A 461,373-nucleotide genomic window follows, 5' to 3' on the forward strand; every position below is an offset into this window, starting at 1 on the left:
ACCCGTGACACCCGCCTGCGGGCCCTGGCCCTCGGTGCGCGGGATTTCATCAGCAAACCCCTGGACGCACTGGAAACCATGTTGCGCATCTGGAACCTGCTGGAAACCCGGGCGCTCTATAAGGCGTTGCGCGAGTTGATTCCGTCTCAATCCATCGAACTGTTGCGCCAACACCGTCCTACCGCCGACCCGGCTTGACCCCGGGGGCTCTCACGAGGCCATCGAAGCATGGAAGTCACCGAACGAACATCGGCAACCGGCCTGCAGGCACACATACGCGGCGAGCGCCTGGCGACGTCCGATGGCGTATCGGCCAAAGACATCCTGGTCGAGATCTTTGTCCGTGAGCGCAGCGAAGCACACATCGTCGTGCCGGCGGTGGCCGAGCCGTTGCTCGTCTGGGTGTTGTCCGGGGAAGCCATCGTCGAGGAGCGCATCGCCAACCAGGACTGGGAAGCGAATAGCGTGCGCAGCGCGGATTTCTTCCTGACCACATCCCCGGTGCCTTACGAGATGCGCTGGCAAGTCACCAGCCACGAGCCGTTCGTGGTCATGCATGTGTACCTGGGGTTGGCATTGCTGGAGCGCGCCATTGCCGAAGCCGGCGGCAGCGGTGCGGTCCAGTTGCGAGAAGTCTCTGGCGGACGGGATGAAGCACTTTCAGCCTTGCTCGAACCGATTCGGGCAGAGTTGACCCGGCGCGGTGAAACCAGTGCCTTGCTGATCCAGGGCATGGCGCAATGCGTAGCGGTGCACTTGGCACGGCATTACCTGGATGCCGATGCCGACGACATGTCCGGACGTAACGCCCTGCCAGCCTTCAAGCTCAAGCGGGTTATCGAACTGATGGAACAGCGACTGGCCGAACCCTTCTGCCTCGGTGACCTGGCCCAGGCCATCGGCCTGAGCGAATACCACTTCAGCCGCCTGTTCAAGCGCGCCACCGGGCGTTCGCCCTCGCAGTACTTCATCCAGCTGAGAATGGCCCGGGCCCGGCAACTACTGATGGAAACCGAGCGCAGCGTCATCGATATCGGCCTGGAGGTCGGGTATGGCAGCGCCAGCCACTTCTCCCAGATCTTCCGCCGCGAAGTGGGCGTGGCGCCGAGTCATTACCGCAAGTAAAGGCCTGATGGCGCCATAGTGAGGTTCTGGCGGTGTCGGGAACGATCGACCGGCCGCACAGGTACTTTCTACCAAGCATGCATTTCATTTGATCCGGTAGTGAAAGGTATTGCGCACCGCCGGCACCGTCACCGCCCTGCCATCAATGATTCGCGGTTGATAACGAAACGTCTGGGCGGCGGCCAGGGATGGCCGGATGAACAGGGGGTGGCAACCCTCGATGACCTTGGGGTTATCGATCCGCCCGTCCGGCATCACGCTGTATTCCACGGTGCAATCGCCTTCCAGCCCCTTGTCCAGGGCGCGTTGCGGATAATCCGGGGCTTGCTTGCTCAGGGGTTGATAACTGCGGCTGTCGGCGGTGGCCTGGCGTGCCTGCTCGGCAAGGCGTTGCTGGGCAAGCTCTTGTGCCTGCCGGGCCTGACGCTGTTGCTCGGCGACCTGCTGTTCGGCGTCTTGCCGGCGTCGTTCGTTTTCCTGGCGCTCGCGCTGCTGTTGGGCCTGTTGCTCGCGCTTCTGCTCCTCGACCCGTTTACGGGCCAGGGCCGCCTGTTCCAGTTTCTGCGCCTGGATTCGCGGGTCCACGACCGGCTTGGCAGGAACGGGACGAGGCGCATCAATGGGTGGCGGTGTGGATTCGACCAATGGCGCGGCGACAGGGATGACAGGGGCCGGGGCCGGCGCTTCGGGCACCGGAGCCGGCGGCAACATCACCAGTTGCGTGCGCAGCACCCGGGGCGTCTCGACGGTCGGCTTCTCCACGTTCCAGCCCAACACCAATAACAGCGCCACGCCAGCGTGCAGGGCCACGGCGAGCCCGGCCGCCAGGCTGTTTTTCCAAACGCCGGGGCGGTTCAGCGTCGGCGTACTCAAGGAGGCACTGTGCATGATCATCGCCGTCATTGTGGCGCCTCGGTCACCAGCCCGAGATTGCTCACGCCACCTTGCTGCAACGCAGCCATGGCCGCGACGACCCGGCCATAATCGGCATGCTCGTCGGCGCGGATGTACACCTGGGTATCGCTGCGCTCGGCCACGACCTGCGCCACCTTGGCACGCATCTGCTCCAGGTCCACGGCGCTGTCGGTCTGGTGGCGCGTGTCCAGCTCACCGCCCAGGTTCCAGTAGTAACCGCCCTCGGCCTTTACCGACAGGGTGAGAATTTGCTGGCGGCTATCGTTGGTCAGTGCCTCGCTGGCGACCTTGGGCAGTTCGATCTTCACCCCCTGGGTCAGCATCGGCGCGGTGACCATGAAAATCACCAGCAGCACCAACATCACGTCGATGTACGGCACCACGTTCATTTCGGCCTTGGGACCGTGCTTGCGTTGTGGCTTGACGAGCATCTGCCCTCTCCTTTCAAGCGGCCGAGGCCAGGTTCACCGGGGCACCGTGCAGCTTGCGGTGCAGACGCGCCTGCAGCTCGTTGCCGAAAGCGTAGTAACGGGTCAGCAACGTCTGGCCGCGGGCCGCAAAACGGTTATAGGCAATCACCGCCGGAATCGCTGCGAACAAGCCGATGGCCGTGGCGATCAAGGCTTCGGCAATGCCCGGCGCCACGGTGGAAAGGCTGGCCTGCTGCACCTGGGACAGGCCAAGAAAGGCATTCATGATCCCCCAGACGGTGCCAAACAAACCGATGTAAGGGCTGACCGAACCAACGGTGGCGAGAAACTGCAAACCTTTCTCCAACTGCACTTCCTGTTCGCTGATCGCCACCTGCAGCGAACGCTCGACGCCTTCGAGCACCACCTCGGGCGTGCTCGAAGGCTGGTTGAGCTGGGTGAAAGCCAACAGCCCCGCCTGGAAAATCGGTGTGACGCCGCCGTCTTCTTCGCGCACTTGTGCGTGCTCCCTATACAGGGGCAACAGATCCTGGGTGCTGCGAAAACGCTGCATGAAACCGTTGAACTGGCGCTCGTTGCGTTGCAACACGGCGCTGCGCTGGATGATCAGGTACCAGCTCAATAGCGAGGCCAGCAGCAACGTGAGCATGACTGCCTTGACCAGCAGACTCGCGTCGCTGATCAGGCCCCAGATCGTCATGTGTTCCAAAGTGGCTTGCATGGTTGAAACTCCTGTCTGGCGGTTATTCGATGAAATGTTCGTGACCGGTTGATGACAACGCCGCTCAAGGCAGGCGTAGCGCTTTCGCCACGTCGGCCCAGGGCACGAACTTGAAGTTCTGGGCCTGCTCGGGCATGCGCTTGCGGCCGTCCTGGACTACCAGCATTCCCTGGCTCCAAGGCCCGCCGAGGTTCACCGAGGTCACCTCCAGGCCATCGGTTTCCGATGCCCCGTCGATGCCTGCGGCGGCGTTCAGGCCGACCCGGAACGCACCCCGCACGGCATAAGGCGGCTGGGCATCGAGCACTAGGTAGCTGTCGTTGCCCTGGCTGGAGATCACCAGGTAGTCGCGGCCCCCGGCCTGGTACAAGGCCATGCCCTCGACGTCGGCGTGCAACGTCTGGCCGACCTCGATCACACGGCTCAACGTGGCGGGTTGCTCGGCCCGGGCATCCACCGCCCAGACGCCCACATCCTCTTCACCGAGAAACAGACGCTGGCGCTGCTCATCGGCCACGCAACCTTCAGGCTGGCTGTCGACGCTGAACTGGCGCACCAACTGGCCTTTCACCACGCCATCCGGCGCGCTCAGGCGGTACTGCACGAATCGCCCGTCCTTGCCGTTGGCAAAGGCATACAGCTCACCTTCGGCTGGTTGGAACAGGCAGATACCGTAGATTTCCTTCAGTGACGTCGTAATCTCGCCCGCTTCGCGCAACTCGCCACTGGTGCGGTCGATGCTGAACAGGCTCAAGCTGTTGCGATCACGATTGCTGGCCACGGCCAGGTCGACGGTTTGCGTGCCCAGCTTGAAGTTCGCCCGCACATCGACGTTATTCAGGCGTCCGACCGGCAGCTCCTGCAACAACTTGCCGCGCAGGTCGTAGGCCAGCAGGCCTTGCTTCTTGTTGGTGCCCAGCACCCGGCTCAGCCCGGGCGTCGTCGGATGAACCCAGATCGCCGGGTCATCGGCTGCATCGCCCTGGCGGGCCACTGGCTCGCTCTGGACGATGGCGGCGACACTCGGCAGGACCGGCGGCAAAGGCACTGGCGTGGGTTTCCAGCTGATTTCGCCTTGGTACAGGTGACCGTTGTCATCGTCGCGCAGCAGCACTTCAATGCCACTTTTCGTCAACCGCGCCGCGAGGTTTTCCGGCTCCTTCAAGCCCGCCAACGGCAGATTGGCTTTGGCGCTCCAACCCTCTCCCTGCTGCTGATACACATGCAGTTGCGCCGCTTCCGGGTCCAGCCCCAACAGGCCTCCCGGCAACACGGCCATGGCCCCGGCGCTTTGCCTGAGGTCGCCGAACGGTGCGCGCATCGCCACGGGCACCCGCACGGTCTCGGCCTCAGAGGATGCCGGATAGGCCCACCAACCCACCCGTTCCTCGTTGACGAACAATTGATTGGCGCTGTCCTGCACCTGGCAGGTCTTGGCATCCGGCGGCAATGGCAGGCCGCGCACCCGTTGCGCGCTGTCGCTCAGGCGCTCGCCATTGCCCACCAGCCATTGCTCGCCCTTGCCCTCCTCGCCGACCAGGAACACAAACAGGTTGCTCGCCCCGTCGCGATAAAGGCACAGGCCGTTGACCGGGAAATCCCGCACGGGCAGGTACAACGGCGTATCCCACTGACGGTTTTGTGGATCGAGGCTAACGATCAGGGCTTGCTGGCGCGTGCTGTCGAGGCTGGCGACCAACACGTTCGCGCCCTGGGCACGGCTATCGACACCTTCGAAGCTGCCCTTCAGGCGCGTCAGTTCGCGACCCTGGGCATCGAGCAAGAACAAGCCCTCGCGGGCACTGGCCAGTCGCTCGGTCGTCGAAGGGCCGGGCAGGAATGCCAGAGCGTTGATCGACAGTTGCTCGGCTTGAGACCAGGATTGCAGTTTTAGCCTGGGCGCTGGGGCGGCCGCCAGGGCGGCGGCGGATGCCAGGCTGATCGCCGTCGCCAGTAGGTAGCGCTTGGGTAAGAAAAACATCGTCTTCAACGGGAAAATCCTTGTCATTCAGTCAGACTCAAACGGGCTTGTTGCTCACTTCTATTGCCAGGGAATTCATCTGTGGGAGCAAAGCTTGCTCGCGATGCAGGCGCCTCGGTTTCCGGGAGACCCGTGTCGTCTTCGTCGCGAGCAAGCTTTGCTCCCACAGCCAAATCCTATTGCCACAAGTGATCAGGCTCGCGATTCAGAAATGGGTAAAGGTCAGCCCCAGCTTGTAGGTCGGGCCGTACTCTTCGTACTGGCCGTTGTAGGAGCGATGGCCGGTGTAGACGAAATATGGCTCGTCGGTAAGGTTCTGGGCTTCCAGGCTGACTTGCAGGTTCTTGGTCAGCGAATAGCGCGCGCTGAAATCGACGAAGGTCTGGGCGTCGACGTGCAGGTCATGGTCGCGGTCGCTGATGGACGCCAGTTCGAACAGGTACGCTGACTTGTAGTTGGCCGACAGCCGCAGGCTCAGCTTGTCGTTTTCCCAACCCAACATCAGGTTGCCGACCGTGTCCGACTGGTTCGGCAGGTCGATGCTGCGCTTGCGCTGGGTACCACTGGCCTGGTCGAAGCCTTCGATTTCGGCATCCGAACGGCTGAAGGTGGTGTTGGCCCCCAACAGCAAGCCGTTCCAAGGCGCCGGCAGCCAGTCGAATTTTTGCGAGTAGGCCAGCTCCAGGCCATAGAGTTTGGCGCTGTCGCCGTTGGCGTAGCTGTGGGCTTCGGCGAAATCGGTCCAGGCGCCCGTGCCGGCCAGGTCGGTGTTGTAGACGAAGTTCTTGATGTCCTTGTAGAACACGAAGGCCGAGACCGTGCCGGCGTGGCCCATGAAGTGCTCGATGCCCAGGTCCAGGTTGCTCGATTCCAGCGGCTTGAGGTCCGGGTTGCCGAAAGTCGCCTCGTCATCGTCGATGACAAAACCCGGCGCCAATTGCCCGAAGGTCGGACGCACCACGGATTTGGTCCACGCCGCACGCACCTGGGTGTTCTTGTCCAATTGGTAGCGTGCATGCAGGCCCGGCAACCAGTGGTGATACTTGCGACGGGTCTCGGTATCGGTGAATACGCCGTCGGTGGCGCCGGTGCCCTTGGCCTCGAACTCGGTGCCTTCGTAGCGCATGCCGGCGATGAAACGCCAGTCATCGATGTCGACGGTATTCATCAGGTACGCGGCGTTGATGTCCTCGCTCATCTTGAAGTCGTTGACGCGCGACTCCTGCTCGTCGAAAAAGTCATCGCGATTGAGGCCGCCGATCAACTGCTTGATGGCATCGGCGCTGATGCCCGGGCCGAAGCGACCGAGGCGGTAGTCCACATTGCCTTTCTGGAACTGTCCCAGGTTCAACTGCTCGTCGGTGAAACCCAGGTCGTCGAAATCCTCGTAGACCCAGGCGTCCAGGTCGTTGTCCTTGTTCCGTCGACTGACTTTGCCGCCGAATTTGACTTGGGACGCATAGCCGCGCAAGTCGTAGTCCCGGGCCAGGTCCAGACGCAGGTTTTTCTCGGTGTCGGTGGTCTTCTGCTGTTCCCAGTCCACCTTGTCGAGGCTGAAATTGGCAGGATCGTAGAACCCTGAGCCGATAATCGGCCGGGGCTTGTCGTTGTCGTAGAAACCGCCATTGAAACCATCGATGCCTTCGAAGGTGGCGCCGGCAATGTGGCCGGGGCTGTCTTCGCTCGATTGGCTGTAGCCGCCCTGGCCACTCAAGGTCCAGAGACCGAACAGGCGCTCACCGCCGAGTACGTAGGATTGGATCTCCTGGGTTTCTTCACGTTGCTTGAGTTTGCGCTGGCCCTCGGCATCACCCAGTTCACCGGCAGCCTGCGGGTCTTCAAAGGCGATGCTGGTGGAGTTGCGGATTTCGCTGTCCTTGTAGCGGCTGTACAACGTGCGCAGGTAATAGCTGCTGGAGTCATCGGGCTTGTAGTCGAAGTTCAGCCCGCCACCGGCCCGCTCGCGACGAATGTCGTAGTCGCGCTGTTCGAACTCTTCGAGGCGTGAGCCTTGCTCGAAATCCCAGGCACCGCCGGTTTCGACGTTGTCCGAGCCGAAGTCACGCTTCTGCCAGCTCAGCGCCGCGGCCACGCCGAAGTTATCGATGCCGTCGCCGAGGCTGAAGCGATCGCTGATGGCACCGGAGAATTTCGGGCTGGTCTGGCCGGTGTTCTTGTCATAGCTGGCTTCGCTGCTGCCGGTATAGAACAGACCCTTGTGGTCGAAGGCCGAGAGACTTTTGACGTCCACCGTACCGCCCAGGGAATTGGCGTCCATGTCCGGTGTCAGGGTCTTGATCACCGACAAGGATTGCACCAGCTCCGAGGGCAGTACATCCAGGGCAACGGCCCGCCGCTCGCTTTCCGGGGCCGGCACCAGCGTACCGTTGATGGTCACGCTGTTGAGGTCCGGCCCCAGGCCGCGCACGCTGACAAACCGACCTTCGCCCTGGTCGCGCTCGACGCTGACCCCGGGCAGGCGCTGCACGGCTTCGGCGACGTTTTCATCCGGCAATTGCGCCACGCCGTCGGCATGCACGACGCTCTTGATGCTGTCGGCGCTGCGCTGCTCCTTGAGGGCCTGGTCGATGCTGGCGGCCTGGCCAACCACTTCGACGTGTTCCGTGGCCGCCTGCTCGGCGGCGCTCAAACGCTCACTGGCAATGGCCATCGCCAATGCGGTGAACGTGAAACCGACGAACCCGGCAGTGCTGGTGCGGTGGTGCATGGTGGTCCTCCCCCAGGAATCCGAACTTCCGCCAGGCAATGACCCGGCAACTGGGAGGGCACGCTAGGGGTGGGGAATGACGGTTCTGTGACAGGGCTTGGCCGTGGAGGCTGGAATAGGCTGATTTAGGCGGGCTGGCGAGTCGGAATGAGCTGAAATGACCTGTTTTACAGACTCAGAGAATCTGAAGGGCGAAGGAATTTGGCGAAACGTCGCACCGCTGTGGGAGCAAAGCTTGCTCGCGATGCAGGCGCCTCGACTCCCTGAAAAACCGCGTCGTCTTCGTCGCGAGCAAGCTTTGCTCCCACAAAATCCCCTCGCCACAATGAGATAGGTGGCGATGTTATGAATGAAAAGTTCAGACAACCGATGAGCTGATTCGACCTCCCCCATCCATTCATCCACCGTCACCGCGCTGTCACATTCATCTGCTGTGCTGGGCCGCATTCCGCTTCTGGCAAAGGACTCCGGCCATGTTCTCCGTGCTCCGCCCGCACCGCCTCAAACTCGCCCTGCTCCTGCTGGCGGCCAACCTCGGGTTGATCCTGCATTTGGCCAGCGGCGAACTCAAACCCATCGCCGAATGGGTCTGGCTGGACATCCTCGGTGAAGGTGGCTCGGCGCTGCTGGCGCTGGTCTGGCTGGGGCTGGTGCTCAAAAGCCGGCCGGCCGGGCGGGTCACCAATTACCTGGTCCTGGGCCTGGGCTGCATCTTCTTTTCCTGGTGGATCGACAGCCTCGATGAATTCATCCGCCTGCCCGACAGCATCACCTGGGATCACTGGCTCGAATCCGGGCCCATGCCGGTGGGCATGATCCTGCTGACCCTCGGTATCTATCACTGGCACCGTGAACAATTGGCGATCAATGGGCAGATGGAGAAGCGCGAGCGTCTGTTCCGTGAGCACCGTTTGTTCGACAAACTCACGCCGTTGGGTGGCGCCGACTTTCTCAAGCACGAACTGTCCGCCAGCCTGGAAGACACACGCCGCCGTCAGCAACCGCTGTCGCTGCTGGCACTGGACCTGGACAACTTCACCGCCATCAACCAGCGTTTCGGCCACGGCGAAGGCGATGCGGTGCTCCAGGCCGTCAGCCAATTGCTGGTATTGAACCTGCGGCGCCAGGACTTGCTGTGCCGCCTGGCCGGCGATCGTTTCGTAGTGCTGCTGCCTGATACCGGCGAGAGCCAGGCCCGACGCCTGGCCCTGGAGCTGGAAATATCGGTGCGCAGCCTGGCCCACAAGACCCGGCAACACGGAGAACGCTTGCAACTGGTCGCCAGCACGGCGGTGGTGATGGCGTTCGACGAATCCGCCGACGCCTTGCTCAAACGCCTGAACCTGGCGCTGGCACAGTCCCGCACCACGTTGGCGAAAAGCGCCTGAGGCCGTGCCATGACACTCAAGACGTGCTGGTACGAAACCGACAGTCGCTTCATTCCGGGGCACTATCAACCTGCCGCGCTGATCGACCTGGCACTGTCGCGGGACATCGACAGCCATCGCCTGCTGCGCGGTACCGGACTGTTCCACGACGATATCCTTGCCGGACAAAGCCGCATCAGCCCGCAGCAATTCCTCGGCCTGATCGACAACAGCCGGCGCCTGCTGGATGCCAGCGACAGCAGCTTCCTGTTCGGCCAGCGGCTGTTGCCGGGACATTACGGGCCCGCGAGCCACGCGTTACGCCACGCGCAGAATCTGCATCAGGCCCTGCAAACCCTGATCGACCAGCAGGCGCTGCTCAGTCCATTGGCCGCCCCACGGCTGCTGGTGGACGAGCACTATGCCTATGTCCATTGGCTGGACAGTTGTGGCGCCGATGAGCAATGGCGCTTCGTGCTGGAGGCGAGCATGACCTCGATGGTGGCGATGAGTGCCTGGCTCAGCGGCGAACGCTTGCCCTGGCAGTGCAGCTTTCGCCACAGCGAGCCGCGTTACGTCGAGCAATACTGGGTGCACCTGGGTGAGCACACCCAATTCGACCGCCCCCTGGACTTGATGCGCCTGCCCCGCCACTGCCTCGCCCAGCCCTGGCCCAACGTTTCGGCCACCGCCGGCCAGGTGGCGCGGATCGAAGCCCGCGACCAACTCGATCAACTGGGCTTTGTTTCCAGCTTTCTGGATTGCCTCTACGACTACCTACACGTCCATGTACAGCAGACGCCAAGCCTGGAACAGACCGCCCAGGCCTTCGCCATGAGCCCGGCAACCCTCAAGCGCAAGCTGCACAAGCATCACACCGGTTTCCAGCAACAGGTGGACCGGGTACACACCCATGTGGCGTTGTATTTGTATCAGGTCAAGGGCTTCAGCAACGAGGAAGTGGCGCAGTACCTGCGCTTCAACGATACGGCGAACTTTCGTCGCTCGTTCAAGCGCTGGACCGGCAGCACGCCGAATCTGATCCGGCAATTGTTGGCGTTGGGTTGAGCGCTGACGTCGTGCGCGATCTTGTGGCGAGGGGATTTATCCCCGCTGGGCTGCGCAGCAGCCCCAGAGCAGTCAGCTCAACCCAAGGGGGGCGTCTATGTACAGTTTTGGGGCCGCTGCGCGCCCCAGCGGGGATAAATCCCCTCGCCACAAATGCGAGCTTGCGGAATCAATGCCCGCGAATGTAGTGCTCCAGTTGTCGGATCAAGTCCGCCTGCTCGACAATCGCCTCTTTCACCAGGTCACCGATGGACAACAGGCCGATCAACTGCCCGTTATCCAGCACCGGCAGGTGGCGCAAGTGGCTGTCGGTCATGACTTCCATGCAACGGTCGATGCTCTGCTGGCTGTCGGCGGTGACCACCGGAGTGCTCATGATGGTGCGCACTGGCGTACCCACCGATGAACGCCCCTTGAGCACCATCTTGCGCGCATAGTCCCGCTCGCTGAATACCCCCACCACCTGGCCGTCCTCGATCACCGGCAACGCGCCGACATTTTTCTCGGCCATGATTTGCAGCGCTTCGAGCACCGTCTGCTCGGGGGCGATGCTGTGGACCTGTCGGTTCTGCACACTCTTGAGTCTCACCAGTTGAGCAGCGGTTTTCATTGTTCATCCCCACATTTGACTGCAGTTTTCAACTCATCCAATGGCTCGGATCAGTCCTCGCCAATCTCCACCACATCGCCATTGAGCCGCACCGGCCATACCCGCAGGCGCTGCTCCGGGTACTCCAGGCAAGAGCCGTCTTCCAGCCGGAAATGCTGCTTGTACATCGGCGAGGCAATCACCAGGTCACCCTTGATGCTGCCCAACAAACCACGCCCGATGACATTCGCACCCGACTTGGGATCGCGGTTGTCGACAGCGTACAGCGGCTTGTCCTGATGCTCGGGCAGGTACAGCAATGCCACTTGGCTGCCGTCATGCCAGGCGACCACACCAGAGTTGGGTACCAGGTCGTCGCGGCTGCACAGGGCACGCCATTGCGACGGTTCCTGGGCGACATCGCGGACAGGAATACGAACAACGTTTGACTGGTTCATCAGAGCACCTCCTCGGTAACGGGAATCAGGTGAAGTTCGCCGGCGTGGACTGGCCGGCGCTGGCCGCGCTCCCGGACAAAATGAACATCCGGATCACCACGCCCGTCGTTGACGAAGGTGCGGAAACGCTTGAGTTTGTCCGGATCCTTGAGGGCATTGGCCCATTCGCATTCATAACGATCGACCACCAATTGCATCTGCGCTTCGAGCTCGGCGCCCAGGCCCAGGCTGTCGTTGATGATCACGTCCTTGAGGTAGTCCAGGCCGCCTTCCAGGCTTTCGCGCCAGACCGAGGTGCGTTGCAACTTGTCGGCGGTGCGGATGTAGAACATCAGGAAACGGTCGATGTAGCGGATCAGCGTGGCGTCATCCAGGTCAGTGGCGAACAGCTCGGCGTGACGCGGGCGCATGCCGCCGTTGCCGGCCACGTAGAGGTTCCAGCCCTTCTCGGTGGCGATCACGCCGACGTCCTTGCTCTGGGCCTCGGCGCACTCACGGGTGCAACCGGACACCGCGAACTTGAGTTTGTGCGGCGAGCGCAGGCCCTTGTAGCGATCCTCGATGGTCAGGGCCATTTGCACGCTGTCTTGTACGCCGTAGCGGCACCAGGTGCTGCCCACGCAGGATTTCACCGTTCGCGTGGATTTGCCGTAGGCATGGCCGGTTTCGAAACCAGCTTCGATCAGTTCGGCCCAGATATCCGGCAGCTGGTGCAACTGGGCACCGAACAGGTCAATGCGCTGGCCGCCGGTGATCTTGGTGTAGAGGTCGTATTTCTTGGCGACCACGCCGATGGCGATCAGTTTGTCGGCGGTGATTTCCCCACCGGCGATACGCGGTACCACCGAATAGGTGCCGTTTTTCTGCATGTTTGCCATGAACGTGTCGTTGGTGTCCTGCAACGGCACCAGGGACGGGTCCATGATCGGCTGGTTCCAGCACGACGCCAGGATCGAGCCCACCGCCGGTTTGCACAGATCGCAACCGGTGTGACCGCGACCGTGCTTGGCCAGCAGCTCTTCGAAACTGATGATGCCTTCCACCCGCACCAGGGCATACAACTCCTGGCGGGTGTAGGCGAAGTGTTCACACAGGCTCTTGTCGACGCTGACACCGCGGGCCGTCAATTCATGCTCGAACACTTGCTTGACCAAGGCCGCGCAACCACCACAACCGGTACCGGCCTTGGTGTCGCATTTGAGCTGGCCCAGATCGGTACAGCCACCATCGATGGCCGAGCAGATCGAGCCCTTGGTGACGTTGTGGCAAGAGCAGATGGTCGCGGTTTCGGGCAAAGCCGCCGGGCCCAGGGTCGGGGCGCCTTCGGACGATGGCAGGATCAGGCTGGCAGCGTCCTTGGGCAAGGCGATGCCGTTCTGCATGTATTGCAGCAAGGTGTCGTAATAGCTGTTGTCGCCCACCAACACTGCGCCGATCACTCGTTTGCCGGCGGCGTCCACCACCAGGCGCCGGTAGCTGGCGCTGGTTTCGTCAATGAACTGGAAGCTGCGCGAACCCGGCGTGTTGCCATGGGCATCGCCGATGGAGCCAACGTCCACGCCAAGCAACTTGAGCTTGGTCGACATGTCGGCGCCAGTGAAGGCTTCAGCGCTTTCGCCGCACAGCCGGGCCGCGACATTACGGGCCATCTGGTAGCCCGGGGCGACGAGGCCGAAAATACTGCCGTTCCAGGCCGCGCATTCACCGATGGCGTAGATGTGCGGGTCGCTGCTTTGGCAATGATCGTCGATGACCACGCCACCGCGCGGGCCGATCTGCAAGTCGCTCTGGCGGGCCAAGGCATCCTGGGCACGGATGCCGGCGGAAAACACGATGAGGTCGGTTTCCAGGAAATCGTCGTCGCCGAAGTTCATCCGATAACGGTACTGCTCACCGGCAGTGATCGACTGGGTGCCCTTGGACAGGTGCACGCCGACGCCCAGGCTTTCAATGCGCGCCTTGAGGGCCAGACCGCCCTGGGTGTCCAACTGCACCGGCATCAGCCGTGGGGCGAATTCCACCACATGGGCTTCCAGGCCGAGGGTCTTGAGGGCGTTGGCCGCTTCCAGGCCCAGCAGGCCACCACCGACCACCACGCCACGGCGAGCATTGCTGGCGGCGGCACGGATCGCGTCCAAGTCCTCCAGGGTGCGATAGACCAGGCACGAATCGCCTTCGGCGCCTTCAATCGGTGGCACGAACGGATAGGAACCGGTGGCGAGCACCAGCTTGTCGTAGTGAATGCGATCATGGGCGGTCACTACCTGATGCGCGTCACGGTCGATTTCCAGTACGGGTACGCCCAAGTGCAGGGTGACGCCAGGCGTCTGGTACAACGACGCCTCGCCAAGGGCCAGGGACTCGGCGTCGCGCCCCGAGAAATACTCGGACAGATGCACGCGGTCGTAGGCCCGCATCGGCTCTTCGCTGAACACATGTACGCGGTAATGATTAAGGGCACCGCGCTCGATCAGTTGCTCGACGCAGTGATGGCCGACCATGCCATTGCCGATCACGATCAGCGTTTGCAGCTTGTTCAGAGAAGCAACGTTGGAGTTCATAAAAAGCACCCGACAAAAGCCCATCACGATTTTGAAAGCAAAAAAAAGACGCCTGAAACCTTGCGGTTCCAGGCGTCTTTGCCTGTTCTGTGCGGTAGCGGTCCGGCGACTGCGCCCTGACCTACCGTTGTTCCTCCGGCCTGCTGGCGCTCGATCTTCGTTGACCGACGGAGCTGCCCACTCGACTGAGTTCGCGGTGGGCCTGGATAGCCTCTTGCAGCGAGCGTGCCAAACTTCGTCCAGCCCCTACTCATGGCAGCGCGTTCACCGCTGTCCCCCCTGTGGGAGCGGGCTTGCCCGCGAAGACGCCAGTTCTAACACCACAAGCCGACCGGCGCCCGCCCCCCTTTCCCAAGCACCACCCACTGCCTTGCGATGGTGCGATCACCCTGCCTGCGGCTTCATAAAAGTGCAGTCGTTCGAACACCCCGGCCAATCCTGAACCGAAGTGTTGACCGGGCTGCACTATCGCGAGCAAGCCCGCTCCCACCGTTAATTTTGCTGACCTCAGGATCCGCATGCATCCGGGATCCTCTGTGGGAGCGAGCCTGCGCGCGATAGCGGTGGGTCAACTTGAAGGGTTATCGGCGGTCCTGGCCACCATCGCCACGATACTGGCCAGCAGTTCTTCTTTTGCCTCGGCAGCGCTGATTTCCCCAGTCGCGGCGGCATTGGACAGTGCTTCCGCCGCCCCGAGCATCGCCCGCAAGCCGGCCTGGGTGATGCCTTTCGTGCCGGCGAACGGCTCCAGCACGGCGCGGCACTTGTCGAGGAAAATGCCCTCGTACTCGCGCTTGATACGCTCCAGTTCCGGCGAACTGGTCAGTGCTGCGATCACCCCGGGAATCTCTCGGCCTTGCAACAGCACGCACTCGACGTAGGAAGAAGCGATTACCGCCGCGCGGCTTTGCAGGGTGGCCTCGCTCGCGTCGAGGGCCGCATCCATCAATGCGGTCTGACGGGCGTCGAAATCCTGGTAAAGCGCCGCCAGCAACCCGGACCGGGTAATGAAATGGTCGTAGACAATGGGCTTGGTCACCCCCGCCTGGTCCGCCAGCCGGGCCAATGTCAGGGCATCGCTACCCTCCTCCCGCACCAGTCGCCAGGCGACATCGAGCAATTGTCGCTGGCGGTCATGCCGGGACAAACGGCGACGAGGTGAAGACTGCGGATGTTCTTCGGTACTTGACATGATAACTTTACCAACCGTAACTTACTAAGCGTAACTTAAGCATACCGGTCTTCCAGACCTCGTGACCAGAAGGAGTTTCGCCATGCATGCACTCATCGTTGTGGCTCACCACGATCCGCGCTCCCTCACCCACAGCCTGGCCGGGAAAATCGCCGAAGGCATCACCCGAGCCAACCCCGTCGATACGTTCGAGATCGCCGACCTGGCCGCCGAAGGCTTCGAACCGCGCTTCAGCTTTGCCGACCACGCCGTCCACCACCGCGAGGCCGTGCCGCCCGCGGATGTGCTGGCCGAACAAGCCAGAATCGACCGTGCCGACGCGCTGGTATTGGTCTACCCGATTTACTGGTGGTCCATGCCGGCATTGCTCAAGGGCTGGATCGACCGGGTGTTTTCCAACGGCTGGGCGTTCGATTTCAGCCTGGACAAGCCGTTTATCCAGAAGCTGCAGCACTTGCGGGTCCATCTGGTGGGCGTCGGTGGTGCCGATGCCGACAGCTTCCAGCGCCACGGCTACGGTGAGGCGATGACCACGCAGATCGACCATGGCATTTTCGGTTATTGCGGCGCCCGGGTGGTGAGTTCCCAGCTTCTGTTCGACTCGGAAACCGCCGATCCGCAGCAGCATCTGCAGGCCGCCGACGCTATCGGCCAGCGCTTGTTCGCCACGCTCGACGAAACCACCCACGCGCCCGCGACGGCATGCGCCTGAGCTCAGAGCGCGCGACCACGGGCGGCAGACAGTGTCGCGTCACGCCCGTAGATATCCGGGACGTACACCGCCTGGCCCTGGCTGTCCGCTTGTGCCGTCCAGTAGCCCAGCAGGATCGGCACGGGCCGGGCCAGCCTGAATTCATGGGTCGCCTCGCTGGCCAGCAACGTGTCGGTGCGTGCCCGTTCGGCGGGGCTGACCAGCAGGTCGCGCAGGTGCATCACTTGCTCGATCCGCACGCAGCCTGAACTGAAAGCTCGCGGGCCCTTGCTGAACAACGCTTGGCTCGGTGTGTCATGCAGGTACACCGAGAACGGATTGGGAAAACGGATCGCCATTTTGCCCAACGGGTTCTTCGGACCAGGGTCCTGGCGCAACATGAGGTTGCCCGGGTGCTCCCAGTCGATGTCCTCCGCCAGCAACGGCAAGCCATCGCCATCGAGGATCCGCAGGTTGTGGCGGCTGAGAAACTCCGGATCTCGGCGGATCTCGGGCAGTTTGTCTTCACGCATGATGGTCGGCGGAATGGTCCAGGTCGGGTTGAGCGTCAGGCGGGTGACGTGGGATTTGAGCAACGGCGTCTGCCGTTGCGCACGACCCACCTGGGTGCGGGTTTGCCAGACCGGCGCGCCGCCCTGGTAGACCGTCAATTGCGCCGCGGCCACGTTGACCAGGACACTGTCGTTTTCCACGTCCTGGGCCAGCCAGCGCATGCGCTCCAGGTTGATGCGCAACTGCTCGCGGCGCATGGCCGGGCTGATGTTCAGCTCGGTGACGGTCCACGGTCCCACCACGCCATCGGCCTGCAACGAATGCTGGGCCTGGAAACTCTTCATCGCCTCCACCAGTATGGGGCTGTAGTGCTCGTCGCTCACCTGCGGCGGCGTACTCAGGTAACCCTCGTTGAACAGTCGTTGAGCGAGGGCAGGTACGCGGGCGTCCTGTTTGTCCGGTTGCAGCAACGGCCCGCCCGGCACCGCTTGCCATTCGGCTAAAGGTTGTTGCCGCAGTCGGGCATAGAGGCCGCGCAGGTTGCGGTAGAGGTCCAGGTTCGGCCGTGCCTGTTCAAAGGCATCGGCCAGATTCTGCCGGCCCAGCCCGGCGATCGCCAGCACCACGGCCGGGTGATCCTGTGGCGGTGGGTTGGCCTTCCACACCGGCTCCAGCCGGTCTTGAGGCAGGTAACCGAAACGCAGGTCATGCAAGGCTTGCAGATAGCGCTGGCTGATGGCGATGTCGGCGCAATGAGGACCTTGGGCTGTGCCCGCGACCGGCAGGTTATAGCGGGCCGGATCCAAGCCGTCATCGGCCAGTTGCTGCAACTGGACCTGCAACGCCCCCCGTCGTTCGTCGTCCGACCAGACTTCCTGGCCTGCGTTTTGCTGATAGAACGCCTGCAAGTCGAGCACCGTCGGAAAGCTGGCACCCGCCGCGACGTCCGGGCACGCGACCGCCAGTTGCGCCAGTGTGGTCTGCACGAGCGCCGGATCGCTGTCTTCGGCTGTCGCGACCAATGGCGCAGTGAGCAATAAAAGGCTCAGGTAACATGCGGACTTTTTGAACAACTGCTTTACTCCAATCCATGGCCGTCTCGTTGACGGTGAATTTTGCGACAGGTACGACCCGCCATCATGCAGACAAACGAAACCGGACGGGATGCCGCGAACGAACACCACGCTGGAAATGCTTCGCCTGTACAGGGCTTTTTGCGCCGACTTTGCCTGGTCATGCTGGGCCTGGGCGTCATTTGCAGCCCGGCGCTGGCGGAAAAAAAGGCAAAGCCGCAAACGCTTTATCACAGCCTCGCCCAGGCAGCGCCGGAACTCAATCCCCTGGCACTCAAAAGTGCCTTGAGCGCCATGCAGTGCGCGGTCGCCAATGGCGCCAGCCAGGCCCGCCACCTGGCGGTCATCGACTACTCGCAGCCCTCCACGGCCCGTCGCCTGTGGATCTTCGACCTGCGCCAGAAGAAGCTGGTCTTGCGTGACCTGGTGGCCCATGGGCAGAAATCCGGGGAAAACTTCGCCACGCAGTTTTCCAATCGCCTGGGCAGTTACCAATCCAGCCTGGGCCTGTTTCGCACCCAGGAAAGCTACCAGGGCACCCACGGCTATTCGCTGCGCATGGACGGCCTGGAACCGGGCTTCAATGACCTGGCCCGTGATCGGGCGATCGTGATCCACGCCGCCGACTACGTGAACCCGTTGTGGAGCGCGCGCCAGGGGCGCATCGGGCGCAGCCAGGGCTGCCCTGCCGTACGCCCGCAGGTGGCGCGCCAGGTGATCGACAAGCTCAAGGGCGGGCAATTCATGTTTTCCTGGTACCCGGACCCGGGCTGGCTCAAGCGTTCGGCCTATCTCAATTGTCAGCCGCAACAGGTGGCGAGTATTCTGGCTACCAGTGGAGGTTGAAACAGGCAGTTGCTGCGCAACTGAACGGGAGCAAGCTCCCTCGCCACAGGTTAAAATGCCGGCCTTTCGAATCCCTGGCGTTGCCTGAATGAATTGCGTAGCCCTTCAAACCCTTCACGACCACTTGCTGACAGCCCTGGAATCGGTGCCCGAAGAAACCCGTCGCCTGTTCCATGGCCGCGGGCGCTGCTGGCCGGGCCTGGAACAGGTCACTGTCGACTGGTTGCAAGGGATAGTGCTGGTGTCGCTGTTCAAGGAACCGGACCCCACGCATCTGGACGATTTGAACGCAATGCTGCTGGCGCTCGCCACGTCGCCGGCCTGGCAGCACAGCAAGGCCCATACGCTAGCGATGCAGCACCGCTACCTGCCACAAAGCCTCACCCAATGGCTGGTGGGCCAGCCCATCGATGAATGGACCCTGACTGAAGGTGGCCTGCGCTACCGGATCGACCTGGGCAAAAAGCAGAACAACGGCCTGTTCCTCGACATGCGCTACGGCCGCGACTGGGTGCGGGTAAACGCCAAGGGCAAGCGCGTGTTGAACCTGTTCGCCTACACCTGCGGCTTTTCGGTGGCGGCCATCGCCGGCGGCGCCCGGCACGTGGTGAACCTGGACATGTCCCGCGCGGCCTTGAGTCGTGGCCGCGACAACCATCGCTTGAACGGCCATGACTTGAGCCAGGTGAGTTTCCTCGGCCACGACCTGTTCAAATCCTGGGGCAAGGTGATCAACAGCGGGCCCTACGACCTGGTGATCATCGACCCGCCAACCTTCCAGAAAGGCAGTTTCCTGTTGACCAAGGACTACCAGCGGGTCCTGCGCCGCCTGCCGGAACTGCTGGCCGCCGACGGCACGGTCCTGGCTTGCAGCAACGATCCGGCCACCGGCCCGGATTTCCTTATCGATGGGGTGATCCGCGAAGCGCCCGGGCTGGTGTTCGAGGCGCGCCTGGACAATCCGCCGGAATTTCCGGACATCGACCCCGAGTGTGGCCTGAAGGCGTTGATCTTCAAGGCCACGGCGCCTGGTTTATAGCGATCCCGGTGCCCACCACGCGCTGACCAGGTTCGTGGTGATCCTGCGCACCAGCGACTCGACCTCCCGGCTCTTGACCGAGCGGTAGATCGCCATGGTCCGCCGCAGTTGGTCTTCGGTGAGCATCACCGGCCGGCCTGCTGCCCAATCCACATCCGCCACGGCCTCGAGCCCCACGCGGCGCCAGACGATCCGGTCGCCTTGGGTGACGGATTCCAGCGGGCTGGGTAGCTGGGCGTCCGGCTGCACCAGATTGTCCAGCATCACTTGCGGCCAACGGGACGGACTCACCGGTGCGCTGAAGGCGTCCACCAGGTCGTCATCCAGCCTTTCCCAGAAAGCCAGTCCTTCGGACCACTCCCGGGACATCAACCCCAGATACGGTCGCCAGGTCATTTCTCCCACTCGCGGGGTTTGGTCATTGCTGTTGAAGGTGTCCTGGGCATCGCTGAGCCAGTCGATGAACGCCTCCCGGGTCAGGTACGCCTGGCGCTGCACCAGGTCGGGGTAGCGCTCCGTCAGGGTATGGTTCCAATAGGCGTAATGCTCGGCCATGAAACTGGCATAAGGCACGCCTTGTCGAGCGAGACGGGCGCGCATCACCGATTCGAACAACGAAAAGTGCATTTCCAACTCAGCAAGGTCTGGCGTGTGCCGGTCCAGGATGCGCGCTTGCAGGCGCGTGCGCAGTTGCCGTAATTGCTGGTCGAAATCGCCCACCAGCATCGGGAGTGGGTCGTGAGTGTTCTGGTAGCCGATGTAGTGTTGCAAGACGGCGGCCGCCCGCCGGCGATCACCGAAAGACAACCCGACAGGCGTCTGGGCATCGGTGTTGCGGATGCCGGCGGAGAACCAGTCGATGAAATTCCGCATCCCGGGATCGTCGCGGGCGACTTCCAGCGCTCTCTGCAGGTTCGGTGAAATATAGAGCCAGTCATCGACGGTGTACTGGAAAGACTCGGGAAATATGGCGCGAAGGGCCTGGATCTGAACACTGGATAATGGATTGTCATCAAGCCATATGTCCGGTGAGTCCCGATCTGGCAAGCTGTTGAGCAAGGGAAGCAAGTCATCCTGGATATTGGTGATGCGGTTGCCTCGAAGATCGAGGACGAATCCATCGGACGAATGCCTGGAGAGCACCGCCAATGCCAATGCGGGCACCCGATCGAGTCCGGTCCTGGCCAGTTCCAGCTCGGACAGGTTCGTAAGCTCCGGCAAGTCGGGCAGGTCCCTGCAGCTGTTTTCGCTCAGGCGCAGGTCTTCCAAACGCGTCGCGGTACGCAGAAACGCACTGCCCTCCTCATCCAGGCGCAGGCCACAGCGCGACAGCTCCAGCGCTCGCAAATCCGGCAACCGGGTCAGCGCCTGCAACTGCTCGGGCGTGAAATGCAGGTTATCGGCCCATACCACTTCCCGCAGTTCCGGCAGCGCGGCCAGGCTGTCAATGGCAGCGATCACCTGCGCACTGGTTCCCGTCTCCGGGCCGCTACTGATCCCTGACAGACCCAGGGTCCATATACGGCTAGCGGGTTCAACTCCGGTCAACGGCGTGAAGACATTCTCGTTCAGATGGAGCGGATTGCTGTCCATTGACAGTTCCACTAGAAAACGTAACTCGCCTGCCGCCACCGGGATCGTGGTGAGCTGATTGCCCGTCAGGTGCAACGTGTCGATGTTGGGGAACAGCCTCAGGAAGTCCGACGGGTCCTCGCTAAGGGCCATATGGCTCAGCACCAACGAGCGGATATGCTCGAAACGCGCGCTGATGGGGGGCAACCGGCCCACGTCGAAAGACCTCAGGCGCAGTGCCAGTTCGCTGCCCTCCTGTCCCGGATCAGGTGTACGCTGCCAGGCACGGCGCAGTTCCCTGGCGATGGCATGGCGTTGCCCAACCAGGGTCTCACGGTCGTGCAGCTGTTCGTTGGGATGGTGGAAACCTTCATGGTCCACCCACTGGCGCAGTCCATCGTCCAACGTGGTCCATTCGTTTTCCAACTGGCCGACCAACTCGCCCAGGCTGATGCCTTGGCGCTCGGCCTGTTCGGTCAGGCTCGCCCGTAGCTGTGCGAGACTTTGCCCTCCATGGCTGGGATAGAGCCGCTCGAGACGCTGCTCCAGGCTGCCGCGCCAGACTTGCAGCGGTAGCCTGCCACGACCGCTGAGGGGATACACCAAGTGCCCGTTCAACCATTGCGGCCGAGATCCGACGCTGCCCTGGCGCCTCATCGACAGATAGGGGCGCAGGCCTTGCCGATCATCCAGGGCCTGTGCAAGTAATTGGGTCCGAAGCTTATCCGCCTCCCAGATATTCAGGCCCAGCGCCTGGCGCGCGTCGTCCGACAATGCCCTCAGCAGCGCGTCCTCCAGGCTCATGGCCCCTGCCAGTTCTTCGCCGGTTTCGTCAAAGGGGCGATATTTTTCGCCTTCCTGGCGAATGGTTTTCAAGGGGCCATCCTTCCCCAGCGTTATCGGGTCGTGCAGCTCGCGCAGCCAAAGACGCAGATGCACGCGGCCTTGCAACCGGGACGCATTGCCCAGCAGGCCGATGACGATGCGGTCACGATCCACGGTGCTTTCGCCGCGCTCCAGGGCACGCAGGGCACGAGTCAGGCGCAGCTCGCGCAAGGCTTCGGCACACTGTTTGCCCAAGTTCTCGCTCACCTTGCCTTCGAGCAAACGCAACCGATCATGACCTGAAATCTCGTGGACCAGCTCGTTGGCGATGGATTCGGTCAGACTCGGAAAAGTCCGGGTCACCGCAACGGCCAAGGGATCGCGCCCGATGTGACGAGCCATGGCCGCGCTCACACGCGTGGCATTGTGCTCCAGGTACCCGGCCCAGCGTCCGGCCAACAAGCGACTGCGCTCCAACGGGAGCAGGCCGAAACTGCGTTGCCCGAGCAGCACACTCTGCTCGTCCATGCTCAAGTTTCCCAGGATGCGGGCCGCCCAGGCGTCGTGCTCCAGGTCCGTTTTGCTCAACAACAAGAAGCGCGTGTCGGCGATGTCACCCACCGGGTAGAGCCTCACGCCATCGTGGTAGCGCAACGTCAAGCCTTCGGGCCATCCCGGTAGATTGACGAGGGTCTGAGCGATGCGAAAATGCGTGCCCCCCGGCGCTTCGCCCCGGCGCAGGCGTCCAATGGCCTGCCGCAGCCCTTGCCAGTTACGTGCCTCATCCAAGGCGTCGGCCAATATCGCCGGCATCGGTTGGCCCTCGACTTGCAGGTAGCGCAGGTGCGCCTCGCTGATGCCAACCTGCCGTTGCAAGGCCAGGAGCGCGTTGTCGTTCAACTCGGCGGGCGTCTCGGCAAAGGCACGCAACAACGCCAGGCTATCTCGCTGCAACGGATTGCGATGGGCCCACTGCCAGCCGCGGGCACGGCTCCACTCCAGCGGCGGCCTCACACCTCGGTGCCCGGCCGGCAGGCGCAGGTTCAAAGCGTCCTTGCTGCCCTGCACTTCGAAATAGCGGTCCTCGATACGCACCCACGCCTCGTCTGTCGTGCGCCAGACACCCCAGGCGTCCTGCTCGGCCTCCACGGGGGGCAAGCGTTGCGCTTCGAAGGCACTGATGTCGCCATTCCACAGGCGCGTAGTGCCGTCACTCACCGGCATGGGTTCAATGGCCCCACCGACGAATCCCAGGTAAGCGCCTTGAGCGACCCCGAACAGCACGTTGAAGATATGCTCGATCCCTTCTTGCGCGTGGCCTTCATTGAATGCCTGGATGCCTTCGAAGATTTCGTACACCAGGCGCACGCCACCGACCGCCGCGGCGGTCATGCCGATAGGCGCGCAAAACGGGAAGAAGGTCGCGGCGACCATCAGCGAACGCTCGATAAGACTCTCCCAATAGTCGATGCGAGCCAGCAGCGCGCGCCAGTCCTGGTCCCGCGTCGGGACCATCAGCGCCGAGGCGTTGGCCAGGGCGTGGCCGCGCCACTCGTGATAGCAGGCGTGCCAATGGTCCTCACGCAGGTCCTTCAGGCCCCAGGCCACCTTGGGCGTGGGTATCCGGATGCGCCGGTGGCTGCCATCCTCGCCCCGCTCACCCTCGCGCCAACCGGTGATGCGCGCATAAATTTCCTGGAAGAGATTGAGGTTGTCCGTCACCGTCCACTCCACTTGATCGTGCAGCGCCGTGCCCAGGCTGGTCTGCAGACGCAACGGGAGGTAATGCATCAGGCCCTGGCGATAGCGGCGTTTGCGCACCCGTTCGGTGAGCTCCGCCGACAGCGCCTGCAGGCTTGGGAACTGCTTGAGCGGCGCCACGGTGTCATGGGGCATGTGCAAGACGATCGGGCGAACGCCATGGACGTCGCCCTTCAGCCCCCAGTACACCCGCACACCGAACAAGGGCGCCGAGAGCAACTCCAGCACCTTGACCTCGCAGGCAAGGGAAGCGACGGGCCGCTCTTCAAGATGAACGCCCACGTGGGCCAGCAAGCGTTCACCGGTTTCATCCAGGCGCCCATCCAGCCTGGCTTCGTAGGCGTCATAGGCGAGCTGGCTGCGTGCGTACGCCATGTAGGCCTTTGCAATCGCGTGCACCTCATTGGCAATACGAGGCATCTTGTGTTCGAGCAACTGTCGATAGGCTCCGCCCACATCCATGCGGCGACAGAGGCTGGCGAAACTGGCCGGGGTCGTGGCCAGTGTCGCGGTGTCCGACGAGGCGTCCCCTAGAGAGAACTCCCCTCGCTGGCCCTGGATGAAAAGTTCGCCCTTGTTATCGAAATCGCTGCCGACAACCGCGTCGGCGGGAGGGTAATTGCGCATGGCCGCCTCGATCACCGACAGCGAGGGGTCGGTGATGAAGGAACTTCGCCTGACCTTGGCCCGGCGTACCGCATCCGCCACAGTGCCGGTGCCAATCACCTGGTTCCAATCCTGTACTTGCGGCTGGGTCTTGAGCCGATCGAGGGTGAACGCATAGGGCCCCGGCAGGTCGGTGAGCAGTGCATTGAGCGCATCACTGTCGCGCTGCAATTGCCGGCTGAGCACTTTGAAACGTCTCTGCTGGGCCCGTGTGGCCCGCTTCAACCAGACGGGCAACCTGGCCTGGATAAAATCGATGTGGGTATCTTGAGTGGACATGCTGGACCTCCTTCCTTGGGGTCGATTGTTGGTTCGAGCGCTAACGCACCTTGAGTTCTGGCGTGGCCGATGCTCTCCAAATCAACTGTGTTTTGATACCGTCCAACCGTTGCAAGGGATTGCGGTACCCGGGGTGATAAAGGTACGTCGCAGCTACATCACCAACGTCAACCACGCCGACACCAGCAGCATCACCGCCATGACCCGGTTGAACCGCTCCATCGCTACGGCGGAACGACAGAACCGGGCCGCACCAAGCCCCAGATAAGCCCAGACGGTCATGCATGGAATCGAAATGGCGAAAAACGCCAGGGACAGCCAGAGTACCCGCACAGTACGGTCGGCCTCGGCGCCGGCAAAAACGCTGACCACGGCCAACGCCATCATCCAGGTCTTGGGGTTCACCAACTGCAATCCGGCGGCCCCTGCCAGGCCCAGACGCGGGCCTTCGACCGGCCGATCCGGGTCGATGGCCTGGGCCGGTGCGCTGAAAATCTGCCAGGCCATCCAGCTCAACCAGGCAATGCCCGCCCATGAAAGCGCGGTCTGCACCGTAGCGTGGCGCGCCAGTAAATCGCCCAATCCCGTGCCCACCAGCAACACCAGCAAAGCCGCCGCGGCGCAGGCACCGAGGATGATCGGCACGGTGGTTGCCAGGCCGAAGCGCGAGCTGTGGCTCAGTACCAGGATATTGGTCGGGCCCGGGGTGATGGAGGCGACAAAGGCGAACAAGGCAAACGGCAGTAACTGGTCCATGGAGCAACGTCTCGGTGGATGATCGATGCCTTGATCATCCCCACGAAGGCGTGGTCAGTCTGGAACAATTGAGCAGCGCTTGCGGTAGTCCGCCGGACTCAAACGGTAGGCGCGCTGGAACCAGCGGCCCAAGTGGCTCTGGTCGGCAAAACCGAGCATGGCCGCCACCGCCACGGCGCTCTCGCCACAGGCCAGCAGGCGTCGGGCGCGGGCCAGGCGCAACTGGATCAGATAGGCATGGGGCGCCAGGCCGAAAGCCGCCTTGAACGCCCGGGTCAGGCGGAAACGATCCACGCCGGTGACCCGCGCCAGGTCATCCAGGCCGATGTCTTCGCTCAAATGACTATGCAGATAATCCCGGGCCTGTTGCGCCACCAATGGCAGGCGCGGGTCGGGGTTGATCCGTGCGCGCCATTGCAGGTGTTGGGTCAGGTTGGCCAACAGGGTATCGAGGGCCGTCTGGCGCACGATGCGAATCTCCTGCTCATGCAAGCTCTGGAAGGCCAAGGCCGTGGCATTCGCCAGCCGCGCATCGTCAGTCAGGGTGGCAGCAAACCCCAACTGGGCATTGTCCGGCGCCACATCGAACAAGGAGCGCAACTCGCGCTCCAGCCAGTGGGGCTCCAGGTACAACGTGCGGTAGGTAAACCCTTGAGCGTGAGGGGCATTGCCGTCGTGGAGCTCGCCGGGCTCAAGCAGGAACACTTTGCCCGGCGTGCTGTTGTGCTGCTGGCGACGGCAATGAAACTGCTGCACACCCTGTTCGGTCACGCCCACCAGATAGGCGTCATGCCAATGGGGATCGTAGGCATGCCCCTCGAAATGCGCGCGCACGGTCTCGATGCCGGACGTGGCGTCCTGCTTGAGATCGATCCAGTTGCGCGCGGTCATGCCCTGTCCCGTTCAGTGAATGTGCTCTTGGCAGATTAACTGCTGATGAGGCGCGTGTCTGGAAGATTTGTGCAAACCTTGGTGGAGACGGGCTTGCTCGAGAAAGCGTTCGGGTCTGTAAATACATTTGTTGACTGACCCACCGCCATCGCGAGCAGGCTCGCTCCCACAGGAGAAACGCGGTCCCACCAAGAACCAGGCCGGCTGTCAGGCCGCCTTCGCGACTCGACCGAAGCCTCAGGCATCCGGAGTAATCACCGCCTCCACCGCCAAACGAGCCAGTTCGGCATCCTGCTCGGCCTTGACGCCGGATACACCGATAGCGCCGATGCACTGGCCGTCGTGGCGGATGGTCACGCCGCCTTCGAGCATGCCTTGCAGGTGCGGGGCGCTGAGGAAAGCGTAGCGGCCACCGTTGATCATGTCTTCGAAGACCTTGCTGTCGCGCCGGCCCATGGCGGCGGTGCGCGCTTTTTCGGTGGCGATATAGGCCGATAACGGCGAGGCATCGTCCAGGCGCGACAGCCCGAGGGGATGACCACCGTCGTCCACCACGCAGATCGACACCGCCCATTGACGCTGGTGCGCCAGTTTCTTGGCCGTCACCAGCAATTGCTCAACGTCCTGTTCAGTGAGTACCGCTTTGGTTTTCATGGATCACTCCGTGTTGTGCCGCAACAAGCCGGTAAGACAGCCCGCAAGCCAATGCCTGCGGGCCGAAAACACCCCGAGATTTACTCGCCGTAGATATCGAAATCAAAGTACTTCTGGCGAATCCTGTCGTACGTGCCGTTGGCGCGAATGGTCGCCAGCGCCTGATTGAAACGGCTCGCCAACGCATCGTTCTTGCGTACCGCAATGCCGATGCCCGTGCCGAAGTATTGTTCCTCGGTGAAATTGGGCCCGACAAATTCGAAGTCCTTGCCCTCCGGACGCTTGAGCAGGCTCTCGTCGATCACCACCGAACTGGCCATGGTCGCGTCCAGGCGCCCACCCAGCAGGTCGAGGAATATTTCGTTCTGCGAACCATAGCGCACTACCTCGGCGCCCGCCGGGGCAAAGTGATCAGTGACATAACGATCGAAGTTGGTCGCCCGCTGCACCCCGATCCGCTTGCCTTTGAGCTGGGCCGGGATATCGTTGATACCGCTGCCCTTGCGAAACACCAGGCGCGCCGGGATCCGGTAGTAACGGTCGCTGAAGTCCACCGACTTCAACCGCTCGGGGGTGATGGACATGGAGGAAATCACCGCGTCGACCTTTTTCACCTTGAGCGCCGGAATCAAGCCGTCGAACTCCTGTTCCTGCCAGATGCAACGGACCTTCATTTCGGCGCATAACGCCTGGCCGATGTCGTAGTCGAAGCCGACGATGGTGTTGTCCGGGGTTTTCGAGGCGAAGGGTGGGTAAGCTGCCTCGATGCCGATGCGCAGCGATGACTCGGCGGCTTGCAGGTTCGCGCCGAAAGCCAGCAGCGAGACGAGACCCAGTTTCAGGGCGATGCGTTTAACGTTCATTCAGTTGCTCCAGATGCGATGTTATTGATTCCGGACGCTCCATAGAAGTCATCCGTTATGGCAGTAGCAATGTGAACAAGCCCGGGCGATGACTCTGGCGGTCGCCTGCCCGGTGACAGCACAACGGTGATCCGGCCGACGGCCTCAGACCGCCGCCGTGACAATCAGCTCCAGCAAAATCTGCGGGTCATCGAAGGCCACTTGGGCCGTGGCTCGCGCTGGCGTCTGCGTGGCATCGACCCACTCGCTCCACTGCGCGTTCATGGCGGCGAAATCCCGCCCCATGTCTTTCATCCAGATCTGCACGCTGAGCAGCCTGTGCTTGTCGCTGCCCGACGCGGCGAGCAGTTCATCGACCCGTTGCAGCACCTGACGGGTCTGGCCCTGGATGTTCTGGCTGCAGTCGGTGGCGACGACGCCGCTGAGCCAGGCCACGCCGTTGTGCACGACGCTGCGGCTCAGGCGTGGGTTGCTTTCGATGCGTTGAATACTCATGTGGGTTCCTCGACGGAGAGACGCTCGCCGGCCAATTGGGCGAGCGTGATAGGTTTGAGGGGTGAACGGATGCGGTAATAGCCCACCTCGGCGGGCGACACTTGGCGGTGTTCGGCGATGATTTCAGTGACGCTCAGACCGCACTGGCGCCCCTGGCACGGGCCCATGCCGCAACGACCGAAGGCCTTGGTCTGGTTGGGGCCCAGGCAACCCTGGTCGACATGACGGCGGATGTCGCCAGCACTGACTTCTTCGCAGCGGCACACCGTGACGTCGTCGGCGGGAATGCGATTTTGCATGCCGGGGCGATACAGGATGTCGAGTAGCGGCCGTATGGCGCGGGCGCGGCCTAACGCCCGTTGCAGGGAAGACGCTTGCGCGGACTGGCCAGCGATTGCCAACGCAGCCAGGCGCCCCTCCAGTTGCGCCACCCGGGCCCCGCCGATGGCGCCACCGTCACCGGCGATGAAGATGCCCGGCACGCTGCTTTCACCCCATTGATTGCGGCGCACAATCCAGCACAATTGTTGTTCATTCCAGTCATGTTCCAGACGCAACGACCAACTGATCTGGGTGTTCGGCACCACCCCCTGATGCAGCAGGATCAAATCGGCGTGAATGCGCTGTGAGCGGCCTTGGCTGTCGAAGCTCAAGGCGCAGGCCCGGTCCGTGCCTTCAACCCGCAAGTTGCAAGCGCTGCGAAAATGCCGAACGCCGGCACGCTTGAGCTCCGCCAGCAGCCTCAGCCCTTTGAGCAGGTCGCGCCAACCGCGCAGCGCACCGGGAATTGCCCGCCAGGCCCGTAGCAGATTGCTTCGCTGGCTGGTGTCCACCAGGACCTCAAGGGCGATCCCGGCGCGCAGGTATTGCACCGCCAGCAGGTAGAGCAATGGACCACAGCCGGCCAGCACCACTGGCGTGGCCGGCACCATGGCCGCGCTTTTGAGCAAGATCTGCCCGGCTCCGGCGGTCATGACGCCCGGCAGGGTCCAGCCGGGAATCGGCATCGGCCGCTCGAAGGCCCCGGTGGCGATCAACAGGTGGCGCCCCTGCAAGACTTCAGCGCGCCCCTCGACCAAGTAGTGCACCTGACGCTGCGGCGTCACCTGCCAGATGGCCGCGCCAGGCAGATAGCGGGCACCGCATTGCAAAAAGTCGGCGGCCAATTTCGCCCCGGCAACATAGTCGTCACCCAACACGGCGCGGCTGCGTACGTCAGCCTGGAGCACCTGGCGATAAATCTGCCCGCCCGGGCTGGCCTGTTCATCCAGCACGACCACTGACAGGCCATGAGCCCTGGCTTCGAGCGCAGCGCTCATTCCCGCCGGGCCAGCACCGATGATGATCAGGTCGATGACTGCGTTATTCATCGCCGCCCTCCTCCCACGGTGCCAGGCAAGCGGCTCCGCGTTGGCGACGCACGCGCATGCCGCAACGTACCGGCACCAGGCACGCCTGGGTATTGGCTTGTCCGTCCACCTCCACCAGGCATTCGAAGCACACCCCCATCATGCAATAAGGCGCACCGGCACGACCGTTGATGGCGCTCTCGCGGGTGTGGCGAATGCCGCAGGCCAACAGGGCCGCAGCCAGGGATACCTCGGCGGGCACCGTGAGCGGCGTGCCTTCGAATTCGATTTGCACGCTGTGATCTCCCAAGATCAGCGGCCGGAACAGGCTGTCAGCCGACATGGCGCACCTCTGCTTGCGGGTTGAAACGTTGCAGCCCGAATGGCTTCACCGCCGGGTCATCGAATTCGCCGGCGATCCACGGCGCCAGGCGCAAGGCATGGGCAGCGGCCAGCGTCACGCCGCTGTGGCAGCTGACAATCGACAACCCCGGGCAGCCCTGGGGCGTTTCGTAGATCGGAAAGCCATCGGCACTCATCACCCGCAGCGCCCCCCAGGCCCGCACCAGGCGCACCTGGCCCAACCGTGGAAAACACTGCACCGCGCGCCGGGCAATAGCGGCCATGACCTGGCTGCCGGTGCCGTCATCGAAGCCCGCTGACTCGTGGGAGTCGCCCAGTTGCAGCGTGCCCTCATCGGTCTGGCGGACATAGGTGGTGGGGTACTGTAGAAATGGCTCAAGCCGCTCGGTGACCAGGATCTGCCCCCGGTTCGGCTGCACCGGCACGTCCAGCCCCACCCTGGCCCCCAACGCCCGATTGCCGAGGCCGGCGGCCAGCACCACCTGGCGAGCAGACCAGCGCTGGTCTCCAGCCCGCAGTTCGAAGTCCGTGGCACCCGCGTCGATAGCATCGACGTGATGGCCGTTAATGAGTTTGACCCCGCGCGCCTGGCAGGCGGCGTAGAGCGAGCGCAGCAGCTTGAGCGGGTTGACGTGGCCGTCCATGGGCGAAAAGCAGCCGCCCACCACGTCTGGCCCAATACCGGGCAAGCGGGTGCGTAGTTGCGCAGCGTCCAGCAATTCAAAGGGGTAGTCGCCGGCAAAGGCGTCACGCAGCCAACCCAGCCGACGGCTTTCCTCGGCCATTTCTCCATCGCTCAGGCACAACTGGAACCCACCCTGTTGGCGCAAATGGACGTCGATGCCGGTATCGGCTTGCAACGCCTTGGCGAACCGAGGCCAGAGCGCCACCGATTCCCGCGTCCACTGCGCATATGGGCTCATGCGGTAGCCCTTGCCCTGGACCCAAAGCAGACCAAAGTTGCCTCGGGCCGCGCGAATGGCATCGTCGCCTTCATCGAGCACACTCACCCGGCGCCCGAGCAAGGCCAGCCCATAGGCGATGGACATCCCCACCAGGCCACCCCCCACGACAATGACATCAGTTTTTTGCATGGCTCTCTTATCGCTGATTTTTGTGCCTTACACTTAGTAAAGTGCCGGCCCTGTGGCTGGTTAAAGCGGTTGTGGACGATCCTAGGGCGATGACAATCTCTTGAAAAATGCTTTATTTTGGCAATCTCATGTCTTTTTGTTATGGACTGGAAGCGCACTATGAACCTCCGTCAACTGGAAGCTTTTCGCGCCGTGATCCTGGGCCAGACCGTGACCCGCGCCGCCGAAATGCTGCACATCTCGCAACCCGCGGCGACCCGGCTGATCGCCAGCCTGGAAGAGGACATCGGTTTCAGCCTGTTCGACCGGGTCAAGGGGCGGCTGCAACCCACCGCCGAGGCCATGACCCTGTATCAGGAAGTGCAGCGCTCGTTGTTAGGCGTGGAACGCATCGCGCGGACCGCCCAGGACATCCGCACGCTCAAGCGCGGCTCCCTGCACATTGCCTGCGCACCGGCCATGGGCTTGTCATTCGTGCCCCGGGCGATTGCCGCGTTCATGGCTGAACACGATCAAGTACAGATATCGCTGGTGGTGCATTCGTCCCGGGAAGTGGTGGACCTGGTGGTGGGCCAGCGCTGCGACCTGGGCCTGATCGTGCTGCCTAACACTTACCCCAGCCCCCGCGCCGAAAAATTGCTGGCAACGCGTATGCTCTGCGCCCTACCGGCCGGCCATCGCTTGCAGGACCAGGCCACCATCCGTCCAGAGGATCTGCAGGGCGAACCGTTCATTTCCTACCCGCAGTCGATCGCCTCACGCCAGCACATCGACGCCATCTTCGCCGCCCATGGTGTAGACCGTGAGCTGCGCCTGGAAACCCAGCTCTCTTTGCCCATGTGCGCGTTCGTCGAACAAGGTCTGGGCGTGGCGCTGGTGGATGCCATCAGTGCCGTCGAGTACCGGGGCCAGGGCATCGTCTTCCGGGCCTTCGAACCGGCGATAGAAATGGACTTCAGCATGCTCCTGCCCATCCAGGAGCCGGTTTCCAGGCTGCAAGCCAGTTTTCTGGAGCACATGCAGCGGTTTATCGAAGCGCAGGTGCCGGCGGCCTATCGGTTTTGATGCAATCGTCGATTCAGCATCAATGGATCCACTAAATAACCAATCATCCACAAATCCAGCAAAACAATTGACAATCAAATTAGTTAAGAGAGTTAATGGATCCACAGACAAGAACAACATCCGCCTGGAGATCCGTCATGTACCCCAAAAATGCCTGGTACGTTGCCTGCACCCCCGATGAAATCGCCGACAACCCCCTGGGTCGCCAGATCTGCGGTGAGAAGATGGTTTTTTACCGCGGGCATGAGGGCAAGGTCGCGGCCGTGGAAGATTTCTGCCCCCATCGCGGCGCCCCGCTCTCCCTGGGTTACGTCGAAAACGGCAACCTGGTGTGCGGCTATCACGGTCTGGTGATGGGCAGCGACGGCAAGACCGTCGAGATGCCAGGGCAGCGGGTACGAGGGTTCCCTTGCAACAAGACTTTTGCGGTCCAGGAGCGGCATGGGTTCATCTGGGTCTGGCCCGGTGACCAGGCGCTGGCCGACCCGGCGCTGATCCATCATCTGGAATGGGCCGAAAGCGATGAATGGGCCTATGGCGGAGGCCTGTTCCACATCCAGTGCGACTATCGCCTGATGATCGACAACCTGATGGACCTGACCCACGAAACCTACGTCCATGCCTCAAGCATCGGCCAGAAGGAAATCGACGAGGCGCCGCCGGTGACCACGGTCGAAGGTGACGAAGTGGTTACCGCCCGGCACATGGAAAACATCATGGCCCCGCCGTTCTGGCGCATGGCCTTGCGCGGCAACAACCTGGCCGACGATGTGCCGGTGGACCGCTGGCAGATCTGCCGCTTCACCCCACCCAGCCATGTACTGATCGAAGTGGGTGTCGCCCATGCCGGCAACGGCGGTTATCACGCCGCGCCGCAATTCAAGGCATCGAGCATCGTGGTGGATTTCATCACGCCGGAAACCGAGACCTCGATCTGGTATTTCTGGGGCATGGCGCGACATTTCCAACCGCAGGATGAAGCCCTTACCGCGTCCATTCGCGAAGGCCAAGGCAAGATTTTCAGCGAAGACCTGGAAATGCTCGAGCGCCAACAGCGCAACCTGCTGGATCATCCGCAACGCAATTTGCTCAAGCTCAACATCGATGCCGGTGGTGTGCAGTCCCGTCGAGTGCTGGAGCGCTGGATCGCACGGGAACGGGAAGCACAGGCCGGTTTGATCGCCAGCAGCCATCAACCGCAAGTGGCGGAGCAGCGGCCATGATCGAAGTCCAGGTCGCGGCGCGACACAACGAAGCCCTCGACATCTGTAGCTACGAGCTGACGCGTGTCGATGGCGAGCCGTTGCCGGCCTTCACCGCCGGCGCCCATATCGACGTGCATTTGCCCGGCGGGCTGATTCGCCAGTACTCGCTGTGCAATCATCCCGAGGAACGGCATCGCTACCTCATCGGCGTGCTCAAGGATCCGGCGTCCCGCGGTGGTTCGCGCAGCCTGCATGAGCTGATCCAGCCAGGCATGCGCTTGCACATCAGCGAACCGCGCAACCTGTTCGCCCTCGCCCCGCAAGCCCGGCGCAGCTTGTTGTTCGCTGGTGGCATCGGTATTACGCCGATCCTGTGCATGGCCGAGCACCTGGCCCAGAGCGGTGCGACGTTCGAGCTGCATTACTGCGCCCGCGCCCGGGACCGCGCGGCCTTTGTCGAGCGCCTGCGACAATCCCCTTACGCCGACCGGGTATTCCTGCATTTCGATGAAGAACCGCAAACCCAGCTGGACGCCGCCAGGGTCCTGGCCGCGCCCGGCGATGACCTGCACCTCTACGTGTGCGGGCCCGGTGGTTTCATGCAGCACATCCTCGACACAGCCAAGAGCCAGGGCTGGCAAGAAGCCTGCCTGCACCGCGAATACTTCGCCGCCGCCCCCACCGATACCCGCGCCGATGGCAGCTTTTCGGTCAAGCTGGCCCGCAGCGGCCAAGTGTTCGAGGTGCCGGCGGACCGCAGTGTGGTGCAGGTACTGGAGAGCCATGGCATCGAAATTCCGATTTCCTGCGAGCAAGGTGTATGCGGCACCTGCCTGACGCGTGTGCTGGAAGGTGTACCGGAACATCGGGACATGTTTCTGACCGAGGCGGAACAGGCCGGCAACGACCAGTTCACACCGTGTTGTTCCAGGTCCAGGACACCAGTCTTGGTACTGGACCTCTAACACCGGCATTGTGGGAGCGAGCCTGCTCGCGATGGCGTCGGTTCTGCAGCATCGAGGGTGACTGACCCACCGCTTTCGCGAGCAGGCTCGCTCCCACAGGGGGTCTGTGGTGGGTCACAGATCCAGCATTCATCCACAATTGGGGTTGTTCACTCCGAACGCAGAATCACCTTCATCCGCTCGTCAGCCAGCGTCGAGCCGAACACTTCGGCGTAGCGCAGGGTCGCATTGGCATGCTCGCGCATGATGGCCTCGGCACGGCCGCTCTGGCGGTTGATCAGGGCGTCGAACACCGAATGGTGTTGCATATGGGCATAGTTGAAGCGGCGAAACTCGCCGGCCATGTTCTGGCGATCCACCGCCAGGGCCGTGACTGAAGCGAATGGCAGATGATCGTTGCGGGCCAGGGCATCGGCAATCGCCGGGTTGTGGCTGCCTTCGACGATCACCTGGTGAAAGCGCATGTTGAGGTCGTGATACACCTCCAGGTCATCCTCGGTCACATAGCCCTTGGCGAACAGTTCATCGCCCTGCACCAGGCATTGCTCGAGTATCGCGCGGGCCTCTTCAGACAAACCGTGCTCGGCCGTCTGCCGTGCCGCCAGGCCCTCCAGCACGCCACGCACCTCCACGGCCCCGGCGATCTGCTCGGCGCTGACCGAACGTACCTGGAAACCTCGTCCGCCGAAGCGCACCAGCAACCCTTCCTGCTCCAGGGTGCGGAACGCCATGCGCACCGGCATGCGCGAAACACCGAACAGCTCAGCCGTGGGGACTTCCATCAAGCGCTCACCAGCGGCCAGCTCGCCCGAGGCGATCATCTTGCGCAGCGCAACCAGCACCGTTTGGCCGGGCTTACTCATCCAGGCGATTCCAGAGAAAAGAAGCCGTCATAGTAAAAGGCTTGGCGCAGCGTGTCACGGCAAGGCACCGGCCCCGGTCGATGGGGTCGCTCCCAGGTTGTTCAACTCCCCGCCAACTCGCGCAACTGCGCCAAGGCCTGCTCGTCCAAGGTAATCCCATGTTCATTGGATTTGCTGCGCTCGCGATGGCGACGATCCCCCGGCAACCGGCGCAACCCGACGCCATGCATCTGCCTGACCAATTCCTGGCTGCGCTCGGCGAAATCCTGCCCGGCGGTCTTGCTCGGGTCGATCACGATCAACAACTGGCCGGTCCACGGCGTCTTGGCGCCCGGATGGTTGTGCCAGTCGAATTCGAAGGAAAAATTACCGCCAGTCAGGGCGGCGGCCAGCAACTCGACCATCATCGACAACGCCGAGCCCTTGTGCCCGCCAAATGGCAGGAGCGCACCACCTTCGAGAATCGCCTTGGGGTCGCGGGTCGGCTGGCCGAGGCTGTCCACGCCCATGCCCGGCGGCAACAACTCGCCCTTGCGTGCGGCAATCTGTACGTCGCCGTGGGCGATGGCGCTGGTGGCGAGGTCGAAGACAATCGGCTCGCCGTCGGCCCGCGGTGCGGCGAAGGCAATGGGATTGGTGCCGAACAATGGACGGTCGGCGCCATGGGGCACCACGCACGTCATGCTGTTGACCACACTCAACGCCACCAGGCCTTCATAGGCAAACGGCTCGACATCCGGCCAGAGCGCGGCGAAGTGATGGGAGTTGCGAATGGCCAGGACAGCGATACCGGCGCTGCGAGCCTTCGCCACCAGCAATGGACGCGCGGCGGCCAGGGCTGGCTGGGCAAACCCGTTACCGGCGTCCACTGCGACAAACCCTGATGCGACATCTTCGACCGTCGGCACGGCCTGACCGTTGACCCAACCGCTGTTGAGCGTCGAGACATAACCGGGAATGCGAAACACCCCATGGCTATGGGCTCCGTCGCGCTCGGCCCCGGCACAGTTTTCAGCCAGGCACTGCGCAACGTCGGTCGACGTGCCATGACGCAGGAAAATCTTCTCCAGCAGGTTCACCAGAGCATCGTAGGACAAGGTGCAAGAAGCGGCATGATCGGATGGCGCAGACATCTGAAGCTCCAGAATGATTGTTGGAGGTAGCAACAGCGTAAAGGACTCGCCGAGTGATTAAACACCGCTTCGCGGTGCGAGCAAAGCCTGCTCGCAAAAGCCGCCACAGCTCTCCAGTGGGGGCGAGCCTGCTCGCGATAGCGGTAGGTCCGCTTGCATCGATATTCCAGCCTGAGAGGCCTCAAACCCAGCGTGCGGTAACTATGTACCACCTTTGCCCATTCATCGTTGCCTAGTCTGGCGGCTTCCTCCACGTTCGCGCCGCCTTGAGGCGCCTTGATCGAGAAGCAACGATGCTCACTGAAACCACACCACTTTTATTTCCCGAGGTATTGAACGCCCATCGCCTGGACCAATTGACCGCCACCCACGGGCTGACCCAGGCAGACCTCGACTGGTTACACCATATCGCCCTGCCCAACCACATCCGGCGCACGGCGCAGACGCCACCGATGTTCGCCGAAACGATTCTGTTGCAAGCCGAGAACAAACCGCCCATCGCACTGGCCGGCTGCCTTGCCCTCAGCACCTCGACAGACCGCAGCGCATCGAGCACCCAACCGGCGTTCCTCTACACACCCAGTGGTGGAATCGAAAAACTCGACAACCTGGCATCCCTCGAACAAAAGATCGATCGGATACGCCAGGACGCTGTGCAACGCGACGACCTGTTTCGCCTCTTGTCGATTTCCCAGCGCAGCGAATTGATCAGCACGACCGACATCAGACAGACCCGGCAACTCATCGAAGAAGATGTGTTCCAGGCTCAGCTCAAATCCATCGAGGACGCCCAGAGCCTCAATGCCCTGGCCATGGTGAACGAGCTGATCAGACTGCCCTCGTTACGATCGATGCTTGACCAGATATTGAGCGAGGCACTGCCGGACCTGGATCATCGACAGATCCGCGTGGCATTCAGCAAGGGCGGGCACCTGGCAGGTCCAAAGGCAATCCAGGTAACCGAAAGCATGCCACTGAGCGACGCCATCCTGGGCTACTTCCATAACCAAGGCTGGCCGCCCGGGCATGACATCGATCTGACCCACCCGGGCACACTCCCATCGTCCTACACCCCGCTGCAATGGGAAAACATCATAAAGGACACGGCCAGGAAACTGATTCCGACACTTCAGGGCTGCCTCGATGCCTTCTGGGAAAACACAACAGCGCGCGTCTATATGTCTCGGCGCAAACTGCTTTCCCAAGTCATCCACGATGGGCTCTGGGCTGCGATCCTGGTGGAACGGGAAAAAAGGCAACTGACGGATGAACAAAGTCGCGAGTTGCTGCGACTGTTCCGGCCTTCCCGCCGGGACGAGGCGCTGTTGTTCATCGAAACGATTCGCCTCTGGGAATACGAGCCGCACTATGTAGAGCTTGCAGGCTCTCTGATGATCAGCGCCAAAGGAAACTACCTCTATACCCCCATTCATGGTTTTCAGAAGATAGACAACTACCTGGGGTTCAAGGAAGCGTTGTTCGGTAACCCCGCAACCACCGCAAAAAAGGAAGCACTCTATAGCCTCCTGGGCCTGGAAGAGCGCAACCGCTTCCTGCGTTTTGACGAGCCACAGGTCTCGGGCGAACCACTGGACTTGCCAGTCTCCGAATCCCTGGCGAACGCCATCATCAAAAAGCAGAAGGATAATCTTCATTACGCGCTGGAAATGTCTCGCCAGGGCGATGTCGACATTCACCCGCTCATCGACAAAGCGCTGGATATACGCGCCTTCATCAACAGAAACCTGCTGAGTCAGCCAACCGCCGGGCATTGGGGAACTCATCCCGCCTTTCATGGAAGTCTGCGCCCGTCCAACTTCATGGCCGATCAACTGGAAAGAAAGGTCAAGAGCTATACCGATGTTGAAAAGGCTTTCAATGGCCTCTTTATTCGGTTGCCAGCATCCCATGGCGTTTCGCTGCACAACGGGCTCAGGCAGTTACTGCCTGAACTGATCAATGTTTTTTCCTTAGGCATACGCGCCGAAGCCGAACTCAGGGAACTCAACGCGAGCCTGCCGGCGATTGCGAATGACTTGATCAGAACAGTCTTTGCCTACGACTCAGAATATCCGGACCGCTCACAACGTATCGGGGTCAGGGGGTTTCGACCGGATGTCTATTCGTTGACGCTGGTCTGCAGCGTAGGAGATCGAACGGCTTATATGCCCCTCGCCAACTGCTTTCTATTAACTGAACGCGGAGGACTCGATACACCCTATTCGGGCATGGCAATCCTCTGGACACCCGCCGATGGCTTGCAGGCCTTTTCGTCCGTCGAAGTGGCCACCCAGCAACTGAATCGGCACCTGCTCGACTCCCGAAAGCGCTTTGGTTTGCTCACCAACCTCACGCCCGACCAACGCAAGCCACATGGGCGTTATCAGCTCCAGGCGTACGAACTGATCGAAGATAACGTGCTGGTGAATCGAATGAGTTCGTTCATCAAACACTTCGAGGCCGAGCAAGGGTATCTGAGCACGTTGAAAGCCGGAAGCTGGCAACTGACCGGCAATGCATTACTAAAAAGCCTTCAGGCAATGTTGAACAAAGGCGCGCCCACCAACCTCAAGCGCGCCACACACATCGCCCAGGCCAACAGACGGCAACAGAAACTTCCCGCCTGGCTCGGCGCAGCGGTGCTTGAAGACCAACGCCTGCACATTGAATTGCTTGAGCAATATAAAAACAGCGTGGCCGACGGCAAGGACTACCTGGACGGTATCGAGCCGCTGCGAACCTATGCACGTAATAAACTCAAAATGCTGTTGGACGCACGCTTCGCTGCAAAGAACCTTGACCCCGATACCATCCAGATCACGCCGAACCTTGCCATCGTCGGGCCGGCCAGTTCGCTGACCGACTTTGCCTTGCAGCACATCGAAGTGACCCGCAAAGGCTTCAAAGTGTCTTCGACGTCCACGCAGAAGCTGCCGGACGGCTTGAACGAAACCGCTGTCCGGCAAATGTTGTCCTCATTGGATATCTCTACCGACTATAAAAAACATGTAGCGCAAAAACTGTCCGGCACCACCGCGGACGTCCAGCAAAGAAAAACAGCCTTCCGCCAACAATTACCCTGGCAGTTGCTGCAGCACGCTCACGCTCGTCATCTACAACAACACCTTTCCCCCCTGGCTTTCGACCTGATCCGTCAGGTGATGGACATGCCTGATGCCATCGCCCGCAAAGCGGTTGAGGGTGCCAGCGCGGTTATTCGCCCCCTGGAATTGATCAAGACCGGCGGCGCGGTACCGGTCAAGGCGCTGGGGCTTTACTTGATCGGATCGAGCCTCGATGCAGCAGGCCCCCAGGTCCTGTACTCGCCTTACCATGAGGGTCATTGCTTCAGCGAGTTCAAGGACGAAAAAAGCGTTATAGCCGCACTCAATACCTCAGGATCGCTTCAGGACCTGCTGATTCGCCGGCTTCCCGAGAACCAACAGGCCATTTTCAGAAACCTGCTCGCCGCCACGCTCGGGCAGCGATCGGAAATGACCCTGGCCTCCAATCCTATCCAGACCAATCTGCTCGACACATTGTTCAACGACAATACGGCATTGTTATTGGACATGCTGACCACACAGACAATTGAAAACCGTCAGCTTGATTGGAGAACAGTCCTGCACCTGTTCACCTCCGGCGTCAAGCTGGTGGGCGGGCAATTGGCGGGCAAACTGACTTTTATCGAAACCCTCTGGGAAAGCTATCAGGACTTCAAGACCTCAGCCGAAGCCTTGCAGCAGCATGACTGGAAAACAGGCTTGCACGATTTTATCGCCGGCGCCGCAGAAATGGTGTCGCTGGGCATGCTGAATCGTGAGGATACATTTGGTCTTCTCGATCCCATAGAACCGGTCTCGCAAGGCGCGACACTGGCGGGTGACTGGAAGAACATCGCTTCCACCGCCCAGATTCGGACCGACCTGAACGTTTTTGAGGCCATGGGTATCAGCCTGGCGAACTTGCAAATAGACCCGATCGAGAAAACCTACAAGGCACTGGAAAATGGCAGGCGTTATGTCCCCCTCGCCGGCAAAGTCTTCCAGGTGGCGAGAGCCAACCAAACCTGGCGAATCGTGCATGAGCACGGAGAGGGGCCGTTGCTGAAAAAATCGTCTGACGGCCGGACATGGGAACTCGACCCACAACGCCAGACCATACGCTTTGGCAAAGCAGGGTCGAAAATGGCCGTCACCTACAGCGACTTCAAGGCCAAGGGCTCACTGAATATTGAAGCGCGGGGAATGTCTGAGATACGCAGGAAGTATCCGTACCGCGCCAATATGATTGTCCAGGCACTGGAGACCGCGAGGTTCTATTCATTCAATGCCCTTCACAACTTTGAGCAATTCAAGCGACGACCGCTTACGGGCTCTCGGCTGGATAGTTTCCTCAGATTGTTTTTTGGGGTCGACAGCATCGACGCCCGTATTATCAGCAAGATAGAGGCGGCGATCTCGCCCATATGCCGGGCATTGGCCGATCCGTCCTGGGAGTTGCAAAATGCCGAGCGCATCGTGGTCGGCCACCTCAAGCACCTGGAAGATAGAGCGACCGCCTTCGTACTTGAGCCCGCAGCCGTCGGAAGAATCTACATCACGCAGTTTTTCTTCGACATGGGCCTGGATTGGTACAAGGCCGTCGTACCGTCGTCCTTTAATGTCGATGCCCATGCCCAGGGGGCGACCTTCATCCACGAAGTTTCCCACCAGTTGTTCAATACGTTCGATTTCATCTACCTGGATGCCTCGCTGCCCTTTCTGGACTTGATTTCAACAGCGACTTATTCAGGAAAGTCGCAATACGACAAGCAAAAGGACCTGCAACTCAACGGGCTGTCATTGACCACACCCAAGTCAAAACTGTTTACGCAATGGGACAGCACGGATAACACCGACAAGAAGATGGAACTGTTGCCTGGGTACAAGGAAACCACCCGGGAAATCCTCAGGATAACCGGCGCCAGAACCATGGATAACGCTCGCGATGATTTTCTCGATCCGATTTTGCCGGACAAGCGCATCGACGTCATACTTCGTAACGCCGACTCGATCACGCTCTTGATTTGTGAAATGGGACGCCAACTCGACCCAAGCCCGTCCCGGCAGATTACCGTGCCGTGACGCGTTTGAGTTGTTGATCTTTTTTTCACGCAATGTATGCGACGCTAGGCTACGACGAATGTTTGAGTAAAAAACGGGCTCATTGATGCGTAAATGCCATGACGGCTGTTCTCGGCAGCTCATGCCGAAGGTTAGAATGCGGCAAACCAGGAAGAGTCAATGACCGAACATACCCTCTCGGAAGCCGAATACGACGCCATCACCGATGCCGCTGCCCATTGGTGCATGCGTTTGCATGCCGTCGATTGCACCGATGCCGAACGGCAAGCGTTCAAGCAGTGGCACGATGCCGATCCCCTGCATGCTTTCGAATACCAAGCCATGCTGGAGATCTGGGCGGTTGCCGATCATCTGCCGCGCATCGAGTCGGCGCCGGCAGCTCCAGCGCCCCGCCCACGGTCGCGCTGGAGCCGCCTGGCGGTCGCCGCTGCGGTATTCGTCGTGGGTCTGCCCATCGCCGCCTACACCGGCTGGAACCTGGGCTGGGTTGCCAACTCCTATGAGCGCTTCGAAGCCGGCGCAAGCGTACGTCACGTCACTTTGGGCGACGGCAGCGAGGTAGAACTCAACCTGGGCAGTGAGCTGGTATTTGCCAACTACAAAAACGAGCGTCGGGTAACGCTGGAAAAGGGCGAGGCGTTTTTTGACGTCAGCCATGACAAGCAGCATCCATTTGTCGTTCGGGCTGGCCAAGGCCAGGTACGCGTGACCGGCACTCGTTTCAACGTCTGGATGTACCAGGACCAGGTACGGGTCACCCTGCTGGAGGGCTCGGTAAGGGTGACCAGCAACCAGGCGTTCAGCCGTGACGGCCTGCCGCTTTCCCCGGGCATGCAGGCCAGCTACAAGGCGGGCGACCACCAGCCACAAGTCCGTGAGATAGCCCCCAACGACAGCTCACTGGCGTGGCGCAATGGCAAGCTGGTGCTGGATAACCTCGCCCTGAGCGACGCACTGCCGCTGATTAACCGCTACCTCGACCGTCCCGTCATGCTGGCCGACAACAGTACCGGCGGCCTGCGTATCGGGGGGGTCTACAACATCAGTGAAGTGCAGAACCTGGTGCCTTCGCTGCCCAAAGTACTGCCGGTCTACCTGACCCAGAACAAGGACGGCAACCCGGTCCTCAATTCCATCGGGCAACGGCCAACCAATAACTGAAACCTCCCCCGGTGGGGGCGAAGCTTGCTCGCGATAGCGGTTTTACAGCCTTATAGAGGTGATGTCTGTGACGACGTCATCGCGAGCAAGCTTTGCTCCCACAGGCTCGCGATAACGGTAGGTCAGCCGGCATCCATCGGGGATGTGAGCTCCCCCTCGTCCACAGCCCAACAAAAGTTACTGCGTTACCACCCTGCCCGCCTCATCGTGCTCACGGATAATAAGCGCCTGATAGTGCGGGTCGGCCTTGATCTGCTGTTCGGTAAACGGCAGCACACTCCACTGCTTCTGCGAAAACGCCTGGGTCTGATCTGCCGAGTAAGGCGATGCCGGATCGCTGGAAATGGAAAAGGCCAACAAGCCCTGGGCCTGCGGACCTTTACCGTCGAACGTCACCACCTGCAGATAGCTGGTACCGCTGACCACCTCCCGCTTACCGTTCGCCCCCGGCACGCTCTGGATCGCGTTATAGATGCCCAGCTCCCCGGGGCCGCCATGGATCGGCGTTAGTCGACCGCCGCTGCTGGACACCTGGATATCTTGCCATTGGCTGTCCTTCGACAACCCGGCGACCTTCACCGCTTCCACCGAGGCCTGCATGGCTTCGCGCACGGCCTTGAGTACAGGCGGTCGCTCGATCGCCAGGCCTCGCGGGGTGTGTTGCGGGTCTTTGGGATCGAACGCGACGCGCCACGACCCCGGGGCAGCCCGCACCTCTTCCATGATGTGCTGGAAATGCACGAACCCCAGGCCGCTCTTCAGGCCGGCCTTACGATCCCAGGCCTTGAGGCTGGCACAAACCTCGACCAGGGCCGAAGCGTCCGGCCCCAGGTCACCGGCACAAACGCCGAGTAGATCCGGCATCACCTGGTCGGCCAGGTAAACCTGATCGTCCATGACCATGCGCTGCAAATCCTCCACCTTCACCGGACCATCCTTGGCCAGCGCGGCCATCCGTTCCAGCGCAAAACGCGCCCGCAATCCCAGCGGCTGGCCTTGCTGGCTGATCAATGGGGAATAACCGGACAGCGGCTGCGACGGGTTGACCATCCAGGCCGAATCGTTGGAGTTCTGCACATAATCGCGGCGTAACAACTGCGGAAGCCTGTCGGCGGCATAGATGCCTTTTTGCACGGCCTTGGCATCGATCCCCCAGGCACATTCGCTGCGAGCCCCATCCAGCACGATCAGTTGCAGCCCGGCCCTGGGATCACTGCACCGGGCCAGTTTATCGGCGTCGACGTTCGGCACCACCGACACGTTCATGTAGAGGCTTTGCCCCTGATCGTCCACCGCCAGGGTATTGACCCAGGGAATGCCCTGGATCTCATGGACGGCGTCCTGCAGATCCTTGAGCGTGACCGCCTTGTTCATGGCGTACCACTGGGCCAGCACACGATCGTTTTCCAGGTTCGCGTCCCGCAGGCTGTAGGCGAACCGGTTATCCCAGTCCAGCCGGCCGGGCCATTGCACGATCGGGCCGAACTGCGAGCCATAGACCACTCGGGAAATCGTCTGCACTTGGCCGTCGGGTTGCTTGATGTCGACCGCGACCGTCTGTTGGCTCATCGGCACAGACTTGCCGTCGAGCAGGTAGCGAGTCGGATCCTTCGGGTCGAGTTGCAGGCGGTACAGGGTGAAGTGTTTTGAACTGTCGACAGTGTGGGTCCAGGCCAGATGCTGGCTGAAGCCGATGTTGATCATCGGCAGGCCCGGCAGGGCCGCCCCCATGACATCCAGCTTGCCGGGAATGGTCAGGTGCATCTGATAGAAACGCATGCCGCCCAACCATGGAAAATGCGGATTCGCCAGCAACATCCCGCGGCCGTTGAACGAGCGCTCACTGCCGATGGCCAGCGCATTGCTGCCACGCTCCAGGGCAAAACGCTGCTGGCGGGTTGCGGCGGCAGCGAAACCGCTGGCTGGAACACCCGTGAGTGCCGTCGCCTGGGGCGGTTGTGCACCGGCCAGGGCCTCGGCGAATTGGCCGACGCCGCCTTCCACCAACAGTCGACGGGTCAACTTGACCAGGTCCAGCGCCGTGATCGGCCGCACCCACTCGCCGGCGCATTGTTCCGGCAGGCCCTTGGCCTTGCGCTCGACCAACGCACGGTTGTAGCCCGCCACGTAGCCTTCGACCAGTTGCTGCACTTGAGGCGTCTGGGCCTGCCAGAAACCGGAAACCGCTTGCGGTGTGTTGAGCCAACTGAAAAACACATCGCTGACGCGGTTCTCCCGCTGCTCGACCGTGACTTGCTGCGGCCCGAAATAGCGCGAGCGCTGGGCGTTGACCGTGACGATCTCATTGGCCAGCAGGCACAGGTTGTCCTGGGCGTAGGCATAGCCGATGCCATAACCCAGTCCGCGCTCATCCTGAGCCCGGATATGCGGCACGCCAAAACGAGTGCGACGGATCTCGGCACTGGCCTGCTGCCCATCATCCTGCGCATTGACCACGGGAATGAGCCCGAGGGCGATCCCCAGAAAAGCGCCTGCGAGGCCAATCCTCGATAACTGCCCGGACATTATCACGCTCACTCCTGATAAAAACTTCAGAAACCAGGACGGCTACCGGAGCGAAGTAGACAAACACTCGGCCCGCCTGGGAAATCACACGCCGCGTGCTGAACCGGAATGTGCCTACCTTCAAAACGAACCGGATGAAAAAAAATTAATGTCTGGCAGCCGTTTGAATACGGGGGTTTGACGAAGCACGGGCAATTTTTTCACATCATGGTCCTCATGATTGCGGGTCCTCGTTCGTCCTATTACAGGAGAGTATCCGTGACCTTTTCTGATCAGGCTTGTAAGGAGTTTTTGCATGCGTAACGCGCAACAGCCCATGGAGGGCAAGCCAAGGCCGAGCGGCGTCTCGCTGAGCGCCCCCCACCGTGTATTCGACAAGCCGGCAGATCGAGGCGGCAACGACCACATCAGGCGCTTGCTCAAGAGTTTCGGGCTCAGGACCAGCCTGATTCGCCTCAAAGTCATCGACGCGCTGCTCAAGGCCGCCAACGAAAATCGCAGCCTGGGCGTGCGCGGCGTGCACAGCCAGTTGTTGGGGCTGGACATTCCATTGTCCTTTCTCAGTGTGCGCGAGGTGTTGAAACGCCTGTGCAGCGAGGGAGTCGTCACCCTCAACCCGGATAAAAGCTACTGCCTGCACCCCAGTGCGATGGCCGTGCTCCAGGCCGAGGACTGAAGCCGGCGCTCAGGACTTGACCTTGCGCCGCATCACGCCGTTGATCACCACCACGATGACCGCCACGGCGATGGCGATGTATTGAAACAGCTGCTCGCTGATCATGCCCTTGCCTTGCATCCAGGACAGCCCCAGCATGATTGCCAGGACGACGAGGACGATCAGAATCGAGTATTTCAAACGTTGTGAATGAGTCATTACCAATTTCCTGAATGTATCCGTTCTGTATCCGAAGGCTTGCCAAGTCCCTACCGAATTGCGGGGATGACGGGCTGCCAACGGGGTCCCATGGTACAGCCGAAGGAGCGTATTCGCGCAACCGCGGTGGTTAATCATGAGGAATTATGTATGTTTCGTCGTATCAGCCTGTTGCTTGCCTTATTGTCCACCCTGACCCTGAGTGGCTGCCTGTTTTTCCCCCACGACCGCGGTCATGGGGATCGACCTGACCACCGTGGCGGCCCGGGCTTCGACATGCCCCGCTAATGCCCCTTGGCGAGGAAGCCGCTTCCTCGCCAACCTCTCATCCCACCTTGCCCTCTCCTAAAGCTGCGTCACCGCAGGCCGATACATACAGGACTGCCCATCCGCCTGCTGCAGAAAGTCGCCTTCGTGCAAGGACTCCCCACATGCCCTCATTCCGAACTATTCAGGCTCGCTACACGCTGTTCCTGATTGTATTCATGCTGGTGTTATCCATCCTGACCGTGGTGGGCATCAGTTATCTGGTCGCGCCCAAGTTGCGCCAGACCGAAGAGCAAGTGGCCTTGAACCGCATCGCCGAGGTCGCCGAGCAGATCCAGGGCGAACTGAACAAGGTGCAAGCGCAGCAACGCAGCATCACCCAGACCATCCCGCTGCTGGACAGCGATGCCATCGACAAAGTGTTGCCGGGACTGGTGGATCAGTACGGCGAGTTGAAAGTCTTTGGCGGCGGGATCTGGCCGTTGCCCAACCAGCGGGCCGAGGGACGCAATAAATTCAGCACCTTCTGGCACCGCGACGCGTCCGGCAAACTGGCGGTCAATACCTTCTGGAACAGTGACGCTGCCCCCAACTATTACGAACAACCCTGGCACAAGGGCGGCATGGCCACCCCGCCGGGCAAATGCGCCTGGGCCGCGGCCTATAAAGACGATGCCAGCGCCGAACCACGCACCAACTGCGCCATGGCCATCCAGAAGAACGGCGTGCCTTATGGCGTTTCCACCATCGACGTGACCTTGGGTTTCTTCAATGACCTGGTGGCACGCAAGGAAGCCGACCTGAGCGCCGAGATGCTGATCGTCGAAGGCGACGGCAAGATCATCAGCAACAGTTCGCGCATCAGCGGACCGATCGTACTGAAAAACATCAGTGAACTGGCGGCAACCTCGCCATTCGCCGCCCAGGTCCAGGCTGGCCTGGCCAAGCGCGACCAGCCGCTGCAACGGGTCGAGTTCGACAACAAGGGCGAGGCCAGCACGTTTTTCATGCGCCCTATCGAGGGTTCGCCATGGTTCCTTGCGACCGCATTGCCAACCCGGCTGATCACCGCCCAGCGCGACGATGTACTGAGCACACTGAGCCTGCTGCAGATTCCGATGGTGATCCTGCTGGTGTTGATGCAGCTTTACGCGATCCGTCAATTGACTCACCGCATGAAGGTCCTCAAGGGCAACATCGACGCCTTGTCCACGGGCGATGCCGACCTGACTCGACGTATCACTATCCGGGCCGAGGATGAACTGGGGGCGATCGGTCATTCGGTCAACCGCTTCATCGCTTACCTGCAAAGCATGATCGGCGAGGTCACCCAGGCCACTGGCGCCATGGCATCGAGCCTGGGCGATCTGCAACGGACCTCCGCCCACACCAGTGAAATCCTGATGCGCCACGCTTCGGAAACCGACCAGACCGTGACCGCCATCACCCAGATGAGCTCCACGGCCGAAAGCGTCGCGCAAAATGCGGCCGAGACCGCAGCGTTCACCCAGCGCGCCAACGAGCATGCCGACCGCTCCCGCGTAGTGGTCGGTGAGGCGTCCAACAGTGTGGTGGCGCTGATCGATGAAGTGGCCAGCGCCACTCGCAAGGTCGAGAGCATGCAACAGGACGCGCAGCGCATCACCGAAATTCTCGGCGTCATCGGCGCCATTGCCGGGCAGACCAACCTGCTGGCTCTCAACGCCGCCATTGAAGCTGCCCGGGCCGGTGAGCAAGGCCGTGGGTTTGCCGTGGTGGCCGACGAAGTACGTGCCCTCGCCGCCCGCACCCAGGCCAGCACCTCGGAAATCAACGAAATGCTGACCCGCCTGACGCAAGGCGTGAGCTCGTCGGTCTCAGCCATGGAAAACACCCAGGCCAGTTGCCAGTCGGCCGCCGATGCCACATCCCGAGTCAACTCCGGGCTGGACGAAATGGCAGGCTCGGTCAGCCAGATCAACAGCCTGAGTACCCAGATCGCCACCGCCGCCGAGCAACAGAGCGCGGTGACCGAGGAGATCAATCGCAGCATGGTGCAGATCCGTCACATGGTGGAAGAACTGGTGGCAGGCGGCCTGGCCAGCGAGGCCAACACCCGGCAACTGCTGGAAGCCAATGCTCGGGTGAATGCGATCATGGGGCGGTTCAAGGTGCGCTGAATCTGCTCCCGCCACAAAACCTGTGGAAGTGAGCCTGCTCGCGATCGCGGTGGGTCAACTGCGGTGATGGCGCCTGTGCTGCCATCATCGCGAGCAGGCTCGCTCCCACAGGGTTCAGTGGTTTCCATTCCTCTGCGAATTGTCTCCCTCCCAACCTGACAATTGTGTAATCCCCGCCTCAGCCCCCTGTCAGCTCACGCTCGCTACTCTGTTATCCTCCCTTCAAACCGTTTGATACGAGACCACCTCCATGGCCCATCCCCTGCACTTGCTCGCCTTGAGCGCCCTGTTCGTCTCCACCCTGGCCCAGGCCGCCGAACCGGTCACCATTGATGTACACCGCGATGCCAATTGCGGTTGCTGCAAAAAGTGGATTTCGCATCTGCAAGAAAACGGCTTCAAGGTCAACGACCATGTCGAAGCCGACATGAGCCTGGTCAAGCAGCGCCTGGGCGTGGCGCCGAACCTGCGTTCCTGCCACACCGCCGAGATCAACGGCAAATTCGTCGAAGGCCACGTCCCGGCCGACCAGGTACTGGCGTTGAGCAAGCGCGATGACTTGCTCGGCGTGGCCGCACCGGGCATGCCCATGGGCTCGCCCGGCATGGAAATGGACGGCATGAGCGACGCTTATCAAGTGATCGGGCTGAAAAAAGACGGGACCCAAACCGTGGTGGCGGACTATCCGGCCCACTGATGGGCGAAGCCTACATCGGCCTGTTCCTCGCGGCCTTCGGCGCGGCAACCCTGTTGCCGCTGCAATCCGAGGCGTTGTTGGTCGGCCTGCTGCTCAGCCAGCGCCATGAAGCCTGGCTGTTGCTGGGGGTTGCCACGTTCGGCAATGTCCTGGGTTCACTGGTGAACTGGTGGCTGGGCACGCGCCTGGAGCACTTCAAGGACCGGCGCTGGTTTCCGGTCAGTCCCACCCACCTGGACAAGGCTCGTGGGCATTACCAACGCTTCGGTCGCTGGTCACTGCTGCTCAGCTGGCTGCCAATCATCGGCGATCCGTTGACCCTGGTGGCCGGAGTGATGGGCGAACCGTGGCGGCGCTTCCTGCTGCTCGTGACCCTTGCCAAGGGCCTGCGCTATGGCGTTCTCGCCCTGGCGACACTGGGCTGGATGGACTGAACGTTCGCGTCGTTCGATTGCCTGTGGTTAATGTCGCCATAATCGGGCCGCACCAGGATCGGCGGCGGCCATAAGGAGATTGACCATGTCCCGCATCACCGCGCGCTGGTTGCCCAGCCTGTTCCTCACCGCCGCCCTGCCCCTGCTCGCCCAGGCCGCCAACCCGCCTGAAGGCCCGGCCTACGGTGCGCAGTTGGAGGGCTTCGAATACCCCTACACCCTCAAGCATTTCGCCTTACAGTCCCAGGGCCAGTCGTTACAGATGGGTTACATGGACGTGCCAGCCCAAGGCAAGGTCAATGGTCGCACCGTGATGCTGATGCACGGCAAGAACTTCTGCGCCGCCACCTGGGGCGATTCGATCAAGACCCTCAGCGAGGCCGGATACCGGGTCATCGCGGCGGACCAGGTCGGCTTCTGCACATCGAGCAAACCCGAGCATTACCAGTACAGCTTCCAGCAATTGGCAAGCAACACCCAGGCCTTGCTCAAGGCCCTCGGTGTGCAGAAAGCCATCATCCTCGGTCATTCCACCGGCGGCATGCTCGCCACCCGTTACGCCTTGCAGTTTCCCGACCAGGTCGAACGCCTGGCGATGGTCAACCCCATCGGCCTGGAAGACTGGAAAGCCTTGGGCGTCCCCTATCGCACTGTGGATCAATGGTACGCGCGGGAGCTGAAAGTCACCGCCGAGGGCATTCGCAACTACGAGCGCACGACCTATTACGCAGGCCGCTGGAAGCCTGAGTTCGAGCGTTGGGTAGACATGCTCGCCGGCTTGAACAAAGGCCCGGGGCATCGCCAAGTGGCGTGGAACTCGGCGCTGATCTACGACATGATCTTCACTCAGCCGGTCTATTACGAGTTCAAAGACCTGACCGTACCCACCCTGCTGCTGATCGGCACCTCCGACACCACCGCCATCGGCAGTGACATCGCGCCGCCGGCGGTCAAGGCCAGGCTGGGTCACTACGAGGTGCTGGGCAAACAGGTGGCCGAGCTGATTCCCCGTTCGACTCTGGTGGAGTTCCCCAATCTGGGGCATGCCCCGCAGATGGAAGAGCCGGACCGGTTCCACAAGGCCCTGCTGGGCTGGTTGGACAAACCCATTCCCTGACGAGGTGTTCCATGGCGGTGCAAATAGCAGTCATAGACGATTGGCAAGATGTGGCACGTGGCGTGGTGGATTGGTCGGTGCTGGACCGCATCGGCCAGGTGACGTTTGTCCACGACTATCCCGCCGACCGCGACACCCTCGCCGAGCGCCTGCAGCGCTTCGAAGTGATCTGCGTGATGCGTGAGCGCACCTTGTTCGACGAAGGCCTGCTGCGCCGCCTACCCAATCTCAAGCTGTTGCTCACCGGTGGTATGCGCAATGCCGCCCTGGACCTCAAGGCTGCCGCCGAACTGGGCATCCAGGTGTGCGGGACCGACAGCTACAAGCACGCCACGCCCGAACTGACCTGGGTGCTGATCATGGCCCTGACCCGCAACCTGGTACAGGAAGCCAATGCCCTGCGCGCCGGCCTCTGGCAGCAAGGCTTGGGCGGCGACCTGCACGGCAAGACGCTGGCGATCCTCGGCCTGGGTAGCATCGGTACGCGGGTGGCGCAGTTCGGCCAGGTATTCGGCATGCGGGTGATCGCCTGGAGCCAGAACCTCAGCGCCGAGCGAGCCGCCGAAGTCGGCGTGACCTACGTCAGCAAGCAGGCCTTGTTCGAGCAGGCCGACATTCTTTCGATCCACCTGGTGCTCGGTGAACGCACCCGCGGCCTGGTGGATGCCCAGGCACTGGCCTGGATGAAGCCCGAGGCGCTGCTGGTCAACACCTCACGCGGGCCGATCGTCGATGAAGCCGCCCTGATCGACGCCCTCCAGCACCAGCGCCTGGCTGGCGCCGCCCTGGACGTCTTCGCCCAGGAGCCCTTGCCAGCCGCCCATCCCTTCCGAACCCTGGAAAACGTACTGGCCACGCCTCATGTGGGTTACGTCAGCCGACAGAATTACCAGCGGTTCTATTCCCTGATGATCGAAGACCTGCTGGCATGGGCGGCGGGCCAGCCGATTCGGTTGCTGACGCCGACGGGCTGAGCCCCGGCCCCAAATATCCTGAATACCTCTCTGTGGGAGCGGGCTTGCTCGCGAATGCTGTTTGTCAGCCACACATTTGCTGGCTGATACACCGCATTCGCGAGCAAACCCGCTCCCACAGGATAGTGTGCTTCCAGCGCAGACAATAGCCATCAAAACGCCTCTATTCCGCCCGCCCCCCAATGGTGCATCACGCCATTCCATCGCGCACGCCGATGACACAAGGCTGCCCCTTTACACCTTTTTGTTTTCAGGAAACTGCACTTCGTCGGTGCGTATCCCTCTTTGTCGTGTAGGAGATTGCCGACAAAAACCGTGATTGTCGGACAATGCGACGAACCGAGCCGCACCGCTCTAAGTTCTGACCTAGACTGCCTAACCGGGGAGAAAACCGACCGGTCATCCGGACGAAAAAAAGTCGAAACTTTTCGCAACGGCGACAGGTCAGGTTAGAGGTAGGGCAACAGCGACTGGTGCAGTCCTTGCACTGGTCATTGCAACAGCTCCTTCACAGCTGATTCGCTTCGCCGCATTGGGTAGCCGTTCGCTTTCCTTGCGTAGCGCTTGTGCGCCTGGCCGCAGGATTCGGCCAATGAAACAACAGCTCTGGCGCTTGCCGGAAACAGATCGAGAAAATGGGAGATATTTATGATCAGTGCTGCCTTGGAACCACAACAAGTCCGTTCGCAATTACCGCCGGCGGCCGAATCGCCAACGGCACCGGTGCTGGCCACCGGCGGCAAGGCACTGCTCCCCGTCGTTCGACAGAATCCCAACCGCAAGAAAGTATTGTTCGTCACTTCGGAAATCGCCGACCTGGTAAAGACCGGCGGCCTGGGCGACGTCTCCTCCGCATTGCCCCGGGCCATGGCCGGGCTGCATGATGTCCGGGTGCTGATCCCCGGTTATCCGCAAGTGATGAACAGCGGTAATCCGATCCACATCATCGGCGAACTGGGCGGCCACGCAGCACTGCCGCCCTGCAAGATCGGGCGCATGGACATGGCCGACGGCCTGGTGATCTACGTACTGATCTGCCCGGAACTGTTTGCCCGCGAAGGCTCCCCCTACGGCGCCAACAACGGTCGCGACTGGCCCGACAACCACATTCGCTTCGCCCGCCTGGGCCTGGCCGCCGCCGACATCGCCGCCAACCTCGCGCAGATCCACTGGTGCCCGGACCTGGTCCACGCCCACGACTGGCCAGCCGGGCTGGCACCGGCCTACATGCACTGGCGTGGGCAACGCACCCCTACGCTGTTTACCATCCACAACCTGGCCTATCAGGGCGTCGTCAGCCTGGCGTCCTGCCCGGAACTGGGCATCCCCGAGCACGCCCTGCAACAGGAAGGCATGGAGTTCTACGGCAAGCTGTCGTTCCTCAAGGCCGGGATGGCCTACTCCAGCCATATCACCACCGTCAGCGCCACCTACGCCCAGGAAATCACCACCCCGGCGTTCGGTTGCGGGCTCGACGGTTTCCTCGCGGCCAAGACCCAACAAGGCTTGCTCAGCGGCATCCCCAACGGCATCGATGAAAGCTGGGACTCGGCCACCGACACGCATCTGTTCCGCCAGTTCGCCATGGGCGACTGGGAAGGCAAGAGAGTCAACGCAAGCCACGTGCGTGAACTCTTTGGCCTCGATGACTCCACTGGCCCGCTATTCGCGGTGGTTTCGCGCCTGGTCTACCAGAAAGGCCTGGACCTGACCGAAGCGGTCGCCGAGTTCATCGTCGATTCCGGCGGCCAGATCGCCATCATTGGCCGCGGCGAACCGGAAGAAGAACAGGCCATGCGCGAACTCGCGCTGCGCTTTCCCGGGCGCATCGGCGTGCGCATCGGCTTCAACGAAACCGATGCGCGGCGGATGTTCGCCGGCAGCGATTTCCTGCTGATGCCGTCGCGCTACGAGCCCTGCGGCTTGAGCCAGATGTACGCCCAACGCTTCGGCTCACTGCCGGTTGCGCGCAATACCGGAGGCCTGGCAGACACTATCGAAGATGGCATCACCGGCTTCCTGTTCGATGAGTCCACCGTGGAAAGCTACAAACAGGCCCTGAGCCGGGCCTTCAAGGTCTTCGAGTTCCCCGACCTGCTCAACGCCATGCGCTGCCGGGCCATGTCGGCGCCGTTCAACTGGTGCAAGGCCGTGGAACCCTACGCCGAACTCTACGAACAGCTGGTGGCTAAGTCACTGGGAAAATCGGCCAGACAATGAGGTAACAATGACGTCAAGGACGCCTGAGACATGGACCCACGGGGCGGTCATGCTGGATGAGGAGCACACCCGCTTCGCCCTTTGGGCCCCGGATGCCTTTTTTGTCAGTGTCGAGCTCGACACTGGAGATTCAATACCGCTACTGCCCCAAGCCGACGGCTGGTTCATGATCCAGACCCGTTGCCCCGCTGGCACCGGCTACCGCTACAACATCGATGGCGAGCTGGAAGTGCCGGACCCAGCCTCTCGCGCCCAGGCCGGCGATATCGATCGCCACAGCGTGGTGGTCGACCCGCATGCCTATTCATGGCGGCACACTCAATGGTCCGGCCGCCCCTGGCACGAAGCCGTGATTTACGAATTGCACGTCGGCGCCCTGGGTGGTTTCAACGGAGTCGAGCAGCATTTGGCACGCCTGGCCGGGCTGGGCGTCACCGCTATCGAGCTGATGCCGCTGGCGCAGTTTCCTGGGGATCGCAATTGGGGCTACGACGGCGTCCTGCCCTACGCACCCCAAGCCTCCTACGGCACACCCGAACAGCTCAAGCATCTGATCGACAGCGCCCACGGCCATGGGTTGTCGGTCATCCTCGATGTGGTCTACAACCACTTCGGCCCCGACGGCAACTACCTGCACCGCTACGCCAAGGGTTTCTTTCGCGAAGACAAGCACACGCCCTGGGGCGCGGCGATTGATTTCCGGCGCCGTGAGGTACGGGACTTTTTCATCGACAACGCGCTCATGTGGCTCCTGGAATACCGTTTCGACGGCTTGCGCCTGGACGCGGTACACGCCATTGAAGACCCGGACTTTCTCCAGGAGCTGGCGGCCAGGGTGCGCGAGCAGGTAGACCCGGTCCGGCATGTCTGGCTGACCGTGGAAAACGAACACAACCAGGCCAGCCTGTTGGAACACGGCTACGACGCCCAGTGGAACGACGACGGGCACAATGCCTTGCACGTACTGCTGACCGGTGAAACCGACGCTTACTACGCCGACTATGCCGAACAGCCGACGGAACAACTGGCACGTTGCCTCAGCCAGGGGTTCGTCTTCCAGGGCCACATCAATCGCCATGGCGAATCCCGGGGCGAACCCAGTGGGCACCTGCCGCCGAGTGCGTTCGTGCTGTTCCTGCAGAACCATGACCAGATCGGCAACCGAGCCCTGGGCGAACGCCTGCATCAGCTCGCCGTGCCCCAGGCACTGCAAGCGGCGACAGCCTTGTTGCTGTTGTCACCGATGATCCCGCTGCTGTTCATGGGCGACGAGGTGGCGGCCGAACAACCGTTCCTGTTCTTTACCAGCCACCACGGCGAGCTGGCAGAACTCGTACGCGAAGGCCGACGCAGCGAGTTCAAGGCCTTCAGTGCCTTTGCCGATCCGCAGAAACGCGAACAGATTCCCGACCCCAACGCGGCCAGCACCTTCGAGGCTTCACGCCCGAGCCTGGAATCGCAAGGCCCGGAGCAACAGGCCCATGAGGCGCTGTATCGACAACTGCTGAAAATTCGCCGTGAAGAAATCGTCCCGCGCCTGCCCGGTGCCCAGGCCCTGGGCGCCGATGTGCTGGGCCGTGGCGCCGTCAGCGCACGCTGGCGGCTGGGCGATGGCAGTGTGTTGCGCATCGACCTGAACCTGAGTGATCAGCCCGTCGCACACAGCGCCCCGGAAGAGGTACGCATTCTTTTCGAACATCCGCAGCCGCTCGAGGGTCTGTTGCAACAGGGCGTTCTTGCGCCCTACAGCGCGCTGGTCAGTCTGACGCAGGCGACAACCTTGCCCAACATCACTGGAGAGCGCCTATGAGCGATGCGCAACTGGAAATCCTCGCCGCAAGAGCGGGCCTGGCGGTGGATTGGATCGATGCCAATGGCCGGGCCCAGAAAGTCTCGCCGGCCGTCTTGCGCTCGGTCCTTACCGGCCTGGGCCACCCAGCCGGCAGCGCCCAGGAAATCGACGCCAGCCTGCTGCAGTTGCAGGAAGCTCAACAGAACCATCAATTGCCACCGCTGATCACCGCCGACGTCGGGGCCAGCCTGGACTTGAGCCGCTACTTCGAGGCGGGGACGCCCTGCGAAATCAAACTCGAAGATGGCGCGACACTGAACCTGAACCTCGATGCCGACGCCAAGCTGCCGGGGATGGTCCCAGTGGGTTATCAGCACGTCAGCATCCAGGACCAGCATTTCACCCTCGCCGTCGCACCGGCCCGTTGCTACAGCGTGGCCGATGCGGTGGACGACCCGACACCACGGGCCTGGGGCCTGAGCGCACAACTGTATGCCCTCAGGCGTCCCGGTGACGGCGGCTTCGGTGATACCCAAGCCCTGGAGGAACTGGCACGGGTGGCCGGCGAGCGCGGGGCCGAGGCCATTGCCATCAGCCCGATGCATGCCATGTTCAGCAGCGACACCGGGCGCTACAGCCCCTACTCACCGTCGAGCCGACTGTTTCTCAACAGCCTGTACGCGGCGCCGGGGACCATCCTCGGCGAACGCGCCCTGCGCACCGCCATCGACGCCACCGGCCTGACCAATCAACTGCGTACCCTGGAAGAGCAGCCACTGATCGACTGGCCGGTCGCCGCCCAAGCCAAACAGAAAATCCTGCGCGCCCTTTACGACGGCTTCAGCCAGGGCGAGCATCCGCTGCATGAAGACTTCAGCAGTTTCCGTCACACCAGCGGCGAAGCCCTGGAGAACCATTGCCGCTTCGAGGCCTTGCAGGCCGAACGCGCCGCCCGCGGCGAAAGCCTCGACTGGCGGCAGTGGCCGGAAGAATGGCGCGATCCGCGCAGTACGGCCTTGGGCCATTTTGCCGAAGAAAATGCCGATGAAATCGGCTTCCACGCCTTTTGCCAATGGTTGATCGCTCGCTGCCTGGAACGTGCCCAGAGCGCAGCCAAATCCAGCGGCATGGGCATTGGCCTGATCGCCGACCTGGCGGTGGGTGCCGATGGCGGTGGCAGCCAGGCCTGGAGCCGACAGGACGAACTGCTCGCTTCGCTGACCGTGGGCGCACCGCCCGACATTCTCAACCGCTCCGGCCAAGGCTGGGGGATCTCCGCGTTTTCCCCGGAAGGCCTGGTGCGTAACGGCTTTCGCGCATTCATTGAAATGTTGCGGGCCAACTTCGCCCACGCCGGCGGCTTGCGCATCGATCATGTCATGGGCTTGCAACGGCTCTGGGTGATTCCTAACGACGCCCCACCCTCCGATGGCGCCTACCTGTATTACCCGGTAGACGACCTGCTGCGCCTGCTGGCACTCGAATCCCATCGTCACCAAGCCATTGTGCTCGGCGAAGACCTTGGCACCGTGCCAGATGGCCTGCGGGAAAAACTCAGCGCCCGCTCGATCCTGGGCATGCGCGTGCTGTTGTTCGAACAGGACAACACCCACTTCAAGCCAATCCTCGATTGGCCGGACAATGCCCTGGCAACCACCAGCACCCATGACTTGCCAACGCTCAATGGCTGGTGGCACGGTCACGACATCGACTGGAACGCCCGGCTGGACCTGATCGATTCCCACACCGAAATGGACTGGCGCAAACACCGCGAGCGCGAACGTGAAGGCCTGCGCCAGGTACTGAACCAGGATCCGCAGAACTTTCGCGAGGAACACCGCGAAACCGACCAGGTACTGGATGCCAGCGTGCGCTTCCTCGGCCACACCCGCGCGCCGCTGGTGTTGCTGCCACTCGAAGACGCCCTGGGCATCGAGGAACAGGCGAACCTGCCGGGCACCATCGACACCCACCCCAATTGGCGCCGCCGCCTGACCCAGCAAAGCCAGGCGTTACTGGATGACCCGGACGCCGCCCGGCGTCTGGAAATACTCGCCTGTGCCAGACTTCAGGCGAACGAGCGTGACCGATGAAGCAGACATTGATCCAACCCCTGCGGGCAACATTGCGCCTGCAGTTTCATAAAGGCTTCACCCTGGACGATGCCATCCCCCAGGTGCCGTACTTCGCCGGGCTGGGCATCAGCCATATCTATGCCTCGCCACTGCTCAAGGCCCGGGCCGGCTCGATGCACGGCTACGATGTCGTCGACCCGACCCTGGTCAACCCCGAGCTTGGCGGCGAAGCAGCGCTCAAGCGCCTGGTCGCAGCCTTGCGCGAGCACCGGATGGGCTTGATCCTCGACATCGTTTCCAATCACATGGCCGTTGGCGGCAATGACAATCCCTGGTGGCTGGATTTGCTCGAATGGGGCCGCCTGAGCCCTTACGGTGAATTCTTCGACATCCAGTGGCACTCCCCGGACCCGCTGATGGAGGGCCAGCTGTTGCTGCCGTTCCTGGGCAGCGACTACGGCGTGGCGTTGCAGGAAGGCACCTTGAAACTGCGCTTCGATGCCGCCCATGGCCGCTTCTATGTCGAGCACTACGAACACCACTTCCCCATTTGCCCGATGTACTACGGCGAACTGCTCAAACCCGCCGAAACCCTGCCCGCCGAGCAAGCCGAGTCGCTCAAGTCCCTGGCCGAGCGCTTCACCACGCTCAATTACCAGACCGACGCCCACACCCTCGCCCGCCCACTGCAGACAGAGTTGCAAAACCTGGCGACAGATGCCGGCATCCTGAGCGCCATCGAGGACAACCTGGGCGGCTACGACTCTACCCAGCCCCAGGGCTTCGAACGCCTGCATCAATTGCTGGAGCGCCAAAGCTATCGCCTGGCCAGTTGGCGCACAGCCGCGGACGATATCAATTGGCGGCGTTTTTTCGATGTCAACGAACTGGGTGGTCTGCGGGTCGAGCGTCCGGCGGTATTCGAGGCGACCCATGCCAAGATTTTCGAATTGATCGGTGAAGGATTGGTGGACGGGCTGCGGATCGATCACATCGATGGCCTTGCCGACCCTCGCGGTTACTGCCGCAAATTGCGCAGACGCGTCGATTCGCTTTCGCCGTCGCGGCACCTGCCGATTTTCGTCGAGAAAATCCTTGGCGATGGCGAAACCTTGCGACGGGACTGGAACATCGACGGCAGCACCGGTTACGAGTTCATGAACCAGGTTTCGCTGCTCCAGCATGACCCGGCCGGTGCCGAGCCCCTTGCCGAATTCTGGAGCCGGCACAGTGAGCGACCGGCGCACTTCATTGAAGAAGCGCGCCTGGCCCGCCAACAGATTCTCAATGGTTCCCTGGCCGGCGACTTCGAAAGCGTCGCCCAGGCCCTGCTGCAAGTGGCCCGGGACGATGTGATGACCCGCGACCTGACCCTGGGCGCGATCCGCCGGGCCTTGCAAGAGCTGATCGTGCATTTCCCGGTGTATCGCACCTACATCACGCCCCTGGGGCGGTCGGCCGAAGACGAAGTGTTCTTCAACCAGGCCCTGGAAGGCGCCCGGCAAACCCTCAGCGAAGCTGACTGGCCGGTGCTCGATTGCCTGGCCGGATGGCTCGGTGGGATGCCTTGGCGGCAACGTCCGCGCGGCAGCCAGCGTAAACGCCTGCGCCATGCCTGCGTGCGTTTCCAGCAACTGACCTCGCCAGCCGCCGCCAAAGCCGTGGAAGACACCGCGCTCTATCGCTCGGCAGTGCTGTTGTCGCGCAATGACGTGGGCTATGACACCGAGCGCTTCAGCGCCCCGGCCGAGGTGTTCCACCACGCCTGCCTTGAGCGACTCGAACACTTTCCCGACAACCTGATCACCACCGCCACCCACGACCACAAGCGCGGCGAAGACACCCGTGCCAGGCTGGCCGTACTCAGCGAGCGCGCCGACTGGTATGCCGCCTGCGTGGAGCAATGGCGCATCCTTGCGCCTTCGCTGCACAGCGACCCGTCGGCGCCTTCGGCGGGTGATGAGCTGATTCTGTACCAGGCGCTGCTCGGAAGCTGGCCGCTGGACCTCAACCTGCAGGACCACAAGGCCCTGGCCGACTACAACGAACGCCTGTGGCAATGGCAACGCAAGGCCTTGCGTGAAGCCAAGCTGCAAAGCAGTTGGGCGGCCGTCAACGACGCTTATGAGCAAGCGACGCAGATGTTTCTCGAACGGTTGCTGCTGGGTGATGAGGGGCTGCCGTTGCGCAGCGCCATCGCCGAGGCGGTCCAGGCCATCGCCCCGGCAGGTGCCCTCAATAGTCTGGCGCAAACTTTGCTGCGCATGACCGTACCCGGCGTACCGGACCTGTACCAAGGCAACGAGTTCTGGGACTTCAGCCTGGTTGATCCGGACAACCGCCGGCCTGTGGACTTCCAGGCCCGCCGCGAGGCGCTACGGGCCGACAACTCTCCAGCCGCGCTGATACGCAATTGGCGTGACGGGCGAGTCAAACAGGCATTGATCGCCAGGACACTGGCCGTGCGAGCCGAGTATCCGTCGCTATGGCGCCAGGGCCGCTACCAGCCGCTGGAAGTGCTCGGCGAACAGGCCCAACGGGTACTGGCCTTCATGCGTGAGGACGGGCAACAACGGGCGATCATTGTCGCGCCTATCCATGCGGCGCACTTGCTGGAAAACAGTGCCGTGCCGCTGGTGGCTGCGTCGGATTGGGGCGATACCCGCGTGTCGTTACCGTTCGCCGCCGAGGAGGAAAAACTGAAGGGATTTTTTTCAAGTGCAACAGTCACACCCCAAAGGGAGCTGCTGATCAGCACCGCACTGGGGGATTTCCCGGTCAATGTCTTTATCCAATCTTGAGTTGAATCAGGAGCACTGCGATGAGTACCGACGATAAACGCATCCGCGAATTCGCCTATCAGATCTGGGAGTCCGAGGGTAAGCCCAGCGGGCAGGAAAAACGCCACTGGGAGATGGCGCGCAAACTCGCCGAAGCCGAAGCCCTGGCGCCCAGCAAGCCTCCCAAGGCGGCGAGCAAGTCAACGGCCAGCAAAGCGGATGGCGCCAAGCCCCCCGTGGCGACCAAGAGCACCGCTGCCAAGAGCGCTCCAAAAAGCGCGACACCCAAGGCCAAGCCTGCGACCAAACCGGTCGCGACCACCGAGGCGCAAAAGCCTGCGGATAAAAAGCCCCGGGCGGCGCGCAAACCACCAGCGGTTTGATTCATCTCCCATCGGTCTCCTTGCCAGGTGGGAGCAAAGCTTGCTCGCGAAACAAGCGCATCGCTTCATCGCCGCAACCTTTGCTCCCACAGAGAGCAACTTGTCCCACACAGCGGGGATAACTCTCCTCGCCACGGGTGAAGGGGAAACCACCCCTCTCAAGTGAACCGCATCGCTATATCTGTCTGTCTTTTGCAGGAGCAACTATGACCCGTCCAAACAAAACCACGCCGCCGCCCGTTATCGAGGCTTCGCGGATTCGTGAGGGGCTGCCTTTTCCACTGGGTGCAACCTGGGATGGCCTCGGGGTCAATTTCGCGCTGTTTTCAGCCAATGCCACCAAGGTCGAACTGTGCATTTTCGATGATGCCGGCGAAGTCGAACTCGAACGCATCGAACTGCCGGAATACACCGACGAGATTTACCACGGTTATCTGCCCGATGCCCACCCGGGATTGATCTACGGCTATAGGGTCTATGGTCCATACGACCCGGCGAACGGTCATCGCTTCAACCCGAACAAGCTGCTGATCGATCCGTACGCCAAGCAGCTGGTCGGTCAATTGAAGTGGTCCGAAGCCCTGTTCGGCTACACCATTGGCCATCCCGACGGCGACCTCAGTTTCGATGAGCGTGACAGCGCCCCGTTCGTCCCCAAGTGCAAAGTCATCGATCCGGCGCACACCTGGGGCCACGACCATCGCGTCAGCGTGCCCTGGGACAAGACCATCCTGTATGAAACCCATGTGCGCGGCCTAACCATGCGCCACCCCGCGGTACCCGAAAACCTGCGCGGTACATTCGCCGGGTTGATGGTCGACGATGTGCTGGAGCATATCCGCAAGCTGGGGGTTTCCTCGGTGGAACTGCTGCCCATCCATGCCTTCGTCAATGACCAGCACCTGCTGCACAAAGGCATGACCAATTATTGGGGCTATAACAGTATCGCCTTCTTTGCCCCGGACCCACGTTACCTGGCCAGCGGCAAGATCGCCGAGTTCAAGGAGATGGTCGCCCACCTGCACGAGGCCAATCTGGAAGTCATCCTCGACGTGGTCTACAACCACACCGCCGAAGGCAACGAGCAAGGCCCCACCCTGTCCATGCGCGGCATCGATAACGCCTCGTACTACCGGCTGATGCCCGATGACAAGCGCTACTACATCAACGACTCCGGCACCGGCAACACCCTGGACCTGAGCCATCCTTGCGTTCTGCAAATGGTCACCGATTCCCTGCGCTACTGGGCCACGGAGATGCACGTCGATGGCTTCCGCTTCGACCTGGCGACCATTCTCGGCCGCTACCATGACGGCTTCGACGAACGCCACAGCTTCCTCGTTGCCTGCCGCCAGGACCCGGTACTGCGCCAGGTGAAGATGATCGCCGAGCCTTGGGACTGTGGTCCTGGAGGTTATCAGGTGGGGCACTTCCCGCCGGGCTGGGTCGAGTGGAACGACAAGTTCCGCGACACGGTGCGTGCCTTCTGGAAGGGGGATGATGGCCAGCTCGCCGATTTCGCCAGCCGCATGACAGCCTCGGGCGAGATGTTCAACCAGCGTGGCCGGCGTCCATACGCCTCGGTGAACTTCGTCACAGCCCACGACGGTTTCACCTTGAATGACCTGGTGTCGTACAACGACAAGCACAACGAAGCCAACGACGAGAACAATCAGGACGGCAGCAATAACAACCTGTCCTGGAACCATGGCGTCGAAGGCCCGACGGACGATCCGGAGATCAACGCGCTACGCCATCGGCAGATGCGCAACTTCTTCGCCACCCTCCTGCTGGCCCAAGGCACCCCGATGCTCGTTGCCGGCGACGAATTTGCCCGTACCCAGCACGGCAATAACAATGCCTATTGCCAGGACAGTGAGATCGGCTGGGTCAATTGGGACCTGAGCGAGGATGGCGCGGCGCTGCTCAAGTTCGTCAAGCGCCTGATCAAATTGCGCCTGACCTACCCGATCCTGCGGCGCGGGCGATTCCTGGTGGGTAACTACAACGAGGACATCGGCGTCAAGGACGTGACCTGGCTGGCCCCGGACGGCAGCGAAATGACCACTGAACAATGGCAGGACGGCCATGGTCGCTGCCTGGGGATGCTGATGGACGGGCGAGCCCAGGAGACCGGTATTCGACGCAAGGGCGGCGATGCGACGCTGCTGCTGGTGGTCAATGCGCATCATGACATCGTCAATTTCAGCTTGCCGGAAGTCCCCGAGGGCAGTTTCTGGACCTGCATGGTCGACACCAACCAACCGGCCGTTCGAGGACAGGAGCGCTTCGAGTTCGATTCTGAATACTCCGTCACCGGGCGCTCGCTGCTGCTGTTCGAACTGCAACGCGAAGACGAGGAATGAAACACCCGCTGTAAGCTGCCATGAGGACCGCAAGGAAGCGGTTTTCGATGCACACCTGCCAGTTTGAAGAAAAAAATGCAGTGCAGATGCACATGTCACGAGACGAATCGGCCGAGATGGTCAATACTTCATATGCGGTAGTCTCCAGGATTCGGAGCGCTGTGAATCGCAGTCATGCCCACATCGGAACCACCGGACAGTAGGCCCGGTGCATGGCTGAAAGATTGAACACATACAAGGATGTCGCTTATGAAACCTGCCTCTCGCTTGCCTGGCCGACAGCACCCGCAAATCTGGAACAGTGCTGCGCAACTGGCCGATATTCCGATCATCAGTACCCAGACGCTCATTCCCGCCGGCGCCCGCGCGGTCATCCTCGCCCCCCATCCAGGCGATGAGGTCGGGGCCTGTGGCGGATTGCTGCAATTGCTGAGCAACCTGAACCAACCCATGTTGCTGATCTCGGTCACCGACGGAGACTTGGCCCACCCCGGCTCACCGTTGTGGACCGACGAACGCCTGCGTACACACCGCCCTCACCCCCAGGAAAGCGTGGACGCCCTGCATCGCCTTGGCATTGCGGCCAACGGCCTGCAATGGGTGCGCGGCGGCTTCCCGGAAAAGGCCCTGGCCGAACACGAGGCCGAACTGGCTAGCTTCATTGCTCGCCACCTGCGGCCCGGTGACGTGGTATTCAGCACCTGGCGCCAGGATGGCGACAGCGATCACGACACCGTCGGCCGCGCCGGGGCGCTGGCCGCCGACAAAGTCGGTGTGGCGTTCAACGAACTGCCGGTGTGGGCCTGGCACTGGCCAGTGCGCGAGCAAAATAAAATCCCCTGGCACCGGGCCCGTAAACTGCGCCTCGACGTCTGGACCACCGCCCGCAAGCGTCACGCCATGTACGCCTACGTCAGCCAACTTGCCGGCGAACCGGCGAGCGGCATCGCCCCACTGTTACCCAGGGTCATCCTTGACCGGATGGGCTTGCCCTATGAGATTGTCTTCATCTGAATACGCACCTGTAAAGCCGGGTTTGTTCGCGGAGGGCGGTGGTTCAGACACACCGCCAATCGCGAGCAGGCTCGCTCTCACATTGGATTTGCGGGGTACTGCAACATCTGCGCACGCCTGCGCCCCCTGTGGGAGCGAGCCTGCTCGCGATAGCGATCGGCAAGGATATGAAAAATCCGGAACTGCCGGCACCTTGGGTCAGTCGCATGAACAAGTACGTCTGATTCAGGAGTGAACGTGTCTCAAGATCCCGATTGGCGCGCCGTCGAACCAATGCCATCGGACGCGCCCGCGGCGGTTCATCGGCTGCGGATCCTGACGGTCAACACCCATAAGGGTTTCACCGCCCTCAATCGTCGTTTCATCCTGCCCGAACTACGCGAAGCGGTGCGCAGTACCGGCGCCGACCTGGTGTTCCTGCAAGAGGTGCTGGGCGAACACGACCGACACGCGTCACGCTACGACAACTGGCCCCAGACGTCCCAGTACGAATTCCTCGCCGACAGCATGTGGAACGATTTCGCCTACGGCCGCAATGCGGTCTACCCCGATGGCCATCATGGCAACGCTCTGCTCTCCAAGTACCCGATCCGCCAGTTCCGCAATCTCGATGTGTCCATCACCGGTCCGGAGCGGCGCGGATTGTTGCATTGCGTGCTGGATGTGCCCGGCCACGCCGCCGTCCACGGGATCTGCGTGCACCTGAGTCTCCTGGAAAGCCATCGTCAACTACAGCTCAAACTGCTCTGCCAACTGCTCGATTCGCTGCCCGAGGACGCCCCTGTGATCATCGCCGGCGACTTCAACGACTGGCAATTGCGGGGTAACCTCACCCTCGCCCGCCATGGCTCCCTGCATGAAGCCTTCGAGCACCACCACGGTCGCCCGGCCAGGACCTACCCGGCCCGTTTCCCGCTGCTGCGCCTGGACCGCATATACCTGCGTAACGCCAGCAGCCACGCCCCGCAAATACTTGGGAGCAAACCCTGGACGCACCTGAGCGATCACCTGCCACTTTCGGTGGAAGTGCATTTGTAAGGCTGATCCTGGCTGCTGTTTCTGCGCAGTGACCTGTAAGTTCTGACAGTAGCGACGCCCTTTATTCGTTGCTAGGGTGCCATCCCATACAGCGAGCGTTGCCAGGCCCTGTGTGCCATCTGTTGTGCAACCAATGCTGGAACCGGCATTTGCGAAATGCCGATGCAGAGGGATAGCACATGATTCGGCACAACAAACGACTCAATCGGCTGCTCAACGCTTTATGGGTATCGGCCCCTTTCCTGTTCCCCGCACCGGCCGCCATGGCAGCCTGCACGCTGGCACCAACCGCAGGCGATGACACCTATGTCTGCGAAAGCGGCACCAGCCCCGGGCTGACGGACCTTGCAGGTAACAACAGCCTGACCCTGCCCGCCAACGGCAGCGGCGTCATTTCCGGCGACGTTACCTTCGGCACCGGGCTCGACCGCATCGTGATCAACGCCAACGGCGTGATTGATGGTGACGTCGAGCAAGGCGCGGAAGCCGATTATTTCGAGATGAATGGTGGCAGGATTCTCTCCCTGGCTCAGGGCGACGGCCTCGATGAGTTCCTGATGACCGGTGGGACCATCGTCGATGCGTTCGAAGACGGCGACCACGCCGAGATGACCGGCGGCACCATTGGCCGGGTCGACATGAAACTCGATGACAATGTTTTCGATATGTCCGGCGGAAACATCATCGGCAACCTGGTGACCGGTTTCGGCCAGGACACCATCATCCTCTCCGCAGGACGGATCGGCGGCAATGTCAGTGTCAGCGGCGGCAACGACAGCATTACCGTCAGCGGTGGCGAAATCCTCGGCGAAGTCCGGGCCAGTGCCGGCGATGACCAGTTCCAATGGAGCGGCGGCCTCATTCACTCGGCCATCCTGATGGGCGAAGGCAGCGACACGGCATTGCTGAGCAACCTCGATGAAACCCTGCTTGCCACCACACCCAGCCTGAACGGTGGGTTGGGCCAGGACGTGTTGACCTTCAGTGGCAGCACCACCAGCACTGGCGCCCGTTATCTCAATTGGGAAACGGTCAACCTCACCCAAGGCTCGCAACTGGACCTCAACGACACGCTGACCTTGGGTGACAGTGCTACCGGCACCGGGACGCTCAACATCGAAAGCGGCAGCACGCTGACGGCGACCCAGGGCGTCATCGCCCCTTTTACTGCCGGACAACTGGCGACGCTCAACAACGCCGGCACGGTGGACCTCACCCAAGGCAACACCCGCACCAACGATACCCTTACCGTCCAGGGCAACTACGTGGGCAACAATGGCCAGCTGCATGTGCAAACGGCAGTCGGCGCCGATGGCTCTGCCAGTGACAAGTTGGTGGTCAATGGCGGGACGCTCACCGGCAGCACTGCCATCACCGTCACGAACCTGGGCGGCACAGGCGCACAGACGACCCAGGACGGCATCGAAGTGGTCCAGGCCCAGGGTGGCGCGGTCAGTGACGCCAGCGCCTTTTCACTGGCGCAATCCGTCTCGGCCGGTGCGTTCGACTACCGACTGTTCAAGGGCGGTGTGACCGGCAATGAAAACAACTGGTACCTGCGCTCTACCGTGGTCGCCGGGCCGGTACCGGCGCCTATCCCGACGGCGCCTCCCGCACCAGGTGCGCCACCGGTCCCGACGCTACCGCCGTTGCCAACTGCGGTGCCCGGCGCGGCACCTATCCCGTTATATCGCCCGGAAGTGCCGACCTGGTCAGTATTGCCTCCAGCGGCGGCGCAACTGACCCTGATGGCCCTGGGCACGTTCCATGATCGCCAGGGCGACCAGCGCCTGCTCACGGAAACTGGCGCGTTCGGCGCGGGTTGGGGCCGGGTCTACGGCAAGGATCTGGAGCAAACCTGGGCCGGTACGGTGACGCCGCGGTTCGATGGGTCGATCAAGGGGTTCCAGGTGGGCAACGATCTGTACAGCTCCCTGCTGTCCGGCGGCCAGACCCAACGCATTGGTTTCTTCGTCGGCCACACGGAGCTGAACGGCGATGTCAAAGGCTTCAACCTGGGTTTCGAAGATCGACACGCCGGCAAGATAGAACTCGACGGCGACAGCTATGGACTGTACTGGACGCTCACCGACCCTACCGGCGGCTACGTCGATGCAGTGGTGATGGGCACGCGACTGAACGGTGACAACCGCTCCGAACGCGGCTTGAAAATCGACAATCGTGGGCACGCCCTGACTGTTTCGGCGGAGGCCGGCTATCCCTTCGCGGTGAACGCCAACTGGGTCGTCGAACCCCAGGCCCAGATCATCCACCAGAAAGTGTCCCTGGACACGCAAAACGATGGGGTCTCCAAGGTCGAGTTCGATTCCGACGGTGCCTGGACCGGCCGTCTCGGGGCTCGCCTCAAGGGCCGCTACCAGGTCAGCGGCATGCCCGTGGAACCCTACCTGCGCGCCAACCTCTGGCACACGTTTTCCGGCACCGACTCGGTGACGTTCGACGACACCGAACGGGTCGAGACCCAACAGCGCGCGTCCACCGGTGACCTCGGGATTGGCGTCACCGTGAGCCTGGCGCCCACAGTCGCCATGTATGCCGGCGCGGACTACAGCCAAAACTTCGACAGCAACCAGCAACGCGCCGTGGCCGGCAGAATCGGCTTACGGATCAGTTGGTAGACAGGAACCGCGACGGTGATTTGACGCCTAAATATGATCCGAAATAAGCAATTGAAATCAGCCTCTTATTGAGGCTGATTTCAGCCTGCCATTCATCGTCCATTTTCTTGACGCAGTGCCATCAGTCTTCTTGACTACACGGTACTACCCCCGGAAATACAGTCAGGGGCAGGCCTCTGGAACCCGCAAACGCGGGCCGCCAGAGGCTTGCCTCAATCCATTCGGTCGCCCCTCATTCGGGGTAGGAGAGACGCCAAAAAGCGAGAAATGCATGCGATTGCAAGGCAGGCCACCATGAAAACCTCCCTCCGTCCACAAGAGATCACCATCACCTTCCACACCCTCTCTACTTCGTTGTTGCTGCTTTCCTCCATGGAGGTACAGGCCTGGCCTGGCGAGGAGACAACGCAGCCCTGGTATGGCCGAACACAGTCCCACGACCTCAGTACCGCAGCGATCGGCAGTGACCCCGCCTCCAGCAAGAGCCCCGCCCTGTTCACATTACGAAACGACAGCGGCCATACCCAGCGCATGGGGCTGATCAGTGGACAAAACCAGATTATTTCAACCGGCAATGGCCTGCTGGTGACGCCTGTCATGGCCGATCCAGGCAAGGATGCCGTCAACCTCAAAGGCTCGAGCCTTGGCGCCTACTGGAGCCTGACCGGGCCTGCGGGCTGGCACGTGGACCTGAGCGCCAGTGGCGGCCGGGTCAATGGCTACAGTCGCACCGAACAAGGCCAGCGCCAGGCCGCCGAAGGTAATGCGGTGACGCTGTCGGTCGAAGGTGGCTTTCCGATTGGCATCGGGACACACTGGGTAGTCGAACCCCAGGCGCAGTTGATCAACCAGCGCATCACCCTCGATACGCCGAATACCGAGAGCGGTACCGGCAATGAACTGAGCAGTTGGAGCGGCCGCGTCGGTGCACGACTCAAAGGTAACTACCAGGTCAATGGCCTGGGCATGGAGCCCTATGTGCGCACCAACCTGTGGCACACGGTGCAGAGCGCCGATACGTTGTCCCTGGACAAGGTCGACAAGATCAGCAGCAGCCGGAAATCCTCCACCGTCGAAGTCGGCCTGGGCCTGGTGGCACGGGTCACGCCGGCGGTAAGCCTGTATGTCAGCGCCGATTACAGCAGTGACGTCGACGACAACGACCTCAACGGCATCATCACCAGCATGGGCGTGCGGATGCGCTGGTGAGCAAAGGCTTTGTAGGAGCTGTGTAGAAGCTGTCGAGTACAACGAGGCTGCGATCTTTTGATCTTTCGCTTGGAACTCAGTGCCTGGGAAAGATCGCAGCCTCGCTTCGCGAGGTAGCTCCTACGACATCGCCAGGCGCGAGCAATCTGCCGCCACTTAAAAAACACCTCCATTAAGGCGTATAACGCTAAAAGCGATTTATACCTGCAAGCCGTCCGCCCATGGCTCATTTCATTGATGGAGTAACGACATGACCACCGCCCCTTTTCTCGCCAACCTGTTTCCCAGTGCCGCCGACATCCCGGACGCCTACCGCCTCGAAGGCCGGATCGAACAGCGCGAATACCTGGTCGACGGCATCCTGAAAACCTGGCAGGGACCACTGGCCGTCGTGCGCAGCCCCGTTTACCTGGCGGGTGAGCTGGGCGACGAGCAAGTGATTCTAGGCAGCACACCGCTGTTGGATGCCGAGACCGCCCTCACCGCCCTGGACGCCGCCGTCCGGGCTTACGACCGCGGCCAGGGCCAGTGGCCGACGATGCGCGTCGCCGAGCGCATCCGTCATGTGGAAACCTTCCTGGCGCGCATGCGCGAGCAACGCGAGGCCGTAGTCAAGCTGCTGATGTGGGAAATCGGCAAGAACCTCAAGGATTCCCAGAAGGAATTCGACCGCACCTGCGACTACATCGTCGACACCATCAACGCCCTCAAGGAGCTGGACCGACGCTCCAGCCGCTTCGAGCTGGAACAGGACACCCTCGGGCAGATCCGCCGCGTCCCCCTGGGCGTGGCCTTGTGCATGGGCCCGTACAACTATCCGCTGAACGAAACCTTCACCACGTTGATTCCCGCCTTGATCATGGGCAACACCGTGGTGTTCAAGCCAGCCAAGCTCGGCGTGTTGCTGATCCGTCCATTGCTGGAGGCCTTTCGCGACAGTTTCCCGGCGGGCGTGATCAACGTGATCTACGGCAGTGGCCGGGAAACTGTCAGCGCACTGATGGCCAGCGGCAAGATCGACATCTTCGCCTTCATCGGCACCAACAAGGCTGCCAGTGACCTGAAGAAGCTCCACCCGCGTCCGCACCGCTTGCGGGCCGCCCTGGGGCTGGATGCGAAGAACCCCGGGCTGGTGCTACCGGATGTTGACCTGGACAACGCCGTCAGCGAAGCCTTGACCGGCTCGCTCTCCTTCAACGGCCAACGCTGCACGGCGTTGAAAATCCTGTTTGTCCATGAGGACGTGGCGCCAGCGTTCATCGAGAAGTTCAACGCCAGGCTCGCCACTCTGAAACCCGGCATGCCATGGGAGGACGGTGTGGCGCTGACGCCGTTGCCCGAGGCGGGCAAGGTCGATTACTTGCACTCGCTGGTCGCCGATGCGCTCGCCAAGGGGGCAGAAGTGAAGAATGCCCACGGGGGCGAATCACGCAGCTCGTTCTTCTACCCGGCAGTGCTCTACCCGGTGAATACGGCGATGCGGGTCTACCACGAAGAGCAGTTCGGCCCGGTCGTGCCCATCGTGCCGTACCGTGACCTCAATACCGTGATCGACTATGTGCTGGAGTCCGACTTCGGCCAGCAACTGAGCATTTTCGGTACCAATCCGGCGGAAGTCGGCAAGCTGGTGGACACCTTCGCCAATCAGGTCGGACGTATCAACATCAATGCCCAGTGCCAGCGCGGCCCGGATACCTTCCCGTTCAATGGCCGGAAAAACTCAGCCGAAGGCACCTTGTCCGTTCACGATGCGCTACGCACCTTCTCTATTCGTACGCTGGTGGCCACCAAGTTCCAGGACAGCAACAAAGCGCTGATCAGCGACATCATTCGCGAACGCGATTCCAACTTCCTGACCACCGACTACATCTTCTGAGCCACGCCGAACGGTGCCTCAAGACAGGGCTGCGCGGCGCAACTTGATGCCCCAGCCCTGCTGCATGCCTGCGGCCGCCAACAGGATCGCCGCCACACCCAACCATTGCAGGAGTTCAAGGCGATGACCGAAGGCGAACCAATCGACGAAGATCGCCGCAATCGGATAGATGAACGACAGCGCGCCGGTGATCGCCGTCGGCAATCGTTGAATCGCGCTGTACAACAACACGTACATCACACCGGTATGCACCATGCCCAGGGTCAGCAGGCTGGCCCACGCCCCGGCGTGCTGTGGCAACGCTGAGAAGTTCGCCCAGGGCGCCAGGAGCAATACGCCGGTGCTGACCTGGATCAGTGCAATCAGATGCGGCGGCGTGCCGGTCAGGCGCTTGATGATCAACGCTGCGATGGCGTACAGCAACGCTGCGCCCAGCGCCAGCGCGATGCCCAGCAGATAGGCACCGCCGCCCTGCCCTTGTTCGCCGTGGGAACTGACGATTGCCAGCATTCCGAGAAACGATACCGCCAGCCAGAACAGTTTTTGCGCGGTGATCCTTTCTCCCAGGAACAGAGCCGCCAGCCCGACCAACATGAACGGCTGGACGTTGTACACCGCCGTACCGATGGCAATCGAGGCTCGGGAGTAAGAGGCGAACAACAGCACCCAGTTGCCGACAATCGCCACCCCGCTGAGCACCGCCAGCAGAAACGTGGTGCGTGTCAGGATACCTGGACGCAAGAAGCCGAAACCGGCGCAAATCAGCAGTAAAGTGGCGGCGCCAAACACGCAACGCCAGAACACCACATCCAGTACCGGCAGGCCCGAGACCAGCACGAACCAGCCTATGGTTCCGGAGATCAGCATGGCGGCAGTCATTTCGAGCGAACCGCGGCGTAGGGTCTTGTCCATCTTCAGGCTCCTTCAGCAAGTGAGGCACAGTATGCCGAGCCAGTGGTTGGGTTCTCCATGGTCTGAAAAAGGCTAAACTGGCTTTCGACCTTTTTTATCAAGGCAACTTCGAGCATTCGCCTAATGGAACTGAAAAATGACTGACGACATCGACCAGATCCTCATCAGCGCCCTGATGGAAGATTCCCGACGCTCCCTCAAGGCTCTGGCGAACCTGAGTGGCCTGTCCTCTCCCAGCGTCGCCGAGCGCCTTCGCCGGCTCGAAGAACGCGGCGTGCTCAGGAGCTACACCGTCGAGGTAGACCCCAAGTGCTTCGGCTATCAACTCCAGGCCATCGTGCGTATCCGCCCGCTGCCGGGGCAGTTGCAGGAAGTTGAACGGCAGATCCAGGCCATCGCTGAATTCACCGAATGCGACAAGGTGACCGGCGAAGACTGTTTCATTGCCCGACTGCATGTGCGCTCGATGGAACAGCTGGACACGCTGCTGGACAGGCTCAATGTCCTGGCCGAGACCAATACGGCCATCGTCAAGAAAACGCCCGTCAAACGGCGCTTGCCGCCAATGGCGTGAGTCGGATCCGGCCTCGGTTCGTGTCCGAGGCCGGAGGCCACGCTACTGAAGGTCTTCCAGTTCAGGGCTGCGTTGGACTTTGTGCACCTCTTGCTCAGGCGCATTGCTCGCCTTCATCAGATTAAGGGGCTGTATTTTGGCGCAAGCATTCTGGCCGTCGGCATACACTCCGCTGTGGTTGCATTTCCAGTCATAGAAGTTGGCCAGGGAACCGGACAATTGCAGGCTGTAGTCGGTGCTTCGGGTGCCAGGGGTAAAGGGTTGGCCGGCTGGAATATTCTGGAACCACTTCATCCACTCCTCACCGCCCACGGGTGGCGGGTTGGCTTGGAAGGTCGGGTTCATCAGCGCCAATTGCTGGTACTCAGCGGTCATGTGGCAACTCAGGCAGGAGGCCTGGGGATTGTCCACGGGACCGTTGAGGCGCCCGTTCCAACCCAGATGGGTGGGTGGCAGCTCTTTGGTGTTCGCGTTGATGGCTGTCTGCTTGAGCGCCGGGTTGATCTTGGTTTCGGTAGGGGTCGGGTTGGTGAACGCGTTGCCGGTCTCTTTGGGATCGTTGCCCCACATAATCCCCACGGGCACCAGATTGTTCCAGTTCGCTTTACCGGTCACGGCACCGTTGTATTGGAACGTCCCGAACAGCCAGCCGGTGTCGCTCACGCGGGTGTCCCGCACGGCGATGTCCATCTGAATCAGCGCGACTTGGGTCACCGCGCGCTCTGTCGAGGTGAACGTCTTGGTGGTGTACGCATTCCAGAGCAATGGATTGGCCAGGAATGGCACCGTGGTGACGTCTATATCGGCAAACAACGCCTTGCAGACGACTGTACCGTTGGGAAAGCCCTTAGGTTGTGAGGTGTAGCTCGGGTCAGGGTTCTGCGGGTCTTTCCAGACCTGGCCAATGGTGTAGCCCCCTATATCGTTATAGATACCTACTGCGTAGGTCTGGCCACTGCCTTTTTGAGTGCTCGCCAATTGCAATGGCTTGATCGGTGCCTCCTTGGTTAGCCCTCGGATACCTTCGCGACCATTGGGGCCATAGTGTTGCCATGGCATGTGATACCACTGGCGAACCTTGTTTTTCTGCACATCCCAGCCGATCCCCGTATTGCCTTCCAGGCAATAAGCCTTGACCTCGTTCATATAGGAACGCCAGGTTTCAAAATCATTGCTGAACGTGGTGGGCAGATGCTTGAAGAATGCCGGCATCGAGGAAGGGCCCGGGGCCACGGTGGGATAGTCTTGGCTGAGCCGGAATAATGGACCGGAGTAGACGCTCTTGGGTGGCCCGTAGCCGAAATCAGGGAAGGTCCCCGCGTGGGCGCCCGCCATGGTCAGCGCGCCTGTCAGGGTCAGCAATGCAGCGATCTTTCCTTGGGGGTGGTTCATCGATATCTCCTTATAGGGAGAACGCCCGCCGTCCCATCGAACAATTGAACGATGCGCAGGGTCTCCTTCTGTTATCAGGCTTGGGCACCATGCCCATACCTGCTCACGGTCCACGGTCACTGATGTTGCCCACCTCCTTGGGCCCAAGAATCGGGCACGACCAGACAAGGCTTGATAGCCAAATGCGAACGGTATCCGGAGGGTGTGGCGAGATTTCGCGCAGTCGCTGATCGATCCACTTCATGCCGCCCCTGGCAATGCAGTTCCTAGCCATAGGTGTAGATCATTTATTCAAAGGTGCCATCACGCTTAAGGCTTTTTAAAGGCTATTGGCCACGACCTCAAAACGCGGACGAAAAAAAGCCCGCCGAAGCGGGCTTTTCACTCATTGCGGATGCAATCAGTCATCGCGACCCATCAGGCCGAACAGTTGCAGCAGGCTGACGAACAGGTTGTAGATCGATACATACAGGCTGACAGTGGCCATGATGTAGTTACGCTCGCCGCCGTGGATGATAGCGCTGGTCTGGTACAGGATGCAGACCGACGAGAACAACACGAAGCCGGCGCTGATCGCCAGTTGCAAGCCGCTGATCTGGAAGAAGAAGCTGGCCAGCACCGCACCCAGCAAGACGAAGAAACCTGCGGTGATGAAACCGCCGAGGAAACTCATGTCCTTGCGGGAAATCAGCACGTAGGCCGACAGGCCACCAAATACCAGTGCGGTCATTGCAAAGGCCGAGCTGACCACTTCGGCGCCGCCCTGCATTTGCAGGTAGCGATTGAGGATCGGGCCGAGCAGGAAGCCCATGAAACCGGTCAGGGCGAAAGCCGACACCAGGCCCCAGGCCGAATCACGGAGTTTGTTGGTAAGGAAGAAAAGGCCGTAGAAACCGATCAGCACGACGAAGATGTTCGGGTAACCCACCCGCATCTGTTGTGCGACGTAGGCCATCACACCGCTGAAAGCGAGCGTAAGTGCCAGCAGGCCATAAGTGTTGCGCAGGACGCGGCTAACCTCTAGCTGCTCAGCCTGCACGCTGTTGTTCACTGCGTAATCCTGTTCGCGCATGGCGACACTCCTCCGGTTTTGAAACATTCAGTGGCAAGGATCATAACAGACGCTCTGTAACAAGCTACGTAGAGAGTTTGACAGTGTGTTTCATTCGGGTATTATGGCGCCCGCAACGCAATACGGAGGTGTGGCCGAGTGGTTTAAGGCAACGGTCTTGAAAACCGTCGACTGTAACAGGTCCATGAGTTCGAATCCCATCGCCTCCGCCATCTTCTAACGTTAAAGCCCTGATTATTCAGGGCTTTTTCGTGTCTGGCATTCAGAATACCTGCTTCGGTCTTTCAGGATTGACATACCGTCATGGCAAAAACCACCCCTCCACTCAAGGAAAGAAAAGTGACCAGTAAAACCATCGGTTCTCTCGTTGCGGCAATCGTAGGCATCGTCCTGTTGTGCGTCTTCTTTGGCAGTTGGTACACGGTCGACGAAACCGAGCGCGGCGTTCTTCTGCGCAACGGGGCGCTGGTCGGGGTGGTTGAACCGGGACTGTCCTTCAAGACGCCGTTTATCGAGTCTGTGCGCCTGATCAGCGTCCAGAGCCAAGTGACGGCTTATGAAGACCTCCAGGCCTACAGCAAGGACCAACAGTCCGCCCAGCTCAAGGTATCCGTGTCCTGGCACATCGCGCCTTCCGATGTCGCGAAGGTCTATACCCAGTTCAAGGATCTTGAAGGCATCCGCGACCGGATGATCAGCCGTCAGGTGCCGACCCAGGTGGAAAACGTCTTTGGCAAGTTCAACGCCGTGGCTGCCGTGCAGAATCGCGTCCAACTGGTCAACGATATTTCGACCGCAATCAAGGCGACGATTACCGGGCCAGTGATCATCGACAGCGTCCAGGTCGAAAACATCGACTTCAGTGACGCTTATGAAAAAGCCATTGAAGCGCGCATGGCCGCCGAAGTGCAGGTCAAGACCCGCGAGCAGCAACTGGCGACCGAGCAGGTTCAAGCCCAGATTCGTGTCACCCAGGCCCAGGCAGAAGCCGATTCTCAAGTTGCCCAGGCCAAGGCAGACGCACTGGCCACCGAATTGCGCGGAAAGGCCGAGGCCGAAGCGATCAAGGCACGCGCCCAGGCCTTGGCCAGCAACCAGAATCTGGTGGAGCTCACCAAGGCCGAGCGCTGGAATGGTGTGTTACCCACCACCGTGCTGCCGAACGGCGCCCTGCCCTTCATTGACATCAAGAACCAGTAATCGCTCACCAGCGCGGCCAGTCCTGGCCGCGCTGGCCCAGCGTCTCGGTCTTTATGGCCAGTGACATCGACCTGTCTCGTTAACGCTACACTCACGTCACTGACGACCCCCGACGTTCACCGTTAGCAGGGAGCTCAACGTGTACCCAGGCAAAAGCAAACCCACGCAAACATCGCTACGACGATTCAACGCTCTGCCCTTCACTTCACGCCCTGACATTTCCTGCCCGCCCGGGCATTCAGCGCCACCCTCGACAGGCGCCCTGAACAGGAGAATCGCGTGACCCACATTATCAAGAAGTACAAATGGCCTGCTTTGCTGGCTGCTGCGCTGATTGTGTTTGCCGCCTTGTTATTCTTTTTGATCAAGTCCTATACGTACGACTCATCGACCTATTTCGAATCCCGTGACTTCATCCGCCAGCTCAAGCAGGCCGATGCCAACTGGAGCGTCAAGATCCTGAGGAAGAAAATCGGCGTCAACAACAACCTGTCGCTGGCACCTCCGCCTGAGGCGGGCAGTCGATGGGAGCAGTTGGAGCAGCTCAATAACGCAGGTCCCCTGGCGGTTCTCTGGGCGTCCAGGCGCCAAGGTTATGTGGATGCGGTCAAGAACAAGACCGTACTGGTCGATCAATTCCAGCAACACAACGCCAAGCTGCGCACCGCCCTGGACGCGCTGCCGGTCATCGAAGACGACATTCAGACACTGCTCAAGGAGATGACAGTCAAAAGCCCTGCGGAACGCCTTGCGGTGGCTTCCAATGTGCTTGAGCTGACGCTGACGACGCTGGAGTACGCATTGTATGTCACCTCGGACAAAGCCAAGGAGGTGCAGAACCAGCTCAATGAACTGGAACGATACATCAGCCAGTTACCCGCGACCTATCAACCTCCCTTCATCACCCTGGCGCAGCACGTCAGAGCTATTATCGAGGAACAACCGATCGTCAATGACCTTCTTGACCGCATCAGCGTGATTCCGGTGGCCCAGGAACTGGATAGCATCAACGAACTGTTGAACGAGACGCAGCGCAGGACGGCTGCTGCGGACCGTCAATACCATGTCTACCTGGGTGTGTGCGCCAGCCTCATGGCGCTATTGATGATCTACCTGGCGGTGCGGCTGGTTCGCAGCTACGCCGTCATCAACCAGATCAACCACGAACTGCAATCGTCCAATGAACGGCTCGAGGAGCGCGTGCAAGAACGCACTCGCGAACTGAAAGAGGCTGAACGTGAACTGGTGGACGCCGCACGGATGGCAGGCATGGCCGAGATCGCCACTAACGTTTTGCACAACGTCGGGAATGTGCTCAACAGCGTGAATATTTCCGCGGACCTGGTAACCCGCAAGTTGCGCAGCAGCAAGACACTGGGCCTTGGCAAAGCCGTAAAAATGATGAATGAACATGCCGACGACCTGGGCCAGTTCATCACCAGCGATGAAAAGGGCAAATTGTTGCCCCGCTACTTCAATGAGCTGGTCGACTCCATCGCCGCCGAGCAAACACTGCTTATCGAAGAACTGGCGCAACTGACCAAAAGCATCGACCACATCAAGGAAATCGTCACCACCCAGCAAACCTACGCCGGAGCCGCCAGGCTGATCGAGGCACTGAGCATCAGTGATCTGTTCGAAGATGCGTTACGCATGAACTCGGGCGCGCTGAGCCGGCACCACGTCACCGTCATCAAGGACTATCAGGACGTCCCGATGATCATGGGTGACAAGCACAGGTTGCTGTTGATCCTGATCAACCTCATCAGTAACGCCAAATTCGCGATGTCGCACGTCAGCGATCATCCTCGGGAAATGATTTTGGGAATCCGGGTCGTCGATCAGAAAACGCTGTGCGTCAGCGTCAAGGATCGAGGCGAAGGCATTACGCCCGAGAACCTGACCCGCATCTTCAACCACGGGTTCACCACCCGCAAGGACGGCCATGGCTTCGGCTTGCACAGCTGCGCCTTGGCAGCGGTTGAAATGAATGGCCACCTCCATGTCCATAGCGACGGCCCTGGACAGGGAGCGCTGTTCACCCTGGAAATTCCGCTGGAACTGGCACCCACCTGACAGAGATGGAGGAATCGGCTGCGCAACGAACCATCCGGCTCGGTTCGCAGCCAACTCCCCTCGCCCTTGACGGCGCTATTTGGCGGTCGTAGCCTGGCGGCCGTGTTTTTTCCTGGCCGGCAATGCGGCGGCGTAGGCCAGTGCTTCCTCACGGGAAGCAAAGGAGCCCAATCGGTCGGCCTGAGTGCAGACCCGCCATGGGCCGCTGTTTACGCTGAGCACGTCATACCCGTTGATATGCATTTTGGTCAGCATCGCAGTACTCATTGTCACCTCCTTTCGAGATAAACCAGGGTTACGCCACCTACCTTACACTCAGTTTGCGCAAGGGAGCCAACCGAGCGTCGCAACCTTGCACAACGACGCAGGCCTGAGCCTCTCAATGGGAATCCGAATCCCACAACCAATCCCACAAACCCGGCAAGTGCACCGGTTCGCTAGTGTTCTTGACCGTGCGCGCCATCGCGGCCCGCTCCAGCGCCTGACGGTCATCATAGAAGGGCTTGGCGTCGGTCTTCACGCCCGTGGCTCGGGCAGCGTCGAGCAGGATTTGCAAGTATTCCCGGGCATGTCGGGCGGTATAGCGGTTGAGGTCATGAAAGGTGACCACCACCGGAATCACCCCGTCAACCGCGGGCAACTGCCCGGCGGCGATGCGTTCGCGCACTTCAGAGAGCTGGCGCGTCAGGTTGATTCGCCGTCGTGGGCTGGCGGTGATTCCCCAGACCTTACCATCGTTGGCGCTCAGGTCGGTCAGCAATACGTGCAAGCCGTGCTGCTGATAAGCGGCGAAGGTGCGCCTGTCGTAGCTCCAGAACGGCGGCCTCACCAGGGTGGGTGCTGCCCCTGTGATGGCGGCGATATCACCCCCGCCCTTGACCAGTGACTGCTCCAGTTCGTCAGGACTCAGAAAGCGATGGTTGGTATGCCAGTAAGTCGCCGTATGGAAGCCCAGGATATGACCTTCGCGCTGTTCACGGTGCATCACCGAGCGTCCGATGTCGCTGTTGCCAGCTCTTAGTGCACGGGTCTGGACAAAAAATACCGCCTTGATCCCCGGCTGCACCGGATTGTGCGCGAGGGCATCCAGCACCTCCAGGCTCGGGTTCCAGAAAGACGAGGCACTGGGCCCGTCATCGAAGGTCAGCAAAAAACGGATCGGGGGTTGTGCCAGCAGGCTTTGCTCGGTTTGTGGAGTCAGTTCGATGGGCGGGCCGATGCATCCCGACACACCGATGGCGAGGACTGCGATAACCAGCGCCCTGGCGATGTTTTTCATGTTCTGCCTTTATCTGATACCGCACTGTCTTGCCTGTTAATCCCTGGCACATGGTGTGAAGCTCACCTTGGAGAAGGTTAACCGGGTTTGGTTCCGGACAGCGAGCAGCGACTTGGCTGCGTGACTACCTGGTGTGATTTTTGACCGTCTGGATAATCCGATGGAATTTTCCGCACGCCTCCGTATCCATCCGTATAGAACTAATTAGGGAGGATTTATGGGCGGGCCATCGCTTTACATCATCGACTACATGCTCCATGGCGAGCCGAAGTCATTCATCATTCGCGCCGAAGTGATGAATAACTCCGAAGCTTGGCATTGGGCCAGTTGCGACGCGGGGGTCGGGCGCATTCCGAAATTCGGACGGGAAAAGGTCAAGCGGGTTTCAAAACCCCTTGCTGAGAAATACGGTATTACCGACGTGCGTTGGCGAGCGAGCGTCGCGCCGTCCTGGGTCAAGGAGTCCGGCTGATTTAAATAACCCTGTTTCCGGTGCACCGGTTGTCCAGCCGGGCGCCGGATTCTTCGACAGAACCGAGATAACTCAACTACGCTTTAAGCGATAGCATGACCCGCCCCTGGCGGGTTTTGTGCTGCCTCATCAACGCTCAATGCAACCCTGAATGGAGGTGTGACATGTCCGAAAAAGAGTCCATCACCACCCTGCTCACCTTGCTGGAATCGCGTCAGGCCAGGCTTACGGCAGCCTGCAAGGAAATCGCCGATTGGGTCGACCACCAAGGCGGGCATCCCACTGCGGTGCGCATCCGTGACCGGCTCAACGACATCGAGAAAGACGCCCCATCGATCCAAAGCGCACTGACGTCGCTGAAGCCCGCTGAGCGCCCTCTGCCCAAGTTCCGCTGACGCACCGCGCCCGACATGTGCCCCCCTTGAGTTCTACCGGTTGGAAAACCGATGGAACACGGGCTTTTTTTGCACCTCGAAATTGATAGGCACCGGTGCAAAAGCCACAAAGGGAGAAACCTCATGATTGCCAGATTCCTGCTATTGATTGCACCAGCAAGGACAAGCACGGTGGGTCGGCCAATCTTCCCGATAATGCCAAGGTGACCTGGTACTACTACGGCATCGAACAGTTGCAGCAAGCCCAGGAAGACTGCGAAAGCACCGGCGGTAACTGGATAAACCAGTGAAAAGTTGACTCGGAGAGCCGTTTCTAGCCCTTGCTGTGCTCCGGCGATGACGGCCCTTCCTTGATCCCGCGCGGCCCAGCTACGCCCCAGATAACCAGGCCCACAACCGGCAGAATGATCAGCAACAGGGCCCAGCCAGCCTTGGTGCCAGCCGACTTGTCGCTTCGAAAGACGCTGACGATCGCCCATAAATCGACGAGGAGCAAAAGCACCGCGACAGCGATCCAAAAATAACTGGCTAATTCGGTCATGGCCTAATCCTCTTGTCGGTTTAAGGATTAGGCACAGCCGTTGAGACGCCGTTCAAAGAATTTTTACCCTTGGTGCACCCAAAGGACCTATCCCCGCTCATTCAAATAAGCGACCCATTGCTCATAGGCTTCATGTTGACGGCGGACCGCTTCATCCCAGGTCGATCCACTCATTTGATGGATACATATGAGCTTCATCATTTCCGACGTTGCCGCATCGAGCTCCACCAGGAGCTCATGGGATTTGATCTTGAAGTCTTCAACGCTGGTCATATCTCGCTTCCTTCCCCGGGAGGGGCCGGCCAATGCACCCAACATGGATTCATTTTTTTGAAGCTGATTCATTTGAGGCGATAACCGGTCGAAAGCCTAGTGCTGGTGGTCGGACAGATGGGATGGGTCGATGACTGCCTCAAATGAGCCCAGTCTTTCTCGCGCCGTCGCGGTCGTACTGGATAAGACATTGAAAAAATCGACAGTTTGAGCAAAGCCAATTGATGCCAGGCTCAAATATTGCAGTTATATTTCACTTTAATGACAGTCACTGATTGAGCACGGCCATGAAAATTCGAGCGACCGTCATTTGCGAGGAAAATCGCCATATCTTGCTGGTTCGCAAAGCCAATAGCCGCTGGATGCTGCCGGGCGGTACCGTCGAACGCGGCGAGACCCATGCTGGGGCAGCCATTCGAGAATTGGCCGAAGAAACTGGCCTGGACGTCGAGAACCTGCTCTACCTGATGCGAATCAGTGACGGGCAAACCGAGCATCACGTATTCGAAGCGTCAGTCAGCGATTCGACGGCGGCCAAGCCACAGAACGAAATCAGCGATTGCCTCTGGCACCCGCTGGATGCCATCACCCAACTGCAAATGAAAAAGGGCACGCGGGATATCCTCGAGGCGTTTCGCCGGCGATTGTGACGAGTCGGTACAAGCCGTGCTGATACAGAAGAGGCTACATGATAAATATCATGGTCAAGGGATTCGCGTATTAGGCAGGGCTTGGACAGCAGATAACCGCCTGAGCACTCACTGCTAATCGCAACGCCGAGTGCAGAGGCTCCGGAGGCAGGACTCCGTTTCTTCGGTAGTTTTCAGAAGCCGAAACGAACAAGGGTTTGCATTAGCTTTCGCTCGCAAACCCTTGATTTTAGATGGTGCCCGAAGCCGGAATCGAACCGGCACGCCCTTACGAGCGGGGGATTTTAAGTCCCATGCGTCTACCAGTTTCGCCATTCGGGCGGTAGCGCGGTTAGCCATGGGAGCGTCGGCAAAATCCAATCGCCGAAGCCCTGGCTGGTGCAGCAAGAGGGGGGAATATATACATCCCTCCCCTGTGAAGCAAGGTAGCTCGCGCCCTTTTCAACACAAAACCTTTCAATGCTTCGAAAATAAAAAAGCTCCGTAAATCATAGATCTACAGAGCTTTTTAAAAGTGGAGGCCGAAGTCGGAATCGAACCGGCGTAGGTGGATTTGCAATCCACTGCATAACCATTTTGCTATTCGGCCTCAAGACGTTTGATGCAATGCAGCCACATCAACCGCGTACAAACCTGATCTGGAAACAGAACCTCTTTGAAGCGCTATCCCCTTGAAAACATTGAGATTTTTTACATCTCAGTGCGTTCGATGGGCGCAATTATGTACTCATTTGCCTAGACTGACAACCCCTTGATTTCAAAAAAAAATCGTCGATTGTTCGGCTTCCGGAGGAACCTGCTGCATTTTTTTCTTGCTCAGATCCACGCACTGTCGGATAAGACACAGCTTTCCGCCTCTGTGAGTCTGTCCATGCCCCGTGCCGGTATCCCCCAGGGTTCGAGCGTTCGCTTGCTGATTTATCTGTTGTTTGCGATCCAGCTGGTTTCCATGGGTGCGATGGAGATGAGCGGGCCGTTCTGGCCTGTTCACCTGCGACAACTGACCAGCAACGACGCGCTGTTCAGCTTCGCCAGCACGGCGGTGTATGTCGGCCCGATGCTGGGCATCATCCTGACCAGTGCTTTCTGGGGCCGTATCGGTGATCGCTACGGCCATAAGCTGATGATGATCCGGGCACTGGCCGGGTTGTCCCTGACCCAGCTTGGCCTGGCGCTATGCGGCGATATCTGGGTGATCCTGGTCCTGCGCTTCCTGCAAGGTGCGTTCGCCGGTTATATCGCCCCCGCCCAGGCCTACGGCGTGAGCATCGAGGCGCCATCGCGGCGGGCCAGGCTGTTTGCGATCCTGCAGATTTCCACCAATGTCGGCTCGCTGCTGGGGGCGGTGGCGGGCGGGCTGATCCTGGACCATGCAACGTTTTTCTGGATCAACATCGTGGCCTCGGGATTGTGCGCAGTGTGCACCGTGGTCGCGGCGTTGACGCTGCCTGACGTAGCGCCTGTCGGGAAGACAACCGCAGCCGGCAGCGTTCCGTCCGCACCCTCGCGTCCCGGGCTATACAACCCGTTGACAGTATCGCTGCTGGGCATCATGGGGCTTCTGTTGCTGGCGCGAATGCTCCCGCAGACTTCGTTTTCGCTGTATGTGAGTTCGACCTTCGACGTCAGCAATGCCCTGGTGGGGCTTTGCTATGGCCTGCTGGCCCTGGGCTTCATCCTGTGCGCAACCACCTGGTCACGCTACTTCGAGCAGCGCAACCCGACACAGACGCTGCGAGCCATCACCGCCATCGTAATCGCTTGCATGACCCTGACCGCCATGGCCGGCCTGACACGTCAGCCGTTGGTCTTCGCCATTGTCTACTTCGCCTGGGGCGTCCTCTTGGGCGCAACTACACCGGTGCTGACCGCACTCATCTCCAAAAGCACCGACAATAGCCGCCAGGGGCAGGTGCTGGGACTCGCCCAGGGCGTTTCGCAAACGGCGTCCATCATCGGCATTTCCCTGGGGGCCTTGCTCAGCCAGGTCTATGGCCTTCAATACACCTACCTCTATGTCAGCATTGCCTACGGCGTGGTGCTGTTGCCCTTGGTGCTGCTGCGCTACAGGCCGGTCGGGGTGCCGGACCAGGCAAGCGAATAGCGATTCGCACAACCCTGCCCCAGCACAATTGCTCATTGCCTCAAGATCGATCTTGCGTGCCGACGAGCGCCTCCACTAATATTGGGAATAATTCTCACTATCAAAAATATAAACAGCCATGAGCGATCCGGGTTCAGCGACCAACGATTGTCATCTGCGCACCGTCGCAGACCTCTACAGCGGACACCATGGCTGGTTGTACGCCCGACTCTACCGCAAACTGGGCAATGCGCTGGATGCCGCAGACCTGGCGCATGACACCTTCATCCGTATCCTCGCCTCGAAGGTCGCGGTCATCGAAGAGCCACGCGCGTACCTCAGCTGCGTGGCCGGTGGCATCCTGGTCAACTGGTTCCAGCGCAAGGCCTTGGAGCGTGCCTATCTGCAGGCACTGGCGCTGCTGCCCGAACCCGAAGCGCCCTCGCCGGAACGCCGCCTGCTGGTGCTGGAAACCCTGCATGAAATCGATGCCATGCTCGACACCCTCCCCGGGCCGGTCAAACGCGCATTTCTGTTATCGCAAATCAGCGGCTTGAAATACAACGACATCGCCCATCAGTTGGGAGTCTCGCTGATTACGGTCAAGCGCTACATGAAGCAGGCCTTCCTGCACTGCCTGATGTGGGTGGACTGAATGCCTGCTCGCGATAGTCATGCCGTCGATCCCGCCATCCTCAATGAAGCAGCCGACTGGCTGATGCGCCTGAGCGAAGGCAGTGTCAACGACACCGAGCGCCTGGAATGGGAACGCTGGCGCAACAGCAGCCCGGCGCACCGCCAGGCCTGGGCGCGGGCGGAATTGTTGTTGAGCAAACTGCAAGGCTTGCCACCGGCCCTGGCCATGCCGGCGCTGGACCGTCCCAGCAACCCCGAGCGCCGTGCCGCCATGGGCAAACTGGCGACCTTGCTCGCGCTGGCGCCACTGGCCTGGGGCAGTTGGAAGCTCAACGACTGGCAGAACTGGACCGCCGACTACCGCGCGCCCGTGGGCGAGCGTCGCGACCTGACATTGACCGATGGTACTCGCGTGACGTTGAACACCGACACCGCCATCGATGTGTATTTCGATCAGCGCCAGCGCCTGTTGCTGTTGCGCCGCGGCGAAATACTGATCCAGACCGCACCGGACCCGTCGCCTGTCGCCCGGCCATTCAGGGTGGAAACCCATGAGGGCCGGATGCAAGCGCTCGGCACGCGTTTCAGTGTGCGCGAAGAGCGCGGGCACACCCGCCTCGCCGTGCTCGAGGGAGCAGTCAGTATCCAGCTCAAAGGCATTGGTGAGAAAATCGTCGAGGCCGGTCAGAGCAGTGGTTTTACAGCGTTCGCCATTGACGGGTTGAAACCTGTCGACAAATCGGTGCTGGCCTGGACCCAAGGCATGCTGATGGCCGACAACATGCGCCTGGCCGATTTCATCAGTGAACTGACCCGCTATCGCAACGGCGTCCTGCGTTACGACCCGGCCATCGCCGACCTGCGGATTTCCGGTGCCTTCCCCGTCAGCGACACTCAACGAACCCTGAACATGCTTGCCCGGACCTACCCCATCCGCGTCACGTCGCGCCTGGGCGACTACTGGGTCATGTTGACGCCGGCGTGACCCCCCCAAAAAAAATCGTGCGAGGGTGATACTTTTTTCGATCCTGGCTGGCTAGAGAACACCCCCCCTCTGAACAGGATCATCAAGCCATGCCCGTTGCCCGCCCCCTGCGCTCGGATCGCACGCTGAATCTGGCGATTCGCAGTGCAATGCTCGGCCTTGCACTTTCGACCTTAAGCCCAGGCAGTTGGGCCGCACCGGGCGCGCCGCTGGACAGCATCGCCAGCCAATCCTACAACATTCAACCCGGGCCCTTGGGGCCGACCCTCTCGACGTTCGCCGTGCAGGCCGGCGTCGCCCTGTCGTTCGAGCCGTCCCTGACCCAGGGTCTGGACAGCCCAGGACTGTCCGGCCAGTTCACTGCGCGCGAAGCGTTTGCCCGACTGCTGGCCGGCAGCGGCCTGGACCTGGTGGCTCGCGACGATGGCAGCTATACCTTGCAAAAACGCAGCACCGACGGCGGACTGACCCTGGCGCCAACCACCGTCAGCGCCACCGAAGCCCGCCCCGATGATTTGCCGGCCGCCTACAGTGGCGGTCAGGTCGCCCGTGGCGGTCGTGTAGGCTTGTTGGGCAACAAGGACCTGATGGACACGCCGTTCAGTGTGAGCAACTACACCTCGGCCCTGATGAAAGACCAACAAGCCGTGACCGTCGCCGACGTGCTGGAGCGTGATTCCTCGGTGCGTTCCACTGGCCAGACCGGCGGCATCGTCGATTCGTTTTTCATTCGCGGTTTTCCCGTGGGCGAAGGCAACCTTGGGGAACTGGCGTTCGACGGTGTATACGGCGTGGCCCCCAACTATCGGGTGTTCACCGAGTACGCCGAACGCATTGAAGTGATCAAGGGCCCGGCCGCCCTGCTCTACGGTATGTCGCCCAACAGCGGTGTCGGCGGTGTCATCAATATCGTTCCCAAACGTTCACTGGACGAAGACTTGACCCGCGTGACCGCCAATTACGCCATGGACTCGCAAGTGGGTGGACACGTCGATATCAGCCGTCGCTTCGGCGAGGAACGGCGCTTTGGCGTGCGGGTCAATGGCAGTCTCCAGGGCGGCGACACGGCGATCGACAAACAGTCGCGGGATGTGGGTATCGGCTCGATCTCCCTGGATTACCAGGGCGACCGATTCAGGACCAGCCTGGACCTGATCAGCCAGGAAGAACAGTGGGACGCGCCGTCCCGACCGTTTCAGATCGCGAACGGTGTCGAGGTACCGTCGGCCGCCAACGGACGCAGCAACGTGACCCAGGAATGGGGCTGGTCGAAGACCCGCGATAAATCGGCGTTGCTCAGTGGTGAATATGACCTGAGCGACAGCCTGACGGTATTTGGCCACGCCGGGGGCGGCAAGTCCGATGTAGCACGGCTGTCGGACCAGACCCCCACGATTCTCAATAGCGCCGGGGATACCCGCTCGACGCCTGGTTATTACAAGTTCGAAGTGGAGCGCTACACCGTGGACGCGGGGGCCCGGGCCCGCTTCGAGACCGGTCCGGTCAGCCACAGCACCACGCTGCAGGTCAGTCGCTACCGCGATGAATTGCGCAGGGGGATCAATTCCGGAACCCCTGTATTGTCGAACATTTACCACCCGGTGGAGCGCGACAAACCCTCCATTGCGTCCCCCGACGTACTGAAAATTTCCGACACCGAACTGTCTGGTGTCGCCCTCGCCGATACCCTGTCGATCCTCGACGAGCGTGTCCAGGTGACCTTGGGCCTGCGCAAGCAAAGCATCGAATCGAACAACTACAACGCCGCTGGCGCGGTCACCACTGCGTATGACGAAAGCGAAACCACACCGTTGTTCGGTGCGGTGGTCAAGCCTTGGGAACATGTCTCGTTCTACTACAACTACATCGAAGGCCTGAGCAAGGGTGATACCGCGCCTGCGAATGCAAGCAACTCCGGTGAAATATTCAAGCCCTATATCTCCCGCCAGCAGGAAGTTGGGGTCAAGGTCGACTACGGCACCTTCACCTCGACCCTGGCACTGTTCCAGGTCAAGAAGCCCGCCGGCGAGCTGACTAACAACGCAGCAAACAGTGTGTATTCGGTCCAAGGCGAACAACGCAACCGTGGCATCGAACTGAACATGTTCGGTGAACTGCGCGAAGGCACTCGCCTGTTGGGTGGCGTCACATTGCTGGACGGCGAACTGACCAAAAGCGGCACCGCCGCCAATCGCGGCAACAAGCCGGTCGGCGTACCCGAAGTGCAGGCCAACCTCTGGGCCGAGTGGGATACGCCATGGGTCCAGGGCGTGACCCTCACCGGCGGCGCGATCTACACCGGCAGCCAGTACGTCGACCAGGCCAACACCCGCGAACTCGATCCTTGGACGCGCTTCGACGCGGGCGCTCGCTACAGCACCGTGCTCGATGGCCGGCCGACGACTTTCCGTGCCACGGTGCAGAACGTCTTCGACCGCGAGTACTGGTCCGGTGTGGCCTCCTACGGTGCGTTCTCCCAAGGGGCACCGCGCACCTTGCTGCTCTCGGCCACGGTCGACTTCTGAGCTTTCCGGGCGCGGCAGCGCGTACACCGCGCTGTCGGCCCGGGCCATCAAAGGTTAAAACGATGTTATCCAGACCTCGAAAACGCCCGTCGCTCATCGCTGTGCTGCTGGGCGCCATGCCCCTGCTACTGAGCGGTTTCGCCTGTTCAGGCACCACACCGGACACCACGCCAAGAACCACTGTCACCGATCTGCTGGGCCGCCAGGTCCAAGTGCGCATTCCCGTACGCCGGGTGATCCTCGGTGAAGGCCGTCAACTGTATCTGGTGGCGGCCCTCGACACCGCCAACCCGATCCAGCGCATCGTTGGCTGGCGCAAGGATTTGATCCAGTCCGACCCGGACACCTACGGCGCCTACCTGCAGCGTTATCCGGACATTGCCAAAATCCCGACCTTCGGCGGTTTCGAAGACGGCACCTTCGACATCGAGCAAGCGATCAGCCAACAGCCGGACGTCATCATCCTCAACATCGAAGCCCAGCATGCCACCGAGGACGCCCGCTACATCGAAAAGCTCGACGCCCTTGGTATCCCGGTGGTGTATGTGGATTTTCGCAACAACCCGATGCAGAACACCGAGCCGACCATGCGCCTGTTCGGCCAGTTGTTCGGCGAAGAAGCCCGCGCCGAGGCGTTCATTGCCTTTAGCCAGCAACAGATCCGCCGTGTCACCGATGTGATCGAGGCCCGCCAACCGCCCAGGCCCAAGGTCTTCATCGAACGCATCGGCGGCTACACCGACGACTGCTGCCTGAGTTTTGGCAATGAAAATTTCGGCCGTTTCGTCGAGCTGGCCGGCGGTCACAACATCGCCGGCACCATCATCCCCAACACCTTTGGCCAGTTGAACCCCGAACAGGTGATCGTCGCCGACCCGGATCAGGTGGTGGTCACCAGCGCAAACTGGCAAGCCTTCGCCCCTGGCGGACATTGGGTTGGTGTCGGGCCCGGTGCCGATCTGGTCGAGGCACGGCGCAAACTGCAGTGGTTCACCCAGCGCCCCGCCTATGCCGGAATCAAGGCCCAGCAAACCCGGGAGTTTCACGCCATCTGGCATCAGTTCTACAACAGTCCTTACCAGTTCATCGCCATCCAGCAACTGGCCAAGTGGTTCCACCCGGATCTGTTCGCCGACCTGGACCCCGACGCCACGTTTCGTGAGTTCCACGACCGATTCCTGCCGGTGCCCTATGAACCGGGCTATTTCGTCAGCCTCAAGCCCGCGCAGGCCCAACCATGAACGGTGGTATCGATCAACTCGCCCTCGGCACGATCTATCGCGCGCAGGTCTGGCGTAAACGACTGATTCTAGTCGGCCTGGGAGCGCTGTTGCTGTTCAGCGTGCTGCTGGACCTGGCCCTCGGCCCGGCCAGCTATGGTCTGGACGAAGTACTGGGCGCACTGTTCGCACCCGAGTCCGCCGCGCCCCAGGTCCGGGTGGTGATGTGGGACATTCGCCTGCCGGTGGCGCTGATGGCGGTAGCGGTGGGCGCCGCGCTGTCCCTGGCCGGCGCACAGATGCAGACCATCCTCAACAACCCATTGGCCAGCCCGTTCACCCTGGGCATCTCGGCAGCGGCCAGTTTTGGCGCGGCCCTGGGGCTGGCGTTCGGCGTGGCACTGGTGCCGGTGATCGCTCAATACATGGTGCCGCTCAACGCCTTTGTCATGGCGATGCTCTCGGCGCTGCTGATTCATGTGTTGAGTCTGCGTCGCGGCATGACCAGCGAAACCATCGTTCTGTTGGGCATTGCCCTGGTGTTCACCTTCAATGCCCTGCTGGCGCTGGTGCAGTTCTTCGCCACTGAGCAAGCCGTCGCTGCGGTGGTGTTCTGGACCATGGGCAGCCTGACCAAGGCCACCTGGCCGAAACTGGGGGTGATCTGCCTGGTGATCCTTGTCACCTTGCCGATTTTCGCCCGTCGCGCCTGGGCCATGACCGCCCTGCGCCTAGGGGATGAGAAGGCCGCGAGCTTCGGCATCAATGTGCGCAAGTTGCGTTTGCAGACCCTGGTCATGGTCAGTCTGCTGGCCTCATTTCCCGTGGCGTTTGTCGGCACCATCGGCTTCATCGGCCTGGTGGGGCCGCACATTGCGCGGATGCTGATCGGTGAAGACCAGCGCTTTTTCCTGCCCGCCTCATTGCTGACCGGTGCCTTGATCCTGTCGGCCAGTTCGGTGGTGAGTAAAACCTTGATACCGGGCGCAATCTTTCCTATCGGGGTGGTCACGTCACTGATCGGCGTGCCGTTTTTCATCTCTCTCATTCTTGGCGGGAAGAAACAGTCATGGTGACGATTGAACTGGCGAGCCTCGGCGCCCGTTATGGTGGTCGCTCGATCCTCGATGCAATCAATACTCCGGTTCTCTGCGGTGGTGAAGTGGTGGCGGTGGTTGGCCCCAACGCGGCCGGAAAATCGACGCTGTTCAAACGCATCGCCGGCCTGATCGAGGGCCCCGGCCAGGTGCGGTTGGAAGGTTCGCGCAAAGGCCCGGCGGGCATCTGCTACATGCCGCAGAACCTCAACGTCAGTGCGCGGCTGACGGTCTATGAATCGGTGCTGCTGGCCCGCAAGCAACAGGCCCCGGGCTGGGCCGTACAAACCGATGAGCTGGCGGCGGTGGACCGCATCCTCGAATCCCTCGGCATCAGCGAGCTGTCGTTTCGCAACCTCAGTGAATTGAGCGGCGGGCAGCAGCAACTGGTGTCCATCGCCCAGACACTGGTGCGCGAACCCGAGGTCTTGCTGATGGATGAACCCACCAGTGCCCTGGACATGCACCGTCAGGTCCAGGTCCTGACCTTCATGCGCGCCCTCGCCCGTCAACATGGAATCATCGTATTCATCGCCATCCACGACCTGAACCAGGCATTGCGCTTTGCTGATCAGGTACTGGTCATCGCTCAAGGCACCCTGCAAGGCAGTGGTCCGATTGACGACGTCATCACCGAGCAGATGCTGCGCACGGTGTACCGGGTCCAGGCGCGAATCGAGCGCTGCTCGCGGGGTGAGCGGCATATCATTGTCGATGATGTGGTTTGAAGGCTGTAACCGAACTCTGTGGCGAGGGGATTTATCCCCGCTGGGCTGCGCAGCAGCCCCTAAACCAGGCAACTCGGTGTGCCAGGAAGATTGGGTTCATTGCTTCAGGGCTGCTACGCAGCCCAACGGGGATAAATCCCCTCGCCACGGATTTTGCATGGCGTGCAAGGGCTGGGCATGATCGGGCAGTCGCAGCCGTGCACCATAATGGGTAACATACCGGCCTTCCCCGCAGCCCTTCTGCGACCTGCCAAATAAGTCATTCCATGCCTTTCGAACTCAGTGTTGACCTCACTACCCTCGCTATCCTCGCCATTGTCGCGTTCATTGCCGGTTTCATCGATGCCATCGCCGGTGGCGGTGGCCTGTTGACCACGCCGGCGCTGTTGACCGCTGGCCTGCCGCCACATCTGGTCCTGGGCACCAACAAGCTCAGTTCGACCTTCGGCTCGGCCACGGCCAGTTTCACCTTCTACAAGCGCAAGCTGTTCCATCCCCGCCAGTGGACCCATGCCCTCGTCGGCACGTTGGTGGGCGCCTTGACCGGCGCCATCGTCGCCCATTACCTGCCTGCCGAATGGCTGAACAAGATGCTGCCGGTGATCGTCTTCGCCTGCGGCCTGTACCTGCTGTTCGGCGGCACGCCCAAGGCGCCGCTGGACAGCGATGCGCCGATCAAGAAAACGTGGCAATCGCCCCAGGGCTTCAGCCTGGGTTTCTATGACGGCGTGGCTGGACCGGGCACGGGGGCGTTCTGGACGGTCAGCAGCCTGCTGCTCTACCCCATCGACCTGGTCAAGGCGAGTGGCGTGGCTCGCAGCATGAACTTCGTCAGCAACATCGCGGCGCTGTCGGTGTTCATCTTCTCGGGGCAGGTGGACTGGGTCATCGGCCTGAGCATGGGCCTGTCGGTGATGGTCGGCGCATTCTTCGGGGCTCGCACCGCCATCAGCGGCGGCGCGAAGTTCATCCGGCCGGTGTTCATCACCGTGGTGCTGGGCTTGACCGTGCGCCTAGCCTGGCAGCACTGGTTCAGCGTGGCCTAGACGCCGCGCCACGTAGAGATCGATCAGGTAACGGGCGATGGAACGCGAGGCCGGCAACGGCGGCAGGTCGTGGACGTTGAACCACTGGGCGTCCTCGATTTCATCCTCCTGGGGCACGATGTCGCCACCGGCATACTCGGCATGGAAGCCCAGCATCATCGAATGGGGAAACGGCCAGCACTGGCTGCCCATGTACTGGATGTTCTTCACCTCGATGCTGACCTCCTCGCGCACCTCGCGAATCAGGCAATCCTCGGCCGACTCGCCCGGCTCGGCAAACCCGGCCAGGGTGCTGTAGACGCCGGTGACGAAACGCGGCGAACGGGCCAGCAGGACTTCATCGCCGCGGGTGATCAACACGATCATGCTTGGTGAGATCCGCGGGTAATGCCGCAGATCACACACATCGCAATACATCGCCCGCTCCAACGGAATCTGCCCCATGCGCTTGCCGCAACTGCCACAGAAACGATGCTCCCGGGCCCAGGTGCCGATCTGTGCGGCGTAGCCCAGCACTTTGTACAGTGTGTGGTCATCCTCGAGCATGAAGGCCCGCAGGCCTTTCCAGCTGCAGCCGGGGATGTCCAGCGGGCTGTGCAACTCCAACAGGTAGACCGGCTCGCCATCCAGGTGACCAATGCCATGCTCGGCGAGGATCGACAGGTCTTGGCGCTTGAGCCATTCGCGGGGAAACAGCGCGCCGTTGTCATCGAACAGAAAGCCTTCCGGGCTACGGGCCACGGCCCAGCCGCCAGGAAGATCGGTATCGAGTACTGCGGTGGTCCAGCGTGAAATCATGGTCAGTCAATCCAGAAATTCGGGTTTCTGTTTGCTCATATGGGCAGCCATGGCCACGCGCAGGTCGGTCGATTGCAACATGGCGGCGTTCCAGGTAGCGACGTATTCCAGGCCGTCGCCGATGCTATGGTCGCGCATGTAGCTGATCATTTCCTTGGTGCCCGTCACGGCAATCGGCGACTTGGCGGCGATTTCCCGGGCGATGCCCATCACGCCGTCGAGCAGGCTGGCGGTGTCACTGTAGACACGATTGACCAGGCCGATGCTGCGTGCTTCGTCGGCACCGAAGGTGCGCCCCGTATAAGCGAGTTCACGCAGCATGCCGTCCCCGATGATCCGGGGCAAGCGTTGCAATGTGCCAACATCGGCGGCCATGCCGATATCGATCTCCTTGATGGAAAACTGCGCGTCCTCGGCGGCATAACGCATGTCACACGCGGCAATCAGGTCGATGGCACCGCCCAGGCAATAACCCTGGATGGCCGCGAGCACCGGCTTGCGGCAATTGTCCACGGCGTTGAACGAGGCTTGCAGTTGCAGGATCTTGCGCCGCAGCAACCGTGCATTGCGTCCTACGTCCTTGCCCAGCTCGTTGGCCACGCCTGCCAACATCATCAGGTCGATCCCTGAGGAGAAATGCTTGCCGGCACCGCTGAGCACCACTACCCGCACGGCGTCGGTGTCGTCGATCCATTGGAAAATCTCGATGATCTCGCTCCAGAACGCGGCATTCATCGAATTGATCTTTTCCGGGCGATTGATCTGCACATGGGCGATGTTGTCTGCAAGTTCGACGTTGAACGCTTGGTATTGCGACATGGCAGTTATCCTTTACCGACTGAAAGAGGCCTGAACTATAACAAGCCATGGCGACAGGACGTAGGCAGTGCATCGGCCAAAAGCGGGACTGACTGGCGACCAAGCAAAGGCGCACCTGTATAAGGGGATTTATCTGTAAAGGCTTCACCTGTGGCGAGGGGATTTATCCCCGCTGGGGTGCGAAGCGCCCCCCCTCATCCTGCCTGACACACCGCAGTGGCAGTAGTATTTGGGCTGCTGCGCAGCCCAGCGGGGATAAATCCCCTCGCCACAGGGACTTGCTTCACCCTGGCTTATTCATCCGCCTGCAACTGCCCATCCCACCCACCACCCAACGCCGCAATCAATTGCACGCTGGCAATCAACCGGCTCTGTTGCAGGCTCAGCATGTTGCGTTCGTTGCTCAGCGCGGTGGCCTGGACCGTCACCACATCAAGGTAGGCAATCAGCCCGGCCTTGTACTGGTTCTGGGTCAGGCGCAGGGATTCCCGGGCGGCGTCCAGGGCTTCCTGGCGCACGCGGGCTTCGTCTTCCAGCACCTTGAGCTGAATCATATAGTTTTCCACCTCGCGCAAGCCGTCGAGCACGGTCTGGCGATAGGTGGCGACGGTCTGGTCGTAGGCCGCGACGGTACGGTCGACCTCTGCCGAACGCTGGCCGCCATCGAACAGCGTCATCGCCAGTTGCGGCCCTACCGACCAGAAGCGGTTCGGCACGCTCACCCAATTGTCGTAGGTACTGCTGCTGTAGCCACCGCTGAGACTCAGGGTCAGGTCCGGGTAGTACGCTGCCTTCGCTACACCGATGTTGGCGTTGGCGGCCATCACCGAGCGTTCTGCCGAGGCGATGTCCGGCCGGCGTTCGAGCAGTTGCGATGGCAATGCCACCGGGATCTGCGGGAGTGACGGAATGTCCTGGGTTTCGGCCAGGCTGAACTCGGCCGGCGGCAAGCCGATCAGCACAGCGATGGCGTTCTCGAACTGGGCCCGTTGCCAGATCAGGTCGATCAGGTCGCCCTGGGTGGTCTTGAGCTGGTTCTGCGCCTGGGCCACCGCGTCCTTGCCGGAGACCCCGGCGCGGTACTGGTTTTCGGTCATTTTCAGCGAGCGCTGATAGTTGTCGACGGTGGTCTGCAACAGGCGCTTCTGTTCATCGATCACCCGCAACTGCAAGTAGTTCTGCACCAGTTCCGATTGCTGGCTCAGGCGCATCGCCGCCAGATCGGCGAAACTGGCTTGCGCGCTCGCCTCGTCGGCTTCCAGGGTGCGGCGCAACTTGCCCCACACATCCGCCTCCCAACTGACGCCAGCCTGAGCGCTGTAGGTGTCGCGAATGCCGCTGGACGAACTGCTCAGGCTCGAACTGCTGCTGCCGGTGCCCTGGCTGGAGCGCGTCTTGCCAACGGTCAGGTCAACGGTGGGGAAAAACGCGCCACGGGCATTGCGCACCAGTGCCCGGGCCTGCCGGTACTGGGCTTCGGCCTGGGCCACGGTCTGGTTGGACGCGTTGAGCTTGTCCACCAGGCCGTTGAGTTGCGTATCACCGTAGAGCTCCCACCAGGCGCCCCGGGCCAGCGCATCGCTGGGGTTGGCCTGGCGCCAGCCCTGGGCTTCCTTGTACTGCACCGGGGCGGCCGCCGCGGGACGCTGGTAATCCGGGCCGATGGCGCAGGCGCTGAGCATCGCCACGCACAGCGCCAGGCTCAGCACCCGCGAGCCACGGGCGGTCGCCAGCGTCGCGGCAAGATTGAAAGGCGAACGGTCGGTCATAGCGGAGTTTCCAGGGCAGCATCAGTGCGCACGCCGCGCCAGCGATTGAAGCGATGGCGCAACTTGTCGAGATAAAGGTAAACCACCGGCGTGGTGTAAAGCGTCAGTACCTGGCTGAACACCAACCCACCGATGATGGTCAGGCCTAGCGGCTGGCGCATTTCCGAGCCTTCGGCGGCGCCGAGCAGCAGCGGCAAGGCACCCAGGATCGCCGCCAGCGTGGTCATCAGGATCGGCCGCAACCGCAGCAGGCAGGCGCTGCGGATCGACTCCAGCGGCGTCTGCCCGGCACGTTCCAGTTGCAACGCCAGATCGATCATCAGGATGGCGTTTTTCTTCACCACGCCGATCAGCAGGAACAGCCCCAACAGCGAAATAAGGCTGAACTCGCTGCCCAGTGCATAGATCGACAGCAATGCACCGACCCCGGCCGATGGCAAGGTGGACAGGATGGTCAACGGATGGATGTAGCTTTCATACAGCACCCCCAGCACCAGATACACCGCCAGCAACGCCCCGAGGATCATGAACGGCTGGCTCTTCTGGGTGGCGGCGAACGCATCGGCGGTTCCGGCCATTTTCGCAATGACGTCCTCGGGCATCCCCAGCTTGGCGATTGCCCGCTCGATGGCCGCGGTGCCCTGCTCCACCGTGACACCTTCGGCCATGTCGAAGGAAATGCCCTCGGACGCAAACTGGCCTTCATGGCTGACCCGATCGTCCTCCAGGCTGTTCTCGTAGTGGGCAATGGTCGACAGCGGCACGCGGGCGCCATCGGCGGTGATCACCTGGACCTGCTCGAGGGTACTCGGGTCCTGGGCATACTTGGGATTGACCTCCATCACCACCTGGTACTGGTTGAGGCTGTCGTAGATGGTGGAAATCTGCCGCTGGCTGTAGGCGTTGTTGAGCACCGTGGTGACCATGTCCATGTCGATGCCCAGGCGCTTGGCCTGGTCGCGGTCCACTACCAGCGTCACCTGTTGCGCCCCGCCGCCGTCGCGGGCGTCGATGGCGGTCAGCTCCGGCAAGGCGCGGAAGGCCGCCACGACTTTGGGGTACCAGGTGCGCAGCGTTGCCAGGTCGGCGCTTTGCAGGATGTAGGAATACTGCGAAGTGGTCTGCTCGCGACCGCCACCGAACTGCAGGTCCTGGTCGGCCATCAACATCAACTGAGCGCCGGGGACCTTGGGCATCTCTTTACGAAGGCGCTCGATGACCTTTTGTGCGGAAATATTACGTTCCTTGATCGGCTTGAGGCGCACCAGCATGAAGGCGTTGTTGGTGCCGTTGTTGCCGCCGATGAAACCGGCGACGCTCTGCACCGCCTCGTCCTTGAGCACGGCCCGGCGAAAGATCTCCATCTTCGGCTGCATCACGTTGAACGACAGCCCATCGTCGCCCCGCACGAAACCGATCAATTGGCCGGTGTCCTGCTGTGGCATGAAGGTCTTCGGCACCACCACATACAACGCGACGTTCACACCGATGGTCACCAGCAGGCTCAGCAAGGTCAGGCGTCGATGGCGCAGCACCCAGTCCAGGCTGGTGGCGTAACCACGGACCATCCGCTCATTGAGGCGCTGGCTCCAGCGTTGCAAGCGGTTTTCCTGCCCTGGCACGTGCGGCTTGAGCCAGCGGGCGCAGAGCATCGGCGTGAGGGTCAGCGAGACCACCAGCGAAACCACTATGGACGCCGCCAGGGTGATGGAGAATTCGCGGAACAGGCTCTCGATGATCCCGCCCATGAACAGGATCGACAGGAACACCGCCACCAGCGAGACGTTCATCGACAACAGGGTAAAGCCCACTTCCTCGGCGCCCCGATAGGCGGCCTTCATCGGCGGCACGCCTTCGTCGATGTGCCGGGAAATGTTCTCCAGCACCACGATGGCATCGTCCACCACCAGCCCGGTCGCCAGGATCAACGCCATCAACGACAGGTTGTTCAGGGAGAAACCGTACAGGTACATCACCGCAAACGTGCCCACCAGCGACACCGGCACGGCCAGGGTCGGGATCAGTGAGGCGCGGAAATTGCCGAGGAACAGGAACACCACCAGCACCACCAGGGCGACGGCGATCAGCAGGGTCATTTCCGCTTCATGCAGGGTGGCCTTGATCACTGGCGAGCGGTCCATGGCCAGGTTCAGCTTGACGCTGGCTGGCAGCACGGCCTGCAAGGCCGGCAATTGTGCCTTGATCTCGTTGACCGTCTCGATGATGTTGGCCCCGGCCTGGCGATTGATCACCAGCAGCACGGCGGCATCGTCGTTGAAGAAACCGCTGTTGTAGCGATCCTCGACGCTGTCGGTGACTTTCGCCACGTCCTTGAGCCGCAGCACCGAGCCGTCCTGATAGCGGATGACCAGCGTTTCGTAGTCCTTGGCCTTTTCCAACTGATCGTTGGCCTGGACCTGCCACATGCGCCGGTCGTCCTCCACCGAGCCCTTGGGCCGGCGTACGTTGCTGTCGGCGATGGCGGTGCGCACATCGTCCAGGGCCACGCCGTACTGATTGAGCAACTGGGGCTCCAGCTCGATGCGCACCGCCGGCAACGAGCTGCCGCCAATCTGCACCTCGCCGACACCTGACACCTGGGACAGGCTCTGGGAGAGGATGGTGGACGCCAGGTCATAGAGCTGGCCTTTTTCCAATACATCCGAGGTCAGCGACAGCACCATGATCGGTGCCTGGGACGGGTTGACCTTCTTATAGGTCGGCATACTGCGCATACCACTGGGCAACAGGTTGCGCGAAGCATTGATCGCTGCCTGTACCTCCCGGGCAGCACCGTTGATGTCACGGTCCAGGTCGAATTGCAGGATCACCCGGGTCGAGCCCTGGCTGGAACGGCTGCTCATGGTATTGACCCCGGCGATGGCGCCGAAGGATCGCTCCAGCGGGGTCGCCACTGTGGAAGCCATCACTTCGGGGCTGGCCCCGGGCAAGTTGGCCTGGACCACGATCACCGGGAAATCCATTTGCGGCAAGGGCGAAACCGGCAGCAGGCCGAAACACACGCCACCGAGGAGCATGATGGCGAAGCTCAGGAGCATGGTCGCCACCGGGCGACGGATGAAGGGGCCGGAGAGGTTCATGAACGACCGCCCCCGGCTTCAGACGACAAGCGATAAAAGCTTTTGTGGCGAGGGAAGTTGCTCCCGCTATGTGGGAGCAAGGCTTGCCCGCGATGGACGCGATGCGGTCTTGCAGAATCGAGGCAGCAAGCTTTGCTCCCACAGCCCAGCGGGAGCAAGCTCCCTCGCCACAGAAAGCGCTCATGCCCCAGGATGCCGGGAGCCGCCGTCATACCCGCACCTCTTTCCCTTCCGGTCGGGCAAACCGCCGCCCCAAACGGTCGAAATACAGGTAGATCACCGGCGTGGTGAACAACGTCAACACCTGGCTCACCAACAACCCACCCACCATCACCAAACCCAGGGGCTGGCGCAGTTCGGCACCGGAACCGGTGGCGAACATCAGCGGTATCGCACCGAACAGGGCCGCCAGAGTGGTCATCAGGATCGGACGGAAGCGCAGCAACGCCGCCTGGTAGATCGCCGTCTGCGGGTCCATGCCCTGGTTACGCTCGGCGTCGAGGGCGAAGTCGATCATCATGATCGCGTTCTTCTTGACGATGCCGATCAACAGGATGATGCCGATGATCGCGATCATGCCCAGGTCATTGCCACTGAGGATCAACGCCAGCAAGGCGCCAATGGCCGCCGAGGGCAGTGTGGAAAGAATGGTGATCGGGTGGATGTAGCTTTCGTACAGCACGCCCAGGACGATGTACATGGTCACCACCGCCGCCAGGATCAGCAACAGGGTACTCGACAACGACGCCTGGAACGCCTGGGCCGCGCCCTGGAACTCGGTCTGCACGCCCAACGGCATGCCGATGTCGTGCTGGACCTTCTCGATCAAATCCACCGCGTGCCCCAGGGCCACGCCCGGCGCGAGGTTGAACGACATCATCACTGCCGGAAACTGGCCAATGTGGGCAATCGCCAGTTGCGCCTGGCGTTCTTCGACCCGGGCCAGGCTCGACAACCGCACCTGCCCGCCATCGGTGGTCTTGACGTGAATCTGGTCCAGCGCCTGCGGTCCGATCCGCTCTCCGGCCTGGGCTTGCAGCACCACTCGGTACTGGCTGGCCTGGGTGTAGATGGTGGAAATCTGCCGCTGGCCGAAGGCGTCATACAACGCATCGGTGATGTTCGACACCGAGACGCCCAGGCGTGAAGCCGCGTCGCGGTCGATCACCAGGTAAACCTGCAAGCCCTTGTCCTGCAGGTCGCTGGCCACATCGGTCAGTTCCGGCTGCTGGGCCAGGGCCTCGACCAGCCGACCGCTCCAGAGGCTGAGCAATTCGGCGTCCGGCGATGACAGGCTGAACTGGTACTGGGTACGACTGACCCGATCCTCGATGGTCAGGTCCTGGACCGGTTGCATGAACAGGCGGATGCCCACCAGGCGATCCAATTGCGGTTGCAAGCGGGCAATGATCTCGCTGGCGCTGTCGTCCCGTTCACTGTGGGGCTTGAGGTTGATCAGCAGGCGGCCGCTGTTGAGCGTGGCATTGTCGCCGTCCACACCGATATAGGACGACAGGCTCTCCACCGCCGGGTCGGCTAGGATCACTTTCGCCAGTTGCTGCTGGCGCTCGCTCATGGCGGCAAAGGATATCGATTGCGGTGCCTCGGAAATGCCCTGGATCACGCCGGTGTCCTGCACCGGAAAGAAGCCCTTGGGCACGGCCAGGTACAGCACCACCGTCAGTACCAGGCTAGCCATCGCCACCAGCAGGGTCAGTGGCTGATGCTTGAGCACCCACTGCAACTTGCGGCCGTAGGCGGCAATCAGCCAGTCGATCCAGGCACCGCTGGCGCGATAGAAGCGGCCCTGCTCTTCTGCCTTGGGCTCGCGCTTGAGCAAGCGGGCGCACATCATCGGCGTCAGGGTCAGGGACACCACCAGGGAAATCAGGATCGCCACCGCCAGCGTGATGGCAAACTCGCGGAACAAGCGCCCCACCACATCGGCCATGAACAACAGCGGGATCAGCACGGCGATCAGCGACAGGGTCAGGGAAATCAGCGTGAAACCGATCTGCTTCGCGCCCTTGAGCGCGGCCTGCAACGGGCTGTCGCCCTCTTCGATGAAGCGGGCGATGTTCTCCAGCATCACGATGGCATCGTCCACCACGAAACCGGTGGCGATGGTCAGGGCCATCAGGGTCAGGTTGTTGATGGAAAAACCGGCCAGGTACATCACGCCAAAGGTGCCGATCAGCGACAGCGGCACAGCCACCGACGGAATGATCGTGGCACTGACCCGGCGCAGGAACAGGAACGTCACCATGACCACCAGGGCGATGGCGATCAGCAACTCATGCTGCACGTCGGTGACCGAAGCGCGGATGGTCTGGGTGCGGTCGGTCAGCACGGTGACATCCAGGCCGGCCGGCAGGTTGTCGGTGATGCTCGGCAGCAGGGCCTTGATCCGGTCCACGACCTCGATGACATTGGCCCCCGGCTGGCGCTGGATGTTCAGCAGCACGGCCTGGTTTTCATTGGCCCAGGCGGCGAGTCGTTCGTTTTCGGCGCCGTCGACGATCTGTGCCACATCCTTGAGCCGCAACGGCGCGCCGTTGGCGTAGGCCAGGATCAGTTCGGCGTAGTCCTTGGGCGAGGTCAACTGGTCGTTGGCGTCGAGCATCGAGACCCGGGTCGGACCGTCGAAGTTGCCCTTGGGCTGGTTGACGTTGGAAGCACCGATCAGCGTGCGCACATCCGCCAGGTTCAGGCCGTTGGCCGCCAGGGCCTCGGGATTGACCTTGATTCGCACGGCCTGGCGCTGGCCACCGGCGATGGTGACCATGCCGACCCCACTGATCTGGGCGATTTTCTGCGCCATGCGGGTGTCCACCAAGTCATTGAGCTTGGGCAGCAGCATGGTCTTGGAGGTGATCGCCAGGGTCAGCACCGGGGTATCGGCCGGGTTGACCTTGTTGTACACCGGCGGCGCCGGCAGGTCCTTGGGCAGCAGGTTGGTGGCGGCATTGATCGCAGCCTGCACCTGCTGCTCGGCGACATCCATGTTGATGTCGAGGTTGAAGCGCAGGGTAATCACCGACGCGCCACCGGAACTGGTGGAGGCCATTTGCGTCAGGCCCGGCATCTGCCCGAACTGCCGTTCCAGGGGCGCGGTGACCGCGCTGGTCATCACATCGGGACTGGCGCCCGGGTACAAGGTCATCACACGGATGGTCGGATAATCGACCTGGGGCAATGCCGACACCGGTAGCAGCCGATAGGCGATCAGGCCGGCCAGGATGATCGCCAGCATGCTCAGGGTGGTGGCGACCGGGCGAAGGATGAACAGCCGCGAGAGATTCATGCGCCGCCCTTTTTCGCCTTGTCGACCGTGGTCGGCTCAGTGGGTGCCGCTGCGGACTTGCCCTGCAGGTGCTCGGTCGGCGTGGTGGGCACTTCCTGGCTGTCACTGACCACTTCCACTTCACTGCCTTCCTTCAAGCGATCGGTGCCTTCGAGCACCACCCGGTCGCCGGCGGCCAGGCCTTCGGTGACCACGGTGTTCGCACCGTCGCTGGCGCCAATCTTCAATTTCTTGATGGTGACCTTCTTGTCGCCCTCCAAGGCATAGACGAAGGTGCCATTGGTACCGAACTGGATGGCCGCCGTCGGCGCCAGGGTCACGCCTTTGAGGGTATCGGCCAGCAGGCGCACATTGACGAATTGGTTGGGGAACAGCGACTGGTCGCGGTTCTCGTAGCGAGCCTTGAACTTCAAGGTACCGGTGGTGACATCGATCTGGTTGTCCAGGCTTTGCAGCACGCCGCTGGCCTGAAGCTTCACGTCGCCGCGGTCCCAGGCTTCGACGGGCAGTTTCGCCCCGCTGCGGTAACGGGCGAGCACCGTGTCGAGGTTGTTCTCCGGCAAGGTGAACACGACACTGATGGGTTGGGTCTGGGTGATGACCGCCAGGGCCGTGGTGTCGTTGGCTGCCACCAGGTTGCCGATGTCCAGTTGGCGCAGGCCCACGCGGCCGGTGATCGGCGCGCGGATCCTGGTGAATTCCAGGTTGAGCTTGGCGTCGTTGACCGCCGCCTGATTGGTCTTGACCGTGCCCTGGTACTGGCCCACCAGCGCCGCGGCGGTGTCGAGGGTCTGCTTGGCGATACTGTCTTCGGCGTACAGGCCGCGATACCGCTCAAGGTCTACCTGGGCATTTTTCAACTGGGCCTGGTTCTGCAACAGCGTGCCTTCGGCCTGGAGCAAGGCGTTCTGGTACGGACGTGGGTCGATCTCGGCCAGCAAGTCCCCGGCCTTGATCATTTGTCCCTCTTCAAAGGCGATCTTGACCAGTTCGCCACCCACGCGGCTGCGCACGTTGATGGTATTGAGGGCCGTGACCGTGCCCAGCGCCTTGAAGTACAGCGGGAAATCCCCGCTCACCACCGGCGCCACCCGAACCGGGATCGGCCCCGTCGCGCCACCGAACCCTGGCCGCATGCCACCGGAGCGCCCCACGTGCCCCGCCGCGGCCTTCTCCCCTGCTCCTGGTTTCTGGGCCGGGCCAGCGGGCCAGAACTTCCAGGCCAGCGCCGCGACGACCAATACGATGAACAGGCCGAACAGCCAGCGACGGGAATTGCGGGATACAGAGGATTGCATGGAGTGATCAACCATTGGGCGCGTGGACTTCTTTTACAGGAGGCTGAACGATAAGCACTGGCGGGTGTTTAGCAAAGCGCCTTTACCGGCAATTTACGTTGGGCTTACCTGATGAATCGTCGGCTAAGACCTTGAAGCACAAAAGAAAACGGCCTGGACAGGGCCAGGCCGTTAACAATTGTAATAAAGACCTTATTTCATTCCGCTTATTTCAGAACAGCCAGGGCCGCGTCATAGTTCGGCTCTTCAGCGATTTCCTTGACCAGTTCGCTGTGCAGCACGGTGTCATTTTCGTCCAGCACCACCACGGCACGGGCGGTCAGGCCTTTGAGCGGGCCATCGGCAATTTCCACGCCGTAGTTGCGGATGAATTCGGCACCGCGCAGCGTCGACAGGTTCTGGACGTTTTCCAGGCCTTCGGCGCCGCAGAAACGTGCCTGGGCGAACGGCAGGTCGGCAGAGATGCACAGCACCACGGTGTTGTTCAGCTCATTGGCCTGGGCGTTGAACTTGCGCACGGAGGTGGCGCAGGTCGGGGTGTCGACGCTAGGGAAAATGTTCAGCACTTTGCGCTTGCCGGCAAAGCTCGCCAGGGAAACGTCGGACAGATTGCCGGCCACCAGGGAAAAGGCTGGTGCCTTGGAACCGGCTTGTGGCAATTGGCCGTTGACTTGGACTGGGTTGCCTTTGAGGGTGACTGTAGCCATGAACGGATTCCTTCTGACAGGTTTGAAAAAGGTGAAGGCCGGAGTTAACCATGAAATGGAGCTGCGACCTATGCCCGGACATAAAAAGACATGACGTCACCAGCGCCCACTGCAGACATCCGTGGCTATTTAGCCTTGAGCTTCAGGAACGACTGATGCAAATCCGACGCCCAGCCATCGATGACCCCTTTGACGTCCTCGGGCTTCATGACCTGGGACTCGTTGGACAACGGTTTGCCCGTCCCTTTGCGCACCACCTGGGCGACCACCGCGTTGTTGCCACCGTCGATAAAAACCGCTTCGGTACCCAGGGTGGTTTCCTGGTCGCGAATGCCACTGGCAGTGCTGACAGCGGCCGCCACCAGGGCAATCGGGATCACCTCATAAGGTTTCAAGCCTTCGGTCTTGCTGCCGACAGCCGTGATGGCCGCCCGCATCACCAATACACCCGGCCCTGGACTGGTCGCCAGGGGCAAGGATTTCCCCGCTTCGCGCTTCAGGGCCTGATCGTAATAGGCGGTGATGCCGTACAGCGTGGCCGCGGGGATCTTCACGGTGGGCTGCGGCTTGGGATAAAGCTGCGTCGGCTCGATATAGAGGTGGGTGTACTTGCCCGGATCAATCTTCGGATCGACCCAACGCATGACCTCGGCCCCCGACGGCGACTTTTCTTCCTTGAGCCGGCTGTAATCGCCCAGGAACCCGGAATACTCATCCGGCTGGGTAACTTTGCTAGAGCAACCCGCCAAAGCGAGCGAGGCAATGCAAACAGTGCCGATCATCGACGAAAACTTCATGCTGTCACTCCTGTAAGCCACACGAGGCGGGGCCGGAACTACAGGTATAGCCAATGAGCCATTTTTTGCCTGCCCTGGAAGAAGGTCGATGACGATGAGGTTCCTCGCCACACACCGTCAGCCTCGATCGCGCGGTATCAGGCTCTGTAATTGTTGTGCGAGAAAGTCTGCGTCGAAAGCGAACGTGTCGGGGTCTTTCAATCCATTGGTCCGCCGCCATTGCCATTGCACCGATGGTGGCTGGCAAACCAAGGAAATGCTCCCATGGCGGGTCGAGGCCAGCCCCATGATCGACAAGGAAACCAGCCCACCCACGCCCATCACATCCGGCACGAACTCCACCGGTTTACCGGTAATGGTCAAGGTCAGTTTTTCAGTCTTGAAACCGGACGTCTCTACCGGAACGCTCGGCCCGTGAGCCACATAGCTCTCACGATTCAACGTCAACAGGTCGGGTGCCAGGACTGGCGCCAACCATTGCCCGATTTGTTCGTACAAAGCCTTGATCTGTTCTGACCACACCAATGACTGGGCCTGGTGCTGTTGTTTTTTGTGCGCTTCGCTGTCTGCGTAGTGACGAAGCATCTCGCCCAATTGCCGTATATCGTCCATGGGCTGTTCCTCTATCAAGGCATGCTGCGGAGCTGGATGATGACAGGTTCAAGAGGCCGGCGTACGCAAAAGCCCGTTTGCCCGAGTAGCCAATCCCTCAACGCAGCCGCGCCATGGCCAGGGTGTCCACCCAGCAGTCGCATCTGCAGCACCTGGCGCGTCACCGCCGGGTCGTTGTAGAGCGCGGTGACTCCGGCGATGTGGGCTTCGGTGAAGCGTTCGAGGGTGATCGAAGACTCGGACATGGGGGCTCCTTCCTGGAGGCGCGACAAGGCCGAGCACTATAAGCCGCGTCAAGCTGTGGGGAAACCTGCCCCCAACAAAAGCCCTGGGGTGGTTGCGAGGCAAGCTCCCACAGGGGGCTACACTCAGTTTCGGTTATGCCTGGAACCAATCCCGACGCTCATCCAGCGTGTGCTGGATCAATTCACGCAGCATCTGCACCTCCGGCGAGCCTTCGGTCTGAGTATTGACGGCCATCCACAAGTGCCGCTGCATCGACAGGCCGAATATTTCCGGCAACGCCACCAGGCCTCGGTCGAAGCGGCTCATGTACTGTGGCAACAGGCCGATGCAGGCGCTGCAACGAATCATTTCCAGCATCAGTTCGTAGGATTGCACCTGCACCACACCGGCACGGCGTTGTTCTATCAAAGCGTTCCACGGGGCGAAGCCGTCCACGTGTCGGTCCGCCTGCCATTGCACCAGCATGTAATCATTCAGGTCGTCCAGGCAATCCGGGCGCGTGGCCGCTCGTGAGTAGCGCTTGGCGATGTGTGGCACATAGTCCAGCCGCGCCAGTCGATCCGCTGGCAACGTGGCGAAGCTCGGCCCTGGCGCCGCCCCATGGGTATCGCTCAACCAGAGCACCAGATCGGCGCTGACGGCTTGCAACGCCAGTTCACTGTCCAGGGTGATGATCTGCAATCGCACGCTGGCGTTGCGCCGCAGCAACGAAATCAAGTCGCGCCCCAGGATGTCATGCAGAATCGACTCGGCCACGGCCAGGCGAATCAAGGGCTGATCGTTCAGTGGCGGCGCGCTTTCGTGGGCCAGGGCGATCAATCGCGCCTGCAACTGCCGGCCTTCGCGGCTGAGGGTCAAGGCGCTACCCTGGAAGCTGAACAACGAGCGCTGCAAGCGCGTCTCCAACTGCGCCAACTGCTTGCGCAGCCAGGTCGCCTTGACGTTGAGACTGCGGGCCGCTTGCATGAAGCAGCCGCAACGGGCACTGACCAGGAAACACTGCGCCACCTGCGGCTCGATACCACTGGCCATTGCCAACCAGGGGTCGGGGGCATGCAACGGTGTGCGGTATGCGGTGACAGCCTGGCGTCCTGCGGGCTCGATGAAGGTCATGGGTGACTCCCTGTCGGTTGTACGAATACGGTGGAGCTGCGCGACGTTCCAGATACAGCGCGGCTCCCTGTGGCGAGGGGGTTATCTGTGGGAGCAAGGCTTGCCCGCGATGAAGATGACGCGGTCTCCCTGGAACCGAGGCGTTTGCATCGCGAGCAAGCTTTGCTCCCACAGATAAATCCCCTCGCCACAAAAGATGTTCACCTCACAAAGGTGTTCACATCCAAAGATTGTCGAGGTCAGAGCCCCTCCTCCAGCACCTTGCTCAACTGCGCGCCATCGATGCTCAACGTAGCCGTGTCGAGCATGCCGTCCAGGTACGCCTTGGCGATCTGCTCCTGGCGTTGGGCGCGCAGGGCCTGGGTCAGGCGTTCGCGGACTTCGTCCAGGGTCGCTCCCCGGGGCGGTTGTTGTTCGGTGAGTTTGATGACATGAAAGCCCGCCGCGCTCTGCACCGGGTCGGACACCGCACCGACCTTCAAGCGCGCCACCGCCTCACGCACCGGCGGGACGAGTTGCTGCAATGGCTGGAAACCACTGTCGCCGCCCCGCTCGGCACTGGTGCGATCCTGGGAAAAACGGCTGGCCAGGGCGGCAAACTCGGCCGGCGAGGCCTGGGCCTTTTTGCTCAGTTCCAACGCTTGCCGGCGCACCGCCTCCACCGTTTGCGGCTCGGTCGCGGCCAGGAAAATCTGGCTGACGCGGTACAACGCCGGCGCAGTCCAGTTGGCTTTCCCAGCGTCGTAAGCCTGCTTCAACTCTTCTTCACTGGGATAGCCGGCCGGTACCTGGCTGACCGACTGCAAGTAGTCGCGAAACACAATCTGCTCGGCCGCCGCTCGCGTCTGGCGCTCCACCTCCGGACGCTGGCGCCAGCCCTGGGCATCGGCTTGCTCCAACACGGCTTTTTCCGCCAGGCGGGCACGGATCCAGCCTTCCAGCGCGGCCCGATTGCCACGCATTTGCTGACGAACCTCGGGGGCCAGTGCGGCCAGCAACGCCTTGAGTTCATCGGGGCTGACCTGCTGGTTGCCCAATCGGGCCAAACTCGGCGAGTCGACCGAGACAACACTGGCGGTCTGCACGGCGGCGACCGGATCGCTGCCCGGCCGCAGGCCCAGCACAAGCGCCACGGCGATCAGCCCCAGCGCTGCGGCGCTGATGACGAAAGTCGGCTTTTTCACGATGCGACGGCCTCTTCCAAGGGCGCCTCGGTAGGCTCGGCCGGGGTTTGCAGGCGCGCCGCGTTCTGGCTGTACTCACGCAGGTAGACAATGAACTCCTGCAACAGGCGATCCCACAGCTCCAGATGGCTGCGCAAATGATCGGCACTCACACCTGCCGCCACCACCACGTCCATTTCCATCACCAGGAATCCGCCCTGCAACGACAACCGGGCAAAGCGGCGCGAGGCGTTCCATTGCTCTGCCAATCCAGCCGGCAACTCGCCCTGTACCCGCAAGGCACAGCTGAAGGTGAAGTCCAGGTATTCGCCTGCTGTCGGCGCAGGATTGCCCAAGCGCACGGCAAAGCCGATGCCCTGGCTGGCGCTGAGCAGTTGCACGATGCCGTTCTGCTCGGTTTCGTTGACCCGATAGCCAGCGGCCTGCAACAACTCGGTCAGGGATTTGGCACCGACGTATTCAATCATTGAGGTCATGCGCGATTCTTCCTTGTTCTGTTCAGTGAGTGATCGAGGCCTGGGGCGCATCGAAACGGTTCTTGTAGAGATCATCGCCAAAGCCTTGGGCCAGCTCCTCGAAACGCACCCGGGCCTTGGCCGCGAACGGCTGGCGGATCTTCATGATGTCGGTCACATCAATGGTTTCGTAGGCATGCAGCAGCGTCTTGGCGACTTCGTACATTTGCTGATTCTTGACCGAACATTGCTGCACTTGTGTGTCACGCTCGCTCAATTGCCCCTCCAGGCGAGCCCGCTCGGTCTCTTTGCCACGGGCCAGGGCCAGCAGTTCTTCATAGGCTTTCTTGAATTTGCCGACCTGTTCGTTGCTGGCAGCCACCTGGGCCTGGGCCTGGCTTTGCAGGTTTTGCTGGTGCCCGGCCAGTTGGTCGATCACGGCCTGGGCCTTGGCCAGTTGCGCGGTCAATTGCTTGATCTGCGCCTGGGCGTCCCTGGCCTGCCCCTCCGCAGCCTGACGAGCGGCGCTGGCTTGGGCCTGCTCGCTTTGCAGGGCCTGCAACTGCGCGGTAGTGCTGCGCAGTTGTGCCCGCAGCCGTTCTTCCAGGCCTTCGCCATGGGCCACGCCGCCGAGCAGCAGGCCCAGCACCAGCAACGCGGCCGGGCATGGGTATTTGGCTCGCCTTTTCATGAGGCCTCCCTGCGCTTAGAAGCGCGTGTTGATTTCAAGCTGCAAGACATCGATGTCGTACGGCGCGCCGTACACCGCTTCGGAACTCAACCAGCGACCGGTGGCGAAGACGTTGCTCGCCAGGCCATAGTTGCCGCCCAGGAAATAACCCTTGGCGTTGGTGCCACCCAGATGGAATGACGAATCGTTGAAGCCGTCGGGCAAGGCGTCCGGCTGGATGTACTTGTAGCCGGCGAACAGGTTCCAGTCGCCTTCGCGCTTGAGTTCCAGGGAGTTGCCAAGGGTGAACTGGAGCATCCAGGCGTTGGCGCCGCTTTCCACCTCGCCGTTTTCGTCCAGGTTGTTGGCGAACTGGCCTGCGGAGCGCTTGCGCATCTCGCCCTCGTCATAGCCCAGGTTGTGGACGTAGTGGGCCTGGCTGCGCAACTTCAGGTCTTCGGGCAGATCGGTGTCCCAGGCAAGGTTCAGGTCCAGCAGGTTGAATTCCGAGGCCAGGCCGACGTATTGCGGCTGCGGCGTGGTGGAAGGATTGAGGGGGTTGGGCGTGATGTCGCGTAGCAGGAACACGGTGTTGCCCTTCTGCATGAACGCCACCCGCGATCCGTCGCTGTCGCAGCCTGGATCACCGGCCCAAGGCTGGCACGGCGAAGAGCGCTGGCCTTCGATGTCGTCGAAGCGGTAATAGGCCAAGGCCCCCTTGATCCGGTTGCTGTCGTTGATCGCCCAGTTGGCCCCCAGTTGCGCACCGTACAACCACTTGTTGTCGCTCTCTTCCTTGTCGCTGCCGTTGCTGGTGCTGGTGTCGTTGGTGTACTCCACCGGGAACGCGCCGACGGTGCCGAAGACGCCCCAGTCCTGATTGAGCTTGTGGTTGAAATTCGCCGCCACGCCATCGAAGTTCAGGTCACCGGAATACAACAGGTCGGTGGAGAAAAACGGGTTGGCGAAACGCCCGCCGGTCAGGGTCAGTTCGTCCGATGGCTTCCAGGTCAGGTAGCCCTGGTCGAGCCAGATGTCTTTCTTGCCGAAACCGCCACCGAGGGTCTGGGTGGTGGACACCGGGTTGTTGTCCGAGCCGGTACCGATGCGAATGCCCGCGGTCCATTGCGGGGCGATCACGGCCTTCATGCCCAGGCGTGCGCGCAGGCGGAACAGGTTTTCCCGGTCTTCGCGGGTGTTGAGCAACGGCGGCAGGCTGGAGCTGCTGTTGGGGTTGACGTCGTAGGGGCCTTTATCATTGAGCCGGGCGAAGTCGACGATTTCGTTGCTGTTGGTACCCGAGTAATAGCGCGACTCATCCCGCAGGCGAATATCGCCATCGAAGCTGATACGCGAAACCCAATCCGGGAAGGTGTTGGGCTGGGCCCAGTTTTCCTGCTTGGCAGTGGCCATGACTTCGGCCTTGACCTGGTCGCGGATCTGCTCACGCACAATGTTCGGCACGTATTGCACCCGCACGTCCCCTGGCGCACCGGCCGGCGCTGCGGCAACCGCCGTGGCCGCCTGGCGGGCCTGCACGGCTTCGCGTTCGGCCTGGGCGATCAAGCCATCGGCCTGGTCCTGCTTCAACACGCCCTGCTGCACCAGCAGGCGGATCAGATTGATCGTGGCGTTTTCCGAAGGCGCCGGGGCGGCGACCGCGTGCCCGGCCAGGCTCAGGACCACCAGGCCGATCGCCCACGACAATCGATTCACATTGGAAATCATCTGCACACAACTCCTGTTGGCAAACTTTCTAAAAATTCGATTAACCCGGTCGGCGCCCTTGCAAGGACAGGCGCACGGGCAAAGTCAGGGAGGCCGGTGGCCGTTCACTCAAATGGGGCGCCGCACGCAGCGCGGAAATCACCTGTTCATCGACTTGCGGGTTGCCGCTGGACTTGACCAGCTCGACCCGGGTGATTTCGCCCGCGGCACTGAGCCAGACATCGGCCTGCAGCGAGAACGCCAGGCTGCGCAGGTCGGGGTTTTCTCGCAGCAAGCGCTGGAAGGTGAACGCCAAAAACTGGCTGTAGGTGCCATTGCCCAGGCGTCCGCCCCCTGCCCCAGCCATGCCGCCGCCCTTGCCGGCGCCGATGTTGAAGGCGTCGTTGCCGGACTGGGCATCGCCGTCCATTTGCATCGGGTTCGCCAGGTCATCGACCGGCGATGGCGGCGCCTCTTCCTCGGGCTTGACCTCTTCGGGTTCCGGGGTCGGCTCTGGCTCGACCACCTTTTCCTCGACCTGGGGCTCCGGCTCCTTGGGTTTCTCCGGCGGTGGTGGGGGCGGAGGCGGCAGCGGGATGATGGTCGGCACCTTCGGTGCTTCGCGGCGCACGCCACTCATGTCGTTGGCCCACTGCCACAGCAGCCAGGCCGCCACGGCGCCGAGCAGCAGGCCGGCGGCCCACTTGAGCAGGCGCAACGGCGAGGGCTTCACGGGAGGCGGATCGATGGGAAGTCTGGCGGTCATGATCAGCCCTGGCTCGGTTTGCCGGTGACGAGACCGACCTGGGACAGTTCCAGACGCCGCAACAGATCCAGCACTTCGATGACTTTCTGGTACTGCACCGTGGCGTCGCCGCGCACGATCACCGGGAAGTCCGGGCTCTGCGCCTTCTCGATGCGCAGGCGCTCTTCCAGCTCGGCCAAGGTCACCGGATAGGCATCAAGGAACACCTGGCCACCGTCATTCACCGAAATCGCCTTGGTCTTGGCCTCGGACAACGACACCGAGGCGCTGGCCTTGGGCAGGTTGATCTGGATCCCCGACACCTGGGCCGTGGCGGTAAGGATGAACATCACCAGCACCACCATGAGCACATCCACCAGTGGCGTGATGTTGATGCTGTCGACCGCCGCGTCATCGTCGTCATCGTGTGAAGCGTTTACGCTAGCCATGGCGATGTCCTCAGGCCGGTACGGACGATTGGGCGTGATGGTTGCGGCGCTGCGCCGCTTCACCGGACTGGCCTTCGCCGTGCATTTCCGCCAGGCGCGTGATGAACTCGTCGACGAAAACCCGCATGTCGGCGCTGACTTCCTTGTTGCGGGTGATCAGGCGGTTGTAGCCAAACAGCGCAGGAATCGCGACGAACAGGCCCATGGCGGTAGCGAGCAAGGCTGCGGCCATGCCCGGGGCGATGGCGTTGATGTTGACGTCACCGGCCATCGCCGTGCCGAGGAACACCACCATGATCCCCAATACCGTGCCGAGCAGACCAATGTAGGGGCCGCCGGCAATGGCGTTGGACAGGGTCGAGAGCTTCGAACTCAGTTGCTGGTTTTCCCGGGTGCGCACGCCGTCCATGGAGCAGCGGATCGCCTCGATGGTGGCGGCGGACACCGACGAGGTATCAGCGCCCTGCTCACGACGGGTGCGGATTTCCTTGACGGCCACCAGGTACAGGCGCCACAGCGACGAGTGTTGCAGGCGCTGGGCGAGGTCCTGGTCGTCGGCGAACATTTCCAGGCGCGTGCCGATCCTGGCGAACTGCTCGCGAAACGCTTCGTTGGCCGCGCTGAGACGGCTGACCATGCGGTTCTTGCGGATCATGATGATCCACGACTGGAACATCATCAGCACCAGCACCCCAATGATCACCCAAGCGTCCAGCGGCACGGCCTTGAGCAGGAAACCCAGGCTGCCGAAACCGAAGCCGGACTGTTCTTCATCGACCCCGTAGGCCACCAGTTTCGATTCGGCGCCCTGGGCATTGGCGTCGGCCAATAGCAACGGCGCCGGGCGGGCGACCTTGGACAACCGCGCTTCGTCCATGGCCCCGCTGAAAGGCGCGAAAGCACCGGCGGAAACGTCAGCACCCAAGGCAATCGGCGCATTGAACGCCGGCATCGCCAGCGCCAGGCTGGCGGCTTCACGTCCATTGACATACAGCACGACCCGGTCGCCCGAGGCGGTCAACGCCAAGTGCTGCCATTGGCCGGGATTCAGCGGTTGGGTCGAGACCGCGCGCTGGTCATTGATCGCCACGAACGGCACACCCTGGTTTACGCCCACCAACAGACTGGTGGCGGCTTCGCGACGGGCCAGGACGATCTGCTCGCCGCTGGCCTGGTCCTGGCGCAGCCAGGTGCTGAAGGTGAATGCCGCGCCGGCACTGTGTTGCAACGAAGGGCTGGCGGGCAACAGCAGCGGCTGGCCGTTGAACTGCAAGGCACGCCCGATCACGCCGTCGATGCTGGTGCCGGTCGCGCCCTGGGCATTGTTGCCATAGGCCGTGGTGTCCTTGGGCGGTACGCCGGTGGCGCCGTCGAAGTGGTACAGCGCGGTGTAATCCGGGTCGAAGGTCAACTGGCCGCTGCCGGTGGCCGGCGCCTTCTGGTTGCCGTAATACATCCACAGGTCCTGACGCTGACCGCCCTCCACGCTCGGCACATCGACCCAGATCAGCGCCATGCCCATCAGCGGATCGAAGCTTTCAATCTGGTGGTTGAGCACGGTCTTGTCGTCGGCACTGACGAAGCGCAGGTCCGAGCCGTCGTCCTTGACGCCGTCGAAGGTGAAGTTGCCGGTGTGCAGGCGCACCAGCAACGCGGTGCGTCCCAGGGCCTGGGCGATGGCGGCGCCCTGGGGCGTGGTGTCCACCGAAATCTGTTTGCGATAGTGCCAGTCGTCCTGCCACCAGGCGTTGGCGGTCGCCGGAAGCACCAGCCCCAGGCAGATAAACAGGGATAACAGTAAGCGTTGCATGGACATGACTCCTGGGTTCAAAACGTCGCTTGCAGGTTGAAGTGCAGGCGCGATTCCTGTTTCGAGGTGTTCGGCCCTTCGAGCAGCGGATAGCCCCAGTCGAGGCTGCCGGACAGCCATTTGCTCAGGCTCGCGCGGGTGCCGAGGCCGACGCTGGCGAGGCTGTAATCGGCTTCCTGATCGGGCAGTTCGTCGCGCAGGTACAACTGCGCGCCTTCGGCGAAGGCATAGAAGCGCCACTCCTGGACATAGCTGCCGAGAAACTTGGCCAGCGACGGAGTGCGCAGCTCCTGGGACAGCAAGTAGCCGTCGTCCCCGGTGCGCTCGGCAGCCAGATAGCCGCGTACCGAGGTGGCGCCGCCGGCGGAGAATTGTTCGTTGGAAACCAGCGGCCCGGAGGCCAGTTGGAAAGCGGCCTTGGAGGCGGTTTGCCAATCATTGGCGAAGGTGAAGGTGTAATTACCGTCGCCCTTGAGCACGGCGAAGGAGGGGCTGGCGCGATAGCGCTTGTAGTCGAATTCTTCGTCGGTGCTGCCATAGCCCAGAAGGCTACGCGTACCCGCCACCAGGCTCAGGCCGAGGCCCAACTGGCTGTTTTCGGTGTAGCGAAAGCCGTTGTAGGCAAAGGTGAATGGCGCGTACTTGAGCGGTGCCTTGTCGCTGGCACCGCCGAGGTTGAGCTCCTCGTCGAAATCCTTGAAGTCCACCCCGACCGAAAAACTGTTGGCCCATGCCCCACTGGAAGGCAGGCTGTAAATCGCCGACACCCCGTAGGAATGACCTTTGCCCAACACGTTGCTGCCGCCGACGGTCGCCACGTTGCTGTCGGATTGGTAACCCGAGAACTGCACGCTCCAGCGTTCGCTCAGCGGCGCGGTGTAGGAACCCGACCAGACCTTGGCGTTTTCGGTGTCCTGGGGGGCGGTAAAGAAAGTCAGCGAAACGCTGTGGCCCAATTGCCAGAGGTTGTTGTAGCCCAGGCTCGCGACCGTACGCAGTTTTTCGGTGTCGGCGCTGTAGTCGTTGTTCAGCCCCAGGCTGGCTTGCCAGGGGTTCTGGTCTTCGACCTGCAAATCGACGTCCATGGTTCCGGGGCGCTGGCCTTCGCGTACCAGCGGCATGACCTGGCGCCCCGGGGTCTTGTTCAACTGCGCCAGTTCCGCCTGGACCTGGGCGAAATCCGGTACCTCGCCTTCCTTGAGCGCCGGCACGTCGTCACGAATTTCCACGGGCGAATAGTGCTTGGCCCCCACCACGCGCACCCGACCGACCTTGGTTTCGCTGACTTGCAGGTAGACGATGCCGTCTTCGACCTTCTGCTCCGGCAACTCGACGAACACCGATTGGTAACCGCGCGCCTGATAGGCCTTTTGCAGCGCTTCCCGGGCGCCTTCGATGTCGCTCAAGGCCCTTTGCGGGCCGAGGAACGGATACACCGCTTCTTCGATGGCCCGGGCATCAAGCACGGTGTTGCCACGCACGAAATACTCGTTCACGTCCACCAGGCGAACCGGCGCCGCTTCGGCCCCCTGCCCTCCTTCTGCGGCGAATGCCGACGGCCCCCCGACCGCCAACAGCAGCCAGCCCCACAGCGCCGGCCGCGATTTGAAGAAATGCTCCACACCACCCCCTGAATTCAAAGTACGGCTCAATTGCTAGCGGTCGATGTCGTGGCATGCCGGGCCAGCCAGGTATGCAGCAGCGCGAAATTCAAGGAGAACTCCGGCATTTGCAGCAAGGCGCCACAGAACACTTCACCAATGATTTTCTGGATGAGCCGCACCGCCCGCGCGTCGCCCAGCAGCGTGGCGAGGTCTTTGCTCAGGACGTTGAAGCTCCAGACCTTCTGGTTCAGGTCCAGGCCGACGAACCAGCGGAACAGCAGGTTGTAGTTGAGTTGTTCGTAGAGTTGCTGCTCGCTGGGCACTGAATAGAGCAGTTGCAGCAGGAGGATGTGCATGGCGGTTTGCGGCGCGATCAGCATCTGGGCGCTGGCGTTGAGGCCTTGCAGCACCTCGCGATGCTCATCCAGCAGGTCATCGATCTGCGGCCGCAGCAACACCAGTGAATGGCCCTGCGGGATGTAGCTGGACACTTCCTTGAGCGCGCCCTGCCAGTCATCCTGGGAAACGATCCAGACCCACGGCGCGCCGTAGCGATACACCGAGACCGGCTGCTTGCGCGCCGCCTCGACGATCTTCGACAGCCGCTGGTCAAGCTCCTGCATGCCTACTTTCGAATAACGTTCCATAGTCCCCATCGCCTCACTCCCGGCTTCGCGCCCCGGCTCCAAACGACCTGAAAGGTCCCCTCGAACACGTCACACAGGCATGACGGGAATGGCGATGTGCTACCGAACTTTTGTCATGAAAGCTTCATTTGGAAGGGTATGGAGCGTGAGGTCTGGTGGGAGCGAGGATGCTCGCGATCACGATGGCGTTGGGTCAGTTGGCGGGATGTTGAATGGGCTACCGTCTTCGCGAGCAGGCTCGCTCCCACAGGGATTCTCGGGTGTTTTCAGATCTGATGCTCGCCTCAGGCGTTCTGTGGGAGCAGGCTTGCTCGCGAAGGCGGTGGGTCAGTTGGAGGGGATGTTGAATGGGCTGCCGTCTTCGCGAGCAAGCCCGCACAGTGGGTGTCGGTATACGCCCGAGCGGCTTGTGATGGGAGCAAAAAAAACGCCGCTCAATGAGCGGCGTTCTTGTACCTCACCAGACAGTGTCCGGTTTACAGCGCCATGTCAGCCGCTGGATTGGCTTCGCGGGCAGCAGCCGGCTTGGCCGGTGCCGCAGGGGTCCCTGGCTTGCCGATCGCTGGCGGCGGATCCAGTTGCAGGACCTCGCTGGTGTAGGCCCATTCCTGGGCAACACGCTCAGGGCTATCGTTGAGCTTGGTGCCGTAGCTCGGCACGATCTGGCGCAGTTTTTCCTGCCAGGCCGGGCTGGCGACCTTGTCCTTGAAGACCTTCTCAAGCACGGTCAGCATGATCGGCGCAGCGGTCGAGGCGCCTGGCGAAGCACCCAGCAGGCCGGCGATGCTGCCGTCCTGGGAAGCGACCACTTCGGTACCGAGTTTCAGCACGCCGCCCTTCTCTTCGTCACGCTTGATGATCTGCACGCGCTGGCCAGCCTGCCACAGGCGCCAGTCTTCCTGCTTGGCTTCCGGGAAGTATTCCTTCAAGGCGGCAAAACGGTCTTCATCCGACAGCATCAGTTGACCGGCCAGGTACTCGACCAGTGGGTACTGTTCGATACCGACCTTGGTCATCGGCCACACGTTGTGGGTGGTGGTGCTGGTCAGCAGGTCGAAGTACGAACCGTTCTTCAGGAACTTGGTGGAGAACGTTGCGAACGGGCCAAACAGGATTACGCGCTTGCCGTCCAGCACTCGGGTGTCCAGGTGTGGAACCGACATCGGCGGTGCGCCGACCGAAGCCTTGCCGTACGCCTTGGCCAGGTGCAACTGGGCAACGGTCGGATTTTCGGTGACCAGGAACGAACCACCCACCGGGAAACCTGCGTATTCACGCGCTTCCGGGATGTCGGACTTCTGCAGCAGATGCAAGGCACCGCCGCCAGCGCCAATGAACACGAACTTGGCGTCGGTCTCGGTTTCGGTACCGTCTTTCAGGTTCTTGTAGGAAACGCGCCAGGTGCCGTCTTCGTTGCGGGTGATGTCTTCCACTTCGCTGGACAGCTTGAGGGAGAAGTTCGGCTTGGTTTGCAGATAAGCTGCGAATTGGCGGGTGATTTCGCCGAAGTTCACGTCGGTGCCCAGTGGACTCCAGGTGGCCGCGACTTTCTGGCTCGGGTCACGCCCTTGCATCATCAGCGGAACCCACTTGCTGATCTGCTCGCGATCTTCGGAGTACTGCATGCCCGCGAACAACGGGCTGGCCTGGAGGGCTTCGTAGCGTTTCTTCAGGAACGCGATGTTCTCGTCGCCCCACAAAAAGCTCATGTGCGGCGTGGAGTTGATGAACGAACGCGGGTTCTTCAACACACCGTTCTTGACCTGCCAGGACCAGAACTGACGGGAGATCTGGAAGGCTTCGTTGATTTCGATGGCCTTGGAGATATCGACCTTGCCGTTCTTGTCTTCCGGCGTGTAGTTCAGCTCGGCCAGCGCGGAGTGACCGGTGCCGGCATTGTTCCAGCCGTTGGAGCTCTCTTCGGCAACACCGTCCAGGCGCTCGACCATTTCCATGGTCCAGCCCGGCTCCAGCTCATTGAGCCAGACGCCGAGTGTCGAGCTCATGATGCCCCCACCAATGAGCAAGACATCCACTTTTTTTGGCTCGGCGGCGTGCGTGGTCGCAAGACCCATCGCCATCGCCAGGCCCAGTAGCGCCGTGTGTGTTTTCTTCAACATGTGTGTATCCCTAGGATGAACGCCATTCCGTCCACCTGCCCTGGTCAAGGATAGACCTCATCGGCCACCGGCAACGCCAGCAGGATGGGTATCGAGACGGACTGGAGGATGGACCTACAGGGCCGAGCGATACGTCGGCCTCTCGTTTATGTCTCTCCGGCGCTGACTTCTTGTAGGTCTTGGCTTCAGCTGGGGTGAGGGACGCTGCGAACGGTGTTGATCGGGCCTGGCGTGGCCGTGCCCGATTGTCGCAGCGGGGGGCAGTTTACATAAGGAAATAAACAGACCGAAGCGTCTTTTTACATTCATGGCAAAAACGCCGACCAAATGACGGCATTTTAATGGCCCTGATCGGCACCGTTCGCGCGTCCAGAGCCCCTGTGGGTCAAAGATACTTGAGGATCGCGATATCACGCCGCCGTTGCTTGAACCCGGCGAACCAACGGGTCGGAAAAAACAGCACGACACCCAGTAACACACTCCACAACCACACCATGGGTAAATCATCGAACCCGAAATAAGTACCCTGGTTGGTGCCCCAGATGGCAACTGCGATCAGGTACAGGGCCTTGAGCACGTAAAGGTGCAGCAGGTAAAAGAACATCGGGGCGCCGCCATAGATCGCCAACAGCGCAATAACACCCCGCTCCTGGGCTTTTTCAAAGAGAGCCAGCAACATCAGCCCTATTCCCAGGGTCGGCATCAGGAACATCAGCGACGGCGGATACTTCGTCGCGCTCATGAAGCTCATGAAGGTGCGCAGCGCGTCGCCGGTCTGGACCCAGGGTTTATCGCCGTATACGTTCAGGTAACGGATGAGCACAAAGGCCAGCAGCAGGCCCAGGCCCGTCTTGAACAACCGCCGCAGGCGCACGGCGGGTTCAACGTCCTTGCCAAACCACGGCCCGATGGCCCAGCCCAGCAGGATCACGCCGATCCACGGCAGCACCGGATACGTGGTGCGGGCCCGGGTGAACTCGGTGATATCGATGAACGCCCGTTGATGAAGAATCGACCACGGCACGAAAAACGGAGAGTCTGGCCCCAGCACCACACCGTCCAACAGATTGTGCCCGGCGACGATGGCAACGCCGAGGACGATCAGCCAACTGCGCTTGAGGTGCAGCAACGCGGCCAGGACGATCATGCAGATGCCAATGCACCAGATCACTTGCAGCCACAGGGTCTTGGGCGGGAACTCGGCGTTCCAGGCGAAACACACGAAGGTCAATTCCAGGAAGACCAGGAACAAGCCACGCTTGAGCAGGAACAACGAGGTCTGGCCGGCGGTATGTTTCTGGCTGTAGAGCCAGGCCGACAAACCGGTGAGGAAAATGAAGACCGGGGCACAGAGCGTACTGAGCAGACGGGTGAAATACAGGTCCGGGGTCACGCTGAGCGCATCGATGGGGTCGGTGACCTGACGATGCAGCAGGAATGTCTCGCGAACGTGATCCACCAGCATCAGCAACATGACGAAACCGCGCAGGGCATCAATGGCAAGCATGCGTACATGGATTTTGGCGGCGCTGGTTACAAGTAAAGGCGCGATGACGCCGGACGGGCTCGTCATGCTTGAAGGTAGGCTCATGGCATTACTCGGATGGAAGGTCGTTGGTCCGTGCAAGGCGAGGAATGAGAATCCCTGCCAAACGAAAGCGGATAACATAACATGAAACTTCTATCGCGAGCAGGCTCGCTCCCACAAGGATTTGTGGTAGTTGCGATTTCGGTGCTCTTTAAGAGGACCGCTACCCGAGCATCTGGCTCAACACCGCCCGCAACTTGCCAGGCTTGACCGGTTTGTTGAGCAGCGGCGCACCCAGTTTGCGCAGGGCGCGGCGGCATTGGTCGCTGCGGTCGGCGGTGATGATCACTGCGGGGATCGCCTGCTGGAAATGCTCGCGCAGGTGTTTGACCACTTCACAGCCCACGACCCCATGATCCAGGTGGAAATCCGCCAGGATCAACTCCGGCGCGCGTTCTTGTAGCACGTCGAGGGCGCCCGCTTCGTCGGTGGCGGTCAACACTTCGCAGCCCCACTGCCCCAACAGCGCAGCCATGCTTTGCAAAATGCTCAATTCGTTGTCGATTACCAACAAACGCCGCCCTGGCAGCGGGTTGCCGGCAACCGCCTGTACGGGGAGCAGCGACACGGGCAGGGGCTTTTCGCTGGACAGCGGCACCTCGATGCTGAACACCGAACCACGTCCCGGCCGAGAGCGCACCTGGACCCGATAGCCGAGGATGTGGGCGATGCGTTCGACAATCGCCAGCCCCAGGCCCACGCCTTTGCGGTCCGCCGCCCGGCCGACGTCGAGCTGGTTGAATTCAAGGAAAATCGACTCCAGGCAATCGGCAGCGATGCCACGCCCGGTATCCCAGACTTCAATGCTCAATTGCCCTCCCCGGCGCCGGGCCGCCAGGAGAATACCGCCCTGATCGGTATAGCGGCAGGCGTTGCTCAGCAGGTTGCGCAGGATACGGCTGATCAAGCGCAAATCGGTCAGCACCGCTTCGTCGCCAAACCGCGCCCGCAGGTCCAATCCGGCGGCGCCGGCCACCGATTGAAACTCTGAAACCAGCGGACCCAGCAACTCATCCAGCCGATACGGCGCCAGGTCGGGCTTGACGGCGGCTTGATCCAGCCGAGAGATGTCCAGCAGGTCGGTGAGCAGGTCTTCAGCCCCTTCGAGCGCCTGGTGGGTCCGTTCCACCAGCACATGCTCGGCGGTAGGCAACTGGCGTTCGCGCAACGTGGCGATCAGCAGGCGGGCCGCGTTGAGTGGCTGCAACAGATCATGACTGGCGGCGGCCAGGTATTTGTCCTTGCTGCGATTGGCGGCCTGGGCGGCGTCCCGGGCATCGCGCAACTGCTGTTCGATCAACTCGCGCTGGGCGATCTGCTGCTGCAGGTTGTGGTTGGCCTCCAGCAACGCATCGGTGCGCTCGGCCACTCGCTGCTCCAGCTGATCATTGAGCTGTTGCAGGTGTTGCCGGGCCTGTTCCAGCTCATCGAGGCGCGCCGCCAGTTCCGGGTAGTGACTCTTGCGCGTTGAATGGTTGCCCAGCCCCAGCAGCCCGGCCAGGGCTTTTTGCTGCTCGTCAGAGGGCTTCGCCATAGACGACCTCGACATCCCGCTGGCTCGACTCCCGAGGATTGGTAAGGATGCACGGGTCATCCATCGCATGTTGCGACAGGAACGGAATGTCCGAGGTGCTCACGCCATGCAGGCCCAGGGTCTCGTGGAAGCCGATGGTGTGCTTGAGGGCAATCAGGTGCTCCACCAACCGGGTGCGAATCTGCCGGTGGTTGAGCCCCCGGCAATCGATGCCCAGCGTCTCGGCAATCACCTTGAAACGGTCCGGCGCCGAGTTGTAGTTGAACGCCACTACATGCTCCACCAGGACCGCGTTGCACAAGCCATGGGGTAAATCGAGGAAACCGCCCAGGCTATGGGACATCGCGTGAACTGCACCGAGAATCGCGTTGGAGAACGCCAACCCGGCCTGCATGCTGCCCAACATGATCTTTTCCCGCAGGGCGATGTCCGCCGGGTTGGCGATCATTTGCACCAGGTTGCCGTTGATCAGGCGCATCGCTTCCAGCGCATGGGGGTCGGTCAGCGGGCCGTGGCCGGTGGACACGAAGGCCTCGATGGCATGTACCAAGGCGTCGATGCCGGTACAGGCGGACAGGAACGGGTCCATGCTCAGGGTGGTTTCCGGGTCGATCAGCGATACATCCGGTACCGCCGCCTTGCTGACGATGGAAAACTTCATTCGTTCTTGCTGGTTGGAAATGATCACGAACTGCGACACGTCAGCCGACGTCCCCGCCGTGGTGGGAATAAGGATCAGCGGCGGACTGGGTACATGCAGGGTATCGACGCCTTCGAACTCAAGAATGTTGCGGCCATGGGCAACGACGATGCCGATGCCTTTACCGCAATCCATCGGGCTGCCACCACCCACCGCGACGATGACATCGCAATGGTTTTCCCGGTAAAGGTCGGCACCGAGCATCACTTCCTCGACCCGCGGATTGGGCGAGACCGCGCTGTAGACACAGTAATCGATGCCTTGGGCCTGGAGACTGGCTTCGACGTCAGCCACCCAACCGGCGGCGATGACCCCGGGGTCGGTGACGATCAGCACCTTGCGTGCACCGAAGGTCTTGGCGTAATTGCCGACATTGTGCCGACAACCGGCACCAAACATGATTTCAGGGGAAACGAACTTGCGCAGCGGGCTGAGGCTCATTTTTTCAGGTACGTGGCTCATCGGTAAGCCTGTTGTTATTGTCTGGGAATACCTTGAGCCTAAAGCATCCCGCTGTGAATGCAATCAGACCAATGGGTAGCCCGGCCTGAACGCTCCAGGCCGGGCCGGCACTCATCGGTTGGCGAAGTACATCGTCACTTCAAAGCCAATACGCAGGTCGGTGTACGCGGGTTTAGTCCACATGGGTCTTTCCTCTTCTTGTACCGGGCGATTCCGGCAAGTCATTAATGCACGCTGTACCCGGCGTTCGAATGCTACTTTCGAAGCGGTGGGTGGGGTGCGTTGGTATCAATTCAGGGGCATACATATTCAAATGTGGGGCCTGCTGTGGGAGCAAAGCTTGCTCGCGATGAATCGCCCTCGGCCTGATCGGCTGACCGAGTCGTCTGTATCGCGGGCAAGCCTTGCTCCCACAGCAGGCTCGCTCCCACAGGGGGTGCAGTGTTGCTGGGTTAGAAGAACCCCAACGGATTGATGTCGTAGCTCACCAGCAGGTTCTTGGTCTGCTGGTAGTGGTCGAGCATCATCTTGTGCGTCTCACGGCCCACGCCGGACTTCTTGTAGCCACCGAACGCGGCGTGCGCCGGGTACAGGTGGTAGCAGTTGGTCCAGACGCGACCGGCCTTGATCGCCCGGCCCATGCGGTAGGCGCGGTTGATGTCGCGGGTCCACAGGCCGGCGCCCAGGCCGAACTCGGTGTCGTTGGCGATGGCCAGGGCTTCGGCTTCGTCCTTGAAGGTGGTCACGCCCACCACCGGGCCGAAGATCTCCTCCTGGAACACACGCATCTTGTTATGCCCCTTGAGCAGGGTCGGCTGGATGTAATAGCCACTCGACAAGTCGCCCTCCAGATGCTCGGCCGCACCGCCGGTCAGCAGTTCGGCGCCCTCTTCCCGGGCGATTTCCAGGTAGGAGAGGATCTTGTCGTATTGCTGCTGGGAAGCCTGGGCACCGACCATGGTCTCGGTATCCAGTGGGTTGCCGCGCTTGATCTTGGCGATTTTCTTCATCACCTCGGCCATGAACGGCGCATAGATCGACTCCTGCACCAGGGCGCGGGATGGGCAGGTGCAGACTTCGCCCTGGTTGAAGAACGCCAGCACCAGGCCTTCGGCGGCTTTTTCGATGAAGGCTGGCTCGGCCTGCATGATGTCTTCGAAGAAGATGTTCGGCGACTTGCCGCCCAGCTCCACGGTGGACGGGATGATGTTCTCGGCGGCGCATTTCATGATGTGCGAGCCGACCGGGGTGGAACCGGTGAAGGCGATCTTGGCAATGCGCTTGCTGGTGGCCAGGGCTTCGCCGGCTTCGCGGCCGAAACCATGGACGATGTTCAACACACCGGGAGGCAGCAGGTCGGCGATCAGTTCGATGAAGACCGTGATCGACAGCGGCGTCTGCTCCGCCGGCTTGAGCACGATGCAGTTACCTGCGGCCAGGGCCGGGGCGAGTTTCCAGGCGGCCATCAGCAGCGGAAAGTTCCACGGGATGATCTGCCCGACCACACCCAGCGGCTCATGGAAATGATAGGCCGTGGTCAGTTCGTTGATCTCGGCGGCCCCGCCCTCTTGGGCGCGAATGCAGCCGGCGAAGTAACGGAAATGGTCAGCCGACAGCGGTACGTCGGCATTGAGGGTTTCGCGCACGGCCTTGCCGTTGTCCCAGGTCTCGCTGATGGCGAGGACTTCCAGGTGCTGCTCGATACGGTCGGCGATTTTCAGCAGCACCAGGGAACGGTCCTGCACCGAGGTCTTGCCCCAGGCGTCGGCTGCGGCGTGGGCGGCATCCAGGGCCTTGTCGATGTCGGCGGCGCTGGAGCGTGGGAACTCGGCGATGACTTCGCCGTTGACCGGGGACGTGTTGGTGAAGTACTCGCCATTGACCGGCGCGACGAATTCGCCGCCGATGAAATTGCCATAACGCGGTTTGAAGGAAACGACGGCGCCTGGGGTTCCGGGTTGTGCGTAGATCATGATGGGCCTCTGCCTGGTCGATGCCTGTCACGGGACAGGCGATAGGCCGATGGTAGAGAGCCCCGCCAGCCGGACGAATGCGTCGTTGGCAGGGGGGACTCTCGTTATTTGGTCGTAGGTTTCAAGCATTGGGACGAGGTTTTTTGGTGAAACGACGCATCGCCCCTGTGGGAGCAAGGCTTGCCCGCGATGAAGGCGATGCGGTCTCTCAGGTAACCGAGGCGACTGCATCGCGAGCAAGCTTTGCTCCCACAGAGCAGTCGCCACAAGGGCTGCACCCGCCCCAGATTCAGCTCAGCGCTTGGCCACCAAGTCCTTTGGCAACTTGAAGGTCCAGAGCATGCCGCCCTGGTTGAAGTCCTTCACGCGCTTGGCCACTTCGCCGCCCCACAACGGCACCGCGCCGCCCCAGCCAGAGACCACGGAGACGTATTGCTCGCCGTCCATTTCCCAGGTGATGGGCGAGCCGAGCACGCCGGAACCAGTCTGGAATTCCCAGACCTTTTCCCCGGTCTTGGCGTTGAACGCTTGCAGGAAGCCTTCAGGCGTACCGGTGAACACCAGGTTGCCCTTGGTGGTCAGCACCCCGCCCCACAGCGGCGCGAAGTTCTTGTGGCGCCAGACTTCCTTGCCGGTCTTGGGGTCGATGGCCCGCAGCACGCCGATGTAATCTTCGTTCAGCGGCTTGATGGTGAAACCGGCGCCAAGGAACGCCGCGCCTTTCTTGTAGGCGATGCCTTCGTTCCAGATGTCCATGCCCCACTCGTTGGATGGCACGTAGAACAACCCGGTGTCCTGGTTATAGGCCATCGGCATCCAGTTTTTCGCGCCGAGGAAGGCCGGTGCCACGAATACCGAGCTGCCCTTCGCTTCGCTGCCCGGCGCGCCCGGACGGCTGGCCTCGTTGTAGATCGGCCGACCGTCCTTGTCCAGGCCAGTGGCCCAGGTGATCTTGTCGACAAACGGGAAGCCACGGATGAACTTGCCGTTGGTGCGGTCGAGCACGTAGAAGAAGCCGTTACGGTCGGCGGTGGCCGCTGCCTTGATGTCCTTGCCACCGTCCTTGTAGTTGAACGAGATCAGTTCGTTGACGCCGTCATAGTCCCAGCCGTCATGAGGCGTGCTTTGGAAGTGCCACTTGATGGTGCCGTCGTCCGGGTTCAGGGCCAGGCGCGACGAAGAATAGAGATTGTCGCCAGGACGCAGGTGGGAGTTCCACGGTGCCGGGTTGCCGGTGCCGAACAGCAGCAGGTTGGTTTCCGGGTCGTAGTAGCCACCCAGCCAAGGCGCGGCACCGCCGGTTTTCCAGAGATCGCCCGGCCAGGTCTTGCCGGCCTCGCCGCCGGAAATACCGTTCTCGACCGCCTTGCCGTCCTTGTAGACATAGCCCATGTGGCCTTCCACGGTTGGACGGGTCCAGAGCAGTTCGCCATTTTTCGGATCATAGGCGCTGATCTGGCCTACCACGCCGAACTCGCCACCGGCCACGCCCGTGATCAGCTTGCCGTTGACGATCAACGGCGCGGCGCTGATGGAGTAGCCTTCCTTGTGGTCGGCCACTTTCTTGCTCCACACCACTTTGCCGGTGTCCTTGTTCAGGGCCACCAGCTTGGCGTCGAGAGTGCCGAAGAACACCAGGTCGCCATACAGCGCCACGCCACGGTTGATCACGTCGCAGCAAGGGCGGATGTCATCGGGCAGGCGCGCATCGTACTGCCACAGTTTCTTGCCGGTGCGCGCGTCCACCGCGAATACCCGCGAGTAAGAACCGGTGAGGTACATCACCCCGTCCTTGATCATCGGCTGGGCTTGCTGGCCACGCTGCTTTTCGCCGCCGAAGGAGAACGCCCAGACCGGGCGCAGGTCCTTGACGTTATTGACATTGAGGGTATCGAGCGGGCTGTAGCGCTGGCCCTGGACACCCAGGCCGTTGGTCACGACCTGTTGCGGGTTTTTCGGGTCCTGGAGAATTTCCTGATCGGTCACGGCTGCAAGGGCCGAACCGGACAGCAGCATGGCACTGAGCAGCAGGCTCACGGCGAAGGGTTGGCGACGTGCGGGATGACTCATGACGGCTACCTCTGCGGTTATTGTTATACCCGGGAATTTTTCCCGGTCTGCCACAGATTCTTGGGCTCGGGGCCGCTGCCAACAATTGCCCGCTGTGTTGAGTTTTCTAGTTCCTTGGTACATGTGGAGGAGCAGCGCCCCCCCCCCGTGGCGAGGGAGCTTGCTCCCGCTGGGGCGCGCAGCGGCCCTGAAAATAGCCCAGTCAATATTGATGGCCAGAGTGACTGATAACAGGGGCTGCTGCGCAGCCCAGCGGGAGCAAGCTCCCTCGCCACGGGACAGCCTGAATCATTCGGGTTGGGTGTCCACCCGCTTCATCCCCGCCCGCTCGTAACGTGGATAGAGATGACTGACGCTGCGAATCAACTCATAACGACTCAGGCTGATCCCGGCAAAGCGCTCAGGAATGGGGCTGCGGATCATCTCGGCCATGTCGTCGCCCCGGGCCGCGCCGTCGCGCATCAGTTGGTCGAGCCAGCCCAGGTAGTCGCGCATCTGCAAGAAAGGCCGGGCATCGGTCGCGACCGGGCCGTGGCCGGGCACGATCTGCTTCCAGGGCAAGGCCTGCAAGGTGTCCAGATCCCTGAGCCAGACTTCGAGTCCCGGACTGTTGGGAGTGGTCAAAGCGCGTTCGTAGAACACCAGGTCGCCGGCGAACAGCACGCCAGTGGTTTCGTCGAAGATCGCCAGGTCGGCCCCGGTGTGCCCGGCCAGTTGCAGCAGTCGCAAGGTATGGTTACCCGCCTTCAACACACCGGGCTCCAGCACCTGGGTTGGCAACACCACCTCGGTGCCGCGCATCCAGTCGCCCACCAGCCGGTACATGTTTTCCGCCAGCGCATCGCCCTGTTGCCGCAGCAGGTCCGTGGTGCCCGCCAAGGCCCCGATGGGCGCGTCACTGAAAGCCTGATTGCCCAGTACATGGTCGGGGTGATGATGAGTCAGCAAGACCTGGATGATTGGCTTATCGGTGGTCGTGGCAATGGCCTGGCGCAGCGCCTCGCCGTAGCGCTTCGACGGCCCGGTGTCGATCACCACCACGCCGGTATCGGTGACGATGAACGCGGTGTTGACGATGTTACCGCCGTTGGCCTTGGCAAAATTCTCGGTGCTGCCTTCCAGCAGCCAGGTGCCTTCGGCGATCTGCCGAGGCTTGAGCGAATAGTCTGTTCCGGCCCACGTCGGTAGACACAGACTCAGGAAGATCAGCAACAACCAGCGCATGGCGCGCTCCTTGTAGTCAGGGAATCGCCGCTTCGAACGCATTGCCGCTGTTATCGTGCAGCAACAGGCGGGTCTGCCCGGGGCCTTGGATGTCGAAACCCAGGTTGGGGTTTTCGCTGACTGCCGGGAACAACTCCAGGCGCGCCAGGACCTGGCCGTCGGCGTCCAGCAGTTGCGCCTGGTTGAGGAAGAATTCCGGGATGCCGCTCACCAGGCCGTTATCCATCGGATGGGCCACCTGCAGACGCAGACGACTCGACTCGCCCCGGGGATAGCGGGCCCCCAGCACCTCGCCCAAATGCTCCTCCCAACCCGGTTGGGTGCGCACTACGCTGGGTGCGGTACAGCCACCACCGGCGGCATCGATCAGGGTCGAACCGACGTGCCACAGGCCATCGCGGGTCTGCACCGCCGCGCGCAGCGGGGTGGCTTGCTCGATACGAATGCGGATCGACAGCCAGGGCAGCACCCGCGCTCCGGGTTGGAAGTCGACGATTTTCGGCAACGGGTTCAGCTCGGCCCAGGCCAACACTCGTACGACGTCGCCGGTAAAGGCCCGGGCATCGATTTCCAGTGGAACCTGGCGAGCGTCTTCGGCAAAGGGTGGTGCCAGCAGCCGCACCCGGTCGTCGAACACGAACGGCGCGTCGCCCAACAGTTGCTTGTGATAAAAGGCCCACATCACCGACGGCACCGGATCCTTGCCTGGCTCGACAGCCGCCCACGCGATCATCGGCAGACTGCACCACAGCAGGCACCACACGAGCCATTTCATCCCTGCGCTCCTATTGGTACATCTCGGGCACGTCGTAACGCAGGCCGTAATGGGCATAGACCGTCTTGACGCTGCCGTCGCGGATCAAGCCTTCCAGCGCCTCTTCCACCGCATAGGCCAACTGACGGTTGCTTTCGTGCACCGCCATGCCGATTTCCCAGCGTTGCTTGCCCATGTTCGGGTAGGCATTTTCCGCCAGCGCCAGTTGCGGATCGGCCGCCTCGTGCACCTGCCAGTCGATTTCCCCACGCATGGCCATGACGGCGTCCACCTCCCCGGCCTGCATGGCCTTGAAGGCCTGGCTGACACCGGGATAATGGTGGGTCTTGGCGCTGAGCATGCCGTTGAACACTGACGTCAGGTAGAACGACGGCACGCTGTCGACTTCAACGCCAATGGGGTGTTGCTGGAACACCGCGACGCTGCCCACCGAATCCAGTCGGCGGCGGTCATATGCCACCTGCCAGCACTCTTGCTGATAAGGCCCGAACATCACCACCTGGGCATTTTCCAGCTCACCGATGTCGTTGCGCCTTTGCACGTAGTCGTGATCGTAGGGCACACGCATCATCAAGTCGGCCAATTGCCGATCGTGCAGTGGGCTGCTGCGCCAGATGTAATCACGCAGGTCGTCGTCGAGCTTTTCGCCAGGCGGTGCCCAGATCAATTGCAAGCGCACGCCAAGCGCCTTGGCCAAGGCCTGGGCCAGCTCCACGTCCACGCCCCTGGGTTGGCCGTGGTCTTCGAAACTGTAGGGCGCGAAGTCCTTGTAGACCGCCACCTTCAACTCCCCGGCGGCGATCATCTGGTCGTAACTGCGCACCTGCGCCTGCACCGCTTGGCCACACAAGAACAAGCTGCACATTACCCACGCGAACAGGCGCATGGCGATCACTCCTCGACGTGCACGCTGTCGAGATAGGTGCGCACCGCCCACAAGGCTTCCTGACTCAGGTAGTCGGCCATTTTCGGCATGTAGACCCGGCCGTCGCGCACCGCGCCGTGGCGGACGCGCTCGACAAACCACTCATCGCCGGCTTCGGCGGCGTCGAGCATGCGCAGGTCCGGGGCGATCCCGCCGGACTTGGCCTCCAGGCCATGGCAGGCCGCGCAGTTCTGGTTGTAGGCCGAGGCGCCGATTTCCACGGCTTTGTCACGCTCGGGAGAGTTGCGATACGGGTTCTGGGAAGCCCACCCATCAGCGTCCAACGGCAAGTTGGCGTCCTTGATCGGGGTCAGACCCTTGGTTTCCACTGCCTGGGGCACTACGTTGCCATGGGCCCATGCGGAGCCTGCGCCGATCAGCCCCATCAGCAGTGCGGTAGCGATGATGGCGTTGCGTTTAGTTGTCATTGTTATGCCCTCTGGATTGCACGCAAGACCTCTGTGAAGAAGCCGTGCCGTCATCTTAGGAACCCCCCTGCCCCAGCCGAATGCTGCTTTGGTGGCCGCGTTCTAGTTCCTTGGTAGCAAGCCATCCGACGCAGGTCGCAAAGACAGGCGGTTCGGGAAGTCTTCCCGGCGAAGGCGGGACTTTTTCCGTATCGGCCAGGCCATGGCGCGACTCACCCTAGTCAGGCCAAAACCTTTCACTGGGAACTGCCACCATGAGAATAAAAACGCTACCCGCCCTCTCTTCCTTGACCGTTGCCTTGCTGCTGGCCGGTAGTCTGTCGCTGAGCCCCGTGGCCAGCGCTGCCGTCACCTGGGAAGACATCGCCAACGATCACCTGACCACCAAGGACGTGCTGCAATACGGCATGGGAACCAACGCCCAGCGCTGGAGCCCGCTGGCCCAGGTCAACGACAAGAACGTGTTCAAACTGACCCCGGCCTGGTCCTACTCGTTTGGCGACGAGAAGCAGCGCGGCCAGGAGTCCCAGGCCATCGTCAGCGACGGCGTGGTGTACGTCACCGGCTCGTATTCGCGGGTGTTCGCCCTCGACGCCAAGACCGGCAAGCGCCTGTGGACCTACAACCACCGGCTGCCGGACAACATTCGCCCGTGCTGCGACGTGGTCAACCGCGGCGCGGCCATCTATGGCGACAAGATCTACTTCGGCACCCTGGATGCGCGGGTGGTCGCCCTGGACAAGAACACCGGCAAGGTGGTGTGGAACAAGAAGTTCGGCGACCACGCCAGCGGCTACACCATGACCGGCGCCCCGGTGCTGATCAAGGACAAGACCAGTGGCAAGATGCTGCTGATCCACGGCAGTTCCGGCGACGAGTTCGGTGTGGTCGGGCAACTGTTTGCCCGCGACCCGGACACCGGCGAAGAAGTCTGGATGCGCCCCTTCGTCGAAGGCCACATGGGCCGCCTCAACGGCAAGGACAGTACGCCGACCGGCGACGTCAAGGCGCCGTCCTGGCCCGACGACAAGACCACTGAAACCGGCAAGGTCGAAGCCTGGAGCCATGGCGGCGGCGCACCTTGGCAGAGCGCCAGTTTCGACGCCGAGACCAACACCATCATCGTCGGCGCGGGCAACCCCGGCCCGTGGAACACCTGGGCGCGCACGGCCAAGGATGGCAACCCTCACGATTACGACAGCCTCTACACCTCCGGCCAGGTCGGTGTCGACCCGAGCACCGGCGAGGTGAAGTGGTTCTACCAACACACGCCCAACGACGCCTGGGACTTCTCCGGCAACAACGAGTTGGTGCTGTTCGACTACAAGGACAAGGACGGCAAGGTGGTCAAGGCCACCGCCCACGCGGACCGCAACGGTTTCTTCTACGTGGTGGACCGCAACAACGGCAAGCTGCAGAACGCCTTCCCCTTCGTCGACAACATCACCTGGGCCAGCCACATCGACCTGAAGACCGGTCGCCCAGTGGAAAATCCCGGCCAACGTCCGGCCAAGCCATTGCCCGGCGAAACCAAGGGCAAACCGGTGGAAGTCTCGCCGCCCTTCCTCGGCGGCAAGAACTGGAACCCCATGGCCTACAGCCAGGACACCGGGCTGTTCTACGTCCCTGGCAACCAATGGAAGGAGGAATACTGGACCGAGGAAGTGAACTACAAGAAGGGCTCGGCCTACCTGGGCATGGGCTTTCGCATCAAGCGCATGTACGACGATCACGTCGGCAGCCTGCGGGCGATGAACCCCACTACCGGCAAAGTGGTCTGGGAGCACAAGGAAGCACTGCCGTTGTGGGCCGGCGTGCTGGCGACGAAGGGCAACCTGGTGTTCACCGGTACCGGCGATGGTTTCTTCAAGGCCTTCGACGCCAAGACCGGCCAGGAGCTGTGGAAATTCCAGACCGGCAGCGGCATCGTCTCCCCGCCCATCACCTGGGAGCAGGACGGCGAGCAGTACATCGGCGTGACCGTCGGCTACGGCGGCGCCGTGCCGTTGTGGGGCGGCGACATGGCCGAACTGACCAAGCCGGTTGCCCAGGGCGGGTCGTTCTGGGTGTTCAAGATTCCGAGTTGGGATAACAAGGTGGCCCGCCAATAGCCCTTGTGGGAGCGAGCCTGCTCGCGATGGCGGTGGTTCAGTTGGCAGTGATGTTGAATGTGCCGCCGGCTTCGCGAGCAAGCCCGCTCCCACAGTTGATGGTTGTCGGACACAAAATCTGTGTCCGCTGCAGATCCCTTGTGGGAGCGGGCTTGCTCGCGAAAGCGATGGTTCAGTCAGCGGTGATGTTGAATGTCCCGCCGCTATCGCGAGCAGGCTCGCTCCCACAGTCAACCGAGTTTACTGCCATGAGATTTCTCCCTCTGCTGCTTCTGCTCATCTGCGTCCATGCCAACGCCGACGACACCGAAACACCTCTGACCATCAACGGCTGCCTCATCGCCGAAGCCAGTCAATGCCCCGGCGCCAACCTGCGTGGAGCAAAACTGGCGAACCAGGACCTGCGCAAAATGAACCTCAGCGGTGCCGACCTGCGCGACGCCGACCTGCGCCATGCGCGACTGGACCTGGCCAACCTTGAAAAAGCCCAGCTACAGGGCGCCAACCTGACCCGTGCCAGTCTGCAGCAAAGCAACCTGCGCCTGGCGGACTTCAGCGGCGCCACGCTCAAGGCGATCCAGGGTTGGGGGCTGTTCGCCCAGGGTGCGCAGTTCCAGCGTGCCGACCTGACCGCAGCCTATCTTCAGTTCGCTCGCTTGTCCGGCGCGCGACTGCACGAGGCCAACCTGCAAGCCGCTGACCTGGAAATGGCCTGGCTGAGCAAGGCCGACCTCAAGGGCGCCGATCTGCGTGACGCCAACCTGCAAGAAGCCAAGCTCGGCGAAAGCAACCTGGAACAGGCCAACCTGAGCGGTTCTCGCCAGCATTACGGGAATTTTCAGGATGCGAACATGCAGGGTTGTACGGGGTGCCCGACTTCCTGGGATCAGTGAAGGCTCTGGAGCACATAAACCCTGTGGCGAGGGAGCTTGCTCCCGCTGGGCTGCGAAGCAGCCCTCAATAGGGTCAACTCAATGGACCTGATGCACCGAGGTGCCGGTTTTTGGGGGCGCTTCGCACCCCAGCGGGAGCAAGCTCCCTCGCCACAGTGGATCGTCATCGCCTGGGAATGAGGGTTTTCACCCCGCCACCCGCACCACCCCCATATCAATCCCCAGGTGCACCAGCTCGGCATGGGAGCTGACCTGCAACTTGCTCTTGAGCAGCGTCAGGTGGTTCGACACGGTCTTGGCGCTGATGCACAGCTGTTCGGCGATGGTGCGTGCGGGGGTGCCCTTGGCGAGCATGACGAAGATCTCCAACTCCCGCTGGGTCATGCATTGCAGGCGTGGGTCGACATCGTGCCTGGAGCTGGCGCAGGCCAGTTGCGTGGCCAGGGACTGTTCGATGTAGGCATGGCCGGCCAGCACCCGGCGTACCGCTTCCACCAGCACCTGGGGCGCCGAATTCTTGGTCAGGTAGCCCATAGCACCGGCGTCCAGCGCCTGGCGCACCAACGGCAATTCATCGTGCATGCTGAAGAACAGCACGCGCAGTTGCGGCAGGCGCTGGCGTAATCGCCGCGTGGTTTCCAGGCCGCTGATACCGGGCAGGCCGAAGTCCATGATCACCAGGTGCGGCACCTGCTCCTGCACCAGGCTCAAGGCCTCCTCTCCGGTGGCCGCTTCGCGGACCAGCAGGTCCGGCATCAACACCCGCAGAAGGCTGGCATAGCCCTGCCGCACCACCGCGTGGTCATCCACCAACAAAATGTTCATCACGCCTCCAAGGCAATATTCAAGACCAGCGCCCAACCGGCGCCAGGCTGGCTGATGATGCGCAGCTCACCCCCCAGGCTGCGGGCCCGCTCTGACATCGAGTGCAAGCCAACGCCTGCTCGTGCCGGTTGCGTGGCCCCACGGCCATTGTCACGCACCAGCAGGCGCAAACGTCCGGCACGGTGTTGCAGGCGAATGCGCACCTCGCTGGCGCCCGCATGGCGGGCGACGTTGGTCAGGGCTTCCTGCAACAAGCGATACAGATGGGTCTTGTCGGCACCGGACAACGGCGGCAACGCCTCATCGATCGACACCCGACAGGCAATGCCCTGGGTCTTTTGCCATTGCCCCGCCAACACCCCTATGGCATCGCTCAACGACAAGTGCTGCAACACCACCGGGTACAAGTCATGCACCAGCGCCCGGAAGCCATGCTGCAAATGCTCGCAATGGTCTTCGAGCTGGCTGACGGTCTGCTCCAGCGCTTGCGGCTGGTTTGTCACCAGGCGCAACAGGCAGGCGTGAGCGCGAATGCCGGCCACGTATTGGCCCAGGTCATCGTGCAGGGTCTGGGCCAGCCGGGTACGTTCCTGTTCCTGCACAGCCAGCAAGGCCTGGGTGAGCCGGGCGTTGTCAGCCTGGGCCTCGGCCAGGGCGGCGGTCATGCGGTTGAAGTACCTCGCCAGTTGCTGCGCTTCCGGGAGCCCCTCAGTGCCCAGGCGTACCTGCAGGTTTCCGGCAGACACCTGACGCAGCGCCTGCAGCAACTCATCGAGCAAACGCATGCCCCGGCGCACCGCCCAGCGGATCACCAGCAGGCTGAGCAACAGCGCCAGGGCGCAAACGCCCAGCAGTTGCACCAATGAATCGAGAATCTCGTCGATTTCATCCCGAGGATCGACGGCAATCCAGGCCCGCCGACCGTCAGGCAAATCCACCACCTGGGCGGCGGGCCCGTCCTCCAGGAGTCGACGCCCGAACCAGGCCTTTATCCCTTTCTCATCCGCCGGAAACAGCTCCCCAGGGGCCAACCAGTGGACCCGCACATGACGCAGGCTACCGGTCAAGCGCATCTGGAGACTGGCCGGGTCGCGCTCGGCGGTTTCGCGCAGGTAATGCACCACCGACTCGGCCGATTGCAGTTCTCGTCTCACATCGGTCGTGGCTTGGTGCAACAACAGGACGGCACAGGCCAGGGTAACCAGGGCGAAAAAGGCTGACACCCAGAGGTTGATGCGCCAGAGGGCTGACACGGTTAGCGACCCATTGCCGGGATGAACTCACATCCGCGCCGGACACAAATCCCTTGTGGGAGCGAGCCTGCTCGCGATAGCGGTGGGTCAGTCGACAATAATGTTGGATGTGAGGCCGCTATCGCGAGCAGGCTCGCTCCCACTGGGGTTACGGGGTGGCCGCAGCTTTTATGTCCATTGCACCCGATTTTTTTACCGGCCAGCCGGTCAACGCCAACCAGGCTCAGGATCAGCAGAAACGGCAGCAGCAGCGCTTTGAGAATCCGCATGGTCGTCCCTCCTGGTCAATGACGATGCCTTGCATGCTAAAACCCCGGCCGCCAAGGCGAGTTACTACCTTGGTACTGCACCGGCGGTACTTTCTACATATTTCCCCCGCCCCCCTGGCTTCCTATGCTGGCGCTACCCGCAATGGAGGATGTCATGCGCCGGCTCGTCAGTTACGCCTTGGTTTCTCTGCTGGCAGCGGCAACCGCTCACGCTGGCGATGCCACACCGCTGCAAGTGCGCATCGGCTACCTGGGCTATCGCCCCGACCCCGGCCCGCTACTGTCCAACGTCATTGCCGAACCGGCCGATGCCGGCTTGCGCGGTGCTGAACTGGCGATCATCGACAGCAACAGCACCGGACGTTTTCTCAATCACGACTACCGCCTGGAAAGCGCCAGCGTCGACACTCCCGAAGCGCTGCTCCAGGCCGCCCGCGCCCAACACGACCAGGGCCTGCGGCTGTTCGTGGTCAACGCACCGGTCGCCAGCCTGCGCCAGCTCAGCGCCGCCCTGCCCGACAGCCTGCTGTTCAACGCCGGCAGCCCCGACGACAGCCTGCGTACCACCGACTGCCTGGGCAACGTGCTGCACAGCCTGCCCGACCGCGCCATGCTCGCCGATGCTCTGGTGCAATTCAGCGTCGTGCGTAAATGGCAGCGGGCCTTGCTGATCGTGGGCCAGACGCCCGAGGACCAGGCCTATGCCGCCGCATTACGCCGGGCGATGAAACGCTTCGGCATGAAGATCGTCGCCGAGAAGGCCTGGCAGTTCGACAACGACCAGCGTCGCAGCGCCCAGGCCGACATGCCGCTGTTCACCCAGACCGCCGAGTACGACGTGGTGCTGGTGGCCGACGAGCGCGGCGACTTCGGCGAATACTTGCCCTACCAGACCTGGTACCCACGCCCGGTGGCCGGCACCCAAGGGCTGACGCCCACCGGTTGGCACAAGACCGTGGAAACCTACGGCGCGGCGCAGTTGCAAAAACGCTTCGAAGCCCTGGCCGGACGCTGGATGAACGACCGCGACTTCGCCGCCTGGATCGCCGTGCGCAGCATCGCCAGCGCGGTGAGCAAGTTGCGTCAGGACGACCCGCTCGCTATCCGCCAACTGGCCCTCAGCGACCAGTTGCCCCTGGACGGTTTCAAGGGCCGCAAGCTCAGTTATCGGCCCTGGAACGGCCAGTTGCGCCAACCCATTCCCCTGGTCCAACCCCGGGCATTGGTCAGCACCTCGCCCCAGGACGGTTTCCTCCACCCTACCAATGAAATGGACAGCCTGGGCTATGACCAGCCCGAGGTGAGCTGCCGTTACCCCTGATCGATAACAACAATAAGGAAACCGCCATGCGTCGCTCCCTGATTTACCCGGCCCGGCTCTGCCAAGCCCTCGCCCTGGGCGCTGCCCTGCTGGCCGCTGGCCCCGCCGCCGCCAGCATCGCCTGGGTCTCCAACGAGAAAGACAACAGCCTGAGCCTGATCGACATGCAAAGCCTGGAAGTCATCGACACCCTACCGGTGGGCCAACGCCCCCGAGGCCTGTTGCTGTCCCATGACAATCGCCTGTTGTACATCTGCGCCAGTGACTCGGACCGGGTCCAGGTGATGGACGTCGCCACCCGCAAAATCATCAAGGAACTGCCCTCCGGCAAAGATCCAGAGCAATTCGCCCTGCACCCCAACGACCGTTGGCTGTATGTGTCCAACGAAGACGATGCGCTGGTGACGGTGATCGACACCCAGACCTCCGAAGTGCTGGGCCAGATCGGCGTGGGTGTCGAGCCCGAAGGCATGGCCGTGAGCCCTGACGGCAAGTGGGCGGTCAACACCAGTGAAACCACCAACATGCTGCACTGGATCGACACCAGCACCCAGACCCTGGCCGACAACACCCTGGTGGACCAGCGGCCGCGCTTCGTCGAATTCAATCGCGACGGTACGCAGCTCTGGGCCTCGGCGGAGATCGGCGGCACGTTGACCGTGCTCGATGTGGCTACGCGTAAAATCCTCAAGACCCTGACGTTCCAGATCAAAGGCGTGCACCCGGACAAGGTCCAGCCGGTGGGCATCAAGCTCAGTGCCGACGGCAAACTGGCGTTCGTCGCGCTGGGCCCGGCCAACCATGTGGCGGTGATCGATGCCAAGACCTTCGAAGTGCTGGATTACCTGCTGGTGGGCCGCCGAGTCTGGCAACTGGCGTTTACCCCGGACCAGAAGCAACTGTTGGCGACAAACGGCGTCAGCGGTGACGTCTCGGTCATCGATGTGGAGAGCCGCAAGGTCCTCAAGTCGGTGAAAGTCGGGCGCTACCCTTGGGGCGTGGTGGTTACGCCATGAACGCCCTGGAAGTCAGCGACCTGAGCTTTGCCTATGGCGCACGCGAAGCCCTCAAACAGATGAGTTTCAGTCTGCCCGCCGGACGTTTCGCCGCGCTGCTGGGACCCAACGGGGCCGGCAAGTCGACGCTGATCGCCCTGCTCACCCGGCTGTATGACTTACAGCACGGCGACATCCGCGTTGGCGGCCACTCCTTGCAAAAGTCACCACGACCGGCCTTGCGCCAGCTGGGCGTAGTGTTCCAACAGAGCACCCTGGACCTGGACCTGAGCATTGAACAGAACCTGCGCTATCACCTGGCGCTGCACGGCTTTTCGCGACGCCAGGGCGCCGTCCGCATCGACGCCGAACTGACCCGCCAGCACCTGACCGAGCGGCGCCACGAGCGGGTGCGCGACCTCAACGGCGGCCATCGACGCCGGGTGGAAATCGCCCGCGCCCTGCTCCATGAACCGCGCCTGTTGCTGCTCGACGAACCCAGCGTCGGCCTCGATCCGGCCAGCCGCCTCGCCCTGGGCCTGCACATCCGGCAACTGTGCAGCGAGCAAGGCATCAGCGTGCTCTGGACCACTCACCTGCTGGACGAAGTGCAGCCCAGCGACGACCTGTTGATCGTGCATCAAGGCCGCCTGGTCGCCAGTGGCCGCGCCGATGCCGTGAGCCTGGAACACGGCGGCAGCCTCGGCTCAGCCTTCACACACTTGACCGCCAAGGGAGTCCACCCATGAGCGCGTACTGGTATTGTTTCAGCGGCATCGTGACGCGCGAATGGCTGCGCTTCGTGCTGCAACGCACACGGCTACTCAGCGCCCTGGTGCGGCCACTGCTGTGGCTGCTGGTGTTCGCCGCCGGCTTTCGCGCGGCCCTGGGCATCGCCATCATCGCCCCCTACGACACCTACATCCCCTACGAGGTGTACATCGTGCCGGGGCTGGCCTGCATGATCCTGTTGTTCAACGGCATGCAGGGTTCGCTGTCGATGGTCTATGACCGGGAAATGGGCAGCATGCGCGTCCTGCTCACCAGCCCCCTGCCCCGGGCTTTCCTGTTGGCAAGCAAGTTACTGGCGACCTCGTTGATCTCGCTGTTGCAGGTCTATGCCTTCCTCGCCATCGCCTGGTTGTACGGCATCCAGCCACCGACCATGGGCCTGCTGCTGGCCCTGCCGGCCTTGCTGCTGGTGGCCCTGATGCTCAGCGCCCTGGGCTTGCTGCTGTCCAATGCCATCCGGCAACTGGAGAATTTTGCCGGGGTGATGAATTTCGTGATTTTCCCGCTGTTCTTCCTGTCTTCGGCGCTGTACCCGCTGTGGAAAATGCAGGAAGCCAGCCCGTGGCTGTACTGGCTCTGCGCAGTCAGCCCGTTCACCCATGGTGTGGAATTGGTGCGGTTTGCCCTGTATGAGCGGTTCAACCTGCTGGCGATGGTGGTGTGCGTGGGGTTGACCCTGGTGTTCGCGCTGCTGGCGGTGTGGACGTTCAATCCGCAGCATGCGGCGTTGCGCAAGGCCGGCAGCTAACGCCTCGTTGCACAGTCTGTGGGAGCAAAGCTTGCTCGCGATGGCGGCGGTTCATCCAGAATTGATGTTGACTGGCACACCGTTATCGCGAGCAAGCTTTGCTCCCACAGGGTTCGGTGCATGTTCTCCATGTCGCGCGGGTCTTTAACACTCAAATTACTACTTTAGTACCGGTTTTCCTGTCTATGGTCGCATTCACAAGACCTCGACCCTGGCATGTAATGGGCGCATAACAAAAAGGATAAATCCTATGCCCCGTTTGCTGGCGATCCTCCTGCTGGGCCTGGCGCTGAATGTCGCGCAGGCCGATACCGCGCTGTTTTCAGCACAGGGCTATCGCATCGCCCAATACCGCAGCCCGACGCCCGCCACCGTCGACGGCGCCCAGACCCTCGACACCCAGGCCCTGCAACGCCTGCTTGGCCAAGCCTCCCCCCCGATCCTGATCGACGTCTATCGCCGTCCCTGGGTCCAGGGACGTTTCATCGACAGCGAACCCCATGCCAACCTCCCCGGCAGCCTGTGGCTGGCCAATACCGGTGACGGCGATCTCGACCCCACCTGGCAGGCCTACTTCAGCCATCACCTGCGCACGGCCACCGGCGGGCGGCTGGATCTACCGCTGGTCTTTTATTGCCGCGCCGATTGCTGGCTGAGCTGGAACGCGGTAAAACGCGCCGCGGCCATGGGCTATAACCATGTGTATTGGTACCGCGATGGCATCGATGCCTGGGAGGCGGCCAACCTGCCCTTGCAAGCGGCCCGGCCCGAACCCTTTCCATGATCATGCAAAAGTGCGTGCAACTGCCCTGCCCCACACGACAATAACGAGGTGAATGGCCATGTATAAAATCCTGATAGCCGACGATCACCCACTGTTTCGCGAAGCCATCCACAACGTCATCAGCGACGGTTTTCCTGGCAGCGAGGTCATGGAGACCGCCGACCTGGACAGTGCCCTGGCATTGACTGCCGAGCACGACGACCTGGACCTGATCCTGCTGGACCTGAACATGCCCGGCATGCACGGGCTCAATGGCCTGATCAACCTGCGCAACGAGGCACCTACCATTCCCGTGGTGATCGTCTCCGCCGAGCAGGACAAGCAGGTGGTGCTGCAGGCCATCACCTATGGCGCGGTGGGCTTCATCACCAAATCCTCGCCACGCTCGCAGATGACCGACGCCATCGAGCAGATCCTCAACGGCAACGTGTACCTGCCGCCCGACATCATTCGCACGCAAAAAAGCCCGATGGGCCGGCGCCTGAACGAAACCCCGGCGTTCCCGCCGGAACTGCTCCAGGCCCTGACCCGCAAGCAACTGCTGGTACTCGAACGCATGACCAAGGGCGAGTCGAACAAACAGATCGCCTACACCCTGGACATCGCCGAAACCACGGTCAAGGCCCACGTCTCGGCGATCCTGCGCAAGCTCAATGTACACAACCGAGTGCAGGCGATCCTCAGTGCCGGGGATATTGATTTCGGGGCCTATCTGCGGCGTTGAGGCGCACAACCCTGTGGCGAGGGAGCTTGCTCCCGCTGGGGCGCGAAGCGGCCCTAAACCCTGACAACTCGATATGCCAGACAGACCCTGGGGGCTGCTTCGCAGCCCAGCGGGAGCAAGCTCCCTCGCCACAACAGCGTTCGGCTCAATGGCCCTGGGTTTGGCCCAACAGATGACTCATCGCAATCTTCAGCTTCATCGGCCGCACCGGCTTGTGCATCAAGGTGTGCCCGCGCTCGCGGATCTGCTGCTTGAGCTCGTTGCTGTAGTTGGCGGTGATCATCATCGCCGGGATCGGTGAACCCCGGCGGGCGTTGATCCGGGCCACGGCATCGACGCCGTTCTGATCGTGGTCCAGATGATAATCGGCGATCAGCAGGTCGACCTCGGCATGGTAGTTGTCCACCTGCCGCGCCAGGTCTTGCTCTGACAGCGCGGTCACCACCCGACACCCCCAACCTTCCAGCAAGGTGCGCATACCGGCGCAGATCGCCGCATCGTTATCCAGCACCCAGACCCGCGCTCCGCGCAGTCGCTCGAGCATCGGCTCGCTCATGTCCAGGCATGGCAACGGCTTGGGCGCAGTGGCGCTCAAAGGTACTTCGACGGCGAACATCGAGCCCTTGCCCGGCCAGGAGCGCACCTGGATCCGGTGCCCGAGGATCCCGGCGATCTTCTCGACGATCGCCAGGCCCAGGCCCAACCCACGGTCCTGATTCGGCCGCTGTACGTCGCCGCGCTTGAACTCCTGGAATATTTCCTCCAGACGGTCTTCGGCAATACCGATGCCGCTGTCCCAGACCTGGATCGAAACACTCTGGCGATGCCGCCGGCAGCCCAGCACGACACGGCCGCTGGGGGTATAGCGAATGGCATTGGTCAGCAAATTGCGCAGGATCCGCGCGAGCAATTGCATGTCGCTGCGCACCAACACTGAACAGCCGACATAGTGCAGCGCCAGCCCTTCGCTACGGGCGACCTGGACATACTCGGCGGCGAGGTTATCGAGCAACTCGCTGAGGCCGAACGGTGCGACATCGGCCTTGATCACCCCGGCGTCCAGCTTGGATATGTCCACCAGGGTGCCCAACAGATTCTCCACGTCCTGCAGCGAATTGCTGACGTTGCGCACCAGCTGCGTGTTGGCCACCGGCTCGCGGCGCTCCAGCAGCGCACTGGTGAACAGCCGGGCGGCGTTGAGCGGTTGCAGCAGGTCATGGCTGACCGCGGCGAGGAACTTGGTCTTCGACAGGTTGGCCTGCTCGGCCTCGCGCTTGGCCTCGCGCAGGCGCAATTCCACACGGCTGCGCTCGTCGATCTCGCGCAACAACTGGTCGTTGAGGGTGGTCAGTTCGGCGGTGCGCTCCTGGACCCGCTGCTCCAGGTTCTGATAGGCCTGGTGCAGCGCTTCGGCGGTGCGGCGGCGTTCGGTGATATCGCGGATCAGCACGAAGATCCCCACCACTTCGCCGTTGGCCAAGCGATTCGGTACATAGGAGCGCAGCATGTAGCGCTCCTGGTTGTTGATGTTGGTCTCGGCGAATTCGAACGTCACGCTCTCGCCCGCCAAGGCCCGGGCCACGTAGGCTTCCAGGCGCTGGTAATGCTGTTCGCTGTGGGCTTCGCGCAGGCTCTGGCCAAGCATCACGCCACGGGGCCAGCAATACCACTGCTCGTAGACCTTGTTGGTGAATTCGTAGACCAGGTCGGCATTGAGATAGGCGATCAGCGCCGGCACATGGTCGGTGATCAGGCGAATCCAGCGCTCGCTTTCGCTCAGGGCCTCGGCGTGCTGGTAGCGCTCGGTGATGTCGGTAAAGGTGTTGACGTAGCCACCGGTAGGCAGTGGATGTGTGCGGATCTCCAGGACCCGGCCATCGGACAGGCGCTGCTCACATTCGTGGATCAGCCGGCCGTTACTGTCGCGGCTGGCCGGGGTCAACAATTGCAGTTCGCTGTCGGCGATCACTTCGTTGAACGGCCGATGAGCCGCCACCGGGGCCAGGCCGCTGAGTTCGAGGAAGCGCCGGTTCCACAGCTCCAGCACACCTTGGGCGTTGACCATCGCCACGCCCTGGGACAGGTTGTCCACCGCCCGCTGCAACAAGTGGGACTTCTGCGCGATGGCCTGCTCGCGGCGCACGGTTTCACTGAGCTTGACGTCGGTGATGTCGGTGAACAGGATCACCCGTCCACCTTCCTGGGTCGGCCGCTCGCTGACTTGCAGCCATCGCCCATTCTGCAAGCGATACAGCACATGCTCGTCGGCCTGGCCGCGGGGTTCTTCGCTGAACAGCCCGTTGGCGGTCATCAGGCGCTTGACCTCGGACAGACGCATGCCAGCGATGATGCGCACCCGGCTGTTGGCCCAGAAGGCCTTGAAGCGGCTGTTGAACAGGACGATGCGTTGCTGCTCGTCGAACAGCACAAAGGCATCGGAAATGCTTTCGATCGCATCGATCAAGTGCCGATGAGCCGTTTCCGCCCGCAGCCGCGCCTCGCCCAGCAAGTGATTGCCCGCCTTGAGCTCGGCCATGGCCTGGTTCAGGGCATCGGTGCGCTCGCGCACCTGTTCGGCCAGCACCACCGAGTGCTGGAACGCCGCATAGGGGTCGTTGCCTCGGGTTACGCCGGACTCCACCCGCTCGATCAGCGCCTCGTTGATGCGCCGCAACTTGCGGTTTTCATGCTGCAGGCTGGCGAGCTGGGCCTGCAGCTCAGCGATGTCCGGGGACGCGATGTCGGGCAATGGCAACTCCGGTGAACGTCTGGTTGATATGCATGCCATTGAACTGTTCTCCATAGGTGTTGAACCCCATCACCCGTTGTTCGCGCAGGAATTGGCCGATCTGCTCCAGGCCGCCGCGATCTTCCAGCTCCAGGCGCCGGAGGAAGCAATCGCAGCCGATGGTCAGCAGCAAGTCGCCGAGGCGCGCCTGCAAGCCGTCGAACAGGCTTTGCAGGTTGTGCAGCAACGGGCCGGGGGTCATCGCAGTGAGGACGATGCCGTTCTCCACCGCGCAGTAGAAACTCAGGCTCAGGTCCGGGTGCACCTGCTGGATCGCCCGTACGTAGTACTGGTCGTTGATGCGCACCGCCAGTGGATGGGCGGCGAAGACCCGGTAGTCGAGTGCGCTCACTGGCACGCCGATATGCCGGGCGTATTCTTCGGCAGCGGGTTCGGCGTTGAGCTCATAGACCCGTCGTGAGGTACTGTCGGCGCCAGTCACCACCAACTTCTCTTGCCGGGGCAGGATGTGATGGGTGGTGAAGACTTCGAACTCCAGCCAGGTGTTGATCAGCAACACCACGGCCGCGCCGCTGTGGAACTGGCCTTCGAAGTACACATGGGTGTGGGTCAGGTAGTTGTCATCACCGGCCGAACCACCGAAATGCGGGATGTCCCCTAGCGCGGCGCTCAACGCCGCCAGTACCATTTCCTCGCGACTGGACAGGCCATCGAGCAGGGTCAAGGCGAAACTGTGGCCTTTGATCGGCGCCAAGGCATTGCTGCGGCAACCGCTCGCCAGGCGCTCGACCATTTGCTGGGCGTCGATCAGGCTGAAGTGCTCCATTTCGCCGATCAGCTCGGCGGCAATGGAAAAGTGCCGATGATCGAACCCCACCGCCGTCACGCAATTGCGGCCGTAACCCTGGGTGGTGATTTCACCGGCGCTGGTACAGCCCACCAGGCGAATCCCGCCGAAACTCTGGGACAACGCCTGGCCGAGGGCCGGCAAGTCGTACTCGGCGGAACAGAAAAACAGCACGAAGCCCAGGTACGGGTGCAACAACTGCCGCGCCAACTCCTGGGCCACCTGCTGGACGTCCGTGGCCTGGGACATGGCACTCACCACACCTTCGCTCTGGGCCTGCTGCATCTTCGCCTCCGGCGGGTGCGTGATAGGAGCCCTGAGTGTACGAAGCCGCGCCGGGTCGACGAATGCTACTTGGGTAGCGGGTGGACGCTTCCATGGGATGAGATTACTCCCGCTATGTGGGAGCAAGGCTTGCCCGCGATAGAGGCGATGCGGTCTGGCAGAATCGAGGCGCCTCTATCGCGAGCAAGCTTTGCTCCCACAAGCGTCCTTGCCACAAGAGCCGTTCGGTGTGCAGACAATATCAGTGGCTCATCGGCGACATGGCCGTGGCCTGCCCCAGCAGCTTCTGATCAATGTCTTCCAGGCGCAGCACCCGACCGCCGGTATCGCTGGCGAGTTTCTGTGCCGCCTGGGGGTCGGAGAACGAGGCCAGTACGACGCCCATGGCGCCTTTGAGCCCGCTACCGATGACGAAGTAGGCAGTCCGGGCGTCGATCAGGTGAGCGTCATCCGGCGTATTCCAATGGCTGCGGCCCATGTCGTGGACATACAGCTTGACGTCGGCCCGATGATTTTCCGGTTGCAACCACCAGCCCAGCATCTCCGCCGGCGAGCAGAACTTCTTCACGCCATCGGTCCCGACCGCCGCGCCCTTGGGGCCGGGAAAATCGGTAATGACCATGCCGCACACATGGCACTCATCGCTGGGATGGAACGCCAGCGCTGCCTCGCTGGCCGCCGGTGGTTCGGCCTTGCCGCAAGCCGCCAGCGCCAGGCACATCAATAATCCGGCCATGAGGCGGCCCGTCTTGAAGTACACCCTGTTCATCGTTGCATGCTCCCTTGATCAAGTTAGAAATTCACGGGCACCGGCGATTGAACAACCGATAGGCCAGCCACAACGGAACCGCCATCCACAGGCCCAGGCACAGCCAGAGCAAAGGCCCCGACACCGGCAAGTCGCTGCCCAGGGTCAGCACCGCGGCGCCACTGGACGCGGCATCGAACCCGGACAGGTTGATCAGCCGATACACGTCGGTAGGGTTGAACAGCAGCAGCCATGGCAACAGCTCCGGGCTGAACCGCCCCTCGCTCAGCACCAGCAACGCCAGCAAGGCCAGGTCGAACACCAGCACGAAGAAAAACCAGACCCCCAGGGCCAATCCGGCCGCGGTGGATTTTTCTGCCGACAAGCTGCTCAGCACGTAGGCCAACCCGAGGAAAACCCAGCCCAGCAGTGTGCTGGACACCATGAATCGACCGAAGGCCCAGAGCAGCAGGCTCAGTTGGACATCGTCCACCAACAGGGCGATGGCGAGCATCGCGCAGCCGAATCCGATAAAGGTGGCCAGGGCCAGGATCAGGCCGTGACCGACAAACTTGCCCAGCAACAGTTGGCCGCGCCCCAACGGGTAGGTCAGCAACAGCAGCAAGGTGCCGCTCTCGTCCTCGCCGACAATCGCGTCATAGGCCAACAGCAAGGCAATCAAGGGCATCAGGAAGGTCGCCAGGCTGGAAAGGCTCGCCACCGTGGCCGGCACCGAGGTGAACCCCAGTTGACCGGACGCCGCCGCGCCGAGCCAGGCGATGCCGATCGCCAGCACCGCAAACAACAGGCTGATCGCCAACAACCAGCGATTGCGCAGGCCATCGCTGAATTCCTTGCGGGCCATGTTCCAGACCGGATTCATAGGCTGGTCTCCTCGGCCGCGGCACGGACCATGTAATGACGGTACAAGTCCTCCAGCGACGGCGGCTTGATCTCGACATCCGACGGGTCATCCTGGGCCAATAACTGGCGCAGCAATTTAAGCTTGCTGCCATCCGGCGCGGACACCTGCACCCCTTCGGCGCCCCAGCCTTGAGTGGCGTGCCCTTCGCTGCGCCAATGCTGGCGAAGCCAGTCGGCCCGCGACAGCCCCGAGGCGCGGATCAGCGTCGGCAACCCGGCGTCCTCCCGCAACCGGGCCAGGCTGCCCAGGGCCAACAGGCGACCCCGGGTGAGAATCGCGGCGCGGTTGATGTGAGCTTCCACGCCAGGCAAGACGTGAGAACAGAGAATGATGCTGGTGCCCTGCCAACGCAGGCGGTCGAGCAACTGATAGAGGTCCTGGGTGGCGATGGGGTCCAGGCCCACGGTCGGTTCATCCAGCAATAACAGGCGCGGTTGGCCGAGCAACGCCTGGGCCAGACCGAGACGCTGGCGCATGCCCTTGGAATACGTTTTCACGCGCCGTGTCGCGGCACCCGCCAGCCCGACCTCTTCCAGCAAACGCTCCACTTGCTCCGGTGCAGCGCCTTTGAGCCGGGCAAAATGGCGCAAGGTCTCCAGCCCGCTCAATTGCGGATAGAACATCACGTTCTCGGGCAGGTAGCCGAGCATCTGCCGCACGCTCGGATCACTGGGCGTACGGCCGAAGACACGCACCTGCCCCTCGCTGGCCCGCAGCAAACCGAGGATCAGCTTCATGGTGGTGGTCTTGCCCGCACCGTTATGCCCGAACAGGCCGAGCACTTCGCCCTGGGCCAGGTTCAAATCCAGCCCGCGCAGCACGGCGACATCGCCATAGTACTGGCTGACGCCTTCGATCTCGACGACGTTCAAGACGCGTCCTCCTGGGCACTGTTGCGTGGCGGGGGTTGGACAGGCGTTTCCATCAGCGGATGACTGTCCATCACCCCGGGGGATTTCATCACTGGGAAAGCTCGCTGCACCCAACGCAGCAGTTCGATCCCCGGACTGTTCATCAACAAGCGCACCTGGGGATACAGCCACAACAGGCGATCGACGTTGTCGTTGGGCTCATAGGCCACATCGCCCAGGCCGTCGCCGTTGCGATCCCAGCCCAGATAGTCGCTCCAGTAATTGCCGCGGCCATCCACCGACCATTCCTGCAACCGCGTGGCAACGTATTTGACCTGGCGCTGGTTGTGGACGAAGGCATTGCCGGCGATGCGGTTATCCTCCGAGCCGGCCGTCAGGTGGATACCCACGGCGCTGCGCTCGAAATGGTTGCCTTCGATGCGGTTGAACAATGAGTTGTAGATGAACAGGGCCTTGCCCTCGGCGCCGGTGATCATGGTGTCGCCGGTGGACCCGTCGCGCACGTCGGTGACGAAGTTGTCGCGCAGGGTCGAATAGGTGATGTAGTTCATCAGGATCCCGTAGTTCTGATCCTGTTCGGAGCGATTGCCGATGACCGTCAGTTGGCGGCTTTGCATCAAGGCATAACCGGTGCGGGTACGCCGGGTGACGTTATCCAGCAGGCGATTATCGTTGGCGAACATGTAATGCACGCCGTAGCGCAGATCCTCGAGGACATTGCCCTGGAGCAGGTTGCCGCTGGAGGTGTCGATGTAGATACCGTCGCGGGTTTCGCGCACCTGGTTACCGATGACCCGGGCGCCGTGTACGGCATACAAATGGATGCCATTGCCACGGTCCTGGGAGCGCAGGCTGGGGTCGCCCTGGATGCGGTTGTCGATCAGGCTGACGTCCCGCGTGCCATCGACCCAGATACCGAAGCCCTGGCCCTGCATCCGGTTGCCACGCACCACCGCTCCTTGGGCGACCGGTTGGATGAACACGGCCGCATTCATGGCCGTCAGGTCGTGGCCCCAGTCCAGGAACGTACACCCCTGGATCCGCACGTTCGGGGCGCGAATGATCACGCCATTGCCCTCGCCCTGGCTCTGGAATACCGCATCCGGCGCACACGTGAGGGTCATGGGCTGGTCGATACTGAACGAGCCCCGGTACTGGCCCGCAGGCAGGCGCCATTGCTGGTCGCCCTCGGCCTGCAAAGGCAAATCGGTGATCGGCTGCGGCGCGCCGAACGCGCCGCCCGACAGCAGGCAGAACACCAGGGCAATGACCGGTCGACGAACGTTTGGATACTGCATATTCCCGGTCATTGCGCCTGTCTCCCTAGTGAATGACTCAGGCCTTTTCAACCAGCATGCGCCCGACCATTTCCATGTGCAGGGCGTGGCAGAACCAACTGCAGTAGTACCAGTGCAAGCCGGCCTTGTCGGCGGTGAAGGTGATGGATGAGGTCTGTTGCGGGCTGATCTCCATGCTCGCACCGTGGTTGGTCATGACAAAGCCATGGGACACGTCTTCGATCTGGTCGATGTTGGTGATGGTCACCGTCACCTCATTGCCCTGCTTGACGGTGAACTCCGTCAGGCCATAGGCCGGCGCCATCGAGGTCATGTACACCCGCACCTTGTTGCCGTCGCGGATGACCTTGTTGTCGGTTTCCAGGTTGATGCCGTCCTTCTTCGCCAGCTCCACGGTGCCGGCGAAGAACGGATCGTTGCGGTTCCAGATTTTCTGGGTCTTGATCTGGTCGCGCCGCGCGAGAATGCAGTCATGCGGTTCGGCGAACGCCGGGCCGTCGTGCACCAGCTTCATTTCTTCACCGGAAATGTCGATCAACTGATCGTTCTCCGGGTGCAATGGGCCGGTGGGCAGGAAGCGGTCCTTGGAGAATTTGCACAACACCACCAGCCACTTGCCGTCCGCCTCGCTGGTTTCGGTGAGGGACGCATGGTTGTGGCCGGGCTGGTACTGGACGTCGAGCTTCTGCTTGATGTAGTTGACCTTCTCGCCCTTGTAGGCACGGATGGCCTCGTCCATGTTCCACTTCACCACCTGGCTGTCGATGAACAGGGTCGTGTAGGCATTGCCGCGCCCGTCGAACGTGGTGTGCAACGGCCCCAGGCCCAGTTCCGGCTCGGCGACGATCACTTCGCGTGGGTCCTTGAAGCGGTCGGCGAACAAATCGTCCAGGCGATCGATGGCGATCATCGAGACGGTGGGCGACAGCTTGCCGTTGGCGATGAAGTATTTGCCGTCCGACGAGGTATTGAGCCCATGAGGGTTCTTTGGCACCGGGATGTAGCGGGTGAATTCGGAGTCCTTGCCGTCGGTCTTGCGGCCATCGACCACCGGCACCTTGGAGCCGTCCAGGTTGATGAACTTGCCGGCCTTGATCGCCGCCTCGATACGCGGAATGTTGAACACCACCACCCAGTCGCGCTCGTTGCGCATCATGCCGCCGAGGTCGTAGGCCTTTTCGGAGTTGTAGCAGGTGCTGGCGGCGTATTTGCCGGTGTAGTCAGCGTCGGAGTTGTCCAGGTTGCCGTCGACGATCACCTGGAACGCCATTTCCATTTTCTCGGCATCGATGGCGTTGAACATCGTGAAGCTGTTTTTGTCCTGCAGGTCGAAGGTATGGCCGTCGTTGGGGTGCGGGATCACGAACTCAGCGTTGGCGAACACGTACTTGGTGTACGGCACCTTCTGCAGGCGCAGGCCGTGGATGGCTTGCACGTTGGGCACCGTGAGGATCTTGTCGCACTTCATGATGTCCAGGCGAATGCGCGCGACCCGGGAGTTGGCCTTGTCGTTGATGAACAGGTATTTGCCGTCGTACTTGCCGTCGGTCATGGAGATGTGCGGGTGGTGGCAATCGCCGTTCTGGTACTTGGCGCTGTCGCCCAGGATGCGCTTGCTTTCGTTGGTCAGGCCCCAACCGGTGGCCGAGTCGACGTTGAACACCGGGATGCGCATCAGCTCACGCATCGATGGCACCCCCAGCACCCGCACCTCGCCCTGGTGGCCGCCACTCCAGAAACCGTAGTATTCGTCCAGCTCCCCAGGCCCGACGTGGATCTTGGACTTGGCCTCCTTGGCCGCCGCAGCCCAGGACTCACGGGTAAACGTCCCGGCCCCCAGCGCCGTCGCGCCGGCCAGTACGGCACCGGTTACCGCGCCGGTGCCGAGAAAACTGCGCCGGCTGACACCCCTGGGTTCTTCCACCGAGCCTGGGGTTTGGTTTTTTTTGTCGCTCATGCTGTGTGCTCCATGAAGAATGAAACGGTCAAGGGACAGGCCATTGGGGTGCCTCAAGGCGCCGGGTTCACCTGCACCACGGGAATCAGTTGCGGATCGGTCACGGTCGCCTTGCCGCGCTTCTTGCGCTTGTTGATCAGCGGCGGGCATTTGTTTTCGTTGTGCCAGGTCATCTGGCAGTCGAGGCAGTAATGGCATTCATTGGCATTGATCCTGCCATCGGGATGAATCGCCTGGATCTCGCATTCCTTGGCGCACAGTTGGCAGGGGTTGCCACATTCCTTGCGGCGCTTGAGCCAGTCGAATAACCGCAGCCGGGTCGGCATCGCCAGGGCCGCGCCCAGCGGGCAGACGTAGCGGCAATAAACCTTGCGGGTAAACAGGTTGATCACCAGCAGGCCCACTGCGTAGGCCACGAACCACCACTGGCGGTCAAACCTGAGGGTGATGGCGGTCTTGAAGGGTTCCACTTCGGCCAACCGCTCGGCGGTGGCCATCGACTCCAGCGAAACGCCGAACAGCACCAGCAAAATGATGTACTTGATCGCCCAGAGCCGCTCATGCACGGCGAACGGCAACTCGTATTGGGGCACCTTGAGCTTGCGCGCCAGTTCGTTGATCAACTCCTGCAACGCGCCGAACGGACACAGCCAGCCGCAGAACACCCCACGCCCCCACAGCAGAATGCTGCCGGCGGTGAATACCCAGAGAATGAAGATCAGTGGATCGGTGAGAAACAGTTCCCAGCGAAAGCCTTCGAACAAGGCGTGGACGAAGGTCAGCACGTTGACCACTGATAACTGGGCCAAGGCGTAGCCGCCGAGAAACACCACGGTGAAGACCAGGTAACCGCGGCGCAGCCAGTGCAATAGCGTCGGCCGCCGGGCCAGTGAATCCTGGAAAAACAGGATCGCCGTCAGCACCAGCAACGCGGCCCCAAGCACGGTGATTTCGACACTTTTCTGATACCAGAGCGTCAGCCACATCGGCCGGCTGGCTTCTTCGGCCGCTGCCAGTTGCTCGGCGGTGGGCAATGGCCGTTCCAGGTAGGGCTCGGGCAGTTGATAGGCCAGCTCGAAACTGCTGAAGGTGCCGCTGACCGGTCCGGTCTGGCGACGCACCAGCAGCTCCAGGTTCCAGGGCGAGCCGGGATCGAAACGGTGGGAGGCGCGGATGATGAAAATCGCCATTTCATCGAAGTCCGGCATGTCATCGAGGGCCACATCATTCAGGCGCTGAAAATCCAAGTCGCGAAAGCTGATGGTGTCGCCGGACTGACGCAACTGCACCCGGTCGAAGATGCCGCCACGCACGTATCCCGAGCCCTTGAAGGAATAACGACCGCTGCCCATCACCGCGATGGCCTGCTCGCCCGGCTTGAGCTCGGCCATCAGTGTGCGATATTGCGCCTCGCCCAGCAGGTTGCGGCCAATGGTGGGTGGATTGAGGTGGGTGGCATAGAGGTCGATGAACGTGTCATTCACCTGCTCGCCGCTGGCGGTCTCGACCTGTTCGGCTTCGGTGCCCTTGAAGGACGCATCGACCTGGCCACGGGTCAGGTGCAGGCGCCGTACAGCGCCATTGCCGGTCAGGGTTTTCCAGTCGGCGGGCTCGTAGATGTCCTCACGCACACGCGCCGGCGCCACGGCCAACCCCGCATCGCCCTTGACCAGGCCCAGGGACACCGCGACATCGTGGGCGGCGCGCATGATGACTTCATTGACCACCATCGCCGTCACGGTAGCCCCGGCGATGGCATCCACGGTCACGGCATTCGGGTCGCTGGAATGCCCCACCACCACCCGCTGGTTGACCTTGATGCCGCTGTAGCGCGCGCTGAATGCGTGGAGTTTTTCTTCGGCGATGCCAATCAGCAGAATCGGCTCATGGTGTTCGAGCACATAGGCATCGAGAATCACGCCAGCGGGATCGAGAATGACCTGGACGTTGATCGGCTTGCCTGAATAGGCGGGGATATCCACCACGTCCAGGCTTTGGAACACATAGCCCAGGACCTTGCCGGCAGCGGACAGCGTGCGCACCTTGAACCGCCCTTCGGGCCCGGAGATCGAGTCGGTCTGGTTCAGGACATGGTGGATGCGCTGTTGCGGGGTGTCGCCGTAGTCCTTGGCCTGGGCCAGGCCCATGAACAACAGCAGGAGAACGAACAGCCCGTGGAGCCAGAAGCGGGATAGGTGCAGCATCACAAAGGGAGGGGTCATGGACGCCAGGGCTTAAAGACAGGATCTTGGCGATCATCGTAGGGCCCGCCCCCCTTCTCGGCCCTTGATTGAAATCAACTTGAGAACACTTAACCCCTAATCAATCCGTTGATCGTTCCCACGCGCAGCAAAGGAATGCATCCCGTGACGCTCTGCGTCACCTTCCAGAAGCGGAACGCCGAGCGTCCCTGGCGACGTTCCCACGCAGAGCGGGGGAACGATCAGAATAACAGTGCGCGGTCAAATCCTCAGCGCAACCCATAGGAATAGATCCGGCCGTCATTATTGTCGTACCAATTGCCATTGGCCCAGAACACCCGGTCCTGCGCCGGTTGAAAGCCGAGAATGCCCAGGTAACCGTCGATGGAGAGGCGCTGCCAGGAGCGCCCCCAATCCGTGGAATAAAACACCCCATCGGCGGAGATGTTCGCGTCCGACCACCAGTAGAGCCAGCGTGGTGGATGGTGGTCGCTGGTCGTGTTGATCAGCAGGGTGTTCTGGCCCAACCAGAGATTGTCGCCACGCACCTGGGTCTGCGATGCCAGGGGTGCAAACACACTGGGCAGGTCACCCATGGTCGTCCAGGTCAGCGCGGCGGTGTCCAGTTCGGCGACAACATCTCGCCCGCGGTCCCCCTGGTCAATCAGCCCAATCACCCGCCCGGCGTCGTTCTGTATCAGCTTGCTCACAAACAAGTTGTCGTCACGCTGTACGTCGACCACCTGCCACTGCCCGGCCTTGGCTTGCAACCGGGCCCGTGTCGTGACGTTGATCGCGATATTGTCGCTGACGCCATCCGGATGGACGCCCCAGAAGCGTTGGGACACCCAGATATGGGCCGTCTGTGCATCCAGCTGCAGGACATTGGTCTGGATTTCCCCATGTTCGCCTGCATTCGTACCCCAGTCAGTGATGTCAGGGCGTTTGCCGTGGGCGTATTTGGCGGACACCAGCAGCGACTCGGGCGCCATTATCGGCGCGCTGTTCGCCCCCCGATCAGCCGAGTAGAAGACGCCGGTGGAAACTACAGTCGGCTTCTCTTCATCGCTGTCTTCATCCACCGCGTCCGGCGTGCCCACGGCCCAGACTTCATTCGAACCGTGGAAATAGGGAGCCAGGCTCCAGGCCAACGATTCGGCCTCGGGAAACCAACCCTTGGTCAACCAGGTCCAGCGCTGACCTTGATCATCCGTGCGAAAGACCACGGTCTGATCGGGATCATGGGTATTCGCCGTTTCAGGCCGACGAAGGCCCGTGAGCAGGAACACACTGGTGCCGTCGGGGCTGGCCACCATACAAGCGCTGCCGCTGACATGTGCCACGAGCTGAAATTGCCCTTGGGCGTCCAGGCGGGAAATGAAAGTGGTTTCCTTGTCAGCACGAGAAAACAAAGCGGCAAAGGTTCCAGGCTCTTCCGGCTCATTGGGCTGCTTCGGCTGGCCATAGACCAGCGCATCCAGATCCAGCACGTCAGCGAACGGTTCTAGCTCTCGGGCCTCCCTCTCCAGGCGCGCCACCAGCCAGGTTCCCTGTGGCGTCACCGTCACGCCCGTGCAATACGAGGTCATCGCTCGCAACTGGGTGTCCTTCACTTCACCGACTTGTTGCTCGTCAGGACTGTCGCCGCCCAACTCCAGCTTGGCGCTGGCAATCATCCAGATGTACCAGAGCGCGGCACCGGCCAGCAGCGCGACAAACAGTGTGGAGAACAACTTCGATCGAGGCATGAGGCGTCCGTATCCATGGGAAAAATCTGCAGAGCTTTTCTCATCTCTTGTGCCCGGAGTAAATTTTTATCGCACGCGAGCGGTTGAACCCAGTCGCATAATTGTCAACGCTGTGATCCAGTCCACTCTGCCATCGCCATAATGCAGCGCCATAACGCTCTGAAACGTTGTACCAATGTCCACAAGGAATGCCCGATGCCCCCACGCTCCGCCCCCGCTTCAACCGCTGCCTTGCCGCAAGGCACCGGTTTCGTCCGGGTGCGTGGCGCCCGCGAACACAACCTCAAGAACATCGACGTGGACATCCCCCGCGATGCCCTGGTGGTGTTTACCGGCGTGTCGGGGTCCGGCAAATCGTCGCTGGCCTTCTCCACGCTCTACGCCGAAGCACAACGTCGCTACTTCGAGTCCGTCGCACCCTATGCACGACGCCTGATCGACCAGGTGGGCGTGCCGGACGTGGACAGCATCGAGGGCCTGCCGCCGGCAGTCGCCTTGCAGCAACAGCGCGGTACCCCCAGCGCACGCTCATCGGTGGGCAGCGTCACCACCCTGTCGAGCCTGATTCGCATGCTCTACTCCCGCGCCGGCAGCTACCCGGCCGACCAACCGATGCTCTACGCCGAAGACTTCTCACCCAACACGCCACAGGGTGCCTGCCAAGAATGCCATGGCCTGGGCCGGGTCTATGGGGTGACCGAAGCATCCATGGTGCCGGACCCGTCGCTGACCATCCGCGAGCGCGCCGTGGCCGCCTGGCCCATGGCTTGGCAGGGCCAGAACCTGCGGGACATCCTGGTGACCCTGGGCTATGACGTCGACATCCCCTGGCGCGACCTGCCGAAGAAGCAGCGGGACTGGATTCTCTTCACCGAAGAAACCCCTACCGTTCCCGTATACGCCGGGCTCACCCCGGCCCAGACCCGCGCCGCCCTCAAACGCAAGCTCGAACCGAGTTACCAGGGCACGTTCAGCGGCGCCCGACGCTACCTGCTGCACACGTTCATGCACTCCCAAAGTGCGCAGATGCGCAAGCGCGTGGCGCAATACATGCGTGCCAGCCCCTGCCCGGTGTGCGATGGCAAGCGCCTCAAACGCCAGGCCTTGACCGTGACCTTTGCCGGCCTGGACATTGCTGAGCTGTCGCACCTGCCATTGCTTGAGCTGGCCGAAGTACTCAAGCGCGTCCTGGCGCCCGACTACCTGGAACAGGCCGAAGAAACGGGAGACGTCCTCAGCCACCGGCAAACCCGAGAAGCCCGCGAGCAACGCGCCGCCAGGGGCGACAATCCGCACGCGGGTGGACCCGACGCGCGCCACACCCCCAACCTCTCCCTGGAGAAACGCCTGGCCGCCCAACGCATCGCCGCCGAGCTGCTGGAACGGATCGTCACCCTGATCGACCTCGGCCTGGGCTACCTTGCCCTGGAACGCAGCACACCGACGCTTTCGTCCGGCGAACTGCAACGCCTGCGCCTGGCGACCCAGCTCAACTCCCAGTTGTTCGGGGTGATCTACGTGCTGGACGAACCCTCCGCCGGCCTGCACCCGGCCGACAGCGAAGCGCTGTTTGGCGCCCTGCAACGCCTCAAGGCAGCGGGTAACTCGGTGTTTGTGGTCGAACACGACCTCGATACCATGCGCCGCGCCGACTGGCTCATCGACGTCGGCCCGGACGCCGGCGAACAAGGCGGGAAAGTCCTCTACAGCGGCCCGCCAACAGGCCTTGGCCAGGTGCCGGAATCACGCACCCGTACCTACCTCTTTGGTGAGAAATACGTTGCAGCACGCAGCCCTCGGACGCCCAGGGATTGGCTGCGCCTGGAAGGCATCACCCGCAACAACCTCGACAACTTGAGCGCCGCCTTCCCCTTGGGTTGCTTCACCGCCGTGACCGGCATCTCCGGCTCAGGCAAATCCAGCCTCGTCAGCCAGGCCCTGTTGGATCTCGTCGGCGCCCACCTGGGCCAGACCAGCCCCAACGCCGAACCCGATGAGCAAAGCCTGGAAGACGACCCCGTGCAAACCAGCGGCGGGCACGTTACCGCTGGGCTTGAAGCGGTCAAGCGGCTGGTGCAGGTGGACCAGAAACCCATCGGCCGCACCCCGCGCTCCAACCTCGCCACCTACACCGGGCTGTTCGATCACGTGCGCAAACTGTTCGCCGCAACGGCGCAGGCACGAGAATTGGGGTTCGACGCCGGAAGGTTTTCCTTCAACGTCGCCAAGGGCCGCTGCGAGACCTGCGAAGGTGAAGGTTTCGTCAGCGTGGAATTGTTGTTCATGCCCAGCGTGTACGCCCCCTGCCCCACCTGCCACGGCGCGCGCTACAACCCACAGACCCTGGCGGTGAGCTGGCAAGGCCTGGACATTTCCCAGGTGCTGCAACTGACCGTGAACCAGGCTCTTGAGGTGTTTGCCGAGCAAGCGGCAGCCAGGCGTTCATTGCAGGTGCTGCAGGATATCGGGTTGGGTTACCTGCGCCTGGGCCAACCGGCCACAGAGCTGTCCGGCGGCGAAGCCCAGCGGATCAAGCTGGCGACAGAACTGCAGCGCAAGGCCCGGGGGGCCACATTGTATGTGTTGGATGAGCCAACCAACGGGCTGCACCCCCAGGACGTCGACCGCTTGCTGGTACAGTTGAATCGCCTGGTGGAGGAGGGTCACACGGTGGTTGTGGTGGAGCATGACATGCGCGTCGTGGCACAGAGTGACTGGGTCATCGACATCGGCCCGGGGGCAGGTTCCCAAGGTGGGAACGTCGTGGCCTGCGGGGCTCCGGAGCAAGTCGCGGCCTGCCGGGAAAGCCGGACGGCGGAGTTTCTGAAAAGGGTTTTGCAGCCTGGCAACTGAAACCTGGCTGAAATTCCCCGTGGCGAGGGAGCAAGCTCCCTCGCCACAAAAGCGGTTATCAGACCGTACGCGAATACTGAACCGTCTGGTCCGCCCCCAGGTAAGCGTCGAAGGCCATGGCCACGTTGCGCATCATCAATTGTCCCTGGGGCAACAACACCAGCTCGTCGTCGCGAAGGTCCAGCAACCCATCGCGCACCAGCTCCTGGAGCCGCTCCAGGGCATCGGCGAAGTACTCGGTAAATCGAATGCCGTGGGCGCTCTCGATCCGGCTGAAATCGATGCGTCCATGACACATCAGTTCGCTGATGACCTCGCGCCGCAGGCGATCGTCGTCGCTCAGCCGATAACCACGCTGCACCGCCAGCAAGCCTTGATCCAACCGGGCGTAATACTGGGAAAGCTCCTTGACGTTCTGGTTGTAGCTGTCGCTCACCTTGCCGATCGAGGACACCCCCAGGCCAATCAGGTCGCAGTCGGCGTGGGTGGAATAACCCTGGAAATTGCGCTGCAGGCTGCCCTGGGCGCGGGCGCGTACCAGTTCGTCATCCGGCAAGGCAAAGTGGTCCATGCCGATGTAGACGTAGCCAGCTTCAGTCAGGCGATTGATGGTCAGCTCCAGCAACTCCAGCTTGCGCTCTGGCGGTGGCATGTCTTCTGGCCGGATCATCCGTTGCGCCCGCACCCGTTGCGGCAGGTGGGCGTAGCTGTAGGCCGCGATCCGATCCGGACGCAGGGCGATGATCTTGCTCAAGGTGACATCGAAACTGGCGATGGTCTGCAATGGCAGGCCATAGATCAGATCGACGCTGACCGACTTGAAGCGCGCCAGGCGCGCGGCTTCCACCAGCTCGACGACCTGGGCTTCGCTTTGCACTCGATTGACGGCGATCTGAACCTGGGCATCGAAATCCTGGACGCCAAAGCTCAGGCGGTTGAACCCCAGCTGGCGCAGGCCTTGGATCTGTTGCGCATCGATGGTCCGCGGATCGACCTCAATGGAAAACTCATGGGCGTCACTGTCGTCCATGTCGAACGACTGGTGCAGGCAGTCCATCAAGTCGGCCAGTTGCTCATGGGTCAGGTAAGTCGGCGTGCCCCCACCCAGGTGCAGTTGAGTCAGTTTGCGCGAACGGTCGAACAAGGCCGCCTGCAGGGCAATTTCGCGCTTGAGGTAGGTCAGGTATTCGACGGCACGATGGGTCTTGCGCGTGATGATTTTGTTGCATGCGCAGTAATAGCAGAGGCTCTGGCAGAACGGGATATGGATGTACACCGATAACGACTTGGGCAGCGGCGCCTGGTTGCTGCGCTGGGCAGCCTGCTGGTATTCGTCCATGGCAAACGCCTGGTGGAACTGCGGCGCCGTCGGATAGGAGGTGTAGCGCGGCCCCGGGCGGTCGTATTTCTCCACCAGGGCACGATTGAAACCGGATGCAGCATTCATGATGGGTTCAACTTTTCAAAAGGGTGTGGTCCTGCGTCATCCAGTCCTGAGTCGAACAGATTGCAGATCGCATCCACGTTCAAGCGCCCGGCGGGCAGGATGCCGATAAACCGGCTCGACAGTTCGATCAATCCCTGGTCATGCAGCACTTCCAGCGACGGCCATACGGACGCGAAATGCTCGCGAAACACCAGGCCGAAACGCGCCTCGATGGCCAGGATATCCAGCTCCAGGTCACAGGATAGCTGTTCGGTCACGCTCGCCTTGACCTGATCCTGCGCTTCACAGCGCCAGCCGCGACACACCGGCAACTGCCCGGCGTCCAGTTGTTGGCAATATTGATGCAGGTCGTCGGTGTTCTGTACGTATAGGTGCTCGATCTGAGTAATGGCCGACAGACCGAAGCCCACGTGATCACAGCAACCGTGACGGGTAAAGCCCTGGCAATTGCGATGCAGGCGTCCGTGCTCCTGGGCCACCGCCAGGTCATCGTCGGCCCTGACGAACTGGCCCAGGCCGATGTAGTGATAACCGGCGCCAATCAGTTGCTCGCAGCAGATCCGCCGCATGGCGTCCTTGTCGGCCGGGCTGCAAAAGGCACCGGCCACCCCGGCATTCTTCGAGCGATAACGATAAGGCGCGCGGGCATAGTCGAAAACGTGCAGCCGGTCCGGTTCCAGTTCGATCAGCGTCGCCAGTTTCAGGGCGAAACTGCTGGGCGTCTGCCAAGCGTGGCCGTAGCCCAGGTCAATGTTGATGGAGCGAAAACCAAACGTGCGTGCCGCATCGATCAACGAATGGATCGGTGCCGGGTTCTGATAGCAATCGACCGACAGATCGCTGTCGACGCCAATGTCGGGCACACCGATGCTGACATGGGTGAAACCCTGGTCGCGGATCAGGCCCATGGTCGACCAGTCGGTGTGGTGCAGGTCCACCTCGATGCTGTGGTCGCCGCCGTCGTATTCATTGAAGTCGAAGCGCTTGCGCAGGTCACTCATCAACTTCTGCAGATGAGCGATCACCGGTGTACCACCGGTCAGACAAAACTGCTCGACGCACCGCCCTGCGCCCAGGTGGCAACCGACCAACCCCAACTCATAGGTCAGGCGTTGCAGGTAGCCCTCAATCTCGCCGCATCGACAGTCGCTGGCCAGGGGCGAACACGACGCCAGCCGCAAGCGCGAAGGCAGGTGCACTGCCACGGATAGGGGCCGTCGTTTCTGACGGCTGCTGCGCAACCCTCGAAGCAGGTCGAGCGAACCGACGCCTGCGTGGAATCTACGCGTACCGACCGGACAATCGAAATCAGCCACCACAGGGGCACGTCCCGAGGGTCGCTCACCGAGGGTATGGAACGGGTCGAACATGACAATCTCCGAGTGGCTGTGCGGGACCAGTTTGCGGGGTAACCCGACGGGCCACCTTGACCTGTATCAAGCGCCTTGGAACCACACCGCCAGCGCTTACCAGGTGACGTAGAACATGGCCTTGGCCAACAGCACGATCGCGACCATGTGCAGGAACACGCTGGTATGAATGATGTGCACGTAGCGGGCGTTCATGCGCCCGCTCCTGAACAGCCACATGGCCCAGAGGAAATGTCCCAGCACACTGCCCGCCAACAGGATCTTGAGCCCCAGCAGTAAACCGAAGGATGACTGCAACGGCGACGACAGCACCGGCCAATAGCGCAGCCAGACCATGCCAATGCCCGCGCCGAACAGCACCAGCAGTATCCACGGCATCAACTGCCGGGCGCGTTGGCTGATGCCTTGCTCCAGCAGCACCATGACCTTGGCAGGCAGTTGCTTGCGAATGCTCTCCAGAAACAGGACTTCGAAGAAAACCGTGCCGATGAAAACCAGCGCGGCAAACAGGTGCAAGGTCAGAAACAGTGGATAACTCATGAGCTTCCTCGGTCGCCCTCTTCAGCGGGGCGATGGTTTATTCGAGGTTATCGCGCCATCCCAAAAGTGGGGTTGATGCCAATCAAGGAAAGCGCAATGCCTGTCCCTTGTGGGAGCGAGCCTGCTCGCGATAGCGGTGTATCAGTGAACGTCAAAGCGGCTGATCCGACGCCTATCGCGAGCAGGCTCGCTCCCACAGGGGTTACTGCTCGGCCTAAAAAAGCGTCAACAGAACGTTACTCCTGCGCAATCTCCACACAACCGCTGATCAGTTAATCCGGCTTTTTGACACTTTCCCCGATATGCGGTCACAACTTTTGCGCTCCGCTGGGTCATAACACGAAGGTCGTCGATGGAATGTTGACGTCTACCTAGGTTTAAGCCTGATACGGAGATAAGCTCATGATTTTCAACGTACAAAATTTTGGCGCCAAAGGAGATGGCATCACCGACGACACGGCAGCCATCCAAAGTGCGATTGATGCGGCGGCCGCGGCCGGCGGTGGGCAGGTGTACATGCCGACTGGCACCTACATCGTTTCGGGGGGAGAGGAACCTTCCGATGGCTGCCTGATGCTCAAGAGCAATGTCTACCTGTACGGCGACGGCATGGGCGAGACCACGGTCAAGCTGGCCGACGGCTCCGATACCAAGATCACCGGGATCATCCGCTCGGCCTACGGCGAAGAAACCCACGACTTCGGCGTCAGCAACCTCACCATCGACGGCAACCGCGACAGTACCACCGGCAAGGTCGACGGCTGGTTCAACGGCTACATTCCAGGCGAAGAAGGCTACGACTCCAACGTCACCCTCGACAGCGTCGAGATCAAGGATTGCTCCGGGTACGGTTTCGACCCCCACGAGCAAACCGTCAACATGGTCATCAAGAACAGCGTGTCCCACGGCAACGGCCTGGACGGCTTCGTCGCCGACTTCCTCAGCGACAGCACCTTCGAAAACAACGTCGCCTACGACAACGACCGCCACGGTTTCAACGTCGTCACCAGCACCCACGATTTCACCATGACCAATAACGTCGCCTACGACAACGGCGGCAATGGCATCGTGGTCCAGCGCGGCAGCGAGGACATCCCCTCCCCCAGCAACATCACCATCAGCGGCGGCGAGGTGTATGGCAACGGCGCCGAAGGCGTGCTGATCAAGCTCTCCAGCGAAGTGACCGTCACCGGCGTCGACATCCACGACAACAGCAGCGCCGGGATCCGCATCTACGGCAGCAACCACGTCGAAATCATCGACAACACCCTCAACAACAATTCCCTGGGCGGTGCCGTACCGGAAATCATCATCCAGTCCTACGACGACACCCTGGGCGTGTCCGGCAAGTACTTCAACGGCAGCGATAACACCATCCAGGGCAACATCATCAGCGGCAGCGACCTGTCGACCTATGGTGTGGCAGAGCGCAACGAAGACGGCACCGACCGCAACGCCATCATCGCCAACACCATCAGCCACACGAGCAAGGGTGCCACGCTGGTCTATGGCGACGGCAGCTACGTCAGCGCCACGGTGCCCATGACCACCGTGCAAGGTACGGCGGGCAACGACACCCTGCTCGGCAGCGCCGCCAACGAGATTTTCTACGGCGGCGCCGGCAACGATACGATCAACGGCGCGGCCGGTAGCGACATCCTCGTCGGTGGCGCCGGCATCGACAAACTCACCGGTGGCACCGGTGCCGATACGTTCCGGTTCGTCGCGCAGTCGGACAGTTACCGCAACGCAACCACCAGCTTCGATGACACCATCACCGACTTTGACGTCACCCAGGACAAGATCGACCTCGCCGGCCTCGGTTTCACCGGCCTGGGCAATGGCCGTGGCGGCACCCTGCAGGTCAGCTACAGCGCCAGCAACAACCGCACCTACATCAAGGACTTCGACGCCGATGCCAGCGGCAATCGCTTCGAGCTGATCCTCTCGGGCAACCTGGCCAGTACCTTGACCGCCAGTAACTTCATCTTCAATCGCGTCATCGCCGGCACCAGCGGCAGCGACTCGCTGCTGGGTAGCGATGCGGCCGACACCCTGCTCGGCCTGGCGGGCAATGACAGCCTCAGTGGTGGCGCCGGCGACGACAAGCTCGACGGCGGTGCTGGCATGGACACCCTCACCGGTGGCGCCGGGGCGGACACCTTCGTCTTCTCCAACCGCCTGGACAGCTACCGCAACTACAACACCGGCGGCGCCAACCTCGGCGACCTGATCACCGACTTCGACATCAGCGCCGACAAGATCGACCTCTCGGCCATGGGCTTCACCGGCCTGGGGGACGGCAAGAACAACACCGTGTACCTGGTGCTCAACAGTGCCGGCACCAAGACCTACATCAAGTCCCTGGAAGCCGATGCCAATGGCAACCGCTTCGAAGTGGCGCTGGATGGCAATTACCTCAACACCCTGACCAGCGCCAACTTCGTCTTCGCCACCACCTCGCCGACCAACCAGGCGCCGGTACTGGCGACGCCGCTGCTGGACCAGAACGCGACCGAAAACACTCCGTTCAGCTACGTGGTGCCGGCCACCAGTTTCACCGATCCAGACAACGACAGCCTGAGCTATACCGCCAAACTCGCCAATGGCAGCGCCCTGCCCAGCTGGCTGGTCTTCGATGCCGCCACCCGCACCTTCAGTGGCACGCCACCCGACACCGCGTCGGGCACCTACGCCATCCAGGTCACTGCGAGCGACGGCAGCAACGCCACTGTCAGCGACAGCTTTACCCTCGCCGTGCAGGACGTTCCCACCGCCATTGTGATCAATGGCACGCCGAACAACGACACGCTGACCGGCACCGCGGCCAATGAGCAATTGTTCGGCGGCGCGGGCAACGACACCCTCAATGGCGGCGCCGGCAACGACATCCTGGTCGGCGGCACCGGGGTGGACAAGCTCACCGGTGGCACGGGGGCCGATGTGTTGCGCTACACCTCGAAACTCGACAGCTACCGCACCAGCTCCACCAGCGCCAGTGACCAGATCCTCGACTTCGACGTGACTGCGGACAAGATCGATGTGTCGGCCCTTGGCTATACCGGCCTGGGCAACGGGCTCAACGGCACCCTGCAGGTCACTTACAGTTCATCGACCAACCGCACCTACCTCAAGGACCTGACGGTCGATGCCAACGGCAACCGGTTTGAGGTCTCGATGGCAGGCAACTTCGTCAGCAGCCTGACGGCCAGTCACTTTGTCTTCGCCGACCAGAACACCCCCACCAACGTGGCGCCAGTCGTGGCCACCCCGCTGCTGGACCAGAACGCCAGTGAAAGCACGCCGTTCAGTTACACCGTGGCCAGTAACAGCTTCACCGACGCCAACCAGGATGTACTGACCTACACCGCGACCCTCGCCAACGGCAGCGCCCTGCCCGCGTGGTTGAGTTTCAATGCCACCAGCCTGACCTTCAGCGGTACCCCGACCAGCACCGCGGCAGGCAACTACGACGTGCTGGTCAAGGCCAGCGACCCCTCGGGTGCCTCGGTCAGTGACAACTTCTCCCTGGTGGTGGCCGATGCGCCCGCCAACACCATCACCGGTACCAACAATGCCGAGACCCTCAACGGCACGACCGGCGCGGACCTGATCCTTGGCCTGGGCGGCAACGACACGATCAAGGCCGGTACCGGCGCGGACATCGTCGACGGCGGTGCCGGACGCGACTCGTTGTACGGTGGAGATGGCGCCGACACGTTTCGCTACAGCAACCTGTCCGACAGCTACCGCGACTACGACACCGGCGGGGTCACGGCCACCGACACGGTTTATGACTTCACCGCCGGCGTCGACAAAATCGATGTCTCGGGGCTGGGCTTTCTCGGCCTCGGCGATGGCAGCAACGGTACGCTGTACATGACCCTGAACGCGGCTGGCGACAAGACCTACATCAAGTCCGCCGAAGCCGATGCCGACGGCAACCGCTTCGAGATTGCCCTCAATGGCAACTACCTCAACACCCTCACCGCCAGCGACTTCGTCTTCGGCGAACGCGCCCAGCAGGACATCCTCTACCTGCCGACCCTCGGCCAATCCAACGCGCGCCTGCTGCGCATGACCGAGGACGACGACCAGTCCGGCACCTCGATGCTGGTCAATGACCTGGACCGCTACACCACCTACGACGTGCGCAGCCAGTTCACCGATGCCGATGGCAACGGCATCGACATCGCGGTGGGCGGCAGCACGGTCAACGGCCTATCCACCCTCAGCGCCGAGGAACTCAAGCTGTGCTGGTGGCTGACCGACACCAACCAGCCTGGGCCGGCACTGTTGCGGGCGGTGACGTTGCTGCGCGACCAGCTCACAGAGCTGCAGTCGATCGATAACGTCACCATGGGCATCATCTGGGGCCAGGGCGAGGAAGCCGCCCAGGAAATCGCCCGCGCCACCGACAAGGCAGCGGCAGCAGCGGCCTACAAGGCCGCAACCCTGAAGGTGTTCGACTACTTGCACGCCCAGTTCGGCAATTTCAGTGTGTACCTGATGGAAACCGGTCATTACTCGCAGGATGCGGCTCGGGCCCGGGGGTATTCGGAAGAGAAGATCGCGTCCATCGTCGAGGGCGTCGGTTATGTCCGCGCCACCCAGGAAGCCATGGCCGCCGAGCGTGCCGACGTCAAGCTGGCGGTGGACTACACCGACCTGCCGTTGCGCTACGAAGTCGATCCACTGGTCTATCCCGATGACGTCTGGCACCTGCACGAGGAATCGGCGGAGATCGTCGGCCAACGCCTGGCGGACTACATTGCCGATGACCTGGGCTTCCAGGGCAACCCCGACGACAACAACAGCGTGCAGGACATATTCAACAAAGGCCAGAACCAGGGTGGGATGATCTCCGGTACCGACCAGGACGATACCCTGGTGGGCAGCTCGGGCAACGACACGCTGGACGGCGACCTGGGCGCTGACACCCTCACCGGTGGCGACGGCAACGACATCTACGTGGTCGACAATGCCTTCGACAGCGTGGTGGAAACCAACACCTCGACCGCGCAGATCGACACGGTGCAAGCCTCGGTCAGTTGGACCCTGGGCACCAATCTGGAAAACCTGGTGCTCACCGGTGTGTCGGACATCGACGGTACCGGCAATGAACGGCGCAATTTCATCACCGGCAACGCCGCCAATAACGTGCTGGACGGCGCTGCAGGGGCCGACAGCATGAGCGGTGGCGACGGTAACGACAGCTACTTTGTCGACAATGCCGACGACAGCGTGATCGAGACCAACAGCAATACCGTGACCGGCGGGATCGACAGCGTGCACAGCAGCCTGACAGCCTATACCTTGGGCAACAACGTCGAGAACCTGTATGTCGATAGCACCGGCGCCGCCAATGGCACCGGCAACGCGCTGGACAATACGCTGTTCGCCGGCGCGGGCAACAATGTACTGGATGGACGCGATGGCATTGACACGGTGAGCTTTGACCGCGCCTTGTCCAGCGTGACCGTCAACCTCTCGACATCGGCGCAACAGAACACCGTGGGGTCAGGACTCGACACTTTGAAATTCATCGAGAACCTGAAGGGAAGCGCCTACGCCGACACGCTGTCGGGGAACAGCGCGGCGAACGTCCTGGACGGGGGGGCCGGCAACGATACGCTGGTGGGTGGTTCGGGCGATGACCGGTTGATCGGCGGCGCAGGCACCGACAACCTCAGCGGCGGCACTGGCGCGGATACCTACGCGTTTGGTGCACTGTCGGACATGGGCGTCGGGGCCTTGCGCGATGTGATCAGCGGCTTCAAGAGCGCCGAGTTCGACAAGTTGGACCTCACCGGCCTGGACGCCAACCCGCTGACCGCCACAGTCGATGCCTTCACGTTCATCGGCAGCAGCGCCTTCGACCCCACCAACGCCACCGGCCAGCTGCGCTTCGTCGATGGGATCCTCTCCGGCAGTACCAACGCCGACGCCACCCCCGAGTTCGAATTCGAACTGGTGGGCGTCAAGGAGCTGCACGCCAGCGACTTCACCGCCTGAATCAAGCCCCACAAGGGGCTTGCCACACCAGAAAAACCCAGGACAACCACAGTCCAAACTGTGGGAGCGAGCTTGCTCGCGATGGCGCCGGCACATCCAACAAAGATGCTGACTGACCCACCGCTATCGCGAGCAAGCTCGCTCCCACAGGGATTTGTGGCGCCAGAAAAATCCAGGACATCCCCAGATCAAACTGTGGGAGCGGGCTTGCTCGCGATAGCGGCAGCACATTCAACATGGATGCTGGCTGACCCACCGCTATCGCGAGCAAGCTCGCTCCCACAGGGATTTGTGGCGCCAGAAAAATCCAGGACATCCCCAGATCAAACTGTGGGAGCGAGCTTGCTCGCGATGGCGCCGGCACATCCAACAAAGATGCTGACTGACCCACCGCTATCGCGAGCAAGCTCGCTCCCACAGAGGTCGTGCTGTGCCAGAAAAATCCAGGTCAACCGCAGATCAGAAATGTGGGAGCGGGCTTGCTCGCGAAGGCGGCAGCACATTCAACATGGATGCTGGTTGACCCACCGCTTTCGCGAGCAAGCTCGCTTCCACAGGGATTTGTGGCACCAGAAAAATCCAGGACATCCCCAGATCAAACTGTGGGAGCGAGCTTGCTCGCGATGGCGCCGGCACATCCAACAAAGATGCTGACTGACCCACCGCTATCGCGAGCAAGCTCGCTCCCACAGGGGTCGTGCTGTGCCAGAAAAATCCAGTTCAACCGCAGATCAGAAATGTGGGAGCGGGCTTGCTCGTGAAGGCGGCAGCACATTCAACATGGATGCTGGTTGACCCACCGCTTTCGCGAGCAAGCTCGCTTCCACAGGGATTTGTGGCGCCAGAAAAATCCAGGACATCCCCAGATCAAACTGTGGGAGCGGGCTTGCTCGCGAAGGCGGCAGCACATTCAACATGGATGCTGGTTGACCCACCGCTATCGCGAGCAAGCTCGCTCCCACAGGGATTTGTGGCGCCAGAAAAATCCAGGACATCCCCAGATCAAACTGTGGGAGCGAGCTTGCTCGCGATGGCGCCGGCACATCCAACAAAGATGCTGACTGACCCACCGCTATCGCGAGCAAGCTCGCTCCCACAGGGGTCGTGCTGTGCCAGAAAAATCCAGGTCAACCGCAGATCAGAAATGTGGGAGCGGGCTTGCTCGCGAAGGCGGCAGCACATTCAACATGGATGCTGGTTGACCCACCGCTTTCGCGAGCAAGCTCGCTCCCACAGGGATTTGTGGCACCAGAAAAATCCAGGACATCCCCAGATCAAACTGTGGGAGCGAGCTTGCTCGCGATGGCGGCGGTACATTCAACATTGATGTTGGCTGACCCTGCGCTATCGCGAGCAAGCTCGCTCCCACAGGATGGACGCCATTCTTGAGGTTGGTTGCAACCCTATTTGTTCAAAACAGGCTTTGCACCTGCTCCAGCACCGCGCGGTTCATCTGGCCGGTGTGGGTGTGCAGGCTCACATAGCTTTGCAGCATGTCGAGCTTGGTATTGAGCAGGTCTCGACGGGCCTGGAACAGCCGCTGCTGCGCGTCAAGAATATCCACAGTGGAGCGCACACCGCCCTGGAAGCCTTTTTCCGTCGAGGTCAGTGCTCGCTGGTTGGACTCCACCGCCCGCTGCATCGCCTTGCTCTTGGCAAACCCGGCGACGACACCCAGGTAGTCGGCCTCGATATCCTCGGCCAGTTGCTGGCGTTGCACGTCGTAGTCGGACTGGGCGCCAGCCAGTTGCGCTTCGGCCTTGGCCACCGACGCCCGTACCGCCCCGCCGCGATACAACGGAATATCCAATTGCACACCCACGTAGTAGGTGTCCTGGCGCGGGTCGAGTTCCTGGTATTGACGGGTTTCCCGGCGGGTCAGCTGGGTGGTCAGCGACAAGGTTGGATAATGCCCGGCGCGCTGGCTGTCGGCCTGGGCCTCGGCCACTTTCACCGCCGCCAGCCGAGCGGCCAGCTCGGGGCTGGCTTCACGGGCAATCGCCGTCCAGTACGGCAAGTCTTGCTCAGGCGGAATCGGACTACCGGTGGCCAGCTCTTCGCGCATCGGCAGGATGTCATCGATGGGCACGCTGGCACGCCCGGACAAGGCCCGCAACGCCGCCACGCGACGCGCCTGGGCTTCAGCCTCCTGGGCTTGCACCAGGTCGAGCCGCGCCTGGGCTTCGTCGATATCGGTGATCGCGCCTTGGCCGCCTTCATAAAGCTTTTTACTTTGAACGACCAAACCTTGGATGGCGCTCTTCTGCTGGACGATCAACTTGATCTCGTTCTCGGCCCGGGCGACGTCGAAATACCCCTTCGCCACCCGGTCATACAGGGTCTGGCCGGCCACATCGAACACCTGGGTGCCCAATTGACCGCGCGCCTTGCCCTCCTGATACGCCGCCCAGCGTGCCTTGTCGTAAAGCGGCTGTTGCGCCGCCAGGGTCATGTTGTTCGCCTGGTAATCGTTGCTGTTGACGTAGGTGCTGTCGTCACCGCCGTCGGTCCGCCCGCCGTAGCCGTAGCGCGAGGTCAGCGACACTTGCGGGTAAAGGCCGCCACGCCCGATGTCTTCTTCATGCCGCGAAGCTTCAAAGGCGTGGGCAGCCGACTGCACGGTCGGATCATTGAGGCGCGAGGCATCATAGGCGGCGGTCAGGCTCAGCCCCCCCTCAGCGGCCCACACCGGATTGAGCGCCGCCCAACCCGCACACAGGCTCAGCAATACACGCAAACGGCAGCGGCAACGATCGACCATGCTCATTCCTCCTTGAAGGCTGCAAGCAAGCGTTCACGCAAAGGCTTCATCAGGTAATTCATCAAAGTGCGCTCGCCCGTCACCACCGTGACGTCAGCGAGCATGCCGGGGCGTACCAGCAAGCCGGCGCTCTGCAACGCAGCCACGGTGTCGGCGGGAATCTCGACCTTGGCGGAGAAGTACGGCTGGTGCGTTTGCTCATTGATCAACTGGTCAGCCGACACCGTCGTCACCGTTCCGGTGACCGTCGGGGTGTCCACCCGTTGCAACGCCGTGAAATGCACGTGCACCGGCAGACCCGGACGCAGCTTGTTGGCCATCAGCGGCTCGAAACGGGCCGTGATCGCCATCGGCGCATCCAGCGGCACCACCTGCATCAGGGTTTGCCCGGCCTGCGCAACGCCGCCGACCGTATGAATACTCACATCCATGACCTGCCCGGCCACTGGCGCACGGATCGCACCGTTGTCGACTTCAAACTGCAAGGCACGAATCTGATCGGCATAGCCGGCCGCCTCGGCAGACACTTCGCTGAGCTGGGTTTCTGCATCGCGGCGAAATTCCTGTTGTGCCTGCAAGGCCTTGAGCCGGCTTTCGTTGATCGCCTGGCGAGTCCTGCCGACATCGCCCACGCCAGAGGCTATCTGTCCCGCCAATTGGGCCGCGTTGCGCTCGGCCTCGAACAGTTTGTTGCGCGGAACGTAGCCTTCGCGGGCCAGGTCACGCAGGCCTTCGAGTTCCTGCTGCTGGAAACGCATCTGCGCGTCGTAGTTGCGCTTGACGCCTTCGTAGCCAAGCAATTGCTGCTGCAAGGCCGCGGCTTCGTGCTCAATGATCTGCAAACGACTGCCCAGCTCCGCGCGGCGGGTGATGAACAATTGGCTCTGCAAGGCCATGGCCGCCTTGACCCGTGGCTCGTCGGCGTGGGCCAGCAGTTCGGCGGGCCATTGGATCTCGGCGCTGCCCAGGCGCTCGGCAATCAAGCGCGCCTCGATGCTGCGATCATTGAGGAGCTTGCCCAGGGTCACGTCCAGTTGCGACTGCGCCTGCACCGTGTTGAGCTGTACCAGCAATTGCCCCTGGGTGACGCGGTCGCCATCGCTGACCAGCAGCTTTTCCACCACCCCACCGACCAACGACTGCACGGCCTTGCGCTCCCCCGCCACCACCACGGTGCCGCTGCCCACCACGCCCTGGTCGAGCGGCGCCAGGCAGGCCCAGAGCAGAAAACCACCCAGGGTCAGGACCAGGAATCCGACGCCATAACGTGCTGCGCCTCCGGCGTCGGTACTGGCGCTGGGCAGCGTTGTGGTGCTGCGCACGCTCAGCCCGTGCTCGCTGTAGGTCTGTGCCTCGGGGATCAGATCACGCATCTTCGCCAGCCTCCCTGACCGCGGCCGGTCTCGGCCCCGGCATCAATGCCTTGAGCACTCGGTCCCGTGGGCCGAACGCCTGCTGAGTACCGTCCTTGAGCACCAGGATGTGATCGACCACCGCCAGTACACTGGGCCGGTGAGTAATCAACACTACGGTGCTGCCGGCCGTCTTGAGCGCATTGATGGCCTGTACCAGCGCCAGCTCCCCGGCGTCATCGAGATTGGAGTTGGGTTCATCGAGCACGATCAGCGATGGCCGTCCGTAAAGCGCGCGAGCCAGGCCCAGGCGTTGTTTTTGCCCACCGGACAAGCCAAGCCCGCCGGGCCCCAGCGGCGTGTCGTAGCCCTTGGGAAACCGCAGGATCATCTCGTGGATGCCGGCATGACGCCCGGCGGCGATGATCTTGTCGGCGTCCTGCTCACCGAAGCGGGCAATGTTGTCGGCGACCGTGCCGTCGAACAGCTCGATGTCTTGTGGCAGGTATCCAAGGTACGGGCCCAAGGCGTCGTGGGACCATTGGCTGATCTCGGCATCGTCCAGGCGCACCGACCCGCCCATGGCCGGCCAGACCCCGACCAAGGCCCGCGCCAATGTCGATTTACCACTGGCGCTGGGCCCGACCACCGCGAGCACATCGCCCTTGGCGAGGCTGAAATTGATCCCGCGCAGGATCGGCTGCGAAGCACCCGGCGGGCCGACATACAATTGTTCCAGGCGCACCGCGCCGGTAGGTGGCGGCAACGGCATGCGCAGGCGTTCGCGCGGATGCTGGGCCAAGAGTTGACTCAGGCGCTGGTAGCTCTGGCGCCCGGCGTTGAACTGCTTCCACGAGCCGATGGCGATTTCCACGGGCGCCAAGGCCCGCCCCAGCAACAGCGACATCGCAATCATCATGCCCGCCGACAGTTGGCCTTCAAGCACCAGCAAGGCACCCAGCCCCAACGCCAGGGACTGCCCGGAGATACGCACGAAACGGGTCGTCGAGGTGATGCGCGCGCTACGGTCGCTGGCATGGGCCTGGGCGGCAATGATCCGTTGCTGCAACAGGCTCCACCGCTGACGCAGTGGCCCGAGCATGCCCAGGGCCTGGATGACTTCAGCATTGTGCAGCGTGCTGTTCACATAAATGGACGACTGCACCCCCAGCCGATTGGCCTCCCCCAGCCGTGTTCGCGTCGCCAGTTCGCCCCACAGCGCCAGGCCGATCAGCACCAGCGCCAGCACCAACGTCAGCACGCCAAACCAGGGGTGAAAAATGAACGCCACCAGCAGGAAGATCGGCAGCCAGGGTGCGTCGAGCAAGGCAATCAGGCCCTGCCCGGTAATCAACTGCCGCAGCGTGGCCAGATCGGTGAGCACCTGCGCCGGATTGGCGTTGTGCTCGCGCAGGCTGCGGGCGAAGGCGGCGTCGAAAATCCGTTCGCCCAAGGCCTCGTCCAGCCCTGCGCTCATGCGAATCATCACCTCGCCGCGCACCCACTCGATCAGGGCGCTGAACATGAACAGCCCCAGGGCCATCAACGTGAGCATGAACAAGGTAGTTTCGTTGCGGCTGGTCAGGACCCGGTCGTAGACCTGCATCATGTAGAGCGACGGTACCAGCACCAGCAGATTGATCACGCCACTGAACAATGCCAAGGCCCAGAACACCCGGCGATAGCTCAGTAAGGCAGCATCGATGTCATGACGCGGATCGAGTAGAAACCCCATGGGAAATCGCCTGCAAGAGAAATGGTCGGTCCAGGACGCAATCCATCGCGAGGCTTTTTTCCCGAGGCTGTTCGAGAAAAAATCAATCCAGTCGGCGTGCTGTTATCAGGGGCGATCCTCATCCCTACAGGCGCCAATTACTGACAACGCAGCCGCCGGTTAGTGCCGGTTCGCAGGGGTGGGCTTGCAAGTGGGTGACAGGCGGGCGGGCCGCGCTTCAGGACGGAGGTTATGGCGTCCTGAACAGGCCCAAAACGAGGTTTTGTTGACGCCAGTAACGTGGCGTCAACAGGGTAAAAACGGCACGGTTAACCGAGGGATGCAACCTGTTCAGGCTGGGGCGAATGTCGCGACGTCAACAGGCCGATAAAGGAAATGACCAGCGCCAGGCCGAGGGTGGTACTGACCTCGCTCCGATGCTCGGGCGTGACCATCATGACCGCCAGCGCCGCCGAGATGAACACGATGACCAACCAGGTCAGCCAGGGGAACAGCCACATGCGCAAAGGCAGCTCGATATTCTGCCGTTGCAACATCCGGCGCATGCGCAGTTGCGAGATAGCGATCACCAGGTACACCAGCAAGGCGATGGCGCCGGAGCTGGCGAGCAGGAACTGGAACAGGCCGGCGGGCATGAAGTAGCTGAACAAAGTGACACCCGCGCCCAACACGGTACTGGCAATCACCGCAGACCGTGGCACACCGGCCGAGGACGTGACCTTCACGGCCTTTGGCGCATCGCCACGGCGCCCCAGGGAATACAACATCCGCGAGGCGATGTAGATCGAAGAGTTCATGCAACTGGCCACGGCGATCAGTACCACCACATCCACCAGGAATTTGGCGTGGGGAATATTCATCAGCTCCAGGGCCCGCTGGTAGGAACCCACTGAAGCCAGGAGCGGATCGTTCCAGGGCACCACGGAAATGACCACGAAGATCGACAGCAGGTAGAACACACCGATACGCCAGATCACCGAACGGGTGGCCTTGGCAATGTTCCGCGCAGGGTTATCGGATTCGGCGGCGGCGATCGTTACCGCCTCCGTACCGATGAAGCTGAACATGATGGTGATGAACGCACCCACCACCGCCGACAGACCATTGGGGGCGAACCCGCCATGCTCCTCCATCAACCGACTCAGGCCGCTGGCTTCACGCTCGGGTATCCACCCCATCAGCACCGCGAAACCCAGGGAGATGAAACCGATGATCGCCACAACCTTGGCCATGGCGAACCAGAACTCGAACTCGCCGTACTTGGAGACGCTGAACAGATTCGTCACGGCCAGCAGGACGATCGATACCGAGGCGAACAGCCAGGCATCGACGGCGGGAAACCATTGGTTGAGTACATGACCAGCGGCCAACGCTTCGATGGGAATCACCAGCACCCAGAACCACCAGTACAGCCAGCCAATAGTGAAGCCTGCCCAGCGTCCGATGGCCTGGTCGGCATAGGTGGAGAATGAGCCGGTGTCCGGATTGGCGACCGCCATCTCACCCAGCATGCGCATGACCAGGACCACCAACAGCCCGGAGAACAGGTAGGCCAGCATGACAGCCGGGCCGGCGGCGGCGATGGCATGGCCCGATCCGACGAACAAACCGGCACCGATGATCCCGGCGATGGAGAGCATGGTGACGTGACGAGGCTTGAAGCCCTGTGCCAAATGGCCGTTCGAATCCTTGAAGCTGGGGCTGGTCATTTTCTTATTCTCTTGTGATCGAACATTGAGGCGCGCGCAGGGACAGTCGGTGTTGCTGGTTTTCCCGCTCCTCCTGAAAGCGAGACCGCTTGGTTGTGTTGATCCACCCTGGGCGAACGTGCGCACTTGCGGTGAAAAGTCGCGCCACGTTACCTGTGTTTTCTCCCCAGTCAGTTACCTGAACGCGCCACCTCTGTGCCTGATGTCGCCACGTGGGGCATGGCGTTTTGCCTCTTGCCAGGCGTCTGGACCGTGGCATTCAGCCAAGTCCTTGAGGGGCGCAAACGAAATAAACTCTTTAAAAACTTTACTGGGTTAAGTATTTTGCGTGGGGCATCAGGTGCTATTGCTATCCGCCATAACACCGGTGGGAGCGAGCCTGCTCGCGATTGCGGAGTGTCAGTCAACGTCAATGTTGGCTGCTTCAGTGCAATCGCGAGCAGGCTCGCTCCCACAGGTTGATCTGCAACTGGCTGGCATTGCTCCGGTCGCCTCTTTTTTATTTCAATGACAAGGACCTCCCGTGAGCGGACTGCGTGAACGTCAAAAAGCCGAACGCCGCCAAGCCATCAGCAAGGCAGCGGTCGAACTGTTCGAGCGCCAGGGTTTCCAGAACACCACCATCGAACAGATCGCCAACCAGGCCGGCGTATCGGCTCCCACCGTGTTCAAGTACTTCGGCAACAAACAGGAAATCATCCTCGAAATCCTGCATGACGCCGACCAGCGCGCACTTACGGACACCCGCAGCCAGATGCCTGAAATCGAGGATCCGGTCGAAGCGCTGTGTTATCTGGAGCGGTTGCTCACCGGTTATGCGCTGGAAGTCATGCACCCAAGCCTTTGGCGCGAATTGCTGCCGCTGATCCTGTTCGGTGGCGACAACGGGTTGCCCGAAGGTTATCGCGCCATGAACGATGCGCTCAGGGCCGAGATCAGCGGGCTGATCAGGGAGTTGCAAGAGGCTGGCAAGTTGCGCGCTGATCTGGACGTCGACCTCGCCGCGTTCCTGTTGAACGACTATTCGCACTTACAGCTGTTCAGGCTGGTCAACCAGGAACAGCCGGATATCGAGGCCCACTCCACCCAGGTCCGGCGTATCACCGAACTGCTCTTCCTGGGCATGCGCGCCTGAGGGCGTCACCCACCGATACGGACCCGGCGCCGCAGCGCCGGGTCACGCTGATCACTGATGGGTCTTGATGCTGATCCAGGTACGGGTGCGGATCCGTTCCACAGCGGCGGGTACTGGCTCCAACGCGAACAAGGTCTTGCGCGCCTCGTCCGGCACATACATGGCGGGGTTGTTGCGAATTTCAGCATTGACCAACGCCGTGGCGTCCTTGTTCGGGTTGGGGTAACCGATCTTGTTGCTGATCCGGGCAATGACATCCGAACGCAAGATGTAGTTGATGAACGCGTAGGCCTCCGTAGCATGGGGCGCATTGGTGGGTACCATCATGACGTCCGACCACATCGGTGCGCCCTCCTTGGGCAGCGCCATTTCCACCTTGACTCCCTTCCCAGCGTCTTCAGCCAGTCGCTTGGCCAACGCCACGCCGCCCGACCAGCCCACCCCTACGCAGATCTCGCCGTTGGCCAGGTCCATGCCGTAGCGTGACGAATTGAAATAGGTGATGTAGGGGCGAACCTTGAGCATGGCCGCCTGCGCCTTCGGGTAGTCCTCACGTTTCTGACTATTGGGGTCCAGCCCTTCGTAGTGCAAGGCAATGGGTACGATCTCGTTGGCGGCGTCGAGCAGACCCACGCCGCAACTGGCCAGCTTGACCATGTTCTCCTCCTTGAACAGGATGTCCCAGGTGTTCATTTGCACATCCGCGCCGAGCACCTGCCGAACCTTGTCGACGTTGTAGCCGATCAGGGTCGTGCCCCACAGATACGGCGCCGCATAACGGTTGCCTGGATCGCCTACCGCTTCCAGGGACTTCATGAACTCGGGATCCAGATGCTGCCAGTTCGGCAACTGGCTGCGATCCAGGGGCTGCACGGCACCGGCGGCAATCAGGTGACTGACGTTGGAACTGCTCGGGTAGACCACGTCATACCCGGAGTTGCCGGTCAGGAGCTTGGACTCCAAGGTCTCGACGCTATCGAAGACGTCGTAGATGGGACGGATGCCCGTTTCCTCCTGGAAACTCTTGAGGATTTCCGGCGGCAGGTACTCGATCCAATTGTAGATTCGCACCGTCCGCTCTTCGGCCAGGCTCGCACCACTGATCAGCATCGAAACAACAGCGCCCAGCAAGGTGTTACGCAAAAACGTACTCATGATCAAACACTCCAGCGCGGCCGCGAAGGCTCGCGGCACTTAATAGCGGTAGGTGAAGTAGAGTTCCAGCGCGCTGAATTTCCGGTCGTCGCCGAAGACCTGCTTGGCCGCTGCCATGGGCTTGACCCAGTTATAGGACAGTGAGGTGGACAGCGACTTCGACGCTGCCCAATCGAGGAAGACTACACTCTCGTCGGCAAAACGCCGGTCGCTGACGGCGGTACCCATGTAGTTTTTTTCGTCGAGCCAGAACTGGTAGTGAATCGCACCGAGGGTGAGGGTTTCGTTGAGGTGGGTCTTGAGCGAGAACTGTTGGACGTTTTCGTTGCTGTTGAACAGCAGGTAGTTGCCGACGACATCGCCGATCAGCCAGGTGCTCCAGTCGACGAAGCCCTTGCTCAACGGATCCCAGGCTTTCTGGCGGTTGTCCGTGAGGTTGTCGTCGCCGGAAAAACTCGCGTAGCGGTAGCCAATGACCGGGGTCAGCGGCAGCGTGCTGAAGGTGTAATCGGCCTGGCCGTACCAGGCCTCGGCATCGTAGTCCACGCCTTCGCCACTGCCTCGCTCCAGGGCATATTCGGCGTTGAGGGTCAGGTCCGGGAGACCCGGCAGCTTGGCGTTCAAGGCCCGCACGTTGTACACCAGCATGCCATCACGGCGGCGCGGTAACGTACTGCCCTTGGGTCCCATGGCCTTGACCTTCAACACCGTGGCCCCGAGCGTCACCTGGTCGTCGAGGTTGTAGTCCAGGTTCGCGCCGCTCATGCGAAAGTCCCCCAGGTCGCTGTCGGTTCCCAGGCTGAAGCCCTGGACTTTCAGCGCGCCATGGTCCCAGGCGACCACCGCCGAATCCTTGAAGGCGGTACGCGGGGCGAGCCAATAGGCGCCGTCGTTCAACTGGTCGAGGTTGCCATCCATCACGATGAAACCGTTGCCGATCATGTAGTTCTGGCGACCGCCCGTCACCGTCCACTCCCCTGCGCGGAAACCGCCATAGAACTCTTCGGTCGACACCTTGCCATCGGAGCTGCGGGTGAAGCCACCGGCATCGCCATCACCGAAGGTGGTCGCCCCCACCAGTGAGCCGCCGGCCAGCAGGCTGAAATCCGGCTGCACGGCGTATTCCAACTTGACGCCTGGCTTGACGTAGAACTCCTGCCAGTCGATTTTCGTGCCGCGATTCTTGCCGCTGCGCATATCCACCACGCCGCCGCCAAAGTTGACGTTGCGGGTAGAGAGGATGGCGCCACCGGCACTCAAGTTGACCTCACCCTTGAGGTTGCCCTCCTCGAAGGTGTAGCCCGCCCATGCAGCCTGGGCGGTCAAGGGTAACCCGAGCATGAGGAACGTTCGGGACAAACGCGTCATGGAAACCATATGGAGCTCCTGTGTGATTATTGTTGTTACAGGGCAGTGAAAGGCGCGCAAAACCGCGCCAACACCTGGCTAGGCCAGGTGAGCGGAACGCAAGACTCTTGTGGTTATCGGATGAAGTCAGGGCGTCAGGTGCGCTGCGATGGCACGCAGCATGCGCACGCTGTCGCCGTCGAATGGGCTGACGGCATCGTCCAGGGACGACTGCTTGACGATCACCACGCCGGACGGTTTGTCGATGAACAGGTATTGGCCATGGATGCCACCGGCCATGAGCGCTTGGCTGTGGTCGTTGAAGACATACCACTGGCTGCGGTAGGACGCACCAGGGGTCCAGCTCGAGAAGTCGGGGGATGCGGCGTAGATCGCCGGATCGGCCCCGGCGGCGATACCGGCGAGCGCCTCGGCCGAGAGCAGTTGTCGCCCGTCCCGGCGACCATCGTTGGCCAGCAGGCGACCGAAACGCGCCATGTCACGCAAGGTCGCACTGAACCCGGCACCGGCTACGCTGCGCCCCCAGGGGTCGGCCAGGAAATAGCCGTCACGCTCACAGCCCAACTGGCTCCAGACTGCCTGCAGCAACTGGTGGCAAGCCTTGCCAGAGGCCCGCTCCATGACCCAGGCCAACGCCTCGGTGGTGGCCGTCACGTAATGGAAAAAGCCACCGTGACTGCCGCGTTTGCGCAGTGAAGGCAAGTACTGGTACAGGGATTCGAACGTCGTGTACTGCGCCGGTGCCGGCTGGAAACCGCAGGCGTAACCGTATTGGGAACTCTCTGAATCCGGATCCTCATAGACTTCGCTGTAATCGACGGCTACCGCCATGTCGAACAGCTGGCGCACGGTCGCATCGCCGAACGCGCTGCCCGCCAGCTCCGATACGTAGTGTGCGGCCGTCAGCGTCGGGTCCAGCAGGCCTTCGCAGACCAATTGCTCGCCCAACGCCCCGATCAGCGACTTGGTCACCGAGAACATGATGTGCCGGTCCCGGGGACGCTGGCCGTTGAAGTAGCGCTCGAACAGTACGGTGTCGCCCTTGAGGACCAGGAAAGCATCGGTCTGGCTGGCGATCAGGTGGTCGATCACGCTGATGCTCAAGCCACACTCGCTGTCGAAGTGCAGCTCATCCAGCGGCTGGAGCGCCTGCTTGAAGGCGCTGACCGGCCCGGTGCCGGCCTGCACGTCGATGGAAGGACGCAAGCGGGCCAGGTTGCGGAAGCCCCATTGGTTGAACGGCGGGCTCATCCAGTTGTGCCAGGTGACGCGGCGGTGGGGTTCGGCGGGAAAACCTTGCATGAGCGAAGGCGCCGCGTGGGTGTCAGACGACTCGTGAGTCTCGACGTAAAGACAGGCCAATGAAGGCGCGGTGTTCTGATTCATCGGGTTGCCCCTGCGAAATGACTCTGCGTGAAAGCAGATGCAGGGAAATAATTACCCGATGTTATTTTTTAGTCAATAAAACTTTTTACCGTACCTTCGATTGATTGCCATTATCGCTACCAGGGCTATCAGTCCAGCGTTGCATCCTTGCGGACATAGCCCTAAGCAAATAACTAAAGGTTATTTGTTTTATATTTTTTAGATCATTTAAATTACAGCATAAGCCCAATGGCTTCCTGCGGTGTTGTCATCAAGGAGCGATGGCACGCCCAACTTCAGTCACGGCAATCTCATTAACGGGCCACCGTCATGCAGCTTCTAACGCTACCTCCCTCCCCTGGCCTTGCCACTTCCATTCGTGCCACGGCCCAGGTCTTCGAAGACCCCACCTCCCGCGCTTTGCTGGCTCACCTGCAACAAGTAGCGCCCAGTGACGCCAGCGTGCTGATCATCGGCCAGACCGGAACCGGCAAGGAACTGGTGGCGCGCCACGTGCACAACCTCAGCGCTCGTCGCCACAAGCCGTTCGTTGCAGTCAACTGCGGCGCGTTTTCCGAGACCCTGGTGGAGGCCGAGCTGTTCGGCCATGAAAAAGGCGCCTTTACCGGTGCGCTGACGGCCAAGGCCGGTTGGTTCGAGGAAGCGGACGGCGGGACGTTGTTCCTGGATGAAATCGGTGATTTGCCGTTGCCGATCCAGGTCAAGCTGCTCCGGGTGCTACAAGAGCGCGAGGTGGTCCGGCTGGGTTCGCGCAAGAGCATCAAGATCAATGTGCGCGTGCTGGCGGCCACCAACGTGCAGCTGGAAAAAGCCATCAATGCCGGGCACTTTCGCGAAGACCTCTATTACCGCCTGAACGTGGTCAGCCTGGTGCTCAAGCCCTTGCGCGAACGCCCCGGTGACATCCTGCCGCTGATACGCCACTTCATTACGGAGTACAGCCGCCGGCTCGGGCACGGCGAAGTGACGCTGGATGCCCAGGCCCAGCGCAAATTGCTCGACTATTCGTGGCCGGGGAATATCCGCGAGCTGGAAAACGTCATCCACCACACACTGCTGATTTGCCGCCACAACGTGATCGGCGCGCAGGACTTGCATCTGTCGAACTTTCGTATCGAACGCCAGGACAACCCACCGCAATCTACGCCTCAAAGTGCGGAGGAGCTGTTGCACAAAGCCTTTGAGAAACTGCTCGAGCAGGAGCATGGCGATTTGTATGAAAAGGTCGAGGCCGAGCTGTTGCGCGCGGCCTATCGATATGCCAACTGCAACCAAGTCCACACCGCCAGCCTGTTGGGCCTGAGCCGAAACGTCACGCGAACGTTGCTGATCAGGATTGGCGAGCTGGTGGTCAATCGACGCCGCCCGGCACTGAGCACGCAGGATGGCCAGGTGATCAATCTGTCGACCTGAGCTACCAGGGGTTCCGTGGCGAGGGAGCAAGCTCCCTTGCCACAAAACTATGCGACGGGTACTCAGGACTCCTTGCTGCAATCGCGTGGGGTAATGCCTTTTTCCCGGGCGTACTGGTGCGAAGACGCTTCGATGATCGGCCGCAGCAAGGCGCGGTCGGCCTGCACCCAGTCACTGATCAGCTTCCACTGGCTGCCGTCCCATTGCTGGAAGCGCACCGCGCCCCCGCCTTCATGGTCCGAGCACGACAACTGCAACGGCTGCACCAGGCCCAGCGCCCCCAGTTCCTTGAGTCGGGCGTCGTCGAGCTTGAGGTTCTCGAACCCCCAGCGCACCTGTTCACCGGTCAGCGGCTGCTTGCCGAACTTCTGCTGGGCAATGCGCACCGCCTCGACGTTGAGGATGCCGTTGACCACGCCGAGGTTGTAATACACCGTGCCGAATCGCTTGGGATCGGCCAGGTCGCCCTGGCCGGCGTCGACCACTTGTTTCTTGATGCCCTGCAACACCGGGAAATCGGTGCCCGAGGGGTGCGTGGTGATGGCGATGAAGCCCTTGGCCGCGGCACCTGCCGGCGCGGCGTCATCTTCGGAGTTGCTCCAGATATTGCCGATGATATGGTCCGCCGGGAACCCGACCTTCTGCGCGGTTTTCAGCGCCACCGGGTTCATTACCCCCCAACCGCGCAAGATCACCCAGTCGGGTTTTTCCCGACGGATATTCAGCCATTGCGACTGCTGTTCGTTGCCCGGGTGCGGCACCTCCAGCAGGGTCAGCGTAAAGCCGTACTTGTCGGCCAGGGTTTGCAGGACCTCATTGGTTTCCTTGCCGTAGGGCGAACCGTGATACAGGGTGACGATCTTCAAGCCCTTGAGCTTGTCCAGCCCGCCGGCGCGCTGGCCGATGTAGTTGATGATCGCCGACACTTCCGAATAGGGGTTCAACTGCAACGGGAAGACGTAGGGAAACACGCTGCCATCGGTGGAATCCGTGCGCCCGTGGTTGATGGTGATCAGCGGCAGCTTGTCGGCCGTCGAGCGTTCCAGCGTGGCATAGGCAATACCCACCGACAGCGGGTTGGTGGCCGCCGCTGGTGCGCCGTTCAAGCCTTTCTTCAGGCGTTCGTAGCACTCCACGCCTTTCTCGACCACGTATTCGGTTTCGCACTCGCTCCAGGTCAGCTTGACGCCGTTCACGCCGCCGTTGGCGTTGACGTACTTGAGGTAGTCGATGAAGCCGCCGAAAAAACCCGTGCCACCGGCCGCATAAGGGCCGACGCGATAGCTTTGCAGCGGGAAGTATTGTTCGTTGTCCGCCTGGACAGTGAAGGCCGCGGCGGTGAGGCTCAGGGCCAGCGCCAGGCTGCTGGCGAATGATCGTTTGAACATCGGATTTTCCTTGTTATGAAGCCATGGATGAGCCAACAAAATGGAACTGCAAACCCGCGTTGTGCGGTTCGCTCAGTAGCGCAACGGCCACAGCCGTGCGCGCTGGCGAAATCTCTGCCAGAGGCGCGCAAGGCCCTCTGGTTCCTTGATCAGAAACAGGATGATCAGGGCGCCGAATATCATCTTCTGCAGGTTTTCCACCTGGCCGGCGTCCACCAGTCCGCCGGGCAGCAGCGACACGAGGTTCGAGAGCAACACCGGAAACAGCACGATGAAGGCCGCGCCGAGAAAGTTGCCCAGCAGGCTGCCGAGGCCACCGATAATGATGATGAACAGGATCTGGAACGAGCGATTGAGGTCGAAGCCATGGGGCTCCACCGTCCCCAGGTAAGCGAAGGCCCAGAGCGCGCCAGCCACTCCGAGGAAAAAGCCACTGATGGCGAACGCCAGCAGCTTGGTTTTCGCCAATGGAATACCGATCACCGCTGCGGCGGTGTCCATGTCGCGCACCGCCATCCAGTTGCGCCCCAGCTCGCTGCGCACCAGGTTCTTGCCCAGCCAGAACAGCGCCACCACCACGCCCAAGGTCAACAGATAGCGGCCGGCCGGCGCATCCAGGTTGACGCCGAAGACTTCCAGGCGCGGCGCGCTGATCACGCCCGAGGCGCTGTTGTTGGAAAACCAACTGAAGCGGGTCAGCGCCCAGGTCACGAAGAACTGCGCCGCCAGGGTCGAGACCAGCAGGTAGAAACCTTTGATGCGCAGGCTCGGCAGGCCGAACAGCAATGCCACCAGCGCTGCCGTCAAGCCACCCAGGGCAATGCTGACCAGCAACGGCAAGCCGGCGACCCGCACTTCGAGGTTGTAGGTGGCAAAGGCCCCCACCGCCATGAACGCCGCCGAACCGAGGGACAACTGCCCGGCATAACCGGTGAGCAAATTGAGCCCCAACCCGGCCAGGGACAGCACCAGGAACGGAATCAGGATCGCGCTGAACCAGTAGTCATTGCCCAGCCAGGGCACCACGACGAAGGCAAACAGCAGCAACGCAGCCAGCCCGTGACGGTCCTGGCGCAGCGCGAAGACCCGACGGTCCTGGGCATAACGAGTGTTGAACTGGCCTGCTTCTCGATAAAACATGATGCGCTCCCCTAAACCCGTTCGATCGCCCGCTCGCCAAACAGTCCCGCCGGACGCACCAGCAGAAACAGCAGCGCCAGCACGTAGGGAAACCAGTTCTCGATGCCACTGCCGATGAAGGGCCCGAGGTAAACCTCCGCCAGCTTCTCCGACGCACCAATGATCAAGCCGCCGACAATCGCGCCGCTGATGGAGGTGAAGCCGCCGATGATCAACACTGGCAAGGCCTTGAGCACCACCAGCGAGAGCGAGAACTGCACGCCCAGGCGAGCGCCCCAGAGCAGGCCGGCGACCAGCCCGACAAACCCCGCCACCGCCCAGACCACCACCCAGACCCGTTGCAAGCGAATGCCCACGGCCAGCGCTGCCAATGGATCATCGGCCACCGCCCGCAACGACAGCCCGAGCCGAGTCTTGTTGAACAGCCAGGACAACAGCAACACCAGGAACGCCGCCGTCAACGCGGCAAAAATGTCGAACTGCGACAGCAACATCCCGCCCAGTTCCAGCGGTTCGTCGCTGATGCCCAGTTCCAGCCCGTGCACCTGGGTGCCCCACAGCGCCTGGGCGAAGCCTTCGATGACGTAGGACAGCCCAAGGGTGGCCATGAACAGCGTGATCGGCGAGCGGTTGACCAACGGGCGCAGCACCACGCGCTCCACCGCCACGGCGATCAGCACCATGGCCGCCAGGCTGATGACGAACGCCAGCCAGAACGGCACACCGCGTTCCAGCAGGCTGACGAAAGTCAGCGCCGAGAACAGCACCATCGCGCCCTGGGCGAAATTGAACACACCGGAGGCCTTGTAGATCAGTACAAAACCGATGGCCACCAGGGCATACATCACCCCCGCCAACAACCCGCCAATCAATACTTCAAAGAAAAATTCCATAGCTGTTCCTGTTCTGCGGGCGCAACTTGCCTGCCCTCCCTGGCGGGAAGGCGTCGAATGTCAGGTGTCAGTGGCGAGTGCCCAGGTAGGCCGAAATGACCTCGGGGTTCTGCCGTACGTCTTCGGGCGAGCCGTCGCCGATCTTGCGACCGTAATCGAGCACCACCACGTGATCGCTGATGTCCATGACCACCCCGATGTCGTGTTCGATCAACACCACGGTGGTGCCCAGTTCTCGATTGATATCGACGATGAAGCGACTCATCTGCTGTTTCTCGTCGGCGTTCATCCCAGCCATGGGCTCGTCCAGCAACAGCAGCCGAGGCTCCGCCGCCAGCGCCCGGCCCAACTCGACCCGTTTCTGCAAGCCATAGGGCAACGTACCCACCACCGCATCGCGCCAGGGCTGCAAGTGCAGGAACGCGATGACGCGTTCAGCCGCTTCGCGCTGGATATCATCCTCGGCCCGGGCGCGACCGATGCGCAGCGCTTGCTCGACCCAGCTGCTGCGACGCTTGAGGTTGCGTCCGGTGAGCACGTTGTCGAGCACGCTCATGCCTTTGAACAGCGCAATGTTCTGGAATGTCCGGGCGATGCCGCGTACCGCCACATCGTGGGGGCGCATCCGGCGCCGCTCCTGTCGATCGAAACGGATGCGCCCGTCCTGGGCGTGGTACACACCGCTGATGACATTGAGCAGCGAACTCTTGCCGGCACCGTTGGGGCCGATCAAGGCGCAGATCTCACCAGTGGCAACGCGAAAGCTGATGTCCGTGACCGCCTTGACGCCTTTGAATGACAGTGAAATATGTTCCAGCTCCAGCAAATGCGTGGCGGCCGTCTGCGTCATGGGGTGTTTCCTCTCAGGCCGGTTGCGACTGGAGCCCGGTCCAGTCAGGGTTGATTTGCTTCACAAGGTTCGTCGGCGCTTCCCAGTGGGCTGTATCGCCCCACTGGCGAACCCGAATACCCAACGCCTGGAAAAACGCCTGGGTCTCGGGCGGCAAGGCATCCCCCACCAGCAACGGCGCGCGAGTCCGGGAAAAACCCAGCACATCACGCAAGGGCCGACGAACCAGCCAGTCACCCAGCTGCCTTTGCAGGAGCCCCGGCTGGGCCGCCAACGCCCAATCCACCAGCCGGCGCGACCAACTGCCCGACTCCGGCAAACGCTCCAGCGCATAACGGTACAAGCGCTCGTAGGTTTCACGCGTCCCGGCTACCAATGTCGGGCCCAGCTCGCGGCGGTCGCGATCACGGGTCGCCAGGTTCTCCGGAAAGTTCAGGCGAAAACCGGCGATCAACCACGGCGCCAGCAAATAGCGGGCTTGTCCGCCCGAGGCGAACGCCCGTGCGGCCAATGCCTCTTCTTGCCGTCCCAGGCCTTCACGCGTCACCAACCGCTGGCCCTCCTGCAGCAGCTCGGCGTGGCTGACGCGCTGCTCTTCAATTGCCTGCCCCGCCCCGCGATAAAAGACAAACGCTGTTTGCAGCACTTGCCCTTGCGGTGCCAGTTCGTCGGTGGGCCGCTCGGCAACCAACGCGGCGTAATCCAGCGCTTGCGCCAATGGCATCGAATCCGACAAGCCACGCTTGTCGAGGTAAACCAGCACGCTCGGGTTCACCTGCGCCGCACGCAGACGCAGCATTTCTTCCAAGCCCTCGACCAGAACGAAATCCGGCTGCAATGTGCCGAGCAGTTGCACCTGTTCGGCCCGTGCCTCCAACGGGTCGAACAGGCTCGCCACGCCACCCAGCCACTGCGCAGCCAATGCCGCAAGCAATGCCTGCGGCCTGGGTCGGCTGATGATCGTCAGGCTCGCCCCCGTGGAAAAACCGCGGGCTTGCAGGGCCCTCGCCAAACGGCGCACCTCGTCGGCCACGAGCCCCCAGGTCCACTCCTGCCAGACACCCAGGTGCTTGTGGCGCAGCGCGACATCCGCGCCATGCCGCTGCGCCTGTTGCTGCAGCCACTGGGGCAAGCTGGCTGGTAGCGCAACGGCGGTGTCGGTGAAGGTGCCCATGCTGCCTCCCGCGCCTAAGCGACTGCCGCCGTTTTGGCTGCCGCTTTGCGCTGCTCCAGCTCACGCACCAGCGGCAGGACCTTGCGACCGAAATACTCGACTTCTTCCTGAAAATGCAGGAAACCTGCGAGCACCAGATCAACCCCCACGGCCTTGAGCGCGACGATGCGTTCGGCGATCTGCTGCGGCGTGCCGATCAGGTTGGTCTTGAAGCCGTCGTTGTACTGCACCAGGTCCTCGAAGCTGGACTTGGCCCAGTTGCCTTCACCTTCCGGGCTGGACTTGCCGGCTTGTTTCGCCGCATCGCCGAAGGCATTGACCGCTTCGGGGTCGGCCTGGTCGATGATCTGGGCAAGGACCGCACGCGCCTCCTCTTCGGTGTCGCGGGCGATGACGAACGCGTTCACTCCGACCTTGACCTTGTGGTTATTGGCCGCGGCCTTGGCCTGGATGTCGTCGACCTGGGCCTTGATCCCCTCGACGGTATTGCCATTGGTGAAATACCAGTCGGAGACACGGGCGGCCATGTCCCGGGCGGCACGTGAGCTACCGCCCTGGAAGATTTCCGGGTGCTGCTGCAACGGCTTTGGCTTGAGGGTGTAGTCATGGAAGCGGTAGAAGTCACCGCGAAAGGTAAAGTTGTCGGTGGTCCAGATACCCTTGAGCGCGGTGATGAACTCTTCGGAACGGCGATAGCGCTCATCGTGCTCCAGCCACGGCTCGCCAATGGCCGTGAACTCGCCCTTGAACCAGCCCGACACGATGTTGACCGCGACCCGGCCGCCGGTCAGCTGATCGATGGTTGCGATCTGCTTGGCCAACACCGACGGCGTCCATGGTCCCGGCAACACCGCCGCAATGACTTTCAGCCGCGTGGTGGCGGCCAGCAAGGCATGACTGAACGCCACGGACTCATGCTGGTATTCGGCGCCGTAACCGGCGGTAAAGCGTACCTGGGACAAGGCGTAGTCGAAACCGGCCGCTTCAGCGATCTGGGCCAGCTTGCGGTTGTAGTCGATGCCCCAGTCGGTGCGCTGCTCGATTTTGCTGACCACCAGCCCGCCGCTGACGTTGGGCACCCAGTAGGCAAATTTGATCGTGTCCTGGCTCATTGCATGTACTCCACGGCTCGTTTTGAAAGAAGAAATTGGTCAAGCGGCGCTGGCGTCGCGTCGGGCGCTCGGGACCAGGCTCAGCAACGCCGACTCGACGGCGCGCTCGATACGCTCCAGCACCTGTGGGCTGGAGATCCGGTAGTGAGTGAAATCGGTTTCGCTGGCATAGACCCCCACCGGCAGGCTGAGGGCCTGGAAAAAGCCAAACAGCGGCCGCAACTGGTGATCGATGATCAAGGCATGGCGATCCGAGCCCCCCGTCGCGGCCAACAGCACCGGCACGTTCTTGAGGGCTTCGTGATGAACGAAATCGAACAGATGCTTGAACAGGCCGGTGTACGAGGCCCGATAGACAGGGCTTGCGGCAATCAGCAAATCGGCCGATTCAATGGCCTGCAAATCATCCTGCACGGCAGCCGGCAACGCCTCGCGACGCAGAACCCCGGCGAACTGTGGACCGACCTTGGCCAGCTCGATCAAGCGCAGCTCGATCGGCAGTTGCTGCCCGAGCCGCTCCACCAACGCCTGGAGCAGGACCAGTGTGCGTGACGGGTGCTGCACGCTGCCTGACACCGCCACCACTTTGAATTGCTTGCTCATCGCTTACCCCATGCCTGGAGACGCCACCTCAGCGTCTGCACAAGGGATAGAGCAGCAACCGTGCCATCTAGATATCTCCTTAATAATCAATTGATTAGAAGAACAGCCCAATCACTTCGCTGTCGCTCGACGGACAAGCTGTTGATCCACTGTTGGCTGGCGAACATCCGCTGCGTCGAGGTTCGTGGCAACAACTGTTGCCCGGCACACAGTTGCGCAACAGATTGTCCGCAGCAAGGGCAGCTCTTTCGTTGATGAACCCAGTTCAAGCCCCGTATTCACGGGCGTTTGGCCTCGGGCATGGACTGTGCAATGGCCACTGGCAACGGCAGGTTTCTCCCCTGCCCGCCTACTCGTCAGTAAGAAGGAACATCGCCATGACCGCACAGCAACAACACCTGCCACCGATTCTTTCCACCGGCACCGACTATGAGCCCCTGGCCGAACGCTTTCGGCCGATCTTTGCGCGCATCCAGGCCGGCGCCTTGGAGCGTGAGCAGACGCGTAGCCTGCCCTTCGAACAGGTGAAATGGCTGAAGGAAGCAGGCTTTGGTGCCATCCGCGTACCAGTCGAATATGGCGGCGCCGGGGCCTCGTTGCCGCAGCTGTTGCAACTGCTGATCGAGCTGGCCGAAGCCGATTCCAACCTGCCCCAGGCGCTGCGCGGGCACTTTGCATTTGTCGAGGACCGCCTCAATGCCCACGCCAGCAGCCCACAGGACCTATGGTTCAAGCGCTTCGTCGAGGGGGATCTGGTGGGCAATGCCTGGACTGAAGTCGGCGCCGTGAAAATCGGTGAAGTGGTTACCCGGGTTTCCCGGCAAGGCGATCAATGGGTCGTCAACGGCACCAAGTACTACAGCACCGGCAGTATCTTCGCCGACTGGATCGACGTGTATGCCCAGCGCGACGACAATGGTGCCGACGTGATTGCCGCCGTGCGCGTGCACCAGCCGGGCGTCAAGCAAAGCGACGACTGGGACGGCTTTGGCCAACGCACCACCGGCAGCGGGACGTCGTTGTTCGAGAATGCACTGGTCGAGGCGGAAAACCTCATCGACTTCTCTACCCGTTTCAAATACCAGACTGCGTTCTATCAACTGGTCTTGCTCGCCGTGCTGACCGGCGCCGGCCGCGCCGCGGTCCACGACATCACCGAACAAGTGCGCAAACGCACACGGATTTTCAGCACCGGCAATGCCAGCGCAGTGAGCCAGGACGTGCAGGTGCAGCAAGTGATCGGCAAGGCTTCGGCCCAGGTCTATGCCGCCGAAGCCACCGCCCTGCGAGCCGCGAGCGCCTCCCAGCGCGCCTATGAAAGCCGCTTCAGTCAGAACGCCGAGACCGAACACACCGCCAACATCGCCGCCGAACTGGAGTCGGCCCAGGCCCAGGTGGTCATCTCCGACCTGGTACTACGCGCCACCAGCGACCTGTTCAATGCCCTTGGCGCCTCGGCCACCAGCACCAGCAAGGCCCTCGACCGCCACTGGCGCAACGCCCGCACCGCGGCTTCGCACAATCCGTTGATCTACAAGGAGCGCATTATTGGTGATTGGGAAATCAATGGGACGGAGCCGCCGTATGTCTGGCAGATTGGCGGGGGGTCGAAGCAGCTTTGAGTAGGTAGGTTGGTGTATATCCATTGCTGCGGTAACGGAGGGTCAGTTGGCTGATGATATCGGCTGTGCTGACGTCTTCGCGAGCAACTCGCTCCCACAGGTTTTGTGTTGCGTCCAGAGACTGTGAACGCCCGTAAATCCATGTGAGAGCGAGCCTGCCAGTTAAAAACTGTTACCTATGTGCGTGAACTGATTTGTAACCCATGTGGGTGAGTCAAGCCATCTGCCCCAACGCAAGCGCGTGAGACCAAGCCCAAAAAAGGATCAACTAGCTGACGACCTGAACACACCGCATAATCCATCTACCCCCATCCACCCGAAGGGTCGCTGAAGATGACAGTTATCCATAAGGCCGCTCAGATAGGATACTCAGCAGAAGCCGGCACCTATACCCAAGGTCGCCCAGACTACCCAAGCGAAATACAGGCATGGCTCAGCAGTACACTGCAAATCAGCCCAGGATCGACAGTCATTGAGCTAGGAGCCGGTACCGGTAAGTTCACTCGCCTGCTGGACTCAATGACGATCAATACCATCGCCATCGAACCGGTCGAGGCGATGCGAATCGAGTTTGCCAAACATTTACCGAACGCCAGGATTCTGGAAGGAACGGCCGAATCCATTCCCCTTGAGGCAGGGGCAGCGCAGGCGCTCGTATGCGCCCAGGCTTTCCACTGGTTCGCGAATGAAACCGCGCTCCAGGAGATTCACCGAGTACTCAAACCGGGCGGCCGACTCGGCCTGATCTGGAACGTGCGTGATGAGTCAGTGGACTGGGTGGCCGACATCACTAAAATCATCACCCCCTTCGAAGGCGATACCCCACGCTTTCATACTGGAAACTGGCGACGCCCCTTCAACGGACGTTACTTCTCGGAGCCCGAACTGACCTGTTTTAGTTACACCCACGCAGGCAGCCCCGAGACGGTCATCCTGGATCGCTTTCTGTCGGTGAGCTTCATCGCAGCGCTGCCTGACGCAGGGAAAAAACAGGTAGCGGATCAACTACTGGCCTTGATTCAAAACCATCCGGCGCTACGCGGGCGCAAGCACATTGAGTTCCCTTATCAGACCCACGCTTATTCATGTCGACGCCTGGATTGAATCACGACGCCATCAACTCAGCGGGAACTCGTACCTGACGCCCTCAAAATACTGGCATCATGCTTTTTTCCTTGCACTCATGGAGTGACTGTGACGAATCTTTGTGCTGCCCCTGAGTTTGCTCCCGCTGCCACTTTATCGCCCTACCGCTTCTTTCCCCGGCTCGGGATGTTTGTGCTTGCGACCCTGATAGTCTTCCTGGCAGCAGTGCCCGAGGTCCTTTTCGTACCCGCAGACATGCAGGCCTACCTGACGTTCACCACCACCTCCGGTATTACCGCGCTCGTTCTCCTCGCCCTTTTCGCCTGGCAGTACCGCTCCGATGCGCGTGCTCAATGGCGTGGTCACTGCATAGGCAAACCGCTCAAGTGGGGTGCGCTTGGCATCATTGGGTCCTACCTGCTTTTCGGGGTTGCCATCCTCGTGCTGGGGCTGCCGCGAGAAGTGTTCATGGCCGAGCTTCTGGACGGACTCAACAATTGGCAGGCCACACTCAAGATCGCCTCGCTGATCGTACTGCCGCCCATCGCCGAAGAGCTGTTTTTCCGTCATTACATGTTGCGACTGTTTCCCTACGAGAACAGCCGTGCCTGGACATGGATCGCGATCATCGTCACCTCAGCCGTCTTCGCCGGCATGCACATCCAATACGGGAATTGGATAACTGTCGTGTTGATCTTCGCCTGTGGAAGCGTGTTCGCCGTCGCCAGAGTGGTCAGCGGTGGCCTGCTGGTGCCGGTGCTCCTGCATTCGCTGGCCGAAATTGTCGCGCTGACCACTGACAAGTCTTTCGCCCTGATGGGGCTTTACGGTTGAGTCAGCCAAAGGCGAGGCTATGATTCACGAACCTCAGCACTTCAAACAAGGGCAATAATGAACACTCACATAGCGGGCCTCGGACTGCTTGCCTTGACGCTCCCCTTCCTGTGCGCCCCCGTCCAGGCCTCGACTTGGCAGATCTGTCACATGGAGCTGCGTATCGTCGAGGTGCTGAAACAACCCTATCCGCAGCTCCAGGCGCAGATTGTGAAAGTCACGCCGAAGTCCTCCTCGGTGGAGTGTCCAGTGCAAGGCTCGTCGCTCACCTTCACCCCGGAAACCCCGGACTACCAAGCCACGCTCCCCCGCCGACAATGGCCCGCGAAAGGACAGTCGGTACAGGTCGACTACCGCTATCTGGATGGCATCTGTAAAGGCGACGGCCACTCACATCCGTGTCGCATCAAGCACTACCCGGTAGTGGGTCGATAGACGGGCAGCCGAAGAACGCGATATTTCTCAGATCCGTGAAGTCACTGATGCCCCCATCGCGAGCAGGCTCGCTCCCACAGGGAATTGCGGGTGTTCACAGCATTCCGGCTCACCACAGAACCTCTTGTGGGAGCGAGCCTGCTCGCGATGACGTCGGCACATCCACCTCAATCAACTCAAGCCAACAGCTCAGTGATCCACCGGACCTGCCGCGCAACGTCCTGCAGTTTCTCTTCCGGCACGGCTTGCCGCGCCTTGGCGAAGCTGGTGAGGGTCTTTTGCTTCTGGTGCAGCAGGCGCTGCCACTTGGCCAGGAAGGTTGGGGTGCGGGCTTGCATCTGCAGCGGGCCGAAGTACAGCTGTTCGGCGGTGTACGTCACCGGCCCGGCGCGCTCGGCGACGATGATTTCGTAGTAGAAGCGGTTTTCCCGCAGCACCTCCTCGCAGAGGATGCGGTAGTCGTTTTCCATCAGCCATTGGCGCAGTGGCTGCTCACCGCCGTTGGGTTGCAGGATCAGCCGCTCCTGCCCGCTCAACCGCGCTTTGCCGCTGTCCAGGATGTCGCGGATCGTCTCGCCGCCCATGCCACAGAGGCTGATCGCCGTGATCCCGTCTTCCGGCTCGATCGCCGCCAGGCCATTGGCAAGGCGTACGCTGATCTGCCGCTCCAAGTCACTCTCGCCCACGGTGCGTTCGGCGGCGCGAAACGGTGTCAACGCCACCTCGCCGGCCACCGCCGCCGTGATGACGCCACGGCGCAGCAAGGCCACCGGCAAGTAGGCGTGATCCGAGCCAATGTCGGCCAGGCGCGCACCTGCCGGCATATGCGCCGCGACACGCTCCAGGCGCATGGACAATGTCTGTTCGTTCAACTGCGGTTCCTTGGTTTAATCGTAGAACGGCTCGACCGCCGTCCGGCTGCCGACAAAGAAGCTGTCCGCGACCAACCGCAACGGCTGCAGGTCCATGTCACTGGTTTTATCGGCAATCAGTTGCTGGAAATGTCGATACACCGCAGCGTATTCACCTTCCTCGGATACGGCCTGGCGTACGCCGTCGATGCTCAACAGTGCACCACCGTTGTCCAGGCGCAGGACGCCTTCGGCGCAGCGAATCTCGATGCTCCAGAGTTCGTCATGACCATGGTCGAAATCGAATTCCGCACGGATATCGAGGTGGCGCGCGTCGGCCATCTTGATGCTGGCGGCAATCGGCGACTGGCAGTTATTCGGTACGCGCAACTCGGCGGATTCCACGAACAGCGGCAGCGCCAACAGATGGGTCACAATCGACAAGGCATTGATGCCGGGATCGAAGACGCCCAAGCCACCGGGTTGCCAGATCCACGCCTGGCCGGGGTGCCACTTGCGCACGTCTTCCTTCCAGTCGATCTGCACGCTGTGCAAGGTGCGACTCGCCAGCCAGTCACAGGCGGCTTCGATGCCCGGGGCGTAGCGCGAATGCCAGGCGAACAGGCCGCTGACGCCTTGCTCGCGGACCTGCTCCACCAACGCCATGGCTTCCCCCAGGGTGGCGCACGGCGGCTTTTCCACCAGGACATGCTTGCCCGCCGCCAGTGCCTGTTGCACCAGGGCGAAGCGACCTTGTGGCGGCGTGCAGAACGCAATCGCGTCGACCTGCGGAGCGTTCTCGAGCAACTCGCCCAGGGACCGGAAATTCTCCACTCCGGGGCAAGGCTGCCCTTGCGTGGCGACCGCTACCAGTTGGAACGCGGGGTTGGCGTGGATAGCTGGAACGTGTTGATCCTGGGCAATCTTGCCGTAGCCCACCAGACCGAGACGAATCGGTTGCATCGATGACTCCTGATTTTTGTACTTGTGATCGGGCAGCAAACTAGACGCAAATCGTCCGGCGGACAATGGGGATCGGGCAGTATCCATGCGATTGTCCTGCGCAATTTGGCCACAGCGGTGCGGCAAAGACGTCAGGTCCGTCGCTGTTCACGGGCCGCCGTCACGACGTTGGTCACCCGGCCGAAGAAGGGCTCCAGTCGTTCACGCGGCGCGTCGTGCTCCACCACCAGGGTGGCGACTTCTTCGCAGGAGGCCACCTGGTAATGGGCTACGCTGGACAGCTTTTCATTGGTCACCGCCGCGATCACTTGCCCACTTGCCGCGACCACCGCGCGCTTGAACTCGGCGTCATCCAGGCCGAACGCAGTAACGCCATTGTCCGGATCGATGGCGCAGGCGCCGAGGACACACACGTCGAAACTGAATTGGCGCAATTGCTGGACAGCCGTCAGCCCGATCACACCACCCGCGTTTGGACTCAAGCGGCCACCCAGCAGGATGACCTCGGCGCGGGGCAGCTTCATCAACTGAACCGCAATCAGCGGCGAATTGGTGGTGAGGGTCAACGGAAGTTGCGGATCGATGGCGCAGGCCACCGCCAGGTTGGTTGAGCCGACGTCAATGAAGACGTGTTGGCCCGCGCGCAGCAGCGCAGCGGCCGCCTGGCCGAGACTGCCCTTGCGCGCCGGGTCTTTGCGCACGCGTACGTCCAACGGCCCTTCGACAGCTGGCAAGAGTATTGCGCCGCCATAAACGCGCTTGCACACCCCCGCCGCCGCCAATGCGCCCAGGTCACGCCGTATCGAGTGCTCGGATACATTGAATTCGCTGGCAAGGTCGGCCGCGATCACCCGGCCATACCGGGCAAGACGCTGGCTGATCAATTGCTGGCGTTCGCCGGGGAACGTTTCGTGAGGAGAAGTCATGACATCACAACCTGCATAAACGAGCACTAATGATCACAAACGAGCAAATAGTGCCGGTTATGCAGCGAGGCGTCAAACCTGCTCAACCAAGCGGTTGCACGATGAAGGTCAAGCGCCCCCTGGGACATTCGTGCCCATGCCCGAGGGCAGGAAAGGTTGAATCTCGTCAATTTCCTCGGCGCTGAGGCGCAGCTGTGAACCGGCAACCAACCCATCGACCTGCGCGGGGCGGCGGGCACCGACGATGGCACCGGTGACCACTGGTTTGCGCAACACCCAGGCGATGGCGACTGCCGCCGCGCTCACCCCGTGCCGTTCACCAATACCGGCCAAGACCTCGACCAGCGCCAGGTTCGCGCTCAAGCGAGGCTCCTGGAAGTCCGCACTTCGGGCCTTGCGCCAATCGTCGTCAGGCAATTGGGCGATGCGCTCGCGCGTCATGCTGCCGGAAAGCAGCCCCGATTGAAGGGTGGAATAGGCCAGGACACCCATTGCGGCCTGCTCGCAAAAGGGCAGGACGGCGTCCTCGATGTCCCGCATCAAGGCGGAATAAGGCGGTTGGAGTGACACGATCTCGGTCACCGCCCGCGCACGCTCGAGTTGCGCAACGTCGAAATTGGAGACGCCGATAGCACGAATTTTCCCCTGTTCACGGGCGGTGGCCAACGCTGAAAGCGCGCTCTCGATCCCTTCACTGTTGCCATCGGCAGGAAAGGCCGGCCAGTGGATCTGATAAAGATCGATGGTTTCGACTTGAAGCCGGCGCAAGCTCGCATCGACCTCGGCGAGCAGCGACTGGGGCGCCAGCGAGTGCGAGATCGCCTTGGTGACCGGGTCCCAGACCAGGCTGCCCTTGGTGAACACCAACGGACGCCGCGAAGCCGGCACCCGACGCAACAGTTGCCCGACCAATTGCTCGGCATGGCCCAAGCCATAAACCGCCGCCGTGTCGATCCAGTTCACACCGCGCTCGACGGCATATTCAAGGGCGCCCAGGCTGTCCTCGTCGTCCTGCGCGCCCCAGCTGTATTCCCAACCGGTACCAGCAATCGCCCAGGTTCCCAGGCCAATGGGCGAAATCCGTAAATCCGATGATCCAAGGCGATTCTTTTGCATAGCGAGTTCTCCACAGATGATGTGGACAGTATCGGCGAGCGATCTTACGACGATAAGATGGGCAATCCCGCTTGAACTAATGAACAGGATTCATGAATAAGCACCCTGATCTTTCCGAACTGGACGCCTTTGCGGCCGTCGCTCGCCATCGCAGTTTTCGCAAGGCCGCCGACGAGCGTGGCGTTTCGGCCTCAGCGTTGAGTCATGCGCTGCGGGCACTGGAAGCACGCCTGGGTGTCAGGCTGCTCAACCGCACCACGCGTAGCGTGACTCCGACCGAGGCCGGTCACCAACTGCTGGCAACGCTGGGCCCTACCCTGCAACAGGTTGCCGATGCACTGGCGCAGTTGACCTCGATGCAGGAAGTGCCCGCCGGCAAGCTTCGCCTCAACGTGGCGCGTCCGGCGGCGCGGGCGGTATTTGCGAAGGTGCTCGCGCCATTCGTGGCCAGGTATCCCCGTATTCAACTGGACCTGGTCACCGATGATGGCTTGACCGACATCGTGGACGAGGGGTTTGACGCGGGCGTGCGCTTTGGCGAAAGCCTGGCCGGCGACATGATCGCGGTCCCTGTCGGCCCTCCTCAATCGTTCGTGACCGTCGCTTCACAGGCTTACCTGGGCACAAAGGGCATCGTCCAGGCTCCACGGGACTTGCTCGACCATGCCTGTATCGCCCGGCGTTTTCCCAGCGGCAAACTCTATGCCTGGGAGTATCAGGCGGATGGGCAACCGATCCGCTTGTCCGTCACCGGTCCGCTCATTCTTGAAGACGATGGGCTGATGATCCAGGCAGCAAAAGATGGCGCCGGGATTGCCTACGTCTACGAGGAACTGGTGCGCGATGACATCCGCAATGGGCAGCTCACGGAACTGCTTGCGCAGTGGAAAGCCCCACCAAGCCGTTTTTTTCTTTATTACCCCAGCCGCCGCCATGTGCCACCGGCCCTCAAAGCGCTCATCGAATTCATTCGGGCGGATGATTGGCGAACCTGAAACCAGCAGACAAAAAAAGCCCCGCGACCGAATGCGGTGCGGGGCAAGGGAATTGGTTGGTTGCGGCCAACCAAAGGAGCACGGTAAAAAACGTTTACGGGCCGGTCAGATGCATTCCTGTGCAGCGCGTTCAAAACTCGAGGGCAGGAGGTTGGAGGCCAGCAAATGCCGCTCGTAGATGAATACCTTGCCGCCGCTGCCGGCCTTGTAGGCTTCCAGCACGTTGTCCGCCGCGACTTTGCTCGGCACCACGATGCGATAGCTGCGCTGGGTTTGCGAGACCATCGGGTTCAAGGCACTGCCCTGCAATTTCGGTACGACGCATTCAGCGTATTGGGCCGGCGTCTTGCTGGTCTGCAAGGTCAGGGTCGGGTCGTTTGGCGCCGAGGCACAACCGGCCAGCAACAACGGGGAAAACGCCAGGGGAAGCAAAAATAAACGGCGCATGGTCGGGTCCTGAAAATAAAATAGTGAGCTGCGTGTTCGATGGCGCTGATTTTCCAATGATTGCCGGCAAAGCAGAACTTGCATTTGGTAATGGTCACTATTACTCCTAGCAATAGTTGCAAGCCGAGAACGATTGATGAGGTATGGCCATGAGAACATTTGATCTGATTCGCGACGCGGTATTGCCCGACTTCCGTGAGCGGGTGGCTGATTACCTGATCCAGTACGAAAGCGTGTTGTTGAGCAGCACCGAACCCGACCCGGAGCTCAAGCGGGACACGGCCAATCAACTGCGCGGTTATTTGCGCGGGTTGAACACCACTCGGGTATTAGGCATGGCGGATTGGGAGGAACTGGATCGGCGGGTGGTGGATACGTGGCTTTAGCGCCCGGCTGGATGCGCCCTGCTCACCAAACGTTGCACCCACGCCGCATCCTGGTCATTGACCACCCCATAGCGGTTCGGCGGTAGAAAATTCCAGTGATGGGCGGCCTCTTCCAAGCGCTTGAGCTCATCGGCAGACATCCAGTACGGCGTATCCACCAATGGCATCGGCGCACCGTCGAAACGCCGGCCCAGCTGCAGGTTCGTGCCGGGGGCGAAAGCAATCGCCAGTTGCCGCTGGGGTTGCAGCAGCTTGTCCGGTGCCGGCATTTGCCCTACCCGCCCGTAGCTGAAGTCGCCCGGATACTGCTCCTTGAGCACCAGCCAGTGTCCCGCCGCCGTCTTGGCCAGGATCCACTGCGACACACCGCTGTCTTGCACGCATTTCAACTTGTCGTTGGACCACTGCATGAGGGTGTTGCATTCCGGATCATAGTCGTTGGACCACAGGCTGATGCCGGAGACCAGGGTATGGTGTTCAAGCTCGACCACCCCTTGATCGGGCATCGATTGCCAATAACGCTTGGTCGGGTCGCGCTTATCGCGCAGGAAGTTGTGCAGGATCCACGCAGCCATGAACAGCAAGGTGGCAAGCACGAGCCAACCAAGGGAGGCCCCGGCGATCCGGTCGAGGTCGACGCCTGAGGCGGATAATCCTTGATGGACCAGCAGCCCCAGCAAAAACACGATGCCCGGCAACACTGGGCCCAGGCACAACGGTGGCACCAGCACCTCGATCCAGCTGAAGCGATGCATGGTCGCACGCTCGCGCGCCCAGGCCTGTTCCTGAGCGAGCATCGGCGCCTGCTCCCGGGGGCCGATGCCAGGGTCGGGGGTCTGGAAGCGCATGTACAGGGTGTAAGTGTCATCGCTCATGGATCGGATCATGCCCTTGAAATCATCATGGTCGAGCAACCCTTCGGGACGCCCTTTGACGCTGGAACACGCGTATTATCCGGGTAACCAGGCGCCATGTAGAGACTCATTCATGCCCATCTCCCAAACTCGCCCCTCACCCGCGCCCTTGCTCGAGCCAGGCGAGACAGTGGTCCTGTTCGACGGCGTTTGTAAACTGTGCAATGGCTGGGCAAAGTTCCTGATCCGCCATGACCACGCCCGACGCGTGCGGTTGGCCTCCGTACAATCACCCGAAGGGCAAGCGCTGCTGGCCTGGGCGGGCCTGCCCTTGCAGCAGTTCGACACCATGGCTGTGGTTCGAGATCGGCATTACTGGGTGCGTTCGGAGGCGATTTTTGAAATCGTTGCCCTACTGCCCTGGGCCTGGCGCTCGGTGAAACTGCTGCGTTACGTCCCCCGCAGGCTTCGGGATTGGGCCTATGATCGCATTGCCCTGAATCGTTATCGGCTGTTTGGCAAGTACGACGTTTGCCTTTTGCCGAGCCCGGATCATGAAGGCCGTTTCTTGAAGGCTCCCACGCTTGGGATCAATCCGGTGGAACGGATCGGTACTTAGCCCGTCAGAAGCTCGATCCACTGACGTGGCGTCATCTTCGTCACCATGATCAGCACAATGACAAACATCCCCAAAAAGCCAAAGACGCCCATCCAGAACCACTTTTGATACACGGATGAGTATCGATCATCGAGCGCGCGCCCGTCTCCAACTGCGCTCGAAGCCATCACGTATAAGCGCTTCTGGAGCACCAGCACAGGAAGCCACAGCGCCCCTACGCAAAGGAAAATGATCAGCGATGTCATTATCCATTCCGTGGTCGGGGGAAGTCCGGCCAGCTTCAGCAGCAGGTAGCCCGTCGCTATCTGGATAAAGCCCGCAGGCGTGGTAATCCAAGTGTCGAACTGGACGACCGTCCTGGCCACGTGGGCAATGACCTGAGGGTTGGCGGTGCGGCTAGCAGCGATCAGGTAGAGGTAGGACCCCATGCCGAAGCCGAAAAGGAAAATGGCAGCAATGATGTGGAGGTACTTCAGGCAAAGATAGAGCATCTGTCAGCCCTGCTCGTCAGAGAAGTGTACGGACAGGCTCAAGTTTTCGGGGTCGTTGATAGCAGCCATGTATTCGTCCACGGTGATTTCACCCACGCAGGCCCGAGCACCGGGTTCGGGCAGATACCCTTGGCTGATTTTTGCCGCCAAGGCAACGGCTGCGCAGCTGGGAATCTCTGGCCCCTTGTCATTCATGGCGGTGAGCTGCACGTTCATCGACAGCGGTTCGTCATCGACACCGATGCCCTGGACGTCGATGTACATTGCGCTTTTGCCATCGCCAAATCGTTCGAACCAGAGCCCCCACCGATGAAGCCTGGTGGCCCAAGGGGCATGGTCACGCACCACCCCCATCCTCATTGCCTGGGCCAGCAGATAGTTGGCAATGCCGCCGAGTTTCAGGCCTGAGCCGGCCTTGAAGCTCAGGGTCCGGGCACCATAGCGGCTGGCGAAGATATCCATGTCCGGCACGTCGACATTGGCCAGTACCCGGGTCCCCATATAGCGCATTCTGCGAAGCGTCAGATCCTGCCACCCCAGGACCTCATGTACCCGGCCATCCCGCAGTTGCTTGATCGGCCTGCCTGCGTAGGCGAGAACGCCTTCGACGGTGGACAACCCCGGCATCTTGGCCGAAGAGGAAATACCATGCTCAATCGAGTCGATACGCTTAAAGCGATGCCGCTGCTGATCGATGAGGGCGGCCGAGAGCGTCGGCACTGAGCTGCAACCACTAAGGACCGCGACGCCCGCCTGTTTTGCCCGGGCGTCGAGTGCGCTAATGCCGGTGACGAAGGCTCTGGAATCGGACAGGTCACAGTAGTTCACACCCGCGTCGATACAGCTCTCGGCAACGGCATAGGCTTGCCCTTGAAATGGGCCACCGGTATGGATGACCAATTGGATGTTCATCAAGCCCAGGACAGATTTGAAGCCCGCTCCCATGGCGTCGCCGCACCAACTTTCACACACAGTGCCCGATTGAGCCTTCAACTCATCGACTTTGCGCTGCAGTTTTTGGGTGTCGCGCCCTGAAATCACCAACTTTACGCCTGGCATCACCACCAGGTGCCTGGAAACGATACTGCCAAAGTTTCCATACCCGCCGACCACCATCACCCTGAGCGTCATTCAATCCTTCCCTAAATATTCGATGAAGCCAGCAACCTTGCCACAAGGAAGACTCGATGGTGTACCCCTTGTGGCAATGGCTCACCGTGCCTTTGTGGCGAGGGGATTTATCCCCGTTGGGCTGCGCAGCAGCTCCAATGTTATCCACTCAATCAACCTGACACACCAGGCTGCCAGGTTTCAGGGCCGCTTCGCGCCCCAGCGGGGATAAATCCCCTCGCCACAAGAGCGGTTCGGCCGTGGGTCAGTGAGTGGCCGTATTGGCTCCCTGCTGATATTCCCGAGGCGTGCAGCCGAACTCACGGCGAAACACCGTATGCAGGTACTGCGCCGATTTGAAGCCACAATTCTGGGCAATGTCGGCAATCGGCGAGTTGGTGTTTTCCAGTCCGTTGGCGGCAGCGGCCAGTTTGAAGCGCAGGATTTCGTCGTGGACGCTACAGCCGCGCTCCTTGCGAAAGTGCGATTCCAGCGATGAACGCGACACGCCCACATAGGCCGCCACCTGGGCAGTCTTGATGCCCTGGCAGGCGTATTGGCGGATGAAGAGCATTGCCTGCATCACATAAGGGTTGCCCAACGGCTGGTGCAGGCTCGAAACCTGCACATTGATCGCATCCGGCGGTATCAGAATCTGTGTGCCCGTGGACGGCATGCCGTGCAGCATTTGATGGAGCAGGCGCGCGGCGGTGCGACCCATGGTTTCGGTGCCTTGGATCACCGAACTCAGCGGCACCCGCGTCAGGCTGCGGGTCAGCGGATCGTTGTCGATGCCGATCAACGCCACTTGCTCGGGCACGGCGATCCCGGCGGTCAGGCAGGCTTGCAGCAGCTGCCGGGCGCGCGCGTCGCTGACGGCGATGATGCCGATGGGTTTGAGCAGGCTTTGCAGCCAGGCGATCTGCTGTTCGACGGCGCTGTCCCAGAGCGGTGCGCTGGTGCCCATGCCGCGATAGACCTCGGCGTGCAGACCGTCGCGCTGCACCAGCCGGCGAAAAGCCTTTTCCCGCTCCTGGGCCCAGCGGTTGGCTTGGGCTTCAGGCAGGCTGAAACAGGCGAAACGGGTCAAGCCGGCCTCGACCAGGTGCTCGTAGGCCAATTTCATCAACGCTTCATTGTCGGTGGCGACATAGGGAATGCCCTGCGGATAAGCGCGTTCATCCTGATACGAACCACCCACCGCCACCACCGGCAGCTTGATCCCGGCCAGCGCCTCGCCAATCAGCGGGTCGTCGAAGTCGGCAATGATCCCGTCACCTTGCCAGCGCTCGATGCCTTTCAAGCGGCAGAGAAAATCTTCTTCGAGGAACAAGTCCCAGGACGCGCGCGTGCTGCTCAGGTAGTTGCCGATGCCACTGATGATGCCGCGGTCGTAGATCTTGCTGCCGTTGAACAGGAGCGCAATGCGGTGAACGGGCGGGACGGTTTTCATTGGTTTAACCCTGGGCCGATGAGCACAGACTAGGCGTGCAGCCAGCGAATCTCAATACTCAAAATCGAACGGCCCGTTGGTGATTTTCATAATCAGCAGCCATAGGGCCGGCGTTAGTATCGGGACACCGCCAAGAATAAAAAGGAAATTGCACATGCCGTACTTCCCCGGTGTCGACAAGATTCGCTACGAAGGCTCCGCCAGCGATTCGCCACTTGCCTTCCGCCACTACGACGCCAACAAACTGGTGCTCGGTAAACCCATGCGCGAGCACCTGCGCATGGCGGTCTGCTACTGGCATACCTTCGTCTGGCCGGGCTCGGATGTGTTCGGTGCCGGCACCTTCAAGCGCCCATGGCAGCACGCCGGAGACCCAATGGAACTGGCCATTGGCAAAGCCGAAGCGGCCTTCGAGTTCTTCTCCAAACTGGGCATCGACTACTACTGCTTCCACGACACCGATGTCGCCCCGGAAGGTAGTTCGCTGAAGGACTACCGTAACAACTTCGCCCAGATGATCGACCACCTGGAGCGCCATCAGGAAGAGACCGGGATCAAGCTGTTGTGGGGCACCGCCAACTGTTTCAGCAACCCACGCTTTGCCGCCGGCGCCGCCAGTAACCCAGACCCGGAAGTGTTCGCCTGCGCCGCCGCCCAGGTGTTCAGCGCCATGAACGCCACCCAGCGCCTCAAAGGCTCCAACTACGTGTTGTGGGGCGGTCGTGAAGGCTACGAAACCCTGCTCAATACCGACTTGAAACGCGAGCGCGAACAGTTGGGCCGCTTCATGCGCATGGTGGTCGAGCACAAACACAAGATCGGCTTCAAGGGCGACCTGCTGATCGAGCCCAAGCCCCAGGAGCCGACCAAGCACCAGTACGACTACGACAGCGCCACGGTGTTCGGTTTCCTGCAACAGTTCGGCCTGGAAAACGAGATCAAGGTCAACATCGAAGCCAACCATGCCACCCTGGCCGGGCACAGCTTCCATCACGAGATCGCCACCGCCGTCTCGCTGGGAATTTTCGGCAGCATCGACGCCAACCGTGGCGATCCGCAGAACGGCTGGGACACTGACCAGTTCCCCAACAGCGTCGAGGAAATGACCCTGGCCACCTACGAAATCCTCAAGGCCGGGGGCTTCGGCAACGGCGGCTTCAACTTCGACTCCAAGGTCCGCCGTCAGAGCCTGGACGAACTCGATCTGTTCCACGGCCACGTCGCCGCCATGGACGTCCTCGCCCTCGCCCTGGAGCGCGCGGCGGCCATGGTGCAGAACGACCGGTTGCAACAGTTCAAGGACCAGCGCTACGCCGGTTGGCAGCAACCGTTTGGCAAGGCGGTACTGGCGGGTGATTTCAGCCTCGAGTCACTGGCCGAGCATGCCTTCACCCACGAGCTGGATCCCCAGGCCGTCAGCGGTCGCCAAGAGATGCTCGAAAACGTGGTCAATCGGTTTATCTACCCCTGACAACGGGCGATGTTCGGGCACAGGGGCTGTTACATTCTCGCGACAAATCTGTGCCCACGGCGCCCTGCAACGCTCTACAGTTCTACCCCGGTATCACGCTCATCGTCAGGCAGTGTCTTTCAAACAACAATAAAAGGACGCACCACCATGAAAACCTTCAAACGCACGTTACTCGCCGGCGCCCTCGCCCTCCTGTCTCTCCCGGTCATGGCCGATGCGGCCCACCCGAAGATCGGTTTTTCCATCGATGACCTGCGCCTGGAACGCTGGTCGCGGGACCGTGACTACTTCGTCGCGGCGGCGGAAAAACTCGACGCCAAGGTCTTCGTCCAGTCGGCCGATGCCAACGAGCAGAAACAGATCTCGCAGATCGAAAACCTGATCTCCCGTGGCGTCGATGTGATCGTCATCGTGCCGTTCAACGCCACCGTGCTGACCAACGCCGTCGCCGAAGCCAAGAAGGCCGGGATCAAGGTGGTGTCCTATGACCGCCTGATCCTCAATGCCGACATCGACGCCTACATTTCCTTCGATAACGAAAAAGTCGGCGAGATGCAGGCCAGCGGCGTGTTGAAAGCGGCGCCCAAGGGTAACTACTTCCTGCTCGGCGGCGCCCCTACGGACAACAACGCCAAGGTCCTGCGCGAAGGCCAGATGAAAGTGCTGCAACCGGCCATCGACAAGGGTGACATCAAGATTGTCGGCCAACAGTGGGTCAAGGAATGGAACCCCACCGAAGCCTTGAGCATCGTGGAAAACGCCCTGACCCGGAACAACAACAAGATCGATGGCATCGTCGCCTCCAACGACGCCACCGCCGGCGGTGCGATCCAGGCCCTGGCTGCACAGAAGATGGCCGGCAAGGTACCGATCTCCGGCCAGGACGCCGACCTCGCCGCAGTCAAGCGCGTGATCGATGGCACCCAGACCATGACTGTCTACAAGCCGCTGAAACTGATCGCCTCCGAAGCCGCCAAGCTCTCGGTGCAACTGGCGCGTAACGAGAAACCCAGCTTCAGTTCGCAATACGACAACGGTAGCAAAAAGGTCGATACCATCCTGCTCACCCCGACACCGTTGACCAAGGACAACATCGACCTGCTGGAAAAGGATGGGTTCTACACCAAGGCGCAGATCGCCGGGCAGTGACCAAAGCCCGGATCTTTGGTTAAGCAAAGATCCTGTGGGAGCGAGCCTGCTCGCGATGACGGCAGCACATCCACTATTGATGCCAGCTGACCCATCGCCATCGCGAGCAGGCTCGCTCCCACATGCCCTGTGACTTGACTGGCATCGGGGTGATGCCTGAGCCCTCTTTATTCGAGCCCTCGCCATGTCCGACTACCTGCTGCAAATGAACGGAATCGTCAAAACCTTTGGCGGTGTCAAAGCCCTGAATGGCATCGACATCAAGGTCCGACCGGGTGAATGCGTCGGCCTGTGCGGCGAGAACGGCGCCGGCAAATCGACGTTGATGAAAGTCCTCTCGGCGGTCTATCCGTATGGCACCTGGGACGGTGAAATCCTCTGGGACGGCCAGCCGCTCAAGGCACAATCCATCAGCGAAACCGAGGCCGCCGGGATCGTCATCATTCACCAGGAACTGACCCTGGTCCCCGACCTGTCGGTGGCCGAAAACATCTTCATGGGCCACGAGCTGACGCTGCCCGGCGGGCGCATGAACTACCCGGCGATGATCCACCGTGCCGAAGCCTTGATGCGTGAACTCAAGGTGCCGGACATGAACGTCTCGCTACCGGTTTCGCAGTACGGCGGTGGTTACCAGCAATTGGTGGAAATCGCCAAGGCACTGAACAAGCAGGCACGGCTGCTGATCCTCGATGAGCCCTCCTCGGCCCTGACCCGCTCGGAAATCGAGGTGCTGCTGGACATCATCCGCGACCTCAAGGCCAAGGGCGTTGCCTGCGTGTACATCTCCCACAAGCTCGATGAAGTGGCCGCCGTGTGCGACACCATTTCGGTGATCCGCGACGGCAAACACATCGCCACCACCGCGATGACCGAGATGGACATTCCGAAGATCATCACCCAGATGGTCGGACGGGAAATGAGCAACCTCTACCCCACCGAACCCCATGAGGTCGGCGAGGTGATTTTCGAAGCACGCCACTTCACCTGCTACGACGTCGACAACCCCAAGCGCAAACGAGTCGACGACATTTCGTTCGTGGTCAAGCGCGGGGAAATCCTCGGCATCGCCGGGCTGGTCGGCGCCGGTCGCACCGAACTGGTCTCGGCACTGTTCGGCGCCTACCCCGGGCGCTACGAAGGCGAAGTCTGGCTGGGCGGCCAACAGATCGACACGCGCACGCCACTCAAGTCGATCCGTGCCGGCCTGTGCATGGTCCCCGAAGACCGCAAGCGCCAAGGCATCATCCCGGACTTGGGCGTCGGCCAGAACATCACTTTGGCGGTGCTGGACAACTACTCGAAACTGACCCGCATCGACGCCGAAGCCGAACTGGGCAGCATCGACAAGGAAATCGCGCGGATGCACCTCAAGACCGCAAGCCCGTTCCTGCCGATCACCAGCCTCTCCGGTGGCAACCAGCAAAAAGCTGTGCTGGCGAAGATGCTCCTGACCAAACCCCGCGTGCTGATTCTCGACGAGCCGACCCGCGGCGTGGACGTCGGCGCCAAGTATGAGATCTACAAGTTGATGGGCGCGCTGGCGGCCGAAGGCGTGTCGATCATCATGGTCTCCTCGGAACTGGCCGAAGTGCTGGGGGTATCCGACCGCGTGCTGGTGATCGGCGAAGGCCAGTTGCGCGGCGACTTCATCAACCACGAACTCACTCAGGAACAGGTGCTCGCCGCCGCACTCAGCCAGCCCGATGGCCATAACAATAATGATCGGAAGTCCGCGTAGATGAATCAGGTCAAACAACTTTTCAGCCGCTACAAAATGCTCGCCCTGGTGATCGCCGTGGCGGTGATCTGGCTGTTCTTCAGCTGGCAGACCGACGGCGGGTTCGTGACCCCGCGCAACCTCTCCAACCTGCTGCGGCAGATGTCCATCACCGGGATCCTCGCCTGCGGTATGGTGCTGGTGATCATCAGCGGCGAGATCGATCTGTCGGTGGGCTCGTTGCTTGGGTTGCTCGGTGGCCTGGCGGCGATTCTCGATGTGGTCTATCACATCCCGCTGCTGGCGAACCTGAGCCTGGTGGCCTTGTGTGGCCTGGTGATTGGCTTGGGCAACGGCTATATGACGGCCTACCTGCGCATCCCGTCGTTCATCGTCGGCCTGGGCGGCATGCTTGCCTTTCGCGGCATCCTGCTGGGGGTGACCGGCGGCACCACCATTGCCCCGGTGTCACCGGAGCTGGTGTACGTCGGCCAGGGTTACTTGCCGCACACGGTCGGGACCGGGCTCGGCATCCTGCTGTTCGCCCTGACCCTGTTCCTGACCTGGAAACAGCGGCGCAACCGTGCCCTGCATGGCCTGGCGGCGCACTCATTGGTGCGTGACGTATTGCGCGTGGTGCTGATCGGCGCGGTGCTGGCCGGGTTCGTCTATACCCTCAACAGCTACGACGGCATCCCGGTGCCGGTGCTGCTTCTGCTGATCCTGCTGGGCGTGTTCAGCTACGTCACCAGCCAGACCGTGTTCGGCCGCCGCGTCTACTCGGTGGGCAGCAACATGGAAGCCACACGCCTGTCGGGCATCAACGTGCAGGCGGTGAAACTGTGGATCTTCGGCATCATGGGCGTGATGTGCGCCCTTGCCGGCGTGGTCAACACCGCACGCCTGGCCGCCGGTTCGCCCTCGGCGGGCAACATGGGCGAACTCGACGCCATCGCCGCCTGCTTCATCGGCGGTACTTCCATGCGCGGCGGCTCCGGCACTGTCTACGGCGCCCTGCTCGGCGCGCTGGTCATCACCAGCCTGGACAACGGCATGTCCATGCTCGATGTCGACAGTTATTGGCAGATGATCGTCAAGGGCAGCATTCTGGTGCTGGCGGTGTGGGTGGATGTGAGTACACGCACGGGTCGACGCTAGTGGTCAGGTCAGCCGATGAATTGGCGATACACCAAATCTCAGCCCTTGCTCCTCAAATTCCGCTGTTGGAAACCGAGGCAGTTGCAGAGGGTTTCAGGTTCCTCACCCGTTTGGTAATAGATTGGAAAAACGGCTCCAATCGGTTCGACCGCCCCGGTGAAGGGCTTTTTGGAGCCTTCTGCAATGGGCAACTGATTGCCATAGGTGGTCTTTCTTGCGATCCCTATGTCGGGCCGGATACCGGTAGACTACGCCGGGTGTACGTCGTACCTGCTTCAAGGCGCCAGAGCGTGGGTAAGGTTCTGGTGCAACACCTTCTGGAATATGCGGCCCTGAATTTCCGTGTCGTTCGCCTGTCCACGGATACACCGCAGGGAGCCGCATTTTACCTGCGCTGCAGATTCCAGCAGGTCCAGGACGATTCTGCGACGCATGTCATGTCATTTGTAGATGCCACCTGATCACGGCGAAAACACCCATGTTCATCAAACCCTTCTCCATCGATATCTCCGAACACGCCCTTGAAGAGCTGCGGCATCGCCTGAGGAACACCCGGTTGCCGGAGCCCTTGGCCGGGCAAGGTTGGGACGAGGGTATGGACATGGACGTGCTTGGGGAGCTTCTCGCCTATTGGTCGAGCGCGTTCGATTGGCGCGCCCAGGAAACGGCGCTCAATCGCTTGCCGCAATTTGTCGCCGACATCGGCGAGCAGCAGGTCCACTTCATTCATCAGCGAGGCGTCGGGCCGAATCCGATGCCTCTCATCCTCACCCACGGTTGGCCCGGCTCGTTCATCGAGATGCAGCGCATCATCCCACTGCTGACGGACCCGGCCAGCCATGGCGGCGATGCTGCGGATGCCTTCGATGTGGTGGTGCCGTCGCTGCCCGGCTACACCTTTTCCGCGCCGTTCCAGCAACCTGGCATGGGCCCCTATGAAGTGGCCGGTTTGTGGAGTGAGTTGATGACGGGGCTCGGCTATGAGCGGTTTGGCGCCCAGGGTGGAGACATCGGTGCAGGCGTGTCGACGTGGCTGGGCGTGCGTTTTCCCGAGCGCGTGACCGGCATTCATCTCAATTACATCCCCGGCTCCTATCGCCCGCCCCTTGGCGAAACCGAGCCCCCGCAGACAGCGGCAGAAACCGCGTTTTTGCAACGCGCCGGGGCATTTGCCGATGCCGAAGGCGCCTATGCCCACCTCCAGAGAACCAAGCCGCAAACTCTGGCCGTGGGCCTGAATGATTCACCGGCGGGACTCTTGGCGTGGATGGGCGAGAAGATCCTGTCCTGGTGCGATACCAACCCCGCCATCGATCGAGAATGGCTGCTGACCAATGTCACCCTGTACTGGCTGACGAACTGCATCGGCTCGTCGTTTCGCCAGTATGTGGAAGGTAGCAAGCGGCCGTTGCTGTTCAACAGCGGCGAACGGGTGAAGCCGCCGGTTGGGGTGGCGTTGTTTCCCAAGGAGCTACCCATGCCGCCAAGGAGTTGGGTGGAGCGCTGCTGCGACGTGAGGCGTTGGACCGTGATGCCCCGAGGCGGACACTTTGCGGCGTTGGAACAGCCGGAGTTGTTGGCAGAGGATATCAGGGCGTTTTTTCGGGGCTGTCGCTAGAAATCCGGAAAGTCTCCACCCCTCCGACGGTGATTTGGCCTTCTGAAAAACTCGTAGGAATTTACCTCTGTGGCGAGGGGATTTATCCCCGCTGGGCTGCGAAGCGGCCCCAAACCAGCGACCTTATTTCGCCAGGTACTCCGCAGGTACCGGTTTTGCGACTGCTGCGCAGCCGAGCGGGGATAAATCCCCTCGCCACAGGGGGCGCGTGCGTCCTACAGGTCGGTTGTGGGTGCCGGGATCGACTTCTATAGTTGGGTCGTCGCTGGCTTTGGCCGGTGGCTGGGTTTCGCAGCCCTCGATGAAAAAGATCTAATACCGTCAAATGAAATTCAGGCAAACTTGCCCGCGTTCATTTTATGGCGGTTGTGCGCGGGAGACTTTCGGGTCTGCCGAGTTTTTGGATTCTTTCCTCGGTCTGCGAACCCTCGCGCAACTGCCACCCATTTGATTCGCAGCAAAAGGTGGCATTTCTTCTTTCTTAAAAGGAATTCAACCTCATGACAACTCACTCATCCAGCCGCTTCACCCCTCTCACCCAAACAGCCACCACCCACCCCGTCCTGCTGATCGACACCCAAGCCCCACTCCCCGAACTCCACGCCTGCGCCAGCGAACGCCTGCACGCCACTCTCGATTACCTGACCTTGGTCGCTTGCAGCAGCCTGCGTGATTCGGCAACGAGCGACATCAACACCATCACCAACGTCGCCCGGATCCTGGTGCAGGATGTGGCGGATGTGTTTGGCGTGATTGAACAACGCGGGCTCGAAGGCTAAACCTTGTGGGAGCGAGCCTGCTCGCGATGGCGGCGGCACAATGGCCTCTGGCAGGCGCCTTCTGTCGTGCCGTTCGCGCTGAGGACTGGTGCTTCTAAACTTCATCAAAAGATCGGCTCGCGCTGAGCCGGTCTTGTTCAACAAGCGGAGCTCACTGCATGGACCCGTTGCGACCCTCGCAATGCACAAACATGGAAGACATCCGACGCCTGATCGCTACCCCCGTGGCAGGATTGATCTGTTCAACTTATGGCAACATCTCAAAGCCTGCATTCTGGGTCACGGGGATCATTTCCCCAGGTGTGGTCACGACCAATTGGTACTTACCAGTTGTCAAAGTGTTTGCCTGATAGCTGAAGCACGACACGCTGGATGTGGATTTGCCGGGAACAAGAGCCACACTCTTGATCGGCGTGGGCGCAGCTCCTTCTTTTAGTTGATAGAACGAATACTGGGGGTTGCTGACCGGCTTGGCGTGCGTAAGGCAAAACGAGTCGTTCTTGACTGAAGGCGCGAATCGTCCCTTGGCATCCAGGGGTGAAACGAAGGTTATCCCGCTGCGGCTCTCTTGCTCGGCCTGCTGGGCAGCATCCAGGGCCGTCCTGGCACGCTCATAGTCGGCATTCTTCAACAGTGCACTGGTCTCTTGCCTGTTGATGGACTGGACGGCTTTCTCTGCCTCATTCAACGCACGTCGCCGTCCCCAGAGCACATCATCGCCCCCTTTGTAGACTGCAAATGACAACCAGGTCTTGTCTACGAACGTCTCGTTTTTGCCGCTCTGTTGCAGACCGTGATTGTCGTACTCGATCTCGCCAGCCTTGATGTCTTCCAAAGACGTTCCGTCTGGCGTGTCAGTCCAACCGCGCCGCATGGCAGTAGGCACCAGCATCAACGTGTCCCCCAGCCAAGCCAGCGGATTCCCTTTATTGCCCCGATTGGTCAAATAGAAATAGCAGTTGGTGGGAGCACAGCGCTCCTGGTTGATCAGCACATAATTCCCAGGCTTGAGCGCCACTATCGAACCGTTACCTTCCACGGCCTCATCGTCAGGACCTGCCACCATGTCCACGTCGATTTCCAACACAATGTCATCTTTGTTGAGAGCCAACAGACTTTTGGCGACTTCTTTGGCAAACACCTGTTCAGCGGCTGTTATCGGGTTGGCCAGGGACAATGTCTTGCTGGCCGATCCGATAAAGTCGAGGAAAGCTGCGGAGTCTTCGTTTTCGCCCTGGTCGTATTCCAACACGGTCAACTTCATCGACAGGTGATCGGACTCGAGCTTTTTGGGTCCGTACAACAACTTGTTCAGCAGGTTCGGCTTGGAATTATCGGCAACCCCGAGGTAAGGCCCGAGTACTTTGGTCACCGTTGCGCTTTTATCCTCGCCACTCACTTCGGTGAACTCGGCAACGATCACGACCTCGTTCACCCCACCGAGGTCCTTGAGGTACTTAAAGTAAGCATCCGTCAAATAGATAGCGAACACATCGCCACCGTTGCCGTTGCTGTCAGGTTTGCGAATGGCGCCGGCTTTATCGGTGCTGAAAATATCATCATCCAAACGCAGGCGTTCGGCTTTCCAATCGCGGATAGCGTCTTCGAATTTTTTTCTGGCTTGTTGCGCTCGTGTATTGGCGGCCTCGATTTCAGTGGCTGCCACCCCTTGTTTCTTTTTCACAGCGTCCGCCTGGGTTTGGGCGCTTTCCCATTCGTCCTTAAGTTTTTTTGCAGCCTCAAACTTATTGACGTCCGTTGTAGGACGAGCAGGCTGAACCTTAAAAAGATGCGCCTTCCCTGTTGGAACAGCGCAGCCCGCGATGAAGAGTGAAAGCGCACATGCCAATGCCAATCGAGCGCTGAAGGCTGAGCACAACGCCTTTGCAACCTGAACCGGTGCGTTTTCGGTGAACATCCCTTTCCCCTAGTCGTTGCTGGCACAATGCCTTGTCCCGGAGATTAGGACAGCCATCCAATAAGCGCAACGCAGATAACTTGACGCCAGTAATTGTGCAGCTTGAGGTAAGAGACTTCATGTGGATGCACAGGTTATTGATGACACTCGTTGTGCGCCTTCACCTACTCAAGCTGCCGGAAAAACACCCGTCATCCGCTAAGAGATTACCAAGTCCCGAGCTTAATCAAAGCTATACTTCAGCCCCGCCTCGCTGCGCTTGACCAGCGTCAAGAGTTCGAAATTTGACTCCACAAAGCCATCACCTATCGTTGCTCTCGAGACCGCACCCAGGGACCGGGTGGCCCGGACGCCTTTGTAGGCGCGGTCTTCAATGTCATTACCCTCAAGGAGCAACAAAATGTCTGGAGCGACCCAAACCATTGATGTGCTCGTCAACGTTGACGCCGACTACCTGCTCGCCCACCCCAATGACGTAGGCGGTGCGATTGCCATGCTGGTGACCCGCAGCGCCATCGACAGCCACGCCAACATCAGCAGCGGCGAAGGCGAAGGCGGTAACGAGTTGTGGTTCGATGTAAACCCCGGCGACATCATTCGCTGGCGCGCCACCACGCTGTCGCGCAATTTCGACCGCATCGCATTGATCAAAGACATCGAGATCGGCGACCCTCACCAGGGCGGTGATTACAAGGGCACCATTTCCAAACCGACACCGTTCAACATCCCCGGCATCCCTGTGCCCTATCTGGACAACGGTGCCCCCGGCGGTATCGCCAAAACCGATGTGACCTATACCTTCTGGCAGTCCACTGCGCTGAGCCCAGGAAAGCTCTGGTACCAAATCTACTTCGTTCTACTGGACCGTAACCTGAACCAGATTGGCCCGACCAACACTTGGGACCCCTATGTCACCGTCAATAACCAATAACTGAAACGCACGCAGCCCCGGCCGATTCCCTTCGTCGTTGACGAGAGCGCCGGTCGGGGCTGTGCAGGTTCTACAGGACTTTGCTCCTACGACTAAGCCGCTTTTTCAAACTCCATTAATGCCGCCAACACCAACGGGTGCAGGACCGCGTCGGGATGTTTCGTTTGCCAGGCCATCAACTCGCGACACATGGCCGGCGTCCAGAAGCTCTTGATGTGCTGGTACACGCCACGCACCGCCACTGCCTTGTCCGGCTCGCTGGCGAAGTACTGGCCGATCTGGTTGGCCATCTTGATCAGGCTTTCAGAACTCATCGACGCACCTCGGCTTTCTCGGCATGGCGGCGTTCCTTCAGCAGGCGCCCCTGTTCATCACTGAACGCCTGGTAGCGTTTCTGCCATTCCGAAGGTTGGCTGACCCGCACGATTTCGACCGCCGTCACCTTGTATTCCGGGCAGTTGGTGGCCCAGTCGGAGTTGTCGGTGGTAATCACGTTGGCGCCCGATTCAGGGAAGTGGAACGTGGTGTAGACCACACCCGGCGCCACTCGCTCGGTCACCTTCGCCCGCAGTACGGTCTGCCCGGCACGACTGCCGATACCGACCCAGTCGCCATCGACAATCCCACGGTTCTCGGCGTCGGTTGGGTGAATCTCCAACCGGTCTTCCTCGTGCCAGGCCACGTTGTCGGTGCGCCGGGTCTGGGCGCCGACGTTGTACTGGCTGAGGATGCGGCCGGTGGTCAGCAGCAGCGGATAGCGGTTGTTGACCTTCTCCTCGGTGGGCACGTAGCCAGTGAGCATGAAGCGACCCTTGCCGCGCACGAACTGCTCGATGTGCATGGTCGGCGTACCGTCCGGCGCAGCATCGTTGCAAGGCCATTGCAGGCTGCCATGACGCTCCAGTTCGGCGTAGCTGACGCGGCTGAACGTCGGCGTCAGGCGGGCGATTTCATCCATGATTTGCGAAGGATGGTTGTAGTGCATCTTGTAGCCCAGGGCGTCGGCCAGGGCGATGGTGGCTTCCCAGTCGGCCTTGCCGGCCAACGGGTCCATCACCTTGCGAACGCGGGAGATGCGGCGTTCGGCGTTGGTAAAGGTGCCGTCCTTCTCAAGGAAGGAACTGCCCGGCAGGAACACGTGGGCGAACTTGGCCGTCTCGTTGAGGAAGATGTCCTGCACCACCACGCACTCCATGGCGCTCAGGGCGGCAGTCACGTGTTGGGTATTGGGATCGCTCTGGGCAATGTCCTCGCCTTGGCAATAAAGCGCCTTGAAAGTGCCGTCCAGGGCCGCCTCGAACATGTTCGGAATGCGCAGGCCCGGATCAGGTTGCAAGGTCACGTTCCACGCCTGTTCGAACTGGGCGCGCACCGTTTCGTTGGAAATATGCCGATAGCCCGGCAGCTCGTGAGGGAACGAGCCCATGTCGCAGGAACCCTGGACGTTGTTCTGTCCACGCAGCGGGTTCACCCCGACACCTTCGCGACCGATGTTGCCGGTCGCCATGGCCAGGTTGGCGATGCCCATGACAGAGGTACTGCCTTGGCTGTGCTCGGTGACGCCGAGGCCGTAGTAAATGGCCGCGTTGCCGCCGGTGGCGTAGAGCCGTGCGGCGGCGCGGATCTGCTCGGCAGGCACACCACACACCGGGCCCAGGACCTCGGGGGAGTTTTCCGCCAGGCTGACGAAATCACGCCAGCGAGCGAAGTCCGCCGCCTCGCATCGCGCCTCGACAAAAGGCTGGTCTATCAAGCCTTCGGTGGCAATCACATGGGCCAGCGCGTTGAGCATCGCCACGTTGGTACCCGGGCGCAGTTGCAAGTGCAGGTCGGCGCGGGCATGGGGTGAATCCACCAGGTCAATCCGGCGCGGGTCGATGACAATCAAACGAGCGCCCTGGCGCAAGCGGCGCTTGAGCTGGGAGCCGAACACCGGGTGCGCGTCAGTGGGGTTGGCGCCCATCACCAGGATGACGTCGGCCTTCATCACCGAGTCGAAATTCTGGGTCCCGGCGGACTCGCCCAAGGTCTGCTTGAGACCGTAACCGGTGGGCGAATGGCAGACACGGGCGCAGGTGTCGACGTTGTTGTTACCGAACGCGGTGCGCACCAGTTTCTGCACCAGGTAGGTTTCTTCGTTGGTGCAGCGGCTGGAGGTGATGCCGCCGATGGAGTCACGCCCGTACTTGAGCTGGATCCGGCGCAATTCGCTGGCGGCGTAAGTGACCGCCTCGTCCCAGCTGACTTCCTGCCACGGGTCGTTGATGTGCTTGCGGATCATCGGCTTGGTGATGCGGTCTGGATGCGTGGCGTAGCCCCAGGCAAAGCGGCCCTTGACGCAGGAGTGGCCATGGTTGGCCTGGCCATTTTTGTCCGGGACCATGCGCACCAGTTGTTCGCCTTTCATCTCGGCACGGAACGAACAGCCCACGCCGCAGTAGGCACACGTGGTGATGACACTGCGCTCCGGCTGGCCGATCTCCACGACGCTCTTGTCGATCAAAGTCGCCGTCGGACACGCCTGCACGCAGGCACCGCAAGACACGCATTCGGAATCGAGGAAATTGTCACCGCCGGCCGCCTCCACCCGGGAATCGAAACCGCGCCCGCTGATGGTCAGGGCGAAGGTGCCCTGAATTTCCTCACAGGCGCGCACACAGCGGCTGCACACGATGCACTTGCTCGGGTCGTAGTCGAAATACGGGTTGGAAACGTCCTTGGCCTCGGCCAGGTGGTTGGCACCTTCATAGCCGTAGCGCACCTCGCGCAGGCCCACCTGCCCCGCCACGGTCTGCAATTCGCAGTTGCCGTTCGCTGGACATGTCAGGCAGTCCAGCGGGTGGTCGGAAATGTACAGCTCCATCACGTTGCGCCGCAGCGTGGCGAGCTTGGAGGTTTGCGTGCGAACCACCATGCCTTCGGTGACCGGCGTGGTGCAGGAAGCGGGATAGCCGCGCATGCCATCGATCTCCACCAGGCACATGCGGCAGGAGCCGAAGGCTTCCAGGCTGTCGGTGGCGCAGAGCTTGGGAATGGTGGTGCCGAGCATGGCGGCGGCACGCATGACCGAGGTGCCGGAGGCGACGCTGATTTCGCGCCCGTCGATGGTCAGGCTGACCTGCACGTCGCTTTCACGTGCCGGGGTGCCCAGGTCGATATCGGTGCTGGGGTCGAAGATGTTGATCATTGGTCGGCCTCCGTGGTCGCCAGACCGAAGTCGGCGGGGAAATGCTTGAGGGCGCTGGCGACAGGGTAGGACGTCATCCCACCGAGGGCACAGAGCGAACCGTATTGCAGGGTGTCACACAGATCCTGCAGCAGCAGGGCCTGTTCCTGACGAGCACCCACTTCCGTGCTGGCGATCAAGCGATCCACCACTTCCACCCCACGGGTGGAGCCGATCCGGCATGGCGTGCACTTGCCGCAGGATTCCTCGGCGCAGAACTGCAAGGCAAACCGGGCCATCTGGGCCATGTCCAGGCTGTCGTCGGCCACCACCACGCCACCATGGCCGAGCATCGCGCCCATGGCGGCGAACGCCTCATAGTCCAGCGGCGTATCGAATTGCGCAGGCGGCACCCAGGCGCCCAGCGGCCCACCCACCTGTGCAGCCTTCAGCGGGCGACCGCTGGCGGTACCGCCGCCATAGCCTTCCACCAATTCGCGCAGGCTCAGGCCGAAGGCACGTTCCACCAGGCCGCCGTGACGGACGTTACCGGCCAGTTGGAACGGCATCGTGCCCAGGGAACGGCCCATGCCGAAGTCGCGATAGAACTGCGCACCCTTCTCCAGGATGATCGGCACCGAGGCCAGGGTCACCACGTTATGCACCAGCGTCGGCAGCCGGAACAGGCCTTGAATGGCAGGCAGTGGCGGTTTGGCGCGAACCGTGCCGCGCTTGCCCTCCAGGGACTCCAGCAGCGCCGTTTCCTCGCCACAGATATAGGCACCCGCCCCCACACGAACCTCAATGTCGAAGGCGCAGCCGCTGCCGCTCACGTTCGCCCCCAGGTAACCGGCGTCACGGGCAATGCCCAGCGCTTCGTTCAGCGTGCTGATGGCGGCCGGGTATTCCGAGCGCACGTAGATGTAGCCCATCGTCGCACCTACGGCGACACCGGCGATGATCATGCCTTCGATCAGCAGGAAGGGGTCGCCTTCCATCAACATGCGGTCGGCGAACGTACCGGAGTCGCCTTCATCGGCGTTACACACCACATACTTCTGTACCCCCGCGGCATCGCGCACGGTGCGCCACTTGATGCCCGCCGGGAATGCCGCCCCGCCCCGACCGCGCAGGCCGGAATCCAGCACGCTGGCGACGACATCCGCGCCATCCATCTGGATGGACCGGGCCAGGCCGAGGAAGCCGCCTCGGGCACGGTAGTCATCCAGGGACAGCGGTTGCGTGATGCCGGCGCGAGCGAACAGCAGGCGCTGCTGGCTCTTGAGATAAGGAATGTCCTCCACCGGCCCCAGGGCCAGCGGATGGCTGCCGGGATCGCCTGCCAGCGCATCCAGCAGGCTCGGCACATCGGCCGGTGTGACGGGACCAAAACCCAGCCGGACACCGGCACTTTCAAGCTCCACCAGCGGTTCCAGCCAATAAAGGCCACGGGAACTGGTGCGCAACACCTCCAGCGGCAGCTGCCGACGTTCAGCCTCACGGGCCAACGCATCGGCCACCTTGTCCGCGCCCACGGCACGGGCCACCGAATCGCGGGGGATACAGAGCGTCAGCATGCGCCCTCCTCCATGCAGTCATTGACCAACTGACGCAGACGCTCGGGCGTGATCCGGGCATGCAACTCCCCGTCCAGCTCCAGGGCCGGTGAGCAGACGCAGGCGCCCAGGCAATAGACCGGCCGCAGGCTGATGCTTCCGTCGGCGCTGGTGCCGTGATCGTCCAGCGCCAATTGCTCGCGCAACTGCGCAGCCAGGGCTTCGGCCCCCATGCTCTTGCAGGACTCGGCCCGGCACAGGCGCAGGGTATGGCGCGCCGGCGGCGTGGGGCGGAAATCGTGGTAGAAACTGATGACCCCGCGCACTTCGGCCAGGCTGAGGTTCAGGGCGTGGGCGATCTCCGGGACGGCATTGTCGGGGATATATCCGCAGCCGGCCTGGATGGCATGGAGAATCGGCAGCAAGGCACCGGGGGTGTCCTTTTCGCGCGCAAGCACGCTATGGATCAAAGGCAGGTGAAGCGTCTCATCAGGCATAAACGTACCTCGGCATCTCGAACGCCACCGCTGCATAGCGGCAGCCGTCCGGAGTCTTGGCTGCGGCGTCCGGCCCACGTCACGGTAGCGTGGCACATCCGATCGCCATTCTCGCTCTCCGGCCAGGTGTCTTTGGCGCACCTGGTCCGGGGCATCCTCACAGCTTGCCACTCCCGGGGGTTGGCGATTGCACATGGACGACGAAACGTGTTCTGAAAGCGACTAGGCGTAAAAAGTTGTTCTGTGTCCGCGGGAGGTCAAATACACAAGTGATTGTAGGCGACGCACAGCGATCGGTGGCTATTGGCCGTTTCCCTGACTGCCAGCGTGGCGAGTGCTTTGCTGGATCACAACATAAGGTTACAACACTATATATATGTATCGTTTTACAGCGATCAATCTCACCATCATTCAGGAGGACAACAACCTGACACCAGAAGGAATCCTGAATGCTACGCAAGCAGCTTTTAACGTACTCATTACTGCTCTTATCACTTACAGCAAACTTCCATACCTTGGCAGAAGAATACTATTGGACGATTCAGCAAATCCCGGAACACCTCCAAGAGCGACAGCCCTCACCCGAATTGGCTTGTAGATGGTTACATGAAGAGTATGAAGAAATCTGGAATTACACACCTGCGGTAGCCACGGAGGACGATCACATCTGGCATTGCCACATGATATATGGCAAGGATCCGTTAAACGACTCTTATGGCGCTGTAGCCATTCTCCGCAGCGGCAACACATGTAGCGAAAACCAACAATTCAATAAGACCTCAGGTCAATGCGAGGCTCAAGGCGTCGACAGTGGCTGCCCCTTGAGCCTAGCGGGAAACCCAATAAATTTCGCAACAGGTTACAAAATACAAACAGAAAACGATTACTCAACTGTGTATTCACACCCAAGCGCAAATCCACTCGATTTTTCAAGATTCTACAGAAGCGTTGATGGAGTATGGCGGCACAGTTATTCATCCAGGCTCAGCCTCGAAGAAAACTTGATCACGCTTATTAACCCTGATGGAAGTCGATCCTTTTTTGAAAAAAAGGGAACGTCTTATGAGGCTAGGCCACCCGAAACAGGAACGCTCGTCTATCAGTCGGACCGTTGGAGCTATCATGCCCCCAATAATCGCTCACTTGAATTTGATAGTAACGGAAGGTTAATTGCGCTTATTAAATCAGGTAGCGAGCTGAGCATTGCCTATATAGACAACATTGCGACCGTCACTGATGGTTTCGGCAAGACCTTAAAATTTACCGAGGACACGTTAAAACAGCCTCTTATCGTTACTGCGGGAGACGTAAGCATTAGCTATACCTACAACAATTACAAACAGCTAACCTCTATGACCAAAACCTATCCGTCCCATACGGAGAATAAACAATACCTCTACGAAGACCCGAAAGATAGCAGACTGCTGACCGGCATTATTGATGAGCGCGGGGTACGTTATGCCACATGGACTTATGATGCTCAAGGGCGCGCCATTACGAGTGAACACGCGACGGGTATAGAAAAAATCTCTGTCGGCTACAACCCTGACGGGTCATCGACGGTACGCAACGCACTGGGTAAAGAAACACGATATCAATTCGAATTGATTCAAGGTGTCAAACGCATAAAATCTATTGCGGGTCTTCCATCGGCCAACTGTCCCGATAGCAACTCAACTTTCACCTACGACGCCCACGGTCTGCTGACAACAAAAACAGACAACAATGGCAATATAACCAAATATCTCTACAACGACCGAGGCCTGGAAACCTCTCGCACGGAAGCGAGCGGCACTTCTCAAGCAAGAACGATCACCACCGAATGGCACCCGACGCTGTATTCCCCAGTGCGCATCAACGAAGCGGATCGCTCCATTCAATACACCTACGACACTCAAGGGCGCCAGCTCAGTAAAACAATCATTTCACGTTAATTCAGAAGGATCTGAATATGAATACATTGACATGCAAGGTTGCTCTGTTCGCTCTCGCTTTGGGCGGAACCATTACCACCCTTCCTCTTTGTCAAGCTGCCGAACGTGGCTGGTCATTCACCTACAATACCCAGGGGCTGCTGGAGTCATCAGATGGGCCCCGAACAGATGTCAGCGACATTACCCGCTACGCTTACAATGCCAAAGGACATCTGGCGCGCATTATCAACGCGCTCGGGCACACCACCACATTTTCCAACTTTGACGCCGCCGGCAACCCTAAGACAGTTGTCGATTCCAATGGTGTTACTACAAACCTGACCTATGCACCACAAGGCTGGGTGAGGTCGCTGAGTACCGCTACCGGCACTGTTCGCCTTGAACACAATGCCGTGGGCGACATCACCAAGATCATTCGCGCAGACAATAGCTGGTCGACTTACACCTGGGACGACGCAAGGCGGCTCATTCGAGTGACCAATAACGCAGGGGAACAGATCGAATTTGACCTCGACCCGATGGGGAACCGGACTGCGGTACGGATCAAGGACAAGGCCGGTCATCTGACCAGACAACATCAATGGGTGTATGACGAACTGGGGCGCTTGCTGCGTTCAGTGGGTGCTGCCGGCCACACAAGCCGGACACAGTACGACCTCAACGATAATCCGATCGCGCTGACCAATCCCCGCAATCACAGCCATCAACGGGCCTTTGACTCACTGAACCGATGGGTGACGAATACTGACCCGCTTAATGGCATCACTCAACTTGAGTACGACGTTCAAGATAACCTCACGCAAGTCCGCGACCCACGTGGTGTAACCACTCAATATCAATACGACGGCCTGGGAAACCTGACGCGGGTGAACAGCCCTGACAGCGGCGCCACTCACTACCAGCACGATGCCGCAGGCAACGTGACGCAACAGGTGGACGCGCGTGGTGTGGTCACGACTTTTACCTACGATGCGCTCAATCGCCTGACCGCCCGCCGCTATCCGACGAACCCGACACTGGACGTTCAGTTCCACTACGATTCGATTGCCGCCGGTAACAAAGGCATCGGCCGACTGACAGCCGTGGAGGACGTCAACGGGGAGCTGAATTACACCTACGACGCCCAAGGCAACGTTACAGCCCAGCGGCAAACAGCGCCCGCAAACACAGCCACTCAGCCAGAACAAATCGGCTATGGATACGACGTAGCCAATCGATTGAGCAGGATCGATTATCCAACAGGTTTCAGCATCGTCTACTCGCGCAACACCACAGGACAAATCAGCCAAGTACAAATTCGGCAGGGCACGGGGCAGCCGACCGCGTTCGCCAGCAACATCACGTATCAACCTTTCGGTCCGCTTAAAAACCTGACCTGGGCCAACGGGACTACGCTTCAACGTACCTACGATCTGGACTACCGGCTGACCGCTCAAACCGTTGCAGGCCAGAGCAACGCCTATACCTACGACGGCCAGGGAAACATGACTCAAATGCAACGCGACTCAGTCGACAACCATGGCTACAGCTATGACCCGCTGGATCGCCTGATAGGAGAATCCACTGCTTTCAACCGGATGACTTACGTTTATGATCCCGCGGGTAACCGCACCCAAAAAGCGCTCAGCACGTTGATTGACGGCGAGTTGCGTGTCACCGCTGGCACGTCTTATCAGTATGGGGCGAGCAACAATCGGTTGACGCAGGCAGGCACCCACTCGGTAGACTTCGACGCGGCAGGCAACCTGACCGCAGACCGCGCCAATCGTCAGTTTTCCTACGACGAGCAGAATCGCCTGAGCAAAGTGAAAATCAAGGGTGCTATCAAGGCTCGGTTCCGCTACAACGCTTTCGGCCAACGAACCAAAAAAATCACCTCTCAAGGCACTACAACATTTATCTATGGGTTGAGTGGCGAACTTCTTGGCGAGCACGTATTCGATAACCAAGGCAAGAAGCTGAGCAGTCAGTTTTATATCTGGCTCGAAGGGGTGCCCTTGGGCGGGATCAGTGTGAGCTACGGTGCAACGGGCGCGCCAGCAAACAGCGCCGCGTTCTACCTCCATAGCGACCACCTCAACACACCGCGGATCGCAACGAACGCGGCACGAACAAAGATATGGGAGTGGGTTTCCGATGCATTTGGTACAAAGGAAGCCAGCGGACAACTGGAAATCAACCTGCGCTTTCCCGGTCAGTACTACGATGTCGAGACTGGACTCCACTATAACTATTTTCGTGATTACGACCCGAAAACTGGACGCTACATGCAGAGCGATCCGATTGGTTTGGCGGGTGGGCTTAACACCTACAGTTATGTAAATGGCAACCCGCTGAAATACGTTGACCCGTTAGGTTTGGAATCTATTTTTGAGTGGTCCGCAAAAGCTGAAACCGAAGCGCAAAATAGTAAATTGCCTGGCATGCACAATGGGCCTCAAGATGCATATAGACATTGTGTTGCATCCTGCATGATTGCCTCATCGAACTGGGGAGAAACGGTAAGTCAGCTAGCAGGCTGGGCAAATGAAATATCAAATTTCGGACAAAATCCCAGCGAAAGAGCCATGGATGACTTCAACAACCAAGCGGGCATATGCGCAGCCAAGGGCAACAACTCTCCTGAAAACTGCCCCCAAAACTGCATGATATTTCTTAACAATGGAATCTTAAGGACAGAGGCAAGCTCTGAAGGTGCATACTATTAATACCATTCTTAAACTCTCGAAAACATCAGCAGCACTGATTGCTCTGGTAACTGTGGTTTTTGCTACCATTGGACTCAGATACCAAGAACCCGTGAACATTGAACGGGCTTGCGCGGACTCTCCACCCCTGCTAATAAACAACTTCAATAGCTGCAGCTTTGTTGATCAGACTTTGAACCTCCTTGAAACGGAAGGCTACAAGCCTGTAATTCTAGAAAACTCAGAAAAAAACAGTGGTCTTCTGCGAAAAAAATTCTCTTTAAAAATATTTGAAGTACCCAACTACAAAATAGATAACAGCACCGGCCCTGCGCAATTCAGCTTTATAAATGGACGATTATTTGCCATCTCCTACTTTCCGAAAGCATCAGACGCCATATTCGAAAGGCATCCAGCAAGTAAATCCGAGGCACTGACTGTAAAACACCTGACCAACCACCAAGGATTGAAATACATATCATGGTCAAACAATTACCTTGAAACCTATATAACTTGGTGGATATCGAGGTTCTCATAAAGGCTAGCATGTGAGTTACTAAACGTTACGGCTTGCCCCAAGCCGTAACGTTTCTTTAGAGGTATTTTAGCGCCCGGTTTCAACGCAGCAGCAGTTCTTACCAGTCCATGGATCGCCAAGAAAAAAGGACTCCCGCCTCGTCACAAAAGCAACACATCCTGACCAGAATACCCACGCCGAAATGACCTATCGATCTACCCTCGCTTAAGCTTCCTGAACACCTGCGGCTCCCAAACGCGCATCGCCAGCAACAGCGCAGTCCCACGTTTTTCGGACAGCGGCGCGGTCAACGATTCGTTATGAAGCGCCGCCAGTTTGCTGCGCAACTTGTGGATGTCGACTTGCAACTGGGCGTAAGCGGGCGGGGTCAGCATGCCATGGGCAAAGTGCAGGGTTTCATCGGGGACGTCGAATCGGCTCGCCATGAAATCCGGTAAACCCTGTCGCAGGAAGAACCCTCGGATAGGGCCGTCCGGCAGCCAATCGAAATCCCGCGCGACCAGCAACCTGATGCGATTTCCCGGCTTCAGGTCCGCCAGGCCCATCCGCTCCAACACCAACAAATGCTTGATGCACTCGGCTTTTGACACGCAGTAGGCAGACACCATGTCTTCCAGTGACCAGTGATTCAGCGCACACACCGCCACCAGCAATAACTTTTCGTTTGAGACCAGTTGCGCTTCCTGCTCACGCGTCAGCATCTGCAGGCGTGGGGCCGACCGCTCTGCCTCTTGAAGCAATTCCGCCATCGTCAGGCCCAGCAACTCACAGAGTTGGGCCAGGCGTTCGAGCGTCAGGCGACCGCTGGCGAGCAAACGCTTAACGCTGGGCTCCGACAGGTCGAGCGCTTGGGCAACGTCCCGATAGGTCATGCCGGCGGCCTTGAGGCGTTGCTTCAGGGTGGAGATGAGTTGAGTAATCTGGGTCATAAGTATTGATATCCGATACCGTTGGTATCAGCTTAGCGAAATACGCACGAACAAGTTGCGAATTACGCAACCACCTCCCCATGCTTGAAGCTCAACAGAGCCGAGAGGTCAGCATGTTCAGCAAAAATGCAGCGCACGTTTCTCCAACATCAGGCGGACCATCCATGGTCGATCTGCAGATTGGCGATATGGTGTTCATCCGGGTCACCGCGCGGCCCTTCCTGGAAGTCGCCAATGCGACGAACTCATGGACGAACCATGTGGGTGTGGTGGTCGACAACCATGGTGGTGAGCCGTTGATTGCAGAAAGCACGTTTCCGCTTTCGCGCACCACCTCGCTCACCCGGTTTATCAAGCGCTCCGAGCATGGACGCTGCACAGTGGCGAGGCTCACGCGGCCACTCACCGACACGCAACGCAAGGCGCTTCAGAACGCCGCCGATCATCGGCTGGGTACGTTCTATGACACCGGCTTCAACATAAGCTCGCGGCGCCAGTTCTGCTCTCGTTTCGTGCGTGAGGTGATCGATGAAGCGACGAACCTCCAGCTCGGTGAGGTGGAGACGTTCGCGACCTTACTGCAAGATAATGCCGATCCGAACCTGGCCTTCTGGCGGCTGTGGTATTTCGGCCGAATTCCTTGGCGACGTCGTACCGTCACGCCGGCCAGCCTGCTTCAAAGCCCGGACGTGCGTGTCATTTTCGATTCACAACTGAGTGACACCGCATGACCAACGATGCACAGGTGTTTGACCCTTCAAGATCGTCGCCCTGTCTCACCCGGCGCAGCCTGCTTCAGGCAGGCATGACCGGGGTTGCCTTCGGCGTGCTGTCGCCTTGGTCGTCCTGGGCAGCCTCTTCGGGCGTCCTGGTCAACGATGTGACACGACTCAACCCGGTCTGGGTGAATCGCCTGCTGGCTCCGCGCACCACCGATGAGATCCGACAGGCGTTGGCCCTGTGGGCAGGCCCGGTGAGCATCGGGGGTGGTCGCTACAGCATGGGTGGACAGATTGCCACCGAAGACAGCCTGCACCTCGATATGCGTCAGTTCAATCAAGTCATCCACTACTCACCTGAGCAAAAGGTCATACGCGTACAGTCAGGAATGCGCTGGCGCGACCTTCAAACCGTCATCGACCCAGACGATCTTTCGGTAAAGATCATGCAGAGCTACGCCAACTTCACCGTCGGCGGGGCGCTGTCAGTCAACGCTCATGGGCGTTACGTCAGTGCCGGCCCGATGAGCAACTCGGTATGCGCCGTGCAACTGGTGCTCGCCGACGGTTCAGTCGTGGAAGCCTCTCGCACCACAAATACCGACCTGTTTCACGCAACCATCGGTGGCTATGGCGCGATGGGCGTCATCACAGAAATCGAATTGGAGCTGGCATCCAACGTCACGATGGAACGCCAGGTACACCACATGCCGGTTGCCGATTACCCTAAATTTTTCAATGAGCAGATCCGCGGAAACGATCAGGCAATCCTGCACAACGCCGATCTGGCGCCGCCCAACTTTGACCAGGCCACCGCCATCACCTGGTACGCCACGGAAAAAGCGCTGACCGTCGAAGATCGGCTGGTTGCACCGGGGCAATCGTACACATTCGATCAAACCATCATGTGGGGCGTGGCCAGACTCCCCGGCGGCCCGTTGCTTCGCAAGGATGTGGTCGATCCATTACGCTACCTCAGCCACCCGGTGGTACGCCGTAATTACGAGGCCAGCCGGGACGTCGCCTCCCTCGGACCGATCGCTACCCGCAATAGCACCTACGCGTTGCAGGAATATTTTGTACCGGTGGCCCACCTCAACGCGTTTGTCATGCAAATGGCCGATCTACTCAAGGTGCATGACGTCGATGCCATCAACATTTCCATCCGGCACGCGCCACCCACCCCTGACTCGTGCCTGTCCTGGGCACGGGAGGAAGTCTTTTCATTCGTACTTTATTACTGGCAACACGTTGGCGTGGCCGACCGCGAGAAGGTCGGCGTATGGACACGCGAACTGATCGATATTGCCCTGGCGTTTGGGGGCACCTACTACCTGCCCTATCAGTTGCATGCAACGCGACAACAGTTCTCGCGGGCCTATCCCGGGGCGCAACGGTTGTTCGCACTCAAGGCGCGGTTCGATCCGCAGAAACGATTCCGGAACAAGCTTTGGGATAAGTATTACGTGGGATAGCGTGGCCGGAGGACGGGGGCCAGGTCCACGGATCTCTCCCGCGACAGACCTCGGCTGCCGCCTCGCCACAAGAAGCAAAATCATCACTATGCTACCCACAGAGCGATGAGTCAGGTAACGACCATCCTATGCGTAATATCAAGGAGATTGGGTGATGCAGGAAGCAACCACGGGACTCGAAAAGCAGATTGAGATCGCTACAAAGCTTCTCTCTCTGTCAGCAAAAATAGGATTACTGATCGGCGGCACGTGCATCGTCAGTTACCTATTGAGCAACGGCCATTACCCACAAGGCGTCTCGATTGGAGACAGCTTGTTATTTCTGGTCGCGGCATTTTGCTTTGGGCTGGTGTGTGTTTATTTTTCAGTTTCCGTAACGGCGGCCGGGGTGCTGCTTTCCCCATTTTTCATTCCCGTGCTTAGAGGTTTCGCCTGGCTACATGGAAAAGTCACCGATAAAAAAAACATACTGGAATTCAAGCGACCGAAAATTACGTTCTTCTCGGTGTTTTTTGGAATATGCGGCGCAGTGACCATTTATTTCCTTACCCGCAGAAGCCCCTTGGAACACATCCCGCTTATCCTTCTGCCCGTTTTTCAGTACATCGTTTACTCAGCCTATCTGGAGCAGAACAAGAAAATAAAAGCAGCGCTTGAAGTCACCGGTCCAGAGCATCCTGAGCACAAGCCCCATGCTGAAATGAAACCCTTGAAGAAAACCAGGGCGATGATTGTCTGTGTCATCCTGCTGACGCCCCTGCTCATGGGAGGCGTGACCTCGGACTTGCTGCAAGCGGCCATGCGCTTCGCGCAAATACGCATAGAGAGGGCCACGATTCTGGTGAAACCACCTTATGCCAACCTGTTGCCAGCCCCTAAGGATTCCCCGCTGGAAAATTACAAACGCTTTGAAAATGCGACGGTGATTTTCCGAGGTGTGGGCAACTCGACGCTCATTGAAATGCGCACCGAGGAAACGGCGATCCGGCTGGAGATTCCGAATGACTCGATCATCATCGAGCGCCGGGTGAAGCCCGTTGCCAACATCAGGAAAAATCCTGAGAAAACGGAAAGCTGATACCATCCAAACATTGACACGCTGAGCAGAACGACATGAATCGCCGCAAGAAAATAAACCAGTTATTGAAGGCTAACGCCAAAAAGGCCAGTGCCAAGCTGGCGCCCAAAAGCAAGAATCAGTACATCAGTAAAGCCGACCGACTGAAGCTGGCGGCTGAAGCCAGCGACGCGCCCATCACGCCCCCGGAAAGCTGATCCACGTCGCTTAAGTTCTATCCTAAGGCCGTTTTGCACGTTAACCAGGCGCTCCAGAAAAGACTGCTGAAGAACCGGGTAGCACTGCCGAACCCTGCATCATTCAACAGCTTTTGAACCGCAGCTTCGGAATGGGGAGGGTCGGCACCTTGAAGAATTTTTCCAAGCTTGACCGTCACTTCCTCCGGGCTGGCGCCATGCTGTCGCCACCGTTGCCCCCAGGCCGCGAGGAGTAACGGCTGGCTGGCATAAGCATATTGGTTTGCGGCGACAATCAGCGGCGCGCCCGGCTTCAGATGTACCTGGATGGACCGTAATATTTTCAACTTGGCTTCATCCCCATCGAGATGATGGAGTACACCGACCAAGGTAGCAGCATCGTACGGCCCGTTTGTTACCAGGTCTTCGACATGCCCAAGATGCATGGCGGTTCTTTCAAGCAAGTTGTTTGCGGCTAACTGCTGCTTCGCGGCCTCCAGCATAGGCTCGGACGGATCGACGGCTGTGAAGTGCCACTCCGGTTCAAGCTTGGCCATTGCAATGATCTCCTGCGCCGTACCGCCAGCGCCCACCACCAGTATTTTCGCCGAGCCCACATTCCCAAGGGTCGCCGCCAGCATGCATGCGGCCAGGTCCTGGCAGGCGTCGTATCCAGCGAGCGCAATGCGGCTCTGCCGGGCGTACTCATTGGCCCGTGAAGTATCAAATTTTTCCGCTGAATTAAGCGAGGATGATTTCAAAGCGCAGTTCTCCGTGTTCTGAAATCAAGCTACGCCTCGCTTGGGAATAATAAAAATTCATTAATTTTATGCACGGCATTCCCACAAGGAATATCCGTTTCCATCGGCAGAATTTTGCGCAGTCAGCCAATTGCAGCTTGCGATAAACATATGGAAATACGAATATGCTTTTTTCCATATGTTGATAGCTGTCGGCGCGGCGGTTTACTCGTCACGCCCCCGAAGGAATGACTGCAACCCCACTCATCCTGGCAGGATCCGCACAGGTTCTGCACCGGATTGGAGATTTTCTGATGACCGAGTTTTCCAGCGAAACCCCGCATGACTTCCCGAATCTTGACCTGTCACTCTTCGACGTACCGACACCGGAAAAACTCGCAAAGTGCGCAGAACCAGAACATAAACCGCGCATACTTTTACTCTACGGATCAACCCGCGAGCGCTCCTTCAGTCAGTTGCTGACTCGAGAAGCGGCACGCCTGTTGGAGCTCATGGGCGCCGAAACCGCAATCTTCGATCCCTCCGGGCTGCCGCTGCCGGACGATGCGCCCGTCGATAACCCCAAGGTGCAGGAACTGCGCGACCTGGTGATGTGGTCGGAAGGCCAGGTGTGGTGCTCGCCAGAACGCCATGGTTCGATGTCGGCGGTGTTCAAGGCACAGATCGACTGGATCCCGCTCGCACTGGGCGCGGTGCGTCCCTCACAAGGCAAGACGTTGGCGGTGATGCAAGTGTGCGGCGGCTCGCAATCCTTCAACACGGTGAACCAACTTCGCGTGTTGGGTCGCTGGATGCGCATGGTCACGATCCCCAACCAATCCTCCGTCCCCAAAGCCTTCCTTGAGTTCGACGAAGCCGGGCGCATGAAGCCATCGTCCTATTACGACCGGGTTGTCGATGTCATGGAGGAACTGATGAAGTTCACCTTGCTGGTGCGTGGCCGAGAAACCTATTTGGTAGACCGCTACTCCGAGCGCAAGGAAAGCGCCGAAGCGCTCTCCAAGCGAGTTAACCAGAGGTCTATCTAGGTGCTGCGGTAGATATAGGGGAAGTTCTTCGGTGTGATGTAGGGCGTTAGCGGATGTACGCGGCCTTCATATCGGCCTCACCCTTTAGGGCAACGACAGCCAATGACGCAATCCAGACCACCGAAACACCATAATTGAGCCGCTGGTACAAGCCAAACAGATGACCGTCAGCCAATGCGGTCGCCATCAGCGTAACCGTCACGATGGCCAGGATGACGCAGATCGCCGAGAACATGGCGAACCCGGACGACGACAGCAGCGGCTTGCCGAGGCGCATCCACAACGCACTCGCCAGGGTAAGCGAGATGAACATCACCAGTCCCGCCAGGTTGTGGCTCTGTTGCGAGACCGACGGCTGAACCGGCGCGCAGCCTTGGTCGCAGGAAAAATAGCCGGCCGCGAAGCTTGCCAACCCATGGACGAAGATCAGGGCTGCGCCAAGCAAGGCCATCCGCGATGCCTTGAACCGTCTCGCCACGCCGACTGCGAAAAGCACGAACATCACACCTAGCGGAAAGTTGTTCACCCAGCCAGAGAAGCCGTGGGTTGGCGCTCCAACGGCGCCCAGTTGGCTCATGGCTTGATCCAGATGGTTGTAGCCTGGGTAGGCCCGCGCAGTCAGTGCGACACCTAAAAGCAGCCAGAATGGAATCAAGATTCCGAAGCCTAGCAAAGCACGGTCAATGGTTTTCATGTTGTGACACTCCCTGTCGTTGTGATGTCCGCGCCTGGGTGATGCGAATCTGGCACCCATCCAGCAGAACACTGTCGTTAACTTCCTTGGACCAGACTATCCCTGACAAAGCCGATGCCACAATGCTCGCAGTAAAAACCCGACACTAGCTGTTGCAGCGGCGGCGGCTTCAACATTTCAGGTTTACACTCATCAATAGCCAGTTGATCCGTACGCCGATAGCCTGCTTTTTCTTCGCCGTTGAAGCGTTTCTTCGGGCTTGCTGCGCCGATCAGCAGCTCTTTCCGCCGAACGTGTTGAGCGTTTCCACAGCATGGGCACAGTTCAGGTTCAATGGGCTGCAAGGTAATGTCCTATCAACAAAGCGGTGGTTTTTGAAGGGCAGAAGCATCCGTAGCGCAGGAGCTACTCAGAGAGTCGGCTCAGTCATAATAAGCCGTATGCGCTGCCATTCACTCCAGCAGTCCTCCGCAACGATATCTCGCAAGCCTACTAGGTCACTCTCCATCTGCAATGCAACGTCAAAAGGAACGGCGATACAAGTAGCCCCATCACGTATGGCAAGCACTTCCGCCTCAGAGAGTGGCGAACCTTTTCTTGTTTCGGCATCGGTGAGCAGCAATACAAGTGCGGGGATAAATACAGCGCAAAGCTGATCGGTCGTGGGTATTTGCCTCGTCGAGACGCCAGGGTTTACTTGATCTCAAATAGCCTCGAAATCACAGCCCGCGCCTTCTTTCCATCAGCTTCGTGAAGCCCGGACAGATAGGACTGGTCGTCTAGTTTGTGCAGTTGAAAATAGTTGTAGAACGCTTGGCCGAATCGTTGCTGATCAAACGCTCCCTGACCCCAGAGGCTGAGAAAATCGTTGTAGGTGGCATACTCGATTTCCAGTTTCGGATTCCTGTCCATCTCTACTCGTCTCATTTATTCAATCAGGCATGGTGCCAATGCTTACCTGACAAGTGTCGGCAAACCTCTCCCAATGCTGTGCAGAATCCGCTCTATCTCCGGCCGAGTATATTTCTCCCAAGGGCACACATCCGCCGAATCACCTCTGTGCCGGTACTCTCCGACGTCAAATGCTAGGTATATCGAAAATGCCGGCTCTGGCATCGGCGCCTGCATGGATACATCCACGATAGCGACGAACAACGCATTCATGACCTCATCGCAAAATTCAAAGTCTTGAGTATTTGAAGTGAAGCTCTCGGCCACCGCAATCGCGACCTGATTCAAGAGACTGCAGACATCGACCTGCAGACGCTCACAGATGGCGTGCACGTTGATGTTCAAGCCTTCTTCGATGGCTTCCAGCATCACGGCATGAAGATCTGCATCGCTCAGGTCTTTGGTCATAGATTCAAGCACCGGTTAATCGACTCAATCAGGAACGGAACGTGATCACAGACTCAATCCTTTGATATCTAAAAAACCGGATTCTACACAGGATACGAGGCATGTCGTCGGTGATTGCCGTTGACCATAAGCGAGCGCGACCAATATCAGGAACAACAATCTAGCCACGGCCCCGATTCATGCTTATCCTATCCACAACTCGTATTACCGCGGCTGCTGAACCCGGTACTCACGAGGAAATGACCATGGAAAGAACTCGCGCCTGGAGACGTACCCAGGCCCGTAAACACGGCAATGACAAACCGGCTCGGCGGCTGGAATTCAAGCCGGAAAAAAACTGGAAGCTGATGTACACCCGTGCCGACAAGCTCGCCAGGGCACGTCAGCTTGGCATGAGCTATCCCATCCGCACGACTCGCCAACTGTTGGATCAAGCATGACAAACCTCCTGTTCGTCTGCAGTCGTAACCAGTGGCGCAGCCCCACCGCGGAAGCGATCTGGCACCGCCGTCCGGGTTTCAACGCCCGCTCGGCGGGCATCAGCCCGAACGCACGCAAGACCATCGGCCCGGCGGATATTCGCTGGGCCGATATCATTTTTGTCATGGAACGCAAACACCTGAATCGCCTGCAAGCCGAGTACGCCCGCCTGCTTCAATACAAACCGATCCACACCCTGGATATTCCCGACGACTTTCGCTACATGGATCCTGAGTTGGTGGACATGCTCGAAAGCGCAGTGACGCCCTATCTCACTGCCTGACGCCAGTGGTCAATCAACAACCTGAACCGAAACACCATGGATGAACGCCAAGCAACCCTCAAGAACATGATCCGAGCCAAGGTGACGAGTAGCGAATCCGACGAGATCACCTATCGATCAGAGTGGCTCGGTTACCTGCCTTTCCCGGTTTTTCACTGGGTTGAGTACCAAGGTGAAAGCTTTTCCAGCGACTTCCCGTTCGATTGGACCCTTGAGGATTTGCTGATCCTTGAGCGGATAGGGTTCTTGGAAGAGCTTGAAGCTTACGAAAACCCGGAAGACAGTTTTGATCGGGACATCACGTATCGCGTTCACGTTGAGCGCGTATAACGCTTGGCTGGAAAGAATGGACGACTTAAGGAAAGGAAATGGGCATTCTTGATCGCTTGTTCGGCGGCCGCTTCACTCTGCCGCCACCGGAGGAAACGGCTGTCAGCGACGCGGCGATCATGCGGGAGTTGCATCCTTATCGCGCCGAACTCAAGGCGTTTGTTCAAGCCCTATTGGCCCGCATGCCAGAAGACGAGCGAGCCAGGCTGGTCAGGCGTGTACTGCGCATTTACGGCTCGGGCCAGGAGCCGGCCACCGCGCTGGTGGACGGTGTGTTGGATGCAGACCGGGGCCAGAAGCTCGAACACTTGGCTTTGCTAGGCGTCGATTGGAACGGCTTTGATGGTTTCGAATATCTGGCGCCCTATCTGGTCAGCGCCAGCGGGGTGAAAGAAATTTACCCCTACCGCCATGAGGGCACGCTGTCGATGTCGGAGACGCTGGCCAATCTCGACCAATGGCTGGCGGCGTTCGACAAACGCTATCTGCACCTGGACTCCGGTGGCGACGAATATATCGGGTTTATCGCTGAGGCAGACCAGGTCGACACCATGATCGAACTCGCACGGCAAGCAGGTCTTGAAGCACGCCTCGAGAGCTTCTGAACCAGGGGAGTCATCGCTGAGTATCGTATCCCGCTGAACGAAGCGAGCAACGTAACAGTCGGAGCAACAGGACCCTCGGCAAAGAAACCTGGCTCATGCCCCTACGACCCATTGCCCTCGTTACGTTGTTTACCTTGGCTGCCGGCACAGCGGCCGCCGCGCCGGAACCGCTGCGCCTGGAAAACCTGAAACGTTGCGGCGACCTGCTGGAAAGCCAGCACCAGGACTGGTGCCTGACCGTACGCGGGCTGGGAGACGGAACGCCGCAATTGAACCTGGGCGCCAAGACGATACCCGCAGATGCGGTCCAGCGTGAAGGGGAAAACCTGCGCTTGCGCCTGGACGGCGCCAATTACCAGAGCGGCCCACTCTGGCTGCAGGACGGCCCGCGCGCCAGCAATGCCGCCTGGCTGACCCTGCGCAACAGTCACGTGCTGGCTGCCGGGCCGGACGAAGTGGCGAAGAACATGGACGGCCTGACCACTTACGTCGACCTGGTCAGCGTGCTGATCGAGGAAGACCGTGATGGCCACCAGGAAGCCGAGCGCCTGGCCCGCAAGTACGGCGCAACGGTGGTCGGCAGCATCGCGCCGCTGAACCTGTACCAGCTTCGCTTGCCAGCCAAGGACCTGGTGCAGCGCGACGCCCTGGTGCTGCGCCTGGGCAGCGAGACCAGCGTGGATGCTGTGGTGATCGAGGAGTCCTCGGCCGAAGAAACCGAGCAGGCCGCAACTCATCCAGAAGAACCGAAGAAACCGGCCCTGGACTCCGACGAATGGGCCGCAAATCGCTTTCTCGACGCGGTGAACTATTACCAACGCCGTATCCCCGGGCGACAACCACCCATCCAACCGCAACCGGTGCGCATCGGCCTGATCGAGCGCGATGTGGATTTCGACACGACGGATTTCGCAGACAACGTCGGCGCCTGCTCGCCCCCGCGCACCTGTGTCTACGCGCGCGACGCGGACAAGCCGGACAACCACGGCACGACCGTCGCCGGCATCCTCGCCGCACGTTGGGACGACAGCGGCAACACCGGTTTCCTCCGCGGCCTGGACAAGGCCAGTGGTGGCTTCGAGGTCATCGTCGAACGCAATTCCGATGCCGGGATCACCGCCAATATCGCCGCCTCGGTCAACCTCGTGGAAGACGGCGTGCGCGTGCTGAACTGGAGCTGGGGCATCCACCGCGTCGGCGCCAAAGACATCAAGGGCGATGACGTCGACTCGCTGCTGCGCTCGGGCATCGCCATGGGTGGTTACGAGGAGCTACTGGAGGAGTTTTTCCTCTGGCTGCGCAAGGAACATCCTGACGTGATCGTGGTGAACTCCGCCGGCAATGGATCTTCGTTCTCGGGCAGCGATGAATACCGCCTGCCCTCCTCCTTCATCACCGAACAATTGCTGGTGGTCGGCGGGCACCAGCGCAGCGAGCGCACCGACGTCGGCGTCGACGACCCGGCCTATGCGGTCAAACGCAGCTCCTCGAACATCGACATGCGCGTCGACATCACCGCCGCCGCTTGCGCCCACGCCTCGACGACCAGCGCCGACCAGGACAGCGCAGTGCATTGCGGCACCTCCTACGCCACCCCCATGGTCGCGGGCCTGCTGGCGGCGATGCTGTCCATCAACCCGCAACTGCAACCCGAACAACTGCGCATGTTGCTACGCCGCAGCGCCATGACCATCGGCGACAACCACGACTTCGAACAGATGGACGCCGAAGACCTCACCGCGCCCATCCTGCCGTCGGAGCGTCGCTACCAGCTAAACGACAAAGACGTCGGCCGCTCGGCACGGTTGGATATGCAAAAGGCCCTGGACCTGGCGGTGCAAAGCCGCGACCGTGTACGCTGAGTCGGCGGGTCATGGGACCAATCGGTAGGTGGACTGCACCAGCCCCGAAGGAAAGCTGCGGCTGGATACGAGTTGCAAATCCACATCCCGCCCAAGCCCCCCGAACAACGGCCGCCCCGAGCCGATCAACACGGGAACGGTGGTGATCACCATATCGGTGACCAAGCCATCGCGCAGGAACGACTGCACCACCTGTCCGCCATCCACATAGACGCGCTGCACGCCTTGGCTTGCCAGCTCCGTCATCAAATCCTTGGGTGCCAGGCTGGAGAAACGCAGCTTGCCCCTCAACACCTCGGGCACTGGCGAATCGGCTAACTGCTCAGACACCACCACCACGGGCCGGTCGTAGAACCAGGTGTCGAAGGTCCGTACCTTCTCATAGCTCCCACGCCCCATCACGATGACGTCCTTGTCGGCGATGAAGTCTGAATAGCCGTGGTCTTCGGATGGATCGTCGCGCTGTAGAAGCCAGTCGATGTCGCCGTCGGGCCGGGCGATGAAGCCATCCAGGCTGGTGGCGATGAAAACGTGGGCGGTGGGCAATTGGGACTCCTTGTTGAAAGCGCGTATATCGGTTGGACCCGAGAGAGACTTCGACCAGAACCCATCTAATGTTCGGCTGGCCTCCCTTTCCGATATTCACTGAAGTTCGCAGCATTTTGCTCCAGCGGCAATAAAAGGCCATTCGCAATGTAGGAGACCGTACGGTAAAAGCCCGCGAGCATTAGAATTTCCAGGATCTGATCGTCGTCGAAATGCTTTCTGAGGGCCAAGAACTCTTCATCGCTCAACGCTGCTCGGTCATGAAGCGCATCGATCGCGATCAGCAGAGCGGCCTCTTCCTCGCGCCACAGCCCTGGGCGAAGGGGATATTCCAATGTGCCGGCGACCTCTTCTCTGGTAAGCCCGGCGGCCTGTGCGAAGGCCATCACATGCACCCCCCATTCGTATTCACACTCCGTGCGAGCACAAACCCTATTGATGACGAGTTCTCTCTGGCGAAGCTTCAGCAGAGAGCCATCGAGCAGCGAACCTCCCTTGAATTTTCGCCACGCGCGATCACTGCATGCAACGGTCGAGAATAGAACGAGAGGCGGTACCCCTACTCCCATTATCTTGTCGAAATCCGCCCTGACTTCGTCTGGGTAGGGTTCATTGAGTGCTTTGATTCGTGACATCGCGTATCCTCCGCTATCAAATATGTAGCAAGGATAATCGCTACTGAATATGTAGCAAGCAAGGTCAATAACGATGAATGATAACCACGGCTGCGCTTCATCAATACTCAAGGGACGCCGGCCAATCATGGCGCTCCTGGACTTACTCGGACAAAAATGGGCGCTAAGGGTCCTTTGGGAACTGCGTGATGGCGCCATGAGTTCCAGGGCTTTAAGAAGTGCGGCGGGAGACATCTCTCCCACCGTGTTGCAAAGCAGAATTAATGAGCTGCGCGACGCGGGCATTGTCGAGAGAGTCGACAGCGGCTACAGCCTCACACCACTTGGCTTGGAGCTATCGGAGGCATTCATGCCTCTCTACCGGTTTGCGGGCAAATGGGCAGACTGCCTGGAGCGGGAACTCGATTCATTTTGAACAACCCGGTCGTTGCATCAATGAGGTCCTGGCCTCCGGCAAGTGAACGCGACTGCCCCATTCAAAGGTGCAGCGCCGGCCTGGCCTGGGCACTGCCACGGATAGAAGGGACTCGCACACGCAACGCAATCAGCAACGCGGCCAGCAGCATCAGCACGGCCGCCGCTACGAATACGCCTGCGCTGCCACCGAGGCTGAACATCGCACCGCCAGCGGCGGCGCCTGTTGCGATGGCCGACTGCACAGACGCCACCACCATGCCCCCGGCGCTTTCCGCCTGATCGGGTATTGCGCTGGCGACCCAGTTCGACCACGCCACTGGCACACCACCAAAGGCCAGACCCCAGATCGCCAGCAGTACCGCCTGCCCCGGCACCGAGGCCGGCAACAGCACCAACGCCAGCGCTGCAACGCCCACCAGCGCGGGCATCAACACCAGCGTGGCCAGTGGACGACGCTCAAGCAGCCACCCGGCCAACAACGTGCCGACGAAGTTCGCCACACCGAAACCCAGCAGCATCAGCGACAGCCCTTGCGGGCCGATGCCGGTAGTGCCCTCGAGGAATGGCCGAACATAGGTGAACATCGCGAAGTGGCCGCTGTGCACCAGCACACAACCGAACATACCCATGGCGATACCCGGGCGCTGCAACACCTCGAGTACAGTGCGCAGGCGTGCCGGTGTGCGCGGCGCAAGGCGTGGCAGCGTGAACGACTGGAAAGCCAGGGTCACCACACCTACCGCCGCCGCGGCAAAGAACGCGCTGCGCCAGCCATATAGCCCGCCCAGGTAACTGCCCAGCGGGACCGCAACCACCGTACCGACGGCAATGCCGCTGAAAATGATCGAGAGCGCTCGGGGCAACAAAGCCCCCGGTACCAAGCGCATCGCCACCGCTGCCGCCATGCTCCAGAACCCGCCAAGGGCAATACCCAGCAAGATACGCATCACCAGTAGCACCGCGAGACTGGAGGAAACGGCGACCAAAAGATTGGATACGATCATCAACGTGGAAAAACCCAGCAGTACCCAGCGACGGTCGATACCGCGGGTCAGGCCTGGCACCAGCAGGCCGGCGAACAGAGCCACCACCGCTGTCACGGTTACCGCCTGGCCAGCCAGCGCTTCGGACACACCCAGATCGGTAGCCATCGGCGTCAACAGGCTGGCCGGAAGGTACTCAGCGGTCAGCAATCCGAACACCCCCATAGCCAACGAGAACACTGCCATCCACGCGGGGGTTGCAGGTTCCACATCCCGCCCGACGCCGGGACGGCTGTCGGATACGGCATTACAAACACAGTCAGTCATTGCACGGATCTCCCGATCTTAATCGCGACCCGCAGTCTAGGCGCGAGAAACCGGATGATCTATGATCGAAAACCTCGATTTTTTGACCGAAACACCTGGCCATGCCTACAGATCAGTTTGCTCTCTCCTCGGATCTCATCAATGAGCTGTTGCGCGGCATGCGCCTGCGCGGCGTCGAGTACCGGCGTATCCAAGCCGGTCCAACCTTCGGCCTGGGCTTCGCGGCCAAACCGGGGCATGCCTGGTTCCACTTTCTGGCGGTCGGCAATGCGGTGCTGCAGATGGAAGACGGGACAACGTATGCGCTGACTGCCGGCAACGCCATCTTCATCGCCCATGGCGCGGCCCATCAGTTGCTTTCCCATACGGACGTGCCTGTTCAGGACATCGACCGTCTAGACGGCGCCCCCCTTGGTGATGCCGTCAGCGCGGTGGATACCGGAACCGATGCCAGCCCCACGCCAACCACCGTTCTGTTCAGTGGCTGCATGGAGTTTGAACTGGGCAGTATCCATGGCCTTGGCCGGCTGATGCCGGGCCTGATGCTGATTGATGCCGGTGGCCAGCGTTACCCCGGGCTGGTGCTTATCCTGACCACCATGGAGCGCGAGGTCAGCGCCGCACGTATCGGCTTCGCCGGCATCCTCGCGCGGTTGGCCGACGTGGTGGCCGCCATGGTCGTTCGCGGTTGGGTGGAGTGCGCCTGCGGCAATGCCTCTGGCCTGGTCGCCGCATTGCGCGATCCACGCTTGGCAAATGCACTTCTGGCACTGCATCAACAACCGGGGCGCGACTGGACCGTTGCTCAGCTGGCGGAGCAATGCAACACCTCGCGCTCGGTCTTCGCCGACCGTTTCCAAATGACGATTGGCATGGCCCCGCTACGCTACGTCACCGAATTGCGGATGCGGCTTGCGAGCCAGTGGCTGACGCTCGAAAGACTACCGATTGAAGAGGTGGCGCAGCGCTTGGGCTATACCTCTCAGGCCGCTTTCAGCCGCGCATTCAAGCGCATTACCGGCAAGACGCCTGGATTGAGTCGTCAGTCGAGGCAGTCCGCTGTTTCCTGAAGCCGAGCGGAAGTGGTGGGTGAGCTCATCCAACTCTTTGATTTTCCCCATAACCAGACTATTCCTAGAATGATGGAGTCTGGCCCAAAAGCTGATGCTCAGCAGTATCAACCGTGCCCCTAAGCAAAGCAGCGGCAGGACGCCCTTAACGACAACACAAGCACCCACTGACCAGCGGCTGATCGGGGTCGTTTTCAAGAAATGTGACCATTACCTCCATACCCGTCCGGGGCGGCCCAATCTCACAACTCCAGTCGGAGCCCCTCTTCAGCCAACAACGGCTCTTGTCGTCAAATCTATCCTCGCGGTCCCAGGGGAACTTGACCTTGATCCTTGCGAAGAGCCGATCATTCTGGATCTCTTCGTCCTCCAGAGCGATGACTACAGCGGTCTGGTTACTTGGCATCCGAGGTTTTTTGTGGGCCAACGACGGACGATAGGAAACATTCCATGGAAGAACGATAAAGCGATTGCGGTAACCCTGATGGAAGTCATCTTCGTTCGCAGTGTTGCCACTGGCGACGTCCTCATTCATTACTTGTGGTTGCCGGCCTTCGTGAATGACCTTAGTCAGTAGCCATAGGGCGTTCCACTCCTGGCGTGGATGGCCTGAGAGTTCCAGCACATGGCCGCTGGCTAACCGAGCCTGGTCACTCTGCCCTTCGGCTTGACGATAAGCTGCATGGCGACGCTCCATAGCACGAAGACGTATCTGTTTGCCGTGCTCATGACCTGTGAAACGCTCCAGCCTGCCATCTTCTTCAACGTCCAGCTGTTGCTCGACATCATGGTTGCGCTGCGAGATACGACTGGTGAGCTGTCCCAGACGCAGGTTGATGCGCTTGATCAATGGCTCGCTGGACATCCTGTCGCGCTCTTGCCGATAGGCGGTGGGCTGTCCAATTCTGGGAAAAACCGCCTGATCGTCACCAAAAACCAACACATGACCTTGAGCGCTGTGCTGGAAGTGAAAGTGGATACCTTCTTCTTCGCACAAGCGTTGAATAAAGTGCAAATCCGTTTCGTCGTACTGGGTGCAGTCGCCACGCTCCGGGTAGGTTGCCTTCAGATGAAACCGATAGGCGTCGCCCACGATGCCGTGTTCCTCCAATATCAAGGCAACGATTTTCGGCACCGAGAACTGTTGATAGATCCTGTGGCTGATGCGGTGGCGCAAGTAGGACAGGTGCGGTACTAGCGCTAGGCTGTAACATGTCGAATGCTGGCGATGACCGCTTTGAGCGATGTGATAGATTCGTCCATGAATGCCGCTACCCTTCGCGTCTAACGTCAGAAAAGCTTCTTTGTCGAAGAGATTTTCGAGATCCAGGTCAGACCGTTCGCTAACAAACTCCACGTTGAAGAGATAAGGCCTGCTGATCGCCTCTTCTCCAGTGAATGCGAGCACTTGAAAGTCGTGCTCGAAACCGTCGATTGTCAAACTGAAATACGTTTGATTGACTGGGCTGAACATCCGCTGTTCTCTTTTTACATAAGGCGGCGCAATGGACCGGAAGACACTGGATAATGCCGGACTGATGAATTAACAGATATCAACCCAGCAGCCCAGCGCCCCTCTATATCGGTGTTTACGTCTTACTTTCCAGACATCAAAAAGTCAGCTCACACACCACTCTTCACTTTGGTCCAGATCCGCGTGCGGATTCGCTCCAGTTTCAATGGCAGTGGCTCAAGAGGAATGAGTGTAGCGATCGTCTTTCTATCTGGATAAATCCAAGGATTATCTCGCAGCTTCTGCTCGACAAATTCAGCGGCATCTTTATTGGCGTTAGGGTACAGCGTGTGGTTTGAGGTCTTGGCGATAATTTCCGGTCGCAACATATAATTAATGAACGCCAACCCCTCCTTGGGATGGGGCGCATCTTTTAGCAGTACCAGATTCTCCGACCAGGACAGCGCGCCTTCGCGAGGAAGACTGTAGGTAATCTTGCGCCCCGTGTTGGCCTTTTCGTTGATGGCCTGTGCAGCAAGGGCACCATTGGCCCATCCCACAACGACACAAATATTGCCGTCAGCCAGGTCGGCGTCGATTCTGGACGAATCGAAATAGAGGACGTAGGGGCGGATTTTCAACAGCAGGGCTTGAGCTTTTTGGTAATCCTGCGGATTCTTGCTGTTGCTAGGAAGTCCCAGATAATTCAAAGCAATCGAAATGATCTCACTGGGAGAATCAAGCATTGCCACACCACACGACTGAAGCTTGCTGATGTTTTCCTCTTTGAAGATCAGATCCCAGCTATTCACCGGAGCATCATCACCCAATGCCGCTTTGACTTTGTCAATGTCATAGCCAATGCCGGTAGTACCCCATAAATAGGGCACAGCATAGCGATTACCAGGATCATTGACCGCGAGTTGGGACAAGATATCAGGGTCGATATGTGAAAAGTTACTCAGCTGATTACGATCCAAAGGCTGAAGGACTCCTGCCTGGATCAGGCTTGGCAACACATTGGAGGTCGCCACGACCACGTCGTATCCCGTGCGCCCAGCCATAACTTTGCTCTGCATGATTTCTGCGCTGTCGAACGCATCCATGTGCACGCTCGTGCCAGTTTCCTGCTCAAACTCCTTTGGCGTCTCCGGCGCGAGCAACCCGAACCAGTTATACAGATACATCCCAGGCTCTACAGCCGCCACTGATGTACTTATCCCTACGCAGAGAAGCGTGGCCGAAAAAATGGTTCGCAAATGTGACTTTCTCATGCAACATCCTTGTCAAGACGATATGCCCTCATGGCCATCGTAAACCCTGGCAGCGAATATACCGGGTGCGACTAAATAGTAAATACCTACGAATACTTACCCTTGACCGAAGAATCCCTAACCCTAAAGGGGTAGAAAATGCCGTTTGACCTCCACAGCCTGGCTTGGCATCGATCGATTGGAAAGCTGATCATGCAACTGAACCGTCCGGAATTCTGGAGCTCGCTGGTCCGCACATTAAATGAATATGTCCAGATCGATAATTGGGTTGTATTGATTTTCAGTAGTCAACACGTGCAGGTCGTCAGTCTTCCCGAGGTAGCCGATGCGGAAGAGATTGATGCATTCACTCATCGCTATGTGAAAGGGCTTTATCTACTGGATCCATTTTATATAGCCAACCGAGAGAACCCACAGAGCGGCTTCTTTCATCTATTGGATATTGCACCGGAGTATTTTCTGGAGACCGAGTATTATCATCAGTATTTTGCACAATACATCTCCATGGATGAAGCACAGTACAATGTCCAGCTCGACCCCGATAGGACGTTATGCATTTCCATCGGCAGCAAAGCCCGCTTTAGCCAAGAACAAATAACCATGCTCGACATTATCAAGCCATGGGTGACTGCATTGATGCATCAGCGCATGGGTTTTGAAATTGACGAAGAAAAAACTCTGACTGAGCCGCCTTTGTGGCCAGAAACGGTCAACCAGCTTGGCACACAAATAACAGCACGCGAAAGTGACGTACTCCGGTTATTACTCAGCGGCTTCTCCAATAAAGAAATAGCCGGAAAGCTCTCCCTCTCGGCGGAAACCATAAAAGTTCACCGCCGCAACATTTACGCAAAATTGAATATCAAGTCGCAATCTGAGCTGTTTGCTCGATTTTTCATGCCAAAACAGAATATTCCCGCTACAAATTGAAAATCCGACCGAACTGAGAGGCTTACCTTTTCTCCACCAATCGCAGTGACTGTGAACCTTCCAGGGACAGGTGAATCACGGAAGCCTTGCTTGGGAAATTCGGCGCATCGTCGTCGGTATTCTCCATCACGGGAATGTCGATCAGGGTCTGCTCACCCGTCGGGTCGCTCACCAACTTGGCATCCAATTTGTCGATGGCACGCCAGCTGTCGCCACCGATGCGCATCACGTCCAACAGACTGTAATGCGGCACACCTTCTTCGTTCTCTTCGGGCGTAAAGGCCGCCAGGTATTGGCTGTAGTTGTTGCCCATGCCGAAACCCTCGACGGTGAAGACCGCGAGAGTGACCTGGCTGTCCTCGCCGGTATCCAGCGTCTGCACCAGCGTCGCTTCAGGATAGCCGGTGGCATAGCTGTCCTTGATGAGTGCTACCAGGTGCCCGATCTGTTCTTCCAAGGCTTTCGGAACGGGTTTTGATTCAGCGGCGTGAGTCAGGGTACAGGTGAAAAACAAGACAGCGGTCAGCAGGCGCAATTTCATGAAAGTGAAATCCGAGGTGTCGGGAGGTCAGCGCGCAATGGTAGCGGTTGGAGCGGGATTTGGTAGCCACTTGTCGATAGATTTTGTGGGGAGGCGCACAACCTTCCTCGCCAAAGCGCTGGGGCCGTGTGCATTGAGGTTGGCATGTACCACCGAGCACCCTTGGCTATGAATTCGAAATCATTGATTTGTATCACGCATATCAATGTTTTCATTTGACAACCTTAAATACTTTATTGCAACAGTCATAATTCTTTAAAAATCAAGGCATATGAGGCACCAGGCATAACAATCAGCGGACCTGCCGATTACATATTTAATACAATTTACAAATGATGGCCACGTAACACTACCGGGACACATATCATAATTATCGCCCAGCGCGCCAGCACATATCCTTCAAAAAAAAGTTTTAACTTTTTTATATTTCAATGTTTGACAAATGTTTTGTCCAAGACTAGGTTTTGGGCTCGAAGTAATTTGCTTCGAACAAAACCTTACTAGAAGGAATTAGGCTATGACGACGACAATTCGTGTACTCAGTGCACAAGAGCAGAAAGCCATCAGTGCATCTGCTGCCTTCACCAAAAGTGGCGGCGGTGGTGGCGGTGGCGGCGTGGCTTAATAAGCCACGGCGTAGTCACTAGTAAAGCAGGGATAGCCTATGCACATGGAAGTGCACGAACCTCACTAGAATCTACAGCCTTGCAAGCATTAAAAATCACCGATGGTTTCGGCTGATGGGACTGAGTAATACAGGGAGGTATGTCATGCAACAAACATCAGCAGACATTTCTATTGAAGAGCTTGACGCCTTAAAAAACTTAGTCAACGACTATTTCCACTCAACGGCGCAACCCATTTTCAGCTTTCTATCGGGTTCCATCCCGGAAGGAATCTCTACACCCAATTCCGATTACGACATCTATGCAGTATTTGATGACTGCACAGAGGAAGAAGTCTTGATTTCGGAACTCCAGCGTCCTGTAGAACTCACGAAAATTCCGCTCTCAAAAATACACAGAATAATGGACATCATTTCAAAAGGTGAAAACCTCGCGTCTGTTAGCGCTTATGAAATGCTAATTTGCCATAGAGTGTATTCCGGTATTGCCCTTAGTGGAGAACCCGCATTCGACAGTATAAAAAAAGAATTTGATGTCGTCACATTCAGGACCAGGCTCGCTGAATTAGCTTTGCTCAACGCTGAGCGTGAACTCAAGGTATCGCATGGCTTCAAGTTGGTTGATGACACGCGCTCAGCACTCTTCAGCGCGCATAAAGCACTCAGGCACAGTCTCAGTGTACTTCTGGCAATACACGGATCGACATCAGTCCTGGAAAAATGGCATGTACGCTACGCAGTTCGATACCTGGGAGAGAATCATCTTGGGTTCCGTCGTTTTCTTGAACTCGCCTCCTCCATTCCAATTTCATCGACAGTTGAAAGTAAAAAATACTTAAACTCTGTCAAGAAATTTCATCAAATGGTCACGGATTACAAAATCCTTGCCGATATCGTGCCGGAAGAAATTTTCTTTGTTGAATCCCGGCTGATCGACACTGACCAAGAAAATGATGAACCGTTGATTCTGAAAAATCCGGACGCTCGCGTCATGCTTCATATGTCAAGATGGTACCTCACGATCGAGTCTAAAGCGATATTAGAGCTCCCAAGCTCGGCCGCACTTTTTTGGGCATTAATAAACAACGCGCAATCAGTGAACGTTATTATTGACAGTGCCAGAGAGCACCTGAAAATACCTGACAACATTTGCCTTGAGTATTTAGATGCACTGGCCGCAGCCAAGGCCATCAGTTCGCGCTCATTTGAAATTCACAAAATCGATAGAGCGATATAATTACCAGCCTGCGGCTTATCGGTACAAGATCATTTAAAAATGGATTCGCGACAAATGAAAGCAGCTGCCACGGACCAAAGTTATGCAAACTTCTACTACTCCAGCATAATCAAGTTTTCTGCAAATCGTTTCTTCCCCTTTGTCAGCATGGCATTTGCCGGAATTTTAGTCGCAAACAAAAACTTCGATGAATTCGCCTTTTTCAGCTACATCACATCAGCATTTATATTTCCTGCGACTGTTGTCACTTTCATGTTCAGGGCGGTGGGAAATCTGTCACTGGAGGGAGGACGCACGCGTCAGAATATCTTCATGTCATCCTTTTTTTTGGTCGTTGCCTGTTCATTCCTGGTAGCAGCCGCTTGTTACCTGATCACAATCACATCCGATCGTGAAATAGACAGTCTGTCCAAAAACTATAAAGCGCTGACATTTTGCTATGTGTACCTTATTTATATCTCGATCTACATCCTTACAAGCTTCTTTAACGCCTATTTTGAAGCTCACGTAAAAGGCAACAGCAGCAGCATCGCCCGACTCATGAACTTCTGTCCTTTCATGTTTTTTTCAGGCGCGGCATTCGTACTGAGCGACAAAGAAAATTATTCGCTCACCATTGCATACCTCATGCTTGGCTGCGAATGTTTGGAACTGGCTTACTACCTCTATAAAAGCAGCACTCTCAAGCTTTGGCAACTCAGCTTCAATCATTCTGTACTTCGACACCTTTTTATAATTGGAGGCCCCAACGGGCTTGGTCTCGCGTCCCAACGACTCGCATTTTTCATGGCAAACAAAAAACTATTTTTAATTGACAAAGACTTAGTGTCTATTTTTTCAATTGCCGTGAGCATAACAACCTTATTAATAATCCCGGTTTCAGCCTTTACTCAGATTCACAGCATCTACGTATCCAGAAATGGCAAACCCGGTCTTTCGTCGATGGTTTTTCGCTACCTCGCTCTTAGCATGTTTATACCTATCGCCATCCTTGCAGTATGGGGCATTGAAATCGGTCAGCTTTTTGGCGTTACTGCTCACATGTATAAAGCAGACCCCTGGTTGAACCCCAGCCTGATTTTCATGTTTTGCTGCACAAGCCTGATGATGCTCGTATCAGCCCACATCCGAGCGCTAGGCAATACGATCATCACTCAAATAGTCATGAACGCCGTCGTTTACATAGGCTATGTGGGCTATATCTTTAGGTACGCTGACTCAAGCATGCCTGGATCCACCTTGTTAACCACTTACTCGCTCTGCTACCTGTTGAGCTTCTTGTTTTTAGGTGCCAACGTACACTATTTCCAAGCAAAACAACTACAGCCATCGCTGTAGACATTTTCTAACGGTACTTTTTATGAGTGCTCCGAACCGTGCACAACGTCATCAGCTTGGCATTTGTAAAGTTTGAAAATTCGAATCCCTACAGCCTGTGACAAAGGATAAACATGAAGTTACTCAGGGAAGGATACCCAGTCAAACAAGTTTGCATCATCGGCGGCACGGGCAAAGTAGGCCAAACACTGGTTTCTTTCCTGAAAACAGCCAATAAATTCTCGATCGCATTTTACGCTGAAAGCTACGAGCAAGAATGCAAGCTTCGCGCTAGTTTCCAGGACAATCTGGTCAGTTTTGAAATCTGTCGATCTCCACAAGCAATTCAGAAATCCGACACTGTTATTCTGATCGCAGGAAAACGAACCAGTCGAGGAAGCGGAAAAAGCGATCTGTACCAACTCAACAAGGAAGTCATTGACCCCTACTTGGATTTCTTGAATCATAAAAACGTAATTTTGGTCACCAACCCAACAACATTATTAGGCACCTATTTAGGGGAGAGGCTCGACTCCTTCATCGTAGGTGTTGGCGTTCAAAATGATTTCAATCGCCTGAAATTCCAGTGCCCCCATGTCGATTTTGTGATGGGTGCACACAACCTGAACGAGCAGTGTTATTTCAATACTCATCAGCAACTTCTGTTTGATGGATTCAAGTCTACAGATGTTTACTCTGAGGCTCGCAACCAGCAGGACGATTATGTGAGCAATGGCAATTTTGAGAAGTTACACTCCACATTCATGGAGAATGACATCCATAAATGGTGGAAAATCCAGAGATACCATACTGTCGTCAATAGCTCTTCCTACTCATGCGCATTGGCGATCATGCAAACCTTGTCTAATTTAAACGAAAGCACTTGCAAAGTGACTCACTCTGAGGTTTGCATTGTAACCCCGGGAGGCTCCAGCTACTTTATTGGCGTGCCACTGATGGGAAAAAATCTGCATTGCAGTGACAGCTGCCTCATGCAATTCATAGATATGCACCTCGATCAACTATCCAACTACAAGGTGGCGTAAATCATGTTATACCTAAACTATTATGATGAATTTATTTTTCTCGTAACCTTTGATTCTTCCACAGAAAAACAAGCCTTTCTAGAACTCTATAAAACGAACCTTTTCCCATTCCTGTCCATTAGCGAGGCTCCCCACGACGCCTTCGATTATAAAATAAACCTACGCCAAAACACCTCTGACTTTAAAGCCAATTTCTCTGACTGGTCAGAAATCATTTTTTTCAACCCCCTTACCGATAACGCCATAAGTGATTTTGGTACTGGTCTTATAAAGTACAGCTCCGATACCTCTCGTACAATCTACAACCCCATTTCCGGAACGTTATTTTCAATAGACAAAAACACCATTGAAGTCGTGTATCGCAACAACAGTTCATTCGCCAAGGATTTTCAGCGCTTGTTGAAACAGCTTATTGTTACTGAGATAGAGCGCCAGGGTGGAGCAATACTCCACGCCTCTGCTGTCTCCTTCGCAGATTACGGGTTCTGTTTCATCGGGGAAAAAGGCCAAGGCAAAACAACAAGTCTGCTCCAATCTCTCCAGATACCCGGCGTGGGCTACCTTACCAATGACAGATTACCTGTCATTCCAAACGGGGAAGGATTCAAGGTTCTAGGTTGGTTTGAAGAGATCCGCTTGGTCATCCCCGGCAGCACAAAAAAAGAAGTTGTACGTGTTACCGAACACGTAGATCCATCGCGCATACAAAAAAAACCGGTGTACCTAAAGAAAATAATTCTTCCGACCCGTATTCAAAGCGATTCATCACCGGCGGAAATCGTTGCGAGCCAGATGCTTTCTCCAATAGATCCCCAACGTCCCAAATGGCTAGGCTTTAGTGCCCCACAAGATTTCCCTCTGGCCTCGCTGCTTGAGAAGGTAAGCACTGTTTCTATCGACTGGAGTTATTCTGATCTAGAGGGCTTAACGCATCAGATTGAGAAGGAGATATTAAATGTATGATTGCGTGCTGATTCTTGGCCCCTGCAGAAGTGGCACCACATTTCTCTTTAACGCACTCGCATCCTCTCACTACATAGGAATCTTCCAACCGTTAAAACACATTTTAAGATGTGAACACATGAAAGTTGATCCAAAAATTTCACTTAGAGATTTTGTTGGCAAACGGCTGGTGCTAAAGGAGGCCTTTGGCCCATACCTTGCTTCGGAGGCAACCTATGATCCAGTAGAAATTTTGGCGAATAACCTCAGCCTAAAAAAAATTCTACTGATCACTATTCTTCGCAACCCTGTCGACTGTTTGTCCTCATGGATTGCTTCTTTTAAAGTTACCCCGGATGAGGCAGCAATACGCCTCTCGCAAGCCTATGACAACACAGTGCGAATGCATACAAAATATCTTCAGGAAATGGATTCGGTTTCTTTAATCCTGGAAGATGAAGCAGACTGCCGTAATAAAATAAATTTAATCAGAAAGGCCATGGGCAGCATGTCCCTCCCGGATCAGTACGACCAATACATAAAACCGAACGATCCACCTGGTTTTCAAGTATCCGGACTGCTCAAAAAAGCGCTTAGTAGCCAGGAATACAAGGCTGAACACATAGAAAAGAGAACATTTTCTTTCGACAAAAAAAAGCTGAAGGTTGCCGTGTCGCATTATGAAAACCTACATAACCTGAAGCCCAGGTTATCTGGCAATGCTTGCGTTTAGCAGGTTCAAACAAGTGGAGCGCACAACCTGGGTGTGGTTGTGCCCCCAGTGCTTCCAGGCTCAACGGTCGGGTGTGAGCGGCTCGAAAGCGGCCTGTGCGAACCCCCGCCGCAAGTCCTCGACCAACACCTCGACATCCTCCAACCCAACATGCAAGCGCACCACCGGATTCAACGCCCGATCCTCGGCACGTTGCCGGTCCTTGGTATCAGCGACAGTCACCAAACTCTCAAACCCGCCCCAGGATGCACCCAACCCAAACACCTGCAAGGCGTCGATGAATCGCTCCAGGTAAGTGTCGTCATTTTCGCGAAGCTCAAAGGACAGCAAGCCGTTGCTGCCCTTGAAATCCCGCTGCCAAAGGGCGTGACCAGGATGGTCGGGCAAGGCTGGATGAAAGACGCGCTTCACCTGCGGTTGTGCCTGCAACCAATGGGCGACTTCCAGCGCCTGTCGTTCGTGCATGTCCAGGCGTGGCGCCAGGGTGCGAGCGCCGCGCAGGACAAGATAGGCGTCGTCCGGGCTGACGGTATTGCCAAAGGTGTCGCTCATGGCCGCCAGTGCCGGCCAAGCCTCCTGCCGAGTGCAAACGCTGCCCATGACCACGTCGCTGTGGCCGCTCAAGTATTTGGTCAGGGCCATGATCGAGATGTCGGCGCCCAATGTCAGTGGCCGGTACAGCACCCCCGAACCCCAGGTATTGTCCACTGCCAGCAGGATGCCCCGCGGCTTGCAGAGTGCGGCAATGGCCGGCAAGTCGCAGAGTTCGTACAGCAATGAACCGGGCACTTCGGTGTAGACCATTTTGGTGTTGGCTTGCAGTCGTCCGGGCAGGTCGCTGCCGTCGGGGGCGAAGTAATCGACTTCTATGCCGAAGGTTTCGAGAAAGTCCCGGGCCACGCGCCGTACCGGGGCATACACCGCATCGGTGATCAGTACATGATCGCCAGGCCGCAGGTAGGCCAGGAAGGTTTGCGCCACGGCAGCCAGGCCAGTGCCAAACAAACGAGTACGATAACCACCTTCCAATTCAGTGACGAGGTCTTCCAGGGCGAAGGCCGTCGGATTGCCCCGGGCGCCATAACTCAGGACTCGCTCGCTGTCGCGCCGGGAACGGGCGTCACGCATCTGTGCCAGGTTGTCGAACAGCACCGTGCTCAGGCGGCTGACCGGTACGTTGACCGAGCGGGCACCGCTGCCTTTTTCCGGGCGCGCGCCCTGGACCAGGCGGGTGCGATCCAGCCCACCGACAACGCTTTGCGACCCTGGTTGCAGCGGCTTCAGGCTGGCGACTTCGTCTGCGCTCATCTGTGCCAGCAGGCCGATTTCCCAGGCCAGGTATTGGCGCGCCGCGTCCTTGTTTCCAGCGTGGCGGTCGTGGGTGAAGAAGAGGAAATCAATACACTGTTCATCTGCCAGCGTCTGGGCACCCTCTTGCAATGCAAGGCCTGCCGAACGCCAGGTATCCACGCCGTCGGCCAACCAGCGCACTGCCGTGTGCGGCAGCTCCAGCGCCGCCAGGGCGGCAAGCCGGGAATCATCGGCCACCAGCACCACTGGCCGTCGTTCATCTGCCAGCGCGGCGGCCAGCAAGGGCCGGATCGACCAACGCGCGCCGGCGATATGCGCTTTGCGATAGGCGCTGCTCGAGCGCAGGTCGATCAATGCCACCGCGTCATCCTTCAGGGCATCGGCCAAGGCCCGCACGCTGATCAGCGGCAGTTTTTCAGGCGCGACGACTGCTGGAACCGGTAATGCCAAGCCACTGCTCAGCCCACCCGACAATACAAAAGCCTCATGCCCCAACTGCCGCAACCAACTGGCGATGATCGGTGCGCGCACGCCGTCGTCATCGAACAGCACAACCCGCGCTTGGCGTACGCCAACATACAGGTCGGTGGATTGAATCAACTGCCCGCCCGGCGTGTGTTGTGCTCCTGGCAGCGTGCCGGCGGCAAATTCTTCAGCGGTGCGCACGTCGCAGAGAAAAAGACTGCGCCCAGCGTCCGCAGCCCACTGCTCGACCTGAGTAGCCTCGACGGTAGGCACGCCGGCCCGTTCGGCCAGTCGTGCCGCCGCCAAGCGCTGCGCCGGCAATGTAGCGGCCGATACCTGGTCGGCATAACGGCGCTCGCTACCATGCTCCAGTTGCAGGTCTTCCAGGTACCAGCCTTGCGTACCGTTCTCCAGGGCATAGATCGGGTTCTTGAGCCCCAGGTCGATCAGCGTCTGGGCGCCGATGATGCTGCGGGTTCGACCCGCGCAATTGACCACGATGGGGGTCTGCTCGTCCGGTACCAGGTCGTGCACGCGGTAGCCCAGTTCGCCATTCGGGCAACAGATCGAACCGGGGATGGTCATCTTGCGATACTCCTCCAACGGTCGGCCGTCGAGTACCACCAAGGGTTCACCCCGGGCCTGCCATTGCGCCAGTTGACGGGCGCTGACGTGAGGCGTATGCCGGACGGCCTCCACCTGTTCGCCAAAGGCCTTGGACGGTACGTGCACACCGGCAAACAGCTGATAGCCGGCTGCCTGCCAACCGTCGGCGCCGCCCTCCAGGCTATACACATTGATGTAGCCCAGCGCTTGCAGGCGTTGTGCCGCTCGCACCGCCAGGTCCGCGCCATCCTGGTCATAGATCACCAACCGCACCCGAGGGTTGGGCGCCAGCCGCCGCGCCTCCAACTCCAATCGGCTATAGGGCAGGTTCACCCCGAAAAACAGATGGGCTTCGCCGTACTGGCCGTGCTCGCGCACATCAAACAGGGCGATTTCCTGCCCATCGAACAACCACTGCTGCAGTTGTCCGGGAGTTATGGTCTGGCTCATGGGAGTCCCGCTGGAAAAATGGAGTGACTGGAGCACGAGGTGGCGTCAGTGGGCGTAGGCCTTGATCGACGGGGCCATTTGCGAGGCGTTGTAATTGAGAATCCGCCCATCGGCCTCGACTCCATAACGGCCATTGAGCGATTCCAGCGGCAAGCCATACAGGTGGAAATGCAGGGTCGGCTGTTCTCCGGCGACCCGTATGCCATGCAGGTCTTCCCCAAGGAACGAAATCGAGGTGCCGGGCTGCACGATCACTTCTTTTTCCAGGTGCAGGGTGGTGTAACCCGGTTCACGCCCCTCGTCGTCGCGCTGGTAGACGTAGTTGATTTCCTGGCCCTCGATAGCACTGATAATCGCCCAGGTTTCGTGGTTGTGAGGGATCGTGCTTTTGCCCGGCAGCAGCGAGTTCAGGTACAACGTCGGAGTGTCGCCATCGTCATTGAGGCGGTAGCGGAACGCGGTGCTGCCCTGCCCCGGCACCGGCGCCGGAAAGGTTTCGAAGTTGAACAGGTCGCGGCGCTCAGCCAGACCTTCCAACAGACCAACGATTTCAGTCAGCGCGGCACGATCGACCCCGCGCTGATGGATGACGCGTACTTTCTGCAGGAAGGCTTCGATGACATCGGGACGGCTAAACACGCTCATGGGGCAGGCTCCATTGTTCAGAACAGACAATTAAACGGACAGGCTGTAGCGACTCAGGTTGGTCAACAGGTACGGATCATCGGCGTTGGGCAGACGCCGCCCTGGGTCACCCAAGGCATGGCGCAGAAACTCCCGGGTGCGCTCGCTGGTGGGGTGCTGGAAAATCCGCGCGGCGCTACCGTGCTCGACGATCACACCGTTCTCGGTGAAATAGACGACATCGCTGATCTCCTCGGCGAAGCGCATTTCGTGGGTCACCAGCACGCAGGTCATGCCCTCTTCGGTCAGCTCGCGAATCACCGTCAACACCTCGCCGACGGTTTCCGGGTCCAGGGCCGAGGTCACTTCATCGAACAGAATCAGCTCCGGACGCATCGCCAGGGCGCGGGCAATCGCCACCCGTTGTTGCTGGCCGCCCGAGAGCTGCCCCGGGTAGGCATCGGCCTTGTGCTCCATGCGCACCTTGGCGAGCAAGGCGCGGGCGTCTTTCTCAGCGTCGGCCCGATTGCGACCCAGGACCTTGCGCGGTGCGATCACCAGGTTCTCCAGCACCGACAGATGCGGGAACAGGTTGTACTGCTGGAACACAAACCCCACGCGCTTGCGCAATTCGATGCGCTGGGCTTCCTGGGCCAGGGTGTGGACTTCGGTGGCACCGACGCGAATGCTGCCGCGCTGGGGCTGTAACAGGCCGGTAATGCAACGCAGGATCGTCGACTTGCCCGAGCCGGACGGACCGATGATCGACACGGCCTCGCCACGGCGCACATCCAGGTCAATGCCCTTGAGCACCGGGTTGCTGCCGAACGACAGGTGCAGGTCGCGCAGGCTGACCAGGGGTTCGGCGACGGTTTCAGTAGAAGGCATAACGTCGCTCCAGGTATTGGGTGAGGCGGGAAATCGGGTAGCAATAGGCGAAGAACAGCACCAGCAGGCTCAGGTAGATCACCACGGTGAAGCCGGTCAGGTTCACGGTATTGCTGGCGATCTGCGCGGTATCGATCACGTCATGCACGCCCACCAGGGAGGCCAGCGCGGTGCCCATGGTGATCACCGCGTAGAGGTTCATCCACGGCGGCAACATGCGCTTGAAGCACTGCGGCAGGATGATCGAGCGGAAAATCTGCCCACGGGTGAACGCCAGGGAGCGCGCGGCCTCCCATTGAGTACTGGGGATCGAGGCAATCGCGCCCCGGAAGATTTCCGCGACGTTGGCACTGGCCGGCAACGCCAGGCCGAGGGTGACCTTGATCCAGTCGGGAAACGAGACATAGCCGTGGCCGATACGAATCTCGAACGGGAACACATAGGTGGTGAAATAGATCAGCACCAGCCACGGCGCGTTGCGCAAGACCTGCACCCAGATCCGTGCCGGCCAGCGCAGCAAGCGCAGGGGCGACAGGACCATGGCGCCGACCACCAACCCCGCGGCAGAACCCAGCCCAATGGCCAGCAGACTGATGAGAATATTCTGGCCGAAGCCTGCGGCCAGGGCCGGTGACCATTGCAGCAAGGCCTTGAACACCGGGCTGTGCGGGGCGAAATACACCAGCCAGGACAGCGCTCCGATCCCCAGCAGCACCTTGCCGAAATGTCGACGCGGCCAAGTCAGCGGCACGATGACGGACGAATCAATGGCCATAGCCGGGCATCCTCAGGCGCGCTTCAAGGTAGCGCCCCACGCAATTGACGGTGAAACTCAGCAAGCCGAAAAACCCCAGGATCAGAATCATCAGCTCCAGCACGTTATCGCTCTGGGTCCAGATCATGATGGCCGCGTAGGTGATGTCGCCCACCGCAATGGCCGAGGCCACGGCGGTCATTTTCACCAGGTCGATCAGGTTATTGATCAGCGACGGCAAGGCAAAACGCAGGGCCAGGGGCAGTTGCACGTTCCATAACAATTGGCGGTGATCGAAGGCCAGCGAACTGGCGGCCTCCAGGGTCACCGCAGGCACCGCCTCGATGCCGGCCCGCAGCGCTTCGGCATGGAACGCACCCTTGTGCAGCGAGATCACGATCACCACCCAGGCGAAGGGTGTCAGCGGGTTGGCCGCACCGACGGCCTCGGTCAGCAGCATGTTCAGCACCAGGAAGGCGCAATACAGCTGGACCAGGGTCGGCGTATTGCGGGTGACTTCGATGAACACCCGCGCCGGCCTGGCGAGCCAGGGCTTGCCCGAGGTCAACAGTGCCGCCAGGCCGACGCCCGCCAGCAGGCTGCCGACGATGGTCAACAGGCACAACAACACCGTGGTCAACGCGCCCTGCTCCAGCGTGCCGCGCTGATAGGCATCGAGCAAAAAGTTGTAGTTGAGGCCGAGCCCGGCGCTCCAATGGACGAACTGCTCCAGCCAATGGCTCATCGCTCGCCCCTCAATCGGCCGCAAGCATGGGCAATTCGGCGGCCCGCTTCGGCAACGGTTGCGGTCGCCGTGGCGATGGACAGGCGAAACCACGGCGACAAGCCATAAGCACCGCCCGCGACGCCAGCGACGCCCTCGTCCAGCAGGTACTCGACAACGTCGGTATCGTGCTCCAGACGCTGGCCGTCCGGGCGGTAGCGCCCCAACAACCCGGCGCAGCGCACAAATACGAAAAAACCACCTTGAGGCTCGAGGACTTCAAGGCCTTCGACACTGCGCAAGCTACTCACCAGCACGTCACGGCGTTGACGATAAGCCGCAACCTGTTCCGCGAGGAAATCCAGCCCACCCTCGAACGCTGCCAACGCCGCCGCCTGGCCGACCGAGGAAGCCCCGGAAGTGGATTGCGATTGCACCACCGTCATGGCATCGGTCAACGCTTGCGGCCCGGCACCGAAACCGATGCGCCAGCCGGTCATGGCATAGGTTTTCGATACCCCGCCCACCAGCAGGCAGCGCGCTTGCAGATCGGGCGCGACGTTGAGCAAGCCCTGGACCGGACGGCCGTCGAAACGAATGTGCTCGTAGAGCTCATCCAGCAGAATCAGCACGTGGGCATGACGCCGAAGTACCTGGGCCAGGCCTTGCAGTTCGGCCTCGCTGTACACCGCGCCACTGGGGTTGCCAGGGCTGTTGAGGATCAGCCAGCGCGTACGCTCGCCGATGTGTTGCTCCAGTTGTTGCGGCGTGAGCTTGCAGCCCTGGTCCAGCCCGCATTCGATGAACACCGGTTCACCACCATTGAAACGCACACTGTCCGGGAAGGACGGCCAGTACGGCGTCGGTACCAGCACTTCGTCGCCGTCATCGAGCGTCGCTGCGAAGGCGTTGAAGATGATCTGTTTCGCACCGTTGGCAATCACGATGGATGCCAGCGGATAGTCCAGCTGGTTTTCCGTGCGCAGCTTGTGTTGCACGGCCTCACGCAAGGCCCTTACGCCCGGCGTCGGCGTGTACTTGGTGGCGCCGGCCGCAATGGCGGCGTAGGCGGCCTGCTTGACGTGCACCGGCGTATCGAAATCCGGCTCGCCGGTGGTCAGGTCGAGGATGTCGCGACCGGCCTCACGCAGGGCCGTGGCCCGGGACTTGGCGGCGGCATTGGCTGACAGCGAGACCCGCTGCACGCGTTTGGACAGGTAAAGCGTCATGGCCGCGTGTCCTCCAGCACCTTACCGGGATTGAGCAGATTGCGCGGATCCAGCGCCTGCTTGATCCGACGCATCAGGTCCAGTTCCACCGCACTTTTGTAGCGCCCCAGCACGTTCACCTTGCGCTGGCCGATACCGTGTTCGGCGCTGATCGAGCCACCGTGGGCATGGGCGCTGTCGTGGACCAGTTGGCTGAGCGCAGTGTAATGGGCCATGTGCGCGTCAACCGTGGAGCCCAGCGGATGGGCAACGTTGTAATGCAGGTTGCCGTCGCCCAGATGACCGAAGGTGTAGTGCCGCACGCCGGGAAAATGCTGTTGCAGCAGCGCATCGGTATGGGCAACGAACGCCGCGACCTGGGAAATCGGCACCGAGATGTCATGCTTGATGTTGCGCCCGGCGCGCTTTTGCGCATCGCTCATGTTTTCCCGCAGTCGCCAGAACGCCTGGCTCTGGACGAGGTTTTCAGCGATCAGCGCATCGGCCAGCAGGTGTTGCTCGAAGGCCTCGCCCAGCACCTGTTCGAAGACTTCCCGTGCATGACTTTCACTGTGGTTATCGGACAGTTCCAACAGTGCGAACCAAGGCTGGTGAGCATTGGAGAATGGCCGCGGACCGTCGGGAAACTGCTCGCGCAACAATGCAAGGCACCCGGCGCTGAGCAACTCGAAGGCCGTCAGGCTGGCCCCAAAACCGGCGCGGGCGTGAGACAGCAAGGCCACTGCCTGCTCCAACGAGTCGAACGCCAGTAGCGCGGTGGCCTGGGCTTTGGGCAGTGGAAACAGCTTCAGGGTCGCGGCGGTGATAATGCCCAGCGTGCCTTCGCTGCCGATAAACAGGTCCCGCAGATCGTAGCCGGTATTGTCCTTGCGCAAGCCGCGCAGGCCGTTCCAGATCTCACCCTGGGCGGTCACGACTTCCAGGCCCAGGGTCAGTTCGCGGGTATTGCCATAGCGCAGCACTGCGGTGCCGCCGGCATTGGTCCCCAGGTTGCCGCCGAGGGTGCAACTGCCTTCGGCGCCGAGGCTCAGAGGGAACAAGCGACCGGCCGCACGCGCAACCTCCTGGACAGTTTGCAGGATGCAGCCCGCCTCTACAGTCAGGGTGTCGTTGTCGGTGTCCACCGCACGTACCCGATTCATTCGGTCGAGCAATAGCAACACGGCGCGACCGCTGGCGTCCGGGGTGGCGCCGCCCATCAGTCCAGTGTTGCCGCCCTGCACCACCACGGGCGTATCGGTCGCGACGCAAGCCCGGACCACCGCCGCCACCTCTTCGGTGCTGGCCGGGTGTACCGCGGCAATCACTTGGCCGACGTAACGGCCCTGCTTGTCGGTCAGGTACGGCGCGGCTTCTTCACTGCTCTGCACATGCCTGGCACCCACCAATGCCTGCAACGCCGCAAACAACGACTGGCTCATGGTTGCGCGGCCAGGGGGGCGGCATTGCTGTACTTGGCATGCAGATCACGCAGGGCCTGGGACGGCGCCATGCCGGTACGCTCGCCCAACTCGATCAGCCAGCCGCTGCGGTGCCAGTCGCGCACGATGGCATCGAGTTTCGCCTGGGTATCGTGCTCGCCCTTGCGCAGCCAGATCACCGAATTCGACGGAATCAGATCCCCCGGCAGCGGGATTTCATAGCTGGCCCATTCGTCTTCACTCAGCAGCGCATGCAGGGTCGGACTCACATGGACCGCGGCCACGCAGCCATTGCCGCGCAACGACAACAGCGACTCGGACTGGCTGCGAAAAGCCTTGATCTGTGCGCCATAGGTTTCCTGCAGGGGCTTGATGAAATTGCTGCCCTGGGACACGCACACTGGCTTGCCTTTGAGGTCGGCCCACTGGCTGATGCCGGAACCCTTGCGAATCAACGCCGCGCCACCAACCTCCTCATAAGGCGTGGGCACATAGTCGAGAATCTCGCCGCGCTCTTCGGTGAACTGCATGTTGGCGATCAGGATGTCGACTTTGCCCTGTTGCAGGAATTGCACGCGGTTTGGCGCCAGGACCGATACGGTCTGGGTTTCCACGCCCAGCGCCTTGCCGATGCCCTGGGCCAATTCGACGTTGTAGCCCAGGTGTTCGCCAGTCTTGGGGTCGATCGTGCCGAAGGGCGCGCCACTGAGCATCACCCCGACGCTGATCGCGTGACGTTGCTCGATCCGGTCCAGCGTGGCATCGGCCTGGGCCAGGCTGGCAGCCGATCCGATGGACCATGCCAGGCACAGGCTGACCAGGGTTCGAGGGATGAAAAATGAAGTCATGGGTGATTACCTTGAGCGTCGGTCGTTGGGAGAGAAGGCAGGCGCGACAGTCCTCAGGCGCCGTTGGCCTGGAACTGTTTCTGCAACTCCACCAAGGCCGGTGACGCCGGCGTGATGCGGTTACGGGTCTGGGCCTCGATCAGCCAGCCGCTGCGGTGCAATTGCTTGATGATCGGATCGAGCCTGGCCTGGGTATCGCTCTCGCCCTTGCGCGTCCAGATCACCGAGGGTGCCGGGTTCAGCTCCGGGCTCAGGGCGCGGTAGCCCTGCCATTCGGCGTTGTCGGCAATCAGCGGATTGATCAGCGTGGCGTCGTGCACCGCGGCAACACAGTTGTTGCCCCGCAGCGCCAGGAGTGATTCCGAGGAGCTCTTGAAGGCCTTGATCTCGACGCCCAACTCGGTGAGCGGCTTGATATAGCTGCTGCCCTGGGAGGTGCACACCGGTTGATTCTTCAGGTCTTCCCAGCGGCTGATCGTACTGTCCTTGAGTACCGCCGCGGTGCCACCGACGCGGTAGAACGGCGTGGGCACGAACCCGAGGATTTCACCGCGCTCGGCGGTCCATTCCATATTGGCGATCAGCACATCGACTTTACCCTGCTGCAGGAACTGCACGCGGTTGGCGGGCAATACCGGCACCAATTGCACCTCGGCGCCCAGTTGCCGACCCAATTCCTGGGCCAGGTCGACGTTCAAGCCACGCGGTTTCTGGGTGGCGGGGTCGATGCCACCGAACGGACCACCGGACAGCAGCACGCCGACCACCAGTTCATGGCGTTGCTCGATCTTGTCCAGGGTGGCATCGGCCCGGACGCTGTCGACGGCCGACAATGAGATCAAGGCGCCCAGCATGACAGGCAGCAATCGTTTTACGGGTGAGCGCTCGAGCAACATGGATTTCCCCTCATGAATGGCCGGCGTCCCCCGGCCTGATGAGTGGGCATCCTAGGTATCCCCCGAAGGCAAAGGAAATTCAAATATCTAATATCGTTATAACTTCAAAGGTTTGGCTTTCAGGCAAAAAACGCATAACCGCTATTTTATTGCCCCACAGAAAGCCACGAGCCACATTCTTCCCATCAATTCATAAAATTCTGTAATGTTTAGGTTTGCACCCTTGATATGAAGCAATCGCCATGTCGACCCTCGATCTCGAATTACTGCGCACCTTCATCGCTGTGGTCGACCACCACAGCTTCGCCGAAGCGGGCGCCCAACTGTCCCGCACGCAATCGTCGGTGACCCAGCACATGCAACGCCTGGAACAACAGGTCGGGGTGAGCCTGTTCGAAAAGCGCGGGCGGCAAAAACAGCTGACGGAAGCGGGCCAGCAATTGCTGAGGCATGCGCGGCAGATGCTATCGCTCAATGATGACGTCCTCAGTTCCCTGCGAGAGAGCAGCCTCAGTGGTGTACTGCGCATCGGTTCGCCCCACGACATCGCCGACACCATCCTGCCACCGATCCTCAGCCACATCGCCCGCTCGGCCCCGCGCCTGCGCCTGGAGATCGATGTCGGGCGCAGCCCGTTCCTGATGGACGACCTGCGTCGCGGCAAGGTCGACATGATCATTTCCACCCGCCAGGATCCCAGCCTCGAAGGCTTCGCCTTGCGCACCTCGCCGGTGTGGTGGATCTGCTCGGCCCAGTACCTTCACAATCCCGGCGAGCCGTTGCCGCTGATCCTGGTGGACGAACCCAGCATCTATCGCCGCTATGCCCTCGAGGCGCTCGAACGCGCCAATACCCCCTGGCGCCAGGCCTACCTGGCCTCGAACCTGATCGGCATCAAGGCCGCGACCCGCGCAGGGTTGGGCGTCACGCCCCGCAGCATGGAAATGCTCGGGCCGGATATGCGGGTATTGGGAGAAAACGATGGTTTACCGCGGCTACCGGACGTGACCTATCACCTGTGGATTCGACCGAATACTGTCAATCCATTGGTACGCCGGGCTTATGAGTTGGTCCGCAACAGCCAGGGGCACGGCAACTGATGCGACCCGTGCCCCGTGCGCTATCACGCCTCTGAGCGAATGCGCTCGACCAGACGAGCCTGGAGTGCTTCCAGCTCTGCGGGATCAGCCTTGCCCCTGCCATGCACACCGGGCGCCTCACCTTCCCAGCGTGGAATGATGTGCATGTGAATGTGATAGACCGTTTGCCCGGCCACGGCTCCATTGAACTGCGCGACCTGGACCCCGTCCGGCTGCAACTCGTCCACGATGATCCGCGTCAGGTGCTGCACGGCAGATATCATCGCGCCCAGGACAGCGGGCTCGACCTCAAGGATATTGCGTGCCTGGGAGCCTTTGGGGATGACCAGGACATGGCCGCGCGATTGAGGAAAAATATCCAGGAAGGCCATCACATCGGCGTCTTCGTAAATCTTGTAGCACGGCGCATCGCCGCGAAGGATCAGCGCAAAGATGTTCTGCGGATCGTAATGACCGTGGAGACTCATGATCACTCCTTCAATGGGTAAGAGCGGTTGGTGGGCTGCCGGTAGAGATTTAGCACAGTCCAGAGGCAACGTCTCGTAGAGGCCGGTTTGAAAGTCAGGGCTGGGCTTGCTGGCGATAGTGTTGCATCAGTCGGCTGTGATGTTGGCTGTGCCGCCACTATCGCGAGCAGGCTCGCTCCCACAGGGATTTGGGCCGGACACGACTTTTGCGAGTACTCGAAAAAACTGTGGGAGCGAGCCTGCTCGCGATAGCGCCGGGTCAGTTGGCATCGGAGCTGAAGGCCAAGTCGCTGTCGCGAGCGCCCGCCAGCGTAACGGCAATTTTCTGCTGCAGCTCGCTTTGTGAGAACGGTTTGTGCAGAACCGGGCACCCGGCATATTCGGCGGATAGCCCGCTGGCGCCGTATCCGGTGCTGAATAGAAAGGGAATATTGCGACCGCGAAGAATTTCGGCCACCGGGAAAACACGCTCGCCAGCCAGGTTGACGTCCAGGATCGCCAGGTCAACCTGCACCGAACCGGCTATATCACATGCCGCAGCGAGCCGGGCGACTGACGCCACCACTTCGCATCCGAGCTCTTCCAGCATTTCCTCGATCAACAGGGCAATCGCACCTTCGTCCTCGACGACCAGCACCCTGACCCCAGCAAATGGGGTCATGCCCCAGATACTCCAATCAGAAACGAAAAGCGGCAGCAAACGCCTTGCGGAGCGTAGATGAGGTCGAACTTGCCAGCCAGGTCACGCTCGATGCAGCGCTTCATCAAGCGAGAACCCAGCCCTTCCCGTCCAGGGGGTGACACGGGCGGCCCGCCTTGTTCACGCCAGTCGAGGGTCAGCAGCGTTCCGTCTGCCTGGGCTTGCAGGTGCCAGGTAACTGAAAGCGTCCCCGTCTCGACCGACATGGCCCCGTATTTAAGCGCGTTGATCGCCAGTTCATTGAGGGTCATCGTCAGATTGAGCGCCACCCGGGTACCGACATCCGCAGAAGCACCTTCGATCACGACGCGGCCAGGTTCATGGCCAAAGACCGGCATCAGCACTTCAAGGGCCAGGGTGTGAAGCGGAGTCTGCCCCCAATGGCGCTTGGTCAAGAGATCGTGTGCCCGCGACAACGCCAGGAGCCTGGCCTCGAAACGCCTGTAGCCGTCTTTCGCATCCTCTGCATTGCGCGCGGTCTGGGCCGCCAGCGATTGCACCGTCGCCAGGGTGTTCTTGACCCGGTGATTGAGCTCATCGATCAGCGTCTTCTGCCGGTTTTCCGCCTGTTTGCGTTCGGAAATATCGACCAGCATGTTGATGGCGCCCACCAGATTTCCATCGGCGTCATGCAACGGCGTGGGAAACGGCGTGAACGGGACATAGCTGCCATCCGGCCGCTGCGCAACCGCCTCGACGCCGCGTATCGGCCGGTTTTCCTTCAGCGCCACCGCCATCGGGCATTGATCATGGGGAAGTGCGCTGCCGTCCGTATTGAACAGCTTCCAGGTCACACACCACATCTCGCCCAACTGCGGCGTGCGACCCGAGAGTTCGACAGCGGCGCGATTGTAGAAGGTGATACGGCCATCGGCGTCGGTGGTATACACCGCGGCAGGCAGCGCTTCGAGAAGATTGCGCATGTGCCGTTCGCTTTCGCGGACCTGGTTTTCCATCCGCCGCGCCAGCGTGACGTCCTGCAGCACCCGCACGCCATAACGAAACGTACCGTTGGCGTCCCTCACCGACGAGCTGTGGATGTCGAGGTAAACCACCTCGCCATCGGGCTTCAGGGCGCGTTTGCGTAGCACGTAGTTCTCCAGCTCACCGGCCACCTGGCGGGCGTACAACCCGGCATCCTGCTGAATACAGTCCGGGTGGGTGTAGTCCAGAAACGTCATCGACAGGAGCTCTTCGCGCGACCGCCCCAGCATGTTGCACAGGGCATCGTTCACCCGGAGCAAGCGACCGTCGATATCGACCTCGGAAATTCCGATGGTCACCGCCTCATAGGTCGCCGAAAGCCGCTCATCGCTGTCCTGGCGTGCCGCCTCGGCCGCATGGACGCAGCTTCTGTCGATGGTGAAACAACGGGTGTTGAAGAGCTTTCCGTCCTCGAAGCGCCCGTTCGAGGTGATCGTGACATGCTTGATCGAGCCATCTTTCGCCCTCAGGCGCGCCGGATAGCTCTCCAGGCAATCGCCACTGCCCAGTTTGGTGAGGATGTCGCCGATAACCGGTTCGTCGACATGAAACTCGGTGATGTGCCGCCCGATGTATTCTTGCGCCGGATAACCCAGCAGCGCCAGCTCCGCCTTGTTGGCGCGCAGGATGATGCCCTCGCCACTGACGATATGCAGGCCCACGGCGCTGTTTTCGAAAAAGTCTTCCAAGTCGGCACTCTTGCGCCGCAGCTCCTCGGCCATGGCGTGATGCGCCGAGACGTCCTGGAAGCAATTGATCACCCCTTGGACGACGCCGCGCCGATCCCTGAGGGCGCGGATGTTCATCAGCGCCACGAAGCGCGAGCCATCCGGGCGCTGGATGAGCACTTCCTGGTTGCGCGAGGCTATGCCGGTATTGAGCGCCGAGGCGGTCGGGCAGTGTTCGAATGGCAGCGGCGTACCGTCGGTCAGGAACAGACGATAGGCACCGCAGAAACGGGCGCCATTCTCTCCGAGTACTGGCGCCCTTCCCCACAGCTCGGCCGCCTCACTGTTGTACCGCACGAGCCAACCCTGGCGATCGCACAGGTACACCGCACCAGGAATGGCATCGAGCGCGCTCGTCCCCATCGCGATCAAGCTTTCATACTCGCTTGCCGTGCACGCTTCCATGGGTAGCTCTTCAATGTTCGACATCAGTCTTCCTCAAACCGCCTGGCTGAAACGCCCTCGCTGTCCAGCGCCCCGGCCGCCATAGCCTGGGCCGATGCTTCCAGCGCGCAAATCCTTCTAGAGACGGATACGGCTACTGCTCACAGGGCTTCAATGGAGTCTAGATCCCTATTCACCGGGCGAGTTCAGGAAAACTCGACGTCACAGGCCTTGCACCTCAAAACCTGAATAATGCCTGGGGGGCCTGAACCATTAACGCATGCATCAGTGGCGCCGAACACTGCAATGCGCGCAACTGCCCCATGACCGTTTCAAAGCCGACACTTTCTTCATGCTGCGTGTGCGGCCAGTCGCTGCCCCACACCAGGCGCTCGGGACCGAAAGATTGTTCCAGCAACGTCAACGAGGCGCGGGCGAATTCAAGGTTCTGCGGGGCCGTTGCGCCCAGTCGATAGATGCCGGACACCTTCATCCAGACCTGCCCGCCTCGCCCAAGCTCCATCAATTGGACAAAGCCAGGTTGATCCAGCCCCACACGCGCATCCGGGCGACCGAAGTGATCGACCACCAAACGGATGCCAAACGGTAACAGCTGACCGATCAGCCCCGGCAAGTCCGCCAGGTTGGCATGCAACTCGACATGCCAATCCAGCTCCGCGAGATGACCCAAAAAACCGTACCAGGCGACGTCGCGAAAATCAGGCAAGGCTTTGCCCATCAGGTTCAAGCGAACACCGACCACGCCCAGCCGGGCCATGTCGTCCAGCTCGGCTCGGCTGACGTCCCGCTCCAGCACCACGACGCCGCGCAACTGCTCCGGTGCTTGCCGTAGCGCAGCGAGCAGGTAGCGGTTATCGGTGCCGAGAAAGCTCGGCTGCACCAACACGCCATGGCTCAAGCCGTGGGCGTGCAGGTGGCTCAGGTATTGAGCGAGCGTGGCGTCATAGTCAGGTGTGTAGCGCCGGACAGCGGCCAGCTCCAGCTCGCGGCTGAACACGTGGGCGTGGCAGTCAATGCCGGTGATCGGTTTAGTACAGGTATCAGGCATGAGGCTCATCTATCGACAATAAGGAAAATCAGGCCCGGGCGCCCTGGCTGTCACGCTCAACCACAGGCGCAGATGCAACAGTGGCTTCCAGGCTGCGGCCACGGGTTTCCGGCAGGCACAGCGCCGCGATCACCGCCACGCCGTAGGCGATCCCGGCGTCGATGCCAATGGCCGAGCCCAAGGACATGGAATCGCTCATGTGGCCGACCAGGAACGGGAACACCGCCGAGAGCACCCGGCCGAAGTTGTAGCAGAACCCCACGCCGGCGCCGCGCACATCCGCCGGGTACAATTCGTTGAAAAACGCCCCGAGGCTCGCCGGAATACCGGCCGCGAAGAAGCCAAGCGGGAACCCCAGGAACAGCATCTGGGTGTTGGTCAACGGCAGGAACACATAGCACTGCACGGTGACCACACAGCACAGCGCGAACAACACGATGTTTTTCCGACGACCAATGCGATCGATCAACAAGCCACTGACCACGCAGCCGCACCAGAAGGCGAAGATGATCACCGCCAGATAGCCGCCGGAGTTGAGCACCGACAGGTTGCGTTCGGTCTTGAGGAAAGTCGGCAGCCAGGTCATCACGGCGTGGTAACCGCCGTGCGCACCCAGCCCCAGCAAGCCGCCAAACAAGGTCACACGGATCAACTCGGGACGAAAGATGCCGGCCAGGGATTTGAAGAAACTCTGGGGAATGACGTTGTCTTTTTTCAGGCGCTGGAAACTGTCGGGCTCTTCAACGTTGCGCCGCACCCAGATGATCAGGAACGACGGCAGCAGGCCCACGACGAACATCACCCGCCAGGCCATGTCCTGCGGCACGAGGGAGTAGATCAGCGTGAAGACGCCGACCGCCAGCCCCCAACCCACCGCCCAAGCGCTTTGTACGGTGCCCATGACCTTGCCGCGGTATTTTGGGTTGATGGTCTCGGCCATCAATACCGCACCGGCGGCCCACTCTCCGCCGATCCCGAAGCCCTGCAGCGCCTTGACGATCAACAACGAGTGGAAGCCGGTGACGAACGCCGACAGGAAGGTGAAGAACGAAAACCACAAGATCATCCATTGCAACGTGCGCACCCGACCGTAGCGGTCCGATAGCGTCCCGCCGACCCAACCGCCCAGGGCCGAAGTGACCAGGGTCACGCCGCTGACCAACCCGGCATCGCCCTTGGTCAGGGCGAACGCGGCGATCAGCGCCGGTATCGCCAGGCCGAACATCTGTACTTCCAAGGCGTCGAGCGACCATCCGCCGAAACAGGCCCAAAACGTTTTGCGCTCCCGCGCAGTGACTTGGCGATACCAACTGAACATGCTTCTTATCCTTATAAGTGGAACGAAAGGCAGCCGAGAGCGAACCGCGCCGCTACAGGGCCAGTCATGGCAAACAAAACGATAAAGACAGCGGCGACCGATGCGCCGCTGAACGCACTAGCCGGGCAGGGTCAGCGGATTTCCACGCTGTAGCGGAAATGCTCGGCGTGCCCGCGCGAGCGTCGCCATTCCAGCGGATTACCGGCGTAGTCACGTGCCAGGCGTTCGATCACCACCACAGGGCTGTTGACCGGCACCTGCAGCAATCTTGCGTGCACCTCATTCACCGATTCGGCGGTAAGGGTTTCTTCGGCATAGGCGACGACCTGGCCACAGGTTTCTTCGTAGATGGGATAGAGCAGCGGGCCCTGTTGACTCAGGTCGATCTCGAGCAAGGGTTGGAAGCGGCTACGGGGCAGCCAGATTTCCTCGGCGAGCACCGGTTTCACCTCCAGCAGACGCACCCGCACAATGCGGATGACCGGTGCATCCACCGGCAGCCCCAACGCCTGGGCCACCGCCGAAGGCGCGGCCACCGGCTCCACGGACAGGATGCGGCTCTCGGGAACCCGACGTTCGCCCGATGCACTTTGAAAGCGGAAAAAACGGAACAGCGACGACTGGAACTGCGGTCGACGAATGAAAGTACCGCGCCCTTGCTGACGCTCCAGGATGCCCTCGCTGACCAGCGCATCGACAGCCTTGCGCACAGTACCGGTGGACAATTGATACTCCGCCGACAACGCAGCCTCAGTCGGGATCGCCTCCCCCGGGCGCCAGCGATTATTGGCGATCTGCTCGGCCAATTGGTCGCGCAAACGTTGATAGAGCGGCAGACGGACATCGCTGGAGAGAGCTTTCATCGACCTTATTCACCTTGTTATCTAGTCATATATATGAATATGGACGCGAGTATTTGCCCAAGTAGATGGATTGTCAAGAATGCGCGGGCTAGCTGGCTGACAAATGGCCAGCACTCTGCTCTACCCGTCACGGTGGCGAGTGGTAGTCAGGTTGGGTGGGGATTAATTACCGACATTGGGTCGACGTCAGGGCTCAGGTCGAAACACGCTGACGCCGACTCTCGGGTGTTGAAGATCGATTATTGTTCCGGCAGTGAAGCAAGGCCTGTTTTATCGGCGCAAGCAATCGGATTTCATTCGATCATCGGCACCTTGGCTGCCCGTTGATAAGGCCCATACTCGACCGGCACCCACTGGAAGTGCCCGCCCACTGCACTGATATGCCCCATGCCTGGAAACGGCAGATGTGCTGCCGCCACCCAGGTCTTGGCGGTAGCTGCCTCGTTGAACACCTTGGCCCGGCTCTTGATCGCCCGTTTATTGTCGACATCGAAACGAATCGATACCTCGGGATGCTCGAACTGCACCGCCAGGTTATGCACCAGGTCGCCCATGAACAGGATGCTCTGGCCTTGGGAGGTAAAGCGGTACGTGGTGCTACCCGGCGTGTGCCCTGGCTCCAGCGCGGCATCGACACCGGGCAGCGGTGACTGGCCGCCGGCGAAGGTCTTGAAGCGGCCGGCTGCCACATAAGGCGCGGTGGAATCCTGAGCGATCTTGAAGAACTCCCGGGCACCGGCGGGTGCCTTGGCCATCGCCTGGGGATCGAGCCAGTAATCGGCTTCTGCCTTCGCCGCATAGACCGTAGCGTTGGCGAACAGCGGTTGCTGCTTGTCGTCGACCAGCCCGCACACGTGATCCAGATGCAAATGAGTAAGCAGGATGGCATCGACCTGCTCCGGACGATAACCGGCGGCCTGCATGTTCGCCGAGAGCATTCCAGCCGTGGCGCCGATGCACTGACCGGCACCGGTGTCCACCAGGATCAGTTGCTGACCGGTATTGACCAGAAAAGCATTGAACGCGGTCTGCACTCCCGGTGTTTCAATCGAGCGACGGGCGAGCAAGGCGCGGATCTGGCTTTGGCTCAGGCCTTCGAGCAGCTTGGGCGACAGATCGTTGTAGCCGTCGAACAGCGCCGTCACTTCGTAGTCGCCCACCGCCAGGCGGTAATAACCGGGAACTTGAGTGGCCTGCAGCGGCGCCTGGGCCAGGGCGTCCAACGATGTCAGCGCCAATGCCAGGCCCGCTCCGCGCAGTGCGCACACCAGAGAATGCTTCATACCTTCACCTTGATCGAGTCGGAAGAACGGCCACCCATACGCCAGCCGGAGAAGGTCATCATGCACTCGCCTCACAGCGCAAAAATTGCAGCCATGTGCTGAATGAGTGCGCGCTCGGCGCCGCACCCGAACGCAATTAACAACGTTTAACTCGCATGCCCGCGCTCCGCGTCCAAGAATGAAGCCCTCTGCTCAGACCTGTTTTCTCAAGCGGGAAGCTGCCAGCCCACCGTGCGGTGCGCCGGGCATTTCCCACTGACACGGAATCTTAGTCATGGCTCATCCATCGCACACCACCGTCAAGGCGCCCATCAATCCAACGCGCAAATCCTCTACTGGTGGCTTGTCTCCCTGGCGCGAAAGCCTGGTCAAGAAAATGATTCTCGACGGCCTGAGCGACACCCTGGAAATCGCTGAACTGGCCAAGGCCTGCGCCCTGTCCCGCAGTCATTTTTCCCGAGCCTTCAAGTGCAGCACCGGTCAGTCCCCTCAGGCCTGGATCCGTAGTCAGCGCATCGCCCGGGCCAAACAACTGATCCGAGAGACCGACCTGACCCTGACGCAAATCAGCCTGGAATGCGGGTTCTGCGATCAGGCGCACTTTTGCCACATCTTCACCCACAGCGAAGGCATCAATCCATTTGCCTGGCGTTGCCGGCAATTGCGTGCTCAACCCTACACACCTGGCTGTGCGTAGCCCCCTTCGCCCGCCCATCTCACACGGAAACGAAGCATGTTGCCTGCACCACAATACTCAACCGCTACCTTGAAACCGTTCTGGCTGCTCGCCGTGCTCACAGGCAGCACCGCGTCGGCGATGGCGGCAGAACCCGCACAAAGCGCACCTGGCTTTCTGGACGGGGCAAGGCTTGAAATCCTCAGCCGCAACTTCTACCTCAACAATGACTATCGCACCCAAGCCCCAGCTGGCAAAAGCTACAAACAGGAATGGGCCCAAGGCTTCATCGCTTCGTTCGAGTCCGGCTTCACTCCCGGTACGATCGGCGTAGGCATCGATGCCCACGCATTCCTGGGTCTGAAACTGGACGGCGGCAAGGGACACTCCGGAACGGGATTATTGCCCTTGGATGAGGATGGGCGAAGCGAAGATCAGTATTCCAGCGCGGGTGGCGCGCTGAAATTCAACACCTCTCGCACCACCCTGGCGGTCGGCGAAATGACCGTGGAAAGTCCGGTATTCGACACCGCAGACAAGCGCCTGCAACCGGAATACGCCAGCGGCCTGCTGCTCTCCAGCCGCGAGTTCGAAGGGGTGAACCTGCAAGCGGGTCACTTCAGCGCGTTCAAGAATCAGGACGCCTCGACCAGCAAGGGCGATTTTTCCGGCTATGGGGCAACGACGCGCCACGGCGCCATCGATTTCATCGGCGCCGACTTGCTCACCGGCCAAGCCCTCGGCGGTGCGCTCTATGCCTCCGAACTGAGCGATACCTGGCGCCAGTACTACGCCAACCTGCACACCACGCTTGGCGAGCTGTTCCTCGACGGCAACCTCTACCACACCCGCGACTATGGCAAAGCCGTCGCCGGGGCTATCGACACCACCGCCTATAGCCTGAGCGGCAAATACCGGCTCAATGCCCAGGCGTTCACCCTGGCCTATCAGAAAATCAACGGCGACACGCCCTTCGATTTCGTCGGCGGCGACTCCATCTACCTGGCCAACTCGATCAAATATGCCGACTTCAACGGCCCCGGCGAGCGCTCATGGCAAGCGCGCTACGACCTTGACCTGGGCACCTTGGGCATCCCCGGCCTGCGCTTCATGGCCCGCTATGTGACTGGACGCGGGATCGATGGCAGCCATGCCCCCCAAGGCGGTGCCTACAACCCGTTCGATAGCGACACCGACGACTACCGTCCACAACAGGGGGACGGCGGACGCCATTGGGAGCGCGACCTGGACCTGCACTACATCGTGCAGTCAGGCCCGGCCAAGGACCTGTCGTTGCAACTGTCCCATGTCACCCATCGCGCCAACAGCAGCCAGGGCGGCGATGACATCGACCGGCTGTATATCGTCATTGAGTACCCGCTCAAGCTGGGGCCGTTCTGACGTTAGCGCTGTGGAAGAACTGCTGTAGTGCGGCGGCGTCCTGTTGCCTTCCAATGGTGCTTTCTGACAATTGATATCCCTGGAATCGCAAAAAAAAACTAATCAAAGCTGCCAGCCGAAAGCCGTCCGACCTCAGGCCGTGCGAACAGATACCCCTGCATCAGTTCAACCCCCATGCCTGATAGCGTCGAGCTTTCCGCACGGGTCTCGACACCTTCGGCGATAACCAGAATCCCCAGGCGCCTGGCGACCAGGATGATGCCTTCAACGATCGCTTGCTTGACGGGGTCTTGATCGATAGTGCGGGTCAACGCCATATCAATCTTCAGCACCTGGGGCTGGAACATGGCCAGCAGGTTAAGGCCCGAATAGCCAGAACCGAAATCGTCAATGGCGGTCGTGAAGCCTTGACGCTCATACTCCGCGAAAATGGCTTTGAGATGATCCGGGTCGTCCACCCTTTCGCCTTCGGTGACTTCGAACATGAGCCTGTCCGGCGGGAAATTTGTCAGGCGCGCAGCTTCCAGGGTGGCCCGGATACAGGTCTCGGGCCGGTACACCGCGTTGGGCAGAAAGTTAATGCTCAGCAAGCAATCGGGGATGTCCAGAATGCCCAATCTTGCCGCTTCTTCGATGGCCTTCACGCGACATGCCTGATCGAATCGGTAGCGGTTGCCGTCGTTCACCAACCCCAGAATGTAGCCTGCCGACTCGCCATTGACGCCCCTGACCAACGCCTCATAGGCAAACACCGCGCGCGTTCGGACATTGAAGATCGGCTGGAAGGCCATGGTGAAATCAAATCCCAGCGCCTCATGGTTACGGCACTCGGCGCAACCGAGTGATTGGAACGCAGAGCCTTTCATCGTGATCAGTCTTCCGTGGTGGTAATGGCATGTCTTTGCCGCTGCACAGAAGTGTAGCCATCCTCACTGAATGAACATGGGCCTATTGGAAAGGCAGACCCTGCCCCCTGAAGACTTTGCCCCGCTCTTACCGATCAAGCGCCCAGCGGCGGCACTGCAACTTCTTCGAGGGGCCTCTTTTATGGAACTGGCGAGCGGCTGGAATGGCGGTCATGGGCCTCTCGTTGCCAGGCTCGTGCCAACAAATCGACAACAACTTCATCCGAGGTCTGCGAAAAGTCCTCATACCAATAGCCAATTGAAACCATCCAGTCAGGCATAAGCGGGCAAATCACCTCATTCACTTCGCTGCGCAGTGCCTCCACCGTTTCAAGCGGACCAACCGGCACGGCGACGACGATGCGCGAAGGGGCTTGCATTCGCACCGCGTGGATCGCCGCCATCATCGAAGCCCGGTCGCCAGGCCATCGTCGATCAGGATCACCACTCGGTCCTTGAGCTGCATAGATGGACGAGTGCCCCGATACGCCTGCTCACGCCGCGACAGCTCCTGGGTCTCCCGCGCGACAACGGCGTCAAAACTGGCTTGATCGATCGAATGAGCACGAAGCGCATCGTCATTCAGGATTTGTATGCCGCCGCCGGCAATGGCGCCCATGGCAAATTCAGGCCTGGACGGCACGCCCAGCTTGCGTACCAGCATCAGGTCCAGATCGACCCGCAGGGCAGTGGCCACCTCGTAAGCCACCGGAACTCCACCGCGAGGCAAGGCCAGGATGATCACCTCAGGCCTCTGAGCGTATTTGAGCAAATGTTCCACCAGCCCTTGTCCTGCGGCGCATCGGTTCTTCAAGACCGTTTGCAATGAGGGACTCTGAGTCATTGGAAAGCCTCCCCAGGCGATGGTGCCTGTCGTTTCGTTGCGAACACATCCTCAGGTTCCCCTGCCCCCCTTTATCTCAAGAGTCTTGGAGGAGCGTGCCTGCTGCGCTTGCAATTGCAGCGCACTTGAACTGTGCCTGCCCATTGGCCTGACGGGCGGTAAAGTCGAGCGTAAGCGCTCAAGCGGTTTGATCGGAATCAAGCGCGGGCCAATCGACGGACGGATACCCAGGCACTGATCCAGATCAGAATCGTTCGCCGTGGCGGGCGTAGAACAGTACCGATTACCTAGCTTTTTACCGCACCGCACGTGCACATCCGAGGGAGGATCGCACCATGCTCACTGTCAAAGACCACAACGAACGCGCCGCTGCCCTGTATGCCAGCATCAGCGGCAAGCACTGGATCCAGGCACTCAAGGACGGCCGGCATGTGCTGATCAGACCGCTTCGGGAACAGGACCGCCAGCGCGAGTACGACTTCATCATGCGCCTGTCGCCGGAGTCCCGGCACATGCGCTTCCTGGCCCAGATCAACGAACCAGGCGCGGCACTGCTCGATCAGTTGATGGAAGTCGACTGCAAGACGCGCATGGCCTACATCGCCCTGGTCCATGACAACGGCGAGTTGATCGAGATCGGGGTCAGCCGCTATTGCGTGACCCAGGAACACGAATGCGAGTGCGCGGTGACGGTCGCCGACCCCTGGCAGCATCTGGGGCTGGGAACGCTGTTGATGGAACATCTGATCGACGCCGCGCGTAAAAACGACTTGCGCCAGATGTACTCCGTCGACGCCGCCAGTAATGCCCCGATGCGGGACCTGGCCCACAGCCTGGGTTTTGAAACCCACAGCGATCCCGACGACCCCCGCCAGGTCATTCACCGCCTCTACATCTAGCTAACCGGTACGCTGGCGCGAGGCCTTGGTACGGCTTCGCGCCAGTGTTGATCCCATCATGCTTGCGGCTTGATCGCCAATACGCTGCAAGGCGCCCGTTGCAGCAGGAGTTCGGCGGTGGTGCCCAGGCGCCTGTCCAAGCCACGATGCGCCGTGGTACCCATGACGATGACATCAACCTGGTGATCGGCGGCGAACGTGCAAATGCTGTTCAGCGGCGCCCCCTCGATGAAGTGGCGCTGCTGTGGCGAGACGCCATGCCGCTCGGCCAGGGACTCGAACACCTCATGCTGCGCCTGGCCCAATGTTTCGTAGAGCCCGGTGGCGAGAGGGAGCGCACCAATGCCCATATCTGCGGCGTAGACGGCCGTCCAATCGAAGGCGTGCAGCAACTCGACCTGGGCGTTGCATTGTTCAGCCAGTTTGACGGCGGCGTCGACGATCCGGTCGTTGAACACCAGGTCCTGCTCTTCGCTGCGCAGCACGTCGACAATCGCCAGGACCCGCCGAGGCCGGGGGTGACGGGAGTCCGTGACCAGATGCACCGGCACGGGACAGTCACGCAGCAAACGCCAGTCCAGGGGCGTGAAGAAAACCCGTTTCATCGCCGGTTCCGGCTGCGCATCCTTGATGATCAAGGCCATCGGTATCTCCTTGACGTATTGCTGCAAGGCTTGAAAGGCATCCTTGCTCCAAACTACCTCACAGGTCACCTCGACGCCGTGCCGGCGCGCCAGTTCGGCCTGTTGCCAGAGCCAATGTCGATGGGTTTCCAGGTAGCCCTCACGCGCTAGCCTGACCTGCTCCGGGGCGAAAAGGCCGGCCACCGAGAGCAGCTCCAGGTAGTCGATCGCCACAATGTGCAGGGGCAGGTCCAGCGCCAGGGCCAACTCGGTGGCGCGGTCGAACGCCGGCGTACGGATCATGGCGTCAGGGGCCAATAGCAACAAACGTTGAGTCTGGGACATGGAACACCTCGGCACGTGGCGACAGCCACTTAAAGGATTGAGGGTTCCAGAATGGACGCCTGCCAGGGACAGGACTTGATCTTCATCAAACGACCATCATTCAGGCTGACAAACAGGGGAGCAACAGCCCCGCCCACATCGCCAGCACCTGGCCGGGGATCACATACCCGGCGAAACTTCGCCCACCACTGATCCAGGGGCCAGAGCCGGTTGCGCTCATGACCTGAGGCGGCTGTTCATACTCAAACATAGCGCGATTGACTCGCCGCCGCGGCCTTCGATGCAACGCTTTGAAGTGTGTTTGATGCAAATCAAGTTACCAGGCGCCGTAGCGCTCATGATCAATGACAGACACCACGCCGCGCGAACACTCGCCCGGTGCCAACAGGTCCTTGCCCGGGAGGTTTGTCATGTCTACGCAATCACGCTTGATGCTGGTCGTCTCGCCACTGATGGAACACAGCCCGGCGTTCGACCGGGCGGCCGCGCTGGCCAAGGCCGAAGGCGCCGCGCTGCATATTGTCGCGTTTGACTACCTCGAAGGCCTGGCCACGGCCGGCCTGGTCAACGAGCAAGCACTGGAGCAGATGCGCCTGGGCTACATTGAGCGCCATCGGCACTGGCTGGAGGAACAGGCCAGGCCGCTGCGCAAACTCGGTATCGAGGTCACGACAGAAGTAACGTGGGTCGAGCGCCCCTTGCAGGAGATCCTGGTCCACCTCAAGGAAGCGCCCATGGATGCGCTGATCAAGTCGGTGGATCCTGAGTCCTGGTTTTCCCGATTGATGTTCACACCGCTGGACGTGCATCTGCTGCGCGAATGCGAAGTTCCCCTGCACTTCGTCAACAAGGTCGTCCACGCTCGTCCGCGCAAGATCCTGGCGGCCATCGATCCGTTTCATCAGGACGGGCGCTACGAAGGCCTCAATGACCGGATCCTGAGCGAAGCCAACAAGCTGGCCACCAGTTGCGACGCGACGCTGGAAGTCATCTACGCCTATGACCTCTCGTCCATTACCGCCGCCGAATACGGTTATGGCAACGGCTCGCTGTTCTTCTCCTCGACCCTGGCCCGCCAGCTCTACGAATCCCAGGGCGCGGCCTTCGATGCACTGGCCGAACGCAACGGCATCGCCCCGGACCAACGGCGCATGATCATGGGAGACCCGGCCAAGGTGTTGGCCAGCTACGCCGCGTCCCATGACATTGATGTCATTGTCATGGGGCGCGTGCGCTACGGCAGCTTGGACAAGCTGATCGGCAGCACCGTGGAAGGCCTGCTGTACAAGATGCCCTGCAGCGTGTGGGTGGTCGCACCGCAGCAGGTCGGCTGAGGGCGTGATCGGCAATGACTGACCCACGGGCATGGGACTCCTTGCTCGATGAGACGCTCGGGCACCACGTTCGCCGAGGCTTGGCACGCGTTGCCTGCGCAAGGATTCGACTGCGCTTGTCCGAGCCCTTGCCTGCCGCACCCGCATCGGGAACAAGCCTGTAGCCCCCAGTGCTCAAATGCATTGTCGGCTATCCTCCCGGTACATGCCCGAATCGCTCGGCCTCAATCACTTTTTGCCTGAGAAGCGCCATGAACATCGACTGGCTCAACTTCACGCCATGGTCCGCCCTTGCAGGCGGCATGCTGATCGGCCTGGCGGCCAGTCTGTTCGTCGTCGCCAATGGGCGCATCGCGGGCGTCAGCGGCTTGATTGGCAGCCTCCTGCAACGGGGTGGCGAGGGCATCAGTGAGAAAGCGCTGTTTCTCCTTGGCCTGCTGGTCGCGCCACTTTTATGGGGGGTGTTTGCCAGCCTTCCACCGATCGAATTCCAGAGCGGCGTGTTGGGTCTCATCCTCGCGGGCCTGTTGGTCGGCGTCGGCACCCGCTACGGTTCAGGCTGCACGAGTGGTCATGGCGTGTGCGGCCTATCGCGGCTTTCGCCGCGCTCCATGGTAGCCACCGCCTGCTTCATGTTCAGCGGCTTCGTCACAGTGTTTGTCCTGCGTCACTTGCTGGGGGGCTGAACATGCTCAAACTCACGGCGTTCATGGCCGGCCTGCTGTTCGGTTTCGGCCTGCTCCTGGCGGGCATGACCAACCCGAGAAAGGTATTGGCGTTCCTGGACTTGGCCGGTGCCTGGGACCCTTCCCTGGCCCTGGTGATGATCGGCGCGATTGGCACCGCCATTGTCCCGCTGACCTGGGCACGCCAGCGCAGCCACTCGTTGCTGGGAAGTCCCATGCAATTACCGGCCAAGCGTGAACTGGACCGACGCCTGATCGGCGGCGGCCTGCTGTTCGGCATCGGCTGGGGCATCGCCGGCATCTGCCCAGGCCCCGCCGTGGCCATGCTGCTGACCGGTCACTGGCAAGCCATCGTATTCGCCTTGGCCATGCTGGCCGGCATGATGCTGTTCACGGTATTGGAAAACCGACGGGGCCACTGAGGCAAAATCGTTGATAGGTGCTAAAAGCGACAAATCTCCAAGGTCGCGCACAATCCGCCTTCGGCCCGATTCTCCAGCCGGATCTGACCACCCAGGCGCTCGGCGATAGTGCGTACGATCGTCAGCCCCAACCCGGCCCCCTGATCGTTGCCACGGCTGTAGAACCGCTCGAAGAGCCGCTCACGCTCGGCCTCGTCGATACCCGGCCCCTGGTCTTCGACTGACAGCTCGTAGTGGTCGCCCTTCCTGGCCAGCCGTACGGTGATCGTGCCGTTGGCCGGAGAAAAATTGGCCGCGTTGGTCACCAGGTTGTTCAAGGCAATGTCGATGGCCACCGGGTCGATGCGAACCGGGCCGATATTCTCGCTGACATCCAGCACCGGCTCGAGTCCCTTGCTCAGCAACCAGGGAGTCAGTTGAACCAGGCTCGCACGAACCGTGGCCGGCAGGTCGATGACCGCAGGCGTCGGAACGCCTGTCTGCGGTTCAAGCCGCGCCATGGTGAGCAGTTGATTGACCAGGCGCGTGGTGCGATCGACCCCGGCGATCAGGTGTTCCAGGGACTCGCGACGGCTTTGCTCGCTCCCCGCCTCCATCAGGTTCTGCGCATGCACCCGCAGCACCGCCAAGGGCGTGCGCATCTCGTGGGCGGCGTCGGCGATGAAACGCCGTTCACGGCCCATCACCTCCTGGATCTGCGCCAATACACGGTTGAGTGCCGCCTGCATGGGCTCAAGCTCGGTAGGAAGCGGCATCATTTGCAGGGGTTCAAGTGAGCCCGGATGCCTGGCGCGCAACTTGGCCGCCATATCGACCAGGGGCTTGAGCCCCCAACCGATGGCCAGCCAGATCACCGCGGCCAGCAGCACGCTGCCGATCAGGTTGGGCACGACGGTGTGACGGACAATCCGGTCGACCAGGTCGGCACGCACGTCGTCGCGCTCACCCACCCAGATCTTCAAGCCATATTGCGCATCGTCCAGGACGAATGCCCGCCATTTACGGTTCTTCTGGTCCACGATCTCACTGAAACCGGGCGCACTCGGCGGCGAGGTAAAAGACGGCGCACTGGACGTATGCACCAGCACCGAACCTTGTGAATTCCAGACTTGAAAGGCGATCTTGCTTTCATAGGGATGGCCGTCGACTTTCGGCACCGCCTGCCCCAACGCCGAATTGAATGCCTGATACAGCTCGGCATGCTCCTTGCTCGCCATCGGCATGCGCATCACGCCCTGCAACAACCGGGCATTCTGCGCCAACTGAGCATCGTAGACCTCGGCGATTTCGTGGTTGCTGTCATGCAGGTTGAACACGGTGATGATCAACAGGCCAAGGAACAGCAGGCCGAGAATCAACGTGAGGGTGCGACGCCGGATCGAACTCATCGATGCTCCTCCACCAGGTAACCGACACCGCGAATGGTGCGTATCAGGTCGGTGGAGAACTTCTTGCGCAGGTGATGGATGTGCACTTCCAGCGTGTTGCTCTCGGCCTCCTCGTTCCAGCCGTAGAGCAGCTGCATCAGATGATCGCGGGTCATGACGCGGCCCGGCGGCGAGAGCAGTTCATGGAGCAACTGATACTCCTTGGGCGTCAGGGCCACCGGCTTGCCCTGGTAACTGACTTGCTGGGTGCCGGGGTTCAGGCTGATGCCGGCATGTTCGATCAACGCCTGGGCGCGGCCGGCGCTACGGCGCAACAAGGCCCTTAGCCGGGCCTTGAGTTCCGCCAGATCGAAGGGCTTGACCAGATAATCGTCGGCCCCGGCGTCCAACCCGGCAATACGATCCTCGGTGGCATCCCGGGCGGTAAGAATCAGCACCGGCAGGTTGGAGCCACTGTCACGCAAGCGCCGCAACACTTGCAGGCCGTCCATCCGTGGCAAACCCAGGTCGAGTACCGCCAGGTCGAAGGTTTCACTGAGCAGCGAATGCAAGGCGCTGCTGCCGTCCTGCAACCAGTCGACGGTATAGCCTTCACGACTCAGGGCCTGGTGGATGCCTTCGCCCAAGGCCACGTCATCTTCGATCAGTAATAAACGCACACCCGCTCCTGTCAGTTCAGTTGCTTGTTCACATCCACCAGCAAAGCGTCGATCTCCTTGCGGCGCCCGGCATCAGCCGTTTCCCGACCCGGCCGCGGCGCTGCCTGCAAGGCTTTTTGCAACGCCGCCCTGGCTTCGCTGTAACGTTTTTGACGGTAGAGGTGATCCCCCCAAAAGTACAGGCTATCAATGCCGTTCGGGTTGAGTTGCAAGGCCTGCTTGAGCAACTGCTCGGCCTTGTCCGAATCGCCGAAACCCAGGGGCCAGCCCGGCACCCGGTCGTAGAGTGCGCCAAGACTGGTGTAAGCCGACCCTTGCAGGGCCTTGGCGTCCAGGGCCAGGGCTTTTTCCAGGTCGCCCTTGGCTTCCTTGACCTTGCCCAGCGCACCGAGCCCGCCCTTGGCCCCGGCCCAACTACTGTTGACGATGCCAGACCAGATCCAGGCTTCGGCCAGCGACTGGCGCTCCTGCTTGAACGCCGTGGCCTGGGTCGCGAGTTTTTCGAACGCCTCGGCCCGTTGGCCCTCGGGCAACTCGTATTGAATGTGTGCCCAGTTCTGCTGGATGTCGCCCAGGCGTTGCTGGTCGGCAGCCTCCAACGCCCAGACGCTTTGGCTCAAAGTGCCGATCAATAGGCAAGCGAGGATTTGCTTCATGGCTTGAGGTGCTCGTTTTCGGGTTTGTGACTGAGGCGGCGGACCAGCGGCAACTGCTTGCGCAGGCCTCGGTCCACCAGGTTGGGCAGCAGGCTGTTGAGGCCGACGAAAAAGCGTTCGGGCCAACCCAGGTAGAGCTCGCGACGGTCACCGACGATGGCGTGGACCACTGCGGTCGCCACGGTTTGCGGGTCGTCGACGTTGGCCTTGAGCGCCTGGTTGAGCGCATCGGCCGCCGGGCTGTTCATCGCGGTACGGGTGGCCCGGGGCGCCACGTAGAGCACCCCGACACGGGTGTCGGCCAGTTCCCGGCGCAAGGCTTCGGAAAAACCGCGCAAGGCAAACTTGCTCGCGCAGTAGCTGGCATAGCCCGGGTAGCCGATTGATCCATAGGTCGAACCGACGTTGACCACCATCGCGCTGTCGGCCTGCTTGAGCAGCGGCAAGAACAGTTTGGTCAGGCAGATCGGCGCGCTGATGTTCAACGCCAGCATGGCGTTGATTTCACTGTCGTCGAGTTGTTCGAGCATCGCGAAGTGGTTCACGCCAGCGGCATTGATCAGCAGGTTGATGCCACCCTGGGCCTCGGCGGCGATCAGTACCTTGCGTCGGTCGGCCAGGAAGGTCAGGTCGGCACCGACCCAGAACAAATGCTGCGGGTAGCGCTCCAGCAAGGGCTGCAAGGCTTCACGATGCCTGGCCACGGCCAGCACCCGCGCACCACTGGCGCACAAGGCGGCGGCGATGGCCTGGCCGATTCCGCCGCTGGCACCCGTCAGCACGACACGCGCATCACACAGGCGCATGTTCATGCTCCCCGTCACGAGGCAAACCCCGGAACATGTCGGTGTACAACCGGTACACCACCTTGGAGGCGTGGATCACCGCAGCCTGGTCCGCCGGATCGTCCAATCGGTTCATCAAGCCGCGATAGGTCTGCATATGCTCGATGTCCAGCGAACCATGGGAGCTGAGGTAGCTGAACGCCGTGGGCGGCAGTTCCAGGCGCTGGCGGATACTGTCGGCGGCATGGGTCGCCAGGGCGATACTGGTGCCCTCGAGCACATTGACCATGCCGAACAGGCCCACCGGGTTGCCCCGGGCAATCAAGTCATAGAGGTAACTGACCATCAGCTCGATGGGCAACGATGGCTGGCCGTTGCGCACCGCATCCTTATCGCCACCGCACACGGCGATGTCATCCAGCACCCACTGCTCGTGGCCGTACTCTTCGTCAATGTATTCGCACACGGCCTTGCGCAGCCATTCCAGGCGCGTTGGCAGGCGCGCACCGCAGGCCATCATCAACGGCACCGTATGGCGTACGTGGTAGTACGCCTGAATCAGGAATCCCCGGTAACTGGCCAGGCTGACCTGGCCGTCGAGGGCATCACGGATGATCGGCAGATTGAACAGGGTCTGGCGCTCTTGCTGGGTGACTCCTTGCAACGTGTCAAAAAAACTCATGACGGGGACTCCTCGGACAAGACAGATGAAGTGAGCTGCGCCCGGTAATGCTCGACAATGGCATCCCGGCGTGGCCGGCCATTGGCGGTGAGCATGCCGTTGGCAGCGCTGAAGGGTTGATCCAGGCGTGTCCAGCGATGGACCCGGGCGTAATCGGGCAACGTGTCGTTGGCCTTGGCCACGGCCAGTTCCAGGGTTTGATCAGTGCAATCGGCGCGGACGGGCCAGAGCAGCGCATGGTTATGGGGCAAGGCTTCGCCATAAACGAAGGCCTGGGCGATATCACCGCCCTGGGTGAGTTCGGCTTCAACCCATTCGGGGTTCACGTTGCGACCGAAACTGGTCACGAACTGGTGCTTCTTGCGACCGCGTAGGTAAAGAAAACCGTCTTCGTCGAATTCACCCAGGTCACCGCTGGGCCACCACTCGCTGGTGTGCAGGGGCTCACCCAGGTAACCCAGCAGGGTCGAGCCCTTGATCATGACTTCGCCGTCATCGGCCAGGCGGACCTCCACATGGGGCAGAGGCTGGCCGACACTGCCAGCGCGATGAGCCTGGGGCCGATTGAGACAGACCACCGAGGCGCACTCCGACAGCCCATAGCCTTCAAACACCGGCAGGCCAACCCGCTGGGCCCGTTGCAACAGATCGTGGGACACCCGTGCCCCGCCAACGGCGGCGAATCGCACGATGTGCGGGTTGAACATCTTCTGTTCGGCGGCCGTGACCAGCATCAACAGCAGTTGCGGAACCAGGATCAGGCTGTGCGCCCGACGCTCGGCCAGGCACCCCAGCAGGCGCGTGGGGTCGACCCCGCTGACACCCTGGATGCCGAGGGTCTTCTGGCTGGGCAGGCTCAGCCTGGCTCCGGCATACAACGCCGCGTAGCAGCCAAGGTTCTCCAGCAGAATCGCCAGGGGCAGCAATGCCAGGTGATGCAGGGCCTCGACCGGTTGGCTGGCCTGCTCCAGTTCACGGGCTACCCGCAACAGGCTGTCGGCGCTCAGGCAAACGCCTTTCGGGGTGCCGGTGGTACCGGAGGTGAACGTCAGCTTGGCGGTGCCCGCCGGCAGGCGGCTTGTCCCGTCGAAGTGCCGCAGCCAGAATTCACCGCCGTGCTGGTATCCGGCGGCTTGCAGCTCCGCTTCGAACGCAGGCTCGGCAATCACCCGCTCGGCCTGACTCTGTTCCAGGCAGTGCCGACGTTGAGCCTGGCTGAAAAAACCGGGCAGGATGACGCAGGTCAGCCCTTCGAACAGTGCGGCAAGGTCCCAGAGCATCAGTTCGATACCGTTGTCCAGGGCCAGGGCGACAACGCTGATGTGTTCATCGCGCAGACGTTGCTGGCGGTACACCACTTCGGAATAAAGCGTTGCGTAGTCGAGCTGCGAGCCGTCGCCCCACAGCGCCACGACATGGCCCCTGCGTTCAGCGTGACCGCGCAGGGTGCGCTTGAATCGTTCCATCTCAGGCGACATGGCTGGTTTCTCCAAGGTCCGTCGGCAATCCCAGGCGATTGAACAGGCCGGTATTGCGCAGATGAATGAAACCGGCGCGGATATTCCCGACATGAACCCATGGCTGGCTCTCGTAGTAGCGGCCCCAGAGGTGGCGATCCTCGCCGAGACGCTGCGGGTCGGCCGGGCACAGGGTTACAGGCTTGAGCCCCAGGCGATGGAAGCTGTTGACCAGGCCGATGTTGCCGGTGAACGCGACCCACTCCAGGCCGCCCATGGCCAACAGATAAGTGATCGCAATGATGCTCAGTCGGGCGCTTCCCGTGTCGTTGGCAGCCAGGTTGCCCACCTCGACGATGCCGGCACGGTCCACCGGACGCTCGGCGGCGGCGCTGATCAAAGGCTCGATGGAACTGTCCAGGTAACGTTCGAGGAACAGCGGCCCCTGTGCGGCCCGGCGCACCCCAGCCGCTGCGCAGAGCGTGCCGTGGACATCGTCGAGGCCGAACAGCTCCGGCATGAAGTGACGAATATCGGCGCCATGGACCTGGCGAAAACGCTGCTGGATGAACGCTTCGAACTCAGCTCGCCGAGGTTGTCCCGGCAGGGCCCGGTGCAAGTGGCGCACTGGTGGGCCGGCGTCGCCAAAGGCCAGCGGCAAGTGGATGTTCCAGTCGAAATCGGGCATGGGTCAAGGTTCTCCCTCGGGCTATTGGGAGAAAGTATCGGGGCCGTTTCTTAACGAAGTCTGAAGGTGACAAATTTGCGCTCGTTGAAGAAACAGCCCTGCCAAATCTGAGCTGCCCCTTATTGTTATTCCGTAGTACAGTGGCAAAGACCGATAAATATCCACTTTGAGATGACCTGAAGTGTCAGGAGCAACTTCAATGGACCCGAACACCCCGCCATCCCTCTGCCGCGGCGCTAACAACATGATCGAAATCACCGAAGCCTCCATTGCCCAATTGCGCGCTGCGCTGGAGTCGGGCCAGACGACGGCGGTGGCGCTTGTCCAGGCCTACCTCGCCAGGATCGATGCCTACGACGGCCCCGACACGCCCACGGCCCTCAACGCGGTGGTAGTTCGCAACCCCGACGCATTGAAGGAGGCCCAGGCCAGCGATGCCCGTCGGGCCAACGGCCAGACCCTGGGTCCGCTTGACGGCATTCCCTATACGGCCAAGGACAGTTACCTGGTCAAGGGGCTCACTGCGGCGTCCGGCAGCCCGGCGTTCAAGGACCTGGTTGCCTATCGCGATGCGTTCACCATCGAGCGGCTGCGCGCCGCCGGGGCCATCTGCCTGGGCAAGACCAACATGCCGCCCATGGCGAACGGCGGCATGCAGCGCGGGGTCTATGGCCGTGCCGAGAGCCCATACAACGGTAACTACCTCACCGCGCCCTTTGCCTCGGGTTCCTCCAATGGTGCGGGTACGGCAACCGCCGCCAGTTTCGCGGCGTTCGGCCTTGCTGAAGAAACCTGGTCGAGCGGACGCGGTCCGGCGTCGAACAATGGCTTGTGTGCGTATACGCCGTCGCGCGGCGTGATCTCGGTGCGTGGCAACTGGCCGCTGACGCCGACGATGGACGTCGTCGTGCCCTTCGCCAGGACCATGGCCGACCTGCTCGAAGTGCTGGACGTGGTGGTAGCCGATGACCCGGACACCCGTGGCGACCTGTGGCGCCTGCAACCCTGGGTGCCGATTCCGAGCGTCGCCTCGGTTCGTCCTGTCTCGTATCCGAGCCTTGCCAGCAGCCCAGCCGCGCTGTCAGGCGTTCGGTTCGGCGTGCCTCGGATGTACATCAACGCCGATCCTGAAGCGGGCACGGCCCCAACTCCCGGCATTGGCGGCCCGACGGGGCAGCGGATCGTCACCCGGCCTTCGGTGATCGACCTCTGGGAGCAAGCGCGCAAGGCCCTTGAGGCCTGCGGTGCCGAAGTGGTCGAGGTGGATTTCCCCCTGGTATCCAACTGCGAGGGCGATCGTCCCGGCGCACCGACGGTATTCACTCGCGGCCTGGTTTCCAAGGAGTTCCTGCACCACGAATTGTGGGACCTGTCGGCCTGGGCATTCGATGACTTCCTGCGGGCCAACGGTGATCCGAAGTTGAATCGCCTGGCCGACGTCGACGGCCCGAAAATCTTCCCCCACGACCCGGGCACCCTGCCCAACCGGGAAGACGATCTGGCCGCCGGCATGGATGAATACGTGAAGATGGCCCAACGGGGCATTACGCCCTGGGACCAGATCCCTACCCTGCCCGACGGCTTGCGTGGGCTTGAAGAGACGCGTCGAATCGATCTGGAAGAGTGGATGCAGCGGCTGGGCCTGGACGCGGTGATCTTCCCGACCGTGGCCGATGTCGGGCCGGCGGATGCGGACGTCAACCCGACGTCTGCCGATATCGCCTGGAGCAACGGGATCTGGGTCGCCAACGGCAACCTCGCCATCCGCCACCTGGGCGTGCCCACGGTCACCGTGCCGATGGGCGTCATGGCGGACATCGGCATGCCCGTCGGGCTGACGTTTGCTGGCCGTGCCTATGATGATTCGAGGCTGTTGCAACTGGCTTCGGCGTTTGAAGCGACGGGCTCCAAACGCCTGGTGCCGCCTCGGACGCCGCCGTTGTCGGCTTGATCCGTTCATTGTGGAGGGCTGCTGTGCAGCCCCCCACACCGGTCTACAGTCGAAAATACTGTTGCATCGCACGAGATAGCAGGCTCACGGCTTCATCCTCGTGTGACGCCAGGGAGCGCATGAACACCACCTCATGCTCCGCGATAACCGGCAGGTCTTCGAGGATCCGCATGGCATCCGTCACCCGCGCACGGTCTATCAGGCTGATCGCCAGCCCGGCCTCCACGCACGCCTTGACGGCCTGGGTGGAGGGGCTTTCCAGGACGACCCGGATCCTGCGGCCGCTTTGCCTGAGGGCCTCCATCATCGCTTGCCGATAAGGGCATTGCGCCGCATGCACGGCCAGCGGCAATGGCTCCATCGAGGCCACCGTCGTGTTGACCGGACCGACCCAGACCGGCGTGGTGGAAACCAGCACTTGCGCCTCTGCACTCAACGGCCCCTTCGGCTGCGCGACGACCGCTGCCTGGAGCTTGCCGCGCTGCACCAGGTCACGTAGCGCGTAGCTTGGCGCGGTCTTGAGCTCCAGTACCACGTTAGGCCACGCGGCGGCGAACGTCGGGAGGATGTCGCGGATGACATGGTCTGCGTATTCATCCGGCACCCCCAAAGTGATGCGTCCGGCCAAACGGGTTCCGTGCAGGTCGGCCAGCACCCGGTCATGGGTGCTCAGCAGTTCCGTGGTCGCCACGAGCAAACGCTTGCCCAACGCGGTGAGGGATACCGACTGATTGTCCCGATTGAGCAACCGCCCGCCAGCGACCGCTTCCAAGCGCTGGATATGCACGCTGACCGCCGCCGGGCTTTTGTGCAGTTGTTCTGCCGCCGCACTGAATTTCCCGATCCGCGCCACCGCGTGAAAAGTCCGTATCAAGTCGATATCGAGTATGGCCGTCATGATTCAATCTTCGTGAATGACTGATGCATTACATTTTGATTTATTAGATTAGCCGGGTTTCGTAGCCTGTGGTCATGAACCCGAATAAATCGATGACATGCACGTCCCTGCCCAGGCCCGCCTGGTATTGGCTGATTCCATTGCCGTTACTCGAGGCCGCATTGCTTCTGTCATGGAGCTCCGGTTTCATCGGCGCGCGCTTTTCCATCGATTACGCGCCAGCACTGCTGGTGGTGTTCTGGCGTTGCGTGGTGGTCACACTTGTCCTGTTCCCCTTCGTCGCCAGGGAGCTACGCCGAACCTCAGGTGTGGTGCTGTTGAAAAATGCCGGCATCGGCTTGCTGGCGATGGCGGGCTACCTGGCCGGTATCACCCAAGGCATTGCCCTGGGTGTACCGGCGGGCCTGGCCGCACTGGTCGCCGACCTATTGCCTCTGGGCCTGGCGCTGCTGGCTGCGGGCGTGCTCAGACAGCGACTGGCCTGGCAGGTCTGGGTCGGCCTGCTCATCGGTCTGCTCGGTGCCATGCTGGTGACCCAGGGCGCGCTGGCGTGGGGCAACGCGCCGTTGTGGGCCTATGGGCTGCCGCTGCTTGGCATGCTCTCGCTCGCCGTCGCGACCCTGTGGCAGAAGGATCTGACCGCCGAACAATCACTGGGCCTGCTGCCCAACCTGTGGTTGCAATGTTGCGTGTCAGGCCTTGCCTTCGCCCTGGTCGAGGGCGCCCATGGCAGCCTGGCGCCGCTGCCCAGCACAGGCTTTGCACTGAGCGTAGTGTGGACCGCGGGTCTATCGACGATGGGTGGCTATGGACTCTATTGGCTGTGCCTGCGCCGCGCGACGGCCACCCGAGTTGCCAGCGTCCTGTACCTCAGCCCGCCCGTTACGATGCTCTGGGCCTGGGCCATGTTCAACGAACCGCTTTCATGGCAGATGGCGTCGGGCATGGCGATATCCGCCATCGGCATCTGGCTGGTCGTCGGTGCCGAAGGCCGGCAGGCCCGGCGCAAAAGGGCTGAGAGAACGTCGTAACAGCCGGGCCTTGGCAGCGCGATGATTCCTGTGGCAGCGTACGCTGGAGTTTCATATCCCCTTCGCGCTCACAGGCAAAACGGTCACAATCATGATCTCTCATGTTTTTCTAGGTATCGCCGATTTTGATCGCGCCTTCGCGTTCTATTCAAAGGTCATGGCCGGGTTGGGCCTTACGTTGAAATTTCGCGATGCCAGCAAAGGCTGGGCTGGCTGGGTTACCGAGAGCTCACCTCGCCCGATCTTCGTGATTGGAAAACCGTTCGACGGCAAGGCAAACGAACCCGGCAACGGACAGATGGTGGCCCTGCTTGCGCCCAGTCGGGAAGCCGTCAGGAACAGCTATGCAACAGCTCTGGCACTGGGCGGGACTTGTGAGGGAGAACCTGGATTGAGACCCCGCTACCACCCCGACTACTACGGCGCCTACTTTCGAGATCTCGACGGCAACAAGCTTTGTGTCTGCTGCCATGATTCAGCGTCGACTTAGCCTGCTGATCGATTCGTCGGCCAAGACGTAATATCCGCTCAAGATAGCAAGATCAGTCGAGCGCATTATGCTTGCCGGCCTCATGCTGGTGTCCTCGACGGGAGGAACCATGACCGACACACAAAAGCACTACCAGGCCCGGATGCAGAGGGTGCTCGATTATATTGACCTGCATCTTGATGACTGCCTGGACCTGGATACGTTGAGCGGCGTCGCGGCTTTTTCGAAATACCATTTTCATCGGCAGTTCATGGCGACGTTCAGTGTGCCGTTGAATCGTTATGTGCAACTCGCTCGCATGAAGCGCGCCTCCTACAAACTGGCGTTTCGCGAACATGAAACGATTACGCAGATCGCCATGGGCGCCGGTTACGGTGCGCCTGACGCCTTCGCCCGTGCCTTTCGACAACGCGTGGGCCAACAACCGTCGAGTTTCCGCAAGTCTCCCGACTGGCAGCGTTGGAACACCACTTTCACACCATTGCACACTGCGAGGAACCGTTTCATGCCCACGCCCTATCAGCCCAGCGACGTGCAGATCCGCAGGGTACCCACGACGCCCATCGCCATCATGGAACACCGAGGCGATCCCTCGACGATCGGTACGACGATCCAGCGTTTCATTGCCTGGCGGCGCAGTGTCGGTCTGATTCCGCCGGCCAGCCCGACGTTCAACGTATTCCACTCTGACCCGCACACGACACTGCCGGAAGACTATCGCCTGGATTTATGCGCGGGAACGGACCAGCCCATCGTGCCGAACGGGGAAACGATCAAGGACGACTGCATTCCGGCCGGTCGCTGTGCAGTCCTGCGGGTCGAGGGTGCAGCCGACAATCTCGAACCCGCTGCGTTGTACCTGTACAGGGACTGGCTGCCGGCCAGTGGTGAGGAACCGGGAGATTTTCCGCTCTATTGCCAGCGCATGACATTCTTTCCGGACGTTGCTGAGAACGAAGCCGTTACCGAGCTCTTTCTACCACTCAGATGATCGGTTATCCGCAGCTTCCCCCTCTAGCCAATGTACGAATAAACAGCGAAGTCGAAGCCATTGAAGGGAAAAGAAGCAACCTCCTTCATCCCCATTTTCAAGTGCGCATGGAGCGACCTCGCTGAAAGCGAGCCGCCGCGGGCCATTTGATTCGCGGCCTGAAGCGCCAGGATTCCATCCAGATCGGCCTCATTGGCTCTGCCGACAACGGTTTCATGACTCGTCATTTGAGGTATCTCTGCTGGTTGGTTAAATGACTGCTTTTACCGTGCCTGCGAAGAGATTAGTACATGCCAACAATTTCAAGATTTATACCTCAACAACATGGGCATTAACCCATAGGCAACACCAATACATCGCATTGCATATCGGTCTTGGACGCTATAGCTCAAGCGGCAGATGATGGCTTCACCCAAGCGACATCAACCCGCCCCAAACCGATAGGAGCTACGCCATGCAACAGTCTCACGCCTACAATGACACCAGCCTGGCCCTGACCACCGAAGTGCTGGATGCCAAGGCGCGTAAGAACCTGTCCTGGCAGGACCTGGCCGACGACACCGGCCTGAGCCTTGCCTACGTCACCGCCGCCCTGCTCGGCCAGCACCCGTTGCCGGAACACGCGGCCAAGGTGATTGGCAAGAAACTCGACCTGACCGCTGACTCGATAGCCCGCCTGCAAATCATCCCTCTGCGCGGCAGCCTCGCCGGTGTGCCAACCGATCCAACGATCTATCGCTTCTACGAAATGATCCAGATCTACGGCACCACCCTCAAGGCGTTGGTCCATGAGCAGTTCGGCGACGGCATCATCAGCGCGATCAACTTCAAGCTCGATATCAAGAAAGTCGAGGACCCGGAAGGTGGCTCCCGCGCGGTGATCACACTGGACGGCAAGTTCCTGCCCCTGCGTCCGTTCTGACCGGTCATTGGCCTGTAGGCTGCGGCCAAACCACTCAACGATCTTGCTACTGGCTGCTCCCCGCAGCCAGTCGCTTCATTCATCTCCAATTTCATTACAAGGCGAACATCATGAAAGCGCTCATCGAAGGTTTCCTGAAATTCCAGGAAGAGGTCTTCCCACAACGGACCGATCTGTTCAAACACCTGGCCACCACGCAACACCCAGGCACCTTGTTCATCACCTGCTCCGACAGCCGCGTGGTGCCTGAGCTGCTGACCCAGCAGGAACCCGGCGAACTGTTCGTGATCCGCAATGCCGGCAATATCGTGCCGTCCTACAGCCCACACCCGGGCGGTGTTTCAGCCACGGTGGAATATGCCGTCGCGGTACTGGGCGTGAAGGACATCGTAATCTGTGGTCATTCCGATTGCGGCGCGATGACGGCCGTCGCCAAATGCGCTTGCATGGATCATCTGCCGGCAGTAAGCGGTTGGCTGCAACACGCTGAGTCGGCCAGGGTCATCAACGGGTCACGACCTCACGTCGATGACGCGGCGAAAGTCAGTTCGATGGTGCGTGAAAACGTCATCGCCCAATTGGCGAACATCCAGACCCACCCGAGCGTGCGATTGGCCCAGGAGAAAGGCCTGCTGAACCTGCACGGCTGGGTCTACGACATCGAGACCGGATCCATCGATGCCCTGGACGCCGACAATCGCAGCTTCAGGCCCCTGGCTGCAAATCCTCGGGCGTGTGCCGTGCCGGCCCGCACGGCGACTGCAGCATGATGTCCATGAAGGCCATGGATGCCGCACTGTGATAGTTGTTCTTGCGCCGCAACAGCGCGGCCCCACGCCGAGGGGCCGCGTCCAGCAACGCCAGTTTGCGCAGTGCGCGCTCCTGGGTGGCGATGGGCTCCGGAAGAATGGTGGCAACGGTCGAGTGCCTGATCACTTCCAGCAGTGTGTTGACCGAGTTGACCTCGATGCTCACTTTTGGCGTGATCCGGGCCTGGGCGAAGTATTCGTCGATGCACGTACGGGTAGCAAAGTCGGGGGTCAACAAAGCAAATTCCAGTTGCCCGACCAGCTCAGCCGTCAGTGCGACCTGGCAGTCGTATAACGGGTGATTGCGCCCCACCATCAGCCCCAGTGTCTCGCTGAACGCCGGGATCGATTCGATATCGGCATGCCTGGCCTGATCGAAGGCGATGGCGATGTCCAAGGTGTCATTGGCCAGCCCCGCCTCGATGTCGACCATCGACAGCTCGAAGATCTGCAGATGGATATTCGGGTATCGCGCGCTGTAGTCACGCACCAGCGGCCCGACCAGGTAAGCCATGAACGTCGGGGTCATGGCCAGCCGCAAAGTGCCGCGGGAGAGGTCCTTGACGTCGTGCAGCGCCCGCTTTCCGGCCGCCAGTTCCACCAGCACCCGACGGGCACATTCAATATAGGCCGCGCCCGCATCCGTCGGCCTGACCGTGCGAGACGTACGGTCGAACAGACTCACACCGAGGGTTTCTTCCAGTTGCCGAATCTGTTGCGACAGGGTCGGCTGCGAGACGTGCAGCACCTCGGCGGCGCGCGTGAAGCCGCCGTGGTCAGCGACCGCCAGCAGATACCGCAAGTGACGTAGCAACATCGGAACCACCATCTGGAGCTTGAGCATTTCCAGGCATTGTATAGGCGTACACGATGCATCTACATCCGCCATGACGCGCGATGAATCAGCACCCGCATCACAAAGGCGCCAGCCTTCGTCAACACGGTGCCGTTCGAGCGCCGCCGACACAGGCCATTGGAAACGGGGCCGGCGGACTCGCTTGCCAAGGCGCCCATCAATTGGGGCAACAGGAAGCCGCTTTCGTGCTCTGGGTACATCGCGACGGAGGTATCCGGCCAAAGGCTGTCAGTGCAAGTAGCGTCGTTCATGGGAATCTCCTGCTGTGTGCAGAGCGCTGCGACGACCTGGAGTGGTCAATCACTTTCAGGATCAGTTTCACTGGCAAACCATTTTTAGAGAATGCCCGGCAGCCTCATGACTCAATTGCGCCACCTGAAACAATCGCAGCGGACAGCACAAAAAAAGCCCTGGTACCGTTCAGGCTCCAGGGCTGGGGATCGGGTGCAAATCACGCCGGCTTTTTCAGCGTGTCATAGGCTTCAAGCGACCGCAGCGAGTAGATGTAGGCAGCACCCGCGTTCAACGAGATCGCCGTTGCCAGGGCCGCTGCGACTTCCTCACGGCTCGCGCCGGCCTTGATCGCCGCATCCGTGTGGGCGGCGATACAGCCGTCGCAGCGGGTGGTCACGGCGATGGCGATCGAGATCAGCTCGCGGGTCTTGGCATCGAGCACATTGTTTTCGCTGGCGGCCTCCCCTAGCGCCATATAGGCCTTGACCATTTTCGGGTTGCTGCGACCCAGCGCGCCAAAGGCTTTCTGGATGGTGGGCAACAATTCGGACCAGTTATTGAACATGGCATTAACTCCTGAGTGGGTTGGGTGTACTGTTTTGACGCCCTCAGTTTTTCACCCCGGCGCCACTGCGGTTTGCTCAATGCGCTCAGTTTTTTTGGCGAAACGCTCAAATGAATGCGATCGATAAACTCATCAGCCTGGCCAACGTTCGCGGCAGCCTGGACCTGCGCTGTCAATTCCAGGGCGACTGGGCCCTGGATCACGGGCAACAAGCCCTGGGCACGGCGCCCTATCACATCGTCCTGGCCGGCGAATGTCGCGTCGAGTTTGCCGACGGGCAGCGCTTGCCCATGCGCGCCGGTGACATCCTGTTGTTGCCGCGCGGCGCCCCACACGTCATGCACAGCCCCGGGAAAACGGTGACGCCGACCTCGCCCCGGGTCGTGACCGGGGGCACTTTGCCGATTCATCGCATTGGCGGTGCCAGCGCGGAGCTGGATATGCTTTGCGGTGGTTTTCACTTCAACCGGGCTTCGTTGCTGTTCGGCGCCTTGCCCGAGTACCTGGTGATTCCCAGCGGCGCATTACCGGCCAATGGACCATTGCCGGCATTGGTGGAGATCCTTCGCGGGGAAGCGGATGAAAATAAACCCGGCGCGCGCTTCTTGCTCGACGCCCTGTCCCAGGCCCTGTTCACCCTGATCCTGCGTGCGCACCTGGCCAGCCACGGGCAGGACAGCGGCTCACTGGCCCTGCTGGGCGATAAACGTCTGGGCCGAGCCTGGCAAGCGATGCTGGCGGACCCTGCGTACGAGTGGACCATTCAAGGCCTGGCGGAGATCGCGAGCATGTCCCGGGCCAGCTTCATGCGCGCGTTCATCAAGGTGGCCGGCGTCTCGCCGTGGGTGCTGTTGACGCAAGTACGAATGGAGCTGGCCTTCAGCCTGCTCAGCCATTCACACCTGGGCTTGAGCGATATCGCGGTACAGGTTGGCTACCAATCCCAGGCCGCGTTCAGCAAGAAATTCAAGGAAACCTACGGTGAGGCCCCAGGACGCTTACGCCGTGGGATCCGCTGACACTCAACAAGCATCGGCGCGCAGGGCTGGGTGCTCGCGCAGGTGCTCGACGATGTAGTCCACGAAACTGCGCACGCGCATCGGCGCCTTGCGTCTTTCCCGGTAGACCACATGAACCGGTATCGAGGGCGGCTCATAGGGCTGCAAGACCCGGCGCAAGCGCCCACTGCTCAGATAGTCGTACAACGGATAGCTCAAGCAGCGCATCAACCCGGCACCATGAGCAGCGGCGTCGATAGCCGCCTGTAGCGTGGCGCAGTTGAGTCGTGTGCGTGCCTTGAGGGAGTTGGCCTCGCCCTCTTGCTGGAAGGGCCACTGAACCCAATCCTGGTTGGCCTGCGTGGCGATCAGTCGATGGTGGTGCAGGTCCTGCGGGACAACCGGTTCACCATGCAGCGCCAGGTAGCCAGGACTGGCGCAGACAAGCGAGCGAACGCTACCGACAGGTCGTGCTATCAATGAACAACTGGGTAGATGCCCCACCAGCACCGCCACATCCAGCCCTTCCTCATGCATGTTCGGAAAACGATCGTGGTAGTGGGCAAATACCTTGATATCAGGGTACTGGTCCATATAGCCCGCCAGCATCGGGGCCATGATATAGCGGCTGAACAGCAGGGGCAGCAGGACCGTCAGGTTGCCCTGCGCCTGGACATGCCAGCCCTTGGCAGACGCCTCGGCCTCGTCGATGGCCTTGAGGATACGTGAACAATCGGCCATGAAGCCGACCCCGGCCTCTGTCAGCACCACCCCGCGCGTGCTTCGCGACAGTAATTGCACGCCCAGTCGCGCCTCCAGCCGAGCGACGGCGCGCATCACGGTCGGTCCGGATACGTTGAGGCGCAGGGCTGCCGAGGCGAGGCTGGGGCATTGCGACAGTGCGTGGAACATCAGCATTTCGTGGTGACGCGCCATCAGGCGAGGCCTCTTTCGACAGGCTTGAGCGTCAGGTCGCCGCCCAATCGATCGCTGAGAAAGTCCACGAACGTGCGCACCTTGGCCGGCACTCGATTGCTCTTCTGATACACCACGTGAATCGGCAACGCCGGCGGCTCGAACGCCTTGAGCACCACTTCCAGTTCACCATCGGCGACCTGTCGGGCCACCTGATAGGACAACACTCGGGTAACGCCCCAGCCCTGGCAGGCGATATTGATCGCCGCCTGATTCGCAGTCACCACCAGGCGTGGATCGAAGCGCAAGCTCAGCGAGTTGGTCTCGTCCATGAACTGCCAGTGGCTCAGCAGATGACTGGCCGAAGACATCACGATATTGGCCTTGCTCAACTCGCCAGGATGCGTTGGCCGTCCATGTCGCTGAAAGTAAGCCGGGGCGCCACAAATCACCTGGCGCACTTCTCCCACCTTGATGGCGTGCTGGCTGTTTTCCTGCAAATGGCCGATGCGTATCGCCACGTCGATGCCCTCGTCGGCGATATTCACCACGCGGTCGACCAACAAGGCGTTGAGGTGTACCGAAGGAAACTGATCCAGGTAATCCGTCAGCAAGGGTGCAATGTACAACTCGCCAAACAGCACCGGGGCGGTGACCGTCAAATACCCGCAGGGGATCGAGTAGCTACCGGCAGCGGCCTCCTCGGCTTCCTCGAGTTCACTGAGGATCCGCCGGCAATCTTCCAGATAGCGTTGCCCCGCTTCGGTCAGGTGCACATTGCGGGTGGTGCGAGACAACAGCTGGGTGCCGATCCGCTCCTCCATCGCCGCAATGGCGCGCGTCACGCTCGGAGGCGAAATGCGCAGTCGACGGGCAGCTGCGGCGAACCCCTCCTCCTCGGCAACCGCCATGAAAATCTGCATTTCCTGAAAGCGATCCATGGGCGATCCAGCCTTGGTTGAGGGCACGTGAATTGAATGTCGTTGCCGGGTAACGCAAGGGGGTTGCCGGAAGATGCTGCCCGGCAAGCTCCTATGCCTTGAATCAGGCTTGCTGCAAGCCCTTGGCGGTACGCTGCATGCCGACGAAGTTCGGCAAGGCTTCGATGCTGCCCAACCAGGCCCGGACGTTCGGGTATTCGTTCAGCGCGACGTTGCCTTCCGGCGCGTGGGATACATAGGTGTACGCGGCAACGTCGGCGATGGTCGCTTGCTCACCGGCCAGGAACCGGCTTTGCCCCAACTCCCGTTCCATCACTTGCAACAGGGCGTGGGAACGCTTGATCGCGTCTTCGGCGTCATAACCGGCGCCGAACACGGTGATCAGGCGGGCGTTGGCCGGCCCCTGGTTGATCTGCCCCGCCGCCACCGAAAGCCAGCGCTGCACCCGGGCCTGGGCCAGCGGATCGGCGGGCAGCCATTGCCCCTTGCCGTACTTGGCCGCGAGGTAGACCAGGATCGCGTTCGAGTCAGCCAGGACGGTGCCGTTGTCATCGATCACCGGCACCTGGCCAAAACTGTTGATGGCGAGGAATTCCGGGGTCTTGTGCTCGCCTTTCATCAAGTCCACGAATATCAGCTCGGTCGGCAGGCCAAGCAGCGAGAGCATCAGTTCGACACGATGGGCGTGACCCGACAACGGATGGCGATAAAGTTTGATCGCTTTCTCAGACATGACGTACTCCGTGTTGTTTTTTGGCTCGAAGCGGTGATCGCGTCGATGGCGCTATCCTCTGCTCCTGTGCCGCAGAGCGGAATAACCAGCTTTTACAATCCAGCATTTCACTCGGTGAAACAGTCGGCTCGCCAGACTAGTGGCCTGTACGGTTAATTCGAGTACTCAAATTCGAGTGCCAGTGATTGCCAGGCAAGGCGTCATGACGAGTCGTAGCCCGCTACGGCGAGGAATGGTAACGCAGCTTGGCAAGCACTGGCGCCGAAGTTGAGTGCACGAATTAGCCACACAGGCCACTAGGCCTCAAGCACCAACGGCTCGCTCCCTTGGGCCGGCACCGCGCAACAGATCAGCACTTCACCTTCGCCAACCGGTTCGGCCGGCATGCTCAAGTAATGCACCTGGCCGCGGCTCAAGCGGGTTTTGCAGGTGCCACAGGAACCGCCCCGGCAACTGAATTCCGGGTTCAAACCACGCGCTTCGGCCAGTTCGAGCAACGTCCCACTGCCGGGTTCCCAACGCGCTTCCTTGCCGGAGCTGGCGAACAAGACCTTCACCGCTTCGCTCGCGGCCGGCACCTGCTGTGGCGCCGGGACAGTGACTTCGATATCTCGTACAAGCGTGGAGGGACCGAAGGTTTCCGCGTGAATGCGATCGTCAGGAATGCGCAGTTTGCGCAGCCCGTCGTACAGCGCCTGAGTAAAGCTGCCCGGCCCGCACAGATAGAAGTCGTAGTCATTGAGCGGCAGCAGTTTCTTGAGCAGTTCCACATCGATCCTGCCGGCCAAGTCGAAGCCAGCGGCGTCGCCGGCCTCAGTGGGTGGCTGGCTGACCATGCGCAAAACCTGCAACTTGTCGCCGGCGCGGGCGGCCAGTTCGTCGATTTCGTCACGAAACGCCAGGTCGGCCACCGTACGGGCGCTTTGCACCAGCCAGACCGGGCGCATGCGGCTGATGCGCAGCCCCTGGTAAACCACCTCGCGCAACATCGACAACAGCGGAGTGATGCCCACCCCCGCTGCCAGCAATACCAACGGACGCCGCTCGGTGGCCTGGACGGTGAAATGGCCCTGGGGCGCCCGCGCTTCGATCTCGTGCAGCGCTTGCACCCGCTCATGCAGGTGGGACGATACCGAGCCATCGCGCTTGACGCTGATGCGCAAGAAATCATCCGACGGCGCACTGGATACGCTATAGGTCCGGATCGCTGGCGTGGTCTGTCCCTCCAGCAAGATCCGCACTGGCAAATGTTGCCCGGCTTCGAACCGGGGCAAACCCAAGCCATCGCTCGCTTGCAGATAGAACGAGCGAATGCTGGGGCTTTCATCGACCACCCGCGCAACCCGCAACGCACGCCAGCGGCTACGCAGTGCCTCAGCCTGCAAGCGCTCGGTGGCCTGCTCCCAGCTGCCGGTCATCATTGAATTGGGCGACTCGCCCTCGTCCTGATCCTTCCAGCGCAGCGCAATGGCCGCCGGGCGATAAACGATGCGTTGCGGCGTAAAGCGCAACAGCCGCTCGGCGCCCTGGAACGCGCTGATCTGTGGGTCATCCAGCAGGACTTGCGCCGAGCCGCTCATTTGCAGCAGATCGCCCGTCTGGAAATCGACGAACACCAGCCCGGCCCGTGGGTTGAGCAGGATGTTGCCCAGTGTGTTGAAAAACAGGTTGCCGGAAAAGTCCGGGATGGTCAGCGACCCGTCCTCATCCATGCGCACGAACCCCGGCTTGCCGCCACGATGAGAAGCATCGACCTGCCGCTCGCCATCGCGCACCACATAGGTGGCGATATAGAACGAATCGGCTGCCGTCACCAGGCGCCGGACTTGCGGGTCTGACACAGACAATTGAACCGGCGCGACGGCCTGTGCGTCGACAAAATGGTATTGGCGCAGGTTGATGTAGCGAGGGCAGTTGCCATACGCCTGGCTCACTGAAATTTCGAGCCCTGGCTCGAGCTGACGACGCACGACACCGTTCATGCGGTTGCGGCGGCGGGTGTGCAACTCGATGCCCAGCATCCCGATGGCATCCCCTTCGCCCATGCCCTCCTGGGCCGGGTCGCTCGGTTCAGGCTCGAGGTTGATGTGAAGGGTCTGCGGATCGGGCGAGTTCATGAAGCCCGGTTGCCCCGCGCGCAGGGTCGCCCACACATCGCCTTGCCGGTCTACGGCCCCCAGCACTACGAAAGGCAGTTGGGCGTAGAACTCGCGATGCTGGTCCGGCATCCAGGTGCGCGCCAGTTGCCGCTGACCGACACTGGCCATCATGTCGACTGCTCCGACGGAGCGCTGCAACGCCAGCTCTCCTTCATGCCAGGGCGAGTTTTTTGCTTGCAAGGCTTCGTCCATCAGCTACTCCTCGCGCTTCGCAGCATGAACGCCTGCGCCAGTGCGCTACGGTTAGGGATTCTCCGCCATCGTCTGCACAGGTGTGCAAGTGGCTGGAGTCATCTTCTGCCCAAAGCGGCTGCGCAGGAATACGCACAAACTGCAATCCACCGTTTCATAAAATGGAATGGTGGAAAACCCGGCTGATGGCTGCTTGGCATGGCTTGGGTGGGGTCATGTCCTGATGCTGGCGAAAGTCTTGGTCAGCTCGAGCAAGGTCGCCCGCAACTCCGGGGGGCGCACGGGCTTGGCCAGGATCGAAATGTTCATGTGGTGCAGCGCATGGCGAATTCTCTCGATTTCATGGCCGGTCATGATCATGGCGGGGACTTCCCAGCCCCGGTGTTCGCGAATCGCGGCAATGCACTCGGAACCCGAGACCTTCGTACCCAGGTCGAAGTCGGCAATGATGATGTCGCAGTCACTGGTCACGCCCACTCCGTCGCTGTGGGTTTCCACTTCGCATCCCCATTTCTCCAACAGCGCGGACGTCGCCATCAGCACGTTGGCGTCATCTTCCACCAGGCACACCCGCAAGCCCTGCAAGCGGCTTTGGGTGGGCACCGGCCTGTCCACCGCAGCCCTCGGCGCGACCCTTTCCAGTCCTTGGATCATGGCGCGGGTGCCCTGGCCGAGCCGGGAGTCCAGCTGGATGTCCAGATTGATCAAGTGGCTGATGCGCTTGACGATGGACAACCCCAGCCCCAGCCCCTCGACATCCTTGTCACGGACATGGCGTACCCGATAAAACTCCTTGAACACCTCGGGCAGGTGTTCGGCGGCAATGCCTCGGCCCTTGTCATAGATGACGATGGCCAGGCCACTGCCTCTCGGACGCACGCCGATCAACACCGGTTGGCCGGGGGCATATTTGAGCGTATTGGAGACCAGGTTCTGCACCATGGTCGCCAACAGGCCGGCATTGACGTTGACCCAATGCCGACAAGGCCGCAGGCGCAACTCGACACCGGCCCAACGGGCGGCTTCGGTGTTCTGCTTGACCACGTCCTGGAGCAACGCGCCCAGGTGCACGGGTTCGGCCTGGGGTTCAAGCTGCCCGTTATCGAGGGTGTAGATGTCCAGGATCGAACGAAACAGCTGCGACACGATATGCAGCGAACGGTCGATGTTATCCACCAGTCGCAGTTCTTCCTGGCCCAGCCGGGCGTCGCGCAGGCAGGCGGTGAACAAGCCGATCGAGTGGATCGGCTGGCGCAAGTCATGGCTGGCCTGGGCCAGGAAGCGGGATTTCTCCTGGTTCGCGGCAATCGCCTCTTCCGAAGCGATGCGGGTACGGGTCAGCAGGATATGCGCGTAGGCAGGCACCACGATGGTGGTGACGATCAACGTCAGGAACAGGTAGGGCTGGCCACGCCAGAACGGCGTGAGCAGGAAAATCACCCCCAGGGTCGACAGCGCGATAGCGGTTGCCAGCGCCAGGTAGCGCGAGCCGAAACGCATGCCATTGCCCAACGTGACCCAGAGCAATGCCGCGTACACCGGCAGCGTGCCCTCCCCACCCACGATCAAGGCGAAGGCGAGGCTTGCATAGTCCAGCGTCATGGCAAAAAGCCGACGCAGGAAGAAGTGCCCGGGCCAGCGCTTGACCGCCATGCGCAGCGGGACCGCGACGCCGAAGAAAAACGTCATGTACCAGAGGATCGGTACATAGGTATCGAAGTCACTGGCCAGGCACGCCACGACAATGACGTAGAGTGAAGCACAGGCCCCGACCGTCAATCTCAACGTAGCCTGATCAAGCTCGCTATTCTTTTCCGTCATGGTCACAGGATTATTCCAACATGAAAGGTTGTATCAAACTTGAAACCCGAGGGGGTAGTTTAGGTTACGATTCGCGGACTTGAAGATCAGAAGGATCTGAAAACATGACGTGCAGAGTAATTGTTGCAGACGACCATCCTTTGTTTCGCGAAGGAATGCTCAGGACCATTGAACGACTCATGCCAACTGCAACCATAGAACAAGCTGGCAATCTGGACGAAGTATTGGCGCTGGCACGGTCCGGGGTGGAAGTAGACTCCCTGATACTCGACTTGCGCTTCCCCGGGATCAAATCTTTGCAAGTCATAGGCCAACTGCGCAGTGAATTCAAACGCACCTCGATCATCGTGGTTTCAATGGTGGATGACATCGAGGTTATTTCCCAGGTGATGGCCCTGGGTGCCGATGGTTTCATCGGCAAGAATATCGACCCCGCCGGTATTGCCGACGCCATCATGGCAATACGCGAAGGCGAAGTGGTAGTGAAGTATCAAGCCGAAAACTCGATCATGGACGATGCACTTTCCCAACTGACCACGCGCCAACGGCAAGTGCTTGGCTTGATCGCCGCCGGCAAGACCAACAAGGAGATCGCGCGGGACTTGGGCATTTCCCCCTTCACGGTGCGCATCCATGTCTCAAGCCTGCTCAAATCCCTGGGTGTCCCCACACGCGCGGCGGCCGCGGCGCAATTTTCCAATTTCCCCAGTAATGGCGGTTGGTCGGAAAAACAAGACAATTAAATATATGCCGCCGCAATATTAATTGAGCGTTATCCTCTTTGCCCGCCTCCAAGGCCATAGCACACTTGTACTATAGCTTCGCCCAGTACTCCCCCCTAAGCTGTGGACGCTCCTTAAAAAGGCTGTTCGAACAGCCAGACATAAAAGCCAACGCGCCATACGCCGTGCAGTATCCCTGTGCCTATTGAAACGCTTTGGCGTGCGAAGCCTATTACTCAAATAAATCGGTAGGCGGCGCAATGCTGGGTCAACTTCACCGTCACCCGGTTGAAATGGAATGGTCCTGACATTAACTCAAGGTAAGTCATCATGTCCTTCGAATATGGAAAAACACTTAAAAATGGATTGGCGCTGTGCGTGCTGGCGGGCGTACTCAACGGTTGTGCAAACACCGGTGACTTGGGTAACTTGATGAGCTCCTTGAATCAGGGCGCCAGGAAATACGACGTCGCTTACCTCAAGCAAACGATCATTCCGGGCAAGACGACAAAAGGCCAGATCACACAGATGTTCGGTGCGCCGACCAATGAAGAACTCAATTCGACCAGTACCAGCAACGAGTCGAACTGGACCTATGAAAAGAGTGATGAGGGTCTGGATAAGTACATGAAGCTGGCCAATAAATACGTGTCGACCGAAACGCGCCAGAAGATGTACGACACCTCGGCACAACTGTCCAAGGCACAGACCGTGGCCAACGACGTCAGCAGCGTGACCGGCACGAAAACGGGCCAAAGCCAGACCCAAGGCTCGGTATTGACCATCTATTTCGTCGATGACGTCGTGAAGTACTACAGGGTCTACTGACGTAATGGCTCGTCCGGTGGGGGCAGCATCAAGCCTGCCCCCACCCTCGCCGATCACTCCTTCCAGGTACCTCCACTCAAGGCACAACCCTTGCGTGTGCTGTCCAACAGCTCAGCGGTACGTTTGTAGTAATAGAAGTCCACGCCCTGCCCATTCACATTCAAACAGGTGCCTTGGGGATTTTCCGGGCAGGCCTGTGAATAGGTAATTCTGCCCGCTTCGCCACCCAGTGCGACCGGCATGTTGGCATAGGCCTCACAGCTGGAGCGGAACTTGGCCACCGGCTGCTTATCGCTCGCCTGCACGCAGTCCTTCGCCTCGATGTGTTGCCCCATGACAGTCATTTCGCCCTCCATCGTGCACGCCTGGCTCCCCCCATGGGCCACTGAAGCGCACAGCATCGTGGCGCTGATCACACTGACAAAACGAACGACTCCGTTCATGTACTCTCCCGACGTCCTGAGTGGTAATACCCCCTGAAGTATCCCGGCTCGGGCAACAATTCTGAATAGCACGGATGGGCTAGCCGCTACGCTTGCTCAAGGCATCAGGAGCTCATGAGGTTCAAAAACCAGTGGAAAAGAACAGTGAACTCGACCAGGCCACCTTGCGCCTGATCGTCAGCGCCTGTGCGCTGCTGTATATCGCCGTATTGGCCAGTATCCATCCCGGTGGTGCCACAGGCTACGTGCCCATCATCGTCTACATCGTGACGTTTATCGTCGCCTCGGTATTCCTGCGCATGATCATCAAGCGCTGGCCAGGACACTTCTTCTGGCGACGCCTTTTCTCGATGCTGCATGACTACACGGGCATCGCGTTCGCCATGGTGCTGGGAGGTGAAAGCGCACTGCCGATCTACGCAGCGCTGCTCTGGGTCACTTTAGGCAATGGCATGCGCTTCGGCTCGCGCTACCTGGCGCTGGCAACCGTTATCGCGCTGTCGACCCTGGTGCTGATTTTCTGGCTGAACCCATTCTGGCGCACGCAGCCCTACATGTTCCTGATGCTGATTGTCACCACCATCGTGGTGCCTGCCTACGCGCACATTTTGCTCAAGCGCACACGCATTGCCTCCGAAGAGGCCATTTCGGCCAATCAGGAGAAGTCGCGGTTCCTGGCCCAGGCCAGCCATGACCTGCGCCAACCGATCCACTCCATCGGCCTGTTCACCGCCTGCCTGCGTGACGCCCGGCTGGGGCTGGAAGAGTTGCGGCTGGTGGACAACATCGACCGCTCGCTGCACACCGTATCGCAACTGTTTCGCTCGATCCTCGATATCTACACCCTGGATCACGGCCAGCTGATGCCGAAGGCCGACACCGTACACTTGGGCCAATTGCTGCAAGACGTGGTCAAGCAAAACACCGAGGCGGCCCGTTGGGCCGGTGTCGAACTGCGTCTGCGCGCCTGTCCTTACTGGGTCAGCGTCAATCCCGGCTTGCTGACCACGATGGTCCAGAACCTGCTGTCCAACGCCCTCAAGTACGCGCCCGGCCAACCTGTGCTGATCGGCGTGCGTCGCCAGGGCAAACGCCTGGCCGTGGTGATCTACGACAAGGGACGCGGCATTGCCGCCGAACATTTGCCCGAAGTGTTCAAGGAGTTCTACCGCGTGCGTCATGTGCGCGACAAAGATGTCGAGGGCCTTGGCCTGGGCCTGTCCATCGTCAAGCGCATCAGCCAGCTACTGGACGTCGATATACACATCCGCTCCAAGGTCGGACAAGGCACCAGGGTGGCGATCAGCGGCCTGGAACCAACGGCACCACGCATCACGTCGCCCAAGGTCGTGCCCGTCCAGAATCGCCTGGACGGTTTGCGAGTGTGCCTGGTAGAAGACGACGCCAACGTGCTGATGGCGACCTCGGCGCTGCTGGAAAAATGGGGCTGCGAGGTCGAGGCCCACAGCGACGGCGAGGGATTGGCCAGTGATTGCGACATCGTCATCGCCGATTTCGACCTGGGCACAAGAATTTCAGGCTCCGAATGCATCGCCGCGATACGCGAACAGCGCGGCTGGCAAGTCCCGGCGCTGGTCATCACCGGGCATGAGATCGAGCGGATCCGTCAATCACTGCAAAGCCTGAATATCTCGGTGCTGGCCAAGCCCGTGCGACCGCCAGAGTTGCGCGCGGTACTGCTTGAATTGGTCAAGCGCATGGATCGCAAGGGCGAGGCCTCAGCTCACGTCAACCCACCCAGCCGATAGCCGTCTTGGGAATCACCTCGGACTCGTCGAGCTTGGACGCGAACATGCTCACCGCATCGAGGGCATCGGTGGTCCCGTTCCGGATCTGCACGATGACCGATCCGGCCTGGTCCGCCAGGGTGACACCGCGCAATGCGCCTTCATGGGTTATGTTCATGCTCGCGACCGCATCGCGGGTTTCGGAGAGGATCATGCCGATCATTTCGGCAATCTCCGAGGTGGAGCGACTGGTGCGCCCGGCCAGTTGCCGGACCTCGTCGGCCACCACCGCGAAGCCCCTCCCCTGATCACCGGCGCGCGCAGCCTCGATGGCCGCGTTGAGGGCCAGCAGGTTGGTCTGGTCGGCAATGCCGCGAATGGTGTTGACGATGGCGGTGATCTCTTCCGAACGCGCCCCCAGTTGCCCAACCAGACGCGCGGAGGCACCGATGTTGTCGGCGATCTCGCGCATCTCCTTGGCGGTCTGGTGGATCACCTGGGCGCCCTGTTCGGCCACCCGTTCGGTTTCGGCGGAGATGTGATACGCACGGGAAGCGCCGCGGGAGTCCTCTTCGAATTTCTCCACCCGTTCGCTGATGTCACTGGCGAACTTCACAATCTTGCACAACTTGCCTTCGGCGTCGTAGACCGGGTTGTAGCTGGCTTCCAGCCAGACGACCTTGCCGTTTTTGCCGAGACGCTTGAATTGACCGCTGAAAAATTCACCGGCGTTGAGACGCCGCCAGAAATCACTGTACTCCGCACTGCCCACCAGGCTGGGCTCGCAGAACATCCGGTGATGCTTGCCCTTGAGCTCGGCCAGCGAGTAATTCATGACATTCATGAAGTTGTCGTTCGCGGTCAGGATGTTGCCACCCAGGTCGAACTCGATCACTGCCATGGCACGATCGAGCGCCGCCAGCCGGCCACGGGTTTCGGCCTCATTGGCCACTCTGGCGGTGACATCGAGTGCGTACTTGACCACCTTCACGACGCGGCCTTGCTCGTCCATGACCGGGTTATAGCTGGCTTCCAACCATACATTCTGGCCTGACGCACTGCGGCGCTGAAACGTACCGGAAACGAATTTGCCGGCGCGCAATTGGTTCCAGAATTCACGGTATTCGGCGCTGCCCGCCAGCGCCGGGGTGCAGAAATCCCTGTGGGACAGGTTCGCCAATTGATCCGCACGGTAGCCCATCGTGCTCAGGAAATTCTCGTTCGCCCGAAGGACCTTGCCATCGGGGCTGAACTCGATAACCGCCATCGACCGCTCCAAGGCGCCAACCAGTCCCTTGTATGTTGCCAATTCGGCCGTCCTAGCCGTCAGTTCATTTTTTAGTTTCTTATTAAACATGACGTACCCTCGGTGAACCCTGAAAGTAACCGGACCTTCTTAATTTATATCGGCTCACTGGCTGGAGACTGAACGGTACGCTGTAATCACTTTTCTGCACCAAAACCCACGGAATCCATCAACCAGGTTCTAAAAGCCTGCACTTTTGGGGAATCGGCCATGTCATGGGGGCTCACGAAATAGAAGCCGAGATCAGACTTCAATCGCAGATCGAAGGGGGCAACCAGCCGTCCTGCCTTCAGGTCATCCTCGACATAAGTTGAACGTCCGATGCATACCCCCAGGCCGTCGACAGCAGCCTGTACAGCCATCATGGCAAGGTCGAAGGTCAACCGGCTGCCTTCGGCCAGTTTTTTCGATTGGCCGGCGGCACTCAACCATGAACTCCAGTCGTCGCCGGTCACGCCGCTAACCTGCAATAACGTGTGCCGGGCCAGATCGCCCGGTTTCTCCAAGGCCGTTGGACCTTGCAGTAGCCTGGGGCTGCACACCGGAAAGATTTCATCGGCCATCAGCCAGTCGGCCCGCATCCCCTTCCAGCCCCCATGACCGTAGCGAATGGCCGCATCTACGCCGCCCTGACGAAAATCCACCCATTCGGTGGACGCCGTGACGCGCACATCAATAGTGGGGAATGCCTGCTGGAAAGACGCCAGGCGCGGCAACAGCCATTTGGAGGCAAATGAAACCAGGGTACTGATCGTCAACACGCTGTTATTGCGATTCTCCAGCAACGTCTGCGTGCAATAGCGCAACTCCTGGAACGCCGCACGAACGCCAGGAAAATAGGCATGGCCTTCGTTTGTCAGGGCCAGGCCATCCTTGAGCCGCAGGAACAGGCGCACGCCCAACTCATCTTCGAGCCGGCGAATTTGGTGGCTTATGGCTGTTTGAGTGACGTTCAGCTCTTGCGCGGCTTTGGTAAAGCTCATGTGCCTGGCGGCTGATTCGAATGCTTTCAGGCCATTGAGAGAAGGGATTCGACTGGCCATTGAGGTTTGTCTTTCTCATGAGATTTTGTCATACGCTAGCACTGAAGATGTCCTTTGAAAATGTTCCTTCCCTCACGGATTCTGGCGGCACGTCCCCCGTCCTTGAGGAAACGATGAAACTGTACTTTGCCCCCATGACCTGCTCATTGTCCCCGCACATCGTGCTGCGGGAATTGGGCCTGCCCTTTGAATTGATTCGGGTCGATAACAAGACCAAGCGAACCGCCGACGGATTCGACTTCCTGGCCATCAACCCCAAGGGCTACGTGGCCGCCTTGGTGCTGGACAACGGGAATGTCCTGACCGAAGGGCCCGCCATCGTCCAGTACCTGGCCGATCTGGTCCCCGCAAACACGCTGGCGCCAGCCAATGGCACCTGGGAGCGGGTGCGCCTGCAGGAGTGGTTGAACTTCATCAGTTCCGAGATCCACGGCGGATGTGCCCCACTGTTCAACGCCGATATTGCCGAGCCGACCAAAGCCATCTTCAGGAAAAAACTGTTCAGGCGCCTGGACTACCTCAGCCAGGCGCTTGAACAACAGGATTACCTGATGGGCACCTTCGGCCTGGCCGACGGCTATCTGTTCACCGTCTTGAACTGGCTGCCGTCGTTCAATATCCAGATCGGGGACTGGCCGGTGCTGGCCTCGTTCATGGCGCGAATCGCAGCACGCCCCAGCGTCCAGGCGGCGATAGCGGCGGAGGCGGCATAGTCATCGGCGCAACATTCAATCCTAGTACGACCTGAGCCGCCGCCATCGCGAGCAGGCTCGCTCCCACAGGGGATTGAGGGTGTCTCTCGAATCTCACTGTCACCCCGGAAAACTGTGGGAGCGAGCCTGCTCGCGATGGCGGCGGCACAATCGCCCCAAGCAAGCTCTGACGGGCTGGCCCAGCCAGGCTCCAACCCCTGCGCACTTGTGCTAAAAAGCACCGATATCATTCCGAGCTCCGGTCATGGCCCTTGCTTCACCCCCCGATCTGACGGACACGACTCATCTTGTCCAACCACTTTCCCGCACCTACCCGTCCGGGATGTTGATCGCGCCTCATCATCATGAATGGGGCCAGCTTCTCTACGCGCAAAGTGGCCTCATGTGGGTCGATACGCCCGGCGCGGCACTGTTGGTGCCGCCGCAGCGCGCGGTGTGGCTGCCGCCTCGGGTCACACACGGGATCCGAGTCGTTTCGCCCTTGGAAATGCGTAATCTGTATTTGCGTGCAGAACTCGCCATGAGCGTGGGGCTTGAGCTGGAAGTACTCGAGGTCAGCAAACTGCTGCGCGAACTGATCATCCGTCGAGTGGCGCTGGGCAACCGTCCTGATCCGGCGATGCGTGATGCCTTGGACAACCTGCTGGTGCTGGAACTTCGTGAACTGCGCTCGGCGGTGCTCAAAGTGCCCATGCCCGTTGGTGGGGATCGACGCTTGCGCAATTTGTGCGAGACAGTGCTCGATGTCCCCGGACTCGCCATGTCCTTTGAGCAACACGCCGAGTCGGTGGGGGCCAGCACGCGCACGTTGGCCAGGTTGTTCCACGCCGAGCTTGGCCTGACGTTTACCGAGTGGCGCCGACAAGTGCAACTGGCCCACGCCGTCGCCGCACTCCTGGAGGGCGACTCGGTGGGGGCGATAGCGGCACGGTTGGGCTATACGCTGAGCAGTTTCAGCGAGATGTTCCGCCGCTCCCTGGGCATTGCACCGTCAGCGTATAAGCACGCGATGGCATCCAGGGGGGTTGTCCGATAGACGAAAGTCTCTGGCGGGCTCGCTCTCGGCTCGGACGCTATCCTCGACCCTCATTTCGTCGAGGAGTATTGCAGCTTGAAAGCCCTACAGTTTTGCGCCACCGGCAGCCTGGACTATCTCTCGCTTGTCGACTTGCCAACCCCCGTTCCCGGTGCCGATGAAGTCCTCATCCGGGTCAAGGCGGCCGGGATCAACCCCAGTGATGTTAAAAATGTGGAGGGTCGTTTTCCCTATACCACCTTGCCCCGTGTGCCCGGTCGTGATTTCGCCGGGGTGGTCGAGCAAGGCCCCGCACATCTGCTGGGCAAAGCGGTCTGGGGTACCGGCAAGGGCCCGGGGTTCCTGCGTGACGGCTCCCATGCGCAATTCCTCACGGTTCCGGCCAGTGGCGTGGCCCTGAAACCCGAGCGCTTGTCCTTCGTCCAGGCGGCGGCCATCGGCGTACCTTTCACCACCGCCTACGATGCCGTTGAACGATCCAACGTGCAGCGCGACACGACGTTTCTGGTGATTGGCGCCAATGGCGCGGTAGGCAGCGCAGCGCTGGCCCTGGCAAAGGCCCGTGGTGCACGTGTGCTTGCGGCGGTACGGCGACCGGAACGGGCCGCCGAGTTGCAAGCCAAAGGCTACGAAGTCATCGTGACCAGCGCACCCGGCAGCCTTGCAGAACAGGTCAAAGCCGTGTTTCCCGCAGGCGCGCAGGTCATCTTCGACACCACTGGCTTCTGGCTGCAAGAAGCAGTATCGGCATTGGCCAACTTCGGTCGCATCGCGATCATTGCCGCCCCGCCAGATGGGATGGTGCACTTCCCTGCCCTGGCGCTCTATCGCAAAGGCGGCGTCTTGATCGGCGTGAACTCGCTGCTCTACGACAACACCGATTGCGCCCGGATGCTTGAAGAATTTGGCCGCCACTTCGAGGCAGGCGTCATCGAGGCCCCCACGGATATCCTTGAAATCCCCCTGGCAGACGGCAAGGCCCAGTACGCGCTGATCGCCCATGGCAGCAGTGCAAAAGCCGTACTGGTACCCTGATCCCGTGGCCTGCGGCTATCGAAGCCGCAGGCCATTGGAGGTTGGCGATTTTGCCGCATCACCCGCCTTGCAAGGGCGCCGTAGTGGCTGTCGAGCCAATCGGATCGGCAAGCGATACCCGCTTGGGCTTGAACAGGCGCATGGTCAGCACGAAGAACAGCGGTACGAAAAAGATTGCCAGAACGGTGCCTGACAGCATGCCACCGATCACGGCAGAGCCCAGTGCATGCTGGGCCCCCGCCCCCGCGCCACTGCCCAGCACCAGCGGTAGCACGCCCAGGATGAATGCCAATGAAGTCATGAGGATCGGGCGCAAACGCATGCGCACGGCTTCCATCGTGGCGTCGACGAGCCCCTTGCCGGCTTCGTGAAGATCCTTTGCAAACTCCACGATCAGGATGGCGTTCTTGCAGGCCAGGCCAATGGTGGTGAGCAGTCCGACCTGAAAGTAGATATCGTTGAACTTCCACGTCAAAAAGGCACTGAGCAGCACGCCGAATACCCCCAGGGGAATGACCAGGATCACCGAAAACGGTACAGCCCAACTCTCGTACAGTGCCGCCAGCGCCAGGAACACGATCAGGATCGACAAACCGTACAGGATGCCCGCCTGGCCACTCGATGCTTTTTCCTGGCGCGACAAGGCCGTCCATTCGAAGCCAATGCCCGGCGGCAGTTTTGCGACCGCAGCTTCGACAATGGCCATCGCCTCGCCACTCGAGGCACTTCCTGGAAGCGCCATGCCCAGGATTTCAATCGACGGCACGCCGTTGTAGCGTTCCAGTCGTGGCGAACCCGTGGTCCAGCTGGCGCTTGCAAAGGAGGTGAACGGCACCATGGTGCCCGCGCTGTTGCGCACGTACCAACGGTCGATATCCGTCGGCAGCATGCGAAAGCGATCTTCCCCCTGCAGCATCACTTTCTTGACACGGCCCTTGTCAATGAAGTCGTTGACGTAGCTGCTGCCCCACGCCGCCGAGAGGGTGGAGTTGATGTCCGCCATGGAAACACCCAGCGCACCGGCCTTGAGCGGATCGACATGCAGGCGCAAATCCGGCATGTCTTCCAGGCCGTTCGGGCGCACAGCCACCAGGCGGTGGTCCTTGGACAATATCCCCAACAGTTGGTCACGTGCCTGCATCATTGCCGCGTGTCCAAGGTTGGCCTCGTCCTTGATCATGAGATCGAACCCGGTCGCGTTGCCCAGTTCGGATACGGCCGGCGGCGCGAATGCAAAGATCTTCGCATCGCGGATCGTCGCAAAAAAGGCGCCGGCCTTGGCCGCGACGTCGGTGACGCTCAGGCCGGGGGCCGTGCGTTCATCCCAGGGTTTGAGCTGGATAAAGGCAAAACCCATGTTTTGGCCGCTACCCGCGAAGCTGAAGCCCGACACGGAGAACACGCCTTCGACTGCGTCTTTCTGGTCGACCAGGAAGTGATCCTCCACCTGCCTGATCACTTCGTCGGTACGAGCCTTGGTCGCTCCAGGAGGTAACTGCATGTTGGTGAAGAGTGTTCCCTGATCTTCGTTCGGCAAGAATCCGACAGGCAACTTCATGAAACCGAACGCCACCAGCGCCACAATCACTGCATACCCGATCATGTACCTCCAGCCCTTGCCCAGCATATGGTTGACGATCCCCTGGTAACCACGATTGCCTCGATCAAAGGTGCGGTTGAACCAGCCAAAGAAACCGGTGGTGCTCAAGGCGTGCCCTTTGGTCACCGGCTTGAGCACGGTGGCACACAGGGCCGGGGTGAAGACCAATGCAACGAGCACCGACAACGTCATCGCCGAAACGATGGTGATCGAGAACTGACGGTAAATAACCCCGCTGGAGCCGCTGAAGAACGCCATTGGCACGAACACCGCCGCCAGCACCATCGCCACGCCAACCAGCGCGCCGGTAATCTGCCCCATGGACTTGCGCGTGGCCTCTTTGGGCGGCAAGCCCTCCTCGGTCATCACCCGCTCGACGTTTTCCACCACCACAATGGCGTCATCCACCAGCAGGCCGATAGCGAGCACCATGGCGAACATGGTCAAGGTGTTGATGGTGAAGCCAAACAGCGCCAGGACTCCAAACGTTCCCAGGAGCACCACTGGCACCGCGATCGTCGGGATCAGGGTGGCCCGCAGGTTCTGCATGAACAGGTACATGACCAGGAATACCAGCACCACCGCCTCAACCAAGGTGCGCACGACCTCCTCGATCGAGATCCGCACGAAAGGCGTGGTGTCGTAGGGCTTGTGGACCTTCATGCCGGCGGGAAAGAACGCCTGCAACTGCTCCAGACGCGCATCGATAGCCTTGACCGTGTCGAGCGCGTTGGCCCCTGTCGCCAGCTTGATCGCCAGGCCGGCGGCGGGTTTGCCGTTGTAGCGCCCTACGGTGTTGTACGTCTCGCTGCCCAACGCTGTACGAGCCACATCCCGCAACCGGACCTGGGACCCATCGGTCAGCGTGCGCAGCAGTATGTTTTCGAACTCCTCGGCGGTGCGCATGCGCGTTTGCGCGGTGATCAAGGCATTGATCTGCTGGTTGCCGACCGAGGGCAGTCCTCCCAACTGGCCTGCCGACACCTGGGCGTTCTGCGCCTGGATGGCTGTCTTGACGTCGAGCGGCGTGAGGTTGTAGCTGATCAGCTTGTCTGGATTGAGCCACACGCGCATGGCGTACTGGGAGCCGAACAAAGTCGTGTCACCCACCCCCTCGACCCGGCTGATCGCTTCCTGGACGTTCGCCGCCACATAGTCTGAGAGATCGGCGCCATTCATGCTGCCATCTTCGGACGTGAAGGCCAGTACATTCAAAAAGTTGCTGGCCGACTTGCTGACGGATACGCCCTGCTGCTGGACCTCTTGCGGCAACAGTGGGGTGGCAAGCGCCAACTTGTTCTGGACCTGTACTTGCGCCGTGTCCGGATCCGTTCCGTTCTCGAAGGTCAGTGTAATGGTGACGGTGCCCGAGGACTCGCTGGTCGAGGCCATGTAGCTGAGCCGATCCAGCCCCTTCATTTTCTGCTCGATGACTTGGGTGACCGTGTCCTCCAGGGTCTTGGCCGATGCACCGGGATAGGTGGCGACAATCGCGACCGCGGGCGGCGCAATGGCCGGGTACTGCGCGATCGGTAATGTGATGACTGCGATGGCACCGGCGATCATCACAATGATGGCAAGTACCCAGGCAAAGATGGGACGATCAATAAAAAAACGCGCCATGGTCGACTCCCACCGGTCAGTTGATATCGGGCCGCTTTGTCGCCTTGACGGCTTCAAGCGTGGCAATGGAGGGAGTCGATGGCGGATTGGAGGGCCAAGGTGTCACTTGGACTTCAACACCGGGGGCCGCGCGCTGTTGCCCGTCCACGACCAATTGATCACCGACCTGCAGGCCGCTACGGACCAGCCACTGATCGCCAATGGCACGGTCGGTTTCCAGAACCCGACGCTCCAGCTTGCGATCCTTGCCGACCACATAAACCGTGGGCTTGCCCGTACTGTCCCGAGTGACGGCTTGTTGCGGCACCAACACCCCCTGCTCTTTAATGCCTATCTGCAAGACGGCACGGACATACATGCCCGGCAGGAGATCGGCATTGGGATTGGGAAACACCGCGCGAAGCGTAATCGCGCCGGTGTCCTGGTTGACGGTAACGTCGGAAAACTCCAACTGCCCCTCAATTGGATAAGTCCGGCCGTTTTCCAACACCAAAGACACCTTCGCGGCATTGGCTCCGGCCTTCTGAAGCTCGCCATTTGCAAGCGACTCTTTAAGGTCGAGCAATGCCGCGCTCGGCTGCGTCACATCCACGTAGATAGGATCCAGCTGCTGGATAGTCGCCATCGCGCTGGCCTGACTGGCCGTGACCAGTGCGCCGGGCGTCACGGTCGAGCGGCCGATCCGGCCGGAGATGGGCGCATCCACACGGGCATAAGCCAGGTTGATACGACTGGTTTCGACATTGGCCTTGGCCGCCGCGATGTCAGCCTCTATCTCGCCCAGGCTGGAAGTAGCATCGTCGTACTCCTGCTGGCTCACGGCCTTGATGGCGACAAGCTCCTTGTAGCGATCGGATTTGAGTCGCGCGGTCTTGAGGCTCGCCTGGGCCTTGGCCAACGCTGCGACGTTGCTGTCATAGGCCGCCTGGTAGGTCGCCGGATTGATCTGGTAGAGCGTCTGCCCAGCCTTCACATCACTGCCCTCACGAAAATTTCGCGCCTTGATGATGCCGTTGACCTGTGGCCGCACGTCGGCAATGAGGTAAGCCACGGTGCGCCCAGGTAATTCCGTGGTGAGCGCCACCGGTTGCTCGCGCACGGTCAATACCCCGACCACCGGCGTACCGGCGACGGGGGGCGGCCCCATCGGGGGCTTGCCACATGCGCTTAGAAAACAAGACATCGTCAAGAACGTTATGGGCCAAAGGAAACTGGCTTTGCGCATGATGGAACTCCGAGAGGGACTGATCACAAGAACTATAACCGTACGGTTCGGTATAGTTATTTGACGATCATTCGAAGTCAAGTAATACTGAACCAATCGGTATAGATAAAAGAGATCCAAGGCGATGAGAGTCAAAACGGAAGCCAAGCGCGACGCCATTCTCGCAGCCGCTTCGCAAGTGTTCCGGGATTCAGGCTTCGAAGGTGCGTCGATGGGCGAAATCGCCAGTCGGATTGGCGGCTCGAAGGCGACGCTGTACGGCTACTTCGGTTCCAAGGAAGAACTGTTCGTAGCGGCGATGCACGAGGAAGCGAGCAAGGAGTTCGAGCCCGTCTTTGCAACACTCAACAACAAAGTCGACAACTTGCAGGAGACCTTGCAGGCCTGTGGCGAAAAGGTCCTGGCGTTCTTGTGCTCCCCGGACAGGATCCAGACGCGGCGGGCCATCATCGCCGAGTCCGGACGAAGCGACATTGGAAAGCGTTTTTACGAACTGGGCCCCAAGGTCGGCTTTCAGAACATCGCAGACTTCCTCGACAGGCAAATGGCCCAAGGCAACCTGAGACGATCCGATCCTCTGCTGGCGGCAATCCAGCTTAGCGCGCTCCTTGAGTGCGAAACGGTTATGCCTTTGACCCTGGGGGTCGAGGAAAAATTTTCCAGGCCGCAAATCAGACAGGCTGTCGAACGGGCGGTGAAGACCTTCCTGGCGGCCTACTGTGTCGAAGCCCCCACGGTCGGGGGGCACGAAGGGGCCTAGTTGCCCAGCAAGGACGGTGCTAGAAGCTGGTCGAGTACTCAGGGCGTGCATTCGCCACAACGCCGGTTTCGCGCAGCGCCCTGCCCCTGCTCAATGGCTCAAGGCCTGGCTGAAGGACGTGTCGATAATCCCGGCGGTGACCAGCGGGGCCGGCAGCGCCTTGACCTTGAACAGGAAGTCCGCCGTGCTTTGCAGGTCGGCGGCCGCCTGTTGGTCTACCGGGCCGACGCTCATGTGGGCCTGGCGCAACCAATGGCGTGAGACGTTCTGGTCGAGATTGGCTTTTTTTGCCCACAGGTCGGCGTATGCATCGGTATGGTTGTCGACCCAGGCACGGGCTTGCTTCACGCGCCCGAGGAAATCGGCGATGGCTTCGCGCTTACTGTCGATGGCCGACGTCGAAGCGGCAATAGCGCTGAGGCCGGGCATGAGGTTTTTCGCCGTCAGGATTGGCCGGGCGCCGGAAAACAGGATCTGTTGCGAGATATAGGGTTCCCACACCGGAAAGGCATCGATGCTGCCCTGGGGCAAGGCCGCAGCCGCGTCGATCGGCATCAGCTTGATGAATTCGACATGATTCTCCGGCAGGCCGGCCTGCTCCAGGGCGCGCAAGGTCAGTTGCTGGCTCCAGGCACCGGGCCAATAGGCGACTTTCTTGCCCTTGAGGTCGGCGATGGTCTTGACCGGCGAGTCCTTGGGCACCAGTAACGCGATAGTGTCCGGGTTCTGCCGCGAAACCCCGATCAACTTCACTGGCGCCTGCTTGGCCGCCAAAAACAGAAAACCTGAATCGCCAAGAAAACCCAGGTCCAGGTCGCCGGTATTCAGCGCCTCGGCCAGGGGCGCGGCGGCTTGGAAATGTTTCCAGTCGACACGGTAGGCAGCGCCTTCAAGCACGCCCGAGGCCTCCACCGAAGCCCGTACGTTGTAATAGTTCTGGTCGCCAACGTGCAGTACCAACGGCTCGGCGGCCTGGACCAAAGGTGCGGCGAACAATGTGCTGAGGAGCAGACGGCGCAGGGATCGGGAGACCTTCATGAAGACTTTCCTGAGTGAGTTTCATAGAACATAACGTCCTTGTAATTCACATTCTAAATTCTTTTATTGCATAAGCTCATGATCACAGGCAGCCGATGTTGATGGCGCAACAGCGCGGCAACAGACTGTTGGCTGGGCAACATTTCCCTGAAACCGTTACTCCATGGCAACGCCCGTAAACCGCCCTTTCCCGGGCTGTGGCACAGAGCCTGCAATATTCCTTTCAAGCGGGATTTCCTCTCGCGGTCCGATCTTTCGGAAATAAGAACATTGCCTTCTCGCCGCCTTGTCTGGAGCTGTTCCATGAAACCCGACGTCCGCTTCTCCCTGGCCCGCGCCAGATACCTGATCAGCGCCTGCGTCCTGGCGCTGGGCCTGCCGTCCATGACCCTGGCCGCAGAAAGCCCGCCGGCCGAAGTGCATCTGGATTACGCCTATTACTCGCCGGTCAGCCTGGTGCTCAAGCACTTCGGTTATCTGGAAAAGGCCCTGCCCCAGACCAAGGTCAGCTGGGTGCTGAGCCAGGGCAGTAACCGCTCCCTGGAATACCTCAACAGCGGCGGCGTCGACTTCGCTTCGTCCGCCAGCCTTGCCGCCGTGCTGAGCCGGGCCAACGGCAGTCCGATCAAATCGGTGTATGTCTACAGCCGCGCCGAATGGACGGCCCTGGTAGTGCGCAAGGATTCACCGATCAAGACCATCGCCGACCTCAAGGGCAAGAAGATCGCCGCCACCAAGGGCACCGACCCTTATCTGTTCACCCTGCGCAGCCTGCAACAGGCAGGGCTGAAAAAAGACGATGTGGAGTTGGTGCACCTGCAACACCCGGACGGTCGCGCCGCCCTGGAAAAAGGCGACGTCGACGCCTGGGCCGGTCTCGACCCGCACATGGCCGCCAGCGAAGTACAGGCCGGGTCGCGCCTGCTGTATCGCAACCCCGCCTTCAACAGTTACGGCGTGGTCAGCGTCACGGAGAAATATGCCCAGGAGCATCCGCAGACCATCGACACCGTGCTCGCCGCCTACGAACAGGCCCGGGCGTGGTCGCTGGAGCATCCGCAAGAGTTGGCCAAATTGTTGGCCGACGCATCCGGACTGCCATTGGAAGTTGCCCGGCTGCAACTGTCACGCACCGACCTGGGCAGCCCGCAATTGAGTGCCAAGGATGTGCTGGCCTCCAAGGCTGCCGCACCGATCCTGGTTTCCGAGGAGTTGGTCCGTCGCGGGGTGAATGTGGACCAGGTGATCGATCAACTGCTCGACACCGGCCGCCAGCAGGCCGTGGCCCGTCAATAACCCCTTGCCCAAGTGACAACCGATCCGCGCCTGGCGCGGATTCGGCGTTGCCGGAGAACCGCCATGAGCAGCAACAGCAAAGACCTCTCCAGCCCGCGCCTGGCCCTGCCCGCAGCGGGCAAAACGCCCCTGTTCAACTCCGACCGCTGGCGGCTGCGCCTCAAGGGATTGGCCCTGCCGGTGCTGATCATCGTGCTCCTGGAGATCATCGTGCGCATCGGTTGGTTGCCCGCCTACCAGATGCCGGCCCCCAGCGAGATCGCCCTGACCCTCGGCGACCTGGCCGAAGGTGCGCTGTGGAAACACATCAGCGCCAGCCTGTTGCGAGTGCTGCTGGGCTTTGCCATCGGCGCCGGCCTGGCCTTGGTCTTCGCCGCCTGGGTTGGCTTGAGCCGCGAAGCCGAAGCCTATCTGGAACCGACCTTCGCCGGCCTGCGCTCGATCCCCAGCCTGGCCTGGGTGCCGTTGCTCCTGCTGTGGCTGGGCATCGACGAAACCTCGAAAGTGGTGCTGATCGCCATCGGTGCGTTCTTCCCCGTTTACCTCAATGGCGTGGCAGCCATTCGCAACATCGACCGCAAGCTGGTGGAGGTCGGCCATATGTATGGTTTCAACCGCCGCCGTCTGGTGCGCCGGATTCTCCTGCCGGCCGCCCTGCCGGGCCTGTTCACCGGGTTGCGCAGCGGCATGAGCCTGGCCTGGATGTTCCTGGTGGCCGCCGAACTGATCGCCGCGACCAAAGGCCTGGGCTATCTGCTCAGCGATGGCCGCGAAACCTCGCGCCCGGACATCGTGCTGGCGGCAATCATCGTGCTCGCCCTGCTGGGCAAGCTCAGCGACGGCATGCTGGCCGGTCTGGAAAAACGCTTCCTGGCCTGGCGCGACACCTTTAACGGCACCGAGGAGTGAGCCATGAGCCAAGCCCTGCTGGAGATCCACGTCGAGCGCAAGACCTTCGCCACCACCACTGTGCTCAATCACATCCACCTGCAACTGCAACCCCGCGAAACCGTGAGCCTGCTGGGCCCCAGTGGCTGCGGCAAAAGCACTTTGCTGCGCATCGTCGCCGGCCTGGAGAAGGACTTTGAAGGGCAACTGCTCAGCCACACCGAACAACTGGCCTTCGTGTTCCAGGAACCGCGGCTGATGCCCTGGCTGACGGTGCAACAGAACATCGGCTTCAGTGATGACGACGATTACGACAAGGCCTGGGTCGCGCAGTTGATCGAGGAAGTGGGCCTCAGCGGTTTTGCCGACGCCTTGCCCAAGGCGTTGTCCGGCGGCATGGCGCAACGGGTGGCGATTGCACGCGGCTTGTATTCGCGACCGCGGGTGCTGTTGCTGGACGAGCCCTTCAGTGCGGTGGACGCCTTCACCCGCATGAAACTGCAGGACCTGTTGCTGCAACTGGCCGAACGGTACGCCATCGCCCTGTTGCTGGTGACGCACGATGTCGATGAGGCGCTGTATCTGAGCGACCGGGTATTGGTGATGGATAACCGCCCCAGCAGCATTCGCCAAGAGCTGGCGGTGCAACTGGACCACCCACGCGACCGGCGCGACCCGTTGCTGGCCCGACTCAAGGCGCTGGCCCTGACGGAACTGCATCGCGCCCATGTGATTTGATCAGACGCGGCACTAAGAACACAAAGGCATTAATAAATAAACAATCAGTATTTATGGTTATAAACAGAACCACGTACTCTCAGCTCATCCCGTCCCATTGGTCACGACAGTGAAGTGCCTTATGAAACCGACTGACAACGTTATCGACTTCGTCCAAATGCGCAAACGCAAGCAGGCCCAGCAACTGGCCCGGACCATGTGGGAAATGTACGCGCGTAATGCCGGTTACCAGGCGTTCCATTGGGTCCAGGCGTCCCAATCGACCAGGACGTACCACGCGTGAGCGCCCAGGAGCCCTCGCGCTTTCTGGCGAGTACCGACGAGCCCGAAGTGGACCTGAACAACCTCGAAGCCCTGGATGAAGATCCGATCTGCGAACGGGTCGCGCAGAATCTGCAACGCCTGCGCGGCAAGCGCCACCTGTCCCTCGACGCCCTCGCCCGCCAGTGCGGGGTAAGCCGGGCCATGCTGGCGCAGATCGAATCCGGACGCAGCGTCCCGTCGATCAAGGTGCTGTGCAAAATCGCCAAGGGCCTGAAGGTGTCGGTCGCCGCGTTCCTGGAACACCGGGCTTTCGAAGGGGTGGCGGTGTTGTCGGCCAGCCAGAGCAAACGCCTGGTCAGCGCCAATGGCGCGTTCGTCAGCCGCGCCCTGTTCCCGTTCGATGTGGCACGCCAGTCGGAATTCTACGAGTTGCGCTTGAGCCCCTTGGGCGAAGACCAGTCCGAAGGGCACGGGCCTGGCGTCCAGGAAAACCTGGTGGTGTCCCAAGGTGTGCTGGAGATCAGCGTCAACGACGAGCGCTACCTGCTCTCCACGGGTGATTCGATTCTGTTCTACGCTGACCAGCCTCACCGCTATCGCAACCCGGCGGACAGTGAGGCGGTGGCGTATCTAGTGGTGACCTACCCGGAACGCCTGGACTGAATACACCGCATTATGGCGAGGGGATTTGCCTTCGCCACAATGGATAGTGCCAGTCGCGACGAATCAGCAGGTGCAGCACATCATCGGCATGCCATTGCAGCTCATCATCATTGGCATGCTGCAGTCGTTCATCATCTTCATCATCAAGGCGCAGCAGTTCTTCATCATGTCCATGTTCATGCCGGCCATCGGCATGACTTTGCACATCATGCAGTCAGCCATCACCGTGCATTCCATCACGCACTTCATCGACGGCATCGGCATGCCCATCATCGGCATTGGCATCATCATGCTCGCCATCGGCATGGCCATGCTCGCCTGGGACATGCACATCATGCTCATGTTGCCGCAGTGCATCATCATCGGCATGCCGCAGTTCATCATCATCTGCATCATGTCGGCGCTGTTCTTGAACATGGCCATGTCCATGCCGGCAGCGGGCATCATTTTGCACAGCATGCCGTCATCCAGCATTTCGCAGGTCATGGTCGCCATCATCATCGGCATGCCCATCATTGGCATCATCGGCATGTTGGCGTTCATCGGCATTTGCATCTGCATGGCGTTCATCATGGTGTGGTTCCCTGTAGGTTCGAGAGTCGGACGAAGCTGATGGGGCGGATTCTAAGGATTGGTCCGGTCCCGACAAGATGGCGATCGAACAGCAGGAATGAACGTTCAAGCAGGCTTACCGGAGCGACGCGCGCATAGTTGTCCGCTACTGCACTGCATTCGCTTTCATTGCAGACGCTTCACCCACGACAGCTTCGATTCTCCGGTCATGGATATGCCTTCCAAAGCTATATAAATAACCGTAAGAAATAATCGATCTAAACTCGCCCCTGGTATCTAGCGCCACGGTGGCAAACCCTGGTTCAGTCAATCAACTTCGCATACACCGAGCGGTCGATATTCCCACCGGACAGAATCACCGCCACCCTTTTCCCTCGCATCGTTTCACGTTCCTGCATCAGCGCTGCCAAGGCTGCGGCGCCGGCACCCTCAGCAAGGTTGTGGGTGTCGGTGTAATACACCCGCATGGCCTCGGCAATTTCAGCGTCGCTGACCGATACGATTCGCGCCGCTGCGGCCCCGTAGATGGCAAAGGCCTCGGGGATGGGCCTACGCACAGCCAGGCCGTCGGCAAAGGTATTCGCCGAAGCGGTTTCACAGAGCGTTCCAGACTCGAACGATAACTTCGCCGCCGTGGCCTCGGTGGAGACCACGCCCACCACCTGGGTTTTCAAGCCCAAGGCATCGCGGGCGGCGATGACCCCGCAAATCCCCGAGCCACAGCCTATTGGCACGTAGACGGTGTCCAGGTCCGGCACGGCATTGAACAGCTCCAGCCCATAAGTCGCCACGCCCTTGACCAACTCGGGATGGAACGGCGGCACCAGGTAGAGGCCATGTGTTTGGGCCAGGCGCACAGCTTCTTCACGGGCCTCGTCGAAATCGCGGCCATACTCGACCACCTCGCCGCCAAAACCGCGCATGGCATTGTTCTTTTCCACCGAGTTACCTTGCGGCACGACGATCAACGCTTTCAAACCCAATGCAGTGGCCGCCAACGCCAGACTCTGGCCATGGTTGCCGCGGGTTGCCGTGACGATGCCTTTCGCCTCGGGGTGCTCGCGCTTGAGCCAATGCACGAAGGTCACGCCGCCGCGCACCTTGAAGGCCCCGATCGGCGTGTGATTCTCGTGCTTGACCCACACCGTGCAACCCAACCGCTCAGCCAGCAAGGGCCAGGCATACTGGGCAGTGGCAGGCATGACTTGGTAGAGATGGCGGGCAGCTTGTTCGATCGCGTCGCGGGTCAGTGTGTGCATGATTGGCCTCCAGGTTTTTACTCAGCCTAATCGGCCCGACTGCGGCGGGCTTTCAGAAAACTGACCTGACTTTCAGGCCCGCTCTTCACTACTATGCGACTCATGAACCGTCGAAACCGCCAACAACCGCCCCCGCCCGAACCGGTCCGTCGTATCGAGGCTGGGCCCTGGGCGATCGAATTGCTGCCCGGCTGCGCCTACGCCACCCGCTATGTCGCGACTCAGTCGGCGATCGGCTTTGCCTTCGACAGCCAGCGCGGCCTGCACGCCATCGGCAGCGACCGAGTGCAGCCCTTCGAGGCGATACCCAACGGCCTGGCATTCGTCCCCGCCGAATGCGACGTGTTCTCCGAATCCCCCAGGGGCGGTGAATACCTGCGGGTGGTGCGCACCGACGGCATTGCGTTGTCGGGGGAACATGCGTTCAACAATCGTATTGATCCATTGGCCACCACTCTCGCGCTGAAGATGCGCAGCGCGTTACTGCGCGCCACCGCCGAAAACGACTGGGAGGCCTGGGCGCTCGGTTTGGCTGAGCGAGTGAAGGACCACAAGGCATTTTCGGCCCACCCCAACGGCTCCATCACGGGGGGCCGGATGCGCTTGCTCGACGAGTTCATCGACACCGGCCTCGACGGTCCGCTGGGGATAAAGGAAATGGCGGCGCTGCTTGGCTTGTCCGAGGGGTATTTCATGCGGGCATTCAAACAGGCGACCGGCAAAAGCCCACACAGTTATCTGATCGACCGACGCCTGGCCAAGGCCCGGGCGCTGATGCGTGATTCAAGCGCCCGACTGGCTGAGATCGCTCACGTCTGCGGCTTCAATTCCCAGGCCCACATGACCACGCTGTTCAAGCAACGCCTTGGCGTCAGTCCGGCGCAGTTGCGCGGGTATTCAAAGCCCTGAAGCGGGAAATCGCGGCCAATCAGATTGCCATCAAATGGCCTTGCAAAAACACCCTGGCCGTCTAGATTCAAATCTGTCTCCAACCACATCATCAACCACCAACGACAGCCCCTCGGGCGAGAGCGTCTATTGGCCTAAAACACATAGTTGGCGTTGCTTTCAATTACTGACACGGAATCAGTCATAACAACAAGAGGGATGCTTGATGAAGCACAGCCGTGGGTATCGTTTGCGCTCGCAAAAAGGACCAGCCGGATATTTCTGGCTGTCATTGGTGTGCTTTTCTGGCCTGGTGATCGCCAGCTTCTTGTTGTTCGAGCAACAGATCCAGGACTTCCTGACCCATCTCAACCTGTACTTGCCCTCCACGCCTTCGCAGAAGCTCTACCTGGCGTTGCTGCTGATCGCCCTGCTGGCACTGGACGTGGTGCTGCCGGTGCCATCGAGCATGGTCGCGCTGCTGGCCGTGGCCATGCTCGGCAGCCTGGGGGGTTACCTGGCGATTTTCATCGGGTTGTGCCTGGGGGCCGGGCTGGGCTATGCACTGGGAGCAGGCTATTTGCGTCTGTTGTCCAGTCGCCTGGGCCTGCGTCAGCGCCAGCCGGGGCAATTGGCCTACCGGCTGGGCACGCTGTCGCTGATCTGCCTGCGCGGCGTCCCGGTACTGGCGGAAACCTCGGTCGTCGCCGCCGGCATGCAACGCTATCCGCTGCGTGCGTTCATCCTGGTCACCACCCTGGCCAATGCCGGCCTCGCATTGGCCTACAGCGCCATTGGCAGCTTTCTCGTCGAACAGAACGCGCTGTTGGTGACCCTGCTCGCCAGCATGGTATTACCCGGAGTCTTCATCGCTGGATACAGCCTGTTCAAAAGCATTCGCCGGCACGACGCCGGGCAACCTTTGCACGGGCGCTTCAAGGTCAGCTACGACTACCCGGTGGTGTTCACCGACCATTTGTTCGATCCGCTCAATCCCTGCCTGCACCGCCAGCTCATGGCCGGGCACAGGGGGCCGGTAACGGTGTTGATCTTCGCCGATGAGCAGTTGCTGCAAAGCGCCCCGCAACTGCTGGAACAGATCAATGCCTACTTCGCCAACCATTTTCCCGACTTGCATTTGCAGGCGCCACCCATCGCGGTCCCGGCTGGCGAAGCGAGCAAGGATTCACAGGTGTTGCAACAGTTGTACAGCGACATGCTGCAACATGGGCTGGACCGGCATTGCTACGTGTTGGCCCTCGGCGGCGGCGCGGTGCTCGATGCGGTGGGCTATGCCTGCGCCACCTTCCACCGCGGCATCCGCCTGATTCGCATCCCAAGCACCGTACTCGCCCAGAACGACGCCGGTATCGGCGTGAAAAACGGCATCAACGCCTTTGGCCAGAAGAACCTGCTGGGGGCTTTCTACCCCGCCACCGCGGTCATCAACGACTTTCAATTGCTGACCAGCCTGACCCGGCGCGACCAGATCGCCGGACTGGCCGAGGCGGTCAAGGTGGCGCTGATCAAGGACCAGGCGTTTTTCCAGTGGATGGAGCAACAGGCCGACGCCCTCGCCCACTTCGACCACGCGGCCAGCCGCTATGCGATCCGCCGCTGCGCCGAATTACACCTGGCGCACATCACCGGTGCCGGAGACCCCTTCGAACGCGGTAACGGACGGCCGTTGGACTACGGGCACTGGGCCGCCCACAAATTGGAAAATCTCAGTCACCACCGACTGCGCCACGGTGAAGCCGTCGCGGTGGGCATGGCCCTGGATGGACTCTATGCCAATGCCCTGGGGTTGTTGAGCGATGTCGACACCGAACGGGTGCTGCACCTGCTGCTCAAACTCGGCTTCTGCCTGAATCCGCCGGAGCTGGCCTTGAAAGATGCACTGGGGCGCTCCCAGGTTTTGCTGGGCCTGGAGGAGTTCCGCCAGCATTTGGGCGGGCAACTCTCCATCCCCATGCTCAGCAGGATCGGCGAGTCGGTGGATTTGCATGAAATCGATACCGCGCGAATGGAGCAGGCATTGCAGCGGCTGTCCACCCAGGTCGATCTCATGCTCACCCTGAACGAGAGCTGTGCGCAATGAGCCAGGCATCGTTGAACCTCAAGACCTGGATGACCCTCGGCCGGGTGTCCAACCTGCCCACGGTGTGGACCAACACGCTCGCCGCCGCCCTGCTGGCCAGCAGCGCCGGAGCCCTGGCGCCGCCGTCGTCCCTGGTGTGGATCCTGCTGCTGGCGGCACTGTCACTGCTGTACCTGGCCGGCATGCTGCTGAACGACCTGTTGGACGCCGACTGGGACCAACAACACGATAATCCCCGCCCTATTACCCTGGGCCTGGTCAGCCGCCAGCAAGTGCGACTGGCCACTGCGTTGTTGCTGGTGCTGGCGGCGGCCTCGCTGCTGGGCCTGAGTCGGCTGATCGAGCAACCGCACTGGCTGTTGGGCAGCGCCACCCTATTGGTAGGCTGCATTCTCGGTTACAACCTGCTGCACAAGAAGTACGCCAACAGCGTCTGGCTGATGGGAGCGTGCCGCTCGGCGCTCTACCTCACCGCGGCGGCCAGTCTGGCGATGCCACCAGAGCCGATCTGGCTCTGCGCGATTTTGCTCGGTGTCTACATCAGCGGCCTGACCTACCTGGCTCGCCAGGAACACCGTAACCAACTGATCAGCCGCCTCCCCCTGCTGCTGATGCTGAGCCCGCTGGCCTTGGCGATTTACGCAGGCAACGCCTGGTTTTGGCCGGTGTTGCTGTTATGGCTTGGCTGGTTGGGCTGGCATTACTGGCGCAACCTGGCCAACCCCCGGCAACGGCAGGTCCGGGCCTTTATCGGCGCCGGCCTGGCAGCCCTGCCATTGTTCGATGCCCTGGTGCTGGCCGTGGCTGACCAGCCATTGGGCAGCCTGCTGTGTGTCCTGGTGTTTTTCCTGCTTCCTCATTTCCAGCGCTGGATCAAACCAACATGAACACGGACGTTACTGCACCGACCTCGGCGCCCCTCGACATGCGCCACGACTGCCTGAACGAACAACGCCGGAATTTCGTCCAGTCTCTCGATGAAACCGAACGACAATGGTGGCAGCAGGCACAGACGCAGCTTGCCCAACGCCCGGACGCCAACACGGCAGCGCTGCTGGGCAGCCAATGCAAGCGCCATTTCAAGGAACGTGCCCAGCCTGGCACTGACGGCTGGAGCAACGTCCAATTGGCGCGGGCGCTGCTGCTGGCCCAGGTACTGGAACTGCAGTCCCTCGCCGGGCAAGTCCCCCTGCTACACCAGTTGTTCCTGTGGGGCGACGATCAGGAAAAGATCGCCATCCTGAAGGCCCTCGACTGGCTCGATAGCCGCGGGCAGTGCGTGGAGCTTGCACGCCAGGCCGGACGCACAAGCAACAGCCAGGTGTTCGCCGCCCTCGCCCTGGACACCGCCTACCCGTCCCGCCACTACGACGAACGAGCCTTCAACCAACTGGTGCTGAAAGCACTGGGCATGGGCCTCGATGTACGACGCCTGATCGGCTTGGCGAAACGCCAGAGCGTCACCCTCAATCAATTGGCCCTCGACCTGTTGGACGAACAACTCGCCGCCGAACGAACGGTGTCCGCCGGCCTGCCCCAAGTGATTGCCTTCGACCTGCTGAGCCCGGCGCAACGTCAGCGCCTGGCCGGCCTGGGCCAGCAACAACGCTTGCCGTCGCCATGGCTCGAGCACATGGGCGGCGCTTCGCCGAACTGATGCCCAACCGTCCCCCTGTTTTTTTGACGAGGATTCACCATGCTCAAGTACTTCGACCCGCATATTCACATGGTCAGCCGCACCACTGACGACTACCAGAACATGGCAGCCGCCGGCATCACCGGGGTGATCGAGCCGGCCTTCTGGCAGGGCCAGGCCAGGACCAGCGTCGGCAGCTTCATCGACTACTTTGACACGTTGCTGGGCTGGGAGCGTTTTCGCGCCAGTATGTTTGGCATTCATCACTTCTGCACCATCGGCCTGAACCCCAAGGAAGCCAATGACCTGTCGGTGGCCAACGAGGTGCTGGAGATTCTGCCGCGCTACCTGGTGAAAGACGGGGTGGTGGCGGTGGGTGAAATCGGCTACGACGACATCACCCCGGAAGAAGATCGCTTTCTCGCCGCCCAATTGGAGCTGGCCAAGCAATTCAATCTGCCGGTGCTGGTGCATACCCCGCACCGCGACAAGATCGGTGGCACCAAACGCACACTCGCCGTCATTCGCGAGGTCGGCATCGCCGAACACTTGGTGATCATTGACCACCTCAACGAACTGACCCTGCCCCTGGTGCTGGACAGCGACTGCTGGCGCGGCCATTCCATCTACCCCAACACCAAGATGTCGGAACAGCGCATGGTCGCCCTGCTGCAGCAGTACGGCACGGAAAAAATGGTCGTCAACAGTGCCGCCGACTGGGGTATCAGCGACCCGCTCAAGGTGCCCAAGACCGGCCAGGCGATGCTGGCCGCCGGCTTCAGTGAAACCCAGGTCGAACAGGTGCTGTTCCACAACCCGGTGGACTTCTTTGCCCAGAGCGGCCAGCTGGACAAAGCCCTGGTCGGCACACCCCTGCCCATCGATCAGCGGCGGCAGTGGCAGGACAACTCGGCCTTGCGGGGCCAGGAGCCGGTGGTCAAATGAGTGCCCGCACGGGTTGGACAGCCACGCAGATCGGCTATTGCAGTAACGTGCACCCGACCCGTGACCTGGGCGGGTTGCGCGCATCCATCGAGCGGCATTTCCAGAGCGTACGGACACTGCGCGGGCTGGACACCCAGGACAGCGGCCTGTGGATCAGCGCCGTTGCCGCCGCCGAACTCCAACAGGCATCGGCCCGCAAGGACTTCCTCGCCCTGCTGCAACGCAGTGGTCTACGCCTGACTTCGCTCAACGGCTTCCCCTACGGCCAATTCCACCACGGCGCGGTGAAAGCCGAGGTCTACCTGCCCAGTTGGGCCGACCCGCAGCGGCTGGCGTACAGCCTGGATCTGGCGCGGATTCTCGCCCAGGCCCTGCCAGTCGACTGTTCCCAGGGGGTGATCTCCAGCGTGCCGCTGGGCTATGCCGCCCACTGGAGTCCGACGCTACAGCAACGTGCCGAGCACCAACTGCGCGAACTCACCGCCGCGCTGGCCCAACTGCTGCGGGAGACGGGCAAGAAGATCGTCATCTGCCTGGAGATGGAGCCCGATTGCGTGCTGGAAAACACCGACCAGGCCATCGCCTTCTTCCGCCACTGGCAAGCCACCGACCCGCACCATGAACACCTGGCGCTGTGTTTTGACGTTTGCCACCAGGCCGTGATGTTCGAAGACTGCTATCAGTCACTGGACCGATTGCGTCAGGCCCAGGTACCCATCGGCAAGATCCAGTTATCCAATGCGCTGATTTGCCGGCTACCTGAGGACGCGCATCGGCGCAAACAGGTGCTCACGACCTTGGGCGGATTTGCCGAACCCACCTACCTGCATCAAGTGAAAGCCCGCGATGGGCAGGAGCGATTATCAGCCTGGGCCGACCTCCCCGCGGCCCTGGATTATTGTGAGCGCAATGGCCCCTCCCATCCCGAACTGAGGATTCACTTCCACATTCCGCTGTTCAGCGAACACCTGCTGTTGCCCGAACTCAGCGGCAGCCAGGTCGCCCTGGCGCAGACCTTCGACTTTCTGGCCGACCATGGGGATTTTCGCCCCGTACTGGAAGTGGAAACCTACAGCTGGGGCGTCCTGCCCAGCCAGTTGCGGCCCACCACCGAGCACGCCCAGCTCCAGGGCATCGCGGCGGAGCTGCATTGGGTCGAGGAGCAGTTACGGCAGCGCCAGTTGCTGCAACCCCAAGCACTGGAGGCCTGCGCCGATGCCCTCTGATCCTGCGCGTCAGCCGCTGCTGCTGATCAACGTGGTCGGCCTGACCCCCGCGCTGCTGGGTGCCGCGACGCCGTGCATCAATGCCCTGTTGAAAACGGCCAAGATGGCCACGTTGCAACCGGTGTTCCCGGCGGTCACCTCCACCGTGCAGGCCTCGATTCTCACAGGGCTGGCACCGTCGGACCACGGCATCGTCGGCAACGGCTGGTATTTTCGCGACCAGGCCGAAGTGCGTTTCTGGCTGCAACCCAACGCACTGATCCAGGGGGAAAAGGTCTGGCAGGCACTCAAGCGCCAGCACCCCGGGTTTCGCTGCAGCCAGTTGTTCTGGTGGTACAACATGTACGCGGACGTGGACGCCGCCATTACCCCACGGCCGCATTACCCGGCCGATGGGCGCAAGGTGTTCGGCCTGTACTCGACGCCCGCCTCGTTGCATGAGCGTATCGAGCAGCAGATCGGCGAATTTCCCTTTCCGGGCTTCTGGGGGCCGGCGGCCGGCATCGCCTCGAGCCGCTGGATCGTCGATTGTGCCATCGCCGAATTCCAGCTCGACCGACCCGACCTGCAATTGATCTACCTGCCCCATCTCGATTACAGCCTGCAACGCCTGGGGCCCGATCACCCGTCGATTGCCGATGAGGTACGGGCCATCGACAGCGAAGTGGGACGTCTGCTGGCCTTTGCCCAAGCGCAAGGCGCGGCGGTGATGCTGCTGTCCGAATACGGGATCGAAGCCGTCACCCAATCCGTTTCCATCAACCGCTTGTTACGTGCCGAAGGCTTGTTGCAGGTACGCCAATCGCTGACCTGGGAGTTGCTCGATCCGGGCGCCAGTGCAGCGTTTGCCGTGGCCGATCATCAGGTCGCGCACATCTACGTGAAGCATGCGCACGACATCCCGCGCGTCAAGGCGCTGTTGCAACGCCAGGCCGGCATCGAGCAGGTGCTCGATAAAACCGAACAACGCGCCTGGCAACTGGATCACCCCCGCAGCGGCGAGCTGGTGGCCGTGGCCGCCGCCGGCTGCTGGTTCGATTACTACTACTGGTTCGACGATCGCAAGGCACCCGACTTTGCCCGCACCGTGGACATCCATCGCAAGCCGGGCTACGACCCGCTCGAGCTGTTCATCGACCCGGCCATTCGCTTCCCGAAACTGAAAGTGGCGCGCCGCCTGCTTCAGAAAAAGCTCGGCTTTCGCTACTACATGGACCTGATTCCGCTGGACACCCGCCTGGTCCGCGGCAGCCACGGACGGCTGCCCACGAGCGAGAAGACCGGTCCGCTACTCATCACCAATTGTGATCTGTCGTTACCGCAGCACCTTGCGGCCACGGCGGTGAAGCAACTGCTCCTGGAACACTTCCGGGGGCACCCTCATGCCGATACGGCGAATGCCAAGGAGCTTCCATGCGGCGAACCATTTCCATCACTGTTCTAAGTGCCCTGGCCGGATTGGCCCAGGCACAGGACCCCAACAACTTCGATTGCAGCAACTTCCTGCAGTTTGGAGCAGACATCAACAAGACTCGGACCGAGTTTGCCCAGAGTCCCGAGACCATGGCCTGGAACTGGTTCGCCTGTCTGAACAAGCCCAGCACCGCCCAGAGCGGCAACCTCGTGTGGGAGACGATGAAGCCCTCGGACCAGGTCTACCTTCCCAATGGCGCCCCGCCGGGGCCCTATGAGACATCCGCACCGCTCCCGGCCGAGGTGGTGACACAAGCCAAGGCGCAGGGCCTAGACCTGTCCCGCGCCTTCCATAACCTCAACGCCACCCAACAGGTCGATGGCTTGATCCTGCAAATGGGCGGTGCCGTGCCCGACGCCCAGCAGGGCAACCCGGTGCGTTTTCAGTTGCTGATGGGCAAGGACACGTTCGACTACATCGTGCAGAAGCAGGTCTACAACGTGAACGGCCAGGCCGCCCTGGCCAACGACCTGAGCTTTCCACCCACCGCCTGGGAGCTGAAAGCCGCGTGGCTGTGGATCGGCTCGGACACAACCTACCGGCAAACCCTGGTTAACGACGGCTACTACGTCGCCCAGGCGTATTACCAGCAGGACGGAAAATACCAGGTCGGCTATGCGGCACTCAGTGGCCTGCATGTCGTCAACAAGCTGAACAGCAGTTGGGTCTGGACCACCTTCGAGAATATCAACAACAGCAAGTACACCGTGACCAATGGGCCAACGCCTGCGCCGATGACCAACACCACCGGGCCGACAGCGGCCGCCAAGCCGGTCAACGCCAGCTTCCAGGCCAATATCCCGACCCTGTCGAAGTACGAACTGATCGGGGTCGAGTTCCAGCCCATCACCCAGGTACTGGCCAATTCGCAGCTGGAATCGGCGTTTCAGAACACCTCGTCCTGCCTGGCCTGCCACAGCACCGCTGCCTACTCGAACGACGACGGATACTTCAATTTCGCCCTGAATCATGGGGGCGGCATTGTCTATCCGACAGCCCCGCTGCCAGCCTCAGATTTCGACGGCTACAAAAAACTGGACTTTGTCTGGTCGCTGAAACGCGCCCAGTGGCAACGCTAAGGAGCATGACATGAGCGTATTGAATTTCCCCCGCATCTACCTCAATGGCCATATGTTCTGGAATCCACCCACGGCCAACAACAATGATGTGTTCCCGCTGTATGACGCAGTCAACATGGACATCAACTGGCCGTTCATGAGCCACTTCGACATCACGCCCAACAACGCCCCCACCCAGTTGATGCCCTGGGTCATCAACCCCTTGGCAATGGACGCTCTGCCAACCTATGTGCTGCAGGTGCCGACCAATGCCAACCCGAAAGCCTACCCGTACATGCCCGCCGAATGGGATCTGTTTGGCGACAATGCCTGCGGCACGGTGAGCTACAAAGGCACTCGCTCAACGATTATTGGTGGCGAGCTGCAGGCCAACACCTACATCACCCAGGATGCGCTGGTCGGCAGGGACTACCAACTGCTAGGCAATCCCTTTGGCAGCAACACTCCGACGGCCGCGCGCTTTGTGGATGTCAGCCCGTGGCAGAACACCTTCACCGCGTTGTATTTCGACAAGCTGATACTGGGGGATACCACATGTGGCCTGACCCTCAATCGCCAATATCGGATGATGGATCGCTTCCTGAATTTCAACTGGGGTGCCTTCGGTGGCCTGGTGTATGTCACCACCACCTGGCAGACCTGCTTTCCCAAGGAGAACCTGGAATGGGTCATCGGCGATTCGGCGCTGTTGAGTAACCTTCAACAGCAGATGACGCAACAAGGTGTACAGGGCTTGATGTTCCGGTTCTCCACCTACCTGACCTGCTACGACAGGAACGGTGTTTTCAACGACTTCCCGTACGTCAACACCCATTCCAACGCCCCCACGGATACGGATCGTGTGCAAGCGATGTATCAGAAGGGCCTGGACAACGTTTCCAGTATTTTCTTCAACCCCGCCTACAGCCGCACCGCCGCGACCCTGGGCCTGTGGCTCACTGACGAATATCCCACCGCCCCCGCCGGCCTGCGCCTGGTGCCCGCGCAGCCTGTAGCGGTTTCTCAACCAGGCAAGGATCCCCAAAGCACCACACTGGGCGTGGTGTCGGCACAGATTACCGACAACACCCTGTCACTGGATCTGGCTAACACTTTCCCGTTCTATCCGGTGGCCCCCAAGGCCGATATCCTGACCGCTGAAAAATTCCAGGCCGGCGACTACAAACTGGGGGTTCTGCAGAATCAACAGTTCAACCCGGTGGTCAGCTTCGGTTTCGACCAATACAACCAGGCCGCCTTCGACAAACGCTCCGGCCTGCTGGACTTCGCCCTGACCGACGCCGACAAGGCAGCCTTGCAGTCCGGCCCCCTGGCGCTGCAAGTGCAGCCCCCGGCCCAGGATGCACCGAAAATCGCCGCCACCCAGCAGACCTGGACCGCCGAGGTCATAGAAAGCGGCAGTTTCATCGACGTGGGCGACCACAAGACACTGAACATCATGGTACAGAACAATGGTGTGCCGGCCCGCAACACCACGCTGTGGGTAGCGGAATATGGCAACCCCTACATGGTGACCACCAGCGACTACTACCTGGCGTTCAGTAATGCGGCCAACTTCACGCTGTTCTACAACGATCCGACAGACCTCAACTTGAACCATGCCAATCTGCCGCAGTTCAATCATGCGCCCCCCGTATCGAACTACCTGGCCACTGGCAGCGGCCGTCGGCTTACCGCCCTGCAGAATGTGCATCGGCCGGCTAGCACACCGGTGGGGTATCAGGATTTCCTGAACGGCGAAGGCAAACCGATTGCGGTCAACTTGCGCCCTTGCCTGGCATTCGACGCCGGCATCTACGTCACCGGGACACTGAACGACTACCAGGCCACCCAGGTGGATTACTCCTATGTAACGACCACCACCGACGACAACGGCATCGCCCAGGTGAGCTTCAGGGCCGTGGCCCCGGGCTTCCCGACCTTGCGTTTTTTCGTCAAGGAAGGTGACAGCGATCCGCTCATCCCGTTCAGCTTTCCGCTACCCCAGGCCTACATCGACTTCCTCGCGCCGATACGCGTCCTGCCCGTGGACATGCAGTTGCAACAGGATTTCATCAACACCTGGAACGCCATCTACAAGGACCAGGACGCCGCAACGCAGCTATGGAACCAGTTCCTCTACCCCCGCATCCTGCAGACCTTCTATTACCTGTACCCCATCATGAACAAGTTCATGCCGCTCAACTCCCAGGCACGCGTCGAAGGCGCCATCGACCAGTTGATTGTGCTGATCAGCAAGGAGTACCAGGAAGAAAGCACGCTCTCGATGCCCATCACCCGCGACATGTCGCAAAGCCGACGCGCGGTGCTGGAGCTGTGGGCCAAGAAGCTGGTCAAGCGCGGCTATCCGCCCATGCCACTGAAGATGAGCGATTACGACAACCTCTGACCGTGTAGGAGCAAGGCCTGCTCGCGATAAGGCACCTCGGTCCTGCGAATGACCGCGTGACCGTTCATCGCGAGCAAGCTTTGCTCCCACAGGCTCCACAGTGTCACTCGATACTTTTTCAAAGGAATGAGTCATGAAAAACAGTATCTTGAACCGGCTGCTGTTGTTGATCCTGCTGTTCAGCCCTGCCCTTTTCGCCCAGGACAGCGGTGCCGTGTACTTCACCATGGGCGTGCACAACACCGAGGGCTGCAACGAACAGAACGGCAACTGTATCGCCAAGCGTGCCCCGGGCGACCCTTCCGATCCGTTTTTTCCGGCGTTCTGGATCAGCGACTGGACCATGTACCGGGTGATGCACAACTACGAAAAGAACCCGCCGCCCTACAGCAATCCGCCCTCCACTCTCACCCCGGCGGACTACACCGTCTCCCGAGGGACCAGCTACTACGACACCACCTACATCCCGGCCGATGGCGATGGCTTCGGCGCGATGATGGAACACTATGAGAAGTACTGCCTGCCGATCTTCCCGATCAAGAACAATAACTACACCTGCTCCTTCGTGTCCCTGGGCAACAAGGCCTACTTCCTGACCTACCCGCAGGATCGCCCCAAGGACATGCCGGCCTGCTGCATGTTCTCGCCGATGAATCATCCGCCGCGGCAAGACTTCATCCAGCACCTGCCCTACAGCGCCGAGCGCAGCCAGAACCTCGACGCCAGTGTGCAGGCCTACGCGCTGGACCTTCAATCGCCCCAGGGGCCGATCCTGTTCGGCTATGCCTTCTACAAGAAAATGACGGGGCAACCGCCCTACCGGCAGCCGCAATCGTTCTTCTTCTCCGGTGACACCAGCGTCGCCAATGCCCCCATCGTCAGCCAGAACTACACCAACTTCCGCATCGCCAAACCGGACCCGGCCCAGACCTGGGCGCAGGTGGCCGCGATGTGCCCGGCGAATCCACCGCCCTGCCAACTGTTCGAGCCACCGGCCTCACAGAGCAACGGCCAGAAGGCGCAGTGGAACAAGCTCATGCAGCGTAAACCCTGAGCAATGACGGAGGATCGCCATGAACACTTCACTGCGTTTCACCTTGGTCCTGCTGGGTTTGACCAGTCTCCCGGCCCTGGCCCTGGAACAATCCCGGGAACACGCCATGCCACGGGCGCAGGCCACGAACCTGAATTGCCAGCCGCCCAGCACAGCGCCAGCGGCCAACGCCAGCCAGGATCTGTTCGATCAATACAGCTGGCAACTGTTCATCGCCGTGAACTGGCCCGCCCAGGCGGGGCAGCGAGGTGATCCCGACTGCAGCAAACAACCGGGGGATCCTGGCTACACCGTCTGGCAGACCTACAAGACCGTGGAGGAAACCTTCCTGCCACGCGGGGCCGATCCAGGCCCTTGGAACACCCCGCAGCTTGCCAAGAGCCTGGGCATCATCAACATCGCCGCCTTGAAGAACAGCTCCCAGGTCAATGCCGTCGACCAGGCCGTCGGCGGCTGGCTGATCGACCAGGCCGGCAACCCGACCTACTACGATATCTCGGCCAACGAGACCTCCTATAACTACATCGTCGCCAACCGGTTCTATAACGCCGATGTGGTTTCCAAAGCCAACAACATCAACTTTCCCTACGGGGTCATCGAGGTCAAATCGAGCTGGCGCATTCTCACCCCCAACGACAATGCCAGCCGCTACCTGACCATGTTTGCACGCGTGGCCACGTTCGACGACCAGGGCCAGCGCAGCGGTGTCACCGAGGCCTACCTGGGGCTGGTGGGGCTGCACGTCATCACCAAGGTGAACGGCTATCCGCAGTGGATCTGGTCGACCTTCGAGCAGATCGACAACGTTCCACCCAAAGTGCAGGTGAACGGCGTATGGGTTGACCAGCCAACATCCGGCACGGCGTATTCCTACTTCAACCCCAGCGCTCCGGCAGCCACCCTCAACCAGTCGCCCTGTGACTGGCAGACCCAGGGCACGCATCTGGTCTGCGTGCCAAAACCCGGTACCACCTTCCAGACCCCGAACCCGCTGAACCGCGTCACGCCGATCGCCGAGATCACCAACGAGGTCAACGCCCGTTACCGCAGCGACCCGGGCCTGCAACGCAGCGTCTTGAAGTACTACCAACTCATCACCACCCAGCGCCCGCTGATGCCGGACAACCCCAGCAACCCACTGGGCCAGCCGACACCGGCCCTTTCGGCCAACGTGACCATGGAAAGCTACATCCAGCACAACAGCAGTTGCATGAATTGCCATTCCATGGCGACACCGGTCAAAAGCCCCTACAAGGCCGACTATTCCTACCTGTTCAAATTCGCCAATGCGCCTGTCGGTAAAACCATCAAGGACGAGGAATAAAACATGAGCATCCTGAACGGACCACGGCTGAATTTCTGGGGCGGCATCCGCACCGACGTCAGCCTGCCGAACAACTCCCCGACCATTCCTTACGATGGCAACGATCACTGGCCGCTCTTCGACCTGACCACCTCGACCTTGGCACCAGGCGCCCAGTCCTACACCGACGACCAGTTGAACAACATGATCAATGCCCCCACCGGCAACTACTACACCGCCGGGGGCTGGAATCATTACGGACAGCATGTCGTCGACATGCAGAACGCCTTGATCAGTTCCCAGGGCATCCCTGGCAGCATCAGCACCACCGGCGACCTGGTAGGCCAGGCCGTCTATTTGCTCGGCTCGGTGGACCCGGTGACCGGCCAGGGGCCTGTTTCCGGCCCGATGATGGTGGACCTGGACCCCACCGCCTCGACGACCACCCAAATCTTCGTTGGCGGCCTGCAAATCGGTGGCAACGACAACATCCAATTGCTGATCCGCAGCAACACCGTGTGCAGCAGTTTCGACGTGGCGGGACGTGTGCTGCTGCCGAAAAAAATGGACGCGCCGGGCTCTTTCCACGCCAGCGGCACGTTTCAACTGACCTTCCCCTTGAGCAGCATTGTCAGTTGGAACCAGAACAGCAGCGGCCTGCGCTCGATCATTCAGGCACCGGGGGCGACAGGCATCGTCCTGCGTTTCGTCATGTTCGAAATGTGCCCCACGATGACCACCGAACAACTGGACGCCGACTACGCCGCCGGCAAGTACACGCCCAACCCGAGCATCGGCCGGGTCATCGGCACACTGGCGCCAGCCTTCGCCGACGAGCCCCTGAACTGCCAGCCGGGCCGGCAACTGGTCAACCAGAGCACGGACAACGCCGGCTATGCCGACCTGGGCAACAGCGGTTACCTGAGCATCGACATGGTGAACGTCATTCCGAAGGAAACCTTCCGGGCCGTCAGGGACGACATCACCAGCCCGATCGGACCCAACGCCAATTACGGGACCGTGACCATCAGCGCCGGCTCCACCACCCTGACGACCCTCGACCCGACCAGTAGCCCTCTGGTGGACTACTACGTGTATGGCGGCATCGTCGACCTGCCCCTGACCGCCAGCCAGCAGCAGACGGTGCGCACCGGCGCCCTGGCGATCAACGCGCCGGGCACGGTCGCCGGGACCACGTTGCAAGCCACCGAATCGACCTATCGGATCTATGCCGACCAGCGCAACGTCTATCTGGAGGACTACCCCAACGGCCTGTCGATCACCCTCCAGGTCAGGTACCTGGGCGGAGCGGTCCCCAGCACCACCGAAATCGGCCTGCAGGCAATCCCGGCAGCTGATCCCCCCGTGTATAAAGAACCGCAGTACTGGGACTTCCTCGACTACCCTGATTCCCTGACGGTCAGCGCCGGCCAGCTTTCGGTCAGCTTCCCCGTCACCGTCAAACCAGGCAGCGCCGCCCAGGCGGGTTTCGTCGCCCTGACCTGCACGGCCAATGGCCTCGACAGCAGTGCTTACTTCACCAACTTTCGCAAGTACGCCCAGACCGACTTCGGCATTCCCTCGGGCACCACCATCACCTGGCCGCTGATGTACCCCAACGTCCTGCGCTTTCACTACCTGGCGTTCCCCGCCATGTCGCGCTATATCCCGCTGAATCAACCCGACGCCATCATGGGCGCCAAGAACCCCATCCTCGCCCGCACCTCGGATGCCTACAAAGGCACCACGCTGCTCATGCCGGTAGTGCGCTCGATGTCGCCCTGCCAACGAGCGTTGCTGCGGGCCTATCTCACCGGTGAGCCCTGGCAACCGCCGCAATGAATGCGTCCCCCTTTTGTTCATGGAGAGAACCTATGTCCGTTCCCTTTCAAATTCCCGTGCATCCCAGCGAAGCCCTGCGTCCCAGCATCTTCATCGTCGAAGACTTGCTGAACCCTCGCGGCCTCTGCCGGCAGGCCGACGGCAGCTTGCTGCTCACTGAAGCAGGCTCGGGGTTGCCCGACCAACCCTTCAGCGGCCGTATCAGTCGACTGCGACCGGATCCGCAGCGGCCCGGCGCCTACCTGCCCCGCGAAACACTGGCCCACGGTTTTCGCGCCATGAACATGCAGGCACGCATGTTGCGCGATGAAATCATGGGGGTGTCGGACATCGCCTGTGGTGATGGACGCTGCCTGGTCAGCCAGACCGATTACGTCGCCGGCTCCAAGCTGCTGGACCTGCAATTCACACCACCCGAGCCGGTCTTCCATAGCCGCGGTAATCTGAACGCGCTGTGCTACCACCCGACCCGCCGCAGCTGGCTGGCCGTCAAGCCCGATACCAATCAGTTGGTGGAGTTCGCCATGGGCCAGGAGGAGCGCGTACTGGCCCAACTGCCCGAACTGGATCAAGGCCAGGAAGCCGTTCCCGTGACCCTGGTGTACGAACCGGCGACAGACGCGGTACTGATCAGTCTGTTCTCGGGCGAACTGCATGGCGAACCGAGCCGCAAGGGCATCGACTTTGCCGAGAAGGCCGGCCAGGTGATCCGGGTCTGGCCCGCCAGCGCCAAAATCGACGTCCTGATTCGCGGCCTGCAACTGCCCACCGGGCTGGCCTTGCGCCCCAACGGCAATCTGCTGGTGCTGGAACTCTGCGAGCGCCTGCAGCAACCGCTGCTCCCCGACTGGAACGGCGAACCCCTGCATGGTGGCTTTACCCGGTTCAGTGGGCGACTGCTGAGCTGCGACTTGCAAACAGCCCAGGTCACGGTGCTCGCCCGCGACCTGGATACACCTTCCAACCTGTGCCTGTTACCGGACGCGGTACTGGTCAGCGAAGGCATGGGACTGGTCGGGCGGCCACTGCCTACGCCAGATGGAAGCGTTGTGCCGTTAAGTGGCAAACTTCGTCGAGTGCAACTCTGAACGAACACTCAAGACCGAAGGCAAAAAAAACGGCGCTTACCCTTCATGGGATAAGCGCCGTTTTTCTTGACTCAGCCAGCAGTGACCGTCATGCCTCCATCCGCCATGACAACCGAACCAACGATGAAGCTGGCACGGTCCGACGTCAGGAACGCCACCACCTCGGCAATTTCTTCCGGCTGTGCGGCGCGACCGATCGGTGCGGCCTCACCATGCTGAGCGAGGAATGCCGGGCCGTCCTCGACCACGTCATTGAGAATATTGGTGACCACATCGCCAACGCCGATAGCATTGACACGGATGCCATGTTCGATGGCTTCCAGCGCCAGGGTGCGGGTCAACTGCGCCAGGGCGCCCTTGGACGCGGTGTAGGCGGCAATGGTCGGGAAGGCAAAATAGGACGCGTAGGACGCAATATTGACGATGGCACCCGACTTGTTGGGCATCATCGCCTTGACCGCTTCGCGGGAATGCAGGAAGGCGGCGGTGGCGTTGACCGCCTGGATGCGCTCCCAGTCCTGGCGCGTCATATCGATGACCAGCTTGTTGATGATGATCCCGGCATTGTTGACCAGGATGTCCAACCGGCCGAACTGCTCGACGGCCAGGCCGACCGCGCGCTCGGCAGCACCATCCTCGGTGATGTCGGCCTCCAGCGGCACCAGCCCCGGACGGGCCAGCTCATGGACGGCGGGGTTGATGTCTTCCGCGACCACCTTGGCGCCGCGGGCGTGCAGCAGCAATGCGATGGCCTTGCCGATGCCACTGGCGGCGCCGGTGACCAGTGCAACCTTGCCTTCGACTTCGTGGGGAATGTTGTGTTGGATATCGGTCATGATCGCTCTCCTGCGTGAGCGGGCAGACGAGACATTCGCCAGCCCGGCGCCCGTGGGCGCTGTCGTTATCGACGGCTTCACTTTCTCGCAACGACGACTGCCGGGCTTTCGCAGGTTTGCTGGGACTGTCGGGGTTTTGCGCGAATCTGCCCAGATAATGCTGTTCCGCGAGCTTGTGGCGAGGGGATTTATCCCCTCGCCACAGGTTAATGAGACCTTCGCCAGCCCGGAGACCTACAGGGTCAGGAACAGCGCGGACGTCCAGACCCGTGATTGATCCCGCTGGCGGGCGCAGATGAACAAGGGGTGTTCACGCCCTGGTTCAAGCCCCAGGCGGGCCAGTTCGATTTTGCCCTGCAATTCACGGGGCAACGGGGCAGCGGTCATCCGCTCCAGGGACATCTTCAACTCCGCGCCTGGCAACGCTTCGACCACTTGCGATTTTGCCAGCAGTTCATCACCGGACAGCTCCATCAACACCGTCGGCGCATGTACATATGGTTGCGGTTCGGACGGGTCGCCAACCTTGATGTAGTTGTCGATCCGGCTGTGGATCTGCAGCGTGGCGCCGGCCAGTTGCGACAGGTCGATTTCAATGCTGTCGGTATCGCCGTTGGTGTCGGTGCGAAACGCCAGGACCGTTGCATCCTTGCGCCAGACGGTCTGCTCGGGATGATCGAGGCCCAAGGCGCGAAAGCCATTGATGACCGCGCCCGTGATGCGGATCTCGCCGCTCCAGTAGGCGCCGCGATAACGGTCCTTGATCCGCGCGCCTCCGAGGCGCAGGCGAATGCGTTGCGTGCAAAAAACCAGTTCCTGATGCAGGTTGCGCGACCAGATCAGCTTGTCGCCATCGAACAGATCGACCTGCTCCCAGCCCGCCTCGCCCAGCAGCCGATAGTCCAGGGTGGCATTCGAATCAGCGGTGAAGACTTCACCCATGAAGTGCCTGCCCTGGCGCAGGCTGGCGAACGAACGCTCCCCGGTCGTGGCGAAGGTGCGACGAGCGCGCAGGGCCTTGCCGACGCTGGCTCGGTCGAAAGCCTCGGCGACAACGCCGGTCAACCCGCCCCGGGAGCCGAACACCGCCGTGGCCGGAACGCCGCCACCGCAGCGTCCCTGGTGTTCATCGCTGTTCGCCGCGGCGCCGACCCGATAGCCTCGCTGCAGCGCCTCGGCGTAGACCCAATGGAACTGGCCCCAGGCCGAACCGACCTCGATCAACCGCTCGAGCTCCGGGTGATGCCAGTCGAGGTTGCAACGGCGTCCGCCGACATGGGGCATCATCAGATGACCTTCGGGATCCTTGGCATAGGCGGCGTACAACTCGTCCACCGGCCAGGCGCCCGGCTTGATGGTGCCGGCAGTGAACTCGTTCCATTCGAAGGAGCGCACCAGTCGCCCTTGATTGTCGAAAGGGAATTCGGGTTTGCGGTCATGCAGGAAAACGACGTTGCGGTCGCCGCCCGCACAGGAGTTACCACACCACTCGGTTCCGGGATAGCACACGAACCGACCTGGCTCGTTGAGCTCGTGGATCAACCTGACCGCCTGGTCCCAGCGCTGCTCGGTGATATTGAAATCGTTGGCGGTGTAGCCGAGCACATCGAGCCCGGCGACATCACGACCGTAACTGAGGTTGTACAAGGTGTCGTTGGTGCCCACCGTGTCATCGGAGTGCACATGCAGGTCGGCGTAGAGCGGGCGTAATGCAGTACCGGCGGGATCGACGGTGACGAAGGCCTGGGCAGCGTCAACAAAGGGCGCCTCCACCGTGGCGGACAGACGCCACTCGCCCACGGCGCCGAGACCAAGCCCCTCGATCCGGGCCGTCGCCCAGCCTTCGGACGCCAACGTGAACGGCTGTAGACGCTCGCCGCCTTCCGGGTCAACCAGGGCCAAGACACCGTTGAGTGGCAAGTTTCGGCAGGTATTGCCCCAAGCGTCGTCCACCCGCAACAGGACATCGAATGCCTCGCCGGCGCTGACCAGTCGCGGCACGATCAACTGCACACGCTGCGCCGGCCCGGGCACGATGTCCAGCAAGGGATCGCCCGGCACCTCGGCAAATTTCGAGCTGCCCAACGGGTCGATGAACAGGCGGAAACGGAAGTCTTTCTCGACGAAACTCTGGACCCGTGTTCCCGCCCCGCCCTGGCGTCGGTCGCCCAGGCGAATGATGACTTTATCGCCCGGGTTCAGGTAACCGTCGATGATGTCGATGATGATCGCTTTCTGGAATGGCCGTTCATGGCCCTTCTGGTCGAAGCGCACTTTCAAGTGCTGCACCGTGGCCTGACTCTGGCCGGGAACCAACTCACCGGCCTGGTATTCGGCACTCACATAATTGGGGCCCGCCGGGTTCGAGGTCTGGAACAAGGCCCAGTCGGAATAGAACTTGAAGGCCAGCTTGAGCCAGGCACCGTCGGCCAGGCCACTGCCACCGACTTCGTAGACCAGGGTGATCTCATCCCACTGCCCGGCGACCAGCGTGTCCCGGTCGCAGTGGATACTGCCCAGGAACGGACGTTTCTTGTTGCGCTCGTACAGGCCTTGCGGGGCGATGTAGTGCCCGGCTTCGCGGGGATCGAAAACATTACTCACATGACACCTCGTGCAGTGGTCCACTGAAGGTTTGAAGGGGCAGCGAAGACAGCGACGGTGCTTATTGCACGCGCCATTTCTGGTAGTGGCGCTCGATACGCCGGAACACAAAGCTCTCCATGAGCCAGGCAATCAGGCCGATCACGACAATGCCCAGCAGCACCTGGCTGCTGTTGCCGATCTGCCCGCCCGTGGCGACCATCCAGCCAATGCCCCGGGACGCGCCGATCATTTCCGCCGCGACCAGCGCCCTCCAGCCCTGACTGAAGCCGATGCGCAAGGCGGCGGTCACGAACGGCAACGAGGCCGGCAGGTAGACATGGGCCAACAGTTGCCAGGCGTTGGCGCCCAAGGTGCGTGCCGCGCGGACTTCACCGCCGCGGATACTCTGCACGCCCTCCTGGATCGTCACTGCCATGGGGAACATCGCGGCAATGAAAATCACCAGCACAATGGAGACATAGCCCAGGCCGAAAATGATCATGATCAGCGGCGCCCAGGCAATCGGCGGGATAGCCATGAACAGACTGTTGAGCGGCGAGACAAAATCGCGAAAGCGCGAGGACAGGCCAGCGGCCGTGCCCAGCAGGAGCGCCACGAGCACGGCGGCGCAAAAACCACCCAGCTCTTCCAGGACGCTGGCCTGCAGGTGCTGCCACAGCGAACGGTCGCCTAGCCACCGCAGCGCCTCGCGGGCGACGTCCCAGGGCTGCGGCAGGATGTAGGTGGGAAAGCGGCTCGCCAGGGCGACCCAGATCAACAGCAGGAATGGCAGCGACGCCCATCCCCAATTCGGTTTTGGCAGGGACATGACGGACTCAGTGCGCGGCTTTTTCCAGGTAGGAGGTATCCACGATCTGTTCGGTCTTGAGCGTGGTATCGATAAAGCCCAGGTCGTGGGAGTAATCCATCAGGCGCTGGATGAACTGGATGTCCGAGGCCTGCAAGTCCGCCGACCAGCCCAGCCGGGTTCGGGCCTGGGCGACAATGGCCTGCGGCGCGATGATCTTGCCGTCAGTACCTTGCACCGCTTCAAGCTTGAATGCCTCGGCGATCAGCCGGTTCGACTCGGCGGGATGCTCATTGAGGAAGGCGATGGCCTTGCGATGGGCACGGAGCAGCTTCACCACCTCCTCCGGGCGCTCCTGCAAGGTTTTCGGCAGGGCGATCACCACGTACCACGGGTATTGGGGCAACGCCTGGTTCACGTCCAGCAGGATCCGGCTCGAGCCGCGCAACACCGACTGGCTGACGAAGGGCTCCCAGGAAAATGCCGCGTCGACGATGCCGCGCTCAAGGGCTGCGTTCATGTTGCCCGGCGGCATGTCGACGATATCCAGGTCCTTGTCAGGATCGAGCCCGGCCTTTTCCTTCAGGACATAACCGCGCAGGAGCACATCCATGCCACTGCCCTTCTTGACCCCGGCGAGCTTTTTGCCCTTGAGCGCCTGGAGGTCGGTAATCGGGCTCTTGGCGTCGACAATCACCGCAGCCTGACCGTAATTGACCTTCGCCAGGATCCGGCTTTGCAGCCCGCGGGAAAACCACTGGTACACCGGTGGGGTGCCGACATAGGCCACATCCAGCTCACCGGCGGCCAGTGCCTGCTGGATCACCGGGCCATCGCCCAACGCCTTGAGGTCGACATTCAAGCCTTCCTCACGGTAGTAACCCTGTTTATCCGCGATCAACGCCGGGGCGTTGGCCATGGCGAAGACATACCCCACGCGCAAGGGTTTCTCCTCGCCAGCCACGGCGCAGGCGCTACCGGCCAACGTGGCGGCAGACAAGGTAAGGGCAAGCAGCGAACGTTTGATCATGCTGTCAGCTCAAGTCGAGGGGTGGGATAAGCCGTGGCGTCGCAAGCGTCCATCACCTGGGCAATGCGCGTCATCAGCTCATTGCGGTAATCGAGGAACGCCGGTAGGCGACGGGTTTTCAGGTTGGTGCGGGGACGTGGCAGATGGATTTCCAATTCGCTGTGAATCCCTGCGGGCGCGATGTTGAGCACGATGACCCGATCGGCCAGGAACACCGCTTCATCGATGTCGTGGGTAATGAACAACACCGTCTGGCCCAGTTCGGCCCAGAGGCGCAACGTCTCCTCGTTCATGCTGTTGCGGCTGATGGCATCGAGCGCGGCGAACGGCTCGTCCATCAGCAGCACGCTGGGTTCGAGGGCCAGGGTCCGGGCCAGGGAGACACGCTGTTGCATGCCACCGGAAAGCTGGTGCGGCAGCCGATGCGCCGCGCTCTCCAGACCGACCAGGCGCAGGTACTGCAACGCCTGTGCGCGCTGCTGCGATTCGTCGGTGTGGGCGCTCATCCGCAGACCGAAACGCACGTTCTCCAAAGCGCTCAGCCAGGGAAACAATTGCGGCGCCTGGAACACATAACCCAACTCCGAACGCTCCGGGCGTACCGCTGTCTGGTTGATCGTGATGCGGCCACTTTGCGGTTGCACGAAACCGGACAGCAAATTCAGCAAGGTGGTTTTCCCACAGCCCGATGGCCCGAGGATCGCGACGAACTCGCCAGGTTTGGCGTTCAGGCTGAAAGAGGAAAACACCCGGTGGCCATTGGGGTAGCTGAAGCTGATGTCATCGACCGTCAGGGCATCGGCTTGCGGCGGTGCGTATGGAAAGTTTTTGAGCATGGCAAGTGTCGTCAGGTCGTTTACAATGGGAATGCCTGACATAATACGTATTAATACAAGTAGTCCCAATAACCGATTTTTATAACCTTAGAAGTGAAGGCCCCCGCCCCACTCAAGTCCATGGAAGCTGACAGTGTCCACCTCCATTCTTCGCGACAGCACCACCTCGCTCTACGAACAGATTGCCCATCAACTGCTGGAGGAAATCCAGCGCGGCGACTACGAACCCAGCGGCAAGCTACCGTCCGAGGCGCAGTTGGGCGAACGGTTCGGGGTAAGCCGCGTCACGGTTCGTCTGGCAGTGGGCAAGCTCAGCGACGACGGCGTGGTGGAACGCAAGCAAGGTAAAGGCACCTTCGTGGCGGCCAAACAGGTGCGCCACGGCCTGGATGCGTTGCGCAGCTTTCATGAGGCGCTGTTGCTGCAAGGGCTGCAACCGAGCATGCAGGTGCTCAGCCATGCCCTGCGGCCTGTTCCAGAAGCCATGCGTGGTTTGTTTGAAGAAGCAGGCGACTGCCTGCTTCTGGAGCGACTGCACGTCGTCGATGACGAACCCATCGCGTTGGGACGCAGTCACTTACCGGCAGAGTTGGCCAATGTGACTTGGGCTGAAGTCGAACATCAGCCGATCTATTCCATTCTCGAGTCGATCACCGGCCTGGCGGTCACCCGTGCCGACCTGGCCATCCGTGCCCAGGAAGCCGACAAGAGCCTGGCCGGCGCGCTGCACGTCAAACGCGGCGCCGCGCTGCTGGTCATGGAGCGCACGTCCTATTTTGCCGATGGCCGCTGCTGCGACCGCACGACGTTTTTCATCCGCCCGGAACGCTATGCCTTTATCCTCAGCGGGGTTTTCAAATCCAATAGCGCCAATTGATACGATTCAAATGGGCGACGCGGCTGGGCCCGGTCTTACAAAACACTGCTCCGTCACCTGCCGCCCCCATTGCTGCCCCTCTTGTTGCTGCACCAACCTGAAACCAAACGCTTCATACAGCTTGCGGGCGGCGTCGAGCCCCTGGAACGTCCAGAGGCTCGTTGAGCTGAAGCTCCACTCGTCACAGAACTTCATCGCCTCAGCCAACAGGCGTCTGCCGACGCCCTTGCCTCGCGCCGAATCATCCAGAATGAAGCAACGCAGCACTGCACTGCCGCCCTCTCCTTCACCGTCAATGGCAATCGAACCGACCATTCGCTCACCGTCCAGGGCCACCCAGACCTCGTTGCGCGGGTTGTGCAAGCGGCCCATCAGCTCGGCCATGTCCGATGCAACCAGGCTTTCGAACGACTGGCCGAAGTTCGAATGCCTGGCGTAATAGTCCGCATGCATTTGCACAATGCGGCCAATGACACCAGGACGGTAGCCTCGTGCAATCTCCAATTGCGCCGGCACAGGCGGCTCTGCACCGAGCCGATGAGCCTGTAGCGCAATGGCATAGCTGGCAATCCCCTCACTCACGGCCTGGCATTGATCGTTGGATAAGTGAGACATGGCTGCGACAACCTGCTGCGTGGCAAAAGCATCGATGGCTCGAAGGGTGGTTTGCCCCTGCGCAGTGAGGCGCAATCTCTTGGCGCGCGCATCTTGTTCATGGGCAATTTCTTCAATCTCACCGGCCTCGATGAGTTTGCGAACCATCCGACTTACACTGGATTTTTCCAGACCGAGCAGCTCGACAAGCTCTCCCGCAGTCAGGGATTGGCGATTGCCGAGCTCCACGATTGTGTGCACCGACGACGGCGGATAACCCGTTGCAGCCAGTGTGGTATGCATGAACCCCAGCTCTCGCACCATGAGACGAGACGCCGAACGGATTTTTTCAATCAGATCTGGTGGGCAATGGTTCACGGGGACCTCGGACGCAATGCGCAATTAGTTGCATCGCACAACTAAATACCCATCAGCGCATTCAGTCAAGCTGGCGGCCCAACCCCAGGATCATTTCAAGCCCTTCCAGGCCTATGGCATTGGCGCCCGGCTCTACATACCGCTGGCGTACGCGCTGGTGGGCCGATTGGCTGAGCGTCGGTTGCTGGCCTATCAGCGATAACGACAGAGGCCTATAGAGGCTCTGCGGTCTGGATGAGCGAGTTCAACACCAGCTTGATTTCAACAGCCGGGTCTTTGTGCCCTTGCAATATCAGGCCTTCCGCCAGGGCGGTGAAAGTCTTGGCCAGCGCGGCGTTGGCCAGGGGCGGCTTCTTGCCAGCATGATTGAATATGATGGTAATCAACTTGCCCAAAGCCTCGCTGTTTTCTTCATGCAAGTCGTAGTAATGCGGCGAGAATTCTTCATCGCGCAAGGCGATCAATTGCAACTCGGCATCGAGGATCGCACAGCGGGTATTGTTCTTCAGCGTGTCGATATAGGCATTCAAGCCGTGACTCAACTGCTCCGACGAATATCCCGATGCCAGGGTCGTACTCAATCGGTCGATTTCAACTCGCTTGAAGCGTTGAGTCAGTTGTAGCAGCAAGTCCGATTTACTTGAGAAATTTGAAAAAAAGGCGCCTTTGGAAAAGCCGGCCTCCTCGGCAATAACGTTGACGCTGGCGGCATGGAAGCCTTTTCGGATCATCAGCTCAGTGGCTGTGTCGAACAATTTGTCTCTTGTTACTTGCTGGCTCTCTTCTCGACCTAGTCTCTTTTTAATCACGCCCTCGGCTCCTTTGGCCAAACAAGATATCTATGTGTAACTGAATGCAACGAATCGTCTACTCGCTGTACGGAACCCGTTTTCGCCATCATATCTTATACGCGCCTTGTTCAATCATTTACATTTTAACTTTCAAAAAGTGCCATGTATGTGCCATGTAGTTGCGCCATCGAAAGGGTGCGCTAGATGAGCTACCTGCCACGTTTTTTGCCGTAGTACAGGCGATCACGTCCCGCTGCTTCTTGAGCTCCGCTGCCTCTTTTGCATGGCTTAACCGCGGATTTTTCGCTTTTGCGCTCCCCGCTCAAGCGTGAAAAACCGCGTCTTAGGCCCGGTTCAGAGCCATCCGTTCGACAATCCGACGAAATACCGCTTGATTTTCAGATACCGCATGGTTTTTACTTGCGCCGTTGGTGGAGCCCAACCCCTGATCAGGGCATCGAGTCAGCGATACCAGCCTCGATGCAATGGCAGGTCACCTCAAAGGAGCGGGATTTTAATGGAATATGCCTTCGTTACAGGCGCTACTGGCCTGCTCGGAAACAATGTCGTTCGTGCGTTGTTGAAACGAAACATTAAAGTAAAAGCACTGGTTCGTTCCGTAGAGAAAGCCAGGAAACAGTTCGGCAGCTTGCCCGTGGAGTTGGTCGAAGGCGACATGCTTAATGTCGATGCCTTCAGCCATGCCCTGCAAGGGTGTGACGCCTTGTTTCATACAGCCGCCTATTTCCGTGACAGTTACAAAGGCGGGAAACATTGGCAAAAACTCTACGACACTAATGTGGTCGGTACCGAGCGCTTGTTGCAAGCGGCTTATGACGCCGGTATCCGTCGTGCAGTCCATACCTCTTCCATTGCCGTATTGAAGGGCAATAGGGATCAAGTGATCGATGAAACCATGTCTCGCAGTGAGGTGGAGGCTGACGATTACTACTTGAGTAAAATATTGTCCGAACAAAAAGTCCAGCAATTCCTGGCAGAACACCCGGACATGTTTGTCACCATGGTCCTGCCCGGGTGGATGTTCGGCCCTGGTGATATCGGCCCTACTTCTTCAGGCCAGTTCTTGCTCGACTTTGTCGGACAAAAATTGCCCGGTGTACTCCCCGGAAGCTTTTCCGTTGTCGATGCCCGGGATGTGGCCGAGCATCAAATCGCAGCCATCACCCGCGGCAGGTCCGGAGAGCGTTACCTGGCCGCCGGCAATCACATGGACATGAAGAGCATTTTCCAGGCGCTGTCGAATGTCAGCGGGATAAAGGCTCCAGAGCGAAAAGTGCCGCTGTTCATGCTGAGAATCATCGCACTTATCTATGAAGGTTATTACCGGATTACCAAAAAACCGGTGCTCATCAGTACTTCCACGGTCAAGCTCATGGAGCAGGAACAAGGCCGTACTCATTTCAGCCACAGTAAAAGTGCAAGGGAGTTGGAGTGCAAGTTCCGCCCTGTCGCTGAAACCCTGACCGATACCCTGAATTGGTATCGGAACAATAACTACACAGATGCTTAATTGAAACAATTCATATATAGCCTGCCTCTGTAGTACTTTTTTGACTAGCCAAACATCCAAGGATTGAGAGAGGTTGGTAAATGAAAAGCCTTTCATATAAAGAAGGTTTTCTGCATCGCTTTGTCGGTTTTTCGGAATCTTTCCCCGAACAAGTTGCTATTCGGCATCTGGACGCGGAAGAAGACACCGTCACTTACCGTCAGTTGCGAATCAAGGCTGAAGAATGCAACGGCGCCCTTACGGCACTCGGTGTATTGCCTGGAGACAAAGTAGCGCTGGTGCTGCCCAATGGGGTGGCGTTCATCGCTTATTACCTGGCGATCATCGGGCGGGGTGCAATTCCGGTCATCCTCAACTACAAGTTGACTCCCTTCGAAATGAACAGCGTCGTCAGTCTCGCCAGGCCGATGCTAGTGGTCACGACCGAAGCGCTATGGGGGCAACACAGTGAGGTGTTCCAGGCTGACAACGGCGTCAGGCACTCCCTGCTGGTGGACGGTGAGAGCGAACCGTCATCGCCCCTGCCCGCCAACACAACGGCCATCTCTCAACTTCCTCGCCAGATCGAGCCCTTGTTGTTGCCCGAGGGCAATCCGATCGTCTCGGTACAGTTCACCTATCGTGGTATCGGCAGGCCTCTGGCTGTTTCGCACCGTTATCTGGACCTGACGCAATCGAGCGATGGGCTGCATGAGCAGTTTCATCTGCAAGGCGTCGGCTCCGTTCATCTGGTGACGCTGCCGCTGTATGCCATCTTCGGCCTGTCGGTGATGATGGTGTTTCCCTTGAGCGTGGGCGCCACCCTGCTCATGACCAACACCCTGCTCAACCGAGACCTGGCAGAAGTCCTGTCCGAACATCAGGTCACCTTTGCCTGCCTGGTGCCCGATGTCATTCGCTACTTCAATACGCGGCTGGCCAAGCGCAAAGGCGCGCTCTTGCCGTTGCACCCGCAGTTGATGATTTACTCCGGCGGCAGTCACCTGCCGGCCGACGAAGCCGAGAAGCTGGGGAAGCTGCTGGGATGCAATCCGGTGCTGCAAGGCTATGGGTTGACCGAAAGCATGCCCGTGATCGTCCAGAGCTCGATTGGCCCAGTCCACCGTGGCGCCATGGGCCAGCCGATCAGCGGTGTGGAACTGCGAGTCGTCGATGCCCAGGGCCAGGACGTGGCGCCAGGGCGCATCGGTGAACTGCTGATACGCGGCTCGATGGTGATCGACGGCTACAACGATGCCGAGGACGCCAATGCGCGGTTCTTCCGCGACGGCTGGTTCCACAGCGGTGACCTGGTCTGGCAGGACGACGATGGGCATGTGTTTTTCTATTGCCAACGCCTGCGAATCTCCAAGATCAAGGCGCAGATGGTCGACCTGGTGGAAATCGAATCCATCGCTCTCAAGCACCCTGACGTGGTGCGCGCCAAAGCCTATATCGTCCCGGACCACAAGGAAGTCAACGTGCTGCACCTGTGCGTCGAGGGGACCGGCGAGCTGACCCAGAACGCGCTTTCCACCCTGCTTTCGCGCTACCTATCGGGCTTCAAGCTGCCCAAGACCATCGAGATCACTTCTCTCAAGGAAGAGGCACATGCACGCTAACAGCACACAACCGGTACTGGCCGTCTTCGACTTCGACGGCACACTGACCGACCGGCACACATTCTGGCGCTACATGCGCTTTATCGTGGGAACCCGTTCGTTCTGGCTCAGGATCATTCCCCTGCTGCCCAAGATGCTCAGCGTGATCGTGGGCATCACCCCGCTGATGCAAGCGCGCCTGGCCTTCATTGCCTGTTACCTGGGCGGCCTGTCGGTGGAGCAAGAGCGCGAGCATGCCAAGTACTTCATCAGCGAGCAGCTGCCGCTCTGGCTCAGGCCCGAGGCGTTGCGGCGGCTGAAGTGGCATCAATCCATGGGACACGTCACGGCGTTGGTCAGCAACTCGCCGGAGAATTACCTGATCCCCTGGGGCCAGGCCGCGGGTTTTGACTATGTGTGCGGCACCCGCCTGGCAACGGCCAAGAACAAGCTGACCGGCGGGATATCCGGTACCAACTGTGTAGAGCGAGAGAAAGTCACGCGGCTCAAAGGCTGCTTGAGCAACCTTGATGATTTTTACATTTATGCCTACGGCGACTCATCAGGCGACGATGCCCTGCTCAGCATTGCCCACTCCCCCTTCTACAGAAACTGGTACTGATCGATGAACACTCTGAGCACGTTGGCCCCCAAGCATTTCAAGCGACCTGGCAGCGCCCCGACCGTGATGATCGTAGGTGCCGGCCCTATTGGCCTGACCCTGGCAATCCTGCTGAAGAAATGGGGCGTGTCGTTTCGCATCATTGAAAAGAACGCCGGCCCCTCGACGGCGACCAAGGCAATGGCCATCCATTCCCGGACCCTGGAAATCTTTCGCGACCTGGGCGTTGCCGAGCAAGCCATCAGCGCCGGCTTCACGATCAACCAGTTTTCGGTGCAGTCGAATGCCAAGCGGGTGCTGAACTACAACTTCTCCTACCTGGATGCGACCTATCCCCTGCTCCTGAGCCTGCCACAGCCGCAAACCGAGAAAATTCTCCTTGAGCGGCTGAAGGAACTGGGCGCCGAGGTGGAATGGAATACCGAACTAGTGGACATCGAAAACCTGCCGGGCTCAGTGCGCATGACGCTCAAGCATGCCGACGGCACCGATGAAAACTTCACCAGTCGCTGGGTAGCCGCCTGTGACGGCGCTCGCAGCAACATCAGAAAACGCCTCGACATGACCTTCGAAGGTTCATCCTACGATCGCTTCTTCATGCTCGCCGATGCCGATATCCAATGGTCCGGAAGCAAGGATGAGGGCGCGTTCTTCCTGGGTGCGCAGGACGGTTATGTGGCGGTTGCGCCGATCAGTGCCCAATCGCGTTATCGGCTGTTCATCGAAATGCCCTACAACCTGCCGCCAGAAGGCGAACGCCCATCCTTGAGCCTGGAGAATTTCCAACGCTTGTGCGAAGGACGCGGGCAAAAGATGACGCTGTCGAACATTTCATCGACCACCATCGCCTCCTTCCAGCATCGCCGCGTGCAATCGATGCAGCAAGGCTCTGTGTTTCTGCTGGGGGACTCGGCGCACATCGGCAGTCCCATCGGCGGGCAGTGGATGAACCTGGGGATTTCCGAGGCCTATAACCTGGCCTGGAAAATGGCTTATGTCGATCAGGACCTGGCGGATCCGTCCTTGCTGGACAGCTACAACGACGAGCGCTATCCGGTTGCCCTGGAAGTCGAGAACACCGCCCACCGGCTGACAGGGCTGATTACCGTCAGGCGTCGTGCCCTGGTCTGGCTACGCGACAATGTCCTGCCCCTGTTGAGCAACCGCAACAAGGTCCAGCGCAAACTACCGTCGATGATTTCCGGTCATCAGTATCACTACGACAAGAGTGACTACATTCAAGAATCGGTGACGAAAAAACAGCGCCGAAACTGGAACAAGAAAGGCAAGAAACCCGAGTTCCAGAGTGCACCGCCTCGCGCCGGGCAACTGGCACCCGATGTCGAGTTGTGGCAACTGCAAGGGATGCCGGCAAAACGCTTGATCGACTTGTTCCATGGAACCTTCACGCTGTTGATTTTCAGCGCGGCCGACCAGTTCTCCCCTTTGCTGCCAGGCTACTACGCGCTGGCCGAGTCGGTGGAAAAGGACTACCCGGGAATCAAGGCCTATTGCGTGATCGATGCCCTGAGCAGTGCCGGGCTGCCGGCCTGGCACTCGACACTGCTGGACCCCGATTGGCGGCTGCACAAGCGCTACCACGCCAAGGAAGGCATGTTGATGCTGATCCGGCCTGACGGCTATATCGCTTTCCTCGGCGCCGATGCAATGACGCTGGTGACTTATCTGAACGTAAGGTCGGGGTTGCTCAAGGGCGCCAGAAAAACAATATCTTGCGAGACCGACGCAGTGGAACTCCAACTTTAAGTCGCTCCATGACTACTGCCAGTTTGATTAATTGACATAAACAAGGCCCTGCCCTGGGCCATGATTTCTTGATCTTTCTTACTTATAGAAATTTCGACCGACTTGGTTAGGAGATTCCCATGCGCTTGCAACTTAACGATGTTGTACAGGAATTCATCGTGTCCAATGGAAGAATAGCCCATAGCTATTTCTCCCTTTCAGAAAAGATCATTGATTCATTGTGCGAATCGAATATCGCCAAGGAATCGATATTACTGCGGCTTCTGGAACAGGCCGAAACTGTCACTGCGCATTATTTCAATGCTCACCAACAAGTCCTTGAAGGCGTTTATGCCAATGGGATCGAAGCCCCCGTCAGCAAGAGTATCGCGGCCCTGGAGCCGGTTCACTCGAACCCGACAATACTGGCTCCGACGCCCGTAGTCGAAGCCGAAGCCGAAGCCGTCGAACAGGCAGCCGCGCTCAGTTACGGACAGTGGTTACGCGCCGAAATCAGCTCGGTCACCGGGTTCCAGGCGCAACAGATCGACTTTGATCAAAGCTTCGAGAGCCTGGGGATCGACTCGCTGGGGCTGGTGGATATTTTCGAGTCCCTGGCCCAACATTTCCCGGAAAAGAAAGACCTCACCTCGCAGCTCTTCGATGCCCCTACCCCGACAGCCTTGCTGGCACGGCTTGAAGCCGATCCGCAGGCACCCGCGGTGGACGTCCAAGCGTGGGTAGTCGACCAACTGGCGACCATCACCGGCTTTACGGCTGAGCAGATCGACCCGACACAAAGCTATGAAAGCCTGGGCCTGGACTCGCTGGTGCAGTTGGACTTCCTGGAAGCGGCAGTTGCCATGTGGCCGCAGCTCAAGGCCCACAGTAGCGAGCTGGCCAACGCCAAGTTCCCGCAGGCCACCATCGCTCTGATTCAAGCTGCCCTGGCCGATCCCCAGCCGCAGGCAGCGCCCTCACCTGCCGCGACGGACACTCAAGGGCAGGAAGAAAACCTGCTGCTCAACGCCCTGTCCCCGTTGATCCCGGAGACGGCGCAGTCGATCGACCTTCAGACGCCCTTCGCACAACTGGGCCTCAACGGCTTTGCCCGAGAGGCGCTCTGCCAATCCATGGCGCAACAGTGCTCTGCCAGCGAGTTTGCCGGTGAAGCGTTGATGTCCCGTCGCACGCCCGAGGATGCCCTGTCGCTGCTGGCCAGGCTGAGCTAGCAGCGGGCAACAGGAATGGAATCCGGGTGATCGAACAGGTCACCCAGCATTTTGGGCGATCAGGGAGACAGGGTATGAGTGGCGCAGTAACGACAACGGGCGATTTTTGCTTCAGCGCGATGGCGGGCGAGTTTCCAGGGGCGCCGTCAACGGATGCGCTTTGGCAGTTGCTCTCGCAAGGGCAGATCGCACCGATTGAATCAATGCCGACCCGTTGGGAATTGGACAAGGCATCGATCTATTCAACCAAGGCAGGCGAGAAGGATCGCATCTATCTGGACAGCGCTTTTTGCCTGACCGATGACGTGTCGACCCCATCACGGCATGAAGGAAGACAGGTCGCCATCGGCAAGAAAGTACTCCAGGCACTGCTTGGCCAACTGGCCGGACAAGGCTCGGAGCTGAACAAGGCGCGTACCGCACTGGTGATCGCGACATCCTGGAGTGACGAGAGCTATTTCGCCACCGGAATGTCCGGAAAAACCGCCACACCACCGGGGTTTACACCCGGTGAACAGGTCGCGGAACTGGCTGCGTCCTTTGCCTTGGGTGGGCCGGCGTTATCGGTGGACACCGCATGCAGTTCGTTCCCTTACGCCCTGGATATGGCCCAGGCGCTGGTCAACAGTGGGCAGGCGGACAACGCGATTGTCATGGCCCTCAACACCGTGCTGCCGCCAGCACTGTTCCTGGGTTTCTCGCAGTTGACGGCCTTCTCCGCCCGGGCCCGGATGGAAGCGTTCGGCCAGGACGCCGACGGCATCGTGCCGGGCGAATGTGCGGTCGCCTTTCTGGTCGAGCCGCTCGCCCAGGCCCTGACGGCGCAGCGCCGTCCCCTGGGCGTCCTGCGCGCCTTGGGCATGTCCGCCGACGGCGCCGAAGGCTCGGTGTTCGCGCCCGGCAAACAGGCCCAGTACTCGGCCTACCAACGTGCCTATCGTGGTCTTGATCCACGTGACGTGGACTACATCGAGACCCACGGCACCGGTACTCCGCTGGGGGACGCAACGGAGCTGGCCTCGCTGAACAGCTTCTTTGCCCCCCATCGCCCGGACGGCAAGAAAATCACCATCGGCTCGATCAAGTCGGTCATCGGCCATCCCCTGGCCGCTGCCGGAGGTGCTTCCCTCGCCAAGGCATTGATGATCCTGCGCCATAAAGGCATTCCGCCCCAGCCCGGCTACCGCCCCAGCACCAAGGTCGACGAGACCTGCCTGCGGCTCGCCACCCAGCAGGTGCAACCCCTGGAGGAGCGTCAGTCCGCGATCCGGATCGGCATCTCCAGTTTTGGTTTCGGCGGCGCCAACGCGCACCTGGTGGTGGATGAATACATTCCCGATGACCAGCCTGTCGCGCCCCAGCCGGCCTCGGCCAGCGCCTGTGGCGTGGTGACACTGGACCTTGCCATTGTCGAGGCTGAAGCAGCGCTGGGCAGCCACCGCTCCTTGCAGTCATTCCAGCAGCAACTCGATCAACCGGCCGCCCCCGCGGTCATGTTCCCTTATGGGCGCTTCGTCGATTACACCCCGGCTCCCGGCCAGCCTTTGCTGGGGCAATTCCTCGCACAAGACCACGTCATCGATATCGACGGCTTTGGCATGGGCCCCAAACCATTGGCTCATGTCGATCCGTTCAAACTGTTGATCACCGACCGCGTCAATCACTTGCTGCGACGCTTGCCGGGGGTGGCCGGTTCGCCCGGCACAGCGATGGTCATGTGCTGCAACATGGGTGGCGAGCGCTTCAGCAATGCCTATAGCAGCGCCCATAACTTTTACGCCCAGGCACAAGGTGCGGCACCGGGCGTCGAAGTGACGGACGTGGCAACCATGCTGCCGAACATGTTGTCCGGTTATCCGGCGCAGATTTTCGACTTCAAGGGTTTCCATCAGACCCTGGTCGGCACGACGGGCCTGTTCTGGCAAACCTTGCTGGCCTCGCCACAATGGTTCAACGACGGCATCACCACGCTCCTTCTCGGCGCAGGACGCTTTGTCAGCGCTGAAGTAGAAGTAGAGCGTGCCCGGTGCAGCACGACCACCCAGGGTGAAGGCCTGGGGCTGGTCGCGCTGCGTCGTTATCAACCGGATGCCGCCGACAAACCCTTGCTGGTGATCCACGCCGCGGTCCTCGCCCACGCCGCCGACTCGTTGGAAGAGGCTTGCCGACGGTTGGGCAAGGAGCCGAGCAACTATTCGAACGTCGAAGTCTGCGAGTTGCAACCTGTTGCGGCGCCCGCCAGCGGCTCACTGCGGGAGCTGACCGGCTTCCTGGCTGAAGCCAGTGGCATCGAAACCCTGTTGGCGGTGATGTTGAGGGGCGCGCGCCATACCGTGATCGAGGTGCGCGACGCCGGCAAGACGGTGATGTGGCTGTTTACCGAGAAGCTTCGCCAATGGAACCCGACAGCGGCCGAGGCCAGTTCGCCTATCAAGCATCCCTTCATGTTGCGCTTTGCCCATTCGTCATCCCACGAACTGCAGCAAGTCATCACGCCTGTCAGCCTGGTTCGCGAACCGCAGAACGATGGCGTCGACGTGCAGCAACTGAGCGACACGCTCACCAGCACCCTGCTCTCCGGGCTGCGGGTACGAGTACGCGCGATGGAAAGCCTGTTCGCCCTGCACCGGGGCGACGCAACCCAGCGCCCGGCGCATTGGCAGCGCAGCGCGGAACATATCGTGATCGCCAACGCCCAGCGCAACCCTCAGTCGCTGCACGCCCAGCTCGTGGTGAATGAAGCGCACCCGTACTTCTTCGATCATCCCCTGGACCACATCCCGGGCATTTTGTTGCTCGAGGGTGTGCTGCAACTGATCGAACTGGCCATGCCCCCTCTGAGCGGACGGGTTGCCTACATCAAGAGCCTGACGATCAAGTTCCAGCAATACGTACAAAAGCAGGGCGTGATCGATCTGCACGTCGAGCAAGGCCAGGATCCCCAGATGTTCAATGCCAAGGTCATGCAGGGCGGGAAAGTGATGTGCACCTGCGTCCTCGGGATGGCCTACAGCTCGGCGTTCGAAACATCGCCAGCCGGCGAGTTCACCGCCACGCCCTGCCGCGACAAGGCCCTGCTGCACAAGGCCAGGGAAGAGAACGTCATCGTCAGTGACATGAGCGGCGTCACCCAGGGCCTGAGCGTGGACACCGTGAAACTGCCGCCGGAACACTTCTTCCAGGCAGGTGATCCCGCGCACTATTCGATGGTGTATTTCCTCGAAGTGGCGCGCCAGTGCTACATGCAGATCGCTCACAGCCATCTGCGCATTCCACTCAATACCCCAATGAATCTGCTGGCATTGAGCTTCACCCTGGATCGCCCCATCCCCAGGAACAGCCCGCTGTCATTGGCGCCGCAAGCCGGTTTTGATGAGTCGCTCCAGGCATTCAAGACCAACCGCATCTATATCGACCTGTTCAACCGGGGCGAAAAAATCGGTCAAGCCAACATTACCGCCCAGGTGCTGAGTCAATCGGCGCCGGCTGCCTGAGCATTGAATGGATCTGCCCCATGACCGTGCCCTCCACAACCAAGGTATCGCCGTGAACGATGTCAAAGTGCAAATCATAGTCAAATCGCCCCCTTCTGAAATCTGGAAGATCTGGAGCAATTTTTCAGAAGCGCCGTTATGGGATACCGACGTTCGCCAGTGTCGACTCGACGGTTCGTTCCAGGCGGGAACGCGCGGCAAATGCGTTCTCAAGAATGGCTTGAACATGCCATTGAAACTCGAAGCCGTGAGCCTGCACGAAAGCTATCGCAACAGCGCACGGCTGCTTTGGATCGACCTCGAATTCGATCATCAGATGCGCAGGCTTTCTGCCGATGAAACCCATGTCATCCATAGCGCGAAGATTTCCGGGCCGTTGAGTTTCCTGTATCGCGGGTTGCTGCGCAAAGCGTTGACTGCGGCGATGACCACCGCACTGGACAACCTGTGCACGCTGGCTGAACAACGGGCCATCGGCACCTCGCGGCACGAGAAAACCGCGACGCCTTTGCATCTCGTATGAACCCTTCCGGGTGGCTGCGTGCTGAACGCACCTTCCCGGACTCGCTTTGCTTACTTATCGATAACAGTACATTTCGGATCTAGCATGAACCTACAGAAAAAAACTCAGTATCTCGCCATGGGCATCGTTGGCCTGGGTGTCATCGCTCCAGCATCGAGTTTCGCCGACACACTCGGCCCCTATGTCAGTGCCATGGGCGGGGTGAACTGGGTCGCTGACCAGGACCTGACCCAGAACGACAACGATTTCGTCGAGATGGAGTTCAATCAACCGCTGCACTCTGGCTTCGCCACCGGCCTGGCACTGGGCTGGCGGTTCCCGGTCGGGCTACGGCCCGAGTTGGAATTGAGCTATCGCCGCAACACCCTGGACCAGTTCAATAACCGGGTCTATGAGGGCGGAAGCAGCATCGAGGGCAAAGGCGAAGAGCAAGCCAGCAGCCTGATGGCCAACCTCTGGTACGACATCCCGAACCTGCCTGCCCCCTTGAGTCGCTTTACGCCTTACATTGGCGGTGGCCTGGGCTACGCGGTGCTGACCATCAAGGGCCTGGAGGCTGGCGGCGTCGAGTTCGGCGGCACCCATCGCGACACTGTCTCGGCCTGGCAACTGGGCACCGGCGTCGGTTATGAGCTCAACGAGCATTGGTCCATGTCCCTGGACTATCGCTACTTCAAGACTCGCGAAGCGAACTTCGGCAAAATCCAGGGCCTGCCCCAGGCCGATGTGGAAACCCAGTACAACGCCCAGTCCTTGATGCTCGGCCTGCGGTACTGGCTGTAAGCACTGGACGAATCGGCGCCTTGGGTGCCGATTCACCCTTCATGACAGATTGCCGCTGTGCACACTTGGTATGCGCGCGCCTGTTCCGAGGCTTGTGGGTTTCCGTCAGCGCAAGGTAGCAGGCGTCTGGCGCCCGGCAAAACGTGCAGCGGCCACCGCTCTGTTGGGGACATTCAGCGCGCGGATCAACGAAGAGACATGAATGCGCACGGTGAAGGGAGAGATCTCCAGCGCCGCCGCGATTTCCTTGTTGGTCTTGCCTTCGGCAATCAATTTCCAGACCTCTCGCTGCCGGGAGGTGAGCTTGCTCATATCATCGTTGGAGCCGAGCGGCAGCGGGTCCGAAGGCTCGTACCTGACCAGTACTTCCCCCCGGCGAATATCATCGATGGCCTTGCCGACCTGGTCGGGAGAAAGGCTCTTGCCGACAAACCCGTCTACACCGGTCGCCATGACACGATCAATGATATCGCCGTCATCCAGGGTCGAAACCACAATCATGGAGGTGTGCTTGAGCTCCTGGCGCAACTGCGCGAGCTCGCTGACGGAGCCCAGGCCGGGAAGACGTATTTCAAGAATCAGTGTATCAAGCGGTTGGCCATTGGTTGCGAGCGTCCGTACTTCCTCCAGATTTCCCGCCTGTTCGATCATGGCGTCAGGTATCAGGCGTTCCAGCAGCACCATCATCCCTTCCCGGAACAGCGGATGTTCGTCGGCCACGATAATCCGGCAAATCTTCCGGCCCGAGACGCGTCTCTCATCGCGTCCCATACTGCATCTTGACGACTTCAGTGATTCTCTGTGCGACACCATGGGCGGGAGGCGTGACAGATCGGATCGACTGACCACGATAAGGTCCGTCCGCGGGAAACCAATTCTGCACAACGACCACGTTTTTGGGCTGATTGGCGGAAGCCGAGCCAGTAGAGATTTCATTGGTGAACTTGCAGGTATCAAACGTACCGAGGGCCGTCTTGATCGTTTCACGACCGTTGTAAGTCAGCTGCTCAACGACATCGAACTCAACGGTTGCGCCGGCACTCACCGCCTTGTTTTTGTAGCTGACGGTGACGGTCTGCCCCGGTTGCAGATCAATCGGCGTGGAAGCGGGAGGCAGGTAGGTGGTGGTCACCAACGATGCACCGGCACCATGGCGATCACCGTAGCGAACCAGCCGACCGTCCTTGATCTCGGCGAACGTTGTCGTCACAAAGAACGGCGCATTATTGAGGAACGAAGTGTGCGCCGAAGCCACCGGATTCGCGCCGGCAAATACCTCACGTCCCAACGTCTCGGTTTTACCGCGACTGATGGCCGACGACAGATTGTCCCGGCTTTCATACTCCACGACTGTCCCGGCCTGAAAATCCGCTTCGTTGGTGCAAGCGGCAGAGGACGTCTCACTGGCCGTGGATGCCGACGCAACGGCGATAGAAGAACCCCAGCCACTGACGGCAAGGGCCGAGGCGGCGAAGACCGTTGCGAGGCGCTTGCGATAAGCCAGGCAGATGTTGGACTTTCTGGCAGGTATGCTTTTCAAAAAACAGGTCCTTGTTCAAATGTGCTCGTTGCATCCGGTCGAAAACCCGACAGCGCTCATAGGTTAGGGTCGAGTACCGAGCGGCGCTATAGCGCAAGTGTGCTATAGGGTTTGCCCTTGCCTGGGGGGGTGATGGTCAAGGCTACCGATACGCGCCCGGCCATGGCATCATAAAGCCACTATTTTGTTCGAGCCTGGACGCGCTTCACTCTTCAGCCTTGAAACCGTATCAGAGGCTCACATGACCGAATCGCTGGAGCGTTTTGTCCAGGCACAAGCCTCAACCTATGACCACGCCTTGCTTGAGTTACGGCGTGGAAGCAAGGAAGGCCACTGGATGTGGTTCATCTTTCCCCAATTACGCGGCCTGGGTGTCAGTGAGAACGCCACCTACTATGGTCTGCGCGGCATGGAAGAGGCGCGCGAGTATTTGCATCACCCGCTTCTGGGACCGCGACTCGAGCGTGCGACCCGTGCCGTACTGGACTCGGACGTCGCTACAGAGAAACTCCTGGGGGCACTTGATGCCATGAAATTCGCATCCTGCATGACGCTTTTTGCGGCGGTCGCGGGCGAGCACTCCGTGTATGCCCAGGCGCTGGATGGTGGGGTGAGCGTCGACTCGAGAACACTGGAATTACTTAGGGAGCAAGAGAGAAAAAATGTCTAATTACGAAACATGGACGTTGGTAGTCCAAGTGGCCGTGGCCCTGGTGGCCTTGCTGTCGATGTACCTGGTCGTTCGCCAGGTGGTCATCCTGACGGCACAACTGAAAGCGACTCAACAGGCTTCCGAGGCCCAGAGCATCATTTCGATAGTCGAGTTCCTGCAAGCCAGCCAGGCCCGCGATGCCCGGCAAGCGGTTCGCGCCACATTGTCGACCCTGCATCATGACCAGTGGGACGCGACCCATGTCCAGCATGCATCGCTGACCTGCGCCAACTACGACGTTGTCGCGGCTCTATTGCGTGCCGACTTGATCAAGAACAAACACATCATCATCGAAAACTGGGCGCCGAGCATCAAGCACTGCCACCAGATCCTTGCGCCTTTCATCGAGACAAAACGCGCCCAGCCCGGCGGTGACAGAAAGTACTGGAGCAACTTCGACTGGTTGCGCGATCAGTGCTCCCAGGTCTGACGTGGGGATGGAACTGTGAATTCAGAAGCCATTTTCGCGCAAACAGTGATGCGTCTGCGAACGGCCAGGCACCTGGCCATTTTTACCGGGGCCGGTATTTCCGCCCAAAGCGGTATCTCGACGTTCCGTGATCCCTCGACCGGCCTCTGGGCGCGTTACGACCCAAAGAAACTGGCCACCCCCGCCGCCTTCGCCAAAGACCCTGCGTTGGTATGGGCATGGTACAGCTGGCGCCGGACGCTGGTTAACGAGGCGCAACCCAATGCCGCGCACCTGGCAGTCGCCAGGCTCACGCAGTGCTTGCCCCGTGTGACCGTCATCACGCAGAACGTCGACGACCTGCTCGAACGAGCCGGATCCAAGGAGGTGATTCACCTTCACGGCGATCTGGCCAGTGCTCGTTGCTTCCAGTGCAATCGTCCCTATCTGGGCCCATTGCCCGTGGATGTCGGCCCGGACTGCGACAGCCTGGAACCACCGCGTTGCCCGCACTGCGACGGCCAGGTCCGCCCCAACGTGGTCTGGTTCGGCGAAGGGATGCCGGAACAGGAACTGGACCAGGCCTTCAATGCTGCCCGTGACTGCGACGTCATGCTCTCCATTGGCACCTCTGGAAACGTGTACCCGGCGGCGCGAATTCCCACATTGGCAACCGAACATGGCGCCTGGCTGGTGCATATCAACATCGAACCGATGGGGTCCGCTTCCGATAAAACACTGGTGGGCGATGCGACCCACTGGTTGCCGAGGCTGGTCGATGCGTTGGGTTGAAGTGTCGCCGGCAAGGCTTTCCCGACACCGCTGAACTGAACCAGGACGTCGCCACCCAGGCCGCGTTGCAGCCACGCGGTAACGCTGCGGCGAAACCTCAGGATTGGAACGTCGGGAGTTCTACTTGAATGGTTTTACCCATCTGGAAGAACTCCCGGTTTTGTGGTCACAAGACGGCGCATCAGGCACAAACCCGCACCGCTCAAGGACCTTCCTTGAGCCGACATTGCTCTCATAGACATAAGCCACCAGTTGCGTAAGCCCCCAACGCATCTGTGCTGCCTGGATCAGGTGTTTCAGGGCCAGCGTTGCCAGCCCTTGCCCGCAAACGCGTTGATCAATGCGATAACCCACCTCGGCGCAACGGTGTGGTGCATGGATGCCTTTCAAATTCGCCCGCCCCACTATTCTTCCGCTGGCATCTTCGATGACAAACGGGTGCCAGGCGCCCGCGGCAAAATCGGCCAGATAACTTTCAATGTGATCGGTTACGCCCGTCAATGAATAAAAGGCAGGGTCCCGTGCATCGATCTGCGACTCGAACCATGCACGGTTATGGATTTCGAAAGCCAGCAGCGCTTGCACATCGGTGATTTCCAGCTCGCGAATCCTGAAGGGTTGCACTGATTGTTTCTCCTGGGGCGTGAAGCGCAATCGTAAGGTCGAGTGATCATTCATGGCGAGGTTTTTTGCTTGAGCGGACTTGTGTTGGGGCCGCTTCGCGCCCCAGCGAGAGCAAGCTCCCTCGCCACGAAAGGCGGCGCAGTGCGCGTTCGTTGAGATAGAGGGATGGGACATCGAGGGGGCTTTTGCGGCGAGGGGATTTATCCCCGCTGGGCTGCGCAGCATCCCCAAAAGCGGGATGCGGTCTACCTGAAACACCACAGGGCCAGGCTTCAGGGCCGCTGCGCGCCCCAGCGGGGATAAATCCCCTCGCCACAGGTTATCTGTTTGATGCGCCATAAACGAAAAATGCCCCGTACCTTTCGATACGGAGCATTTCTTCAAGGCTTCCCGCCGATTGCCAGGGATTCACGCAACGGTGAGTCTCCTGGTTCAATCGCCTGCAGAATCCAGAGTGATTCTGCAGTTCCTATCCAGGGATAGCCAGGGCGGAACCTGCCTGGAATCCTTCAGGCGTTCTGGTTCCAGGGACGGTCTCCATGCTCGTCCTTGATGCGCGTCGGCAAGCCCATCACATCCAGCGCTTCGAGGAACGCCTCGGCAGGCAGCTCCTCGACGTTGACCATGCGCTGCACGTCCCACTCGCCACGGGCCACCAGCAAGGCCGCGGCCACAGGTGGCACGCCTGCGGTATAGGAAATGCCCTGGCTGTCGGTTTCGGCGTAGGCCTCCTCGTGGTCGGCCACGTTGTAGATGAACATCTCGCGCGGCTGGCCATTCTTGGTGCCCTTGACCAGGTCGCCGATGCAGGTCTTGCCGGTGTAGCCCGGTGCCAGCGAACTCGGATCAGGCAGCACGGCCTTGACCACTTTCAGTGGCACGACTTCCAGGCCTTCGGCGGTCTTGACCGGTTGCTCGGAGAGCAGGCCGAGGTTCTTGAGTACGGTGAACACATTGATGTAGTGCTCGCCGAAGCTCATCCAGAAACGCACGTTGGGCACATCGAGGTTCTTCGACAGCGAATGCACTTCGTCGTGGCCGGTCAGGTACAGGTTCTGCGAGCCGACAACCGGCAGGTCATCGGTGCGCTTGACTTCGAACATGGTGTTGCTGGTCCACTGGCTGTCCTGCCAGCTCCACACCTGTCCGGTGAATTCGCGGAAATTGATTTCCGGATCGAAATTGGTGGCGAAATATTTGCCATGGGAGCCAGCATTGACGTCGAGGATGTCGATCGAATCAATGCGGTCGAAGTGCTGTTGCTGCGCCAGTGCCGCATAGGCATTGACCACACCCGGGTCGAAGCCCACGCCGAGAATGGCGGTGATGTTCTTCTCCTGGCACTCCTGGAGGTGGTTCCACTCGTAGTTGCCGTACCAGGGCGGCGTCTCGCAGACCTTGCCCGGTTCTTCGTGGATGGCGGTGTCCAGGTAGGCCACGCCGGTATCGATGCAGGCACGCAGCACCGACATGTTGAGAAAGGCAGAGCCGACGTTGATGACAATCTGCGACTCGGTTTCGCGAATCAGCGCCTTGGTCGCTTCGACATCCAGAGCGTTCAGTGCAAAGGCCTTGATGTCGGCGGGTTGCTTGAGGCTACCCTTGGCCTTGACGCTGTCGATGATGGCCTGGCATTTGGAGATGTTGCGCGACGCGATAGCAATACGACCGAGTTCGTCGTTGTGCTGCGCGCACTTGTGGGCCACCACCTTGGCGACACCTCCTGCACCAATGATAAGTACGTTCTTCTTCAATTTCTTTATTTCTCCTTCCGCCAGCTCAAGAGAGGCTGGACAAATAGTCGTCGTAAACAAACTCGCGAACCACCTCGACGCTGCCGTCGAGTTGCTTCACTACGATGGACGGCATTTTCAGACCGTTGAACCAGTTTTTCTTGACCATGGTGTAGCCCGCCGCGTCGATGAACGACAGCCGATCGCCGATGGACAGCGGACGATCGAATTGGTACTCGCCGAAAATGTCTCCGGCCAGGCAGGATTTGCCACACACCATATAGGTGTGTTCGCCCTCGCTCGGCGCCAGTTTGGCGTTCAGGCGGTAGATCAGCAGGTCGAGCATGTGCGCCTCGATGGAGCTGTCCACCACGGCCAGGTGCTTGCCGTTGTAGAGCGTGTCGAGCACGGTGACCTCCAGCGACGCACTCTGGGTGATCGCGGCCTCGCCCGGCTCCAGGTAGACCTGCACGCCATACTTTTGCGAGAAGGCCTTGAGCCGTGCGCAGAAGGCATCCAGGGCGTAGCCCTCACCGGTGAAATGGATGCCGCCACCGAGGCTGACCCACTCGACCTTATGCAGCAAGTGACCAAAGCGCTCTTCGATAGTGCCCAGCATCTGGTCGAACAAACCGAAATCGCCGTTCTCGCAGTTGTTGTGGAACATGAAGCCGGAGATATGCTCGATGACTTGCTCGACTTTCACCGGATCCCATTCGCCCAGGCGGCTGAACGGTCGCGCCGGGTCCGCCAGCAGGTAATCGGAGCTGCTCACTTGCGGATTGACCCGCAGGCCACGGACCTTGCCGGCAGATGCCTCGGTGTAACGCTGCAACTGGCCGATGGAGTTGAAGATGATCTTGTCGCAGTTGGCGAGCATCTCCTCGATCTCGTCGTCGGCCCAGGCCACGCTGTAGGCGTGGGTCTCGCCAGCGAACTTCTGCCGGCCGAGCTTGAGTTCGTAGAGCGACGACGACGTGGTGCCGTCCATGTACTGCTGCATCAGGTCGAACACCGACCAGGTGGCGAAGCACTTGAGCGCCAGCAAGGCCTTGGCCCCGGACTGCTCACGCACATAGGCGATCTTCTGCATGTTCGCCAGCAGCTTTTGTTTATCGATGAGGTAGTACGGCGTTTTGATCATTTTCGAGGCCTCCGGGCAAGGCGAGCCAAAAAAGGATGCGCATTGTGCCTTCACTGACTGCATATCGAAAGAGCGAAAAGTTCCGTTCATGCAATCACCCTGATCCAGGCCGATGCTTGCGATAAGCGGACGCAGCTGCTGCCCAGGCGATGAAATGCTGGAGGTTGCGGCAAACAAGGGACAACCGATGAAGCGCTGATGCCCGAAATTGAGCCGTCGCTGATAAACGGTAATGACAACGACCGTCCGCGATCAGTGCTGATGCATCAGGCCATGAAGAACGCCGAACCTCAGGCCCGGTTCGGAAGCGATCATGTTCGAGATACCGAAAGTCTTGAAGGCCGCCAGCATGATAGCCAGGCCACCGGGCAAGATGCCCAGGCGATGGCTTTGCAAGCCGGCCAACCTGAGCTGGTTGAGATGAGCGACGTCCAGCAGCTTCAACGACAAACGCAACAACCCACCGTAGGTGATACCGCCTTGTCCAAAGTCGTTGAGACCATTGGCCTTGAGCACCTTGGCCAACATCCGCGCAGTACCGGAAGAGCCGATCGCCTGCTGCCAGCCCTGCGCGCGATAACCAGCCGCCACTTTTTCAAACTGCTGGGTAGCCACTCGCTCAGCCTCCAACAAGGCTTGGGCGGTAATACAGCCACCCGGAAAGTAACGTGCGCCAAAGGTGCCGCTGCCGATGGCGATGCTTTCCGTCGACAACGGTTGAGCGCCCTGCCCCAGAATCAGTTCGGTCGAGCCACCGCCGATGTCCACCACCAGCCGCGTACGCTCGACACCGGGCACCGTATGGGCAACACCGGCATACACCAGCCGGGCTTCTTCATGACCGGACAGCACATCGATCCGAAACCCCAGGTGCCGCTCGGCACTGGCCAGGAACAACTGGGCATTGGCCGCTTCGCGCACGGCACTGGTCGCCACTGCCCGCACCCTTGTGGCTTCAAAGCCACGCAGCTTTTTGCCAAATCGGGCCAGGGCCTGCCAACCCCGATCCAGCGCCAGCTCGTCCAGAGCCCCAGCCTGCAGGCCCTCAGCCAAGCGGACCGGCTCGCGCAGGGTTTTCACCTCCTGGATCACCAGGCGTCGATTACGCTTTACCGACTGACCAATCATCAGGCGAAACGCATTGGAGCCCAGGTCAATGGCCGCGAACAGAGGGGCGTCGCCTTTCATAGCGGTGTTCCTTGCTTCATCAGCCAGCAGGCACAAGCGCTGCCGGACATCCCACGATGGTTTGCGAGGATCCTGCCTGGCTTCGATGACACCTGGATGACACACCACGCGCGTTGCCACGGAAGCAGACGCGTGGCGATGCAAGCAAGCTCCCACAAGGGGTTTGGATGAGTTCAAGGCCGGAAACGGTTAATATCCCTCTCCTTCGTCTACCCTCACAGAACGGCGTACCGCTTCCCCGTGGGCGTGATGCGTCAACATTCCTGCCTTCATGTACCGGAGATCTTCCATGCTCAAGCGTTCCCTGGCATTGGCCGTCGGCGTTGCCCTGTCTGTTTGCAGCCTGCTGACCCAGGCCGCCGATACCCTGAAAGTCAGTGCGATTCCCGATGAGGCCCCGACCGAGTTGCTGCGCAAGTTCAAGCCGCTGGGTGCCTATCTGGAACAGCAAACCGGCATGAAAGTCGAGTTCGTCCCCGTCAGCGACTACCCGGCCGTGGTCGAGGCGCTGGCCACTGACCGGATCGACATGGCCTGGCTGGGTGGCTTCACCTTCGTGCAGGCACGCCTGAAAACCGGCAACGCCATCCCGCTGGTACAGCGCGAACAGGATGCCCAGTTCACCAGTAAATTCATCACCGCCGACCCGGCCGTCAAATCCCTCGCCGACCTCAAGGGCAAGACCTTTGCCTTCGGCTCGGTGTCGTCGACTTCCGGCAGTCTCATGCCGCGCTATTTCATGCTCAAGGACGGCATCAAGCCGGAAAGCTATTTCAGCCGCGTGGGCTACTCGGGCGCCCATGACGCTACCGTCGCCTGGGTCCAGGCCGGCAAGGTGGACGCTGGGGTGCTGAACGCCAGCGTCTGGGAAAAACTGGTGGCGGCCGGCAAGGTCGACACGACCAAGGTCAAGGTCTTCGCCACTACCCCCACCTATTTCGACTACAACTGGACGGTGCGCGGCACCCTCGACCCAGCGTTGGCGGCCAAGATCAAGGCAGCTTTCCTGGCACTCGATCCGGCCAACCCGAAAGACAAGGAAATCCTCGACCTGCAGGCCGCCAGTCGCTTCATCGAAACCAAGCCTGAGAACTACAAGGGCATCGAGGAAGCCGCGCGCGCCGCCGAACTGCTCAAATGACCCTGCAACTGACCCAGGTCAGCGTTACCCATGCCAACGGTGTCCAGGCGCTGCGGGGCATAGACCTGCACATCGGCGCGGGCGAACAGGTCGCGGTCATCGGCCCGTCCGGCGCGGGCAAGTCGAGCCTGCTCAACCTGCTCGCCACCGCCCTGCGCCCGGGTAGCGGCGAGCTGCAACTGCTCGGCGAGCGCGCCTGGCAGTTGTCTGCCCGCCAGCGTCAGCGCCTGCGCGCGCGTATCGGCCTGGTCCACCAAGCGCCGCCCCTGCCGCCACGCCAACGCGTGGTCACCGCGGTCCTGGCTGGAAAACTCGGTCAGTGGGGCATCGGCAAAAGCCTGTTGAACCTGCTGCATCCGCTGGATATTCCAGGCGCCAGGGCGGCGCTGGCCCGGCTGGACCTGGGTGACAAGTTGTTCGCGCAATGCCAGCAGCTGTCCGGCGGACAGTTGCAACGCGTTGGCATTGCCCGGGTGTTGTATCAGGCGCCGGAGGTGTTGCTGGCCGACGAACCGGTCTCGGCCATGGACCCGGTTTTAGCCGAGCACACGCTTTCGGTGCTCTGTCGCCATGCCCGGGAGCACAACGTTACCCTGGTTGCCAGCCTGCACGCGGTGGAACTGGCCTTGGCGCACTTTTCCCGGGTCATCGGCCTGCGTGATGGGCAGATCCTGTTCGACCTGCCAACCGAGGCGGTCGACCGTCCGTTGCTCGACACGCTCTACGCCAACGAACAGCTGCAGTCTTCGCCAACGCCCCTCCCGCCCTCGAGCGTGCAGATCCCCCGATGCTGACACGCGATACCCGAGACCCCGCCAGCCGCCCTCGCCTGCTGCTCAGCCTGCTGGCCCTTATCCTGCTCTGGCCCGGCATCCAGTTCAGCGAATTGGACCTCCGAGTGCTGGTCACCAGCGACAGCCAGAGCGAAATGGGCCGGTTTGTAGCGGCCTTCTGGCCTCCCGCCCATGGCGACGAATTCATCGAACTGCTGTGGCAGGCCACCTTGCAGACACTGGCTATCGCCACGGCCGGCATGGCCCTGGCTTTGCTGTTGGCGGTGCCCGCAAGCCTGTTGGCCAGCCGCGCCCTGTCACTGTCGGCGGCCTCCCGTGCCGGGCATCCGGGTTATTGGGGGCAACTGCTGCGTTGGCCAGTACGCGGCCTGCTGATCTTCCTGCGCAGCGTCCCGGAAATCGTCTGGGCCTTGCTCTTCGTACGCGCCGTCGGCCTCGGCCCCACCGCCGGCGTACTGGCGATCGCCATCACCTACAGCGGCATGCTGGGCAAGGTCTACGCGGAAATCTACGAGTCGGTCGACCAGCGCCCGGCCCACGCACTCTTGCAGTCCGGCAGCAGCCGGCTCGCGGCCTTCTGCTACGGGATCCTGCCCAATGTCGCGGCGGAACTGCTGTCGTATACGGTGTATCGCTGGGAATGCGCCATCCGCGCCTCGGTGGTGATGGGGTTCGTCGGTGCCGGAGGCCTGGGCCAGCAAATGGATTTGTCGTTGCGAATGTTCGCCGGCGGTGAAGTGGCCAGCCTGCTGCTGACGTTCCTGATGCTGGTGCTGCTCGCCGATCAACTCAGCCGCCTGCTGCGCTGGAGGCTGGCATGAAGCGCCTGCTCAACGCGGTCATGGTCCTGTGCATCGGCTCGGCGGTCGTCGCCTCGTTCGTCTACCTGGGCATCGACCTGAGCGAGCTTGGCGACAGCGGTAATCTGCACCGGATGGGGGCTTACGCGCAGCGTTTTCTCAGTCCGGACTTGAGCCCGGGTCATCTGAAGGCGATCGCTCACGGCGCCCTGGAAACCCTTGCCATGTCGGCCCTTGGCACCCTGCTCGCGGCGGTGTTTGGCCTGCTTTTGGCCCTGCCTGCGGCCGGTCGCTTCGGCTGGCCCCCGCAGAGCGCTTCGCGCCTGCTGCTCAATGCCTTGCGCGCCGTTCCAGAACTGGTGTGGGCCGCACTGATGGTCCTGGCCGCCGGGCTCGGCCCCAATGCCGGCACCCTGGCCTTGGCCCTGCACACCACCGGCGTGCTCGGCCGGCTGTTCGCCGAGGCATTGGAAAATACCCCTTCCGAACCGGCCGACGCGATCCGCCTGCAAGGCGGCAATGCCGTATTGGCGTTCTGCTACGGCACGCTGCCCAACCTTCTGCCTCAACTGCTGGCCTATGTCCTGTACCGCTGGGAAAACAACATACGCATGGCCAGCGTGCTCGGCTTCGTCGGCGCCGGCGGCTTGGGGCAAATGCTCTACGTCAGCCTCAGCCTGTTCCAGGAAGCACAGGGCAGCACGGTGATCCTGGCAATGCTATTGCTGGTTTTTGCGGTCGATACGTTGAGCAGTTGGAGCCGCCAGCGGTGGGTCAAGGCTTGATGGCTGTTGCACGGCGTAGTCATAAAGACCAATCGACAGGTCTTAATGACCACGACGCAACCGAGTCAAAATAACCAAGCAAACGCCAAGCCACTGACTGGCAAGGCATTCTGAGTTGGCACAGTTTCTGATGAGGTCTGCCGCCCCTTTTGGCGAACCTAGGAAGAAAGCCACATGAGTCATGAATTCAAACCTGCTCTTAGTGTAGTCACCGGTGCCAGTTCGGGGATTGGCCTGGCCGTCACCCAACGCTTGCTGGAGCGCGGCTCCAACGTGATCGCGATGTCGCGACAGATCGGTGGCCTCGGCGAACTGGTCGAACGGTTTGGCGACAGACTGTCCTGGCTGCCCGGTGACGTGACGCAGGCGAGTGACCAGGCCAGGCTGGCACAACTGGCTGCCTCCATCGGCCCGGTGGACTGTCTGATTCCCAATGCGGGAATCGCGCAACTTGCCGACGGCCTGGACCTGGCCGCTTTCGACAGGCAATGGGCTGTCAATGGCGCGGGCGCCCTCAATACCCTGAGCAGCCTGCGCGAGCACCTGTCAGCCCAGGCGTCCGTGGTGTTCATCGGTACGTTCCTCGAGCGGGTCACCTTTCCAGGGTTGGCCGCGTATATCGCCTCGAAAGCCGCCTTGCGCGCTCAGATGCGCACCCTGGCCGTTGAACTGGCCCCCCTTGGCGTTCGCATCAACATGGTTTCACCGGGGCCTACCGCCACACCGATCTGGGGCACCCTGGGCCTTAATGAAGAGGCCCTGGGCTCAGTGGCAAGCACGGTCAACCAGCGCCTTCTAAACGGGCAATTCCTCGAACCCGGAGCCGTGGCAGATGTCATCCTGTTCCAATTGAGCCAGGGGGCACGGGGCGTGTATGGCCAGGACTGGGTAGTGGACAGCGGCTACACCTTGCGTTGATTGTGGCGAGTCCTGGCTAGAAGAAGCAGCGGTTCGGCACGACAAGGAACGATCTGTGGGAACGGGCTTGCTCGCAAAAGCGGGCTGTCAGCCAACGATGATGTTTAACCTGATAGTGCCTTCGCGAGCAAGCCCGCTCCCACAAGGTTTTCGCATGGCTCTACGCCCGCTCCATCAGCGCCCTCTGCGCATCCGCCTCGCCGTGCAACAGCTCGATCACCCAGTCGATAAACACCCGCACCCTGGGCGACAACTGTCGATGGGGCGGGTACACCGCTGAGATCGGCCACGTCGGCACGCGATACTCGCTCAATACTTCGACCAGCCTGCCCTCGGCCAACTGCCGTTGCACGTGATAACGCGGCACCTGGATCAAGCCGAATCCCGCCTCACAGGCGGTCACATAAGCGTCGGCGTTATTGACGTTCAGTTCACTCGGCAATTGCATTTCGCGCACCCGCCCCGCCACCTCGAATTCGAACGGGAAAAACCGTCCATTGCCAGACGCAAAGCCAATGACCTGGTGCGCCGGCAAATCCTCCAGCCGCCCAGGCGTCCCGGCGCGGGCAAGATAGCCGGGGCTGGCACAGGTCAGTTGGTGCAGGCGCACGATGGGGCGTGCCACCAACGCCTGGTCGACGACATTGCCGGCGCGGATTGCACAATCCACGCCCTCGCGCTGCAGATGGACCTGGCGGTCGTGGAAGCCCAGATCCAGTTGCAACGCCGGGTAGCGGCGGTAGAAATCCGCCAGGCGCGGCAGGATCCAGGTGCACCCGAAGGCAATGGGCATGTCCACTTTCAAGGTGCCGCGCGGCTGGCTTCGCTGCGCCGACAACGAACTTTCCAGGTCATCGAGGTCATCCAGCAACTGGCCACTGCGCTGGTAATACGCTTGGCCATCAAGCGTTGCGCGCACCTGCCGGGTGGTGCGCTGCAACAACTGCACCCCAAGATGCGCTTCCAACTGTTGGATCAGCAGGCTGACGGTGGCCCTGGGTAGCCCAAGGTCATCGGCCGCCTTGCCAAAACCACCCAGTTCAACGATGCGCCGGAACACCTGCATGGCTTGTAATCGGTCCAATGTCGCGCCTCATTATTCATGTATCACGAATAGTTAAACCAATAATCGTGGATTTATCCAGGAAACCCCTTGATGGAGACTGCACAGGTCGTTCATTTCCAGGAGTAATCATCATGAAGACCCGCCAACTCGGCCATCGTGGCCCCTACGTTTCCTCCATCGGCCTGGGCTGCATGGGCATGTCGGATTTCTACACCACGGGCGTGGACGAGCGGGAAGCGATTGCCACGCTGCACCGCGCCGTGGAATTGGGCGTGACGCTGTTCGACACCGCCGACATGTACGGGCCGTACACCAACGAAGAACTGCTCGGACGCGCCCTGCGTGGCAAACGTGAAGGCCTGTACCTGGCGAGCAAATTCGGCCTGATGCGCAGCAGCGACCCCCACGCCCGAGGTGTCAATGGCCGCCCCGAATACGTCCGGCAATCTGTCGACGGCAGCCTCAAGCGCCTCGACACCGATTACCTGGACCTCTACTACCAGCACCGCATTGACCCTGAAGTGCCCGTCGAAGAAACCATCGGCGCCATGGCCGAGCTGGTCAAGGCTGGCAAGGTCCGCGACATCGGGATCTCGGAAGCCAGCGCCGAGACCATCCAGCGGGCCCACGCCGTGCATCCACTGGCAGCGGTACAAAGCGAATACTCGCTGTGGTCCCGCGACCCCGAACAAAACGGCGTGCTCGCTACCTGCCAACGCCTGGGCATTGCGTTCGTCGCCTACAGCCCCCTGGGCCGGGGCTTCCTGACCGGCGAGCTGAAATCACCCGAGGACTTCGCCGCCGATGACTATCGTCGCTTCAGCCCACGCTTCCAGGCCGACAACTTCAATCGCAACCTGGTGCTGGTAGAGCGGGTCAAGGCCTTGGCCTCGGACAAGGGCATCAGCGCCTCGCAACTGGCCCTGGGCTGGGTATTGGCCCAGGGCGAGCATGTCATCCCGATCCCGGGCACCAAGCAGCGCAAGTATCTGGAAAGCAATGTGGCGGCGGCTTCGGTGGTGTTGAGCGCTGACGAACTGGCCCAACTGGATGGGATTTTCGCAGGCGAAGGTGCGGTGGCGGGCGACCGATACCAGGCGCAAACGATGACGTTGTTGAACGGTTGATCCCGCGGCTGGGCTGTCGCTTTCGACAGGCACGATTCAAGCAGGCGCCCGCCCAGCCGATAACCCTATCAGCGATAGCTCCCAGGCCTCGCCGGGTTCTGCAAGTTGCATAGGGTAATGATCAATGGGTTTGCCGCTTAATCGCCTGCTGATGTGGGGCGTCCTGATGTTCCTCGCTGCTGGCGCTTGCGCGGCAGAGGCGCCGCTGCGCATCGTCACCGAGGAACTGCCGCCCTACAACATGACGCAGAACGGGCGAGTGACCGGCATGAGCACCGAGGTGGTCCAGGCCGTGCTCAAGGAGGTCGGCCTGGACGCGCCTATCCAGGCCATGCCTTGGGCCCGGGCGTATGAACTGGCGCTCAATGAAAGCAACGTACTGATCTACTCGATCGTCCGTACACCGGCACGTGAATCGCTTTTCCAGTGGGTCGGCACCATTGGCCCGACGCAGTGGTACATCTACTCACTGGCGGACCGGCCGGTAAAACTCGCTTCGCTGGCCGATGCCCATGGTCACCAGATCGCCACGGTCAATCAGGACGTGGGCGAGCAATACCTGGTGTCGAAGGGCTTTCGCATCGGCGAAGAATTACAGTCGAGCACCAAGTACGAACACAACTACCGCAAGCTCAAGGTCGATCACGTGGAGCTGTGGATCTCCAATGAGCTCAACGCGCTGTACCTGACACGCCAGAATGGCGAAGACCCGGACAAAGTGCTGATCCGCTCGCTGCCGCTGCCCGAGCTGAGCAGTACAGATGGCTTGAACATGGCGTTCAGCCGCAAGACGCCGACCGAAACAGTGGAGAAGTTCCGTGTTGGCCTTGAAACCATCCGCCGCAACGGCGTCTACGATGCCATCCTGCGCAAATGGTTATGACATGGGGGGCGATTTCCGTACGGTGTCCTCCTTACAACCACAGGCCAAGGCGTTCAGCTCCCTGGGGCGGCGCCTGGTGTTGGCAACGCTGCTGTTCTGCCTGCTCTTTACCCTGGCGATGGTCACCTGGCGAACCTGGCTGGCCTGGGAAAACAACCTCGCGGAAATGAATTCGGAACTGGCCCTGATCGACCAAGTGTTCCAGAACACCCTGGCCCACGCCATTTGGGAGCTGGACCGTGAATCCCTCGACCAGCAAATCACCAGCGTCGCCACGGCAGCGCCCGTGGGTCGCGTGGTGTTGAACATCCTGCGCCCCGGCCAAGCGCCCGAAATCATCGAGCTCAATCGATACACCGTCGCTCAATCGGGCGTGGTACCGGTGCTGCATCGCCAACTCATCGCGCAGCCCTACGCCGGGGCCCAGGAAAAAGTCGGCGAGCTGACCATCGAAGGCGACAATAACCTGCTGTGGGAGCGCCTCTGGGGCGAAGCACGCAGCATCGTCATTACCCAGCTCATCCAGTCCTTGCTGCTGGCCGGGTTGGTCATGACCATGTTCAACCGCCTGGTAACCGTGCATGTGGTGCACATCGCCCGTCACCTGGGCGAACTTGCGCCGCAAACCCTCAAGCATCACCTCAAGCTGCAACGGGCGGTGTTGCGCCAGGACGAACTGAGCCTGCTCGAATCCCAGGTCAATGCACTCCAGGACAATCTCCACGCCCATCTGGAGCGCCAGCGTTCGGACGAACTGGCCCTTGCCACCAGCCGCGATCAAATGGCCGAACTGGTCGAGGCACGCACCGCTGAATTGAAGGCGGCCAACCAGTCGCTCGAAACGTTGTCACGTCACGATGCCTTGACGGGCCTGGCCAACCGTCGCTATTTCGACGAACTGAAGGAAATCGAGTTTCGCCGGGCGATCCGCCATAAGACCCCGCTGGCCGTGCTCATGTGCGATGTCGATTTCTTCAAGATCTACAACGACACCTACGGCCACATGCAGGGCGACCAGTGCTTGAAAGAGATCGCCGAGACCCTGCGCAGTGTGTTCGGCCGCTCTGGCGAGCTGACCGCACGCGTAGGCGGCGAAGAGTTCGTCGTGGTCCTGCCCAATATCGACGGCGTCCAGGCCTGCGAAGCCGCCCAACGCTTGCGTACGAGCCTGGCCGAGCGTGAGCTGCCCCACAGCGGCTCCAAGGTATCGCCTTTTGTCACCGTGAGCATCGGCGTCGCCGAGCTCGACCCGGAGACAATGGATCATTTTGACCAATTGCTGCAACGCGCCGACCAGGCGCTGTACCGGGCCAAACACCAGGGGCGCGACTGCGTTGCCCTGTAACAACAATCGCGCGCCATGAGGTCTGCATATGCATATTCGCCTGACACTCTGCTCATGCTTGCTACTTGCCTCCATCAGCCTGCAAAGCCACGCCGAGGCAATCGAAGTCGTCACCGAAGACTCGCTGTACGCCTATCAGCGTGACGACAAGGTCGTCGGGCCGGGCATTCGCATCGCCGAAGAAACGCTGAAAAACGCGCAGCTCACCGACTACAGCCTGTCGCTCTACCCGTGGGCCCGCGCCTATGAAAAGGCGCTGCACGAGCCTAACGTGCTGATTTTCCCGCTGGACCGCACCCCGGCTCGCGAGCAACTGTTCAAATGGGTCGGTGAAATACATCGAGTAGCGAGCCGGCTCTACAAGATGCGGGACAGCGAAGGCATTACCGTCAACAACCTCGAGGAGGCCAAGCAGTACAGCATCGGCGTGGTGCGCAATGACGCCAAGCAGATTTATCTGCAACAGCGTGGGTTCACCCGGCTGGTCATCTCGGCCAACAACCACGACAACTTTCAAAAACTGTTGAATCGCCAGATCCAGTTGCTGCCGATGCCAGAGAACACCGCACGCCTGATGAGCAAAGACGCCCAGGTGGATTTCACTTCGCTGGAAGAGGTCTATACCCTCGACGAACAACCCCACAGGGTCCACCTGGCCTTCAGCCTGAGCACACCGGATGAAGTCGTCGCCAAGGCCCAACGCGCCTTCGACCAGCTCAAGGCTTCCGGTGAAGTGGCGCGGATCATGAACGAACAGCGGTAGACTCTGGGGGATCACACCACAAGCAACCGATGAGGTATGTCCCGATGAGCAATGCGTCCTACGTTCCGCCCAAGGTCTGGAAAAACGACGCCCCGTCTGGCGGCCAGTTCGCCAGCATCAACCGCCCTGTTGCCGGGCCGACTCACGAAAAGACCTTGCCGATTGGCAAGCATCCACTGCAGCTCTATTCCCTGGCCACGCCCAATGGCGTGAAGGTGACCATCCTGCTGGAGGAACTGCTGGCGCTGGGTCATGCGGGCGCGGAATACGACGCCTGGCTGGTCCGCATCAACGAGGGCGATCAATTCTCCAGCGGCTTTGTCCAGATCAACCCCAACTCCAAGATCCCGGCCCTGGTAGACCGCAGCGTAGAGCCGGCCATCCGCGTCTTCGAGTCCGGTTCGATCCTGCTTTACCTGGCGGAAAAATTCGGCGCCTTCCTGCCCACCGATCCGGCAGGTCGCACCGAAACACTGAACTGGCTGTTCTGGCAGATGGGCGCCGCCCCGTACCTGGGTGGTGGCTTCGGGCATTTCTACGCGTATGCGCCGGAGAAGCTCGAATACCCGATCAATCGCTTCACCATGGAAGCCAAGCGCCAACTCGACGTGCTGGATCGCCGCCTTGGCGAAAGCCACTACCTGGCAGGCGACGACTACACCATCGCCGACATCGCGGTCTGGCCCTGGTATGGGCAACTGGTGCGCAACAATGTCTACGGCGCAGCCGAATTCCTGAGTGCTCACGAATACACCCATGTGCAGCGCTGGGCGGAAGAAATTGCCAAGCGCCCTGCCGTCCTGCGCGGACAGCGAGTCAACCGCACGTGGGGTGACGAGGCGAGCCAGGTGCCGGAGCGGCATGAGGCTGGGGATCTGGGCTGAAGACGGTCACAGGTTGGCTATCGGCAGCGTCCGGCGCCCTACCTGGCGCGTTCAAGCCGGCAGTGTCAGGCCCCGGTCGCTGAAATACTGGCTCAACGTTGCCGTAGACGCTTGCGGATCCGCCAGGGCGACGTAGGTATCGGGGCGTAGCAGATAGGCGGCGTCCCGGCACAACCCGGCTTTGTCATGCTCATGCTGCCAGGCGAACGTGTGCAGGGGGATCTGGTGCTGGCTGCTCCAGGCTTTCAGGTCCGCCCGGGCCTCGCCGTAGACATGCACCTGCCAGCCGATGGTCGCGAGCGGTTCGTAGTTGTCGGCACCCGCCAGCGGTACCCATGGCAAACGGTCACCGCCCTGCACTTCACCCGCCTTGCCGGCACTCAATGGGCTTTCGTGATAATTCAAGGAGGTCTGGGACACCATCCGGAACAGGTACTCACGCACGTTCTCGCTCTTGTAGGCAACGCTTGCGAAGAGCGGTGCGATGCGCGTGCGCACGAAGTCGGCAAAATTGCCTTGGGCGGTGGCAAAGGTGAACAGCCGGTCTGTGGTTTCCACAAGCTTTTGCGCAAACGCCTGGCGTTCCGCCTGGTAACTGTCGAGCAGCGAGTCTGTTGCCCGCCCCTTCACGACCGCCGCCAGTTTCCAGGCCAGATTGATCGCATCGAGGATGCCGGTATTCATGCCTTGGCCGCCGGCCGGACTGTGGACGTGGGCAGCGTCTCCCAGCAAAAACGCCCTGCCCCAGCGGAACTGATCCGTGACACGATGATGGACCCGGTAAGTGGAGAACCAATTGACGTGATCGACCCTGATGTTCAAGCCGTTAATCGCGTCGTGACCAACGTCCTCGAACGTAAGCGTCTCCGGGTGTTCTGCACGTTCGTCACGAACCGTGCCGATCAGGCGATATTGGCCAGTTTCGCCATAGAAAAACACCAACACGAATTCGGATTTATCAAAAGCGATATGGGCCTCGCCCGCAGGCTCGAAACCGCTGGCAGACACATCCGCCACGTAGAACAGTTGCTTATAGGTACCGCCCTCGAAGCCACTCCCCACCTGATGCCGGACGAGCGAGCGAGCGCCATCGCAGCCTGCCAGGTAAGCGGCCGTGAGCGTCTCTTCGCGACCATCCGCCTGCTTCAAGCGCGCGGTAACCCGATCGCCATGGTCCTCGAAAGACAGCAGTTCGGTCTGCCGCTCGACTTCGACGCCCAGGGACTTAAGCCGCTCGACCAACAGCTGCTCATGACGATCCTGGGGGTATATGAGGACAAAAGGATAAGGCGACACATCCCCGCCGGCATCCACCAGCGGAATCCGCGCCTTGCGTTTTCCCAGGGCCCACATGTTCATGGCCGGGGTCTTGTACCCGGCTTCGATGACCGCACCGGCCATGCCGAGTTGGCGATACAACTCAAGGGTACGGGCCTGGACGGCCATGGCCCGCGAGGTCTCCCCCGGCCCATGGCTCTTGTCGATGATCCTGACAGCCACCCCCTGCCGGGTGAGCCATAACGCCAGGACCAATCCAGTAGGGCCGGCTCCCACAATGAGAATGTCGGTTTGTACCATGCTCGTGCCTCTGGAGGACTGATGACGCTGGAGGCACTTAATAATGGTCGAGGCAGGCTGAATGTCAACGCACTGCGGGCGGGCAAGCTGGCTGCGTGGTGTTGTAACTACTGTGGGAGTGGGCTTGCTCGCGATGACGCCAGCACATTAAATATCACCGCAGGCTGACACACCGCGATCGCGAGCAGGCTCGCTCCCACAGTTTTCCCCCCACAGTTTTTCGTCAAGAGTTCAGCGGTTGGCTTCCAGCCTGTATCCATCACCCGCCGACGCCGGAGTCGTTTCATTGGCCAGGGCAAAAACACACTCATCCAGATACGGCCTGACGTCCGCCCACTTCTTGCGGTCCGCGATAAATCCCCTCAGTTTCTTGCCGGCATCCACGACATCCGGCTCATGCGCCATCAGCATCAGCCTGGCAACCGAACTGGCATCAGCGTCCTTGTGCTTGGCATGGTCCTGCCTTGCGTAAGAATGGAACTCCTCGATTCGCCCCAGCACAGCCTCCGCCCCGCCCATGCACTTGTCACCCATTACCTCTTCGCGCCGCTGCGCATGCCCGCCGGCAAAACTGTCCTGGACAAGATGAAGCAGGCTGCCAAACGCCACCTGGTTCACATTCGCCCGCAGCCATGGGCGCCCGACCGCAAAAAGGTCCTGCACCGTCTGCCCATTATTGAAATGCTGCTCCCAGCCTTCGATCTTGATGTCTTTCAAATAGGTATTGATGGGGTAGGTTCCGTCGGCAACACCCCAGGCGAACTCGGCCCACATCATGATTTCACGCTTGGTTTGCTCTGGCGTGGCGCCCTCCTGGGAAGCCATTGCATGCAAGAACTGCAGGTCGCCGAAATGCGAACGAGAGATGTAATTCCCCGACCCCATGAACGCCATCGGATCGGAAGCGCTTTTGTCCTCGGCTTTCTCGAACAGATTTACCCAGCAGCGCGTCTGCGAGATAAAGCCAACCGAGTAACGCCCATTGCAGCCCTTGGTTCTGGCATCTTCCGTGCCTGGCATGAACACCGGGTCATCGTTCCAGCGAACCCCGGCAATAATGTAGGCTCCGGCATACTCCAGGTTAGGGTTGCTGCAATCCTGCCAATCGCCGTCGCACCCATAGATCTTCTGCGTCAACGCCTCATGGGCCGGATCGGAAAAATTATGCAGCGCAAAGCTGGCGAAAGGCACCGTCGCCTTATAGGAAACCCCGTATTTCTTGGCCATATCCCGCTCAGCCAAGGTGCCATCCGGCGAAAGTTGAAAGGCATTGGCCTGGCCGATGCAACCGAACAAAACACCCCACACAACTCCCGACACGGCTTTGTATGTATTCATGGGTCGTCTCTGCAAAGGGCGATGACGGGCAGGTTCTCGTCTCGCGCCTGGGGTTGGTTGGGGTGGGCGTGAAAAATGGCAAGACGCCATCGTCGATAGCATAGCGGGTGGCGCTATGCCGTCCAGGCAACGCAGGGCTGATTTTTCCATCGTTCAGTGCTGCATCACCAACCCGAGATTAGTTGACGGTCATAGTCTTCAAACCAAGCGCGAGTACCCGAGCATCATCGCCCAAGCCGAGCTGCTGCGGACTTATCGCGTCCGCAAATTGCAATTGCATCCTCAAGAAACCCTGATCCGCAATGCGTTGTTGCATCGAGGGCGTAACGGGTATGTCGAGGATGTTGCCTTCTGACTTCTCAAGCGTGTAGGCCGATGCCGGTAGACCATTGATAAGAACGGTGACTTTCTGCTGCGTATGCCCTGGCACAAGAAAGGCGGAGGCCTCCAAGCGAATGGAATGTACGAGGGTTGTCGCTCGCAATACTATTTGCGCATCGGTTCCCTCGGACCAGGTGCCCCATTGCTCCGCGTCAAGCCACCCCATTGCCAGATACGCTGTACCTGAGTCACGTTGATCGAATCGCACGGTATGACCAAGCTCAAGTGGGGCGGCTGTCGGCGTCTGTTCATTCGTCAACTGCGGGCATTCGCTGCACTGCTTCCAACCAGGCGCAAGCACGGTAAATCCGTCTATCCTGGCGAAAAGATCAGCGGAAGTATCGACGGTGCCCAACGCTCGCAACATAGCCCGGCTGTCCATCAAGTACAGCGAGTCCGGTTCATACTTTCCCAATGCTAAGGCCAGGGTGGCTTTTTCGTCAGCCTGTCGCCATTGCGTCATACTCATCCGCCCAAGGTAGGGGGCATCCGTGGACAAATGATGGAGGCCTGCAAAAGCTGAAACAGAAAGCCAATGCGGGGAGAGATTCTGCGGCACTATCCATCGAACTTTCTGGTAATGAGATGCAGCGCTCTTCCAAAATGGATCGACAAAGGGCGTCGCCCATTCGGATGCCGGCTTGACCATGAATTTCTTTCTGACGTCCGACCAGCCGCTGTGAGTGTCGAAAATTTGTATCAAGAGCGCCATCCCCAAAAGACACGCGGCCGTTCTTGACGTATTGGCGCGAACGACCAGGAAAATAATGACAAAGATCACAACGTAGTAAATCGGCCAGAACATTCGCCCTGAGGCACGAAAGATGTTCGCGATAGAAATCACTTGAGGGGGCAAGGAATAACCAAGCTCGAACGAACCGATTGCGACATGGTTCGAGAACGAGAAAATGGTCAGGCCGATCAACGCCAGCCCTAGCATCGGCCGTTTATACAGCGCGGACCCTAGCCCTGTGTTACCGCGCAACCATCCTGAAAAGGCACAAATCGATAAAACAATCAGGCCCGTCCCCAGGAAAGCGAAACCGTCACTGTCCCCCGGTACACCCGGGAGATTTTTCAACGCATACGACCAGTTCTGGGGATTGAACAGCGTCAAGACGTTTGCCCGGTACAGACCGAATCCGGCAGAAATAACGCCTGCGCGCTCGACGGTGAAATAACCGGCCTGCCAGCAACAGGCGGTGACTAGGGAAAACAACACCCCCAACTCAACGACCGCGGAGCCAAGGGACAGCCGGCGCTTAAAGTATTTGGCGGCAATATCAGCCAGCCAGATCAGTGCAATCATTGCCAGAAAGTAGGCATGGATCAGCGCCGCCGCCGCCAACAATGCCCCCCAGGCCATACGTCTTCTGCGTAAGGCTGGGTGCAGGTTCAGGTACAACGCCGCGAGGACCAAAAAATGCCCGCCCAAAGACAGGTGTACGGTCATGCGCAGGATCATGGGAGGCACAAAGAGGAACAGCGCCGCGCCGAGGGCTCGGATAGCAATACTGGGCGTAATCAATCCCACCAGTTTCCAGGCAAACCATGCCTGCAGCATGAAACAAGCCAGCAGCCAGAGACCAAAATACTGAAAAGGTTCAGGGAGCAACGGGGCGAAGGGTTTAAAAAAAAACGCCAGGAGCGGATTGGAGTCCGAAAAAACGATGCTGTTGCTAAGTTCAAGCCCGTAGGATGGATTCAAACCGATTGGAAACGACCACGGCGATTGTCTGAAGAACAACCAGCCCAAATAATGAGTGGCCGGATCGCCATCTCCCAACCAGGCGATATTTTGCGGGTCCAACGCACGCGGCCCGATGATCATGAAAAAAGCCAATGCGCCAATCAGCAAAGGCAGCAGGTTCAATACCCTGCCCTGGCCAAGCGGCTTCATTGCCTCGCCTGCGGCGCGATACAACACAGCGATCGAATTTCGGTTTACAAGTGGTCGTGGCGTCCAAGTGCGCCTAGTTTGCGTACTGTGCTGATGAGTCAATTGTTTTACTCTTTTTATAGTGTTTTTTAACAATCCGCCGATCCACGGTAGCTGCCGCAGCCGGCCCTTTCACCGGAGGGTCAGCACCTCGCCCCACCGATGCTACCAGCTATCCCCGGCCATTAATCTTGCATGGCTTATCCGAATATTTTTCAACGCCTGGGCATGCAACTGTGAAACGCGTGATTTCGAGATACCCATGAGTTCGCTGATCTCGGTGAAGCTTAAATGCTGGTGATAGTGCCCCTGGATGACTCGCTGTTCATTCGCCGAAAGAAGCTTCACGCACTCCTCCAGTGTGTCGCTTTCACGCTCCACTTCGTAGAGGCTTAGCGGATTATTGTCCTTTGGCTCAGGGTCAACGATCCCAGACTCCAGAAACAACCCGAACGCCAAGCCGATAGCGACGTTCGCCACCTGCTCCAGATCAGACTCCGCTCGCCCCTCCTCCTGCATGCCGGAAATACTCTCCAGCCGTTCCCGATAATATCGACGTCGATCGCTGACATAACAGGACAACCCCTTAAGCACGTTACCTTTCACATAAGGTTCGGCATAGGATTGGAAACGCGTATTCAATTCCGGATTAAACCGGTCAATGGCCTGCAAAAGGCCGATTGAAGCGAGGTTCACGTAGTCCCCCCACTCAGCCAATGGATGTGGGTAGCGAGCATACAAAAGCCCGACAATCATCCGAAGCCATTGGCCATAAAAAAAGAACAACCGGCTCCTGGCCGCCTCTGTTTTGCTGTCCAGCCAGTTGCGCCACAACGCTTGCTCGTCATTGCCTTCATTGCCGGGCTCATCCGTCACCATGGAAGGCTTCACCCTTGCCCTAGCCGAGATTGCGCATCAACGTCTGGGCAATCAGGCCCCAACCGTCGATCAACAGAAACAGCATGATCTTCAATGGCAACGAAATCGTGATGGGGGGCACCATGATCATCCCTAACGACATCAGAATTGACGCCACCACCAAGTCGATGATCAAGAATGGCAGGAAGATCATAAAGCCGATCTGAAAAGCCAGTTTCAGCTCGCTCAACATGAACGCCGGTACAAGCTTTACCGGGGACAGCCCTTCCGGCGTTTGCGGCAGCGGATCCTTGGCCAAGTCATAAATCAGCCGCAAATCCTCTTCATGGGTCTGCCTGATCATGAAATCGCGGATCGGCACCCAGCCTTGCAACGCGGCACCGTCAAGCCCCACCTTGTTCGCCAGGAATGGCTTGATGCCTGCGTCATAGGCCTTGTCCAAGGTTGGAGCCATGGCGAATAAAGTCAAGAACATCGACAGTACGATCAACACGATATTCGGCGGCGTCTGTTGCAACCCCAATGCCTGCCTGGTCAGTGACAACACCACGATGTTGCGGGTGAACGTGGTCAGGGAAATGACCAAAAACGGCAGGAACGAAAGTGCCGTCAGCAAGGCCACAACGCTGACTGGCGATTGAATCTGATTGATGTGCAAACTTCCCCATTCGGAGAAGTCGTCCGCCGCTGTCGCGAAGGGGGCAACGCAACTGAGTACCAGGAACAGCAAGCGACGAGTCATATCGAATACTTCAAGAGCGAGCATCCAGCGCAGAGGATGAGGGTTGTTCAGGCAAGATAGTCACGGTCGCTCCGTTCGAAGATTCAGTGACCAGGACCTGCGACGTTTCTGTCTTGAGCAGATACACCTTGGTCTTGGTTGACAAGCGCAAGGCACGTACACACTGCAACTCGGTCGGGCCAGCCAAGGTGCTGTCGGTATTGGCATGACGTCGCGCATACCAACGCATCACGCCGTAGACCACCGCCAATAAAACAGCCGTGATCAGCATCACTTTGATCATCAGCATGAACGACAGCGGATCATCCTGCCGCAGCGCTAATCCAAGGGGTTGGGCTACGGTTTCAGACGTCACAGTATTTCCGTCAACTGAATGCCAAAATTGTCATCGACTGCCACCAGATTGCCTCGGGCAACTGGTTTGCCGTCCAGACATAGCGACGCAGGTTCATGAACCTGTTCCAACAGCTTGACCACGTCACCGGCCTTCAGCGCGAACAACTCATCCACGCTCATGGAGGCGTGACCGAGCTCCACCACCAACTCCACGACCACATGCTTGATCAAATTCATGTCCCGCTTGATCAGCGGTGATTGCTCGTCATTGACCATCACCTGGGCCTCTTCCAACTCAATTGCATCTACCGTTGCCGTCACACCAACACTCCTGATTCATTCATGGGAAATCAACTGCACGGCGACTTGGCCTTGCTGCTTAGCCAAGTAGCCACTCGCGATCACAGGGCCCTCGAGCAGTTGCAGCGAGACCGGATCGGCCAGCAATGCACTGGCGCGCAATGTGTCCCCAGGACGCAGGTCTCGCATATCTCCGATAGAGAGGCTCGCCAAGGGGAGACGCACGGACAACTTCACCCGAGCATTACCCAGTGCCTGCTTACGCTCGATCAACGGCGTGCGGGCAACAGGCTCCTCTAGCGCAGCATTGAACAATGCCGCATCCAGCGACAGATGCAGCGTCGATTGACCGACGTGCAGTTGCAGCAATACCTGGGCACTGAGTAAACCCGAGGATGGCCGAGACGACTCGGCGGTTAAATGGGAGACGCCACTTTGCCCAAGGACCTCAAGCACATTATTGATCAGCGCCAATTGTGCTTCGCGTACCAGATGCCTCGCGGTCTCATCCTCTGGCACGTCCTGCATGAAAGGCCCGAAGATCATCGAAGCCCCATCACCCGCCAGGTTGATTGAGCCATTGACTGATTTGGCACTCTGCCAAGCCAGTGCCGATGCCCAGTCACTTGAATCATCCAGGGCCGAACAGCTCACTTCGCAGGTGTGGCGTGCATCTGGCATGCACCACTGCTCATACCAATGCCTGGCCACGGCCGGTAATCGCTCACAGGCCATGTGTAGACGAGTCGTGCCGACAAATCCCAACATCCTCATTGTTCAGCCCCCTCTCGTTCCGTTGTACAACTGCTCCAGCATTTCATTGGAGACCGTCATCACTCTCGAGCTGGCCTGATACCCGCGCTGAATGATCAGAATGTCCCCAAACTCTTGGGCCAGATCAACGTTGGACAACTCCAGGTAACCGCCCTGGATGCGACCAAACTGCTTCTCCCCCGCTCGGCCAAACTCTGCCTTCATGGAAGAAGGCGCGTGGTAGAGCGAATTGGCGCCCGCGACCAAGGCACTTTCATCGGCGAAGTCCGCCAGCGCCAACTGGCTGCCATCACGTTTCTCGCCGTTGGCGTAGGTGAATTTAAGAATGCCCTTCTCGTCGAATGCGAAGGTATTCAGGCCGGCAACGGCGCTGCCGTCGACCACTCGTGCGCCCAGCGTATGGCTCGGTCCGCTGGCGACCTGGGAAGCCAGGTTGAAACTACCCGGTGTTCCGAAATCCAGCACAATGCTCTGGACCTTGCCATTAACCGTCAACGGAACCGACAACGTGTTGAAACCGGCAGAGGGACTGCCATCTACGCCGAAAGCGATGGTGCCAGTCTGCAACTGAGCGCCGCTCGCGTCGGAAACCGTGACGCTCCAGCTATTGGCGGGCGTCGTTTTCGGTTCGAATTTTACGCTCAGGGTATGGCTCGCACCGGTCGAGTCGAACACCTGGATGGCGTTGATCTGATGGGTCGCCTCCGTAGTACCGGTGCGCGCCAAAGCCCCCACCATCTCGACTCGGGTGGTGGCCTGCGGCGGTAAGGTGCGTTGTCCCTGGATATTGATATCGCGCAGATTCCCCGACGAGTCGATACCCGCGATGCGTTGCTGGCTGATGGTATCGACCAGATAGCCGTCCTTATCCACCTCGAATTGCCCGGCGCGGGTGTATGACAGCGCCCCCTGTTCATCGCGCAGAACGAAATAACCGGCGCCATTGACCGCTACGTTGGTGTTATTGCCCGTCTGGCGATTCTCACCCGGCTTGATACGGACTTGGGTACCTGCGATGCCTGAACCAAAGCTCTGGCCATCCTGCCCGTTGACGGCGCGATAAAAAGTATCGCTGCCTCTGTAGCCGGGCGTATTCATGTTCGACACGTTATTGGAGACGTTATCCAAGCCCTTGGCGAAGGAAAACAGGCCACTCATTCCATTAAAGAAAGCTTGCAGCATCACGCCCCCTGCCTGACCAGTTTGATTTGTGACAGCCGCACGTCAGTGAGGACCGTACCGTCGGTTCGTTTGACGGACAGCACCGGCCCGGTCGACGAAAACGCAATCGCCGTCACCGAGCCAATCGCCGTTCCACCCGTGGTTATGCTGACTTCAACTTGCCGCCCCAACAGTCCCAGGGACTGCGAAGTGGCATTCATGGACACCAGGTTGTCGGTGTTTTCGTTGGTGATCCGGGTCTGCTCAAGGTTGGCGAACTGCGCCATCTGTGCCAGGAACTCGCGATTGTTGATCGGTTCCAGCGGGTCCTGAAATGTCAGTTCGGTCAAGAACAACTTGATGAAGTCTTCCTGCCCCAGACGGCTCTGGGCCAACTCCGAGGTGGTGGAACTCAGCTCATTACCGATCGCTTCAACGGCCATCGTGTTCACCTTGGTAATCGTTCGAAAGAGGTGTTGCGCGCCAGACTTGCTGACCGTTGAGCCAGATCTGCTGCGGCCGCTCAGGCATCGATGAGGCCCGACGAGAGAGCTCGTCTATCAGCTCATCACGCTCTTGCGCGGTGAGCCGGTAGTCTCGCACCAGCAACTCGAGACCTTTACCCCGAGGGAGAAACTGAAAATGCCGATCCGGCCATTTCCCGTTCAAATAGCTCAACAGCGGATGATCGGTGGCGTCTTCAGCGCCCTGTTGCTCAATGGCAACGGGCTCGCTCCAGGGTCTATCGGGGCCTTTTGTCGAGATAGCACCGGGCATGGAGGACATCGCCGAAATCGTCGAGAAGGCGCTGGAAGGCGCTGAGTAGGCTTGCTCAGCAACGATTGAAGCAACGCTGTGCACACCCGGCTCCGCCAGGAATACATCGGGAAGATAGGACAGGTGATGCCCGGCGTGTGCACCCAGCGCGTACAGTTCAAGCGCCTCGGCAGTCATGGACGCTGACGCACCGCCGGAACGCAACTGCACGACCCGCGCCAGATCCGCTTCAGCAATGGCAGAGTGCGCGAGTCGTTGCCCCGACATCACCTGTGGGTTGCGCTGCTGACCTGCGCTGTCGTTTGAAGTCGGTGATTGATCATGCAGGCCAATTTTGCGCTCGAAGTCCTTGGCCTGTGTATCGCGAGCGGGAGGACGTTGCTGATCAGCCGCCATGGTCCACAACGATACCCCTACTTTAACGGCCATGTCCCATCCCCTGAGCTTGCTGTGCATCAAAAATGTCGATGGCTTCGTAGTCACGCACCGCTTTGTCCAGCAGCACCTGCAGTCGATCCTTGGCCTTGTCGATGAGGTCTTCGTTCACCTTGCACTGGAGCAGGTGTGACATGACCGAATGCGTCAGGCTTCGTGCCTCAATGACGGGCTGATGCGCCGCTTCAAGCCGCTGAAAAGCGGCTGTCTGCGCCAGTAAGCGCTGTTCGTGCTGGGAGGGATCGAGCATGGCGCCAATACGCCCCAACGCCTCATGGTTCGCTTGGAGGTTGTCGTAGCGAACCTGCTCCGCCTTCAGTCGATGCTCGGCTTGGGTCAACTCACGGCGACTGCGGTTGTAAGCCAGTTCTGCCTTCTCCCGCTGCATGGCACGCAAACGAGAAGCCGCCTTCAATTGCCGCGACTTGCGCCATTCATCTTGCATCGCTCACCCCCTTGCCCAGCCGCTGGAACAACTGATGAACCGTCTGCCAGGTGTTTGATGCAGCGAAATGCTCTTGAGGGGTTTGCTGCAACAACGCATCGAACTCGGGTTTCAACTCGATCATGGTGTCCAGCAGCGGCTGCGAGCCCTTTTCATAGGCGCCCAGCTCGATCAGGTCCACGCTGTTCTGATAATTGCCAAGCGCTGAACGCAGGCGCTCGACCTGGTTTTTACGCTCTTGGGTATGCAGGGCGCCCACCAATCGACTGATGCTGTGCAGCACATCAATGGCTGGCCAATGCCCACGGGCCGCCACACTGCGACTCAAGACAATATGTCCGTCGAGAATGGCCCGCATATGGTCAGCCACGGGCTCATTCATATCGTCGCCCTCGACCAACACGGTATAGACCCCCGTAATGGACCCTTGCCCATTCAACGCGCCGGCGCGCTCCATCAGCGGCGGCAACAGGGCAAATACCGAAGGCGTATAACCTCGGCTTCCCATGGGCTCGCCCGTCGAGAGTCCGATTTCACGCTGGGCCAGGGCAAACCGGGTGATCGAGTCCATGATCAGCAACACATGCTTGCCCTGGGCGCGGAACCATTCGGCGATCGTCGTCGCCGTGTAGGCTGCCTGGCGCCGCAGGACCGCCGGTTGCTCGGCAGCCGCGGCGATCACCACGGCCTTTTTCAAACCTTCCGGCCCCAGGCTGTCGCGAATGAAATCCCCCACTTCTCGACCGCGCTCGCCGATCAGGGCGATCACGATCACATCAGCTTCGGCATACTTGCTCATCATGCCCAGCAAGGTGCTTTTCCCCACACCACTGCCAGCAAAAATCCCGATTCGCTGACCACGCCCAAGCGGCGTGAAGACGTCGACGGCTTTCACACCGGTGAGCAGCGTGGTGTCGATCGGCGAACGATGCAAAGGATTGATCGGTGCCACGAAACGCGGCATGCGCGTCAGCCCTTCCGGGGCCGGCAAATCATCCAGGGGGTTGCAGGTCGCATCCAGGACACGTCCCAACAGACTGGCCCCCACGGGAACCGTGTAGGGGGTTCCACGGGCATGGACTTCGCTGGCCAGGCATAAACCATCCACCGGTCCATAAGGCATCAACAAGGTGGATTCACTGCGCAAGCCGACCACTTCAGCCGCAATGACCTCGCCACCGCGAGCCGGGTGGATGTCCACCAACTCTCCCAGCCGGACATCCAAGCCGGTGGCGTGCAGCACCATGCCCTGGATCGAACTCAAACGGCCCAGGCGCCGACACAGGCGGGCCTGGGTAAGCTGCGTCAACAGTCGACTCTCAAGCCCCTGCCACACGGCCATCTCCCCCGGTCAACACGGCTGCGACATTGCCCAGTTGCGTGTGCACACCGACATCCAACTGACCACCGCCGAAGTCGATCAGGCAACTACCGAGGGAGGCCTGCGGATCGACCTGAAACGATGCCAATAGCGCGTCATCCGGCGCCAGTCGAAGCAACGTTTCATAGTCCCCACGGGCAACACGAATCCGCATGGGACCAACCAGTTGATACTCTTCGATGGCGCGCCTCGCCAGGTCGGCGATTAACGGACGCGTTTCGGCATGCAGGTCTAAAAAGCGAGTGACCACTGCCTGTGCGAGCCGTCCTAGCGAAGGTTCCATGGCCGCCATCAACTGTTTCTGTTGCGCCCCCAAGGCTTCAACCAATCGTGCGAGTTGAAGACGTTCCGTTTCGAGCGCGGTACGCAAAGAGGCTTCCTTCTTCAGCCATTGCTGCTCTTGATGGGCCAGGGCCTCGCTCAGTTGCGTACGGGCCTGTCTGCTGCCTTCCAATAGCCCCTTCTCACGACTCTCCCGCTCAATTTGCGCGAGTTCCAGCGCGAAGGTCTCGCGCAACGTCTGCTTCACGTCCGGTTGAAGCGGTTCATTGGGCAAGGTGTTCGTTCGGATATCGGCACCCAAGGTTGGCAGACGTCGAGTCCCCAGGTTCTGGGAAGGTTGACGCAACACCGTCGACGACAGGGGCGGCTTAGGCGTGCTCATCACCCGCCTCCTGGGCATCCATCCGGGCTTTCAAACTACTCATCAGTGCCGGGGGCAACACCTGCTTGGCAAACTTGCTATCCCAACGACGGATCTCGGCACTGTTGGCTAGGCCACCCAACACTTCACGGCGTGCAGTGGGTGTTTCCAATTGAAGGACCAGCGCGCCCCAGAACGGATGCGTCGCTTTCGAAAGCCGGGCCTTGAGCGGCGCGTTGTCGGGCATCGTGCGAGGGGCCGGCGGTGTTGCCGCCAGCTCGCTCATCAGCCCGGCGACAACGGAAGGATCGTTGTTCAAGCCCAGGAGATTGATCTCCTCCAACAGCACCTCGACCTGGCGACGCTCCTCGGATTCCAGCCGCGCCAGAATCCACTCACGGTCTTCGGCATGAGAACAGGCAAGGCGAATAGCCGCTTTACGAAGCGCTGAGAACTCCATGTCAGCGCCCCTCCAACAGCCAGCGGCGCAAGTCCACCAGCAATTGCTCGCGCTCGACCGATGTCATTCGCGGCACAGTGGCGGGCACGGAAACAGACTTGCGTCGTCCTTTTGCCCAGAGCATCAACAGACCGATTGACAGGGCAGCCAGCAAGCCGACACCCAACCAGCGCGTCCATGGCAACGATAGATCAGCATTGACTGGCTCAGGTACCTCAGCGTTACTCACTGGCACCGGTTGCGCCAAGGGCTCGGCCACCTTAGGCGTATCCGGCACGGGCATATCGGGGATATACACCATCACCAAACGATCGCCCCGCTTGAGATCCAACCCCAAAGCCGCTTCAAGCAACGCCTGGATATCTTTCATTTGCGTGTCCGATACCGGTGTGCTGAGCACTACGCCAACGGTAATGCGCTCGATCTTGCCTGTCGCATGTTCGGTTTCAGCGCGCGCCTTACCCACCTCATAATCGATTTCCCGATTGTTCTGGGAGCGTTTGCTGGTGGACTCGCCACTGGAATTCTCGGTGGATTCCGTACGCTTTTCACGACGCATTTTATTCGTCAGCGGTTGCTCGCTGATGGATTTGACCCGGTCAAAATTCATCAGCACTCGCACAGACACATCGACACCATGATTGCCGAGCGGACGCGCCAGCAACTCCTCGGCCTTCAACTTGAGCGCCTGCTCGACCTGGGCCGTCAATTGCAGGTGTTCCGGTGCCGCCGCTGCGCCATCGGAGGCACTGAGTACCTGCCCATCTTCGTTGAGTACCGAAACGCGCTCAAGGGTCATGCCCTCCACCGCCGACGACACCAGTTGCTGAATCCCCCTGACCCGCTGTGGCATCAACGACCCCGCGGAACGCAGACGCACGATCACCGACGCCTTGGGTGGTTCTTCCGTCTGCTGGTAGAGGCTGGTTTTCTTGAACGTCAGGTGCACACGAGCATATTCCACTTCGGACATGCTCATGATCGTGCGCGCCAGCTCCCCTTCCATGGCCCGCTGGTAGTTGATTTTCTGGCTGAACTCCGACATGCCGTAGTCGGCCTTGTCGAACAGCTCGAACCCGGTACCGCCACGAGTCGGGATACCCGCCTCAGCCAGATACATACGGGCAGAGGCCGCATGATCGGCCAGGACTTCAATCGCACCCTGCTGTGTATTGATCCGATAGGGCACATGACGCTGACTCAATGTGGCCAAGATCTGAGCCTGGGACGCCTCGTCGGCGTTTCTGTACAACGCCACATATTGCGGTCGGATCACCCACCACGCCGACGCGGCCAGCAGACCGATAATCAGCAAGGCGCCGATCAGAAAGACGCGGGTACGACCCGCCAGGAACGAGGACACCGGTTGATTCTCCATGGTTTAGATCTGCAACCGCGTGAGTTCCTGGTAGGCATCTACCAGACGGTTGCGCACTTCCACGGCCAACTGCAGCGACAGCTTCGCCTGCTCCATGGCCATGACCAGATCGTGAGGCGCAATGTTGTCGCCCAGTGCATAAGCCGACAGCATCTGGCTGGCCTGGCCGGTTTGTGCATTCAGTTGAGTGGCACCCGACTTCAGCAAATCGACAAAGTCGGTGCCCTGAGGCCCCATCGGTCCGTCCGCCAAGGCAGCGGTCGGTGAAAGATCGGGGGGCAATGCAATAGGCGCAATGGCAGCGGTCATGTCACTTTCCAATTTCAAAGGCTTTGAGCGTCATTTCACGCAAGCTGTTGTAGGAGCGAATATTGGCTTCATAGGCACGGGTGGCCGATACCAGCGTTGCCATCTCCCTGGCCGCTTCGATGTTGGGGTAATGCACCATGCCATTCTGGTCAGCCATGGGATGGCTCGGCTCATGGACCAAGCGGCTGTCGCTACGCGCTTGAGCGTGAACCCGCGGCTGCTGCAACCCCAGTTGGCCGACAAAGCTGGTGGGTGGAGATACGCTGAGCAATGGCGAACGTTCGCCCGGCCCTATTGCCACGTTGGCGATCGCCAGGTTGTAGCTGGCGACTTCCGCCCGAGAACGCTCATACGCCATGCTCCCGCGAACGATCTCGCTGATGTTGTCCAACGGCATGCTCAGCGACCTCCCCGGACAGCCAACTGCATCAATGCGAACTGGCGTGATACGCCGTCTGCCAAGGCCTGGTAGCGACCGCTCGCGGCGGACATCTGCGCCACTTCACCGTCGAGCGCCAATGGCGTGCCCGGGGTATAGCTTTGCAAATACGGCGTCAGCTCGCTGTCCTGCAGCGAACGCAAGGCCTGGCCGAACAACTCAGGGTCGTTGTGCAAACCGCGCAAGGCGGCCATCGGCTCGTAGCCGTTGAGGCGCATCGCCTTGCCCCCCGGAACGTTGGCCATGGCGATATTGTGCGCCGCGACCTTCGCCCGCAGTTGCTCCAGGCTCATGGCAAAGCGCACGGTCTCTATTGCAAGATTCATATCGGTTGACATCAATCTTCCTTATTGAACGATGAGTTCGGCGTGCAAAGCGCCCGCCTGTTTGATGGCTTGCAACACGGTGATGACTTCTCGGGTGCTCAATCGAACCTGATTGAGGGCTTTCACCAGATCCCCCACCGTCGCGCCCTCGGCCAACTTCACTGGGCCGTGTTCTTCTTCATTCACCGTCAGCTCGGTGTCAGGCACAATCACCGTGCCGACGCTCGGCCCGGTGCGGGCCACCCACGAGGGCTGCGACACCTGGAACTTGGTGCTGATCACGACACTCAGCGAACCTTGGGAAATGCTCACCTCGCCCAATCGGACATTGGCGCCCGCCACCACCGTGCCGGTGCGTTCGTTGACCACCACCCGGGCGGCGTAGTCCGGCGCCACGGAAACGTTCTGCACCCGCGAAATCAACCGAGGCACGGTCATGCCGGCGGTCACGGGGACCTCCACTTTGGCGGCATGCACGACACGCACCCCGGGCACGCCCAACTCGCGACTCAAGGCATCGGCGATACGTTGCGCGGTGGTGTAGTCCGGCTCATTGAGAATCAGCACCAGCTTTTTCGAAACCTCATCGTTTTCCGAAAAGGCCGAACGCTCGACGCTGGCGCCCCGAGGAATGCGCCCGACGGTCGGATGGTTCTTCTGCACGGAATTTTGGTTGGCCTCAAAGACGTAGCCACCCACCGACATCGGCCCTTGGGCCAGGGCGTAGAGTTTTTCGTCCGGGCCATACAGGGGGGTCATCAACAAGGTGCCGCCGAGCAGACTGCGGGCATCGCCCAGGGAAGAAACCTCAACGTCCAGCTTGTCCCCCGACTCGCTGAACGAACGCAGATTTCCGGTGACCATCACCGCCGCCGTGTTGCGGGTATTGAGGTCACCATCGGCGACATTCACGTTGAAGTTCTTCAGGGTGTTGACCAACGACTGGCGAGTGGCCCGATTGCGGTCGGTATCGCCAGTGCCGGCCAAACCCACTACCAAGCCGTAGCCGATAATGGAGTAGTCCCGCACGCCTTGAATGCGTGTGAGTTCTTTGATCCGCACATCAGCCAACGTCGGCTGCAGCCAAAGGGCAAGCAGCAGGCCCGCAAGCAGTCGAGCAACTATTTTCATAAGATTCGCAGCCACTTGAGCACCCGAAAAACGATGTTCTGCTTCTGCGCGTCGGTCACCACACCGTCACCGACGATGTCGATTTGTGCGTCTGCCAGGCGGTAGGAAAGCACCGTGTTGTTGTAGGCGATGTCATCGGGCCGAACGAGACCGGTGATCCGCACCTGCTGTTTTTCATCGTTGACCGTCACCCGTTGCTCGCCGCTGACGCGCAACAAACCCTCGGGCAGTTGTTCAATGATCCGTACCGAAACGTTGGTACGAATCTGTCCGCTGCGGTTGGTCTGGCCGTTGCCGTTGGTATCGCCTCTCAAGCCCAGGTTCGCTTGATGGGTGTTGCTGTCCAGGCCCGTGCGCGCGGAAATGTCGGTATTGCTCTCGGCCCCGGTGCCGGCCGCACTCTGCGCCGTGGTCGACTCCACCACCAGCACCGTCAGGGTGTCGCCGAGATGGTAGCCACGGCGGTCCCCGGTCAGGGAGCGATAGCCATCGGGGTTGATCAGGCTCTGTGCGCCAGCCATACCCGGCAGCAACAGCATCAGCAGTGCTGCCTTGCGAACGTTACTGGTCCACATGAACCTCTCCTTTACCGGCGACCACCGCCAACAGGCTTGATTCGGCGCCGTCCAGCATCACCGGTACACGTTCTCCCAACACCCCCGGACGCAGCGCCTTGCCTTCGGTGCGCAGCATCAGGCCCGGGCCATAGACCACCACGGTCACCGGCGCATCGCGGTACACCAACGGCTCGGCCTTGAGGTGACGCTTGAGCACCGGCATGCCGGCATTGACCGACTGCGTCAGCCAAAGCCCTGCAAGGTCGTTGGGCAAATCGCCGGGCGCCAGTTGCGCCGCCGCCAGGTCCACCCGCTCCAAGCGCGGCTGAACATCGGCCACGGCCTGGTCGGCACGCCCATTGCGACCGTAGACCCACGCCTGCTTCCAGGCCTGGACCTTGAACCACACGGTCACCACGCTGGGCCGCTCGTGACCGCACAGCGTGCCACTCAACGCAACCGACACCCGGCTGCGAATGCCCTGACTCAACAGCCTGATCTGCGGATGCGCCATGGCCGGCAGCTCCCCCATGGGCGTGAGCTGCAGCTCAATCTCGGGCGTAGCCAACTGCGCCTGGATACGTTGGGTAGCCATGTCCAAGGCATGACTTGCCGCCGCTGCATCACAACTGGCAGCGGGCGCCGCTTGGGCATAACCCGCACTGGCGAGCCATAGCCCGAGTCCGGCCAACCAATGGCTATTCATCAGGATCAACGGCGCAGGTTATTGATGGTTTCCAGGATCTGATCACTGGCTTGCAGCAATCGCGCATTCATCTGGTAGGCACGTTGGGCCAGCACCAGCCCGCTCATCTCGTCGATCAGATTGACGTTGGACATCTCGACATAGCCTTGCAGCAACACGCCCTGACCATCCCGACCCGGCTCGGCATAAATGGCTTCGCCGCTGGCCTGTGTCGGTCGATAGAGGCCGTCGCTGAGTTTGCTCAATGCTTCGGCGCTGGCGAACTTGGCCAGTTGCACCTGACCAACGCTGATGATCTCGCCGGTCTCGGTGATGGTCGCCTGGACTTCCCCGTTCTGCTTGATCACCAGGTTGCGTGCGTCCGGCGGTACGCGCAGATCGGCCGTCAGCGTCTGCCCATCCGGCATTGCCAGTTGACCTTCGCTGTCGAGGTGAAAACGCCCCGCGCGGGTGTACGCCAACTCACCCGTCGGCAACGCCACTTCGAAGAACCCATCGCCCTGGATGGCCAGGTCCAATGCGTTGCCGCTTTCGCGGACAGTGCCTGGGCTGAAGACCTGGCTCGGCTGCGAAACCTGGATGCCCGCACCGGTCAGCAGGCTCTCGGCCATGCCACCGCCATCGTCGCGTGTCCCGACTTCGCGAACCATGTCGTGAAAGTCCACCTGGCTGCGCTTGTAGCCGATGGTCTGCATGTTCGCGACGTTGTTCGAAATGCTATCGATCCATGCCTGGTTCGCGGTCAGCCCGGAGCTGGCAATACTTAATGAGTCAATCACAAGCACATTCCTTGGTCAGTTCTTGCCAATTTGGTTGATACCGCTGTTGAGCATGCCGTCGTAGGCCGACAGCGCTCGCTGCATGGTTTCGACATGCCGCGACACTTCCATCATCTTCACCATATCGGTGCCCATGGCCGCATTCGAGCGTTCCAACAGCCCTTGATGCACCACAAAATTTTTGGCGGGTGTGATCCCGGTACTGGCCGCATACAGCCCATCGCCAACGGCGAGTAACTGCTGCGGATTGTCCACGCGGACAATGCTCAGGCGCCCTACCGGTCGATCATCGACACTGACTTCGCCACTCCCATCGATCTTGAGTATCCCATCCGCCACCTGCAGCGGACCGTCGTCGGCCAATACCGGGTACCCCGCCCTGCTGACCAGATAACCGGCCTTGTCGACCTGGAAACGGCCATCGCGACTCAACAACACACCGCCCGGTGTCTTGATCGCAAACCAGGCATCGCCCGCCAGCGCCAGGTCCGTGGCCCGCCCGGTGTGTTGCAACGCACCGCCGTCGGTGCTGATCCAGGTCTGCACCTGGATGTCATCCAGCCCGCCGGCGACACCAGGGCCGGCCACGTTGGAAGCCATGACGTTGAAGGTGCGCTCGGCCTTGTAGCCAACGGTATTGGCGTTGGCGACGTTCTGCGACACCGCTTTCAGATTGTCGATATCACGCTGGATAACCCCAGCCAGTTGCATGATCAAATCGCTCATGGGGACTCCAGGCTGGGGAAACCGGGCAGGTCAATCATGCCCGCCGAGGTGACGCGGGCGTGCTGCCCCACTTCATTGACCGACAGCACCGCCATGTGCGGCACGGCGCGCGACATGAAGGCCCGCAAGACCCGGCGCAACGGTGCCGCGCACAACAGCACCGGCTGCTTGTTGCCACTGAGTTGCCGTTCGGCTTCCCGGGCGACGGTGGTGACGAAACGCTCCAGTTCCTGGGCCGGCAACAATGCCGATTGCAGGCCTTCGCGAGGACGCGAGGCCGCCAGCATGTAGCCTTCCAGTTGCGGTGCGATCGTCAACACGTTGAGCTCGCCGTTCTTATCCACCAGACGCTCATACAAGGCCGCCCCCAGGCGCTCACGCACCCGCTCGGCAAGGTCTTCGGCGTTCTTGTTGCTGCGTCCCGCATCCACCAGCACTTCGAGAATCGTCTCAAGATTGCGGATAGACACCTGCTCGCGCAGCAACAGTTGCAGCACCCGCTGGATGTCCGAGTAGCTGAGGACCTGAGGTACCAGTTCATCCACCAAGCTGCCCAAGCCCGCGCGTTTTTTCTCGATCAGTCGCTCGGTCTCGGCACGGGTCAGAAACTCCGGCGCATAGCGGCGGGCCAGCTCGGACAAATGGGTCAGCAACACGGTGTCGGGCTCGACCAGGGTGTACCCCGCCGTGCGCGCCTGGGCCCGTTGCGCCACTTCGATCCAGAGCGCCTTGAGCCCGTAGGTAGGTTCCTTGGTGGCCCGCCCTTCGAGCACCAGCGTTGCGCCGCCGGGGTTGATCGCCAGTAACTTATCGAACTCCAACTCGCCCGCGGCAATCACCGCGCCCTGTACACAGACCTGGTAGGTGCCATTGGCCAGCTTCTTGTCGGCGTGCACGTTGAGCGATGGCAAGGCAAAGCCATAATCCTTGGCGAACTGCTTGCGCAGGTTTTCGATGCGCAGGCTCAAGGTGCTGGTAGCGGCGAGGACGTGAGCCGCGAGGTCGGCACTCAAACGCAGTTCAAACGCATCGGTGTTCATCAATGCGTAGACGTCGCTGGATTCGCTGTCTTGCCCGGACAGCAGGTCCTGCTCCGGGTCCTCGCCTGCGCTGGCCTTGCCCCGTAACTTGCGGTAGGAAAACCACGCCGCCGCGGCAAACGCGCAAAACAGCATCATCAGTGGAACCAAGGGCAACCCTGGCATCATCGCCAGGAACAGCGTAACCAGCGCCACCACCACCAGGGTCTTGGGATAAGCCGACACCTGGCGCCCCAGCTCTGGCCCCAGCCGAGCATCGGTCGCGGCGCGGGTGATGATGATGCCCGCCGCCACGGCGATAATCAGCGACGGAATCTGCGTCACGATGCCGTCGCCGACCGTCAGCAACGTGTAGTGATGCAACGCATCGCCCCAGCTCTGGCCCTTCTGCAGAATGCCGACCGAGAGGCCGCCGATGATGTTGATCGCGATGATCACGATACCGGCAATCGCGTCGCCCTTGACGAACTTGGAGGCGCCATCCATGGCTCCATAGAAGTTCGACTCACGCTCCAACTGGCTGCGCCGACGCTTGGCTTCTTCCTGGTCGATGATGCCCATGTTCAGGTCAGCATCGATGCTCATCTGCTTACCCGGCAACGAATCCAGGGTGAAACGAGCGGCGACCTCGGCCACGCGTTGGGCACCGCTGGTGACCACCACGTATTGCACCACCACCAGGATCAGGAAAATCACAAAGCCGATCACATAGTTGCCACCCACCACGTGGGTGCCCACCGCCGCGATGACCAGCCCGGCATCGCCATCGGTGAGGATCAGCCGCGTCGCGGAGATATTCAGGGCCAAGCGAAACAAGGTGGTCATCAACAACAGCGACGGAAAGGTCGAAAAGCTCAACGGCTTATCGATGTCGAACGTCACCAGCAGCACCATCAACGCGACGGCAAAGTTGGTCAGCAACAGCAGATCCAACAACCATGTTGGAATAGGCGTGAACAACACCAGCAAAATGCCAATGACCGCCACGGCCAGCAGCAGATCGCTGCCCTCGGACAGCAGGCGCGACAACAGTGGCTTCATGGCGCAAGCACCTTATTGCCTGGCAGCGCGATCACCCAGCGGTAGATACGCGCGACATCGGCCTGGGTCGAATCCGGAATCGCCGAATCGACCCGCGCCAGGGCGTGCAGCGCCCGCGCCAAGGGCGGACGACGCAAAATCGGCACCTGGTGCTTCCGCGCAACATGACAGATACGCCGGGCATGCAAGCCACGCCCCATGGCCAGCACCTTGGGTGCGAGCATGCTCGAAGGCCGGTATTGCAAAGCCACCGCGTAATGCGTCGGGTTGGTGATGATGACGTCGGCATCCTTGACTTGGCCCAGCGCGGCGGCCTTTTTCAGCAGCGCCTGCTGGATGCCTTTGCGCTTGGCGCGCACTTCAGGATCGCCCTCGCGGCGGCGATGTTCATCCTTGGTTTCCCGACGGCTCATGCGCATCTGCCGCCCAAACTCGCGTCGCGAATACCAGATATCAAACAGCGCCGCCGCCGCCATCACCGCCAGCACGGTAAACCCCAACTGCATCAGCAATTGCTTGCCGGCCTGGGGCAACTCCAGGGGCGATATCGTCGCCATGCCGAACAGTTGCGGCAGCACGCTTTGGAACAGGTAATACAAGACCAACGAAAACAGCGCGCCCTTGACCAGCACCTTGATCAGCTCGACGAACATGCGTCGCGAAAAGAGTTTCTTCAGGCCCTGGATCGGATGGAGTCGCTTGAAGTCGGGCTTCAAGGCCGTCATTGAAAACACCGGACCGCTGAACAGCAGATTCGTCAGGATCGCCATCAACACCAGCGCACCAATCAACGGCAACAATCCGTACACCACCTGTCGCAAGCTGTAGCCGCCCTGCTCGCCCAGGTAACCAAAGCCTTGCCCCAACTGCCCGGCGTTGCCCAACCACCAATGGGTGTGAGCAGCAATGACACTCGCCAAGGGATAAGCAATGGCCGAAAAGACCATCAGGAACGTCAACAACATGATGAAGGACAACAGATCGGGGCTGCGAGGCACCTGCCCTTTCTTGCGGGCCTCTTCGAGTTTGTAGGGCGTGGCCTCTTCGCTCTTGTCCTGCTGATCGCTCATTGAACACCCGCCGGCGACAGGGCAAACCGCAAGGCGTTTTCAATCAGCAGCGGCAAACGCTGCACGATCATCGGCAAGGTCAGGATAAAAATGAACATGCCCACGCCCAACTTGAGGGGCAAGGACAGGAAATAGACATTGGCCTGGGGCATGGAACGGGACAAAAACGCAAACGCCACATCGATCAGCCACAACCCGAGGATCACCGGCACGACAATCATGAACGCCAGCAAAAACTGCTGCGTCATGACCGTCGCCAAAGACACGGACAACGTGGTCAGCGACACACTGCCGGGCGGAACCGCCACCAGCAACTGAGCGAACACCCTGAGCAAGTCGTGATGCAAATTGAGCACGACAAACAGCGCTCCCAACGACCAGCTGAGTAAATCAGCCATCAAACCAGTCATGTTGGAAGTACCCGGGTCAAAAACGCCCGCGGCATTCAAGCCGATTTGAGTGTCGATCAACTTACCGGCCATATCGACACCGGCATGGGCGGCATGAAAACCGAACGCCATCAACACACCCAGCAGCAACTCGCCCAACACCACCGGCAGTGTGAAAACAGGGGCCTGGGTGAGCGTCATGCTACCGACCAACACAGCGGACAACGCCAGTGCCAGGATCAACCGGACGGTCAATGGAATGCGCGAAAAAAACACGATCGGCGAAACCACCACGAGCGGAATCAACCTGACCGACACGAGAAGCGCATTAAGGAAGAAGGACGTCAGCACACACTCACACCAAAAAACGCGGCTAGAAACTAGCGGCCTGAGTTAATGCACTGAGTGCGAATTGTTTGAGGACCGTCAACATCCAACCACCAAAAACCAGCAACATGACCACCGTCACGATCAGTTTGGGGATGAAGGTCAGGGTCATTTCCTGGATCTGGGTCGCGACTTGCAGGATGCTGACTAAAAGGCCAACGATCAGGATGGCCAGAAGTAGCGGAGCAGCCACCATCGCGGAGGTCAGCAGCGCTTCCTTGAGCGCGTAGAGCATGAAATCCTGCGTCATCCATAACCCCGACTGAGCTAGATCCAAGGTGCGCTCTGGGCGCGCCACAGCCTGAATGGCAGATCGCCATTGTTTTGCCATGGTAGCGATATAGTGTCAGGGGATGCAACAGGATGTTACTGGATGGGGACGAATGGTGGTGCTTGGGTCTGCGCCAGTCAGGAGGGCTCAGATTTGCCTATGCGTCGCGCCTACGATGAGGCGCCCGAGGGGATTCAATGCTGCTATCGGCGCGAGTTGCCCAAACATACTTACATTGAATTTTTATAGTAATCTTCGATCTTAAAAACAGCATCACGCAAGTTGCTACTTACCGCCCATTCGCCAACTTCTCGGCTTAATCCAAGATCCATCGCCTGAGAAAAATCGCCTTTTGATGGTCTCGGGAGTGCGCCAGAAAGAGCCAACTTACGAAAACCCTTGAGGTTTTTCACCGTTGTCTCAGCAGCTTGAATAATGAAGGGATCTTTGGTGTCGATTTTATTTTTTTCAGCGATAGAGAGTGCGATATCAAGCAACTGCACGAACTCTTTCACAGCAACATCACCAGCGATCATCTACGTACACTCCGAATCCTTTAATGATCCAGAGGATCAAAATATATAAAACGATACCGAACGTTTAAATCTACCTGGCGTTGCTTACTCACTGCGTGTTGAGCTTCACGTCACGATATCGCTCAGCCTCAGCTCGCTTAGACTACGTAGCAGATGGCCATCAACGTGGCTATGGTAGCGAAATTTGTTTTGGGGGTGCAACAGAATGTTACGGAATGAATGCGTGGATTGGTGATGGTGTTTTCGCTGTGATGGCTGGGCTTGGAATACTGGCGCAGCGGATGAGAAACGGCAGGAAGTGGGGCATTTTGTGGGGTTCCCCCGGGGTCGGAAACGAGGGAACAAACCACGATTTGAGTTCACCTGTAATCGGTCCACCCCATACTCGTGGTCTGTCCCCGCCTTCCCCCGCCCCGACGAATCAGGATGCTTGCAGTCTCGGTGCGAAGAAAACGGGGACAGGAAAACGGGGACAGACCACGTTTTCCAACTAAGACAGTGATCGCTTTCCAGGACGTCCCGGATGGCCTCGCTGAGCTCGCCGTCCGATCACTGCTTCAATTTCATTAGCAAATCGAGAGCCACCAAGCACATAGTTACCATTAGTGGCGGCCCGAATCTGGTCAACCAGCCCCACCTCCAGCTCGTTTCTAAAAAGCTCCCTGTAAGCTTCGGCAGTCGATTTGTTTGGCCCTCCAAGCGACAGATACTGAGCATGCGGGGTAGTAAAATACGAAAACTCTGATTGTGCGTCAGCACGATAACTCGACCAACGATACTCCGCCGGATGCGTTACCATTCTAGCCCGGACAGGATTCATTTCTATATAACGATAGCAGGCCAAAACATAGCTTTCACTTTGAACAAGGCATGAACGAAAGCGCCCCTCCCATAGGGTCCCACTGCGTCCATATGTACGATTCACGTACTGCACATATCTCTGCCCTATTCCCTTCATAAGCGAACCCGCACTACTTTGCTCTTGAGGGCTGACTAACAAATGCACATGATTACTCATCAAACACCACGCATGAACCTCACATCCACTTTTGCTGGCTTGCTCAGCGAGGAGTTCCATATAAAAAAGATAATCATCATCCGAGAAAAAACAAACCGATCGATTATTCCCTCGTTGAATTAGATGCAAGGGGACGCCCGGTATCAAGACGCGCGCTCTGCGTGGCATATGGAGAGTCCTTTCAAACAAGTCGGACCAAAAGCTTAGCCAACCCAAGAAAAGACATCACCTCTTTCTATTTCCTACTGTTTCAGTCAATCAAAATACTTCACAGAAAACGTGGTCTGTCCCCGTTTCCCCTCTTGTTTCCCCACGTTCCAAGGATCCGCTGATCAAATGTCAATAGTCAATTCGCTGCTCACCTCGCTTACCAAAATTAACAATGCGGGCCAACTGAAACCCCATTGGAAGTACCTTATCTCGAATCAACTGAAACACTGCATCGTCCAGAGCATCAGGTGTAACCAAGTCCGCTGAAATGTGAATCCAGTACGGTAGGTCTTCATGCACATCTTCGTCTGATATAGCGACAGAGAAAGTCATGTTACCAAGAGAACCCTTAAAATAATAACCATCAACGTAGTTACCGCTCTCGCGCTCCTCCCCATCATTAACGCCTAGAGCTTCAAAGAACGATTTCGCAAATGGTCGCAACCCCACGAAACTAGGGTGCATACCCAGCAGATTTACATATTGCATTTAATTCAACCCCCAGGAACGATTGACTTCACAACAATTGACGGTTGGACAGGTAACTTACCGGGGAGGAACGCGCCCGGCGTCACATCGCGACCGAGTGTACTCGTCCAGTTAGTAGACCAGTCTCGGAGTAACGGATAGTCAGTTAATATCTTGTTCGGATGAACAAAGCCAGGAATATTTTTCGACGTGGTGTAGCCATCAGTAAGCTGGCGGCTTTCAATGAAAAAATCGATATCGCTTTGCGGTCCGAACGCAGTGCCTTTGGTCAAGCTAAAGCCAGTAACGGAACTACCGCGAACACCAATGGTGGCATCGGTAATACCGCTCTGAGTGAGCACATCTAGAAGGTCTTGCGCCGCAGCCGTGAATTGCGTCTCAGGATTAAACCCAAGAGGGACGGTGCGCGTGGCGCCGTTTATCGGAACCCCAATGAGACTAGGTACATCGTCATCAATCAACTGAAAATTTGACGAGATAGAGAAGCGACTATTGCTTCCACTCAAGGCTTCCGACTGCACCACCCGAGAAAGCGCAAAATCCACCTTACTAGAAAACCAAGCCGACGGCGCAAGCAGCCGGCCCGCAAACATTCCGCCTGGAACCGCCGCCGAGGCTGCCAGCACGTCCTGGTTCGCCTGCTCAAACGTTCGTCCGCTTAACTCTGCCCATCCAATAGGAATGGCATTAGCTCCAGCCCAGATAGCATTGACCCCGAGGGCAACACCGTTGTGAATCACGGAGTTAAACCCGTACGCCATGTCTAGCGCTAAATTACCCGTATCGAAACGGGTGGGATTGGTACCCATCAGATCCGTATCTGCATACACTCCGGCGGAGAACAACGGTTCACCCACGTCGAAGACAGCTCGCCGCAGGTTATCAGGCAATACTCCACCGTTCTTTTCAGCTTCACGAGCGAGATGAGCAACTTCCGCGCTCGTCAATGTGTCGGGTAATTGCCCGCTATCCAACATCTCTTGAAACTGGTTGGTAGCAAGCGACGCTGAAAAATCATTGGAAGGAATATCGCTGTTTTGTTCTGTAGAGCGTGCCTGCTCCCATCTCTGGAAAGCACCATTAACAGTTTTTTGACGCTCACTGTCACCCGATCTCGGACCAAAGAAATTGCCATCCGGCAGAGACGCCTCAATCAAACCATTCCCTATCGCGTTACCAAAGGCATCTGCCGCTACGTCTGCGTAGTCCAGCTTGCCCCCCTTACCAATCAAGGCCTGCACGCTAGAACTGACCTGGGCGCCAATGACCCCGTTCATGAAGTTGGATTTGAAGTTATCGGTAGTCAGGCCCAACCCTTTGCTGATCCGAGCGGTGGCCACCGAAGCCAGCGCCGACGTGGCGATTGAGCGCCAGCTGAAGCTGGTATCCAGGCCGACAATTTTGCTGGCCCCGTAGTTACCGAAAGAGTTCAGTACCGCAGCAGTGGCGATTTTTCCATAGCTGCCTGTTTGCGCCAGTTGCTGGGCAGTCTGGCCGCCCGAGACCAGATTACCAACTCCAGCGCCAATGCCTGCGGCGAGTCCTCCCATGGCGACTTGCCCCCAGGAAAAACCGTCTGTCACTCCCATGGCGTTACCGGCGAGTTGGGCGGCAGCGCTGCCCGCCATGCCTCCCACCACCGCGGCGCCGAAACCAGCCCAACCTGCCGCACCGCTGAGCGCGGCGACCCCGGCCCCAGCAATAGTCGCACCTCCAGCAGCCCCCACTGCCACCAACGCCGCCCCTGCCGTAAACACCGTCGCCACCACAGCCACCACCACCATGACGACGCTGGCGAGCCCTTTGCTCTTCTTTTTCTTCGGCTTTGGCGGTTGGTAGATCGGCACCGGCGTAAGATCGCCAGTCACTTCGTTTTGATCATAGGCCTTGAAGGTGTCGGCGTTGTTGGCATTACTGCCGGCAACGTTGGGGATGATCAAGCTTGTGCCGCGATCCAAAGCATCACCGACGCCTAATCCATTAGCGTCGGCGATGAGGTACCACATGCTCGAGTCGCCCCAAATTTTCTGGGCAATGCCCTGCAGAGTGTCGCCCTCAACGATCACGTAACTACCAGACGTGCGCGGTACTTCGTCGGGCGAGACAGATGCGATGGTGTCGTAGATCTGCGGTGCACTGTTATTGCCGACACTTGCTAGCATGTTGCCGTTATGGAGGACATAACGCTGAGAAGTAAAATCGTAGTCCGTGCGCACGGTCAGTTGACCATTTTGGTCCGCAGCAAAATATCGCATAAAATTCGCTTTCCCGCTCGCACTCGCCATACGCAGCTCGCCGCGAGCGCCGTAGGACATGGTTGTCAGGCCATTGGTTCCGCTATTAACAGTTGCCTGGATCTTGCTCTCCTTCCATGCCTCAAACCCTGTAAGAGTAGTGGAGTTCTCCCCCCACATGGTCCGGCTACCGTTCTTGTCGTATACGCTATAGCGATAGTGAACAGAACGTCCCGCAGCGTTATATCCCACGAGGGAATCACGCTCCACGCCATCAGCACCGATCTTTCGTGTTTCGTTGAAGAACGTGTATTGAGAGGCCGTCCAGCTGCTGCCGTTCCAGCGGGTTACCAGCTGATTATTGAGCTGTCCATCTCCACGATAGGTGTAGGTGGTACGGGTGCGCTCACTACCATTGACATCCTCTTGGGAAATGCGGTTATTGCGTACGTCATACTGGGCACTGAATATCTGGCTGGCCTCGCCGAGCAGCGCCCCATAGGACGTATCGGGGTTAGTCGACAGGTTTCGGATCGAGGCCCGCTTGGTGGTGGTGAGCAGCGAACCAAGGTCATTATAGGTGTAGTTATTCAGCACATATTCGTGACTGGGATAACCAAAGAAATCGATAGTTTTTACATATTCTTCGGAAGACGTTCGATTACCTGCAGCATCGTATGTATAAACCTTACCCTTCCCTTTACCACTTATGACACCGGCGGCCACTTGCCCCCCACTGTTGAGGAAGCCGTCCTCGACCAATACTCGGCCTTCCAGATCATATTTAAACCAATTGTCAATTACCGTGCGTACGCCCTTCTGGTTGGTAGTATCCATTGCGACACGACGCCGATTGCCCAACCCGTCATAGCTATACGTAAGGGCATCAATACGAGCGGTTTCAGCAGGAGTCGACAAATCAGTACCGGCAGGCGCCTTAACTCCTATCAGCCTTCCCAATGCATCATATTTGTAGAGCGTTTCATAGTTACTATTGAAGATACTTGAGTTCACCGTGAAGCTGGCGGAGTTGAATTCACGTACTTTATTCCCGGCCAGATCATATTCCGATCCCGTAGCCGACCAGTTATCTGTGGGACCCTCGATCACAAACTTAGTCAAGCCATTGGCAAAGTATTGGTAGATTTTGTCAGGGCCTCCGGCGACCTGCTCTTTAGCCACCTCACCAAAAGCATTGTAGGTATAGGTATAGGTATGTCCGCCCCAGTCCTTATGCCCAACCAATCGAGACACATCCCCTGCCGAATACGTCCAGGTCTTGGTGCTTCCCATCTCGTCTTGTTCAAGGGTCTTGCGATTGAGCGCATCGTATTCATAGCTGAACATCACCCCTGACTCGTTATTGCTATGGGTGATATTGCCGCGCTCGTTATAAACCGTGTATCGGGTATTCCCCGCCACACCGGACATATAAGACGCGCCTTGGCGAGCATCTTCCACGTTCTTCAGGGTTTCCGCCGTCTCCGCTGTGCCACTGATTTCCGCATACAACCGCCCAGCCTGGTCGTATTTGTTGGTCAGCAAGGTGACCTTGGCGCCGCCACGGATGATGCCGTGGTTGATCTGCCGATCCATGGCATCGTAGCCGTCGACCAGCACGGTGCCCAAGGCGTCTTGGGTAGCGACGCGATTGCCATGGATGTCATAGCGGTATTGCCGTGAGTTGCCGAGAGCATCAACGTCTCGAGTCAGTTGACCGACCTGGTTGTAGACATGCTGGCGAGTACGCAGCAGGGTGTTGCTAGCCACGCCAGTATAGGGCCCGACCAGATCGGCTTCCTGGATCAGTTGGCCGAGGATGTCGTAGCGCTTTTCGTGGATCAGGCTGGCACGATAGCCGGTGCCATTCTCGCGCAGGATGTCAGTGACCGGCAGGGTTTCAGTGAGCACCTGATTCGCGTGGTTATAGGTGTAGCTAGTGACGTAGCCCCGCGCATCGGTACGACTGAGCACGTTACCCCAGCGATCGAGGGTCTGTCGGATGATCGGGGTGCTCAGGGTCAGGGTGGCGCTGTTCAGGGTGTCGGCGCCGAGGTTGGCCTCGAACGCGGGCAGGTGTTGCTCGAAGGTGCGACCAAGCACGTCGTTGCGCATGTAAGTGATGCGGTCGTCGGTGGTGATGCTCCAGTCGCCCAGTACCGTGCTTTTGCTGACTTTTTCGGAAAGGTCATACTTGAACGCGGTGACATTGGTCGCGTTGCCGTAGGATTCGAGCCGACCGACCTGGTCATAGTTGAAGATTTCTACGGTGCTGCCATTGACCTGCTTGCGGGTGACTTCACCGAAGCGGTTGTAGAGTGCGCTTTCGCGCGCGGACACCTTGGTGTCCCAACCCACGGTGTACCAGTCCTCGGTGGCGATCTGTTGGCCGAGCGCGTCGTACTCGAAGGTACGGCGGGTCGTGTGATTCATCGCCATTGGCACGCCAAACACTGTAATCCAGGCGCTCATCGTGACATCGATTTGTCGGGTTTCTTCAATGCGCCGGCCGGCCACATCAACCTTGTAGTTCTGCGCCGAACCCGCCGCGTCGATCTCCTGGATCTCATGCCCGGCGGCGTCGTAACGAGTGCGGGTGATCTGGCCCAGGCCGGCCTGTACATTGCCGGCACTGTCGGTGCCTGCCGCGCGAATCTCGCGGATTTGCTGCCCGAAGGCGTTGAGCAGGAGCGTGGTGGTCGGGGACGCGATGACGTCGGCATTGGCAAAAGGGTCGACCACGCCGTTCTTGGCGGTGGCCCGTGCGGGCTCGGTGACTTTGATCACCTGGCCAAGGGCGTTGTAATCCGTGCTGACGACGTTGCCTTGGGCGTCAGTGACGGTCTTGACGTTACCCACACCATCGTAGGTGTTACGGCTGAGCGACAGATCAGCGGTCACCAACGTGGCACTGACCGCTCCCGTGGTGGCGTTGATGCTCTGCTGCCAGAAACGCGCGCCCTCTATGGTGGTCTGAGTGAGACGGCCCATGGCGTCGTAGCTGAAGCGAACGCTGCGGTCGTTAACGCTGGCCGTCGGCGCCGCCGGTAGAGCATTCTCGTTCCAACTGGCGAGCTTGGTCGCGTAGTCGATCTGCCGGGTCAATTGACCGAGAGCGTCGTACTCCATGCGGGTGTAATAACCAAGGGCATCCACACTGCCGATGCGCTGGCCGCCCATATCGTAGTAGTACACAGTGCTGGCGCCGGTCTGCACGGTGGCGCCGCTGGCGTTGCGCGCCACCTGGGTCTCGCGCACCAGTTGCCCGAAGGCGTCATAGCTGTAAAGCGTGGTAGGCGCCAGGTTGGTCAGGGTTGAGGTGGCGACATTACCGGTGAAGGTGAACAGGCCGACGATATTCTTCTGCACCGCGGTCTTGCGCCCGAGGGCGTCGTAGCTGGTGATCAGCGTACGGTCCTGGGTGGCGTCGGGGATCAGCGTGGTGGCGGTGACATCGGTCGCGAGGTAATAACCCCTGGCCGGCACGGCCTGGGTCAACGCATTGGCGTAGCGGACGGTGCGAGTGGTCTGGCCCAGGCCATCGTAGGCATAGGCGGTTACGCCCTTGAGCCCGTCGATGTCGTAACTGACCCGCCCCAGCACGTCGTAGACTTTGTAGCTGTCGACGAAATCGGTGGCGGCCACCCCGCTGTTGTTGACCCGCACGCGGTTGCGTACCGCGTTGCCGAGGCTGTCGTAGGTGACTTCGGTGCTGACCTGGAAGGTATTGGCGGTGCCATCCGAGGCCTGTTGGTAGCGGCCGTTGAGCTTGTTGTACCAGCCTGGGCTGGTGGTGCGGATCTGCCGGCCGACGGCGTCGTAGGCATAGGCGGTGGTGCGCGCCTCCGTCAGTTCGTCCAGTGCCGGATCGGCGGCAACGCTGGCCCGCAGGCGGCCTTCGGTACGGCTGGTGACATTGCCCAGGGCATCGTAGGTATTGCTGGTCACCAGGTAACGACTCACCGCCGACACCACGCCGGCCTCGGTGATGCTGGCTACGGCGACCGCTGGTGTGATCTCTTCCACCAGGCGGTTGAGCGCGTCGTAGTTATAGGTCCAGACGTGGCCGTTTTTATTGGTCAGGGTCTTGCGGTTGCCCACTGCATCGTAGGTGTAGGACTCGACCTTGCCTGCAGCGTCGGTCACGGTTTTTTGTTGACCAGCGGCGTCGTAGGTGTAGGTGGTGGTGCGGTCAACAGTGCTCTCGGGGCGCAGCAGGGTTTGTAGCTGTTCGACGCTCAGGGCATCGCTTGCGCTATGCACGCCGTTGACGCCGGCCACGGACCAATTCGTCTGACCAGCACTGATGTTGGCATTGACGTTCAGTACTTGGCCCGTGGCCGTATCGATCAGCTCCAGCGAATCGACTTCGATCAGGCGGCTGGGATCACCGCTGCTGTCGACGCCATAGTTGTACAACAACAGGGGCACCGCACTGGCACTGCCCTCGATGAACTTGTTGCGGTTGGCCCCTCCACTGTTTGGGCTGGTGCCGCTGATGGTGCCTTCGAAAGTCTGCCAACCCATCTCTGGTGTCAGCTTCACTGCCGAAGCGGCGTTATAGGAATAGGTTCCCCCAGACGTGTTGGCGAGCTTGTTGCCAGCACTGTCGTAAGTCACCACGCCGGCATAAACCAGGCCTTCTCCCGTCACTTGGCGCAGCTTGACCCGCACGGTGTAAGTCTTGGCCGGGTCGATGGCGATCTGCTCCAGCCCGGTAAAAATACCTGAGTTGCCCTTCAGGGAAAGCGTCGCGCCGTCACTGCTGCCATACGTCGGTCGTTGAACACGGGTGGCGTATTGAACGGTCTGGGTCAGTCGCCCGTTGGCATCGTACTTGTTCTCGGTAACACCACCCTGGGCGTCGATCACGTAGCGCTGGCGACCCACTGCGTCGTAAACGAATTGGGTGTGCCGGTCATCGCTGTCCGGACGCAACAGCGTCTGGACATGTTCGGCGCTAAGCGCATCGCTTGCGCTGTGCACACCGCTGACTGCGGACCAGTTTGCCTGGCCGGCACTCGCGTTGGCGTTGACGTTAAGGACCTGACCGGTAGCAGTATCGATCAACTCCAGCGAATCCATTTCGACCAAGCGACTGGGATCGCCGCTGCCGTCGACACCATAGTTGTACAACAGCATAGGAACCGCGCTCGCACTGCCCTCGATGAACTTGTTGCGGTTGTCTCCCCCACTGTTCGGACTGGTGCCACTGATGGTGCCCTCGAAGATGCGCCAACCCATCTCCGGCGTCAGCTTCACTGCCGAAGCGGCGTTATAGGAATAGGTGCCTCCAGACGTGTTGGCGAGCCTGTTGCCGGCGCTGTCGTAAGTCACCACGCCGGCATACACGAGACCTTCCCCCGTGACCTGGCGCAGCTTGACGCGCACGGTGTAGGTCTTGGTCGGATCGATGGCAATTTTGTCCAACGAGGTCAACAGACGAGAGTTTCCGGTCAGGGACAGCGTCTGACCATCGCTACTACCCACCGTCGGCACCTGAATCGGCTTGGCATAACGTACCGTCTCGACCACCCGGCCATTGGCGTCGTACTTGTTCTCACTGACATACCCCAGGGCGTCGACAGTGGCACTCACACGACCGGCATCATCATAGACATACCAGGTGCTGTTCCCCGCCGCATCGACCTTGCGCGTGACCTGATCGTTGGCGTCGTAACTGTATCGAGTGGTCAGGTTCAGCCCGCTCGGGTCTTGGCGTTCACCAGTGCGCCGGCCCAGCTTGTCGAATTCATACAGGGTGATCTGCTGGCTGGGGCTGGCCACCGTGCCGCGCATCACCTGCACTTGCTGTCCCACACCGTCATAGCTGTAGCTGGTGGTGAGCTTCAGGCCGTTGGGATCCTGAGTCACTGTCAGCACCTGGCCTTTACGGTCGTAAGCGTAGTCGGTGACGCGTTGCTCGGTTTTCCCTTCCGCGTCGACGACTCGCACCTGGCGTCCCTGGCCGTCAAAGCTATAACGGGTCACGCTGTTGTTGGCATCGGTGCGTGTCAGCACGCGGTTGGCAACATCGTAGCCATAGCGGGTGATCCGGCCCAGGGCGTCGGTCACGGTGAGCAGTCGCCCAGCCTCGTCATAGGCGTTGGTGGTGGAGCGGTTCAACGCATCCTGGGTGGTGACGAGCTGACCGTCCTTGTTGTAGCTGTAGCGGGTCACTGCACCGGTGCCATTGGTGATCGTCAGGGTCTGACCATGACGGTTCTTGACGGTGACCACACTGACGCCGTCGGGCGTGGTCACGGTCAGGCTGCGTGCGCTGTCGTTGTAGGCGTAGGTGGTGACTTTGCCCAGTGCGTCCGTTTGCTTGAGTACTCGACCAAAGGCGTCGTATTCGCTGGTCTGCCCTTGGTTGAGTGGATTCTTTAGCGTAATGACTCGGCCATTACTGGCATAGGTGGTGGTGCTGACCTGGCCCCGGCCGTCGGTCTGGCTGATCACCCGGCCGAACGCGTCATAGACCGTGGCGCTGCTACGGGCCAAGCCGCCAACATCGTCGATACGGCTAATCTGTTCGCCACGCTTGTTGTAGGTGATGCTGCTGGCGACCGTATTCCCCGTGGAGATCGTGCGGGTGACGGACGTCTGATTGCCGTAGGCGTTATAGCCATAACGGGTCACGTAGCCCAGGGCATCGGTCGTGGACGTCAACAGGCCACGGTTGTCGTAGTCATACACACGCCGATTGTCATTGGCCGCGTTGCGGATCGCTTGCACCAATGTTTTCAACTGCGCATTCAACACCCCGCCCGACAGAGTGGCAGTGTCCGCCGCGGCCAACCGACCTGTGAAATCAGTCCGCTCGCGAACATCACCAAAGGCGCTATAAACCGTTTCGCTAACCTCGCCCATTGCGTTGACGACGTGAGTCAGGCGCCCTGCCGCGTCATAGTAGGACGACGTCCGGTTACCCACTGCGTCAGTGACACTGGCTACCCGTCCGGCCGCATCATATTGATAGGTCAAACCGTACTGCGCATAGATCGCAGCCACTTCGGAGGTGCTCATGCCAGTCGTGATGCGCGCCGACGCTTCACCGAGCAGCTTGCCAATGGTTTGCCCAAAGGCGTCATAACGGGTGCGAGTGCTGCGTTCTTCGGTGGTGCCCTGGGCTTGGGTTTCACGCACCAGGCGCCCGGCCGAATCGTACTCATACGCCGTGGCCGTGCCATCGGTGGCGACACGCAGGGCTACGCGCCCTTGATCGTCAAACGTCGTGGTCGCGGTTTGTGCCGCACCCGCCACCACGCCGCTCTTGATCGTTGCAAAGGTTGTCGCAGCGGAAATCGCGGCGGTATAGGCCGTGGCGTAACGAATGGTTTTCTGGGTATTGCCCGCTTCGTCGTACACCGTTTCAGTGACGAACTGCTTCTCATCGACACTGCCGATTAGGCGACCGGCCGTGTCGTAGAAATACCAACTCGTCAGATCACCTGCGGAAGGTGGGCGCAAACTGACGAGGGTGCCGGTGGCCCGATTCGCGAGCACAGTCGCATTCGCATAACGAATGCTCTGTGTCAGCCGACCTGCGGCGTCATGACGGTCTTCACGCAGATAGCCTTCAGCATCCAACTGGCCAATCTGATGCCCGCTGGCGTCATAGAACAATCGGGTGGTGCGATCACCGGTCTGCTGGGTGATCAGTCGGCCTTTGCCGTCATAAGTGAAGGTGGTCAGCGTACCGCTGGCATCCGTGCTGGTGCTCAGTCGGCCGGCATTGTCATAAGACCAAGCGGTGAGACGATCCGCAGAAGCGCTCGCCGGACGGACTTCATCAATCTGTTTTTTGAGCACCACGGCACCGTTGTACCAGGCCGAGGTATCGACCAGGGTTGCGTAGCGTTTTTCCTGGACACGCTGGCCGGCGGCGTTATAGCTGTACTCAGTCACCGCGCCGAGGCCATCCACCAGGGCACTGACCCGCCCGGTTTCGTCGTAGAACGTATAGCTGCGAACGCCTGTCGCATCCTGAACCATGACCTGCCGCCCGGCATCGTCATAGATATACGACGTGGAACGCGATGCCTGGCCGGCGGCGGTCTGTGTCAGGCTGATCAGTTGACCTTTAGCGTTGTAGGTCTGCGTAACAGTCAAACCTGCAGTGTTGGTGACCGCCACGGTACGGTTGGTACCGTTGTAGGCATTCGTTCGGGTGCCAGCCGAGTCAGTCTGACTGATCACGCGCCCCAAGCCATCGTAGACAACCGAGCTGAGGGTAATCTTCCGGCTGCGGTCTGCCGCACGGACTACAAGCGTCTGCAGAAGTTGACCATGCTGGCTATAGACGTACTCGGTTACGCTGGTGCTGCTCTCCTGGATACCGGTGCCGGCAGCACTGACCGAGCCATAAGCGACCCGACGACTCAAATTGCCACGATAGTCATAACTCAGCTCGGTGAGGGTCGAACGGGTGCGATCTCGCGAACCGGCCCAGGTCACCAGTTGCGACTCGGTCAACACATCCTGCGGTGCAAGCCCGGCCACCACGAACAAGGCATCACCGTAGGCGATTTCCTGGGTTCTCAACCCCTGGGTGTTGTAGCGGTACTCCGTGACCTGGCCACGCCCATCGACCATGAAGCGCACCCGATTATTACTGTCGTAGGCCAATCGGCTGACCTGGGCGGTGCTGGCCGGCGGCTCTGTCCAAACCCCGGTGGTGGTGTTCAGGGTCGCTGTCGCGGTGTAGCGGATCTCATTGAGCAACTGATTATCGGCGCTGTAGCTGCGAGCAACCATGGCCCCCGTCGCATCGCGCTCCAACAGCACGTTACCGTTCACATCGTACTGGTAGGTGACGGCGTTGCCGCGCCCATCTGTGACCTTGATGACATTGCCGTCCGAATCATAGGCATAACGCGTGGACAGGCGCTGCCCATCCACCGCCGGGGTCTGCACTTCGATCAAGCGGTCGTTGGTATCGTAGAAGTAGCTCCACTGCTGGCCGGAGCCATTGAGCACATCCGTACGGTGATTGGCGGTGTCGTAGCTGAAGGTGGTGGTACCCGAACTGTCGGAAACCGTCTTGACCCGGTACTCGCCGTCCAGCAACTGATAAGTGAAGCTGACCGAGGTGCCGTCACTTTGCACGACACTGGCGATACGGAAGCTGGCCCCGTCGTAGGTGTAGTCGGTGCGGTAGACCTTGCCATCGGCAATGCTGTTGTCTTCCGGACTCAGGTCGGTACTGACATTGATCAGCCGTCCTTGAGCGTCGTAGCCGTAATACACCTGCTGAGTCAGCGCACCGCCCGCAGCGTTGCGCGTGTCGACGCGCTCCAGCTTGCCGGACGCGTTATAACTCAGCACCAGTTCCTGACCGGAGCTGTCCTTGACCGAGTTCAAGCGTCCATTGGCATCGTAGCCATAGCTGATTTGCGTGCCGTTGGCGTCGGTGACCGACAGCAGCCTGCCAGTGTCGTCGTAACGTTCGACGAGACGTCGGGAGCCGTCAGTCCAGACCATCTGACCGGCACCGGCATCCCAGGTAATCGTGTCATGGGCACCATCGCCCTCAGTCGATTGATAGCGACTGCCGTTCCATTGATAGACCGTCTGATGCCCGTCGCCCGTGGTACGGGTCACCTGGCTGCCTGCAGTGTTCACGGTGCCGGTCAACAGCAGGCTGCGTTCGCCGTCCCAGCGCCAGCCATCGGCATCGCCATCGCTCAGGCCGCCCTGGGTGTTGTAGGTGCGGGTATGCAGCAAATCCTGGCCCAAGCCGGACAGTTGCTCGTCGGTAAAGCGCAGCACCAGGTTGCCGTTGCTGACGTTGACCAACGCCTGTCCCCCGGCCTGGCCGAGATTACCCTGGCCACCGACACCGCTGCCCCCCAACGAATTCACCGAAGCATTGAACAGCCCTAATCCATTACCGGCGACGATGGCGACCATGATTCCCTTAACTCCCCGACGAAGCTGAGCCGCCCACGCGGCTTAAACTTAGCTGCCGGTACAACGACCAAGCAGCGCTACTGTCAGTGCTTATGCTCGGTTTTCGAAAAAAGTTTAGGGGGGATGGAAAATATTTTATGAAGCACTGAAATTGGCTGTTTAACGCATGACAGGCCGCAGCCATCAAGGCAATAATCGCTCGGGAGAACCGCCGCTCCCTTTCTTCCGATCGCCGAAAAGAATCCATTCATGAGCATTGAGAACACGTCCGCTGAACAGAATCGCTTGGCGCGCCTGCTCACTTTCCTGGGACATGATCCAACCAACCTGACACTTTTGGCCGACGCGTTGGCATTGGCCATCGACCTTGGCGATGTCATTCATGGCCAACAATTGATCGACCATCTAACGACCCAGGCGATCGACGAGCCCAACATCTGTGCGCTGGCAGCCCATGTGTCCTTGCAGGCCGGCCAATATGCTGCAGCGGGCGCGTTTGGCGATAAAGCAATCGAAGGCGGAATCAAGCATCCAGCCGTTATCTTCAACACCGCCCAGGGCCATTTTTACAGCGGCGATTATGCGGCCACCCATGCATTGCTTTCACGCCTGAGCCATGAACCGCAAAGCCCCACACCGCTACTGATGATGCATGCGCGGGCATTGCATCAATTGGAGGAAACCGAAGAGGCCGAGGTCCTGGTTGCGCGAGCGTTGCTGCTAGAACCGGAAAACATCAACATTCGTGGTCTGCTCGCCTTGCTGCAATACGAGAATGACAACTACTCCCCGGCATTGATCACTGCCCACGAGACGCTGGCGGAGAACCCCGATCAACTCGACGCGTTGATCGCCTGCGCCTCGGTCCACTTCCACCAACACAACATCACCGCATCACGCAACACCTGGCTTCATACAGTCGCCGTGCATCCCGAATGCGGCCGGGCATGGTCCGGGCTGGCTCGACTGGAATTCAACGAACTGGAATTTGAAGCGGCTGAAGAACACCTCAAAACAGCGATCAAGTTCATGCCGGACCACATCGGCACCTGGCACCTCCTGGCCTGGATCTACATTCTGCGCGGGGACAGCATTCAAGCCCGCCAGGCGCTTGAGCACTCTTATGCACTGGACCGTAACTTTGGCGAGACCCATGGGGGGCTGGCAATCGTCGACATCATGGATGGGTTGACGGAACGCGCCCAAAAAGGTATTCGCCGCGCGCTCAAACTCAAACCGGACGGTTTGTCGGCTCGATACGCCGAAGCCCTCCTGCTTCAGCAAGCCGGACATCCGGAAAAGGCAGTCCAAGTGATCGATCAAGTGCTTGACCGGACGAGACCCGACAGCAACGACACCGGCCGGGTCCTGATGGAAAACTGGCTGCAAACACATCAGAACAAGATCCCAGACCGTCATCCGGACCAACACTAAGCCATCGCACACGGAGCCCAACATGCTGGACGCATCGGAATATTTGCACTTGGCGATCAACGCCAGTCAGAACGGCGATCATCACGCTGCCCTGAACTATCTGAACGCAGCCCTTGAGCTGGAACCGAAAAACGCAGCGGTCCATTACTTTCGTGCCGCCGAACACGCCGAACTTGGCCTGCTGGAGCGTGCACACGCGGAAATGATCGAGGCACTTGAACTGGCCCCGGAAATGGACGTTGCGCGCTTCCAACTCGGTTTGCTCAGCCTTCAGTTATCCAAACTGGAAGACGCCCGCAACGCCTTCAGCTCACTGCTGGACTCATCGCAGGACATGAGTTTGAGGGAATTTTCCGGTGCGTATCTGGAATTGCTCGACGAACGCACGTCGAACGCAATCACCCGCCTGACTCAGGGCCTGACGAACTGTTCCAATCCAGCATTGAAGGCTGATATGGAACGAGTGCTGGCAAGTCTTTCAGACACCGCCGCTATCAAGAGCCCCGATACTGCCGAACCTACGGTATTTCTTGGCGCTTACCGCAATACCTTCGAGACTTCCTGATGAGCAAGATCGATTCGACTCGCCTCTCCCAGGTTCTGGCTGCGCTGGCCAAGCCCAAGGAACGAGTAAATTCGAGCGCGGCCAACAACGCCAACGCGGCCAAGGTCAAAAAGGGCGAAAAAGACCTCGAAGTGCTGCGCGTACATCTACAAAATCGTCTCCGAGACCTTAAAAAGGGTACCGAAGACTTCCACGATGCAGCCCCAGTCATCACGGTGCAGGAAATCCTGCGCTGGGAGTTTGGCGAAAATATCCTGGAGCATCCCGAATTCGGCAACATCTCAAAAAAAGTTGCTGAAACCATGTTGGAAAATCAAGAGTTGGAAAAGGCTATCTACGGGATCGTTGATCGGATGGTGTCGCCTGAGTCCTGATTGGAAGATCCGGTGAGCCAGTTTCCTGAACATGCACTAAAGTCGCTGGTCAACAGACTTAGAAAACCTAAACCAAAAACCCCTGTGGACTAGGACCGGAAATAGCTACTTTGTGACTGGGTTCTACGCAGATGGTCTTAGACTGCTTTTCTGTACAGCCAACGCCACTACACCCCCTGCGCAGCAAATCCTCACCAGCACACCCAGCCGTGACCGATACAGTGGAAGGGCTCTGCACGTACACCACGTACACGTCACGTCGCGCTCAACCGAGTCCAGCCATGAACCTACCGAATCTCTTCAACAAAGCCCGAGCCCGCAACCAGGGGACGGTCAGCGTGGCCTGCACTTGCGGTGAACTTGACCAGACGCTGGCCAACCTACGCATCACTCCCGTGTTGGTCACCGGGTTCGTCTCCCCTCACCTGGACATCGACCGAGTCGCCGCCAAGATCAAGAAGCGTTTTCCCAACAGCACCATCAGCCTGTGCACGACCTCGGGTGAGTTGTGCAACGGTGCGAATACGCTGTACTGCCAGACCGGCGAGTCCTGGGACCGGGTGGTGCTGCAGCTGTTTGACGCCAGTGTGATTGTGTCGGCCGAGGTGGTGATGGTGCCCCTGGAGTGCGAGGACATTCGCGGTGGCGGCAAGCGCCTGGCCATGCGTGAACGAATCGCCCGCTTGGTGAATAACATCAAGCAGGCGCAAGTGAGCACGCCCATCGATCACCGCGATACTTTGGCTTACGTGGTGTTCGACGGTCTTTCAGCCTCCGAGTCGTTCTTTATGGAGGCGCTCTATGAATCTGGACGTTTCCCTTGCCTGTTCGTCGGCGGGTCGGCCGGTGGCAAGACGGATTTCAAAAAGACCCTGATCAGTGATGGGCAGCGCAGTTATCAGAACCATGCGCAGATTGTCTTCCTGAAAACCGCGGCGGATGTTCGCTTCGGGGTGTTCAAGAGCCAGAACTTCCAACCTGCCGGACTGACATTCAACGTTCTGACCGCATCGGTCGAAGACCGCACCATCGACCAGGTCATCGACAGCCGAGGGAACATCAAGAGCATGGTCCAGGCACTGTGCGATGCGTTCGAGTGCAGTGCCCAGGCGCTGGAAAAGAAGCTGGCCGATTATTCATTCGCCATCCGCGTGGGCGATGAGCTGTTCGTACGCTCGATTGCCCGTATCGACTATCAGCAGCAGATCATCCAGCTGTTCTGCGATGTGGCGCCCGGCGAAGAGCTGGTGATGGTCAAGCGCACGCCCCTTCGCGAGGCGACCCGGCTCGACTACGAGAAATTTCTCAAGGGCAAGGGCGGCCGTCCGGTGGCCGCCATTCTCAACGACTGCATCCTGCGCCGGCTCAACAACAGCAGCGACTTGGGCAGCATGGCCGGTATTTTCGGGGATGTGCCCTTGGCCGGCTTCTCGACCTTTGGTGAAATCCTCGGCTTGAACCTGAACCAGACGCTCACGGCGATTTTCTTCTTTCGAATCACCAGGGGCGCCAGTTTCGTCGATGAATACGTCGACAACTTCATCGCCCACTATGGCGAGTTCAAGGCGTTTTTCCTGCGCCGTCAGGTCAAGAAGCTGGCGGGCCTGAACCATGTGGTGGTCAAGCAGATCATGGCGTTCAAGATGAATGACTTCAGCAGCGCCTTGGACACTCGCGGCCTGGACAATACGATCCTGCCGGTGTTCGACGGGCTGACGGACCTGGGCCAGGTATTGGCCCACGCCAGCCAGCAGCAAGCGCAGATCGCGACGCAGATCAAGCATTACTCCGGCGAACTGCACCTGTCGATGGATGACCTGACGGGCACGATCGACCGGCAAAACAGCGTCGCCGAGCAGGCCGGCACGACCGTCGAACAGCTTGCCACCCAAGCGGGTGAAGCGGTGGTCGGCGCCCGGGCGCTGGCCAGTTCGAGCTTGCGTATCCAGTCGATCGTACAGGTCATCCAGCAAATCGCCGGACAGACCAACCTGTTGGCCCTCAACGCCGCCATCGAAGCGGCACGCGCCGGTGAGATGGGTAGAGGATTTGCGGTGGTGGCTGACGAGGTTCGCAAGCTCGCGGAAATCACCCGCAAGAATGCCGCGGAAATCGGCGTGGACATTGACCTGCTCTCAACGGAGATCCAAGGTGTCGCCCAACAGATCGAAGACCAGTCCATCGCCGTGAGTGCCCTGCGCGAGATGCTCGATGCCCTGGAAGACTCGAGCCGCACCACCGAAGGCACGGCGCAACGTACGAAGGCTATCGCGGACACCTTGACCGGGCTGACCCACGCCAGTACCTGAGGTCGAGCACGGCAGGATGGCCGGACTTGGTGAGATGGTTCCAACAGGTCTTCGTGGAAGGCCGATAGCACCGGGTTACTGACGGGGCGAGATCGCACGTCCGCAGCAGATCCCCTGTGGATGCGGACTTGCTCGCGAAAGCGGTGGGTCAGTTGGCAGTGATGTTGGCTGTGCCGGCGTCATCGCGAGCAGGCTCGCTCCCACAATGGTTCCGAGGCGTTCACAGAATTGGAGTCCACCGCAAATCCCTGTGGGAGCGAGCCTGCTCGCGATAGCGGTGGGTCAGCTTGCATTGATGTTGGATGTGCTGCCGTCATCGCGAGCAGGCTCGCTCCCACAGGTTATTGGTGTCGACTCCAAATGCCGTGAACACCCGCAATCCCTTGTGGGAGCGAGCCTGCTCGCGATAGCGGTGGGTCAGTTGGCGGTGATGTCGGATGTACCGCCGTCATCGCGAACAGGCTCGCTCCCACAGGTTACTGGTGTCGACTCCAAATGCCGTGGACACCCGCAATCCCCTGTGGGAGCGGGCTTGCTCGCGAAAGCGGTGGGTCAGTTGGCAGTGATGTTGGCTGGCCGGCGTCATCGCGAGCAGGCTCGCTCCCACAGGTTACTGGTGTCGACTCCAAATGCCGTGGACACCCGCAATCCCTTGTGGGAGCGAGCCTGCTCGCGATAGCGGTGGGTCAGTTGGCGGTGATGTCGGATGTACCGCCGTCATCGCGAGCAAGCTCACTCCCACAGGGTTTGGTGATCACTGTAGGGACCTTGAACGACTGCCTGGAGCTCGGTGTTTTCCATCGCCGGAAGTGCCTTCCACCCAGCCCGAATCAACGGGACGTCACGCGCCCTCCTCGATCGATGCACCACGGCGGCGACGCAAGCGGTTCGCGACGGACAGCACCTGAACGTAAAACACCGGCACGAACAAAACCCCGAGCACGGTCGCTGCCAACATGCCGCCGACCACGCCGGTGCCGAGCGCTCGCTGGCTGGCAGCACCGGCACCGCTGGCGAACGCCAGGGGCATCACTCCCAGGATGAAGGCCAGGGAGGTCATGACGATCGGTCGGAACCGCAGGCGTGCCGCTTGAGCCGCCGCTTGCGCAAGGCTGGCACCCTCAGCGTGCAGGGCCTTGGCAAATTCGACGATCAGGATGGCGTTCTTGGCGGAAAGACCGATGATCGTGATCAAGCCCACTTTGAAATAGACATCATTGGACATGCCCATCACCGTCACCGCCAATACCGAACCGAGCATGCCCACCGGCACGATCAGCAGCACGGCAAAGGGAATCGCCCAGCTTTCATACAGGGCGACCAGCACCAGCAAAACCATGGTCAACGACAACCCTACCAACAGCGGCACCTGATCGCTGGCCTGTTGTTCCTGCAACGACAGCCCCGCCCATTCGAGACTGAAACCGGCTGGCAACTGCCGGGCGATGTCCTGCAACGCCTGCATCGCCTGCCCGGTGCTGTAGCCCGGCGCGGCATCCCCGGAAAAACGCAGCGATGCCGAGCCGTTATAGCGAGCGATCTGCAACGGCCCGACCTGCCATTCAAAACGGCTGAACGCATCCAAAGGCACCAGGCGCCCCTGGCGGTTGGGCACTTGCAGGCGCAGCAGCGCTTGCGGCGTCTGCCGGCTCATGCCATCGGCCTGGATGATCACCCGCTGCATCCGTCCCTGATTGGCGAACTCGTTGATCTGCTCCGAACCCAGCGCCGAGGACAGCGCCGCACTGATCACATCGAAACTCACCCCCAGCGCCTCGGCCTTTTCACGGTCGATGCTGACGTTGATTTGCGGTGCATCGGCCAGGCCATCCTCCATCAAATGGTCAATCACCGGCGAGGCCTTGGCTGCCTCGAGCAACTGGTTGCGCGCCTTCAATAGCGCTTCGTGCCCCTGCCCCGCCAGATCCTGCAAGCGCAACTCGAAGCCGCTGGAGGTGCCAAGACCGTCGACTGGCGGCGGCACCACGCTGAACAACGTGCCATCGGCGACCTCTTCAAAGGCGTCGTTCGCGCGTCGAGCCACCTCGTCGCTGGCCTGCCCACTACCGCGCAGCGACCAATCCTTGAGGGTGACATACGACAACGCCGCATTGGCGCCCTCCCCGGAAAAACTGAACCCCATGATCGCCAACACCTGGTCCGTGGCTGGTTGCGCCAGGGCATATCGCTCCCATGCCTGGACCGTCACGTCGGTGCGCGCGGCCGATGCGGCGGGTGGCAGCTGTATATCGGTGACGATGTACCCCTGGTCCTCCGCTGGCAGGAACGAGGACGGCAACCGGGCATAGGTGAAGCCGAGTACCAGCAGCAACACCAGGTACAGACACAGGCTGCGGCTACCGCGTCGAACCCAGCTCGCGCCCAGCCGCTCATAACGCTGGGCCAGGGCCTCGAAGCGTCGATTGAACGCGCTCGCCCAGCGGTTGGGCCGGGTCGGGTGCGCCGGGTCGAAAGGTTTGAGCACGGTGGCACACAGGGCCGGCGTCAAGGTCAGCGCCAGGAACCCGGAGAACAGAATCGACACCGACAAGGCCACGGCAAACTGCTGGTAGATCACGCCCACCGAGCCGCCCATGAACGCCAGCGGCAGGAACACCGCCGCCAACACCAGGGTAATGCCGACAATCGCCCCGCTGATCTGCCGCATGGCCTTGCGGGTCGCGGCCTTGGGCGACAGGTGTTCTTGGGCGATCAACCGCTCGACGTTTTCCACCACGACAATGGCGTCGTCCACCAGGATCCCGATCGCCAGCACCATGCCGAACAACGTCATCATGTTGATCGAGAAGCCCAGCGCGGCCATGACCGCCACCGTTCCCAGCAGGCAGACCGGCACCACCACCGCCGGAATCAGCGTATAGCGCAGGTTCTGCAAGAACAGCAGCATTACCAGGAACACCAGGACCATGGCTTCGGCCAGGGTGTAGATGACTTGCTTGATTGCCACCTCGACAAAGTACGAGGTGTCATACGGCACGCTCAGGACCATGTTCGCCGGCAAGGTGCTCGACAGCTGTGCGAGCCGCGTCTTGATCGCCTCCGCCGTTTGCAGTGCGTTGGCGCCCGGTGCCAGTTGCACCGACATGGCCGCCGCCGGCTTGCCGTTCAGGCGCGCGTCGAAGCGGTAGTCCTTGCGCCCCAGCTCGACCCGCGCCACGTCGTGGATCCGCACGCTGGAACCGTCATCGTTGGCCCGCAGCACAATGTTGCCGAACGCCTCCACCGATTCGAGCTGCCCTTGTACCATCACCGTGGCGGTGATCTGCTGGTCGGCTGGCCCCGGCCGTTCACCCAGGCTACCAGCCGGCACCTGTATGTTCTGCCCCGCGATGGCTCTGCCGACATCGGCCATCGACAGGTTGTAGCCCACCAGCCGCGCCGGATCGACCCAGATCCGCATGGCCCGTTCGGCGGTGTACATCTGCACTCGTCCGACCCCGGCCACCCGGCGAATTTCGTTGTTGATGGCGCGGGCGGCATAGTCGGCCAACCCGACGGAGTCCTGCTGGCCATCGGTGTAGGACAAGGCATACACCAGGAGGAAGTTGGAACGTGCCTGCTCCACTTCCAGCCCTTGCTCGATCACCGCCTGGGGCAAGCGGCCGACCACTCGCTGCAAGCGGTTCTGCACATCGACCTGGGCCATGTCGGGATCCGTGCCCGGCTTGAAGGTGATGGTGGTTTCGGCACCGCCGTTGGCGCTGTTGGATTCGTAATAGATCAAGCCCTTGAGGCCGTTGAGCTCCTCTTCGATCAGGCTGGTAACGTTCTGGCTGACAATCAGCGCCGAGGCCCCCGGATAGTTGGCGATGACATTGATTTGCGGCGGCGCCACGTCCGGGTACTGGCTGACCGCCAAGGTGCCCAGAGTCAGTACGCCGGCCAGGGCGATGAACAAGGTGATGACCCAGGCAAAGTTCGGACGGTTGATGAAAAAATCCGGCATCGTTTTCTTCCCTAGGCCGCTGGCCGTCAGTTACGAACCTGTTGCTCGGCCAAGGTAACCACGTGGACCTGCGTCCCCGCGCTGAGTTTGTCGGCCCGCTCGATCACCACCTGCTCGCCCGCCGCCAGCCCCTGGGTGATCTGCCAGTCGGTGCCGAACATCGCACCGGTGCTGACCACCCGTTCGCGCACCACACCAGCGACATCCACCAGCATCAACCGGGCCTGGCCGTCGGCACCGCGCTGTACCGCCTGCTGTGGAACGAACAGCGCTTGTGGGTCGACCCCTGCCGGCGCCACCACCCGCACGTACATGCCAGGTAGCAGCACGTTGTCCGGGTTGGGGAACTCGCCGCGCAAGGTCACTTGCCCGGTGCTTCGGTCCACGGAAATATCGGAAAACATCAACTTGCCGCGTCGGGTCTGGGCGGGATTGCCCACCTGTACCGTCACCTCGGCCGCACCGCTGCCATCGAGGGTCAGGCGCCCACTGGCCAGCGCCTGCTGCAAGGCCACCACCTGATCGGCGGATTGGGTGAAGTCCGCGTAAATGGGGTCCAGTTGCTGGATTCGCGCCATCTGCGTCGCCTCGTCCTGCCCCACCAGCGCGCCTTCGCTGACCAGGGCTCGACCGATGCGGCCGCTGATCGGTGCGCGCACCTGGCAGTAATCCAGGTTGAGCCGGGCACTGGTCAGGTCGGCCTGGGCCGCCAGGCGATTGGCCTGGGCGCTCTTGAGATCGGACATGGCTTCGTCGAACGCCTGCGGGCTGACGGCGCTGATCTCCACCAGCTGCTTGAAGCGCTGCACCTGGGCGTTGGCCCGATAGACATCGGCCTCGACCCTGGCCAGCGCACCTTCGGCGCGCATCAGCGCCGCCTTGAGCGGCGCCGGGTCGATGCTGAACAGCAACTGGCCGGCCTTGACGTCACTGCCCTCCTGGAAGTGCCGGGTCAGCACCACACCGGCCACCCGCGCCCGCACCTCGGCGATGCGCACCGGCTCGATCCGACCGGGCAGTTCAGTGGTCATGGCAAACGCTCGCGGCTGGACTGTCAGGGTCTTGACCTGCGGCAACGCCGCACTGGGCCTGGCGCGCGGTTCCTGGGCACCACAGGCGATTAACCCAAGCACCAGCAGCAACAGCGAGGCGGGTTTCAGCGAGGCGAAATTCTTCTGCATTGTCACTCCCTGCCCCATGAAAAAAGGCTTGCCGATGGCAGTCGGCAAGCCCTGGACATCGGTGGATGATTAACCCGCGGGGCGCTCGTTGATCGTGCTCGCGGCCTGGAACAGGATTTTCGCGACAAAATCGATTTCCTGTTCGGTGATGATCAGCGGCGGCAGCAAGCGTACGGTTGCGCCGTGGCGTCCGCCCAGTTCAACGATCAATCCGTGCTTCAGGCAGGCCTGTTGGAAAGCCTTGGCCCGGGCCGTGTCCACTGGCGGATGACCCTGTACATCGAGGGTACCCTGCGGGTCGACGATTTCCATGCCGAGCATCAAGCCGCGACCGCGCACATCGCCGATCCAGGCGAACTCGCTTTGCAGTGTCCGCAGGTGTTTTTGCAAGTGCGCGCCCACCGTTTCGGCGTGCTGGACCAAGCCATGGTCACGAATGAAGCGCAAGGTCGCGGTGCCCGCCGCCATCGCCAGCTGATTGCCACGGAACGTGCCGGCGTGGGCACCCGGCTGCCAGACATCCAGCGACTCGTGATAGACCATGACCGACAGCGGCAACCCACCGCCAATGGCTTTGGACAGGGTGATGACATCCGGCGTGATACCCGATTGCTCGAAGCCGAACATCCGCCCACTGCGGGCGATGCCGCACTGGATCTCATCGACGATCAGCGGGATGCCATGGGCCTGGGTCAAGCGGCGCAGCTCCTGCAGCCAGCGGTCCGGCGCGGCGATCACCCCGCCCTCGCCCTGGATCGGCTCCAGGATCATCGCCGCCGGTGCGGTCACGCCACTTTCCGGGTCGTTGAGCAGGTGCTCCAGATAACGCACGTTCAACGTGACCGCCTGATCGCCGGCCACCCCGAACGGGCAGCGGTAATCGTGGGGAAACGGCAGGCGCTGCACACCGGGCATCAACGCGCCGAGGGCATTTTTCGGCGACAGGTTGCCGCTGATGGCCAGCGTGCCCAGGGTCATCCCGTGATAGGCCCCTTCGAACGCCAGGACCGAATGCCGCCCCGTCGCGGTACGGGTCAGCTTGAGCGCGGCCTCGACCGCATCGGCCCCGCTCGGGCCGCAGAACTGGATGCGTGCATGGCGAGCGAACTCGCTGGGCAGGCACGCGAAAATCTCTTGGACGAATGCGTCCTTCACAGGTGTCATGAGGTCCAGGGTATGCATCGGCACACCAGCGGCCATGACCTGGGTGATGGCTTCGATGATTACCGGATGGTTATGCCCCAGCGCCAGGGTGCCGGCACCGGCCAGGCAATCGACGAACACTTGCCCGCGACTGTCCTGCACATAAATGCCATGGGCCCTTTCAAGCACCAGGGGAATGCGTCGCGGGTAACTGCGGGCGTTGGATTCCTGCTGTTGCTGGCGTTCCAGCAACGGTGTCGAATCGAGGCAGTAAGGACTCGACAGGCCGGTGTGCAACAGGCGTAGCTGTTGCGCGCCACCCGCTGTGACATTCGAAAAAGCACTCATGATTTCCTCCATGGAGGCTGGGTTTGGAAGGGAACAAACAGCCTGGAAACACACATCCGGGAAGCCGCAAACCAGGCGCGGGGAGATTGCCTCCCCGCGCCCATGGGTTTACATGTCGTAACGCAGGATCATGCCGAACGTGCGCGGTGCGCCGACGTCGATGATGTCGTCGTTGCGATTGTTGGTGACGTACTCCTTGTCGAACGCATTCTTGACGTAGGCGGACACGGCGACGTTCTTGGTGACTTTGTACTCGGTGTTGAAGTTCACCAGCACATAGGCGTCGCTCTTACGCTCGCCACTGACTTTGCCGTTTGAGTCGAATTCGTACTCCGAAGGCGCGGTGCTCTGATAGACAATGTCCGTGCCGAATATCAGGCGATCGTCGAAGCGATAGACACCACCCACCGAGGCCTTGTATTTAGGCGAGTAGAGGAACGATTCACCGCTCCTGTCCTGGCCATTGTCAGCGACGAAGTCCTTGTATTTGCTGTCAGTAATGGCACCACCGACGTTCAGGGTCAGTTGTTCGGTGATGTCTTTTTCGACGAAGACTTCCAGGCCCTTGATGTCACTGCGACCGGCGTTGTAGATATCAATGACGTTGCTGCCAGACTGCCGCACGCTGACCTGTTGGTCTTTCCAGTCGGTGTAGTACAGGTTGGCGCGGGCGCGCAGGGTCTTGTCGAAGAACGAACCGCGATAGGACAGCTCGTAGTTGGTGGTGTATTCCGGGTCGTAGGCCTGGTGACCGCTACCGGAGCGCAGGTTGACACCACCACCGCGATAGCCCTTCTGCACCATGAATCCGAGGTACTGGTCCGTGGCCAGTTCATAGTCGATGCCCAGTTTCGGCAGCACGGCATCAAACGACTTCTTGATTTTCTCGGGAACGAAACGGCCGTCCTCCTCGATATCGGTATTGTTCGTCTCGTGGTCGTAACGCAGGCCGGTGATCAACGTCCAGCGCGGCGCGAACGTCCAGTTGACTTCACCGAACACCGCCTTGTTTTCAATCTTGGTATCACCTTTGACGGTACGCACCAGCACGTCATCGAACAGCAGCCGGTCGTGGAACTTGTTGGTGTTGTGGCCATAGTAGGCGCCGACGAAACTCTTCACCGTGTCCGAGGCGTAATTCAGACGCAGTTCCTGGCTGAACAGGTTCCCGTCTTGCTTACGCAGAACGACCTCGTTGTCCACCGCATTCTGGTCAAAATCCAGACGGTTGCTGTAGTCCGTGCTGGTATTGGCGGTCATGCTGGTCAGCGACCAGGCATCGTTCAGGCGATAATCCACCTTGGCGCTGAGGGTGTCTTGCTTGAGGTTGTCGAAGGCTTCGGTATTGGACGCGATGTCGTAATAGCTCGGCTTGCCATCGGAACCGCGCATCGTCGAGCGGTCACCCTGGCGGTGTTCGTTATGGGCATAAGTCAGCAAGACGTCAGTGTCGTCATTGGGCAGGATCAGCAATTTACCGCGGGCGTTGCTGGTGCGATGCGGGTTGGCATCTTTATCGAGCGTGGTGTTGCGGATGTAGCCGTCACCGTCGGAATAATCCACGGCAATACGCCCGGCGATCTTCTCATCCACGATCGCCCCACCACCCGCCACGGCCGCTCCGTGCTCACCATAGTTCCCCACATTGGTTTGCGCCGAGAAGGAAGGCTCGAAGGTTGGATTTTTGGTCTGGATGACCACCGCACCGGCCAGGGAGTTACGACCCTGTGTGGTGGACTGTGGCCCCAGGAATATTTCGACCTGCTCGGCATCCCAGAGCGGGACCGGGCTGAGGGTCAGCGCGCGGTTCGGCTGCACGGCACCGTCGACATACACCGATACCGCACCGTTGAGGGCCGCCGGGCCCTGGTCGTCGAAACCGGACACCGGCACGCCACGAATACCCCAGTTCTCATTGCCGGCCTGGCTATAGACGCCGGGCGTACGGGCAAAGACATCCACCAGGTCCTTGTCGCCATGCTCACGCAGGTTCTTGTCGGTGACGACCACGACGCTGGATTGGGTTTTCTCGAGGGTACGGTCGATTTTTTCACCCGTCACGGTGATGGGAGCGATCTCCATCTTGCTCGCTTCTTCAGCCGCCCATGCGCCGTTGCTCAAGCCGATGGCCGACCCCACAGCCAACGCAATTGTGTTCTTTTTGAAATTCACGCCCCGCTCCCCTGCGACAGATATTTTTAGGTTTTTTGAGCTGGCCGAAGGCTGTTTGGCGCCAGCGGAGCGGAGTCTAATCCAAAAAAAAAATTAAATAAATAGTATTGATAATCCATCTCATTTGTACCTAGTATGTCGTCTTGTATTGATCTGGATACATTACAGACGAGTCCTACACACCCGACCGCTGCCCTGCTTTCAAGGTCCTGTGACTGGTCGAAGAAGACAAAAGAGGATGCACAAGGATGACCTCAATCGAACACCTGAACGGGCGTTCCGAGCTTTTTTCAATGGCGCCCACGGATGCAAGCGCGCAGTCGTTACCCGTGCTGGTACAGGCGGCACCGGGACAGTCGATCCACGATCTGGACGCCTCGATCCGCGACGGCCTGGCCCATGCCCTGACCACGGTAGGCGGCGTGTTGTTCCGCGGTTTCACCGTCGCCACGCCCATCGATTTCAAGCGCTTCGCTGCCAGCTTCGGTGCACCGCTGGCCAGTTACGAATTCGGCTCCACGCCGCGCAGCAAAGTCTTCGCCGGGATCTATAGCTCCACTGAGTACCCGGCCCATCAACTCATCCCGTTGCACAACGAGCAGGCCTACACCCGGCCCTGGCCTTCGCGCATCTGGTTCCACTGCATCAAGGCCAGCGAAACCGGTGGCGAGACCCCGATTGCCGACAGCCGCCTGATCTACCAGCGCATGCCTGCCGAGATTCGCGAGCTGTTCGCCAGCCGTGAGTTGCTCTACGTGCGCAACTACAGCGGCGCCCTGGACCTGCCCTGGGAGAAAGTCTTCAACACCCAGGACCGTGCCCAGGTCGAACGCTATTGCCAGGACAACGACATCGAGTGGGAATGGAAAGCCGATGGCGACCTGCGCACCCGCCAGCGTTGCGCCGCCGTGCAGCAGCATCCCGAGACCGGTGAGTGGGTCTGGTTCAACCAGGCGCACCTGTTCCACGTCTCGGCCATAGAACCGAGCGTACGCGCCAGCCTGCTGGCGGCGGTGGGTGAAGAGAACCTGCCGCGCCATGTCTATTTCGGCGACGGCTCGCCGATTGCCGACGACATGCTCGACACCGTGCGCGAGGTCTACCGCGAGACCGCCATCAGTTTTCCCTGGCAGCCCGGCGACGTCCTGATGCTCGACAACCGACTGGTGGCACACGGTCGCAATCCTTTCACCGGTGACCGCAAAGTCATCGTGGCCATGGCGTGAATTGCACATGTTTTCATTCGAACATTGGATCGACGTGCTGGAAGCCAACGCCCAGCACTTCCCTCAGCGTGCCGCCCTGCATTTCCTGCCGGACGGCGTAGAGATCGGCGAAACCCTGACCTTTGCCCAACTGCACGAGCAATCCCGATCCCTGGCGGCCGCGCTGCAAGCGCGTTATGCAGCGGGCGACCGGGTGTTGCTGATGCTGCCCACCAGCCTCGACTACGCCCGCGCCTTCTGTGCCTGCCTGTATGCCGGCTTGATTGCCGTGCCGTTGTTTCCGCCGCCGTCGCGCAAACCGCGCCATCTCGACCGCGTCCGCAACGTGGTGGTGGATGCCGAACCGGCGCTGATTCTCGCACCGGCGGACTATTGCGAAGGCTTGCTGGAACTGGTGGAGGGCCGCGTCGAGGTGCTGACCGTACAGGACCTGGGCACGCCCCCGGCCGGCCAGTGGCAACGCCCGGCCATCGATGGTTCGACCGTGGCCTTCCTGCAATACACCTCGGGCTCTACCGGCTCGCCCAAAGGCGTCGAGGTGCGTCAGCGCAACCTGATCGCCAACGTCGAACTGATGCGCCAGGCGTACGGTTTCGACGAACACGGCGCCATGGTCAACTGGCTGCCGCTGTACCACGACATGGGTCTGATCGGCGGGATGCTGGCCCCGCTCTACAGCGGCATGCCCTGCTATCTGATGGCGTCCCAGACGTTCGTCAATGCGCCGTCGACCTGGTTGCAGGCGCTGAGTCGCTACCGCGCCACCGCCAGTTTCGCCCCCAACTTCGCCTATGCCCTGTGCAACCGCGTGGTCAGCGATAGCCTGATCGCACAGCTCGACCTGAGCGCCTGGAAACACGCCATCAACGGCGCCGAACCGATCCACCCAGGCACCCTGGAAGCCTTCGCCCAGCGCTTTGCCGCATGCGGCCTGAACCCGTTGGCCATCAGCCCCGGTTACGGCCAGGCCGAAGCCACCCTGTGCGTCAGCGCCACACCGGCCGACGCGCTGCCGGTGGTGCTGCGCCTGGACAAAGCCGTGCTGGAGACCGGCCGCGTGGCCCTGGCGGCTGCCGATGCCGCCGCCGTGGAGTTCGTCGCCTGCGGCTACCCGCAAGCCTTGCACAGCATCGCCATCGTCGATCCACAAACCTTTGAGCGCTGCGCTGACGATCGCATTGGCGAAGTCTGGCTCAAGGGCCCGAGCAACGCCGAATCCTATTGGAAGAACCCCACGGCCACTCGCGAAGCCTTTGAAGCACAGATCATCGGCTCATCGGAGCATTACCTGCGCTCCGGCGACCTGGGCTTCATGCACGAAGGCCAGGTGGTGATCTGCGGGCGGCTCAAGGATCTGCTGATTCTCAACGGTCGCAACCTCTACCCCCACGACATCGAATTCGCCATTACCGACGCCGAGCCGGGCATCCGTACCGGGCGCATCGCCGCCTTCTCGGAAATGGACCCGGCACTGGGCCGCGAGAAACTGGTGATCGTCGCCGAGCCGCAACGCAAGTTCGTCGACCCGGCCCATCACCCGGCGCTGTTCGCGTCGATGCAAAATGCCGTGCGCGAAGCCGCCGACTGTGGCATCGACCAGATTGTGCTGGTGCAAGCCGGCACCATCCCGATGACCACCAGCGGCAAGATCGCCCGTCAAGGCGCGCGCAAACAATTGGCCGCGGGCACCCTGAGCATCATTGCCCAGAGCACTGGGGCCCTCGCCGACGATAGCGAAGCCGTCGACCTTGACCAGCTCAAGCGCCTGGTAGCCGAGGCATCGCACCTCGCCCCGGCGGCGTGCCGTCAGTGGTTGGAACAGACGCTGCGCCAGGTCAACCCGTATTTCTCGGCGAACGTCGAGCTCAGCCTGGTAGGCCAGGGCCTGGACTCCATCGGCCTGGCCGACTTCGCCGCTCGCTTGCACCGGGACCTGGGCTGGAGCCTCGATACCCAGGATCTGTTCGGCGAACAAACCCTCGGGCAATGGGCGCAAGCCTTGCAGGACTTCCTGGGACAGGCGTCGCCAACCTCCGAGACCTTGAGCGAGCGCCTCGACACCCAGCAGGGTCGTCAGTCTTTCGCCCAGAGTCGCCTGTGGTTTCTGCGTCAGTTGAACCCGGACGACACCCAGCACAACCTGGTGCTGCACCTGCATCTGCAAGGGCCATTGGACGTCGAGACACTTGCACTGCGCCTGAACACCCTGGTCGAGCGCCACAGTGTCTTGCGCACCGTCTACCGCGACGGTGTCGAAGGCCCGCAACAACGGGTGCTGCCGGCTTCGGCGGTCCCGCTGGCGCACCATGACTTGCGTGGCCAGAGTGAGGCGCAGCAACAGCAAGCACTGCGCGACCACCTGGCCAACGAACACGCCACACCTGTGGACCTGGACGCCGGCCCCGCGCTGCGAGCGCAGTTGCTCAGCCGCGATGACCAGCACCACGACCTGTTGCTGACCCTGCACCACATCGCTTTCGACGGTCGCTCGGCGCAAGTGCTGTTGGCGGAGCTGGCCGGCTCGGCAGACGCCTCGTCGCCGGTGCAATACCTCGACTTCGCCCAATGGGAAGCTCGGCACTGGAGCGAACAGCGGATCGCCGCCGAGCAGGATTTCTGGCGCGCGCACCTGGCCGGCCTGCCGCAGTCGCTGGACCTGGGTGGCAACGGCAAGACCCAGGGCCAGCACAGCCTGGACTTCAGCGTGCCCCAGGCCAATTGCGAACGGCTGACGACGCTGGCCCGCGAGCAAGGCATGACCTTGTTCATGCTGTTGCTGGCCAGCTACCAACTGGTGCTCAAGCAACTGGGCGGCCAGCCGCAATTCCTGCTGGGCACCGATGTCAGCGGCCGGCCGCTGGCCGAGCACAACGACGTCATCGGCTTCTTCGTCAACCAGTTGACCCTGCGCTGTGACCTGCGCGGCGAACCGACCCTGGCCGGTTTCCTTGGGCAGGTGCGCGATGAAGCGCGCCTGGCCTACGCCCACCAAGGCCTGCCTTTCGACCTGGTGGTCTCGGCCCTGGCGCCGCAGCGCCGTCCCGGTCACTCGCCGCTGTTCCAGGTCAAGCTCAACTATCAGCCGTCGCGGGTGGCCCCGACCGCCATCGCCGGCGCGCACTTGTCCGCGCTGGACGTGGCACAGGCACCGGGGGATTTTCACCTGGTGCTCGACCTGGTGCACGGCAGCGAAGGCCTCGCCGCGACCCTCAAGTATCGCGGTGAATACTTCGATCAGGACCGTGCCTCGCGTCTGCAACACCTGTGGACGTGCCTGCTGGAACAGCTACACAGCCTGCTGGACGAGCCGTTGCCGGCGCTGGCCGAACGCATCGACAGCTGGGACCAGGCCTTCGCCCGCGAGCGGCAACAGTCCCAGGCGCTGGCCGGTCGCAGCCAGCTGATGCAAGCCAAACGTCGCTCCTTGTCCCTTTAACCGAGTCGGATGCCGTTATGTCTATCGTGCCCCCATCGCCACGCGCCCTCGGCGCCGTGCGTCGCAAAGCCATGAGCGTCTCGGAACAACAGTTGGTGACCGAGCGCCTGCTCAGCCCGGACCACGCCCTGCCCCTGGTGATCGAGCCGGCGGTCAGTGGCGTCGACCTGGTCGCCTGGGCCGCCCGGGAACGCCAGTCGCTGGAAAAGAAACTGCTGGAGTACGGCGCCCTGCTGTTTCGCGGCTTCAACGTCGCGTCCGTCGAACAGTTCGACCAGGTGATCGCCGCCCTCTCCCCCGGCGCGCTGGAATACATGTTCCGCGCCTCGCCCCGGACACGGGTCGGCGGCAACATCTACACCTCGACCGACTACCCGGCCGACCAGATGATTTTCCCCCACAACGAACACTCCTATTCGCCGCGCTTCCCGCTGCGGCTGTTCTTCTACTGCCAACTGCCGTCCGAGACAGGTGGTGAAACACCGATTGGTTCGACCCGCGCCGTGAAGGCCAGGATCAGCCCGCAGATCGAAGCGCGGTTCCGGGAAAAAGGCGTGCTGTACGTTCGCAACTACGGCGACGGTTTCGGCCTGCCGTGGCAGACCGTGTTCCAGTCCGAAGACCGCCGCGAAGTGGAGGCCTACTGCGCCAGCGTCGGCATCGAAGTGGAATGGAAAGACAACAATCGCCTGCGCACCCGCCAACGCGGGCCGGCCGTGGTGCGCCACCCGCGCACCGGCGAAGAGGTCTGGTTCAACCACGCGACGTTCTTCCACATCAGCACCCTGCCCGAACGCATCCGCGATTCGCTGCAAAGCAACTTCAACGACCTCGACCTGCCCACCAACACCTTTTATGGCGATGGCGAACCGATCGAGCCGCACGTACTGCAATCGCTGCGTGCGGCCTACCTCGACTCGCTGGTGCGTTTCAGTTGGCAACAGGGGGACGTGTTGTTCATCGACAACATGCTCGCCGTGCACGGTCGCGAACCCTTTACCGGCAAGCGCGCCATCATGACCGGCATGGCTGAAGCCCTGCTGTCGAGCGACGTTGCCGTCTGACATTCAACGGGTCCACCCGCCGTTCACAGGAGGCTTGCCTGACACGTGTCCAGCAAGCCCCGGCGTCTGTGCGGTGATCCAGGCTCAAGCCCTTTTCCAGTCGAGATGAACATGAGCGGACTTCAAGGTTTTCGTATTTCACCGCAACAGGCATCGGTTTACCCCCACATCAACGGCGCGGCGGAGCACCCGTTCAGCTGTCATTTGCAATGGTCGCTGTCGCAACCGCTGGACGTCGACGCATTGAACAACCGCTTGCAAGCCCTGGTGGCCGGCAGCGAAATCCTGCGCACGCGACTGATGCCCGTACTCGGCCTGCGCGACCCGGTGCAGGTGATTGACGAAGCCGGCTCACTGGCGGTGAACCTGCAGGACCTGCGCCAGCACAGCCGCGCCGACCAGGACGCCGCGCTGACTCGGCTCGCCGATCAGCCCCGTGACTGGACAACCCCTCTGTGCGTGACCCTGGTGCGCCTGTCCGATGAGCAAGCAATCCTGGACCTGGCGGCGGCCAGCAGCCACTTCGACCTCGCCAGCCTGAAATGGCTGGCCGGTGCACTGCTGCAGGACACTCTCACGGACCTGTCCGAAACCCTGCAGTACGCCGATTACGCCGAATGGCGCTGGAGCCTGGTCGAGGAGGCGCCGGACCATCCGGGCGTGAGTTTCTGGAAACCTTCGGGCGAAACCGAAGCGGCCACCTTGCAGTTACCGCTCGAATCGGCCCTCGATGGCGGATTTGCGCCCGTCCGACTGGACCTGAGACTGTCGACCGACCTCGCCCGTCACCCGGCCCTGACCCCGGACCTGCTGCTGGCTGCATGGGCAGCGGTGCTGGGCCGACTGGCCGGCCAGCAACAGGTGCCACTCGCCCTGATCCATGAAAGTCGCGGTGCGGAACTGGCGGATACCCTGGGCCTGTTCGAGCAGTGCCTGCCCGTGAACATCGAACTGGATGCCCAGGCGACCCTGCTGGAGCAAAGCACGCAAGTGGCCGCCACCCTGGAGCGAGCAATCGGCTGGCAAGACTATTACACCGGCCACCTCAACGCCGACTATGCCTTTGCCTGGCGTTTGGGCGATGCCCGGGAGCGCCATGCCAGCGCGGTGATGAACCCGTTGAAGGCGTGCCTGAACGTGCGCCAGTTGCCCGACAGCCTGCACGCGCAGTTGATCTACGATCGCCATGCCCTCAGTGCCGACGCGGCGGGTTGCCTCGCCGAGCAATGGCTGCAACTGCTGCAAGGCGCCCTGGCGGAACCGCAACGGGCCTGGGCCCAACTGCCCCTGGGTGGAGCGCTGCAATCGCAGCTGATCGGCACCAATGCGAACGTGCCCTCCATCGAACCGCTGACACTGGTGGAGTTGATCGCCCGTCAGGTTCGCCAACAGCCGGACGCCATCGCTCTCAGCGACAAGGACGGCGACCTGAGCTACAGCCGCCTCGATACCTGCGCCACACAGCTGGCCCATCGGCTGGTCGCGGCCGGCATCGGCCCCGGGGTGCCTGTCGGCATCCTGTTCGCCCGCAGCAACGCGGCCATTGTCGCCATGCTCGCCGTCTTGAAAGCCGGTGGCGCCTACGTGCCAATCGACCCGACCTACCCGGCCGACCGCCGCGCCTACATGCTCGCCGACAGCGCCATTGCCCACATCGTGGTCAGCGCCGAACTGGCCGACAGCGTGCCGGCCAGCCTGCAACGCTTCGTGCTGGATGACCTGGCAACGCCGGACCTCGGCGATTTGCCGACACTGCCGTTGCCAGACGCGAACGACCTCGCCTACTTGATCTACACCTCGGGCTCGACCGGTGCGCCGAAAGCCGTGGAAATCAGCCACGGCGCCCTGAGCTTCTCGACCCAGGTGCGCATGGCCGCCTATGCGACGCCAGTGCGCGCCTACCTGCTGCTGTCGTCGTTTGCCTTCGACAGTTCGGTCGCCGGGATTTTCTGGACCCTGGCCCAAGGCGCACGCCTGGTATTGCCCGCCCCAGGTGAAGAGCTGGAGATGTCTCGCCTGGCCCAGTTGATTACCCAGCATCAGGTCAGCCATGGTCTGTCGCTGCCGTCGCTCTACCAGGCCCTGCTCGATCAGTTGCAACGCAGTGGCGGAGCCGACAGCCTCGCCTGCTGGATCGTCGCCGGCGAAGCCTGTCCGCCGTCGCTGATCGCGCAACACAGCAAGGCTCTGCCCCACGCCCGGCTGGTGAACGAATACGGCCCCACGGAAGCCACTGTCTGGGCCACCTATGAGGTGTTGGAGCCCAATCGGAACGTCAGCATCGGCCGTCCGATCGCCGGCATGGACCTGCGCCTGCTGAACGAATTCGACACCGCCTGCGGCATCGGCGAGCCGGGAGAAATCGTCCTCGCCGGCCCGACCCTGGCCCGCGGCTACCGCAACAAGCCCGAAGAAACCGCCAAGGCCTTCGTCACCCTGGCCGACGGTACTCGTGCCTACCGCACCGGCGACCTGGCGTGCTGGCTGGCCGACGGACGCCTGGCGTTCCTCGGACGCAAGGATCATCAGGTCAAGGTCCGCGGCTACCGCATCGAGCTGGGGGAAATCGAACGCCAGTTGTGCAGCCACAGCGACGTGCGCGAAGCCGCGGTGATCGTCCAGGAACAGGCCGCCGGCAAGCGCCTGCTCGCCTACATCCTGGCCGCTCATGGCTACGCACCGGACTCCGAGGCGATCAAGCGCTTCCTCGGCGAGCACCTGCCGTCATACATGGTGCCGGCCCAGGTGCTTACCCTGGCGAGCTTCCCGCGCACGCCCAACGGCAAGCTCGACACTCGCCAGTTGCCCGACCCGGACCAGTTCGATGAAAGCGCCCATGTGGCGCCGCGCAATGCCATGGAGACCACCCTGCAAGCCATCGTCGCCAAGGTCTTGAAGCTCTCGACCGTGAGCGTCACCGACAACTTTTTCGCCATCGGCGGCGACTCGATCCTGAGCCTGCAAGTGGTGGCCCAGGCCCATGAGCAAGGCATCGCACTCTCGGCCAAGCAAGTCTTCGAACGCCAGACCATCGCCGCCATGGCCGAGGTCGCGCAACCGCTGGCCCCGAACGCCGCCGAGCCGCAAGCCGACAGCACCGAGTTCAGCGCCTCGGGCCTGTCCGATGACGAAATGCAAGCGTTGCTGGCCGAACTGGACGAGGCCGACCTGTGAACGGCTCCTCCCGTCGCCACGCCATCACCGCTGCCCCTTTTTACGCAGGACGCTTTCAATGACCACCGAAAAAACCGCCGGTAACCCGATCGAAGACATTTATCCGCTATCGCCGCTGCAACAAGGGATGCTATTCCACTCCTTGCTGCACGAAGACTCCGGCGTGTACCTGATGCAGGATCGCTACCGCATCGGTGGGGCCATCGATGAAGGGGCGTTCCTCGAATCGTGGCGCCAGGTGGTGGCGCTGCACCCTTCCCTGCGCGCCAGTTTCCAATGGAAAAGCCAGAAGCAACCGGTGCAGGTGATCCATCGCCAGGTCAAGGTGCCGCTGGACACCCTCGACCTGCGCGGGCTCGCCCCCCATGAGCAGGAAGCGCGAATCCGCACGTTGCTGGAAGACGAGCAGAAAGTCGGCTTCAACCTGTCCAAGCCACCGCTGATTCGCTTCCGGCTGGTGCGCCTGGCCGATGAATCCTACGAGTTCATTCGCAGCTTCCACCACATCCTGATGGACGCCTGGTGCATTTCCCTGGTGACCGTGGACTTCCTCAAAGTCTACGAAGCACTGTGCAACGACCGCACGCCGGAACTGAAAAGCCCTCGGCCATTTCGCGATTACATCCAGTGGCTGCAACGCCAGGACGCGGGCAAGGCCGAACAATTCTGGCGCGGCCAGTTGCAAGGCCTCAACGCCCCCACGCCACTGACCGTGGACAACGGCGTGACCCGCGACCGCTACACCGATGCAGTGCTGGTGGACGACCAACTGATTCACCTCGACGCGCAGGAAACCCAAGCGCTGGCAGCGTTCTGCCGCAGTCGCCGGATCACCCCGAACACGTTTTTCCAAGGTGTCTGGTCGTTGTTGCTGTCGCGCTACAGCGGGCAGCGGGACGTGGTCTTCGGCGTCACCGTGGCCGGGCGTCCGGCCGACCTGACCGGCGTCGCGGAAATGATCGGCCTGTTCATCAACACCTTGCCGCTGCGGGTTTCGGTGGACCCGAACGCCTCGCTCGGCAATTGGCTGGGCGACCTGCAAAAGCTCAACGTCGACATGCGCGACTTCGAGCACACGCCGTTGACCGATATCCAGGGCTGGAGCGATTTCCCCCGGGGCGAAACCCTGTTCGACAGCATCCTGGTATTCGAAAACGCCCCCATCGACGAACAGATTCTCGAAGGCGGTTTCCAGTTCAGCCTCGAAGGCATGGACCACAGTGTGCATACCCACTACGGCTTGACCGTGGTGATCCTGCCGGGCGAACAGCTGGGCATCCGCGTGTCCTATGACCGCGAACGTTTCGCGGCCGCCACCGTGCAGCGCCTGCTGGGCCATATCGCCAGCCTGGTGCGCAGCATGCTCGCCGCCCCCGACGCGCCATTGGCCAGCTTCGAACTGCTGGCCGCCGAGGAACGCCAGCAGTTGCTGGGCGAGTGGGCGCTCAACCCCCACGCTTTTCCGCTGGATCAAAGCTACGCCGAGCTGTTTGCCGCCCAGGTGGCCCAGCGCGGCGAACAGGTCGCCGCGATCTGCACCGGTGAGTCGTTGACCTACGCCGAGCTGGACCTGCGTTCCACGCGCCTGGCCCATGCCCTGCGAGAAGCCGGCGCCGCTGAAGATCAACTGGTGGCGCTGGTCGCCCCCCGTGGCCTGGCGTTGTTGACCATGATGCTGGCCGTGTTCAAGGCCGGCGCGGCGATGCTGCCCCTTGAAGTCAATCACCCGCCCGAGCGCCTGCGGGAAATCCTCGGGCTGTCCGGCGCGCCGTTGCTGGTCGCCAGCGAAGCTTGCAGCGGCCTGCTCGATCAACTGCTCAGTGGCCTGGACCAGGCGCCCGAGGCGCTGTTCGCCGAAACCTGCTGGACGTCCGGCAACGACGCGCCGCTGCCGGTGCTCGCGGGCCCGCACAGCTTGGCCTACGTGCTCTTCACCTCGGGTTCGACCGGCACGCCCAAGGGCGTGATGATCGAACAGCGTGGCATGCTCAACAATATCTTCGGCAAGGTGCCGGCCCTGGGGCTCAGCGCCACCGACCGGATTCCCCAGACCGCGTCGGTGGCGTTCGACATTTCGGTGTGGCAGTTCCTCGCCGCACCGGTGCTCGGCGCCACCGTGCACATTCTTGCGGATGAAGTCGCCCACGACCCGCAGCGCCTGTTGCAAGTGCTTGCCAGCGAGCGCCTGAACGTACTGGAAATCGTCCCGAGCCTGATGCGTACCTTGCTCGCGCTGTGCCCATGCGATTTGCAATTGCCGGACTTGCGCTGGGTCCTGCCCACCGGTGAAGCCCTGCCGCCGACCGTGGCCCGGGACTGGTTCGCGCGCTTCCCCGACATCGCCTTGATGAACGCCTACGGGCCGGCCGAATGCGCCGACGACGTGGCCTTCCAGCCCATTTTCGAAGCACCGGGGGCCGAGGTCAGCCACATGCCCATCGGCCAGCCGACTGCCAACAACCGCCTGTATGTGCTGGACGAATCCCTGCGCCCGGTGCCGGTCGGCGTGGCCGGGGAAATCTGTGTCGGTGGCGTCGGCGTCGGCCGCGGCTACCTGCACGATCCGCAACGCACCGCCGAGGCCTTCATCGACCATCCTCAGCTCGAAGGTCGCCTGTACCGCACCGGCGACCTGGGACGCTGGCGTGCCGACGGGGTGATCGAGTACCTGGGCCGGCGCGACCAGCAGGTCAAACTGCGCGGGCACCGGATCGAACTGACGGAAATCGAACACCGTCTCGCCCAGCACCCGAACGTGCGCGAAGCCGCCGTCCTGCTGCGGGAAAACACCGTCGGCGAAGCCTGGCTGGTGGCGTACTGGTCGGCCCATGACCAGGCCCTGGACAGCGACGGCCTGAGCGAACACCTGCGCACCCAACTGCCGCCATACATGGTGCCAGCGGCCTTCGTCTGCCTGGACAAACTGCCCCTGAACAATAACGGCAAGGTCGACCGCAAGGCCCTGGCCGCCCGAGAACTGGACTGGCAGGCCGACACCCAGCAAAGCATCGCCCCGCGCAACGCGCTGGAAACCAGCGTGGCGTCGATCTGGGCCGAGGTCCTCGGGCGCGACACGGTGGGCGTGGAAGACAACTTTTTCACCCTCGGCGGGCACTCGCTGCTGGCGACCCAGATCGTTGCCCGCCTGCGCACCCAGTTCAAGCTCGACCTGCCGTTGCGGGTGCTGTTCGAACAGCCGACCGTGGCCTTGCTGGCCGAAGCCATCGGCGCACGCCAGGCCGAGGCCGCCGCCCCGCAAGCCAGCGCGACCAGCGTGCCCAAGGCCCAGCCACGTCCGCCGCTGCTGCCGTTGTCGTTCTCGCAACAACGCCTGTGGTTCATCGAGCAACTGACGCCGGGCACCACCCTGTTCAACATCCCGTTCGCCCTGCACCTCAAGGGTGAACTCAATGTCGAGGCGCTGCACGCCAGCCTGAACGATCTGCTGGTGCGCCATGAAATCCTGCGCACCGGCATCCACAGCGTCGACGGCGTGCCGTGCCAGCGTATCAGCCCAGCACTGGACATCGCGCTGCCCTTCGAAGACTTGTCGGGCCTGACCGCCACCGCCCTCGCCGGCGCGCAGTTCAATGCCCTGCAAGACACCTTCGAGCAGCCGTTCGACCTGACCTGCCCACCGCTGCTGCGTGCGCGCTTGCTGCGCCTGGCGCCGGGCGAACACGTACTCGGCATCGCCCTGCATCATCTGGTTTCGGACGCCTGGTCGGCCACCATCGCCCTGCGCGAGCTGGCCCTGGGTTATGAAGCCCGTTGCAACGGTGCCGCCGCCGAACTGCCGGCCCTGCCGCTGCAATACGCCGACTTCGCCCTCTGGCAGCGCGAACACCTGCAAGGCGCCGAACTCAAGCGCCAGCTCGATTACTGGACCACCACCCTGGACCGCCGCGACAGCGACGCCAGCCCGCTGCTGGCCTTGCCCACCGACCATCCACGGCCATCGGTGCAAAGCTACCGCGCCGGGATCGTGCAGCGTGAACTCAGCGCCGACCTCAGCGCCCGGGTACAGGCCTTTGCCAGTCGTCTCGGCACCACGCCGTTCACCGTCCTGTTCGCCGGTTTTGCCGTGTTGATGCACCGTTTGAGCGGCGATGCCACGGTGCTGGTCGGCACCCCGGTCACCCACCGTGAACAGCCGGGCACCGAAGGACTGCTGGGCATCTTGCTGAACAACCTGGCGATCCGCGCCGACTTCGAACCGCAAGCCGACTTCACCGCCCTGGTCAAACAAGTGGCCGAGCGCCTGCGCAATGGCCTGCTGCATCAGGACCTGCCGTTCGAACAATTGGTGGACAGCCTGCAACTGCCACGCAGCCTCAGCCACGCCCCGCTGTACCAGGTGATGGTCGCCCAACAACTGGCCATGGAGTCGCGATTGCGCTTCCCCGGGCTGGAATTCGAAGCGCTGGACACGCCGCTGCGCCACTCTGAATGCGATCTGGACCTGCACGTGCTGTGCCCGGCCAATGCGCCGATCCAACTGGAGCTGATGTTCGCCCTCGACCTGTTCGTCGCCGACAGCGCCCGCCAGACCCTCGCCCGCCTGGAGCATTTGCTCGAACACATGCTCGCCGAGCCACAGCGCCCGGTCGCCGCCTTGCCACTGCTGATGGACACGGAGTGGCAACGCACCGTGGTCGAGTGGAACCGCACCGAGATGGCGGTGCCGACGCACCTGACCTTCGCCCAGTTGTTCGAACAACAGGCCGAGCGCACCCCGGAACGTGACGCCCTGTGTTTCGAAGGCCGCAGCCTGAGCTACGGCGAACTGAACCGACGCGCCAACCAGGTGGCGCACTACCTGCGCAGCCGTGGCGTCGCTGCCAACCGCCCGGTGGCGCTGTGTGTCGAGCGCTCGCTGGAACTGCTGGTCGGCCTGCTGGGCATTCTCAAGTCCGGTGGCGCCTATGTGCCGCTGGACCCGACCTATCCGGTGGATCGCCTGGCGTACATGCTCGAAGACGCGCAACCGGCGCTGTTCCTCGGCCAGCAAGGCCTGTTGGAACAACTGGGGGCCGGCCTGCCACGCCTGCGCCTGGACAGCGACGCCGCTCTGTTCGCCAACCAACCGGACAGCAACCCGACTCCACTGGCCGGGCCGCAAGACCTGGCCTACATCATGTACACCTCCGGCTCGACCGGTAAGCCCAAGGGCACCCTGGTGACCAACGGCTCGGTGGTCAACCTGGCCTGGGCGCGCATCCATGGCTTGTATCGCCGCTACACCGACCAGCCGATGCGCACCAGCTTCAACTACTCGTTCGCCTTCGACAGTTCGGTGGCCGAGCTGATCCTGTTGCTCGACGGTCACAGCCTGTACCTGACCCCGGAAGAGGTGCGCTACGACCCCGAGGCCCTCGCCGGATTCTTCCGCGACACCCGCCTGGAAGCCTTCGAGTGCACCCCGGCGCAGCTCAAGGCCCTGCTCGAAAGCGACGGCGTTCGCCGTGGCGAGGTGTACCTGCCGCGCTTCGTGCTGTTCGGTGGCGACGCGGTGGACGCGCAACTGTGGCAACGCCTGCCGTCGATTACCGGCAGCCGCTTCTTCAACACCTACGGCCCGACCGAATGCACGGTGGACGCTACCGGCTGCGCGGTGGATGACTTCCCGCTGCGGCCGATCATCGGCCGCCCCATCGCCAACGTACGCACCTACGTGCTCGATGCCTTCCTCAACCCGATGCCGGTGGGCGTCCCGGGGGAGCTGCACATCGGCGGTGCCGGCGTGACCCTGGGTTACCTCAACCGCGCCGAGCAGACCGCGAAGGTGTTCATCGAAGACCCGTTCTCATCCGTGGCAGGCGCGCGGATGTACAAGTCCGGCGACCTGGTGCGCTGGTTGCCCGATGGCCAGCTCGAATACCTGGGCCGCATGGATCATCAAGTGAAGATCCGTGGCTTCCGCGTCGAGCTGGGAGAAATCGAAACCTTGATCGGCGCCCAACCGGGCGTGCGCCAGGCTGTGGTGCTGGCCCGTGAAGACGTGCCCGGCGACAAGCGCCTGGTGGCCTACGTGACATGCGACCAGCAGGCCGACATCCACGCCTGGCGCAAAGCCATTGGCGCCGCCCTGCCCGACTACATGGTGCCCTCGGCGTTCGTGCTGCTCGATGAGCTGCCGCTGACCGACAACGGCAAACTCAACCGCAAGGCCTTGCCGGCCCCGGAAATCCAAGCCGCGCCAGACGCCCTCGACCCACCTCGCAGCGCCGCCGAACAGCAACTGGCCGCCCTATGGGCCGAGTTGCTGAACCTGCCGTCGGCGCAAATCGGCCGTGACAGCCATTTCTTCTACCTCGGCGGCCACTCGCTGCTGGCGGCCACGCTGTTTGCCCGCCTGCGCCAACAGTTCGCCAGCGTGCCGCCGTTGCGAGCAGTGTTCGAACACCCGACCCTCGAAGCCCTGGCCGCGCTGCTGGGTGATCCGCTGCAAGCCCCGGCGGCAACCTTCGTCCCGGCGGCACGTCCAGCGCGCCTGCCGCTGTCGTTCGAACAGCAACGCTTGTGGTTCCTCGAACAACTGAGCGCCGGCGGTGGCGAGTACAACGTGGTCAGCGCCGTGCAGTTGGACGGCGAACTCAATGTCCAGGCCCTGCAAACGGCCCTGAACAATGTGGTCCAACGCCACGAAATCCTGCGCAGCCGCATCGTGCGCGATACCGACGGCGAGTTGCGCTTGGTGGTCGAACCGCAGGTCGATCTCACTCTGCGAGTTACAGTGTTGGAGGCGAGCAGCGACGCGCAGTGGCAGCAACTGACCGACACAGCGATCCACGCGGAAACCGGCCGCCGTTTCGACCTCGCCGCCGACGTGCCCGTCCGTGCCACGTTGCTGCAACACCGCGACGGCATCCAGTCGCTGTTGTTGCTCAGCGTGCACCACTGCGCTATCGATGACGCCTCCAGCCAGAACCTGCTGGATGAACTGCGACGGTTCTACACCGCCCAGTGCCAGGGCACCCCGGTGGCGGTGCCAGAGCTGGCGCTGCAATACCCCGATTACGCCCTCTGGCAGCGCGAACCCGGCCAACAGACCGCGTTCAGCAGTCAGCTGCAATACTGGCGCGACCAATTGGAAGACGGCGACTACCTGCTGGACCTGCCGACCGAACAGGGCCGTCCAAACCAGCTCGCCCCAGCGGCGGGCGCGGTGCAATTGCAGTTGCCGCCAGCGCTGGTGGAACGCCTGCGGCAGTTCGCCCAGCAACGCGGTGCCACCCTGTACATGCTCATGCTCGGTGCGGCGCAATTACTCTTGGGACGCTACGCCAACCAGCGCGACGTGCGAATCGGCAGCCCGGTGGCCCAGCGGCCATTCGCCGAGCTGCAACCGCTGATCGGCTGCTTCGTCAACACCGTGGTCATGCGTGCCGACCTCGATCCGACGCTGGATTTCGAAGGTTTGCTGGGCCAGGTGCGCAACCGTGTGCTGGATGCCCAGCAGCATCAGGATGTGCCGTTCGACCAGGTCGTGGAGCACTTGAAGCCTTCACGCAGCCTCGGCCAGACGCCGCTGTTCCAAGTGCTGTTCGCCATGCAGAACGCCGATTCGTCGAGCCAGCCATGGCCGCAGTTGCAGGTCAGCGAACGGGCGGTGACCGCCCAGGCCACCAAGTACGACCTGAACTGGGAAGTGCACGACGGCGAGGTGCTGTCGGTGTTGCTGGAATACCGCGCCGCGCTGTTCAGCGAAACCACGGCCCGGCGTTGGCTGGAACAGTGGCAACAACTGCTGGAAACCATGCTCGATGCGCCACAGACCCGCCTCGGGGATTGGACACCGCTGCCAACGGCAGAACGTCAGCGTCAGTTGGTCGAATGGAACGCCACTGAACGTCACTACAGCGGCCCGACCAACCTGCACACCGCCCTGAGCCAACAGGCCGCACTGAGCCCCAACGCTCCGGCACTGGTGTTCGAAGGCCAGCGCCTGAGCTATGCCGAGCTGGACCAGCGGGCACAAACCGTCGCCCGAGCCCTGCGCACAGCCGGCGTGGGCACCGACAGCATCGTGCCGGTGTGCATGGAACGTTCCGTGGAGATGGTCGTGGCCTTGCTCGGCATCGTCCATGCCGGCGCCGCGTGGTTGCCGCTGGATCCGGAATTGCCTGCCACACGCCTGGCCTTTCTGATCGAAGACGCCGATGCCAAGGTCACCTTGACCCAGGCGCAGTGGCTGTCGCGCCTGCCATCTGGTCATCAAGCCTGGACGCTGGATGCGTTGCCGAACGCTGAAGTCGGAGAACCGATCAGCGTCGAGGCCAACGACCTGGCCTACGTGCTCTACACCTCCGGTTCCACCGGCCAGCCCAAAGGCGTGATGAACGAACACGGCGCCTTGATGAACCGCCTGCACTGGATGCAGGACGCCTTCCCGATTGGCCCGAACGACCGTGTATTGCAGAAAACCCCATACAGCTTCGACGTCTCGGTGTGGGAGTTCTTCTGGCCGCTGATCACTGGCGCGACCCTGGTGGTCGCCCGTCCGGACGGGCATCGCGACCCGGCCTACCTCAGCCAGTTGATCCAGCAGGAACGCGTCACCACCCTGCACTTCGTGCCGTCGATGCTCCGTGCCTTTGTCGAAGAGCCGAGCCTGGTCAATTGCCACAGTCTGCGCCAGGTCTTCGCCAGCGGCGAAGCCTTGCCGGTGGACCTGGTGCGGCGCTTCATGGGCCAACACCCGGCGGCACTGGTCAACCTGTACGGCCCGACCGAAGCGGCCATCGACGTCTCGGTCTGGCGTTGCTCGGCCGACGACGTGATCGTGCCGATCGGCAAGCCCATCGCCAACCTGCGCCTGTACATCCTCGACGAGGCCCTGCAACCGCTGCCGATTGGCAGCATCGGCGAGCTGTACATCGGCGGCGTCGGCGTGGCCCGGGGTTATCTGAAACGCCCGGACCTGACCGAGGAACGCTTCCTCGCCAGCCCGTTCGTGGCCGGTGATCGCCTGTACCGCACCGGTGACCGTTGCCGCTTCCTGGCCGATGGCAACATCGAGTACCTGGGGCGTCTCGACCATCAGGTGAAGTTGCGTGGACAACGCATCGAGCTGGGGGAAATCGACGCTGCGCTGCTGGCCCAGGCCGGTGTGCGCGACGCCGCCACCTTGTTGCTCGACCAGCGCCTGGTAAGTTTCTGGTGCGGTGACGCCGATGAAGCGACCCTGCGTGCCGACTTGAGTGACAGCCTGCCCGCGCACATGCAGCCAAGCCTGTTCGTGCAGCTCGAGCGCCTGCCGCTCAACAGCAACGGCAAGCTCGACCGCAAGACACTGGCCGCCACGCCGCTGCCCCAGAGCCAAAGCGACCAGCCGCGCACCGCGCCGCGCAATGTCACTGAAACCGTGCTCTGCGAACTGTTCAGCGAAGTACTGGACTGTTCGCAAGTCGGCATCGAGGACAACTTTTTCCAACTCGGCGGCCATTCCCTACTGGCTACCCGCCTGGTCAGCCGGGTTCGTGAACGTCTTGGGGTTTCCCTGCCCTTGTCGCTAGTGTTCGCCCAACCGACGGTCGTGGCCCTGGCCGAGCATCTGCGCACGGCCATGCCCGGTGAATCGATCAGCGCGCAACCGCGCCCGGCGCAATTGCCCTTGGGTCTGGCCCAGCGCCGGTTCTGGATGCTCAGTCGTCTGGTATCGGAGTCTCGCGAGTACCACATGCCATTCGCCCTGACCTTGCGCGGCGAGCTGCAGGTCCAGGTCTTGCGCGACGCCTTTGAACAGGTCAGCCAACGCCACCTGGTGCTGCGCAGCCGGATTGTCGAAGTCGACGGCGAGCCACAACTGCTGATCGATGACCATGGTCCGGCGCTCGCGGTCACTGGCGTCGCGACCCAGGACTGGGCAACCACCTGCGCCAACGCCCAGGATGAACTGATGACACCGTTCGACCTGGCCGCCGCCGCGCCTTGGCGTGCGCACCTGCTGCAACGCCAGGGCAGCGACGAAAACCTGTTGCTGGTGTGCCTGCATCACAGCGCCACCGACGGCTGGGCCATGCAGTTGCTCATCGATGAACTGACCCAGGCCTACGCCGCCGGCCTCAACGGGCAATCGCCGGCCTGGACGCCGCTGGAGATCGACTACGTCGATTTCGCCCTCTGGCAACAGCACCCGGACACCCAGGCCCGGCGCAGTGACAGCCTGGACTATTGGAAAAACCACCTGGGCCAGGACGACTACCAGCTCGACCTGCCCCTCGATCATCCACGCGGCGCCGAAGCGGACCGGCGTGCCCGGCAACTGACCGTTCGCCTCGGCACCCCGCGCGCCGAAGCCATCCGGCAGTTCGCCCGTCAGCGCGGCACGACCAGCTATGTGGTGCTGGTCACCGCCTTGAGCGCGCTGCTGGCCCGCTACAGCGGCCAGCGGGAAATCCGCCTCGGCACCCCGGCGGACCAACGTGACCATGCGCAAACCCAGACGTTGCTGGCCTGCCTGGTCAACACCCTGGTGATCCGCAGCGACGTCGACCAACGGGCCCCGGCCGAGCGATTGCTCGCCAGCCTCGAAGCCGATCTGCGCGCCGCCCAGGCCCACGCCGATCTACCCTTCGCCACCCTGGTCGGTGCCGTCGCGCAAAACCGCGACCTGAACCGTACGCCCCTGTTCCAGGTGTTGTTCTCCCTCAACTATGGCCGCGTCGACAGCAGCCAATGGCCGGGGCTGAACGTCGAAGAGCAGATGCTGCCGGTGATCGACGCCAAGTTCGAACAGAGCTGGGAAGTCCAGGACGACGGCAGCGACATGACCCTGGCGCTGGAGTACCAATCGGCGCTGTTCGACGAAACGACGATGCAACGCTGGATCGCCCAGTGGTGCGCGCTGCTCGACGCCCTGGTAGCGGCACCGGAGCGCACCCTGGTCGAACTGTTCCCGCAACAGCAGGACCAACAGCAACTGGATCGCTGGAACGCCACTGAACGTCACTACAGCGGCCCAACCAACCTGCACACCGCCCTGAGCCAGCAAGCAGCCCTGAGCCCCAACGCCCCGGCGCTGGTGTTCGAAGGCCAGCGCCTGACTTATGCCGAGCTGGACCAGCGGGCGCACACCGTCGCCCGGGCCTTGCGCGCAGTCGGCGTGGGCACCGACAGCATCGTGCCGGTGTGCATGGAACGTTCCGTGGAGATGGTCGTGGCCTTGCTCGGCATCGTCCATGCCGGCGCCGCGTGGCTGCCGCTGGATCCGGAACTGCCTGCCACGCGCCTGGCGTTCCTGATCGAAGATGCCGATGCCAAGGTCACCTTGACCCAGGCGCAATGGCTGTCGCGCCTGCCCGTTGGGCATCAAGCCTGGACGCTGGGGGCGTTGCCAAACGCTGAAGTCGGAGAACCGATCAGCGTCGAGGCTAACGACCTGGCCTACGTGCTCTACACCTCCGGTTCCACCGGTCAGCCCAAAGGCGTGATGAACGAGCACGGCGCCTTGATGAACCGCCTGCACTGGATGCAGGACGCCTTCCCGATTGGCCCGAACGACCGTGTATTGCAGAAAACCCCATACAGCTTCGACGTCTCGGTGTGGGAGTTCTTCTGGCCGCTGATCACTGGCGCGACCCTGGTGGTCGCCCGTCCGGACGGGCATCGCGACCCGGCCTACCTCAGCCAGTTGATCCAGCAGGAGCAGGTCACGACCTTGCACTTCGTGCCGTCGATGCTCCGTGCGTTTGTCGAAGAGCCGAGCCTGGTCAATTGCCACAGCCTGCGCCAGGTCTTCGCCAGCGGCGAAGCCTTGCCGGTGGACCTGGTGCGGCGCTTCATGGGCCAACACTCGGCGGCACTGGTCAACCTGTACGGCCCGACCGAAGCGGCCATCGACGTCTCGGTCTGGCGTTGCTCCGCCGACGACGTGATCGTGCCGATCGGCAAGCCCATCGCCAACCTGCGCCTGTACATCCTCGACGAGGCCCTGCAACCGCTGCCGATCGGCAGCATCGGCGAGCTGTACATCGGCGGCGTCGGCGTGGCCCGGGGTTATCTGAAACGCCCGGACCTGACCGAGGAACGCTTCCTCGCCAGCCCGTTCGTGGCCGGTGATCGCCTGTACCGCACCGGTGACCGCTGCCGCTTCCTGGCCGATGGCAACATCGAGTACCTGGGGCGTCTCGACCATCAGGTGAAGTTGCGTGGACAACGCATCGAGCTGGGGGAAATCGACTCGGCCCTGCTGAACCTGCCGGCCATCACCGGTGCCTGCACCCTGGTCATCGACAATCGCCTGGTGGCGTTCTACAGCAGTAGCACCGCGCAGTCGGACCTCGACACCCAGCTCGCGGCCGAACTACCGGCGTACATGGTGCCAGCGGTGTGGGTGCAAGTCCCGGCCCTGCCCCTGAGCACCAACGGCAAGATCGACCGCAAGGCCTTGGCTGCCTTGCCCCTGCCGAACACCCAGAAAGACTACGCGGCACCGCGCAATGACCTGGAACGCCTGCTCTGCCAGTTGTTTGGCGAACTGCTCGGCGAAACCTTGACCGGCGGCCGTGAAGTCGGCACCTCGGACAGTTTCTTCGCCCTGGGCGGTGACTCGATCCTTGGCCTGAAACTGATCTCGCGTTTGCGTGAACAGGGCTATTCGCTCACGCCACGGGATCTGTTCCGCTCGCCGACCCCGGCGGCCCTGGCCCACGTGACCACGGCACTGCTGACCCAGGCCGAACAAGGCGAGGTGACCGGACCGATGCCGCTGATGCCATTGCACCAGTGGTTCTTCGACCAGCAACAGGTCCACGCCGCACATTGGAACCAATCGGTGCTGGCCGACAGTGACCGCCGCCTGGAACCGGCCATCGTGCAAGCCACGCTGGATCGGCTGGTGGCCCACCACGACGCCCTGCGCCTGCGTTTCACCGACGTCGACGGCCGATGGCAAGCCCACATCGCGCCGGTGGCACCGGCCCAACTGACCTGCTGCGAGCACCCGGAACAGCTGCTACACGTCGCACAAAGCCTGGACCTGCAACACGGCCCGCTGTTCGCCGCGGCCCTGCTGGAAGGCACACCGCAGCGCCTGTACCTGGTGGCTCATCACCTGGTGGTCGATGCGGTGTCCTGGACGCCGTTGCTGGAAGACTTCCAACAGCTGTACCCCGCACTGGAGCGTGGCGAAAGCCCGACGTTGCCGGCAAAAACCACCGCCTATCGGCAATGGGCCGAGCACCTGCAAGCCCATGGTGCCAAGGTCGCTGCCGAGCATCGCTACTGGAGTGCCCAGACCGGCGCGAACCAGCCGCCAATGGCCATCGTCGCTGAGCGCCAGACACTGTCGGCCCGCTGGGATGCCAGCCGCACGCACCAATGGCTGACCGAGTCCCATGCCGCATACCGCACGCAACCGGAAGAACTGCTGATCGCCGCCCTCGCCGCAACCCTGGCCGAGGTCGAACAGCGCAGTGACATCGTGGTGGACCTGGAGCGCCACGGGCGTGACGCACCGTTTGCCGGACTGGACGTCGGCCGTACCGTCGGCTGGTTCACCACGCTTTACCCACTGCGGGTGAACGCCAGCGGCGGCGCCGGCGATCAGGTGCGCAACGCCAAGCAGGCCTTGCGTGACGTACCCGGCCTGGGCCTGGGCTACGGCTTGCTGCGCCAGCGCGGCGAGTTGCCGGCCAGCCATGGTGATGTGCTGTTCAACTACCTGGGGCATGAGCAAACGCCAGAGGGCTGGTTGCGCGCCAGCAGCCTGACCCCGCCGCCGGACGTGGCCCTGCAGAACCGAGTGACCCATGCCCGTGAAGTGGTGGCCTGGCTGGAGGACGGCGTGTTGCGTGTCGAATGGCACAGCGTCACGCCGAATGCCGACAGCCATTTGCCCGCGCGCCTGCTGGAACGTTTGCAGGCGCTGGTCGAACACTGCCTCGACCCACAGGCCGGTGCGCTGATGCCCGCTGACTTCCCGCTGGCCAAGGCGCTGAACCAGAAGTCCCTGGACAAACTGCTGGGCAAGCTCAAGACCAAACCCAATTCCCAAAGCTAGCGAGCGACGCGGCGCCCGCACAGGTCTGAGACCGGCGCGGCGCCTTGATCGACTCACTTGAGTTTTCAAGACTTTGAAATGGACCAAGCAAGCATGAACAACATCGAAGACATCTACTCCCTTTCGCCGACCCAGCACGGCCTGTTGTTCCACAGCGTCTATGAACCGGATTCGCGGGTCTATTACCAGCAATTGAGCCTGGACATGAACGGCCCGCTGCAACTGAGCGCGTTTCGCGGCGCCTGGCAGGCGTTGATGCAGCGCCATGCGGTGCTGCGCAGTGCTTTTCTCTGGGAAGAACTGGACGATGCCTATCAGGTGGTGCAACAGGAAGTGCCATTGCCCCTGACCGAACTGGACTGGCAGGACCGCACCGAGCCCCAGGCCGCGCTGGAACAGTTGGCACTGGAGCAACGGGCGCAACCCCTGGAGCTCAATGACTCGCCGCTGATGCGCGTGTGCCTGGTACGCCTGGCCCCCGAGCGCTGGCACCTGATCTGGACCTTCCATCACATTCTCATGGACGGCTGGAGCGTCGGCATCGCCGTCCAGGAGTGGCTGGCGCTGTACTACGAACAAGCCCATGGCCGCCCTGCCAACCTGGCACCGACCCGTCCTTACCGGGACTACATCGCCTGGCTGGCGGAACAGGACATGGCCGCCACCGAAGGCTTCTGGCGCGAGCAGTTGCAGGACGTGAGCGAGCCGACCCCGCTGCCCACCTTCGCCGTACGCCAGCCAGCCCCGGCAGGGGCACCGTTCGCCGAACGGGAAAGCCTGCTGGCCGCCAGCGAAACCGAGCAACTGGCGCACTTCGCCCGCCAGCATGACCTGACCCTCAACACGCTGATCCAGGGCGCCTGGGCACTGCTGCTGGGCCAACATGCCGGGCGTGACGACGTGGTCTATGGCGTCACCGTCGCCGGCCGTCCGGAGAACCTGGCGGCGGTGGACAGCACCGTCGGCCTGTTCATCAACACCTTGCCGCTGCGCGTGCAATGGGCTGACGAACCGACGCTGGTGGACTGGCTGCAACGCTTGCAGCAAGCCAACAGCGATGTGCGCCACCACGCCTACCTGCCGCTGGGCAAGCTCAAGTCAATGACCCGCATCGCCGCGGAACAGGCGCTGTTCGACTCGATCCTGGTGTTCGAGAACTTCCCGGTCACCGATGCGCTCAACCAGGACACCGGTGGCTTGAGCTTCAGTGCCCCGAGCAACGACCAGCAGGTCGACGGCATTACCCACACCCAAGGCCGCAACCACTTCCCGCTGTCGCTGATCGTGGTGCCGGACAAACAACTGCACTACCTGATCAGCTACGACCGCAGTCGCTTCAGCGATGCCGAGGTCGCGGTGCTGTCGGCACAATTGCGCGCCATCCTGTTGGCCATGACGGCACAAGCGCAGTGCCGGGTCAGCGAGCTGGAGTGGCTGAGCCCTGAAGAACGCCAACAACTGCTCGTGCAGGGTCGCGGCGTGCAACTGCCGGTGCCCGCTGCCTGCCTGCACCAACGCTTCGAACAACAGGTGGCCGCCCACCCGGAACAATTGGCAGTCCAGGACCGCCAGGTCGCCCTGACCTACCGGGAACTGGACCAGCAGGCCAACCGCCTCAGCCAGTATTTGCGCGCCCAGGGCATCGGCCACGACAGCGTCGTGGCCCTGGCCCTGGAACGCAGCGCCGAGTTCGTGGTTGCCCTGCTGGCCACCCTCAAGGCCGGCGCCGCCTATCTGCCGCTGGACCTCAAGCAACCCGCCGGACGCCTGGCCGACGTGCTGGTGGACAGCCGCGCCGCACTGCTGATCGGCGCCGCCGCCTCGCCCCTGCTCAAAGGCCTGGCCGAGCACACGCCGACGCTGTGGCTGGCGGAACAGGCCGACGCCATCGCCTCCCAGCCAGACACGCCACCGGCCGTGGCCCACAGCCCGACTGACGCCGCCTATGTGATCTACACCTCGGGCTCCACCGGCACTCCCAAGGGTGTAGTGGTCGAGCACCAGTCCATCGTCGATTACCTGACGGCGGTGCACGCGGTGCTCAACCCACCGCTGGCGGCCCGCTACGGCTTGCTGTCCAGCATCGCCGCCGACCTGGGCCACACCCAACTGTTCGGCGCCCTGTGCAGCGGCGCCAGCCTGTTGCTGGTGGATGAAGACAGCGGTTTCAGTCCCCTGGCACTGGCCGAACTCTTCGACCAACACCCAGTGGATGTGCTGAAGATCACCCCAAGCCACCTGGCCGGCCTGTTGCAGGCGCTGCCCGATGCCCGCCTGCTGCCTCGCGCCCTGCTGGTCTTCGGTGGCGACGCCCTCAGCCCGGCGCTGTTGGAGCAGGTCAACCGCCTGGCCCCCGGGCTGCGGGTGTTCAACCACTATGGGCCGAGCGAAGCGACGGTCGGGGCGATTGCCACCGAGCTGCCCGCCGGCCTGCGCAGTATTGCCCTCGGCCGCCCGCTGCCCAACCGCCAACTGCAAGTGGTGGATGCCAAGGGTCGCCTGGTACCCACCGGTGTATCCGGTGAGCTGCTGATCAATGGCGCCCTGGCCCGAGGTTACCTGCACCGCCCGGACCTGACCGCCGAACGCTTCCACCTCGACGCCGATCAGCAACGCTGGTACCGCACCGGCGACCGCGTGCGCTGGCAAGTGGACGGTCAATTGGCATTCCTCGGCCGGGTCGACAGCCAGGTCAAGATCCGTGGCAACCGCCTGGAGCTGGGCGAAGTCGAGGCGCAGCTCAAGCGCCTGTCGCCACTGATCGAACAGGCGCTGGTCCGTGCCGTGGAACTGGACGGCAGCCTGCGCCTGGTGGCCTACCTGGTCGCCAGCCAATCACTGTCCGCCACGAAACTGCGTAACGACCTCGCTGCGCGAGTGCCGGACTACATGGTGCCGGCGCACTTCATCACCCTCGACGAACTGCCCCTGACCCGCAACGGCAAGGTCGATGTACAGCGCTTGCCGCTGCCGCAAAAACCCACGGACGACAGCGCCACCCACGTGGCCCCACGCAATGAGGTCGAAGCGCAACTGGCGGTCATCTGGCAGGAGGTCCTGAAGCTTGAACGTGTCGGCGTGCATGACAACTTCTTCGCCCTGGGCGGCGACTCGATCATCAACTTGCAGATCATCGCCCGCGCCAACCAGCAGGGGCTGAAACTCACCCCGCGCCAGCTCTTCGAGAACCGCACCATTGCCGACATCGCCCGGGTGCTGGGCGCCGATGCCAACCAAGGCGTCGCGCAAGCCATTGCCGATGGCTATGACCTGCCGCTGGCCGCCGGGCAACTGGCGCGCCTGCAACAAGGACCGCTGCACGCGACTTGGCGTTGCGTGGCGCTGACCCAGGCCATCGACAGCGAGCTGCTGACCCAGGCCATCGTTGCCTTGCAGCAACACCACCAGGCCCTGCGCCTGGCGCTCAAGGCCCTGCCGGAGGGCGAGTGGCAGCAACGGGTACTGGTCGCGGCCCAGGCCCCGGTCATCACCATCGAAAAACTTGCAACCTGCGCCCCGGCGCAACTGCAAGCCCTGGCCCAGGCCGGTGTCGATGGCCTGGACTTGGATGCCGGCCAAACCCTGCACGCCAGCCTGCTGGAAGTGGACGGCAAGTATTCCCTGCTGCTGGCCGCTCATCCGCTGTGCCTGGACGAAGCGTCCTGGTCGCTGCTGCTGACGGACCTCAACCTGGCCCTGGCGCAGTTGCGCTATCAACGCCCGGTGCGCCTGTCCTACACCGGTGGCGATTTCACCCAATGGACGCGGCACCAGCAGGCCCATGCCCAGGGCGACGCCCTGGATGACGCCTGGGAGCACTGGCTGCAATACGCTGGCCTGGAACCGCTGCAACTGCCTGCCGGCCAACAGCCGGCCAGCATGATCGAGCAGGCCCTGCCGGCCACCACCTCGGGCGAGCTCAAGCGCCTGGGCGAAGTGCTGCAACTGGACTGGCACAGCCTGTTGGCCGCTGCCGTGGCCGAACAATGCCGTGAGCTGTGCGGCGATGGCCTGGTCGCGCTGAGCGTGCACGGCGCCCGTCCGAACGCCGAACGCTTGCCGGTCACTGCGCCGATTGCCGTCGCCGACCTCGACCCGGCGCGCATCGTGGGGCCTCTGGAATTGGCGGTGCCGTACTTCCTCCAGCCCGCAGGCGACAGCCTGCTGCAACGCTTGCAGGCACTGGCCACGCAGATGCGCGCCTATCCGCAGCACGGCGTCGACTACGGTGCCCTGCGCTACCTGTCGGACAATACCTACCTGCAAGAACCGCTGCGCGAGCTGCCGGCGGCAGCGGTCGCCATTCGTTGGCTGGGCAACCTCGACAGCCACCGCGAAGAACGCGGCATCCTGGCCCAGGTCGAGGCCGCAAGCCCATCGCCGACGTCGACATGCCCACTGACCCTGGACGCCTGGTGGCAGGACGATTGCCTGTACCTGCGCAGCCAGGGCGCCCTCGCCGCCGACTGGGCACCGCGCCTGGCCCAACGCCTGAACGACCTCGCCGGGCTCGCTAGCGCAACCGACCTGCGGCCTGCCAGCCAAGCGTTCCCGCTGTGCCACAAGCAAGCGGCGACCCTGGCGGCCGAACCGCTGGACTGGTTGAACATCGAAGACGTTTACCCGTTGTCGTCGATGCAACAGGGCATGCTCCTGCACACCCTGCTGCAACCCCACAGCGGCATCTACCTGATGCAACAACGCTACAGCTGGGACGGGGTCTTGCAACGCCCGGCGATGGAAGCCGCATGGCAGCTGTTCCTCCAGCGCCATCCAATGATGCGCACCGCGTTCTGGTGGCAGGACGACCACGAGCCGCTGCAATGCGTGTATCGCCAGACCCACCAAGCGTTCGACTGGCAGGACCTGCGCCATCTCGACGAAGCGCAGCAGCGCCTGGCGATGGACCAGGCCCTCGAAGCACAGCGCCTGCAAGGTTTTGACATGGCCTGCGCGCCATTGACCCACCTGCGGGTGTTCCAACTCGATGAGCGACGCTTCGCCGTGGTGCGCAGCTTCCATCACATCCTGACTGACGCCTGGTGCTTCGGCCTGCTGATGGAAGATCTGCTGGCGATCTACCAGGCCATCGTGCGCCAGGAGCCGGTGGCCCGTCCGCGCCTGCGCTCGTTCCGCGGCTACATGAGCTGGCTGGAACGCCATGACATGGCCGCCGCACACGCGTTCTGGCAGGCCGAGATGGCCGGTTTCAGCGAGCCGACGCCGTTGCATGTGGACAGCCCCGTGGCCCGTCCAGAGCAGGCACCGGAACAGGTCGGCGACTTCGACCAGACCCTGAGCATCGCCCAGACCCAGCGTCTGCAGCAGCTCTGCCAGCAATACCAACTGACCCCCAACACGTGGATCCAGGGTGCCTGGGCGCTTTTGCTGTCGCGCTACAGCGGCAATCGCGATGTGCTGTTCGGCGTGACCGTCGCCGGCCGCCCGACGGACCTCGCCGGTGTAGAGGAAATGGTCGGCCTGTTCATCAACAGCTTGCCCCTGCGCATCGATGTCGACCCCGAAGCGCCAGTGGCCGATTGGCTGCAGGCGCTGCTGTCCCACAACGCACAGCTGCGCGAACACGAAAGTGCCTCGCTGGTGGACATCCAGCGTTGCAGCCAGGTGCCGCGCGGCCAGCAGCTGTTCGACAGCCTGGTGGTGTTCGAGAACGCGCCGCTGGACATCAGCAGCGTGCAACTGGATGCCTTCAGCATCGACATCTACGAAGACCGGGTGCACACCAACTTCCCGATGACGGTGGTGTTGTACCCCGGCGACCGCCTGGGCATTCGCCTGTCCTACGACAGCCAGCGCTTCAGCACTGATACCGTGCAGCGCATGCTCGGGCATTTGGTGCAGCTGCTTTCGGGCATGCTGGAAACGCCCCAGGCGCCCCTGGGCAGCCTGCACATGCTGCCCGAGGCGGAACGTCGGCAGTTGCAGATCGACTGCAACCGCAGCGCCGTCGATTTCCCGCTGGAACGCGGTTATGCGGCGCTGTTCGCCGAGCAAGTGCGCAGCCGCCCGCAACACCTGGCCGTCGTATGCCAGGGACAATCGCTGACTTACGCCGAACTGGACCGCCGCGCCAACGCCATCGCCCACACGTTGCAAGCCGCCGGTGCCGGCCCGGAAACCCTGGTGGCGCTGTTCGCCGAGCGGGGCCTGGCCTTGCTGACGATGATGATCGCCACGCTCAAGGTCGGCGCCGCGTTCCAGGCCCTGGACATCCAACAGCCCCACGCACGCCTGGCGGAGTTGCTGGACCTCGGTGAAGCGCCGCTGTTGCTGGTGTGCGAGCACGCGACGTCGACGCTGGACAACGTCCTGCCGCAGCTGCACAAGCAACCCACCTGCCTGATCGCCCAGGCGCTCTGGCAAGGCCGTGAACAGCCGCCAGTCAGCTACGTCCACAACCCTGATCAACTGGCCTATGTGATCTTCACCTCGGGTTCCACCGGCACGCCAAAAGGCGTCATGGTCGAACAGCGAGGGATGCTCAACAACATGTTCGGCAAGGTCCCGAGCCTGGGCCTGGGTGAGCACGACCGCATTGCCCAGACGGCTTCGCCGGCGTTCGATATCAGCGTCTGGCAGTTCCTCGCCGCGCCGCTGTTCGGCGCCACCGTGCACATTCTTCCCGATGCCCAGGCCCACGACCCGGTGGCCCTGCTCGATGCGGTCGAGGAGCAGCGGCTGACGCTGCTGGAAACCGTGCCGGCACTGATTCGCGGCATGCTCCAGGAAAGCCAGCCCCATCACACCCTGGCGAGCCTGCGCTGGCTGCTGCCCACCGGGGAGGCGTTGCCGCCGGCCCTGACCCGGGACTGGTTCGCCCGCTTCCCGGCCATCGCGTTAATGAACGCCTACGGTCCGGCCGAATGCTCGGACGACGTTGCCTTCTACCCCATTACCCAAGCCCCGGGCGACGACTGCCTGCACATGCCCATCGGCAAGCCGACCGCCAATAACCAGGTGTTCGTTCTCGACTCAGAACTGCGCCTGGTTCCCATCGGTGTACCCGGCGAATTGTGCATCGGCGGTGTCGGCGTCGGTCGCGGCTACCTGCGCGACCCGCAACGCACCCGCGAAGCCTTTGTCCCGCACCCGTTCCAGGCCGATGCGCGCCTGTATCGCAGCGGTGATATCGGCCGCATGCGTGCCGATGGCGTGATCGAATACCTCGGCCGTCGCGACCAGCAAGTGAAGATCCGCGGTCACCGCATCGAGCTGGGCGAAATCGAAAACCGCCTGATGCAACACCCGGCGGTGGACAGCGCGGCGGTACTGGCGCTGCCCGACGCCCGCGGTGCGTTGCAACTGGTGGCCTGGTATGTGCTCGACGAAGCGGCCGACCTGGGCAACGAGTCGGCCCAACAGGTCTTGAGCGCTTACCTGGGCCAGCAACTGGCAAGCTACATGGTCCCGGCCCGCTGGCTGGCCCTGGCGCAATTGCCACTGAACGCCAATGGCAAGGTCGACCGTCGCGCCCTCGCCGCCCTGGGTGTACCCCTGGACGAGACGGCACAGGCGCAAGGCATGGCACCGCGCACGCCAACCGAGAAAGTGCTCGCCGAACTCTGGCAGGAAATCCTTGGCCTGGACGAGGTCGGTGTGCACGACGACTTCTTCGCCATCGGCGGTCATTCGCTGCTGGCTACCCAGGTGTTGTCGCGGATCCGTCGACGGTTGAACGTGAACCTGCCGCTGCGCACGTTGTTCGAGCGTGGCACCCTCGAACAACTGGCCGAGGCAGTGGATCAGCAGCGCGATGCCCGGACCGAGGCCGACGGCGACACCGAGATGGCCCTGGCGCCGCGCGACCAACCGTTGCCGCTGTCCTACAGCCAACAACGGTTGTGGTTCCTGGATCGCTTCGAAGGCCCGAGCGCCGCCTACAACATGACCACCACCGTCAGGCTGCGCGGCGCGCTGGACATCGCGGCGCTGCAAGGGGCCTTGCAGGCGGTCTTCGAACGCCATGAATCCTTGCGCACCGCGTTCCACCTCCACGGCGACCAACCGTGCCAGGTCATCAGCCCGGCACAGCTGGTTGACTTGACGCCGACCGAGCTGAGCCACCTCGACAGCGCGGAACAGGGACAAACCCTGCAACGCTTGATCAATGAACAAGCCGCACGCCCGTTCGATCTGCAACAGGCGCCGATGTTGCGCGCCAACCTGCTGCGCCTGGGCAGCGATGATCATGTGCTGCAACTGGTGCTGCATCACATCGCCACCGATGCCTGGTCCATGGGCATCCTGATGCAAGAGCTGATCGTCGGGTACCAGGCCCGCACCAGCGGCTCGACACCGGTGCTGCCGACGTTGCCGATCCAGTTCGCCGACTACGCCTACTGGCAACGCAGCGAAGCGCAACAGCGCCTGCTGGCACGAGCCATCGACTACTGGCGTCGCCAGCTCGACGGCGCGCCCACCTTGATCCCGCTGCCACTTGACCTGCCACGACCGGCGCGCCCCGACTACCAGGGCGCGGCCCTTGAACAACGCTTCACCGCGGCCCAGACGCAAGTGCTCAAGGCCTATGCGCAAGAGCAACGGGCGACGCTGTTCATGGTCCTGCTCAATGCCTTCAACAGCCTGTTGCAGCGGGCCACCGGGGCCAACGACTTTATCGTCGGAACCGACCTGGCCAACCGCGAACACCCAGCCCTGGAACACCTCATCGGGTTCTTCGTCAACGTGCTGCCGATCCGTGCTCGCCTGAGCGAGGGCGAAACCTTCGATGCCCGCCTGCAACGCTTGCGCGAGGATTGCCTGTCGGCATTCCAGCATCAGCAAGTACCGTTCGACAAACTGGTGGAGGAATTGCAGCCGCCGCGTACACCGGGGGTCAACCCGCTGGTGCAGGTGCTGTTCGTCATGCAGAACACGCCTAGCGGCAATGCCAGCCTGCCGGACCTTGAGGTGGAACATCTGGTATCGCGCCAGGAAAGCAGCAAGTTCGACCTCGCCGTGTTCGTCGAGGAGGACGAAGAACAAGGCCTGAGCGTGCGCTGGGTGTATCGCACCAGCGTGTTGCAGGAACAGACCATTCAGCGTCTCGAACAAGGCTTCGAGCACCTGCTGGAGCAGATCGTCGCGGCCCCGGCGCAGGCGCTGGACCAATGGTCGTGGCGCCTGGAGGGCAGCAACACCAGCGCGCCATCCCAGCCTGATTCGGCGCTGGACGAGGCTACGGCTCGCAGCGCACGCAAGCAGTCGAAACTGAGCAAGCTCAAGCAGACCCGTGCAACCGCCGTGAGCCAGGTGGCCCACGAGCAAGTCCGGACCCGCACCCTCGATGCCGGGCAAGCCTTGCCGTTGGTGATCGAGCCGATGCTCGGCGACCTGGACCCGGTGCACTGGGCGCTGCAAGCCCGGGAATGGATCAACGCACAGCTGCTGACCCACGGCGGCCTGCTGTTCCGAGGTTTCAACCTGCCGGATGCCGCCGCCTTCGAGCAGTTCGCCCAGGCCATCGAGCCCGACCTCTACGGGACCTACGGCGACCTGCCGAAAAACACCTCCGGCAAGAACATCTACCACTCCACGCCGTACCCGGAACAGCACATGATTCTCTTCCACAACGAGAGCTCCCATCTGCCGCAGTGGCCGCGCAAGCAGTGGTTCTACTGCGAAACGCCGGCACCCCGCGGCGGCTGCACGCCCATCGTCGATTGCCGGCAAGTGTTGGCACGTTTGCCGGAAGACATCGTCGCCCGTCTCAAGACCCAAGGGCTGCTCTACGTGCGGCACTTCACCGACAAGCTGGATGTGCGCTGGCAGGACTTCTTCAAGACCGAACAGCGCGAGGAAGTCGAACGCCAATGCCTGGCGTCGGGTATGCGTTGGGAATGGCTGGGGGCCGACAACCTGCGGATCGCCCAGCACTGCCCGGCCATCGTCGCGCATCCCGAGACTGGGGAACTGTCGTTCTTCAACCAGGTGCAACTGCACCACACTGCCTGCCTGGAACCGGAGGTGCGCAGCAACCTGATCAGCCTGTTCGGCCCCGGACACCTGCCACGCAACGTCTACTACGGCGACGGCAGCGTGATCGAGGACGCGGTGATGCAGGTGATCGGCGAGGCCTATGAGGACTGCGCGGTACGTTTCAGTTGGCAAAAGGGTGACATGGTGATGCTGGACAATATGCTGGTGGCTCACGCCCGGGACCCCTTCGAGGGCGAGCGCAAGATCTGTGTCGCCATGGGCCAGATGATGCGTCGTGAGCAATTGACCGGGCTGCTGCCTGAAGTACAGCCGTCGCCGGTTGTGGAGGTGCAGGCATGAGCGCTTTTGAAAAACGTGAAGAAGCCTTCGCCCTCTCACCGCAACAACGCAGCCAGTGGTTGGCGGGGTTGCCAGCGGTGCGCCTGGAACTGGAAATCAAAGGCCCGTTGGCCCTGGAACGCCTGCACCAGCGACTCGTAGCCCTGAGCGCATGCCACGAGGCCCTGCGCCTGCGGGTGCGGCCCGAGCCGGGCTTGCTGATGCCGTTGCAGGTGGTTGAATCCACCGTCACGGCAGCGGACGCCATCGGCGTCGAGGTGCAATCGATCAGCGATGATCGGCACCGGGTGACGCTGCAACTGCCGGCACTGAGCGCGGATCGCGGGACCTTGCTGCGCCTGGCACAGGCATTGGCCTCGACGGATGCGCCATCGCTGGATGACGAGGCCATGACCTATACCCAGTACAGCGCCTGGCTCTACGAATTGCAGGCCGATGAAGACGCCGAGCCTGGCCGGCGCTTCTGGGCCAGCCAGGCCCTCGATGAGCCGGCTGCCAGCGAACTGCTCTACCGCCAGGTACGCAGCGACTGTCCCGACGCCCCGGTGACCACGCGCCTGAGCGCCAATCCGCAGTTGAGCACAGCCCTGGACAGCTTTTGCCAGCGTCACGACGCAACGCCCGAGCAGGTGCTGATGGCGGCCTGGGGCGTGCTGTTGCAGCGCCTGAGCAGCGGCGACAGCCCGGCCCTGACCTTGAACTGGGTCCACGATTGCCGCGACGACTACGAAGAGCTCGCCGACTGCTGGGGATTGTTCGCCAAGCCCCTGCCCCTGCGCTGGCAACCGGCGGCGGACAGCGCGTTTGCCCAGGCCCTGGCAAACCTGCAGGTACTCTGTGAGCA

The 461,373-nt window shown here is 60.9% G+C and carries 372 protein-coding genes, 3 tRNA genes and 4 pseudogenes (2 of these 379 running past the window's edge); 167 read left to right on the forward strand and 212 right to left on the reverse strand.

What is annotated here, in order from left to right; genetic code table 11:
- Together PBDP_RS15545 and PBDP_RS15550 are read left to right on the forward strand one after the other, a co-directional pair.
- A protein-coding gene (locus PBDP_RS15545; protein ID WP_109754147.1) for a response regulator crosses the window boundary here: on the forward strand, window positions 1-198 show its 3' end. The gene continues 270 nt to the left of window position 1, outside the view; only the last 198 of its 468 coding nucleotides appear in the window; the start codon falls outside the window, past its left edge; the stop codon is at window positions 196-198.
- Between the two features lie 30 nt (window positions 199-228).
- Window positions 229-1,125: an AraC family transcriptional regulator gene (locus PBDP_RS15550; protein ID WP_109754148.1), complete on the forward strand. Its 897-nt coding sequence runs from the start codon at window positions 229-231 to the stop codon at window positions 1,123-1,125.
- An 84-nt stretch (window positions 1,126-1,209) separates the two neighbouring features.
- Here PBDP_RS15550 and PBDP_RS15555 read toward each other — a convergent pair whose 3' ends face one another.
- The 5 genes from PBDP_RS15555 to PBDP_RS15575 all read right to left on the reverse strand — a co-directional run bounded on the left by PBDP_RS15555 (window position 1,210) and on the right by PBDP_RS15575 (window position 7,901).
- Window positions 1,210-2,028 carry an energy transducer TonB gene (locus PBDP_RS15555; protein ID WP_212800890.1) on the reverse strand — a complete coding sequence of 273 codons (819 nt, stop codon included), beginning with the start codon at window positions 2,026-2,028 and terminating at the stop codon, window positions 1,210-1,212.
- Window positions 2,025-2,471 (reverse strand): protein TolR, encoded by a 447-nt coding sequence (gene tolR, locus PBDP_RS15560; protein WP_176687785.1) that lies wholly within the window; start codon window positions 2,469-2,471, stop codon window positions 2,025-2,027. Before tolR ends, PBDP_RS15555 begins: the two co-directional genes overlap by 4 nt.
- 13 nt (window positions 2,472-2,484) lie before the next feature.
- On the reverse strand, window positions 2,485-3,192 hold the full coding sequence (gene tolQ, locus PBDP_RS15565) for a protein TolQ (RefSeq protein WP_109754151.1): 708 nt from the start codon (window positions 3,190-3,192) through the stop codon (window positions 2,485-2,487).
- Window positions 3,193-3,256: 64 nt separating this feature from the next.
- Window positions 3,257-5,173, reverse strand: a complete 1,917-nt coding sequence (locus tag PBDP_RS15570; RefSeq protein ID WP_502936876.1) for a phytase — start codon at window positions 5,171-5,173, stop codon at window positions 3,257-3,259.
- Window positions 5,174-5,378: 205 nt separating this feature from the next.
- A complete protein-coding gene (locus PBDP_RS15575; protein ID WP_109754153.1) occupies window positions 5,379-7,901 on the reverse strand; it encodes a TonB-dependent receptor in 2,523 nt (840 codons plus the stop codon).
- A 473-nt stretch (window positions 7,902-8,374) separates the two neighbouring features.
- Between PBDP_RS15575 and PBDP_RS15580 the strand changes: the two genes are divergently transcribed.
- Both PBDP_RS15580 and PBDP_RS15585 read left to right on the forward strand, forming a co-directional pair.
- A complete protein-coding gene (locus PBDP_RS15580) occupies window positions 8,375-9,289 on the forward strand; it encodes a GGDEF domain-containing protein (protein ID WP_116832483.1) in 915 nt (304 codons plus the stop codon).
- A gap of 9 nt (window positions 9,290-9,298) precedes the next feature.
- Window positions 9,299-10,336, forward strand: coding sequence for an AraC family transcriptional regulator (locus PBDP_RS15585; protein WP_109754155.1), 1,038 nt, complete (start codon window positions 9,299-9,301; stop codon window positions 10,334-10,336).
- Between the two features lie 169 nt (window positions 10,337-10,505).
- Here the strand turns inward: PBDP_RS15585 and PBDP_RS15590 are convergent, their stop codons facing one another.
- The 4 genes from PBDP_RS15590 to PBDP_RS15605 all read right to left on the reverse strand — a co-directional run bounded on the left by PBDP_RS15590 (window position 10,506) and on the right by PBDP_RS15605 (window position 15,136).
- Window positions 10,506-10,946, reverse strand: coding sequence for a CBS domain-containing protein (locus PBDP_RS15590; RefSeq protein WP_109754156.1), 441 nt, complete (start codon window positions 10,944-10,946; stop codon window positions 10,506-10,508).
- A 50-nt stretch (window positions 10,947-10,996) separates the two neighbouring features.
- Window positions 10,997-11,383 (reverse strand): nitrite reductase small subunit NirD, encoded by a 387-nt coding sequence (gene nirD, locus PBDP_RS15595; RefSeq protein ID WP_109754157.1) that lies wholly within the window; start codon window positions 11,381-11,383, stop codon window positions 10,997-10,999.
- On the reverse strand, window positions 11,383-13,944 hold the full coding sequence (gene nirB / locus PBDP_RS15600; RefSeq protein WP_212800892.1) for a nitrite reductase large subunit NirB: 2,562 nt from the start codon (window positions 13,942-13,944) through the stop codon (window positions 11,383-11,385). Before nirB ends, nirD begins: the two co-directional genes overlap by 1 nt.
- Window positions 13,945-14,512: 568 nt before the next feature.
- Window positions 14,513-15,136: a TetR/AcrR family transcriptional regulator gene (locus PBDP_RS15605; RefSeq protein WP_109754159.1), complete on the reverse strand. Its 624-nt coding sequence runs from the start codon at window positions 15,134-15,136 to the stop codon at window positions 14,513-14,515.
- Between the two features lie 82 nt (window positions 15,137-15,218).
- Between PBDP_RS15605 and PBDP_RS15610 the strand changes: the two genes are divergently transcribed.
- The gene (locus tag PBDP_RS15610) at window positions 15,219-15,848 is read left to right on the forward strand and encodes an NAD(P)H-dependent oxidoreductase (RefSeq protein ID WP_212800893.1); all 630 of its coding nucleotides are present in this window, start codon (window positions 15,219-15,221) and stop codon (window positions 15,846-15,848) included.
- A gap of 2 nt (window positions 15,849-15,850) precedes the next feature.
- Here PBDP_RS15610 and PBDP_RS15615 read toward each other — a convergent pair whose 3' ends face one another.
- A complete protein-coding gene (locus tag PBDP_RS15615) occupies window positions 15,851-17,413 on the reverse strand; it encodes a L,D-transpeptidase family protein (RefSeq protein WP_109754161.1) in 1,563 nt (520 codons plus the stop codon).
- A gap of 162 nt (window positions 17,414-17,575) precedes the next feature.
- On the opposite strand from PBDP_RS15615, the gene PBDP_RS15620 reads away from it, so the two are divergent.
- Window positions 17,576-18,259, forward strand: coding sequence for a murein L,D-transpeptidase catalytic domain family protein (locus PBDP_RS15620; RefSeq protein WP_116834227.1), 684 nt, complete (start codon window positions 17,576-17,578; stop codon window positions 18,257-18,259).
- Window positions 18,260-18,347: 88 nt separating this feature from the next.
- Window positions 18,348-19,298: a class I SAM-dependent methyltransferase gene (locus PBDP_RS15625; protein ID WP_212800894.1), complete on the forward strand. Its 951-nt coding sequence runs from the start codon at window positions 18,348-18,350 to the stop codon at window positions 19,296-19,298.
- Here the strand turns inward: PBDP_RS15625 and PBDP_RS15630 are convergent.
- The 9 genes from PBDP_RS15630 to PBDP_RS15670 all read right to left on the reverse strand — a co-directional run bounded on the left by PBDP_RS15630 (window position 19,293) and on the right by PBDP_RS15670 (window position 30,866).
- Window positions 19,293-24,401, reverse strand: coding sequence for a dermonecrotic toxin domain-containing protein (locus tag PBDP_RS15630; protein WP_212800895.1), 5,109 nt, complete (start codon window positions 24,399-24,401; stop codon window positions 19,293-19,295). The genes PBDP_RS15625 and PBDP_RS15630 overlap by 6 nt on opposite strands.
- Window positions 24,402-24,554: 153 nt before the next feature.
- Window positions 24,555-25,157 (reverse strand): LysE family translocator, encoded by a 603-nt coding sequence (locus tag PBDP_RS15635; RefSeq protein ID WP_212800896.1) that lies wholly within the window; start codon window positions 25,155-25,157, stop codon window positions 24,555-24,557.
- 54 nt (window positions 25,158-25,211) lie between these two features.
- Entirely contained in the window at window positions 25,212-26,048 is an 837-nt protein-coding gene (locus PBDP_RS15640; RefSeq protein ID WP_109754165.1) for an AraC family transcriptional regulator, read from the reverse strand.
- Between the two features lie 237 nt (window positions 26,049-26,285).
- Window positions 26,286-26,702, reverse strand: coding sequence for a GlcG/HbpS family heme-binding protein (locus tag PBDP_RS15645; RefSeq protein ID WP_109754166.1), 417 nt, complete (start codon window positions 26,700-26,702; stop codon window positions 26,286-26,288).
- An 80-nt stretch (window positions 26,703-26,782) separates the two neighbouring features.
- On the reverse strand, window positions 26,783-27,565 hold the full coding sequence (gene aotJ / locus PBDP_RS15650; protein ID WP_109754167.1) for an L-arginine-binding protein AotJ: 783 nt from the start codon (window positions 27,563-27,565) through the stop codon (window positions 26,783-26,785).
- Window positions 27,566-27,709: 144 nt separating this feature from the next.
- Window positions 27,710-28,060 carry a RidA family protein gene (locus PBDP_RS15655; protein ID WP_109754168.1) on the reverse strand — a complete coding sequence of 117 codons (351 nt, stop codon included), beginning with the start codon at window positions 28,058-28,060 and terminating at the stop codon, window positions 27,710-27,712.
- Window positions 28,057-29,430 (reverse strand): FAD/NAD(P)-dependent oxidoreductase, encoded by a 1,374-nt coding sequence (locus PBDP_RS15660; RefSeq protein ID WP_212800897.1) that lies wholly within the window; start codon window positions 29,428-29,430, stop codon window positions 28,057-28,059. The genes PBDP_RS15655 and PBDP_RS15660 overlap by 4 nt, the downstream gene beginning before the upstream one ends.
- Complete coding sequence (locus PBDP_RS15665; RefSeq protein WP_116832492.1) at window positions 29,423-29,752, reverse strand: (2Fe-2S)-binding protein; 330 nt, start codon at window positions 29,750-29,752, stop codon at window positions 29,423-29,425. The genes PBDP_RS15660 and PBDP_RS15665 overlap by 8 nt, the downstream gene beginning before the upstream one ends.
- Window positions 29,742-30,866, reverse strand: coding sequence for an NAD(P)/FAD-dependent oxidoreductase (locus PBDP_RS15670; protein WP_212800898.1), 1,125 nt, complete (start codon window positions 30,864-30,866; stop codon window positions 29,742-29,744). Before PBDP_RS15670 ends, PBDP_RS15665 begins: the two co-directional genes overlap by 11 nt.
- Before the next feature lie 159 nt (window positions 30,867-31,025).
- Between PBDP_RS15670 and PBDP_RS15675 the strand changes: the two genes are divergently transcribed.
- The 3 genes from PBDP_RS15675 (at window position 31,026) to PBDP_RS15685 (ending at window position 34,101) form a co-directional block, all read left to right on the forward strand.
- Complete coding sequence (locus PBDP_RS15675) at window positions 31,026-31,931, forward strand: LysR substrate-binding domain-containing protein (protein WP_212800899.1); 906 nt, start codon at window positions 31,026-31,028, stop codon at window positions 31,929-31,931.
- Between the two features lie 137 nt (window positions 31,932-32,068).
- Complete coding sequence (locus PBDP_RS15680) at window positions 32,069-33,154, forward strand: Rieske 2Fe-2S domain-containing protein (RefSeq protein ID WP_116832494.1); 1,086 nt, start codon at window positions 32,069-32,071, stop codon at window positions 33,152-33,154.
- Entirely contained in the window at window positions 33,151-34,101 is a 951-nt protein-coding gene (locus PBDP_RS15685) for a PDR/VanB family oxidoreductase (RefSeq protein WP_109754174.1), read from the forward strand. Before PBDP_RS15680 ends, PBDP_RS15685 begins: the two co-directional genes overlap by 4 nt.
- A gap of 149 nt (window positions 34,102-34,250) precedes the next feature.
- Here the strand turns inward: PBDP_RS15685 and PBDP_RS15690 are convergent, their stop codons facing one another.
- Together PBDP_RS15690 and PBDP_RS15695 are read right to left on the reverse strand one after the other, a co-directional pair.
- On the reverse strand, window positions 34,251-34,964 hold the full coding sequence (locus PBDP_RS15690; RefSeq protein WP_212800900.1) for a GntR family transcriptional regulator: 714 nt from the start codon (window positions 34,962-34,964) through the stop codon (window positions 34,251-34,253).
- A 101-nt stretch (window positions 34,965-35,065) separates the two neighbouring features.
- A complete protein-coding gene (locus tag PBDP_RS15695; RefSeq protein ID WP_116832497.1) occupies window positions 35,066-36,097 on the reverse strand; it encodes an Ldh family oxidoreductase in 1,032 nt (343 codons plus the stop codon).
- A 293-nt stretch (window positions 36,098-36,390) separates the two neighbouring features.
- Between PBDP_RS15695 and PBDP_RS15700 the strand changes: the two genes are divergently transcribed.
- Both PBDP_RS15700 and PBDP_RS15705 read left to right on the forward strand, forming a co-directional pair.
- Window positions 36,391-41,223, forward strand: a complete 4,833-nt coding sequence (locus PBDP_RS15700; protein WP_212800901.1) for a dermonecrotic toxin domain-containing protein — start codon at window positions 36,391-36,393, stop codon at window positions 41,221-41,223.
- Window positions 41,224-41,382: 159 nt separating this feature from the next.
- Window positions 41,383-42,384: a FecR family protein gene (locus PBDP_RS15705; RefSeq protein ID WP_212800902.1), complete on the forward strand. Its 1,002-nt coding sequence runs from the start codon at window positions 41,383-41,385 to the stop codon at window positions 42,382-42,384.
- Window positions 42,385-42,561: 177 nt separating this feature from the next.
- Here the strand turns inward: PBDP_RS15705 and pvdQ are convergent, their stop codons facing one another.
- Entirely contained in the window at window positions 42,562-44,910 is a 2,349-nt protein-coding gene (gene pvdQ / locus PBDP_RS15710) for a bifunctional acylase PvdQ (RefSeq protein ID WP_212800903.1), read from the reverse strand.
- 295 nt (window positions 44,911-45,205) lie between these two features.
- On the opposite strand from pvdQ, the gene PBDP_RS15715 reads away from it, so the two are divergent.
- A complete protein-coding gene (locus tag PBDP_RS15715) occupies window positions 45,206-45,586 on the forward strand; it encodes a fe2+ zn2+ uptake regulation protein (RefSeq protein WP_109754180.1) in 381 nt (126 codons plus the stop codon).
- Window positions 45,587-45,595: 9 nt separating this feature from the next.
- Here PBDP_RS15715 and PBDP_RS15720 read toward each other — a convergent pair whose 3' ends face one another.
- A complete protein-coding gene (locus PBDP_RS15720) occupies window positions 45,596-45,784 on the reverse strand; it encodes a hypothetical protein (RefSeq protein ID WP_003202135.1) in 189 nt (62 codons plus the stop codon).
- A gap of 150 nt (window positions 45,785-45,934) precedes the next feature.
- Here PBDP_RS15720 and PBDP_RS15725 point away from each other — a divergent pair, with 150 nt between their 5' ends.
- The 17 genes from PBDP_RS15725 (at window position 45,935) to PBDP_RS15805 (ending at window position 70,824) form a co-directional block, all read left to right on the forward strand.
- Window positions 45,935-46,072 carry a hypothetical protein gene (locus PBDP_RS15725; RefSeq protein WP_014338251.1) on the forward strand — a complete coding sequence of 46 codons (138 nt, stop codon included), beginning with the start codon at window positions 45,935-45,937 and terminating at the stop codon, window positions 46,070-46,072.
- 143 nt (window positions 46,073-46,215) lie between these two features.
- A complete protein-coding gene (locus tag PBDP_RS15730) occupies window positions 46,216-48,210 on the forward strand; it encodes a methyl-accepting chemotaxis protein (RefSeq protein WP_109754181.1) in 1,995 nt (664 codons plus the stop codon).
- A gap of 250 nt (window positions 48,211-48,460) precedes the next feature.
- Window positions 48,461-48,907: a DUF411 domain-containing protein gene (locus tag PBDP_RS15735; RefSeq protein WP_109754182.1), complete on the forward strand. Its 447-nt coding sequence runs from the start codon at window positions 48,461-48,463 to the stop codon at window positions 48,905-48,907.
- Window positions 48,907-49,341 (forward strand): YqaA family protein, encoded by a 435-nt coding sequence (locus tag PBDP_RS15740; RefSeq protein ID WP_109754183.1) that lies wholly within the window; start codon window positions 48,907-48,909, stop codon window positions 49,339-49,341. Before PBDP_RS15735 ends, PBDP_RS15740 begins: the two co-directional genes overlap by 1 nt.
- Window positions 49,342-49,426: 85 nt before the next feature.
- A complete protein-coding gene (locus PBDP_RS15745) occupies window positions 49,427-50,458 on the forward strand; it encodes an alpha/beta fold hydrolase (RefSeq protein WP_212800904.1) in 1,032 nt (343 codons plus the stop codon).
- A gap of 11 nt (window positions 50,459-50,469) precedes the next feature.
- Window positions 50,470-51,432, forward strand: a complete 963-nt coding sequence (locus tag PBDP_RS15750; protein WP_212800905.1) for a D-2-hydroxyacid dehydrogenase family protein — start codon at window positions 50,470-50,472, stop codon at window positions 51,430-51,432.
- Window positions 51,433-52,080: 648 nt separating this feature from the next.
- Entirely contained in the window at window positions 52,081-53,652 is a 1,572-nt protein-coding gene (gene glgA / locus PBDP_RS15755) for a glycogen synthase GlgA (RefSeq protein ID WP_212800906.1), read from the forward strand.
- Between the two features lie 7 nt (window positions 53,653-53,659).
- A complete protein-coding gene (gene treZ, locus PBDP_RS15760; RefSeq protein ID WP_116832506.1) occupies window positions 53,660-55,462 on the forward strand; it encodes a malto-oligosyltrehalose trehalohydrolase in 1,803 nt (600 codons plus the stop codon).
- The gene (gene malQ, locus PBDP_RS15765) at window positions 55,459-57,537 is read left to right on the forward strand and encodes a 4-alpha-glucanotransferase (protein ID WP_176687768.1); all 2,079 of its coding nucleotides are present in this window, start codon (window positions 55,459-55,461) and stop codon (window positions 57,535-57,537) included. Before treZ ends, malQ begins: the two co-directional genes overlap by 4 nt.
- On the forward strand, window positions 57,534-60,320 hold the full coding sequence (locus tag PBDP_RS15770) for a malto-oligosyltrehalose synthase (RefSeq protein WP_212800907.1): 2,787 nt from the start codon (window positions 57,534-57,536) through the stop codon (window positions 60,318-60,320). The genes malQ and PBDP_RS15770 overlap by 4 nt, the downstream gene beginning before the upstream one ends.
- Before the next feature lie 20 nt (window positions 60,321-60,340).
- Window positions 60,341-60,682, forward strand: a complete 342-nt coding sequence (locus tag PBDP_RS15775) for a DUF2934 domain-containing protein (protein ID WP_116832509.1) — start codon at window positions 60,341-60,343, stop codon at window positions 60,680-60,682.
- A gap of 206 nt (window positions 60,683-60,888) precedes the next feature.
- Window positions 60,889-63,048 carry a glycogen debranching protein GlgX gene (gene glgX, locus PBDP_RS15780; RefSeq protein WP_109754191.1) on the forward strand — a complete coding sequence of 720 codons (2,160 nt, stop codon included), beginning with the start codon at window positions 60,889-60,891 and terminating at the stop codon, window positions 63,046-63,048.
- A gap of 249 nt (window positions 63,049-63,297) precedes the next feature.
- The gene (locus PBDP_RS15785) at window positions 63,298-64,062 is read left to right on the forward strand and encodes a PIG-L deacetylase family protein (protein ID WP_109754192.1); all 765 of its coding nucleotides are present in this window, start codon (window positions 63,298-63,300) and stop codon (window positions 64,060-64,062) included.
- Window positions 64,063-64,335: 273 nt separating this feature from the next.
- Window positions 64,336-65,100: an endonuclease/exonuclease/phosphatase family protein gene (locus PBDP_RS15790; protein ID WP_269154783.1), complete on the forward strand. Its 765-nt coding sequence runs from the start codon at window positions 64,336-64,338 to the stop codon at window positions 65,098-65,100.
- Window positions 65,101-65,279: 179 nt separating this feature from the next.
- Complete coding sequence (locus PBDP_RS15795) at window positions 65,280-67,739, forward strand: autotransporter family protein (protein ID WP_212800908.1); 2,460 nt, start codon at window positions 65,280-65,282, stop codon at window positions 67,737-67,739.
- A gap of 294 nt (window positions 67,740-68,033) precedes the next feature.
- Window positions 68,034-68,948: an autotransporter domain-containing protein gene (locus tag PBDP_RS15800; protein ID WP_116832512.1), complete on the forward strand. Its 915-nt coding sequence runs from the start codon at window positions 68,034-68,036 to the stop codon at window positions 68,946-68,948.
- A gap of 250 nt (window positions 68,949-69,198) precedes the next feature.
- Window positions 69,199-70,824, forward strand: coding sequence for an NADP-dependent glyceraldehyde-3-phosphate dehydrogenase (locus PBDP_RS15805; RefSeq protein ID WP_109754196.1), 1,626 nt, complete (start codon window positions 69,199-69,201; stop codon window positions 70,822-70,824).
- Window positions 70,825-70,842: 18 nt separating this feature from the next.
- Here PBDP_RS15805 and PBDP_RS15810 read toward each other — a convergent pair whose 3' ends face one another.
- Window positions 70,843-71,736, reverse strand: coding sequence for a DMT family transporter (locus PBDP_RS15810; protein WP_109754197.1), 894 nt, complete (start codon window positions 71,734-71,736; stop codon window positions 70,843-70,845).
- 136 nt (window positions 71,737-71,872) lie between these two features.
- Here PBDP_RS15810 and PBDP_RS15815 point away from each other — a divergent pair, with 136 nt between their 5' ends.
- A complete protein-coding gene (locus tag PBDP_RS15815) occupies window positions 71,873-72,310 on the forward strand; it encodes an Lrp/AsnC family transcriptional regulator (protein WP_109754198.1) in 438 nt (145 codons plus the stop codon).
- Between the two features lie 42 nt (window positions 72,311-72,352).
- Here PBDP_RS15815 and PBDP_RS15820 read toward each other — a convergent pair whose 3' ends face one another.
- Both PBDP_RS15820 and PBDP_RS15825 read right to left on the reverse strand, forming a co-directional pair.
- The gene (locus tag PBDP_RS15820; protein ID WP_109754199.1) at window positions 72,353-73,702 is read right to left on the reverse strand and encodes a hypothetical protein; all 1,350 of its coding nucleotides are present in this window, start codon (window positions 73,700-73,702) and stop codon (window positions 72,353-72,355) included.
- Between the two features lie 400 nt (window positions 73,703-74,102).
- Window positions 74,103-74,774, reverse strand: coding sequence for a Bax inhibitor-1/YccA family protein (locus tag PBDP_RS15825; protein WP_014338124.1), 672 nt, complete (start codon window positions 74,772-74,774; stop codon window positions 74,103-74,105).
- Window positions 74,775-74,898: 124 nt separating this feature from the next.
- Between PBDP_RS15825 and PBDP_RS15830 the strand changes: the two genes are divergently transcribed.
- The 3 genes from PBDP_RS15830 to PBDP_RS15840 all read left to right on the forward strand — a co-directional run bounded on the left by PBDP_RS15830 (window position 74,899) and on the right by PBDP_RS15840 (window position 78,050).
- A tRNA-Ser gene (locus PBDP_RS15830) sits at window positions 74,899-74,986 on the forward strand.
- A gap of 127 nt (window positions 74,987-75,113) precedes the next feature.
- On the forward strand, window positions 75,114-75,974 hold the full coding sequence (locus tag PBDP_RS15835) for a prohibitin family protein (RefSeq protein ID WP_109754200.1): 861 nt from the start codon (window positions 75,114-75,116) through the stop codon (window positions 75,972-75,974).
- Between the two features lie 279 nt (window positions 75,975-76,253).
- Complete coding sequence (locus tag PBDP_RS15840) at window positions 76,254-78,050, forward strand: DAHL domain-containing sensor histidine kinase (RefSeq protein ID WP_212800909.1); 1,797 nt, start codon at window positions 76,254-76,256, stop codon at window positions 78,048-78,050.
- 75 nt (window positions 78,051-78,125) lie between these two features.
- On the opposite strand, the gene PBDP_RS15845 is transcribed toward PBDP_RS15840, so the two are convergent.
- The gene (locus tag PBDP_RS15845; protein ID WP_163858505.1) at window positions 78,126-78,317 is read right to left on the reverse strand and encodes a DUF2188 domain-containing protein; all 192 of its coding nucleotides are present in this window, start codon (window positions 78,315-78,317) and stop codon (window positions 78,126-78,128) included.
- A gap of 112 nt (window positions 78,318-78,429) precedes the next feature.
- Window positions 78,430-79,329 carry a polysaccharide deacetylase family protein gene (locus PBDP_RS15850; protein ID WP_212800910.1) on the reverse strand — a complete coding sequence of 300 codons (900 nt, stop codon included), beginning with the start codon at window positions 79,327-79,329 and terminating at the stop codon, window positions 78,430-78,432.
- A gap of 217 nt (window positions 79,330-79,546) precedes the next feature.
- On the opposite strand from PBDP_RS15850, the gene PBDP_RS15855 reads away from it, so the two are divergent.
- The 3 genes from PBDP_RS15855 to PBDP_RS15865 all read left to right on the forward strand — a co-directional run bounded on the left by PBDP_RS15855 (window position 79,547) and on the right by PBDP_RS15865 (window position 80,486).
- Window positions 79,547-79,801, forward strand: coding sequence for a DUF6555 family protein (locus tag PBDP_RS15855; protein WP_053125507.1), 255 nt, complete (start codon window positions 79,547-79,549; stop codon window positions 79,799-79,801).
- A gap of 164 nt (window positions 79,802-79,965) precedes the next feature.
- Window positions 79,966-80,196 (forward strand): hypothetical protein, encoded by a 231-nt coding sequence (locus PBDP_RS15860; RefSeq protein ID WP_109754204.1) that lies wholly within the window; start codon window positions 79,966-79,968, stop codon window positions 80,194-80,196.
- Window positions 80,197-80,291: 95 nt separating this feature from the next.
- On the forward strand, window positions 80,292-80,486 hold the full coding sequence (locus tag PBDP_RS15865) for a hypothetical protein (RefSeq protein WP_109754205.1): 195 nt from the start codon (window positions 80,292-80,294) through the stop codon (window positions 80,484-80,486).
- A gap of 23 nt (window positions 80,487-80,509) precedes the next feature.
- Here the strand turns inward: PBDP_RS15865 and PBDP_RS15870 are convergent, their stop codons facing one another.
- A complete protein-coding gene (locus PBDP_RS15870) occupies window positions 80,510-80,737 on the reverse strand; it encodes a PLD nuclease N-terminal domain-containing protein (RefSeq protein ID WP_109754206.1) in 228 nt (75 codons plus the stop codon).
- A gap of 87 nt (window positions 80,738-80,824) precedes the next feature.
- On the reverse strand, window positions 80,825-81,010 hold the full coding sequence (locus PBDP_RS15875; RefSeq protein ID WP_109754207.1) for a hypothetical protein: 186 nt from the start codon (window positions 81,008-81,010) through the stop codon (window positions 80,825-80,827).
- A gap of 287 nt (window positions 81,011-81,297) precedes the next feature.
- Here PBDP_RS15875 and PBDP_RS15880 point away from each other — a divergent pair, with 287 nt between their 5' ends.
- Window positions 81,298-81,660 carry an NUDIX hydrolase gene (locus tag PBDP_RS15880; RefSeq protein ID WP_212800911.1) on the forward strand — a complete coding sequence of 121 codons (363 nt, stop codon included), beginning with the start codon at window positions 81,298-81,300 and terminating at the stop codon, window positions 81,658-81,660.
- Between the two features lie 234 nt (window positions 81,661-81,894).
- On the opposite strand, the gene PBDP_RS15885 is transcribed toward PBDP_RS15880, so the two are convergent.
- A tRNA-Leu gene (locus tag PBDP_RS15885) sits at window positions 81,895-81,981 on the reverse strand.
- 194 nt (window positions 81,982-82,175) lie between these two features.
- A tRNA-Cys gene (locus PBDP_RS15890) sits at window positions 82,176-82,249 on the reverse strand.
- Window positions 82,250-82,531: 282 nt separating this feature from the next.
- Here PBDP_RS15890 and PBDP_RS15895 point away from each other — a divergent pair.
- The 8 genes from PBDP_RS15895 (at window position 82,532) to PBDP_RS15930 (ending at window position 91,980) form a co-directional block, all read left to right on the forward strand.
- Window positions 82,532-83,764: an MFS transporter gene (locus PBDP_RS15895; RefSeq protein ID WP_212800912.1), complete on the forward strand. Its 1,233-nt coding sequence runs from the start codon at window positions 82,532-82,534 to the stop codon at window positions 83,762-83,764.
- A 118-nt stretch (window positions 83,765-83,882) separates the two neighbouring features.
- The gene (locus tag PBDP_RS15900; RefSeq protein ID WP_109754210.1) at window positions 83,883-84,398 is read left to right on the forward strand and encodes a sigma-70 family RNA polymerase sigma factor; all 516 of its coding nucleotides are present in this window, start codon (window positions 83,883-83,885) and stop codon (window positions 84,396-84,398) included.
- A complete protein-coding gene (locus PBDP_RS15905) occupies window positions 84,399-85,364 on the forward strand; it encodes a FecR domain-containing protein (RefSeq protein ID WP_212800913.1) in 966 nt (321 codons plus the stop codon).
- Window positions 85,365-85,453: 89 nt separating this feature from the next.
- Complete coding sequence (locus tag PBDP_RS15910; protein ID WP_212800914.1) at window positions 85,454-87,889, forward strand: TonB-dependent receptor; 2,436 nt, start codon at window positions 85,454-85,456, stop codon at window positions 87,887-87,889.
- Between the two features lie 116 nt (window positions 87,890-88,005).
- Window positions 88,006-89,130: an ABC transporter substrate-binding protein gene (locus tag PBDP_RS15915; protein WP_502936877.1), complete on the forward strand. Its 1,125-nt coding sequence runs from the start codon at window positions 88,006-88,008 to the stop codon at window positions 89,128-89,130.
- Window positions 89,127-90,185: a FecCD family ABC transporter permease gene (locus PBDP_RS15920; protein WP_212800916.1), complete on the forward strand. Its 1,059-nt coding sequence runs from the start codon at window positions 89,127-89,129 to the stop codon at window positions 90,183-90,185. The genes PBDP_RS15915 and PBDP_RS15920 overlap by 4 nt, the downstream gene beginning before the upstream one ends.
- The gene (locus PBDP_RS15925; RefSeq protein WP_212800917.1) at window positions 90,179-90,934 is read left to right on the forward strand and encodes an ABC transporter ATP-binding protein; all 756 of its coding nucleotides are present in this window, start codon (window positions 90,179-90,181) and stop codon (window positions 90,932-90,934) included. Before PBDP_RS15920 ends, PBDP_RS15925 begins: the two co-directional genes overlap by 7 nt.
- Before the next feature lie 266 nt (window positions 90,935-91,200).
- Window positions 91,201-91,980 (forward strand): TSUP family transporter, encoded by a 780-nt coding sequence (locus PBDP_RS15930; RefSeq protein ID WP_116832522.1) that lies wholly within the window; start codon window positions 91,201-91,203, stop codon window positions 91,978-91,980.
- On the opposite strand, the gene nudC is transcribed toward PBDP_RS15930, so the two are convergent.
- From nudC to pedF, 31 genes and pseudogenes are all read right to left on the reverse strand, one after another.
- Window positions 91,948-92,778, reverse strand: coding sequence for an NAD(+) diphosphatase (nudC, locus tag PBDP_RS15935; RefSeq protein WP_212800918.1), 831 nt, complete (start codon window positions 92,776-92,778; stop codon window positions 91,948-91,950). The genes PBDP_RS15930 and nudC overlap by 33 nt on opposite strands.
- A 6-nt stretch (window positions 92,779-92,784) precedes the next feature.
- Entirely contained in the window at window positions 92,785-93,597 is an 813-nt protein-coding gene (locus PBDP_RS15940) for a crotonase/enoyl-CoA hydratase family protein (protein WP_109754218.1), read from the reverse strand.
- Between the two features lie 293 nt (window positions 93,598-93,890).
- Window positions 93,891-95,366: an efflux transporter outer membrane subunit gene (locus tag PBDP_RS15945; RefSeq protein ID WP_212800919.1), complete on the reverse strand. Its 1,476-nt coding sequence runs from the start codon at window positions 95,364-95,366 to the stop codon at window positions 93,891-93,893.
- The gene (locus PBDP_RS15950; RefSeq protein ID WP_212800920.1) at window positions 95,363-98,467 is read right to left on the reverse strand and encodes an efflux RND transporter permease subunit; all 3,105 of its coding nucleotides are present in this window, start codon (window positions 98,465-98,467) and stop codon (window positions 95,363-95,365) included. The genes PBDP_RS15945 and PBDP_RS15950 overlap by 4 nt, the downstream gene beginning before the upstream one ends.
- Before the next feature lie 208 nt (window positions 98,468-98,675).
- The gene (locus PBDP_RS15955) at window positions 98,676-101,771 is read right to left on the reverse strand and encodes an MdtB/MuxB family multidrug efflux RND transporter permease subunit (RefSeq protein ID WP_212800921.1); all 3,096 of its coding nucleotides are present in this window, start codon (window positions 101,769-101,771) and stop codon (window positions 98,676-98,678) included.
- Window positions 101,768-103,084, reverse strand: a complete 1,317-nt coding sequence (locus PBDP_RS15960) for an MdtA/MuxA family multidrug efflux RND transporter periplasmic adaptor subunit (protein WP_212800922.1) — start codon at window positions 103,082-103,084, stop codon at window positions 101,768-101,770. The genes PBDP_RS15955 and PBDP_RS15960 overlap by 4 nt, the downstream gene beginning before the upstream one ends.
- Window positions 103,085-103,275: 191 nt before the next feature.
- Window positions 103,276-103,776, reverse strand: coding sequence for a thiol peroxidase (tpx, locus tag PBDP_RS15965; RefSeq protein ID WP_109754224.1), 501 nt, complete (start codon window positions 103,774-103,776; stop codon window positions 103,276-103,278).
- Window positions 103,777-103,901: 125 nt separating this feature from the next.
- A complete protein-coding gene (locus PBDP_RS15970; protein WP_109754225.1) occupies window positions 103,902-104,573 on the reverse strand; it encodes a DUF3313 domain-containing protein in 672 nt (223 codons plus the stop codon).
- 117 nt (window positions 104,574-104,690) lie between these two features.
- Entirely contained in the window at window positions 104,691-105,185 is a 495-nt protein-coding gene (locus tag PBDP_RS15975; RefSeq protein ID WP_109754226.1) for a hypothetical protein, read from the reverse strand.
- A gap of 140 nt (window positions 105,186-105,325) precedes the next feature.
- Window positions 105,326-105,430, reverse strand: a pseudogene (locus PBDP_RS15980) (GNAT family N-acetyltransferase); the annotation flags it as partial.
- 133 nt (window positions 105,431-105,563) lie between these two features.
- A complete protein-coding gene (locus PBDP_RS15985) occupies window positions 105,564-106,544 on the reverse strand; it encodes a LysR substrate-binding domain-containing protein (protein WP_212800923.1) in 981 nt (326 codons plus the stop codon).
- A 239-nt stretch (window positions 106,545-106,783) separates the two neighbouring features.
- Entirely contained in the window at window positions 106,784-107,728 is a 945-nt protein-coding gene (locus tag PBDP_RS15990) for a peptidylprolyl isomerase (RefSeq protein ID WP_163858476.1), read from the reverse strand.
- Window positions 107,725-108,204, reverse strand: coding sequence for a YbjN domain-containing protein (locus tag PBDP_RS15995; RefSeq protein WP_109754230.1), 480 nt, complete (start codon window positions 108,202-108,204; stop codon window positions 107,725-107,727). Before PBDP_RS15995 ends, PBDP_RS15990 begins: the two co-directional genes overlap by 4 nt.
- A gap of 22 nt (window positions 108,205-108,226) precedes the next feature.
- The gene (locus PBDP_RS16000) at window positions 108,227-108,874 is read right to left on the reverse strand and encodes a DNA repair protein (RefSeq protein ID WP_109754231.1); all 648 of its coding nucleotides are present in this window, start codon (window positions 108,872-108,874) and stop codon (window positions 108,227-108,229) included.
- A gap of 15 nt (window positions 108,875-108,889) precedes the next feature.
- Window positions 108,890-110,581, reverse strand: a complete 1,692-nt coding sequence (locus tag PBDP_RS16005; protein WP_116832531.1) for a putative porin — start codon at window positions 110,579-110,581, stop codon at window positions 108,890-108,892.
- 40 nt (window positions 110,582-110,621) lie between these two features.
- Window positions 110,622-111,326 carry an energy transducer TonB family protein gene (locus PBDP_RS16010; protein ID WP_116832532.1) on the reverse strand — a complete coding sequence of 235 codons (705 nt, stop codon included), beginning with the start codon at window positions 111,324-111,326 and terminating at the stop codon, window positions 110,622-110,624.
- Window positions 111,327-111,328: 2 nt separating this feature from the next.
- Window positions 111,329-111,754, reverse strand: a complete 426-nt coding sequence (locus tag PBDP_RS16015; protein WP_003201710.1) for an ExbD/TolR family protein — start codon at window positions 111,752-111,754, stop codon at window positions 111,329-111,331.
- A 10-nt stretch (window positions 111,755-111,764) separates the two neighbouring features.
- Window positions 111,765-113,564: a DUF2341 domain-containing protein gene (locus tag PBDP_RS16020; RefSeq protein WP_116832533.1), complete on the reverse strand. Its 1,800-nt coding sequence runs from the start codon at window positions 113,562-113,564 to the stop codon at window positions 111,765-111,767.
- A 17-nt stretch (window positions 113,565-113,581) separates the two neighbouring features.
- A complete protein-coding gene (locus PBDP_RS16025; protein WP_370873815.1) occupies window positions 113,582-115,144 on the reverse strand; it encodes a ShlB/FhaC/HecB family hemolysin secretion/activation protein in 1,563 nt (520 codons plus the stop codon).
- A gap of 68 nt (window positions 115,145-115,212) precedes the next feature.
- The gene (locus PBDP_RS30325; RefSeq protein WP_116832535.1) at window positions 115,213-115,815 is read right to left on the reverse strand and encodes a transposase; all 603 of its coding nucleotides are present in this window, start codon (window positions 115,813-115,815) and stop codon (window positions 115,213-115,215) included.
- A gap of 476 nt (window positions 115,816-116,291) precedes the next feature.
- A complete protein-coding gene (gene mqo / locus PBDP_RS16035; protein WP_109754237.1) occupies window positions 116,292-117,935 on the reverse strand; it encodes a malate dehydrogenase (quinone) in 1,644 nt (547 codons plus the stop codon).
- Window positions 117,936-118,320: 385 nt separating this feature from the next.
- On the reverse strand, window positions 118,321-119,508 hold the full coding sequence (locus PBDP_RS16040; protein WP_428983245.1) for an acetyltransferase domain-containing protein: 1,188 nt from the start codon (window positions 119,506-119,508) through the stop codon (window positions 118,321-118,323).
- A gap of 178 nt (window positions 119,509-119,686) precedes the next feature.
- A complete protein-coding gene (locus PBDP_RS16045; RefSeq protein ID WP_109754239.1) occupies window positions 119,687-121,057 on the reverse strand; it encodes a hybrid sensor histidine kinase/response regulator in 1,371 nt (456 codons plus the stop codon).
- Window positions 121,041-122,198, reverse strand: a complete 1,158-nt coding sequence (gene ercA / locus PBDP_RS16050) for an alcohol dehydrogenase-like regulatory protein ErcA (protein ID WP_109754282.1) — start codon at window positions 122,196-122,198, stop codon at window positions 121,041-121,043. The genes PBDP_RS16045 and ercA overlap by 17 nt, the downstream gene beginning before the upstream one ends.
- Window positions 122,199-122,330: 132 nt before the next feature.
- Window positions 122,331-122,402 carry a pyrroloquinoline quinone precursor peptide PqqA gene (gene pqqA, locus PBDP_RS16055; protein ID WP_003243383.1) on the reverse strand — a complete coding sequence of 24 codons (72 nt, stop codon included), beginning with the start codon at window positions 122,400-122,402 and terminating at the stop codon, window positions 122,331-122,333.
- 269 nt (window positions 122,403-122,671) lie between these two features.
- Window positions 122,672-124,192: an acetaldehyde dehydrogenase ExaC gene (gene exaC / locus PBDP_RS16060; protein WP_116832538.1), complete on the reverse strand. Its 1,521-nt coding sequence runs from the start codon at window positions 124,190-124,192 to the stop codon at window positions 122,672-122,674.
- 294 nt (window positions 124,193-124,486) lie between these two features.
- A complete protein-coding gene (locus tag PBDP_RS16065) occupies window positions 124,487-126,262 on the reverse strand; it encodes a PQQ-dependent methanol/ethanol family dehydrogenase (RefSeq protein WP_109754241.1) in 1,776 nt (591 codons plus the stop codon).
- A 288-nt stretch (window positions 126,263-126,550) separates the two neighbouring features.
- On the reverse strand, window positions 126,551-127,486 hold the full coding sequence (locus PBDP_RS16070) for a quinoprotein relay system zinc metallohydrolase 1 (protein WP_116832539.1): 936 nt from the start codon (window positions 127,484-127,486) through the stop codon (window positions 126,551-126,553).
- Between the two features lie 16 nt (window positions 127,487-127,502).
- Window positions 127,503-128,261, reverse strand: coding sequence for a quinoprotein dehydrogenase-associated SoxYZ-like carrier (locus PBDP_RS16075; protein ID WP_116832540.1), 759 nt, complete (start codon window positions 128,259-128,261; stop codon window positions 127,503-127,505).
- A gap of 10 nt (window positions 128,262-128,271) precedes the next feature.
- On the reverse strand, window positions 128,272-129,147 hold the full coding sequence (locus PBDP_RS16080) for a substrate-binding periplasmic protein (protein ID WP_109754244.1): 876 nt from the start codon (window positions 129,145-129,147) through the stop codon (window positions 128,272-128,274).
- A 5-nt stretch (window positions 129,148-129,152) separates the two neighbouring features.
- Window positions 129,153-129,614 carry a cytochrome c-550 PedF gene (pedF, locus tag PBDP_RS16085; RefSeq protein WP_109754245.1) on the reverse strand — a complete coding sequence of 154 codons (462 nt, stop codon included), beginning with the start codon at window positions 129,612-129,614 and terminating at the stop codon, window positions 129,153-129,155.
- A gap of 254 nt (window positions 129,615-129,868) precedes the next feature.
- Here pedF and exaA point away from each other — a divergent pair, with 254 nt between their 5' ends.
- Both exaA and PBDP_RS16095 read left to right on the forward strand, forming a co-directional pair.
- The gene (exaA, locus tag PBDP_RS16090; protein WP_212800924.1) at window positions 129,869-131,725 is read left to right on the forward strand and encodes a quinoprotein ethanol dehydrogenase; all 1,857 of its coding nucleotides are present in this window, start codon (window positions 129,869-129,871) and stop codon (window positions 131,723-131,725) included.
- Window positions 131,726-131,973: 248 nt separating this feature from the next.
- On the forward strand, window positions 131,974-132,618 hold the full coding sequence (locus PBDP_RS16095; RefSeq protein WP_109754247.1) for a pentapeptide repeat-containing protein: 645 nt from the start codon (window positions 131,974-131,976) through the stop codon (window positions 132,616-132,618).
- 186 nt (window positions 132,619-132,804) lie between these two features.
- Here the strand turns inward: PBDP_RS16095 and PBDP_RS16100 are convergent, their stop codons facing one another.
- A complete protein-coding gene (locus PBDP_RS16100) occupies window positions 132,805-133,443 on the reverse strand; it encodes a response regulator (protein ID WP_109754248.1) in 639 nt (212 codons plus the stop codon).
- Window positions 133,443-134,696 (reverse strand): HAMP domain-containing sensor histidine kinase, encoded by a 1,254-nt coding sequence (locus PBDP_RS16105; protein ID WP_212800925.1) that lies wholly within the window; start codon window positions 134,694-134,696, stop codon window positions 133,443-133,445. The genes PBDP_RS16100 and PBDP_RS16105 overlap by 1 nt, the downstream gene beginning before the upstream one ends.
- A 423-nt stretch (window positions 134,697-135,119) precedes the next feature.
- Here PBDP_RS16105 and PBDP_RS16110 point away from each other — a divergent pair, with 423 nt between their 5' ends.
- The 6 genes from PBDP_RS16110 (at window position 135,120) to PBDP_RS16135 (ending at window position 140,329) form a co-directional block, all read left to right on the forward strand.
- On the forward strand, window positions 135,120-136,286 hold the full coding sequence (locus tag PBDP_RS16110) for a lanthanide ABC transporter ABC transporter substrate-binding protein PedA1 (protein WP_212800926.1): 1,167 nt from the start codon (window positions 135,120-135,122) through the stop codon (window positions 136,284-136,286).
- A gap of 26 nt (window positions 136,287-136,312) precedes the next feature.
- Window positions 136,313-137,302, forward strand: a complete 990-nt coding sequence (locus tag PBDP_RS16115; RefSeq protein ID WP_109754252.1) for a YVTN family beta-propeller repeat protein — start codon at window positions 136,313-136,315, stop codon at window positions 137,300-137,302.
- Window positions 137,299-138,030: a lanthanide ABC transporter ATP-binding protein PedB/LutE gene (locus PBDP_RS16120; RefSeq protein WP_212800927.1), complete on the forward strand. Its 732-nt coding sequence runs from the start codon at window positions 137,299-137,301 to the stop codon at window positions 138,028-138,030. Before PBDP_RS16115 ends, PBDP_RS16120 begins: the two co-directional genes overlap by 4 nt.
- Window positions 138,027-138,821, forward strand: a complete 795-nt coding sequence (locus PBDP_RS16125) for a lanthanide ABC transporter permease protein PedC (RefSeq protein WP_109754254.1) — start codon at window positions 138,027-138,029, stop codon at window positions 138,819-138,821. Before PBDP_RS16120 ends, PBDP_RS16125 begins: the two co-directional genes overlap by 4 nt.
- Before the next feature lie 250 nt (window positions 138,822-139,071).
- A complete protein-coding gene (locus PBDP_RS16130; RefSeq protein ID WP_212800928.1) occupies window positions 139,072-139,605 on the forward strand; it encodes a PQQ-dependent catabolism-associated CXXCW motif protein in 534 nt (177 codons plus the stop codon).
- 58 nt (window positions 139,606-139,663) lie between these two features.
- Complete coding sequence (locus PBDP_RS16135) at window positions 139,664-140,329, forward strand: response regulator transcription factor (RefSeq protein WP_053122521.1); 666 nt, start codon at window positions 139,664-139,666, stop codon at window positions 140,327-140,329.
- A 145-nt stretch (window positions 140,330-140,474) separates the two neighbouring features.
- Here PBDP_RS16135 and nahK read toward each other — a convergent pair whose 3' ends face one another.
- The 9 genes from nahK to PBDP_RS16180 form a co-directional block, all read right to left on the reverse strand.
- On the reverse strand, window positions 140,475-143,117 hold the full coding sequence (gene nahK, locus PBDP_RS16140; protein ID WP_414479203.1) for a hybrid sensor histidine kinase/response regulator NahK/ErcS': 2,643 nt from the start codon (window positions 143,115-143,117) through the stop codon (window positions 140,475-140,477).
- Window positions 143,047-144,210 carry a nitric oxide-sensing protein NosP gene (gene nosP, locus PBDP_RS16145; protein ID WP_109754257.1) on the reverse strand — a complete coding sequence of 388 codons (1,164 nt, stop codon included), beginning with the start codon at window positions 144,208-144,210 and terminating at the stop codon, window positions 143,047-143,049. Before nosP ends, nahK begins: the two co-directional genes overlap by 71 nt.
- 241 nt (window positions 144,211-144,451) lie before the next feature.
- On the reverse strand, window positions 144,452-144,979 hold the full coding sequence (locus PBDP_RS16150; protein WP_116832549.1) for a nitrous oxide reductase accessory protein NosL: 528 nt from the start codon (window positions 144,977-144,979) through the stop codon (window positions 144,452-144,454).
- Window positions 144,980-145,010: 31 nt separating this feature from the next.
- Entirely contained in the window at window positions 145,011-145,841 is an 831-nt protein-coding gene (locus PBDP_RS16155; protein WP_109754259.1) for an ABC transporter permease, read from the reverse strand.
- Entirely contained in the window at window positions 145,838-146,755 is a 918-nt protein-coding gene (locus PBDP_RS16160; RefSeq protein WP_212800929.1) for an ABC transporter ATP-binding protein, read from the reverse strand. Before PBDP_RS16160 ends, PBDP_RS16155 begins: the two co-directional genes overlap by 4 nt.
- Window positions 146,752-148,065, reverse strand: coding sequence for a nitrous oxide reductase family maturation protein NosD (locus PBDP_RS16165; RefSeq protein WP_212800930.1), 1,314 nt, complete (start codon window positions 148,063-148,065; stop codon window positions 146,752-146,754). The genes PBDP_RS16160 and PBDP_RS16165 overlap by 4 nt, the downstream gene beginning before the upstream one ends.
- Before the next feature lie 25 nt (window positions 148,066-148,090).
- Complete coding sequence (gene nosZ / locus PBDP_RS16170; protein WP_212800931.1) at window positions 148,091-150,010, reverse strand: TAT-dependent nitrous-oxide reductase; 1,920 nt, start codon at window positions 150,008-150,010, stop codon at window positions 148,091-148,093.
- 53 nt (window positions 150,011-150,063) lie between these two features.
- Window positions 150,064-152,232, reverse strand: coding sequence for a transcriptional regulator NosR (nosR, locus tag PBDP_RS16175; RefSeq protein WP_249411788.1), 2,169 nt, complete (start codon window positions 152,230-152,232; stop codon window positions 150,064-150,066).
- A 248-nt stretch (window positions 152,233-152,480) separates the two neighbouring features.
- Window positions 152,481-153,959 (reverse strand): hypothetical protein, encoded by a 1,479-nt coding sequence (locus PBDP_RS16180; protein ID WP_212800932.1) that lies wholly within the window; start codon window positions 153,957-153,959, stop codon window positions 152,481-152,483.
- A 195-nt stretch (window positions 153,960-154,154) separates the two neighbouring features.
- Here PBDP_RS16180 and PBDP_RS16185 point away from each other — a divergent pair, with 195 nt between their 5' ends.
- Window positions 154,155-156,812 carry an excinuclease ABC subunit UvrA gene (locus tag PBDP_RS16185; protein ID WP_212800933.1) on the forward strand — a complete coding sequence of 886 codons (2,658 nt, stop codon included), beginning with the start codon at window positions 154,155-154,157 and terminating at the stop codon, window positions 156,810-156,812.
- Between the two features lie 58 nt (window positions 156,813-156,870).
- Here the strand turns inward: PBDP_RS16185 and hemN are convergent, their stop codons facing one another.
- The 3 genes from hemN to PBDP_RS16200 form a co-directional block, all read right to left on the reverse strand.
- Window positions 156,871-158,259: an oxygen-independent coproporphyrinogen III oxidase gene (gene hemN / locus PBDP_RS16190; protein ID WP_212800934.1), complete on the reverse strand. Its 1,389-nt coding sequence runs from the start codon at window positions 158,257-158,259 to the stop codon at window positions 156,871-156,873.
- Window positions 158,256-159,629, reverse strand: coding sequence for an oxygen-independent coproporphyrinogen III oxidase (locus PBDP_RS16195; RefSeq protein ID WP_212800935.1), 1,374 nt, complete (start codon window positions 159,627-159,629; stop codon window positions 158,256-158,258). The genes hemN and PBDP_RS16195 overlap by 4 nt, the downstream gene beginning before the upstream one ends.
- A 96-nt stretch (window positions 159,630-159,725) precedes the next feature.
- Window positions 159,726-160,169: a CopD family copper resistance protein gene (locus PBDP_RS16200; protein WP_212800936.1), complete on the reverse strand. Its 444-nt coding sequence runs from the start codon at window positions 160,167-160,169 to the stop codon at window positions 159,726-159,728.
- Between the two features lie 402 nt (window positions 160,170-160,571).
- On the opposite strand from PBDP_RS16200, the gene PBDP_RS16205 reads away from it, so the two are divergent.
- On the forward strand, window positions 160,572-166,184 hold the full coding sequence (locus PBDP_RS16205; protein ID WP_212800937.1) for a putative Ig domain-containing protein: 5,613 nt from the start codon (window positions 160,572-160,574) through the stop codon (window positions 166,182-166,184).
- Window positions 166,185-167,595: 1,411 nt separating this feature from the next.
- Here PBDP_RS16205 and PBDP_RS16210 read toward each other — a convergent pair.
- From PBDP_RS16210 to gabP, 4 genes are all read right to left on the reverse strand, one after another.
- On the reverse strand, window positions 167,596-168,945 hold the full coding sequence (locus PBDP_RS16210) for a TolC family outer membrane protein (RefSeq protein ID WP_212800938.1): 1,350 nt from the start codon (window positions 168,943-168,945) through the stop codon (window positions 167,596-167,598).
- Window positions 168,946-168,947: 2 nt separating this feature from the next.
- Entirely contained in the window at window positions 168,948-170,318 is a 1,371-nt protein-coding gene (locus PBDP_RS16215) for an HlyD family type I secretion periplasmic adaptor subunit (RefSeq protein WP_212800939.1), read from the reverse strand.
- Window positions 170,311-172,032 carry a type I secretion system permease/ATPase gene (locus PBDP_RS16220; RefSeq protein WP_109752970.1) on the reverse strand — a complete coding sequence of 574 codons (1,722 nt, stop codon included), beginning with the start codon at window positions 172,030-172,032 and terminating at the stop codon, window positions 170,311-170,313. Before PBDP_RS16220 ends, PBDP_RS16215 begins: the two co-directional genes overlap by 8 nt.
- Window positions 172,033-172,340: 308 nt before the next feature.
- Complete coding sequence (gabP, locus tag PBDP_RS16225) at window positions 172,341-173,741, reverse strand: GABA permease (protein ID WP_116832559.1); 1,401 nt, start codon at window positions 173,739-173,741, stop codon at window positions 172,341-172,343.
- Window positions 173,742-174,264: 523 nt separating this feature from the next.
- Here gabP and PBDP_RS16230 point away from each other — a divergent pair.
- Window positions 174,265-174,876 carry a TetR/AcrR family transcriptional regulator gene (locus PBDP_RS16230; protein WP_109752973.1) on the forward strand — a complete coding sequence of 204 codons (612 nt, stop codon included), beginning with the start codon at window positions 174,265-174,267 and terminating at the stop codon, window positions 174,874-174,876.
- Window positions 174,877-174,927: 51 nt separating this feature from the next.
- Here the strand turns inward: PBDP_RS16230 and PBDP_RS16235 are convergent, their stop codons facing one another.
- The 3 genes from PBDP_RS16235 to PBDP_RS16245 form a co-directional block, all read right to left on the reverse strand.
- Window positions 174,928-176,031 carry a polyamine ABC transporter substrate-binding protein gene (locus PBDP_RS16235; RefSeq protein WP_212800940.1) on the reverse strand — a complete coding sequence of 368 codons (1,104 nt, stop codon included), beginning with the start codon at window positions 176,029-176,031 and terminating at the stop codon, window positions 174,928-174,930.
- A 39-nt stretch (window positions 176,032-176,070) separates the two neighbouring features.
- Entirely contained in the window at window positions 176,071-177,408 is a 1,338-nt protein-coding gene (locus tag PBDP_RS16240) for an alginate export family protein (RefSeq protein ID WP_212800941.1), read from the reverse strand.
- 117 nt (window positions 177,409-177,525) lie between these two features.
- Window positions 177,526-178,785: a serine hydrolase domain-containing protein gene (locus PBDP_RS16245; protein WP_212800942.1), complete on the reverse strand. Its 1,260-nt coding sequence runs from the start codon at window positions 178,783-178,785 to the stop codon at window positions 177,526-177,528.
- A 309-nt stretch (window positions 178,786-179,094) separates the two neighbouring features.
- Between PBDP_RS16245 and PBDP_RS16250 the strand changes: the two genes are divergently transcribed.
- Window positions 179,095-180,198, forward strand: coding sequence for a sigma-54 interaction domain-containing protein (locus tag PBDP_RS16250; RefSeq protein ID WP_109752977.1), 1,104 nt, complete (start codon window positions 179,095-179,097; stop codon window positions 180,196-180,198).
- Between the two features lie 62 nt (window positions 180,199-180,260).
- Here PBDP_RS16250 and PBDP_RS16255 read toward each other — a convergent pair whose 3' ends face one another.
- The 7 genes from PBDP_RS16255 to msuE form a co-directional block, all read right to left on the reverse strand.
- Window positions 180,261-181,586, reverse strand: a complete 1,326-nt coding sequence (locus PBDP_RS16255) for an ABC transporter substrate-binding protein (RefSeq protein ID WP_109752978.1) — start codon at window positions 181,584-181,586, stop codon at window positions 180,261-180,263.
- A 72-nt stretch (window positions 181,587-181,658) separates the two neighbouring features.
- A complete protein-coding gene (locus PBDP_RS16260) occupies window positions 181,659-182,726 on the reverse strand; it encodes a branched-chain amino acid ABC transporter permease (protein ID WP_116832562.1) in 1,068 nt (355 codons plus the stop codon).
- 11 nt (window positions 182,727-182,737) lie between these two features.
- A complete protein-coding gene (locus PBDP_RS16265) occupies window positions 182,738-183,619 on the reverse strand; it encodes a branched-chain amino acid ABC transporter permease (RefSeq protein WP_109752980.1) in 882 nt (293 codons plus the stop codon).
- 67 nt (window positions 183,620-183,686) lie between these two features.
- The gene (locus PBDP_RS16270; protein ID WP_109752981.1) at window positions 183,687-184,469 is read right to left on the reverse strand and encodes an ABC transporter ATP-binding protein; all 783 of its coding nucleotides are present in this window, start codon (window positions 184,467-184,469) and stop codon (window positions 183,687-183,689) included.
- A 13-nt stretch (window positions 184,470-184,482) separates the two neighbouring features.
- Entirely contained in the window at window positions 184,483-185,643 is a 1,161-nt protein-coding gene (locus tag PBDP_RS16275) for an AMP-binding protein (protein WP_212800943.1), read from the reverse strand.
- A gap of 14 nt (window positions 185,644-185,657) precedes the next feature.
- Window positions 185,658-186,755, reverse strand: coding sequence for a dimethylsulfone monooxygenase SfnG (gene sfnG, locus PBDP_RS16280; protein WP_109752983.1), 1,098 nt, complete (start codon window positions 186,753-186,755; stop codon window positions 185,658-185,660).
- Window positions 186,756-186,794: 39 nt separating this feature from the next.
- On the reverse strand, window positions 186,795-187,358 hold the full coding sequence (gene msuE, locus PBDP_RS16285) for an FMN reductase (RefSeq protein WP_109752984.1): 564 nt from the start codon (window positions 187,356-187,358) through the stop codon (window positions 186,795-186,797).
- Between the two features lie 377 nt (window positions 187,359-187,735).
- Here msuE and PBDP_RS16290 point away from each other — a divergent pair, with 377 nt between their 5' ends.
- From PBDP_RS16290 to PBDP_RS16305, 4 genes are all read left to right on the forward strand, one after another.
- Window positions 187,736-188,980 (forward strand): acyl-CoA dehydrogenase family protein, encoded by a 1,245-nt coding sequence (locus tag PBDP_RS16290; RefSeq protein WP_109752985.1) that lies wholly within the window; start codon window positions 187,736-187,738, stop codon window positions 188,978-188,980.
- A gap of 333 nt (window positions 188,981-189,313) precedes the next feature.
- Window positions 189,314-190,084: a class I SAM-dependent methyltransferase gene (locus PBDP_RS16295; RefSeq protein WP_109752986.1), complete on the forward strand. Its 771-nt coding sequence runs from the start codon at window positions 189,314-189,316 to the stop codon at window positions 190,082-190,084.
- A 90-nt stretch (window positions 190,085-190,174) separates the two neighbouring features.
- Window positions 190,175-190,900 carry a CPBP family intramembrane glutamic endopeptidase gene (locus PBDP_RS16300; RefSeq protein ID WP_249411789.1) on the forward strand — a complete coding sequence of 242 codons (726 nt, stop codon included), beginning with the start codon at window positions 190,175-190,177 and terminating at the stop codon, window positions 190,898-190,900.
- A 57-nt stretch (window positions 190,901-190,957) separates the two neighbouring features.
- The gene (locus PBDP_RS16305) at window positions 190,958-191,335 is read left to right on the forward strand and encodes a hypothetical protein (RefSeq protein WP_109752988.1); all 378 of its coding nucleotides are present in this window, start codon (window positions 190,958-190,960) and stop codon (window positions 191,333-191,335) included.
- 176 nt (window positions 191,336-191,511) lie between these two features.
- On the opposite strand, the gene PBDP_RS16310 is transcribed toward PBDP_RS16305, so the two are convergent.
- The 4 genes from PBDP_RS16310 to PBDP_RS16325 form a co-directional block, all read right to left on the reverse strand.
- Window positions 191,512-192,207, reverse strand: coding sequence for a tRNA (adenine(22)-N(1))-methyltransferase (locus PBDP_RS16310; RefSeq protein ID WP_109752989.1), 696 nt, complete (start codon window positions 192,205-192,207; stop codon window positions 191,512-191,514).
- Window positions 192,208-192,222: 15 nt separating this feature from the next.
- Window positions 192,223-193,149: a Gfo/Idh/MocA family protein gene (locus PBDP_RS16315; protein ID WP_212800944.1), complete on the reverse strand. Its 927-nt coding sequence runs from the start codon at window positions 193,147-193,149 to the stop codon at window positions 192,223-192,225.
- A 131-nt stretch (window positions 193,150-193,280) separates the two neighbouring features.
- Window positions 193,281-194,075 (reverse strand): DeoR/GlpR family DNA-binding transcription regulator, encoded by a 795-nt coding sequence (locus tag PBDP_RS16320; protein ID WP_109752991.1) that lies wholly within the window; start codon window positions 194,073-194,075, stop codon window positions 193,281-193,283.
- Between the two features lie 108 nt (window positions 194,076-194,183).
- Complete coding sequence (locus PBDP_RS16325) at window positions 194,184-195,191, reverse strand: aldo/keto reductase (protein ID WP_212800945.1); 1,008 nt, start codon at window positions 195,189-195,191, stop codon at window positions 194,184-194,186.
- A gap of 92 nt (window positions 195,192-195,283) precedes the next feature.
- On the opposite strand from PBDP_RS16325, the gene PBDP_RS16330 reads away from it, so the two are divergent.
- Window positions 195,284-196,186: a LysR family transcriptional regulator gene (locus PBDP_RS16330; RefSeq protein WP_212800946.1), complete on the forward strand. Its 903-nt coding sequence runs from the start codon at window positions 195,284-195,286 to the stop codon at window positions 196,184-196,186.
- A gap of 105 nt (window positions 196,187-196,291) precedes the next feature.
- Here the strand turns inward: PBDP_RS16330 and PBDP_RS16335 are convergent, their stop codons facing one another.
- A complete protein-coding gene (locus PBDP_RS16335) occupies window positions 196,292-196,633 on the reverse strand; it encodes a YajG family lipoprotein (protein WP_109753375.1) in 342 nt (113 codons plus the stop codon).
- A 149-nt stretch (window positions 196,634-196,782) separates the two neighbouring features.
- Here PBDP_RS16335 and PBDP_RS16340 point away from each other — a divergent pair, with 149 nt between their 5' ends.
- The gene (locus PBDP_RS16340) at window positions 196,783-197,019 is read left to right on the forward strand and encodes a hypothetical protein (RefSeq protein WP_116834230.1); all 237 of its coding nucleotides are present in this window, start codon (window positions 196,783-196,785) and stop codon (window positions 197,017-197,019) included.
- Here the strand turns inward: PBDP_RS16340 and PBDP_RS16345 are convergent.
- Window positions 197,016-197,894, reverse strand: a complete 879-nt coding sequence (locus PBDP_RS16345) for a hypothetical protein (RefSeq protein ID WP_212800947.1) — start codon at window positions 197,892-197,894, stop codon at window positions 197,016-197,018. The genes PBDP_RS16340 and PBDP_RS16345 overlap by 4 nt on opposite strands.
- Before the next feature lie 112 nt (window positions 197,895-198,006).
- Between PBDP_RS16345 and PBDP_RS16350 the strand changes: the two genes are divergently transcribed.
- Window positions 198,007-198,492, forward strand: a complete 486-nt coding sequence (locus tag PBDP_RS16350; RefSeq protein WP_109752995.1) for a thiol-disulfide oxidoreductase DCC family protein — start codon at window positions 198,007-198,009, stop codon at window positions 198,490-198,492.
- On the opposite strand, the gene PBDP_RS16355 is transcribed toward PBDP_RS16350, so the two are convergent.
- From PBDP_RS16355 to PBDP_RS16365, 3 genes are all read right to left on the reverse strand, one after another.
- Window positions 198,489-198,983 (reverse strand): DUF2269 family protein, encoded by a 495-nt coding sequence (locus PBDP_RS16355; protein WP_109752996.1) that lies wholly within the window; start codon window positions 198,981-198,983, stop codon window positions 198,489-198,491. The genes PBDP_RS16350 and PBDP_RS16355 overlap by 4 nt on opposite strands.
- A gap of 3 nt (window positions 198,984-198,986) precedes the next feature.
- A complete protein-coding gene (locus PBDP_RS16360) occupies window positions 198,987-200,114 on the reverse strand; it encodes a saccharopine dehydrogenase family protein (RefSeq protein WP_109752997.1) in 1,128 nt (375 codons plus the stop codon).
- A 244-nt stretch (window positions 200,115-200,358) separates the two neighbouring features.
- On the reverse strand, window positions 200,359-201,546 hold the full coding sequence (locus tag PBDP_RS16365; RefSeq protein ID WP_212800948.1) for a XylR family transcriptional regulator: 1,188 nt from the start codon (window positions 201,544-201,546) through the stop codon (window positions 200,359-200,361).
- A 154-nt stretch (window positions 201,547-201,700) separates the two neighbouring features.
- Here PBDP_RS16365 and xylA point away from each other — a divergent pair, with 154 nt between their 5' ends.
- The 7 genes from xylA to PBDP_RS16400 all read left to right on the forward strand — a co-directional run bounded on the left by xylA (window position 201,701) and on the right by PBDP_RS16400 (window position 209,441).
- Entirely contained in the window at window positions 201,701-203,017 is a 1,317-nt protein-coding gene (xylA, locus tag PBDP_RS16370) for a xylose isomerase (protein ID WP_212800949.1), read from the forward strand.
- A 147-nt stretch (window positions 203,018-203,164) separates the two neighbouring features.
- Window positions 203,165-204,166 (forward strand): D-xylose ABC transporter substrate-binding protein, encoded by a 1,002-nt coding sequence (xylF, locus tag PBDP_RS16375; RefSeq protein WP_109753000.1) that lies wholly within the window; start codon window positions 203,165-203,167, stop codon window positions 204,164-204,166.
- 184 nt (window positions 204,167-204,350) lie between these two features.
- A complete protein-coding gene (xylG, locus tag PBDP_RS16380) occupies window positions 204,351-205,907 on the forward strand; it encodes a D-xylose ABC transporter ATP-binding protein (RefSeq protein ID WP_212800950.1) in 1,557 nt (518 codons plus the stop codon).
- Complete coding sequence (locus PBDP_RS16385; protein ID WP_212800951.1) at window positions 205,908-207,044, forward strand: sugar ABC transporter permease; 1,137 nt, start codon at window positions 205,908-205,910, stop codon at window positions 207,042-207,044.
- Complete coding sequence (locus PBDP_RS16390; RefSeq protein ID WP_212800952.1) at window positions 207,044-207,505, forward strand: GNAT family N-acetyltransferase; 462 nt, start codon at window positions 207,044-207,046, stop codon at window positions 207,503-207,505. Before PBDP_RS16385 ends, PBDP_RS16390 begins: the two co-directional genes overlap by 1 nt.
- 17 nt (window positions 207,506-207,522) lie before the next feature.
- Window positions 207,523-208,662: an epoxide hydrolase family protein gene (locus tag PBDP_RS16395; protein ID WP_109753004.1), complete on the forward strand. Its 1,140-nt coding sequence runs from the start codon at window positions 207,523-207,525 to the stop codon at window positions 208,660-208,662.
- A gap of 500 nt (window positions 208,663-209,162) precedes the next feature.
- Window positions 209,163-209,441 (forward strand): fructose-bisphosphate aldolase, encoded by a 279-nt coding sequence (locus PBDP_RS16400; RefSeq protein ID WP_212800953.1) that lies wholly within the window; start codon window positions 209,163-209,165, stop codon window positions 209,439-209,441.
- Window positions 209,442-209,688: 247 nt separating this feature from the next.
- On the opposite strand, the gene PBDP_RS16405 is transcribed toward PBDP_RS16400, so the two are convergent.
- A complete protein-coding gene (locus PBDP_RS16405; protein WP_212800954.1) occupies window positions 209,689-211,359 on the reverse strand; it encodes a hypothetical protein in 1,671 nt (556 codons plus the stop codon).
- A gap of 400 nt (window positions 211,360-211,759) precedes the next feature.
- Here PBDP_RS16405 and PBDP_RS16410 point away from each other — a divergent pair, with 400 nt between their 5' ends.
- Complete coding sequence (locus PBDP_RS16410; RefSeq protein ID WP_163858383.1) at window positions 211,760-212,290, forward strand: AidA/PixA family protein; 531 nt, start codon at window positions 211,760-211,762, stop codon at window positions 212,288-212,290.
- 92 nt (window positions 212,291-212,382) lie between these two features.
- On the opposite strand, the gene PBDP_RS16415 is transcribed toward PBDP_RS16410, so the two are convergent.
- From PBDP_RS16415 to PBDP_RS16430, 4 genes are read right to left on the reverse strand one after another with little or no spacing between them, the layout of a single operon-like run.
- Window positions 212,383-212,604, reverse strand: coding sequence for a formate dehydrogenase subunit delta (locus tag PBDP_RS16415; RefSeq protein ID WP_109753008.1), 222 nt, complete (start codon window positions 212,602-212,604; stop codon window positions 212,383-212,385).
- On the reverse strand, window positions 212,601-215,477 hold the full coding sequence (gene fdhF, locus PBDP_RS16420; protein WP_212800955.1) for a formate dehydrogenase subunit alpha: 2,877 nt from the start codon (window positions 215,475-215,477) through the stop codon (window positions 212,601-212,603). The genes PBDP_RS16415 and fdhF overlap by 4 nt, the downstream gene beginning before the upstream one ends.
- Window positions 215,474-217,033, reverse strand: a complete 1,560-nt coding sequence (locus PBDP_RS16425; protein WP_212800956.1) for a formate dehydrogenase beta subunit — start codon at window positions 217,031-217,033, stop codon at window positions 215,474-215,476. The genes fdhF and PBDP_RS16425 overlap by 4 nt, the downstream gene beginning before the upstream one ends.
- Entirely contained in the window at window positions 217,027-217,509 is a 483-nt protein-coding gene (locus PBDP_RS16430) for a formate dehydrogenase subunit gamma (protein WP_212800957.1), read from the reverse strand. The genes PBDP_RS16425 and PBDP_RS16430 overlap by 7 nt, the downstream gene beginning before the upstream one ends.
- 449 nt (window positions 217,510-217,958) lie before the next feature.
- Here PBDP_RS16430 and PBDP_RS16435 point away from each other — a divergent pair, with 449 nt between their 5' ends.
- Both PBDP_RS16435 and PBDP_RS16440 read left to right on the forward strand, forming a co-directional pair.
- The gene (locus PBDP_RS16435; RefSeq protein WP_212800958.1) at window positions 217,959-219,443 is read left to right on the forward strand and encodes a DUF6531 domain-containing protein; all 1,485 of its coding nucleotides are present in this window, start codon (window positions 217,959-217,961) and stop codon (window positions 219,441-219,443) included.
- 17 nt (window positions 219,444-219,460) lie between these two features.
- Entirely contained in the window at window positions 219,461-222,151 is a 2,691-nt protein-coding gene (locus tag PBDP_RS16440) for an RHS repeat domain-containing protein (protein ID WP_212800959.1), read from the forward strand.
- Between the two features lie 711 nt (window positions 222,152-222,862).
- Here PBDP_RS16440 and PBDP_RS16445 read toward each other — a convergent pair.
- The gene (locus PBDP_RS16445) at window positions 222,863-223,597 is read right to left on the reverse strand and encodes a helix-turn-helix domain-containing protein (protein WP_212800960.1); all 735 of its coding nucleotides are present in this window, start codon (window positions 223,595-223,597) and stop codon (window positions 222,863-222,865) included.
- A 113-nt stretch (window positions 223,598-223,710) separates the two neighbouring features.
- Between PBDP_RS16445 and PBDP_RS16450 the strand changes: the two genes are divergently transcribed.
- From PBDP_RS16450 to PBDP_RS16465, 4 genes are all read left to right on the forward strand, one after another.
- Complete coding sequence (locus PBDP_RS16450; RefSeq protein ID WP_233459518.1) at window positions 223,711-224,328, forward strand: YebB family permuted papain-like enzyme; 618 nt, start codon at window positions 223,711-223,713, stop codon at window positions 224,326-224,328.
- Window positions 224,325-225,791, forward strand: coding sequence for an FAD-binding oxidoreductase (locus PBDP_RS16455; RefSeq protein ID WP_249411790.1), 1,467 nt, complete (start codon window positions 224,325-224,327; stop codon window positions 225,789-225,791). The genes PBDP_RS16450 and PBDP_RS16455 overlap by 4 nt, the downstream gene beginning before the upstream one ends.
- A 154-nt stretch (window positions 225,792-225,945) precedes the next feature.
- Window positions 225,946-226,869, forward strand: a complete 924-nt coding sequence (locus PBDP_RS16460) for a hypothetical protein (protein ID WP_212800961.1) — start codon at window positions 225,946-225,948, stop codon at window positions 226,867-226,869.
- 35 nt (window positions 226,870-226,904) lie between these two features.
- Entirely contained in the window at window positions 226,905-227,066 is a 162-nt protein-coding gene (locus PBDP_RS16465) for a DUF2986 domain-containing protein (protein WP_109753018.1), read from the forward strand.
- A gap of 17 nt (window positions 227,067-227,083) precedes the next feature.
- Here PBDP_RS16465 and PBDP_RS16470 read toward each other — a convergent pair whose 3' ends face one another.
- Window positions 227,084-227,806 carry a class I SAM-dependent methyltransferase gene (locus tag PBDP_RS16470; protein ID WP_109753019.1) on the reverse strand — a complete coding sequence of 241 codons (723 nt, stop codon included), beginning with the start codon at window positions 227,804-227,806 and terminating at the stop codon, window positions 227,084-227,086.
- Between the two features lie 293 nt (window positions 227,807-228,099).
- Between PBDP_RS16470 and arsH the strand changes: the two genes are divergently transcribed.
- Window positions 228,100-228,834: an arsenical resistance protein ArsH gene (gene arsH / locus PBDP_RS16475; protein ID WP_212800962.1), complete on the forward strand. Its 735-nt coding sequence runs from the start codon at window positions 228,100-228,102 to the stop codon at window positions 228,832-228,834.
- Between the two features lie 46 nt (window positions 228,835-228,880).
- Here the strand turns inward: arsH and PBDP_RS16480 are convergent, their stop codons facing one another.
- The 4 genes from PBDP_RS16480 to PBDP_RS16495 all read right to left on the reverse strand — a co-directional run bounded on the left by PBDP_RS16480 (window position 228,881) and on the right by PBDP_RS16495 (window position 230,887).
- Window positions 228,881-229,528, reverse strand: a complete 648-nt coding sequence (locus PBDP_RS16480; protein ID WP_212800963.1) for a DUF998 domain-containing protein — start codon at window positions 229,526-229,528, stop codon at window positions 228,881-228,883.
- A gap of 77 nt (window positions 229,529-229,605) precedes the next feature.
- The gene (locus PBDP_RS16485; protein WP_212800964.1) at window positions 229,606-229,872 is read right to left on the reverse strand and encodes a hypothetical protein; all 267 of its coding nucleotides are present in this window, start codon (window positions 229,870-229,872) and stop codon (window positions 229,606-229,608) included.
- A 349-nt stretch (window positions 229,873-230,221) separates the two neighbouring features.
- On the reverse strand, window positions 230,222-230,440 hold the full coding sequence (locus tag PBDP_RS16490) for a hypothetical protein (RefSeq protein WP_109753023.1): 219 nt from the start codon (window positions 230,438-230,440) through the stop codon (window positions 230,222-230,224).
- 42 nt (window positions 230,441-230,482) lie between these two features.
- Entirely contained in the window at window positions 230,483-230,887 is a 405-nt protein-coding gene (locus tag PBDP_RS16495; RefSeq protein ID WP_212800965.1) for a hypothetical protein, read from the reverse strand.
- Between the two features lie 245 nt (window positions 230,888-231,132).
- Here PBDP_RS16495 and PBDP_RS16500 point away from each other — a divergent pair, with 245 nt between their 5' ends.
- The 5 genes from PBDP_RS16500 to PBDP_RS16520 all read left to right on the forward strand — a co-directional run bounded on the left by PBDP_RS16500 (window position 231,133) and on the right by PBDP_RS16520 (window position 234,447).
- Window positions 231,133-231,327: a hypothetical protein gene (locus PBDP_RS16500; protein ID WP_109753025.1), complete on the forward strand. Its 195-nt coding sequence runs from the start codon at window positions 231,133-231,135 to the stop codon at window positions 231,325-231,327.
- Window positions 231,324-231,650, forward strand: a complete 327-nt coding sequence (locus tag PBDP_RS16505) for a low molecular weight protein tyrosine phosphatase family protein (protein ID WP_109753026.1) — start codon at window positions 231,324-231,326, stop codon at window positions 231,648-231,650. The genes PBDP_RS16500 and PBDP_RS16505 overlap by 4 nt, the downstream gene beginning before the upstream one ends.
- A 36-nt stretch (window positions 231,651-231,686) precedes the next feature.
- Window positions 231,687-231,980, forward strand: coding sequence for a hypothetical protein (locus PBDP_RS16510; protein WP_212800966.1), 294 nt, complete (start codon window positions 231,687-231,689; stop codon window positions 231,978-231,980).
- A 38-nt stretch (window positions 231,981-232,018) separates the two neighbouring features.
- Entirely contained in the window at window positions 232,019-232,585 is a 567-nt protein-coding gene (locus PBDP_RS16515; RefSeq protein ID WP_212800967.1) for a DUF6630 family protein, read from the forward strand.
- Between the two features lie 95 nt (window positions 232,586-232,680).
- Window positions 232,681-234,447: a S8/S53 family peptidase gene (locus PBDP_RS16520; protein ID WP_212800968.1), complete on the forward strand. Its 1,767-nt coding sequence runs from the start codon at window positions 232,681-232,683 to the stop codon at window positions 234,445-234,447.
- 9 nt (window positions 234,448-234,456) lie between these two features.
- Here PBDP_RS16520 and PBDP_RS16525 read toward each other — a convergent pair whose 3' ends face one another.
- Window positions 234,457-234,993 carry a dihydrofolate reductase family protein gene (locus tag PBDP_RS16525; protein ID WP_025569598.1) on the reverse strand — a complete coding sequence of 179 codons (537 nt, stop codon included), beginning with the start codon at window positions 234,991-234,993 and terminating at the stop codon, window positions 234,457-234,459.
- 65 nt (window positions 234,994-235,058) lie between these two features.
- The gene (locus PBDP_RS16530) at window positions 235,059-235,628 is read right to left on the reverse strand and encodes a carboxymuconolactone decarboxylase family protein (RefSeq protein WP_025569596.1); all 570 of its coding nucleotides are present in this window, start codon (window positions 235,626-235,628) and stop codon (window positions 235,059-235,061) included.
- Between the two features lie 73 nt (window positions 235,629-235,701).
- On the opposite strand from PBDP_RS16530, the gene PBDP_RS16535 reads away from it, so the two are divergent.
- Window positions 235,702-236,043, forward strand: coding sequence for a winged helix-turn-helix transcriptional regulator (locus tag PBDP_RS16535; protein ID WP_162893835.1), 342 nt, complete (start codon window positions 235,702-235,704; stop codon window positions 236,041-236,043).
- A 61-nt stretch (window positions 236,044-236,104) separates the two neighbouring features.
- Here the strand turns inward: PBDP_RS16535 and PBDP_RS16540 are convergent, their stop codons facing one another.
- Window positions 236,105-237,355 (reverse strand): MFS transporter, encoded by a 1,251-nt coding sequence (locus PBDP_RS16540; RefSeq protein WP_025569592.1) that lies wholly within the window; start codon window positions 237,353-237,355, stop codon window positions 236,105-236,107.
- Between the two features lie 101 nt (window positions 237,356-237,456).
- Between PBDP_RS16540 and PBDP_RS16545 the strand changes: the two genes are divergently transcribed.
- Window positions 237,457-238,425: an AraC family transcriptional regulator gene (locus PBDP_RS16545; protein ID WP_212800969.1), complete on the forward strand. Its 969-nt coding sequence runs from the start codon at window positions 237,457-237,459 to the stop codon at window positions 238,423-238,425.
- Window positions 238,426-238,570: 145 nt separating this feature from the next.
- Here PBDP_RS16545 and tssI read toward each other — a convergent pair whose 3' ends face one another.
- Window positions 238,571-239,899 carry a type VI secretion system tip protein TssI/VgrG gene (tssI, locus tag PBDP_RS16550; RefSeq protein WP_109753036.1) on the reverse strand — a complete coding sequence of 443 codons (1,329 nt, stop codon included), beginning with the start codon at window positions 239,897-239,899 and terminating at the stop codon, window positions 238,571-238,573.
- 149 nt (window positions 239,900-240,048) lie between these two features.
- Entirely contained in the window at window positions 240,049-241,152 is a 1,104-nt protein-coding gene (locus PBDP_RS16555; RefSeq protein ID WP_109753037.1) for a polyamine ABC transporter substrate-binding protein, read from the reverse strand.
- Window positions 241,153-241,290: 138 nt separating this feature from the next.
- On the opposite strand from PBDP_RS16555, the gene PBDP_RS16560 reads away from it, so the two are divergent.
- Entirely contained in the window at window positions 241,291-242,082 is a 792-nt protein-coding gene (locus PBDP_RS16560) for a response regulator transcription factor (RefSeq protein WP_025569585.1), read from the forward strand.
- 22 nt (window positions 242,083-242,104) lie between these two features.
- Here the strand turns inward: PBDP_RS16560 and PBDP_RS16565 are convergent, their stop codons facing one another.
- Complete coding sequence (locus PBDP_RS16565) at window positions 242,105-242,623, reverse strand: hypothetical protein (RefSeq protein WP_109753038.1); 519 nt, start codon at window positions 242,621-242,623, stop codon at window positions 242,105-242,107.
- A gap of 770 nt (window positions 242,624-243,393) precedes the next feature.
- Between PBDP_RS16565 and PBDP_RS16570 the strand changes: the two genes are divergently transcribed.
- The 5 genes from PBDP_RS16570 (at window position 243,394) to PBDP_RS16590 (ending at window position 248,523) form a co-directional block, all read left to right on the forward strand.
- The gene (locus PBDP_RS16570) at window positions 243,394-244,485 is read left to right on the forward strand and encodes a hypothetical protein (RefSeq protein ID WP_028646205.1); all 1,092 of its coding nucleotides are present in this window, start codon (window positions 243,394-243,396) and stop codon (window positions 244,483-244,485) included.
- A 54-nt stretch (window positions 244,486-244,539) separates the two neighbouring features.
- Window positions 244,540-245,823 carry a hypothetical protein gene (locus PBDP_RS16575; RefSeq protein WP_109753040.1) on the forward strand — a complete coding sequence of 428 codons (1,284 nt, stop codon included), beginning with the start codon at window positions 244,540-244,542 and terminating at the stop codon, window positions 245,821-245,823.
- 113 nt (window positions 245,824-245,936) lie between these two features.
- Window positions 245,937-246,848 (forward strand): Rossmann-fold NAD(P)-binding domain-containing protein, encoded by a 912-nt coding sequence (locus tag PBDP_RS16580; protein WP_109753041.1) that lies wholly within the window; start codon window positions 245,937-245,939, stop codon window positions 246,846-246,848.
- A 3-nt stretch (window positions 246,849-246,851) separates the two neighbouring features.
- Complete coding sequence (locus PBDP_RS16585) at window positions 246,852-247,811, forward strand: hypothetical protein (protein ID WP_109753042.1); 960 nt, start codon at window positions 246,852-246,854, stop codon at window positions 247,809-247,811.
- The gene (locus PBDP_RS16590) at window positions 247,804-248,523 is read left to right on the forward strand and encodes a sulfotransferase domain-containing protein (protein ID WP_349306078.1); all 720 of its coding nucleotides are present in this window, start codon (window positions 247,804-247,806) and stop codon (window positions 248,521-248,523) included. The genes PBDP_RS16585 and PBDP_RS16590 overlap by 8 nt, the downstream gene beginning before the upstream one ends.
- Window positions 248,524-248,583: 60 nt before the next feature.
- Here PBDP_RS16590 and metC read toward each other — a convergent pair whose 3' ends face one another.
- Genes metC through PBDP_RS16635 form a run of 9 tightly spaced genes read right to left on the reverse strand, consistent with a single transcriptional unit; the run spans window position 248,584 to window position 258,739 of the window.
- Complete coding sequence (gene metC, locus PBDP_RS16595) at window positions 248,584-251,355, reverse strand: cystathionine beta-lyase (RefSeq protein ID WP_212800970.1); 2,772 nt, start codon at window positions 251,353-251,355, stop codon at window positions 248,584-248,586.
- Window positions 251,356-251,400: 45 nt separating this feature from the next.
- Window positions 251,401-252,000, reverse strand: a complete 600-nt coding sequence (locus PBDP_RS16600) for a cysteine dioxygenase family protein (RefSeq protein ID WP_025569695.1) — start codon at window positions 251,998-252,000, stop codon at window positions 251,401-251,403.
- A gap of 30 nt (window positions 252,001-252,030) precedes the next feature.
- Window positions 252,031-252,867 carry an amino acid ABC transporter ATP-binding protein gene (locus PBDP_RS16605; protein WP_109753045.1) on the reverse strand — a complete coding sequence of 279 codons (837 nt, stop codon included), beginning with the start codon at window positions 252,865-252,867 and terminating at the stop codon, window positions 252,031-252,033.
- The gene (locus PBDP_RS16610) at window positions 252,854-253,642 is read right to left on the reverse strand and encodes an amino acid ABC transporter permease (RefSeq protein WP_109753046.1); all 789 of its coding nucleotides are present in this window, start codon (window positions 253,640-253,642) and stop codon (window positions 252,854-252,856) included. The genes PBDP_RS16605 and PBDP_RS16610 overlap by 14 nt, the downstream gene beginning before the upstream one ends.
- Window positions 253,632-254,366, reverse strand: coding sequence for an amino acid ABC transporter permease (locus PBDP_RS16615; RefSeq protein ID WP_109753047.1), 735 nt, complete (start codon window positions 254,364-254,366; stop codon window positions 253,632-253,634). The genes PBDP_RS16610 and PBDP_RS16615 overlap by 11 nt, the downstream gene beginning before the upstream one ends.
- Window positions 254,363-255,574, reverse strand: coding sequence for an aminotransferase class I/II-fold pyridoxal phosphate-dependent enzyme (locus PBDP_RS16620; protein WP_109753048.1), 1,212 nt, complete (start codon window positions 255,572-255,574; stop codon window positions 254,363-254,365). The genes PBDP_RS16615 and PBDP_RS16620 overlap by 4 nt, the downstream gene beginning before the upstream one ends.
- Window positions 255,571-256,995, reverse strand: a complete 1,425-nt coding sequence (locus PBDP_RS16625) for an FAD-binding oxidoreductase (protein WP_109753049.1) — start codon at window positions 256,993-256,995, stop codon at window positions 255,571-255,573. Before PBDP_RS16625 ends, PBDP_RS16620 begins: the two co-directional genes overlap by 4 nt.
- Window positions 256,992-257,843, reverse strand: coding sequence for a transporter substrate-binding domain-containing protein (locus PBDP_RS16630; protein WP_212800971.1), 852 nt, complete (start codon window positions 257,841-257,843; stop codon window positions 256,992-256,994). The genes PBDP_RS16625 and PBDP_RS16630 overlap by 4 nt, the downstream gene beginning before the upstream one ends.
- Window positions 257,844-257,896: 53 nt before the next feature.
- Entirely contained in the window at window positions 257,897-258,739 is an 843-nt protein-coding gene (locus PBDP_RS16635) for a transporter substrate-binding domain-containing protein (protein ID WP_116832592.1), read from the reverse strand.
- 242 nt (window positions 258,740-258,981) lie between these two features.
- Here PBDP_RS16635 and PBDP_RS16640 point away from each other — a divergent pair, with 242 nt between their 5' ends.
- Window positions 258,982-259,839, forward strand: a complete 858-nt coding sequence (locus PBDP_RS16640; protein WP_212800972.1) for a LysR substrate-binding domain-containing protein — start codon at window positions 258,982-258,984, stop codon at window positions 259,837-259,839.
- 23 nt (window positions 259,840-259,862) lie between these two features.
- Here the strand turns inward: PBDP_RS16640 and PBDP_RS16645 are convergent, their stop codons facing one another.
- From PBDP_RS16645 to PBDP_RS16675, 7 genes are all read right to left on the reverse strand, one after another.
- Complete coding sequence (locus PBDP_RS16645) at window positions 259,863-260,306, reverse strand: HIT family protein (RefSeq protein ID WP_109753053.1); 444 nt, start codon at window positions 260,304-260,306, stop codon at window positions 259,863-259,865.
- A 259-nt stretch (window positions 260,307-260,565) separates the two neighbouring features.
- Complete coding sequence (locus PBDP_RS16650; protein WP_109753055.1) at window positions 260,566-260,967, reverse strand: response regulator; 402 nt, start codon at window positions 260,965-260,967, stop codon at window positions 260,566-260,568.
- The gene (locus PBDP_RS16655) at window positions 260,964-263,147 is read right to left on the reverse strand and encodes a PAS domain-containing sensor histidine kinase (protein ID WP_212800973.1); all 2,184 of its coding nucleotides are present in this window, start codon (window positions 263,145-263,147) and stop codon (window positions 260,964-260,966) included. Before PBDP_RS16655 ends, PBDP_RS16650 begins: the two co-directional genes overlap by 4 nt.
- A gap of 193 nt (window positions 263,148-263,340) precedes the next feature.
- Window positions 263,341-264,171 carry an amidohydrolase family protein gene (locus tag PBDP_RS16660; RefSeq protein WP_109753057.1) on the reverse strand — a complete coding sequence of 277 codons (831 nt, stop codon included), beginning with the start codon at window positions 264,169-264,171 and terminating at the stop codon, window positions 263,341-263,343.
- A 28-nt stretch (window positions 264,172-264,199) separates the two neighbouring features.
- Window positions 264,200-265,489: an MFS transporter gene (locus PBDP_RS16665; protein WP_109753058.1), complete on the reverse strand. Its 1,290-nt coding sequence runs from the start codon at window positions 265,487-265,489 to the stop codon at window positions 264,200-264,202.
- A 131-nt stretch (window positions 265,490-265,620) separates the two neighbouring features.
- The gene (locus tag PBDP_RS16670; protein WP_109753059.1) at window positions 265,621-266,352 is read right to left on the reverse strand and encodes a GntR family transcriptional regulator; all 732 of its coding nucleotides are present in this window, start codon (window positions 266,350-266,352) and stop codon (window positions 265,621-265,623) included.
- Between the two features lie 293 nt (window positions 266,353-266,645).
- Window positions 266,646-267,635: an MBL fold metallo-hydrolase gene (locus PBDP_RS16675; protein ID WP_212800974.1), complete on the reverse strand. Its 990-nt coding sequence runs from the start codon at window positions 267,633-267,635 to the stop codon at window positions 266,646-266,648.
- Window positions 267,636-267,909: 274 nt separating this feature from the next.
- Between PBDP_RS16675 and PBDP_RS16680 the strand changes: the two genes are divergently transcribed.
- Both PBDP_RS16680 and PBDP_RS16685 read left to right on the forward strand, forming a co-directional pair.
- Entirely contained in the window at window positions 267,910-268,332 is a 423-nt protein-coding gene (locus PBDP_RS16680) for a helix-turn-helix domain-containing protein (protein ID WP_212800975.1), read from the forward strand.
- A gap of 36 nt (window positions 268,333-268,368) precedes the next feature.
- Window positions 268,369-269,712: an OprD family porin gene (locus PBDP_RS16685; protein ID WP_212800976.1), complete on the forward strand. Its 1,344-nt coding sequence runs from the start codon at window positions 268,369-268,371 to the stop codon at window positions 269,710-269,712.
- A gap of 98 nt (window positions 269,713-269,810) precedes the next feature.
- On the opposite strand, the gene PBDP_RS16690 is transcribed toward PBDP_RS16685, so the two are convergent.
- Entirely contained in the window at window positions 269,811-270,578 is a 768-nt protein-coding gene (locus tag PBDP_RS16690; protein ID WP_212800977.1) for an EAL domain-containing protein, read from the reverse strand.
- A 179-nt stretch (window positions 270,579-270,757) separates the two neighbouring features.
- Window positions 270,758-271,461 (reverse strand): annotated as a pseudogene (locus tag PBDP_RS16695) (phosphoribosyltransferase).
- A gap of 335 nt (window positions 271,462-271,796) precedes the next feature.
- On the opposite strand from PBDP_RS16695, the gene PBDP_RS16700 reads away from it, so the two are divergent.
- On the forward strand, window positions 271,797-272,360 hold the full coding sequence (locus tag PBDP_RS16700) for a GNAT family N-acetyltransferase (protein WP_176687702.1): 564 nt from the start codon (window positions 271,797-271,799) through the stop codon (window positions 272,358-272,360).
- 56 nt (window positions 272,361-272,416) lie between these two features.
- On the opposite strand, the gene PBDP_RS16705 is transcribed toward PBDP_RS16700, so the two are convergent.
- Window positions 272,417-273,328 (reverse strand): universal stress protein, encoded by a 912-nt coding sequence (locus PBDP_RS16705; protein WP_212800978.1) that lies wholly within the window; start codon window positions 273,326-273,328, stop codon window positions 272,417-272,419.
- 410 nt (window positions 273,329-273,738) lie between these two features.
- On the opposite strand from PBDP_RS16705, the gene PBDP_RS16710 reads away from it, so the two are divergent.
- The 3 genes from PBDP_RS16710 to PBDP_RS16720 all read left to right on the forward strand — a co-directional run bounded on the left by PBDP_RS16710 (window position 273,739) and on the right by PBDP_RS16720 (window position 275,770).
- Window positions 273,739-274,662: a universal stress protein gene (locus PBDP_RS16710; protein WP_163858341.1), complete on the forward strand. Its 924-nt coding sequence runs from the start codon at window positions 273,739-273,741 to the stop codon at window positions 274,660-274,662.
- A gap of 251 nt (window positions 274,663-274,913) precedes the next feature.
- Complete coding sequence (locus PBDP_RS16715; RefSeq protein ID WP_109753067.1) at window positions 274,914-275,348, forward strand: YeeE/YedE family protein; 435 nt, start codon at window positions 274,914-274,916, stop codon at window positions 275,346-275,348.
- A 2-nt stretch (window positions 275,349-275,350) separates the two neighbouring features.
- On the forward strand, window positions 275,351-275,770 hold the full coding sequence (locus tag PBDP_RS16720; protein ID WP_109753068.1) for a DUF6691 family protein: 420 nt from the start codon (window positions 275,351-275,353) through the stop codon (window positions 275,768-275,770).
- 20 nt (window positions 275,771-275,790) lie between these two features.
- Here the strand turns inward: PBDP_RS16720 and PBDP_RS16725 are convergent, their stop codons facing one another.
- From PBDP_RS16725 to PBDP_RS16755, 7 genes are read right to left on the reverse strand one after another with little or no spacing between them, the layout of a single operon-like run.
- Window positions 275,791-277,158, reverse strand: coding sequence for a sensor histidine kinase (locus PBDP_RS16725; RefSeq protein WP_116832602.1), 1,368 nt, complete (start codon window positions 277,156-277,158; stop codon window positions 275,791-275,793).
- Window positions 277,155-277,817 carry a response regulator gene (locus tag PBDP_RS16730; protein WP_109753070.1) on the reverse strand — a complete coding sequence of 221 codons (663 nt, stop codon included), beginning with the start codon at window positions 277,815-277,817 and terminating at the stop codon, window positions 277,155-277,157. The genes PBDP_RS16725 and PBDP_RS16730 overlap by 4 nt, the downstream gene beginning before the upstream one ends.
- Window positions 277,818-277,828: 11 nt before the next feature.
- Window positions 277,829-278,473, reverse strand: a complete 645-nt coding sequence (locus tag PBDP_RS16735) for a tetratricopeptide repeat protein (RefSeq protein WP_109753071.1) — start codon at window positions 278,471-278,473, stop codon at window positions 277,829-277,831.
- Window positions 278,470-279,279 carry an SDR family oxidoreductase gene (locus tag PBDP_RS16740; protein WP_212800979.1) on the reverse strand — a complete coding sequence of 270 codons (810 nt, stop codon included), beginning with the start codon at window positions 279,277-279,279 and terminating at the stop codon, window positions 278,470-278,472. The genes PBDP_RS16735 and PBDP_RS16740 overlap by 4 nt, the downstream gene beginning before the upstream one ends.
- Window positions 279,266-279,940 carry an iron-containing redox enzyme family protein gene (locus tag PBDP_RS16745; protein WP_116832603.1) on the reverse strand — a complete coding sequence of 225 codons (675 nt, stop codon included), beginning with the start codon at window positions 279,938-279,940 and terminating at the stop codon, window positions 279,266-279,268. The genes PBDP_RS16740 and PBDP_RS16745 overlap by 14 nt, the downstream gene beginning before the upstream one ends.
- Window positions 279,937-281,418: an AMP-binding protein gene (locus PBDP_RS16750; RefSeq protein ID WP_212800980.1), complete on the reverse strand. Its 1,482-nt coding sequence runs from the start codon at window positions 281,416-281,418 to the stop codon at window positions 279,937-279,939. Before PBDP_RS16750 ends, PBDP_RS16745 begins: the two co-directional genes overlap by 4 nt.
- On the reverse strand, window positions 281,408-282,085 hold the full coding sequence (locus PBDP_RS16755; RefSeq protein WP_109753075.1) for a thermostable hemolysin: 678 nt from the start codon (window positions 282,083-282,085) through the stop codon (window positions 281,408-281,410). Before PBDP_RS16755 ends, PBDP_RS16750 begins: the two co-directional genes overlap by 11 nt.
- 244 nt (window positions 282,086-282,329) lie before the next feature.
- Between PBDP_RS16755 and PBDP_RS16760 the strand changes: the two genes are divergently transcribed.
- Window positions 282,330-284,036, forward strand: a complete 1,707-nt coding sequence (locus tag PBDP_RS16760) for an amidase (protein ID WP_109753378.1) — start codon at window positions 282,330-282,332, stop codon at window positions 284,034-284,036.
- 43 nt (window positions 284,037-284,079) lie between these two features.
- On the opposite strand, the gene PBDP_RS16765 is transcribed toward PBDP_RS16760, so the two are convergent.
- Entirely contained in the window at window positions 284,080-284,934 is an 855-nt protein-coding gene (locus tag PBDP_RS16765) for a LysR family transcriptional regulator (RefSeq protein WP_212800981.1), read from the reverse strand.
- A 74-nt stretch (window positions 284,935-285,008) separates the two neighbouring features.
- Between PBDP_RS16765 and PBDP_RS16770 the strand changes: the two genes are divergently transcribed.
- The 3 genes from PBDP_RS16770 (at window position 285,009) to PBDP_RS16780 (ending at window position 287,446) form a co-directional block, all read left to right on the forward strand.
- Window positions 285,009-285,965 carry a DMT family transporter gene (locus tag PBDP_RS16770; protein WP_212800982.1) on the forward strand — a complete coding sequence of 319 codons (957 nt, stop codon included), beginning with the start codon at window positions 285,009-285,011 and terminating at the stop codon, window positions 285,963-285,965.
- A gap of 91 nt (window positions 285,966-286,056) precedes the next feature.
- A complete protein-coding gene (locus PBDP_RS16775) occupies window positions 286,057-286,455 on the forward strand; it encodes a VOC family protein (protein ID WP_109753078.1) in 399 nt (132 codons plus the stop codon).
- Window positions 286,456-286,564: 109 nt separating this feature from the next.
- A complete protein-coding gene (locus PBDP_RS16780) occupies window positions 286,565-287,446 on the forward strand; it encodes an AraC family transcriptional regulator (protein WP_109753079.1) in 882 nt (293 codons plus the stop codon).
- A gap of 23 nt (window positions 287,447-287,469) precedes the next feature.
- On the opposite strand, the gene PBDP_RS16785 is transcribed toward PBDP_RS16780, so the two are convergent.
- Window positions 287,470-287,673 carry a hypothetical protein gene (locus PBDP_RS16785; protein WP_109753080.1) on the reverse strand — a complete coding sequence of 68 codons (204 nt, stop codon included), beginning with the start codon at window positions 287,671-287,673 and terminating at the stop codon, window positions 287,470-287,472.
- 227 nt (window positions 287,674-287,900) lie between these two features.
- Between PBDP_RS16785 and cynS the strand changes: the two genes are divergently transcribed.
- Complete coding sequence (cynS, locus tag PBDP_RS16790) at window positions 287,901-288,368, forward strand: cyanase (RefSeq protein ID WP_212800983.1); 468 nt, start codon at window positions 287,901-287,903, stop codon at window positions 288,366-288,368.
- 110 nt (window positions 288,369-288,478) lie between these two features.
- Window positions 288,479-289,138, forward strand: a complete 660-nt coding sequence (locus PBDP_RS16795; RefSeq protein ID WP_116832608.1) for a carbonic anhydrase — start codon at window positions 288,479-288,481, stop codon at window positions 289,136-289,138.
- Here PBDP_RS16795 and cynR read toward each other — a convergent pair.
- From cynR to PBDP_RS16810, 3 genes are all read right to left on the reverse strand, one after another.
- A complete protein-coding gene (gene cynR / locus PBDP_RS16800) occupies window positions 289,074-289,994 on the reverse strand; it encodes a transcriptional regulator CynR (protein ID WP_212800984.1) in 921 nt (306 codons plus the stop codon). The genes PBDP_RS16795 and cynR overlap by 65 nt on opposite strands.
- 59 nt (window positions 289,995-290,053) lie before the next feature.
- A complete protein-coding gene (locus PBDP_RS16805; protein ID WP_109753083.1) occupies window positions 290,054-290,284 on the reverse strand; it encodes a hypothetical protein in 231 nt (76 codons plus the stop codon).
- Between the two features lie 200 nt (window positions 290,285-290,484).
- Window positions 290,485-290,832: a carboxymuconolactone decarboxylase family protein gene (locus PBDP_RS16810; RefSeq protein ID WP_060741839.1), complete on the reverse strand. Its 348-nt coding sequence runs from the start codon at window positions 290,830-290,832 to the stop codon at window positions 290,485-290,487.
- A gap of 110 nt (window positions 290,833-290,942) precedes the next feature.
- Between PBDP_RS16810 and PBDP_RS16815 the strand changes: the two genes are divergently transcribed.
- Window positions 290,943-291,851, forward strand: a complete 909-nt coding sequence (locus PBDP_RS16815) for an AraC family transcriptional regulator (protein ID WP_212800985.1) — start codon at window positions 290,943-290,945, stop codon at window positions 291,849-291,851.
- A 3-nt stretch (window positions 291,852-291,854) separates the two neighbouring features.
- Here PBDP_RS16815 and PBDP_RS16820 read toward each other — a convergent pair whose 3' ends face one another.
- From PBDP_RS16820 to PBDP_RS16840, 5 genes are all read right to left on the reverse strand, one after another.
- Complete coding sequence (locus PBDP_RS16820) at window positions 291,855-292,766, reverse strand: LysR family transcriptional regulator (RefSeq protein ID WP_212800986.1); 912 nt, start codon at window positions 292,764-292,766, stop codon at window positions 291,855-291,857.
- Complete coding sequence (locus tag PBDP_RS16825; RefSeq protein ID WP_212800987.1) at window positions 292,766-293,686, reverse strand: LysR family transcriptional regulator; 921 nt, start codon at window positions 293,684-293,686, stop codon at window positions 292,766-292,768. Before PBDP_RS16825 ends, PBDP_RS16820 begins: the two co-directional genes overlap by 1 nt.
- 103 nt (window positions 293,687-293,789) lie before the next feature.
- The gene (locus PBDP_RS16830; protein WP_212800988.1) at window positions 293,790-294,419 is read right to left on the reverse strand and encodes a glutathione S-transferase family protein; all 630 of its coding nucleotides are present in this window, start codon (window positions 294,417-294,419) and stop codon (window positions 293,790-293,792) included.
- A 296-nt stretch (window positions 294,420-294,715) separates the two neighbouring features.
- Complete coding sequence (locus tag PBDP_RS16835) at window positions 294,716-296,770, reverse strand: 2Fe-2S iron-sulfur cluster-binding protein (protein WP_212800989.1); 2,055 nt, start codon at window positions 296,768-296,770, stop codon at window positions 294,716-294,718.
- Between the two features lie 213 nt (window positions 296,771-296,983).
- Entirely contained in the window at window positions 296,984-298,591 is a 1,608-nt protein-coding gene (locus PBDP_RS16840) for an ATP-binding response regulator (RefSeq protein WP_109753380.1), read from the reverse strand.
- Window positions 298,592-298,695: 104 nt separating this feature from the next.
- On the opposite strand from PBDP_RS16840, the gene PBDP_RS16845 reads away from it, so the two are divergent.
- Both PBDP_RS16845 and PBDP_RS16850 read left to right on the forward strand, forming a co-directional pair.
- Window positions 298,696-299,334, forward strand: a complete 639-nt coding sequence (locus PBDP_RS16845; RefSeq protein ID WP_109753089.1) for a response regulator — start codon at window positions 298,696-298,698, stop codon at window positions 299,332-299,334.
- A gap of 309 nt (window positions 299,335-299,643) precedes the next feature.
- A complete protein-coding gene (locus tag PBDP_RS16850) occupies window positions 299,644-300,141 on the forward strand; it encodes a hypothetical protein (RefSeq protein ID WP_109753090.1) in 498 nt (165 codons plus the stop codon).
- A 53-nt stretch (window positions 300,142-300,194) separates the two neighbouring features.
- Here the strand turns inward: PBDP_RS16850 and PBDP_RS16855 are convergent, their stop codons facing one another.
- The gene (locus PBDP_RS16855; RefSeq protein WP_146206848.1) at window positions 300,195-300,584 is read right to left on the reverse strand and encodes a hypothetical protein; all 390 of its coding nucleotides are present in this window, start codon (window positions 300,582-300,584) and stop codon (window positions 300,195-300,197) included.
- Window positions 300,585-300,715: 131 nt separating this feature from the next.
- Here PBDP_RS16855 and PBDP_RS16860 point away from each other — a divergent pair, with 131 nt between their 5' ends.
- Window positions 300,716-302,353 (forward strand): ATP-binding response regulator, encoded by a 1,638-nt coding sequence (locus tag PBDP_RS16860; RefSeq protein WP_212800990.1) that lies wholly within the window; start codon window positions 300,716-300,718, stop codon window positions 302,351-302,353.
- Here the strand turns inward: PBDP_RS16860 and PBDP_RS30330 are convergent.
- From PBDP_RS30330 to PBDP_RS16870, 3 genes and pseudogenes are all read right to left on the reverse strand, one after another.
- On the reverse strand, window positions 302,334-302,948 hold the full coding sequence (locus tag PBDP_RS30330) for a methyl-accepting chemotaxis protein (RefSeq protein WP_370873818.1): 615 nt from the start codon (window positions 302,946-302,948) through the stop codon (window positions 302,334-302,336). The two genes, PBDP_RS16860 and PBDP_RS30330, sit on opposite strands and share 20 nt — an antisense overlap.
- Window positions 302,922-303,689, reverse strand: a pseudogene (locus PBDP_RS30335) (PAS domain-containing protein); the annotation flags it as partial. The gene PBDP_RS30330 and the pseudogene PBDP_RS30335, both read right to left, overlap by 27 nt.
- Before the next feature lie 86 nt (window positions 303,690-303,775).
- Window positions 303,776-304,681, reverse strand: a complete 906-nt coding sequence (locus PBDP_RS16870; protein WP_163858324.1) for a transcriptional regulator GcvA — start codon at window positions 304,679-304,681, stop codon at window positions 303,776-303,778.
- A gap of 113 nt (window positions 304,682-304,794) precedes the next feature.
- On the opposite strand from PBDP_RS16870, the gene gstA reads away from it, so the two are divergent.
- The 3 genes from gstA (at window position 304,795) to PBDP_RS16885 (ending at window position 307,465) form a co-directional block, all read left to right on the forward strand.
- Window positions 304,795-305,394, forward strand: coding sequence for a glutathione transferase GstA (gstA, locus tag PBDP_RS16875; RefSeq protein WP_212800992.1), 600 nt, complete (start codon window positions 304,795-304,797; stop codon window positions 305,392-305,394).
- Window positions 305,395-305,638: 244 nt separating this feature from the next.
- Window positions 305,639-306,430 carry an AraC family transcriptional regulator gene (locus tag PBDP_RS16880; protein WP_162893837.1) on the forward strand — a complete coding sequence of 264 codons (792 nt, stop codon included), beginning with the start codon at window positions 305,639-305,641 and terminating at the stop codon, window positions 306,428-306,430.
- Window positions 306,431-306,505: 75 nt separating this feature from the next.
- On the forward strand, window positions 306,506-307,465 hold the full coding sequence (locus PBDP_RS16885) for a quinone oxidoreductase family protein (RefSeq protein ID WP_212800993.1): 960 nt from the start codon (window positions 306,506-306,508) through the stop codon (window positions 307,463-307,465).
- 58 nt (window positions 307,466-307,523) lie between these two features.
- On the opposite strand, the gene PBDP_RS16890 is transcribed toward PBDP_RS16885, so the two are convergent.
- Window positions 307,524-310,688, reverse strand: coding sequence for an efflux RND transporter permease subunit (locus PBDP_RS16890; RefSeq protein ID WP_109753099.1), 3,165 nt, complete (start codon window positions 310,686-310,688; stop codon window positions 307,524-307,526).
- Between the two features lie 16 nt (window positions 310,689-310,704).
- Entirely contained in the window at window positions 310,705-311,913 is a 1,209-nt protein-coding gene (locus PBDP_RS16895; protein WP_109753100.1) for an efflux RND transporter periplasmic adaptor subunit, read from the reverse strand.
- A 124-nt stretch (window positions 311,914-312,037) separates the two neighbouring features.
- Between PBDP_RS16895 and PBDP_RS16900 the strand changes: the two genes are divergently transcribed.
- Window positions 312,038-312,673 carry a TetR/AcrR family transcriptional regulator gene (locus PBDP_RS16900; RefSeq protein WP_109753101.1) on the forward strand — a complete coding sequence of 212 codons (636 nt, stop codon included), beginning with the start codon at window positions 312,038-312,040 and terminating at the stop codon, window positions 312,671-312,673.
- A gap of 90 nt (window positions 312,674-312,763) precedes the next feature.
- Here the strand turns inward: PBDP_RS16900 and PBDP_RS16905 are convergent, their stop codons facing one another.
- Window positions 312,764-313,711, reverse strand: a complete 948-nt coding sequence (locus PBDP_RS16905; protein WP_109753102.1) for an ABC transporter substrate-binding protein — start codon at window positions 313,709-313,711, stop codon at window positions 312,764-312,766.
- Between the two features lie 303 nt (window positions 313,712-314,014).
- On the opposite strand from PBDP_RS16905, the gene PBDP_RS16910 reads away from it, so the two are divergent.
- From PBDP_RS16910 to PBDP_RS16930, 5 genes are all read left to right on the forward strand, one after another.
- Complete coding sequence (locus PBDP_RS16910; RefSeq protein ID WP_109753103.1) at window positions 314,015-315,007, forward strand: aliphatic sulfonate ABC transporter substrate-binding protein; 993 nt, start codon at window positions 314,015-314,017, stop codon at window positions 315,005-315,007.
- Window positions 315,008-315,070: 63 nt separating this feature from the next.
- Entirely contained in the window at window positions 315,071-315,916 is an 846-nt protein-coding gene (locus tag PBDP_RS16915; RefSeq protein WP_109753104.1) for an ABC transporter permease, read from the forward strand.
- A gap of 3 nt (window positions 315,917-315,919) precedes the next feature.
- Window positions 315,920-316,633, forward strand: coding sequence for an ABC transporter ATP-binding protein (locus tag PBDP_RS16920; RefSeq protein ID WP_109753105.1), 714 nt, complete (start codon window positions 315,920-315,922; stop codon window positions 316,631-316,633).
- 121 nt (window positions 316,634-316,754) lie between these two features.
- Complete coding sequence (locus PBDP_RS16925) at window positions 316,755-316,916, forward strand: hypothetical protein (protein ID WP_162893838.1); 162 nt, start codon at window positions 316,755-316,757, stop codon at window positions 316,914-316,916.
- A gap of 53 nt (window positions 316,917-316,969) precedes the next feature.
- Entirely contained in the window at window positions 316,970-317,560 is a 591-nt protein-coding gene (locus tag PBDP_RS16930) for a helix-turn-helix domain-containing protein (protein WP_162893907.1), read from the forward strand.
- Window positions 317,561-317,623: 63 nt separating this feature from the next.
- Here the strand turns inward: PBDP_RS16930 and PBDP_RS29945 are convergent, their stop codons facing one another.
- Together PBDP_RS29945 and PBDP_RS16940 are read right to left on the reverse strand one after the other, a co-directional pair.
- On the reverse strand, window positions 317,624-318,133 hold the full coding sequence (locus PBDP_RS29945) for a hypothetical protein (RefSeq protein ID WP_162893839.1): 510 nt from the start codon (window positions 318,131-318,133) through the stop codon (window positions 317,624-317,626).
- A gap of 302 nt (window positions 318,134-318,435) precedes the next feature.
- On the reverse strand, window positions 318,436-319,392 hold the full coding sequence (locus PBDP_RS16940) for a threonine dehydratase (protein ID WP_212800994.1): 957 nt from the start codon (window positions 319,390-319,392) through the stop codon (window positions 318,436-318,438).
- Window positions 319,393-319,485: 93 nt separating this feature from the next.
- Between PBDP_RS16940 and PBDP_RS16945 the strand changes: the two genes are divergently transcribed.
- The 13 genes from PBDP_RS16945 (at window position 319,486) to PBDP_RS17005 (ending at window position 336,417) form a co-directional block, all read left to right on the forward strand.
- Window positions 319,486-320,301, forward strand: a complete 816-nt coding sequence (locus PBDP_RS16945) for a helix-turn-helix transcriptional regulator (protein WP_212800995.1) — start codon at window positions 319,486-319,488, stop codon at window positions 320,299-320,301.
- Between the two features lie 205 nt (window positions 320,302-320,506).
- A complete protein-coding gene (locus PBDP_RS16950; RefSeq protein WP_212800996.1) occupies window positions 320,507-322,381 on the forward strand; it encodes a 3-dehydroquinate synthase in 1,875 nt (624 codons plus the stop codon).
- Window positions 322,378-323,268 carry a UbiA family prenyltransferase gene (locus tag PBDP_RS16955; protein WP_116832625.1) on the forward strand — a complete coding sequence of 297 codons (891 nt, stop codon included), beginning with the start codon at window positions 322,378-322,380 and terminating at the stop codon, window positions 323,266-323,268. Before PBDP_RS16950 ends, PBDP_RS16955 begins: the two co-directional genes overlap by 4 nt.
- Window positions 323,265-324,038 carry an EboA domain-containing protein gene (locus PBDP_RS16960; RefSeq protein WP_116832626.1) on the forward strand — a complete coding sequence of 258 codons (774 nt, stop codon included), beginning with the start codon at window positions 323,265-323,267 and terminating at the stop codon, window positions 324,036-324,038. The genes PBDP_RS16955 and PBDP_RS16960 overlap by 4 nt, the downstream gene beginning before the upstream one ends.
- A 39-nt stretch (window positions 324,039-324,077) precedes the next feature.
- Window positions 324,078-324,962, forward strand: coding sequence for a TatD family hydrolase (locus tag PBDP_RS16965; RefSeq protein ID WP_109753112.1), 885 nt, complete (start codon window positions 324,078-324,080; stop codon window positions 324,960-324,962).
- Window positions 324,959-326,188, forward strand: a complete 1,230-nt coding sequence (gene eboE / locus PBDP_RS16970; protein ID WP_212800997.1) for a metabolite traffic protein EboE — start codon at window positions 324,959-324,961, stop codon at window positions 326,186-326,188. The genes PBDP_RS16965 and eboE overlap by 4 nt, the downstream gene beginning before the upstream one ends.
- Window positions 326,178-327,632: an alkaline phosphatase family protein gene (locus PBDP_RS16975; RefSeq protein ID WP_116832628.1), complete on the forward strand. Its 1,455-nt coding sequence runs from the start codon at window positions 326,178-326,180 to the stop codon at window positions 327,630-327,632. Before eboE ends, PBDP_RS16975 begins: the two co-directional genes overlap by 11 nt.
- A complete protein-coding gene (locus tag PBDP_RS16980) occupies window positions 327,602-328,741 on the forward strand; it encodes a hypothetical protein (RefSeq protein WP_212800998.1) in 1,140 nt (379 codons plus the stop codon). Before PBDP_RS16975 ends, PBDP_RS16980 begins: the two co-directional genes overlap by 31 nt.
- Before the next feature lie 10 nt (window positions 328,742-328,751).
- Complete coding sequence (locus PBDP_RS16985) at window positions 328,752-331,130, forward strand: hypothetical protein (RefSeq protein WP_109753116.1); 2,379 nt, start codon at window positions 328,752-328,754, stop codon at window positions 331,128-331,130.
- Between the two features lie 133 nt (window positions 331,131-331,263).
- Entirely contained in the window at window positions 331,264-332,184 is a 921-nt protein-coding gene (locus PBDP_RS16990; protein WP_109753117.1) for a hypothetical protein, read from the forward strand.
- Between the two features lie 19 nt (window positions 332,185-332,203).
- A complete protein-coding gene (locus tag PBDP_RS16995; protein ID WP_212800999.1) occupies window positions 332,204-333,508 on the forward strand; it encodes a hypothetical protein in 1,305 nt (434 codons plus the stop codon).
- Window positions 333,509-333,511: 3 nt separating this feature from the next.
- Window positions 333,512-335,329: a hypothetical protein gene (locus PBDP_RS17000; protein WP_212801000.1), complete on the forward strand. Its 1,818-nt coding sequence runs from the start codon at window positions 333,512-333,514 to the stop codon at window positions 335,327-335,329.
- 32 nt (window positions 335,330-335,361) lie between these two features.
- Window positions 335,362-336,417: a hypothetical protein gene (locus PBDP_RS17005; protein ID WP_212801001.1), complete on the forward strand. Its 1,056-nt coding sequence runs from the start codon at window positions 335,362-335,364 to the stop codon at window positions 336,415-336,417.
- Window positions 336,418-336,488: 71 nt separating this feature from the next.
- On the opposite strand, the gene PBDP_RS17010 is transcribed toward PBDP_RS17005, so the two are convergent.
- The 5 genes from PBDP_RS17010 to PBDP_RS17030 form a co-directional block, all read right to left on the reverse strand.
- Window positions 336,489-337,253, reverse strand: a complete 765-nt coding sequence (locus PBDP_RS17010) for an SDR family NAD(P)-dependent oxidoreductase (protein ID WP_109753121.1) — start codon at window positions 337,251-337,253, stop codon at window positions 336,489-336,491.
- A gap of 234 nt (window positions 337,254-337,487) precedes the next feature.
- Entirely contained in the window at window positions 337,488-339,857 is a 2,370-nt protein-coding gene (locus tag PBDP_RS17015; RefSeq protein ID WP_109753123.1) for a CehA/McbA family metallohydrolase domain-containing protein, read from the reverse strand.
- Between the two features lie 61 nt (window positions 339,858-339,918).
- The gene (locus PBDP_RS17020) at window positions 339,919-340,668 is read right to left on the reverse strand and encodes an ABC transporter permease (protein WP_109753124.1); all 750 of its coding nucleotides are present in this window, start codon (window positions 340,666-340,668) and stop codon (window positions 339,919-339,921) included.
- Between the two features lie 7 nt (window positions 340,669-340,675).
- On the reverse strand, window positions 340,676-341,677 hold the full coding sequence (locus PBDP_RS17025) for an ABC transporter substrate-binding protein (RefSeq protein WP_212801002.1): 1,002 nt from the start codon (window positions 341,675-341,677) through the stop codon (window positions 340,676-340,678).
- Entirely contained in the window at window positions 341,674-342,513 is an 840-nt protein-coding gene (locus PBDP_RS17030) for an ABC transporter ATP-binding protein (protein WP_109753126.1), read from the reverse strand. The genes PBDP_RS17025 and PBDP_RS17030 overlap by 4 nt, the downstream gene beginning before the upstream one ends.
- Window positions 342,514-342,646: 133 nt before the next feature.
- Here PBDP_RS17030 and PBDP_RS17035 point away from each other — a divergent pair, with 133 nt between their 5' ends.
- A complete protein-coding gene (locus PBDP_RS17035) occupies window positions 342,647-343,390 on the forward strand; it encodes a GntR family transcriptional regulator (protein WP_109753127.1) in 744 nt (247 codons plus the stop codon).
- 6 nt (window positions 343,391-343,396) lie between these two features.
- Here PBDP_RS17035 and PBDP_RS17040 read toward each other — a convergent pair whose 3' ends face one another.
- Window positions 343,397-344,308 (reverse strand): bifunctional helix-turn-helix transcriptional regulator/GNAT family N-acetyltransferase, encoded by a 912-nt coding sequence (locus PBDP_RS17040; RefSeq protein WP_109753128.1) that lies wholly within the window; start codon window positions 344,306-344,308, stop codon window positions 343,397-343,399.
- 82 nt (window positions 344,309-344,390) lie between these two features.
- Here PBDP_RS17040 and PBDP_RS29950 point away from each other — a divergent pair, with 82 nt between their 5' ends.
- The gene (locus PBDP_RS29950) at window positions 344,391-344,564 is read left to right on the forward strand and encodes a hypothetical protein (RefSeq protein ID WP_249411791.1); all 174 of its coding nucleotides are present in this window, start codon (window positions 344,391-344,393) and stop codon (window positions 344,562-344,564) included.
- Window positions 344,565-344,574: 10 nt separating this feature from the next.
- Here the strand turns inward: PBDP_RS29950 and PBDP_RS17050 are convergent, their stop codons facing one another.
- Window positions 344,575-345,171, reverse strand: a complete 597-nt coding sequence (locus PBDP_RS17050; protein WP_109753129.1) for a TetR/AcrR family transcriptional regulator — start codon at window positions 345,169-345,171, stop codon at window positions 344,575-344,577.
- Window positions 345,172-345,670: 499 nt separating this feature from the next.
- Between PBDP_RS17050 and PBDP_RS17055 the strand changes: the two genes are divergently transcribed.
- The 8 genes from PBDP_RS17055 to PBDP_RS17090 all read left to right on the forward strand — a co-directional run bounded on the left by PBDP_RS17055 (window position 345,671) and on the right by PBDP_RS17090 (window position 356,664).
- A complete protein-coding gene (locus PBDP_RS17055) occupies window positions 345,671-346,684 on the forward strand; it encodes an SDR family oxidoreductase (RefSeq protein ID WP_116832640.1) in 1,014 nt (337 codons plus the stop codon).
- Between the two features lie 80 nt (window positions 346,685-346,764).
- A complete protein-coding gene (locus tag PBDP_RS17060) occupies window positions 346,765-348,285 on the forward strand; it encodes a class I adenylate-forming enzyme family protein (protein WP_116832641.1) in 1,521 nt (506 codons plus the stop codon).
- On the forward strand, window positions 348,275-348,886 hold the full coding sequence (locus tag PBDP_RS17065) for an HAD-IB family hydrolase (protein ID WP_109753132.1): 612 nt from the start codon (window positions 348,275-348,277) through the stop codon (window positions 348,884-348,886). Before PBDP_RS17060 ends, PBDP_RS17065 begins: the two co-directional genes overlap by 11 nt.
- A 3-nt stretch (window positions 348,887-348,889) precedes the next feature.
- On the forward strand, window positions 348,890-350,653 hold the full coding sequence (locus PBDP_RS17070) for an FAD-dependent monooxygenase (protein WP_109753133.1): 1,764 nt from the start codon (window positions 348,890-348,892) through the stop codon (window positions 350,651-350,653).
- 119 nt (window positions 350,654-350,772) lie between these two features.
- Complete coding sequence (locus PBDP_RS17075; protein WP_109753134.1) at window positions 350,773-351,864, forward strand: phosphopantetheine-binding protein; 1,092 nt, start codon at window positions 350,773-350,775, stop codon at window positions 351,862-351,864.
- Window positions 351,865-351,938: 74 nt separating this feature from the next.
- On the forward strand, window positions 351,939-355,358 hold the full coding sequence (locus PBDP_RS17080; protein ID WP_212801003.1) for a polyketide synthase family protein: 3,420 nt from the start codon (window positions 351,939-351,941) through the stop codon (window positions 355,356-355,358).
- A gap of 7 nt (window positions 355,359-355,365) precedes the next feature.
- Window positions 355,366-355,881: an SRPBCC family protein gene (locus tag PBDP_RS17085; RefSeq protein WP_249411792.1), complete on the forward strand. Its 516-nt coding sequence runs from the start codon at window positions 355,366-355,368 to the stop codon at window positions 355,879-355,881.
- A gap of 84 nt (window positions 355,882-355,965) precedes the next feature.
- Complete coding sequence (locus tag PBDP_RS17090) at window positions 355,966-356,664, forward strand: outer membrane protein (RefSeq protein WP_212801004.1); 699 nt, start codon at window positions 355,966-355,968, stop codon at window positions 356,662-356,664.
- Between the two features lie 105 nt (window positions 356,665-356,769).
- Here PBDP_RS17090 and PBDP_RS17095 read toward each other — a convergent pair whose 3' ends face one another.
- Complete coding sequence (locus PBDP_RS17095; protein ID WP_109753137.1) at window positions 356,770-357,435, reverse strand: LuxR C-terminal-related transcriptional regulator; 666 nt, start codon at window positions 357,433-357,435, stop codon at window positions 356,770-356,772.
- The gene (locus PBDP_RS17100; protein WP_109753138.1) at window positions 357,422-358,204 is read right to left on the reverse strand and encodes a hypothetical protein; all 783 of its coding nucleotides are present in this window, start codon (window positions 358,202-358,204) and stop codon (window positions 357,422-357,424) included. The genes PBDP_RS17095 and PBDP_RS17100 overlap by 14 nt, the downstream gene beginning before the upstream one ends.
- A 241-nt stretch (window positions 358,205-358,445) precedes the next feature.
- Between PBDP_RS17100 and PBDP_RS17105 the strand changes: the two genes are divergently transcribed.
- From PBDP_RS17105 to PBDP_RS17115, 3 genes are read left to right on the forward strand one after another with little or no spacing between them, the layout of a single operon-like run.
- Entirely contained in the window at window positions 358,446-358,874 is a 429-nt protein-coding gene (locus PBDP_RS17105; RefSeq protein WP_212801005.1) for a DUF1810 domain-containing protein, read from the forward strand.
- On the forward strand, window positions 358,867-359,346 hold the full coding sequence (locus tag PBDP_RS17110) for a DUF4760 domain-containing protein (protein WP_092252564.1): 480 nt from the start codon (window positions 358,867-358,869) through the stop codon (window positions 359,344-359,346). The genes PBDP_RS17105 and PBDP_RS17110 overlap by 8 nt, the downstream gene beginning before the upstream one ends.
- A 48-nt stretch (window positions 359,347-359,394) precedes the next feature.
- Window positions 359,395-360,117, forward strand: a complete 723-nt coding sequence (locus PBDP_RS17115; RefSeq protein ID WP_249411864.1) for an SIR2 family NAD-dependent protein deacylase — start codon at window positions 359,395-359,397, stop codon at window positions 360,115-360,117.
- A gap of 120 nt (window positions 360,118-360,237) precedes the next feature.
- On the opposite strand, the gene PBDP_RS17120 is transcribed toward PBDP_RS17115, so the two are convergent.
- From PBDP_RS17120 to PBDP_RS17135, 4 genes are all read right to left on the reverse strand, one after another.
- On the reverse strand, window positions 360,238-360,741 hold the full coding sequence (locus PBDP_RS17120) for a GNAT family N-acetyltransferase (RefSeq protein ID WP_212802511.1): 504 nt from the start codon (window positions 360,739-360,741) through the stop codon (window positions 360,238-360,240).
- Window positions 360,742-361,250: 509 nt separating this feature from the next.
- Window positions 361,251-362,495, reverse strand: coding sequence for a saccharopine dehydrogenase family protein (locus PBDP_RS17125; RefSeq protein ID WP_109753142.1), 1,245 nt, complete (start codon window positions 362,493-362,495; stop codon window positions 361,251-361,253).
- 25 nt (window positions 362,496-362,520) lie between these two features.
- Window positions 362,521-363,618 (reverse strand): carboxynorspermidine decarboxylase, encoded by a 1,098-nt coding sequence (locus PBDP_RS17130; RefSeq protein WP_109753143.1) that lies wholly within the window; start codon window positions 363,616-363,618, stop codon window positions 362,521-362,523.
- Window positions 363,619-363,870: 252 nt separating this feature from the next.
- The gene (locus PBDP_RS17135; protein ID WP_176687660.1) at window positions 363,871-364,806 is read right to left on the reverse strand and encodes a Ppx/GppA family phosphatase; all 936 of its coding nucleotides are present in this window, start codon (window positions 364,804-364,806) and stop codon (window positions 363,871-363,873) included.
- A gap of 289 nt (window positions 364,807-365,095) precedes the next feature.
- Here PBDP_RS17135 and PBDP_RS17140 point away from each other — a divergent pair, with 289 nt between their 5' ends.
- From PBDP_RS17140 to PBDP_RS17160, 5 genes are all read left to right on the forward strand, one after another.
- Window positions 365,096-365,947: a putative selenate ABC transporter substrate-binding protein gene (locus PBDP_RS17140; protein ID WP_109753145.1), complete on the forward strand. Its 852-nt coding sequence runs from the start codon at window positions 365,096-365,098 to the stop codon at window positions 365,945-365,947.
- A complete protein-coding gene (locus PBDP_RS17145) occupies window positions 365,944-366,741 on the forward strand; it encodes a phosphonate ABC transporter ATP-binding protein (RefSeq protein ID WP_212801006.1) in 798 nt (265 codons plus the stop codon). Before PBDP_RS17140 ends, PBDP_RS17145 begins: the two co-directional genes overlap by 4 nt.
- Window positions 366,735-367,562, forward strand: a complete 828-nt coding sequence (gene phnE / locus PBDP_RS17150) for a phosphonate ABC transporter, permease protein PhnE (protein ID WP_212801007.1) — start codon at window positions 366,735-366,737, stop codon at window positions 367,560-367,562. The genes PBDP_RS17145 and phnE (PBDP_RS17150) overlap by 7 nt, the downstream gene beginning before the upstream one ends.
- The gene (gene phnE / locus PBDP_RS17155) at window positions 367,559-368,326 is read left to right on the forward strand and encodes a phosphonate ABC transporter, permease protein PhnE (RefSeq protein ID WP_109753148.1); all 768 of its coding nucleotides are present in this window, start codon (window positions 367,559-367,561) and stop codon (window positions 368,324-368,326) included. Before phnE (PBDP_RS17150) ends, phnE (PBDP_RS17155) begins: the two co-directional genes overlap by 4 nt.
- Window positions 368,327-368,500: 174 nt before the next feature.
- Window positions 368,501-369,244, forward strand: coding sequence for an SDR family NAD(P)-dependent oxidoreductase (locus PBDP_RS17160; RefSeq protein ID WP_212801008.1), 744 nt, complete (start codon window positions 368,501-368,503; stop codon window positions 369,242-369,244).
- A 160-nt stretch (window positions 369,245-369,404) separates the two neighbouring features.
- Here the strand turns inward: PBDP_RS17160 and PBDP_RS17165 are convergent, their stop codons facing one another.
- The gene (locus tag PBDP_RS17165) at window positions 369,405-370,328 is read right to left on the reverse strand and encodes a LysR family transcriptional regulator (protein WP_212801009.1); all 924 of its coding nucleotides are present in this window, start codon (window positions 370,326-370,328) and stop codon (window positions 369,405-369,407) included.
- A gap of 113 nt (window positions 370,329-370,441) precedes the next feature.
- Between PBDP_RS17165 and PBDP_RS17170 the strand changes: the two genes are divergently transcribed.
- The 5 genes from PBDP_RS17170 (at window position 370,442) to yghU (ending at window position 375,312) form a co-directional block, all read left to right on the forward strand.
- Complete coding sequence (locus PBDP_RS17170; RefSeq protein ID WP_212801010.1) at window positions 370,442-371,437, forward strand: aldo/keto reductase; 996 nt, start codon at window positions 370,442-370,444, stop codon at window positions 371,435-371,437.
- 124 nt (window positions 371,438-371,561) lie between these two features.
- Window positions 371,562-372,320, forward strand: coding sequence for a substrate-binding periplasmic protein (locus PBDP_RS17175; protein WP_212801011.1), 759 nt, complete (start codon window positions 371,562-371,564; stop codon window positions 372,318-372,320).
- A 1-nt stretch (window position 372,321) separates the two neighbouring features.
- Window positions 372,322-373,665 (forward strand): diguanylate cyclase, encoded by a 1,344-nt coding sequence (locus PBDP_RS17180; RefSeq protein WP_212802512.1) that lies wholly within the window; start codon window positions 372,322-372,324, stop codon window positions 373,663-373,665.
- 28 nt (window positions 373,666-373,693) lie between these two features.
- On the forward strand, window positions 373,694-374,428 hold the full coding sequence (locus tag PBDP_RS17185; RefSeq protein ID WP_212801012.1) for a substrate-binding periplasmic protein: 735 nt from the start codon (window positions 373,694-373,696) through the stop codon (window positions 374,426-374,428).
- Window positions 374,429-374,472: 44 nt separating this feature from the next.
- Window positions 374,473-375,312 carry a glutathione-dependent disulfide-bond oxidoreductase gene (gene yghU, locus PBDP_RS17190; protein WP_212801013.1) on the forward strand — a complete coding sequence of 280 codons (840 nt, stop codon included), beginning with the start codon at window positions 374,473-374,475 and terminating at the stop codon, window positions 375,310-375,312.
- A 51-nt stretch (window positions 375,313-375,363) separates the two neighbouring features.
- On the opposite strand, the gene PBDP_RS17195 is transcribed toward yghU, so the two are convergent.
- The 32 genes from PBDP_RS17195 to PBDP_RS17350 form a co-directional block, all read right to left on the reverse strand.
- Complete coding sequence (locus PBDP_RS17195) at window positions 375,364-376,890, reverse strand: FAD-dependent monooxygenase (RefSeq protein ID WP_212801014.1); 1,527 nt, start codon at window positions 376,888-376,890, stop codon at window positions 375,364-375,366.
- 231 nt (window positions 376,891-377,121) lie between these two features.
- Window positions 377,122-378,228 (reverse strand): hypothetical protein, encoded by a 1,107-nt coding sequence (locus PBDP_RS17200; RefSeq protein ID WP_212801015.1) that lies wholly within the window; start codon window positions 378,226-378,228, stop codon window positions 377,122-377,124.
- Between the two features lie 178 nt (window positions 378,229-378,406).
- A complete protein-coding gene (locus PBDP_RS17205; RefSeq protein ID WP_212801016.1) occupies window positions 378,407-380,509 on the reverse strand; it encodes a DUF6311 domain-containing protein in 2,103 nt (700 codons plus the stop codon).
- A 204-nt stretch (window positions 380,510-380,713) separates the two neighbouring features.
- The gene (locus PBDP_RS17210) at window positions 380,714-381,427 is read right to left on the reverse strand and encodes a sigma-70 family RNA polymerase sigma factor (protein ID WP_249411793.1); all 714 of its coding nucleotides are present in this window, start codon (window positions 381,425-381,427) and stop codon (window positions 380,714-380,716) included.
- A gap of 19 nt (window positions 381,428-381,446) precedes the next feature.
- Window positions 381,447-382,169: a flagellar type III secretion system pore protein FliP gene (gene fliP, locus PBDP_RS17215; RefSeq protein ID WP_249411794.1), complete on the reverse strand. Its 723-nt coding sequence runs from the start codon at window positions 382,167-382,169 to the stop codon at window positions 381,447-381,449.
- A 10-nt stretch (window positions 382,170-382,179) separates the two neighbouring features.
- Complete coding sequence (locus PBDP_RS17220) at window positions 382,180-382,524, reverse strand: hypothetical protein (protein ID WP_249411795.1); 345 nt, start codon at window positions 382,522-382,524, stop codon at window positions 382,180-382,182.
- Window positions 382,521-382,826, reverse strand: a complete 306-nt coding sequence (locus tag PBDP_RS17225; protein ID WP_212801019.1) for a FliM/FliN family flagellar motor C-terminal domain-containing protein — start codon at window positions 382,824-382,826, stop codon at window positions 382,521-382,523. Before PBDP_RS17225 ends, PBDP_RS17220 begins: the two co-directional genes overlap by 4 nt.
- 15 nt (window positions 382,827-382,841) lie before the next feature.
- A complete protein-coding gene (locus tag PBDP_RS17230; RefSeq protein ID WP_249411796.1) occupies window positions 382,842-383,486 on the reverse strand; it encodes a FliM/FliN family flagellar motor switch protein in 645 nt (214 codons plus the stop codon).
- 96 nt (window positions 383,487-383,582) lie between these two features.
- Window positions 383,583-384,761, reverse strand: a complete 1,179-nt coding sequence (flgF, locus tag PBDP_RS17235; RefSeq protein ID WP_212801020.1) for a flagellar basal-body rod protein FlgF — start codon at window positions 384,759-384,761, stop codon at window positions 383,583-383,585.
- Complete coding sequence (locus PBDP_RS17240; RefSeq protein ID WP_013693099.1) at window positions 384,761-385,183, reverse strand: flagellar hook assembly protein FlgD; 423 nt, start codon at window positions 385,181-385,183, stop codon at window positions 384,761-384,763. The genes flgF and PBDP_RS17240 overlap by 1 nt, the downstream gene beginning before the upstream one ends.
- On the reverse strand, window positions 385,173-385,946 hold the full coding sequence (locus PBDP_RS17245) for a hypothetical protein (RefSeq protein WP_249411797.1): 774 nt from the start codon (window positions 385,944-385,946) through the stop codon (window positions 385,173-385,175). Before PBDP_RS17245 ends, PBDP_RS17240 begins: the two co-directional genes overlap by 11 nt.
- Window positions 385,936-386,397 (reverse strand): hypothetical protein, encoded by a 462-nt coding sequence (locus tag PBDP_RS17250; protein ID WP_212801021.1) that lies wholly within the window; start codon window positions 386,395-386,397, stop codon window positions 385,936-385,938. Before PBDP_RS17250 ends, PBDP_RS17245 begins: the two co-directional genes overlap by 11 nt.
- The gene (locus tag PBDP_RS17255; RefSeq protein WP_249411798.1) at window positions 386,387-387,706 is read right to left on the reverse strand and encodes a FliI/YscN family ATPase; all 1,320 of its coding nucleotides are present in this window, start codon (window positions 387,704-387,706) and stop codon (window positions 386,387-386,389) included. Before PBDP_RS17255 ends, PBDP_RS17250 begins: the two co-directional genes overlap by 11 nt.
- Before the next feature lie 10 nt (window positions 387,707-387,716).
- Window positions 387,717-388,442, reverse strand: a complete 726-nt coding sequence (locus PBDP_RS17260) for a FliH/SctL family protein (protein WP_212801023.1) — start codon at window positions 388,440-388,442, stop codon at window positions 387,717-387,719.
- A complete protein-coding gene (locus PBDP_RS17265; RefSeq protein WP_212801024.1) occupies window positions 388,429-388,881 on the reverse strand; it encodes a hypothetical protein in 453 nt (150 codons plus the stop codon). Before PBDP_RS17265 ends, PBDP_RS17260 begins: the two co-directional genes overlap by 14 nt.
- A 1-nt stretch (window position 388,882) precedes the next feature.
- Window positions 388,883-390,259, reverse strand: a complete 1,377-nt coding sequence (fliF, locus tag PBDP_RS17270) for a flagellar basal-body MS-ring/collar protein FliF (RefSeq protein ID WP_212801025.1) — start codon at window positions 390,257-390,259, stop codon at window positions 388,883-388,885.
- Window positions 390,260-390,262: 3 nt separating this feature from the next.
- On the reverse strand, window positions 390,263-390,568 hold the full coding sequence (gene fliE, locus PBDP_RS17275) for a flagellar hook-basal body complex protein FliE (RefSeq protein ID WP_212801026.1): 306 nt from the start codon (window positions 390,566-390,568) through the stop codon (window positions 390,263-390,265).
- A 1-nt stretch (window position 390,569) separates the two neighbouring features.
- Window positions 390,570-390,965, reverse strand: a complete 396-nt coding sequence (locus tag PBDP_RS17280; protein WP_092461678.1) for a flagellar basal body rod protein FlgC — start codon at window positions 390,963-390,965, stop codon at window positions 390,570-390,572.
- A gap of 2 nt (window positions 390,966-390,967) precedes the next feature.
- Window positions 390,968-391,345, reverse strand: a complete 378-nt coding sequence (locus tag PBDP_RS17285) for a hypothetical protein (RefSeq protein ID WP_212801027.1) — start codon at window positions 391,343-391,345, stop codon at window positions 390,968-390,970.
- Window positions 391,346-391,354: 9 nt separating this feature from the next.
- Window positions 391,355-392,464, reverse strand: a complete 1,110-nt coding sequence (locus PBDP_RS17290) for a flagellar basal body P-ring protein FlgI (RefSeq protein WP_212801028.1) — start codon at window positions 392,462-392,464, stop codon at window positions 391,355-391,357.
- Complete coding sequence (locus PBDP_RS17295) at window positions 392,461-393,039, reverse strand: flagellar basal body L-ring protein FlgH (RefSeq protein ID WP_212801029.1); 579 nt, start codon at window positions 393,037-393,039, stop codon at window positions 392,461-392,463. The genes PBDP_RS17290 and PBDP_RS17295 overlap by 4 nt, the downstream gene beginning before the upstream one ends.
- Window positions 393,026-393,727, reverse strand: a complete 702-nt coding sequence (flgA, locus tag PBDP_RS17300; protein WP_212801030.1) for a flagellar basal body P-ring formation chaperone FlgA — start codon at window positions 393,725-393,727, stop codon at window positions 393,026-393,028. Before flgA ends, PBDP_RS17295 begins: the two co-directional genes overlap by 14 nt.
- 5 nt (window positions 393,728-393,732) lie before the next feature.
- Window positions 393,733-394,506 carry a flagellar hook-basal body protein gene (locus PBDP_RS17305; RefSeq protein ID WP_212801031.1) on the reverse strand — a complete coding sequence of 258 codons (774 nt, stop codon included), beginning with the start codon at window positions 394,504-394,506 and terminating at the stop codon, window positions 393,733-393,735.
- Between the two features lie 15 nt (window positions 394,507-394,521).
- On the reverse strand, window positions 394,522-395,232 hold the full coding sequence (locus PBDP_RS17310; RefSeq protein ID WP_212801032.1) for a flagellar hook-basal body protein: 711 nt from the start codon (window positions 395,230-395,232) through the stop codon (window positions 394,522-394,524).
- Window positions 395,229-397,313 (reverse strand): flagellar biosynthesis protein FlhA, encoded by a 2,085-nt coding sequence (locus PBDP_RS17315; protein WP_212801033.1) that lies wholly within the window; start codon window positions 397,311-397,313, stop codon window positions 395,229-395,231. The genes PBDP_RS17310 and PBDP_RS17315 overlap by 4 nt, the downstream gene beginning before the upstream one ends.
- Window positions 397,310-398,383, reverse strand: a complete 1,074-nt coding sequence (locus tag PBDP_RS17320; protein WP_212801034.1) for an EscU/YscU/HrcU family type III secretion system export apparatus switch protein — start codon at window positions 398,381-398,383, stop codon at window positions 397,310-397,312. The genes PBDP_RS17315 and PBDP_RS17320 overlap by 4 nt, the downstream gene beginning before the upstream one ends.
- Window positions 398,380-399,090, reverse strand: a complete 711-nt coding sequence (locus PBDP_RS17325; protein ID WP_249411799.1) for a flagellar biosynthetic protein FliR — start codon at window positions 399,088-399,090, stop codon at window positions 398,380-398,382. Before PBDP_RS17325 ends, PBDP_RS17320 begins: the two co-directional genes overlap by 4 nt.
- Window positions 399,091-399,145: 55 nt before the next feature.
- Window positions 399,146-399,409, reverse strand: a complete 264-nt coding sequence (locus tag PBDP_RS17330; RefSeq protein ID WP_013693081.1) for a flagellar biosynthetic protein FliQ — start codon at window positions 399,407-399,409, stop codon at window positions 399,146-399,148.
- Between the two features lie 251 nt (window positions 399,410-399,660).
- Window positions 399,661-399,966 carry a hypothetical protein gene (locus tag PBDP_RS17335; protein WP_212801036.1) on the reverse strand — a complete coding sequence of 102 codons (306 nt, stop codon included), beginning with the start codon at window positions 399,964-399,966 and terminating at the stop codon, window positions 399,661-399,663.
- 490 nt (window positions 399,967-400,456) lie between these two features.
- The gene (locus PBDP_RS17340) at window positions 400,457-401,113 is read right to left on the reverse strand and encodes a transposase (RefSeq protein ID WP_249411800.1); all 657 of its coding nucleotides are present in this window, start codon (window positions 401,111-401,113) and stop codon (window positions 400,457-400,459) included.
- A 210-nt stretch (window positions 401,114-401,323) separates the two neighbouring features.
- Window positions 401,324-401,683: a hypothetical protein gene (locus tag PBDP_RS17345; RefSeq protein ID WP_249411801.1), complete on the reverse strand. Its 360-nt coding sequence runs from the start codon at window positions 401,681-401,683 to the stop codon at window positions 401,324-401,326.
- Between the two features lie 5 nt (window positions 401,684-401,688).
- Window positions 401,689-413,784 carry an RHS repeat protein gene (locus PBDP_RS17350; protein WP_212801038.1) on the reverse strand — a complete coding sequence of 4,032 codons (12,096 nt, stop codon included), beginning with the start codon at window positions 413,782-413,784 and terminating at the stop codon, window positions 401,689-401,691.
- Between the two features lie 333 nt (window positions 413,785-414,117).
- On the opposite strand from PBDP_RS17350, the gene PBDP_RS17355 reads away from it, so the two are divergent.
- The 5 genes and pseudogenes from PBDP_RS17355 to PBDP_RS30345 all read left to right on the forward strand — a co-directional run bounded on the left by PBDP_RS17355 (window position 414,118) and on the right by PBDP_RS30345 (window position 418,514).
- On the forward strand, window positions 414,118-415,266 hold the full coding sequence (locus PBDP_RS17355) for a tetratricopeptide repeat protein (RefSeq protein ID WP_212801039.1): 1,149 nt from the start codon (window positions 414,118-414,120) through the stop codon (window positions 415,264-415,266).
- Between the two features lie 22 nt (window positions 415,267-415,288).
- Window positions 415,289-415,831 carry a tetratricopeptide repeat protein gene (locus tag PBDP_RS17360; protein WP_212801040.1) on the forward strand — a complete coding sequence of 181 codons (543 nt, stop codon included), beginning with the start codon at window positions 415,289-415,291 and terminating at the stop codon, window positions 415,829-415,831.
- Window positions 415,831-416,205, forward strand: a complete 375-nt coding sequence (locus PBDP_RS17365) for a hypothetical protein (RefSeq protein ID WP_212801041.1) — start codon at window positions 415,831-415,833, stop codon at window positions 416,203-416,205. The genes PBDP_RS17360 and PBDP_RS17365 overlap by 1 nt, the downstream gene beginning before the upstream one ends.
- Window positions 416,206-416,486: 281 nt before the next feature.
- A pseudogene (locus tag PBDP_RS30340) lies at window positions 416,487-417,641 on the forward strand (FIST signal transduction protein); the annotation flags it as partial.
- 372 nt (window positions 417,642-418,013) lie between these two features.
- Complete coding sequence (locus PBDP_RS30345) at window positions 418,014-418,514, forward strand: methyl-accepting chemotaxis protein (protein ID WP_249411865.1); 501 nt, start codon at window positions 418,014-418,016, stop codon at window positions 418,512-418,514.
- An 841-nt stretch (window positions 418,515-419,355) separates the two neighbouring features.
- Here the strand turns inward: PBDP_RS30345 and PBDP_RS17375 are convergent.
- The 4 genes from PBDP_RS17375 to PBDP_RS17390 form a co-directional block, all read right to left on the reverse strand.
- The gene (locus PBDP_RS17375; RefSeq protein WP_212801043.1) at window positions 419,356-422,481 is read right to left on the reverse strand and encodes a multidrug efflux RND transporter permease subunit; all 3,126 of its coding nucleotides are present in this window, start codon (window positions 422,479-422,481) and stop codon (window positions 419,356-419,358) included.
- Between the two features lie 26 nt (window positions 422,482-422,507).
- On the reverse strand, window positions 422,508-423,662 hold the full coding sequence (locus PBDP_RS17380) for an efflux RND transporter periplasmic adaptor subunit (protein WP_212801044.1): 1,155 nt from the start codon (window positions 423,660-423,662) through the stop codon (window positions 422,508-422,510).
- Between the two features lie 69 nt (window positions 423,663-423,731).
- Window positions 423,732-425,153 (reverse strand): diaminobutyrate--2-oxoglutarate transaminase, encoded by a 1,422-nt coding sequence (locus tag PBDP_RS17385; RefSeq protein WP_109753161.1) that lies wholly within the window; start codon window positions 425,151-425,153, stop codon window positions 423,732-423,734.
- 108 nt (window positions 425,154-425,261) lie between these two features.
- Window positions 425,262-427,325: a TonB-dependent receptor gene (locus PBDP_RS17390; RefSeq protein WP_109753162.1), complete on the reverse strand. Its 2,064-nt coding sequence runs from the start codon at window positions 427,323-427,325 to the stop codon at window positions 425,262-425,264.
- Between the two features lie 248 nt (window positions 427,326-427,573).
- On the opposite strand from PBDP_RS17390, the gene PBDP_RS17395 reads away from it, so the two are divergent.
- The 7 genes from PBDP_RS17395 to PBDP_RS17425 all read left to right on the forward strand — a co-directional run.
- Window positions 427,574-428,551 (forward strand): TauD/TfdA family dioxygenase, encoded by a 978-nt coding sequence (locus tag PBDP_RS17395; RefSeq protein WP_212801045.1) that lies wholly within the window; start codon window positions 427,574-427,576, stop codon window positions 428,549-428,551.
- A 7-nt stretch (window positions 428,552-428,558) separates the two neighbouring features.
- Window positions 428,559-431,987, forward strand: coding sequence for a condensation domain-containing protein (locus tag PBDP_RS17400; protein ID WP_212801046.1), 3,429 nt, complete (start codon window positions 428,559-428,561; stop codon window positions 431,985-431,987).
- A 17-nt stretch (window positions 431,988-432,004) separates the two neighbouring features.
- Window positions 432,005-433,051 (forward strand): TauD/TfdA family dioxygenase, encoded by a 1,047-nt coding sequence (locus tag PBDP_RS17405; protein WP_109753165.1) that lies wholly within the window; start codon window positions 432,005-432,007, stop codon window positions 433,049-433,051.
- Window positions 433,052-433,162: 111 nt separating this feature from the next.
- Window positions 433,163-436,225: a non-ribosomal peptide synthetase gene (locus PBDP_RS17410; RefSeq protein WP_212801047.1), complete on the forward strand. Its 3,063-nt coding sequence runs from the start codon at window positions 433,163-433,165 to the stop codon at window positions 436,223-436,225.
- A 58-nt stretch (window positions 436,226-436,283) separates the two neighbouring features.
- Window positions 436,284-450,230, forward strand: coding sequence for a non-ribosomal peptide synthase/polyketide synthase (locus tag PBDP_RS17415; protein WP_212801048.1), 13,947 nt, complete (start codon window positions 436,284-436,286; stop codon window positions 450,228-450,230).
- Window positions 450,231-450,323: 93 nt separating this feature from the next.
- Window positions 450,324-460,529, forward strand: coding sequence for a non-ribosomal peptide synthetase (locus PBDP_RS17420; protein WP_212801049.1), 10,206 nt, complete (start codon window positions 450,324-450,326; stop codon window positions 460,527-460,529).
- Window positions 460,526-461,373, forward strand: the beginning of a protein-coding gene (locus PBDP_RS17425; RefSeq protein ID WP_212801050.1) for a non-ribosomal peptide synthetase. It continues 2,989 nt past the right edge of the window; 848 of the gene's 3,837 nt are visible here — the first part of the coding sequence; the start codon lies at window positions 460,526-460,528; its stop codon lies off the right edge, out of view. The genes PBDP_RS17420 and PBDP_RS17425 overlap by 4 nt, the downstream gene beginning before the upstream one ends.

This window comes from Pseudomonas sp. St290, from assembly GCF_018325805.1.
Classification (GTDB): domain Bacteria; phylum Pseudomonadota; class Gammaproteobacteria; order Pseudomonadales; family Pseudomonadaceae; genus Aquipseudomonas; species Aquipseudomonas bijieensis.

Bases quoted from the DNA above. Each gene is read 5' to 3' on its own strand.
- aotJ (WP_109754167.1), bottom strand. From the start codon at position 27,565: ATGAACGTTAAACGCATCGCCCTGAAACTGGGTCTCGTCTCGCTGCTG.
- PBDP_RS17260 (WP_212801023.1), bottom strand. From the start codon at position 388,442: ATGAGCACGCCTAAGCCGCCCCTGTCGTCGACGGTGTTGCGTCAACCT.
- PBDP_RS15785 (WP_109754192.1), top strand. From the start codon at position 63,298: ATGAAACCTGCCTCTCGCTTGCCTGGCCGACAGCACCCGCAAATCTGG.
- PBDP_RS15605 (WP_109754159.1), bottom strand. From the start codon at position 15,136: ATGTCAAGTACCGAAGAACATCCGCAGTCTTCACCTCGTCGCCGTTTG.
- PBDP_RS16715 (WP_109753067.1), top strand. From the start codon at position 274,914: ATGAACATCGACTGGCTCAACTTCACGCCATGGTCCGCCCTTGCAGGC.
- PBDP_RS16505 (WP_109753026.1), top strand. From the start codon at position 231,324: ATGACAAACCTCCTGTTCGTCTGCAGTCGTAACCAGTGGCGCAGCCCC.
- PBDP_RS16710 (WP_163858341.1), top strand. From the start codon at position 273,739: ATGTCTACGCAATCACGCTTGATGCTGGTCGTCTCGCCACTGATGGAA.
- PBDP_RS16400 (WP_212800953.1), top strand. From the start codon at position 209,163: ATGACAACTCACTCATCCAGCCGCTTCACCCCTCTCACCCAAACAGCC.
- PBDP_RS17040 (WP_109753128.1), bottom strand. From the start codon at position 344,308: ATGGTGCGAGAGCTGGGGTTCATGCATACCACACTGGCTGCAACGGGT.
- PBDP_RS17240 (WP_013693099.1), bottom strand. From the start codon at position 385,183: ATGGCCGTTGAAGCGATCGGTAATGAGCTGAGTTCCACCACCTCGGAG.
- PBDP_RS17230 (WP_249411796.1), bottom strand. From the start codon at position 383,486: ATGCCAGATGCACGCCACACCTGCGAAGTGAGCTGTTCGGCCCTGGAT.
- PBDP_RS16830 (WP_212800988.1), bottom strand. From the start codon at position 294,419: ATGTCTGAGAAAGCGATCAAACTTTATCGCCATCCGTTGTCGGGTCAC.
- PBDP_RS16840 (WP_109753380.1), bottom strand. From the start codon at position 298,591: ATGACGGAAAAGAATAGCGAGCTTGATCAGGCTACGTTGAGATTGACG.
- PBDP_RS17285 (WP_212801027.1), bottom strand. From the start codon at position 391,345: ATGTCAACCGATATGAATCTTGCAATAGAGACCGTGCGCTTTGCCATG.
- PBDP_RS17405 (WP_109753165.1), top strand. From the start codon at position 432,005: ATGTCTATCGTGCCCCCATCGCCACGCGCCCTCGGCGCCGTGCGTCGC.
- PBDP_RS16670 (WP_109753059.1), bottom strand. From the start codon at position 266,352: ATGAAAGCTCTCTCCAGCGATGTCCGTCTGCCGCTCTATCAACGTTTG.
- PBDP_RS15685 (WP_109754174.1), top strand. From the start codon at position 33,151: ATGATCGAAGTCCAGGTCGCGGCGCGACACAACGAAGCCCTCGACATC.
- PBDP_RS16895 (WP_109753100.1), bottom strand. From the start codon at position 311,913: ATGCGCAAAGCCAGTTTCCTTTGGCCCATAACGTTCTTGACGATGTCT.
- PBDP_RS15740 (WP_109754183.1), top strand. From the start codon at position 48,907: ATGGGCGAAGCCTACATCGGCCTGTTCCTCGCGGCCTTCGGCGCGGCA.
- phnE (WP_212801007.1), top strand. From the start codon at position 366,735: ATGCTGACACGCGATACCCGAGACCCCGCCAGCCGCCCTCGCCTGCTG.
- PBDP_RS17290 (WP_212801028.1), bottom strand. From the start codon at position 392,464: ATGAAAATAGTTGCTCGACTGCTTGCGGGCCTGCTGCTTGCCCTTTGG.
- phnE (WP_109753148.1), top strand. From the start codon at position 367,559: ATGAAGCGCCTGCTCAACGCGGTCATGGTCCTGTGCATCGGCTCGGCG.
- PBDP_RS16560 (WP_025569585.1), top strand. From the start codon at position 241,291: ATGCCGTTTGACCTCCACAGCCTGGCTTGGCATCGATCGATTGGAAAG.
- PBDP_RS16740 (WP_212800979.1), bottom strand. From the start codon at position 279,279: ATGCGCCTGTGTGATGCGCGTGTCGTGCTGACGGGTGCCAGCGGCGGA.
- PBDP_RS15870 (WP_109754206.1), bottom strand. From the start codon at position 80,737: ATGACCGAATTAGCCAGTTATTTTTGGATCGCTGTCGCGGTGCTTTTG.
- PBDP_RS16100 (WP_109754248.1), bottom strand. From the start codon at position 133,443: ATGAACATTTTGTTGGTGGATGACCACGCGGTGGTGCGGCAGGGCTAT.
- PBDP_RS17145 (WP_212801006.1), top strand. From the start codon at position 365,944: ATGACCCTGCAACTGACCCAGGTCAGCGTTACCCATGCCAACGGTGTC.
- PBDP_RS16455 (WP_249411790.1), top strand. From the start codon at position 224,325: ATGACCAACGATGCACAGGTGTTTGACCCTTCAAGATCGTCGCCCTGT.
- PBDP_RS16460 (WP_212800961.1), top strand. From the start codon at position 225,946: ATGCAGGAAGCAACCACGGGACTCGAAAAGCAGATTGAGATCGCTACA.
- PBDP_RS15900 (WP_109754210.1), top strand. From the start codon at position 83,883: ATGAGCGATCCGGGTTCAGCGACCAACGATTGTCATCTGCGCACCGTC.
- PBDP_RS16770 (WP_212800982.1), top strand. From the start codon at position 285,009: ATGAACCCGAATAAATCGATGACATGCACGTCCCTGCCCAGGCCCGCC.
- PBDP_RS15845 (WP_163858505.1), bottom strand. From the start codon at position 78,317: ATGAGTACTGCGATGCTGACCAAAATGCATATCAACGGGTATGACGTG.
- PBDP_RS16195 (WP_212800935.1), bottom strand. From the start codon at position 159,629: ATGTTCGACCCGTTCCATACCCTCGGTGAGCGACCCTCGGGACGTGCC.
- PBDP_RS16745 (WP_116832603.1), bottom strand. From the start codon at position 279,940: ATGAGTTTTTTTGACACGTTGCAAGGAGTCACCCAGCAAGAGCGCCAG.
- PBDP_RS16490 (WP_109753023.1), bottom strand. From the start codon at position 230,440: ATGGACAGGAATCCGAAACTGGAAATCGAGTATGCCACCTACAACGAT.
- PBDP_RS16915 (WP_109753104.1), top strand. From the start codon at position 315,071: ATGAGCAGCAACAGCAAAGACCTCTCCAGCCCGCGCCTGGCCCTGCCC.
- PBDP_RS17335 (WP_212801036.1), bottom strand. From the start codon at position 399,966: ATGATCGCTGGTGATGTTGCTGTGAAAGAGTTCGTGCAGTTGCTTGAT.
- PBDP_RS16385 (WP_212800951.1), top strand. From the start codon at position 205,908: ATGAATCAGGTCAAACAACTTTTCAGCCGCTACAAAATGCTCGCCCTG.
- PBDP_RS17070 (WP_109753133.1), top strand. From the start codon at position 348,890: ATGAACACTCTGAGCACGTTGGCCCCCAAGCATTTCAAGCGACCTGGC.
- PBDP_RS15750 (WP_212800905.1), top strand. From the start codon at position 50,470: ATGGCGGTGCAAATAGCAGTCATAGACGATTGGCAAGATGTGGCACGT.
- PBDP_RS15995 (WP_109754230.1), bottom strand. From the start codon at position 108,204: ATGACCTCAATGATTGAATACGTCGGTGCCAAATCCCTGACCGAGTTG.
- PBDP_RS17135 (WP_176687660.1), bottom strand. From the start codon at position 364,806: ATGAAAGGCGACGCCCCTCTGTTCGCGGCCATTGACCTGGGCTCCAAT.
- PBDP_RS15880 (WP_212800911.1), top strand. From the start codon at position 81,298: ATGAAAATTCGAGCGACCGTCATTTGCGAGGAAAATCGCCATATCTTG.
- PBDP_RS17330 (WP_013693081.1), bottom strand. From the start codon at position 399,409: ATGACGCAGGATTTCATGCTCTACGCGCTCAAGGAAGCGCTGCTGACC.
- PBDP_RS15915 (WP_502936877.1), top strand. From the start codon at position 88,006: ATGCCCCTGCTACTGAGCGGTTTCGCCTGTTCAGGCACCACACCGGAC.
- PBDP_RS16925 (WP_162893838.1), top strand. From the start codon at position 316,755: ATGAAACCGACTGACAACGTTATCGACTTCGTCCAAATGCGCAAACGC.
- PBDP_RS15585 (WP_109754155.1), top strand. From the start codon at position 9,299: ATGACACTCAAGACGTGCTGGTACGAAACCGACAGTCGCTTCATTCCG.
- PBDP_RS16315 (WP_212800944.1), bottom strand. From the start codon at position 193,149: ATGCAACCGATTCGTCTCGGTCTGGTGGGCTACGGCAAGATTGCCCAG.
- PBDP_RS16335 (WP_109753375.1), bottom strand. From the start codon at position 196,633: ATGCGCCGTTTATTTTTGCTTCCCCTGGCGTTTTCCCCGTTGTTGCTG.
- PBDP_RS17075 (WP_109753134.1), top strand. From the start codon at position 350,773: ATGCGCTTGCAACTTAACGATGTTGTACAGGAATTCATCGTGTCCAAT.
- PBDP_RS17030 (WP_109753126.1), bottom strand. From the start codon at position 342,513: ATGCTCAAAAACTTTCCATACGCACCGCCGCAAGCCGATGCCCTGACG.
- PBDP_RS16200 (WP_212800936.1), bottom strand. From the start codon at position 160,169: ATGAGTTATCCACTGTTTCTGACCTTGCACCTGTTTGCCGCGCTGGTT.
- PBDP_RS16585 (WP_109753042.1), top strand. From the start codon at position 246,852: ATGTTATACCTAAACTATTATGATGAATTTATTTTTCTCGTAACCTTT.
- PBDP_RS16640 (WP_212800972.1), top strand. From the start codon at position 258,982: ATGTCGACCCTCGATCTCGAATTACTGCGCACCTTCATCGCTGTGGTC.
- PBDP_RS16495 (WP_212800965.1), bottom strand. From the start codon at position 230,887: ATGACCAAAGACCTGAGCGATGCAGATCTTCATGCCGTGATGCTGGAA.
- PBDP_RS15680 (WP_116832494.1), top strand. From the start codon at position 32,069: ATGTACCCCAAAAATGCCTGGTACGTTGCCTGCACCCCCGATGAAATC.
- PBDP_RS16320 (WP_109752991.1), bottom strand. From the start codon at position 194,075: ATGACTTCTCCTCACGAAACGTTCCCCGGCGAACGCCAGCAATTGATC.
- PBDP_RS16960 (WP_116832626.1), top strand. From the start codon at position 323,265: ATGAACACGGACGTTACTGCACCGACCTCGGCGCCCCTCGACATGCGC.
- PBDP_RS16415 (WP_109753008.1), bottom strand. From the start codon at position 212,604: ATGAGTTCTGAAAGCCTGATCAAGATGGCCAACCAGATCGGCCAGTAC.
- PBDP_RS16295 (WP_109752986.1), top strand. From the start codon at position 189,314: ATGACAGTTATCCATAAGGCCGCTCAGATAGGATACTCAGCAGAAGCC.
- PBDP_RS15630 (WP_212800895.1), bottom strand. From the start codon at position 24,401: ATGTCCACTCAAGATACCCACATCGATTTTATCCAGGCCAGGTTGCCC.
- PBDP_RS15620 (WP_116834227.1), top strand. From the start codon at position 17,576: ATGCTGGGCCTGGGCGTCATTTGCAGCCCGGCGCTGGCGGAAAAAAAG.
- PBDP_RS16125 (WP_109754254.1), top strand. From the start codon at position 138,027: ATGAGCGCGTACTGGTATTGTTTCAGCGGCATCGTGACGCGCGAATGG.
- PBDP_RS16165 (WP_212800930.1), bottom strand. From the start codon at position 148,065: ATGACCGGGAATATGCAGTATCCAAACGTTCGTCGACCGGTCATTGCC.
- cynS (WP_212800983.1), top strand. From the start codon at position 287,901: ATGCAACAGTCTCACGCCTACAATGACACCAGCCTGGCCCTGACCACC.
- PBDP_RS15800 (WP_116832512.1), top strand. From the start codon at position 68,034: ATGAAAACCTCCCTCCGTCCACAAGAGATCACCATCACCTTCCACACC.
- PBDP_RS15855 (WP_053125507.1), top strand. From the start codon at position 79,547: ATGGGCGGGCCATCGCTTTACATCATCGACTACATGCTCCATGGCGAG.
- PBDP_RS16815 (WP_212800985.1), top strand. From the start codon at position 290,943: ATGAATGCGATCGATAAACTCATCAGCCTGGCCAACGTTCGCGGCAGC.
- PBDP_RS16760 (WP_109753378.1), top strand. From the start codon at position 282,330: ATGATCGAAATCACCGAAGCCTCCATTGCCCAATTGCGCGCTGCGCTG.
- PBDP_RS16250 (WP_109752977.1), top strand. From the start codon at position 179,095: ATGCAGCTTCTAACGCTACCTCCCTCCCCTGGCCTTGCCACTTCCATT.
- PBDP_RS17115 (WP_249411864.1), top strand. From the start codon at position 359,395: ATGCGTCTGCGAACGGCCAGGCACCTGGCCATTTTTACCGGGGCCGGT.
- PBDP_RS17385 (WP_109753161.1), bottom strand. From the start codon at position 425,153: ATGAGTGCTTTTTCGAATGTCACAGCGGGTGGCGCGCAACAGCTACGC.
- PBDP_RS16340 (WP_116834230.1), top strand. From the start codon at position 196,783: ATGAGAACATTTGATCTGATTCGCGACGCGGTATTGCCCGACTTCCGT.
- PBDP_RS15735 (WP_109754182.1), top strand. From the start codon at position 48,461: ATGGCCCATCCCCTGCACTTGCTCGCCTTGAGCGCCCTGTTCGTCTCC.
- PBDP_RS16360 (WP_109752997.1), bottom strand. From the start codon at position 200,114: ATGACGCTCAGGGTGATGGTGGTCGGCGGGTATGGAAACTTTGGCAGT.
- PBDP_RS15770 (WP_212800907.1), top strand. From the start codon at position 57,534: ATGAAGCAGACATTGATCCAACCCCTGCGGGCAACATTGCGCCTGCAG.
- PBDP_RS16005 (WP_116832531.1), bottom strand. From the start codon at position 110,581: ATGATTTCCAATGTGAATCGATTGTCGTGGGCGATCGGCCTGGTGGTC.
- PBDP_RS15945 (WP_212800919.1), bottom strand. From the start codon at position 95,366: ATGACCGACCGTTCGCCTTTCAATCTTGCCGCGACGCTGGCGACCGCC.
- PBDP_RS16600 (WP_025569695.1), bottom strand. From the start codon at position 252,000: ATGAGCGTGTTTAGCCGTCCCGATGTCATCGAAGCCTTCCTGCAGAAA.
- PBDP_RS15745 (WP_212800904.1), top strand. From the start codon at position 49,427: ATGTCCCGCATCACCGCGCGCTGGTTGCCCAGCCTGTTCCTCACCGCC.
- PBDP_RS16660 (WP_109753057.1), bottom strand. From the start codon at position 264,171: ATGCCTGATACCTGTACTAAACCGATCACCGGCATTGACTGCCACGCC.
- PBDP_RS16180 (WP_212800932.1), bottom strand. From the start codon at position 153,959: ATGCCTCGATCGAAGTTGTTCTCCACACTGTTTGTCGCGCTGCTGGCC.
- PBDP_RS16465 (WP_109753018.1), top strand. From the start codon at position 226,905: ATGAATCGCCGCAAGAAAATAAACCAGTTATTGAAGGCTAACGCCAAA.
- PBDP_RS17380 (WP_212801044.1), bottom strand. From the start codon at position 423,662: ATGCAGAAGAATTTCGCCTCGCTGAAACCCGCCTCGCTGTTGCTGCTG.
- PBDP_RS16530 (WP_025569596.1), bottom strand. From the start codon at position 235,628: ATGTCACGAATCAAAGCACTCAATGAACCCTACCCAGACGAAGTCAGG.
- exaA (WP_212800924.1), top strand. From the start codon at position 129,869: ATGAGAATAAAAACGCTACCCGCCCTCTCTTCCTTGACCGTTGCCTTG.
- nirD (WP_109754157.1), bottom strand. From the start codon at position 11,383: ATGAACCAGTCAAACGTTGTTCGTATTCCTGTCCGCGATGTCGCCCAG.
- PBDP_RS15730 (WP_109754181.1), top strand. From the start codon at position 46,216: ATGCCCTCATTCCGAACTATTCAGGCTCGCTACACGCTGTTCCTGATT.
- PBDP_RS16350 (WP_109752995.1), top strand. From the start codon at position 198,007: ATGCCCATCTCCCAAACTCGCCCCTCACCCGCGCCCTTGCTCGAGCCA.
- fdhF (WP_212800955.1), bottom strand. From the start codon at position 215,477: ATGATCAACATCTTCGACCCCAGCACCGATATCGACCTGGGCACCCCG.
- PBDP_RS16590 (WP_349306078.1), top strand. From the start codon at position 247,804: ATGTATGATTGCGTGCTGATTCTTGGCCCCTGCAGAAGTGGCACCACA.
- PBDP_RS15700 (WP_212800901.1), top strand. From the start codon at position 36,391: ATGCTCACTGAAACCACACCACTTTTATTTCCCGAGGTATTGAACGCC.
- PBDP_RS17295 (WP_212801029.1), bottom strand. From the start codon at position 393,039: ATGTGGACCAGTAACGTTCGCAAGGCAGCACTGCTGATGCTGTTGCTG.
- PBDP_RS15720 (WP_003202135.1), bottom strand. From the start codon at position 45,784: ATGACTCATTCACAACGTTTGAAATACTCGATTCTGATCGTCCTCGTC.
- PBDP_RS15820 (WP_109754199.1), bottom strand. From the start codon at position 73,702: ATGAACCACCCCCAAGGAAAGATCGCTGCATTGCTGACCCTGACAGGC.
- pedF (WP_109754245.1), bottom strand. From the start codon at position 129,614: ATGACAACTAAACGCAACGCCATCATCGCTACCGCACTGCTGATGGGG.
- PBDP_RS16635 (WP_116832592.1), bottom strand. From the start codon at position 258,739: ATGTTGCTCGAGCGCTCACCCGTAAAACGATTGCTGCCTGTCATGCTG.
- PBDP_RS17250 (WP_212801021.1), bottom strand. From the start codon at position 386,397: ATGCAAGATGAATGGCGCAAGTCGCGGCAATTGAAGGCGGCTTCTCGT.
- PBDP_RS17175 (WP_212801011.1), top strand. From the start codon at position 371,562: ATGGGTTTGCCGCTTAATCGCCTGCTGATGTGGGGCGTCCTGATGTTC.
- PBDP_RS17110 (WP_092252564.1), top strand. From the start codon at position 358,867: ATGTCTAATTACGAAACATGGACGTTGGTAGTCCAAGTGGCCGTGGCC.
- PBDP_RS16650 (WP_109753055.1), bottom strand. From the start codon at position 260,967: ATGACCCCATTTGCTGGGGTCAGGGTGCTGGTCGTCGAGGACGAAGGT.
- PBDP_RS15690 (WP_212800900.1), bottom strand. From the start codon at position 34,964: ATGAGTAAGCCCGGCCAAACGGTGCTGGTTGCGCTGCGCAAGATGATC.
- eboE (WP_212800997.1), top strand. From the start codon at position 324,959: ATGAGTGCCCGCACGGGTTGGACAGCCACGCAGATCGGCTATTGCAGT.
- PBDP_RS16810 (WP_060741839.1), bottom strand. From the start codon at position 290,832: ATGTTCAATAACTGGTCCGAATTGTTGCCCACCATCCAGAAAGCCTTT.
- PBDP_RS16480 (WP_212800963.1), bottom strand. From the start codon at position 229,528: ATGAAAACCATTGACCGTGCTTTGCTAGGCTTCGGAATCTTGATTCCA.
- PBDP_RS17085 (WP_249411792.1), top strand. From the start codon at position 355,366: ATGGATCTGCCCCATGACCGTGCCCTCCACAACCAAGGTATCGCCGTG.
- PBDP_RS17005 (WP_212801001.1), top strand. From the start codon at position 335,362: ATGTCCGTTCCCTTTCAAATTCCCGTGCATCCCAGCGAAGCCCTGCGT.
- PBDP_RS16870 (WP_163858324.1), bottom strand. From the start codon at position 304,681: ATGGCCAGTCGAATCCCTTCTCTCAATGGCCTGAAAGCATTCGAATCA.
- sfnG (WP_109752983.1), bottom strand. From the start codon at position 186,755: ATGAGCCAGGACACGATCAAATTTGCCTACTGGGTGCCCAACGTCAGC.
- PBDP_RS16095 (WP_109754247.1), top strand. From the start codon at position 131,974: ATGAGATTTCTCCCTCTGCTGCTTCTGCTCATCTGCGTCCATGCCAAC.
- PBDP_RS16435 (WP_212800958.1), top strand. From the start codon at position 217,959: ATGCTACGCAAGCAGCTTTTAACGTACTCATTACTGCTCTTATCACTT.
- PBDP_RS15955 (WP_212800921.1), bottom strand. From the start codon at position 101,771: ATGAATCTCTCGCGGCTGTTCATCCTTCGCCCGGTCGCCACCACCCTG.
- PBDP_RS16345 (WP_212800947.1), bottom strand. From the start codon at position 197,894: ATGAGCGATGACACTTACACCCTGTACATGCGCTTCCAGACCCCCGAC.
- PBDP_RS17410 (WP_212801047.1), top strand. From the start codon at position 433,163: ATGAGCGGACTTCAAGGTTTTCGTATTTCACCGCAACAGGCATCGGTT.
- PBDP_RS16785 (WP_109753080.1), bottom strand. From the start codon at position 287,673: ATGACGAGTCATGAAACCGTTGTCGGCAGAGCCAATGAGGCCGATCTG.
- nosP (WP_109754257.1), bottom strand. From the start codon at position 144,210: ATGCAGCAGGCCCAGAGCGAAGGTGTGGTGAGTGCCATGTCCCAGGCC.
- nirB (WP_212800892.1), bottom strand. From the start codon at position 13,944: ATGAACTCCAACGTTGCTTCTCTGAACAAGCTGCAAACGCTGATCGTG.
- PBDP_RS15850 (WP_212800910.1), bottom strand. From the start codon at position 79,329: ATGAAAAACATCGCCAGGGCGCTGGTTATCGCAGTCCTCGCCATCGGT.
- PBDP_RS17020 (WP_109753124.1), bottom strand. From the start codon at position 340,668: ATGTCCCTGCCAAAACCGAATTGGGGATGGGCGTCGCTGCCATTCCTG.
- PBDP_RS15555 (WP_212800890.1), bottom strand. From the start codon at position 2,028: ATGACGGCGATGATCATGCACAGTGCCTCCTTGAGTACGCCGACGCTG.
- PBDP_RS30345 (WP_249411865.1), top strand. From the start codon at position 418,014: ATGGATGACCTGACGGGCACGATCGACCGGCAAAACAGCGTCGCCGAG.
- PBDP_RS16205 (WP_212800937.1), top strand. From the start codon at position 160,572: ATGATTTTCAACGTACAAAATTTTGGCGCCAAAGGAGATGGCATCACC.
- PBDP_RS16115 (WP_109754252.1), top strand. From the start codon at position 136,313: ATGCGTCGCTCCCTGATTTACCCGGCCCGGCTCTGCCAAGCCCTCGCC.
- PBDP_RS16290 (WP_109752985.1), top strand. From the start codon at position 187,736: ATGACCGCACAGCAACAACACCTGCCACCGATTCTTTCCACCGGCACC.
- metC (WP_212800970.1), bottom strand. From the start codon at position 251,355: ATGAGCCAGACCATAACTCCCGGACAACTGCAGCAGTGGTTGTTCGAT.
- glgX (WP_109754191.1), top strand. From the start codon at position 60,889: ATGACCCGTCCAAACAAAACCACGCCGCCGCCCGTTATCGAGGCTTCG.
- PBDP_RS15925 (WP_212800917.1), top strand. From the start codon at position 90,179: ATGGTGACGATTGAACTGGCGAGCCTCGGCGCCCGTTATGGTGGTCGC.
- PBDP_RS16675 (WP_212800974.1), bottom strand. From the start codon at position 267,635: ATGAAGCATTCTCTGGTGTGCGCACTGCGCGGAGCGGGCCTGGCATTG.
- PBDP_RS16260 (WP_116832562.1), bottom strand. From the start codon at position 182,726: ATGTTTTATCGAGAAGCAGGCCAGTTCAACACTCGTTATGCCCAGGAC.
- PBDP_RS17395 (WP_212801045.1), top strand. From the start codon at position 427,574: ATGACCTCAATCGAACACCTGAACGGGCGTTCCGAGCTTTTTTCAATG.
- PBDP_RS16515 (WP_212800967.1), top strand. From the start codon at position 232,019: ATGGGCATTCTTGATCGCTTGTTCGGCGGCCGCTTCACTCTGCCGCCA.
- PBDP_RS16685 (WP_212800976.1), top strand. From the start codon at position 268,369: ATGTTGCCTGCACCACAATACTCAACCGCTACCTTGAAACCGTTCTGG.
- nosZ (WP_212800931.1), bottom strand. From the start codon at position 150,010: ATGAGCGACAAAAAAAACCAAACCCCAGGCTCGGTGGAAGAACCCAGG.
- fliP (WP_249411794.1), bottom strand. From the start codon at position 382,169: ATGACTCGTCGCTTGCTGTTCCTGGTACTCAGTTGCGTTGCCCCCTTC.
- PBDP_RS16700 (WP_176687702.1), top strand. From the start codon at position 271,797: ATGCTCACTGTCAAAGACCACAACGAACGCGCCGCTGCCCTGTATGCC.
- tolR (WP_176687785.1), bottom strand. From the start codon at position 2,471: ATGCTCGTCAAGCCACAACGCAAGCACGGTCCCAAGGCCGAAATGAAC.
- PBDP_RS15805 (WP_109754196.1), top strand. From the start codon at position 69,199: ATGACCACCGCCCCTTTTCTCGCCAACCTGTTTCCCAGTGCCGCCGAC.
- PBDP_RS15725 (WP_014338251.1), top strand. From the start codon at position 45,935: ATGTTTCGTCGTATCAGCCTGTTGCTTGCCTTATTGTCCACCCTGACC.
- PBDP_RS16725 (WP_116832602.1), bottom strand. From the start codon at position 277,158: ATGAGTTCGATCCGGCGTCGCACCCTCACGTTGATTCTCGGCCTGCTG.
- PBDP_RS16705 (WP_212800978.1), bottom strand. From the start codon at position 273,328: ATGTCCCAGACTCAACGTTTGTTGCTATTGGCCCCTGACGCCATGATC.
- PBDP_RS15960 (WP_212800922.1), bottom strand. From the start codon at position 103,084: ATGGTTGATCACTCCATGCAATCCTCTGTATCCCGCAATTCCCGTCGC.
- PBDP_RS16440 (WP_212800959.1), top strand. From the start codon at position 219,461: ATGAATACATTGACATGCAAGGTTGCTCTGTTCGCTCTCGCTTTGGGC.
- PBDP_RS16110 (WP_212800926.1), top strand. From the start codon at position 135,120: ATGCGCCGGCTCGTCAGTTACGCCTTGGTTTCTCTGCTGGCAGCGGCA.
- PBDP_RS16270 (WP_109752981.1), bottom strand. From the start codon at position 184,469: ATGACGCAGACGGCCGCCACGCATTTGCTGGAGCTGGAACATATTTCA.
- PBDP_RS15930 (WP_116832522.1), top strand. From the start codon at position 91,201: ATGCCTTTCGAACTCAGTGTTGACCTCACTACCCTCGCTATCCTCGCC.
- PBDP_RS16405 (WP_212800954.1), bottom strand. From the start codon at position 211,359: ATGTTCACCGAAAACGCACCGGTTCAGGTTGCAAAGGCGTTGTGCTCA.
- PBDP_RS16580 (WP_109753041.1), top strand. From the start codon at position 245,937: ATGAAGTTACTCAGGGAAGGATACCCAGTCAAACAAGTTTGCATCATC.
- PBDP_RS16735 (WP_109753071.1), bottom strand. From the start codon at position 278,473: ATGAAGCAAATCCTCGCTTGCCTATTGATCGGCACTTTGAGCCAAAGC.
- PBDP_RS16010 (WP_116832532.1), bottom strand. From the start codon at position 111,326: ATGACCGCCAGACTTCCCATCGATCCGCCTCCCGTGAAGCCCTCGCCG.
- PBDP_RS15570 (WP_502936876.1), bottom strand. From the start codon at position 5,173: ATGTTTTTCTTACCCAAGCGCTACCTACTGGCGACGGCGATCAGCCTG.
- tolQ (WP_109754151.1), bottom strand. From the start codon at position 3,192: ATGCAAGCCACTTTGGAACACATGACGATCTGGGGCCTGATCAGCGAC.
- PBDP_RS17420 (WP_212801049.1), top strand. From the start codon at position 450,324: ATGAACAACATCGAAGACATCTACTCCCTTTCGCCGACCCAGCACGGC.
- PBDP_RS16020 (WP_116832533.1), bottom strand. From the start codon at position 113,564: ATGCAACGCTTACTGTTATCCCTGTTTATCTGCCTGGGGCTGGTGCTT.
- PBDP_RS15975 (WP_109754226.1), bottom strand. From the start codon at position 105,185: ATGGACGATATACGGCAATTGGGCGAGATGCTTCGTCACTACGCAGAC.
- PBDP_RS16235 (WP_212800940.1), bottom strand. From the start codon at position 176,031: ATGAGTACGTTTTTGCGTAACACCTTGCTGGGCGCTGTTGTTTCGATG.
- PBDP_RS16625 (WP_109753049.1), bottom strand. From the start codon at position 256,995: ATGAGCCAGTCGTTGTTTGCGGCGTTGCAGGCATTGGTGGGTGCCAGG.
- PBDP_RS15575 (WP_109754153.1), bottom strand. From the start codon at position 7,901: ATGCACCACCGCACCAGCACTGCCGGGTTCGTCGGTTTCACGTTCACC.
- PBDP_RS17060 (WP_116832641.1), top strand. From the start codon at position 346,765: ATGAAAAGCCTTTCATATAAAGAAGGTTTTCTGCATCGCTTTGTCGGT.
- PBDP_RS29945 (WP_162893839.1), bottom strand. From the start codon at position 318,133: ATGATGAACGCCATGCAGATGCAAATGCCGATGAACGCCAACATGCCG.
- PBDP_RS17205 (WP_212801016.1), bottom strand. From the start codon at position 380,509: ATGAAGCCGCTTGGCCAGGGCAGGGTATTGAACCTGCTGCCTTTGCTG.
- treZ (WP_116832506.1), top strand. From the start codon at position 53,660: ATGACGTCAAGGACGCCTGAGACATGGACCCACGGGGCGGTCATGCTG.
- PBDP_RS16070 (WP_116832539.1), bottom strand. From the start codon at position 127,486: ATGCGCTGGTTGTTGCTGATCTTCCTGAGTCTGTGTCTACCGACGTGG.
- PBDP_RS16445 (WP_212800960.1), bottom strand. From the start codon at position 223,597: ATGACCCAGATTACTCAACTCATCTCCACCCTGAAGCAACGCCTCAAG.
- PBDP_RS16835 (WP_212800989.1), bottom strand. From the start codon at position 296,770: ATGGACGAAGCCTTGCAAGCAAAAAACTCGCCCTGGCATGAAGGAGAG.
- PBDP_RS16765 (WP_212800981.1), bottom strand. From the start codon at position 284,934: ATGACGGCCATACTCGATATCGACTTGATACGGACTTTTCACGCGGTG.
- PBDP_RS16075 (WP_116832540.1), bottom strand. From the start codon at position 128,261: ATGAAATGGCTCGTGTGGTGCCTGCTGTGGTGCAGTCTGCCGATGATC.
- PBDP_RS15580 (WP_116832483.1), top strand. From the start codon at position 8,375: ATGTTCTCCGTGCTCCGCCCGCACCGCCTCAAACTCGCCCTGCTCCTG.
- PBDP_RS15645 (WP_109754166.1), bottom strand. From the start codon at position 26,702: ATGAAAACCAAAGCGGTACTCACTGAACAGGACGTTGAGCAATTGCTG.
- PBDP_RS16545 (WP_212800969.1), top strand. From the start codon at position 237,457: ATGCCTACAGATCAGTTTGCTCTCTCCTCGGATCTCATCAATGAGCTG.
- PBDP_RS17010 (WP_109753121.1), bottom strand. From the start codon at position 337,253: ATGACCGATATCCAACACAACATTCCCCACGAAGTCGAAGGCAAGGTT.
- ercA (WP_109754282.1), bottom strand. From the start codon at position 122,198: ATGAGCCTCAGCCCGCTGCGCAAGTTCGTTTCCCCTGAAATCATGTTT.
- tssI (WP_109753036.1), bottom strand. From the start codon at position 239,899: ATGTTCAGCCCAGTCAATCAAACGTATTTCAGTTTGACAATCGACGGT.
- PBDP_RS16150 (WP_116832549.1), bottom strand. From the start codon at position 144,979: ATGAACAGGGTGTACTTCAAGACGGGCCGCCTCATGGCCGGATTATTG.
- PBDP_RS17375 (WP_212801043.1), bottom strand. From the start codon at position 422,481: ATGCCGGATTTTTTCATCAACCGTCCGAACTTTGCCTGGGTCATCACC.
- xylF (WP_109753000.1), top strand. From the start codon at position 203,165: ATGAAAACCTTCAAACGCACGTTACTCGCCGGCGCCCTCGCCCTCCTG.
- PBDP_RS15640 (WP_109754165.1), bottom strand. From the start codon at position 26,048: ATGACCGCGCGCAACTGGATCGATCTCAAGCAGGACGCCACGTCCGGC.
- PBDP_RS17210 (WP_249411793.1), bottom strand. From the start codon at position 381,427: ATGGTGACGGATGAGCCCGGCAATGAAGGCAATGACGAGCAAGCGTTG.
- PBDP_RS15795 (WP_212800908.1), top strand. From the start codon at position 65,280: ATGATTCGGCACAACAAACGACTCAATCGGCTGCTCAACGCTTTATGG.
- PBDP_RS15895 (WP_212800912.1), top strand. From the start codon at position 82,532: ATGCCCCGTGCCGGTATCCCCCAGGGTTCGAGCGTTCGCTTGCTGATT.
- xylA (WP_212800949.1), top strand. From the start codon at position 201,701: ATGCCGTACTTCCCCGGTGTCGACAAGATTCGCTACGAAGGCTCCGCC.
- PBDP_RS16425 (WP_212800956.1), bottom strand. From the start codon at position 217,033: ATGCTGACGCTCTGTATCCCCCGCGATTCGGTGGCCCGTGCCGTGGGC.
- PBDP_RS16535 (WP_162893835.1), top strand. From the start codon at position 235,702: ATGAATGATAACCACGGCTGCGCTTCATCAATACTCAAGGGACGCCGG.
- mqo (WP_109754237.1), bottom strand. From the start codon at position 117,935: ATGTTGAAGAAAACACACACGGCGCTACTGGGCCTGGCGATGGCGATG.
- PBDP_RS17025 (WP_212801002.1), bottom strand. From the start codon at position 341,677: ATGATCAAACGTTCGCTGCTTGCCCTTACCTTGTCTGCCGCCACGTTG.
- PBDP_RS16690 (WP_212800977.1), bottom strand. From the start codon at position 270,578: ATGAAAGGCTCTGCGTTCCAATCACTCGGTTGCGCCGAGTGCCGTAAC.
- msuE (WP_109752984.1), bottom strand. From the start codon at position 187,358: ATGAGCAAGCAATTCAAAGTGGTGGCGGTGTCAGGCAGCGTGCAGCAC.
- PBDP_RS16240 (WP_212800941.1), bottom strand. From the start codon at position 177,408: ATGGTTTCCATGACGCGTTTGTCCCGAACGTTCCTCATGCTCGGGTTA.
- PBDP_RS16805 (WP_109753083.1), bottom strand. From the start codon at position 290,284: ATGAACGACGCTACTTGCACTGACAGCCTTTGGCCGGATACCTCCGTC.
- PBDP_RS15665 (WP_116832492.1), bottom strand. From the start codon at position 29,752: ATGTCGGCTGACAGCCTGTTCCGGCCGCTGATCTTGGGAGATCACAGC.
- PBDP_RS16775 (WP_109753078.1), top strand. From the start codon at position 286,057: ATGATCTCTCATGTTTTTCTAGGTATCGCCGATTTTGATCGCGCCTTC.
- PBDP_RS16965 (WP_109753112.1), top strand. From the start codon at position 324,078: ATGCTCAAGTACTTCGACCCGCATATTCACATGGTCAGCCGCACCACT.
- PBDP_RS16395 (WP_109753004.1), top strand. From the start codon at position 207,523: ATGTTCATCAAACCCTTCTCCATCGATATCTCCGAACACGCCCTTGAA.
- PBDP_RS15635 (WP_212800896.1), bottom strand. From the start codon at position 25,157: ATGGACCAGTTACTGCCGTTTGCCTTGTTCGCCTTTGTCGCCTCCATC.
- PBDP_RS16950 (WP_212800996.1), top strand. From the start codon at position 320,507: ATGAAGCACAGCCGTGGGTATCGTTTGCGCTCGCAAAAAGGACCAGCC.
- PBDP_RS17415 (WP_212801048.1), top strand. From the start codon at position 436,284: ATGACCACCGAAAAAACCGCCGGTAACCCGATCGAAGACATTTATCCG.
- PBDP_RS16410 (WP_163858383.1), top strand. From the start codon at position 211,760: ATGTCTGGAGCGACCCAAACCATTGATGTGCTCGTCAACGTTGACGCC.
- PBDP_RS30325 (WP_116832535.1), bottom strand. From the start codon at position 115,815: ATGGAACGTTATTCGAAAGTAGGCATGCAGGAGCTTGACCAGCGGCTG.
- PBDP_RS15940 (WP_109754218.1), bottom strand. From the start codon at position 93,597: ATGTCGCAATACCAAGCGTTCAACGTCGAACTTGCAGACAACATCGCC.
- PBDP_RS16975 (WP_116832628.1), top strand. From the start codon at position 326,178: ATGCCCTCTGATCCTGCGCGTCAGCCGCTGCTGCTGATCAACGTGGTC.
- PBDP_RS16275 (WP_212800943.1), bottom strand. From the start codon at position 185,643: ATGGGCACCTTCACCGACACCGCCGTTGCGCTACCAGCCAGCTTGCCC.
- PBDP_RS16665 (WP_109753058.1), bottom strand. From the start codon at position 265,489: ATGTTCAGTTGGTATCGCCAAGTCACTGCGCGGGAGCGCAAAACGTTT.
- PBDP_RS16940 (WP_212800994.1), bottom strand. From the start codon at position 319,392: ATGCACACACTGACCCGCGACGCGATCGAACAAGCTGCCCGCCATCTC.
- PBDP_RS16430 (WP_212800957.1), bottom strand. From the start codon at position 217,509: ATGCCTGATGAGACGCTTCACCTGCCTTTGATCCATAGCGTGCTTGCG.
- PBDP_RS15810 (WP_109754197.1), bottom strand. From the start codon at position 71,736: ATGGACAAGACCCTACGCCGCGGTTCGCTCGAAATGACTGCCGCCATG.
- PBDP_RS16795 (WP_116832608.1), top strand. From the start codon at position 288,479: ATGAAAGCGCTCATCGAAGGTTTCCTGAAATTCCAGGAAGAGGTCTTC.
- PBDP_RS16155 (WP_109754259.1), bottom strand. From the start codon at position 145,841: ATGAATCCGGTCTGGAACATGGCCCGCAAGGAATTCAGCGATGGCCTG.
- PBDP_RS16305 (WP_109752988.1), top strand. From the start codon at position 190,958: ATGAACACTCACATAGCGGGCCTCGGACTGCTTGCCTTGACGCTCCCC.
- PBDP_RS15875 (WP_109754207.1), bottom strand. From the start codon at position 81,010: ATGACCAGCGTTGAAGACTTCAAGATCAAATCCCATGAGCTCCTGGTG.
- PBDP_RS17365 (WP_212801041.1), top strand. From the start codon at position 415,831: ATGAGCAAGATCGATTCGACTCGCCTCTCCCAGGTTCTGGCTGCGCTG.
- PBDP_RS15910 (WP_212800914.1), top strand. From the start codon at position 85,454: ATGCCCGTTGCCCGCCCCCTGCGCTCGGATCGCACGCTGAATCTGGCG.
- PBDP_RS16065 (WP_109754241.1), bottom strand. From the start codon at position 126,262: ATGAGTCATCCCGCACGTCGCCAACCCTTCGCCGTGAGCCTGCTGCTC.
- PBDP_RS17130 (WP_109753143.1), bottom strand. From the start codon at position 363,618: ATGATCAAAACGCCGTACTACCTCATCGATAAACAAAAGCTGCTGGCG.
- PBDP_RS15660 (WP_212800897.1), bottom strand. From the start codon at position 29,430: ATGAATAACGCAGTCATCGACCTGATCATCATCGGTGCTGGCCCGGCG.
- PBDP_RS16255 (WP_109752978.1), bottom strand. From the start codon at position 181,586: ATGTTCAAACGATCATTCGCCAGCAGCCTGGCGCTGGCCCTGAGCCTC.
- PBDP_RS16265 (WP_109752980.1), bottom strand. From the start codon at position 183,619: ATGGAATTTTTCTTTGAAGTATTGATTGGCGGGTTGTTGGCGGGGGTG.
- PBDP_RS15775 (WP_116832509.1), top strand. From the start codon at position 60,341: ATGAGTACCGACGATAAACGCATCCGCGAATTCGCCTATCAGATCTGG.
- PBDP_RS15950 (WP_212800920.1), bottom strand. From the start codon at position 98,467: ATGAACCTCTCCGGCCCCTTCATCCGTCGCCCGGTGGCGACCATGCTC.
- PBDP_RS16630 (WP_212800971.1), bottom strand. From the start codon at position 257,843: ATGACTTCATTTTTCATCCCTCGAACCCTGGTCAGCCTGTGCCTGGCA.
- PBDP_RS16890 (WP_109753099.1), bottom strand. From the start codon at position 310,688: ATGGCGCGTTTTTTTATTGATCGTCCCATCTTTGCCTGGGTACTTGCC.
- gstA (WP_212800992.1), top strand. From the start codon at position 304,795: ATGAAACTGTACTTTGCCCCCATGACCTGCTCATTGTCCCCGCACATC.
- PBDP_RS15695 (WP_116832497.1), bottom strand. From the start codon at position 36,097: ATGTCTGCGCCATCCGATCATGCCGCTTCTTGCACCTTGTCCTACGAT.
- nudC (WP_212800918.1), bottom strand. From the start codon at position 92,778: ATGATTTCACGCTGGACCACCGCAGTACTCGATACCGATCTTCCTGGC.
- PBDP_RS16120 (WP_212800927.1), top strand. From the start codon at position 137,299: ATGAACGCCCTGGAAGTCAGCGACCTGAGCTTTGCCTATGGCGCACGC.
- PBDP_RS17245 (WP_249411797.1), bottom strand. From the start codon at position 385,946: ATGGCCGTTAAAGTAGGGGTATCGTTGTGGACCATGGCGGCTGATCAG.
- PBDP_RS15715 (WP_109754180.1), top strand. From the start codon at position 45,206: ATGCGTAACGCGCAACAGCCCATGGAGGGCAAGCCAAGGCCGAGCGGC.
- exaC (WP_116832538.1), bottom strand. From the start codon at position 124,192: ATGATCTACGCACAACCCGGAACCCCAGGCGCCGTCGTTTCCTTCAAA.
- PBDP_RS17180 (WP_212802512.1), top strand. From the start codon at position 372,322: ATGGGGGGCGATTTCCGTACGGTGTCCTCCTTACAACCACAGGCCAAG.
- PBDP_RS15970 (WP_109754225.1), bottom strand. From the start codon at position 104,573: ATGAAGTTTTCGTCGATGATCGGCACTGTTTGCATTGCCTCGCTCGCT.
- PBDP_RS15705 (WP_212800902.1), top strand. From the start codon at position 41,383: ATGACCGAACATACCCTCTCGGAAGCCGAATACGACGCCATCACCGAT.
- PBDP_RS16750 (WP_212800980.1), bottom strand. From the start codon at position 281,418: ATGTCGCCTGAGATGGAACGATTCAAGCGCACCCTGCGCGGTCACGCT.
- malQ (WP_176687768.1), top strand. From the start codon at position 55,459: ATGAGCGATGCGCAACTGGAAATCCTCGCCGCAAGAGCGGGCCTGGCG.
- PBDP_RS15625 (WP_212800894.1), top strand. From the start codon at position 18,348: ATGAATTGCGTAGCCCTTCAAACCCTTCACGACCACTTGCTGACAGCC.
- PBDP_RS15825 (WP_014338124.1), bottom strand. From the start codon at position 74,774: ATGCGCGAACAGGATTACGCAGTGAACAACAGCGTGCAGGCTGAGCAG.
- PBDP_RS17160 (WP_212801008.1), top strand. From the start codon at position 368,501: ATGAGTCATGAATTCAAACCTGCTCTTAGTGTAGTCACCGGTGCCAGT.
- flgA (WP_212801030.1), bottom strand. From the start codon at position 393,727: ATGAATAGCCATTGGTTGGCCGGACTCGGGCTATGGCTCGCCAGTGCG.
- PBDP_RS16355 (WP_109752996.1), bottom strand. From the start codon at position 198,983: ATGCTCTATCTTTGCCTGAAGTACCTCCACATCATTGCTGCCATTTTC.
- PBDP_RS15610 (WP_212800893.1), top strand. From the start codon at position 15,219: ATGCATGCACTCATCGTTGTGGCTCACCACGATCCGCGCTCCCTCACC.
- pvdQ (WP_212800903.1), bottom strand. From the start codon at position 44,910: ATGTCCGGGCAGTTATCGAGGATTGGCCTCGCAGGCGCTTTTCTGGGG.
- PBDP_RS17080 (WP_212801003.1), top strand. From the start codon at position 351,939: ATGAGTGGCGCAGTAACGACAACGGGCGATTTTTGCTTCAGCGCGATG.
- PBDP_RS15985 (WP_212800923.1), bottom strand. From the start codon at position 106,544: ATGACCTTCATCGAGCCCGCAGGACGCCAGGCTGTCACCGCATACCGC.
- PBDP_RS16220 (WP_109752970.1), bottom strand. From the start codon at position 172,032: ATGGGGTTTCTACTCGATCCGCGTCATGACATCGATGCTGCCTTACTG.
- PBDP_RS16955 (WP_116832625.1), top strand. From the start codon at position 322,378: ATGAGCCAGGCATCGTTGAACCTCAAGACCTGGATGACCCTCGGCCGG.
- PBDP_RS17090 (WP_212801004.1), top strand. From the start codon at position 355,966: ATGAACCTACAGAAAAAAACTCAGTATCTCGCCATGGGCATCGTTGGC.
- PBDP_RS17170 (WP_212801010.1), top strand. From the start codon at position 370,442: ATGAAGACCCGCCAACTCGGCCATCGTGGCCCCTACGTTTCCTCCATC.
- PBDP_RS16575 (WP_109753040.1), top strand. From the start codon at position 244,540: ATGAAAGCAGCTGCCACGGACCAAAGTTATGCAAACTTCTACTACTCC.
- hemN (WP_212800934.1), bottom strand. From the start codon at position 158,259: ATGAATGCTGCATCCGGTTTCAATCGTGCCCTGGTGGAGAAATACGAC.
- yghU (WP_212801013.1), top strand. From the start codon at position 374,473: ATGAGCAATGCGTCCTACGTTCCGCCCAAGGTCTGGAAAAACGACGCC.
- PBDP_RS16540 (WP_025569592.1), bottom strand. From the start codon at position 237,355: ATGACTGACTGTGTTTGTAATGCCGTATCCGACAGCCGTCCCGGCGTC.
- PBDP_RS16000 (WP_109754231.1), bottom strand. From the start codon at position 108,874: ATGAAAAGGCGAGCCAAATACCCATGCCCGGCCGCGTTGCTGGTGCTG.
- PBDP_RS16080 (WP_109754244.1), bottom strand. From the start codon at position 129,147: ATGCGCCTGTTCGCGTGGGTAATGTGCAGCTTGTTCTTGTGTGGCCAA.
- tpx (WP_109754224.1), bottom strand. From the start codon at position 103,776: ATGGCTACAGTCACCCTCAAAGGCAACCCAGTCCAAGTCAACGGCCAA.
- PBDP_RS16325 (WP_212800945.1), bottom strand. From the start codon at position 195,191: ATGCAAAAGAATCGCCTTGGATCATCGGATTTACGGATTTCGCCCATT.
- PBDP_RS15550 (WP_109754148.1), top strand. From the start codon at position 229: ATGGAAGTCACCGAACGAACATCGGCAACCGGCCTGCAGGCACACATA.
- PBDP_RS15815 (WP_109754198.1), top strand. From the start codon at position 71,873: ATGACTGACGACATCGACCAGATCCTCATCAGCGCCCTGATGGAAGAT.
- PBDP_RS16900 (WP_109753101.1), top strand. From the start codon at position 312,038: ATGAGAGTCAAAACGGAAGCCAAGCGCGACGCCATTCTCGCAGCCGCT.
- glgA (WP_212800906.1), top strand. From the start codon at position 52,081: ATGATCAGTGCTGCCTTGGAACCACAACAAGTCCGTTCGCAATTACCG.
- PBDP_RS17055 (WP_116832640.1), top strand. From the start codon at position 345,671: ATGGAATATGCCTTCGTTACAGGCGCTACTGGCCTGCTCGGAAACAAT.
- flgF (WP_212801020.1), bottom strand. From the start codon at position 384,761: ATGCTGCAAGCTTTCTTTAATGGAATGAGTGGCCTGTTTTCCTTCGCC.
- PBDP_RS16655 (WP_212800973.1), bottom strand. From the start codon at position 263,147: ATGTCGAACATTGAAGAGCTACCCATGGAAGCGTGCACGGCAAGCGAG.
- PBDP_RS15920 (WP_212800916.1), top strand. From the start codon at position 89,127: ATGAACGGTGGTATCGATCAACTCGCCCTCGGCACGATCTATCGCGCG.
- PBDP_RS16615 (WP_109753047.1), bottom strand. From the start codon at position 254,366: ATGAGCCATTGGCTGGAGCAGTTCGTCCATTGGAGCGCCGGGCTCGGC.
- PBDP_RS16880 (WP_162893837.1), top strand. From the start codon at position 305,639: ATGGCCCTTGCTTCACCCCCCGATCTGACGGACACGACTCATCTTGTC.
- PBDP_RS16855 (WP_146206848.1), bottom strand. From the start codon at position 300,584: ATGAACGGAGTCGTTCGTTTTGTCAGTGTGATCAGCGCCACGATGCTG.
- PBDP_RS17185 (WP_212801012.1), top strand. From the start codon at position 373,694: ATGCATATTCGCCTGACACTCTGCTCATGCTTGCTACTTGCCTCCATC.
- PBDP_RS16985 (WP_109753116.1), top strand. From the start codon at position 328,752: ATGAGCGTATTGAATTTCCCCCGCATCTACCTCAATGGCCATATGTTC.
- PBDP_RS17280 (WP_092461678.1), bottom strand. From the start codon at position 390,965: ATGCCGTTGGACAACATCAGCGAGATCGTTCGCGGGAGCATGGCGTAT.
- PBDP_RS16215 (WP_212800939.1), bottom strand. From the start codon at position 170,318: ATGCGTGATCTGATCCCCGAGGCACAGACCTACAGCGAGCACGGGCTG.
- PBDP_RS16365 (WP_212800948.1), bottom strand. From the start codon at position 201,546: ATGAAAACCGTCCCGCCCGTTCACCGCATTGCGCTCCTGTTCAACGGC.
- PBDP_RS16605 (WP_109753045.1), bottom strand. From the start codon at position 252,867: ATGCCTTCTACTGAAACCGTCGCCGAACCCCTGGTCAGCCTGCGCGAC.
- PBDP_RS15590 (WP_109754156.1), bottom strand. From the start codon at position 10,946: ATGAAAACCGCTGCTCAACTGGTGAGACTCAAGAGTGTGCAGAACCGA.
- PBDP_RS17095 (WP_109753137.1), bottom strand. From the start codon at position 357,435: ATGGGACGCGATGAGAGACGCGTCTCGGGCCGGAAGATTTGCCGGATT.
- PBDP_RS16845 (WP_109753089.1), top strand. From the start codon at position 298,696: ATGACGTGCAGAGTAATTGTTGCAGACGACCATCCTTTGTTTCGCGAA.
- PBDP_RS16450 (WP_233459518.1), top strand. From the start codon at position 223,711: ATGTTCAGCAAAAATGCAGCGCACGTTTCTCCAACATCAGGCGGACCA.
- PBDP_RS16570 (WP_028646205.1), top strand. From the start codon at position 243,394: ATGCAACAAACATCAGCAGACATTTCTATTGAAGAGCTTGACGCCTTA.
- PBDP_RS16210 (WP_212800938.1), bottom strand. From the start codon at position 168,945: ATGGTCGATCGTTGCCGCTGCCGTTTGCGTGTATTGCTGAGCCTGTGT.
- PBDP_RS16045 (WP_109754239.1), bottom strand. From the start codon at position 121,057: ATGGCGAAGCCCTCTGACGAGCAGCAAAAAGCCCTGGCCGGGCTGCTG.
- PBDP_RS15675 (WP_212800899.1), top strand. From the start codon at position 31,026: ATGAACCTCCGTCAACTGGAAGCTTTTCGCGCCGTGATCCTGGGCCAG.
- PBDP_RS16185 (WP_212800933.1), top strand. From the start codon at position 154,155: ATGCCCCCACGCTCCGCCCCCGCTTCAACCGCTGCCTTGCCGCAAGGC.
- PBDP_RS17360 (WP_212801040.1), top strand. From the start codon at position 415,289: ATGCTGGACGCATCGGAATATTTGCACTTGGCGATCAACGCCAGTCAG.
- PBDP_RS17200 (WP_212801015.1), bottom strand. From the start codon at position 378,228: ATGAATACATACAAAGCCGTGTCGGGAGTTGTGTGGGGTGTTTTGTTC.
- PBDP_RS15860 (WP_109754204.1), top strand. From the start codon at position 79,966: ATGTCCGAAAAAGAGTCCATCACCACCCTGCTCACCTTGCTGGAATCG.
- PBDP_RS17310 (WP_212801032.1), bottom strand. From the start codon at position 395,232: ATGAGCGATTTGATCATGCAACTGGCTGGGGTTATCCAGCGTGATATC.
- nahK (WP_414479203.1), bottom strand. From the start codon at position 143,117: ATGGCATGCATATCAACCAGACGTTCACCGGAGTTGCCATTGCCCGAC.
- PBDP_RS16780 (WP_109753079.1), top strand. From the start codon at position 286,565: ATGACCGACACACAAAAGCACTACCAGGCCCGGATGCAGAGGGTGCTC.
- PBDP_RS16565 (WP_109753038.1), bottom strand. From the start codon at position 242,623: ATGAAATTGCGCCTGCTGACCGCTGTCTTGTTTTTCACCTGTACCCTG.
- arsH (WP_212800962.1), top strand. From the start codon at position 228,100: ATGACCGAGTTTTCCAGCGAAACCCCGCATGACTTCCCGAATCTTGAC.
- PBDP_RS16040 (WP_428983245.1), bottom strand. From the start codon at position 119,508: ATGACGAGCCCGTCCGGCGTCATCGCGCCTTTACTTGTAACCAGCGCC.
- PBDP_RS16850 (WP_109753090.1), top strand. From the start codon at position 299,644: ATGTCCTTCGAATATGGAAAAACACTTAAAAATGGATTGGCGCTGTGC.
- cynR (WP_212800984.1), bottom strand. From the start codon at position 289,994: ATGTTGCTACGTCACTTGCGGTATCTGCTGGCGGTCGCTGACCACGGC.
- PBDP_RS16610 (WP_109753046.1), bottom strand. From the start codon at position 253,642: ATGGCCATTGATTCGTCCGTCATCGTGCCGCTGACTTGGCCGCGTCGA.
- PBDP_RS16720 (WP_109753068.1), top strand. From the start codon at position 275,351: ATGCTCAAACTCACGGCGTTCATGGCCGGCCTGCTGTTCGGTTTCGGC.
- PBDP_RS16820 (WP_212800986.1), bottom strand. From the start codon at position 292,766: ATGGCGCGTCACCACGAAATGCTGATGTTCCACGCACTGTCGCAATGC.
- PBDP_RS16980 (WP_212800998.1), top strand. From the start codon at position 327,602: ATGCGGCGAACCATTTCCATCACTGTTCTAAGTGCCCTGGCCGGATTG.
- fliE (WP_212801026.1), bottom strand. From the start codon at position 390,568: ATGACCGCTGCCATTGCGCCTATTGCATTGCCCCCCGATCTTTCACCG.
- PBDP_RS16135 (WP_053122521.1), top strand. From the start codon at position 139,664: ATGTATAAAATCCTGATAGCCGACGATCACCCACTGTTTCGCGAAGCC.
- PBDP_RS17065 (WP_109753132.1), top strand. From the start codon at position 348,275: ATGCACGCTAACAGCACACAACCGGTACTGGCCGTCTTCGACTTCGAC.
- PBDP_RS15670 (WP_212800898.1), bottom strand. From the start codon at position 30,866: ATGCAAAAAACTGATGTCATTGTCGTGGGGGGTGGCCTGGTGGGGATG.
- PBDP_RS16500 (WP_109753025.1), top strand. From the start codon at position 231,133: ATGGAAAGAACTCGCGCCTGGAGACGTACCCAGGCCCGTAAACACGGC.
- PBDP_RS16990 (WP_109753117.1), top strand. From the start codon at position 331,264: ATGAAAAACAGTATCTTGAACCGGCTGCTGTTGTTGATCCTGCTGTTC.
- PBDP_RS17000 (WP_212801000.1), top strand. From the start codon at position 333,512: ATGAGCATCCTGAACGGACCACGGCTGAATTTCTGGGGCGGCATCCGC.
- PBDP_RS16330 (WP_212800946.1), top strand. From the start codon at position 195,284: ATGAATAAGCACCCTGATCTTTCCGAACTGGACGCCTTTGCGGCCGTC.
- PBDP_RS16555 (WP_109753037.1), bottom strand. From the start codon at position 241,152: ATGAGAAAGTCACATTTGCGAACCATTTTTTCGGCCACGCTTCTCTGC.
- PBDP_RS15655 (WP_109754168.1), bottom strand. From the start codon at position 28,060: ATGAGTATTCAACGCATCGAAAGCAACCCACGCCTGAGCCGCAGCGTC.
- fliF (WP_212801025.1), bottom strand. From the start codon at position 390,259: ATGGAGAATCAACCGGTGTCCTCGTTCCTGGCGGGTCGTACCCGCGTC.
- PBDP_RS15790 (WP_269154783.1), top strand. From the start codon at position 64,336: ATGCCATCGGACGCGCCCGCGGCGGTTCATCGGCTGCGGATCCTGACG.
- PBDP_RS17140 (WP_109753145.1), top strand. From the start codon at position 365,096: ATGCTCAAGCGTTCCCTGGCATTGGCCGTCGGCGTTGCCCTGTCTGTT.
- PBDP_RS16920 (WP_109753105.1), top strand. From the start codon at position 315,920: ATGAGCCAAGCCCTGCTGGAGATCCACGTCGAGCGCAAGACCTTCGCC.
- PBDP_RS16825 (WP_212800987.1), bottom strand. From the start codon at position 293,686: ATGGATCGCTTTCAGGAAATGCAGATTTTCATGGCGGTTGCCGAGGAG.
- gabP (WP_116832559.1), bottom strand. From the start codon at position 173,741: ATGACCAGCCCCAGCTTCAAGGATTCGAACGGCCATTTGGCACAGGGC.
- PBDP_RS16245 (WP_212800942.1), bottom strand. From the start codon at position 178,785: ATGAATCAGAACACCGCGCCTTCATTGGCCTGTCTTTACGTCGAGACT.
- PBDP_RS16510 (WP_212800966.1), top strand. From the start codon at position 231,687: ATGGATGAACGCCAAGCAACCCTCAAGAACATGATCCGAGCCAAGGTG.
- PBDP_RS17315 (WP_212801033.1), bottom strand. From the start codon at position 397,313: ATGAAGCCACTGTTGTCGCGCCTGCTGTCCGAGGGCAGCGATCTGCTG.
- PBDP_RS16755 (WP_109753075.1), bottom strand. From the start codon at position 282,085: ATGCCCGATTTCGACTGGAACATCCACTTGCCGCTGGCCTTTGGCGAC.
- PBDP_RS16680 (WP_212800975.1), top strand. From the start codon at position 267,910: ATGGCTCATCCATCGCACACCACCGTCAAGGCGCCCATCAATCCAACG.
- PBDP_RS16645 (WP_109753053.1), bottom strand. From the start codon at position 260,306: ATGAGTCTCCACGGTCATTACGATCCGCAGAACATCTTTGCGCTGATC.
- xylG (WP_212800950.1), top strand. From the start codon at position 204,351: ATGTCCGACTACCTGCTGCAAATGAACGGAATCGTCAAAACCTTTGGC.
- PBDP_RS17195 (WP_212801014.1), bottom strand. From the start codon at position 376,890: ATGGTACAAACCGACATTCTCATTGTGGGAGCCGGCCCTACTGGATTG.
- PBDP_RS15905 (WP_212800913.1), top strand. From the start codon at position 84,399: ATGCCTGCTCGCGATAGTCATGCCGTCGATCCCGCCATCCTCAATGAA.
- PBDP_RS16910 (WP_109753103.1), top strand. From the start codon at position 314,015: ATGAAACCCGACGTCCGCTTCTCCCTGGCCCGCGCCAGATACCTGATC.
- PBDP_RS16945 (WP_212800995.1), top strand. From the start codon at position 319,486: ATGCGACTCATGAACCGTCGAAACCGCCAACAACCGCCCCCGCCCGAA.
- PBDP_RS17105 (WP_212801005.1), top strand. From the start codon at position 358,446: ATGACCGAATCGCTGGAGCGTTTTGTCCAGGCACAAGCCTCAACCTAT.
- nosR (WP_249411788.1), bottom strand. From the start codon at position 152,232: ATGACCCCTCCCTTTGTGATGCTGCACCTATCCCGCTTCTGGCTCCAC.
- PBDP_RS17400 (WP_212801046.1), top strand. From the start codon at position 428,559: ATGTTTTCATTCGAACATTGGATCGACGTGCTGGAAGCCAACGCCCAG.
- PBDP_RS16520 (WP_212800968.1), top strand. From the start codon at position 232,681: ATGCCCCTACGACCCATTGCCCTCGTTACGTTGTTTACCTTGGCTGCC.
- PBDP_RS17345 (WP_249411801.1), bottom strand. From the start codon at position 401,683: ATGCAATATGTAAATCTGCTGGGTATGCACCCTAGTTTCGTGGGGTTG.
- PBDP_RS16620 (WP_109753048.1), bottom strand. From the start codon at position 255,574: ATGACGCTTTACCTGTCCAAACGCGTGCAGCGGGTCTCGCTGTCAGCC.
- PBDP_RS16995 (WP_212800999.1), top strand. From the start codon at position 332,204: ATGAACACTTCACTGCGTTTCACCTTGGTCCTGCTGGGTTTGACCAGT.
- PBDP_RS17320 (WP_212801034.1), bottom strand. From the start codon at position 398,383: ATGAGCGATCAGCAGGACAAGAGCGAAGAGGCCACGCCCTACAAACTC.
- PBDP_RS16130 (WP_212800928.1), top strand. From the start codon at position 139,072: ATGCCCCGTTTGCTGGCGATCCTCCTGCTGGGCCTGGCGCTGAATGTC.
- PBDP_RS16015 (WP_003201710.1), bottom strand. From the start codon at position 111,754: ATGGCTAGCGTAAACGCTTCACACGATGACGACGATGACGCGGCGGTC.
- PBDP_RS17265 (WP_212801024.1), bottom strand. From the start codon at position 388,881: ATGGAGTTCTCAGCGCTTCGTAAAGCGGCTATTCGCCTTGCCTGTTCT.
- PBDP_RS16905 (WP_109753102.1), bottom strand. From the start codon at position 313,711: ATGAAGGTCTCCCGATCCCTGCGCCGTCTGCTCCTCAGCACATTGTTC.